Origin of the sequence: Acidovorax sp. Leaf73 (assembly GCF_916855635.1) — a bacterium.
GTDB lineage: Bacteria > Pseudomonadota > Gammaproteobacteria > Burkholderiales > Burkholderiaceae_C > Acidovorax > Acidovorax facilis.
Genome location: NZ_CAKASI010000001.1, coordinates 55,525 through 501,912, shown reverse-complemented (window position 1 = coordinate 501,912; position 446,388 = coordinate 55,525). Strand labels below are relative to the sequence as shown.

425 protein-coding genes, 11 tRNA genes, 1 pseudogene and 1 riboswitch (2 of these 438 cut by a window edge) are annotated in these 446,388 nt (G+C 64.8%); of the genes and pseudogenes, 184 read left to right on the top strand and 253 right to left on the bottom strand.

Annotation, left to right across the window (positions count from 1 at the left end; translation table 11 throughout):
- Positions 1 to 1,185, bottom strand: partial view of an acetolactate synthase 3 catalytic subunit gene (locus tag LPA35_RS02445; protein ID WP_121506718.1) — the 5' portion only. It extends 609 nt beyond the left edge of the window; 1,185 of the gene's 1,794 nt are visible here — the first part of the coding sequence; the start codon lies at positions 1,183 to 1,185; the stop codon falls past the left edge of the window.
- Positions 1,186 to 1,478: 293 nt separating this feature from the next.
- On the opposite strand from LPA35_RS02445, the gene LPA35_RS02440 reads away from it, so the two are divergent.
- Genes LPA35_RS02440 through LPA35_RS02415 form a run of 6 tightly spaced genes read left to right on the top strand, consistent with a single transcriptional unit; the run spans position 1,479 to position 5,058 of the window.
- Positions 1,479 to 2,048, top strand: coding sequence for an RNA polymerase sigma factor (locus tag LPA35_RS02440; RefSeq protein WP_121419806.1), 570 nt, complete (start codon positions 1,479 to 1,481; stop codon positions 2,046 to 2,048).
- Positions 2,045 to 2,497, top strand: coding sequence for a DUF3619 family protein (locus LPA35_RS02435; protein WP_121506719.1), 453 nt, complete (start codon positions 2,045 to 2,047; stop codon positions 2,495 to 2,497). Before LPA35_RS02440 ends, LPA35_RS02435 begins: the two co-directional genes overlap by 4 nt.
- Positions 2,498 to 2,521: 24 nt before the next feature.
- Positions 2,522 to 3,412, top strand: coding sequence for a DUF3106 domain-containing protein (locus LPA35_RS02430; RefSeq protein WP_121419804.1), 891 nt, complete (start codon positions 2,522 to 2,524; stop codon positions 3,410 to 3,412).
- A 45-nt stretch (positions 3,413 to 3,457) separates the two neighbouring features.
- Positions 3,458 to 4,006, top strand: a complete 549-nt coding sequence (locus tag LPA35_RS02425) for an RDD family protein (protein ID WP_055393768.1) — start codon at positions 3,458 to 3,460, stop codon at positions 4,004 to 4,006.
- A gap of 55 nt (positions 4,007 to 4,061) precedes the next feature.
- Positions 4,062 to 4,472, top strand: coding sequence for a diacylglycerol kinase (locus LPA35_RS02420; protein WP_055393766.1), 411 nt, complete (start codon positions 4,062 to 4,064; stop codon positions 4,470 to 4,472).
- Positions 4,465 to 5,058: a TIGR00730 family Rossman fold protein gene (locus tag LPA35_RS02415; RefSeq protein ID WP_228894852.1), complete on the top strand. Its 594-nt coding sequence runs from the start codon at positions 4,465 to 4,467 to the stop codon at positions 5,056 to 5,058. The genes LPA35_RS02420 and LPA35_RS02415 overlap by 8 nt, the downstream gene beginning before the upstream one ends.
- Before the next feature lie 114 nt (positions 5,059 to 5,172).
- Here the strand turns inward: LPA35_RS02415 and LPA35_RS02410 are convergent, their stop codons facing one another.
- Entirely contained in the window at positions 5,173 to 5,511 is a 339-nt protein-coding gene (locus LPA35_RS02410) for a P-II family nitrogen regulator (RefSeq protein ID WP_007857855.1), read from the bottom strand.
- Positions 5,512 to 5,567: 56 nt separating this feature from the next.
- Positions 5,568 to 7,226, bottom strand: a complete 1,659-nt coding sequence (locus tag LPA35_RS02405; RefSeq protein ID WP_228894851.1) for an NAD+ synthase — start codon at positions 7,224 to 7,226, stop codon at positions 5,568 to 5,570.
- 80 nt (positions 7,227 to 7,306) lie between these two features.
- On the opposite strand from LPA35_RS02405, the gene LPA35_RS02400 reads away from it, so the two are divergent.
- Both LPA35_RS02400 and LPA35_RS02395 read left to right on the top strand, forming a co-directional pair.
- A complete protein-coding gene (locus LPA35_RS02400) occupies positions 7,307 to 8,647 on the top strand; it encodes a GNAT family N-acetyltransferase (RefSeq protein ID WP_228894849.1) in 1,341 nt (446 codons plus the stop codon).
- A gap of 32 nt (positions 8,648 to 8,679) precedes the next feature.
- Entirely contained in the window at positions 8,680 to 9,192 is a 513-nt protein-coding gene (locus LPA35_RS02395) for a hypothetical protein (RefSeq protein ID WP_228894848.1), read from the top strand.
- 84 nt (positions 9,193 to 9,276) lie between these two features.
- Here the strand turns inward: LPA35_RS02395 and LPA35_RS02390 are convergent, their stop codons facing one another.
- The 9 genes from LPA35_RS02390 to LPA35_RS02350 all read right to left on the bottom strand — a co-directional run bounded on the left by LPA35_RS02390 (position 9,277) and on the right by LPA35_RS02350 (position 19,737).
- Positions 9,277 to 10,461 (bottom strand): Gfo/Idh/MocA family protein, encoded by a 1,185-nt coding sequence (locus LPA35_RS02390; protein ID WP_228894846.1) that lies wholly within the window; start codon positions 10,459 to 10,461, stop codon positions 9,277 to 9,279.
- A 57-nt stretch (positions 10,462 to 10,518) separates the two neighbouring features.
- Positions 10,519 to 11,529: a sugar phosphate isomerase/epimerase gene (locus LPA35_RS02385; protein WP_228894845.1), complete on the bottom strand. Its 1,011-nt coding sequence runs from the start codon at positions 11,527 to 11,529 to the stop codon at positions 10,519 to 10,521.
- A gap of 331 nt (positions 11,530 to 11,860) precedes the next feature.
- Complete coding sequence (locus tag LPA35_RS02380) at positions 11,861 to 12,838, bottom strand: substrate-binding domain-containing protein (protein WP_121506725.1); 978 nt, start codon at positions 12,836 to 12,838, stop codon at positions 11,861 to 11,863.
- 100 nt (positions 12,839 to 12,938) lie between these two features.
- Positions 12,939 to 13,985, bottom strand: a complete 1,047-nt coding sequence (locus LPA35_RS02375) for an ABC transporter permease (RefSeq protein WP_228894844.1) — start codon at positions 13,983 to 13,985, stop codon at positions 12,939 to 12,941.
- On the bottom strand, positions 13,966 to 15,456 hold the full coding sequence (locus tag LPA35_RS02370) for a sugar ABC transporter ATP-binding protein (protein WP_370641331.1): 1,491 nt from the start codon (positions 15,454 to 15,456) through the stop codon (positions 13,966 to 13,968). The genes LPA35_RS02375 and LPA35_RS02370 overlap by 20 nt, the downstream gene beginning before the upstream one ends.
- Positions 15,453 to 16,703, bottom strand: coding sequence for an ROK family transcriptional regulator (locus tag LPA35_RS02365; RefSeq protein WP_370641330.1), 1,251 nt, complete (start codon positions 16,701 to 16,703; stop codon positions 15,453 to 15,455). Before LPA35_RS02365 ends, LPA35_RS02370 begins: the two co-directional genes overlap by 4 nt.
- Before the next feature lie 137 nt (positions 16,704 to 16,840).
- Positions 16,841 to 18,502 carry an AIPR family protein gene (locus tag LPA35_RS02360; protein ID WP_228894842.1) on the bottom strand — a complete coding sequence of 554 codons (1,662 nt, stop codon included), beginning with the start codon at positions 18,500 to 18,502 and terminating at the stop codon, positions 16,841 to 16,843.
- Between the two features lie 302 nt (positions 18,503 to 18,804).
- A complete protein-coding gene (locus LPA35_RS02355) occupies positions 18,805 to 19,281 on the bottom strand; it encodes a cupin domain-containing protein (RefSeq protein ID WP_228894841.1) in 477 nt (158 codons plus the stop codon).
- A gap of 57 nt (positions 19,282 to 19,338) precedes the next feature.
- Positions 19,339 to 19,737 carry a 4-oxalocrotonate tautomerase family protein gene (locus LPA35_RS02350; RefSeq protein WP_228894837.1) on the bottom strand — a complete coding sequence of 133 codons (399 nt, stop codon included), beginning with the start codon at positions 19,735 to 19,737 and terminating at the stop codon, positions 19,339 to 19,341.
- A 117-nt stretch (positions 19,738 to 19,854) separates the two neighbouring features.
- Between LPA35_RS02350 and LPA35_RS02345 the strand changes: the two genes are divergently transcribed.
- Positions 19,855 to 20,793, top strand: a complete 939-nt coding sequence (locus tag LPA35_RS02345; protein ID WP_228894836.1) for a LysR family transcriptional regulator — start codon at positions 19,855 to 19,857, stop codon at positions 20,791 to 20,793.
- A 122-nt stretch (positions 20,794 to 20,915) separates the two neighbouring features.
- On the opposite strand, the gene LPA35_RS02340 is transcribed toward LPA35_RS02345, so the two are convergent.
- Positions 20,916 to 21,638, bottom strand: a complete 723-nt coding sequence (locus LPA35_RS02340) for a class I SAM-dependent methyltransferase (protein WP_228894832.1) — start codon at positions 21,636 to 21,638, stop codon at positions 20,916 to 20,918.
- Positions 21,639 to 21,888: 250 nt separating this feature from the next.
- Between LPA35_RS02340 and LPA35_RS02335 the strand changes: the two genes are divergently transcribed.
- The 5 genes from LPA35_RS02335 to LPA35_RS02315 all read left to right on the top strand — a co-directional run bounded on the left by LPA35_RS02335 (position 21,889) and on the right by LPA35_RS02315 (position 26,140).
- Positions 21,889 to 22,377 carry an Rrf2 family transcriptional regulator gene (locus LPA35_RS02335; protein WP_121419747.1) on the top strand — a complete coding sequence of 163 codons (489 nt, stop codon included), beginning with the start codon at positions 21,889 to 21,891 and terminating at the stop codon, positions 22,375 to 22,377.
- A complete protein-coding gene (locus LPA35_RS02330) occupies positions 22,340 to 23,299 on the top strand; it encodes an NAD(P)/FAD-dependent oxidoreductase (RefSeq protein ID WP_228894831.1) in 960 nt (319 codons plus the stop codon). Before LPA35_RS02335 ends, LPA35_RS02330 begins: the two co-directional genes overlap by 38 nt.
- Before the next feature lie 201 nt (positions 23,300 to 23,500).
- Positions 23,501 to 24,379, top strand: coding sequence for a GyrI-like domain-containing protein (locus tag LPA35_RS02325; protein ID WP_228894830.1), 879 nt, complete (start codon positions 23,501 to 23,503; stop codon positions 24,377 to 24,379).
- A complete protein-coding gene (locus LPA35_RS02320; RefSeq protein ID WP_228894829.1) occupies positions 24,376 to 25,362 on the top strand; it encodes a dienelactone hydrolase in 987 nt (328 codons plus the stop codon). The genes LPA35_RS02325 and LPA35_RS02320 overlap by 4 nt, the downstream gene beginning before the upstream one ends.
- A 208-nt stretch (positions 25,363 to 25,570) precedes the next feature.
- Positions 25,571 to 26,140, top strand: a complete 570-nt coding sequence (locus tag LPA35_RS02315; protein ID WP_228894828.1) for an AAA family ATPase — start codon at positions 25,571 to 25,573, stop codon at positions 26,138 to 26,140.
- A 74-nt stretch (positions 26,141 to 26,214) separates the two neighbouring features.
- On the opposite strand, the gene LPA35_RS02310 is transcribed toward LPA35_RS02315, so the two are convergent.
- The 4 genes from LPA35_RS02310 to LPA35_RS02295 all read right to left on the bottom strand — a co-directional run bounded on the left by LPA35_RS02310 (position 26,215) and on the right by LPA35_RS02295 (position 32,036).
- Positions 26,215 to 28,401 carry a TonB-dependent receptor gene (locus LPA35_RS02310; protein ID WP_228894827.1) on the bottom strand — a complete coding sequence of 729 codons (2,187 nt, stop codon included), beginning with the start codon at positions 28,399 to 28,401 and terminating at the stop codon, positions 26,215 to 26,217.
- Between the two features lie 159 nt (positions 28,402 to 28,560).
- Complete coding sequence (locus LPA35_RS02305) at positions 28,561 to 29,904, bottom strand: sorbosone dehydrogenase family protein (protein WP_370641329.1); 1,344 nt, start codon at positions 29,902 to 29,904, stop codon at positions 28,561 to 28,563.
- Positions 29,905 to 30,487: 583 nt separating this feature from the next.
- Complete coding sequence (locus LPA35_RS02300; protein WP_228894826.1) at positions 30,488 to 30,856, bottom strand: hypothetical protein; 369 nt, start codon at positions 30,854 to 30,856, stop codon at positions 30,488 to 30,490.
- 181 nt (positions 30,857 to 31,037) lie between these two features.
- On the bottom strand, positions 31,038 to 32,036 hold the full coding sequence (locus LPA35_RS02295; protein ID WP_228894825.1) for a DMT family transporter: 999 nt from the start codon (positions 32,034 to 32,036) through the stop codon (positions 31,038 to 31,040).
- A 132-nt stretch (positions 32,037 to 32,168) separates the two neighbouring features.
- Between LPA35_RS02295 and LPA35_RS02290 the strand changes: the two genes are divergently transcribed.
- Entirely contained in the window at positions 32,169 to 33,059 is an 891-nt protein-coding gene (locus LPA35_RS02290; RefSeq protein ID WP_228894824.1) for a LysR family transcriptional regulator, read from the top strand.
- A 292-nt stretch (positions 33,060 to 33,351) separates the two neighbouring features.
- Here the strand turns inward: LPA35_RS02290 and LPA35_RS02285 are convergent, their stop codons facing one another.
- The 3 genes from LPA35_RS02285 to LPA35_RS02275 are packed head-to-tail and all read right to left on the bottom strand — an operon-like array spanning position 33,352 to position 35,191.
- The gene (locus LPA35_RS02285; RefSeq protein ID WP_228894823.1) at positions 33,352 to 33,996 is read right to left on the bottom strand and encodes a DsbA family protein; all 645 of its coding nucleotides are present in this window, start codon (positions 33,994 to 33,996) and stop codon (positions 33,352 to 33,354) included.
- A gap of 3 nt (positions 33,997 to 33,999) precedes the next feature.
- Complete coding sequence (locus LPA35_RS02280; RefSeq protein WP_228894822.1) at positions 34,000 to 34,275, bottom strand: hypothetical protein; 276 nt, start codon at positions 34,273 to 34,275, stop codon at positions 34,000 to 34,002.
- Positions 34,276 to 34,324: 49 nt separating this feature from the next.
- Positions 34,325 to 35,191: an MBL fold metallo-hydrolase gene (locus LPA35_RS02275; protein WP_228894821.1), complete on the bottom strand. Its 867-nt coding sequence runs from the start codon at positions 35,189 to 35,191 to the stop codon at positions 34,325 to 34,327.
- Positions 35,192 to 35,315: 124 nt separating this feature from the next.
- Here LPA35_RS02275 and LPA35_RS02270 point away from each other — a divergent pair, with 124 nt between their 5' ends.
- Positions 35,316 to 36,209, top strand: a complete 894-nt coding sequence (locus LPA35_RS02270) for a LysR family transcriptional regulator (protein ID WP_228894819.1) — start codon at positions 35,316 to 35,318, stop codon at positions 36,207 to 36,209.
- A 248-nt stretch (positions 36,210 to 36,457) separates the two neighbouring features.
- Here LPA35_RS02270 and LPA35_RS02265 read toward each other — a convergent pair whose 3' ends face one another.
- From LPA35_RS02265 to LPA35_RS02250, 4 genes are all read right to left on the bottom strand, one after another.
- Positions 36,458 to 38,578: an alpha/beta hydrolase domain-containing protein gene (locus LPA35_RS02265; protein ID WP_228894818.1), complete on the bottom strand. Its 2,121-nt coding sequence runs from the start codon at positions 38,576 to 38,578 to the stop codon at positions 36,458 to 36,460.
- 165 nt (positions 38,579 to 38,743) lie between these two features.
- Positions 38,744 to 39,736 carry a tripartite tricarboxylate transporter substrate binding protein gene (locus tag LPA35_RS02260; protein WP_228894815.1) on the bottom strand — a complete coding sequence of 331 codons (993 nt, stop codon included), beginning with the start codon at positions 39,734 to 39,736 and terminating at the stop codon, positions 38,744 to 38,746.
- A 45-nt stretch (positions 39,737 to 39,781) separates the two neighbouring features.
- Positions 39,782 to 40,144, bottom strand: coding sequence for a hypothetical protein (locus LPA35_RS02255; protein ID WP_228894813.1), 363 nt, complete (start codon positions 40,142 to 40,144; stop codon positions 39,782 to 39,784).
- Between the two features lie 176 nt (positions 40,145 to 40,320).
- Entirely contained in the window at positions 40,321 to 41,676 is a 1,356-nt protein-coding gene (locus tag LPA35_RS02250; RefSeq protein WP_228894807.1) for an acyclic terpene utilization AtuA family protein, read from the bottom strand.
- Positions 41,677 to 41,782: 106 nt separating this feature from the next.
- On the opposite strand from LPA35_RS02250, the gene LPA35_RS02245 reads away from it, so the two are divergent.
- Positions 41,783 to 42,676 (top strand): LysR family transcriptional regulator, encoded by an 894-nt coding sequence (locus LPA35_RS02245; RefSeq protein WP_228894806.1) that lies wholly within the window; start codon positions 41,783 to 41,785, stop codon positions 42,674 to 42,676.
- Positions 42,677 to 42,764: 88 nt separating this feature from the next.
- Here LPA35_RS02245 and LPA35_RS02240 read toward each other — a convergent pair whose 3' ends face one another.
- The 5 genes from LPA35_RS02240 to LPA35_RS02220 form a co-directional block, all read right to left on the bottom strand.
- On the bottom strand, positions 42,765 to 43,157 hold the full coding sequence (locus LPA35_RS02240) for a VOC family protein (protein WP_218299508.1): 393 nt from the start codon (positions 43,155 to 43,157) through the stop codon (positions 42,765 to 42,767).
- 281 nt (positions 43,158 to 43,438) lie between these two features.
- On the bottom strand, positions 43,439 to 45,643 hold the full coding sequence (locus tag LPA35_RS02235) for an ATP-binding protein (RefSeq protein WP_228894804.1): 2,205 nt from the start codon (positions 45,641 to 45,643) through the stop codon (positions 43,439 to 43,441).
- The gene (locus LPA35_RS02230; RefSeq protein ID WP_228894802.1) at positions 45,628 to 46,848 is read right to left on the bottom strand and encodes a hypothetical protein; all 1,221 of its coding nucleotides are present in this window, start codon (positions 46,846 to 46,848) and stop codon (positions 45,628 to 45,630) included. The genes LPA35_RS02235 and LPA35_RS02230 overlap by 16 nt, the downstream gene beginning before the upstream one ends.
- Before the next feature lie 127 nt (positions 46,849 to 46,975).
- Positions 46,976 to 47,446: a hypothetical protein gene (locus tag LPA35_RS02225; protein ID WP_056064002.1), complete on the bottom strand. Its 471-nt coding sequence runs from the start codon at positions 47,444 to 47,446 to the stop codon at positions 46,976 to 46,978.
- Positions 47,447 to 47,469: 23 nt separating this feature from the next.
- Positions 47,470 to 48,342 (bottom strand): hypothetical protein, encoded by an 873-nt coding sequence (locus tag LPA35_RS02220; RefSeq protein WP_228894799.1) that lies wholly within the window; start codon positions 48,340 to 48,342, stop codon positions 47,470 to 47,472.
- 221 nt (positions 48,343 to 48,563) lie between these two features.
- Between LPA35_RS02220 and LPA35_RS02215 the strand changes: the two genes are divergently transcribed.
- Complete coding sequence (locus tag LPA35_RS02215; RefSeq protein ID WP_228894797.1) at positions 48,564 to 49,547, top strand: PhnD/SsuA/transferrin family substrate-binding protein; 984 nt, start codon at positions 48,564 to 48,566, stop codon at positions 49,545 to 49,547.
- Positions 49,548 to 50,074: 527 nt separating this feature from the next.
- The gene (locus LPA35_RS02210; RefSeq protein ID WP_055401814.1) at positions 50,075 to 50,671 is read left to right on the top strand and encodes a lipocalin family protein; all 597 of its coding nucleotides are present in this window, start codon (positions 50,075 to 50,077) and stop codon (positions 50,669 to 50,671) included.
- Between the two features lie 257 nt (positions 50,672 to 50,928).
- Here LPA35_RS02210 and LPA35_RS02205 read toward each other — a convergent pair whose 3' ends face one another.
- Genes LPA35_RS02205 through LPA35_RS02190 form a run of 4 tightly spaced genes read right to left on the bottom strand, consistent with a single transcriptional unit; the run spans position 50,929 to position 56,505 of the window.
- Positions 50,929 to 52,548 (bottom strand): ABC transporter ATP-binding protein, encoded by a 1,620-nt coding sequence (locus LPA35_RS02205; RefSeq protein WP_121419725.1) that lies wholly within the window; start codon positions 52,546 to 52,548, stop codon positions 50,929 to 50,931.
- Between the two features lie 11 nt (positions 52,549 to 52,559).
- Complete coding sequence (locus LPA35_RS02200; protein ID WP_228894795.1) at positions 52,560 to 53,615, bottom strand: ABC transporter permease; 1,056 nt, start codon at positions 53,613 to 53,615, stop codon at positions 52,560 to 52,562.
- A 13-nt stretch (positions 53,616 to 53,628) separates the two neighbouring features.
- Complete coding sequence (locus LPA35_RS02195; RefSeq protein WP_228894783.1) at positions 53,629 to 54,660, bottom strand: microcin C ABC transporter permease YejB; 1,032 nt, start codon at positions 54,658 to 54,660, stop codon at positions 53,629 to 53,631.
- 18 nt (positions 54,661 to 54,678) lie between these two features.
- Positions 54,679 to 56,505: an extracellular solute-binding protein gene (locus LPA35_RS02190; protein WP_121508730.1), complete on the bottom strand. Its 1,827-nt coding sequence runs from the start codon at positions 56,503 to 56,505 to the stop codon at positions 54,679 to 54,681.
- 104 nt (positions 56,506 to 56,609) lie between these two features.
- Between LPA35_RS02190 and fabI the strand changes: the two genes are divergently transcribed.
- Positions 56,610 to 57,410, top strand: coding sequence for an enoyl-ACP reductase FabI (fabI, locus tag LPA35_RS02185; protein ID WP_055401808.1), 801 nt, complete (start codon positions 56,610 to 56,612; stop codon positions 57,408 to 57,410).
- A gap of 76 nt (positions 57,411 to 57,486) precedes the next feature.
- On the top strand, positions 57,487 to 58,332 hold the full coding sequence (locus LPA35_RS02180) for a DNA ligase (protein ID WP_228894777.1): 846 nt from the start codon (positions 57,487 to 57,489) through the stop codon (positions 58,330 to 58,332).
- Between the two features lie 89 nt (positions 58,333 to 58,421).
- Here LPA35_RS02180 and LPA35_RS02175 read toward each other — a convergent pair whose 3' ends face one another.
- Together LPA35_RS02175 and LPA35_RS02170 are read right to left on the bottom strand one after the other, a co-directional pair.
- Complete coding sequence (locus LPA35_RS02175; RefSeq protein WP_121419720.1) at positions 58,422 to 58,982, bottom strand: fasciclin domain-containing protein; 561 nt, start codon at positions 58,980 to 58,982, stop codon at positions 58,422 to 58,424.
- A gap of 180 nt (positions 58,983 to 59,162) precedes the next feature.
- A complete protein-coding gene (locus tag LPA35_RS02170) occupies positions 59,163 to 61,532 on the bottom strand; it encodes an arginine/lysine/ornithine decarboxylase (protein ID WP_228894776.1) in 2,370 nt (789 codons plus the stop codon).
- A gap of 146 nt (positions 61,533 to 61,678) precedes the next feature.
- Here LPA35_RS02170 and LPA35_RS02165 point away from each other — a divergent pair, with 146 nt between their 5' ends.
- The 6 genes from LPA35_RS02165 to LPA35_RS02140 all read left to right on the top strand — a co-directional run bounded on the left by LPA35_RS02165 (position 61,679) and on the right by LPA35_RS02140 (position 64,671).
- The gene (locus LPA35_RS02165) at positions 61,679 to 62,104 is read left to right on the top strand and encodes an NfeD family protein (protein WP_228894775.1); all 426 of its coding nucleotides are present in this window, start codon (positions 61,679 to 61,681) and stop codon (positions 62,102 to 62,104) included.
- A gap of 52 nt (positions 62,105 to 62,156) precedes the next feature.
- Positions 62,157 to 63,074, top strand: a complete 918-nt coding sequence (locus tag LPA35_RS02160) for an SPFH domain-containing protein (protein ID WP_121506757.1) — start codon at positions 62,157 to 62,159, stop codon at positions 63,072 to 63,074.
- 80 nt (positions 63,075 to 63,154) lie between these two features.
- Positions 63,155 to 63,244: transfer RNA gene (locus tag LPA35_RS02155), tRNA-Ser, on the top strand.
- Positions 63,245 to 63,447: 203 nt separating this feature from the next.
- On the top strand, positions 63,448 to 63,774 hold the full coding sequence (locus LPA35_RS02150; protein WP_218299496.1) for a hypothetical protein: 327 nt from the start codon (positions 63,448 to 63,450) through the stop codon (positions 63,772 to 63,774).
- 210 nt (positions 63,775 to 63,984) lie between these two features.
- A complete protein-coding gene (locus tag LPA35_RS02145) occupies positions 63,985 to 64,167 on the top strand; it encodes a hypothetical protein (protein ID WP_055393434.1) in 183 nt (60 codons plus the stop codon).
- A gap of 126 nt (positions 64,168 to 64,293) precedes the next feature.
- On the top strand, positions 64,294 to 64,671 hold the full coding sequence (locus LPA35_RS02140; RefSeq protein WP_228894763.1) for a hypothetical protein: 378 nt from the start codon (positions 64,294 to 64,296) through the stop codon (positions 64,669 to 64,671).
- Positions 64,672 to 64,682: 11 nt separating this feature from the next.
- Here the strand turns inward: LPA35_RS02140 and LPA35_RS02135 are convergent, their stop codons facing one another.
- The 4 genes from LPA35_RS02135 to LPA35_RS02120 form a co-directional block, all read right to left on the bottom strand.
- Positions 64,683 to 65,363 carry a hypothetical protein gene (locus LPA35_RS02135; protein ID WP_228894762.1) on the bottom strand — a complete coding sequence of 227 codons (681 nt, stop codon included), beginning with the start codon at positions 65,361 to 65,363 and terminating at the stop codon, positions 64,683 to 64,685.
- A 35-nt stretch (positions 65,364 to 65,398) separates the two neighbouring features.
- The gene (locus LPA35_RS02130) at positions 65,399 to 66,436 is read right to left on the bottom strand and encodes an MlaD family protein (protein WP_228894760.1); all 1,038 of its coding nucleotides are present in this window, start codon (positions 66,434 to 66,436) and stop codon (positions 65,399 to 65,401) included.
- 59 nt (positions 66,437 to 66,495) lie between these two features.
- Positions 66,496 to 67,296, bottom strand: a complete 801-nt coding sequence (locus LPA35_RS02125) for an ABC transporter permease (RefSeq protein WP_228894758.1) — start codon at positions 67,294 to 67,296, stop codon at positions 66,496 to 66,498.
- A gap of 196 nt (positions 67,297 to 67,492) precedes the next feature.
- Positions 67,493 to 67,954, bottom strand: coding sequence for a Cd(II)/Pb(II)-responsive transcriptional regulator (locus LPA35_RS02120; RefSeq protein WP_055393445.1), 462 nt, complete (start codon positions 67,952 to 67,954; stop codon positions 67,493 to 67,495).
- Between the two features lie 70 nt (positions 67,955 to 68,024).
- Here LPA35_RS02120 and LPA35_RS02115 point away from each other — a divergent pair, with 70 nt between their 5' ends.
- Both LPA35_RS02115 and LPA35_RS26135 read left to right on the top strand, forming a co-directional pair.
- Positions 68,025 to 68,672, top strand: coding sequence for a cation transporter (locus tag LPA35_RS02115; RefSeq protein ID WP_121419714.1), 648 nt, complete (start codon positions 68,025 to 68,027; stop codon positions 68,670 to 68,672).
- Positions 68,673 to 68,675: 3 nt separating this feature from the next.
- Entirely contained in the window at positions 68,676 to 69,551 is an 876-nt protein-coding gene (locus tag LPA35_RS26135; protein ID WP_370641328.1) for a DUF3703 domain-containing protein, read from the top strand.
- Positions 69,552 to 69,590: 39 nt separating this feature from the next.
- Here the strand turns inward: LPA35_RS26135 and LPA35_RS02105 are convergent, their stop codons facing one another.
- Genes LPA35_RS02105 through LPA35_RS02090 form a run of 4 tightly spaced genes read right to left on the bottom strand, consistent with a single transcriptional unit; the run spans position 69,591 to position 74,338 of the window.
- A complete protein-coding gene (locus tag LPA35_RS02105) occupies positions 69,591 to 70,184 on the bottom strand; it encodes a DUF2894 domain-containing protein (RefSeq protein WP_121419713.1) in 594 nt (197 codons plus the stop codon).
- The gene (locus LPA35_RS02100) at positions 70,177 to 70,836 is read right to left on the bottom strand and encodes an OmpA family protein (protein WP_055393450.1); all 660 of its coding nucleotides are present in this window, start codon (positions 70,834 to 70,836) and stop codon (positions 70,177 to 70,179) included. Before LPA35_RS02100 ends, LPA35_RS02105 begins: the two co-directional genes overlap by 8 nt.
- The gene (locus LPA35_RS02095; protein WP_228894756.1) at positions 70,833 to 73,511 is read right to left on the bottom strand and encodes a DUF802 domain-containing protein; all 2,679 of its coding nucleotides are present in this window, start codon (positions 73,509 to 73,511) and stop codon (positions 70,833 to 70,835) included. The genes LPA35_RS02100 and LPA35_RS02095 overlap by 4 nt, the downstream gene beginning before the upstream one ends.
- A complete protein-coding gene (locus LPA35_RS02090) occupies positions 73,508 to 74,338 on the bottom strand; it encodes a DUF3348 family protein (protein ID WP_228894754.1) in 831 nt (276 codons plus the stop codon). Before LPA35_RS02090 ends, LPA35_RS02095 begins: the two co-directional genes overlap by 4 nt.
- 322 nt (positions 74,339 to 74,660) lie before the next feature.
- On the opposite strand from LPA35_RS02090, the gene LPA35_RS02085 reads away from it, so the two are divergent.
- Entirely contained in the window at positions 74,661 to 75,320 is a 660-nt protein-coding gene (locus tag LPA35_RS02085) for a YitT family protein (protein ID WP_228894753.1), read from the top strand.
- 27 nt (positions 75,321 to 75,347) lie between these two features.
- Here the strand turns inward: LPA35_RS02085 and LPA35_RS02080 are convergent, their stop codons facing one another.
- The gene (locus tag LPA35_RS02080; RefSeq protein WP_228894751.1) at positions 75,348 to 78,896 is read right to left on the bottom strand and encodes an EAL domain-containing protein; all 3,549 of its coding nucleotides are present in this window, start codon (positions 78,894 to 78,896) and stop codon (positions 75,348 to 75,350) included.
- 212 nt (positions 78,897 to 79,108) lie between these two features.
- Here LPA35_RS02080 and LPA35_RS02075 point away from each other — a divergent pair, with 212 nt between their 5' ends.
- From LPA35_RS02075 to LPA35_RS02025, 11 genes are all read left to right on the top strand, one after another.
- The gene (locus tag LPA35_RS02075; protein WP_228894749.1) at positions 79,109 to 79,591 is read left to right on the top strand and encodes a hypothetical protein; all 483 of its coding nucleotides are present in this window, start codon (positions 79,109 to 79,111) and stop codon (positions 79,589 to 79,591) included.
- Between the two features lie 103 nt (positions 79,592 to 79,694).
- On the top strand, positions 79,695 to 80,156 hold the full coding sequence (locus LPA35_RS02070; protein ID WP_228894747.1) for a hypothetical protein: 462 nt from the start codon (positions 79,695 to 79,697) through the stop codon (positions 80,154 to 80,156).
- A gap of 14 nt (positions 80,157 to 80,170) precedes the next feature.
- Positions 80,171 to 81,622: a TolC family protein gene (locus LPA35_RS02065; RefSeq protein WP_228895922.1), complete on the top strand. Its 1,452-nt coding sequence runs from the start codon at positions 80,171 to 80,173 to the stop codon at positions 81,620 to 81,622.
- A 1-nt stretch (position 81,623) separates the two neighbouring features.
- Positions 81,624 to 83,006: a multicopper oxidase family protein gene (locus tag LPA35_RS02060; protein WP_228894739.1), complete on the top strand. Its 1,383-nt coding sequence runs from the start codon at positions 81,624 to 81,626 to the stop codon at positions 83,004 to 83,006.
- 21 nt (positions 83,007 to 83,027) lie between these two features.
- Positions 83,028 to 83,525 carry a plastocyanin/azurin family copper-binding protein gene (locus LPA35_RS02055; RefSeq protein WP_176885612.1) on the top strand — a complete coding sequence of 166 codons (498 nt, stop codon included), beginning with the start codon at positions 83,028 to 83,030 and terminating at the stop codon, positions 83,523 to 83,525.
- 18 nt (positions 83,526 to 83,543) lie between these two features.
- On the top strand, positions 83,544 to 84,083 hold the full coding sequence (locus LPA35_RS02050) for a DUF411 domain-containing protein (RefSeq protein WP_228894738.1): 540 nt from the start codon (positions 83,544 to 83,546) through the stop codon (positions 84,081 to 84,083).
- Entirely contained in the window at positions 84,080 to 84,436 is a 357-nt protein-coding gene (locus LPA35_RS02045; protein WP_228894737.1) for a copper-binding protein, read from the top strand. The genes LPA35_RS02050 and LPA35_RS02045 overlap by 4 nt, the downstream gene beginning before the upstream one ends.
- 66 nt (positions 84,437 to 84,502) lie before the next feature.
- Positions 84,503 to 85,510 (top strand): P1 family peptidase, encoded by a 1,008-nt coding sequence (locus LPA35_RS02040; RefSeq protein ID WP_055400754.1) that lies wholly within the window; start codon positions 84,503 to 84,505, stop codon positions 85,508 to 85,510.
- 140 nt (positions 85,511 to 85,650) lie between these two features.
- Positions 85,651 to 86,448 (top strand): lectin, encoded by a 798-nt coding sequence (locus tag LPA35_RS02035; RefSeq protein WP_228894733.1) that lies wholly within the window; start codon positions 85,651 to 85,653, stop codon positions 86,446 to 86,448.
- A gap of 10 nt (positions 86,449 to 86,458) precedes the next feature.
- Entirely contained in the window at positions 86,459 to 86,983 is a 525-nt protein-coding gene (locus LPA35_RS02030) for an EF-hand domain-containing protein (RefSeq protein WP_228894730.1), read from the top strand.
- A 134-nt stretch (positions 86,984 to 87,117) separates the two neighbouring features.
- The gene (locus tag LPA35_RS02025; protein ID WP_228894728.1) at positions 87,118 to 88,440 is read left to right on the top strand and encodes a TAXI family TRAP transporter solute-binding subunit; all 1,323 of its coding nucleotides are present in this window, start codon (positions 87,118 to 87,120) and stop codon (positions 88,438 to 88,440) included.
- 113 nt (positions 88,441 to 88,553) lie between these two features.
- Here LPA35_RS02025 and LPA35_RS02020 read toward each other — a convergent pair whose 3' ends face one another.
- Together LPA35_RS02020 and ettA are read right to left on the bottom strand one after the other, a co-directional pair.
- Positions 88,554 to 90,992: a DUF1631 family protein gene (locus LPA35_RS02020; protein ID WP_228894725.1), complete on the bottom strand. Its 2,439-nt coding sequence runs from the start codon at positions 90,990 to 90,992 to the stop codon at positions 88,554 to 88,556.
- Positions 90,993 to 91,052: 60 nt separating this feature from the next.
- Positions 91,053 to 92,714, bottom strand: a complete 1,662-nt coding sequence (ettA, locus tag LPA35_RS02015; RefSeq protein ID WP_055400762.1) for an energy-dependent translational throttle protein EttA — start codon at positions 92,712 to 92,714, stop codon at positions 91,053 to 91,055.
- Positions 92,715 to 92,957: 243 nt separating this feature from the next.
- Between ettA and LPA35_RS02010 the strand changes: the two genes are divergently transcribed.
- The 4 genes from LPA35_RS02010 (at position 92,958) to LPA35_RS01995 (ending at position 98,592) form a co-directional block, all read left to right on the top strand.
- A complete protein-coding gene (locus tag LPA35_RS02010; protein ID WP_121419699.1) occupies positions 92,958 to 94,787 on the top strand; it encodes a DEAD/DEAH box helicase in 1,830 nt (609 codons plus the stop codon).
- A complete protein-coding gene (locus LPA35_RS02005) occupies positions 94,705 to 95,436 on the top strand; it encodes a nucleoside-diphosphate sugar epimerase (protein WP_228894724.1) in 732 nt (243 codons plus the stop codon). Before LPA35_RS02010 ends, LPA35_RS02005 begins: the two co-directional genes overlap by 83 nt.
- Before the next feature lie 33 nt (positions 95,437 to 95,469).
- Positions 95,470 to 96,585: an endonuclease/exonuclease/phosphatase family protein gene (locus tag LPA35_RS02000; protein ID WP_228894722.1), complete on the top strand. Its 1,116-nt coding sequence runs from the start codon at positions 95,470 to 95,472 to the stop codon at positions 96,583 to 96,585.
- A 132-nt stretch (positions 96,586 to 96,717) separates the two neighbouring features.
- Complete coding sequence (locus LPA35_RS01995; RefSeq protein ID WP_370641327.1) at positions 96,718 to 98,592, top strand: M14 family zinc carboxypeptidase; 1,875 nt, start codon at positions 96,718 to 96,720, stop codon at positions 98,590 to 98,592.
- 211 nt (positions 98,593 to 98,803) lie between these two features.
- On the opposite strand, the gene ybaL is transcribed toward LPA35_RS01995, so the two are convergent.
- Complete coding sequence (ybaL, locus tag LPA35_RS01990; protein WP_228894721.1) at positions 98,804 to 100,558, bottom strand: YbaL family putative K(+) efflux transporter; 1,755 nt, start codon at positions 100,556 to 100,558, stop codon at positions 98,804 to 98,806.
- 207 nt (positions 100,559 to 100,765) lie between these two features.
- Between ybaL and LPA35_RS01985 the strand changes: the two genes are divergently transcribed.
- The 10 genes from LPA35_RS01985 (at position 100,766) to LPA35_RS01940 (ending at position 109,109) form a co-directional block, all read left to right on the top strand.
- Positions 100,766 to 100,842, top strand: a tRNA-Arg gene (locus LPA35_RS01985).
- A 175-nt stretch (positions 100,843 to 101,017) separates the two neighbouring features.
- On the top strand, positions 101,018 to 102,262 hold the full coding sequence (locus tag LPA35_RS01980; RefSeq protein ID WP_228894718.1) for an integrase arm-type DNA-binding domain-containing protein: 1,245 nt from the start codon (positions 101,018 to 101,020) through the stop codon (positions 102,260 to 102,262).
- Positions 102,263 to 102,357: 95 nt separating this feature from the next.
- Positions 102,358 to 103,206: a translation initiation factor IF-2 N-terminal domain-containing protein gene (locus LPA35_RS01975; RefSeq protein WP_228894716.1), complete on the top strand. Its 849-nt coding sequence runs from the start codon at positions 102,358 to 102,360 to the stop codon at positions 103,204 to 103,206.
- 83 nt (positions 103,207 to 103,289) lie between these two features.
- Positions 103,290 to 103,532, top strand: a complete 243-nt coding sequence (locus LPA35_RS01970; protein WP_228894715.1) for an AlpA family transcriptional regulator — start codon at positions 103,290 to 103,292, stop codon at positions 103,530 to 103,532.
- 11 nt (positions 103,533 to 103,543) lie between these two features.
- Positions 103,544 to 103,837 (top strand): helix-turn-helix domain-containing protein, encoded by a 294-nt coding sequence (locus LPA35_RS01965; protein ID WP_228894708.1) that lies wholly within the window; start codon positions 103,544 to 103,546, stop codon positions 103,835 to 103,837.
- Positions 103,838 to 104,096: 259 nt separating this feature from the next.
- Positions 104,097 to 106,238, top strand: a complete 2,142-nt coding sequence (locus tag LPA35_RS01960; protein ID WP_228894706.1) for a DUF3987 domain-containing protein — start codon at positions 104,097 to 104,099, stop codon at positions 106,236 to 106,238.
- Between the two features lie 191 nt (positions 106,239 to 106,429).
- A complete protein-coding gene (locus LPA35_RS01955; RefSeq protein ID WP_228894705.1) occupies positions 106,430 to 106,720 on the top strand; it encodes a hypothetical protein in 291 nt (96 codons plus the stop codon).
- Positions 106,717 to 107,409: a hypothetical protein gene (locus tag LPA35_RS01950; protein ID WP_228894703.1), complete on the top strand. Its 693-nt coding sequence runs from the start codon at positions 106,717 to 106,719 to the stop codon at positions 107,407 to 107,409. The genes LPA35_RS01955 and LPA35_RS01950 overlap by 4 nt, the downstream gene beginning before the upstream one ends.
- A 502-nt stretch (positions 107,410 to 107,911) precedes the next feature.
- Positions 107,912 to 108,496 carry a DUF3251 domain-containing protein gene (locus tag LPA35_RS01945; protein ID WP_228894702.1) on the top strand — a complete coding sequence of 195 codons (585 nt, stop codon included), beginning with the start codon at positions 107,912 to 107,914 and terminating at the stop codon, positions 108,494 to 108,496.
- 334 nt (positions 108,497 to 108,830) lie between these two features.
- Complete coding sequence (locus tag LPA35_RS01940; protein ID WP_228894699.1) at positions 108,831 to 109,109, top strand: hypothetical protein; 279 nt, start codon at positions 108,831 to 108,833, stop codon at positions 109,107 to 109,109.
- A 312-nt stretch (positions 109,110 to 109,421) separates the two neighbouring features.
- Here the strand turns inward: LPA35_RS01940 and LPA35_RS01935 are convergent, their stop codons facing one another.
- From LPA35_RS01935 to LPA35_RS01880, 12 genes are all read right to left on the bottom strand, one after another.
- Positions 109,422 to 110,105: an IPTL-CTERM sorting domain-containing protein gene (locus tag LPA35_RS01935; protein WP_228894698.1), complete on the bottom strand. Its 684-nt coding sequence runs from the start codon at positions 110,103 to 110,105 to the stop codon at positions 109,422 to 109,424.
- A 378-nt stretch (positions 110,106 to 110,483) separates the two neighbouring features.
- Positions 110,484 to 110,687 (bottom strand): hypothetical protein, encoded by a 204-nt coding sequence (locus LPA35_RS01930; RefSeq protein ID WP_010460906.1) that lies wholly within the window; start codon positions 110,685 to 110,687, stop codon positions 110,484 to 110,486.
- Between the two features lie 192 nt (positions 110,688 to 110,879).
- Positions 110,880 to 110,955, bottom strand: a tRNA-His gene (locus LPA35_RS01925).
- A 48-nt stretch (positions 110,956 to 111,003) separates the two neighbouring features.
- Positions 111,004 to 112,935, bottom strand: a complete 1,932-nt coding sequence (locus LPA35_RS01920; protein WP_228894694.1) for a SurA N-terminal domain-containing protein — start codon at positions 112,933 to 112,935, stop codon at positions 111,004 to 111,006.
- A gap of 60 nt (positions 112,936 to 112,995) precedes the next feature.
- A tRNA-Val gene (locus LPA35_RS01915) sits at positions 112,996 to 113,071 on the bottom strand.
- A gap of 15 nt (positions 113,072 to 113,086) precedes the next feature.
- The gene (locus tag LPA35_RS01910; RefSeq protein WP_008906675.1) at positions 113,087 to 113,359 is read right to left on the bottom strand and encodes an HU family DNA-binding protein; all 273 of its coding nucleotides are present in this window, start codon (positions 113,357 to 113,359) and stop codon (positions 113,087 to 113,089) included.
- A gap of 368 nt (positions 113,360 to 113,727) precedes the next feature.
- A complete protein-coding gene (pgsA, locus tag LPA35_RS01905) occupies positions 113,728 to 114,294 on the bottom strand; it encodes a CDP-diacylglycerol--glycerol-3-phosphate 3-phosphatidyltransferase (protein ID WP_055400785.1) in 567 nt (188 codons plus the stop codon).
- A 43-nt stretch (positions 114,295 to 114,337) separates the two neighbouring features.
- Entirely contained in the window at positions 114,338 to 116,329 is a 1,992-nt protein-coding gene (uvrC, locus tag LPA35_RS01900) for an excinuclease ABC subunit UvrC (protein WP_176885589.1), read from the bottom strand.
- A 97-nt stretch (positions 116,330 to 116,426) separates the two neighbouring features.
- The gene (locus LPA35_RS01895) at positions 116,427 to 117,407 is read right to left on the bottom strand and encodes a tripartite tricarboxylate transporter substrate binding protein (RefSeq protein WP_228894693.1); all 981 of its coding nucleotides are present in this window, start codon (positions 117,405 to 117,407) and stop codon (positions 116,427 to 116,429) included.
- Between the two features lie 85 nt (positions 117,408 to 117,492).
- Complete coding sequence (locus LPA35_RS01890; RefSeq protein ID WP_228894692.1) at positions 117,493 to 118,473, bottom strand: tripartite tricarboxylate transporter substrate binding protein; 981 nt, start codon at positions 118,471 to 118,473, stop codon at positions 117,493 to 117,495.
- 46 nt (positions 118,474 to 118,519) lie between these two features.
- Positions 118,520 to 119,500 (bottom strand): hydroxymethylglutaryl-CoA lyase, encoded by a 981-nt coding sequence (locus tag LPA35_RS01885; RefSeq protein WP_228894690.1) that lies wholly within the window; start codon positions 119,498 to 119,500, stop codon positions 118,520 to 118,522.
- Entirely contained in the window at positions 119,497 to 120,702 is a 1,206-nt protein-coding gene (locus LPA35_RS01880; protein ID WP_228894689.1) for a CaiB/BaiF CoA-transferase family protein, read from the bottom strand. Before LPA35_RS01880 ends, LPA35_RS01885 begins: the two co-directional genes overlap by 4 nt.
- A gap of 138 nt (positions 120,703 to 120,840) precedes the next feature.
- Between LPA35_RS01880 and LPA35_RS01875 the strand changes: the two genes are divergently transcribed.
- The 3 genes from LPA35_RS01875 to efp all read left to right on the top strand — a co-directional run bounded on the left by LPA35_RS01875 (position 120,841) and on the right by efp (position 123,589).
- A complete protein-coding gene (locus tag LPA35_RS01875; RefSeq protein ID WP_176885585.1) occupies positions 120,841 to 121,743 on the top strand; it encodes a LysR family transcriptional regulator in 903 nt (300 codons plus the stop codon).
- The gene (gene earP / locus LPA35_RS01870; protein WP_228894687.1) at positions 121,740 to 122,894 is read left to right on the top strand and encodes an elongation factor P maturation arginine rhamnosyltransferase EarP; all 1,155 of its coding nucleotides are present in this window, start codon (positions 121,740 to 121,742) and stop codon (positions 122,892 to 122,894) included. Before LPA35_RS01875 ends, earP begins: the two co-directional genes overlap by 4 nt.
- A 140-nt stretch (positions 122,895 to 123,034) precedes the next feature.
- Entirely contained in the window at positions 123,035 to 123,589 is a 555-nt protein-coding gene (gene efp, locus LPA35_RS01865; protein WP_008906801.1) for an elongation factor P, read from the top strand.
- A 132-nt stretch (positions 123,590 to 123,721) separates the two neighbouring features.
- Here efp and rimO read toward each other — a convergent pair whose 3' ends face one another.
- Together rimO and phaR are read right to left on the bottom strand one after the other, a co-directional pair.
- Positions 123,722 to 125,113, bottom strand: a complete 1,392-nt coding sequence (gene rimO / locus LPA35_RS01860) for a 30S ribosomal protein S12 methylthiotransferase RimO (protein ID WP_121506860.1) — start codon at positions 125,111 to 125,113, stop codon at positions 123,722 to 123,724.
- 181 nt (positions 125,114 to 125,294) lie between these two features.
- On the bottom strand, positions 125,295 to 125,855 hold the full coding sequence (phaR, locus tag LPA35_RS01855) for a polyhydroxyalkanoate synthesis repressor PhaR (RefSeq protein WP_055402453.1): 561 nt from the start codon (positions 125,853 to 125,855) through the stop codon (positions 125,295 to 125,297).
- Positions 125,856 to 126,091: 236 nt separating this feature from the next.
- On the opposite strand from phaR, the gene LPA35_RS01850 reads away from it, so the two are divergent.
- Positions 126,092 to 127,180: a mechanosensitive ion channel family protein gene (locus LPA35_RS01850; protein ID WP_228894686.1), complete on the top strand. Its 1,089-nt coding sequence runs from the start codon at positions 126,092 to 126,094 to the stop codon at positions 127,178 to 127,180.
- 87 nt (positions 127,181 to 127,267) lie between these two features.
- Here the strand turns inward: LPA35_RS01850 and LPA35_RS01845 are convergent, their stop codons facing one another.
- The 4 genes from LPA35_RS01845 to LPA35_RS01830 all read right to left on the bottom strand — a co-directional run bounded on the left by LPA35_RS01845 (position 127,268) and on the right by LPA35_RS01830 (position 131,132).
- Positions 127,268 to 127,711, bottom strand: coding sequence for a hypothetical protein (locus LPA35_RS01845; RefSeq protein WP_228894685.1), 444 nt, complete (start codon positions 127,709 to 127,711; stop codon positions 127,268 to 127,270).
- 45 nt (positions 127,712 to 127,756) lie between these two features.
- Positions 127,757 to 127,833 (bottom strand) — tRNA-Val (locus tag LPA35_RS01840).
- A 114-nt stretch (positions 127,834 to 127,947) separates the two neighbouring features.
- Complete coding sequence (locus tag LPA35_RS01835) at positions 127,948 to 130,164, bottom strand: bifunctional (p)ppGpp synthetase/guanosine-3',5'-bis(diphosphate) 3'-pyrophosphohydrolase (RefSeq protein ID WP_228894684.1); 2,217 nt, start codon at positions 130,162 to 130,164, stop codon at positions 127,948 to 127,950.
- The gene (locus LPA35_RS01830) at positions 130,161 to 131,132 is read right to left on the bottom strand and encodes an alpha/beta fold hydrolase (protein WP_228894683.1); all 972 of its coding nucleotides are present in this window, start codon (positions 131,130 to 131,132) and stop codon (positions 130,161 to 130,163) included. The genes LPA35_RS01835 and LPA35_RS01830 overlap by 4 nt, the downstream gene beginning before the upstream one ends.
- Before the next feature lie 115 nt (positions 131,133 to 131,247).
- Between LPA35_RS01830 and LPA35_RS01825 the strand changes: the two genes are divergently transcribed.
- Positions 131,248 to 132,030 (top strand): 3-hydroxybutyrate dehydrogenase, encoded by a 783-nt coding sequence (locus LPA35_RS01825; protein WP_228894682.1) that lies wholly within the window; start codon positions 131,248 to 131,250, stop codon positions 132,028 to 132,030.
- Between the two features lie 121 nt (positions 132,031 to 132,151).
- On the opposite strand, the gene LPA35_RS01820 is transcribed toward LPA35_RS01825, so the two are convergent.
- The gene (locus LPA35_RS01820; protein WP_228894680.1) at positions 132,152 to 132,865 is read right to left on the bottom strand and encodes an SIMPL domain-containing protein; all 714 of its coding nucleotides are present in this window, start codon (positions 132,863 to 132,865) and stop codon (positions 132,152 to 132,154) included.
- Positions 132,866 to 133,082: 217 nt separating this feature from the next.
- Here LPA35_RS01820 and ompR point away from each other — a divergent pair, with 217 nt between their 5' ends.
- A complete protein-coding gene (gene ompR / locus LPA35_RS01815) occupies positions 133,083 to 133,814 on the top strand; it encodes a two-component system response regulator OmpR (RefSeq protein ID WP_010460834.1) in 732 nt (243 codons plus the stop codon).
- Positions 133,815 to 133,833: 19 nt separating this feature from the next.
- A complete protein-coding gene (locus LPA35_RS01810; RefSeq protein WP_228894678.1) occupies positions 133,834 to 135,375 on the top strand; it encodes an ATP-binding protein in 1,542 nt (513 codons plus the stop codon).
- 103 nt (positions 135,376 to 135,478) lie between these two features.
- On the opposite strand, the gene gudD is transcribed toward LPA35_RS01810, so the two are convergent.
- Both gudD and LPA35_RS01800 read right to left on the bottom strand, forming a co-directional pair.
- Positions 135,479 to 136,831 carry a glucarate dehydratase gene (gene gudD / locus LPA35_RS01805; protein ID WP_121419677.1) on the bottom strand — a complete coding sequence of 451 codons (1,353 nt, stop codon included), beginning with the start codon at positions 136,829 to 136,831 and terminating at the stop codon, positions 135,479 to 135,481.
- 50 nt (positions 136,832 to 136,881) lie between these two features.
- Complete coding sequence (locus LPA35_RS01800; RefSeq protein ID WP_121506869.1) at positions 136,882 to 137,856, bottom strand: tripartite tricarboxylate transporter substrate binding protein; 975 nt, start codon at positions 137,854 to 137,856, stop codon at positions 136,882 to 136,884.
- 367 nt (positions 137,857 to 138,223) lie between these two features.
- On the opposite strand from LPA35_RS01800, the gene LPA35_RS01795 reads away from it, so the two are divergent.
- From LPA35_RS01795 to LPA35_RS01780, 4 genes are all read left to right on the top strand, one after another.
- Positions 138,224 to 138,778, top strand: coding sequence for a hypothetical protein (locus tag LPA35_RS01795; RefSeq protein WP_147433763.1), 555 nt, complete (start codon positions 138,224 to 138,226; stop codon positions 138,776 to 138,778).
- Between the two features lie 539 nt (positions 138,779 to 139,317).
- Positions 139,318 to 139,569: a hypothetical protein gene (locus LPA35_RS01790; protein WP_055393637.1), complete on the top strand. Its 252-nt coding sequence runs from the start codon at positions 139,318 to 139,320 to the stop codon at positions 139,567 to 139,569.
- A gap of 107 nt (positions 139,570 to 139,676) precedes the next feature.
- Complete coding sequence (locus LPA35_RS01785; protein WP_370641326.1) at positions 139,677 to 140,720, top strand: LacI family DNA-binding transcriptional regulator; 1,044 nt, start codon at positions 139,677 to 139,679, stop codon at positions 140,718 to 140,720.
- A gap of 86 nt (positions 140,721 to 140,806) precedes the next feature.
- Complete coding sequence (locus LPA35_RS01780; RefSeq protein ID WP_228894676.1) at positions 140,807 to 141,961, top strand: GntR family transcriptional regulator; 1,155 nt, start codon at positions 140,807 to 140,809, stop codon at positions 141,959 to 141,961.
- Here LPA35_RS01780 and LPA35_RS01775 read toward each other — a convergent pair whose 3' ends face one another.
- On the bottom strand, positions 141,962 to 143,323 hold the full coding sequence (locus LPA35_RS01775; protein WP_228894675.1) for an adenylosuccinate lyase family protein: 1,362 nt from the start codon (positions 143,321 to 143,323) through the stop codon (positions 141,962 to 141,964).
- Positions 143,324 to 143,521: 198 nt separating this feature from the next.
- Here LPA35_RS01775 and LPA35_RS01770 point away from each other — a divergent pair, with 198 nt between their 5' ends.
- Positions 143,522 to 144,562: a porin gene (locus LPA35_RS01770; protein ID WP_228894671.1), complete on the top strand. Its 1,041-nt coding sequence runs from the start codon at positions 143,522 to 143,524 to the stop codon at positions 144,560 to 144,562.
- A 14-nt stretch (positions 144,563 to 144,576) separates the two neighbouring features.
- Positions 144,577 to 145,569, top strand: coding sequence for a tripartite tricarboxylate transporter substrate binding protein (locus LPA35_RS01765; RefSeq protein WP_228894668.1), 993 nt, complete (start codon positions 144,577 to 144,579; stop codon positions 145,567 to 145,569).
- Positions 145,570 to 145,783: 214 nt separating this feature from the next.
- Here the strand turns inward: LPA35_RS01765 and ispF are convergent, their stop codons facing one another.
- Together ispF and LPA35_RS01755 are read right to left on the bottom strand one after the other, a co-directional pair.
- On the bottom strand, positions 145,784 to 146,263 hold the full coding sequence (gene ispF, locus LPA35_RS01760) for a 2-C-methyl-D-erythritol 2,4-cyclodiphosphate synthase (protein WP_228894666.1): 480 nt from the start codon (positions 146,261 to 146,263) through the stop codon (positions 145,784 to 145,786).
- A gap of 110 nt (positions 146,264 to 146,373) precedes the next feature.
- Positions 146,374 to 147,288, bottom strand: a complete 915-nt coding sequence (locus LPA35_RS01755) for a 2-C-methyl-D-erythritol 4-phosphate cytidylyltransferase (protein ID WP_228894664.1) — start codon at positions 147,286 to 147,288, stop codon at positions 146,374 to 146,376.
- A gap of 96 nt (positions 147,289 to 147,384) precedes the next feature.
- Here LPA35_RS01755 and mfd point away from each other — a divergent pair, with 96 nt between their 5' ends.
- From mfd to LPA35_RS01740, 3 genes are all read left to right on the top strand, one after another.
- Positions 147,385 to 150,849 (top strand): transcription-repair coupling factor, encoded by a 3,465-nt coding sequence (gene mfd, locus LPA35_RS01750; protein ID WP_228894660.1) that lies wholly within the window; start codon positions 147,385 to 147,387, stop codon positions 150,847 to 150,849.
- Positions 150,850 to 150,922: 73 nt separating this feature from the next.
- The gene (locus tag LPA35_RS01745; RefSeq protein ID WP_228894658.1) at positions 150,923 to 151,582 is read left to right on the top strand and encodes a hypothetical protein; all 660 of its coding nucleotides are present in this window, start codon (positions 150,923 to 150,925) and stop codon (positions 151,580 to 151,582) included.
- Positions 151,583 to 151,676: 94 nt separating this feature from the next.
- Positions 151,677 to 151,865 (top strand): DUF3149 domain-containing protein, encoded by a 189-nt coding sequence (locus tag LPA35_RS01740; RefSeq protein ID WP_228894656.1) that lies wholly within the window; start codon positions 151,677 to 151,679, stop codon positions 151,863 to 151,865.
- A 476-nt stretch (positions 151,866 to 152,341) separates the two neighbouring features.
- On the opposite strand, the gene LPA35_RS01735 is transcribed toward LPA35_RS01740, so the two are convergent.
- Positions 152,342 to 152,560 carry a hypothetical protein gene (locus LPA35_RS01735; protein WP_055400951.1) on the bottom strand — a complete coding sequence of 73 codons (219 nt, stop codon included), beginning with the start codon at positions 152,558 to 152,560 and terminating at the stop codon, positions 152,342 to 152,344.
- Between the two features lie 253 nt (positions 152,561 to 152,813).
- Positions 152,814 to 154,472 carry a serine hydrolase gene (locus LPA35_RS01730; RefSeq protein WP_228894654.1) on the bottom strand — a complete coding sequence of 553 codons (1,659 nt, stop codon included), beginning with the start codon at positions 154,470 to 154,472 and terminating at the stop codon, positions 152,814 to 152,816.
- Positions 154,473 to 154,702: 230 nt separating this feature from the next.
- On the opposite strand from LPA35_RS01730, the gene serB reads away from it, so the two are divergent.
- The 5 genes from serB (at position 154,703) to LPA35_RS01705 (ending at position 159,800) form a co-directional block, all read left to right on the top strand.
- On the top strand, positions 154,703 to 155,416 hold the full coding sequence (gene serB / locus LPA35_RS01725; protein ID WP_228894648.1) for a phosphoserine phosphatase SerB: 714 nt from the start codon (positions 154,703 to 154,705) through the stop codon (positions 155,414 to 155,416).
- A gap of 22 nt (positions 155,417 to 155,438) precedes the next feature.
- Complete coding sequence (locus tag LPA35_RS01720) at positions 155,439 to 156,020, top strand: redoxin domain-containing protein (protein WP_228894647.1); 582 nt, start codon at positions 155,439 to 155,441, stop codon at positions 156,018 to 156,020.
- A 157-nt stretch (positions 156,021 to 156,177) separates the two neighbouring features.
- Positions 156,178 to 156,642 (top strand): (2Fe-2S)-binding protein, encoded by a 465-nt coding sequence (locus LPA35_RS01715; RefSeq protein WP_228894646.1) that lies wholly within the window; start codon positions 156,178 to 156,180, stop codon positions 156,640 to 156,642.
- The gene (locus tag LPA35_RS01710) at positions 156,639 to 158,747 is read left to right on the top strand and encodes a xanthine dehydrogenase family protein molybdopterin-binding subunit (protein ID WP_228894645.1); all 2,109 of its coding nucleotides are present in this window, start codon (positions 156,639 to 156,641) and stop codon (positions 158,745 to 158,747) included. Before LPA35_RS01715 ends, LPA35_RS01710 begins: the two co-directional genes overlap by 4 nt.
- 30 nt (positions 158,748 to 158,777) lie before the next feature.
- Positions 158,778 to 159,800 carry a helix-turn-helix transcriptional regulator gene (locus tag LPA35_RS01705; RefSeq protein ID WP_228894644.1) on the top strand — a complete coding sequence of 341 codons (1,023 nt, stop codon included), beginning with the start codon at positions 158,778 to 158,780 and terminating at the stop codon, positions 159,798 to 159,800.
- 52 nt (positions 159,801 to 159,852) lie between these two features.
- On the opposite strand, the gene LPA35_RS01700 is transcribed toward LPA35_RS01705, so the two are convergent.
- Positions 159,853 to 160,383: an Rrf2 family transcriptional regulator gene (locus LPA35_RS01700; RefSeq protein ID WP_228894643.1), complete on the bottom strand. Its 531-nt coding sequence runs from the start codon at positions 160,381 to 160,383 to the stop codon at positions 159,853 to 159,855.
- Between the two features lie 92 nt (positions 160,384 to 160,475).
- On the opposite strand from LPA35_RS01700, the gene ytfE reads away from it, so the two are divergent.
- Positions 160,476 to 161,246: an iron-sulfur cluster repair protein YtfE gene (gene ytfE, locus LPA35_RS01695; protein WP_228894641.1), complete on the top strand. Its 771-nt coding sequence runs from the start codon at positions 160,476 to 160,478 to the stop codon at positions 161,244 to 161,246.
- Entirely contained in the window at positions 161,243 to 161,683 is a 441-nt protein-coding gene (locus LPA35_RS01690) for a group III truncated hemoglobin (RefSeq protein ID WP_228894640.1), read from the top strand. Before ytfE ends, LPA35_RS01690 begins: the two co-directional genes overlap by 4 nt.
- Positions 161,684 to 161,716: 33 nt before the next feature.
- Here LPA35_RS01690 and LPA35_RS01685 read toward each other — a convergent pair whose 3' ends face one another.
- The 5 genes from LPA35_RS01685 to LPA35_RS01665 all read right to left on the bottom strand — a co-directional run bounded on the left by LPA35_RS01685 (position 161,717) and on the right by LPA35_RS01665 (position 163,610).
- A complete protein-coding gene (locus LPA35_RS01685) occupies positions 161,717 to 161,890 on the bottom strand; it encodes a LiaI-LiaF-like domain-containing protein (protein ID WP_171012331.1) in 174 nt (57 codons plus the stop codon).
- A gap of 89 nt (positions 161,891 to 161,979) precedes the next feature.
- Positions 161,980 to 162,516, bottom strand: a complete 537-nt coding sequence (locus LPA35_RS01680; RefSeq protein ID WP_228894639.1) for a hypothetical protein — start codon at positions 162,514 to 162,516, stop codon at positions 161,980 to 161,982.
- Positions 162,513 to 162,767 carry a DUF3820 family protein gene (locus LPA35_RS01675; RefSeq protein ID WP_228894638.1) on the bottom strand — a complete coding sequence of 85 codons (255 nt, stop codon included), beginning with the start codon at positions 162,765 to 162,767 and terminating at the stop codon, positions 162,513 to 162,515. Before LPA35_RS01675 ends, LPA35_RS01680 begins: the two co-directional genes overlap by 4 nt.
- Before the next feature lie 13 nt (positions 162,768 to 162,780).
- A complete protein-coding gene (locus LPA35_RS01670) occupies positions 162,781 to 163,143 on the bottom strand; it encodes a translation initiation factor Sui1 (RefSeq protein WP_228894635.1) in 363 nt (120 codons plus the stop codon).
- A complete protein-coding gene (locus LPA35_RS01665) occupies positions 163,140 to 163,610 on the bottom strand; it encodes a DUF2721 domain-containing protein (protein WP_121506890.1) in 471 nt (156 codons plus the stop codon). The genes LPA35_RS01670 and LPA35_RS01665 overlap by 4 nt, the downstream gene beginning before the upstream one ends.
- 212 nt (positions 163,611 to 163,822) lie before the next feature.
- Here LPA35_RS01665 and LPA35_RS01660 point away from each other — a divergent pair, with 212 nt between their 5' ends.
- The gene (locus tag LPA35_RS01660) at positions 163,823 to 165,103 is read left to right on the top strand and encodes a DEAD/DEAH box helicase (RefSeq protein WP_228894633.1); all 1,281 of its coding nucleotides are present in this window, start codon (positions 163,823 to 163,825) and stop codon (positions 165,101 to 165,103) included.
- A gap of 51 nt (positions 165,104 to 165,154) precedes the next feature.
- Here the strand turns inward: LPA35_RS01660 and LPA35_RS01655 are convergent, their stop codons facing one another.
- Positions 165,155 to 165,499 carry a DUF6172 family protein gene (locus LPA35_RS01655; RefSeq protein WP_218299443.1) on the bottom strand — a complete coding sequence of 115 codons (345 nt, stop codon included), beginning with the start codon at positions 165,497 to 165,499 and terminating at the stop codon, positions 165,155 to 165,157.
- A 91-nt stretch (positions 165,500 to 165,590) separates the two neighbouring features.
- Here LPA35_RS01655 and LPA35_RS01650 point away from each other — a divergent pair, with 91 nt between their 5' ends.
- A complete protein-coding gene (locus LPA35_RS01650; protein WP_228894632.1) occupies positions 165,591 to 166,877 on the top strand; it encodes a sensor domain-containing diguanylate cyclase in 1,287 nt (428 codons plus the stop codon).
- Positions 166,878 to 166,895: 18 nt separating this feature from the next.
- On the opposite strand, the gene LPA35_RS01645 is transcribed toward LPA35_RS01650, so the two are convergent.
- Together LPA35_RS01645 and LPA35_RS01640 are read right to left on the bottom strand one after the other, a co-directional pair.
- On the bottom strand, positions 166,896 to 167,099 hold the full coding sequence (locus tag LPA35_RS01645) for a hypothetical protein (RefSeq protein WP_055402288.1): 204 nt from the start codon (positions 167,097 to 167,099) through the stop codon (positions 166,896 to 166,898).
- Between the two features lie 63 nt (positions 167,100 to 167,162).
- The gene (locus LPA35_RS01640) at positions 167,163 to 168,815 is read right to left on the bottom strand and encodes a methyl-accepting chemotaxis protein (RefSeq protein ID WP_228894631.1); all 1,653 of its coding nucleotides are present in this window, start codon (positions 168,813 to 168,815) and stop codon (positions 167,163 to 167,165) included.
- A gap of 295 nt (positions 168,816 to 169,110) precedes the next feature.
- Here LPA35_RS01640 and pstS point away from each other — a divergent pair, with 295 nt between their 5' ends.
- The 3 genes from pstS (at position 169,111) to LPA35_RS01625 (ending at position 172,552) form a co-directional block, all read left to right on the top strand.
- A complete protein-coding gene (gene pstS / locus LPA35_RS01635; RefSeq protein WP_228894629.1) occupies positions 169,111 to 170,181 on the top strand; it encodes a phosphate ABC transporter substrate-binding protein PstS in 1,071 nt (356 codons plus the stop codon).
- A gap of 100 nt (positions 170,182 to 170,281) precedes the next feature.
- Positions 170,282 to 171,814 (top strand): CYTH and CHAD domain-containing protein, encoded by a 1,533-nt coding sequence (locus LPA35_RS01630; RefSeq protein WP_228894627.1) that lies wholly within the window; start codon positions 170,282 to 170,284, stop codon positions 171,812 to 171,814.
- 81 nt (positions 171,815 to 171,895) lie between these two features.
- Positions 171,896 to 172,552 carry a 3'-5' exonuclease gene (locus LPA35_RS01625; protein ID WP_228894626.1) on the top strand — a complete coding sequence of 219 codons (657 nt, stop codon included), beginning with the start codon at positions 171,896 to 171,898 and terminating at the stop codon, positions 172,550 to 172,552.
- A gap of 96 nt (positions 172,553 to 172,648) precedes the next feature.
- Here LPA35_RS01625 and LPA35_RS01620 read toward each other — a convergent pair whose 3' ends face one another.
- Entirely contained in the window at positions 172,649 to 174,703 is a 2,055-nt protein-coding gene (locus LPA35_RS01620) for an NADPH-dependent 2,4-dienoyl-CoA reductase (protein ID WP_228895917.1), read from the bottom strand.
- Positions 174,704 to 174,800: 97 nt separating this feature from the next.
- Here LPA35_RS01620 and LPA35_RS01615 point away from each other — a divergent pair, with 97 nt between their 5' ends.
- Positions 174,801 to 175,433 carry a TetR/AcrR family transcriptional regulator gene (locus tag LPA35_RS01615; protein ID WP_228894625.1) on the top strand — a complete coding sequence of 211 codons (633 nt, stop codon included), beginning with the start codon at positions 174,801 to 174,803 and terminating at the stop codon, positions 175,431 to 175,433.
- Positions 175,434 to 175,447: 14 nt separating this feature from the next.
- Here LPA35_RS01615 and LPA35_RS01610 read toward each other — a convergent pair whose 3' ends face one another.
- Positions 175,448 to 175,675, bottom strand: coding sequence for a SlyX family protein (locus LPA35_RS01610; protein ID WP_015014770.1), 228 nt, complete (start codon positions 175,673 to 175,675; stop codon positions 175,448 to 175,450).
- A gap of 7 nt (positions 175,676 to 175,682) precedes the next feature.
- Positions 175,683 to 176,873 carry a PLP-dependent aminotransferase family protein gene (locus LPA35_RS01605; protein WP_228894624.1) on the bottom strand — a complete coding sequence of 397 codons (1,191 nt, stop codon included), beginning with the start codon at positions 176,871 to 176,873 and terminating at the stop codon, positions 175,683 to 175,685.
- Positions 176,874 to 176,993: 120 nt separating this feature from the next.
- Between LPA35_RS01605 and LPA35_RS01600 the strand changes: the two genes are divergently transcribed.
- Both LPA35_RS01600 and nth read left to right on the top strand, forming a co-directional pair.
- Entirely contained in the window at positions 176,994 to 177,470 is a 477-nt protein-coding gene (locus tag LPA35_RS01600; RefSeq protein WP_055395273.1) for a GyrI-like domain-containing protein, read from the top strand.
- A gap of 87 nt (positions 177,471 to 177,557) precedes the next feature.
- Complete coding sequence (gene nth / locus LPA35_RS01595; protein WP_055395271.1) at positions 177,558 to 178,196, top strand: endonuclease III; 639 nt, start codon at positions 177,558 to 177,560, stop codon at positions 178,194 to 178,196.
- A gap of 89 nt (positions 178,197 to 178,285) precedes the next feature.
- Here nth and LPA35_RS01590 read toward each other — a convergent pair whose 3' ends face one another.
- From LPA35_RS01590 to LPA35_RS01555, 8 genes are all read right to left on the bottom strand, one after another.
- The gene (locus LPA35_RS01590) at positions 178,286 to 178,678 is read right to left on the bottom strand and encodes a type II toxin-antitoxin system death-on-curing family toxin (protein WP_121419644.1); all 393 of its coding nucleotides are present in this window, start codon (positions 178,676 to 178,678) and stop codon (positions 178,286 to 178,288) included.
- Entirely contained in the window at positions 178,675 to 178,899 is a 225-nt protein-coding gene (locus tag LPA35_RS01585; protein ID WP_056169497.1) for an AbrB/MazE/SpoVT family DNA-binding domain-containing protein, read from the bottom strand. Before LPA35_RS01585 ends, LPA35_RS01590 begins: the two co-directional genes overlap by 4 nt.
- Before the next feature lie 53 nt (positions 178,900 to 178,952).
- The gene (locus tag LPA35_RS01580; protein WP_228894623.1) at positions 178,953 to 179,699 is read right to left on the bottom strand and encodes an aspartate/glutamate racemase family protein; all 747 of its coding nucleotides are present in this window, start codon (positions 179,697 to 179,699) and stop codon (positions 178,953 to 178,955) included.
- 16 nt (positions 179,700 to 179,715) lie between these two features.
- The gene (locus tag LPA35_RS01575; protein ID WP_121506904.1) at positions 179,716 to 180,477 is read right to left on the bottom strand and encodes a GntR family transcriptional regulator; all 762 of its coding nucleotides are present in this window, start codon (positions 180,475 to 180,477) and stop codon (positions 179,716 to 179,718) included.
- 13 nt (positions 180,478 to 180,490) lie between these two features.
- Positions 180,491 to 181,378 carry an ABC transporter permease gene (locus LPA35_RS01570; protein ID WP_228894622.1) on the bottom strand — a complete coding sequence of 296 codons (888 nt, stop codon included), beginning with the start codon at positions 181,376 to 181,378 and terminating at the stop codon, positions 180,491 to 180,493.
- A 1-nt stretch (position 181,379) separates the two neighbouring features.
- On the bottom strand, positions 181,380 to 182,291 hold the full coding sequence (locus LPA35_RS01565) for an ABC transporter permease (protein WP_228894621.1): 912 nt from the start codon (positions 182,289 to 182,291) through the stop codon (positions 181,380 to 181,382).
- 184 nt (positions 182,292 to 182,475) lie between these two features.
- Positions 182,476 to 183,789: a PotD/PotF family extracellular solute-binding protein gene (locus LPA35_RS01560; RefSeq protein ID WP_142145117.1), complete on the bottom strand. Its 1,314-nt coding sequence runs from the start codon at positions 183,787 to 183,789 to the stop codon at positions 182,476 to 182,478.
- A gap of 61 nt (positions 183,790 to 183,850) precedes the next feature.
- Positions 183,851 to 184,921 carry an ABC transporter ATP-binding protein gene (locus LPA35_RS01555; protein WP_228894620.1) on the bottom strand — a complete coding sequence of 357 codons (1,071 nt, stop codon included), beginning with the start codon at positions 184,919 to 184,921 and terminating at the stop codon, positions 183,851 to 183,853.
- 284 nt (positions 184,922 to 185,205) lie between these two features.
- On the opposite strand from LPA35_RS01555, the gene LPA35_RS01550 reads away from it, so the two are divergent.
- Positions 185,206 to 186,315 (top strand): GGDEF domain-containing protein, encoded by a 1,110-nt coding sequence (locus LPA35_RS01550; protein WP_370641362.1) that lies wholly within the window; start codon positions 185,206 to 185,208, stop codon positions 186,313 to 186,315.
- 25 nt (positions 186,316 to 186,340) lie between these two features.
- Here the strand turns inward: LPA35_RS01550 and cobT are convergent, their stop codons facing one another.
- The 16 genes from cobT to LPA35_RS01470 all read right to left on the bottom strand — a co-directional run bounded on the left by cobT (position 186,341) and on the right by LPA35_RS01470 (position 204,596).
- Positions 186,341 to 187,411, bottom strand: coding sequence for a nicotinate-nucleotide--dimethylbenzimidazole phosphoribosyltransferase (gene cobT, locus LPA35_RS01545; RefSeq protein WP_121506907.1), 1,071 nt, complete (start codon positions 187,409 to 187,411; stop codon positions 186,341 to 186,343).
- Between the two features lie 63 nt (positions 187,412 to 187,474).
- Complete coding sequence (locus LPA35_RS01540; protein WP_228895915.1) at positions 187,475 to 188,956, bottom strand: cobyric acid synthase; 1,482 nt, start codon at positions 188,954 to 188,956, stop codon at positions 187,475 to 187,477.
- 35 nt (positions 188,957 to 188,991) lie between these two features.
- Positions 188,992 to 189,384 (bottom strand): DUF3037 domain-containing protein, encoded by a 393-nt coding sequence (locus LPA35_RS01535; RefSeq protein WP_056064330.1) that lies wholly within the window; start codon positions 189,382 to 189,384, stop codon positions 188,992 to 188,994.
- Entirely contained in the window at positions 189,371 to 190,165 is a 795-nt protein-coding gene (locus tag LPA35_RS01530) for a HipA family kinase (RefSeq protein WP_228894614.1), read from the bottom strand. The genes LPA35_RS01535 and LPA35_RS01530 overlap by 14 nt, the downstream gene beginning before the upstream one ends.
- On the bottom strand, positions 190,162 to 191,229 hold the full coding sequence (locus tag LPA35_RS01525) for an aminotransferase class I/II-fold pyridoxal phosphate-dependent enzyme (protein WP_228894613.1): 1,068 nt from the start codon (positions 191,227 to 191,229) through the stop codon (positions 190,162 to 190,164). The genes LPA35_RS01530 and LPA35_RS01525 overlap by 4 nt, the downstream gene beginning before the upstream one ends.
- Complete coding sequence (gene cbiB / locus LPA35_RS01520) at positions 191,226 to 192,182, bottom strand: adenosylcobinamide-phosphate synthase CbiB (protein WP_228895907.1); 957 nt, start codon at positions 192,180 to 192,182, stop codon at positions 191,226 to 191,228. Before cbiB ends, LPA35_RS01525 begins: the two co-directional genes overlap by 4 nt.
- Before the next feature lie 58 nt (positions 192,183 to 192,240).
- Complete coding sequence (gene cobO / locus LPA35_RS01515) at positions 192,241 to 192,810, bottom strand: cob(I)yrinic acid a,c-diamide adenosyltransferase (protein WP_121508745.1); 570 nt, start codon at positions 192,808 to 192,810, stop codon at positions 192,241 to 192,243.
- Positions 192,811 to 192,839: 29 nt separating this feature from the next.
- A complete protein-coding gene (cobN, locus tag LPA35_RS01510) occupies positions 192,840 to 197,018 on the bottom strand; it encodes a cobaltochelatase subunit CobN (RefSeq protein ID WP_228894610.1) in 4,179 nt (1,392 codons plus the stop codon).
- Positions 197,015 to 197,401 (bottom strand): DUF2149 domain-containing protein, encoded by a 387-nt coding sequence (locus LPA35_RS01505; protein WP_228894609.1) that lies wholly within the window; start codon positions 197,399 to 197,401, stop codon positions 197,015 to 197,017. The genes cobN and LPA35_RS01505 overlap by 4 nt, the downstream gene beginning before the upstream one ends.
- Complete coding sequence (locus tag LPA35_RS01500) at positions 197,398 to 197,865, bottom strand: hypothetical protein (RefSeq protein WP_008906167.1); 468 nt, start codon at positions 197,863 to 197,865, stop codon at positions 197,398 to 197,400. Before LPA35_RS01500 ends, LPA35_RS01505 begins: the two co-directional genes overlap by 4 nt.
- The gene (locus LPA35_RS01495; protein WP_228894607.1) at positions 197,862 to 198,680 is read right to left on the bottom strand and encodes an ABC transporter ATP-binding protein; all 819 of its coding nucleotides are present in this window, start codon (positions 198,678 to 198,680) and stop codon (positions 197,862 to 197,864) included. The genes LPA35_RS01500 and LPA35_RS01495 overlap by 4 nt, the downstream gene beginning before the upstream one ends.
- Positions 198,677 to 199,711 (bottom strand): iron ABC transporter permease, encoded by a 1,035-nt coding sequence (locus LPA35_RS01490; RefSeq protein ID WP_228894606.1) that lies wholly within the window; start codon positions 199,709 to 199,711, stop codon positions 198,677 to 198,679. Before LPA35_RS01490 ends, LPA35_RS01495 begins: the two co-directional genes overlap by 4 nt.
- Positions 199,708 to 200,610: an ABC transporter substrate-binding protein gene (locus LPA35_RS01485; RefSeq protein WP_228894604.1), complete on the bottom strand. Its 903-nt coding sequence runs from the start codon at positions 200,608 to 200,610 to the stop codon at positions 199,708 to 199,710. The genes LPA35_RS01490 and LPA35_RS01485 overlap by 4 nt, the downstream gene beginning before the upstream one ends.
- A complete protein-coding gene (locus tag LPA35_RS01480; RefSeq protein ID WP_228894602.1) occupies positions 200,610 to 201,212 on the bottom strand; it encodes a bifunctional adenosylcobinamide kinase/adenosylcobinamide-phosphate guanylyltransferase in 603 nt (200 codons plus the stop codon). Before LPA35_RS01480 ends, LPA35_RS01485 begins: the two co-directional genes overlap by 1 nt.
- Positions 201,209 to 202,570, bottom strand: a complete 1,362-nt coding sequence (locus tag LPA35_RS01475) for a cobyrinate a,c-diamide synthase (protein ID WP_228894600.1) — start codon at positions 202,568 to 202,570, stop codon at positions 201,209 to 201,211. Before LPA35_RS01475 ends, LPA35_RS01480 begins: the two co-directional genes overlap by 4 nt.
- Positions 202,571 to 202,712: 142 nt before the next feature.
- Positions 202,713 to 204,596, bottom strand: a complete 1,884-nt coding sequence (locus tag LPA35_RS01470) for a TonB-dependent receptor domain-containing protein (RefSeq protein WP_228894599.1) — start codon at positions 204,594 to 204,596, stop codon at positions 202,713 to 202,715.
- An 80-nt stretch (positions 204,597 to 204,676) separates the two neighbouring features.
- A riboswitch (cobalamin riboswitch) is annotated at positions 204,677 to 204,916 on the bottom strand.
- Between the two features lie 36 nt (positions 204,917 to 204,952).
- Between LPA35_RS01470 and LPA35_RS01465 the strand changes: the two genes are divergently transcribed.
- From LPA35_RS01465 to LPA35_RS01455, 3 genes are all read left to right on the top strand, one after another.
- Positions 204,953 to 205,183, top strand: coding sequence for a hypothetical protein (locus LPA35_RS01465; protein WP_055395219.1), 231 nt, complete (start codon positions 204,953 to 204,955; stop codon positions 205,181 to 205,183).
- A complete protein-coding gene (locus LPA35_RS01460; protein ID WP_228894598.1) occupies positions 205,180 to 205,551 on the top strand; it encodes a cell division protein ZapA in 372 nt (123 codons plus the stop codon). The genes LPA35_RS01465 and LPA35_RS01460 overlap by 4 nt, the downstream gene beginning before the upstream one ends.
- Before the next feature lie 399 nt (positions 205,552 to 205,950).
- Positions 205,951 to 206,766, top strand: a complete 816-nt coding sequence (locus tag LPA35_RS01455; RefSeq protein ID WP_055395215.1) for a sulfite exporter TauE/SafE family protein — start codon at positions 205,951 to 205,953, stop codon at positions 206,764 to 206,766.
- Positions 206,767 to 206,824: 58 nt separating this feature from the next.
- Here LPA35_RS01455 and LPA35_RS01450 read toward each other — a convergent pair whose 3' ends face one another.
- Together LPA35_RS01450 and LPA35_RS01445 are read right to left on the bottom strand one after the other, a co-directional pair.
- A complete protein-coding gene (locus LPA35_RS01450) occupies positions 206,825 to 209,263 on the bottom strand; it encodes a bifunctional diguanylate cyclase/phosphodiesterase (RefSeq protein ID WP_055395213.1) in 2,439 nt (812 codons plus the stop codon).
- Positions 209,260 to 210,558 carry an HD-GYP domain-containing protein gene (locus LPA35_RS01445; protein WP_055395211.1) on the bottom strand — a complete coding sequence of 433 codons (1,299 nt, stop codon included), beginning with the start codon at positions 210,556 to 210,558 and terminating at the stop codon, positions 209,260 to 209,262. The genes LPA35_RS01450 and LPA35_RS01445 overlap by 4 nt, the downstream gene beginning before the upstream one ends.
- A gap of 10 nt (positions 210,559 to 210,568) precedes the next feature.
- On the opposite strand from LPA35_RS01445, the gene LPA35_RS26055 reads away from it, so the two are divergent.
- Positions 210,569 to 210,700, top strand: coding sequence for a hypothetical protein (locus LPA35_RS26055; RefSeq protein WP_255577649.1), 132 nt, complete (start codon positions 210,569 to 210,571; stop codon positions 210,698 to 210,700).
- A 78-nt stretch (positions 210,701 to 210,778) separates the two neighbouring features.
- On the opposite strand, the gene LPA35_RS01440 is transcribed toward LPA35_RS26055, so the two are convergent.
- Together LPA35_RS01440 and hemN are read right to left on the bottom strand one after the other, a co-directional pair.
- Positions 210,779 to 211,537, bottom strand: coding sequence for a sulfite exporter TauE/SafE family protein (locus tag LPA35_RS01440; RefSeq protein WP_228894597.1), 759 nt, complete (start codon positions 211,535 to 211,537; stop codon positions 210,779 to 210,781).
- Positions 211,538 to 211,542: 5 nt separating this feature from the next.
- Positions 211,543 to 212,925 (bottom strand): oxygen-independent coproporphyrinogen III oxidase, encoded by a 1,383-nt coding sequence (hemN, locus tag LPA35_RS01435; RefSeq protein ID WP_055395207.1) that lies wholly within the window; start codon positions 212,923 to 212,925, stop codon positions 211,543 to 211,545.
- 187 nt (positions 212,926 to 213,112) lie between these two features.
- Between hemN and fnr the strand changes: the two genes are divergently transcribed.
- Entirely contained in the window at positions 213,113 to 213,835 is a 723-nt protein-coding gene (gene fnr, locus LPA35_RS01430; RefSeq protein WP_218299410.1) for a fumarate/nitrate reduction transcriptional regulator Fnr, read from the top strand.
- Between the two features lie 67 nt (positions 213,836 to 213,902).
- On the opposite strand, the gene LPA35_RS01425 is transcribed toward fnr, so the two are convergent.
- The 9 genes from LPA35_RS01425 to LPA35_RS01385 form a co-directional block, all read right to left on the bottom strand.
- Positions 213,903 to 214,196 (bottom strand): hypothetical protein, encoded by a 294-nt coding sequence (locus LPA35_RS01425; protein WP_055395203.1) that lies wholly within the window; start codon positions 214,194 to 214,196, stop codon positions 213,903 to 213,905.
- A 51-nt stretch (positions 214,197 to 214,247) separates the two neighbouring features.
- The gene (locus LPA35_RS01420) at positions 214,248 to 214,529 is read right to left on the bottom strand and encodes a FixH family protein (RefSeq protein ID WP_055395201.1); all 282 of its coding nucleotides are present in this window, start codon (positions 214,527 to 214,529) and stop codon (positions 214,248 to 214,250) included.
- 73 nt (positions 214,530 to 214,602) lie between these two features.
- Positions 214,603 to 216,048: a cytochrome c oxidase accessory protein CcoG gene (gene ccoG, locus LPA35_RS01415; RefSeq protein ID WP_228894596.1), complete on the bottom strand. Its 1,446-nt coding sequence runs from the start codon at positions 216,046 to 216,048 to the stop codon at positions 214,603 to 214,605.
- Positions 216,049 to 216,134: 86 nt separating this feature from the next.
- Complete coding sequence (gene ccoP / locus LPA35_RS01410; RefSeq protein ID WP_055395196.1) at positions 216,135 to 217,052, bottom strand: cytochrome-c oxidase, cbb3-type subunit III; 918 nt, start codon at positions 217,050 to 217,052, stop codon at positions 216,135 to 216,137.
- Positions 217,053 to 217,076: 24 nt separating this feature from the next.
- Positions 217,077 to 217,214 (bottom strand): cbb3-type cytochrome c oxidase subunit 3, encoded by a 138-nt coding sequence (locus tag LPA35_RS01405; RefSeq protein ID WP_055395194.1) that lies wholly within the window; start codon positions 217,212 to 217,214, stop codon positions 217,077 to 217,079.
- 13 nt (positions 217,215 to 217,227) lie between these two features.
- The gene (ccoO, locus tag LPA35_RS01400; protein WP_055395192.1) at positions 217,228 to 217,860 is read right to left on the bottom strand and encodes a cytochrome-c oxidase, cbb3-type subunit II; all 633 of its coding nucleotides are present in this window, start codon (positions 217,858 to 217,860) and stop codon (positions 217,228 to 217,230) included.
- Positions 217,861 to 217,877: 17 nt separating this feature from the next.
- On the bottom strand, positions 217,878 to 219,317 hold the full coding sequence (ccoN, locus tag LPA35_RS01395; RefSeq protein ID WP_055395190.1) for a cytochrome-c oxidase, cbb3-type subunit I: 1,440 nt from the start codon (positions 219,315 to 219,317) through the stop codon (positions 217,878 to 217,880).
- A 64-nt stretch (positions 219,318 to 219,381) separates the two neighbouring features.
- Positions 219,382 to 219,519 carry a cbb3-type cytochrome oxidase assembly protein CcoS gene (ccoS, locus tag LPA35_RS01390; protein WP_008906189.1) on the bottom strand — a complete coding sequence of 46 codons (138 nt, stop codon included), beginning with the start codon at positions 219,517 to 219,519 and terminating at the stop codon, positions 219,382 to 219,384.
- Positions 219,519 to 221,960 carry a cation-translocating P-type ATPase gene (locus tag LPA35_RS01385; RefSeq protein WP_228895905.1) on the bottom strand — a complete coding sequence of 814 codons (2,442 nt, stop codon included), beginning with the start codon at positions 221,958 to 221,960 and terminating at the stop codon, positions 219,519 to 219,521. The genes ccoS and LPA35_RS01385 overlap by 1 nt, the downstream gene beginning before the upstream one ends.
- A 107-nt stretch (positions 221,961 to 222,067) precedes the next feature.
- Here LPA35_RS01385 and LPA35_RS01380 point away from each other — a divergent pair, with 107 nt between their 5' ends.
- Positions 222,068 to 222,511 (top strand): universal stress protein, encoded by a 444-nt coding sequence (locus tag LPA35_RS01380; RefSeq protein ID WP_055395188.1) that lies wholly within the window; start codon positions 222,068 to 222,070, stop codon positions 222,509 to 222,511.
- Positions 222,512 to 222,633: 122 nt separating this feature from the next.
- Here LPA35_RS01380 and LPA35_RS01375 read toward each other — a convergent pair whose 3' ends face one another.
- From LPA35_RS01375 to LPA35_RS01350, 6 genes are all read right to left on the bottom strand, one after another.
- A complete protein-coding gene (locus LPA35_RS01375) occupies positions 222,634 to 223,347 on the bottom strand; it encodes an ABC transporter ATP-binding protein (RefSeq protein ID WP_228894595.1) in 714 nt (237 codons plus the stop codon).
- Complete coding sequence (locus LPA35_RS01370; RefSeq protein ID WP_228894593.1) at positions 223,344 to 224,114, bottom strand: ABC transporter ATP-binding protein; 771 nt, start codon at positions 224,112 to 224,114, stop codon at positions 223,344 to 223,346. The genes LPA35_RS01375 and LPA35_RS01370 overlap by 4 nt, the downstream gene beginning before the upstream one ends.
- Positions 224,111 to 224,992, bottom strand: coding sequence for a branched-chain amino acid ABC transporter permease (locus LPA35_RS01365; protein ID WP_228894592.1), 882 nt, complete (start codon positions 224,990 to 224,992; stop codon positions 224,111 to 224,113). Before LPA35_RS01365 ends, LPA35_RS01370 begins: the two co-directional genes overlap by 4 nt.
- A 12-nt stretch (positions 224,993 to 225,004) precedes the next feature.
- Positions 225,005 to 225,880, bottom strand: a complete 876-nt coding sequence (locus LPA35_RS01360) for a branched-chain amino acid ABC transporter permease (protein ID WP_228894590.1) — start codon at positions 225,878 to 225,880, stop codon at positions 225,005 to 225,007.
- Between the two features lie 93 nt (positions 225,881 to 225,973).
- A complete protein-coding gene (locus LPA35_RS01355) occupies positions 225,974 to 227,194 on the bottom strand; it encodes an ABC transporter substrate-binding protein (protein ID WP_099730657.1) in 1,221 nt (406 codons plus the stop codon).
- A 48-nt stretch (positions 227,195 to 227,242) separates the two neighbouring features.
- Positions 227,243 to 228,475 (bottom strand): amidohydrolase family protein, encoded by a 1,233-nt coding sequence (locus LPA35_RS01350; protein WP_228894588.1) that lies wholly within the window; start codon positions 228,473 to 228,475, stop codon positions 227,243 to 227,245.
- A 227-nt stretch (positions 228,476 to 228,702) separates the two neighbouring features.
- Between LPA35_RS01350 and LPA35_RS01345 the strand changes: the two genes are divergently transcribed.
- A complete protein-coding gene (locus LPA35_RS01345; protein ID WP_228894586.1) occupies positions 228,703 to 229,710 on the top strand; it encodes a LysR substrate-binding domain-containing protein in 1,008 nt (335 codons plus the stop codon).
- Positions 229,711 to 230,023: 313 nt separating this feature from the next.
- Here the strand turns inward: LPA35_RS01345 and LPA35_RS01340 are convergent, their stop codons facing one another.
- The 9 genes from LPA35_RS01340 to LPA35_RS01300 all read right to left on the bottom strand — a co-directional run bounded on the left by LPA35_RS01340 (position 230,024) and on the right by LPA35_RS01300 (position 239,201).
- Positions 230,024 to 230,635, bottom strand: coding sequence for a toll/interleukin-1 receptor domain-containing protein (locus LPA35_RS01340; protein WP_228894584.1), 612 nt, complete (start codon positions 230,633 to 230,635; stop codon positions 230,024 to 230,026).
- Positions 230,636 to 230,649: 14 nt separating this feature from the next.
- Positions 230,650 to 230,919, bottom strand: coding sequence for a hypothetical protein (locus LPA35_RS01335; protein ID WP_228894582.1), 270 nt, complete (start codon positions 230,917 to 230,919; stop codon positions 230,650 to 230,652).
- Positions 230,920 to 231,141: 222 nt separating this feature from the next.
- The gene (locus LPA35_RS01330) at positions 231,142 to 232,695 is read right to left on the bottom strand and encodes a malonyl-CoA synthase (protein WP_228894580.1); all 1,554 of its coding nucleotides are present in this window, start codon (positions 232,693 to 232,695) and stop codon (positions 231,142 to 231,144) included.
- A 50-nt stretch (positions 232,696 to 232,745) separates the two neighbouring features.
- On the bottom strand, positions 232,746 to 233,549 hold the full coding sequence (locus LPA35_RS01325; RefSeq protein ID WP_228894578.1) for an enoyl-CoA hydratase/isomerase family protein: 804 nt from the start codon (positions 233,547 to 233,549) through the stop codon (positions 232,746 to 232,748).
- 141 nt (positions 233,550 to 233,690) lie between these two features.
- A complete protein-coding gene (locus LPA35_RS01320) occupies positions 233,691 to 234,692 on the bottom strand; it encodes a tripartite tricarboxylate transporter substrate binding protein (RefSeq protein WP_055401430.1) in 1,002 nt (333 codons plus the stop codon).
- A gap of 173 nt (positions 234,693 to 234,865) precedes the next feature.
- The gene (locus tag LPA35_RS01315; protein WP_121419616.1) at positions 234,866 to 236,389 is read right to left on the bottom strand and encodes a malonyl-CoA decarboxylase; all 1,524 of its coding nucleotides are present in this window, start codon (positions 236,387 to 236,389) and stop codon (positions 234,866 to 234,868) included.
- Complete coding sequence (locus LPA35_RS01310; RefSeq protein ID WP_121422656.1) at positions 236,386 to 237,054, bottom strand: GntR family transcriptional regulator; 669 nt, start codon at positions 237,052 to 237,054, stop codon at positions 236,386 to 236,388. The genes LPA35_RS01315 and LPA35_RS01310 overlap by 4 nt, the downstream gene beginning before the upstream one ends.
- A 368-nt stretch (positions 237,055 to 237,422) precedes the next feature.
- The gene (gene lgt, locus LPA35_RS01305) at positions 237,423 to 238,250 is read right to left on the bottom strand and encodes a prolipoprotein diacylglyceryl transferase (RefSeq protein WP_121419615.1); all 828 of its coding nucleotides are present in this window, start codon (positions 238,248 to 238,250) and stop codon (positions 237,423 to 237,425) included.
- A 24-nt stretch (positions 238,251 to 238,274) separates the two neighbouring features.
- Positions 238,275 to 239,201 carry a LysR family transcriptional regulator gene (locus LPA35_RS01300; protein WP_228894575.1) on the bottom strand — a complete coding sequence of 309 codons (927 nt, stop codon included), beginning with the start codon at positions 239,199 to 239,201 and terminating at the stop codon, positions 238,275 to 238,277.
- 121 nt (positions 239,202 to 239,322) lie between these two features.
- Here LPA35_RS01300 and ilvD point away from each other — a divergent pair, with 121 nt between their 5' ends.
- Positions 239,323 to 241,029 carry a dihydroxy-acid dehydratase gene (gene ilvD, locus LPA35_RS01295; protein WP_121419613.1) on the top strand — a complete coding sequence of 569 codons (1,707 nt, stop codon included), beginning with the start codon at positions 239,323 to 239,325 and terminating at the stop codon, positions 241,027 to 241,029.
- Between the two features lie 103 nt (positions 241,030 to 241,132).
- On the opposite strand, the gene LPA35_RS01290 is transcribed toward ilvD, so the two are convergent.
- The 6 genes from LPA35_RS01290 to LPA35_RS01265 are packed head-to-tail and all read right to left on the bottom strand — an operon-like array spanning position 241,133 to position 246,511.
- Positions 241,133 to 242,344 carry a hypothetical protein gene (locus LPA35_RS01290; RefSeq protein WP_228894574.1) on the bottom strand — a complete coding sequence of 404 codons (1,212 nt, stop codon included), beginning with the start codon at positions 242,342 to 242,344 and terminating at the stop codon, positions 241,133 to 241,135.
- Positions 242,341 to 243,105 carry an ABC transporter ATP-binding protein gene (locus LPA35_RS01285; RefSeq protein WP_121506936.1) on the bottom strand — a complete coding sequence of 255 codons (765 nt, stop codon included), beginning with the start codon at positions 243,103 to 243,105 and terminating at the stop codon, positions 242,341 to 242,343. Before LPA35_RS01285 ends, LPA35_RS01290 begins: the two co-directional genes overlap by 4 nt.
- Before the next feature lie 26 nt (positions 243,106 to 243,131).
- Entirely contained in the window at positions 243,132 to 243,935 is an 804-nt protein-coding gene (locus tag LPA35_RS01280; RefSeq protein WP_228894573.1) for an ABC transporter permease, read from the bottom strand.
- Positions 243,936 to 243,972: 37 nt separating this feature from the next.
- Positions 243,973 to 245,094: a glycosyltransferase family 1 protein gene (locus tag LPA35_RS01275; protein WP_228894571.1), complete on the bottom strand. Its 1,122-nt coding sequence runs from the start codon at positions 245,092 to 245,094 to the stop codon at positions 243,973 to 243,975.
- A 49-nt stretch (positions 245,095 to 245,143) separates the two neighbouring features.
- The gene (gene gmd, locus LPA35_RS01270; RefSeq protein ID WP_228894570.1) at positions 245,144 to 246,220 is read right to left on the bottom strand and encodes a GDP-mannose 4,6-dehydratase; all 1,077 of its coding nucleotides are present in this window, start codon (positions 246,218 to 246,220) and stop codon (positions 245,144 to 245,146) included.
- Between the two features lie 48 nt (positions 246,221 to 246,268).
- Entirely contained in the window at positions 246,269 to 246,511 is a 243-nt protein-coding gene (locus LPA35_RS01265) for a TIGR04438 family Trp-rich protein (protein WP_055400492.1), read from the bottom strand.
- A gap of 113 nt (positions 246,512 to 246,624) precedes the next feature.
- Between LPA35_RS01265 and LPA35_RS01260 the strand changes: the two genes are divergently transcribed.
- Entirely contained in the window at positions 246,625 to 246,930 is a 306-nt protein-coding gene (locus LPA35_RS01260; protein ID WP_055400490.1) for a c-type cytochrome, read from the top strand.
- A 156-nt stretch (positions 246,931 to 247,086) separates the two neighbouring features.
- Here LPA35_RS01260 and LPA35_RS01255 read toward each other — a convergent pair whose 3' ends face one another.
- Positions 247,087 to 247,569: a LapA family protein gene (locus tag LPA35_RS01255; protein ID WP_228894569.1), complete on the bottom strand. Its 483-nt coding sequence runs from the start codon at positions 247,567 to 247,569 to the stop codon at positions 247,087 to 247,089.
- 433 nt (positions 247,570 to 248,002) lie between these two features.
- Positions 248,003 to 249,997 (bottom strand): acetate--CoA ligase, encoded by a 1,995-nt coding sequence (gene acs, locus LPA35_RS01250; protein WP_228894568.1) that lies wholly within the window; start codon positions 249,995 to 249,997, stop codon positions 248,003 to 248,005.
- A gap of 223 nt (positions 249,998 to 250,220) precedes the next feature.
- Here acs and LPA35_RS01245 point away from each other — a divergent pair, with 223 nt between their 5' ends.
- The 7 genes from LPA35_RS01245 to LPA35_RS01215 all read left to right on the top strand — a co-directional run bounded on the left by LPA35_RS01245 (position 250,221) and on the right by LPA35_RS01215 (position 256,941).
- A complete protein-coding gene (locus tag LPA35_RS01245; protein WP_218135473.1) occupies positions 250,221 to 250,793 on the top strand; it encodes a TIGR00645 family protein in 573 nt (190 codons plus the stop codon).
- 205 nt (positions 250,794 to 250,998) lie between these two features.
- Positions 250,999 to 251,865 carry an intradiol ring-cleavage dioxygenase gene (locus tag LPA35_RS01240; protein ID WP_228894567.1) on the top strand — a complete coding sequence of 289 codons (867 nt, stop codon included), beginning with the start codon at positions 250,999 to 251,001 and terminating at the stop codon, positions 251,863 to 251,865.
- Between the two features lie 166 nt (positions 251,866 to 252,031).
- Positions 252,032 to 252,334, top strand: a complete 303-nt coding sequence (locus tag LPA35_RS01235; protein ID WP_228894566.1) for a hypothetical protein — start codon at positions 252,032 to 252,034, stop codon at positions 252,332 to 252,334.
- Positions 252,335 to 252,354: 20 nt separating this feature from the next.
- Positions 252,355 to 253,938, top strand: coding sequence for an ATP-binding protein (locus LPA35_RS01230; protein WP_228894565.1), 1,584 nt, complete (start codon positions 252,355 to 252,357; stop codon positions 253,936 to 253,938).
- Positions 253,935 to 254,633: a response regulator gene (locus LPA35_RS01225; protein WP_228894563.1), complete on the top strand. Its 699-nt coding sequence runs from the start codon at positions 253,935 to 253,937 to the stop codon at positions 254,631 to 254,633. Before LPA35_RS01230 ends, LPA35_RS01225 begins: the two co-directional genes overlap by 4 nt.
- Before the next feature lie 213 nt (positions 254,634 to 254,846).
- A complete protein-coding gene (locus tag LPA35_RS01220) occupies positions 254,847 to 256,022 on the top strand; it encodes a DNA topoisomerase IB (RefSeq protein WP_228894561.1) in 1,176 nt (391 codons plus the stop codon).
- 145 nt (positions 256,023 to 256,167) lie between these two features.
- Positions 256,168 to 256,941 (top strand): Crp/Fnr family transcriptional regulator, encoded by a 774-nt coding sequence (locus LPA35_RS01215; RefSeq protein WP_121508750.1) that lies wholly within the window; start codon positions 256,168 to 256,170, stop codon positions 256,939 to 256,941.
- 112 nt (positions 256,942 to 257,053) lie between these two features.
- Here LPA35_RS01215 and fumC read toward each other — a convergent pair whose 3' ends face one another.
- Positions 257,054 to 258,439 (bottom strand): class II fumarate hydratase, encoded by a 1,386-nt coding sequence (gene fumC, locus LPA35_RS01210; RefSeq protein WP_228894559.1) that lies wholly within the window; start codon positions 258,437 to 258,439, stop codon positions 257,054 to 257,056.
- Between the two features lie 337 nt (positions 258,440 to 258,776).
- On the opposite strand from fumC, the gene LPA35_RS01205 reads away from it, so the two are divergent.
- From LPA35_RS01205 to murI, 3 genes are all read left to right on the top strand, one after another.
- Entirely contained in the window at positions 258,777 to 259,139 is a 363-nt protein-coding gene (locus LPA35_RS01205) for a hypothetical protein (protein WP_228894557.1), read from the top strand.
- A gap of 194 nt (positions 259,140 to 259,333) precedes the next feature.
- Entirely contained in the window at positions 259,334 to 260,920 is a 1,587-nt protein-coding gene (locus LPA35_RS01200) for a fumarate hydratase (protein WP_228894554.1), read from the top strand.
- A 168-nt stretch (positions 260,921 to 261,088) separates the two neighbouring features.
- Positions 261,089 to 261,958 carry a glutamate racemase gene (gene murI, locus LPA35_RS01195; protein WP_228894553.1) on the top strand — a complete coding sequence of 290 codons (870 nt, stop codon included), beginning with the start codon at positions 261,089 to 261,091 and terminating at the stop codon, positions 261,956 to 261,958.
- Between the two features lie 84 nt (positions 261,959 to 262,042).
- Here murI and LPA35_RS01190 read toward each other — a convergent pair whose 3' ends face one another.
- The 13 genes from LPA35_RS01190 to LPA35_RS01130 all read right to left on the bottom strand — a co-directional run bounded on the left by LPA35_RS01190 (position 262,043) and on the right by LPA35_RS01130 (position 275,161).
- Entirely contained in the window at positions 262,043 to 262,579 is a 537-nt protein-coding gene (locus tag LPA35_RS01190; protein ID WP_055399527.1) for a M48 family metallopeptidase, read from the bottom strand.
- A gap of 163 nt (positions 262,580 to 262,742) precedes the next feature.
- Positions 262,743 to 263,381, bottom strand: coding sequence for a DUF6806 family protein (locus LPA35_RS01185; RefSeq protein WP_055399525.1), 639 nt, complete (start codon positions 263,379 to 263,381; stop codon positions 262,743 to 262,745).
- A 284-nt stretch (positions 263,382 to 263,665) separates the two neighbouring features.
- Positions 263,666 to 263,758, bottom strand: a tRNA-Leu gene (locus tag LPA35_RS01180).
- Between the two features lie 156 nt (positions 263,759 to 263,914).
- Positions 263,915 to 263,990 (bottom strand) — tRNA-Gly (locus LPA35_RS01175).
- 182 nt (positions 263,991 to 264,172) lie between these two features.
- A tRNA-Cys gene (locus tag LPA35_RS01170) sits at positions 264,173 to 264,246 on the bottom strand.
- Between the two features lie 58 nt (positions 264,247 to 264,304).
- Positions 264,305 to 264,380: transfer RNA gene (locus LPA35_RS01165), tRNA-Gly, on the bottom strand.
- An 86-nt stretch (positions 264,381 to 264,466) separates the two neighbouring features.
- Positions 264,467 to 266,899 carry an endopeptidase La gene (gene lon / locus LPA35_RS01160; RefSeq protein WP_055399523.1) on the bottom strand — a complete coding sequence of 811 codons (2,433 nt, stop codon included), beginning with the start codon at positions 266,897 to 266,899 and terminating at the stop codon, positions 264,467 to 264,469.
- Between the two features lie 188 nt (positions 266,900 to 267,087).
- Positions 267,088 to 268,353 carry an ATP-dependent Clp protease ATP-binding subunit ClpX gene (clpX, locus tag LPA35_RS01155; RefSeq protein WP_010460566.1) on the bottom strand — a complete coding sequence of 422 codons (1,266 nt, stop codon included), beginning with the start codon at positions 268,351 to 268,353 and terminating at the stop codon, positions 267,088 to 267,090.
- A 102-nt stretch (positions 268,354 to 268,455) separates the two neighbouring features.
- Positions 268,456 to 269,064 carry an ATP-dependent Clp endopeptidase proteolytic subunit ClpP gene (gene clpP / locus LPA35_RS01150; RefSeq protein WP_055399521.1) on the bottom strand — a complete coding sequence of 203 codons (609 nt, stop codon included), beginning with the start codon at positions 269,062 to 269,064 and terminating at the stop codon, positions 268,456 to 268,458.
- 127 nt (positions 269,065 to 269,191) lie between these two features.
- Positions 269,192 to 270,505, bottom strand: coding sequence for a trigger factor (gene tig, locus LPA35_RS01145; RefSeq protein ID WP_055399519.1), 1,314 nt, complete (start codon positions 270,503 to 270,505; stop codon positions 269,192 to 269,194).
- Positions 270,506 to 270,580: 75 nt separating this feature from the next.
- Positions 270,581 to 270,667 (bottom strand) — tRNA-Leu (locus tag LPA35_RS01140).
- Positions 270,668 to 270,761: 94 nt separating this feature from the next.
- The gene (locus LPA35_RS01135) at positions 270,762 to 273,944 is read right to left on the bottom strand and encodes an efflux RND transporter permease subunit (protein ID WP_121419598.1); all 3,183 of its coding nucleotides are present in this window, start codon (positions 273,942 to 273,944) and stop codon (positions 270,762 to 270,764) included.
- Positions 273,945 to 273,952: 8 nt separating this feature from the next.
- A complete protein-coding gene (locus LPA35_RS01130; RefSeq protein WP_370641325.1) occupies positions 273,953 to 275,161 on the bottom strand; it encodes an efflux RND transporter periplasmic adaptor subunit in 1,209 nt (402 codons plus the stop codon).
- 207 nt (positions 275,162 to 275,368) lie between these two features.
- Here LPA35_RS01130 and hpnC point away from each other — a divergent pair, with 207 nt between their 5' ends.
- From hpnC to LPA35_RS01085, 9 genes are all read left to right on the top strand, one after another.
- Positions 275,369 to 276,304 carry a squalene synthase HpnC gene (hpnC, locus tag LPA35_RS01125; RefSeq protein ID WP_228894552.1) on the top strand — a complete coding sequence of 312 codons (936 nt, stop codon included), beginning with the start codon at positions 275,369 to 275,371 and terminating at the stop codon, positions 276,302 to 276,304.
- 300 nt (positions 276,305 to 276,604) lie between these two features.
- Positions 276,605 to 278,014: an L-serine ammonia-lyase gene (locus LPA35_RS01120; RefSeq protein ID WP_228894551.1), complete on the top strand. Its 1,410-nt coding sequence runs from the start codon at positions 276,605 to 276,607 to the stop codon at positions 278,012 to 278,014.
- A 117-nt stretch (positions 278,015 to 278,131) separates the two neighbouring features.
- Positions 278,132 to 279,028 (top strand): amino acid ABC transporter substrate-binding protein, encoded by an 897-nt coding sequence (locus LPA35_RS01115; RefSeq protein WP_228894547.1) that lies wholly within the window; start codon positions 278,132 to 278,134, stop codon positions 279,026 to 279,028.
- A 120-nt stretch (positions 279,029 to 279,148) separates the two neighbouring features.
- The gene (gene hpnD, locus LPA35_RS01110; RefSeq protein WP_228894545.1) at positions 279,149 to 279,991 is read left to right on the top strand and encodes a presqualene diphosphate synthase HpnD; all 843 of its coding nucleotides are present in this window, start codon (positions 279,149 to 279,151) and stop codon (positions 279,989 to 279,991) included.
- A gap of 16 nt (positions 279,992 to 280,007) precedes the next feature.
- Positions 280,008 to 281,312, top strand: coding sequence for a hydroxysqualene dehydroxylase HpnE (gene hpnE / locus LPA35_RS01105; protein WP_228894544.1), 1,305 nt, complete (start codon positions 280,008 to 280,010; stop codon positions 281,310 to 281,312).
- 120 nt (positions 281,313 to 281,432) lie between these two features.
- Entirely contained in the window at positions 281,433 to 282,446 is a 1,014-nt protein-coding gene (locus LPA35_RS01100) for a tripartite tricarboxylate transporter substrate binding protein (protein WP_121506954.1), read from the top strand.
- A 154-nt stretch (positions 282,447 to 282,600) separates the two neighbouring features.
- A complete protein-coding gene (locus LPA35_RS01095) occupies positions 282,601 to 283,284 on the top strand; it encodes a response regulator (protein WP_063463203.1) in 684 nt (227 codons plus the stop codon).
- A 132-nt stretch (positions 283,285 to 283,416) separates the two neighbouring features.
- Positions 283,417 to 284,814 (top strand): sensor histidine kinase, encoded by a 1,398-nt coding sequence (locus LPA35_RS01090; protein ID WP_228894542.1) that lies wholly within the window; start codon positions 283,417 to 283,419, stop codon positions 284,812 to 284,814.
- Between the two features lie 47 nt (positions 284,815 to 284,861).
- The gene (locus tag LPA35_RS01085) at positions 284,862 to 285,899 is read left to right on the top strand and encodes a tripartite tricarboxylate transporter substrate-binding protein (RefSeq protein ID WP_228894540.1); all 1,038 of its coding nucleotides are present in this window, start codon (positions 284,862 to 284,864) and stop codon (positions 285,897 to 285,899) included.
- A 50-nt stretch (positions 285,900 to 285,949) separates the two neighbouring features.
- Here LPA35_RS01085 and LPA35_RS01080 read toward each other — a convergent pair whose 3' ends face one another.
- The 3 genes from LPA35_RS01080 to LPA35_RS01070 form a co-directional block, all read right to left on the bottom strand.
- Complete coding sequence (locus LPA35_RS01080) at positions 285,950 to 286,162, bottom strand: DUF2788 domain-containing protein (RefSeq protein WP_015014900.1); 213 nt, start codon at positions 286,160 to 286,162, stop codon at positions 285,950 to 285,952.
- Complete coding sequence (locus LPA35_RS01075; RefSeq protein WP_121419589.1) at positions 286,159 to 287,013, bottom strand: DUF2189 domain-containing protein; 855 nt, start codon at positions 287,011 to 287,013, stop codon at positions 286,159 to 286,161. Before LPA35_RS01075 ends, LPA35_RS01080 begins: the two co-directional genes overlap by 4 nt.
- A gap of 111 nt (positions 287,014 to 287,124) precedes the next feature.
- A complete protein-coding gene (locus LPA35_RS01070; protein WP_121422651.1) occupies positions 287,125 to 287,868 on the bottom strand; it encodes an HAD-IA family hydrolase in 744 nt (247 codons plus the stop codon).
- Positions 287,869 to 287,927: 59 nt separating this feature from the next.
- On the opposite strand from LPA35_RS01070, the gene hemH reads away from it, so the two are divergent.
- The 6 genes from hemH to LPA35_RS01040 all read left to right on the top strand — a co-directional run bounded on the left by hemH (position 287,928) and on the right by LPA35_RS01040 (position 294,864).
- On the top strand, positions 287,928 to 289,043 hold the full coding sequence (gene hemH / locus LPA35_RS01065; RefSeq protein WP_228894538.1) for a ferrochelatase: 1,116 nt from the start codon (positions 287,928 to 287,930) through the stop codon (positions 289,041 to 289,043).
- A gap of 126 nt (positions 289,044 to 289,169) precedes the next feature.
- Complete coding sequence (locus tag LPA35_RS01060; RefSeq protein ID WP_228894537.1) at positions 289,170 to 291,662, top strand: Lon protease family protein; 2,493 nt, start codon at positions 289,170 to 289,172, stop codon at positions 291,660 to 291,662.
- A 280-nt stretch (positions 291,663 to 291,942) separates the two neighbouring features.
- Positions 291,943 to 292,449 carry a GNAT family N-acetyltransferase gene (locus tag LPA35_RS01055; protein WP_069104320.1) on the top strand — a complete coding sequence of 169 codons (507 nt, stop codon included), beginning with the start codon at positions 291,943 to 291,945 and terminating at the stop codon, positions 292,447 to 292,449.
- Between the two features lie 431 nt (positions 292,450 to 292,880).
- Complete coding sequence (locus tag LPA35_RS01050; protein WP_228894536.1) at positions 292,881 to 293,189, top strand: hypothetical protein; 309 nt, start codon at positions 292,881 to 292,883, stop codon at positions 293,187 to 293,189.
- A gap of 113 nt (positions 293,190 to 293,302) precedes the next feature.
- A complete protein-coding gene (locus LPA35_RS01045) occupies positions 293,303 to 294,100 on the top strand; it encodes a hypothetical protein (RefSeq protein WP_228894535.1) in 798 nt (265 codons plus the stop codon).
- An 86-nt stretch (positions 294,101 to 294,186) separates the two neighbouring features.
- A complete protein-coding gene (locus LPA35_RS01040; protein WP_228894534.1) occupies positions 294,187 to 294,864 on the top strand; it encodes a DUF2971 domain-containing protein in 678 nt (225 codons plus the stop codon).
- 328 nt (positions 294,865 to 295,192) lie between these two features.
- On the opposite strand, the gene LPA35_RS01035 is transcribed toward LPA35_RS01040, so the two are convergent.
- On the bottom strand, positions 295,193 to 295,537 hold the full coding sequence (locus tag LPA35_RS01035) for a hypothetical protein (RefSeq protein WP_228895899.1): 345 nt from the start codon (positions 295,535 to 295,537) through the stop codon (positions 295,193 to 295,195).
- Positions 295,538 to 295,737: 200 nt separating this feature from the next.
- Here LPA35_RS01035 and LPA35_RS01030 point away from each other — a divergent pair, with 200 nt between their 5' ends.
- Complete coding sequence (locus tag LPA35_RS01030) at positions 295,738 to 297,432, top strand: hypothetical protein (RefSeq protein WP_228894533.1); 1,695 nt, start codon at positions 295,738 to 295,740, stop codon at positions 297,430 to 297,432.
- A gap of 47 nt (positions 297,433 to 297,479) precedes the next feature.
- Here the strand turns inward: LPA35_RS01030 and LPA35_RS01025 are convergent, their stop codons facing one another.
- Positions 297,480 to 298,361, bottom strand: coding sequence for an alpha/beta hydrolase (locus LPA35_RS01025; RefSeq protein WP_228894531.1), 882 nt, complete (start codon positions 298,359 to 298,361; stop codon positions 297,480 to 297,482).
- 139 nt (positions 298,362 to 298,500) lie between these two features.
- Here LPA35_RS01025 and LPA35_RS01020 point away from each other — a divergent pair, with 139 nt between their 5' ends.
- Positions 298,501 to 298,923 carry a DUF1810 domain-containing protein gene (locus tag LPA35_RS01020; RefSeq protein WP_228894530.1) on the top strand — a complete coding sequence of 141 codons (423 nt, stop codon included), beginning with the start codon at positions 298,501 to 298,503 and terminating at the stop codon, positions 298,921 to 298,923.
- Positions 298,924 to 298,994: 71 nt separating this feature from the next.
- Here the strand turns inward: LPA35_RS01020 and LPA35_RS01015 are convergent, their stop codons facing one another.
- Positions 298,995 to 299,975 (bottom strand): AraC family transcriptional regulator, encoded by a 981-nt coding sequence (locus tag LPA35_RS01015; RefSeq protein WP_228894528.1) that lies wholly within the window; start codon positions 299,973 to 299,975, stop codon positions 298,995 to 298,997.
- A 143-nt stretch (positions 299,976 to 300,118) separates the two neighbouring features.
- Here LPA35_RS01015 and LPA35_RS01010 point away from each other — a divergent pair, with 143 nt between their 5' ends.
- The gene (locus tag LPA35_RS01010; RefSeq protein WP_228894522.1) at positions 300,119 to 300,508 is read left to right on the top strand and encodes a nuclear transport factor 2 family protein; all 390 of its coding nucleotides are present in this window, start codon (positions 300,119 to 300,121) and stop codon (positions 300,506 to 300,508) included.
- Between the two features lie 131 nt (positions 300,509 to 300,639).
- Here LPA35_RS01010 and LPA35_RS01005 read toward each other — a convergent pair whose 3' ends face one another.
- The 5 genes from LPA35_RS01005 to LPA35_RS00985 all read right to left on the bottom strand — a co-directional run bounded on the left by LPA35_RS01005 (position 300,640) and on the right by LPA35_RS00985 (position 304,892).
- Positions 300,640 to 301,524 carry an alpha/beta fold hydrolase gene (locus tag LPA35_RS01005; protein WP_228894518.1) on the bottom strand — a complete coding sequence of 295 codons (885 nt, stop codon included), beginning with the start codon at positions 301,522 to 301,524 and terminating at the stop codon, positions 300,640 to 300,642.
- 94 nt (positions 301,525 to 301,618) lie between these two features.
- Entirely contained in the window at positions 301,619 to 303,139 is a 1,521-nt protein-coding gene (locus LPA35_RS01000) for a carotenoid oxygenase family protein (RefSeq protein ID WP_228895898.1), read from the bottom strand.
- A gap of 25 nt (positions 303,140 to 303,164) precedes the next feature.
- Positions 303,165 to 303,581 (bottom strand): DUF2141 domain-containing protein, encoded by a 417-nt coding sequence (locus LPA35_RS00995; RefSeq protein ID WP_228894517.1) that lies wholly within the window; start codon positions 303,579 to 303,581, stop codon positions 303,165 to 303,167.
- A 44-nt stretch (positions 303,582 to 303,625) separates the two neighbouring features.
- Entirely contained in the window at positions 303,626 to 304,075 is a 450-nt protein-coding gene (locus tag LPA35_RS00990; RefSeq protein WP_228894509.1) for a hypothetical protein, read from the bottom strand.
- Positions 304,076 to 304,196: 121 nt separating this feature from the next.
- Positions 304,197 to 304,892, bottom strand: coding sequence for a class I SAM-dependent methyltransferase (locus LPA35_RS00985; protein WP_228894507.1), 696 nt, complete (start codon positions 304,890 to 304,892; stop codon positions 304,197 to 304,199).
- Between the two features lie 126 nt (positions 304,893 to 305,018).
- Between LPA35_RS00985 and LPA35_RS00980 the strand changes: the two genes are divergently transcribed.
- Positions 305,019 to 305,900, top strand: coding sequence for a LysR family transcriptional regulator (locus LPA35_RS00980; protein WP_121506966.1), 882 nt, complete (start codon positions 305,019 to 305,021; stop codon positions 305,898 to 305,900).
- 98 nt (positions 305,901 to 305,998) lie between these two features.
- Here LPA35_RS00980 and LPA35_RS00975 read toward each other — a convergent pair whose 3' ends face one another.
- The 9 genes from LPA35_RS00975 to LPA35_RS00935 form a co-directional block, all read right to left on the bottom strand.
- The gene (locus tag LPA35_RS00975) at positions 305,999 to 307,051 is read right to left on the bottom strand and encodes a branched-chain amino acid ABC transporter permease (RefSeq protein WP_228894506.1); all 1,053 of its coding nucleotides are present in this window, start codon (positions 307,049 to 307,051) and stop codon (positions 305,999 to 306,001) included.
- The gene (locus LPA35_RS00970; protein WP_010460501.1) at positions 307,048 to 307,947 is read right to left on the bottom strand and encodes a branched-chain amino acid ABC transporter permease; all 900 of its coding nucleotides are present in this window, start codon (positions 307,945 to 307,947) and stop codon (positions 307,048 to 307,050) included. The genes LPA35_RS00975 and LPA35_RS00970 overlap by 4 nt, the downstream gene beginning before the upstream one ends.
- Positions 307,944 to 308,741 (bottom strand): ABC transporter ATP-binding protein, encoded by a 798-nt coding sequence (locus LPA35_RS00965; protein ID WP_228895896.1) that lies wholly within the window; start codon positions 308,739 to 308,741, stop codon positions 307,944 to 307,946. Before LPA35_RS00965 ends, LPA35_RS00970 begins: the two co-directional genes overlap by 4 nt.
- A gap of 2 nt (positions 308,742 to 308,743) precedes the next feature.
- On the bottom strand, positions 308,744 to 309,520 hold the full coding sequence (locus LPA35_RS00960; RefSeq protein ID WP_228894505.1) for an ABC transporter ATP-binding protein: 777 nt from the start codon (positions 309,518 to 309,520) through the stop codon (positions 308,744 to 308,746).
- Between the two features lie 5 nt (positions 309,521 to 309,525).
- A complete protein-coding gene (locus LPA35_RS00955; protein ID WP_228894504.1) occupies positions 309,526 to 310,869 on the bottom strand; it encodes an ABC transporter substrate-binding protein in 1,344 nt (447 codons plus the stop codon).
- Between the two features lie 30 nt (positions 310,870 to 310,899).
- A complete protein-coding gene (locus LPA35_RS00950) occupies positions 310,900 to 311,820 on the bottom strand; it encodes a transporter (protein WP_228894503.1) in 921 nt (306 codons plus the stop codon).
- Between the two features lie 154 nt (positions 311,821 to 311,974).
- Complete coding sequence (locus LPA35_RS00945; RefSeq protein ID WP_218299310.1) at positions 311,975 to 312,898, bottom strand: alpha/beta hydrolase; 924 nt, start codon at positions 312,896 to 312,898, stop codon at positions 311,975 to 311,977.
- 15 nt (positions 312,899 to 312,913) lie between these two features.
- Positions 312,914 to 313,681, bottom strand: a complete 768-nt coding sequence (locus LPA35_RS00940) for a coniferyl-alcohol dehydrogenase (protein ID WP_121419575.1) — start codon at positions 313,679 to 313,681, stop codon at positions 312,914 to 312,916.
- 76 nt (positions 313,682 to 313,757) lie between these two features.
- A complete protein-coding gene (locus LPA35_RS00935; protein WP_228894502.1) occupies positions 313,758 to 315,233 on the bottom strand; it encodes a benzaldehyde dehydrogenase in 1,476 nt (491 codons plus the stop codon).
- Positions 315,234 to 315,513: 280 nt separating this feature from the next.
- On the opposite strand from LPA35_RS00935, the gene LPA35_RS00930 reads away from it, so the two are divergent.
- The 4 genes from LPA35_RS00930 to map all read left to right on the top strand — a co-directional run bounded on the left by LPA35_RS00930 (position 315,514) and on the right by map (position 319,623).
- Entirely contained in the window at positions 315,514 to 317,451 is a 1,938-nt protein-coding gene (locus LPA35_RS00930) for a sigma-54-dependent Fis family transcriptional regulator (RefSeq protein ID WP_228894501.1), read from the top strand.
- A 166-nt stretch (positions 317,452 to 317,617) separates the two neighbouring features.
- On the top strand, positions 317,618 to 318,169 hold the full coding sequence (locus tag LPA35_RS00925; protein WP_228894500.1) for a hypothetical protein: 552 nt from the start codon (positions 317,618 to 317,620) through the stop codon (positions 318,167 to 318,169).
- Between the two features lie 375 nt (positions 318,170 to 318,544).
- Positions 318,545 to 318,823, top strand: a complete 279-nt coding sequence (locus LPA35_RS00920; protein WP_228894499.1) for a ParD-like family protein — start codon at positions 318,545 to 318,547, stop codon at positions 318,821 to 318,823.
- Complete coding sequence (gene map, locus LPA35_RS00915) at positions 318,823 to 319,623, top strand: type I methionyl aminopeptidase (protein ID WP_228894498.1); 801 nt, start codon at positions 318,823 to 318,825, stop codon at positions 319,621 to 319,623. The genes LPA35_RS00920 and map overlap by 1 nt, the downstream gene beginning before the upstream one ends.
- A gap of 28 nt (positions 319,624 to 319,651) precedes the next feature.
- Here the strand turns inward: map and LPA35_RS00910 are convergent, their stop codons facing one another.
- The 7 genes from LPA35_RS00910 to LPA35_RS00880 form a co-directional block, all read right to left on the bottom strand.
- Positions 319,652 to 320,680, bottom strand: coding sequence for a phosphotransferase enzyme family protein (locus LPA35_RS00910; RefSeq protein ID WP_228894497.1), 1,029 nt, complete (start codon positions 320,678 to 320,680; stop codon positions 319,652 to 319,654).
- A 194-nt stretch (positions 320,681 to 320,874) separates the two neighbouring features.
- Positions 320,875 to 321,612: an SDR family NAD(P)-dependent oxidoreductase gene (locus LPA35_RS00905; protein ID WP_228894496.1), complete on the bottom strand. Its 738-nt coding sequence runs from the start codon at positions 321,610 to 321,612 to the stop codon at positions 320,875 to 320,877.
- Between the two features lie 46 nt (positions 321,613 to 321,658).
- Entirely contained in the window at positions 321,659 to 323,221 is a 1,563-nt protein-coding gene (locus LPA35_RS00900; protein WP_228894495.1) for a cryptochrome/photolyase family protein, read from the bottom strand.
- Positions 323,218 to 324,534 carry a DASH family cryptochrome gene (locus LPA35_RS00895; RefSeq protein WP_228894493.1) on the bottom strand — a complete coding sequence of 439 codons (1,317 nt, stop codon included), beginning with the start codon at positions 324,532 to 324,534 and terminating at the stop codon, positions 323,218 to 323,220. Before LPA35_RS00895 ends, LPA35_RS00900 begins: the two co-directional genes overlap by 4 nt.
- Positions 324,531 to 324,704 (bottom strand): DUF2256 domain-containing protein, encoded by a 174-nt coding sequence (locus LPA35_RS00890; protein ID WP_228894491.1) that lies wholly within the window; start codon positions 324,702 to 324,704, stop codon positions 324,531 to 324,533. Before LPA35_RS00890 ends, LPA35_RS00895 begins: the two co-directional genes overlap by 4 nt.
- Before the next feature lie 18 nt (positions 324,705 to 324,722).
- Positions 324,723 to 325,739 carry an NAD(P)/FAD-dependent oxidoreductase gene (locus tag LPA35_RS00885; protein ID WP_228894488.1) on the bottom strand — a complete coding sequence of 339 codons (1,017 nt, stop codon included), beginning with the start codon at positions 325,737 to 325,739 and terminating at the stop codon, positions 324,723 to 324,725.
- Entirely contained in the window at positions 325,736 to 326,302 is a 567-nt protein-coding gene (locus tag LPA35_RS00880; protein ID WP_121419560.1) for a lipocalin family protein, read from the bottom strand. The genes LPA35_RS00885 and LPA35_RS00880 overlap by 4 nt, the downstream gene beginning before the upstream one ends.
- Positions 326,303 to 326,413: 111 nt before the next feature.
- Here LPA35_RS00880 and LPA35_RS00875 point away from each other — a divergent pair, with 111 nt between their 5' ends.
- Positions 326,414 to 326,656, top strand: coding sequence for a glutaredoxin (locus LPA35_RS00875; RefSeq protein WP_228894486.1), 243 nt, complete (start codon positions 326,414 to 326,416; stop codon positions 326,654 to 326,656).
- Positions 326,657 to 326,680: 24 nt separating this feature from the next.
- Here LPA35_RS00875 and LPA35_RS00870 read toward each other — a convergent pair whose 3' ends face one another.
- The 15 genes from LPA35_RS00870 to LPA35_RS00800 form a co-directional block, all read right to left on the bottom strand.
- Positions 326,681 to 327,148, bottom strand: coding sequence for a DM13 domain-containing protein (locus LPA35_RS00870; RefSeq protein WP_228894484.1), 468 nt, complete (start codon positions 327,146 to 327,148; stop codon positions 326,681 to 326,683).
- 80 nt (positions 327,149 to 327,228) lie between these two features.
- Positions 327,229 to 328,095, bottom strand: a complete 867-nt coding sequence (locus tag LPA35_RS00865) for an alpha/beta fold hydrolase (RefSeq protein WP_121419559.1) — start codon at positions 328,093 to 328,095, stop codon at positions 327,229 to 327,231.
- 43 nt (positions 328,096 to 328,138) lie between these two features.
- A complete protein-coding gene (locus LPA35_RS00860; RefSeq protein WP_228894475.1) occupies positions 328,139 to 329,287 on the bottom strand; it encodes an ABC transporter substrate-binding protein in 1,149 nt (382 codons plus the stop codon).
- 121 nt (positions 329,288 to 329,408) lie between these two features.
- Positions 329,409 to 331,577 (bottom strand): D-(-)-3-hydroxybutyrate oligomer hydrolase, encoded by a 2,169-nt coding sequence (locus tag LPA35_RS00855; RefSeq protein ID WP_228894474.1) that lies wholly within the window; start codon positions 331,575 to 331,577, stop codon positions 329,409 to 329,411.
- Positions 331,578 to 331,668: 91 nt separating this feature from the next.
- Positions 331,669 to 332,742, bottom strand: coding sequence for a branched-chain amino acid ABC transporter permease (locus tag LPA35_RS00850; RefSeq protein ID WP_121419556.1), 1,074 nt, complete (start codon positions 332,740 to 332,742; stop codon positions 331,669 to 331,671).
- 12 nt (positions 332,743 to 332,754) lie between these two features.
- The gene (locus LPA35_RS00845; protein WP_055400436.1) at positions 332,755 to 333,744 is read right to left on the bottom strand and encodes a branched-chain amino acid ABC transporter permease; all 990 of its coding nucleotides are present in this window, start codon (positions 333,742 to 333,744) and stop codon (positions 332,755 to 332,757) included.
- Between the two features lie 115 nt (positions 333,745 to 333,859).
- A complete protein-coding gene (locus LPA35_RS00840; protein WP_121506991.1) occupies positions 333,860 to 334,603 on the bottom strand; it encodes an ABC transporter ATP-binding protein in 744 nt (247 codons plus the stop codon).
- Complete coding sequence (locus LPA35_RS00835) at positions 334,600 to 335,373, bottom strand: ABC transporter ATP-binding protein (RefSeq protein WP_228894470.1); 774 nt, start codon at positions 335,371 to 335,373, stop codon at positions 334,600 to 334,602. The genes LPA35_RS00840 and LPA35_RS00835 overlap by 4 nt, the downstream gene beginning before the upstream one ends.
- 82 nt (positions 335,374 to 335,455) lie before the next feature.
- Positions 335,456 to 336,931, bottom strand: coding sequence for a PHB depolymerase family esterase (locus LPA35_RS00830; RefSeq protein ID WP_228894468.1), 1,476 nt, complete (start codon positions 336,929 to 336,931; stop codon positions 335,456 to 335,458).
- 184 nt (positions 336,932 to 337,115) lie between these two features.
- Positions 337,116 to 338,309, bottom strand: coding sequence for a substrate-binding domain-containing protein (locus tag LPA35_RS00825; RefSeq protein WP_228894466.1), 1,194 nt, complete (start codon positions 338,307 to 338,309; stop codon positions 337,116 to 337,118).
- Between the two features lie 151 nt (positions 338,310 to 338,460).
- Positions 338,461 to 339,969 carry a sigma-54-dependent Fis family transcriptional regulator gene (locus LPA35_RS00820; protein ID WP_228894464.1) on the bottom strand — a complete coding sequence of 503 codons (1,509 nt, stop codon included), beginning with the start codon at positions 339,967 to 339,969 and terminating at the stop codon, positions 338,461 to 338,463.
- Between the two features lie 129 nt (positions 339,970 to 340,098).
- A complete protein-coding gene (locus LPA35_RS00815) occupies positions 340,099 to 340,779 on the bottom strand; it encodes a DUF2325 domain-containing protein (RefSeq protein ID WP_228894462.1) in 681 nt (226 codons plus the stop codon).
- A gap of 224 nt (positions 340,780 to 341,003) precedes the next feature.
- Entirely contained in the window at positions 341,004 to 342,509 is a 1,506-nt protein-coding gene (locus tag LPA35_RS00810; RefSeq protein WP_055400425.1) for a tripartite tricarboxylate transporter permease, read from the bottom strand.
- 12 nt (positions 342,510 to 342,521) lie between these two features.
- Entirely contained in the window at positions 342,522 to 343,040 is a 519-nt protein-coding gene (locus LPA35_RS00805) for a tripartite tricarboxylate transporter TctB family protein (RefSeq protein ID WP_055400468.1), read from the bottom strand.
- Between the two features lie 92 nt (positions 343,041 to 343,132).
- The gene (locus tag LPA35_RS00800) at positions 343,133 to 344,092 is read right to left on the bottom strand and encodes a tripartite tricarboxylate transporter substrate binding protein (protein WP_055400423.1); all 960 of its coding nucleotides are present in this window, start codon (positions 344,090 to 344,092) and stop codon (positions 343,133 to 343,135) included.
- A gap of 125 nt (positions 344,093 to 344,217) precedes the next feature.
- Between LPA35_RS00800 and LPA35_RS00795 the strand changes: the two genes are divergently transcribed.
- Genes LPA35_RS00795 through LPA35_RS00785 form a run of 3 tightly spaced genes read left to right on the top strand, consistent with a single transcriptional unit; the run spans position 344,218 to position 346,792 of the window.
- Positions 344,218 to 344,901 carry a response regulator transcription factor gene (locus LPA35_RS00795; RefSeq protein ID WP_055400466.1) on the top strand — a complete coding sequence of 228 codons (684 nt, stop codon included), beginning with the start codon at positions 344,218 to 344,220 and terminating at the stop codon, positions 344,899 to 344,901.
- Positions 344,898 to 346,364 (top strand): sensor histidine kinase, encoded by a 1,467-nt coding sequence (locus tag LPA35_RS00790; RefSeq protein ID WP_228894459.1) that lies wholly within the window; start codon positions 344,898 to 344,900, stop codon positions 346,362 to 346,364. Before LPA35_RS00795 ends, LPA35_RS00790 begins: the two co-directional genes overlap by 4 nt.
- Positions 346,361 to 346,792 (top strand): RNA-binding S4 domain-containing protein, encoded by a 432-nt coding sequence (locus tag LPA35_RS00785; RefSeq protein ID WP_055400419.1) that lies wholly within the window; start codon positions 346,361 to 346,363, stop codon positions 346,790 to 346,792. Before LPA35_RS00790 ends, LPA35_RS00785 begins: the two co-directional genes overlap by 4 nt.
- Positions 346,793 to 346,918: 126 nt before the next feature.
- Here LPA35_RS00785 and LPA35_RS00780 read toward each other — a convergent pair whose 3' ends face one another.
- The 13 genes from LPA35_RS00780 to LPA35_RS00720 form a co-directional block, all read right to left on the bottom strand.
- On the bottom strand, positions 346,919 to 347,512 hold the full coding sequence (locus tag LPA35_RS00780; protein WP_228894457.1) for a recombinase family protein: 594 nt from the start codon (positions 347,510 to 347,512) through the stop codon (positions 346,919 to 346,921).
- An 824-nt stretch (positions 347,513 to 348,336) separates the two neighbouring features.
- Complete coding sequence (locus LPA35_RS00775; RefSeq protein ID WP_228894455.1) at positions 348,337 to 348,645, bottom strand: hypothetical protein; 309 nt, start codon at positions 348,643 to 348,645, stop codon at positions 348,337 to 348,339.
- A 10-nt stretch (positions 348,646 to 348,655) separates the two neighbouring features.
- The gene (locus LPA35_RS00770; RefSeq protein WP_228894453.1) at positions 348,656 to 349,249 is read right to left on the bottom strand and encodes a GspH/FimT family pseudopilin; all 594 of its coding nucleotides are present in this window, start codon (positions 349,247 to 349,249) and stop codon (positions 348,656 to 348,658) included.
- Positions 349,250 to 349,496: 247 nt separating this feature from the next.
- Entirely contained in the window at positions 349,497 to 350,675 is a 1,179-nt protein-coding gene (locus tag LPA35_RS00765) for a zonular occludens toxin domain-containing protein (protein ID WP_228894451.1), read from the bottom strand.
- A gap of 3 nt (positions 350,676 to 350,678) precedes the next feature.
- On the bottom strand, positions 350,679 to 350,981 hold the full coding sequence (locus LPA35_RS00760) for a DUF2523 domain-containing protein (protein ID WP_228894449.1): 303 nt from the start codon (positions 350,979 to 350,981) through the stop codon (positions 350,679 to 350,681).
- A gap of 1 nt (position 350,982) precedes the next feature.
- Positions 350,983 to 351,363 carry a hypothetical protein gene (locus LPA35_RS00755; protein ID WP_228894446.1) on the bottom strand — a complete coding sequence of 127 codons (381 nt, stop codon included), beginning with the start codon at positions 351,361 to 351,363 and terminating at the stop codon, positions 350,983 to 350,985.
- A 1,389-nt stretch (positions 351,364 to 352,752) separates the two neighbouring features.
- Positions 352,753 to 352,968 carry a major capsid protein gene (locus LPA35_RS00750; RefSeq protein ID WP_228894444.1) on the bottom strand — a complete coding sequence of 72 codons (216 nt, stop codon included), beginning with the start codon at positions 352,966 to 352,968 and terminating at the stop codon, positions 352,753 to 352,755.
- 3 nt (positions 352,969 to 352,971) lie between these two features.
- Positions 352,972 to 353,175 carry a hypothetical protein gene (locus LPA35_RS00745; RefSeq protein WP_228894443.1) on the bottom strand — a complete coding sequence of 68 codons (204 nt, stop codon included), beginning with the start codon at positions 353,173 to 353,175 and terminating at the stop codon, positions 352,972 to 352,974.
- Positions 353,176 to 353,294: 119 nt separating this feature from the next.
- The gene (locus LPA35_RS00740; RefSeq protein WP_228894442.1) at positions 353,295 to 353,480 is read right to left on the bottom strand and encodes a hypothetical protein; all 186 of its coding nucleotides are present in this window, start codon (positions 353,478 to 353,480) and stop codon (positions 353,295 to 353,297) included.
- Positions 353,473 to 353,685 (bottom strand): hypothetical protein, encoded by a 213-nt coding sequence (locus LPA35_RS00735; RefSeq protein ID WP_055400689.1) that lies wholly within the window; start codon positions 353,683 to 353,685, stop codon positions 353,473 to 353,475. Before LPA35_RS00735 ends, LPA35_RS00740 begins: the two co-directional genes overlap by 8 nt.
- A 2-nt stretch (positions 353,686 to 353,687) precedes the next feature.
- Positions 353,688 to 354,011, bottom strand: a complete 324-nt coding sequence (locus tag LPA35_RS00730; RefSeq protein ID WP_055400687.1) for a hypothetical protein — start codon at positions 354,009 to 354,011, stop codon at positions 353,688 to 353,690.
- 23 nt (positions 354,012 to 354,034) lie between these two features.
- Complete coding sequence (locus LPA35_RS00725) at positions 354,035 to 355,258, bottom strand: replication initiation factor domain-containing protein (protein WP_228894441.1); 1,224 nt, start codon at positions 355,256 to 355,258, stop codon at positions 354,035 to 354,037.
- A gap of 253 nt (positions 355,259 to 355,511) precedes the next feature.
- Positions 355,512 to 355,751: a hypothetical protein gene (locus tag LPA35_RS00720; RefSeq protein ID WP_228894440.1), complete on the bottom strand. Its 240-nt coding sequence runs from the start codon at positions 355,749 to 355,751 to the stop codon at positions 355,512 to 355,514.
- A 78-nt stretch (positions 355,752 to 355,829) separates the two neighbouring features.
- On the opposite strand from LPA35_RS00720, the gene LPA35_RS00715 reads away from it, so the two are divergent.
- The gene (locus tag LPA35_RS00715; RefSeq protein ID WP_228894439.1) at positions 355,830 to 356,165 is read left to right on the top strand and encodes a helix-turn-helix domain-containing protein; all 336 of its coding nucleotides are present in this window, start codon (positions 355,830 to 355,832) and stop codon (positions 356,163 to 356,165) included.
- Here LPA35_RS00715 and LPA35_RS00710 read toward each other — a convergent pair.
- The 7 genes and pseudogenes from LPA35_RS00710 to cysS all read right to left on the bottom strand — a co-directional run bounded on the left by LPA35_RS00710 (position 356,133) and on the right by cysS (position 363,112).
- Positions 356,133 to 356,225: transfer RNA gene (locus LPA35_RS00710), tRNA-Ser, on the bottom strand. The two genes, LPA35_RS00715 and LPA35_RS00710, sit on opposite strands and share 33 nt — an antisense overlap.
- Before the next feature lie 10 nt (positions 356,226 to 356,235).
- Positions 356,236 to 356,760 (bottom strand): annotated as a pseudogene (locus LPA35_RS00705) (ACT domain-containing protein); the annotation flags it as partial.
- A gap of 38 nt (positions 356,761 to 356,798) precedes the next feature.
- The gene (tilS, locus tag LPA35_RS00700) at positions 356,799 to 357,764 is read right to left on the bottom strand and encodes a tRNA lysidine(34) synthetase TilS (RefSeq protein WP_228894438.1); all 966 of its coding nucleotides are present in this window, start codon (positions 357,762 to 357,764) and stop codon (positions 356,799 to 356,801) included.
- 127 nt (positions 357,765 to 357,891) lie between these two features.
- A complete protein-coding gene (locus tag LPA35_RS00695) occupies positions 357,892 to 359,745 on the bottom strand; it encodes a methyl-accepting chemotaxis protein (protein WP_228894437.1) in 1,854 nt (617 codons plus the stop codon).
- Between the two features lie 171 nt (positions 359,746 to 359,916).
- Entirely contained in the window at positions 359,917 to 360,894 is a 978-nt protein-coding gene (locus LPA35_RS00690) for an acetyl-CoA carboxylase carboxyltransferase subunit alpha (protein ID WP_055400675.1), read from the bottom strand.
- A 113-nt stretch (positions 360,895 to 361,007) separates the two neighbouring features.
- Positions 361,008 to 361,682 (bottom strand): DNA-3-methyladenine glycosylase, encoded by a 675-nt coding sequence (locus tag LPA35_RS00685; RefSeq protein WP_176885413.1) that lies wholly within the window; start codon positions 361,680 to 361,682, stop codon positions 361,008 to 361,010.
- Between the two features lie 47 nt (positions 361,683 to 361,729).
- Positions 361,730 to 363,112 (bottom strand): cysteine--tRNA ligase, encoded by a 1,383-nt coding sequence (gene cysS, locus LPA35_RS00680; RefSeq protein ID WP_228894435.1) that lies wholly within the window; start codon positions 363,110 to 363,112, stop codon positions 361,730 to 361,732.
- A 215-nt stretch (positions 363,113 to 363,327) separates the two neighbouring features.
- Here cysS and LPA35_RS00675 point away from each other — a divergent pair, with 215 nt between their 5' ends.
- The 7 genes from LPA35_RS00675 (at position 363,328) to LPA35_RS00645 (ending at position 371,416) form a co-directional block, all read left to right on the top strand.
- Positions 363,328 to 364,419, top strand: a complete 1,092-nt coding sequence (locus LPA35_RS00675; protein ID WP_228894434.1) for a nuclear transport factor 2 family protein — start codon at positions 363,328 to 363,330, stop codon at positions 364,417 to 364,419.
- Positions 364,420 to 364,504: 85 nt separating this feature from the next.
- The gene (locus LPA35_RS00670; protein ID WP_055393541.1) at positions 364,505 to 365,791 is read left to right on the top strand and encodes a L,D-transpeptidase family protein; all 1,287 of its coding nucleotides are present in this window, start codon (positions 364,505 to 364,507) and stop codon (positions 365,789 to 365,791) included.
- Complete coding sequence (locus tag LPA35_RS00665; protein ID WP_228894433.1) at positions 365,788 to 366,369, top strand: peptidylprolyl isomerase; 582 nt, start codon at positions 365,788 to 365,790, stop codon at positions 366,367 to 366,369. The genes LPA35_RS00670 and LPA35_RS00665 overlap by 4 nt, the downstream gene beginning before the upstream one ends.
- A gap of 30 nt (positions 366,370 to 366,399) precedes the next feature.
- Positions 366,400 to 366,906, top strand: a complete 507-nt coding sequence (locus LPA35_RS00660; RefSeq protein ID WP_121507002.1) for a peptidylprolyl isomerase — start codon at positions 366,400 to 366,402, stop codon at positions 366,904 to 366,906.
- Between the two features lie 27 nt (positions 366,907 to 366,933).
- Positions 366,934 to 367,725, top strand: coding sequence for a UDP-2,3-diacylglucosamine diphosphatase (locus LPA35_RS00655; RefSeq protein ID WP_228894432.1), 792 nt, complete (start codon positions 366,934 to 366,936; stop codon positions 367,723 to 367,725).
- A gap of 36 nt (positions 367,726 to 367,761) precedes the next feature.
- Positions 367,762 to 368,586, top strand: a complete 825-nt coding sequence (locus LPA35_RS00650; RefSeq protein ID WP_218299281.1) for a zinc-dependent peptidase — start codon at positions 367,762 to 367,764, stop codon at positions 368,584 to 368,586.
- Positions 368,587 to 369,424: 838 nt separating this feature from the next.
- Positions 369,425 to 371,416: a hypothetical protein gene (locus LPA35_RS00645; RefSeq protein WP_228894430.1), complete on the top strand. Its 1,992-nt coding sequence runs from the start codon at positions 369,425 to 369,427 to the stop codon at positions 371,414 to 371,416.
- 210 nt (positions 371,417 to 371,626) lie between these two features.
- On the opposite strand, the gene LPA35_RS00640 is transcribed toward LPA35_RS00645, so the two are convergent.
- Both LPA35_RS00640 and mdeB read right to left on the bottom strand, forming a co-directional pair.
- Positions 371,627 to 371,860, bottom strand: a complete 234-nt coding sequence (locus tag LPA35_RS00640) for a hypothetical protein (protein WP_055393558.1) — start codon at positions 371,858 to 371,860, stop codon at positions 371,627 to 371,629.
- 136 nt (positions 371,861 to 371,996) lie between these two features.
- Positions 371,997 to 374,660, bottom strand: a complete 2,664-nt coding sequence (mdeB, locus tag LPA35_RS00635) for an alpha-ketoglutarate dehydrogenase (protein WP_228894423.1) — start codon at positions 374,658 to 374,660, stop codon at positions 371,997 to 371,999.
- A 103-nt stretch (positions 374,661 to 374,763) separates the two neighbouring features.
- Between mdeB and LPA35_RS00630 the strand changes: the two genes are divergently transcribed.
- Positions 374,764 to 375,237: an Lrp/AsnC family transcriptional regulator gene (locus LPA35_RS00630; protein ID WP_055393562.1), complete on the top strand. Its 474-nt coding sequence runs from the start codon at positions 374,764 to 374,766 to the stop codon at positions 375,235 to 375,237.
- Here the strand turns inward: LPA35_RS00630 and LPA35_RS00625 are convergent.
- Complete coding sequence (locus tag LPA35_RS00625) at positions 375,185 to 376,456, bottom strand: methionine gamma-lyase (RefSeq protein WP_176885405.1); 1,272 nt, start codon at positions 376,454 to 376,456, stop codon at positions 375,185 to 375,187. The genes LPA35_RS00630 and LPA35_RS00625 overlap by 53 nt on opposite strands.
- A gap of 127 nt (positions 376,457 to 376,583) precedes the next feature.
- Here LPA35_RS00625 and LPA35_RS00620 point away from each other — a divergent pair, with 127 nt between their 5' ends.
- The gene (locus LPA35_RS00620; protein ID WP_008903283.1) at positions 376,584 to 377,051 is read left to right on the top strand and encodes an Lrp/AsnC family transcriptional regulator; all 468 of its coding nucleotides are present in this window, start codon (positions 376,584 to 376,586) and stop codon (positions 377,049 to 377,051) included.
- 27 nt (positions 377,052 to 377,078) lie between these two features.
- On the opposite strand, the gene LPA35_RS00615 is transcribed toward LPA35_RS00620, so the two are convergent.
- The 6 genes from LPA35_RS00615 to LPA35_RS00590 all read right to left on the bottom strand — a co-directional run bounded on the left by LPA35_RS00615 (position 377,079) and on the right by LPA35_RS00590 (position 381,336).
- Complete coding sequence (locus LPA35_RS00615) at positions 377,079 to 377,975, bottom strand: DUF3014 domain-containing protein (protein WP_228894422.1); 897 nt, start codon at positions 377,973 to 377,975, stop codon at positions 377,079 to 377,081.
- 150 nt (positions 377,976 to 378,125) lie between these two features.
- Positions 378,126 to 378,797: an alpha/beta hydrolase gene (locus LPA35_RS00610; protein WP_055393569.1), complete on the bottom strand. Its 672-nt coding sequence runs from the start codon at positions 378,795 to 378,797 to the stop codon at positions 378,126 to 378,128.
- Between the two features lie 38 nt (positions 378,798 to 378,835).
- Positions 378,836 to 379,678, bottom strand: a complete 843-nt coding sequence (locus tag LPA35_RS00605) for a class III extradiol ring-cleavage dioxygenase (RefSeq protein WP_228894421.1) — start codon at positions 379,676 to 379,678, stop codon at positions 378,836 to 378,838.
- A gap of 145 nt (positions 379,679 to 379,823) precedes the next feature.
- Positions 379,824 to 380,240 carry an alternative ribosome rescue aminoacyl-tRNA hydrolase ArfB gene (gene arfB / locus LPA35_RS00600; protein ID WP_228894420.1) on the bottom strand — a complete coding sequence of 139 codons (417 nt, stop codon included), beginning with the start codon at positions 380,238 to 380,240 and terminating at the stop codon, positions 379,824 to 379,826.
- A 30-nt stretch (positions 380,241 to 380,270) separates the two neighbouring features.
- Positions 380,271 to 380,747 carry a type II 3-dehydroquinate dehydratase gene (gene aroQ / locus LPA35_RS00595; protein WP_010460374.1) on the bottom strand — a complete coding sequence of 159 codons (477 nt, stop codon included), beginning with the start codon at positions 380,745 to 380,747 and terminating at the stop codon, positions 380,271 to 380,273.
- A gap of 235 nt (positions 380,748 to 380,982) precedes the next feature.
- Positions 380,983 to 381,336: a hypothetical protein gene (locus LPA35_RS00590; protein ID WP_055393575.1), complete on the bottom strand. Its 354-nt coding sequence runs from the start codon at positions 381,334 to 381,336 to the stop codon at positions 380,983 to 380,985.
- 172 nt (positions 381,337 to 381,508) lie between these two features.
- On the opposite strand from LPA35_RS00590, the gene LPA35_RS00585 reads away from it, so the two are divergent.
- The 3 genes from LPA35_RS00585 to LPA35_RS00575 all read left to right on the top strand — a co-directional run bounded on the left by LPA35_RS00585 (position 381,509) and on the right by LPA35_RS00575 (position 384,843).
- The gene (locus LPA35_RS00585) at positions 381,509 to 383,332 is read left to right on the top strand and encodes a glutamine--tRNA ligase/YqeY domain fusion protein (protein ID WP_228894419.1); all 1,824 of its coding nucleotides are present in this window, start codon (positions 381,509 to 381,511) and stop codon (positions 383,330 to 383,332) included.
- A 302-nt stretch (positions 383,333 to 383,634) separates the two neighbouring features.
- Positions 383,635 to 384,054 (top strand): hypothetical protein, encoded by a 420-nt coding sequence (locus tag LPA35_RS00580; RefSeq protein ID WP_055393579.1) that lies wholly within the window; start codon positions 383,635 to 383,637, stop codon positions 384,052 to 384,054.
- 471 nt (positions 384,055 to 384,525) lie between these two features.
- Positions 384,526 to 384,843 (top strand): hypothetical protein, encoded by a 318-nt coding sequence (locus LPA35_RS00575; RefSeq protein ID WP_228894418.1) that lies wholly within the window; start codon positions 384,526 to 384,528, stop codon positions 384,841 to 384,843.
- A 93-nt stretch (positions 384,844 to 384,936) separates the two neighbouring features.
- Here the strand turns inward: LPA35_RS00575 and LPA35_RS00570 are convergent, their stop codons facing one another.
- Both LPA35_RS00570 and LPA35_RS00565 read right to left on the bottom strand, forming a co-directional pair.
- Positions 384,937 to 386,058, bottom strand: coding sequence for a hypothetical protein (locus LPA35_RS00570; RefSeq protein ID WP_228894417.1), 1,122 nt, complete (start codon positions 386,056 to 386,058; stop codon positions 384,937 to 384,939).
- Between the two features lie 258 nt (positions 386,059 to 386,316).
- A complete protein-coding gene (locus LPA35_RS00565; RefSeq protein WP_228894410.1) occupies positions 386,317 to 387,261 on the bottom strand; it encodes a M14 family metallocarboxypeptidase in 945 nt (314 codons plus the stop codon).
- 79 nt (positions 387,262 to 387,340) lie between these two features.
- Here LPA35_RS00565 and LPA35_RS00560 point away from each other — a divergent pair, with 79 nt between their 5' ends.
- The 3 genes from LPA35_RS00560 (at position 387,341) to LPA35_RS00550 (ending at position 390,146) form a co-directional block, all read left to right on the top strand.
- On the top strand, positions 387,341 to 388,765 hold the full coding sequence (locus tag LPA35_RS00560) for a serine protease (protein ID WP_228894408.1): 1,425 nt from the start codon (positions 387,341 to 387,343) through the stop codon (positions 388,763 to 388,765).
- Positions 388,762 to 389,754 carry an FHA domain-containing protein gene (locus tag LPA35_RS00555; protein ID WP_228894406.1) on the top strand — a complete coding sequence of 331 codons (993 nt, stop codon included), beginning with the start codon at positions 388,762 to 388,764 and terminating at the stop codon, positions 389,752 to 389,754. The genes LPA35_RS00560 and LPA35_RS00555 overlap by 4 nt, the downstream gene beginning before the upstream one ends.
- Positions 389,755 to 389,816: 62 nt before the next feature.
- On the top strand, positions 389,817 to 390,146 hold the full coding sequence (locus LPA35_RS00550; protein ID WP_010460358.1) for a hypothetical protein: 330 nt from the start codon (positions 389,817 to 389,819) through the stop codon (positions 390,144 to 390,146).
- Between the two features lie 190 nt (positions 390,147 to 390,336).
- Here LPA35_RS00550 and LPA35_RS00545 read toward each other — a convergent pair whose 3' ends face one another.
- The 3 genes from LPA35_RS00545 to LPA35_RS00535 all read right to left on the bottom strand — a co-directional run bounded on the left by LPA35_RS00545 (position 390,337) and on the right by LPA35_RS00535 (position 391,905).
- Positions 390,337 to 390,963 (bottom strand): flavodoxin family protein, encoded by a 627-nt coding sequence (locus LPA35_RS00545; RefSeq protein WP_228894404.1) that lies wholly within the window; start codon positions 390,961 to 390,963, stop codon positions 390,337 to 390,339.
- A 57-nt stretch (positions 390,964 to 391,020) separates the two neighbouring features.
- On the bottom strand, positions 391,021 to 391,485 hold the full coding sequence (locus LPA35_RS00540) for an SRPBCC domain-containing protein (protein WP_228894403.1): 465 nt from the start codon (positions 391,483 to 391,485) through the stop codon (positions 391,021 to 391,023).
- Positions 391,486 to 391,581: 96 nt separating this feature from the next.
- Positions 391,582 to 391,905 carry a helix-turn-helix transcriptional regulator gene (locus LPA35_RS00535; RefSeq protein ID WP_228894395.1) on the bottom strand — a complete coding sequence of 108 codons (324 nt, stop codon included), beginning with the start codon at positions 391,903 to 391,905 and terminating at the stop codon, positions 391,582 to 391,584.
- Between the two features lie 210 nt (positions 391,906 to 392,115).
- Between LPA35_RS00535 and LPA35_RS00530 the strand changes: the two genes are divergently transcribed.
- Together LPA35_RS00530 and LPA35_RS00525 are read left to right on the top strand one after the other, a co-directional pair.
- Complete coding sequence (locus LPA35_RS00530; protein ID WP_228894393.1) at positions 392,116 to 392,433, top strand: DUF2322 family protein; 318 nt, start codon at positions 392,116 to 392,118, stop codon at positions 392,431 to 392,433.
- A gap of 160 nt (positions 392,434 to 392,593) precedes the next feature.
- Positions 392,594 to 393,055 (top strand): SRPBCC family protein, encoded by a 462-nt coding sequence (locus LPA35_RS00525; RefSeq protein ID WP_055398924.1) that lies wholly within the window; start codon positions 392,594 to 392,596, stop codon positions 393,053 to 393,055.
- Between the two features lie 28 nt (positions 393,056 to 393,083).
- Here LPA35_RS00525 and LPA35_RS00520 read toward each other — a convergent pair whose 3' ends face one another.
- Positions 393,084 to 393,866, bottom strand: a complete 783-nt coding sequence (locus LPA35_RS00520; RefSeq protein WP_228894391.1) for a transporter substrate-binding domain-containing protein — start codon at positions 393,864 to 393,866, stop codon at positions 393,084 to 393,086.
- Positions 393,867 to 394,228: 362 nt separating this feature from the next.
- On the opposite strand from LPA35_RS00520, the gene LPA35_RS00515 reads away from it, so the two are divergent.
- Positions 394,229 to 394,477 (top strand): hypothetical protein, encoded by a 249-nt coding sequence (locus LPA35_RS00515; protein WP_121419513.1) that lies wholly within the window; start codon positions 394,229 to 394,231, stop codon positions 394,475 to 394,477.
- A 169-nt stretch (positions 394,478 to 394,646) separates the two neighbouring features.
- On the opposite strand, the gene LPA35_RS00510 is transcribed toward LPA35_RS00515, so the two are convergent.
- The gene (locus LPA35_RS00510; RefSeq protein ID WP_228895894.1) at positions 394,647 to 395,918 is read right to left on the bottom strand and encodes a phosphatidylserine/phosphatidylglycerophosphate/cardiolipin synthase family protein; all 1,272 of its coding nucleotides are present in this window, start codon (positions 395,916 to 395,918) and stop codon (positions 394,647 to 394,649) included.
- A 189-nt stretch (positions 395,919 to 396,107) separates the two neighbouring features.
- Between LPA35_RS00510 and LPA35_RS00505 the strand changes: the two genes are divergently transcribed.
- Entirely contained in the window at positions 396,108 to 397,034 is a 927-nt protein-coding gene (locus LPA35_RS00505; protein ID WP_228894389.1) for a M23 family metallopeptidase, read from the top strand.
- Between the two features lie 135 nt (positions 397,035 to 397,169).
- Here the strand turns inward: LPA35_RS00505 and gltS are convergent, their stop codons facing one another.
- On the bottom strand, positions 397,170 to 398,411 hold the full coding sequence (gltS, locus tag LPA35_RS00500) for a sodium/glutamate symporter (protein ID WP_228894387.1): 1,242 nt from the start codon (positions 398,409 to 398,411) through the stop codon (positions 397,170 to 397,172).
- A 275-nt stretch (positions 398,412 to 398,686) separates the two neighbouring features.
- Here gltS and LPA35_RS00495 point away from each other — a divergent pair, with 275 nt between their 5' ends.
- Positions 398,687 to 399,223, top strand: coding sequence for a pseudouridine synthase (locus LPA35_RS00495; protein ID WP_228894383.1), 537 nt, complete (start codon positions 398,687 to 398,689; stop codon positions 399,221 to 399,223).
- Between the two features lie 174 nt (positions 399,224 to 399,397).
- On the opposite strand, the gene LPA35_RS00490 is transcribed toward LPA35_RS00495, so the two are convergent.
- Complete coding sequence (locus LPA35_RS00490) at positions 399,398 to 400,108, bottom strand: glutathione S-transferase family protein (protein ID WP_228894381.1); 711 nt, start codon at positions 400,106 to 400,108, stop codon at positions 399,398 to 399,400.
- A 184-nt stretch (positions 400,109 to 400,292) separates the two neighbouring features.
- Between LPA35_RS00490 and LPA35_RS00485 the strand changes: the two genes are divergently transcribed.
- Positions 400,293 to 401,183, top strand: coding sequence for a LysR family transcriptional regulator (locus LPA35_RS00485; RefSeq protein ID WP_228894379.1), 891 nt, complete (start codon positions 400,293 to 400,295; stop codon positions 401,181 to 401,183).
- Between the two features lie 77 nt (positions 401,184 to 401,260).
- Positions 401,261 to 401,821 carry a dihydrofolate reductase family protein gene (locus tag LPA35_RS00480; protein WP_228894378.1) on the top strand — a complete coding sequence of 187 codons (561 nt, stop codon included), beginning with the start codon at positions 401,261 to 401,263 and terminating at the stop codon, positions 401,819 to 401,821.
- An 80-nt stretch (positions 401,822 to 401,901) separates the two neighbouring features.
- Here the strand turns inward: LPA35_RS00480 and LPA35_RS00475 are convergent, their stop codons facing one another.
- Positions 401,902 to 402,339, bottom strand: a complete 438-nt coding sequence (locus LPA35_RS00475) for an Lrp/AsnC family transcriptional regulator (protein ID WP_228894375.1) — start codon at positions 402,337 to 402,339, stop codon at positions 401,902 to 401,904.
- Positions 402,340 to 402,482: 143 nt separating this feature from the next.
- Between LPA35_RS00475 and LPA35_RS00470 the strand changes: the two genes are divergently transcribed.
- A complete protein-coding gene (locus LPA35_RS00470; RefSeq protein WP_228894373.1) occupies positions 402,483 to 403,031 on the top strand; it encodes an alpha/beta hydrolase in 549 nt (182 codons plus the stop codon).
- 78 nt (positions 403,032 to 403,109) lie between these two features.
- Here the strand turns inward: LPA35_RS00470 and LPA35_RS00465 are convergent, their stop codons facing one another.
- Positions 403,110 to 403,736 (bottom strand): DUF2242 domain-containing protein, encoded by a 627-nt coding sequence (locus LPA35_RS00465; RefSeq protein ID WP_228894371.1) that lies wholly within the window; start codon positions 403,734 to 403,736, stop codon positions 403,110 to 403,112.
- Positions 403,737 to 404,108: 372 nt separating this feature from the next.
- On the opposite strand from LPA35_RS00465, the gene LPA35_RS00460 reads away from it, so the two are divergent.
- Positions 404,109 to 404,546, top strand: coding sequence for a thermonuclease family protein (locus LPA35_RS00460; RefSeq protein ID WP_121419505.1), 438 nt, complete (start codon positions 404,109 to 404,111; stop codon positions 404,544 to 404,546).
- An 18-nt stretch (positions 404,547 to 404,564) separates the two neighbouring features.
- On the opposite strand, the gene LPA35_RS00455 is transcribed toward LPA35_RS00460, so the two are convergent.
- Entirely contained in the window at positions 404,565 to 406,268 is a 1,704-nt protein-coding gene (locus LPA35_RS00455) for a flagellinolysin (RefSeq protein ID WP_228894370.1), read from the bottom strand.
- A 277-nt stretch (positions 406,269 to 406,545) separates the two neighbouring features.
- On the opposite strand from LPA35_RS00455, the gene LPA35_RS00450 reads away from it, so the two are divergent.
- The 3 genes from LPA35_RS00450 to LPA35_RS00440 all read left to right on the top strand — a co-directional run bounded on the left by LPA35_RS00450 (position 406,546) and on the right by LPA35_RS00440 (position 410,799).
- Positions 406,546 to 407,817 carry an MFS transporter gene (locus tag LPA35_RS00450; RefSeq protein ID WP_228894369.1) on the top strand — a complete coding sequence of 424 codons (1,272 nt, stop codon included), beginning with the start codon at positions 406,546 to 406,548 and terminating at the stop codon, positions 407,815 to 407,817.
- Positions 407,818 to 407,957: 140 nt separating this feature from the next.
- A complete protein-coding gene (locus LPA35_RS00445; RefSeq protein WP_228894366.1) occupies positions 407,958 to 409,571 on the top strand; it encodes a DUF1800 domain-containing protein in 1,614 nt (537 codons plus the stop codon).
- Positions 409,572 to 409,581: 10 nt separating this feature from the next.
- Positions 409,582 to 410,799 (top strand): DUF1501 domain-containing protein, encoded by a 1,218-nt coding sequence (locus LPA35_RS00440; protein WP_228894358.1) that lies wholly within the window; start codon positions 409,582 to 409,584, stop codon positions 410,797 to 410,799.
- 87 nt (positions 410,800 to 410,886) lie between these two features.
- Here the strand turns inward: LPA35_RS00440 and LPA35_RS00435 are convergent, their stop codons facing one another.
- The gene (locus LPA35_RS00435) at positions 410,887 to 411,804 is read right to left on the bottom strand and encodes a DHH family phosphoesterase (RefSeq protein WP_228894345.1); all 918 of its coding nucleotides are present in this window, start codon (positions 411,802 to 411,804) and stop codon (positions 410,887 to 410,889) included.
- 129 nt (positions 411,805 to 411,933) lie between these two features.
- Here LPA35_RS00435 and LPA35_RS00430 point away from each other — a divergent pair, with 129 nt between their 5' ends.
- Complete coding sequence (locus tag LPA35_RS00430; protein WP_121419499.1) at positions 411,934 to 412,398, top strand: TerB family tellurite resistance protein; 465 nt, start codon at positions 411,934 to 411,936, stop codon at positions 412,396 to 412,398.
- 101 nt (positions 412,399 to 412,499) lie between these two features.
- On the opposite strand, the gene LPA35_RS00425 is transcribed toward LPA35_RS00430, so the two are convergent.
- Positions 412,500 to 412,835: an ankyrin repeat domain-containing protein gene (locus tag LPA35_RS00425; RefSeq protein ID WP_228894343.1), complete on the bottom strand. Its 336-nt coding sequence runs from the start codon at positions 412,833 to 412,835 to the stop codon at positions 412,500 to 412,502.
- Positions 412,836 to 412,991: 156 nt separating this feature from the next.
- Positions 412,992 to 413,585, bottom strand: a complete 594-nt coding sequence (locus LPA35_RS00420) for a DUF6151 family protein (protein WP_228894342.1) — start codon at positions 413,583 to 413,585, stop codon at positions 412,992 to 412,994.
- A 215-nt stretch (positions 413,586 to 413,800) separates the two neighbouring features.
- On the opposite strand from LPA35_RS00420, the gene LPA35_RS00415 reads away from it, so the two are divergent.
- Both LPA35_RS00415 and LPA35_RS00410 read left to right on the top strand, forming a co-directional pair.
- Positions 413,801 to 414,595, top strand: coding sequence for a pseudouridine synthase (locus LPA35_RS00415; protein ID WP_228894340.1), 795 nt, complete (start codon positions 413,801 to 413,803; stop codon positions 414,593 to 414,595).
- A 68-nt stretch (positions 414,596 to 414,663) separates the two neighbouring features.
- Complete coding sequence (locus LPA35_RS00410) at positions 414,664 to 415,614, top strand: nitronate monooxygenase family protein (RefSeq protein ID WP_228894339.1); 951 nt, start codon at positions 414,664 to 414,666, stop codon at positions 415,612 to 415,614.
- Between the two features lie 33 nt (positions 415,615 to 415,647).
- On the opposite strand, the gene LPA35_RS00405 is transcribed toward LPA35_RS00410, so the two are convergent.
- Entirely contained in the window at positions 415,648 to 416,238 is a 591-nt protein-coding gene (locus LPA35_RS00405; protein ID WP_121419494.1) for an NAD(P)H-dependent oxidoreductase, read from the bottom strand.
- A gap of 472 nt (positions 416,239 to 416,710) precedes the next feature.
- On the opposite strand from LPA35_RS00405, the gene LPA35_RS00400 reads away from it, so the two are divergent.
- The 4 genes from LPA35_RS00400 (at position 416,711) to LPA35_RS00385 (ending at position 419,505) form a co-directional block, all read left to right on the top strand.
- A complete protein-coding gene (locus tag LPA35_RS00400) occupies positions 416,711 to 417,217 on the top strand; it encodes an MgtC/SapB family protein (protein WP_121508766.1) in 507 nt (168 codons plus the stop codon).
- A gap of 217 nt (positions 417,218 to 417,434) precedes the next feature.
- Positions 417,435 to 418,397 carry a DMT family transporter gene (locus LPA35_RS00395; RefSeq protein WP_228894337.1) on the top strand — a complete coding sequence of 321 codons (963 nt, stop codon included), beginning with the start codon at positions 417,435 to 417,437 and terminating at the stop codon, positions 418,395 to 418,397.
- 268 nt (positions 418,398 to 418,665) lie between these two features.
- The gene (locus tag LPA35_RS00390) at positions 418,666 to 418,881 is read left to right on the top strand and encodes a hypothetical protein (protein WP_055398867.1); all 216 of its coding nucleotides are present in this window, start codon (positions 418,666 to 418,668) and stop codon (positions 418,879 to 418,881) included.
- A gap of 84 nt (positions 418,882 to 418,965) precedes the next feature.
- On the top strand, positions 418,966 to 419,505 hold the full coding sequence (locus LPA35_RS00385; RefSeq protein ID WP_228894336.1) for a DUF924 family protein: 540 nt from the start codon (positions 418,966 to 418,968) through the stop codon (positions 419,503 to 419,505).
- 19 nt (positions 419,506 to 419,524) lie between these two features.
- Here the strand turns inward: LPA35_RS00385 and LPA35_RS00380 are convergent, their stop codons facing one another.
- The gene (locus LPA35_RS00380; RefSeq protein WP_218299248.1) at positions 419,525 to 420,460 is read right to left on the bottom strand and encodes a succinylglutamate desuccinylase/aspartoacylase family protein; all 936 of its coding nucleotides are present in this window, start codon (positions 420,458 to 420,460) and stop codon (positions 419,525 to 419,527) included.
- Positions 420,461 to 420,564: 104 nt separating this feature from the next.
- On the opposite strand from LPA35_RS00380, the gene LPA35_RS00375 reads away from it, so the two are divergent.
- Positions 420,565 to 423,693: a WD40 repeat domain-containing protein gene (locus tag LPA35_RS00375; RefSeq protein WP_228894335.1), complete on the top strand. Its 3,129-nt coding sequence runs from the start codon at positions 420,565 to 420,567 to the stop codon at positions 423,691 to 423,693.
- Positions 423,694 to 423,753: 60 nt separating this feature from the next.
- Here LPA35_RS00375 and LPA35_RS00370 read toward each other — a convergent pair whose 3' ends face one another.
- Positions 423,754 to 425,202, bottom strand: a complete 1,449-nt coding sequence (locus LPA35_RS00370) for an efflux transporter outer membrane subunit (RefSeq protein ID WP_228895892.1) — start codon at positions 425,200 to 425,202, stop codon at positions 423,754 to 423,756.
- Positions 425,203 to 425,293: 91 nt separating this feature from the next.
- Between LPA35_RS00370 and LPA35_RS00365 the strand changes: the two genes are divergently transcribed.
- The 4 genes from LPA35_RS00365 (at position 425,294) to LPA35_RS00350 (ending at position 431,025) form a co-directional block, all read left to right on the top strand.
- Positions 425,294 to 425,911: a TetR/AcrR family transcriptional regulator gene (locus LPA35_RS00365; RefSeq protein ID WP_121419489.1), complete on the top strand. Its 618-nt coding sequence runs from the start codon at positions 425,294 to 425,296 to the stop codon at positions 425,909 to 425,911.
- Between the two features lie 82 nt (positions 425,912 to 425,993).
- Entirely contained in the window at positions 425,994 to 427,109 is a 1,116-nt protein-coding gene (locus LPA35_RS00360; protein ID WP_228894333.1) for an efflux RND transporter periplasmic adaptor subunit, read from the top strand.
- Positions 427,106 to 430,183, top strand: coding sequence for an efflux RND transporter permease subunit (locus LPA35_RS00355; RefSeq protein WP_228894331.1), 3,078 nt, complete (start codon positions 427,106 to 427,108; stop codon positions 430,181 to 430,183). Before LPA35_RS00360 ends, LPA35_RS00355 begins: the two co-directional genes overlap by 4 nt.
- A gap of 35 nt (positions 430,184 to 430,218) precedes the next feature.
- On the top strand, positions 430,219 to 431,025 hold the full coding sequence (locus LPA35_RS00350; protein WP_228894329.1) for an oxidoreductase: 807 nt from the start codon (positions 430,219 to 430,221) through the stop codon (positions 431,023 to 431,025).
- 280 nt (positions 431,026 to 431,305) lie between these two features.
- Here the strand turns inward: LPA35_RS00350 and soxR are convergent, their stop codons facing one another.
- A complete protein-coding gene (soxR, locus tag LPA35_RS00345; RefSeq protein WP_304505251.1) occupies positions 431,306 to 431,770 on the bottom strand; it encodes a redox-sensitive transcriptional activator SoxR in 465 nt (154 codons plus the stop codon).
- Between the two features lie 214 nt (positions 431,771 to 431,984).
- Here soxR and LPA35_RS00340 point away from each other — a divergent pair, with 214 nt between their 5' ends.
- From LPA35_RS00340 to LPA35_RS00330, 3 genes are all read left to right on the top strand, one after another.
- The gene (locus tag LPA35_RS00340) at positions 431,985 to 432,434 is read left to right on the top strand and encodes a RidA family protein (protein ID WP_121507048.1); all 450 of its coding nucleotides are present in this window, start codon (positions 431,985 to 431,987) and stop codon (positions 432,432 to 432,434) included.
- A 41-nt stretch (positions 432,435 to 432,475) separates the two neighbouring features.
- The gene (locus tag LPA35_RS00335; protein ID WP_370641324.1) at positions 432,476 to 433,756 is read left to right on the top strand and encodes an MFS transporter; all 1,281 of its coding nucleotides are present in this window, start codon (positions 432,476 to 432,478) and stop codon (positions 433,754 to 433,756) included.
- A 65-nt stretch (positions 433,757 to 433,821) separates the two neighbouring features.
- Positions 433,822 to 433,965, top strand: coding sequence for a hypothetical protein (locus LPA35_RS00330; protein WP_199727021.1), 144 nt, complete (start codon positions 433,822 to 433,824; stop codon positions 433,963 to 433,965).
- 121 nt (positions 433,966 to 434,086) lie between these two features.
- Here LPA35_RS00330 and LPA35_RS00325 read toward each other — a convergent pair whose 3' ends face one another.
- The gene (locus LPA35_RS00325) at positions 434,087 to 436,420 is read right to left on the bottom strand and encodes a bifunctional diguanylate cyclase/phosphodiesterase (protein WP_228894326.1); all 2,334 of its coding nucleotides are present in this window, start codon (positions 436,418 to 436,420) and stop codon (positions 434,087 to 434,089) included.
- Positions 436,421 to 436,548: 128 nt separating this feature from the next.
- Complete coding sequence (gene ylqF, locus LPA35_RS00320; protein ID WP_055398883.1) at positions 436,549 to 437,526, bottom strand: ribosome biogenesis GTPase YlqF; 978 nt, start codon at positions 437,524 to 437,526, stop codon at positions 436,549 to 436,551.
- A gap of 93 nt (positions 437,527 to 437,619) precedes the next feature.
- On the opposite strand from ylqF, the gene LPA35_RS00315 reads away from it, so the two are divergent.
- Both LPA35_RS00315 and LPA35_RS00310 read left to right on the top strand, forming a co-directional pair.
- A complete protein-coding gene (locus LPA35_RS00315; protein ID WP_055398885.1) occupies positions 437,620 to 437,871 on the top strand; it encodes a hypothetical protein in 252 nt (83 codons plus the stop codon).
- An 11-nt stretch (positions 437,872 to 437,882) separates the two neighbouring features.
- The gene (locus LPA35_RS00310) at positions 437,883 to 438,098 is read left to right on the top strand and encodes an oxidoreductase-like domain-containing protein (protein ID WP_055398886.1); all 216 of its coding nucleotides are present in this window, start codon (positions 437,883 to 437,885) and stop codon (positions 438,096 to 438,098) included.
- Between the two features lie 86 nt (positions 438,099 to 438,184).
- Here the strand turns inward: LPA35_RS00310 and gshA are convergent, their stop codons facing one another.
- Both gshA and LPA35_RS00300 read right to left on the bottom strand, forming a co-directional pair.
- Positions 438,185 to 439,711: a glutamate--cysteine ligase gene (gene gshA / locus LPA35_RS00305; RefSeq protein ID WP_228894323.1), complete on the bottom strand. Its 1,527-nt coding sequence runs from the start codon at positions 439,709 to 439,711 to the stop codon at positions 438,185 to 438,187.
- Positions 439,712 to 439,782: 71 nt separating this feature from the next.
- Positions 439,783 to 440,691 (bottom strand): SDR family oxidoreductase, encoded by a 909-nt coding sequence (locus tag LPA35_RS00300; RefSeq protein ID WP_055398892.1) that lies wholly within the window; start codon positions 440,689 to 440,691, stop codon positions 439,783 to 439,785.
- 359 nt (positions 440,692 to 441,050) lie between these two features.
- Between LPA35_RS00300 and LPA35_RS00295 the strand changes: the two genes are divergently transcribed.
- The 6 genes from LPA35_RS00295 to ribH form a co-directional block, all read left to right on the top strand.
- Entirely contained in the window at positions 441,051 to 441,332 is a 282-nt protein-coding gene (locus tag LPA35_RS00295; RefSeq protein ID WP_055398894.1) for a DUF427 domain-containing protein, read from the top strand.
- Between the two features lie 565 nt (positions 441,333 to 441,897).
- Positions 441,898 to 442,536: a DUF938 domain-containing protein gene (locus tag LPA35_RS00290; RefSeq protein ID WP_228894321.1), complete on the top strand. Its 639-nt coding sequence runs from the start codon at positions 441,898 to 441,900 to the stop codon at positions 442,534 to 442,536.
- A 13-nt stretch (positions 442,537 to 442,549) separates the two neighbouring features.
- Positions 442,550 to 442,846, top strand: a complete 297-nt coding sequence (locus LPA35_RS00285; protein WP_055398898.1) for a 2Fe-2S iron-sulfur cluster binding domain-containing protein — start codon at positions 442,550 to 442,552, stop codon at positions 442,844 to 442,846.
- Positions 442,847 to 443,062: 216 nt separating this feature from the next.
- Complete coding sequence (locus LPA35_RS00280; protein ID WP_228894319.1) at positions 443,063 to 444,748, top strand: DUF2235 domain-containing protein; 1,686 nt, start codon at positions 443,063 to 443,065, stop codon at positions 444,746 to 444,748.
- A 175-nt stretch (positions 444,749 to 444,923) separates the two neighbouring features.
- Positions 444,924 to 446,045, top strand: a complete 1,122-nt coding sequence (gene ribBA, locus LPA35_RS00275) for a bifunctional 3,4-dihydroxy-2-butanone-4-phosphate synthase/GTP cyclohydrolase II (RefSeq protein WP_218299233.1) — start codon at positions 444,924 to 444,926, stop codon at positions 446,043 to 446,045.
- A gap of 5 nt (positions 446,046 to 446,050) precedes the next feature.
- Positions 446,051 to 446,388: the 5' portion of a 6,7-dimethyl-8-ribityllumazine synthase gene (gene ribH, locus LPA35_RS00270; protein ID WP_121419471.1), read on the top strand. Its footprint extends 127 nt past the window's final position; only the first 338 of its 465 coding nucleotides appear in the window; the start codon lies at positions 446,051 to 446,053; its stop codon lies off the right edge, out of view.

Below are 446,388 nucleotides of genomic sequence, written 5' to 3'. Positions count from 1 at the left end.
GTCTGGGCTGCCCATGCTGTACTTGAGGCAGTCGCGCTTGCGCCAGCCTTCAATGGTGTCCCACCAGGCGGCCAGAGCACCCGAGTCAGGGCGCGTGCTGCTCTCGCGGATCATGGAGATCAGCTCGGTGAGCACGTCCTTGACGTCGCCGACGATCGGGATATCGACCTTCACGCGCTTGGAAATGCTCGACGGGTCAATATCAACGTGGATGATCTTGCGGTCGTTCTGCGCAAAGTGCTTGGGGTTGCCGATCACGCGGTCATCAAAACGCGCGCCCACAGCCAGCAGCACGTCGCAGTTCTGCATGGCGTTGTTGGCCTCGATGGTGCCGTGCATGCCCAGCATGCCCAGGAACTTGCGGTCCGATGCGGGGTATGCACCCAGGCCCATCAGCGTGTTGGTGACCGGGTAGCCCAGCATGTCCACCAGCGTGCGCAACTCATTGGTGGCATTGCCCAGCAGCACGCCACCGCCGGTGTAGATGTAGGGACGCTTGGCCGCCAGCAGGAGTTGCAGCGCCTTGCGAATCTGACCACCATGGCCCTTGCGCACAGGGTTGTACGAGCGCATTTCCACGCTTTGTGGATAGCCACTGTACGGCACCTTCTTGAAGGAAACGTCCTTGGGCACATCCACCACCACGGGGCCGGGGCGGCCGGTGCGGGCAATGTGGAAGGCCTTCTTCATCGTCATGGCCAGATCGCGCGGGTCCTTGACGAGGAAATTGTGTTTGACGATGGGGCGGGTAATACCGACCGTGTCGCACTCCTGGAAGGCATCCAGCCCGATGGCGGGCGTGGGCACCTGTCCGGAAATGATCACCATCGGGATGCTGTCCATGTACGCCGTAGCGATACCGGTCACTGCGTTGGTGAGACCTGGGCCGGATGTGACCAGCGCAACGCCCACTTCACCCGTGGCGCGGGCATAGCCGTCGGCAGCGTGCACGGCGGCCTGCTCATGGCGCACCAGCACGTGCTGGATGGTGTCTTGTTTGTAGAGCGCGTCGTAGATGTAGAGAACTGCACCGCCGGGATAGCCCCAGATGTACTGGACGTTCTCAGCCTGAAGCGACTTGATGAGGATCTCGGAACCCATGAGGTCCTGAGCAGCGGAAGCGGGGGAGGTGTTGCCCTGCGAAGCAGCGGCCGCTGAAGAGATTTCAGCCTTGGAGATTTCCATGATCGATCAACCTTTGTGAATTTCTCTGACGAAAAACCTTGGGTGCTCCTAACACGCGCTCTTGTGAAGCCAGCTTGGAACTTGAGGCCAAGGACATGGGCGGGATGATTGCCGCGCCGGACCGTGACCCGTTTGCCTTTGAATTGCAGTGGTGATTATCGCACTGCAACACATGTAAAACTGCCATCCCCCGAAAAAAACCCCGGCGGATGCGATAATCAAAGGCTCCACGTGCCGGATAGCCACATTTTTGTGAACTCACCGGCACCGATCCCCTCCCGGGCTGACCCGTCTTGGCAACCGAACGAGAACTCTCCGACTTCCTCAAAAGTGTAGAAAAGCGCGCATTCAAGCGCTCGGTCTACCACGTTCGCAATGAGGAAGCGGCGCTCGACATCGTGCAGGACAGCATGCTCAAGCTGGCAGAGCACTATGGTGACAAGCCAGCGGCTGAGCTGCCCATGCTCTACCAGCGCATACTTTCCAACTGCACGCTGGACTGGTTTCGCCGCCAGAAAACCCGCAATGCACTGTTTTCGAGCATGAGCGACTTTGAAGGTCCCGGCGAAGATGGCATGGATTTTGATCTGCTTGAAGCGTATTCAGGACCGGAAAATGGGGAACGGGCAGAGAGCGCCGAGGATCTGACCCGGCGGGCGCAGATCTTTCACGGGATCGAAGCCGAGATTGCCGAGCTGCCCCCACGTCAACGGGAAGCGTTCCTGATGCGTTACTGGGAAGAAATGGATGTAGCAGAAACGGCAGCCGCCATGGGCTGCTCCGAAGGCAGCGTCAAAACGCACTGTTTTCGTGCCATACAAACCCTCAGCAAGGCACTGAAGGCCAAAGGAATCGAGCCATGAACACCGTACAGACCCCATCGACACAGGCAGAAGCTGCGGCAGAGCGCTTTGCACTGCGCGTCACGGCGCGCTTGTCCAGCGGCACCGACGAATTGCCTTACGACATTTCCGAACGGCTGCGCGCCTCGCGCATGCAAGCCCTTGCCAAGCGCAAGAAAGACACCGTGCCGGTGCGTCTGGCGGCACCCGTTGTGGTGCATGCGGGTGGCAGTGCCACGCTGGGCCGTGGCGGCAACGAGGGTGGCGGCTGGTGGAATGCACTGGTGTCTGCCGTTCCGCTGATGGCACTGGTGGTGGGGCTGGTGGTCATCAACATTGCCCAGGACGAAAGCAGCGCCAATGACCTGGCCGAAGTCGATGCAGCCCTTTTGACCGACGATTTGCCACCAGCAGCCTACGCTGACCCTGGCTTCGTACAATTCCTCAAAACCTCTGCCCCGTCGAACTGAGCCCCGCCCCCGACCGCGTACTGCATGCACCCAAGTTCACCCGACGCTTCCCCTGCCCTGCCAGCCTTCGTGCTGGCTTTGGCGCTCTTGGGCGTGCTCGCAGCGGTGGGTGGCCAGGTGCTGGTACAGATGCGCATGGCACCCGGCACCCTGCTGCCTGCGGGGGCTGAAGCTGCGGTGGCCAGCCCCAACAATGCCCGCACGTCCACCCGGCCTGGCACCATGGCAGTGCCACAGGTCGAGACCGGCCCGGGCTGGGAAACCCTGACCACGCCCCAGAAACTGGCGCTGTACCCACTGGCAGAGCGCTGGGCGCTCATCAGCGAAGCGCAAAAGCGCCGCTGGCTTGCGCTGGCCGCCAACTTCTCGGCGCTTCCTGAAGAAGAACAGGCCAAATTTCATGACCGCATGACGGACTGGGCCAGCCTGAGCGCACAGCAGCGCAACCAGGCCCGGCTGAACTATGCAGTCACCAACCGGCTTGCCCGCGACGACAAACGCGCCCAGTGGGAGGCCTACCAGGCGCTATCCGACGAGGAAAAACGTGCGCTGGCTGCGCGTGCCGCCCCCAAGCCCAAGGGCGCCGCCACGGCCTTGCGCCCCGTGTCGCCCAAGAAGCTGGCCCAGGTTCCGGCGGCCACGCAGGCCAACCCCAGCCGCCCCAACGCACCGAAGATTCCGCCCGTGCTCGACCACAGCGCCCCCCGTGTGGCGGCACCGGTCACCCCCACGGCGCCCCCGGCGACCGGCGTGCCCACACAAAATCCGGCCTCCAACGTGGTCGAGACGGCGCCCGTCTCGATTCCGGTGGCAGTACCGGCAGCACTCCCCCCTCTGGGCGCAGGTTCCGCAGAAACACCTGCGACAACAGCGCCCATGGTCACTCCCGACAACTCCGGCCTGTATCCTCAGTAGTCCCGTCGCTGGCCGACACTCTCCGCCTTGCTTTCGCCCTCTGGAATGACCGCCACCCCTCCCGCCCCTGCACCGCAGGCATCCCTCTCTGCAAAGACCTCTTCCGCCGCCCTCGGCCCCACGCCCAATTTGTGGCGCCGCATGGCCTGCTGGCTGTATGAGGGCATGCTCATGTTCGGGGTGGTCTTCATTGCAGGCTACCTGTTCGGCACCCTGAGCCAAACCCGCCACGCCCTGGACAACCGGCACGCCCTGCAGGCCTTTCTGTTTGTGGTGTTTGGCATTTACTTCACCTGGTTCTGGGCCAAAGGCCAGACCCTGGCTCAAAAGACCTGGCTCATCCGTGTGGTGGACACCGCCGGGCAACCCATCACCCAGGCGCGTGCGCTGCTGCGCTACCTGCTGAGCTGGGTGTGGTTCCTGCCGCCCTTGGCAGCCTATCTGTTGGGGGTCTCGGCCATTGAAGTGCTGGTGCTGCTGTTCGGCTGGGTTGCCATCTGGGCCATCCTGAGCCGCTTTCATCCAGAGCGGCAGTTTTGGCACGACGCCCTGGCAGGCACGCGCCTGGTGCACTTCGAGCTTCCGAAAAAGTAGCACCCGCGCGCAGGCTGCAACGCCCGCTGTCATGCGGCTGCGACACAATATCCCTATGCCCCTGTCCCCACCCGAGTCCTCCGCGCCCGCCAACCCCCAGAAGGCCCGCACGGGCTTGAACCGCATCTGGCACGCTGCGGGGTACTCCATCGAAGGCCTTCGCGCAGGCTGGAACGAAAAGGCATTCCGCCAGGAAGCCATTGCCGCCATGGTGCTGCTGCCCGCGTCTCTCTGGCTGGGGCAAAGCTGGGTAGAAACCGCGCTGCTGGCAGGCTCTGTGGTGATCGTGATGATCGTGGAGTTGCTCAACACCGGCATCGAAACCGCCATCGACCGCATCGGCCCCGAGTGGCACGACCTTTCCAAACGCGCCAAGGACATGGGCAGCGCTGCCGTGCTGCTGGCCTTGCTGCTGTGCGCGGGCATCTGGGGTGCAGCGGTTTTTCAGAGGATTTTCCATGGCTGAACCGACTTTTTCCGTGTGTGTGTATTGCGGCTCGCGACCTGGCGAGAACGCGGCCTTTGCCGACGCTGCCAAAGCGGTGGGCCAATGGATTGGCCAGCACGGCGGCCAGCTGGTGTATGGCGGCGGCCGCAGCGGCCTCATGGGTACGGTGGCCGAAGCCACTCGGCTTGCGGGCGGGCGCGTGGTGGGCGTGATTCCCCAGGCGCTGGTCGATAAAGAGCTGGCCAACCGCCAATGCGACGAGCTGCACATCGTGCAGACCATGCACGAACGCAAGGCCATGATGGCCGAGCGCAGCGATGCCTTTTTGGCCCTGCCCGGCGGCATCGGCACTTTTGAAGAACTGTTTGAAGTGTGGACTTGGCGCCAGTTGGGCTACCACGACAAGCCCCTGGGCCTGCTCAATGTGGCCGGCTACTACGACGGCCTGCTGGGCTTTCTGCAGACCAGCGTGGCCAGCGGCTTCATGGGCGAATGGCAGATGGGCCTGCTGCACGCCTCTACCGATGCCGAGGCACTGCTGCGCACGCTGGTGCAAGACGCCGGCCCCGACCAAGCGCCCGTCCCGCTGCGCTCGGTAATCTAACGGCCTTCAAAAACTGGCGCAGCGCAAGGCCAGCGCCACCGTGGAACTGGCTTTGCCAGGCCACTGGTGGCGTCCCCCTCAGGGGGAAGGCGCGCAGCGACTCAGGGGGGAGCCTTACACAGCCGCGTCGTCCAGATCCCCAGTACGGATACGCACCACACGCTCCACAGCCGTCACAAAAATCTTGCCGTCGCCAATCTTGCCGGTGCGGGCCACATTCACGATGGCGTCCACACAGCGGTCCACGTCCTCGGTTTTCACGACAACCTCGACCTTGACCTTGGGCAGGAAGTCCACCACGTACTCGGCGCCACGGTACAGCTCGGTGTGGCCCTTTTGACGGCCAAAACCCTTCACCTCGGTCACGGTGAGACCGGTCACGCCACACTCGGCCAGGGCTTCGCGGACTTCTTCGAGCTTGAAGGGCTTGATGACGGCGGTGATCATTTTCATGGCGGGTCTCCTGGAGGATGTAAAAAAATGGGGGCTGAAAGCGCAGCGCCGAAGCGTCACGCCCTGAATTTGCTGGTGATAGGGTAACGCCAGTCCTTGCCAAAGCTGCGGCGCGTGACGCGAATCCCTACCGGCGCCTGGCGGCGCTTGTACTCGTTGAGCTTGATGAGGCGCGTGACACGCTCCACATCGGCACGTTCAAAGCCGCTGGCGATGATGGACTCGATGGGCTCGTCGTTCTCCATGTAGCGCGCCACGATGGCGTCCAGCACCTCGTAGGGCGGCAGGCTGTCCTGGTCTTTCTGGTCGGGCCGCAGCTCGGCGCTGGGCGGGCGCGTGATGATGCGCTCTGGAATCGGACTGGCGCCCGTGCCATACGGGTCGTTGGCGTTGCGCCAGCGGGCCAGGTCGAACACGCGGGTCTTGGCCACGTCCTTGATCACGGCGAAGCCCCCTGCCATGTCACCGTACAGCGTGCAGTAGCCCGTGGACATCTCGCTCTTGTTGCCCGTGGTGAGCACGATGGAGCCGAACTTGTTGGACAGCGCCATGAGCAGCGTGCCCCGGATGCGCGCCTGCAGGTTTTCTTCGGTCGTGTCTTCGGGCAGCCCTGCAAAATCGCTGGCCAGTGCGGCCTTGAAGGCCTCGAACTGCGGCTTGATGGAGATCTCGTCGTAGCGCACGCCCAGGCGCTCGGCCATGTCGCGCGCATCGATCCAGCTGATGTCGGCCGTGTAGGGCGAAGGCATCATCACCGTGCGCACCTTGTCGGCCCCCAGCGCATCCACGGCAATCGCCAGCACCAGGGCCGAATCGATGCCCCCCGACAGCCCGAGCAGCGCACCGGGGAAGCCGTTCTTGCCCACATAGTCGCGCACGCCCAGCACCAGGGCATCCCACAGGTCGGCCTCCAGGCTTTTCTCCGGGGCCACCTCTGCTTCAATTTTGATAGCTGATTGCACTTGATGGACCTGCGCAAACACCAGTTTTTCTTCAAAACCTGGCCCCCGGCAGGCCACCAAGCCATCGGCGTTGAGCGCGAACGAGCGGCCTTCAAACACCACCTCATCCTGCCCGCCGACCAGGTGCGCGTACACCAGCGGCAAACCCGTCTCGGCCACACGCTCGCGCATGGTGGCTTCGCGCTCGGCGCTCTTGCCCAGGTGGAAAGGCGATGCATTGATCACCGCCAGCATTTGTGCCCCCGCTGCGGCAGCATCGCGTGCAGGGGTGGCAAACCACGCGTCTTCGCACACCAGCACCCCCACGCGCACGCCTTCCACCTCGAAGATGCAAGGCTTGTCGCCCGCCACAAAGTAGCGGCGCTCGTCAAACACCTGGTAGTTGGGCAGTTCGCGCTTGGCATAGGTCTGCTCGATCTGCCCATCGCGCAGCAGGCTGGCGGCATTGAAGCAAGCGCTGAACGCCGGAGCATCGGGCGCCACGGCCTGCGGGTGGCCCAGCACGATGGCCAGGCCTTTCAACCCCGCAGTCTCGCGGGCCACGGTTTTCACGGCATCATCACAGGCCGCAATGAAGGCGGGGCGCAGGAACAGGTCTTCGGCCGCATAGCCGCAAATCGCCAGCTCAGGCGTCAGCAGCAAACGGGCGCCCTGGGCATAAGCCTCGCGGGCCGCCGCAATGATCTTTTGGGCGTTGCCGGGCATATCGCCCACAACAAAGTTGAGCTGCGCAGTGCAAATGGAGAGCGTCATGGAACTGGAATCGGCCCCTGCGGCCAGGTTGAACACCGCCCACACGGGCCCGCAGCTTGCAAAACAAAACCGGGGCGTGCATGGCTGAATCTGCCATTATCGCCCGCGTACTTGCCACTGCGCTGGACGTGGATGCTGCGGCCTGGAACACCCTGCTGGCCCAGCAAAGCCACCCCACGCCCTTCATGCGCCACGAGTACCTGGCCGCCCTGGAGACCAGCGACAGCGCCACCCCACGCACCGGCTGGGCGCCGCGCTTCATGACCCTGTGGGAGGGCGACACCCTGATTGCCGCCTGCCCGCTGTACCTCAAGAACCACTCCTACGGCGAGTACGTGTTCGACTGGGCCTGGGCCAGCGCCTACGAACAGCACGGCGTGCCCTACTACCCCAAGGCCGTGATCGCCGTGCCCTTCACCCCCGTGCCGGGCAGCCGCCTTTTGGCCCGTGACGATGCTGCACGCGCCCTGCTGGTGCAGGCCGTGTGCCAGTGGTGCGAGGACGAAAACGTGTCGTCCGTGCACATCCTGTTTGCCAGCGACGACGACGTGCTGACCAGTGCGCAGCAAGACCTGATGCTGCGGCACACCGTTCAATTTCATTGGAAGAATGTGGCCCCCACGCTCCCCGCTGCGCGTGGTTCGCTGCCCCCCGAGGGGGCCCTCACCGCCTTGGGGCGGCCCGGCGGCGGCGAGAACGTTGCCCCCACGCTCCCCGCTGCGTCTGATGCACCCTCCCCCGACAGCACCTTGCCCGGCGGCGGCTCGGGCCAACCCTTCAAAGACTTCGACCACTTCCTTGCCAGCCTCTCCCAGGACAAGCGCAAGAAGATCCGCCAGGAGCGCCGCCGCGTGGCGGATGCCGGGGTCAGCTTCCGTTCGTCGCGTGGTGCGGACATCAGCGCAGCCGACTGGGATTTTTTCTACCGCTGCTACGAACGCACCTACCTCGAACACGGCAACCCGCCCTATCTCACGCGGGACTTCTTCGCCCGCATGGCGGCCCACATGCCCGAGGCCTGGCTGCTGTTTGTGGCCGAGCGCGACGGCCAGCCAATTGCTAGCAGTTTGATAGCTATCAGCGCTTTACCATCCAGCGCTGGCAGCCAAAAAGACCAAAACATTGTGGCCTACGGCCGGTATTGGGGCGCGCTGGAGCGCGTGGACTGCCTGCACTTCGAAGCCTGCTACTACCAGCCACTGCAGTGGTGCATCGAGCACGGCGTGATCCGCTTTGAGGGCGGCGCCCAGGGCGAGCACAAGATGGCCCGCGCCCTGCTGCCTGTGCAAGCCACCAGCGCCCACTGGCTGGCGCACCCGGCTTTTGCCGACGCGGTGGAGCGGTTCCTGCAGCGCGAAGGCGCCGGGGTGGCTGAGTACCTGAGCGAACTGCACGAACGCAGCCCGTTCAAGACAGCCTGAGCGAGCGCAACGCCAGCCCGCCCCACACCAGCTTGCACCAGCCTGACAACGCCACCAGCGCGTTGGATGCGCCCAACCTCGGGTTCTCCCGACCTCGGCACAGCTTTTGCAACGGCATACTGGCGGCCGCCCGCACCCGGGCTGCGCACCACGGCGGCCCATCCGCCCGCCCGTCAACCCACAGCACCCTCACCATGGCCGCTCCGCAGCATGTCCCATTTCTGACGGTGGAAGACGAAGACGACTGGGTCGTCTCATTCGCGCTGGGCCCACAGGGCGCCCACCGCCTCACCCTGGTACGTACCCCCCGGCTGGAATTCATGCTGCGGCCCGAGCAGCGCGGTGTGTCGGTGGGTGCCGAAGCGGGCCAGCGCCCCGCCCTGCTGGTCGCGGTGCAGTGGGGCCCCAAAAGCGTGGACGTGGTGTCCACCGCCAAGCGCTACAGCCTGGACATCAGCAAGGTGGACAACGCCACCCGCACGGCGGCACTGCGTGTGCTGGGCAAGATGAACTTTGACCAGCGGTTTCAGCTGGCAGGCAACTGACCAACGGCTGCAGACGGCCCGTCAAACGCTCACAAATAGATAGCTGTCTGCGCTTTCCTGACAAGCGCTAAGGGCCAATCTGATTCAAACATTCGGGCCAGCAGAGTGGGCCAATGCGGTCCATTTGCGCTCGCTCGCAGCGGACTCCACCACCTTTTCGATAAAGCGCACCCCCTCGGCACCATCTTCCACGCGCGGATAGTCGGCCGCCAAAGGGTCGGCCGCGCAGCCAGCGGCACGCGCGCGGATGTCGGCCGCCACACCCAGGTAGATGTTGGCAAAGGCTTCGATGAACGCCTCGGGGTGCCCCGCAGGGATGCGCCCGGCGCGCCGCGCCGATTCGCACAGCCACGGCGAGCCGCGCGTGAGGATGCGGCGCGGGCCGTCCACGGGGGAGTGGATGAGCTGGTTGGGCTCTTCCTGCCGCCAGGTGATGGTGCCCAGCGTGCCCGAGACCTGCAGGCGCAGGTCGTTCTCCAGCCCCGCTGCCACCTGCGATGCCACGATGAAGCCGCGTGCGCCGCTGTCGTAGCGCAGCAGCAGCTGGGCGTCGTCGTCCAGCTGCCGCCCGGCACCAAAGGTGGTGAGGTCCGCACACACCCAGGCGGGGTGCTGGCCGGTGACGGTGGCGGCCAGATTTTCGGCGTGTGATCCGATGTCGCCCAGGGTGCCTGCGCTGCCGCTGCGCGCCGGGTCCAGCCGCCAGTCGGCCTGCTTGTTGGCGCCGCCCTCTTCCACTGCGGTGGCCAGCCAGCCCTGGTTGTATTCGACGGTGATCTTGCGGAGCTGGCCCAGCACGCCGCTGTGCACCAGGTGGCGCGCCTCGCGCACCATGGGGTAGCCGGTGTAGTTGTAGGTCACGCCGAACACGGTGCCCGCCCTCTTCACGGCGGCCACCAGCTCGTCGGCCTGCGCGCTGGTGTGCACCAGCGGCTTGTCGCACACCACATGGAAGCCCGCCTGCACAAACGCCAGGGCCACCGGGTGGTGCACATGGTTGGGGGTGACGATGCTCACCAGGTCGATGCGCTCATGTGCGGGGCGGCGCAGTTGGTCGGCCAGCAGGTCCTGCCAGCTGCCGTGGTTGCGGTCGTCCGCCAGACCCAGTTCGGCGCCGGATGCGCGGGCCCGCTCGGGCGAGGATGACAGCGCACCGGCCACCAGCTCGAACTGGCCGTCGAGCGCCATGGCCTTGCGGTGCACCGCGCCGATGAAGGCGCCGTGGCCGCCGCCGACCATGGCGTAGCGGAGCTTTTGGGGACTGGACATACGAAACGCCTTTGCTCGCTGTGTGTTGTTGTTTTCGGTTTTGTGGACGGCGTGCGGCTAGGCCTGCTTGTCGCGCGCAAACACGGCGTCGAACGCGCCGGCAGCGGGCTTGAAGTCGAGCCGCTTGCAGAACGCCGCACTCTCCGTGGCGCCGTGCACGCGGTCCATGCGACTGTCCTCCCACTCCACGGAAAGCGGGCCCTGGTAGCCGATGTCGTTGAGCGCGACGATGATGGATTCGAAATCGATCATCCCGCGCCCCACGCTGCGAAAGTCCCAGTTGCGCCGCGCATCGCCAAAGCTGGTGTGCCCGCCAAAGGTGCCCACCGTGCCATCGCCCTTGCCCCACCACACGTCCTTCATGTGGGCGTTGTAGATGCGGCCGGCAAACTGGCGGATGAACTTCACGTAGTCCACGCCCTGGTAGGCCAGGTGACTGGGGTCGTAGTTGAAGCCAAAGCGCTTGTTGCTGCCCACGGCTGCAATCGCGCGCTCGGCCGAGGCGATGTCGAACGCGATCTCGGTGGGGTGCACTTCGAGTGCAAAGTTGATGTCGTGCGCTTCGAACACATCGAGGATGGGGCCAAAGCGCTTCGCAAAATCAGCAAAGCCCTTGTCCCAATATTCCTGAGTGGTGGGCGGGAAGGCATAGATCGAATGCCACACCGATGAGCCGGTGAAGCCCGTCACTGTCTTCACGCCAAACTTCGCGGCAGCGCGCGCCGTGTCGGCCAGCTCGGCAGCAGCGCGCTGGCGCACACCCTCGGGCTTGCCATCGCCCCACACATGGGGCGGAAGGATGGACTGGTGGCGCTCGTCGATCAGATCGCACACGGCCTGGCCCACCAGGTGGTTGCCAATGGCAAAACACTGCAGGCCGTGCTGGGCCAGCAATGCGTGTTTGTCTTTGACGTACTGGGGCGACGACAGCGCCTCCCGCACGTTGAAATGGTCGCCCCAGCAGGCCAGCTCCAGGCCGTCGTAGCCCATGCTTTTGGCCAGGGGCGCGAGTTCTGCCAGCGGCAGGTCGGCCCACTGGCCGGTGAAGAGGGTGACGGGTCTTGGCATGGCGGCTCCAAGGGACGTTGGGTTGCAGGTTCGAAGCGGCTATAAGCTATATTTTCAATAGCTGCTAGCGCTTACTGGATAAGCGCTAGATGCCAATTTGGCTTGATTTTTCACACATCTCAGATCGCCCCTCACACCCTCTCCCCTGGTGGGAGAGGGCCGGGGAGAGGGGGGAGTGAAACGGGCGCGGCGCGGAATGCAGCCCCCCTCTCCCCCACCCTCTCCCGCGAGGGGAGAGGGGGTCAACCCCCAGCGCCGCTGCGGGTGCACGGGCTGATGTCCTCATCTGAGGGATGTTCCTGATCAGGCAACTTGACTCACATTGACGCCATCAAAACGGCGAATCAGGAAAGTAGAAGTCCTTCGCCGTTTCCTTCGTGATCAGCACCGACGGAATGATGGTGTTGGCGGGCAGCTTCTCGCCCTTGATCCGCGCCTCGGCCGTGAGCTTGATCGAGTCGTAGATGAACTTGGGGCTGTACGACACGTTGGCCTGGATCAGCGGGTTGCTGCCGTCCATCAGCGTCTTGATCATGCCCTTGGCACCCGCGCCGCCGAACACCAGCTTGATGTCCTTGCGCTTGGCCTGCTCGATGGCCTTGAGCACGCCCACGGCCATGTCGTCGTCGGCAGCCCACACGGCGTCGATCTGCGGGAAGCGGGTCAGGTAGTCCTGCATCACCTTGAAGGCGTCGTCGCGGTTCCAGTTGGCGTACTTGGCGTCCAGCAGCTTGATGCCGGGGTGGTTCTTCAGCACGCTGTTGAACGCGTCCATGCGCTCGTTGTCCAGCGTGGTCGCAATGCCGCGCATGGCCACCACGTTGCCCTTGCCGCCCAGCGCTTTGGCGATGTACTCGGCCGGAATCTTGCCGAACGCCGTGTTGTCACCCGCCACATACGCGTCCTGCGCGCTGGTGTCGGTCAGGCCCCGGTCCACCACCGTCACGTACACGCCCTTGGCCTTGACCTGGGCCACGGGCTTGGTCAGCGCGGCGGATTCGAACGGGAAGATCACCAGTGCATTGATCTTGTTCACCGTCACCAGGTCTTGCAGCTGGTTGGCCTGCTCGGGCGCGCCACCTGCGGTCTTCACGATGACCTGCAGGCCGGGGTGGGCCTTCTCCAGGTCCTTCTTGGCCTGGTTGGCCCAGTAGACGATGCCGCCGGTAAAGCCGTGCGTGGCCGACGGAATGGCCACACCCACCACCGTCTTGTTGGCCTGCGCCATGGCGGGGGCGGCCAATGCGAAGGCGGCGGCGCCCACGGCCGAGAGGGCCAGGCGGCGGGTGAAAGAAAGTTGGCTGTTCATGCGTTGTCTCCTGTTGCTTTGGAATATGGCCATGGAAGCTGGCCGGCTGGGGAACACGAAAGTCAAACGACCTACCGAGAAAACCAATCCAGAAAATCCATCACCGTTTTCCGCGCTGCATGAACGCTACGGCAATGATCACGAAGCCCTGCACCGCCGCATTCAGGTACACGCTGATGATGCTGGTGAGGTTGAGGATGTTGCTGATGACCGAGAGCAGGATCGCGCCCACCACCGTGCCGGTGATACTGCCCGCCCCGCCTTTCAATACCGTGCCGCCCACGATGACCGCGGCAATCGCCTCCAGCTCCCACAGCAGCCCCGTGGTGGGCGATGCGGACCCGAGGCGCGGCACATACAGCAGTGTGGCGATGCCCACGCACACCCCGAGCAGCATGTACGCGAGGATCTTGATCTTGTGCACATCTACCGCCGCGTACTGCGCCACCTGCTCGTTGGAGCCGATGGCCTGCACATAGCGGCCATAGGCCGTGCGGTTCAGGATGACGCCGCCGATGACAGCCACCAGCAGAAAGATCCACACGGGGATGGGCACGCCCAGCAGGTTGGCGTAATACACCGGGCTGTAGATGTCCGACAGATCGTTCTCCAGCGTGATCGCCCCGCCGTTCGAGAAATACGTGAGGTAGGCGCGGAAGATGCCCAGCGTGCCCAGCGTGACGATGAAGGGCTCGATACGCCCCTTGGTGATGAGCAGCCCATGCACCAGCCCGAACACCGCGCCCAGCACCACCGCCAGCAGCATGCCCACCACCACGGCCGCCATCGGCGAGCCCAGCACGGGCGCCATCGCGTTCATGAACAAGATGACCGAGCCCGCGATCAGCGCCGCCATGGACCCCACTGACAAATCGATGCCGCCCGAGATGATCACAAAGCACATGCCCACCGCGATGATGCCGATGAAGGCCGTGCGCGTGAGCACGTTCATCACGTTGTCGTAAGTAGCAAAGTTGCTGTTGAGCAGCGTGCCGGCAACGCACAGCAGCACCAGGCCGATGACCGGGCCCAGACCGTGCAGCTTGCCCCACCAGGCCGTGGCGCCGCCGTGGCGGCCTGCACCGGGCACAGCGGGTGCTGCGGCAGCCGCTGCGGTGGGTGCGTTTTCAGCGGGTACCTGTGGCATGTGCAATCAACTCCTCTTCGGTCAAATTTGGCTCTTGCAGCGTGGTCTGCAGCCGCCCGGCGCGCATCACCGCCACGCGGTGGCACAGGCCGATCAGCTCCATCAGTTCAGACGAAATCACCACAACAGCCAGCCCCTGCTCTGCCAGGCGCTGCACCAGGTGATAAATCTCGCGCTTGGCGCCCACGTCCACGCCGCGCGTGGGCTCGTCCAGCACCACCACGCTGGGGCCGGGGTGCAGCACCTTGGCCAGCGCCAGCTTTTGCTGGTTGCCGCCCGACAGCGACGACGCGCGCACCTCCAGCGAGCCGGTGCGGATGCCGAACTCCTGCACCGCATCGCGCAGCGCGGCCTGCTCGGCCGCCGGGTCGAGCCAGGGCTTGGCGTACCGCTCCAGCGCCATCAGCGTCAGGTTGGGCCGCAGGCTGAAGTGCACGTGCAAGCCCTTGCCCTTGCGGTCTTCGCTCAGGTACGTCAGGCCGTGGCGCGCCGCATCGCGCGGGCTTTTCAAATTCACCGGTTTGCCCGCCAGCTCCACCGTGCCGGCCGAACGCGGGCGCAGGCCCAGCAGGCCCTCGAACAGCTCGGTGCGGCCAGCGCCCACCAGCCCGGCAAAGCCCAGAATCTCGCCACGCCGCACGTCAAAGCTCACCTCCTCTGCCCAGCCCGGCACCGAGAGACCGCGCACCTTGATGGCGGGCTCTCCACCCGCAGGCGCAGGCCGCTTGGGCGGGAACAAATCGGCCAGCTCACGCCCCACCATCAGGTTGGCCATCTGCCGCCGCGTCACGCTGGCCGTGGGCTCGCGCGCCACCAGCAGGCCGTCGCGCATCACCACCACCTCGTCGGTGGTGCGCTCCACCTCGTCGAGCTTGTGCGATATGTAGATGATGGTCACGCCCGCAGCCTTGAGCCCGGCCATCAGCGCAAACAGGCGCTCCGTCTCGCCGGGGGTCAGCGTGGCGGTGGGCTCGTCCATGATGAGCAGGCGCGCATTGCGGGCCAGCGCACGGGCAATCTCCACCAACTGCTTTTCGGCCACGATGAGCTTGCGCACCCGCGTGTCCGGGTCCAGCGGCAAGCCCACTTTGGCAAGCGCCTCGCGCGTCTTCTCGCGCATCGCCTTGTCATCCAGAAAAAGCCCGCGCTTGATCTCGTGGCCCAGAAAGATGTTCTGCGCAATCGTCAGGTCGTCCGCCAGGTTGAACTCCTGGTGGATGAGCACAATGCCCTGCGCCTCGGCCGCGCGCGATCCGCCGCCCGGGGCGCGCACCGCGCCGTCCACCACCACCTCGCCGGTGGTCGGGCTCTCGTACCCCGCCAGAATCTTCATCAGCGTGGACTTGCCCGCGCCGTTCTCGCCCAGCAGGCCGTACACCCGGCCCGGCTGCAGCGCAAAGCCGACGCCGTGCAACACGCGCACGGGACCAAACTCCTTGGTCACATTGCGGAACTCGACGGCTACGCTCATCGCGCTGCCCCTGTTCCTACAACTGCTCCAGCGCCCGCACCCGTCACCGAACCCGCACGCGACAGGCTCTCCTGCATCGCCAGCACGCCCGCACCCACCACACCGGCATCGTCGGCCAGCGGCGCGTATTGAATCTCCAGGTGCCGCGTAGAGAGCGCTAGCGACCGGTGGTACACGCTCTGCCGCACCGACGCGAGGAACAGCGGCCCCATGTCCGTCACCCGCCCCGCAATGAACACATGCGACGGGTTGAAGAAGTTGACGATGGACGCCAGCATCTGCCCCACCAGGCTGCCCGCGCGCTGGATGATGGCGTTGGCCGCCACATCGCCCGTGCGGCTGGCCTGGGCCACGTCTTCAATCGTCAGCATGCCCGTGCTCTGCAGCCGCTCCGCCAGCAGTGCGCTCTCGCCGCGCTGCGCGGCCTCAGTGGCCATGCGCGCCATGGCGGGCGCTGCAGCCATCGCCTCCACACAACCCTGGTTGCCGCAGTGGCAGCGCGGGCCGTGCTGGTCCACACAGATATGGCCCACGTCGCCCGCCGAGCCATTGGCGCCCCGGTACACCTGCCCGTGGCACACAATGCCGCAGCCAATGCCCGTGCCCACCTTGATGACCAGAAAGTTGGGCAGATTGCGCTGCAGCCGGTACATCTCGCCCAGCGCCATCAGGTTCACGTCGTTGTCCACAAACACCGGCGCGGCAAACGCCTCGCGCAGGTAGTCGCGAATGGAAAAGCCGTCCCAGTCGGGCATCAGCGGCGGGTTGACGAGCTGCCCGCTTTCAAAATCCACCGGCCCCGGCACGCCCATGCCAATGGCAATCACCTGGTTAGGCGCCAGCCCGCAGCGCGCCAGCAGCTCCCGCATCAGCCCCCGCACCCGCGCCAGGATCACGCCCGGCCCCTGGCGCACATCAATGGGCTCGCGGTGCCGCGCCAGCACCGTCATGTCGGGCCGCATGATGGCTATTTGCATGCTGGTGGCGCCCAGGTCGGCGCCAATCACCACGCCCAGGGTTTCGCTTAAACGCAGGGTTTCGGCCCGTCGGCCGCCAGAGGATTCCTGCAGGCCCACCTCGTCGAGCAGGCCTTCATCGAGCAGCGCCGCGACCATGGCGTTGGCCTTGCTCTTGGAAAGGGCCAAGCGCTGCGCCAGCGCATTGCGCGACGCGCCTGCGGACCAGAAGATGGTCTGCAAGACGCTCAGGTCTTCAGTGCCGCAGTGACTCCAGCGGGTGGATGGCAAGGCTTGTCTCCTGTCATGTTTATGTGCAGCACCTCATGGGGGTGGGCGCTTGACAGGGATGCTATGCGGTCTACTTTGGCCGGGCAAGACTGAACTTTGACCCAATTTAAACCGAAAAATTGGGTTGAGAGCTAAATTCAGGCTTTGACGAATTTAGCTTCACTCAAAAATTTTGACAGCTCTGCACATTTCTGAGAATTCTTAAAGAAGACTGCCAGATATGAATCTGGATAATTTGTTTTAATAAAATCCTCAATATAAATTACTGATTGATCGATAAAATCGCTTAGCTTTGTTGAATTAGCGATAAGCTTTTGCCCGCCAATATTAAATGCAGCCCAAGAAATTATCCTATTACCATGAATGAGTATTTGCTTTTTTCTCTGCGTTGCTGCAAGCTGGCGAAGTTGTATTGAATGATCAACCCTCCGTCCTTGCTGAACTACAGACCAAGCTTCCTCACCCGTGATGCTTGACTTGAATAGAGAACTGTAACTAGAAGACTTCCGGTCAAGTAGAGAACCCACATTTCTCTTAGCGATGACTGACTGCGAGACAGAAGGATCTGCGCAAGCGAGCGCGATCATCATTTCTTGCACATCAAAGCCTTTCGCTGTATCGATAACATTTTCGCCAGACCTAAAAACGTATTGCACGCCTTTTGAATGAAGTTCATTTTTGAGCCTAGTTTGATTAGGATCAAGCGCTAGGAAGTCTTTTTCTTCAACTTTGTTTTGGCGGTTAGTTGCGACCGTAACCACATCCGTAAAACCAAGGGGCGCTCCTTCTAGTGATATTACTTTTATCATTGCAAACGCTTTAGCCAAGTTCCCCGAATACTTTTCCGAGGCTTTCGCAATGGACCCGACTGTTTGAGCGCCATTTACAATCTGAATTCCCTGAAACACGAACGTACCCGCCTGCCGAGTGTCGCCCCCGAACGCAGTTTTAGAGAACTGGGTGCAAATTGCAGTTACTCCGTTATTTAAATACCAAAACTCTTCCGGTTTAGTTGCCAGCGTGGCGACGATTTGGTTATTAACTTCCCCATCCCCCAGAAAAGATCTAATGTTTGGCTCAAACAATGACTCACCCACGTCAGCATACAATTTCGCGAGATCCGTGCAAGATATTCTTCCGTATAGCGCTTGATACGGCTCCATCGACTGCCCCCAATCAAGCAGCATTGCTGTAAATGGGGGTTGAGCTGAAAGAGTTGCCGTACGGAAGTACCGGTGCAAAGTTTTTAAATCCAGCACTTTGACTGTTAAGTACTCTGTGACTGCATTCTGGTCCTGCTCAAATTGAGACAACACTTCTCGACACTCTTCGCCCAAAGGATTATCACCGGTAAAGGCAACAGCGACTACCACGGAAACATCAGGCTTTAACAAAGCTTGGTCTATAGCAGATTTGTGGTTTTTAAACTTCGGCGAAAATGAATCCCAGTTTGCAGCAAGGACCAGCCTGACGCCATGCAAGAATTTTAATATATCCCCCTTGGATATCGTCTTTGTTCCATTGGAATGCCACTTGGATTGAACGAAAACCAGTGTGTTTCTCGACTCATCAAAGTAACACCCATCTATTCCTTGGTCCCTTACTCCGTCAAACACAGCCGAAGCGGCTTGAGCAATTGAGGCGCCAGTCAGTCCACAAATAGAAAAAGCAGTGAGAGACCTGCTAAGCGTCGCCGCTTTCTTATCATCAGAGGATTTTTCCGAGAGGTCTGCGACATCAATAGATGCGGCAAGCGCATTAGAAAAGTATTGCTCAAGCTGACGGACATGAACTGACATTTTGGCTTTCAGTTAATCTTTGAATTGATGACCAATAGGGCCGCTTCATCCTAGCCCAAGTTACATATGAATGCACTGAAATTTTGCTCACAAATTTCGTCGCAGCTTGTCACGCGAGCCTAGTCCTCCAATTCCAGCGAGCCGCCTGCGCCCACCACCAAAGCCTCCATGCTGCGAAGATTTGCTCTCATTTTTATAGCTTACAGCGCTTGATTAATAATCGCTACAGCCTTTTTTAAATCGTATTCCCGTGGTGAATTTGCTTGCCTGGACTGCATAAGCGTGATCCGCCAAGCTGGCCCCTAGCAAAGATCACGCGGCACCACCTCCACCGCTTCGCACCAGCGGTGATAGTCCGCCCGCCGATCCGCAATAGTGATCCGCTGCCGCACCGTGTGATGCGGCCCCAGGTATTCCACACTGCCCTTGACCACCACATGCACCAGCAGCGTTTCGGTACCCGTCGCCTCCCACCAGTCCACATTGCCGGCGGGCTCGTGGATGTAGTCGCCCGGCCGCACCACGCGGCCGTCGTTCAAGCGGCGCTCGCCCGCCAGCGTCAGGGCGTGCACTTCGCCCGTGTGCCGGTGCAGGCCCAGCCGCGTGCCGGGCGACAGGCGCATCAGTTCCACCCAGCCGGCATCGTCGGGCAAGAACTGGATGGGCAGGGACCACTTGCCTTCGCCTTCAGGAATCCAGTCCGCCAGGCCTGCGCGCTCCAGCGTCTGGGCCACGATCACATCGGCAAGATGGTTGTTCGTTGTCGTCATCGTCGTCATGTCGGTGCTCCTGGGTAAGTAGCTACTGGTTGATGGCTCGCTTGATTGCTTGATTGCTTATTGCTCGGGGTGCTGGTGGCGGTATTCCTGCGTGCGGCCGCCAAAGCCGTATGCGGCGGCGCGCACGTCCTGCACGTAGACGTAGCTTTCGGGGTGCAGCGCGCCCAGCAGGCCCTCGAAGGCTGCGAACGCCTCGGCGATGTAGCGCGCCTTCTCGGCCTTGGTGTTGGTCTCGTCCACCACCTTGACGTCGAAGTAGAAGCTTGATTGCTTGAGGTCGGCCAGCGACCGGCCGGCGACGTACCAGTCGGCCGGGTCCACAAAGGTGATGACCACAGCGGTGAGGTCGCGCCGCTTGCCGAGCACGCGGGTGGTCAGGTCCAGCAGGGTGTCTGCAATGCGGGCAGACAGCTCGGGTGTGCGTTGGGCAGACACTTTGACGTTGAGGATGGGCATGGAGGGCTCCTGTTGAATGCATCGGGTTGAACGAGCCTTCACTGTAGAAATTGCGCCCCGCCACGGAAACCGCCCGTGGCGATAATGGCTTTTGCTCCGCACGCAAAGGCGCGCACGATGAAAAATCAACCCCGCTCCTTCCTCCCCGATCCGGCCGACCTGCGGTGGCTGGTGCGGTCGCTCGACCTGCGCTCGTTTTCTGCAGCGGCGCGTGAGATGGATGTGGCGGTGTCGGTGGTCGCGCGCGGTGTGGACCGGCTGGAGGCCGGCTACGGCGTGCGCTTGCTGCGCCGGTCCACGCACGGCCTGTCGGCCACGCCCGAGGGCGCAGAACTGGCGCAGGAAGCGCGTGCCTTGCTGGCGCAGCTGGAGGACATCGGTGCATCGCTGTCGGACCAGCGCAGCCGCGTGGCGGGCACCTTGCGCCTGGCCTCCAGCCAGGAGATTTGCGAGGCGCTGGTGCTGCCCCACCTGGCGGACCTGCAGGCGCGCTACCCCGCGCTGCGGGTGGAGCTGCTGGCCGATGACCGCGTGGCCGACCTGGTGACGGAGGGCATCGACGTGGCGCTGCGCACCACCGTGGGCCACAGCGACCTCGTGGTGGCGCGCGCGCTGGGCCGGTTCGAGCGGCGCCTGTACGCGGCCCCTGGATATTTGGAACAGCACGGCACGCCCGCCGAGCCTAGCGAGCTGCAGCAGCACCACACCGTCACGCACACCGCGCAGGGGCCTGCCGTGACCTGGGCTTTTCGCGATGCACAAGGCAAGCCGCTGGAGGTGACCGTGCGCTCGCGCCTGGCCGCCAGCAGTTCGGCCCTGGTGCACCACGCACTGGTGAGCGGCGCGGGCATCGGCATGCTGTCCAGCCCGCTCGCGGCGGCCGATGTGGCGCAAAGCCGGTTGGTGGAGGTGCTTGCGCCTTTTGCGTCCCGCACGGTGCACACGCTGTACGCGGTGTCGTCACCGGGCCGGCGCAATGCGGCCAGGGTGAAGGCGGTGATTGATTTTTTGGTGAAAGCGTCGAAGGACCGGTGGGCGCTGGCGCCTGTGCGTTGAAGGTGTTTTGTGCACCACGGGCTGGCTGGCACGGGGGCCGGTGACCCCAGCCGCAAGAAAGCCTGGGGGTGCGCAAGGTGCGGGCACGCGGGGTCAGTGAGTTGCCCCGCTTTCGTTGGTTGCTAGCAGGCCGATGCCACCCAGCCCCGGAACGCAAAGCCCATGTAAAACATCTGCACATCGCTGAATCCGGCCTCGCGAAGGATCGCTTCGTCTTCCTGCGGCGTCAGCACCGCCAGCTCCGCCGCAATCTTGTCTCGCGCCCTGGCCGCGTGCTCCAGCGGCACACCGGACGCCACCTGAAACGCGGCGTAGCGTGACAGCCACAGATCGCGCTCCCCTGCCCCGCCCTCGCCGCCAGGGCCAGCGCCATCCGCCACGCTCAGATGCGCCGCCACTAGCGGCGCCCCGGGCTTCAGCCGCCGCCGGATCTCCGCCGCCATGGCCGCACGCTCCTCGCGCGGCACAAAGTGAAAAGTCAGCAGGCACGTAGCGCCGTCGAACGGCCCGGCCGGTGCGCTCTGCACATAGCCGTGGTGCAGCGCCACGCGGTCACCAGGTACGCCCGCGCTCTGCAGCCGCTGCGCCGCCAGGTCCAGCATGGGCTGGCTGGGGTCCACGCCGTCGAAGCGCCAGCCGGGGTGCGCCCGCGCCATGTCTTCCAGCTCCAGCCCGCCGCCTGCGCCCACCACCAGCACGCGACCATCGGCGGGCACGCGCTCGGCCAGCAGGATACGGGACATGCGCAGCAGGCTGTCGTAGCCAGGCACGTTGCGGCGGGGGCCATCGGCGTAGCGGGCGACGGCAGTGGGGTCGGAGAAGGGGGATGCGGTGGGATGGGTCATGGTGTGTGGTGCGCGCGGTGGGTACTGCGCTGTTGCGATGAGTTTGTCCAACGGGTTTGCCAGGTCAGCGCAGGGTTTCGGCAAGCTCAACCCGAATGGTTAGGGCGGGCAACGTCTGTCAGAAATTAAGCCAAATTGGCCTCTAGCGCTTATTCATCAAGCGCTAGCAGCTATCAATTCAGTAGCTTCCTGTTCGTGCGCCAGCACTGTTTCTGGTTGCATGCTAGCATCACGCAACTTTAAATGTTGCATGAAACGAGATAGCCGACTTTCCAATGTTCTCCACGCGCTGCTGCACATGGCAGAGATGGAGGGGCCTGCTACATCTGAGGCCATGGCGCGGGCCATGCAGACCAACCCCGTGGTGGTGCGCCGCCTGATGGCGGGGCTGCGGTATGCGGGCTTTGTCACCTCGGCGAAGGGGCATGGCGGCGGGTGGGTGCTGTCGTGCCCGCTCACCGACATCACGCTGCGCGACATCTACGAGGCGCTGGGCGCGCCCACGCTTCTGGCGGTGGGCAACAGGGTGGAGAGCCCCGGCTGCATCGTCGAGCAGGCGGTGAACCGCGCGCTGACCGACGCCTACCAGGCGGCCGAAGAGGCGCTGCTGGCGCGGCTGGGCGAGGTAACGCTGGCGCAGCTGTCGGCCGAGTTTCATGAACGCATGGTGGCTGGGTGCCACGGTCACAAGGAGATGGAGCATGGCGACGGCAGCAATGGCAAAAACCCAGGCGTATGAGGTGATCGTGATAGGCGGCAGCTTTGCCGGCCTGTCGGCCGCGATGCAACTGGCGCGTGCCCGGCGGCGGGTGTGTGTGGTGGACGCAGGCCAGCCGCGCAACCGGTTTGCGGCAGCGTCGCACGGCTTCTTCGGGCAAGACGGCGAGCCGCCGCTGGCAATGATCGAGCAGGCGCGGCGCAAGCTGGCGGCCTACCCCACGGTGGTTTTTGTGCAGGGCACGGTGGTGGCGGCCACGGCGCAGCAACGCGCCGGGTCACCAGAGAACGGGTTTGAAGTGGTGCTGGACGATGGCGCAACCATGGAGGCGCACAAGCTGGTGCTGGCGTTTGGCGTGCAGGATGGTTTGCCTGAGATTGCAGGCCTGCGCGAGCGCTGGGGCGCATCGGTTTTGCACTGCCCGTATTGCCATGGGTATGAATTTGCGGGCCAGCGGCTGGGCGTGCTGTACCACTCGGCAGGCTCGGCCATGCACGCGCAGCTGATTGCCGACTGGGGCCCGACCACCCTCTTACTGAATGGCGACACCACGCTGGAAAGCACCGAGCGCGAGCGGCTGCTGGCGCTGGGCATCACCATCGAGCCCGCGCCCATCGCCGCGCTGGAAGGCCCGGGCCAGGCGCTGCAGGGCGTGCGCCTGCAGGCCACCGGCAGCGGTGACGCGCGCGTGGTGCCGCTGGCTGCGCTGTATGTGGCAGCCACCACCCGCCCTGCCAGCCCGCTGGCCGAGCAGCTGGGCTGCGCGTTTGACGATGGGCCCATGGGCCCGTACCTCCGCACCGATGCCAACAAGATGACCACCGTGCCCGGCGTGTATGCCGCTGGCGACCTGACGCTGATGCGGCACAACGCCACGCTGGCCTCGGCCGAAGGCGTGCTGGCGGGTGTGGGGGCGCACCAGGCGCTGGTGTTTGGGCAATAAGAGCAGCTAACAAAACTCTTCTGGCGTTGTTGCCGCGTCTTGTCGTACTGCTCGTATTGCCTGCGACGCAGCGCCTAGCCAGAACCGCTTCGCTCATTTTTGTCAGCCGCTCTAAGTAGCGCAGCGCTGCTGCGGCACCAGGCTACAAAGTAGCAAGATCGGCTAAGTACCGGCGCGCAAGCTGCGGCACACTCTGCGGCCATGAGCCTGGACCAGAGCGCCGATCAGCACTACCGCGACCGCGTGGCCCGCGTGATCGCCCACATCGTGGCGCACCCGCTGGCAGCGCATCGGCTAGAGGACCTGGCCGCCATTGCCCATTTTTCCCCTTTCCACTTCCACCGCGTCTACAGCAGCATTGCGGGCGAAACCGTGGCCGCCACGGTGCGCCGCGTGCGCCTGGCCTTGGCCACGCGGCTGCTGGAGCAAGGCGGGCAGAGCATCACCCAGGTGGCACTGGAGGTGGGCTACGACAGCCCGCAGGCCTTCACCCGTGCGTTCAGCCAGTTCACCGGACAGTCGCCACGGGCGTTCCAGCGGGACATGCACCGCCTCATCCTTGATTCAGGCGCCACAAACGCGCACGCAAACACGCATACAAAGGCCGAGCAAACGCTGGCCGTGCAGATCGTTGAGCGCCCGGCGCAACGCCTGCATGCGTTGCGCCACCAGGGGCCGCCATCCACCATCCCCCACACGCAGCGGCGGCTGTACCTGCAGTGCGGCCAGCGCGCGGTCCACCGGCTGGGCGCATCGTGCGGAGACCCGCAGGACGTGGAGGGCGGCGGCTTTCGCTACTACGCGGCCGTGGTGCTCCCCGACGCGCCCTCAGCGGCAGACAACGGGCTGGAACGGCTGGACATCCCCGCGGGGCTGTACGCACGCCACACGCTCACCGGCCCCTATACGCGCATCAACGCGGCACTGGCGGCCATCCACACACGCTGGCTCCCGGCCAGCGGCTACGAGCCGGACGACCGCCCCACGCTGGAGCACTACCTCAACTCGCCCCGCAACGCCGCGCAGGCGGACCTGCGCACCGACCTGCTGATTCCCATCCGACCCACCCCATCCCTATGACCCGTTTTCGCCGGCTCTTTCGTTCCCTTTTGCCCGCAGCGCTGTGCTGCGCCGCCACCCTGGCCCACGCTGCAGGCTTTGCCTTTATCGAGGTGCCTGCTGACAAGGACGGGCCCGCGCTGCGCGGCGCCGTGTGGTCGCCCTGCAGCACGCCGCCGGGCCGCATCGACCTGGCGCCGCTGGTGGTGCAAGGCACGCGTGACTGCCCCGTAGCTGGCCAGGGCCTGCCGCTGGTTGTGGTGTCGCACGGCGCGGGCGGATCGGCCCTGGGGCACCACGACACGGCGGCCACGCTGGCCGACGCAGGTTATGTGGTGGCCGCCATCAGCCACCCGGGTGACAACTTTCAGGATCTGAGCCGCCAGGGCTACCTGTCGGCCTTTGCCACGCGGCCGGTGGACATGAAGCGGCTCACGGATTACATGCTGGGCGCCTGGCCCCAGCGCGCGCAGCTGGACGCGGGCAAGGTCGGTTTCTTCGGCTTTTCACGCGGCGGCTACACGGGCCTGGTGGCCATCGGCGCCGTGCCGGACTGGACGTCACGGCAAGACCTGTGCTCGCCGCTATCCACCCGGCCCTTGTGCGGCGAGATCCGGCGCAAAGAAATCCCCGCCACTCCTGCGCCGGACCCGCGCATTCGGGCGGCAGTCATCGTCGACCCCTTGAGCGTCTTCGATGCCAAGGGCCTGGGGCACGTCAAAACCCCCATCCAGTTGTGGGCCTCGGCGCTGGGTGGTGATGGCGTCACGCTGCAAAGCGTGGAGACGGTGCGCCAGGGCCTGCCCAGCGCACCCGACTGGCAGCTGGCGGCCAACGCCGGGCACTTCGCCTTTCTGGCGCCTTGTTCGCCTGCGTTGGCCGACGTGGCACCGGAGATTTGCCGTGATGCACCGGGGTTTGACCGGGCGGCTTTTCACCAGGGTTTCAATGCCCAGGTGCTGGCTTTCTTTCAGCGGCACATCGCGGCAGCCAAAGCGCCCTGAGGGCAGGCTGGGATTCGTCGCACCCACATGGCCCGTGGGTTGACGCAGCCAGCGCCTGCCACCTACACTGCCAACCTCGCATCTGGTCCTTGGGACCGGAGCGACCGCAAAGCCCTCCACCACCGTTGAGGGTTTTTTTTCGTCCGCCCTATGGAAAGCTCTCCCTGCTTGCAGAGAGGGCTTTTTGCATTTCTGGAGCCTTTTTCTCATGCACACCGCTTCGACCCACACCGCCCCCGCAGCCGTTGCCGGCACCGCCCCCCGCATTCACCTGGTCATCGGCCCGGTGGGAGCGGGCAAGTCCACTTTTGTGCGCCACCTGGTGCAGCAGCACCGCGCCGTGCCGCTGAACCTGGACGACTGGATGGCCACGCTGTTCTCGCCTGACCGGCCCGACACGGCTGACATGGCCGATGTGATGGCCTGGTATGTGCCGCGCACGCTGCGCTGCCTGGCGCAAATCTGGAAGACCGCCGAAGCCGTGCTGGATGCGGGCCACGATGTGGTGCTGGAGGTAGGCCTGATCCAGCAGCACCAGCGCGACGCCTTCTATGCCCGCATGGGGCTGTGGGCCGACGCCATGGTGGTGTATGTGCTCGATGCTCCGCGCGAGGTGCGCCGCGAGCGTGTGTTGCGGCGCAATGCCGAACAGGGAGCGACGTTTTCGATGGTGGTGCCGCCGCACATCTTTGAGCTGGCCAGCGACCTGTGGCAACCGCCCGGCGATGTGGAGGGCGCGGAACGCACCGTGGTGTTTGTGCCGTTGGCGGAGCGGTAGGCCGTGGTTGCAGCTGTGCTTGCACGCAGGCCCTTCCGTGGCGATGGAAGTGCCCCGGGGCCCGACCACCTCGACTACATGAACTGCGCGCGCAGCCCCACCATGAGGCGCCTGCCCGCTGCGGGCTCGAAGTAGCGGCCGTTGGCGTCGTTCACGATGAGGGTGGCTGCGTGGTGGCGGTTGAACACGTTGTCGAGCCGGGCCCAGAGCTGCCAACGCGTCGTGCCTGCACCTGCACCTGGACCTGCTTGTTGGCCGCCCCAACCGTAGGCCGCGTGCAGGCCCAGCACGGCAAAGCCGGCGGCCCGCTCGCTGTTGATATCGTTGGCAAACACGGGGGCCGACACGTTCGCCGTGGCGCCCAGCTGCCAGCGCGTTGTGGGCGCGTAGTCGATGGCAAGCTGCACAGCGTGCCGCGCTGTGCCCGGCAACTGGTTGCCTGTGGCGACGATGGCTCCCCCCGCCCCTGCGTAGGCGCTGCCAAAGTGGGCATCCAGGTAGGTGTAGCTGGCGCGCGGGGCCCAGGCGCCCCACTTGGCACGCCAACCCAATTCAAGCCCCCGGCGCCGCACGTTGTCCACGTTCTGGAACACCGAGCGGCCGTTGACCGTGGCCGCGGGCACGATCTCGCCCTGGCTGCGGGTGTCGAACCATGCCAGCTCCAGCTGCTGGTGGGTGCCTTGCCACTTGGCGCCCAACTCCCACTGGCGGCTGCGGGCGGCAGCCAGGCCGAAATTGGGGCCGGTGTTGCCGGTGCTGTAGGCCATCTCGGCCAGCGTGGGGGTTTCAAAGCCCTGGCCTACGTTGGCGTACAGGTTGACCTGGTCGGTGGCAGCCCACACCAGACCCAGCGCGGGGCTGGTGTGGCGCCAGTTGCGCGCGCCACTGTCGTCGGGATTGGCGGGGGTGATGTAGCGGTCATCCACCTGCACGCGCACCTGGCTGGCGCGCAGCCCGGCGATGGCGCGCCAGCGGGGCGAGAGCCAGGTGTCTACCTGGGCATACACATCGGTGTTGGTGGCACCGTCTTGCTCGTCGCGCCGCAGCGCGCCGCTGGTGCCCGCGTTGTTCACAAACCCCTGGCGGTGTTCAGACAGGCGGTTGGCCTCTGCCCCCATCGTCCACGTCAGCGGCAGGCCCGAGGGCAGGCGCACGGCCCGCGTCCAGGTGGCGGCCGCGCCCTGGTAGCTGCGGTCCAGGTCCACCACCCCGCCTGCGCTGTTGGCCGCCGCGCCGCTGAAAGACAGGTACTGCGTGAGCTGCCGCCCACCGCCATAGGCGCGCAGCCGCACGCTGTCGGTGTCACTGAGCTGGCGCTCCAGCACCAGGCCCAGCTGGTTCTGGTCCACCGACTTGCGGGTGTTGAAGGTGGTGGCCAGGGCGCTGGCCTGGCGCGGGTCGCCATCGAATTGCGCGCGCGTGAGGCCCAGTGGGTCTTGCGCCTGGGGCTGGTCGTACAGGTTGACCAGGGCCGTGATGCGCGTGCGGCTGTCGGGCTGGGCCTGCAGCTTGGCGTTGAGGTGCGTGCGCCGCGCGGCGCTGTGGCCGCGCCAGCCCTCGGTTTCGAAGTGCGACACGCCCACCAGCCCGCCCAGGCGCTGGTCGCCAAAGTCCAAGGATGCGTCCACCAGCCGCTGGCCGAGCGCGCCCAGCACCACCCCCGCCTGGGCGCCACCGCCGGGCCGGGGATCGCGGGTGGTGACCTGCACCACGCCCCCTGCGGCGTTGCCATACAGCTGCGCGAGCGGGCCGCGCAACACTTCGACCTGGCTGGCCGACGGCAGGTGCGCGGTGGCCGCCTGGCCCTGGCCGTCGGGCATGGTGGCGGGGATGCCATCCACCAGAATGCGCACACCCCGCACACCAAAGGTGGCGCGGGAGCCAAAGCCACGCACGGCGATCTGCAGATCCTGCGCGTAGTTGCCCCGGTCTGTGGCCACCACGCCAGCCTGCCCGGCCAGCAGCTCTGACAGGTTCACCAATGGCGTGGGGGCCGTGAAGGCATCCACGGCCACGCTGCTGTGGCTGGCGGCACTGTCAAACTGGCGCTGCGCCTGCGCGCTGCCGGTGACCTGCTGGGTTTCAAGTGTGGGGGGCGTGGTGGGTAGTGACTGGGCGGGATCGGCCGGGCTATCATGCACATGGGCATGGGCATGGGCATGGGCATGGGCGTGCGCCACCACGCACGCGCAACTGGCCAGGATGCGGGCAACCCGGTTAACTTGGGCGGCGTGGGGCCAATGGGTGGCTGCAAAAGACATGGGTGCCGATTCCTGGTTGCGGAATTTCTGAACGGGGCTTTACGGAGCGTCGCGTGGCGGGCACAGGGGCCAAGCCCAGCAAACCGCAGGATAGTCTGCTCTGGCCCCGTGGCGGTCATGCAAACCACCGCAACGAAGGGCCGAGCACCTACGCAGACGTCATTCGGACCGCACCACGCGCCAGACCACGTTGCCCACGTCGTCGGCCACCAGCAACGCTCCCTTGCCGTCCAGCGCCACGCCCACGGGGCGGCCATAGGCATCGCCGTCCTTGCTCAAGAAGCCCATCAGAAACGGCTGGGGAGGCCCCGAGGGGCGCCCGTCGGCAAAGGGAACGAACACCACGTTATAGCCCGTCAGCTCCTTGCGGTTCCACGAGCCGTGCTGGCCGATGAACGCGCCGCTGGCGTAGGCGCCGGGCATGCGGGCGTCGGAGAACGCCAGGCCCAGCGGCGCAACGTGTGAACCCAGGCCAAAGTCTGGCGCGATGGCCTTGGCCACCATGTCGGGGTTGGGCGGGTTGACACGGGTGTCCACATGCTGGCCCCAGTAGCTCCACGGCCAGCCGTAAAAGGCGCCATCCTTCACCGAGGTGAGGTAGTCGGGCACCAGCTTGTTGCCCAGCTCGTCGCGTTCGTTCACCACCGTCCAGAGCAGCTTGCTCTGCGGCTCCCAGCCCAGGCCGTTGGGGTTGCGCAGGCCGGTGGCAAACAGCCGCTTGCTGCCAGTCTCTACATCCACCTCCCAGATGGCGGCGCGGCCCTCTTCCGCCGCCATGCCGTTGTCACCCACATTGCTGTTGGAGCCCACGGTGGCATACAGCTTTCGGCCATCGGGGCTCGCGATGATGTTCTTGGTCCAGTGGTGGTTGGCCCCAGCGGGCAGATCGGTGACCCTGACGGGTGCCGTGTTGACCGAGGTCTGCCCGGTTTCGTAAGGCACCTTCACCACACCGTCGGCAGTGGCAATGAAGAGCTGGGTGCCCACCAACGCCATGCCAAAGGGCGAGAGCAGGTTTTCCAGAAACGCACTGCGCAGATCAGCCACGCCGTCACCGTCCGTGTCGCGCAGCAGCGTGATGCGGTTGGCGCTGGGCGTACCGGCACCAGCGCGTTTCATCACCAGGCCCATGGCCAGGCCACGCAGGCCGTCGGAGTGCACGTTTTTGGCGCCCTCTGCAGGCGGCGGCTTGTTGCTTTCCGCCACCAGCACATCGCCATTGGGGAGGGTGTAGACCCAGCGCGGATGGTCCAGCCCACGCGCCAGCGCCGTGACCTTGAACCCCGCAGGGGCCTGCGGCTGGGCGCCCTGCGGCCAACCCTGTGCAGGTGCGATGTTGAAGGTGGGCACCAGGCCACTCTTTTCCGGTGCGGGCAATTGCGGGTTCGGACCCAGGCCGGGGCCAGGGGTGGCCGGCTGGGCCACGGCCAGAGCCATGGACCCAGCCAGGGCCAACGCCAGCGGCCCCTGGGTGAAGCGGTGGGAGCAGAGGTGCGTTTTCATCAACGCAGTATGGGCGGCCCGATTTGCGGGCAGCTGTAGGCCAGTGCCGTCAGTTCCGCATGTGATGGCGGCGTGTGATGGCGGCGTGCGCACTCTGCACCCACATAGAGGCAGCGGGCACACACAATGCCGCGCCGATTTTCGTCTTTTTAGCCTTGGATGCCCCCTGCGCCGCGCCAAGGGCATGGTGGCCAACTGGCCCAGCGCGTGGGAAAGGTTGTCGGTGCTGCCGCCGGACCCTGTGCTGGCTTGAACGGGCTGGCGGGAGGTGCGTTTTGACCTCGGGCCGGACTTGGGTTCGGATCATCGGCCGGTGGTGGTGCAACTGACGGAATCGCCGTAGTGCACACCACCCGAATACTACTGATTTGATAGCTTGAAGCGCTTATCCATCAAGCGCTGGATACCTTTTTCGGCATAATTTCTGCGGAGGCGTTCCTCTACGGCCTGCGAGCACAACGGGCCGTTCACGCTGAGCCTGCCCAATCACCTGGTGGGCCATTGACAGGCGCAGCCCGAACGGATTTGCGCCATCTACCCCCATCCAGCACGATGTTCCCGGCGGGGGTAAGTTGTGGTGCCGTCAACAGCCGTTCGCGTGCACGGCAGTGCCTGGGTTGAGCTTCTGGCACGCTTTGACCTGGTTGGATTTGACCCGGTTATCCACCCAAATAGTGATGTGCGGATCCGTGGCCTGATGGCAGCCTTTTTCGACCTCGACCACACCACACGAGTCCAGAATCTGGCTGGCCAGGGGTGCGCTGGAACGGCGGTCCTTCGCATTGTTGAGGAACGCCTCAATCTGAGTCTGGGTGTAGGGCTGCCCGGTGGCGCCGTTGTTCACATCGTTGTTGTTGGGTTGATTCCACTGAGGCTGGAATACATAGGCCGGCCTCGCAAAGGCTGTGCCGCACAGCAGCAACATGCAGACCGCAGTCATGATTTTTTTCATTGCCAAGTTCCCCTTCATGCCTACTCTGTGACGATTTTCGGCGCCCTCGGCTTCATCACGTGTTGATGAAGTGAGCGCATGGTGGCGCCACCAAAGCGGTTTGGCGATTACAGGAAATTACAGCGAAGCTACTCCCAAACGTTTGGCGCATTTCACACATTGAGCGTGGGGGCGGGCCTGATCAGCGGCTTGCGGTGGTGGGGCCCGGAGTACCCACCCCCATCGAACGGGGCCGCCGAATCGTCCACAACGCCACAGCCATCAGCCCCACGCCGCCCAGTTGGATGGGGCTGAGCGTGCGGCCATACACCACCCAGTCCACCAGCACCGCCGTGAGCGGGTACACAAACTGCAGCACCGCAATGCGCCCCAACCCCAGGCGCGACATGCCGGCAAACAGCACCACATACGCCAGGCCGGTGTGCAGCACGCCCAGGCCCAGCAGCCAGCCCCACGCGGCGCCCTGCTGCGGCCAGCCCAGCACAAAGGGCGCCCACACCAGCGCCACCGCGCCCACCAGGCACTGCCACAGCGCCATGGCAAAGGGGCTGATGGTTTTCTGCGTGTTGGCGAGCAGCGTCACGCCCGCATAGCAGAGTGAGCCGCCCAGGCACATCAGTACGCCAGCCACATAGCTGCCGCCGCCGGTGCTGCTGGCCGCTGCTACACCTGCGGTGCCGTCGAGCAAGCCCGTGGTCAGCACCAGCCCGCCCAGCGCGGCCAGTGTGGCCAGCCACTGCGTGGGCGACACGGCCTCGCGCAAGAACAACGCGCCAAAAACGATGACCCAGATGGGCTGGATGTGAAAGATCACGGTGGCCACGGCAATCGATGTGCGTGGGATGGCTGCAAAGAACAGCGCCCAGTTGAGCACCATGAGTACGCCCGTAGCGCAGGCCACCCAGCGGGCGCGGCCGTGCAGAAAAAGTTGCTGTCCCCGCCCCGTGGCCAGGCACCAGGCCAGCAGCGCCAGTGCACCGAATGCGCAGCGGAACCACACCGTGACCAGAGGGTGCTGGCCCGCCTCTTCCACAAACACGCCGATGGTGCCCAGCAGCACGCCACCGGCGATGAGCAGCCACTGGCCGTCGCGCTCGCGGGTGAGGGCATTGGCATTGACGGGCAGCGGTGTGGTGGCCAGGGAAGGCGATGCGACGGTGCTGGCTTTGGAGTGGTTCATGCCGCCGATGCTCACGCTTTACAGGCATCCTGTAAAACGGATAAATCGAACAGCGACCATTCGATAATCGAATTTACCAACCCACCGATAGCCCCACCACTGTCGTCACTGGTCCGACCGATAAAGGCCCCCATGAACTACCCAGACTTTCAAATCGACTGGCTGCGTGCCTTTGTGGCCGTGGTGGATGCAGGCTCGCTCTCGGGCGCGGCGCCGCTGGTGCACCGCTCACAGTCGGCCGTGAGCATGCAGATCAAGAAGCTGGAGGCCGCGCTGGGCCGCCCGGTGCTGCTGCGCGGGCCGCGCCACCTGGAGGTGACGCCAGCGGGCGCCGAACTGCTGTCGTATGCGCGCCGCGTGCTCGATTTGCAGGCTGAGGCACATGCCGCATTGTTTGGCCCCAAGCTGGCGGGCCGGGTGCGGCTAGGGGTGCCCGACGACTATGCGTCGGCCTACCTCACGCCAGTGCTGCGCAGCTTTTCGCACCGCTACCAGGGGGTGGAGATTGAGCTGACGTGCGAGCAGTCCACGTCGCTGATCCCGCGTGTGGTGAAGGGCGAACTGGACCTGGCGCTGGTCTCGCAAGACAAGCCGCAACGCGGGCGCTTCTTGTTCGACGAGCCGCTGGTGTGGGTGGGGGCCGCCCAGTTCGAGGCCTGGCGGCGCGACCCGCTGCCGATTGCGGTGTATGAATCGGCCAGCATGGCCCGGCAGGCCACCCTGGCCGCGCTGGGCACGCGGCGGCGGACCTACCGCATCGTGTACCACAGCTCCAGCCTGGCGGGCCAGCTGGCTGCTGTGGAGAGCGGTTTGGCGGTGGCGGTGCTCACGCGGTGCAGCGCCCCGGCCCATTTGCAAATCCTGCAGAACCTGCCGGCGGAGTTTGACCTGCCGCCGCTGGCTTCGATGAACGTGGCGGTGCTGCGCAGCAAGGTGTCGCTGCGCTCACCGGCCGTGGATGCGATGTATGAGCAGATGGTGCGGACCTTGGGCCGACGGGGCGAACTCCTGCCCAAGGCCTGAGAACCTGTTCAAAATCTTTTCGGGGATTGCATTGGAGTGCAATCGGGAGGAGTGGATGCTTCGGATGCGCCGCATGGGCTCGTGCCCATGCAAGCAGCCGGGGCTTCCAATCGCCCGATTTCACTCCAACCCTTCGGGCAAGGTCCTTGCCGGGCGGTCTGCGGCGTTGCGGCGCTTGTGGATAGCCGAGCTATCCACTGCGCACCGCGCCTTGCATCCCATCCCGGCAAGGACCTTGTGCGACCGCGAAAAGATCTTGAACAGGTTCTGAGCCCTCCATGGGTTCAGGGCCTCAGGCCGCCAGGATGTGCTCTACCAGTTTCTCGCGCGGCCCCAGCAGCGCATCGCCTCCGATCAACCGCAGCGCACCGCCCTGCCCCGCCACCACCAGTTGCGGCACGCCGCGGGCACCCACGGCACGCAGCATGGCCTGGGCGCGGGCTACGCGCTCGGCCACCACGCTGTGCAGTGCGGCGTCGGGTGCCAGCGTCAATGCGGCGGCATCGGCCAGGCCCAAAGCCCGCAACAGGTCCGCCAGCACCTCGGGTTCTGCGGTGTCGCGGCCTTCCACATAGCGTGCGTGCTGCAGCGCGTGCAAGGCTTCCAGTTCATGCGCAGGCGCGGTCTGCGCCACGGCAGTCAGCGCGAGGGTGGCAGGGCCTGAATCAAAGCGACCGGACACAGCACCCAGAATTTGATCGCGGTAGGCCTGCGTGAAGGGCTGGCCTGTGAGCTGCTGGATGCGCTGGTCGTTGGACCAGGCATAGGCGGCAAACTGCGCGTCCATGGGCCGCGCGCCTGCGCCCGCAAACAGGCCGGAGGGGGCCAGCACCACCTCGACACCCTTCTGCGCTTGCAGGAACTTGAGCGCGGGCGCAGCGGCATAGCACCAGCCGCACAAGGGGTCGAACAAGTAGGTCACGGTGACGTTGGGCATGGGTCAGGTTCTTTCTTGAGGGTCTGAGGTTTCGGACGCAATCAGTGCGGCTTCAAAAGCCGCAATCTCTTCGGCCAGCGTGCCCCGGCTGCGGAAGTGGCGGGCGGCGCGGTCGTACCAGTTTTCGGCGTCTTCCAGGTCGCCCTCTTGCAGGTGGAGGATGCCGTGCAGCCACGCGCCGAGCATGGAGCCGTCGTGTTGCACCAGATCGTGCGCCGCGTTCCAGTGCCCGGCGTGCAGGTGCTGCAGGACTTGTTGGAGCGGGTGTGTAGCGGTCACGATCTGGTTCCTTTCAACAACTTGCTTTGACAGCTTTCAGCACGTCATCTCACCACTTCATCTCGCCCTTGTTGACCTTGGCGCCGATGTCCAGCGACAGGCCCATGGGCGCTGCGGGGTAGGCCTTTTTCATCGCGTCGATGAGTTCGGCGCTGGTCTTGGTGGCCGCGGCGTTCTTTTCAAACGCTTGCAGGTAGCCCTTGGTGTAGCTGATGTTGGCGGCATCCAGCGCGCCACCGGCGGGCATGTGGCCGGGCACCACCACGGTGGGCTGCAGGGCGGCCATTTCGTCGAGCTGGGCCACCCAGGCGCTGCGCTCTGCCACCGTTTGCGTGTCGGCCGTCCACACATGGGTGTTGGTGCCAAACACGCCGATGGTGCCCACCACGGCCTTGATGGATGGAATCCACGCATACGGGCGGTGCGCCAGCAGGCCGGTGGTGCCACGGATCTCCACGGTCTGGCCGTCCACGCTCAGCGTGTTGCCAGCAATCGCCTTGGGCAACACGGGCGTGCGCGGTGCGTTGGCGCCCATCTTGGGGCCCCAGAAGGCGAGCTTGCCAGCCAGCTTGGCGTTGATCTTCTCCAGCACGGCAGGCGTGGTCACCACGTCGGCCTTGGGGAAGATTTCTTTCAGCGTCTCGACGCCAAAGTAGTAGTCGGGGTCGGCCTGGCTCACGTAGATGGTCTTCAGCTCTTTGCCCGTGTCGAGCACGTTGGCGGCAATGCGCAGCGCGTCGGCACGGGTAAAGCCTGCGTCGATGACCATGGCTTCCTTCTCGCCATAGACCAGCGTGGAGTTGACGTTGAAGCTGTTGCCGTCGGCGTTGTAGACCTTGACTTGCAGGGGCTGGGCGGCCTGGGCGCCGGTGAAGGCAACGGCGAGGGTGGCGGCGATGAGGGTGGTGCGGAACATGGTGGTTTCTCCGGTGTATTGAGCGGTGGTGCAGATGACGGAATGAAGTTTATTTGCGCAAATCGATCCAATAAACCCGATAATTCGCGCATATTTGTTTCACCGATCGATCAAATAGCCCCTTATGGACCGCCTGACAGCCATGCATGTGTTTGCCGAAGTCGCTACCAGCGGCAGCTTCAGCGCCACGGCCGACAAACTGGAGATGTCGCGTGCCATGGTCACGCGCTACGTGGGCGAGATGGAGCATTGGCTGCAGGCGCGGCTGCTGCAGCGCACCACCCGCAGCGTGACGCTGACCGACGCGGGCGAGCACGCGCTGCGCCGCTGCCAGCAGATGCTGGCGCTGTCGCAAGACCTGGAAGAAGAAACCGCCACCACCACCGAGGGCGCACTGCGCGGCCAGCTGCGGCTGACCTGCAGCGTGTCGTTTGCGTTTGCGCAGATGGGTGCGGCGATTGCGGACTTTCTGGCGCAACACCCGCAGGTCAAGATCGACCTGGACGCGAGCGAAGGATCACTGAACTTGGTGGAAAAGCGCATCGACCTGGCCATCCGCATCAGCGCCGAGCCCGACCCGTTGCTGATCGGCCGGCCGCTGGCGCGGTGCGATTCGGCCCTGGTGGCATCCCCCGCCTACCTGGCCGCTCACGGCGTGCCGCAGCAACCTGCCGACCTAGCGCAGCACCGGTGCCTGAGCTACGCCAACTTTGGCAAAAGCGTGTGGCAGCTGACGCGCGGCGAGGTGGTGGAGCGTGTGGGCGTGAGCGGCCATTTCAGCGCCAACGAGGCCACCACGCTGATGCGCGCCGCGCTGGCGGGCGGTGGCATTGCGATGCAGCCGACGTATCTGGTCAACCCCTACCTGCACCGTGGCGAGCTGCAGGCTGTGCTGCCAGGGTGGGACTTGCCGGTGATGACGATTTATGCGCTGTACCCGTCGCGCCGGCACTTGTCGCCTGCGGTGCGGGCGCTGCTGGATTTTTTGGTGGAACGGTTTGCCGGGGTGCCGTGGTGAGGGATGGTCGCCTCGGCTAAATTACTACCAAATTGATAGCTAATAGCGCTTATCCATCAGGCGGTAGAGGTCAATTTGGCTTGATTTTTCACAGGCCCTATAAGCGCTGGCACGCCCTCTCTCCCGGTGGGAGAGGGTTGGGGAGAGGGGGGAGGGGGGAGGATGGAGCGCGACGCCCCGAAGAAGTGCCCCCTCTCCCCCGCCCTCTCCCGCGAGGGGAGAGGGAGTGGAAACGAGACCCCCGCCGCTCAGGGCAACACCGCAGCGGCCTTGGCGCGCGCAATCTGCAGGTCCGCATCGCGCGGCAGCAGCAGGCGCTGTGCCACCAGGTCATTGGCGGCCTGCGTCACCGCAGCGACGTAGCCCTCCTGCGTGCCATACAGTTCCTCCAGCGACGGCCGTGCATCGCCCGCCGCCAGCCGCGCGGCGCGCGTCTTGTGGAAGGGGATGAAGCTGCCCGTGAGGTTGGCCAGGTCGGTGATGCCGGGTGTGGCCACGTAGTTGAACTCGATGCTGGTGCCCAGCGGCGCACGCACCTCCACGCTGCGAATGCCGGCGCGGGTGAGGCCCGTGGATGCATCGACCTGCGGGACGAGGATGGCGTAGTCGCGGCCCAGGTTGCGCGGAGGCAGCACGGTGGCAATGCCGGCCTCGTCCTGCGGGATGTACTGCGGGCCAAAGTCGAACAGCGGGAAGTTGTTGTACAGGCCCCGGTAGCTGAAGTCCGGGATCGCCGTCTGCACGCCGCCCACCGCCCAGGTCAGCCCCTTCATGGCCGGGAAGGCCAATGCCTCGGGCCGCACCAGCGTGCCGTCGGCCAGCTTGGGCACCTGGCTGGCGGGCGGTTGCGTGCCGCGCACCACCCAGTCTTCGAGGTTGAGGAACAGCGCGCGGAAGGTGTCGTTGAACTGCACCACCGTGCCCGTGGGGTACGTGGCGCGCGTGGGTGCATAGGCAATGCTGGCCGTGCCCCCTGCCCCGCCGTGCTGGGTGCTGGAGTAGTAGTAGATGCGGGCGTTGTCGGGCTGCGCCAGGTCTTTGGTGCCGTGGGCGTCGGTCAGCACGGGCGAGCCCTGCAGCTGCCAGAACTCGGTGCCCGACAGGCCCAGGAAGAACTTGGGACAGGTGCTGGTGGCAGCGCAGCGCTTCATCACGCCACCCTGGCGGCCGCTGATGTCGTCCTGGTAGTCCTTGTCCAGCCCGCGGGGTGCCGTCTGGCCGAAGGCGGTGTGGTCGGTACGCAGGCCACCGCCGCCACCGGGCACCGCAAAGCGGGTGTTGATGTTGGTCTGGCGAGCAGCAACGTGGGCGTACATGCCGTCGAACACCTTGCCACCGTCCAGCGCCTGGTTGAAGCCCAGGTGCAGAAAGGTCTTCATGGCGTTGCCCGACTGCGAGGTGCCTTGCCCCAGCGTGTGTGTGATGCGGCCTGCGAGCGGGTTGGGGGTGCCGGTGGAATCGGCCGCCTTGCTGCGGAAGAAGCTCACGGTGTCGCGCAGCGCAGCCAGGCCCACGCCCATGACCTTGGGGTCTTTGGCGACATAGACCAGCTCGTACAGATAGGCCGGGTCAAACCCGCCCTTCAGGCACACGCTGGTGGGGCTGGGCGTGCCCGGGAAGGCGTTGGTGCCCGTGTCGCAGGTGGCGAACTTCCAGTCACTTGCGGGCACAGGCACGCGCGCATCCGTCTCGTTGGCACGGCGGGTGAGCGAGTAGCCGGGCTGGGTGTTGTCCAGGCTGGCGGGTTCGTACGGAATCATGGTGCCGTTGAACACGCCGCCGGGCAGCGTCATCGCGGGGCTGGCGGCCGTAGGCACCAGCTCGGCGCGGTAGGGGCCGGTGATGCTGCTGCCGTCCTTGTTCTTGGCCACGGGCACCGTCACCGTCAGGCGCGCGGCGGTGCTCTTGGGCACATCGCCCTGCCAGGCCGAATACAGCATCACATAGCCGCGCTCCAGGTACACCGCATCGCTGGGCGTGGCCGTGGGGTTGAGCATCGTGAGGATGTTGCCTCGGTTGGGTGCGTCGTAGCGCAGCACGCCGCTGGCCTTGGCCATGTTCTTGGGCTTGAGCATGACGAAGTCGGCACGGTACTCGACCATGCCGTTGGCGTTGGTGGGCGCCAGGGCCAGATCCTGGATGACGGCGTTCTTGGGGTCCTTGGGGTCGACCTCGCCGCTGATGGTGCCGGTCACGCGCTCGTATTCACCCACGTCGCCATAGGTGCCCGGAAAGGCCTCGGTGGCGGTGATGGCCAGCTTGAGGGATGGACCCTTGGGCGCGTCGCTGCTGCTGCCCCCGCAGGCAGCGATGACTGCAGCGGCGGCAGCTGTCAGCGCGAGTTTTCCGAATGCATGAATGGGTCTCATGTTGTCTCCTTGGGGGGTTGAAATGACCGCTTGAGCGGCTCTGAGAAAAAAAGCGGCAGCGTCTGTTGCGCTGCGCGCGGGCAAGGCTTCGCCCAGACCTGCGAGCAAAGGCAGGCTGAGAGAAGGAAAAAAGGAATGAAACGGCCCGGTGGGTGGGCCGGTGGCTTATTCGGCCTCGATACCCGCCGCCTTGATCACCTTGCCCCACTTCTGCGTCTCCGCAGCCTGGAACTTGGCGAGTTCATCGGGCGTGGTGGTCCAGGCTTCGGAGCCCGCGTTCTCGAAGAAGCTCTTGGCCGCTGCGCTCTTGGTGGCGGCGGTCAGCAGCTCGTTGAGGCGCGCTACCACCGGCGCGGGCGTGCCTGCGGGCACGTAGGCCGCAAACCAGTAACCCATGTCGTAGCCCTTCACGCCCGCTTCGTCCAGCGTGGGCACATCGGGCAATTGCGCGCTGCGCTTTTGCGTGGAATAGCCCAGCGCACGCAGCTTGCCCGCCTTGACCTGTGGCACGCCGGTGGAGGTGTCGGTGATCATCAAATCGATCTGCCCGCCCAGCAGGTCGGTGATGGCCAGTGGGTTGCTCTTGTAGGGCACGTGCAGGATGTCCACGCTGGCCAGCTGCTTGAGCATCTCGCCCGCCATGCGGCTCGACGAGCTGCCGCTGCCAAAGCTGAGCTTGCCGGGGTTCTTCTTGGCAAAGGCCAGCAGCTCGCCCACGTTCTTGTACGGCGCGCTGGCGTTGACCACGAGCACCTGGCCACCCTTGCCCAGGCCGGTGACCGGGACAAAGTCCTTCACTGGGTCGTACGAGAGCTTTTTGTACAGGTGCTCGTTGGCGGCATGTGTGGTGTTGGTGGTGATGAGCACGCTGTACCCATCGGCCGCCGACTTGGCCACGGCCGACGCGGCGATCATGCCGCTGGCGCCCGCCTTGTTGTCGATGACCACGGGCTGCTTGGTGTCGTTGGTGATGGACTGGCCCAGCGCACGCGCCAGCTGGTCGGTGGCGCTGCCTGCGGCGAAAGGCACGACAAAGGTGATGGCCTTGGCGGGGTAGGCACCAGCCGCCTGGGCGAGCGCAGTGGGGGCGTGCAGTGCACCCAGCGCCAGTGCTGCAGCAGTGGCCAGCAGAGCGCGGCGGGGGGATGAATGGGTCATGTTGTCTCCTGGTGTTGGTATGGATGAAAAAGCGAAACTGAAGGTCTAGGCCGTGGGACCGCCAAAGTGCTGCGCCAGGTGCGCGGGCACGGTGACGGGCATATCGAGCAGCAGATAGCTCAGTGCCTTGCCGTGGCTGTCGAGGTTGAGCGAGTCGTTCACGCCGCCGTCGAGCACGTCGTCCAGCACGATGTTCATGGCCTGCAGTTGCGGCAGCAGGTAGCGCGTGACCTGGCGCGGGCGGCGCTGCGCGAACTGGCGTGCCACGGCGGCCTCGGTGACCTGATCGACCAGCACATCCCACAGCGCGGGGTGCCAGGCGATGACGCTGATGTTGGAGCGGTTGCCTTTGTCGCCTGTGCGGCTGTGGGCCAGGCGGTAGAGGGGAACGGTGAGGGTCGTCGTCATGGTGTGTGTACTCCTCAGAAGCTGTGAATGAATCCGGCGTGGCCGAGCGGGCAGCACAAACGTGCGCCATCAAGGCGCAAAGCACAGCCATAGCTCGGGCTATGGCGAGTATTTGCAACGCCGAGGGCGTGCGTTTTTGCGGCACGAGCGGGCATGAGGGATTCGTTCACAGCTTCTTAGCCCACCATCTCAAATCGCACGGCCACGGCATCGCGCGGCACCAGGCACGACACTGTGCCCAGGCGCGGCCGCATGGCGGTGCGCACGCCGCCACCGCCTGCGGGGCCGCAGGTGTAGAGCGCGGTCACCTCGCGCACCAGGCGCTGGGCGATGGCGTGGTCGCGGTGTTGCAGGGCCACGCGCAGGCGCACATCGCGGGTGTCGCTAGCGGGCGCATCCAGCCAGCGGCTGGTGTCGTCGCCAAAGATGCTGGTCACGCCAATCAGGTCAATGCGCAGTGGGCCCAGGCCTTGCAAGCGCTCGCGCAGCACCTCGCCCGCCAGTCGGGCACGGGCCTCAGCGCGCGGGCCGGCGTAGGAGATTTCGCCCTCGGCAAACCAGCCCGATTCAAAACACACGTTGACCTTGAGCGAGGCGGGCCGCGCATGGCCCTGCACGCCTTCCAGCCGCACCGCGTCGGCACCCACCGTGGTCACGCGGGCCGTGGTGATGTCGGCCACCACATCGGGCGTGAGGTACGCCGCCGGGTCGTGCAGCTCGTACAGCAGCTGCTCCTTCACCGTGCGCTCGGTGATGCAGCCCCCTGTGTTCGGGGGCTTGGTGATGGTGCAGTGGCCGTCTGCGTCGATCTCGGCGATGGGGTAGCCCAGTTGCGCCAGGCCCGCCACGTCTTTGTAGCCAGGGTCGGCAAAGTAGCCGCCCGTAACCTGGGCGCCGCATTCCAGCAGATGCCCGGCCATGGTGGCGCGGGCCAGCCGGTCCCAGTCGTCCAGCGCCCACCCGTAGTGCGCCACCGCGGGGCCCAGCACCAGCGAAGGGTCGGCCACACGGCCACATACCACGATGTCGGCGCCAGCGCGCAGCGCATCGGCAATGGCCTGCGCGCCGATGTAGGCGTTGGCGCTGACGATGGGCTCGGTGGGCATCGCGCTGCCCAGCGCGCCCTGAAGCAGCGCACGGTGGTCGGGGCCGCTCAGGTCGTCGCCCTGCAGCACGGCAATGCGCGGGCGGGCCAAGCCCAGCTCGGCCGCCAGGGCGTGGATGTGGTGCGCGGCGCCGTGCGGGTTGGCCGCGCCAAAGTTGCTGACGATGCGCACACCGTGCGCCAGGCACTGCGCCAGCACGGGGCGCAGCAGGTCCACCAGCAGGGGTTCATAACCCGCATCGGGGTCTGTGCGGCGTGCCAGCTGGGCCAGCGCCAGCGTGCGCTCGGCCAGGGTCTCGAAGATGAGCACCGCAGGCTGGCCGCTGGCGATGAGCGCCTGCACCACGGGCAGGGCCGCGTCGGTGCGGTCGCCCGAGAAGCCGGCGGCGCAGCCCACCAGCAGGTTGGTTTTTTGGTCGTTCGGCATCAATCCGTTGTCTCCTGACCGTGAATGTAGGAACATGGCGGCCTTCTGTGAAATCGATTGTTACGATGAATCCATCTGAAAAGCAGATGAATCACACCCACCCCGCATGAGCGCCGCCCACCTCTCCAGCCGCCAGCTCGACGCCTTCCTCGCGCTGGCCGAGCAGCGCAGCTTCACGCGCGCCGCCACGTTGTGCCATTTGTCGCAGCCCGCGTTCAGCGCGCTGATCCGCGCGCTGGAGGACGACCTGGGCCTGCGCCTGTTCGACCGCAGCACGCGCCATGTGGACCTCACGCCCGAGGGGCAGAACTTTCTGGAGTCGGCCCGCCGCATCCGCGCCGAAATCACCAGCGCCCTGGCCGCCGTGCGCAGTGCCGCCACGCTGCAGCGCGGGCGTGTGGCCGTGGCGCTGCTGCCGTCACTGGCGGCGGGCTGGCTGCCCGGTGTGCTGGCGCAGTACCGCACGGCGCACCCAGGCATCGAGATCGACATTGCCGATGTGCTGTCCGAGCCCTGCATCGACCGCGTGGCCAGCGGCCATGCCGACTTTGCGCTGGCCGCCATCCGCGCTGACACGCCCGCGCTGCAGGCCGAGCCGTTTTGCAGCGACACCTTCTACCTGGTGTGCCCGCCCGACCACCCGCTGGCGCGCCGCCGCAAGGCCATCACCGCGCAGGACCTGGCCGCCTGGCCCTTCATCCACCTGGCGCGCACCAGCAGCGTGCGCCAGTACCTGGAGGCCGCCCTGCACCCGCAGGCCATGCACACGCTGATGGAGGTGGAGCAGCTCGCCACGGTGATGGGCATGGTGCGCGCGGGGCTGGGCATCAGCGTGGTGCCCGCGCTTACGCTGTTCCACTTCGCGCAGCCGGGGCTGGTCACGCGGCCGCTGTCGCTGCCGGGGCTGACGCGGCAGATCTACCTGGTGCGGCGGCGGGACGAGAGCTTGTCGGTGGCGGCGCAGGCGCTGTATGCGCTGGTGATGGCGCAGCGGCCATGATTCACAGGCGGCAAAACGTACAAATTTGATAGCTATCAGCGCTTATGCAACAAGCGCTGGCGGCCAAATTTGCTTGAAATCCGGCCGCCTAGGTGGCGGCTGCGCGCGCATAGCTCACGGTCAGCATCTCCCACTGGTGCCCATCGGGCTCGTTCCAGTACACGATGCGGCCACCGTGGGCTGTGTCCACCTGGCTGTCCACGGGGCCGTGCACCGCGCTGCGGTACGGGATGCCCGCCGCCTGGATGCGCGCGAGGATGGCGTTGAACTCCGCATCGCTCACGCGAAAGCAGTAGTGGATGCGCGGAATGGGCTCGGGCCATTCGTCGAAGTCGATGGTGAAACCATCGTTCACGAACACAGGGGAAAACGGCCCCACGCCGGTTTTGGACCAGGGCACGCCGAGCAGTTCGGCCAGCAGCCGGGCGGCGGCCAGTTTGTCGCGGGCGGGCACCATCAGGTGATCGAGCTGGATGGGCATTGTCCAAACCTCCTGTAGAAGTCCAAGCCCTCGCGGCCTGGGGGGATCAGATGGCCGCAGTGTAGGGGCTGCCGCTGGGGTTCAACCCGCCAGCGGAAACTACCCCAGGAGCCTCTGCAGGAATCGAGCGGCACTGGTGCGCTGCGCATAGGGATGGGCTGCCAGGCGCAAAGCGCAGCAATAGCCGTAGCTATTGCGAATATTTGCTTGCGACGCAGACCGCCCGATCCGCAGATGCACACGGCGCGGTGATTCGTGCAGAGGCTTCCTAGGCTTCATGCTCACCCGCGACCCAGCACCGCCAGCTCCTGGTGCAGCAGCAACTCCACCTCAGTCGGCTCGAACTGGTCCTGCAGCAGTGGGATGGCAAAGCGGTATTCGCCGCCTTCGTGTTTGCGCAGCACATAGGCCAGCTGCAGGCGTGCCAGTGACTGGCGCAGGGCCTGCGCGTCGCCCGCGATGCCGTGGCTTTGCAGCAGTTGGGCCAGGGTGACCAGGCTGGTCTGCCCGGCCTGGGCTGTGTGGTAGACCACGATGCGGTCGAGGCGGCAGGCGGCTTCGTCGTGGCTCAGGCGGCCCCAGCCGGCCAGTGCGTCCTGCACGGCCTGCGAGGCCAGGGCCTGGGTGAGGTGGCGGGCTTCGATGACACGTTCGCCGGGCAACAGCGCCTCCAGGCATTCCTGGCACAGGATGGCCACCAGGTTGGCACGCTGGCCGCTGGCGTCGATGAGGCGATCCACCAGTTTTTCGTTGTCAAAGCCCAGGCGCAGCTTGCGCAGTGGTTCGGTGGCCAGTTCACGGCAAGCGGCGCGCTCCAGGCCTCCAATGGCCAACACCTCGCCAAAGTTGCGCAGCGGGCTTTGGTAGTCCAGCACGGCCGTGGCATACAGGTCCCAGAAGCCCGCCAGCATGAACCAGCAGCGCCCCTCTTCGCTGAGCGCGCGCAGGGTGGACAGCTGCACGTAGCCGTTGGCCGATTCATCGCGGAAGAACAGGTCGGCCTCGTCGATCAGCAGCACCAGGCGCTTGCCCTGGTACTGCGCCTGCAGATGGTCCACGATGGCTTCAAGCGGCGTGTCGGCCGGCAGGCCAAACTGCAGCGCCATGCGCGGCGCCAGGCGGTGATCGCGCAGCGAGACGTAATGGCACACAGTGTGCGGATGGCCCGCCATGCGGCGCTGCACGGCCTTGAGCAGGCTGCTTTTGCCGAGCTGGCGCCCACCCACCACCAGGTAGTTGGCGGGCTCGCGGTTGATGACACGCGCCAGCAGCTGGGCGCGGCCGAAGAAGGCGCCTTCGCGCGTGACGCCGCCGCGCGTCTGGTACGGCGAGATGCGGGTGATGCGCAGTTGCGCGGCCAGTTGGCGCAGCAGCACTTGCAGCGCATCGCCGCCGATCAGCCATTCGGTCTGGCTGGCGCTGTCCACCATCACATGCAGGTTGGCGCGGTCGCCGGCGTGGGCCTGCAGCAGCGGCCAGGGCGTGTCCACGCTGTGCTCACACAGGATCAGCAGCACGTCGCTGCCGGTCTGCACGGCGCGCAGCTGGCGCAGCACGGTGGCTTCATCGATGCCGGGCGTGGGCACAAAGACCAGGCAGCGGTCCAGCGACACGGGCAGGTCGGGCGGGAACAGCCACTCAAACACCGCACCGGGCAGTGCCCAGTCGGTGCTGGGCTGGCAGCGGGCCGACACGCGCTCGGCCAGCGCGCGGGCCAATGCCGGGGCGCGCTCGCCGCCCGTGGCCTGGGCGCAGGCCACGGCGCGGCGCCAGTCCACCATGCGAATGTCGGCAGCCAGCAGCGTGGGTTCCAGCCGCCGCAGCCAGCGCAGCAGCCGGTCGATCTGAGGCAGCCGCGCCAGCGGGGTGCGGCGCAGGCGCGCGGGCCGCAGCTGCCCGGCGCCGATCATGGGGTGGCGCACCACCCATACCACGGCGCCTGCGGCAAAGATCACGCCGCACCACAGGATGAGCGAGCGCAGCCAGCCGAACGGGTCCGCGTCGGGTGCGGGTTTGGCGGGCTCGAAGTCGTCGGAGCTGCCTTCCAGGCAGTTGATGGGCAGGTAGCCCGGTGGAATGGGTGGGTTGCCGGGGCGGCACGTCCAGGTGTGGGTGCCGGGTTTGAGCTCCACAACCACCTGGGTGCCCGCCAGCTTGCCCAGCTCGGGGTTGTGGGCAATGTCGGCCTGCAGCACGTTGGGGCGCGGGGAGGTGACGCGCAGCTGCGGGTTGGCAATGCGCGGTGCGTATTGGTGGATGTCCTTGGGCCAGCCATCCAGCTCGTTGCGCGCCTCGATCATGGCGACGCGCCACTGCACCAGTTCGCCCCACACCGGGCCTACATTGACCGACGCCAGGAACGAGCCCCGCGTGACCGGGTTGAGCTGCGGCGTGAACAGCGCGCTGGCCACGAACAGCGTGACCACCGCAATGACCACGGCACGCACCACGGCCCTGGAGAAAAAGGGGCTCAAGCGTTCGAGCATGCGTCCAGCACCATCAAGCCTGCATCGCGGATGGTGGCGCAGCGCCAGTGCAGCCGCGCCGCATCGCCCGTGCCGCGCACGTGGATGAGGTTGCCCCAGAACAGGCTGCGCAGTTCGTCGTCCTGCAGATAGGGCCGCGCGCGGCCTAGATCGTCGGCCTGCAGCAGCTGCTGCAAGCGCGTGCGCGTGGCGGGCGCCTGGGCCAGCGGCAAAAAGGTTTGCCACAGGCGCGGGCTGCTGGTCAGGTGGGTGCGCAACGCAGCAGACGATGCATGACCATCACCCACCCCTTGGTCTACCAGCCACTGCAACCCTTCTTCAAACAACGCGGGATGGCCGCCGCTGAGCGCCTGCAAGTCGGCCACCACGGGCTCGGTCCAGGTGTGCTCGGGCCAGCGGTGGCGGGCCAGTTGCGTGAGGTCGTCCAGCGACGGGTCGGGCCAGTGGTGGACCTGCGCAATGTTGAGCAGGGAGAGATCGCCACTGCGGTATTTGAGGTCGGCCAGCGCCTGCCCGCCGCACAGCAGCAGGTGCAGGCGGCCGCTGTGCATTTCGCTCAGGCTGCGCAAAATGCCCGCCAGGGTTTCGCGCAGCGCGGGCGTGCCCTGCTCGAATCGGCTGACCAGGCAGAAGATGCGCTCGCCCGCCAGCAGGCGGCGCTCCAGCGCGGATTCAAACTCGTAGTCCGACGCCACATCGCCCAGCCCGCATTGGCGGCCGATGGCCGCGAAGTATTCGGCAGGCACCGTGCTCACGCTGTAGGGCGGCTGGATGTGCAGCACCGAGCCTTCGCCGTATTGCGCGCGGGCGCGCTGCAGCAGCTCGTGCCGGAACGGCGGCTGCCCCCAGTGCGCGGGCGACAGCAGCAGCGAGATGGGGTATGGCACCGCCTGGGCCAGTTGCGCAAACACCTTGTCCTGGAACGCGGCAAACGGCTGCGCACCGGTGGATTCGGCCTGCAGGGGAAATTCTGGCGCAAACCCTGCGGCGCTGAGCAGGCGGTTGGCCTCGCTCTCGGTCAGGCGCAGGTACCGGGTGCAGGCCACCAGCTTGTCGCGCGAGCGCGGGTTGGGCACCGAGATGCCGTTGCGCCAGTTGTTGACGGCCTCACGGCTCAGGCCAATTTCGGTGGCCACGCCGGAGGCGCTGGCGCGGATGCGCCGCATGTAGACCGACAGAAGATCGGCAAAGGAATCGGGGGACATCGAGTTGTGGACTAACGAAGGCTGGTACACCGAGCCAAAACCAAGGGCTGCGAAAAACATGGGGATGGTGGACAGGCATTGTCAGCCTTGCCAGACCGCTGCCATCCCACTGCGCACTGCGGATGCACTACGCCAGGCGCTGCACCATGGGCCAGGCCTTGTAGCTGGCGAGGCCACAGGCCGTGAGTACCGGGCTGTACAGCACCATGGCGCCGACCACCGACATCAGCCAGCCGGGCTCTTCGTACTCGTCGGTATCGTCGGCCTTGGCTGTCGCGCCCTCCTTCAAGGGCTCCTTGCTGCGCCCCTCTTCTTGGCCCTCGCCCGAGTCGCCGGTCATCTCCTGCACCAGCATCACGGCCACCACCAGCAGCGAGACGGCCAGCAGCGCTAGGTAGCCGTACTGCAGCGCGGGCTGCGTGAGCGGGTAGAAGTAGCCCGCCAGCAGAGCGGCCGGGGCCAGAAAGAACACGTGCATCATGAGCCGGTACCAGGGAATGCCGTCCGCCGGCCTTTCCAGCGCCCCCATGACCATGCGGTAGGTCAGCGCCCCCAGCACAAAGATCACCCCACCCCACCATTCGATTTGCGTCAGCATGTTGTTGTTCTCCTGAGATGCTTTTACTGGGGTGCCATCACCGTGGCGGGGCCGTCGTCGCCAGGCGGGGCGGCGTCATCGTCTCCGTCGTCCCCGCGCAGCTCCTTGTGTTCGGTGGCCATGTAGTACAGCGGCAGCGCCACGGCCAGCACCAGCCCCAGGCCCATCCACAGCCAGAAGCCCTTGAACAGCAGCACGGTGACTACCGTGAATGCCACCGCATGCACCAGCCCCTTGAGCCCGGCGCGCAGCAGCAGCACGGCAATGAGGCCCTGCATGGGCGATTTGCCGCTTTTGCCCATGGCCTGCGCCATTTCCACGAAGGCCTCGGCCGCCTCCCGGGCCTCGCGCATGCGCTTTTCCTCCTGCTGGCGCAGCTTGGCCACGGCAAGGGGCTTGGCCGGGTCTTTGGAGCAGGCATAGGGGTCATCGGCCTCACCACCCTCCTCGCCGCCGTTGCCCTGGCCTTCGCCACCATGCTGCGCAGGCTCTACCACTGCGCGCCACTGCGGGTTGGCGTCCATGAATGCCTTGCGCGACACCCACTGGCCCCGGTCGAAGTGCATGCGCTCGGTTTCCCCCACCTGGTCGTAGAAGATCTCCAGCACTGCAGCCCGCAGGCCCTGGTCAAACAGGGCTTCGAGCTGGCGCAGCGGTGGTGGGTCGCTCGTACCCGTGTCGAACTGGAGCAGAAGGTGCGTGGAAGCGGCAGATGCCGACGCATTGAACCATTGCGCATCCCACAGGGACTCCAGGTTGGCGGCCCCCAGCTTGTCCGCCCAGCGTCGGGCCTGTTCCGTGTTGTCTGAGCACAGGTATTGGTACGTGAGCTGTGCGAGCTTCAGCTTGATCGGGTCTTCGAAAAACAGTTGCAAGGTCAGGGTGTTTTGCGACATGGGAAACGCTGTTCACAGCGGTAGGCATTGCGATGGATTGGGATTGTGTGGACCAGGCCCGCGCATGTCCCCTGCGGGCTTGTCCATGCCGGGGCGGCGCGAGGTTGACAAAACGTCCACCCGCACGGGTCGCCAAGGCGCTGATTGTCACAAAACGTTCATGCATACTGGCCGACCCGCGCGCGGAGCGCGCTTTCACCACAATTGGAGGGAAAACAACGATGCGATTCGATACCCGCTTTTTTGCACTGCTGTCTGGCACCGCGCTGATGCTGGGCCCGGTAGCTGCGCAGACCGACCGGGCCGCGCCTGCCCGCGCCACCGCAGCCACCCCGGCCGCCACGAGCTTTGCAGGCAGCCCACGCGAGAAACTGGTGGTGGCCATGCCCAAGACCTATGCCAAAAGCGAAACCATGCTGCTGTGGGGGGACTACTTCAACCACCTGGCGCGCTGCGGCAACATTGATCTGCAGAATCTGCAAGGCGAATCGCTGGAGAAGAGCACCAACATCGATGTGCTGGGCGAAAAGGAACTGATCGACAGCCTTCTCAGCGGCAAGGCACAGCTGGCGCAGGTCAACCCCGGCCTGGTGCCCCAGTTGGTGGGCGCTGGCCAGCCTGCCCCGTTTGGTGTGCCCGGCAACAAGGCCAGCGGCAAACGCAATTCCTACACGCTGATCCTGATCTCGCGCGTGGACAGCCCTTTCACCAAGCCGCAGGACCTGGTGGGCAAGAAGATTGCCCACTCCACACCCACCTCCAACTCAGGCAACCTGGCGCCGCGCGCGCTGTTCCCGGCGATCGGGCTGGTGCCGGACCAGAACTACGAGGTGGTGTTCTCCAACGGCCACGAGCGCTCGGTCACAGGCGTGATGCACGGTTTCTACCCCGCCGCAGCCGTGGCCAGCGATTTGTACCAACGCATGGTGGTCAAGGGCGATGTGAAGGGCTCCAGCATCCGCACGCTGTGGGAGAGCCCGCCCTTCATGACCGAGACCTGGACGCTGGGCAAGGACGTATCGCCCGAGCTGCAGGCCCGCGTGAAGAAGTGCTCGTACAGCTACAGCTTTTCGCCCAAGCTGCGCCAGTTGCTGCCAGGCAATGACACCTTTTTACCCATCAATTTCGAGCGCGACTTCGCGACGGTGATGGAGGTCTACACCAAGACGCAGAAGGCGCAGGCTGCCAAGGCTGCCGCCAAATAAGTCCCGGTGTCAAAAGCGTCTATCGCCGCCCCCGCAAGCCGGACTCTGGCTTGCGGGCTCAGATGGTGCAGCAACAGATTGCCGCCATAACAAGACAGAGCCAGGAAGAACAGGCCGCCCGGCACCAGCAGACCCTGGCAAGCAGGGATGCAAACACGAAAGCAGCGCCGGTACCGGAAGGCCGTCGTACCCCAGGCCTGGTGGAAATCATCAACACTCTTGTCTGAATGCGGCCACTCAAGGGGGACGCATTGCGAGAAGTGCGCCGCGGCAAATGCCATCAACTCCATCTCCGACAGCGCTCCAGAGTGGTGGCCTGGATAGGTACGGAACGACGGCAGCGCCACCACACCGATGCACATCCTGCCGACAGCCGCTGCCAGCGCGCGCCTACACACCGACCCCCTCGCAGTGCCTACAGTGGATCGCACGAACAGCCGCTGCGCAGTGCACATTCCGTCAGGTGCCATAAGGTGACGTCAGGTGCAACGGCAGCCCCGGCAGCAACCCCAGCAGGAGCAAGCCCCATGCGCATTCACACCCCACCCCGTGCCCATTCGCCCTGGCCGCTGGTCATCGGCGCTGCCGCAATGATGGCGTTGCTGGCGCTCACGGCCTGCTCCACGCCCCGCGCGCCCGAGGGCATTCAGCCCGTTACGGGGTTTGACGCAGACCGCTATGCAGGCCACTGGCACGAGGTGGCACGCATCGACCACGCCTTTGAGCGCGGCCTGACCCAGACCAGCGCCACCTACAGCCGCAACGCCGACGACACGATCAAGGTGGTCAACCGAGGCTACGACCCGGTGCGCAAGGAGTGGAAGCAGGCCGAGGGCACGGCGCGCTTTGTGGATGAGCCCACGCGCGCTGCGCTCAAGGTGTCGTTTTTTGGACCGTTTTACGGCGGCTACAACGTGGTGGCGCTCGATGAAAACTACCAGTGGGCCATGGTGGTGGGCTCCAGCACCGATTACCTGTGGATCTTGTCACGCACGCCCACCCTGCCCTGGCATGTGCGCGAGCACCTCATGGAGCGGGCACAGACGATGGGTGTGGATGTGCGCAAGATTCTGTGGATGCCTGCCGCCAGCGAGCAACACGCCAAGCGGGCCGTGATGACCTGAAAAGCTTCAACACCAGCAAGCGCAAATCGCTATATTTTTGATAGCTACTCACGCTTACCTAATAAGCGCCAGGGATCCTCTGCACGAATCGAGCGGCAAGTGTGCGCTGCGGATCGGGAGGGGCTGCAAGGCGCAAAACGCAGCGATAGCCGCAGCTATTGCGAGTATTTGCAACGCGGCAGACCGCCCGAGCCCGCAGATGCACGCGGCGCGGTGATTCGTGCAGAGGGTCCCTTGATGCCATTTCTATTCAAATATCAGCCGATACCCGGCACGGTGGCCGCCGCCACCAGGCGCTGGGTGTAAGGGTGTTGTGGTGCATCCAGCACGTCGTTCACGCTGCCACCTTCCAACACCGCGCCATCCTTCATCACCACCACGTCGTGCGCCATGGCGCGGATCACATCCACGTCATGGGTGATGAGCAAGTAGCTCAGGCCCTTTTCTTTTTGCAGCCGCTGGAGCAAGCCCAACACCTGCTGCTGGATGGTCACGTCCAGGGCGCTGGTGGGCTCGTCCAGCACCAGCACCTGCGGCTGCACGATGAGGGCCCGGGCGATGGCCAGGCGCTGGCGCTGGCCGCCTGAAAATTCATGCGGATAACGCTCCAGCAGACGGGGGTACTGTGCTTCGGCCAGTCCCACCTCTTCCAGCGCGGCCTCGACGCGCATGCGGCGCTGGGCCACGGTCAGTGTGGGCTCGTGCACCTTCAGGCCCTCGCCCACGATCTCTTCGACCGTGAGGCGCGGGGACAGCGACGAAAACGGGTCTTGAAATACCACCTGCACGCGGCGGCGCAGCTGCTGGTTGGCGGGGGTATTGCGCATTGCTGGTTGCTGCCACGCCTGACCCCCGACCTGCAACTGGCCGGCGTAAGGCAAAAGCCCCAGGATGGCCTGCGCCAGCGTGGACTTGCCCGAGCCGGACTCGCCCACCACCCCCAGCGTCTGGCCGGGCAGCAATTGCAGCGTGGCGCCCTGCACAGCCACAAACTCGCCCTTTTTGAACCAGCCCTTGATGCCGGGCAGCGGCGTGGGGTAGACCACGCGCAGATCCTGCGTCTTCACCACCGGGGCAGTGCCTGCGGGCGGATCGGACTCGACCACATCGCGGCGGGGCTGGCTGGCAATCAGGCGGCGCGTGTAGGCGTGCTGGGGTGCACCAAAAACCTCGGCAACGGGGCCCTGCTCTACCAGCACGCCCTGCTCCATCACGGCCACGCGGTCGGCAAAGCGGCGCACCAGGTTGAGGTCGTGCGTGATGAGCAGCACGGCCATGCCCGTCTGGCGCTGCAGATCACTCAGCAAGTCCAGGATCTGGCCACGCAAGGTCACATCCAGCGCGGTAGTGGGCTCGTCGGCCAGCAGCAGCTTCGGGCTGCTGGCCAGGGCCATGGCAATCATCGCGCGCTGGCGCTGGCCGCCTGAGAGTTGGTGTGGGAAGCTGTTGGCCCGGCGTGCAGGCTCGGGGATGCCGGTCTGGGCCAGCAGCTCGATGGCAGCCTGCGCGCACTGGGCGCCGGTCAGGCCTTTTTTGAGCTGTAGGATTTCGGCAATCTGCAGGCCGATGGTCATCAGCGGGTTGAGCGCGGTCATGGGCTCCTGGAACACCATGGCGATGTCGCCACCACGCACGCCGCGCATCTCGCGCTCTGTCAGCGCCAGTAGGTCGCCCCGCCCTTGCAGCGTTGCCTGCCCGGTGATGGCGGCATTGCCCGCCAGGCGCAGCAGGCTCAAAGCGGTGATGGTTTTGCCCGAACCAGACTCGCCCACCAACGCAAGCTTTTCGCCTGCGGCAATGCTGAAGTTGACGCCCCTCACCACTTCTTTGGGGCCAAAGCGAACGTGGAGGTCCTGAACCTGCAACAAAGGGGTCATGGCCGTAGGGGTCACTGGTCGGCCTTTCGGGGGTCCAGGGCATCGCGCAGCGCATCGCCCATGAAGGTCAGCAGCAACAGGGTGGTGACCAGCACCGCAAAGGTAGACAGCGAAATCCACCACGCGTCAATGCTGTTCTTGCCCTGGTTCAGCAGTTCACCGAGCGACGGCGTGCCGGGCGGCACCCCCAGGCCCAGGAAGTCGAGCGAGGTCAGCGCCAGGATGGCGCCACTCATGCGGAAGGGCAAAAAGGTGACCACGGGCGTCAGGCTGTTGGGCAGGATGTGGCGCCAGATGATCTGGCTGTTGCTCACCCCCAAGGCCCGGGCAGCCTTCACATAGTCGAGCTGGCGGTTGCGCAGGAACTCGGCGCGCACATAGTCGGACAAACCCATCCAGCCAAACAGCGACAGCAGGATGAGCAGCAGCGCAATGCTGGGCGCGAACACGGCGCTGAAGATGATGAGCAGATACAGCTCGGGCATGGAGCCCCAGATCTCGATGAAGCGCTGAAACGCCAAGTCGGTCTTGCCGCCAAAGAACCCCTGGATGGCCCCGGTGAGCATGCCCAGCAGTACGCCGGTGATGGTGAGTGCCAGACCAAACAGCACACTCACACGAAATCCGTACAGCAGCTGCGCCAGCAGGTCGCGCCCCCGGTCATCCGTGCCCAGCCAGTTGTCGGCCGTGGGGGCCGACGGGTTGGGCGATTTGGCAAAGTAGTTCAGCGTGTTGGGGCCGTAGGGGTTCAAGGTGTACAGCGCCCAGTTGCTGCCTGCGGTAATGCGCTCCTTGATGAAGGGATCGAGGTAATCGGTGGGGGTTTCGAAGTCTCCCCCGAAGGTCTTTTCGGAGTAGTCCTTGAGCATGGGAAAGTAGGTCTGCCCCTCATAGCGCACGATGAGCGGCTTGTCGTTGCTGACCAGTTCGGCACACAGGCTCACCAGCACCAGGGCGCAGAAGATAAGCAGGCTCCAATACCCCAGGCGGTTGCGCTTGAAGCGCAGCCAGGCACGGCGGGAGGGGGAAAGTGAAAGCGGGGTAGCAGCAGGACTCATCGGGGCCATTGGTGCGTTCGGGCTAATCAAACTTCACGCGCGGGTCCACCCACACATAACAAAGGTCGCTGATGAGCTTGGTCACCAGCCCGATCAGTGTGAACAGATACAAAGTGCCCAGCACCACCGGGTAGTCGCGACGGATCACACTCTCATAGCTGAGCAAGCCCAGCCCATCCAGCGAGAACAGGGTTTCGATGAGCAGCGAGCCCGCAAAAAAAGCACCGATGAACGCAGCCGGGAAGCCAGTCACGATGGGAATAAGCGCATTGCGGAACACATGCTTCCACAGCACCTGCCGCTCGCTCAAGCCCTTGGCGCGGGCGGTGAGCACATACTGCTTTCGGATTTCTTCGAGGAACGCGTTCTTGGTCAGCATGGCCGTCACGGCAAAACTGCCCAGCACCATGGCCGTCACAGGCAGCGTGATGTGCCACAGATAGTCCACGATGCGCGCGCCCCAAGACAACTCGTCCCAGTTGGCCGACGTGAGCCCCCGCAGTGGGAACCACTGCAACTGCCCACCAAAAATGACCAGCAGCGCCACGCCCAGCACAAAGCCGGGAATGGCATAGCCCACCAGAATGAGCAGCGTGGTCACCAGATCAAAGCGTGACCCGGCGCGCACCGCCTTGGCCACGCCCAATGGCACGGCGACGAGGTAGCTGATGAAAAAAGTCCAGAGGCCCAGGCTGATGGAGACCGGCAGTTTCTCCTTCACCAGTTGCCACACATCCTTGTTCTGGAAAAAGCTCTTGCCCAGGTCAAACCTCGCGAACTGTCCCAGCATCTGCAGGAAGCGCTCATGGGCAGGTTTGTCAAAGCCGTACAGCGCCTTGATCTGCTCCAGCCGTTTAGGGTCAACGCCCTGCGCGCCCCGGTAGCTCAGGCCGCCCCCCTCGGCGCCGCCACCGCCCACACCGGCCTTGGCCTCGGCCATGTACTGCTCCACCGGGCCGCCCGGCACGAACTGGATCACCACAAAGGTCAGCAAGAGCACGCCCAGCAGCGTGGGCAGCATGAGCAAGACACGTTTGAGAATGTAGGCAAACATGGGTGGGCGGTGTTAGGGCTATTTCTTGTCTGGCGCGGTCTGGGGAGGAATACGCGCCCACCACGTGTCGATGACCCACCCTTCGCCGCTGGCGTAAGGCGGCACCGTGGCCGGCCGTGCCAGCCGCCAGGCGTTGTAGGCCATGCGGTGTGTGCCCGCCGTCCACTGCGGAATGAGGTAGTGGCTGTGCGCAATGATGCGCTCCAGGGCGTGGCAGGCGGGAAGCAGTTGCGCCTCGGTCTTGGCGGAGGTCATGGCCTTGATCATCGCGTCCACCGCCGGGTTCTTGACGCCCGCAAAGTTGCCGGAATCCTCCACGTCGGCCGCCTGGCTGCCAAACATGTCGGCAAACTCCTGGCCCGGGTTGTTGGTGCCCTGGTAGGCAATCGAGGTAATGTCGAAGTCGAACTTCTGCAGACGCTGCTGGTACAGCGCAAAGTCCACTGACCGAAACCGCAAGGTGACACCAATCTTTTCGAGATTGCGCATCCAGGGGGTGATGGTGCGCACGCCGCCTTCATTGCTGTCCATGTATTCGAGCACCATGGCCTCGCCCTTGGCGTTGCGCAGGGCACCGTCGCGCACCTCCCAGCCCGCTTCCTTGAGCAAAGCCTGCGCCCGCCGCAGGTTGGCCCGCAGTGAGGAGTCGCCATCCGTGCGCGGGGGCACCGTCATCGGGCCAAACGCGGCAGCCGGAATGTCCTTGCGGTAGGGCTCCATCAGCGCAAGCTCCTCGGGCGAGGGACTGCCCTTGGTTTCGCACGCCGTGTTGCCAAACAGGCCGTTCACCCGCTGGTAAGCGCCATAGAACATCTGGCGGTTCATCCACTCGTAGTCCATGGCCAGGCCCAGGGCCTGGCGCACGCGCGCATCCTGCAGCAAAGGCCGGCGGGTGTTGAGCACATAGCTCTGAAAACCCGAGGGGAGCTTGTGCACAAACTCGCCCTTGACGAGTTCACCCGTATCGAACTTCTTGCCCGTAACACGTCGGGCCCAGTCGCCCGCGCTGAAAAACCGCATGAGGTCAAACTCGCCCGCCTTGAGGGCCTCCAGCCGCGCAGTGTTGTCCTTGTAGATCTTGACAAGGATGTTGTCGAAATTGGCCGTGCCCTTGCGCACGTTCAGGTCGCGCGCCCAGTACTGCGGATCGCGCACATAGGTGATGTCCTTGCCAAAACGCACCGGGCCGATTTTGTAGGGGCCACTGCCGATGGGAATATCCATCACCACCTGGTCAAACGGCTTGGCCTTGCCGTTCTCGACGCCCCAGTCGCGGCTGAACACCGGCAGGCCACCCACAGTGAGGGGCAGCTCGCGATTGGGCAGCTTGAAGCGGTAACGCACGGTGCGGTCGTTGATCACATCCACGCCCGCCACCTCGATCAGCAGCGTCTTGTAGGCAGGGGATGTGAAGGGGCCCACCAGCGTGTCGTAGCTGTGCTTCACATCCTGCGCCAGCACGGGCTTGCCGTTGTGAAAACGCGCCTCCGGCCGCAGGCGGAAGGTGGCGGACAAACCATCGGGGGCAACTTCCACATCTTCGGCCAGCAGACCATAACCGGTGGCGGTTTCGTCCATCGAACCGGCGAGCAGCGAATCGAACATCAGCGACGACAAATATGCTGGCGCGTTGCCCTTGATGGTGAACGGGTTGTATTTGTCGAAGGTGGAAACCCGCAGGTTGCTGACCAGCCGCAGCTCGCCGCCTTTCGGTGCATCTGGGTTCACATACGCAAAATGCGCAAACCCGGCGGGATAACGCGGCTCGCCCCATAGGGCATACCCATGTGCAGCCCATGCAGGAACCGCACACCCCATCAGCAAAAAAGTCAGCCAAAACCGCATGCGACAATTCTGCACTACGTTCGCCGGGCCCCGCTGCAGATCGCGCATACCCACATGCGCCAGGCCGCCCGCCGACATTTCGCCATTCCAAAAGGAGATTGAACATGGGTTTTCTGACCGGCAAGAAGCTGCTCATCACGGGTGTTTTGTCCAACCGCTCCATCGCCTACGGCATTGCCAAGGCCTGCCACGCACAGGGCGCCGAACTGGCGTTCAGCTACGTGGGCGAGCGCTTCAAGGACCGCATCACCGACTTTGCGGCCGAGTTCGACTCCAAGCTGATCTTTGACTGTGACGTGGGCAGCGACGAGCAGATCGAGCGCATGTTTGCCGAGCTGTCGCAGACTTGGCCCCAATTCGACGGGTTTGTGCACAGCATCGGCTTCGCCCCCCGCGAGGCGATTGCCGGTAATTTCCTCGAAGGCCTTTCGCGCGAGGGTTTCCGCATCGCCCACGACATCAGCGCCTACAGCTTTCCCGCCATGGCCAAGGCCGCCCTTCCCTACCTGAACGACAAGTCGTCGCTGCTGACACTGAGCTACCTGGGCGCGCTGCGCTCCATCCCCAACTACAACACCATGGGCCTGGCCAAGGCCAGTCTGGAAGCCAGCGTGCGCTACCTGGCCGAGGCCGTTGGCCGCACCGAAGACGGCCGCAGCATCCGCGCCAACGGCATCAGCGCCGGCCCCATCAAGACCCTGGCCGCCAGTGGCATCAAGGACTTTGGCAAGCTGCTCAGCCGCGTGGCCGATGCATCGCCCCTGCGCCGCAACGTGACGATCGAAGACGTGGGCAATGTGGCAGCCTTCCTGCTGTCGGACCTGGCCTCGGGCATGACGGCCGAGATCACCTACGTGGACGGCGGCTTCAGCCAGACGGCGGGCCTGAGCGCAGACCAAGTCTGATTGCCATCGAAAATTTAGATCAAAACAGGGCCTAGCGCTTATTGAAAAGCGCTGGTAGCTATACATTTAATAGCAAATGCTCCGCAGGCACTGGCTGGCGTGGCTGGGTTTCACTGCGCTGCCCACGCACGCAGCGGACGCCCCTGCCCTGTTGCTGGCCAATGTGTACCGGCCCGGCATGCCGCTGGCCGACTATTGGGTCAGCGAAAAATACGACGGTGTGCGGGGCTACTGGGACGGCCACACGCTGCGCACGCGGGGCGGCGAAACGGTGATGGCCCCCGCCTGGTTCACCGCCGGGTGGCCCACCACTCCCATGGACGGAGAGCTGTGGGCCGGACGCGGGCGCTTTGCGCACGCCCAATCCACCACGCGCCAACAGCAGCCTCATGAGGCGGCCTGGCGCCAGATGCGCTTCATGGTGTTTGACCTGCCCCGGCACGGCGGCATGTTTGACGAACGGCTGCGGTCGCTCAATGCCTTGGTGATGCAGATCAACCAGCCTTGGGTCCAGGCGGTGCCCCAAAAGCGCATCGAAAACGATGCTGCCCTGCAGGCCCTGTTGCAACGCACGGTGCGGGCGGGCGGCGAAGGCCTGATGCTGCACCGGAACAGCTCGCTCTACCAGTCTGGCCGCAGCGACGACCTGGTCAAGGTCAAGACCCACGAAGACACGGAAGCGCGCGTGGTCGCCCACCTGCCTGGCAAGGGCCGCCACGCCGGTCGCATGGGAGCCCTGCTGGTGGAAATGCCTTCGGGCCAGCGTTTCCGGCTGGGGGCGGGTTTCAGCGATGCGCAGCGGGCTGACCCGCCACCTGTGGGCAGCTGGGTGACGTACCGGTTTCGCGGTACCCATGACGGGGGTCTGCCGCGCTTCGCGAGTTTTGTGCGTGTGCGGGACGATATGCCGCCGGTCCGCTGACGGGGCCACAGCAACCCCTGGCCGATCCCGGCCCTGCGATGCGGCGGCCATGCACAGCGGACGGGCAGCCCCTCCCATCCGTTGCTCAATCAGTTAGGCAACAGGACCTTGTCCACCACGTGGATCACGCCGTTGGACTGGTACACGTCGGCAATCGTCACCGTCGCCGTACCGCCCTTTTCGTCCGTCACCATGACAGCATTGCCGCTGGCCTTGGCGGTGAGCGTACCGCCCGCCACCGTCTTGAGGCTGGCCATGCCTTTGCCGTCTGCAATCATCTTGGACAACGCAGCAGCGTCGTACTTGCCCGCGACCACGTGGTAGGTGAGCACCTTGGTCAGGGTGGGCTTGCTCTCGGGCTTGAGCAGCGTGTCCACCGTGCCGGCGGGCAATGCGGCAAATGCCGCATTGGTGGGCGCAAACACGGTGAAGGGACCGGGGCCCTTGAGCGTTTCGACCAGGCCCGCAGCCTTCACAGCGGCCACCAGCGTGGTGTGGTCCTTGGAGTTCACGGCGTTGTCGATGATGTCCTTGCTGGCCAGCATGGGCGCACCGCCCACCATGACCTGCGCCATGGCAGGCATTGCGGCAGCGGCCATGGCTGCGGTGAAGGCGATGGTGGCGAGGCGGGCGTTGAATCGAAGGGTCATGAGAATCTCCTGAGAGGTGTGTGAAGACAGTCGTCACCGCATGAAAACCACGCGGCTGACAGTCAATACGGCAGCACCACAACAGCGGATTCAAATGCACAAAAAAATCGCTCCGCCAGCCATGCCGGGGGAGCGATTTTTGAGACGCGGGTGCACCCACACACCAGCGCGAAGACGTGCTTACACGTTGCGTCCGTACGGGCCGTCGTCGCCCACCTGCACCAGGTTCTTGGCGGTCGCCAGCGGCTTGGGGTTCTTGCCGGTCTTGCCTTGCTCTGCCACGCAGTCGGCGTAGTAGCGCACCTGGCCGTTCTCGTCTTCCACTTCCACCAGGCCGTGGATGTCGGTCTCGAAGCCCGGGCACAGCTTGGCGAATTCGCGCGCGAACTTGAGGTAGTCCACGATCTTCTTGTTGAATACCTCGCCAGGGATCAAGAGCGGAATGCCCGGTGGGTAGGGCGTGACCAGGCCCACGGTGATGCGGCCTTCCAGGTGGTCGATCTCCACGCGCTCGGTCTGGCGGTGGGCGATGTGCGCGTAGGCGTCCGAGGGCTTCATGGCGGGCGTCAGGTCCGACAGGTACATCTCGGTCGTCAGGCGCGCGATGTCGTACTTGGCGTACATCTCATGCACGTGCTGGCACAGGTCCTTCAGGCCCATGCGCTCGTAACGTTTGTGCTGCTGGCAGAACTCGGGAAGGATGCGCCACATGGGCTGGTTCTTCTCGTAGTCGTCCTTGAACTGCTGCAGCGCCGTCAGCAGCGTGTTCCATCGGCCCTTGGTGATGCCGATGGTGAACATGATGAAGAAACTGTACAGGCCGGTCTTCTCGACCACCACGCCGTGCTCGGCCAGGTACTTGGTGACGATGGACGCGGGAATGCCGGTCTTGTCGAACTTGCCGTCCAGGTTCAGGCCCGGTGTGACGATGGTGGACTTGATCGGGTCCAGCATGTTGAAGCCGTCGGCCAGCTGGCCGAAGCCGTGCCACTTGCTGGCGTTCTTCTTGCCCTTGCCATCGCTGCGGATGATCCAGTCCTCGGCGCGGCCCAGGCCTTCGTCCACGAGCTTTTCAGGGCCCCAAACCTTGAACCACCAGTCGTTCTTGCCAAAGTCGTGCTCCACCTGGCGCATGGCACGGCGAAAGTCCAGCGCTTCGAGCAGGCTTTCTTCCACCAGGGCCGTACCGCCGGGAGGCTCCATCATGGCGGCGGCCACGTCGCAGCTGGCAATGATGCTGTACTGCGGGCTGGTGCTGGTGTGCATCAGGTAGGCCTCGTTGAAGAGGTGGCGATCCAGCTTGGTGGTTTGCGAATCCTGCACCAGCACGTGGCTGGCCTGGCTGATGCCGGCCAGCAGCTTGTGGATGGACTGCGTCGCGTACGTCACGGAATGCTTGGGGCGCGTGCGCTTCTTGCCCATGGCGTGGTAGCTGCCATAAAACGGGTGGAAGGCCGCGTGCGGCAGCCAGGCCTCGTCAAAGTGCAGGTTGTCCACGTAGCCGTCGAGCATGCCCTTGATGGTCTCGGTGTTGTAGAGCACGCCGTCGTAGGTGGACTGGGTGAGCGTAAGCACGCGCGGCTTGACCTTTTTCGCATCCACGCCCTTGAGCAGCGGGTTGGCCTTGATCTTGGCCTGAATGGCCGCTGGCTCGAACTCGCTTTGCGGGATAGGGCCGATGATGCCGAAATGGTTGCGCGTGGGCTTCATGAACACGGGGATCGCCCCGGTCATGATGATGCTGTGCAGGATGGACTTGTGGCAGTTGCGGTCCACCACCACCACGTCGCCCGGCGCCACCGTGTGGTGCCACACCATCTTGTTCGATGTGGACGTGCCGTTGGTCACGAAGAAGCAGTGGTCGGCGTTGAAAATACGCGCGGCGTTGCGCTCCGATTCACCAATGGCACCGTTGTGGTCCAGCAGCTGGCCCAGCTCTTCCACCGCATTGCACACATCGGCGCGCAGCATGTTCTCGCCGTAGAACTGGTGGTACATCTGGCCCACAGGGCTCTTCAGAAACGCCACGCCGCCCGAGTGGCCGGGGCAGTGCCAGCTGTACGAGCCGTCTTCAGCGTAGTCGAGCAGTGCCTTGAAGAATGGAGGCTGCACGCTCTCCAGGTAGCTCTTGGCCTCGCGGATGATGTGGCGCGCCACAAATTCGGGGGTGTCCTCGAACATGTGGATGAAGCCATGCAGCTCGCGCAGGATGTCGTTGGGCAGGTGGCGGCTGGTCTTGGTCTCGCCGTGCACATAGATGGGCACTTCGGTGTTCTTGCGCCGCACTTCACCGATGAAGTTGCGCAGGCTCAGCACGATGGGGTCCAGCCCCTCACCCACCGTAAATTCCTCATCGTCGATGGACAAAATGAATGCGCTGGCGCGGCTTTGCTGCTGGGCAAACTGCGACAGGTCACCATAGCTGGTGACGCCAACCACCTCGAAACCCTCAGACTCGATAGCCTGCGCCAGCGCGCGGATACCGAGGCCCGAGGTGTTCTCGGAACGATAGTCTTCATCGATGATGATGATGGGAAAGCGAAACTTCATGCGCAGCCTCCGTGCAACCGTGCCCTGCCCGGCCAAAAAACGAAATAGGCGCGAAGTGTAAGGAATAACCTTGACGCGCCTTTGAACTGCAACCCTTTTGTCCCAGAATGTGGTGCACTAAACACAACCACAACAAGGAGTTGGCTATGGAGGAATCCACCATCTGGTGGCTCGCAGCGGGGGCTGTGGTCGTTGCAGAGCTGCTCACCGGTACGTTCTATCTGCTCATGGTGGCCATTGGACTGGTGGCAGCGGCCCTGGCGGCCCATCTGGGGTTGCCAACTACCGCGCAGATCGTGGCAGCGGCTGTTGTGGGCGGCGGCGCAGTGGTGGGCTGGTACTACCTCAAGAAAAAGCGGCCCGGAGATCCCTCTGCCCGTGCGGATCGCAGTGTGAACATGGACGTGGGCGAAACCATTCTCATTGAGGGCTGGAACGCTGATGGCACCACCACCGTGAAGTACCGGGGTGCCACCTGGACAGCCATCCACCGTCCCGGAGTCACCCCCTCCACGGGCATGCACCGGGTTGCTGAACTGGTGGGCAGTCGCCTGCTGGTAGACCCTCTCTAAAAATCCCGCTGTCGCTCACCTTCACAGATCAACAACGAAAAAGAGGCTCCTCATGGAAATTGCCATCGTCATTCTCATCATTGCCGTCATTTTCATCGCGCGGTCCGTCAAGGTCGTGCCCCAGCAAAATGCCTGGGTCAAGGAGCGCCTGGGCAAGTACGCAGGCACGCTCACACCGGGACTGAACTTCCTGGTACCTTTTGTCGACAAGGTCGCCTACAAACACAGCCTCAAGGAAATCCCGCTCGACGTGCCCAGCCAGGTTTGCATCACGCGCGACAACACCCAGCTTCAAGTGGACGGCATCCTGTACTTTCAGGTGACCGACCCCATGCGCGCCAGCTACGGCTCCAGCAACTACATCATGGCCGTGACGCAACTGGCGCAGACCTCGCTGCGCTCGGTCATCGGCAAGCTGGAGCTGGACAAAACCTTTGAAGAGCGCGACATCATCAACGCCCAGGTCGTACAGGCCATCGACGAAGCTGCCCTCAACTGGGGCGTGAAAGTGCTGCGCTATGAAATCAAGGACCTGACACCACCCAAGGAAATCCTGCACGCGATGCAGGCCCAGATCACTGCAGAACGCGAAAAACGCGCGTTGATCGCCGCCTCTGAAGGCCGCCGCCAGGAACAGATCAACATCGCCACCGGCGAACGCGAGGCCTTCATCGCCCGATCCGAGGGCGAAAAGCAGGCCGTCATCAACAAGGCCCAAGGCGAGGCAGAATCGATCAAGGCCGTGGCCGAAGCCAACGCCCAGGCCATCGAGCGTGTGGCCTCGGCCATCCGTCAACCCGGTGGCGAACAGGCTGTACAGCTCAAGGTGGCCGAGAAGGCCGTGGAGGCCTACAGCCAGGTGGCAGCAGACTCCAGCACCACACTTATCGTGCCGAGCAACATGACGGAGGTGTCTGCGCTCATCGGGTCCGCGATGAAGATGGTGCAAGCTTCACAGAAAGCGGCCTGAGCGCAAGCAAAGCTTTTTTCGAGGCAACGGCTACTGTCAGCCCAGATATCCCTTTTCCTATGGCTATAATCGAAGGCTTCGGAGAGGTGGATGAGCGGTTTAAGTCGCACGCCTGGAAAGCGTGTGTGGGCTAATCCCCACCGCGGGTTCGAATCCCGCCCTCTCCGCCAAAAATCAAAAAGCGTCCTTCGGGGCGCTTTTTTCGTTTCGGCCTCTCAAGTGACACGGAGCGCTTTCAGCGCCTCCTTCCCGCCTCGCGAAATGCCGGGAGCGGTGGGACCAAACCCGCCGATTTGTTGCAAAACGTGTGATTGGTTGTCACGCCGCGGCGCACTATTCACAATAAATGACTCCACCCAAAAGGAGTGCACCCATGCCCATGGAGCTACTGTTCGTCCTTGCACAGAGCAAGCTGCCCATGATGATCGAGAAGCCCTGCGACGTTGACAAGCTTCGGGTGCTGGCGGCTGCTCAGCTCGTAGAGGTGCAGCTTCCCGATGTGCGTGCCAAGGAGCAAAAAGCAGAGGTTCTTGCCATTTCGCCGCAGGGGCGGGCAGCGCTGGCAACAACCTACCCCCGTCACCCATTCAAGTTCGCGCCCATGCGCTCTGCGCCAGCGCCGGCTTCGGCCGATTGGCTTCCGTCTTTGGACTCCTGCCAGGTGCAGCGCGGTGGGACAAGGACCACGCTGGACTCCTAGTGTCATGCGCATGCTCGCTCTACGGAACATCTGAGCACAACCAAGCTTCTGAATGACTTGCAACCAAAGGCAACAAACCGGGGGCATCTGCGGATATCGCACTTGTCTGACAGACGCTGACCGCGCGTTTTGCTGAAATCCTCTCCACCAGCCATTGAGGCTGACCCGGGAGCTCATTGGGACTCCCACCTTTTTGACAAAGGATCCGCCATGAAGCGCCACCCCTTGACACCCGGAACCCGCGCCCTCGCTGCGTTTGCCGGCACGGTTGTGCTTGCGGTACTGGCGGCGGCATCGTTGTTGATGCCCGATGTGACCGTGCAGTCGGTGGATTCGATGCCGCTTTTGCCCAGTGGGCTGGACCAGATCTTTCCCTCCAGTCTGTTTGAGTGACCTTGTGCATGAGGTGGAGTGGTTTAGCACGCCTACTCGCCATGGGTAGCAAAAAGCATAGCATCGGAGTACCATCTGGCGCTGCGCACCGGGATTTTCGGTGGCAATCCAGAATGGAGGACGATCGTGACCACACGTTTTCGAATCTCTGCAAGTCTTTTTTCTGCTCGCTTCTTCGCGCGGCCTGTGGCGGCGACAGCGCTGCTGGTGGCGATGGGGGGATGCACCAGCCCGAGGGATGGCTCCCTTGAAGAATTCGCGCGCTGGCATGACGGTGCGCGCGCCCAGGCCCAGGCCGGGGCGCTGAGCTGGAGCGAACTCTACAAGCAGAGTTTTGACCGCCTGACCGCCCTGCCGCCCTCGTTGCAACAAGACACGCGCCTGGAAAACACGGTGCTGTTGTTATCCACCGCCCGCAAATACGAAGCCAATGAGATCACCGCCCAGCAGTTTGCGCTGGAGCGGGAACACATCGAAACGCAATTGCAGGCACGCCTGCGCTAGCCGTTCGCGCCTCAGCGCTGCGGCGCACCCTGCTCCACGATGGAAATGCGCCGACGCAGCGCTGCAGTGGCTTGCTGGTCGCCCGCAGCTTCAGTGCGTTGCGCCTGCACACTGAGCCAGGCCATCAACGGTCTGCGCCAGCCCTGGGCAGAGGCTGTGTCAGCAGCGATAACGATCACCGCCGGGCTGGCGCGCCCCGACTGAAACAGCACCCCAGCTGCCACGAGGCGCGACAGCGGGTCTTCCAAAGCGGGCAACGCAGATGCATCGCCCGATGCAGCCACCTTGCGCTGCGCTTCGGGCAGCAAGCCCACGTCCTGGGGCTGTACTCGCCCCCCCAGATAGTCGGCATAAGCGCGCTCGGGCGCGGCGGCGTCGGCGCGCAGCGGTTCAAAGCGCTCGCAGGGGCCAGGTACCAAGCTGGCGACCTGCGCAGCGCAGCGCATCAGTTCCAGACGGGCCAGCAGGTCTGGGCGCCCCGTGCGGGCCACTTCAGCCCGGGCGCGGTCCCATTCGAGCTGCTCGACGCGGGGGTTGCCCGACAGATAGGCTTCGAGGGCCTTCTGGGCTGAGCCTTGAGCGTTCATCTGCCAGTCGGGCACGGGAGGTTTGCTGGAGCATGCGGACAACAAGGCCGCAGCAACCACCACAGCTCCCAGCAATGACACCCGCAGTGGCCTGGCCAGATGCATGGGCTTCGAAGGGAATGCAGAAACTGAAAAGGGCTTCATGGCAGCTTGAGTTCCGTATCCCGCGCAAAAGGCCATTTGCGGTTGATTTCGTTGACCAGGCTTTCTACCTTGCGCAGATTGCTTTCCACCTCGGCGCGCAAGGCCCCCAGGTCGGTGGTGGCTTCGCGGGCATTGGCGCCAATGGCCTGGGCTTCCACCAGCACCGCATCCACCTTTTTCAGGCTGGTGCGGGTGTCGGCCAACAAGCCATTGAGCTGGGCCACGGTGGCGCGCACCTCAGGTACCAGCGCTTCCTTGCTGCCTTCGGCGCCAAATACCTGTTTGTCAACCCGCGCCGCCATGCCATCCAGGCGCGCCAGCAGGGCATTGGTGCGGTCGAGCGTGGCAACAATTTTCTTCCCATCGGCCTCATTGCCCATCAGCACTCCCAGCATGCCGCCGGGGCCATTGAGGCGTTCGGTGAGCGCCTGCACATTGGTCAGGCTGCTGCCCAGGGCAGCGTCCTGCGCCGTGAGCGCATTGAGGTTAGACAGCAGTTCGCGCGCCGAGGCCATGAGCTGCGGGATTTCGGCGGTGGCGTCGCCACGCAGCACGGGGCGCACGGCACCATCGGGCAGGAGCTTGTCATTCAGCATGCCGGTGTAGGCGCGGATGTTGGTGCCACCCACAATGCCCCGCACCAGTGTGAACACGCTGGATTCACGCAGCCAGTGCGCGTCCTTGCGGGGCACGTCCACGATGATGCGGGCGTTGCCGGTTTCGGCCAGTTCGATGCGGCGCACGCGGCCAATGGGGAAACCCGAGAACGTCATGTCCATGCCCACCACCACGCCTTCAGAGTCGTCGGCCGTCAGCACCAGGGTCTGCGTGGGTTCGAACGCACCACGCGCATACAGCAGGTACAGGCCCGACCCGACGATGAGGGCCACCGTGAACAGCAGCAACGCCGCCGCCTTGATCTCCAGGTAGGCCACCGGGCGCAGGGTTTCCACGGGCGGCACGTCGGTGGCGGGAGAAGCCGGAGCGGGCCCCGGGGGCGGCGTTTGGCGGGCGTTGGGGTTCTCGTCGTTCATGGTGCCGGAAGGTGGGTCGCCGTAAAGGAATGGGGTAGTCGGGTGTCAGCAGACATCGGTCAGTAGTAGTTGCCCATGAGCGAGGCCACCTCGATCATCAGCAGCACGGCAAACATGCGGGCCAGGCCGCCCAGCTCTGAATCGGGCTGGGTGCGATCGCCCGTGTCGTACAGGCCTGCCGCCATGGGGATCAGCGCTACGGCCAGGCTGAAGAACACGGTCTTGAGCACGAACACCATCGTCACGCTGGGCGTGAACACCTGGCCAAACATGCGGGTGTAGCTGGGCAGCCCCGCCAAGTTGAAACCATACACCCCCAGGTACGCCAGCACCAGGGCCACCACACAGCTGAGCGCAGCCAGCGTGATGCAGGCGAACACTCCAGCGATCACGCGCGGCAGAAGCTCGATGCGCACCGGGTCCGAGCCGTGGGCGCGCAGCGCGTCGAACCGTCCGGTTTGCCGCAGCCGCGTGATCTGCGAGCCATTGGGGATGGTGCAGCGCATGGCCACAAACAGCGCCGCCGTGAGCGGGATCAGCTCCAGCACCAGCACGCGGATCACCATCTCCAGTGCATAGCGCGACAGGCCATAGCTGAGCGCCGTGACCACCACGATGCGCGTGAGCACCAGGCTGATCAGGGCAGCCAGCACCGTAAAGCCGAGCAGCACCGGGGCGGTGTCGAGATACAGGTGGCGTGCCAGCGCCCTGCGCGTGCCCTTGCCATAGCTGGACGGCGACAGCACCAGCACCAGCACCACCGCCCCCAGATACAAGATGCGCCACCAGGCGACCGCCCAGCGCCGCGCGGTGTTCCACACACGTTCGGGCAGGGAGAGGCCGGGCAAGCGCGAAATCATGGTCGGATCATAGCGGGGCACTCACAGAGAGCGTTGACGGTGGACTGCCATAGAAATTTTTCGATGTTTTTGGCATCTAGCGCTTGATAGACAAGCGCAAAAAGCTATCATTATTATAGCATTTTCAAACACAGAAGAAACAGCTACTCACATCCTTGCGGAAGCTGGTGCTTGCAAGCGCCCACGGCAGACCGGGCTACACATGCCGCTTTGCCGCAGCGGTGGCGAACGGCACAGCGGGCTGCGCATCCGCACGCGCGTGCAGGGCTTCGATGATGTGACAGTGGGCATCTGTCCCATCGCAGCGGTTGCGCAGCGCGAGCAGGTCGGCCTCCAGGGTCTGCAGCTCTGCCAGGCGGGCACGCACATGCTGCAGATGGTCATCCAGTGTGTCGCGTGCGGCGTCGCAGTCTTCTTTGCGGCTCCAGTCCAGTGCCAACAGGGTTCGCACTTCATGCAGCGACATGTCCATGGCACGGCAAAGTCGGATGAAGCGCAGCTGGTGCACGTCCGCGCCGCTGTACAGGCGGTAGCTGTTGTCGCCCCGCACGCCGGGGGGCAACAGCCCCTCCTTCTCGTAGTAGCGGATGTTGGCGGCAGACACCCCGGACTGCAGGGCGGCCTCGCCAATGCGAAACTGCACAGCGTTCTGATCCATGGCTTGACCTTCAAGTGACTTCAAGGTTTCCAATCATGCCATCGCTTTCAAAACTGCACGGAGAACCCCCATGTCTGCCCACTGCCACGACGACCATTGCGCCACTGGCCCTGCCGCCGCCGACCCGCGCTACCGCCGCATCTTGTGGATAGCGCTTGTCGTCAACGCTGCCATGTTTGTGGTGGAGCTGGGGGCGGGTACCCAGTCGGGTTCGGCATCGCTGCTGGCCGATGCCATCGATTTTCTGGGGGATGCCGCCAACTACGGCCTGTCGCTGTGGGTGCTGGCCATGGCCCTCACTTGGCGCGCCCGCGCCGCCCTGGTCAAGGGGGCCAGCATGCTGGCGTTTGGCGTGTTCGTGATTGGGCGCGTGGCCTGGGGTGCGTGGCAAGGCACACCGCCCGAGCCCTTCACCATGGGCAGCGTGGGCCTGCTGGCGCTGGCGGCCAACCTGGGCGTGGCCGCCCTGCTCTATGCCTACCGGGAGGGCGACGCCAACATGCGCGGCGTGTGGCTGTGCACCCGCAACGATGCGCTGGGCAACCTGGCGGTGATGGGCGCTGCCCTGGGCGTGTTGGGCACCGGCACCGCCTGGCCCGATCTGGCGGTGGCGGCCATCATGGCAGGCCTGGCCATCAGCGGCGGCTGGAGCGTGATACGCCACGCGCGGCAAGAGCTGGCCAGCACCACCGCACAGCCACAACCGCAAGGGCACTGATCCATGCGCGTGCACCTATCGACTCCGTTGAGCGCCCCGCCTGAATGGGTGGCTGCGCAGCTGCAAAGCACCGCTGTGTTCCGCCACATCACCGCGCCGCTCATCCAGTTTCACCCCGCACGGGGCACGGAATGGCCCACGCACTGGGCTCCCGGCGAGCTGGCGCTGCACATGCGGTTGCTGGGCGTTTTGCCCATGGGCCCGCAAACCGTGCGCATCTCCATCGAGCCGGCTGCACAAAGGGGCGGCTGGCCCACGCTGCGCGACAACGGAGAAGGCGTGCTCATGCGCCGCTGGGACCACCGCATCACCCTGCAGCCCCTGTCCGATGGCCGCACGCTGTACACCGATGACATCGAGGTGATTGCGCGCCACCTGCCCTGGCTGATGACACCGCTGAGCGCCCTGTTTGCCCAGGTGTTCTACCGGCACCGCCAAAGGCGCTGGCGCCAACTGGCCGCGCAGCATGCCGCCGGGGGCGCCGCCCCCACCGCGCTACACAGGTGCGCCGCGTTCAACCACCTGCTGGCCAGCTTTGCCCGCCAGCCTGACGCGCCCCCCGCCCAGCGCTGGCGTTGGCTGGAGGCCGCCCACGTGCTGGGACAGACCTCATTGCCCCTGCACTGGCGGTCACACACCGCCATGCTGCGCTACGCCCTCGCACTGGGAGATGCGCGCGAGGCCACCGGCCAGCTGCTGCGGCTGGCCCTGGTGCCCCTGGGGCACCTGCTGGCACGGCTGCCGTTGGGCAACATCGGGCGCTCCCACGTGAGTGCTTTCCGGCCCATGGTGCCAGCGGCAGAAATCACTGTGCTGATGGACCAGGCGCTGGAAGAAACGGCGATCCGCCCCGTGCAGCCGGGCGACCACGGCGTCTGAAAACTGCGCACCCGGCTTCCCCAGTCGCAGCCTGCGCACTCAGTGCTTGGAGGAGCGAGCCACGCGACCTGGCTTGAGGGGTGCCCTGGCTGGCTTTGCAGCGGCCTGCTCCAGCCACAGCAGGCTGTCCATCTGCGATAAAAAATGCCGCAGGTAGTCCGGCGACAGCGACCGCATCAAGGCCAGGGAGCGCAGCATGAGGCGGTGTGCATTCAAGGGTCCGGCGTTTTCCGGCCCACGCGTGAAGGCCTGGGCCACCTGCTGTTCCGCAGCAATCTTGGACCAGACTTCGCTGAAGCGGCGCACGCTCTTCATGTCCGACACACTGGCGCCACCGCCCACCAGCACGCTGTCTGCGTCGGCCTGGGCGCGGGTACTGAGATCGCGGTTCAGTTGCGCCAGTGCAGATGGTGCACCGGCTGGCGCTGTGGCGGCCAGTGGCTGGCGGGGAGGTGTCCGGGTGCGCCTGGCGTAGTCCACCAAGGCGGCCTGCAGCCTGCGGGCCAGCACCTGCTGTACGGCGGGGGGCTGCGCAGGCAGGCGCGCGGCCAGCACCTCCAGGTACCGAAAGCGCACCGGGTCGTGGTGCTGCGCGCCTTCGGCCCGCAGGGACTCCAGGGTGGGCTCACTCATTGCGGGCGGGCTTGGCCTGGGCAGCGCGCGGTACGGGGGCCATCTCCACGCGGCGGTTCTGTGCCCGCCCCTTTTCGTCGGCGTTGTCTGCCACCGGCTGCTCGGCGCCAAAGGCCGCAGCAAACACCTGGGACGAGGGCATGTCCTCTTCGATCAGGGCGCGGGTCACGGTCAACGCGCGCTGGGCCGACAGCTCCAGGTTGTCGGCAAAACGCTGGTGGCGCCCTTGCAGCAGCGTGGTGTTGTCGGTAAAGCCACTCACCATCAGCATCTCGTCACGTTCGCGCAGGTACACCTGCAGCGGCTGCACCAGGCTCTGGAGCAGTTGTCGGCCTTCAGGGCGCAACTCGGCAGAGCCCGCCGCAAACAGCACGCTGCCGCTGATGCCGATACGGCCTTCATTGACCGTGACGCGGCCGCTGGCCAGCGGAATCGCCAGTGCTTTTTCCAGCGCCATGCGGCGCTTTTCTTCCATCTGCCGCTTTTCCACTTCCTGTTTGAGGCTGGCCACCAGGTCGATCTGCACCACCAGCACGCCGACCAGAATGAGCACAAACGCACCCAGCAAGCCCGCCATGAGGTCGCCGAACACGGCCCACACCGGGGCCGTCTGTTCGGTGGCATCGTCCAGCGTGTCGTCCAGGCCGGTCACGCGGCGACTCCCTGCACCGCTGCGGCCATCTGCCCGTTGAGGCGGCGCAGGTCTTCCACAATGCCCTGCTGCGAAGAAATGCTCAGATCGATCACCTCGCGGGCCTGTGCCACGTAGTAGGCCAGCTGCTCATCGCTGCGGCTCATGGACTGGCCAATGGCGCCTTCGATGCGCTGCAGGCTGCCCATCAGCTTTTCGTTACTGGCCGTGAACAACTCCACGCCGTGGCCAAAGGACTCACCCAGGCTCGACAGCTCCACCGCGCTGGCGGCCACGTGTGCCGACACTTCATCGACCTTGCCCGCCTGCGCGCCGAGCGCCTGGGCAAACTCCTGCCCCGCCTGCTCCAGCACCGAGGCCGCAGACCCCACCAGCGATTCAATGGCCGCACGCTGCTGCCCGGCGGCTTCGTTCACCGATTGGAGCAACACACCCAGTTGCTCCATCATGGCCGTGCGTTCTGCCAGGGCCGCGTTGTCGCGTTCGCTCAGGTGGGTCATCTCCTGGCGCAACTGGGTGATCACCTCAGCCGCGGCCTGCGGCACATCCGACGCCGTCTGCAGCAATCGCGTGAGCGGGGCTTCCAGCGCAGAACCCAGCGTGGCCAGGTGCCCGGCCACAGCGGCTTGCAGCGCATCGAGCCGCTCCACTGCGGCCTGGCCGCGTGCCGCCTCGGCATCCCGCAGCGCCACCAATTCCGTGCGCCACACGCCCGCGAGCGCATCCATGCGCTGGGCCTGGGTGTCGGCCCATCGGGCTTCGGCCTCTATGCGGGTGTGCAACAGTGCGTCCGACTGGTCCATCAACCGGGCGGCACCGCCCAGGGCCTGGCTGACCTGCTCGGTCATGCGCTCGGTGAGCTGCGCCGCAGCGCCCTCCAGCGCCTGGCATACGCCGCGCTGCTGCTGCGCCGTTTGCTCGCCCACCTGTTGCCATTGCTCCGCCAATCGGCTGGCCATGCCCTCCATGGACTGGCTCCAGCCCGCAAGGCGCTGCTGATCCGCCACTGCCTGGTCGGCCTGCGTTTTCTCCACCGTCTGTTCCAGCGAGGCCAGCAGCGCCGTGGTGCGCTGCTCGAAGGCCTGCGATGCCGTCTGCAATGACTGGTCGAGCTGGGTGGCAGCGCCTTCCAGCGCCAGGCACACGCCCTGCTGGTGCTGTGCGGTTTGCTCGCCCACCTGTTGCCATCGCTCCGCCAGTGTGCTGGCCATGCCCTCCATGGACCGGCTCCAGCCTGCAAGGCGCTGCTGGTCGGCCGCCAACTGGGCCGCCTGTGATTGGGCCACAGTCTCTTGCAATGAGGCCAGCAGCGCCGTGGTGCGCTGCTCAAAGGCCTGCGATGCCGTCTGCAGTGACTGGTCGAGCTGGGTGGCAGCGCCTTCGAGCGCCTGGCAGACGCCGCGCTGCTGCTGCGCCGTTTGTTCACCCGCAAGCTGCCATTGCTCCGCCAGTCGGCTGGCCATGCCCTCCATGGACTGGCTCCAGCCAGCAAGGCGCTGCTGGTCGGCCGCCAGTTGGGCCGCCTGTGATTGGGCCACCGTCTCTTGCAACGTGGCTAGCAGCGCCGTGGTGCGCTGCTCTAGCGTCTGCGTGATGGACTGCAGCGCGCTGCCCAACTGCACCGCCTGCTGGTCCTGCGTCTGCGTGTGGCGGTCCAAGGCCTCCGTCCAGGTGTCCGCCACCTGGCGGGCGGTGCCCTCCCATTGGGCCGTGAGGGCGTGCATCTGCACGCCAGTGGCCTCGCGCAACCGCTGGTGCGAGCGCTCGGCCTCTTGCGCCAGCGTTGCCATGGCCTGCTCCACCACCGGGCGGATCGTCTCACCCGCCATGCGGGCGCTGGCGCCCAGGCTGTCGTGCAGGGATGCGCCCACGGTGGTGGCCAGCTGGGTATAGGCCGCTGCCGCCTCGCGGTGAAACACCTGCTGTCGGTCTTGCAATTGGCCGTTCAACTGCTCGTGGCGGCGCTCCAGCCCTTCCATCAGGCCTTGCAGGCGCTCTGCAATCAGCGGCATGGCCTGCGCCTGGGCCTGCAGGGCCTCGAACATTTCCTGGCGCCGGTGGGCCGCCGAGAAGGGGCGCAGCTCGCTGGCGATGCGGGCATCCAGCATGCGCAACGCTGCCAGCCGTTCGCGGCGGCACAGGGCGGACATCAGCCCCAGCATGGCCGACGCTGCCACCCCGGCCACCGAGGTGCCAAACGACAGACCCAGCCCCTTGATGGGCGCGGCCAGCGCCGCCCGGATCGACTCCAAGCTGGACGAGGCCTCCAGTGCGGACACCGCGCCATTGAAGGTGACCACCATGCCCAGAAAGGTGCCCAGCATGCCCAGCATGACCAGGAGCCCCACCAGGTACGGCGCCAGCGCAGGCCCTGGCAGGGGCACACGCTCCCCGTCGATCCGCTGGCGAACCGGGTTGCGCAAGGACGAATGCAGGCGCTCCAACCAGCCACCCAGGTCCTCCAAGGGCTGATGCCCCAGCCCAGCCAGCCCTGTGGACAGCGACGAGGTTGCGGCCCTGAACTGCATCAGCTCATAGGCGCCCAGCACGTAGACGGCAGCAATCACCGCCGTCATGGCCAGCGCCAGGGGGCTAGACCCGACAAACCCCCATCCCACCCAGCCCACCACCGCCAGACCCACCGCAAAGATGGCGGCTATCACACTCTTGTTCATTCGATCATTCCTGTTACCGGTTCCGGGGTCTTCGTGGTTGTGGGGGGACGGTGGGTGGTGCGGCGATGGGAGTCATGGCTCTGCGCCGCTTCCAGCAAACCAGCAAGGGGCTCCAGCCGCACCTGCAACTCGGCCAGCAGCAGCGCCCGCAAGTCCTGCTCAAAGGCAAACAGCCAGCCGCCCGGCAGCGCCCAGCGCTGCGGCTCATCGTCTCGCCCTGCAGCCTCCAGCTGGTGCTGGTGGGCTGCGCGCAAATGCGCCATCCGCCGCTCCAGATGGCCGGGTAGCGACGCCCACAGCCTTTGCTCACGCGCACCCAGCATCTGGTCCATCACCGCATCCAGCAGGGCCAGCCGACGCAGGCCCTCGGGACCCATCGACAAGCTCTGCCGAATCAGCGCGCGCAAGGCAGCCAGTCTGGCATCCATCTGCTTTTGTAGCGCCAGATAACGCGCCGCGTGGACTGCAAAATCTGCCCCGGCCTCGGGGTCCGGGCCGTCGACAGGGGTGTTGTCGGCACGCTCGCGCACGGGTTTGGCAGGCGCGGCCTTGGCCGTGACCAAGTCCGTCAACTCGGCCCGGGTGGACTGAAGGCTGGCCTGCAATGCGCGCACATCCACCGTCCCCCGCCCCAGCGTAGTGACAGCCGGGGTTTGGCTGGACTCCAGAGCATGCAGCGCCCGGCTGAGCTTGACCGCATCCACGGTACTGAGCCACTGGCTGAGTTGCTCCGCCACATCCTGGCGCGCCGATCCACCGTGTGGCTGCGTCCATTGCTGGAGCAAAAGCACAAGTCTGGAGCTGTTGAGTCGGTGGGGCTGGTACATCAATCTGAGGCGTCCATGGCACCGGCCCCCCCGAAGGGTGGCGGGCGTCAGGGAGCAGGTCCCCGCAATGGGCAAAGCCCGCTATTTTCGCAGGAACGCTGCCGCCCCAGCCCCACATCGCTGTGCGTTGCAGGTGTTACATCTAAAGCAGATTGCAAGAATCGGCCAAAAACCAGTCAAGGAACGACCAGTTTTCCAGGACCGAAGCCCCCACAGACACGCCGCTTCTTGACGGCGGACAAGTCCGGCACAGGGCTTGCATGGTCCAATCTGCGACTCTTTCCCCTGACCGGCACCCGCCGCCCTGCCCGCCTGGCTCACCATGTCCAACCCGCCTGCACCCCACGCCCCTTCCCTGCCAAACCCTGCGCAAGTGGCCGCTCCTGTGGTGGTGCCGCACACCCTCACGGAAGATGCTGTGGCCATCTTCACCGGCGTGCTGCTCATTTCCGTAGGGGTTGCTTTTTTCACCAGCGCAGGCCTGCTGACCGGGGGAACCGCAGGCCTTGCGTTCCTGTTGCACTACGCCACGGGTATCGGCTTTGGCAAGATTTTCTTTGTGCTGAACCTGCCCTTTTACTGGCTGGCCCTGCGCAAGCTGGGACGCGCATTTACGGTCAAGACGTTTATTGCCGTGCTGCTGTTGTCGCTGCTGACCGAACTGCAGACTCAATTTCTGGAGTTTGCGCAGTTGCAGCCGCTGTATGCGGCAGTGGCAGGTGGGTTGATCACGGGCACAGGGTTTCTGGTGCTGTTTCGCCACCGTTGCAGCCTGGGGGGCGTGGGCATTGCCGCGCTGTACCTGCAGGACCGGTACGGATGGCGCGCCGGCAAGGTCCAGATGGCGGTGGACTGCTGCATCGTGCTGCTGGCGCTGTGGACGGTGGAACCCCTGCGCGTTGCCTGGTCCATTGCAGGGGCCGTGGCGCTCAACCTGGTCCTGGCGATGAACCATCGGCCAGGGCGTTACATGGCGGTGTAAGCCGGGCCAGAACACACGGACCAGAACTCAAACAGAGGCTGCACGTGCCTGCAGGTACTGCTCCAGCACCCCGATAGGCACCGGGCGGCTGAACAGGTAACCCTGAAAGAGCGTGCAGCCGTGCTTTTCCAGAAACGCCCGCTGCGCGTCCGTCTCCACGCCTTCGGCGATCACGTCGATTCCCAGGCTCTGCGCCATGCCGATGATGGTCTGCACGATCAGCGCATCGGTGTGCTGAATGCCGATGTTGCGCACAAAGCTCTGGTCGATCTTGAGCTGGTCCAGCGGCAGACGCGTGAGGTAGGACAGCGATGACTGCCCCGTGCCAAAGTCGTCCAGAGAAAACCGCAGACCCAGGGCGCGCAATGCGTTCATCTTCGCGATGGTGTCGTCCACGTTGTCCAGCGCCAGGCTTTCCGTCAGTTCCAGCTTCAGACGGTCGGGCCGCGCACCGGTTTGCAGCAACACGGTGCGAATCTGCTCCATGAAATCGGGCTGTCGGAACTGCCGCGCGCTCACGTTCACGGACAACTGCAGCTGTTCCGTGGCGGGGTTGCCCTGCCAGCGGCGCAACTGAGCACACGCGGTCTGCAACACCCACAGGCCTATGGGCAGTATGAGCCCCGTTTCTTCGGCCAAAGGGATGAACTCATAAGGGGGGACCATGCCGCGCTCCGGGTGTTGCCAGCGGATCAGCGCCTCGGCCCCGACAGGGCGTACACCACAGCCCACCTGGATCTGGTAGTGCAGCAAAAACTGCCCGGCAGCCAACGCAGTGCGCAGGTCGTTTTCCAGTGCAGCGCGGGCAGAGACCGCCGCCTGCATCATCGGATCAAAGAACCGGATCGCGTTGCGCCCCGCTGTTTTTGCGGCGTACATGGCCAGGTCGGCGTGTTTGACGACGTCTTCCACCGTTTGGCTTTGGCCGCTGAACAGCACGGTTCCCACACTGGTCGTGCTGTGCACATGGTGCAAGGCAAGCTGGTAAGGCTGGTTCAGGGCGGCAAGTATTTTCTCGGACACATTCTGTGCCTGCTCAGCCGCGTCGGTGGCAAGCGCATCCAGGTCTTCCAGCAGCACCAAAAACTCATCGCCGCCCAGGCGGGCCACGGTGTCGCCTTCGCGCACACATCCCGCCAGACGCTGCGCAACCTGCTGCAGCAAGACATCGCCCATGTCATGGCCCAGTGTGTCGTTCAGGGTCTTGAAGTGGTCCAGATCGAGGCACAACAGCGCGCCATGCAGGCCGGTGCGCGCACTGGTGGCAAACGCCTGCTGCAGACGGTCCAGCATGAGGCGGCGGTTGGGCAGGTGTGTCAGCGGGTCATAAAAGGCCAGATGCTCGATCTCGCGCGCGGCCTGGGCACGCTGGGTGATATCGCTGAGCGTGCCGACATAGTGGGTGACTTCGCCCCCATCGTCCGTGACGGCTGTGATGCCCATGAAGTGGAGGTTGACCGCCCCGCTTTTGCAGCGGTTCCAGATTTCGCCTTTCCATTCACCGGTGTCCGAGAGGCTGCCCCACATGGCGTCGAAAAAGGCCTTGTCATGGTGGCCCGAAGCGAGAAGGCTGGAACGCTTGCCCACTGCATCTTCCGCGCTGTAGCCCGTAATTTTGGTGAAGGCCCTGTTCGTGCGCAGGATGACGGTCTCTCGGTCGGTGACGATCATGCCCTCCTGCGACTCAAACGCAATGGCCGCAATGCGCAGTTCGTTTTCATCGCGCTTGCGCGCCGTGATGTCCTTGCCCACGCCCCGGTAGCCGCAAAATGTTCCGTTCACGTCAAAAATGGGTGTGCCGCTCACCGAAAGCCAGTGCAGCTGGCCCGAAAGGTCTTTCCGCTGGAACTCGAAATCGCGGAACTCCTGATGGCGTTCCAGCAGCTCGCGGTGCTCCTGCCAGCGGGCTTCGCTCACCCCAGGGCCTGCCAACTCCCAGCGCGTCTTGCCCATGTACGCGGCCGCCTCCTGCAGCAGACGGTCTTTGTCGCTTCCGTCCACATGGGTCAGGCGGAACTGGGCGTCCTGTTCCCAGTACCAGTCAGACGACAAGATGGTCAGGGTGCGAAAGCGCGCTTCGTTGTCTTCCAGTTGCTTGCGCACGCGGTAGGCCTCGGTCACGTCGCTGAACACCAGCACGACACCGACAATCTGCCCCTGCGCATTGCGAATGGGCGCAGCGCTGTCCGCAATCTGATATTCGGCACCGTCCCGCGCGAGCAAGGTCGTGTGGTTGCTCAGCCCCACCACCTCGCCCTTGGCCACCACCATCCGCACCGGATCGACCACCGGCTCCCGCGTGCTGGCATTGACGATGCGAAACACGTCCGTCAGCGGCTTGCCCAGTGCCTCGGGCAACGGCCAGCCTGTCAGGCGTTCGGCCACTGCATTCATGCGTGTGATATGGCCCTGCGCATCCGTGGCCACCACCCCATCACCAATGGAATGCAGCGTGATGGACAGGTTTTCCTCACTCTGGCGCAACTGGGCCTCGGCGCTCTGGCGCGTAAGCGCCATGCGGTCAAAACGCTGACCCAACTCGGTCAACTCTGCCAGGCCGGTGGCGAGGGGCTGGGGGGCATAACGGCCCTGGGCCAGTTCGTCGGTGGCGTCCAACAGGCGCCGCAATGGTTTCATCACGCCCCGCCGCACGCCCTGCTGGGCCAGCAGGAAAGACAGCGCAAGGCCAGCCAGCAAGAAGGCCACCTCGGTCCACATGTTGCGGTTGGCAGTGGCGTAGAGCTGGTCCAGTGGCACAGCCAGACTCATGGTGGCAACCGTTTTTCCACCCGACTCTATGAGCGGCTGAAACACCATCAACTGGTGTGACCCGGCCGCATTGCTGCGCTGAAGCACCCCTTCGGCAGAGCGCTGCAGCGCCGCGCTGAAATCTGCATCGGCCAACTGGGTTCCGAGTTCGGCCCCATCGGGCGGAAAACGCGCCACCACGCGCCCATCGGCGTCGGTCACACGCGCCACGGCGCCGGGTGGCAGGCCCAGATCGGCAAGCCGCAGGCTCCACCACTCCAGCGACACCACGGCCACTGCAGCGCCCACCACCTCCTGGCTGCCCGGCGGGACCACAGGCACCGCAAAATTGACGCTCGCAACCTGGGCAGCCCGGTCGATCTGAAAAGCCCCCACCGAGAACTCCCGGGCGGTGATGGCGTGCTGGAAATAGGGCCGGTTCGCCACGTTCACGGGCGCCTTCAACGGGCGGGCATTGCACAGCAGATCGCCACTGGCCTGTGGCACACCAATGTTGACGTAAGTGGCGTTGAGCGACAGCACCTCGGCCAGGTACCTTCCACACTCGGGTTCCGCCGGCCGGTGCACCGAGGGCATGGCAGCAAGCTTCTGCAGAAAATCGCGGGTGTTCTGAATCAGGCGCTGCTGGCTGGCTGCCACGGCCCGCAGCGTGCCCAAAGCCTGGTTCTCTGCGGCGGCGATGGCGTCCATGCGGTGCGACCGTGCCTGGTAAACCGCCAGCAGCACGGCGGGCAGGGTCGCCACCAGAACCAGCCAGCGGATTCGCGCAGACAACGTACTCCAGGTTCCCACCAGCCAGGAAGGCATACCGACCTTTCGTCTTGCACAGTCATTCCAGGCACCGCAGGGCCAGGAGATGCACCGAACGCATTGTTACATCGTAAGCCGAACCGCCCTACATCTGCACCCCCATTTGCCCGCAGTGCCTGGTGGCCGCCCCAAGGGCCGGGGGCCGGGGGCCGGGGGCCGGAGATGTAACCTTTTGGGAACCTTGGGGCGTGCCGCCGTATCATTGGGACATGCGTCGCGGCCTCTATTTCGTGTTGATGGTGGTGCTGGTCCTGCGGGGACTTACCGGCACCGCCATGGCCGCCGGGGTCTTGCCGCCCCTGCTTCCTGCTAGCGCGCCGCATGCGCAGGAGCACAGCCACGTGGTGGCAGCCGAAGCGGCATACCCTACCTCACAAGAGCACAGGACTGACCAGGCCACAGAGGCCGTGGCTGCAGAAATGCAGGAAGGCAGTCACACCATCGCCCATCACGATGACCATGCCGTGCATGCTGCTGCGGCATCCGCGTGTGATGGTGAACTGGTGGGATGTGCTGCACACGATCACCACTCTGCCGCATGTTCCGCCTGCGAAATCTGCCATTCGGCAATGCTCGACGCCGCCCCGGCAGCGTCCTGCGCTCTCCGCCGCCCGGGCACCGCGCTGCCCACGGCGTCTGCACGGTTTGACAGTGCGCCTCCCGCACTGACCATCAAACCACCCATCGCCTGATCTCCAACGCCCGAAGTGCGTCTGCCACAGCCTGAGCCCCCCTGAAACAGGGTGGCCCGGGCGGTAGCGCAACACCTTTTTCGTCCGTTGTCTGGAGATCGCCATGCGCGCGCCTGCTTCATTTCCGTATCCCGCTTCATCGCCCCCGCGAACCGTCTGCCTTGTGCTGCTGGCACCGCTGCTTTCGCTGGCCCAGGGCCTTGCTCCCACACCCAGCCATCCTCTGGCACCGGCTGCCGACGCTGCCCATGTTGGTGCCTCGACGGCTCCACTGGCCCACCCCGCCCTCGTCCCACAACCCCCATTGCCCAGCGCGCCCCCATCGCCCCGGTCATGGCGCGAGGCGCACGAGGCGGTGGCTGCCTTTCCCAGGGGGCATGCCGACATCGTCGCCTGGGAGGCTCGGCAGAGCGCCCAGCCCGCCACACCCACGTCCACCGTCGAAGGGCACAAAAGCCCCCACCGTCACCACCAAGGGCACCACGGCAGCAGCAGCAGCAACGGCCAGTCCGCTTCACCCACGCCGATGCACCAACGCCACCACGCACCGGGAGGCAAGCCATGAACCTCCCCGCCCAAATGCCGCACATTTCTCCACACCTTTCCCCACGCCTGTCTCCGCGCCTTTGCCTGCTGGCCGCTGCAGCCGTACTGGCCGGTTGCGCCAGTGTCTCGCCCGATGGCCTGCGCGGTGACGTCGCCAATCTCGCTGCGGGCCGCACCGGGGGCGTGCAAGCGAGCCTGCCTGCAGCGGACCCTGCCGCCCGCGCCTCTGCAGAAAAATCCGTCGAAGGCTGGCTGGCACAGCCCTTGACACAAGACGCTGCCGTGCGCATTGCTCTGCTCAACAACCCCGGCCTGCAAGCCCGCCTGGCCGCACTGGGCGTGGCCGACGCTGAGCGCGTGCAGGCCATCACCCTGCCCAACCCGCACCTTGCACTGGGGAGATTCACCAACAGCCACGAGCGCGAAATCGAGCGCACCCTGGCCTTCAGCCTGATTGACCTCATCACCCTGCCCTGGCGCACCGCGCGCCAGGCCGAGCGCCTGCAGATCGCGACGCTGCAAGCCGCGCAGGACGTGGTGACGCTTGCTGCCGACACCCGCCGCGCCTGGCTGCGTGCCGTGGCCGCGGAGCAAATAGCCGCCACCCACGACCGCATGGTCGAGGCGGCCGAGGCCGGTGCCGAACTGGCCCGCCGCATGGTGCAGGTGGGCAACTGGAGCCGCCTGCAGCAGGCCCGCGAGCAGGCCGTGCTGCAAGAGGCCACCCGCCAGCGCGCCCGCGCCCGCCTTGCCGCAGCCACCGAACGCGAGCAGCTCAACCGCCGCATGGGCGTGTGGGGGCTGCAGACGCAGTACCAGCTGGCCAACCAGCTGCCGCCCCTGCCCGCCAGCGCCTTGCCCGCGGAGGGCATCGAAGCCACCGCGCTGCGCGAACGGCTCGATGTGCAAGCGGCCCGCCGCCAGCTCGACACCCAGGCCACCCGGCAGGGCTGGAGCCGCGCGGGCGCGGTGTTTGGCGACATCGGCCTGGCGTACAGCCGCAACACCGCCACCGAGCGCGAAAGTGGCCACCGCGACACCACACGCGGCTGGGAGATCGAGCTGCCCCTGCCCCTGTTCGACTGGGGCGGCGCAGCACGCACCCGCGCCCAAGCCGAGGTAGAGCAAAGTGCCGCCCAGCTGCAAGACACCGCCGTGCGCGCCCGCAGCGAGGTGCGCGCCGCCTGGCTCACCTACCGCACCGCGCTCGACCTGGCGCGCCAGCAGCAGGCTGAGGTGGTACCCCTGCGCCAGCTCATCAGCGACGAGACCACCCTGCGCTACAACGGCATGCTGGCCAGTGTGTGGGACATGCTGACCGAAGCGCGCAACAGCACCCAGGCCGTGGCCAACGCCATCGAAGCACAGCGCGACTTCTGGCTGGCCGAGACCGATTTGCAGCTCGCACTCACTGGCACATCGCCCGGCGCCCTGCAGGGCCTCGCATCGGGCGCCGCAGCCTCCACCACCCCACAAGGCCACTGACATGAACCGCCGCAATTTCTTCTCCGGCGCCGCCACGGCAGTGGCCGCAGCCTCCGTCAGCAGCGTGGCCCTGGCCGCGCTGCCCGAGCCCGCCATGCAGTCCAGCGCCGACACCGCGCCGCCGCTGCACCCGCCCACGGGCCGCCCCTACAACCCGGTGGTCACTTTGAATGGCTGGACCGCCCCCTGGCGCATGAACGCAGGCGTCAAGGAGTTCCACCTGGTGGCCGAGCCCGTGGTGCGTGAGGTGGCGCCCGGCTTCATGGTCAACATGTGGGGCTACAACGGCCAGAGCCCCGGCCCCACCATCGAGGTGGTTGAAGGCGACCGCGTGCGCATCTTCGTCACTAACCGCCTGCCCGAGCACACCACCATCCACTGGCACGGCCAGCGCCTGCCCAACGGCATGGACGGCGTCGGCGGCCTCACCCAGCCCGCCATCCAGCCGGGCAAAACCTTTGTGTACGAGTTTGTGGCGCGCCGCCCCGGCACCTTCATGTACCACCCGCATGCCGACGAGATGGTGCAGATGGCCATGGGCATGATGGGCCTGTGGATCACCCACCCGAAGGCTGCGCACCCGCACATCGCCAAGGTGCAGCGCGACTACGCGTTTTTGCTCAACGCTTTTGACGTGGAGCCCGGCAGCATGACCCCCAAGGTCAACACCATGCTGGACCACAACATCTGGTGCTGGAACAGCCGCGTGTTCCCCGCCATCAGCCCGCTGGTGGCGCGGCAGGGTGAGCGCGTGCGCATGCGCATCGGCAACCTCACCATGACGAACCACCCGATTCACATCCACGGCCACGAATTCGAAGTGACCGGCACCGACGGCGGCCCCGTACCCAAAAGTGCGCGCTGGCCCGAGGTGACCACCGACGTAGCCGTGGGCCAGATGCGGCAGGTCGAGTTCATCGCCGACGAGCCAGGCGACTGGGCCCTGCACTGCCACAAGAGCCACCACACCATGGGCGCCATGGGGCACGACGTGCCCACCATGATCGGGGTGGACCACCGGGGGCTGGTCGGCAAGATCCAGAAGATCGTGCCCGACTACATGGTGATGGGCGAGCGCGGCATGGCCGACATGGGTGCCATGGAGATGCCACTGCCCGACAACACCTTTCCGATGATGACCGGCACCGGCCCCTTTGGCCCGTTGGAGATGGGCGGTATGTTCACCACCCTCAAGGTGCGCGCCGACCAGCCTGCGGGCGATTACCGCGACCCTGGAGACTTCAAGCAACCTGCGGGCACGGTGGCCTACGAATGGCAGGGTGCCCCCGCCAGCACACCACGCCCCGCCCGCGCAGACACCCCAGGCACCGCGCCCGGCGCAGCGAGCGCACGCAAGCCCGCTGCCAGCGGCCACCAGCACTGAACCTCCCCATCAGCACACACCATGAATACTATTAAATTGATAGCTGCTTGCGCTTTATGGATAAGCGCTAGCACCTCTTTTGGCCATGAAAACGCCCATCACACCGCATCGAACAGCCCGGTGGTCAAGGAGCAAAAGGACTGGGGCATCGCAGGCGACGCCAAGGCCGTGCGCCGCACCATCACCGTCCGCATGACCGACGACATGCGCTTTGCGCCGAATCACATCGAAGTGCGTGAGGGCGACACCGTGCGGCTGCGTGCCGAGAACAAAGGCAAGGTGTTGCACGAGATCGTGATCGGCACCAAGGCCGAGCTGAACCAGCACGCCGAGATGATGAAAAAGCACCCCGGCATGGAACATGACGAGCCCTACATGGCCCACGTGGCGGCGGCCAAGACCGGTGACATCGTGTGGCACTTCAACCGCGCCGGGAGTTTTGACTTTGCCTGCCTGATCCCCGGCCACTACCAGGCCGGCATGACCGGCACCATCACTGTGCTGCCGCGCAACCCATAACGCCAGGAGAGACACGCCATGACCAACTCACGCAATCCACGCTCCGCATCCACCGCAGCCCACCCTGCACGACGCCAATGGCTCACCACCGCACTGCCTTTGCTGGGTGCGGGTGTAGCCGTCGCCCTGCTGCCCGGCCTGTCCCGAGCAGCCACCAACACCCCTACACCGCTGGAGGTGTGGAAAGACCCGAACTGCGGCTGCTGCCAGGACTGGGTGGACCACATGCAAGCCAACGGCTTTGCCGTGAAGGTGCACGCCACCGGCAACAACGCCGTGCGCGCACGGCTGGGCCTGCCGCAAAAGCTGGGCTCGTGCCACACCGCGCTCGTCGGCGGCTATGTGGTGGAAGGCCATGTGCCTGCCAGCGACGTGCGCGCGCTGCTGCAGCACAAGCCCAAGGCCCTGGGCCTGGCGGTGCCTGGCATGCCCGTGGGCTCGCCGGGCATGGACGGCCCTGCGTATGGCGACCGGCGTGACCCGTACGACGTGCTGCTGGTGGCGCGCGACGGCAGCACCCGTGTTTTCAAAAGCTACAACAAGAAGGCATCAACATGAAAATCCTTTCCATCCCACTGGTCGCAAGCCTGCTTCTCCTGGACGCAGGGCCCGCTCTGGCGCAAGCCCCCACCGCTGCAGCCTCCGATAGCCACAACAGCCACCATCCGGCCCCGTCGGCGGCGCAAGCGGAACTGAGCGAAGGCGAAATCACCCGCTGGGACCCGCGCACACTGCGCCTCACCTTGAAGCATGGCGAGATCAAGAACCTGGAAATGCCGCCCATGACCATGGTGTTCCGCGTGGCGGACGCCAGCGTGGTGGGTGACTTGAAACCGGGTGACAAGGTGCGCTTTCGGGCCGAGCAGGTCAATGGCGCTTACCACGTCAAGCAGATCGAAAAGGCCCCGTGAGCCCCCTGCCGGCCGACTGATGTCGCACAAGCCAGCTGGTGCGCCCGGGCACCATAATCGACGGCCATGAGTTCTCAACACGTTCTGGCCGGCAGCGCTGGCAGCATCACCCGCGTGGCGGGCATCGAGGTCGGTCACTTCACCGAAACCCGCCGCCCCACGGGCTGCACCGTCATCATCACCCGCGAAGGCGCCGTGGCCGGTGTGGATGTACGGGGCGCAGCACCCGGCACCCGTGAGACCGATCTGCTCCACCCCTCCAACCTGGTGGACAAGGTGCACGCCATCATGCTGGCCGGGGGCAGCGCCTGGGGGCTGGATGCCGCCACTGGCGCTGTGCGCTGGCTGGAAGAGCGCAATATCGGCTTCGATGTGGCCGTGGGCCGCCTGCCCATCGTGCCTGCTGCCGTGTTGTTTGACCTGCTGGTGGGCGACATGCACATTCGCCCCGACGCTGCGGCGGGCTACGCGGCGTGCGATGCGGCATCCACCGCCGACCCGGCCGAGGGCAATGTAGGTGCGGGCACGGGTGCGGCACTGGGCAAGATCTTCGGCATCCAGCGCGCGATGAAGGGCGGCATTGGCACCGCCTCTGTCACGGTGGATGGCGTGACGGTGGGCGCACTCATCGCCTGCAACGCCCTGGGTGACGTGATCGACCCCGACACCGCACAAGTGATTGCAGGCGCCCGCACCGACGACGGCCTGCGCCTGCGCGACACGCGCCGTGCCCTGCTGCGCGGCGACCCGCCCCAGCCCCTGCTGGCGGGCACCAACACCACCATCGGCGTGGTGGCCACCGACGCCGTCATCACCAAGGTACAGGCCCACCGCCTGGCCGTGGCCGCCCACGACGGCCTGGCGCGCAGCATCAACCCGGTGCACACCATGTCCGACGGCGACACGCTCTTCAGCCTGGGCACTGGCCGCGCAGGCAAAAGCCTGGGCATGATGGTGCTGGCCACCATGGCGGCCGAGGCCACGGCCATCGCCACGGCGCGCGCGGCACGCGCGGCGCGGTCCATCACCACGGCGGAAGGTTTGTACTTGCCCTGGGCTGGTGAGTTGGGGTAAACAATGGTCATGGGGCCATGGCCCATGAGCCCATATGATGCCCACACCGCGCAGGGCTCAAGCGCCAGAACACGCCCGGAGCGCACTGCGACCCCCACGCGCCAGTCTTGCCACCCTATCTATCGCGACAAGGAGAATTCATGAAAGACCTAACCCGTCTGCGGCACAGCTGGTTGTTGTGCCTGCCTTTGCTCCTGAACACCCAAGCCGCCATCGCCCAGGACCAGTTCGTGGAACTGCAATCCAACGGTGGCTACACGTCCTATCGCCTGCCGGACGACACCACCCAGGTGGACCTGAGCGCACAGACACAAGGGGCTTGCCGTTTCAATCGCACCTGGGGCTATGACCTGACGAACCGGGAACTGTGGACCAACGGGGGGTGTGGCGGCCGCTTCCAGATTACCCGCAGCTACGCCTCTGGCAACAACAGTGGCTCCAACGCTGGCGCAGCTGTGGCCGCGGTGGCCGCCATCGCGGGCCTTGCGCTGCTGGCCAACCACAACCGGCACGACAACGACCGGCGACCCGAGTACCCGGACTATCCCGGCCAAGGTGGCGACTGGGGGCGAGAAGTCCGCGTGGACGGCCGCCTGTGCCTGGACGTGCGGGGTGGCAAGTTCCAGCCAGGCACCTCATTGCAGGTGTATGAATGCAACGGCACCGCGTCCCAGCGGTTTGCTGTGGGGCGCGGGGGTGAGATCCGGGTACGCGACCTGTGCGTGGACGTGGACCGTGGCGACCCGCGCGATGGCGCACGGGTGGTGCTGTGGTCGTGCTCGGGCTCGCGCAGCCAAAGCTGGGCCACCCGGGGCGGCCAGATCGTGAGCCAGCTCACCGGCAAATGCCTGGACGTGGAGGATGGCCGGGTCCGCCAGGGCGCACACACCATGGTCTGGCCCTGCAACCGCAGCCCCAGCCAACGCTGGTGGTGGTAAGGAGGGTCCAATGACGATCACAACCCCACGCGCTCTGCGCACCATGCGCTTGCTGTGCAGTGCAGCAGCGGCAGGCACCTTCGCTCTGGCATGTGCATCCGCCGCGCAGGCGGCGGATGCCCCGGTGTCTTCCCCCACATCCCCACCCAAGGTGACCACCACGGCCCAGAAGCCAGCAGCACCATCGCGCGCCAACCGGCTCCAGGCGATCTGCTCGTCTGCTGACCTGAACCACGACGGCAAGGTGTCTCTGGAGGAGTTTCACCAGGACATCGTGCAAGGCTGGCACAACCTCTCGCCCGATGCGACAGGCCATGTTCAGCTCTCCGACCTGGCCCAGGTGCCGCGCATGGGCAAAGGCCGCCTGAAACGACTTGCAGCCGTTGACACGGACACCGACGGCAAGCTGTCGTTCAAGGAAGTCGTTGAAAGCCGCATGGCCTATTTCGACGCGGCGGATACCGATCAGGACGACCAGCTCTCCCTTCCGGAATGTGTGGCTTACGAGCGCCAGCGGCGCGGCAGCAAGCCATAGATCTCAGGAACTCCTTGTCGCTCCTGGCCCCATGTGCCTGGAGGGCGTACGCCACAGCCACATGAACAACCACGGGGCCTCGGATGGTCGCAGAGGCCTCGTGGTTGCTCCACCCCATGTTCAGCACTTATTCCATGTCCCAGGCTTTCCGCAATACCCTGCTTTCTCTGCGCGATCTGATCGTGTCGGCCGGTCCTCTCGCGTTTCTGGCGGTGGGACTGCTGGTCCTGGCGTACTGGTGGCTCAACCCCAACCCACCCAAAACCGTAACGCTGGCCACAGGCCCGGCGCAAAGCGCTTACGAGGAGTTTGGCAAGCGCTACCAGAAGGCGTTGGCGGTGGACGGCATCGAAGTCCGGTTGCTGCCCAGCGATGGCTCTTCGCACAACCTGCAGCTGTTGCGTGAGGGCAAGGCCGATGTGGCGTTTGTGCAGGGTGGCACGGCCGAACTGCAACCCGATGATGCCGACGAGCTGGTGTCTCTGGGCAGTCTCTTTGTGGAGCCCGTGTGGCTGTTCTACCGTGCGGAGACTGCAGAACGTGTGTACAACACGCCGCGCATCGACAGCCTGCGGCAGTTGCGTGGCTGGCGGGTCAATGTAGGCTCAGACGGTAGTGGCGTGCCCAAGCTGATGGAGCGCCTGCTCGACGCCAACAAGGTGGCGCCTGGTGCGGTGCAGATGTCCCGACTGGAGCAGACGCCAGCCACCGTGGAATTTCTGGCGGGCAGACTTGATGCGCTGGTGTTCGCCTCGGCCCCCGAATCCCTGATGGTGCAGATGCTGCTGCAGACACCCGGCGTGCATTTGCTGGACTTTGCCCAGCACGAGGCCTATGCGCGGCGGTTTCCGTTCCTGACTCCGGTCACATTGCCGCGCGGCGTGGTGGACCTGGCGGCCAACGTGCCCACGCGGGATGTGCGCCTGGTGGCATCCACTACCTCGCTGCTGGCACGCGATGCCACGCACCCTGCCCTGCTCACCCTGTTTGCGCAGAATGCGCAGAAACTGCACGGCGGATCGGGCTGGTTCAACCGGGCCCGCGAGTTCCCCAACTCACGCAATAGCGAACTTCCGATTGCCAAAGAAGGCGACCGGGCCATGAACGAGCCGGTGCCGATGCTGCAACGCTACCTGCCGTTCTGGATGGCAAACCTGATTGAGCGCATGTGGCTGGTACTGGGCATTTTGCTGGCGATCATGCTCCCGCTGTCGCGCGTCGTGCCGCCGCTGTACCAGTTCCGCGTGCGTTCACGCGTATTCCGCTGGTATGGCCGGCTTCGTGAGATTGAAAACGACATGGAGGCTGGCAACATTGACGCCGCCGAGCTGCTCAAGGCCCTCAATACACTGGAGGCACAGGCTGAAAAAGTGAGCGTACCGTTGTCCTACGCAGACGAGTTGTACGCGCTGCGCAATCACATTCACCTGGTGCGCAAAAAGTTGCTCCGCGCCTGAGCTGTCCCTGGCGCTTCAGGGTACATCTGTGAATTGAGCGCCCTTTGTTGCATGGAGCACGCGAGGCCAAGGCTCAAAGCGATGGCGAATCGCGTGGGAAGCGCGGTGCTGAGTTAGCGTGTCTTGGAAGACTTGGAGCCCAACGGGGCAACTTTGGAGGAAGGCGCGCTGCTGGGCACCTTCCGGGACGACCCCGCTGAGACAGCGTCCAGAACACGGACCGTGGAGGACACTGCCGGAACCACCCGCAAGGAGCCGTCCGCAGCCAGCTTGTCGCGCATCCGCCGGGTCATGGATTGCGTGCTCGCATCGGGTGCGGTGAAAAGGAACAGGGTGCCGTGTGGGCTGGCCCAGGTAAGTTGCGTGCGGACGACCCGGCCGTTGGTGACCAACTCGACCCACGCGCCAATTACAAAGTCAGCGTAGGGATCGGGCGCATCCACGGGCGCCTGAACACTGTCCTCGGGGGCCACAGCGGAGGCTTGCGCTTCAGCAGGGGCTGCTTCTTGGGCCACCGGCTCGGGTTCTGGCTGAGGCGCCGCCACAGGTGCGGGCGCTGGCTTTTCAAAGGCCGACTGATGCAGCCCCACCAAACGCTGCAAGAAGGCGCTGGTCTGCACAGCGGGATAATTGATGGTCTTGAGCCCCTTGCGCAGCTTGGCCAGCAGGCCGGGAATGGCCTCGTTCAGGCGCTCAGGTTCCTGGCGGGTCAGGTCGGGTTGGGCGCTCCATAGCAGCACAGGTACCAGCGCCAAGTAGCCACCGGGGTCCTCATCCTGCCCATCTCCGCCCTTGAGCACCTGCGCCAAGGCGATCACATCCGCCCATGGGCCGGCGGCAAAATCGAGCACGTCGGCAGGCACGTTCTCCAGATCAGGCAGCCTGCGGATGTCGGCCGCAGTCTTTTCGGCCAACATTTCCCGCTGCTCCGCTTGGAGCAAGGCTTTTTGCTGCGCTTCCTGATGGGCCTTGATCTTCTGCTCCTGAGTCTCCCAGGCAGACTGCAGGGCCTTGAGCACGGTATCAAAAGGCCCTGCATCTTTGATTTCGTTGGCAGTCAGGTGCTCCACCGCCCCTTGCACCAAGCGCATGAAACTGCTAAACCCCGGCGTTGCTTCTGCGGTGAACGCCAGGCTGCGTTGCGTCAGCTCATCCAGCAAACGGCGCGCGGGATGGGTGCCATCGGTGAAAAAACGCCCATCGTGTGTCACCAGTTGTTTGAGTGCGGGCTCCAAACTCTTCACAGCCTTCTGCACGGGCGGCAGAAGGCGAGCATCCTGGGCAATGTTCTCCATCATGCGGCCAACCACCTCAATGGCCATGGCCGGGGATTGGGTGGCCGCCTCCATCGGCATAGCCGCGTACACCACAGGAGCCACACCCGGGCCCCGCCACCCCGTCAAAGGCGCCGACAGCGAAGCTGCCTGGCTGCCGCTGGCAAGCCTTCCCACCAAGCGTTCGAGCTGGGCCATGTCCTCGATGGCCTCGGCCGCTGCACCCACAGGGTAGTAACCACCGCCTTGCGGCATGGGTTGGGCACCCGCCACAACCCCGCCGACAGGAGGCACACCCCACGCAGGCTGCAAAGCCACCGGCTGCGAAGGCATGGCGCCATATGCGCGTGGATCAAAAGGATCTCCGCCAGCCAACATCTGGCGCAGGATGCCCACCGTCAACAACGCTTCTTCTGCGGCAGGCGCCATCGGCGATTGCAGGGAATCGCCACTCCAGCCAGTGGAGGGCCCCATGCCACGGCCATAGCCGGTGTTGCCATAGTCTCCCATGGGCGCGCCCATCGAGTTGCCATAGCCGGAGTAACCCCCACCATAGCCGGTACCCATGCCGGTGTTGGTGCCAGGGCCACCGTAGCCACCGCCACGACCCGCGTTGCCGCCGGGCGTGCCGAGCACCGCGTAGCCCACGGGCTGAACACCATGTTCGCGCAGGCTGGCAGCCGTTTTTTTGTATTCATCCACCAGCAGCTTACCCAACAGGTCGCGCATGTGCTGCATCCACAGCTGGCGCACTTCGGGCGATACACCAGTGTCTCCCACCACTTGCTGGAGCGCGCGGATATAACTTTCGGGGCGCAGTGGGTTGCGTTCGGGTTGCACACTACGCAAGCCCTGTGCGGAGCTGACGAGGGTGTTGAGTTCGGCCAGTACCGCATCAGTGGCATGCAACGCCGATTGCTGCGCCTTGGACAGCTCCACCTGCGCCTGCATCTCGTTCTCATCCATGAGCGAGAGTTCACCGAAGTCCATGCCGGTGTCCTCGGCAGAACTGCGGCCTTTGGCAGCGGGACCTTCGGCAAAAATCTCCAGCAGGGCCATGGGATAACCCTTGACCAGCGCAGCTTCATGCTGGTTCAGCAAGCGCAGGCTGTCACTGACCAGATTGCGCTGCTGGATATTGCGGACGACAGACTCCTCACCCGTCAGGGCCCCTTGCGTGACCTTGACCAATTCCTGCATCAACGCCTCGCCGCCGCGCACGGCGTTGACGACACAGGCGCGGAAAACAGTTCTCGAACGAGAAGCAGTCTGGGACATGGTGGGGAGGAATCGATCGGACAACAGGTTTCCAGATGCAATGCTACTTGACCTGACGCCTTATTTGAGGGCTTTGAACCTCATTCGTTTGGGTTTTGCCCCTTCTTCACCCAGGCGCTTCTTCTTGTCGGCCTCGTACTCCTGGTAATTGCCGTCAAAGAACGTCCACTGGCTGTCACCTTCAGCCGCCAGGATGTGGGTGGCGATCCGGTCCAGGAACCAGCGATCGTGGCTGATTACCAACATCGTGCCGGCAAATTCCAGAAGCGCGTCTTCGAGAGCCCGCAAGGTTTCCACGTCCAGATCGTTGGACGGCTCGTCCAGCATCAGCACGTTGCCGCCCGCAATCAGGGTCTTGGCCAGGTGCAAACGACCGCGCTCCCCCCCTGAGAGCATGCCAACCTTCTTTTGCTGGTCGCCGCCATTGAAGTTGAACCGGCCACAGTAGGCGCGGCTTGCCATCTGGAATTTGCCCACGTTCAGGATGTCGAGCCCGCCCGATACGTCTTCCCAGACGGTCTTGTCATTCGACAAGTCATCGCGGTGCTGGTCCACAAAGGCCATCTTGACGGTGGAGCCGATAACGACCTCCCCCGCGTCCGGCTTTTCCTTGCCCGCAATCAGCTTGAACAGCGTGGACTTACCGGCGCCGTTGGGCCCGATAATGCCGACGATGGCGCCTGCAGGAATGTTGAAGCTCAAGTTGTCGATCAGCACGCGGTCGCCAAACGACTTGGTGACGTTCTTGAACTCGATCACCTGGCTGCCCAGACGGTCCGCCACGGGGATGAAGATTTCGTTCGTTTCGTTGCGCTTCTGGTATTCGTAATCGCTCAGTTCCTCAAAGCGGGCCAGACGGGCCTTGCTCTTGGCCTGGCGGGCCTTGGGGTTCTGGCGCGACCATTCCAGCTCCTTCTTCAGGGCCTTGGCGCGGGCTTCCTCACCCTTTTGTTCGGCTTCCAGACGGGCGCCCTTCTGGGTCAGCCAGTCGGAGTAATTGCCCTTGTACGGAATGCCGGACCCACGGTCCAGTTCCAGAATCCATTCGGCGGCGTTGTCCAGGAAGTAGCGATCGTGGGTGATCGCCACCACGGTGCCGGAGTAGCGCTGCAGGAACTGCTCCAGCCAGTCCACCGATTCGGCGTCCAAGTGGTTGGTAGGTTCGTCGAGCAGCAGCATATCGGGCTTGGACAGCAGCAGGCGGCACAGGGCCACGCGGCGCTTTTCACCGCCGGAAAGCACACCAATGTTGGCATCCCAAGGTGGCAGGCGCAGCGCATCGGCGGCGATTTCCAATTGGTGCTCGGAGTCGGTACCCGCCGTTGCAATAATGGCTTCCAGCTCGGCCTGTTCGGCGGCCAGCGCGTCAAAGTCGGCATCTTCAGCGCCATACGCGGTGTATACCTCTTCCAGACGGGCCTTGGCGGCAAAAACCTTGCCCATGCCGGCTTCCACGCTCTCCCGCACGGTTTGTGTCGGGTCCAGCTGGGGTTCCTGGGGCAGATAGCCGATGTTCAGACCGGCCATGGGGATGGCCTCGCCTTCGATCTCCTTGTCAAGGCCCGCCATGATCTTCAGGAGGGTGGACTTACCCGAACCGTTAGTCCCCAATACGCCAATCTTGGCGCCCGGGAAGAAGCTCAGGGAGATGTCTTTCAAGATCTGCCGCTTGGGCGGCACGATCTTGCCGACGCGATTCATGGAAAAAACGTATTGGGCCATTGAGTGTCAAACCTGCAAAAATGAGCAGAAATTCTGCGTGCAAACCGAGATTATCGGGCCATGCGACAATACCCACCGTAGCGGGCTCCAGTTGCCCGCCACATCAGCACACTGCTGGGGACGAAGGAAGCATCAACTTCCAGGCTCCCACTCTTGAACCTCATCGGCTTGAGACTGGCTCGACAACCTCCCGGTTGCACGACAGGCCGATACCCAGCGCCCCGGACGGGCGCATCCAAAGACATGACATTTGACGAACTGAACCTGGCTCCTGCCATCCTGAAGGCCGTGCACGAAACGGGCTACGAAACCCCCACGCCCATTCAGGCCCAGGCCATTCCCGCCGTGCTCGCAGGCCACGACCTGCTGGCTGGCGCGCAGACTGGCACCGGCAAGACCGCCGCGTTTACCCTGCCCATGCTGCACCGCCTTTCGCAAAGCGCTGCCCCCAAGAACAAGTTCGGTGGCAAGGGCATCCGTGCCCTGGTGCTGACGCCCACCCGCGAACTCGCCGCCCAGGTGGAAGAATCCGTGCGCGAATACGGCAAGTACCTGGACATCAACTCCACCGTCGTCTTCGGCGGTGTGGGCATGAACCCGCAGATCGACCGCGTCAAGCGCGGGGTGGACATTCTGGTGGCCACGCCCGGCCGCCTGCTGGACCTGCAGCAGCAGGGCTTCCTGGACCTGTCGACCGTGCAGGTGCTGGTGCTCGACGAGGCCGACCGCATGCTGGACATGGGTTTCATCCACGACGTGAAGAAGGTGCTGGCCCTTGTGCCCAAGGACAAGCAAAGCCTGCTGTTCTCGGCCACCTTCAGCGATGAAATCCGCGACCTGGCCAACACCCTGCTCAAGAACCCTCAGAGCATCCAGGTCACCCCCAGCAACACCACCGTGCAGCGCATCTCGCAGGTGATTCACCCCGTGGGCCGTGGCAAGAAGAAGCAGGTGCTGCTGCATATCATCCAGCAGCACAACTGGAGCCAGGTGCTGGTGTTCACCCGCACCAAGTTTGGCGCCAACAATGTGGCCGAGTTCCTGACCAAGAACGGCGTGCAGGCCATGGCCCTGCACGGCAACAAGAGTCAGAGTGCGCGCACCCAGGCACTGGCAGGCTTCAAAAGCGGCGAAATCCGCGCTCTGGTGGCCACCGACATTGCAGCGCGCGGCATTGACATCGACGACCTGCCGCACGTCGTCAACTACGAAATCCCGAACGTCTCTGAAGACTACGTGCACCGGATTGGCCGCACGGGCCGCGCTGGCGCTACCGGCGAAGCCGTGAGCCTGGTCTGCATGGACGAAGAAGGCTTCATGATGGACATCGAGCGCTTCACCAAGCAGCAGATCCCGGTCCAGATCATCGAAGGCTTCGGCCCCGACGCGGGCGAGAAGGCAGAGCCCATCGCCATGGGCCGCCAGACCATCTGGGGCGGTGCAGGCAAGCCCCCGAGCCGTGACGTGATGCAGGCAGCCGCCAAGGCAGCCCGCAGCGAAATGATGGACCGCATCCGCACCAACAAGGCCGGCCAGGGTGCTGGCGGCGGCGGTGGCGGTGACCGCGGCCCCCGCAGTGGCGGCGGCGGTGGTGCCCGTGGTGGCCGCGCCGGTGGTGCCCCTGCTGCAGCGGGCGGTGGCGGCAATGGTCCGCGCGGTGGCCGTGCCGGTGGTGGCGGTGGCGCCCAGGGCGGCGGCGCACGCGCTGGCGGCCAGGCACCTGCACGCGGCCGCTCCGGTGGCAGCGCCGGTGGCGGAGGCGGCGGCTACGAAGGCGGCAATCGCTACGACGACTCGCAACCCCCACGCGCGAATGCCCACCTGGGCACGCACATGGGCCATGCCAACCCAGGCCATCGCAACTCCAGCCATGCAGGCGGCGGCGCTGGCGGCCAGCCAGATCCCATGCGCACCAGCGTGGACAGCTTGGGCGGCGGCGGTCGCCGTGGCGGTGGTGGCTATCGTGGCAACAACGGTGGAGGTGGCGGCTATGGCGGAGGCACGGGTGGTTCTGGTGGCCGGGGCAACGGGTCTCGTGGGCCGGGCGGTTCTCGCGGCTCTTTTGGCCGCTGATCCGTCGGTAGGCAAAAACACAGCCCATACCGGCACAGCGCCGGGCGAAGCGCTGCCACCCGAGGTGCATGCGCTGTATGCCCTTGGTCGGCACATGCCGGACATCACGCATCCACGGCTGCACCTGCACGCTGTGGATTTTGCGGCCTTGGGCGCCCAGCCCGCGGTCCCGGGCCTGCCACATGTAGATGATGTCTACATCACGTTGGGGACGACCATCGCAGCGGCCGGCAGCCAGCAGGCTTTTCGCGCGGTGGACCACGACGCGGTCATTGCCACCGCGCGCACAGCGATGGCGGCCGGTACCACCCGCTGCGGGGTAGTGACCGCCATGGGCGCAGACGCAAATTCCCGCATCTTCTACAACCGTATCAAAGGCGAGGTCGAGCAGGCGCTCAAAAGCCTGGGCTTTGACACGCTCGTGATCGCGCGCCCATCCTTGCTGCTGGGTGAACGCCGGGCTCTGGGCCAGGCCGCGCGCCCCGCCGAGTCCCTGTCCATCAAGGCCTTCAAGTTGCTGGACCCGCTCATCCCCGCCAGCTACCGCGCCCGCCCCGGTGCCGATGTGGCGCGAGCGCTTGTCCATGCCGTGCAAACGCGGCCTTCGGGGCTGCACGTCCTGTCAGGCAACGCGCTGCAGGTCTTCTGACCTCCTCCCCAGTCCACTGCAGTTGCCTGTGCGATGCTGTGGCCTATGCGCCCCAACGACTTCCCCCAGCCCCTGGCCACTTTGATGGTGGCCACCTGCAATGTGCTCAACCTGGCCAATCCTGGCCGCCTGTTCTACGAGAACCAAGACCCCTACAGCCAGACGGAGTTTGATCGCAAGCTCACCTGGCTGGGCGACCGGTTTCGCATGCTCAATGCCGACGTGCTGGCAGTACAAGAGGTGTGGGACGACGCAGCATTCAAGGGCGCCCTCGGCCGCAGCGGCCTGCGCTACGACTTCGTGGCGGTACCCGGGGCGGAGAACGATGCGACGCGCACCGGAGCACAAGGCACGCCCCGGGTAGGCATAGCGACACGGCTCAAGGTGGATGCCTTGCAGTCGTTTGCGGAATTTCCCCCGGGCTTCCAGGTAGAAATACCGGGCCTGGGCCTGCACACGCGCTTTGAACGGCCGCCTCTGGTTGCAACACTGCGCATGAAACACGGACAGAGCCTGAACGTACTGACGGCCCACCTCAAATCCAAGCGGCCCAAGTTCCTGCAGGATGCACAGGGCAACCCCACGGAAGACCGGGACGACCGCAAGGTGATGGCGCTGGCATCGTTGCGCTCGCTGATCATGCGGGGCGCCGAAGCCATGGCGCTGCGCTGCCTGGTCATCGACCTGCTGCACCGCACCAGCGTGCCGCTGGTGGTCTTGGGCGACTTCAACGACACGCCCGACAGCGTCACCACACAGCTCATCTGCGCCACCAATGAGATCGCCTACGACCGCTCGGCACGCGATGTCGCGCTGTTCAATGCCTACGACCTGCAGGGCGATGCGGCGCTGAAGAAGGATGTCGCGTACTCACACATCCACCAAGGCTCGCCCAGCGTGCTGGACCAGATTCTGGTGAGCGAGGAGTTCGTGCACAACGGCAGGAACAGCATGGGCGACGTGCGGCGCGTGGACTACTTCAACGACCACCTGCACGAAGGACGTGACAGGACCCGATCGGACCACGGTTTTGTGCGCGCACTGCTGCGGCTGAAGATGGCACAGCAGACGGAGCCCTCACCAGCGCCACCCACATCCGCCGGCACCTCGCTGGCCCCGAATCCAGTCCCATCGGCCCCAAAACTGTGACATCACACAGGGCTTTGGCGCGTCAACCCCGGGTTTGCAACGGGATGTACGCTGACACGGCATGGCAGTGACGGGCAGGTAACATCGCCGTAACAAAGCCGCCCGGTCAGGCCTCAGAAGGCAGATACCACCATGAACATGTACTCCAACCCTCACCGCACCCCACCAGAAGCGTCATCGGCCCTGCCGCCACCGGCTCGCCCACAGCGCATGCCCTGGAAGGTCTCGGCGTTGCTGGCAGCCTTGCTGCTGACGGCGTGCTCCAGCACCCCGCTGCCACCCTGGCCATCAGCGCCAGCCACGCGAACCAGCGCGCCGGCCCCCTTGCCCCGCGTTCAGCCAGGTACGGTGGTGCCAGCGCCCTTGGGCCAGGCCCCACAGGCGCAGGCCCCGCGCCAAGGGGCGATCGCCAGCCCGCTGCCACCACCCGCGCCGCTGGTCGTGCAAAACGAAGGCCCGATGGCGCCCCCCTACGGTGCGGCCGTGGCGGCCCGGTTCCCTGATCCACCCATGGCCTACAGCACGCCCGGCCTGGGACCGGACCGCAGGGCATTCACCACCAACGCGGAGCTGGGCCAGTGGCTGCATTCCCTGGCCGACCCAGCTCCCCGTGGGCCCACGCGCACCAAGCTGCTCAACCTGGGCATGTCGCAGCGCGGTGAACCCATCCTGGGTCTGCTGGTGACCCGCGCTGCGGGCACAGAACCCGCCAACCTGGACACCAGCGGGCGGCCCACCGTAGTGCTCGTCGGCCAGCAGCACGGCGACGAGCCCGCAGGCAGCGAGGCGCTGCTCGTGATCAGCCGTGAACTGGCCCACGGCCTGCTGGAACCCCTGCTGGACCGCATCAACGTGGTGATAGTGCCGCGCGCCAACCCCGATGGCGCCGCCGTTGGCACCCGCGTCACGGCCAATGGCGTGGACATGAACCGCGACCACCTGCTGCTGAACACCCCCGAGGCCCGCGCTCTGGCCAAGGTGGTGAACGACTACCGCCCCATCCTGGTGGTGGATGCCCATGAATACACGGTGGTGGGCCGCTACCTGCAGAAATTCAACGCCATCCAGCGTTATGACGCCCTGCTGCAGTACACCACCACCGCGAACTACCCCGAGTTTCTGACCAAGGCCTCGCAAGAGTGGTACCACCAGCCCATGGTGGCGGCCCTCAAGGCCCAAGGCCTGACCAGCGACTGGTACTACACCACCTCGACGAACCCGGACGACAAACGCATCTCCATGGGGGGCACCCAACCCGACACCGGCCGCAATGTGAACGGCCTGAAGAACACCGTCAGCCTGCTGATCGAAACACGGGGTGTGGGCATCGGGCGCATGCACATCCAGCGCCGCGTGCATTCTCAGGTCACGGCCATCACCAGTGCGCTGCGCAGCACCGCCGAGCGGGCGGCCAATCTGGAGCAGGTCCGATCCTTCGTTGCTCGCGACGTGAGCGCCCAGGCCTGCCGCGACCAAGTGGTGGTAGAAGCAGCGGCCACCCCCACCCAGCGCGAGCTGGACTTCCTGGACCCCGAAACGGGTGCAGACCGCGCCATCCGGGTGGACTGGAACTCATCCCTCACCTTGCGCCCCACCAAAACCCGCGCCCGCCCCTGCGGCTACTGGCTGTCGGCCGGCTCCACCGCCGCCGTTGAGCGCTTGAAAATGCTCGGCCTGCAGGTGATGCGCGTGGCCGAATCTGGATCGGCACTGGCCGATATCTACCGCGAAACAGCGCGTGAGTCCGGCGACCGGCAGGACGTGATCGGCACCATCGCTGGCGGCAAGGGCATTGTTCGCGTGCAGGTATCGCCAGTGCGCAGTGCCATTGACGTGCCTGCGGGCAGCTTCTATGTGCCACTGAACCAGCCCCGCGCCAACCTGGCAGTGGCCGCCCTGGAGCCCGACACGCAGAACAGCTATTTCGCCAACCACCTGATTGAAGAGCTGGGAAATACCGCGCGCATCATGTCACCCCCTGCCCTGGTGTTTGAAGACATCAACTAGCCTTGAACGCGCCTGCCTGAAACCCACCACCGACGAACAATGCAAGGTCTTGTGGGTCGAGGCGGCAGAAATGCGGGCCAAGGCGCAGGGGGTAGTACGCTGAAGCAGCCCAAAGGAGTCTGCAACCAGTGCCCCGACAGAGAAAATACTATAAAAATAATAGCTACCAACGCTTATCCATAAAGCGCTAGCAGCTAAAAATGCATTGAATTCAGGCCCCACCGTGCAGCGATGCAGGGCGGGTATGCCGCGCAAGGCGTGCTTCGGTACGCTCCAGCACATGGCGGGCCATGGCCTGAGCCAGCGCCTCGTCGGCCAGGAACACCGTGCTGTCGCATTCCTGCGCAAGCCGCCGCGCTTCATCGCCGCTGTGACTGCGCACCACCGCTTCGATGTGGGGATTCAATGTGCGCGCGGTGGCGATGATCTGCCGCACATTCAGGGTATCCGGCGTTGCAATCACCAGCATGGCAGCCCGGGCGATGTGCGCCTGTATGAGCACCGCAGGGTCTACCGCATCGCCAAAAACTGCCGCAATGCCGGACTCCCGCAATGACTCCACCAGTTCGCGGTTCTGCTCGGCAACCACAAACGGGATGTCGTTGGCCACCAGCACATTGGCAACGCGGCGCCCCACCCTGCCGTATCCCACCAGCACCACCTGCCGCGCGAGATAGCGGGCGTCGGTGCTCATGGGCAGTTCGGCCAGGGGGTCGTCGCGCTGCTCCAGCCGCCGTGCCAATGCCGAACGGGCACGCAGCCAGGCCTGCAGCGGGGCAATGGCATGAAAGAGCATCGGATTGAGCGCCATCGAGATCAGCGCCCCCGCCAGCACCAGGCTGGCTCCCTCGGGCGGCAGCAGCCCCAGTGACGAACCCAGCGCCACCAGAATGAAAGAGAACTCCCCGATCTGGGCCAGGCTCGCCGAAACGGTGAGCGCCGTATTGAGCGGGTAGCGAAATGCCAGCACCAGCGCGGCAGCCGCCAGCGTCTTGCCCAACATGATGATTGCCACCACCGCCAGCACCTGCAATGGCCGGCTCCACAACACGGCGGGGTCGAACAACATACCCACCGAGACAAAAAACAGCACGGCAAAAGCGTCGCGCAGCGGCAAAGACTCTTGCGCAGCCCGGTGGCTGAATTCCGACTCGCGCATCACCATGCCCGCAAAAAACGCACCCAGCGCAAACGACACCCCAAACAGCGCAGCCGACCCAAACGCAATCCCCACCGCAGCGGCCACCACACACAGCGTGAAAAGCTCCCGCGACCCCGTGCGCGCCACCTGCCAAAGCACCCAAGGGAACAGACGGCGCCCCACCAGCAGCATCAGCGCAACAAACCCTCCAACCTGCAGCAACGTCCATCCCAAGGTCTGCCACAGCGCCGCGCCATCCACGCCCTGGGCAGCCGCACCTTCGCCCCCTGTGCTGCCACCCAGCCAGCCTGCAAGCGGCGGCAGCAACACCAGCACCAGCACCATGGCCAGGTCTTCCACCACCAGCCAGCCCACGGCAATCCGCCCGGTGTGACTGTCCAGAATGCCCAGGGTCTCCAGCGCACGCAACAGCACCACCGTGCTAGCCACCGAGAGCGCCAAGCCAAACACCAAAGCCCCGCCCAAGCCCCAGCCCCACCAGGTGGCCAAAGCCATGCCCAGCGCCGTGGCCACCATCATCTGCACCACCGCCCCGGGCACCGCAATCTTGCGCACGGCCAGCAGATCACCCCACGAGAAATGCAGGCCGACGCCAAACATCAACAGCATCACGCCGATTTCAGCCAACTGGCTGGCCATTGCCGCATCTGCCACAAAACCAGGTGTGTACGGCCCGATGACCACGCCCGCCAGCAGATACCCGATCAACGCTGGCAACCGCAACCGCGTAGCCACAAAACCCAACGCCAGGGCCAGCCCAAGCGCGGCAGCGATGGTGTGTATGAGCGTGACGCTGTGCGGCATGGTGCGGGCGGGGTGGGGGAATGCGTTAGCGGGTAGGTGACCTCGTTATACCCGCATCCACAGGGCTTTTGCTACTACCAACATCGGAGCCGCCGTCTTCGGGCCAGCTCCGTACGCAGGGTATGATTCGCGGTCTGCGCTACAGCGCAGTTGCGAAATGTTTTGCAATACAAGCAAGTAGGCGCTTCTCTGCCAAAAGCTTGTCTACTGCCCGTAGCTCAACTGGATAGAGCAATAGCCTTCTAAGCTATAGGTCGGGGGTTCGAGTCCCTCCGGGCAGGCCAAAATACCCCCTCACACAGTCTCACACCCTCTCAGAACCCGCACGTTTCCTAGCGTTGCGGGTTTTTTGTTGTCTCAGGCCATTTCACTGCGTACCATGACATACCAACAAAACGTTGGTACTTCTGCCGGTATCTCCACATACCAACTGTGCAGATACCAACAACAGGGGCACGCATGGCACTTACCGACACCTTTGTGAAGAACGTCAAGCCGTCTGGCTCTGCCACAGGCGAGAAGCACGCCGATGGCCAGGGCCTGTACCTTCACGTCAAACCGGCTGGCAAGTATTGGCGCATGAGCTACCGCCATCTGGGCAAGCAGAAAACGCTGGCGATAGGTGTGTACCCCGCAGTCTCGCTAGCCAAGGCCCGTAAGCGCCGTGACGACGCCCGCGAACTCCTGGCCGAAGGACTCGACCCCAGCGCAGCCAAGAAGGCCGAGAAGCTGGCAACCCGCGTAGCCGCAGCCAACACTTTTGAAGCGGTGGCCCGCGAATTCCATGCCACCCAGGCCAGCGGCTGGAGCCCCCGCTACGCTGCGCGGTGGATCGAGCGCATGGAGAAAGACCTGTTCCCGCACATCGGCAAGCTGACCCTGCCCGCCATCACCGCCCCGGTGCTGCTGGACGCACTGCGGAAGGTAGAGAAGCGCGGCGCCAACGAAACCGCCCACACCCTGCGCCAGACCGCTGGGCAGGTGTTCCGTTACGGTGTGCAGACCGGGCGCTGCGAGCGCAGCCCCGTGACTGACCTGCACGGCGCATTGAAACCTATCGTGGTCAAGCACATGGCTGCCGTGCTGGAACCTGCCAAGGCGGGCGAGCTGCTGCGGGCCATTGATGGCTACACCGGCCAGCCTATGACCAAGGCGGCGCTGGCACTGTCTGCCCTGCTCTTTCAGCGCCCCGGCAACATCCGGCAGATGGAATGGGCGTGGATCGACTTCGACAAGGCCCTGCTGACCATTCCATCCCAGGACATGAAGCGGCGGCTGGCGCAGAAGCTCAACGGCAGGCCGCACTTTGTGCCCCTGGCCCCGCAGGCCATCGCCATCCTGAAAGAGCTGCAGCCCCTCACCGGCCATGGCCGCTACGTGTTCCCCAGCCTGCGCACGGGCGAGCGGGCAATGAGCGACAACACCATCAATGCAGCCCTTCGTCGTATGGGCTTTGCCTCCGACGAGATGAGTGCCCACGGGTTCCGGGCGATGGCGCGCACGCTGATGATTGAGCGCATCCACGGCATATCTGCGGACGTGATCGAAGCCCAACTGGCGCACGGCAAATCGGGGCCGCTGGGGGCAGCCTACGACCGGGCGGAATTCATGGAGCAGCGGCGCAGGATGATGAAAGAGTGGGCGGACTACTTGGACAAGTTACGCAAGGGGGCTGACGTGATCCCATTGCATGGCGCTGCGTGATGCATCACTGACCGATTAGTTAGCTTTGCATCAACCTCGGCGACAGCCAGTGTCACAAGTGGATGCTCGTCATTCAAGAGAATGGGATCGAACGCATGTCGAAAATATCTAAATATATCCAGGCCGTCCGCGACCATTTAAAAAATGCAGAGGAAGAACGTCAGCGCCAACGAGAACGCGAGACAGTGGCAGACTTTGCAATAGAGCTACGCAAGCCAATACGAACCCTCCTGGATCAACTCAAAGCCGCAGGCATCGAAAAGGTACAAGGCGATCGAATATCAGAAAGTGACAAGCAGGCACTATTGAGATATCTGCAGAATTTGCATAGACCACCTCAAGAAAAGAGGAAACGCATCACCGTTAGGCCAGCCCTATCAGAAGCCGAAAAACTATGGGCAGCAGTGGCAAAAAATGAGAATGGTGCTGCATGGGAAGCACTTGATTATTTCGCTGAACAAGTTATTTGGGATCAGCCAATAAAATCCGAACTACAGCGCCTAGTGAATTTAATAGTCGCAAAATCAGTTTTGGAAGGCACATTACCAAACATGAAGCGCGGACGCCCAAAGAGCGATGATACTGAAAAAGTATCTCGGGAAGTTGCGCAAACTTATTGGGATATGCGCGATGCAGGCAAATCGTATGCAGAGACGGTTGCATGGATAAGCGAGCAAATTCACAAAGATGAGCGTCACGTAATGAGATTGGTTGAGTCCCAAAAAAAATGGGTTGGGGAAACGTTAGAAGCAAGGGAGAGAGAAAGAAAGTGGCAATCTCTCATGCGCCGGATACCTATAAACCGAGAAGGTGCTTCGAGCTATTTTGATGAATTATTACCAAAATTTCCGGAAGAACTGCAGCATCCTAATTTTGAATTCGAGGACTACATAGATCATCTTGAAGAGATGATCCGCAGAGGAGCGAAGCCAGAGAGCAACTGACAAGAAATTGCGGAATTTATCGCCAGTGACCAAGGCCTAGCAAATTGAGACAGTCAAGCCGTCATTTCAAAGGACGGCAAATAGTGTCACACCATCTCCCCACATTCGACGCCCTGCCAGACAGCGCATTCATCCGCGAAGCGCAACTGGTGCAGAGCCCCAAGCGCCCCGACAGCCCGGCCCCCCTGCCCTTCAGCGCCCCCACGCTATGGCGCAAGGTGAAGGCGGGCACGTTCCCCAAGCCGCACCGGCTGTCTGATCGCGTGACGGCCTGGAAGGTGGGTGACGTGCGCGCGTGGATCAACCAACACACCGCCAATGCGTAAGGGGGCACACCATGCACACCGACGCAACCAAGCGGCAGGCACTGGCCGAGATTCTGGCCGCGCATCCGGGCACCGACACCACGGCGCAATGCACACGCATCCGGGCAGCGCTGGCCCGCTTTGCACTCAGCACGTTTGAGGCTTCACGCTATCTGGACTGCTACGACCCGCGCGCACGGGTGATGCAACTGCGCCATGCAGGTGATGTGATCCGCACACACTGGCAGACGGTAGAAACCGAAGGCGGCGGCAAACACCGCGTGGGGCTCTACGTGCTGGAACCCAAGGGGGGCGGCAATGCATAGCTCCATCGAACAATTCAGCGCGGCCATCCGGAGCGCAGGACTCAGCCCTCCAGAAACCATTGAACCAGGGCGTTGGCATCGGTTTCCAGGTTCCCAAAAAGGCGCGCGAAATCGTGCTGGCTGGTGCTATCTGTTTGACGATCTGAAGGGGGGCTTTTTCGGGGACCACTCAACAGCCTCAAATCATCACTGGAAATCAACCGAAGGGAAGCATCTTTCCGATGCGGATTGGGAGCGCTATCGCCAACGCATCGACGCCATGAAGGCGCAGCGCGATGCAGAGCAGGCCCAACGCCAGCAACAGGCCCGCCAGACGGCGGCGGCGCTGTGGCAGGCCGCAGCACCGGCCATGCAGCATGAGTACCTGGCACACAAGGGCATACAGCCCCACGGCGCCCGGTGTGATGGGCAGCGGCTGGTGATCCCCTTGCGTGATGTGGATGGCACCCTGCACAGCCTGCAGACTATTGCGCCCGATGGCGATAAGCGATTCCTGCCCGGCGGGCGGGTGGCGGGCTGCTATCACTCCATGGGCAAGCCCCAGGGCGTGCTGGTGGTGTGCGAGGGCTTCGCCACCGGGGCCAGCATCCATGAGGCCACAGGGCACGCTGTGGCAGTGGCTTTCAACGCAGGCAACCTGCTGCCCGTGGCCCAGGCACTGCACGGCAAGTACCCGGCGCTGCGCATCGTCGTGGCGGCCGACGATGACTGGCACACCGATGGAAACCCCGGCCTGACCAAAGCCGCCGAGGCGGCGCAGGCGGTGGGCGGCAACCTGTCAAAACCTGACTTTGGCGACAGCCGCCCAGAGAAGGCGACGGACTTTAACGACCTGCACCAACTGCGCGGGCTGGACGCGGTGAAGGCGTGCATTGATAGTGCCGTGACCGCACCCACCGACTGCGGCTGGCCTGACCCCGTGCCCCTGCCCAGTGGCCTGCCACCCGTGGCGCCGTTTGATGCCGAGCTACTTCCCGAGGCCCTGCGCGGCTGGGTGGCAGACATTGCAGACCGTATGCAGTGCCCGCCCGACTTTACGGCGGTGGGGGCTGTGGTGGCTCTATCCAGCCTGGTCGGCGCGCGTGCAGTGGTCAAGCCCAAGGCCCGCGACGATTGGGCAGTGACCCCCAACCTGTGGGGCGCCATCGTGGGGCGACCCGGCGTGATGAAGTCGCCCGCACTCAGCGAGGTATTGAAGCCCCTGCAGCGCCTTGAAAAAACAGAACGGGAACTGTGGCAGGCCGCGCACGAAGCCTGGCAACTCGATTGCAAGGTGGCCGAGCTGGCCGCCAAGGCCAACGAAAAGCAGGCTGCAGCCCAAGCCGCCAAAGACCCAGCCAAAGCGCGGGCGCTGCTGCAGCCAGCGGACAACATGACACCAGAGCCCACCATGCGGCGCTATGTGGTGAACGATGCCACGGTGGAGAAACTGGCCGAGCTGCTGACCGTGAACCCGTGGGGCACGCTGGTTTACCGCGATGAAATCCACGGCCTGCTTTGCAGCATGGACAAGCAAGGGCAGGAAGGCGCACGCGGCTTCTACCTGACGGGCTATGACGGCAACCAAGGCCATGCTGTAGACCGCATCGGGCGCGGTGAATCGTTTGTGCCCCGCGTGTGTCTGGCAATGCTGGGCGGCATCCAGCCCGGCAAGGTGCAAAGCTACGTGCGCGACGCCGTGGCGGGTGGCGCAGGTGATGACGGCTTGCTGCAGCGCTTTGGGCTGACGGTGTGGCCTGATGTGAACCGCGAATTCGTCTATGTGGATCGGTGGCCCGACACCCCCGCAAAACAAGCTGCATGGGCGGTGTTTGAGCGCCTGAATCAACTGCAGCCAGTCACCGACAGCGATGCACAGGAATGGCGCTTTACCTCCGATGCACAGGCATTGTTTGAAGAATGGCTGATCCCTTTTGAAACCGAGCTGCGCGGTGAAGAACTACACCCGGCGCTGGTGTCTCACCTAGCCAAATACCGAAAGCTGGTTCCCGCCCTGGCGCTGATCTTTGCCCTGGTAGACACACCCGACAGTGGACACCTGATCCATGGGCGCGAGCTGATGCGCGCATTGGCATGGGCCGACTACCTGCGCACCCATGCCGAACGCCTGTATGCCGCAGCGGTGATGCCGGAAACCAGCGCAGCCAAGCAGCTGCTGGACAAGATCAAGGCGGGCAAACTGGCCGACAGCGACGGCGCTTTGCCGGATGCCTTCACGCCCCGACAGATTGCGGTGAAACACTGGGCAGGACTGGGCACGCCAGACGCAGTGCGCAAGGCCGCAGACCTGCTGGCCGACTATGGCTGGCTGGAACGCGAGGCAACACCCAGCGGCACAACGGGCGGCAGGCCCAGCGAGCGATATGCATTGCACCCTGCTCTGGTGAAAGGGGGCGCGTGATGAAGTGGCTACAGCGCCTGAAATCGGCACCCACCCCGAACGCCGACGCTACGAAACCTACAGAACCGGGTTTCGTAGGTTTTGTAGCGTGCCCCGATGGGGCTTCTGAAAACTTCAAAACCCCGCAACAGCCACCGGCCAACGAAGCAAACGCAGACCCTGACCGCTGGTGCTGGCCCCATGGCGCTGCGATGAACGCGGCAGAGATTGACACCTTCACGGAGCGGCTAGCGCGCTTCACCGACAAGGGGCTGACCCTGGACGATGCCGAAGCGCTGGCCGACAAGCTGGTGATGCGGGACAGGGACGACGACCACCGCCGACTGTGCCTGGAGTGCGCCCATCTGCAAGGCGTGGACCGCTGGAGCTGCGGCAACTGGAAGCAGGCGACCATCGGCACCCGCGCTGCAGACGCAGGGCTGGCACATGGGCTGGTGGTGATGCTGCAGCACTGCACAGGCTTCAAGGAGCAAGCACGATGAAGAAGAAGGCCCAGGCCCCGGCGGCGCCAAGTTGCAACCCCGACCCCAACACCCTGCAGCTACACAAAGACCCAGCGCAGACTGACGCCGCCCAGATCGCGGCAATGGCGCTGGGCAGCGTTGCAGCCAACGCAATGACTGCACGCACGTTCGCAAAGGGCACGTTTGGTGCGCTGGACGTGACCGAGTGCGTGATGACGCTCAAGAAGCGCGTGGACACCACCCACGGCGGCGACCTCAAGCACGCAGAAACCACGCTCACGGCGCAGGCCGCAACGCTGGACGCCATCTTTAACGAGATGGCCCGGCGGGCAGCGCTGAACATGGGCGAGTATCTGGACGCCACAGAGCGCTATATGCGGCTGGCACTCAAGGCCCAGGGCCAATGCCGCGCCACGCTGGAGACACTGGCCGCCATCAAGAACCCGCCGGTGATCTTTGCCAAGCAAGCCAACATTGCCCACGGGCCGCAACAGATCAACAACAAAACGACAACAAGAAACACCAGCACGCACGCGAGAAAAACAGAAACACTGCAGAACGAACTATTAGAGGATTCAGGGCATGGCAGCACGCACATGGACGCAGGAGCAACGACAACGCCAGCGCGAGGCTATACAGCGGTGGAAGCCCTGGAGCCAATCCACCGGCCCACAAAGCGCCGAAGGAAAGGCGGCGGCGGCGCGTAATGCTTATCGCGGCGGCCAGCGCGATGCCATGCGCAGAGCCATCAAAGAGCTGCGCCAGGCCCTGCGGGCGCAGCGCGATTCGTTGGAAGAAGAGTTGTCCAAAGGTGCGTGACCGCAGACCCAGTAATCAACAGCCGATCGGTTGCGCGGTGAACGCAACAGTGGCCGACTGCAATAGGCCCAAAGACTACATTGAACAACACCATCCAAAGCTGTGGTTGATTCAATACCTGCTTGCTAGCGGTCCGAAACGTTTGTCGGAGTGCCCGGTCCCGGCCTGCTGGCAAGCTACAGCTATCAAGTTGGTACTTGCCGGGATCCGAGGAGTTTTTATACTTGCATGTCTAAAGAGCCATCCGCTTGCAAACGTAGGCTGCCAGCCACTTTCAAAAGCAATCAGTGTTCAGGATATCAAGCACGGACCAGCTTATTTCTCAAGACTTGCGGGACAAATTTCGTTAGACCCAGACTCATGACTCTTTCGTTTCGCAGGGATTCAAACATGCAAAGATTGCAGACACATCGTCTCTCGGCGCCTATTTCGCTTGTCGCCGCCTTGCTGCTACTTGGCTGCAACGCTGGCGGCCAGGACAACACCCGCGTTGTCGCGCTTGAAACCAAAGTCGTCACTCTAGAATCAAGAATCGTCGCGCTGGAGTCGCAACTCTCCGACGTGAAGCGGCGAGTTGAAATCAACGAGCTGTTTAGAGATTTGGGTGGGGTCGCTTATCTCACGCCAGGCTCCGCCGGGTATTCTGTGGTTCGTATGGATCTCGGCAATCTCACCGTAGGCCTATCGAACGTGGCTGCTTACGCCAACGGAAGCAAAGTAACCTTGCAATTTGGCAACCTTACAAGTGCGACAGTTGACGGCCTGAAAGCCACAATTGATTGGGGTCCAGTAGATGCAACGGGAAAACCGAACAACAGCGAAGCTAAGTCGAAGGAGTTTTCCGCTACTGAGTCTCTGCTGCCCGGCAACTGGAACAGCACCGAAATCGTCTTGGAAGGCGTTCCACCCGCTGCCCTGGGCTTTGTCCGCGTTCGTGAAGTCAGCCACCGCGCCATTCGAATGCGAGGCAGATAGCGGGGTCTTACACGTAGAAAAAAAGCTCCCGATTGAAAACAATCAAACGATTGGCCGGGCCAGCGTGCGGGGAGCGTGCCACAGGGGGTCACTTTCACAAATGACGGTACTTTTGACGGTACTTTTCTAAATCGAAAACATGAAACCCAGTATTTATGCGGGTTTCGAGGCACTATGTGAACTCCTCCGGGCCCATCCCCTCTGAAAAACACCTTTTCTGCATTGCGCCAGGGAAGAATCGGGGAGGAATTTTCGATTGATGCTCCGCCATCCTGACAAAATCGCAGGCATGGCCGCCCAGAACATCGTAGACCTCCCACCCTGCCGCCCAGGCATGGCAGACACCCACCGCCGCGCGACAAATGCATTCCGCGCGCACTGGCGCGCACACGGTACAGCGCAACCGCAGAAGCTGGTCCTGACCAGGGCCCAGGCCGACGATCTGCTTCTGTGCCGCCTCTATGGCTGCGTGCCAATGAATGGCGTGAAGCCAGAGCAAGGCAAATTCAATGGCAGCCCGATAGAGGTATCGGATGCCACTGCTGGCGTTCTTGTGGCCCACGATGGCACCGAGATGCCGCTGGCCGACTTTGACCAACTAGCTAACGCCTGAAGCCAGCTCTGGACGGTCGTTCTATATGGATGACCTCCTACGACGGCCGACACAGGCGAGTGTCCCAATGGACTCTTTCCACAAGGAGCTCGCCATGGCCACCGACCCGAACGAACACCCAGCCCACAAGGTCCCCGAGACCTATCCCCTTCCCCCGGGCGACCTGCCGCCCAGTACCGAGACGCCGACTATCCCCCCGCAGCCCCAGCTCCCCCAATCAGGGCCGGACTACGTTGGCGAAATTGAGGATGAAGGTGCAGATCCTGTGGGCCTGTCGCCCAGGACCAGATTTCTTCCGATTGCGGACGTCCCTTAGCCCCGCTGACGCCGCATAGCTACCATGCCCAGAATAGCTAGCAATGACGACAGTCCAAGTAAGGCGTACTCACCGAGCGTGGGAATGCTAGCTGGAGCGGCGGGTGGCGCTAGCCCCACATTGATGATGATCTCGTCGCCAGATGGCACGAACAACGTTTGAGTCCCCACGTTGAGGCCAATCGCTGCCAACGTCGTACCTGCAAAAGTCGTTTGATTGACGATCGGAGACGCAGAAACATAGTTTTCCGGTAGGTACAGTTCAGTTCCCAGGAGGAACACGTTGGGCCCCGAAGAGCTTGACCCAGCGGTCGGCACTATAGAAGGCAGCGAAATGCCAGGCGACAGCGCCCCAGGATACCAATCTCCGTTTGTGTCTGAGCCAATGCAGAGGGCATTTGTACCGATGAATCCATCGCCAAGAAGACACGGTCCAATGAGGCCCACGGAGGAGAAAGAACTGGTGTTTATCGAGCCTGAGCCACTCATCACGACATCAGGCCCCACCTGATTGATGTTGATCGTGTAGACGGCCTGAGCTAGGTTCGCTCCCAGGAAGAAAATCAAGCCCACGCCAACGTCTCGCAAATTCATCTCCATCCCTTCATAAGAATACGTATCATTTGAAGTGTAGAGGATGTCTTTGATCCAGCCTAAGCCAAAGTTGCGGGCACGGCCCATGTAAGGTCGGTTTTGGGGTGGTGAAAAGGTCGGCCCCTCCAGCTCCCGAAGGGCGATGCAAGGCGCCAAGCTGGTGAATTTGCCTATGTCCTCCCGGGGCTCCAAACTCACCCAGCTCCTCACGGCCGTCAAATACTTGGGCCCGGTAGTTCCCGGGTTCTATCTTGTCGATTCCAGCGTCAGGATCATCAGCGTTCAATGGATCAGGAGACCGCACAGCCACAGCGTGGAATGCGGTTCACAGCCGACCATCACAGCGTCGGCTTCCACCCCTGGCTCACGATTCAAGCGGCGCGGTGGCTCAGTTCTACTTCGGCACGGACATTTCATGCACTGATGCCTGAAGGGACACTCCCTTCCATCAAAACATTCGGAGCACTATCGGTTTGGCTGCGGGACCGCAGCGTAGTTCATGGCAATGGCCTGGACCACTGCGCCAATGAGCGCGCCATCGCTCGCACTCTGAGGCAAAACCTCCCGAACGATCTGGACCGCGTACTCCAGCTGCTCCTTGGCAAGGGCTGCTGACATGGCGTTGCCACGTTTTTCGCTGGGCGACGCGTCGCGGATCACAAGGCTCATGGAAGACTCCAGAAAAAGCTAAAGACGCAGTATGCGCTGCATACGACGCGCTCCATCCCAGCACTACCCAAATCCCGCCAAGAAAGACTGTTCGAAGAGTGGGCAGAAGTAATGGCTGCGGACTGCCCCTCACATGCTGGAGGCCCAAAACAAAAAAACGCCGCAACATTTGTTGCGGCGCTTTTTCTGATTTGGGGTGGCTGATGGGGCTCGAACCCACGACAACAGGAATCACAATCCTGGACTCTACCAACTGAGCTACAGCCACCGTAGCTTTGTATTATAGCCTGGGATTTGAGCCCCAAGACCAATTTGCTTAATTTTCTGCAGCGGCCTGCAAAGTGGCCGAGGGTCGCGGCGCTTTGATCTCTGCCTTGAAACGCTTCTTGAGCATCTCGTAGTACGCCTGGCCTTCCGCCGAAGCCCACCACTGCATATATTGCTGCCGCTCCTGTTGCGCGCGCTGGCCCTCTGGAGGCGGCCGAGGCACCACACGGTTCACCTTGACCACAGCATAACCCTCGCTCCCCAGGTCCACACCAACCCAGGCTGGGAGAGCGTCGGCTGTCGGCGCGTGCAACGCTGCATCAATCAGAGGACGGGGCAGGTTCTGGACCTGCTCACGCGAAATCTGGATGGGGGCACCGAGGCCGCTGGCGGTTGCCGGGGCCGCTTTCCACGCAGCCAGCTTGGCTTCGCCATCCTTGCGCGCAAATTCAGAGGCTTTCTGCCCCACATACAGTTCGCGCACGCGGGCTCGCACTTCTTCCAGCGGCAGGGTTTTGGCGGGGGTGTACTGCACCACACGGCCAGCAGCCAGTTGGTTGGGGCCTACTTCCACGGCCTCGGTATTGCGTTTGTTCTGCACCGAATCCGAAGAGAAGAGTGCTTCCAGGAACTTGGGGTTGGCCAGTGGTCCCAGCGCGCCAGGAGCTGGCGTGCGGGTGAGGCCAGACGCGGTCTGCACCTTGAGCTTGAGCTTGTCTGCCACCGGCTTGAGGCTGTCTGCCTGTTCATACACGCTGTTCGTGAATGACTCCGCCACCTCGGCAAACTTGCGCTGCGCCTGCTGCTGCTTGAGTTCGGCTTCCATGGTGGGGCGCAGTTCTTCAAAGGAAGGCTGGCGGGGTGCCTTGATGTCGGTCAGCTGGATGATGTGGTAACCGAAGTCGGTTTCCACCAAATCGCTGATTTCACCCTTCTTGAGGGCAAAGGCCGCGTCTTCAAACGGCTTGACCATGGCGCCCCGTCCGAAGAAATTCAGATCGCCACCTGCGGTGGCCGATCCTTTGTCGTCCGAGGCCTTCTTGGCCACATCCGCAAACGTGGCTGGCGCCTTGCGCACCTGGGCCAGCAGTTCCGTCGCACGTGCCTTGGCCTTCTCACGGTCGGCAGACGATGCGTCCTTGGAGGCATTGATCAGAATGTGGCTGGCGCGACGCTCTTCCTTGCCAGCCATGCGCGCAACGTTTTCCTTGTAGTAGGTGCGCAAGTCGTCCTCATTGAGGGTGATACCGGAACGCACGCTGTCGAGGTCCAGAACCACATACTCCACCGAAGCCTGCTCCATCTGAAGGAACTTTGCAGGATTTGCCTTGTAGTAGGACTCCAGATCTGCATCCGTGGGAGCAACCTTGGCAGAGAAATCTGCAGACTTGAAGCGCACCACCTGGATTTCTCGCTGCTCATAGAGCGGGTCCAGCGCGAGCTTGACCTGGGCATTGGTACTGAAGGCGGTACCCATCACACCACCAATGACCTGGTTGATCGACAGATCGCGGCGGACATTGGCCTCGAAGCCTTCCGGCGTCAAACCTTGCGTACCCACCAGGGCCCGATAGGCTTCTGCGTCCAGCGTACCGTCAGCGCGCTTGAGCCCTGCAATGGCGGGAATCTCTTGCAGGCTGCGTGCCAGCCGCGAATCACTCGTCACCAGGTGCATTTCCTTGGCGGCAGCTGCCAGCACGCGGTCGCGCACCAGGCGCTCGAGCGTGGCGTAGCGGGCCTGGGGAGAGTCAAGAAGCTTGGGATCGACCGAGGGAGACTGCGCACGCATGCGGTCGGTCTCCATGCGATGGGCATTGTCCCAGTCAGTCTGGTTGATCTTGTCGCCATCGACGCGCGCCACCACTGGGCTCTTTTCAGAGAAGTAGTTGCTGTCAATGCCTACCAGCACAAACGATGGAATGATCAGCAAGAACAATAAGATCATCACGATCTTGGAGTGCTTGCGGATGGATTCAAACATGGTCGATCTTTCAGAAGGCAAAAAACAAAAGGCGAACTTGCGTTCGCCTTTGTTCGGTGGTGGTGGGTCCTGACGGTCTCGAACCGCCGACCTACTCCGTGTAAAGGAGCCGCTCTACCAACTGAGCTAAGGACCCCACCTAAACTGATCCTCAGTTCAAGGCATCTTTCAATGCCTTGCCAGGACGGAACTTTGGAACTTTAGCAGCTTTGATTTTAATCGTAGCGCCGGTACGGGGATTGCGGCCCGTGCGAGCAGCGCGTTTGCCGACCGCAAAGGTACCGAAACCGACGAGCGAAACGGTGCCGCCCTTCTTCAGGGTCTTCTTGACGGCCTCGATCGTGGATTCCAGGGCACGAGCAGCGGCGGCCTTGGAGATGTCGGCGTTGGTAGCGATGTGCTCAATCAGTTCGGTTTTGTTCACAAGAAGCCTCTCGGAAAAGAGTTGATGGAATGTCTCGCGGATATCTGGTCTTCACACGTCCGAAAGCGCAGCCGGAGGCTGGTTGAAAACAGACGGGGGAATGACTGGCATACACAGCAGTGGCTGCTGCATCAGATTAAAGCCATCGAGTTTCCGGGTGTCAATACAACACGCTGGTTTGGCGCAGCGTTGGGGTGAATTCTAGTCGTATTTCACGCTGCGACAGGGCTTGTGGGGCGTTTTTGTCTCAAACACGCCGTATGGGCAGCACTCCGTATTGACACCCCAGTTCCGACAATGCAGCGCAGGCCACAGTCCCTCGCATTCATCCGCAAAACCACCGAAAGGATGCGCGCGCCCCACTCCTGCTACTTCACACGCGCCCGGATTTCTGGCAATGCCTTTTGCAGGTAGTACACCATCGACCAGACCGTGAGCACAGCCGAGGCCCAGATGAGCCAGGTGCCCCACACGCCGGTATCGATGACGCCGAACAGGCGCCCGTCATAAAGAAGGAAGGGGATGGCCACCATCTGCACCGTGGTCTTGACCTTGCCGATCATGTGCACAGCAACGCTCTTGCTCGCGCCGATCTGTGCCATCCACTCGCGCAGGGCTGATATGGCGATCTCGCGGCCGATGATGATGAGCGCAACGAACACATCGGCGCGCTGCAGATGCACCAGCACCAGCAGCGATGCACACACCAGAAACTTGTCGGCCACCGGGTCCAGAAAGGCGCCAAACGACGAGGTCTGGTTCAGTTTGCGGGCCAGGTAGCCGTCCAGCCAGTCGGTGGCTGCGAACACCACAAACATCACGGTGGCAATGAGGTTGCGCGTGGCCGGGTCCAGCGGCGCGTAGAACACCCCCACGATCAAAGGTATCGCGACGATGCGCGTCCAGGTCATCAAGGTGGGGATAGTCCAGAACATGGGTCGATTGTGTCACGGCAGGGCGAGCAGTCCGGCCGGGGACTCAACGCAAGGCGCGATAGATCTCTTCGGCCAGCTCACGCGAGATGCCGTCCACGGTGACCAGGTCCTCCACACTGGCCGCAGCCACACCGCGCACCCCGCCAAAACGCTGCAGCAGCCGTGCACGCTTCTTGGGGCCCACCCCCGCAATTTCTTCGAGCTGACCACCACCCACCCGCACCTTGGCCCGTGCAGCGCGCATGCCGGTGATGGCAAACCTGTGGGCCTCGTCGCGGATCTGCGCCACCAGCATCAGCGCCGCCGAGTCCTTGCCCAGGTAGACCTTCTCGCGGCCATCTGCAAACACCAGCTCTTCCAGACCCACCTTGCGGCCCTCGCCCTTTTCCACGCCCACGATGCGGGTCAGATCCAGCCCCAGCGCGGTGAACACCTCGCGCGCCACGCCCACCTGGCCCTTGCCACCGTCGATGAGCACCAGATCGGGCAGGCGTGCCACACCTTTGGGCTTGGTAGGCTCTTCACCCCCGGGCGCGGGGTTGGCCGCAAAGTCGATGCCCCCAGCTTCGCGCGCGGCCTCGGCCACCTTGCTGTAGCGGCGCGTCAGCACCTGGCGCATGGCGGCATAGTCGTCGCCGCCCGTAATGCCTTCGATTTTGTAGCGGCGGTATTCGCTGCTCTGCATCTTGTGGTGATGGAACACCACGCACGATGCCTGGGTGGATTCACCCGCCGTGTGCGAGATGTCAAAACACTCGATGGTGAGCTGGTCCAGATCTTCGGGCGGCAGATCCAGCGCCTCGGCCAGGGCACGCGTGCGCGCCTGTTGCGAGCCCTCTTCGGCCAGCAGGCGGGCCAGTTGCAGGTCGGCATTCTTTTGCGCCATGTCCAGCCAGGCGCGGCGCTGTTCGCGCGGCTGGTGGATGGCGGTCACGCGCACACCACTTTGGTCGCCCAGTGCCTCCAGCAACGCCTTGTCCACTGGTTCGCTGGTGACCAGCACCGGCGGCACCGGCACGCCGATGTAATGCTGGGCGATGAACGCTTCGAGCACCAGCACCTCGACCCGGCGAAAGGGCGCGGCCGGAGTATTCTCATCGGTGCCGTCACCGCCCTCTTCCTCGAACACGGCGGCAGCGTCTTCCACATGCACCGGGAAATACGGCCGGTCTCCCAGATGCCGCCCGCCGCGCACCATGGCCAGGTTCACACAGGCGCGGCCGCCTTGCACGCGTACGGCCAAGATGTCCACATCCTTGTCGTCCGCAATCTCGATGGACTGCTGGTGCAGCACCCGCGACAGCGCCTGGATCTGGTTGCGCACATCGGCGGCCTGCTCAAATTCAAGCCTGTCGGAATGCGCCATCATCCGCACCTCCATGGCCTTTAGCACCTCCTGCGTTTCGCCGCGCAGCAGTGCCTCGGCATGCTGCACGTCGGCTGCATAGGCCTCGGGCGAGATCAAGTCCACACAAGGCCCGGTGCAGCGCTTGATCTGGAATAGCAGGCAGGGCCGCGTGCGGTTGGCAAACACCGTGTCTTCGCAGGTACGCAGGCGAAACACCTTTTGCAGCAGTTGGATGGTTTCCTTGACCGCCCAGGCGCTGGGGTACGGACCGAAATAGCGGTGCTTCTTATCGACCGCACCCCGGTAATAAGCCATGCGCGGAAACACTTGGGCGGGCGCATTGCCGCTGGCCGTGGGCGTGCCTGTGATCTTGAGATAGGGATAGCTCTTGTCGTCCCTGAACAGGATGTTGAACTTGGGGTTCAGCGTCTTGATGAGGTTGTTTTCCAGCAGCAGCGCCTCGGCCTCGGAGCGCACCACCGTGGTCTCCATGCGCACGATCTTGCTGACCATGTGGCCGATGCGCGTGCCGCCATGGTTCTTGGTGAAGTAGCTCGACACGCGCCGCTTGAGGTGGCGCGCCTTGCCTACATACAGCAGCGCGCCCTGGGCGTCGAAATAGCGGTACACGCCCGGCAGCGCGGGCAGCGCAGCCACCTGCGCCAGCAGTTCTTCGGAATGGGACATGGCGCGTATTGTGGCCCCGCGCGCAGCCTGGCCTGTGTACTATGAAAAAAATAGCTGCTAGCGCTTACACATCAAGCGCTAGCAGCCAATTTGACCACTACTCTGCTTCGATCTTCGCGCTTTTCACCACCTGCGCCCAGTTGGCAAGGTCCGCCTTGACCTTGTCACCCAGCTGCGCCGGGGTCTGGTAGTCGGCCGTGGCGCCCTGCTCCAGCGCCTTTTGCTGGAAGGCTGCGCTTTGCACCACGGTGCGGATGTCGGCAGTGAGCTTGTCCACCACCGGCTTGGGCACCGCAGCGGGCACAAACAACGCGAACCACGACGTGGCATCGACCTTGGGGTAACCCGCCTCGGCCGTGGTGGGCACATCGGGCAGGCTGGGCAGCCGCTGCTTGCCCGTCACGGCCAGCACGCGCAGCTTGCCGCTGGCGATGTGGGGCATGAACGGAGGCGCGGTGCCAAAGGTCAGGTCCACCTGCCCACCCAGCAGGTCCTGCAGTGCGGGGCCCGTGCCTTTGTAGGGCACGTGGACCATCTTGATGCCGCCCTGCTGCTCCAGCATGGCGCCCGTGACATGCTGCAGCGAGCCATTGCCCGATGAGGCGTAATTGAGCTTGCCGGGGTTGGCCTTGGCATAGGCCATCAGCTCAGGCAGCGTCTTCACGGGCAGGTCGTTGCGCACCACGATGATCTGCGGGGCCGAGATCACGTTGGCCACGGGCTGAAAGTCGGCCTGGTCCCACTGCTTTTGTTTGGTGATGTGGGGCGAGATGACGTGGTAGCCCGAGTACTGCATGAACACGGTGTAGCCATCGGGCTCGGCGCGTTTGACGATGCTGGCGGCAATATTGCCGTTGCCACCGCCCTTGTTGTCCACGATGACCGACTGGCCCAGCACCGGCGCCAGGGCCTGGGCCAGCATCCGGGCCGACAGGTCGGTGGTGCCACCTGCGGCGGTGGGCACCACCATGGTCACGGTCTTGGTAGGGTAGGCGCCTTGCGCCAGGGCAGAACCCCAAAAGCCGGTGGCGATGGCCGCCAGGGCCAGGGACGTGAATTGCTTGCGATGCAGGTTCATGCGATGTCTCCGCTTTCTCTGTTGTTGAATATCGTTCCGGGGCGGCGGCTGGGCAGCCAGCACCCGCCATAGCCATCTCGGGCGCTCAATCCACGGTGGCGCCGGTGTCCTTCACCACGCGGCTCCACTTGGGCAGGTCGGACTGCACCAGCGCCGCCAGTTGGGCTGCCGTGCCCTTGAAGGGTTCACAGCCCACGGTAGCCAGCTTGTCCACCACGTCCTTGTGCTCCAGCGCCCGGGCCGCCTCGGCCTGCAGTTGCGCCACGATGGGCGCGGGCGTGCCGGCCGGGGCAAACAGCGCGTACCAGGGCGCCTGGCCAAAGCCCTTGATCGTCTCGCCAATGGTGGGCGCATCGGGCAGCGCAGCCACGCGCTTTTCATTGACCACGCCCAGCACCTTGAGCTTGCCCGCCTTGATGAAGGCAATGGCCGACGGCAGGCTTTGCACCGACAGCGGCACTTGCCCGCCCACCACGTCGGTGGCGGCTGCGGCAGAGCCCTTGTACGGAATGTGCTGCAGCTGGATGCCAGCGGCCTTTTGCAGCATCTCGCCGATCAGGTGGTTCAGCGTGCCGTTGCCCGCCGAGGCAATCGAATACTTGCCAGGGCTGGCCTTGGCCAAGTTCACCAGCTCGGCCACGTTGTTGGCGGGAAAAGACGGGTGCGCCACCAGCACATAACCGGCCGTGGCGACAGGGGCCACGGGGGCAAAATCCTTCACCGGGTCAAAGCCGGGGTTCTTGTACAGCGCGGGGCCAATCACATGGGCGCTGTCGGCCGTCAGAAGCAGGGTGTAGCCATCGTTGCGCGCGCGGGCCGTGGTGCCCGTGGCCAGGGTGCCTCCCGCACCAGGACGGTTTTCCACGATCACGCTCTGGCCCAGTTGCTCGCCGAGCTTTTGCGCCACCACGCGCGCAATGGCGTCATTGGCGCCTCCCGCAGCCTGGGGCACGACCACGGTGATGGGCTTGGACGGGTACTTGTCCTGCGCGCCTGCTGCCAAGGCAGCAGAGCACAACATAGCAGCCGTGAAGAGTCGGCGGGACAGCATCGTTTGAAATGTCATGGCTTTTGTCTCCTGTGGTTGTGAATGAATGCAGGCTCGCCCGCATTCAACGCGAAAGCGCTCTTTCGCGGATGGCGTCGAAATCCGCAGGTACCGAATGCAGCGCCAGGCGCGGACCCGCCTTGGCGATCTGACTCGGAATGTCGTGGCCGATGAGCACAGGCAACTGCTGCGCCGCTGCCACCAGCCGGGCCAGGTCCACGCCCGTGTCGTAGCCCATCAGCGCCAGCGCATGCACGATCTCTTCGCTGCACACATTGCCGCTGGCGCCCGGCGCATAGGGGCAGCCGCCAAGGCCGCCCAGCGAGGCATCGAACCGGTCCGCACCCGCGTCGATGGCTGCCAGCACGTTGGCAAGGCCCATGCCGCGCGTGTTGTGAAAGTGCAGCGTGAACTCCACACCCGGCCAGCGCGCGCGGGCCGCCGCCGTGAGCTGGTGCACCTGCGTGGGGTAGGCCATGCCCGTGGTGTCGCACAGCGTGATGCCACGCACGCCCATATCCACAAAACGCTGCACCCAGCCGAACACGTCGGCCTGGGCCACATCACCTTCCATGGGGCAGCCGAACACGCAGGACAGCGACACATTCACCGCCACATTGGCGCCCTGCGCCAGCGCGATCACCTGCGCCAGCGCCGCGAACGACTGTTCCTGCGTCATGCGCAGGTTGGCCAGATTGTGCGTGGCGCTGACCGACATGACGAGGTTCAGCTCATCCGTGCGCGACTCGATGGCGCGCTCGGCGCCGCGCAGATTGGGCACCAGCGCGGTGTAGACGGTGCCCGGGCTTCGCGTGATCTCGCGCATGACGACCTCGGCGTCTTTCAGCGCGGGAATGGCGGTGGGCGATGTGAACGAAGTCACCTCGATCTTGGACAGGCCCGCTGCCGAAAGCGCATTGCACAGCGCGATCTTGTCGGCCGTGGGCACAAAGGCCTTCTCCATCTGCAGGCCGTCGCGCAGGCCGACCTCCTGCATGTGGATGCGGCGGTTCGCGCCTTGCCACACGGTGTTGGATGCACTCATTGAATGACCCCCTTGTTGCGCAGCAGGGCGATCTGTTCGGCCGTCAACCCCGCGTCGGCAAGCACCGCATCGGTGTCATCGCCCAGGTGCGGAGCACTGCTGCGGATGGTTCCGGGCGTGCCCGAGAGTTTGGGCACGATGCCCGGTACTTCCACGCTGTAGCCGTCGCGCGTCTGCTGGGTCAGCAGCATGCCGCGTGCGCGGTAGTGGGGGTCTTCGGCGATGTCCTTGGCGGTGTAGACCTTGCCCGCCGGCACGCGGGCGGCGCCCAATGCATCCAGCACCTGCTGCACAGTGCGCTGCGCGCTCCAGACGCCGATCGCGGCGTCGATCTCTTCCACGCGGGCCACGCGGCCGGTGTTGTTGGCCAGGTCCGGCGCGGCGCCCAGGTCGGGCCGGCCGATGGCATCCATCAGCCGCTTGAAAATGCTGTCGCCATTGCCCGCCACCAGCACCCAGCCGTCCGTGCAGGGGTAGGCGTTGCTCGGCGCAATGCCCGGCAGCGCGCTGCCCGCCGCCTCGCGCACGGCACCAAAGGCGCTGTATTCGGGGATCAGGCTTTCCATCACGTTGAACACCGCCTCGTGCAGCGCCACGTCAATCACCTGGCCTTTGCCGCCGTTGACCTTGCGGTGGTACAGCGCCGTGAGCACGCCGATGGTGCCGTGCAGCGCGGCGAGCGTGTCGCCAATCGACACCCCGACGCGCACCGGCACGCGACCGGGCTCGCCCGTCAGGTGGCGCAGGCCGCCCATGGCCTCGCCAATGGCACCAAAGCCCGGCAGGTCGCGGTACGGCCCGGTCTGGCCGTAGCCCGAGATGCGCAGCATGACCAGGCCGGGGTTGAGCGCGTGCAGTTCCTCGGGCGACATGCCCCAGCCTTCGAGCGTGCCGGGGCGGAAGTTTTCGACCAGCACATCGGCCTCGGCGATCAGCTGGCGAGCGATGTCCTGCCCCTCCTTTTGCCGCAGGTCCAGCGCCACCGAGCGCTTGTTGCGCGACTGCACCTGCCACCAGACGGAGGTGCCTTCCTTGATCAGGCGCCAGTTGCGCAGCGGGTCGCCCGACTCGGGCGCCTCGATCTTGATCACGTCGGCGCCAAACTCGCCCAGCGTCTTGCCGCAGAACGGCCCGGCAATCAGCTGGCCCATTTCGATGACGCGCACGCCTTGCAGTGCGGCGGGGGATGCAATGGAATCCATGGAAATGTGTGTCTCCTGCGGGCGGTGATGCTGGGCGGGAATGATGCGCACCTGCGGCCCTCCTGCAAAACGCTCAAGCAACAAGCCACCATCGCAATCCGGCATGGCAAACAAGCGGCTTGCTACCATCGGTGCCCCATGAAACTCGACCCCGTCTCCCTGCGCCTGTTCGTTGCCGTGATGGAAGAAAACACCATCGCCGCTGCCGCCGCGCGCGAGCACCTGGCCGCATCGGCCGTCAGCCGCCGCCTGGCCGACTTGGAAGACGCGCTGCAGGTGGCCTTGTTCACCCGCAGCAACAAAGGCACCGAGCCCACCGCCGCCGCGTTTGCGCTGCTGAACCTGGCGCGCGGTGTGCTGAACGACCTGGACGGCATCGCCACGCAGATGCGCGACTACGGCACGGGCGTGCGCGGCCATGTGCGTGTGGTGGCCAATATTTCGGCCATCACGCAGTTTTTACCCGCCGAGTTGCAGAGCTTTTTGGAGCAACACCCTCAGGTGGATGTGCGGCTGCAGGAGCAGATCAGCACCGCGATTGCCCAGTCCGTGGCCGAGAACGCCGCCGACGTGGGCATCCTCAACGAAGGCAGCTACGGCGAACGCGTGACGCTGCTGCCCTACCGCACCGACGAACTGGTGCTGGTGGTACCCACCGGCCACGCGCTGGTGCGGCGCAAGTCCGTGCGCCTGGCAGACGCCCTGCCTTTTGACTTTGTGGGCGCGCACCCGGGCAGCGCCATCAACAACCAACTGACCCGCGCGGCCGCCGAGGCGGGCCTGCCACTGCGCCTGCGCATGCAGGTGACGAGCTACGACGCGCTGTGCCTCATGGTCAACGCGGGCCTGGGTGTGGGCGTGATGCCCCGTGGCAGCGCCGCGCTGTACCGGGGCACGCTGGCCATCCGCACCGTCACGCTGAACGAGCCCTGGGCGCAGCGGCGGCTGGCACTGTGTGTGCGGTCTGAAGAATCGCTCTCCAGCGTTGCCCGGCTGCTGGTGGAGCACCTGCGCGCGCAGCCAACGGGGCCATCACCATGAGCCGCCCCCTGCCCCCGCTCCAGTGGGATGTGTTTTGCCGCGTGATCGACAACTTTGGCGACATCGGCGTGTGCTGGCGCCTCGTGGCGCAACTGGCCGCGCTGGGCCACCGCGTGCGCCTGTGGGTGGACGACGCTTCGGCCCTGCAGTGGATGGCGCCCCAAGGCTGCCCCGGCGTGGAGTTGCGCGCCTGGGGTTCGCCACCACCGAGCCCTGATGAACCCGCCCCCGATGTGATGGTGGAGGCCTTCGGCTGCGACATTGCTCCTGAATTCATAGCTTATAGCGCTTATCCATCAAGCGCTAGAGGCCAAAAATCCTCCAAACCAGTCTGGATCAACCTGGAATACCTGTCGGCAGAAGCTTACGTGGAGCGCAACCACAGGCTGCCGTCGCCCATCCTGTCCGGCCCCGCCGCAGGGTGGACGCGCTGGTTCTTCTACCCTGGCTTCACGCCCGGCACGGGCGGCTTGCTGCGCGAACCCGACCTGATGGCACGGCGCGAGGCGTTTGACCGCAGCGCCTGGCGTGCAGAACACGCCGCCGCCTTCGGGCTGGGCGATGGTTGCGCCGAGCAGCGCTGGGTTTCGCTGTTCTGCTACGAACCCGCCGCCTTGCCGGAGCTGCTGCGGCACGGCCAGACACGGCCCACGCAGTTGCTGGTGACTCCGGGCCGCCCCACGGCCGCCGTGCGGGCTGCATTGGCTGAGGGCTGTGATCAAAAAATCGGTCAAAAGGGTCTCCAGCGCTTATCTGACAAGCGCGAGCAGCTATCAATTTCATATCTACCCCACCGCCCCCAGCCTGCGTTTGACGAGATGCTCTGGGCCTGTGACTTCAACGCCGTACGCGGCGAGGACTCGCTGGTGCGGGCGCTGTGGGCGGGCCAGGCGTTTGTGTGGCAGATCTACCCGCAGCATGACAACGCGCACCACGACAAGCTCTGGGCGTTTCTGGACTGGCTGCAGGCCCCCGCATCGCTGCGGCAGTTCCACGCGACCTGGAACGGACTGGACGCCGAGCCGCTGCAATGGCCCGGCGACGACACCCTGGCCGAGTGGACGGCCTGCACCCAGGCCGCCCGTGCGCGCCTGCTGATGCAGGACAACCTCGTCGCACAACTTTTGGGCTTTGTCGCCGAAAAACGGTAAAATCCGAGGCTTTGCGCAAATCAGGTACGGCACAGCAGTGCCACCACCCCGCGCACTTTCGCCGCAGAACATGCACCGGCGCGCAAACCAGGCGGTTTGCCAGCCCGCGCGTTGAGCGGCCCCAACCCAAGCAACTTGCTATGAAAATCGCTCAAGAAATCCGCGCCGGCAACGTCATCATGCACGGCAAGGACCCCATGGTGGTCCTGAAGACCGAATACGCCCGCGGCGGCCGCGGTGCAGCCACCGTGCGCATGAAGCTCAAGAGCCTGATCGGCAACTTCGGCACCGAAGTCGTGTTCAAGGCCGACGACAAGATCGACAACGTGATCCTGGACAAGAAGGAGTGCACCTACTCCTACTTCGCCGACCCCATGTACGTGTGCATGGACACCGAGTACAACCAGTACGAAGTGGAAGCCGAAAACATGGGCGACTCGCTGAACTACCTGGAAGACGGCATGACCGTGGAAGTGGTGTTCTACGACGGCAAGGCCATCTCAGTCGAACTGCCCACCAGCGTCGAGCGTGAAATCACCTGGACGGAACCCGCCGTCAAGGGCGACACCTCCGGCAAGGTCATGAAGCCTGCCAAGATCGCCACCGGCTTTGAAGTGCCCGTGCCCCTGTTTGTCAGCCAAGGCGACAAGATCGAAATCGACACCCGCACCGGCGAATACCGCAAGCGCGTGTAAGCTGCCCTGCGCAGTTCTCCCTTGCGGTAGAACGACCACAAAAAAGGCTTCCCCTGGGAAGCCTTTTTTCATGGTATTTTTAGCCGCCAGCGCTTATCTACAAAGCGCAGATAGCTATCAATTACATAGCTATCAAATGGGTTGCGCCACCAGATCGTGCCCACGCACGCCGACAATGCGCGCCTTGGTGAACTCGCCCACCTTCATGGTTTTGCTGATCTTCTCGGGCGGCAGCAGCTGCACGGTGCCGTCGATCTCGGGCGCATCCGCATAGGTGCGGCCCACACCGCCCTTGCGGCCCAGGCCGGGAGCCGAATCCACCAGCACCTGCATGGTGGCCCCCACGCGGCGCTGCAGCTTGGCAATCGACACCTCTTCGGCTACAGCCATGAAGCGGGCACGGCGCTCTTCGCGCACTTCCAGAGGCAACATGCCCGGCAGCTCATTGGCAGCAGCACCCGTCACATCACTGTAGGCAAAGCAGCCCGCACGGTCGATCTGCGCCTCGCGCACAAAATCGAGCAGGTGCTGGAACTCTTCTTCCGTCTCGCCAGGGAAGCCGGCGATAAAGGTGCTGCGGATCACGATCTCGGGGCAGGCCTCGCGCCAGCGCTGGATGCGCTCGAGGTTGCGCTCGCCGCTGGCCGGGCGCTTCATGCGCTTGAGCACGTCGGGGTGGCTGTGCTGGAAAGGCACATCCAGGTAGGGCAGCACGCGGCCCGTGGCCATGAGCGGGATCACCTCGTCCACGCTGGGGTACGGGTACACGTAGTGCAGCCGCACCCAGGCGCCGTAGGGCTCGGCGATCTCGCCCAGCGTCTGCACCAGCTCCAGCATGCGCGTCTTGACCGGCTTGCCGTCCCAGAAGCCGGTGCGGTACTTCACATCCACACCGTAGGCCGACGTGTCCTGGCTGATGACCAGCAACTCCTTGACGCCACCTTCAAACAGGGCTTTGGCCTCGCTGAGCACATCGCCAATGGGTCGCGACACCAAGTCGCCGCGCATGGACGGGATGATGCAGAAGGTACAACGGTGGTTGCAGCCTTCGCTGATCTTGAGGTACGCATAGTGCTTGGGCGTGAGCTTGATGCCCGCAATACCAAAGCTGCCCGGCACCAGGTCCACAAACGGGTCGTGCGGCTTGGGCAGGTTCAGGTGGACGGCATCCATCACCTCTTGCGTGGCATGCGGACCGGTCACGGCCAGCACGCTGGGGTGCATCTGGCGCACCATGTTGCCGCCGTCGTCGCCCGTGCGGGCGCCCAGGCAGCCGGTGACGATGACCTTGCCGTTCTCGGCCAAGGCTTCGCCAATGGTGTCCAGGCTTTCCTTGACGGCGTCGTCAATGAAGCCGCAGGTGTTGACGATGACCAGGTCCGCGCCCTGGAAGGTCTTGGAGGTTTCGTAACCCTCCGCGCTCAGCTGCGTGAGAATCAACTCGGAATCGGTCAGCGCCTTGGGGCAGCCCAGGCTGACGAATCCGACTTTGGGTGTTTTGGTGGGGGCAATTGCTTCGCTCATATCCCCGTATTGTCCCAGTTCCGGCGTCAGACCGGTGGGACGGGCAATTGCCTGCAATGCCTGCGACTCGCCGCGACCTATGAAACTGGCGCGATCCTAGGCCAGCGGCCACCGCGCAAGGGCCGCCCCGCCGCGCTGGTGGCGTCTCCCTAGGGGGAAGCCGCGAAGCGGCTCAGGGAGGCTACCGCTTGAGTCCAAACGCGCCCAGCATCTGCTCCGTCTGCTTTTGCATCTGCTCCTGCATCTGCGTGAGCATGGACTGCGACTGCTCCACATAGTTGCCCATCATGCCCTTGAGCATGGGCGATTGCAGGCTCATGAACTGGGCCCACATCTCTGGCGTCACGCTCTGCGACTGCTCGGCCAGCTTGGCCTGAACGTCGGTAAACGCCTGTACGTTCTTCTCCAGGTACGCGCCCATGAAACCCTGCATGGCATGGCCATAAAAACGGATGATGTTGGCCAGCACCGCCTCGGTGAACATGGGTGCGCCACCGGCCTCTTCTTCCAGAATGATCTGCAGCAGAATGCTGCGCGTGAGGTCTTCGCCCGTTTTGGCGTCGCGCACTACCACCTGCTGGTTGGCCATGACCAGCTGGCGCACCTCGGCCAGGGTGATGTAGGTGGAGGTGTCTGTGTCGTACAGACGGCGATTGGGGTATTTTTTGATGACACGCTGCGCCGACTTGGGCGCGGCACTTTTCTGTTCGGACACGACGAACTCCTCGGGCTGGAAGCCCATGTATTGCAGTGCAGCACATTCTAGGGAACGGGCAGCCCGGCACCAGCAAAGGAATACCCTGATGACTAGCTGCGCGCCACTGTCGCCGGGGTGACACTTGCCAAGCCCGGTAGCTTCACCACGCTAGGCGCAGCCGTCACAGGCCTGCACCCGCCCATCCACCGATGCGGCGCACCGTCTGACAGCTGAATACGTTTGCCGGTGCGATAGTGGGCGTTTGCCCTCTTTTCCACACGATGCTCGAAAGTTTGCAGCTCTCCCCCTGGCTCGCTACGGCGGTAGCGGCCTTGTTTGCCACGACCTTGGCAGCCATCGCCCATCGGATGGTCGCCATCATTCTGCGCCGCGCAACAACCCCCCTCCCCGTGGTGCAGACCGTGGTGCTGGCATGCATACCGGTCATGCGGATTCTGCTGCCGTTGATCGCGCTGCAACTGGTATGGCAAGCCGCCAGCGATGATCTGCCGTACATCGGCGGTATCCGCCATCTCAATGGCCTGGCGGTGATTGGCGGGGCCTGCTGGCTGCTGATTGCCGCAATTGGCGGCCTGGCCAATGGCGTCATTGCCCAACACCCCGCAGATGTGGAAAACAACCTCACCGCCCGACGCATCGCCACCCAGGCACGCGTGCTGTCGCGCACGGCGATGACCGGTGTGGTGATGGCGGGCCTCGCGCTCATGCTCATGACTTTTCCAGGGGCCCGGCAAGTAGGTGCCAGTTTGCTCGCGTCGGCCGGGGTGGTGGGGATTGTGGCGGGCATTGCAGCGCGCCCGGTCTTCAGCAACATGATCGCCGGCCTGCAGATCGCACTGGCCCAGCCCATCCGTATCGACGATGTGCTCATCGTCGAAGGGGAATGGGGGCGGGTAGAAGAAATCACCAGCACCTATGTGGTGCTGCGCATCTGGGACGAGCGGCGCTTGATCATTCCGCTGCAGTGGTTTATAGAAAACCCGTTTCAAAACTGGACACGCACCAGCTCTGAAATCCTGGGAACCGTTTTCCTGTTTGCCGACTATCGCCTGCCGCTGGACCCGCTGCGGGCCGAATTGCAGCGGGTGCTGGAAACCGCACCAGAGTGGGACAGGCGAGTGAACGTGCTGCAGCTCACCGATGTGACCGAGCGCACCATCCAGATCCGCGTGCTGGTCTCCGCACGATCATCCAGCCTGGCGTTCGACCTGCGGTGCCGGGTGCGCGAAGCGCTTGTGACCTTCATCCAACGCGAATACCCGGACTGCCTTCCACAAGTGCGTGTGCCTGCACAGGGGGCTGAAGCACCGACGAGACCGCTCGAGCAAGAGCCCCCGTTGAAGGCCTGAGCCAAGGCAGCGCTATGGGTGCACCCACAAGAAGCCCCGCCGGATTTCTCCACGGTAGCAACCATGCCGGAACATGGGCATTCTTCCTCAATAGCCCATCTTGAAGTACGCCACGGCAAGCACCGCAACGATGGCGGCGAGAGCAGCAAGCCAGAAGATCCGGATGTCGTACAGACCCAGTTCAGGATCAGTGTCCACAAAACCCTGATGGACACTTGAAGAATTGGATGGAGCGTTCATGGTGGCATCCCTTCTCTTTGAAGGCACCAAAGTTATCGCGCCCCCGTGCGTCTTCGTGTCAGACAAAAACCAATTCATTGATTTGCCGCCAGACACGCAGGCGCCGTCACCCTCGGTGAACTCAATGGGTGCAAGGAGCCAACAAAGAAGTTCGTCGGTATCCCCAGGGCGATGAACGACCGCGACGCCCGACATCGCATAAAAAAGAGGACTGATTCGAGCGCGACCAAAGAAAAAGCCACCTGTAAAAAGGTGGCTTTGTGCTTTTTGAAACCTGGTCAAGGTTTCCACAAGTTTTTCAGTGGTCTGAAAGCTGGTTTCCTTCAGGGAAAAACTTGGTAGGCGCGATTGGACTCGAACCAACGACCCCCACCATGTCAAGGTGGTGCTCTAACCAGCTGAGCTACGCGCCTGTCGTTGTTTAGACCACGATTATAGCCATAAAAATCGGGTGCCTCGATCAAAACAGCACAGCAAACGGCAAAGAGATGTTCGTGGCTCTTGTTCCATGCCTACCGTCCCGCCACTCAGCGTCTGCGCGCGGAGCGCACACCGGGCACGCCGGCCACGATGCCCAACACCTTGTTCAGCCGGCCCGAATCGGCAACCTCCACCGTGAAGGTCATCCACGCCGTGCCTTTCACCGACTGCGTCTGCACGCCGATCACATTGGTCTTTTCGCGCGCAAAGACTTCGGAGATATCGCGCAGCAGGCCCTGGCGGTCGGCGGCTTCCACGGCGACGTCCACGGGGTACACGGCAGCCAGTGCAGCCGATTTGGAGGTTGAGCCCCACTCAACATCGATCACCCGCTCAATGCTGCGTGCGGCCATTTCGCGGAAGTTGCTGCAGTCGGCCCGGTGCACGCTCACGCCCTTGCCCCGCGTGACAAAACCACGGATCAGGTCCGGCGGGGCTGGCTTGCAGCACTTGGCCAGCTGGGTCATCAGCGAGTCAATGCCAACCACCAGCACGCCGCCCTTGGGTGCGGCATCGTTGGTGCGTGTTTTCTTGAGCAACAAATAGTCGTCGGGCTGCAAAACCGGCTCGGGCGGTCGCAGCACCGTTTCGATGTTGCGCAGCGAGAATTCATCCTTGCCCACCACTTCGAACAAGGCATCGGCGGACTTGAAGCCCAGTTGCACCGCCAGATCGTCGAGCTTGATGGCAGTCTTGCCCTCGCGCTGCAGCAGCTTTTCGACCGCCTCGCGCCCACGGGCCACGGTTTCGTGCGTGGCCTGGGCGTTGAACCAGGCTCGCACCTTGGCTTTGGCGCGGTTGCTGGTGAGGTAGCCCAGCTCAGCATTGAGCCAGTCGCGTGAGGGGCGGCCTTCCTTGACGGTGGATATCTCCACCGTCTGTCCGTTTTGCAGCGGTGTATTGAGCGGCACCATCGCGCCGTCCACCCGGGCGCCCCGGCAACGGTGCCCGACACTCGTGTGCACGGCATACGCAAAGTCCACCGGTGTGGCGCCCTGGGGCAGCTCTACCACAGCAGCATCTGGGGTCAGCACGTAGATGCGGTCTTCAAACAGGCCCCGGTTGGGCAAGGCACCCGACAGATCGCGCTCCCAGGCCAGCAACTGGCGCAGCACCGCAATCTTGGCGTCGTATTCACCCGTGGCCGAAACCCCTGCATAGCCCTTGCTGCCTGCCTCTTTGTAGGCCCAGTGCGCCGCCACTCCGTGCTCCGCATGGTCGTGCATGGCCTGGGTACGGATCTGGATCTCGATGGGCTTGCCGTTGTCGTCGCGCACGATGGTGTGCAGCGACTGGTAGCCATTGGGCTTGGGCTTGGCGATGTAGTCGTCAAACTCCTCCACGATGGGCTTGAACTGCTCGTGCACCCAGCTCAGGGCCGCGTAGCAGTCCTTCACCGTGGGCACCACCACGCGCAGCGCGCGGATGTCAAACACCTGATCGAAGTTGAGCGACTTGCCGCGCATCTTCTTGACGATGCTGTAGATGTGCTTCGGGCGCCCCTGCACGCTGGCGCTGATGCTGCGCGCGCGCAAATCGGCCTCCAGCCGCCCACGCAGCTGCTCCATGTACACCTCGCGCTCGCCCCGCTTTTCGTCGAGCAGGCGGGCCACTTCCTTGTAGGTATCGGGCTCCAGGAAGCGAAAGGACAGGTCCTCCAGCTCCCACTTGACCTGCCAGATACCAAGGCGGTTGGCCAGCGGTGCAAACACCTGCAGCGACTCGCGCGCCAGGCTGGGCGATACGGGGCGCTTGCTGGCCGCATGAAAGCGCAGCGTCTGCAGGCGCGAGGCCAGGCGCAGCATCACCACACGCAGGTCGCGCGAGAAGGCGAGCAGCATCTTGCGCACGTTCTCGGTCTGCACGGCGGGGTCTTCCAGGTGCTCTGCGGTGCGGGCCTGCTGCTGCACGCGCATGAGCTTGGTGGTCTCTACCGCCAGCGCGGCAAAGTTGGCACCAAAGGCCTTGGCGATCACCTCTTCAGGCTTGTTCAGATGAATGCACGCATGCACCAGGTAACTGGCGGCCTGCATGGCCTCCGAACCACCAATGCCCTTGAGGATGGCAGCCACGGCATCGGCGTGGGCCAGCGTGTTTTCGCCGGAATCCAGCGTTTCGCCAGCCATCAAGGGCTCGGCAAACGCGCGCGCACGCGCCAGCGCGTTCACCTGCTCAGGCAGGGTGTGTGCGGTAGCGGCAATGAGCTGGGGGACAGCGTCGGCCTGGGGGGTGTGGGACGCCTGTGCGGGAGGGTAGGTTTTCATCCGGCCACAACACCTTCCGCCGAAAGCAAAAAGCCGGTGACCGCAGCCACCTGATCTCCCGCCACCAGCGTGGGAGCATGCCCCACGCCTTCAAATTCGACCACGTGTGCCCGGGGCCCGCGCTGCGCCATGGCCTGCGCGGTTTCGCGAAAGAGCAGGTCAGACTGTGCACCTCGCAACAGCAAGGTGCGGGCCGTGATGTGGTCATACAGTTGCCACAGCATGGCCTCACCAGCCACTGCGGACTCTTGCGTGAGTGTTTTGAACGGCACCGCGATGGCCGGGTCATAGTGCAGCGTGATGCCACCACCGGCAGATTCCGGCAACGCGCGCACCATGGCACGCGACAAGTCCAGCCACTGCTCGGGTGTATGGGGGCCAAAGCTGGTGGAAATCGCCCACATGGCGTCGGCCGCCTGCTGGAGCGACTCGAACCGCGCCTGTTGCCCCAGGTACAAGCCGATGCGCTGCAGGGCCTCCCACTGGATGACGGGGCCCACGTCGTTGAGTACCAGCCTGCGCACAGGCACCGGCAAAGGCAGCCCCGGCTGGCCCGCAATGCCCATGCCAATGAGCCCCCCCATGCTGGTGCCCACCCAGTCGAGGGTGGTGATGGGTGCCTGCTGGTGCACCTGGGCCAGCATGGCCAGCATGTCCGCGGCGTACTGGGGAATCTGATAGCCCATGGGGTCAGCCAGCCAGTCGCTCTGGCCGCGCCCGACCACGTCGGGGCAGATCACGCGGGCATGCTGGCTCAACGCACGGGCCAGGGTGTCGAAGTCGCGCCCCTGGCGCGAGAGGCCATGCACACAGACCACCACATGGGGATGCGCCGGGTTGCCCGTGGCATTCCACTCCCAATACGCCATGCGATGGTGTGTAGCCGCAGATGCGGAGGAGTTACCGGAAGACACCACAGGCGCCCCCGGGCCAGGGCACAGTACGTAGTTCAGCGTAGGTTCAATCATGGGTGCGAAATCCGGGGGCAGCGCTCGATAATGCAGGAGCCGTCGGCACCCATTGTTCGTTCATGCGTGCCGACTTTTTCTTGCGTTGCATCGTAATTCATTCGGAGAGACTCACATGCTGAAAGGCAAAACCGCCCTCGTCACCGGCTCCACCAGTGGCATTGGTCTTGGCATCGCCAAGGCGCTGGCCCGCCAGGGTGCCAACATCGTGCTCAATGGCTTTGGCGATGTGGATGGCCCCCGCGCCGAAGTGCTGGCAGCTGGCGAAACTGCTGGCGCCAAAGTGGGTTACCACGGTGCAGACATGAGCCGGGTGGCCGACATCGAGGACATGATGAAGTACAGCGCCGCGCAGTTCGGCCGCGTGGACATCCTGGTGAACAACGCAGGTATCCAGCACGTGGCCAATGTGGAAGACTTCCCCGTGGAGCGCTGGGATGCAGTGATCGCCATCAACCTCACAAGCGCCTTTCACACATCGCGCCTGGCGCTGCCGGCCATGAAGAGTGCCAACTGGGGCCGCATCATCAACGTGGCATCGGTGCACGGCCTGGTGGGCTCGGCACAGAAGGCTGCGTACGTGGCGGCCAAACACGGCATCGTGGGTCTGACCAAGGTGACGGCGCTGGAGAACGCCACCAGCGGCGTGACCTGCAACGCCATCTGCCCTGGCTGGGTGCTGACGCCCCTGGTGCAAAAACAGGTGGATGCCAAGGCGGCCGAACACGGCCTGTCGAACGAAGACGCCAAGAAGCTGCTGCTGGGCGAAAAAGAGCCGTCCATGCAGTTCACCACGCCCGAAGAACTGGGCGAGCTGGCTGTGTTCTTCTGCTCCCCCGCCGCCAACAATGTGCGTGGCGTGGCATGGAACATGGATGGCGGCTGGGCAGCGCAGTGAGAAAGCACGCGCGAGCGTCTGATCGCTGTTGGCATGCCAGCACAGGCGCCCGGTAAACTGCAAAATTGATAGCTGCCAGCGCTTACCAGATAAGCGCTGGCGGCCAATATTTCCTAAAAAATCAGCGCATCTGCACCGAACCCGACACGTTCACGATGACCTGGGCCTTGCCCGCTTCGACCGGCACGGCGGAATCAGAGAACGAGCCCGCCTTGGCCTCCATGGCCATCATGCGCGGACGTGGCCCGGGCACCATCTCATTGCTGTTCACCGCCACCTCGCGCAGGCTGTAGTTGCTGAAGCCAAAACCCTTGGCCAGTTCAGCCGCGCGTGCCTTGAACTGTTCGATGGCCTGGGTCTGGGCTTCGCCCTCCACCTTGGCCCGGGCCTCGCGCGACAGGCCGAAAGCCACATTGCTGATGGCCAGCGTCTGGATCTTGCCGGCCGTGGCCGTGATGCGCGCGAAGTCGCGGCCTTCCAGCACCAGCTCGGCACGGCCCTGCCAGCCGTTGATCTTCCCGTCCTTGCCATAACGCGGGTACAGCCCGAAGGGGCCGGTACGCACATCGAGCTGTCCGGGCTGGGCGTTGCGCTTGGCTTCAGCCAGGGCTGCGTCCAGCGCCTGCTTGAGCTGTGTCTGTACCGTGGCGGCGTCGGCAGCCTCCTTGCTGGTGGCAAGGTTGAGCACCAGCAGGTCCTGCTGCACCTCCACCGTGCCCGTGGCCGACAGCTGCACGACATTGCGCGGCTCGGGGGGTGGAGAATTTTGAGCAAAAGAGGCACCAGCGCAAGCAATCAAAACGCCAGCAGCTATCAATTTAGTAGTAATTTTCATCACAAAGGTGTCCTTGATATCGGTGCACGGCCCGGGGCCGGGCCATGCGGGGCACCACCTTAACCGCACTGCCCACGCGTTGCGATGAAGCCCCTCCACCGCGCGTGCGAAGCTGGGCAAAACTTGTAACAGTTGGTCAAACCCAGCCCCAAAACCCGAACTTCGGCGTTCCAAGTGGTCAGAATCGGCTCTGTTACAAATTGGACTTGGGATCAAGATGGCCACAACAACCAATCGCACCGACAAAGTTCTGGTGGTGGACGACGATGCACGAATCCGTGATCTGCTGCGCCGCTACCTCACGCAGGAAGGCTTTGAAGTCATGGTCGCCGAAGACGGCAAGGCGCTTAACCGCCTTCTGCTGCGCGAAACCGTGGACATCATCGTGCTTGACCTGATGATGCCGGGCGAAGACGGGCTTTCCATCTGCCGCCGCCTGCGTGCCGCCAATGACCGCACCCCCATCATCATGCTCACCGCCAAAGGCGAGGACGTGGACCGCATCGTGGGCCTGGAAGTGGGCGCCGACGACTACCTGGGCAAGCCCTTCAACCCCCGCGAACTGTTGGCCCGCATCCACGCTGTGCTGCGCCGCCGCCCCGCACAGGAAGCGCCTGGCGCCCCCTCGGGCGACAACGAGGTCGTGACCTTTGGTCCCTTTACCTTCGACCTGGGCACCCGAGCACTGCAGCGCAATGGCGAAGAACTGCCCCTAACCACCGGCGAATTTGCCATGCTCAAGGCGCTGGTGCGCCACCCACGCCAGCCCCTTTCGCGCGAAAAGCTGGCCCTGCTGGCCCGTGGCCGCGAGTTTGAGCCGTTTGACCGCAGCCTCGATGTGCAGGTGTCGCGCCTGCGCAAGCTGGTGGAGGTGGATGCCGCCGCCCCGCGCTACATCCAGACCGTGTGGGGGGTAGGCTACGTGTTCGTGCCGGACGGAACCAGCTGACCCCTCTTTCCTTGCCTGTATGCACAATTCCGACGGCAATTCGAGGTCGAGATCTTCATCATCGGTCCGGCAGTCCGTGACCGCTTCCCCCGACGCCACCAGCCCCGCCCCCCTGGAGTCCTTGCGACAGGCCCGGGAGCAGCGGGCGCGTGTGGGCCTCAATCTCTTCTGGCGCACTTTCTTCCTGCTGGCGCTGCTGTTGGTGGGGAGCATTCTGGCGTGGCTGCAGACCTTGCGGGCGCTGGAGTTCGAGCCGCGCACCCTGCACACCGCGCAGCAGATCGCATCGCTGGTGAACCTGAGCCGCGCGGCGCTGGTGCATTCCGACGCCATTGCTCGTGTGTCGCTCATCAAGACCATGGCCGACCAGGAAGGCGTGCGCATCCTGCCGCGCGAGCCGCGCGACAAGTTCGAGCTTCTGGAGGGCACCGCCCTGGGCAACCGCCTGACCGACGAACTCACCCAGCGCCTGGGGCCCGACACCATCGTGGCGCAAAACGTGAATGGGGAAACCGGCCTGTGGGTCGGCTTCAACATCAATGGCGATCCCAACTGGCTGCTGATGGACCGCTCGCGCTTCAGCCCGGCGGGCGGCCGCACCTGGCTGATCTGGCTGATCACGGCAGGGGCGTTGTCCTTGGCCGGTGCGGCGGCCATTGCGCGGCTGATCAACCGGCCTCTCAAGCAACTCTCCTACGCGGCCAACCGCGTCAAGGACGGCGACTTCGCAGCCAGCCACCTCGACGAAGAAGTGGTGACCAGCGAAATCCGCGAAGTGAACATCGGCTTCAACCGCATGGCGCAAAAATTGGCCAAGCTGGAGCAGGACCGCGCCGTGATGCTGGCGGGCATTTCGCACGACCTGCGCACGCCTCTGGCGCGCCTGCGGCTGGAAACCGAGATGAGCGTGACCGATGAAGTGGCCCGCGAGCACATGGTGGCAGACATCGTGCAGCTCGACGCCACGATCGACAAGTTCCTCGACTACGCTCGGCCGGACCATGTCACGCTGACACCGGTCAACCTGCATGCCGTGGTGTCGTCCTGCGTCTATGCCGTGCAAGACCATCGCGAACTGCAGATCACGATGTCCGTGCCCGAAGACCTCAACGTGCTGGCCGACGAAGTGGAACTGGCCCGCGTGATCTCCAACCTGCTCGAAAACGCGCGGCGCTACGGCAAGGCCGAGGACACCGGTATCACCAACGTGGACATTGCCGCCAAAGGCCGTGAGAACTGGGTGCTGGTCAAACTGCGCGACCATGGCCCCGGCGTGCCACCCGAGCAGTTGTCGAATCTGACCAAGCCCTTCTTTCGCGGTGACTCTGCGCGCACCGCAGCGGCAGGCGCGGGGCTGGGGCTCTCCATCGTGGACAAAACCGTGCAGCGCATGGGCGGCATCTTTGCACTGGCCAACTCCAGCACCGGCGGCCTGGTAGCCCACCTGCAGTTGCAGCGGGCCACTGATCTGCCCGAGGGTGCAGACCCCAAGCAGCGGCTGCAGCGCCCGTCCGTCAAACGCCAGCTGCCGCGGCGTCGCGCCGAAGACCGGATGGCGTGATCGCCCCGCACTGCCCCATGTACAAAGCCCTCACCTGGAGGGCTTTGTTTTTGGCGCATCCTCTCGGCATCCGAAGGTGGCGGCGACCAGACCGCAAGAGCCCTCAGCGCACCATGCAGGGCGCCTTGTTGTTGAACTTCCAGCCTGGGATCAGGAACTGCATGGCAACTGCGTCGTCGCGTGCGCCCAGGCCATGCTGCAAGTACAGGCGGTGGGCACGCTCGACCTCGTCCATGTCCAACTCCACGCCCAGGCCGGGCTTCTTTGGCAGCTGGATGAAGCCGTCCTTGATCTGGAACGGTTCCTTCGTCAGCCGCTCACCGTCCTGCCAGATCCAGTGCGTGTCAATCGCCGTCACGCGGCCAGGGGCGGCGGCGCCCACGTGGGTGAACATGGCCAGCGAGACGTCGAAATGGTTGTTCGAGTGCGAACCCCAGGTCAGGCCGAAGGCCTGGCACATCTGCGCCACGCGGACCGACCCGGCCATGGTCCAGAAGTGCGGGTCGGCCAGCGGGATGTCCACCGACTGCAGGGCCAGGCTGTGCGCCATTTCGCGCCAGTCGGTGGCGACCATGTTGGTGGCGGTGGGCAAGCCCGTGGCGCGGCGAAATTCCGCCATCACCTCGCGGCCCGAAAACACGCCTTCGGCGCCGCAGGGGTCTTCGGCATAGGCCATCACGCCGTGCAGATCACGCGTGAGGCGAATCGCATCTTTCAGCAACCAGCCGCCATTGGGGTCCAGCGTGACGCGCGCTTCGGGAAAGCGCTCATGCAGCGCGCGGATGGCCTCGACCTCTTCCTCGCCGCGCAGCACGCCGCCCTTGAGCTTGAAGTCGGCAAAGCCATAGCGCTCGTACGCCGCCTCGGCCAGGCGCACGATGCCGTCGGCCGACATGGCCTTCTCGTTGCGCAGGCGGAACCAGTCGTTGTCGGCACCGGGCTCGGTGCGGTAGGCCAGGTCGGTCTTTTCGCGGTCGCCCACGTAGAACAGGTATCCCAGCATCTGCACCGCCTCGCGCTGCACGCCGTCGCCCAGCAGCGCGGCCACGGGCACATCCAGGTGCTGGCCCAGCAGGTCCAGGAAGGCGGACTCCACGGCCGTGACGGCGTGGATGGTGATGCGCAGATCAAAGGTTTGCAGGCCGCGTCCGCCTGCATCGCGGTCGGCAAACTGCGCGCGCATGGCGTTGAGCACGGCGTTGTGGTGCCCGATGGGGCGGCCCATGATCAGTGATCGCGCATCCTCGATGGTCTGGCGAATCTTCTCGCCGCCGGGCACCTCACCCACCCCGGTGTTGCCCGCGCTGTCGCGCAGGATGATCAGGTTGCGCGTGAAGAAGGGGCCGTGTGCGCCGCTCAGGTTCATGAGCATGCTGTCGTGGCCCGCCACGGGCACCACGCGCAGCTCGGTGACAACGGGGGTGCTGGCGACGGAAGGGATGGAGGAGGTGGTCATGGTGGTCTGGAAACGAAGATGGGGCGGGAAAAAGCGCCCCGTGACAAGGCTTAATCGGCAGTGATTTTTCGGGTTTCGATGACGGTCTTCCAGCGCGCGAATTCGCGCGCCTGGTAGGCGGTGAAGGCTTCGGGCGTGCTGGCCACGATCTCCAGGCCCTGGTCGAGCATGCGCTTCTTCACGGCGGGGTCGTTCATGGCGGCGATGGCTGCGTCCGAAAGCTTCTTCTTCACGGCGGCGGGCAGGCCCTTGGGCGCGGCCATGCCTTGCCACGAGTAGACCTCGGCACCGGCCACGCCAGCCTCGGCCAAGGTGGGCACGTCGGGCAGCACGGGGCTGCGCTTGTCGCCGGTGACGGCAATCGCGTGCAGCTTGCCCGCCCGGATGTGCTGCAGCACGGCGTTCACGTTCTGGAACGAGAACTCCACCTGCCCGCCCAGCAGGTCGTTGATGGCCGGTGCTCCGCCCTTGTAAGGGATGTGCAGGCCTTCGGTGCCGCTCTGCTGCCAAAAAACCTCGGCCGAGAGGTGGTCCGACGAGCCGTTGCCCGAGCTTGCAAAGCTCACCTTGCCAGGATTGGCCTTGAGCTGGGCAATCACCTCTTGCACGGTGCGCGCCTTCTGATTGGGGGCAGCCACCAGCACGTTGGGTGCCTGCACGGGCACGGTGATGTAGTCAAAGTCCTTGAGGGCGTCGTAAGGCACGCTTTTGAGCAAGTGCGGCGCCACCACAAACGCACCGAGCGACGACACCAGCAGCGTGTAGCCGTCGGGTGCGGCGCGCTTCACCGCACCAGCCCCCAGCGTGCCCGTGGCACCGGGGCGGTTGTCCACCACGAAGTTCTGGCCCAGCTTGTCGCCCATGTGCTGCGCCATGGCGCGGGCCACCATGTCGGTGGAGCCCCCTGCCGGAAAAGGCACGACGACGGTGACTGGTTTTTCGGGCCAGGGGGTGGCGGCGGTCTGGGCCGATGCAGCCAGAGCGATGGTGCAGGTACTGGCAATCAGCAGCAGTTTCTTGAACATGGGGAGGTCTCCTGAACAGTTGTGGAAGGGCCTTCTGCGGGGCCTTGGTTGGGGAAAGTGAACCGGGGTGTGCCCAGGTTGACGAGGAGCTGGCACCAACGTGAACATCCGCTCACCAAAAGCAAGAGGTCATACAAGCAGCTATTCATTCAATCAATCAACCCGGATTCAAGCCTCAAACACCTATTAACAGGCGCATTCTGAATGTCTGGATGGGCAAATGTTAACGTTAACAGTCGCATCAAAAACCATGGAAAACCCTTAGTTATAGGACCACCAACCCATTGATGGGAAAAGCGCTTGTAAGCCCCGGAGCGTTTGGCCTGCAGTCTGCGTTACGCTAGGCATCCACCCGCCTAACCAGCCCATGAGCATCCAAACACAGTTCTCTCTTCTCCGATTGCAGGGCGAGCCTCTGCCACAGGACCTTGCAGTCCTTCTCCATCACCAGGAAGAGCTGCAACGCCGCACCGGCGTCTGTATGGGCACAGCGGCCGACTGGGCCCCCTGGTTGGACACCAGCGACCTGAGCGAAGCCGAGCGGGCCGACCCCGAGATTGCTGCGAACCTTCGGGCCATCGCCGAGGTCTGCCGCCACATTGCTTTTGTGGTAGCCGATGATGAAGGCAATTACTTTGGCTACTGGCGCGGGCCGTCGTCAACACCCATTGCCGACAGTGTGGTGGTGCAACTGAGCAACGAAGCGCAGTTCTCGGTGTGCGGAACCGCGAACATCGCGGGTGCCATCCTGACCCAGTGTTGCTACGGCGGAACGTTCGACGAGACCCGCCAATGGTTTCTGCGCCTGGGTCTGACCGCCCTGCCCGCCTACCCCTATGACCTCGGCAATCCGCAGGTCACGCCCTCCCCGGCAGCCTTGCACGAGCAGCTTTTCAAGGCATATCTACCTGAGGCTGGGTAACTACACGCCCTACTTCGCTTTTCAGCGAAAAGGCGGAAACGGTAGCAGCGGTATCAGCGGACCGCGCTTCTTTGATCCTGTGGCCCTCAGCCAAAGCCATATGCACCCACTGTGCAAAAAAGAGGCTCGCAGGCCATCGCACCCGGGTGGGTGTGCACAGCATCGCAGCTTGCCGCTGTCCTGATGGTTGCGCTCGCGCGCGTGGATTTGCAGCTGGCGTAATGAACTGTAATCGCCTGCGCCCAACCCGCTCGATATTCTGAAGTGGTGCTGTTGAGGATGACCTGCATAACCCTCGAGAGACGGTGGTAGCGCGGATGGGGATGGGGCACAAGGCGTCTTTTTGCAGCCAATAGCCGCGCTATTGGCAAGAAAAGCAATGCAGTGGACCGCCCGAGACCGCGCTATCACAGACCGCAGGGAGTTGTGCAGGTCATCCTCAAGGGCCTCTTTTTCAAAGGCCCTGCAGTACACAAGAGTCAATGCAATTGCATTTGACTGCTGTCTCCGCATTACTTATTCACTTTCAAGGAAGCACCATGCCCAGCACTCTCTCTACCGGCTTTGGCCAGACAGGCATTTTGGCAAACAGCCCCAACAACTACGACACCCTGCAACCTGGCCAGTACCGCCTCACCAACGTGACGCTCGTTCCTGGCATCCCGGTATTCAGCACAGAGGAAATCTACAAGTTGAGCAACGGCGCTGGCACGCCCGATATTTCGGTCAAATTTCAGTCAATGATTGGACATGCTGCCGGGGCTATCGTTATCAACGTGTACGCCATCTAGCAGGACTGGTTCGGCGGGCGCCCCACACGGCGGACTGCTGGGCGGTTTCTGACCAACAGCGAGGCGCCCGTCCTGAGGAATCATCGCTTCGTGGATAGACTCGGCGGATGCCGCGCCCTCCCCCAAGTACCCTGCCAGAGACACCGGAACCTATTCGCAACCGACCGGTGGTGACCTTGCGCGAAGTGGCAGAGCAGGCGGGGGTGTCCATGATCACCGTCTCTCGCGCCATCAACACGCCTAGCCAGGTGTCCGAGCCCACACGTATTCGGGTACAGGCAGCCATCTCCAGCCTGGGCTATGTGCCCAACCTCATCGCGGGGGGCTTGCGCTCGGCGCGCAGCCACCTGGTCACGGCCCTCGTGCCCACCACCACGGGGCAGCTGTTCGGCGAGATGATCCAATCGCTCACCGACGCACTGGAATTGCGCGGCTACCAGGTGATGTTGGGCCAGGTGGGCTATGCACATTCGCGCGAAGACGAACTGCTGCGCGCCATCGTGGGCCGCAGGCCCGACGGCATTGTGCTCACTGGCATCATGCATTCGCCCGAAGGGCGGCGGCTGCTGCAGGCCTCTGGCATCCCTGTGGTGGAGACCTGGGACTTCACCCCCAACCCCATCGACATGCTGGTCGGGCTGTCGCACGAACAACTGGGCGCCGCCGTGTGCAAGCACCTGCATGCCAAAGGTCGGCGCCGGCTGGCGCTGCTCAGCGGCGACGATGAGCGCGCCGCGCGGCGGCGCAAAGGTTTCTATGCCGAAGCGGGCCGACTGGGCTTGCGCGAGCCCGCCCTGCAGCTGGAGAAATCACCCACCTCCCACACCGAAGGGCGTGCGGGTCTGGCGGCCTTGCTGGCCGCCCAGCCAGACATCGATGCCGTGTTCTGCAGCTCCGACATGCTGGCCTTGGGGGTCCTCACCGAGGCGCGGGCGCGCGCCATGGCGGTCCCCGACCAGTTGGCCGTCGTCGGTTTCGGAGACATCGAGTTCGCCCAGACCGTGATCCCCAGCCTCACGACCGTGCGCATCGACGGCACGCGCATGGGCCAGACGGCGGCAGGCTTTATTGCCGACCGCGCGGAGGGAAAGACCGTGGCAGAGCCGGTGGTGGATATCGGCTTTTCGATCATGGAGCGCGAGAGCGCATAGCGGGTAGCCCGGCACCTCCAGAGATCCAGGCCGTACGCATCGGCATGTCTCTACAGGCCAATACCGTTCAATTTGTGGTGTATTGTATGAACACCATGCGCAGCAGCCCCTCGCCAGATCTCGAGCAATTCCTGGAACAACTCGCACACGAAGCCCGCCCGGGCGACCGACTCCCCACCATCCGCGAATTGATGAAGCGCTTTGGCGCATCGCAAATGCTGGTCCAGCGGGCTTTCCAACGCCTCAAGGAAAAGGGGCTGATTGATGCCCAGGTGGGTCGGGGTACCTACTTCCTGGGCGCAGGTTCGCAACCGGTGACGACGACTGAAACGAGTCCCTTACCGAGCAAAATCCCGCATCCCAAAGCCCCTGCGGCAGTCACCTCCACTGTGAAATCGGTGCTGCTGCTGCGCCGCTCCATCAGCATTGCGCGTGGGCGCGTGCTGATCGAAAGTCTGCAGCACCGCCTGGCGGCCGACGGGCACCGGGTGCTGGAGCTGTCGTACAACGACCCGGACCATGCGCTCACGGTGCTCAAGGGCCTGCCGCGCTTCGATGCCTGCGTGGTGCAATCCACCTTCAAGGCCATTCCCATCGCCCTTCTGGCGGCTCTGCGCGACAAGTGCGACGTGCTGGCCGTGGACGGGGCGGCGCTGGTGGGTGCCGACGTCGAGGCCGTGGGCACCGAGTGGGGCGAGCCGCTGGCAGCCGCCATCGCCTTGCTGATGGAGCAAGGCCACCGGCGCATTGCCTACGCATGCACCTCCCACCCCTTTCTGGCCACCCAGCTCGGGCGTCGGCGCTTTAAGTATTTGCAAGCCACGCTGTCCGATGTGGTGCTGCAGGAAATCACGCTGGACATGCTGCCGCACGAGGACTACACCGCCCGACTGGTGGAACAGATCCAGGTCCGCGTGAAGGGCGCTGACAGCGCGAGCGCTTTGCCCTTTACAGCCCTGGTGGCCTGGGGCATCGAGGATGGCGCACTCTTCCAGCGCCTGCTGGCCCACAGCGGGATTTCGGTGCCCGCGCAGCTGAGCGTGGTATTGCTCGGCCGCACGGACCTGGCCAGCGAACATGCGGACTTTTTCGAGGTGATCGGTTGCAGCGTGGCTGACCAGGTCGATGCCCTGCACCGCGCCATCACGGCGCGTTGGGCTGACGCAGGGACACCCTACGGCGTGCACCTGACGCCAGTGACGCACCGTGCGGGCACATCGGTAGCAGCCCCTGCGCGGTAGCTATGGCTCCACGCAGCCGGGTGCCACGCGCGCCACGGTGTCCACCACGAGCCGCGCCGATTCGCCGACATAGGCTTGTGCATCCAGCGCCTGCAGCAAGTCATCCGGCAAGGCACCGCCATTGAACGGCGGCTGTGCGCGGATCGCGTCGATGAAAGGCACGCCCTCAGACTGCGAGCGCTGCGCCGCCGCGTAGAGCAGGCGATGCGCCTCATGCCGGCCCATAAGGCGGGTGAGCCGCATCATCACAGCCTCAGAGGCGATCAACCCCCGCGTCATTGCGAGGTTGCGGGACATTGCCTGCGGGTTGACCGCCAGGCCTTGCGCCAGCCGCGCCAGCGTCTCGGCCACCGAGGTGGCGATGATGGCGATCTCGGGCAGCAGCGTATCGGCCACGTTGGTGGCCGATGAGTCACCCTCGTCCATGCGCACCATGGTCTCCAGCGCGGCCTGGGTGCGCGTACGCAGTATGCGCGCCAGACTGACCAGCAGCAGTGCCATGGAAGGGTTGCGCTTTTGCGCCATGGTGGAACTGCCCACCTTCCCGATGTGAAAGGCTTCCGCCACTTCACCGACCTCGGTGCGCTGCAGGAAGACCACGTCCTGCGCGATCTTCTGTGCCGTGCCCGCCAGGAGGCCCAGTGCGGCCAGATAGTCGCTGGCCCGGTCATAGGACGACCGCAGCGGCATGTCGGCCGACAGCAGGCCCAGTTGCTGCGCCATCAGCGCCTGCACTGCGGGCCCGAGCGGCCCGGTGGCAGCAAAGGTGCCGATGGCGCCCCCCATGCTGGCTGGAAACGAGGAGGCAAGCCGCTCGGCAAGGCGACGGCGGCCACGGTCCAGTTCATCGACCCAGCCCGCGAGCTTGAAGCCCAGGGTCATCGGTAACGCGTGCTGGCCATGCGTGCGACCTGCCATGGGCGTGGCCTGGTGCTCCAACGCCAGCGCGGCCAATGCTGCTATGGCGGCATCCAGGTGCCCTGCCAGCAGCCTGTGGGTTCGCACCATCTGCAGTGCGCTGGCCGTGTCGAAGATGTTCTGCGTGGTCGCGCCCCAGTGGATGAAGCCAGCCGCAGGCTCACCGCACAGCTCCTCGAACCGGTGGAGCACTGGCACCAGCGGGTGTTGTGCGAAAGCGATGGCCTTTGCCAAATGCGGCAGGTCGAACAGTTCTGCCCGAGCATGGGCAGCGATCACCGGTGCCACTTCGGCAGGTATCACCCCCAGCCCGGCCTGGGCGTGGGCCAAGGCCGCCTCCACGTCCAGCCAGGCCTGCAGAGTGGCCGAATCGCTCCAGATGGCCTTGGCAGGTGCACTGAACCAGTGACCCGTGATGAAAGATTCGAACATACCGATCGCCATGTGTGCTCCATCCATACAACTACGGGTATATCCGTAGATTGTGTTGTATTGCGTTGTCCATCGAGGGCAAGCCGCATTCCAAACGCCAAGTGCCAGCGAATTTGCGACCACCCATTGATTGCATTGTATTGCATTAATAAAATTCAATACATACAATTCACATGCAACCGCCAAACCACAATCCACGGAGACAAATCCATGACACGGCATTTCCTGGCAAGCACGGCTTGCCCAACCTCTTCAGCGCCCTACACCGCACTTGTGTGCGTCGCCTTGGCCAGCCTCGGGGCCTGCGGCACAGCACAGGCCCAGTCCTCGCTGACCATCTATGGCATCGTCGACCAGGGCCTGGCCCGTGCCAATGGGGGCACAACCCCCAGCGCCCTGCTACCCGGGCGCGGCGTGGCGCCACGGGTCTGGACCATGAAGGCCGGCAACACGTCGCGCCTGGGGTTCATGGGCCGCGAGGACATGGGCGGCGGTCTCTACTCGCGCTTTCAGATCGAGCACCGCTTTGCCGCTGACACGGGCGCGCCAAGCAATCCCAGCATCTACTGGCTGGGCCGCTCGGTGGTGGCAGTAGGCAGCAAGCAGTGGGGCGAGGTGTATGCGGGGCGCGAATACTCGGCTGCCTACACAGTGGCTCTCAATGCAGACCCCACATATTGGAGCTACGTGAGCCAGTTGGGCTCTGCCTACACCTATGCCAACTACACGCCAGTGGCGGCTCCCGCAGAAGCATCCAACATCCGTTGGGCAAACGCCGTAGGCTACAAATCACCCGTGATCTCTGGCGTGAGCATGGAGATTGCAGGCGCTTTTGGCGAAGGAGTGCGCAGCAACGCCACCTCGGGCAACCTGCAGTACAAGAACGGGCCCGTATGGGTGGGCGCTGCGTTCGATCGGCTTGACTCCAGCACCCACCTGGCTCTGGTGGCAGGCGGGTACGACTTCGGCGTGGTTCACACCAAGGCCAGCTACAGCCGCGCCAAAGGCGGGGTCAATGGCGATGCCACGGCCTACAGCGTGTCGGCCATGGTGCCGCTAAGTTTTGGTCGTACCTACCTCATGGTTGGGCACCTGAAACCCGCCACCCAACTCGATTCGCAGATGATCGGCGCTGGTCTTCAGTACGACCTGAGCAAACGCACATTGCTCTACACCAACCTCGGCACAGCCAAGCGCGACAGCCTCACACGCACCACAGCCATCGACTTTGGCGTGAAGCACACATTCTGAACAGGAGTCACCATATGCAACGCAGACAACTCCTCCGTCAGGCCGCGATGACAGTTGTGAGCACGGGCACTCTTATCACCCACACCGCGCAGGCGCAGAGCGACAGCGGCAATACCAAACCCATCTCACTGATCGTGGGCTATTCCGCTGGCGGAAGCGCAGATCTTGTCGCGCGCATTGTTGCGACCGAGCTGGGCAAGCGGCTAGGCCGTACCGTCATCATCGAGAACGTGGCGGGCGCCAGCGGCATGCTGGCCGCACAGCGGGTGCTCAACGGCCCGGCCGATGGCAGTCTGATCTACATGGGAGGCACCGACACAGTGGTCGTGCCCATGGTCAACCCCAAGGTCAAGCTCGACTGGGAGAATGACTTCATTCCGGTGGGGCGCATGACCACCGTCCCGATGATCTTTGCCGTGCGCAAGGCGTCTCCCTACGCCAACCTGCAAGATCTTGTCGCCGCGCTGCGCATGGGTGGCAAGGACAGCATCAACTTCGCCACGCCGGGCATCGGGACGATGCAGCACCTGTACGGCGCGCTGATCAACAAGCAGGCGAAGGTGTCCATGCTGCACGTACCCTACCGAGGTGGCACACACATCACCAACGACCTGGTCGGCGGACAGGTGGACAGCGCCATGTTGGTGCTCTCCACGGCCATGCCATTTCTCAAGGACGGCAAGATCAGGGCGCTGTCGGTCTCCGACACCGCACGGGTGCAGCAGCTGCCTGACGTCAAGCGCATTGGAGAGGAGGAGGGTTTCTCCGGCATGGCTCTGCCATTGTGGCAAGGCCTCTTCATGAAGGCGGGCACGCCCGCCGCGACTGTGAACGCCGCCGACAAGGCACTGCAGGAAGCGCTTGCGCAGTCCGAGCTGCGGCAGAAGCTGCAGGAAGCAGGCATTACGGTCGCCCCCTTGAACGGGCCTGAATTCAAGACATTCATCAAACCGCAGGCGAAGCTGTACCGCGATATCGTGACGACATCCCAGATCACGATGGAGTGAAGTCGCGCGGCAAGCATGGCAAAACCATGGGGCGCAGCGCAGCCCCCAACGCTCTTTTTTGCTCTGGATACCGGATTGCGAAGTGTGTGGCCCTCTCCTGGTGGTTCAGGCCCCGCACTCCTCGCAGCGCGGGCAAGACAGGCATCCCCCCGGACGGGGGATGCCGCGCAGGTTGCGAACAGACAATGCCGCCCGGGCCGGTCAGCGCAAAAATTCAGGACACATAGATCAGCGCCGCCGCCCGAGCCTCCATCGCCAGTCCCTGCCCCACGGGCCCCAGGCGCTCGGCCGTCTTGGCTTTCACATTGACTTGCCCCTCAGCGATGCCCACGGCCCGTGCAATGGCGGCGCGCATGCCGGGAATGTGCGCCGCCAGTCGCGGAGCTTGCGCGATCACGGTGCTGTCGATGTTGCCGATCGCGTAGCCCGCCGCACGCACGCGCCGCGCTGCTTCGGCCAGCAGCACGCCGGAGTCGGCACCGCGAAAGGCAGCGTCGGTATCGGGGAAATGGCTGCCAATGTCGCCCAGGGCAGCTGCGCCCAGCAGCGCATCGGTGATGGCGTGCAGCAGCACATCGGCGTCCGAGTGGCCCAGCAGCCCCGTGGGGTGGGCAATGTCCACGCCACCAATCACCAGCCGACGACCGGGCACCAGGGCGTGCACGTCCCAACCTTCACCAATCCTGAAATTCATCCGCTTGCCTTTGTTGTTGCGTGCCTTGCGGCGTTGTATTGCCTTGCGCCCCCCGCCGCACTCATCCACGGCGCCGTGAGGCCGGGGTAAAAGCACTGAAGGAAACGGTTCTAGAACAGATTCTTTTTGCCCGGTGCGGTGGTCACCTGTCCACGGTCGCCCCCAAAACGCTCCAGCGTCGTGCCGTGCGCACGCGCAGCCAGTACGGCCGCCGCCAGCGCAAAATCGTCCGGGTAGGTGACCTTGAAGTTCTGCGCCCCACCCGGCACCAGGCGCGGGTGCAGGCCCATGGCCTCCATGGCGCTGGCCTCGTCGGTCACGTTGGAACCCACCTTGTCGATGGCATCCATGAGGGGGCCGATGCGGAACATCTGCGGCGTCTGGGCCAGCCACTTGTCGCTGCGATCCACCGTGGAGGCCACACGCACGCCGCCGGGGCCGTCGATGGAGGTCTTGAGCGTGTCGGCCAGCTTGTGCGCCAGCAGGCCCCCGACACTGTCGCCAGCGCACTGGTCGATGAGGGAGTCGATCTGCTCGGACGTGACCAGGCAACGCGCGGCATCGTGCACCAGCACCCAGTCATCCGGCTGCGCGCCCCGTTCCAGCAGCGCCTTGAGGCCGCCCAGCACCGTATCGGCCCGCGTAGGGCCGCCACACTCCACCACAAAAAAGGTGGGGTGCGCATGCGTGTCCAAAAACCGGTCCCCGGGGGCCACCGCGACCAGGGTGCCCAGCAGCCGCCCTACACCGGCAAAGGCCGCGAGCGTGTGCAGCACCATCGGTTGGCCCGCCACCAGGTGGTACTGCTTGGGCAAAGGGGCTGTGGGCGGGGGCGCCGCAACTTCCACAGCCGAAAACGCAGCCACGGTCGAGGTCGATGGCGCAGCATTGCCGGAGGCGGACGCGGGGGCAGCAGCGCCCGCCGCAACAGCCCGCAAGCCCATTCCGGCACAGGGCACCAGCGCCCAGAATCGCCCATGGGCAGACAAAGGGGCGAGCGGGGGTTGGAGCAAGGGAGCAATCATGAAGCGCTCATTCTAAAATCCTCCGTTGCCCTCCGATCCAGCCCGTGCGTGTTTCGCGCCCCTGGGGATGCGGTGGGCCCAGACGACACCGTCCGCATGGAACTGCCCAAACTCTCCCCCGGAAAACGTTTCACCCTGCCCCGCCCCGTGGGCAGCGCCGATTCCCTTCTACTGGCCCGTCTGGCCGGACGTGACAAGGCAGGGGGCCGCACCACCGCCATCGTCACGGCCGACGCCACCGATGCGCAGCGGCTCATCGACGAGATGGCCTTTTTTGCGCCTGGCCTGCGCTGCGCGCTGTTCCCGGACTGGGAGACGCTACCCTACGACACCTTCTCGCCACACCAGGACCTGATCAGCGAGCGGCTGGCCACGCTATGGCGCATCTCCCAGGGTGAAGCCGACGTGGTGCTGGTGCCTGCCACCACAGCGCTGTACCGCCTCGCCCCGCCCTCCTTCCTGGCGGGCTATACCTTCCACTTCAAGGTCAAGCAAAAGCTCGACGAAGCCAAGTTCAAGGCCCAGCTCACGCTGGCAGGCTACAGCCACGTGTCCCAGGTGGTCAGCCCTGGCGAATACGCGGTGCGCGGCGGGCTGATCGACCTGTTCCCCATGGGCTCGCTGGTGCCCTACCGCGTGGATCTGTTCGACAACGAGATCGACAGCATCCGCACCTTCGATCCCGACAGCCAGCGCAGCCTGTACCCCGTGCCCGAAGTGCGCCTGCTGCCCGGCCGCGAGTTCCCCATGGACGACGACGCGCGCGCGAAATTCCGCAGCCGCTGGCGCGAGATGCTCGAAGGCGACCCGACCAAGAGCCGCATCTACAAGGACATGGGCGCGGGCGTGGCCACGGCCGGCATCGAGTACTACCTGCCGCTGTTCTTCGACGAAACGGCCACCGTGTTCGACTACCTGGGCGGCGAGGCCACGGTGGTGCTGCATGGCGACCTGGAGCCCGCGTTCCAGCGCTTCTGGCAGGACACCAAGGACCGCTTTCGCCTGGTGCAGGGCGATCCCGAACGGCCTGCTCTGCCGCCCGAGGCGCTGTTCCTCTCAGCCGATCAGTTCTACACGCGCGCCAAGGAGCATGCCCAGCTGTCCATCCGCCCCGGGGTAGAGGACATTGCCGACAACCCCCACTTCCAGAAGCTCGGCGACCTCTCGGTGGTGCGCGGGGCAGAGGACCCGCTGGCGCGCCTGCACGCCCACCTCCGTAACACCCAGCACCGGGTGCTGCTGCTGGCCGAGAGCGATGGGCGGCGCGAGAGCCTGCTCGACTTTCTGCGCGCCAGCGGCGTGAACCCACCGGCCTTCGACTCGCTGGCCGAGTTCCAGGGCACAGCCGACGAAAAGGTGGGCATCGCCACCGCGGGCCTCACCGTGGGCTTCAGCTGGATCGAGGACGGCATCGACTTCGTCACCGAGACCGAGCTGTTTGCCGCAGGCCCCACCACGCGCCGGCGCAAGAAACAGGAGCAAGTGAGCGATGTCGAGGCACTGATCAAGGACCTGGCCGAGCTGAACGTGGGCGACCCGGTGGTGCACAGCCAGCACGGCATCGGGCGCTACCGCGGCCTGGTCAACATGGACGTGGGCAACAAGAACCCCGACGGCACGCCCGCCATGCAGGAGTTCTTGCACCTCGAATACGCCGACAAAGCGGTGCTGTATGTGCCCGTGAGTCAGCTGCAGCTCATCAGCCGCTACACCGGCGTGAGCGCCGACGAGGCGCCGCTGCACAAGCTGGGCAGCGGCCAGTGGGAAAAGGCCAAGCGCAAGGCCGCCGAACAGGTGCGCGACAGCGCGGCCGAGCTGCTCAACATCTACGCCCGCCGCGCGCTACGCCAAGGCCATGCCTTCCGCTACAGCCCGCAAGACTACGAGACCTTTGCCAACGACTTCGGCTTTGAAGAAACAGCCGACCAGAACGCCGCCATCCACGCGGTGATCCAGGACATGATCAGCCCCCGCCCCATGGACCGCCTGGTCTGCGGCGATGTGGGCTTCGGCAAGACCGAGGTGGCGCTGCGCGCGGCCTTCGTGGCCGTCACGGGCGGCAAGCAGGTGGCCTTCCTCGCGCCCACCACGCTCTTGGCCGAGCAGCACTACCAGACGCTGGTGGACCGCTTCAGCAAATGGCCGGTGAAGGTGGCCGAGGTCTCGCGCTTTCGCTCGGGCAAGGAGATCACCGCCGCCATCAAGGGCATCGGCGACGGCACGGTGGACATCGTGGTGGGCACGCACAAGCTGCTCAGTGAATCCACCAAGTTCCACAACCTGGGCCTCTTGATCATCGACGAGGAGCACCGCTTCGGCGTGCGCCACAAGGAGCAGATGAAGGCCCTGCGCGCCGAGGTGGACGTGCTCACGCTCACGGCCACGCCCATCCCCCGCACGCTGGGCATGGCGCTCGAAGGGCTGCGCGACCTCTCGGTCATCGCCACCGCGCCGCAGCGACGCCTGGCGATCAAGACCTTTGTGCGCAACGAGGGCACGGGCGTGATCCGCGAGGCCGTGCTGCGCGAACTCAAGCGCGGCGGCCAGGTCTACTTCCTGCACAACGAGGTGGAGACCATCGAGAACCGCCGCCAGAAGCTCGAAGAGATACTGCCCGAGGCCCGCATCGCCGTGGCCCACGGCCAGATGCCCGAGCGCGAACTGGAGCGCGTGATGCGCGACTTCGTGGCCCAGCGCTACAACATCCTCCTGTGCTCGACCATTATCGAGACCGGGATCGACGTGCCCACCGCCAACACCATCATCATGAGCCGCGCCGACAAGTTCGGCCTGGCGCAGCTGCACCAGCTGCGCGGGCGCGTGGGCCGAAGCCACCACCAGGCGTACGCCTACCTCATGGTGCCCGACGTGGAAGGACTGACCAAGCAAGCGCAGCAGCGGCTTGAAGCCATCCAGCAGATGGAAGAACTGGGCAGCGGCTTCTACCTGGCCATGCACGACCTGGAGATCCGCGGCGCGGGCGAGGTGCTGGGCGAGAACCAGAGCGGCAACATGCTGGAGGTGGGCTTTCAGCTGTACAACGAGATGCTCAACGAAGCCGTCAAGGCGCTCAAGGCCGGCAAGGAGCCGGACCTGCTGTCGCCCCTGTCCGTGACCACCGACATCAACCTGCACGCCCCCGCCCTGCTGCCCGACGACTACTGCGGCGACGTGCACCTGCGCCTGTCGTTCTACAAGAAGCTGGCCACGGCCAAGAACCCCGACCAGATCGACGGCCTGCTCGAAGAGATCGTGGACCGATTCGGCAAGCTGCCGCCGCAGGCCCAGACCCTGATTGACGTGCACCGCCTGCGCGTGCTGAGCCAGCCCTACGGCGTGGTCAAGGTGGATGCGGCCCCTGGCGTCATCAACATCACCTTCAAGCCCCAGCCGCCCATCGACCCGATGCGCATCATCGAGCTGATCCAGAAAAACAAGCACATCAAGCTGGCGGGCAACGAGAAGCTGCGCATCGAGCGCGAGCTGAAAGAACCCAAGGACCGGGCGCAGATGGTGCGGGACATCTTGCGCAGCCTGGGGCAGCCACTGGTGGTTGCTTGATTTTTAATGAAATTGGCCTCTAGCGCTTATCTGAAAAGCGCTAGTAGCTATTAATAGCATAGCGAACAGAACCATGTGGCTGGAAGCCGCCCTCGCCCTCGTCGCTCTGGTTACCGCTCTGGCGGCCCGTCCCTGGCGCATGCTGGCCAACCGCAAGCCTCTGGCACACGAGACGCAGGGCGCGCCGTCTGCGCTGTGGACGCCACTGCTCGCCACGCTGGTCTTCCTGCCCTGGCTGTGGGCCCTGCCCACACTGCACGCCATGCCGCTGCAGCTGCAATGGTCGGGCGCCTGCCTCGTGGTGCTGATGCTGGGCTGGCCGCTGGCGATCCCGGTGCTGATGGGCGTGGGCATCGTGGCCTGCCTGATCTCCCCAGCGATGGCCTGGGCCGATGCGCTGGGTGCCACGGTGTGGCTGGGCGTGGTGCCCGCCACGCTGGGGCTGGGCCTGGGTGCGCTGCTGCGGCGCTACACGGGCACCAAACCGTTTGTCTATGTGCTGGGCCGTGCGTTTCTGGGCACGGTGGTCTGTGTGTTTGCAGCGGGCGTCCTGTCGCAGTGGAGCGGCCACCTGCTGCCCGGCGTGGGCGATGAGCTGTCGCTGGTGGCGCGCTGGCTCATGGCCTGGGGCGATGGGTTTGTCACCGGCATGCTCGCGGCGATTTTTGTGGCCTTCAAGCCCGAGTGGCTGGCCACATGGTCGGACCGGCTGTACTTGCCCCGGCCGGACTGAGCCTCGGCTGCTGCAGCGATGGTTGACACAGCGCAAGGGGTATCCGCCTTTGCAGCGCGATAGTGGATGCCACACCAACAAGGAGTGCCCCACCATGAAGCTGCTGAACGATCTTTTCTCTACCGACTACGGGCTGATGAGCATCATTGGCATCGGGTTCATGCTGTGCATGGCCGCGTTTTTCCTGCGCATGTTCCTGGTCAAGATGAACGAACCACCTACGCCCAACCCCGCCACCGCCGGGCGCACGGGCAACGGCAAGAGCCTGCCGCCTTCGCGCTGATCCGGCCCGCACGGTCTGAGCGCCTTAGCCCGGCACGGGGAAGCCGAGGAGGCGATGCTCTTACGGGCTGTAGCCCTTAAAAAACCGCTCCCACGTTCTGCCATGGTCCACGGCCCGTTGCCGACAAACTCCAGCGCGCAGTGCATGCCGCCCTTTTCGACCCGGACACCCAAGCCAAGCTTGCCGCCAGCGGCACAAACGTCTTAGAACCTGTTCAAAATCTTTTCGGGGATCGCATTGGAGTGCCATCGTAATGGACGTGGAAGCTTCGGATGCGCCGCATGGGCTCATGCCCATGCAAGCAGCCGGGGCGTCCAATCACCCGATTTCGCTCCAACCCTTCGGGCAAGTGCCTTGCCGGGCGGTCCGCGGCGTTGCGGCGCTTGCCAATAGCCGGGCTATTGGCTGCACCCCGCGCCTTGCATCCCCTCCCGGCAAGGTACTCGTGCGACCCTGAAAAGATCTTGAACAGGTTCTTAGCCCAGCGCCAGACTGTCCGCATCGAACGACGGTGGTCGCAAAAGGTCCTCGTCGATGCCCATCACTTTGCTGGCGCGCTCCAGGGCCTGCCACAGGGGCGCAGGCATCTGCAGTATTTCTTCGGGAGAGGCTGACTGCGCAATCCATGCACTAATGTCAACGTGCTGCTCGGCGGTGAGCAAGTCCAGGTGCAGCATTTCGTCAATGGTCTTCATCGGTGGTCTATCGGTAGCGGGTCTTGCTGGCGAGGGCACCTGCTGGTGCTGGGAAGTGGAAGCCCAAGGCTACCTGACAACCATCAACATGCGGCCGAGAGCGCCAATATCAACCGGGGCACGCCGAGCCCCCGGCGCTCGGGAAACGCGACCATCCAGCCCTGATCATGGAAGAAACTGGCCAGAGCCGGGCTGGTCACCGTGGCGCTGAACCTGGTAGCTTCATTGCCGATGGTCGCGCAAAGCCGAAACGCTACTCCCCGCGCCCCCGCACCTGCGCCCTGAACCCCCAGTTGTTCTCCAGCCCCACATTCACCGCCTTCCCGCCGTCCTCGAATTTCAGCGTGACCACGGTGACCTCGCCATCCGCCACCGAGCGCGAGATGAGCTGAAAGGTCTGCGCATCAAGCCAGTGGCCCTTGATGGCGATGACCGCATGGGGTCCCTGCTGCGCGGTGCGGTACTTCCCATCCAGGCCCAGCGGGCCGGCAACCGGCTCGCGCGGCAAATCGGGGCGGCCGCTGTCGAAGGTGACCTCATAGCGCGGGTTGGCGGGCGTGAGATCCAGCACGAGGCGCTGGATGCCCATGCCGTTGCGCTCGAGCAGCCAGGCCTTGCGTGAGACGGTGGCGGCCAGTTCGGGCGTGGTGGTGGGGATGGCGCTGGGCTTTTCCACCCCGGCGTCGCGGATACGGGCGGCCAGATGGTCCTGCCCGGCAGCGTCAGCAGGCAGGGGCTCGCGCGAGCGCACGGCGGCGGTGATGTGGTCGATGAACAGGGGCAGCGGGTAGTGGCGCCGGCCGGTCACGGCGACGACCACGTCGAGGTCGGGCAGCACCACGATGAGCTGGCGGTTGAAGCCGGCCGTGAAATACGCGCGCCTGGAAGGGATGCTCCACCAGCCGTTGGCGTACTTGAAGGCGGGCGCACCGTTGCTGGTGCCAAAGCCCATGTCCACCACGGGATTGAAGACCTGCTCCACCCAGGCGGCGGGCAGCAGCTGGCGGCCGTTCCACTGGCCCTTGCGCAGGTAGAGGTAGCCGATGCGCGCCATGTCGCGCGGGTGCAGGTACAGGCCCCAGCCGCCGACCTCCAGGCCCTGCGGGTCCTTGCGCCAGCGGACGTCGGTGATGCCCAGGGGGCCGAACAGGCGTTTTTGCGCATAGGCCAGGGTGCTGCCGCCAGTCTTGTGCGCCAGGATGGCCGAGAGCAGATGGGTGTTGCCACTGTTGTAGTTGAAGCCCGTGCCGGGCGCCTGGGCCATGGGCCGGTCGAGCACAAAGCCCTGCCAGTCGCGCGTGCGGGTCAGCTGCAGCATGGTCTCGGGCACGGCGTCGCTGAGCGGCTCGATCCAGTTCAGGCCCGAGGTCATGTCCAGCAGGTGGCCCACAGTCATGGCCTTCTTGGAGGCATCGGCGTTGGCGACCTTGCGGTCAGCAAAGAAGTCGAGCACGGGCGCATCGCGCGAGGCGATCAGCCCGTCCTGGATGGCCATGCCGGTGAGCGTGGCGACGACACCCTTGGTGGTGGAGTTGACGGCATGCTTGAGCCCCTCGCGGTACGGGGCATAGAAGGCCTCGGCCACCAGGCTGCCGTGTCGGGTGACGAGCAGGCTGTCCATGCCCTGCGCTGCGCCAAAGTCGACGAGCTTGGCCAGCGCTGCGGAGTCCATGCCCTGCGCCTCGGGCGTGCTTTCTGCCCAGTCGTCAGCAGGCCAGATAGCGGCGAGAGGGGCTTCGGCAGCCGATGCAGCGGGGGATGCGGCAGGTGATGCGGGGGCCGCTGCATCCTGCGCTACCGCTGGGGTAAAAGGCACCGTCGCGCTGGCCAGCAGTGCGGCCGTGGCCTGCCTTCGGTTGATCCATGTCGCGGAGACTTTCTCTCCCGCGTTGCCGTCTCTGTGCATGGCCATCGTCAGTACCCTCAGTGCATGTTGTGCAGAAATCATATGCGCCCATGGGCACTTACTGCACATCGTCCGCATCCCAGGCAAACCCAAGAGCTGGAAGCAACCTCTCTCGGCCGCGAGCCGCAGAATTTATGCCCTGCGGGGCGATACGGTTTGGGGCTGTCGAGTACGCAGGCGCGGGCGATACCATTGCAGGTTGTGCTCCCCCAAAAAAACGACTCCCACGTTCTGCCATGACCCACGCTACCGAATTCGCGCCCGGCCTTGTTGTCCAGGGCATTGAAGCCCCCCTGTCCCTGTCGAGCTACAAGCTCATCGCGTTTGACATGGACTCCACCCTCATCAACATCGAGTGCGTGGACGAAATTGCCGACGCCGCAGGCCGCAAGTCCGAGGTGGCCGCCATCACCGAAGCGGCCATGCAGGGCATCATCACCGACTACAAGGAGAGCCTGCGCCAGCGCGTGGCGCTGCTCAAGGGCGTGACCGTGCAGCACATGGAGCAGGTGTTCACCGAGCGCCTGCGCTTTAACCCAGGCGCCAAGGAGCTGATCACCGCCGCCAAGGCGGCGGGCCTGACCACGCTACTGGTCTCAGGCGGCTTCACCTTCTTTGCCGACCGCGTCAAAGCCGGGCTTGGCATCGACTTTGCCCGCTCCAATGTGCTGGAAGTCGAAAACGGCCTGCTCACCGGCCGCATGGTGGACCAGGCCTGGGGCGACATCTGTGATGGCGCCGAAAAGCGCCGCACGCTGCTGGAAGTGGCTTCGCTCATGGGCATCTCGCCCCAGCAGGCGATTGCAGTGGGCGACGGCGCCAATGACCTGCCCATGATGGGCGCGGCTGGCCTGTCGGTGGCCTACCACGCCAAGCCCGCCGTGCGCGCGCAGGCCAAGGTGGCCATCAACCAGGGCGGGCTGGACCGGCTGCTGGAAGTGCTGCGCTGATTCGCGACACCACGGCCCCGCCATGCTGAAGGCCCTTGCCACCCGTGCCGCGCAGTCCCTGCGCAAAAGCTGGAAGCAGCACCTGGCCACCCTCGCGCTCGCCTGGGTCGCCATCGTGGCGGTAGACACCTGGCGCACGCGCGACCTGCCCCAGGGCCCTGCGCCCGATGTGGCGCTGGTGATGGCCCCCAGCGCTGGCGCTACCGCCCCCACCACCCTGGCCCAGTGGCGTGCCCAGCACCCCGGCCAGGCCGTGGCCGTGCACTTCTGGGCCGAATGGTGTGCAGTCTGCAAGCTCGAAGAGCCCAGCATCGCCAGCCTCTCCTCCGACTGGCCCCTCCTGGGTGTGGCCATGCAGTCGGGCAACGCCGACAAGGTGGCGCAGGTGCAGCGCCAGCGCGGCATGCCCTGGCAGACGGCGGTGGACCCGCAGGGCACCCTTTCACGCAGCTGGGGCGTGCGCGCCGTGCCTGCACTGGTGGTCATCGACGCGCACGGCCAGGTGCGGTTTGCCACCTCGGGCTACACACCCGAATGGGCCATGCGCCTACGGCTGTGGTGGGCGCAGACTATGCCGCAGTGGAGTGCAATGCTTCAAAAATGATAGCTGCTAGCACTTTATGAACAAGCGCTGGAGGCCATTTTCATTCAAATCCCCGGCCCGACGCCAAAGTTGCCGCTCTGATCTGTTTGGCGCAGATCTTCAAGACCAGCCGCCTCCGCCTTTGCACACTGGCCCCGTACCACCCACGGAGGCCCGCATGCACATCACCCTGAACCAACAGCCCCAGCCCGTACCACCCGGCTGGGAAGACGAACCCCTGCTCTGGCTGCTGCGCGAGCCCCTGGGCCTCACGGGCACCCGCTTTGGCTGCGGCATGGGCCAATGTGGAGCCTGCACCGTGCACATCGACGGCGTGGCGCAGCGCGCCTGCCTGCACACCGCACGCGGGCTGCAGGGGCGCGCCGTCACCACCATCGAGGGGCTGGCGGCGCCCGACGGAACGCTGCACCCCGTGCAACAGGCCTGGCTGGACCTGCGCGTGCCCCAGTGCGGCTATTGCCAGAGCGGCCAGATCATGGGCGCCGTGGCCTTGCTGCGCGCCACGCCCCGCCCGAGCGATGCGCAGATCGACGCCGCCATGTCGGCCCACCTGTGCCGCTGCGGCACCCAGCACCGGGTGCGCGCGGCCATCCACCAGGCTGCCGGGGGTGCGAAGCCATGAAGCGCCGCCAGTTCTTGGCAGCGGCGGGCGCCGGGGCGCTCACCGTCACGCTCGCAGGCTGCAGCCTGGTGCCGGTGACCCCCAAGCGCCCCACCTCCACCGCCGATGACGCGCTGGGCTGGATACGGCACGAAAACGGCCGCTACACCCTGTGGCTGCCCAGCGCCGAAATGGGCCAGCAGATCAGCGCCGCCATGCAGGGCCTGGCCGCTGCCGAGCTGGGTGTGCCGCCCGCACAGGTGCACCTGCAACTGCCCAGCACCCGCCACATCGCCCGCGTGCGCGCCACTGTGGGCAGCGCCAGCGTGCAGGACTTTGCCCTGCCCCTGGCCCGCGCCTGCGCCACGCTGCGCGAGGCCCTGGCGCAAGGCCAGACCACAGGCACGCTGGCCGCGCGTGACATCCCGGCCAATGCGCTGCGCAGCCTGCAGCCGCGCACCGGGGCCACCAAAGAAGCTGCGGTGGCACCGGGCCAGCTGCACGCCCTCGTCACCGGCCAGCCGCTGTTTGCGGGCGACACGCGCCTGCCCGGCCTGCTCTATGGCCGCGTGCTGCGCGCACCGGTGTCGGCCGAAATCACCTCACGCCCGCAAGCGTGGGATGAGACGGCCGCCCGCGCCGACCCAGCCTGCGTGGCCGTGGTGCAGCACCCGCGCCTCGCGCGGATGGGCAGCCTGGGCCTGGGCATCGTGGCGCGCACGCCCTCGGCGCTCGACCGCATCGAGGCCGCCCTGGCCGTGCAATGGCAGGTGGAAGATGGCAGCGCCTTCGAGCAGGCCGCCATCGACGAGCGCATCGACATCGACACCCACCTGCGCCGGGGCGCGCTGCAGCACCGGCTGCGCAAGGACAACCTGCCCACAGACACAGCATGGACGCTGGACCTGCGCATGGACGTGCCCCTGGCCGCCCACGCGCCCATAGAGCCGCGCAGCGCAACGGCGCACTGGCTGGCCGCCGCAGACCAAGGCATCGCCCTGAAGGTATGGGCGGGCACCCAAGACCTGTTCTACATGCGCGACGTGCTCGCTCGCCAGCTGGGCCTGGATGCCGAACGCATCGAGGTGCAGGCCTGCCGCATCGGCGGCGGCTTTGGCGGCCGCACGCTGTGCACGGTGGAGCTGGAGGCCGCCGTGCTCGCCCAGGCGGTGGGGGCGCCCGTCAAGGTGCAATGGAGCCGCGCGCAGGAGTTTGCCCAGGGCTTCCAGCGCCCGGCCTCCAGCCACCGCGTGCGGGCGCGCGTGCAGGGCGGGCGCATCACCCACTGGTGGCATGCGCTGGCCAGCAGCCACATCCTGTTCACACCCGCCGCCATGCCGGTGTGGATGCAGACCCTGGCCGACCTGGCGGGCGACAGCGGCGTGGCGCGCGGCGCACAAATGCCGTACGACGTGCCCCAGCAGCGCATCGAGTTCACCGCCCAGCGCCTGCCCGTGCACACCGGCCCCTGGCGCGGCCTGGGCGCGGGGCCCAACACCCTGGTGGTGGAAAGCGCCATGGACGAATGCGCGCGCCTAGCCGGGGCCGACCCGCTGGCCTGGCGCCTGCAGCACACCACCGATGCACGCCTGGCGCAGGTGCTGCGCAGTGCCGCTGCAGAATCCAGATGGCCCGAGCGCCCCGCCAGCGACGCCACCACCTTGCGCGGGCGCGGCATCGCAGGCGGTATCTATAAGGGCGTGAGCTACGCCGCCGCCGTGGCCGACGTGGAGGTGCAACGCGCCACCGGCCAGGTGCGCGTAACGGCGCTGTGGTGCGCGCACGACTGCGGCTTGGTGCTGCAGCCTGACGGCGTGCGCGCGCAGACCGAGGGCAACCTCGTGTGGTGCGTGGGCATGGTGCTGCACGAGCAACTGCCCGTGGCCCGCTCGGGCGTGGCCGCTGCCAGCTTTGCCGACTACCCGCTGCCACGCATGGGCGACGTGCCGCCGCTGCATGTGCACCTGATCGAGAGCAGCGCGCCGCCCACCGGTGCCGGAGAAACCGCCATGGTGGCCGGGGCCGGAGCGATCGCCAACGCGCTGCGCGACGCCACCGGCGTGCGTTTTGCCCACCTGCCGGTGCGCAGCGCGGATGTGCTGCGGGCCTTGAGCACGCGGAGCTGAATCACGCAGCACCAACGGCACAATCCGCCCATGCAAGACTTTGCCAGCGCCGCCATGGTCCGCCTGCTGGTGCGCGCCATGGCCGCGCACGTCCTGGTGCCGCCACCGCCCCCACCGGGTGCCGACGGGCTGGCCGCCAGCCATGTGCCCCTGGCCTACAAACGCAGCGTGGTCGAAGCCGTGCTGCATCAGGGCGGCCTGGGCACGCTGCTGCAGCTGGCGCAGCGGGTGGAACTGCTGGCGGGGGACCCGGTACACCGCGCCCTGCTGGGTGCGGCCAGCGTGCCTGAGCTGCTGACGCGCTGGCAGCGGCTGGAGCGGTATGTGCATTCGCGCCACCAGGTCAGCGTCACCGCCAGCGCCCCGGGCACGCTGGCACTGCGCCACCACGCGCGCCCCGGTGTGCCGGAAGAACCCCACCCCACCGAAAGCCTGGCCGTGCTTGGTGTGCTGGTGGGTGCCAGCCAGGCCCTGGGCATGCGCGGGTTGCGGGTGGAGATCGGCGCGCCCGAGGCCGCAGGCCACCGCGTGAACCTGCGGATGGAAGCCCCAGCCACCACCCCAGCCGAACTGCACGCCCAACTGGCACCACTGGCCGCACGCAGGTTGCTGGGTCATTGGACCTTGCACTGGGAACCTCACGACAGCAACGCGTCCACCCCCCCCACCCAGCAGCCCCAGCCCGCCACCCACCTGTGCGACGCACTGCCCTGGCCGACGCTAGCGCACCAGCTGGCGCGCCATGTGCTGCACGACCCGGCCGCGCAGCACACGGTGGATGCACTGGCCCGGCACACCGGCCTGGCCCGCCGCAGCCTGCAGCGGGCGCTGACCGACAGCGGCCTGAGCTGCCGCCACATCGTGACCGAGGCTCGCGCGCGCGTGGCCGCGCAATGGCTGCTGGAGAGCCCTCACGGCCTCGCAGAAATCGGGTTTGCGTGCGGTTTTTCCGACCAGCCCCACTTCACACGCGAATTTGCACGCCATGTGGGCCTGACCCCGGCGCGCTACCGGCAGGCATTTGCCGTCGGAGGCAAGCGAGGGTCGGATTAACTATCAATTTGATAGCTAAAAGTCGATATCTATCGAGCGCTATGGGCCATTTTTATTCAATATTTTCGGGTTTGGAGGGCAACCCGGCAACGGGGGCGCGCTTGCGCATGGCGCCGCCGCCCTGGGGCAGCGCCACCGTGGGCAGCAGGGCGCGTGCAGCCGCCCCACCCGCAGCGGCCGGCGCCATCAGGTCGGCCAGCGTCACGCTGTCCAGCACCGCCAGGTAGGCCTGCATGGCCTGCCACAACACGCCTTTGAGGCGGCAGTGGTTGCTCAGGCGGCACTGGTTGGTGCCGGGGTCAAAACATTCCACCAGGTTGAAGTCGGTCTCGGTGGCACGCACCACGGCACCGATGTTGATGGCCGACGCCGGCACCATCAGCCGCATGCCACCGCCCCGCCCGCGCGTGGTCTCCAGCAGCCCCTGGGCGGCCAGCTGCTGCACGATCTTCATCAAGTGGCTGCGCGAGATGCCGTAGCCCTCGGCCACCTCGATGATCGTTACAGGTTGCTCGCGGCCTTCGGTGGCTGCGCAGTACATGAGCACGCGCAGCGTGTAGTCGGTCCATTGGGTCAGGCGCATGGTTTTTGCCGCAGGTCAATTGAAAGAGGTATGCAGGACGAATTTTATTGAATAAAATATTCATATCAAATGAATCTTTAAAAGGACCCGCCATGAATGCCCGCGTTGACCACCTGGAATCTGCCTCCGCCCACCCCGCCCCGCTCAGCGCCGACCAGCAGATCGGCCAGATCGCGGTGCAACTGCCCGGTGCCACGGCGGTTTTTCGGCGGCTCAAGCTCGACTTTTGCTGCGGCGGCCAGGTGAGCCTGGCGAAGGCGGCGGCCGACAAGGGGCTGGACGCCAACGCCGTGCTGGCCGAGCTGGCGGCCCTGCAACGCAGCGACGCCGTGCCCGAAGCCGCATCGCCCAGCGCACTGATCGACCACATCCTGGCGCGCTACCACGAGGTGCACCGCCAGCAGCTGCCCGAGCTGATCCGCATGGCCCGCCGCGTGGAGGCCGTGCACCGCGACAACCCCCATGTGCCCGCCGGACTGGCCGACCACCTGGAAACCATGCACGAAGAGCTGCTCTCGCACATGCTCAAGGAAGAGCAGGTGCTGTTCCCCATGCTCCAGAGCGGCGGCAACCCCTTTGTGGGCCAGCCCATCGGCATGATGCGCGCCGAACACGTGGACCACGGCGAAGCGTTGGACAAGCTCAACGCCCTGACCAACGACGCCACGCCCCCCCAAGGCGCGTGCAACACCTGGCGCGCGCTGTATGCAGGCATTGCCCAGCTGGGCGATGACCTCATCAACCACATCCACCTGGAGAACAACGTGCTGTTCCCGGCGTTCGAAGCCGGCGCAGCGCCCTCGTCGCAAGGTTGCGGTCCGTCAGGCTGCGCGTGCAGCGGCGGGGGCACACTGCAGGCATGAACCTGCAAACCACTTCACCCGAGGGTCTTGGGGCACACGCACCACCCAGCGTGGAAAGCATCACGCAGCTGGTGCATGGCTTTTACGACGATGTGCGCCAGGACCCGCTGCTGGGGCCCGTGTTTGAAAAGGCCTTGCACGGCCAGTGGGACGCCCACCTGCAGCGGCTGGTGGACTTCTGGAGCACCGTGGCACTTGGCACGCGCAGCTTCAAGGGCGACGTATTTGGCAAGCACATGGTGCTGGAGGGTGTGACGCCCGCCCACTTTGCGGCCTGGGTGGGGCTGTGGCAGCGCCACACCAGCGGCCTGTTTGCCCCCGAGGTGGCGCACGACCTGCAGGTGGCGGCGCATGGCATTGCGCGCAACCTGTTTCGGGGCTACTTTAGCAGCGACCCGGCGTTTGTGCCGCCGCGCAGCGAGCACGGCGAGCGCTGAGCCCAGGCCTTTGCCTGGGTCTTTGCGCCAGGGCTACTTCTTCTTGTCGCCCGGTGTGAAGAACAGCGCCAGGCCCACCGCGATCAGCGCCACCGGCCACCACACCCGCAGCAGCTCGCGCAGACTGATGCTGATCAGCCCCAGATTGGTCAGCAGAAAAAACACGCCCAAAACGACCAGGACGATCGCTGCGATATGGCCTTTCATGTGCATTCCCTCGGAGTTGTTGTGACTGGAGTCAGTATCACATGCCTGCCCACGCCTGCCCATGGCAGGAGACCGCTGGGCCGCCGCCATCAGTTGCGCTCGAAGTAAAGCGGGGGAGGCTCATAGCAGGTGTCGCTGGCAGCAACATATTTGCCCAGGCTGCTAATGGACACGCTGGTCCAGGCCGTGCCGGCCTTTGGATAGCCGTAGACACACATGCCGAACCCCATGCCGAGGGGTGCGCCGGGTGCGGCAGTCAGCGCCAGGGCCGCATCGGTCTCGCGCGCAGGGGCGCGAAGGCGCACTCTCAGCACGTCCTGATAATAGGGTGACAGATCTTGCCGCCAGTCGTCAGCAATCCGAACGGGATAGGGCTTGTCGGTATACCGGACCTCCAGCTTCGCGTCACCCTCCAGCGTCTCGGCCATCACAGCCGTGGCCCCGTACTGGGCGGAATCGCTCTGCACCATGGTGCAAGCGATCACGGGCCGATCCGCCGATGCGTATCCCGCCGCAGAAACGTTGCGATAGGGGCCATCGAAGATAGGAAAGGTGCAAAAGGCTGCTTGCGCGGCCCCCACATGCGCCATCACACACAACGTGACAACAGCCGGCGTGGCCTTCATGGGATTTCCTTTTTCAGTGGCTGGGTCGGCGCGACACCGCCTACCGCGCGCAATGGCGCGAGCAGGTCCGACAGCCCATTGTGGTCAATCTCGTGCATCAGTGCCAGCAATTGCCCCAGCTCGCCTTTGGGAAAGCCCTCGCGCGCAAACCAGTTCAGGTAGTTGCCGGGCAGGTCGGCCAACAGCGTGCCTTTGTATTTGCCGTAGGGCATCTCGGTGGTGACCAGGCGCTGCAATTTTTCCGAGTCCATCGGACAGCCCTCCTCAGCCGCCTGCCCGCTTGACCTTGTGGCCCAGCTTTTGCAGTGCGGCCATCACGCGCGCCACATGGTCGCCCTGCACTTCGATCACGCCGTCCTTCACCGTGCCACCGCTGCCGCAAGCGGCTTTGAGCTGCTTGCCCAGCTGCTCCAGTGCGGCCGCGTCCACCAGCACGCCCTTGACCAGGGTCACAGCCTTGCCGCCCCGGCCTTTGGTTTCACGGGATACGCGCACGATGCCGTCGCCGGTGGGCAAAGGCTTGTTCTGCTTGCAGGTGCACTGCGCCACGGGCTGGCGGCAGTCGGGGCACATGCGGCCGGACTCGGTGGAATACACCAGGCCGCCCAGGTCAGCCAACGACTTCATGGCTTTTTTCCTTCCACCTCTTGTTGCAGCATGTGAAAGTTGAGCAGCCGGGTGGCCAGCATGGTCTCGGTCAGAAAACACACCAGCGCCAGCAAAAACGACGCCACCCCCGCCAGAAAACCCGCCACGGCCAGGCGGTTGGACTGGAAGTTGGTGGTCTCGCCGAGGAACAGCAGGATGATGGTGATGCCGATCAGGAACGCACAGAACGTGAGCAGCCCGATGCAGCCATTGGCCAGCCGCCCACGCAGCCGCAAGTCGGCCAGTTCGTTGTAGGCGCGGGCCAGAAACTCGGGCTCGGTGTTGGCGCGGGCGCGGTCTTCCACCACGCGGGCCCGGTCGATGATGCGGGCCAACCGGCCCGCCACAGCGCCAATCATGCCGGACACGGCCGTGAGCAAAAACACGGGGGCCACCGCCAGCTGGATGCCGTGGGTGATGGCAGAGGAGTCAAGGGTGAGGGCCATGGTGCTTAGAAACAAAGGAAAAACCGGCGAACCGCCGGTGGCCCAATTATCAGGGTGATGGCGCGCGCAGCCAGGCCCTGCGCACCACGGCCTTGACTGCCTGGCGCGCGTGCAGGGGCTTCGGCAGCAACTGCGGCGACAATCGCCCCATCCCTTCCCACCGTTCGCGCTGTTGTGCGTCCCCCTTTCAACGCCGCCCCAGCGCTGCCTCCATGCCCTTTGCCTCCCTCGGTTTGTCCCCTGCCCTTGTCCACGCTGCAGAAAAAGCGGGTTTTGTAGCGCCCACGCCCATCCAGGCGGGGGCCATCCCGGCCATCCTGCAGGGGGCTGATCTGCTGGGAGCCGCCCAGACGGGTTCGGGCAAGACAGCCGCTTTTGCCCTGCCCTTGCTGCAGCAGCTGCAGCTGAGCGCCACCGGCGGCCCACGCCGGGTGCGCGCCCTGGTGCTGGTGCCCACGCGCGAGCTGGCCGCCCAGGTGGGCGAGGTGCTGCGCAGCCTGGCACAGCACCTGCAGCAGCCGCTGAAAGTGGCCATTGTGTTCGGCGGCGTCTCGATCAACCCGCAAATGCTGGGCCTGCGTGGCGGCGCAGACATTGTGGTGGCCACGCCGGGCCGCCTGCTGGATCTGGTAGACCACAACGCGCTGCGCCTGTCGGCCGTGGCGCACCTGGTGCTGGACGAGGCCGACCGCCTGCTGGACCTGGGCTTTGCCGAAGAACTGCAGCGCGTGCTGGCGCTGCTGCCTGCGCAGCGGCAGAACCTGTTCTTCTCGGCCACCTTCCCTGCGGCGGTGCAGGCGCTGGCCGATGGCCTGCTGAAGAACCCCGTGCGCGTGGAGGTGCCCCACACCCCGGGCAACGAGCCCGCCATCGAGCAACGGGCCATTGCAGTGGACGCCAGCCGCCGCACCCAGCTGCTGCGCCATCTGGTCAAGGAACACAACTGGTCGCGCGTGCTGGTGTTCGTGGCCACGCAATACGCGGCCGAGCATGTGGCCGAAAAGCTCTACAAAGCGGGTATCTTTGCCACGCCCTTCCACGGCGGCCTGAGCCAGGGCGCGCGCAAACAGGTGCTGCAGGAGTTCAAGGATGAACGCTGGCAGGTAGTGGTGACCACCGACCTGGCCGCACGCGGCATCGACATTGCGCAGTTGCCTGCGGTGGTCAATTACGACCTGCCACGCTCGGCCGTGGACTATGTGCACCGCATCGGCCGCACGGGCCGCGCGGGCGAGAGCGGTGTGGCCGTGAGCTTTGTGACGGCCGATGCCGAAGCACATTTCCGCCTCATCGAAAAACGTCAGCACCTCACCATCCCGCGCGAACACATTGCGGGTTTTGAACCCACCGAGGCCCCTGCGCCCGCTTCATCCACAGATCCCCAGGGCACTGGCGGCATCAAGGGCAAGCGGCCCAGCAAAAAGGACAAACTGCGCGCAGCAGCAGCGGCAGCTCCGGAATCGCCCCCCGCCGCCCACAAAAAAGGCTCCTGAAAGGAGCCTTTGGAAGCGCCGTGAAGGGCGGCCGCCCAAGCAGCCTGAGTTTCAGACCTCTTCGTCGCCCTCGTCCATACCATCCTCATCAGCGCCTTGCGGCTCGCCCGGCGCCCGTGGCGTGCGCTTGGCGGGCTTGGCCAGAATCTCGACATAGAACTGCGCGCCGCCCTCAGCGGCCACACCGTTGATCAGCCCGGTCAAGGCCGACAGGTGCGCCACGGTGGCGTCTTCCTTGGTGGGACCAAACTGGCAGTCAAAGTCCCAAAAATCAGCGCCTTCGGGCAGGTCGCGGCGCCGTTCGCGCTTGATGTACTTGCGGATTTCGTGCTTGACGGCATCCAGAACGCGGTCCCGGTTCTTGCCTTCAACATGGAGTTGGAAAGTTTTTCTCATGGGTGATGGTACCGCCTGTGACAGATATAGATTCCCAGCCGGGCACCCCAGTGCCACAATGGTGCATTACTTTTGGTTACCGCCAAGCCCGATGTTCCACGACCTCAGTCTGCTGCACACACTGCCAGCGGCCGTGCTCGTCACGCAGGAGGGCGCCATCCGCTTTGCCAACGCTGCCAGCATGGCGCTGCTGGAAGCGCCCAGCACCGATAGCCTGATAGGCCGCCTCTCGGGCGATTTTGTGCATCCCATGGACCAGGTGCGCTCTACCAACCGCATCCAGCAGGTCGCTGTGCCCGAACAGGGCGGCCGGCCCAACAAATCGTCTGAATTTCGCATCCGCACACTGCAGGGCAACCTGCGCATGGTGCTCATCAGCAGCGTGGCTGTGGAGTGGAACGGAGCCCCCGCCGTGCTGATGTGTGGTCTGGACATGACCCACCAGAGCGAGATCGAGGCCCAGCTGCGCGAGAGCGAGCAGAACTTCCGTCGCCTTTTTGAGAACATGCAGGACGTCTACTACCGCACCGATGCCCAGGGCATCGTGCAACATGTGGGCCCTGGCGTGCGCCGGGTGCTGGGCTACGAGCCCCACGAAATCGAGGGCCGCACGGCCGAGTCGTACTACCCGCAAAGCACTGACCGAGACGCGTTCAAGGCCGCCATCATGGAGCATGGCGAGGTGTCGGATTTTCCGGGCCAGATGGTGCGGCGCGACGGCACCGTGATCGACATCTCCATCAGCAGCCACGCCTTGTACGACCATGCTGGCAATTTCGCAGGGGTGGAGGGCATTTACCGCGACGTGACGCAGCGCAAGAACCTGGAGCGCGAGCTGCAGCGCCTGGCCACCACCGACATGCTCACCGGCATGGCCAACCGCCGCGCATTTCTGGAATGTGCGGAGTCGGTGTATGCCCATTCACGCAGCAATGGCGAGCCGCTCACGCTGCTGATGCTGGACCTGGACCATTTCAAATCCATCAACGACCGTTTTGGCCACCTTGAAGGCGACCGCGCCCTGGTGGCGTTTGCGCAGGCCGTCAAAAACCAGCTGCGCGCCAGCGACACCGTGGGCCGACTGGGCGGCGAAGAGTTTGGCGTGCTGCTGCCGCTGACCAGCATGGCCGAGGGCCTGGAAGTGGCGAAACGCATCCTGCATGGCGTTCGCGCCCTGCAACTGAGCGACGAGGCAGGCCACGCCTACGGCATCACGGCCAGCCTGGGCCTGAGCACCTTCCGCCAGGCAGACCGCAGCCTGCGCGACATGCTCGACCGCGCCGACCAGGCTCTGTACCTGGCCAAAAACCAGGGGCGCGACCAGATCGCTTCGCTGGAACCCTTGGGCGAACAGCCGAATCGCCAAGTAGCCGAATAACCTATCTGCGGCTGCGCCTTACCAACGCATGCGTTCCTGCTGCAGGTTCCACAGGCAGGCGGCAATCCGCAGCAGCATCTCCATCACCTGTTCAGAGCCGCTGCTCGACAGCTCCAGGCCATCAATGATCACGGCAAGCTGCGAGATGGCGTCTTCGGGCGCAGAGGCACCGCCCGTCCGCGCAATCTCGGCAATGGCGATGAGTACGTCTGTGCGGTTCATGGAGCATCTTCCCCATAGCAAAAGAATCTGATGACCTGCACCGCACCGGTCCTGTGCGTCCAGTCAGCGGGGTGCCAGGGACAATTGCTTGGGGGATGAAGCCCCTGCTGGCAGGGCAGGCAGTGGCTGCGTACCTCGGTAGCCTCCTTCGAAGGCATCCCCAGCGCCGTCAGGCGCCAGCCTGAACTGGTGAACGACCTCCAGCAGGCGCCTAACCTGATTCTTCATGCCGGTGGATGCCGACGAACTGTCGTCCACCAGCGCGGCATTTTTCTGCGTGGCGGCGTCCAGCTGCCGCACGGCTTCGCCGATCTGCGCAATGCCGCGGGCCTGCTCCTGCCCCGCGTCCTTGATCTCGCTGATGAGTTCCATCACCTCGTCCACACGCTGCACGGTGCTGGCCACCCGCTCGCCCGCCTGGCCCACCAGGGTGGACCCGCGCTCCACACCACGCACACTGGCGGCAATCAGGCCCCGAATCTCGCGGGCGGCCGTGCTGCTGCGCTGGGACAGTCCACGCACCTCGCCCGCCACCACGGCAAAGCCGCGTCCCTGCTCGCCCGCGCGGGCCGCCTCCACCGCCGCATTGAGGGCCAGCAGGTTGGTCTGGAACGCGATGTCATCAATCACCTTGATGATGTCGGTGACCTTTTGCGACTGCACGCTGATCTCCTGCATGGTGGTGATCACGTCGCGCATCACACTGCCGCCCTCGTTGGCCACCTTGGCGGCCTCTTGGGCCAGCTCGGTGGCGCGGTGGGCGTTGTCCGTGTTGTGTTGCACGGTGATGGTGAGCTGCTCCATCGAGGCGGCCGTCTCCTGGAGATTGGACGCCTGCACCTCGGTACGGCGCGCCAGGTCTTCGGTGCCGCCCGCAATCAGCACGGCCTCCTGCGCCACAGTTTCGGTGCTGGAGCGCACCTCGGTGATCACGCGCACCAGCTGGTGGTTCATCTCCCGCAGGGCGCCCAGCAATTCTGCGGTTTCATCCGTGCCGCGCACATCGATCTGTGCGCTCAGATCGCCACCCGCCACCGTGCGGGCCAGCACCACCGCCTGGCGCAAAGGGCGCGAGATGGAGCGGGTGATAACCCACGCCATCGCAGCGCCCGCCACCAGGGCCAGCCCGGTGGCCGCCAGCATCCACCAGTGAATGGTGTTGCTCATCTCCCGTGCGCCGGCAAACTCTGCCGCCGCCACGTTGATCTGCAGGGCTACCAGCTTCTCGATGGCGTCCTGCACCTTGGCCGCATTGGGGCGGATCTGGTTGATATAAAGCTCGGAACCATCGTCGTACTTGCCTGCCACCAATGCCGAGGCAGCCGGGATGAGACCCTTGTCCAGGAAGGTGGCATTGGCATCGGCAAAGGCCTGCGCCAGACCTTGCTCCTCAGCACCCAGCGCCTTGCCGGAATACGCCGTCCACAGCGCGTGGATGCGCTCCACGTTGGCAGTCAACGCGGCGTGGCTGGCCTGCAGGTTGCTGGTACCCGGGTCCATCAGCATGTCCATCACCAGCACCCGGTTGCGCTGCGTCAGGTGGCTGATCTCTGCCAGCACGCCCAGGGGCACCGTGCGGTCACCATACAGCGCCGCGCTGCGCTCGGTCAGGCGCTTGGCACCGCTGATGCCCCCCGCAGCCAGTGCAGAAATCAGCAGCAAAAGCACTGCAAACGCCAGCGCCAGCCGGGTGCCAATCTTGATTTTTTGAAGCATCTGAATCTCTCATGAAGGTTCACTGGGCGGGCAGCCGGGGTCATTGCCACCGCATCAGCTGGCGCGCACGCCTTGCCAGCAAGGTCTACGTCTGCCTCAGCTGATACTAATTGTTTCAAGTGACAAAATAATGACGATAGGATAAACATTCCCCATTCATTTCAGTGGTTAAAATCGGCGCCGCTTTGACAAGCTGAGACTTCATAAATCACTCCAATGTCCCTCCCGGGCATAGGCCCATGGTCAGAATTTCACAGCCACATCCTTATTAATTAAAACCAACATACAAAAATCCATGAAATATATCTATGCCGTATTCATGCTGGCACTTGCACTGCTACAGGCGGACCAGGCCAGGGCACAAGCCGTAACGGGCGCAGGCTCGTCGGCCGCAGCCCCCATCTACCGCAGCTGGGCCAAGGCCTACGCCAAAGCCACCGGCTCCAGGGTGGACTACGATCCGGTGGGCTCCAGCGCAGGCATGAAAAAGATCCAGCAACAGGCCGTGGGCTTCGGCGCCACCGATGTCTACCCACCTGACAAGGACCTCATCGAACACGGATTGCTCGCGCTGCCTGTGGCCATCACCGGCATCAGCCCCATCGTCAACCTGCCCAAAGTCCAAAACGCACAGCTGCGCCTGACGGGCGAGGTGCTCAGCCGCATCTTCCTGGGTGAAATCAGCCGCTGGAATGCCCCCGAGATCACCGCGCTGAACCCCGAGACTCCGCTGCCCGACATGCCCATCAAGGTGGTGGTGCGTGCCGACGGCTCGGGCACCACCTACAACTTCGCCGATTACCTGGGCAAGGTCAGCCCGAAATGGAAGGCTTCCCACGGAGCCAAGACAAGCATCCAATGGCCCGAAGGATTTCTGGCCTTCAAGGGGAGCGATGGGGTGGCCAAGGGTGTGCGCGACACGGCGGGTGCCATCGGTTATGTGGATTTTGGGTATGTGGCCGAATATGGCCTGGCATCGGTGCAGATGAAAAATGCCGAGGGTGTTTTTGTGAAACCCTCCATCGACGCTTTCAAATCCGCACTGGCCAACAGCGAGTGGCCAGCCACCGGGGCCTTCCACAATACGCTGACACAAAAACCCGGCAAAGCCGTGTGGCCCATCACCATGGGCACGTTTGTGGTGTTCCCCAAAGTCACTCAAAATCCAGAGCAAACCACCCTGGCCCTCAAATTCATTATCTGGTCGTTTCTCAATGGCGATACCCTCGTCCATGAAAACAATTTTGTTCGATTACCAGACCGGGTTCAGGCATCGGCTTTCAAAGCAATTACCTCCATCCGCGATAAAAATGGCACTCCGCTGGGCATGAGCCTGATTTCATCCTCCGCACCCTTGCAGCAATAATCTGGCACTCATGGTTTTCGCCTTTAAAATCATTCACTGGGATTTCTATTAATCTTTTTACCGGCAGGCTCTGCCGCCCCCACCACCAGGCGCCGTCTTCATGGAAATCGAGTTCAAGTTCTGCATCCCCCCAGAGCGCCTGGCTGCGGTGCAGGCCGCCGCGCGCAGGGGCACACACGCGCACATCCGCATGGAGGCCCGCTACTTCGATACGCCCGATGCAGCGCTGTCGTCGCGTGGCATTGCTTTTCGGCTGCGCCGCGAGGGCGACCAGTGGGTGCAAACCGTCAAGGCCCTGGGCAACGGACCGCTGGACCGCGAGGAGCACAACGTGGACCGGGGCCACGCCACAGGCCCCGCCCCAGAGCCCCAGCCTGAGTTGCACGCAGGCACCGTGGCGGGCACACGGCTGCTGGGTGCTCTGCAGGCCGCCAGCGGCCCTCTGACCGAAACCTACGGCACCGAGATGGACCGCGTGACACGGGACATCGCCTTCAAGGGCGGTGTGGTGGAGTTGGCTCTGGACATCGGCCGGGTCATCGCCCATCGCGGCACGCCGCAGCAGAAAGAGGCCCGCATCTGCGAGCTGGAGCTGGAACTCAAGGCCGGCCCGCTGGCGGGCCTGGTGGCCATCGCCACCCGGTGGGCCACACGGCATGGGCTGTTTCTGAGCACGGTGTCCAAGGCTGAGCGAGGCGAGCGTCTGCTGGCCCCGCAATGGGCACGGCCCGCCACCAAGGCCACCCCGATGAAGGCCAGTGGCCTCCCAAAGCACTTCCTGAACGGGCGCGCGTTGCAGCGCGCGGCAGTGGCCCATTGCCTCCACCAGATCCTGGCCAACGCCAGCGAGATCGTCGAAGGCGGGGGCGATGGAGAGCATGTGCACCAGTTGCGCATCGGCATCCGCCGCTTACGCACCGCCTTGCGCGAGTTGGCGCCGTTGGCACCCGGCGCATTCGACCCCGCCTGGGAGCCGCCGCTGGTGGAGGTGTTCCAGCGCCTGGGCCAACTGCGCGACCAGGGGCAAGCCCTGCAGTCCATCGTTGCCGATCTGCGCGATGCGGGTGCGCCTGCCCTGGATGTGATTGTGGCGGCGGGGCACGCCCCCGCCCCATCCGCCGCCGCCGCCATCGTGCGCATGCCAGCGTTTCAGGCAGCGTTGATCGCCCTCATGGCGTTCACGGCCCAGGGCGAGGACGCCCCGCCGGCGGCCGCAGAAGAAGCCCTGGACGCGAAGGACACCCGCCGCCTGCTGCAGAAGCGATTGCGCCGCCTGCACGCCAAGGTGCGCCAAGGCTCCCAAGACTTTGCCGCCCTGCCGGTGGAGGAACAACACCGCCTGCGCAAGCGCTTGAAGCGTTTGCGCTACCTGACGGAATTTGTCGCGCCTGCACTGGACGCCGAGGGGGAATCGTTCCTCGCCAGCCTGCAGCCTGCGCTGACGGCTCTGGGCCGGCTGGGCGATGAACGGGTGGCCCGCGCGCTGTACAGCGACATCGCTGCCATGGACCCGCGGGCCTGGTTTGGCATGGGCTGGCTGACTGCACGGGAGGCGTTGACGGTGGCTGACTGCGAAAAGGCCTTGGCCCACCTTGCCGACATGCCCCGCCTGCGCAAGGCGGGCAAGCGCTGAGAGCGGTGGCTGCAGTAGACGCGCCGTACCCCCATCGCGGGGCACAGCGGGGTTCCCAAGCTGGCACGGCACAATGGGTCCATGACGGTATCTCCCCCTTCCCAGCGCCCCCACCCGCCTTCGCGCACCGCCCACCGCAGCACCCCCGACAAAGACCAGATCGCCCTGCTGGAACCTTTCGAGCGCCTGGGCACGGACCGCATCAGCCTCGTTGCCACCCCAGAACAGGCCGACAAGGCCTGTGATGCTCTGGCAGCGGCCAGCGCCTGGGGGTTCGACACCGAATCCAAACCCACCTTTGTGCAGGGTGAACAGTCCGACGGACCCCACATCGTGCAGCTGGCCACGCTGGAAACCGCCTGGGTGTTCCAGCTGCACGACCCCGGTTGCCGTGCCCGCGTGGCCGAGCTCCTGGCCCTGCGCGGCGTGACCAAGGCGGGCTTTGGGCTGGGGGATGACACCAAACGCATCCAGCACAAACTGGGCGTACAACCAGCCGATGTGCTGGAGCTCAACACCGTGTTCCGACAGCGTGGTTACCGCAAAGACATGGGCGTGAAAGGCGCCGTGGCCGTGCTGTTCAACAAGCGCTTCATCAAGTCCAAGAAAGCCGCGACATCGAACTGGGCCAACGCCCGGCTGACTGAGGCCCAACTGGTCTACGCAGCCAACGATGCGTGGGCAGCGCTGCGGGTGTTCAACGCGCTGGAGGGCTCTGCCACGCATCAAGGCGCATAGCCAGGCAGCAGCCATTTGCTATCAAAACAATAGCTTCCAGCACTTATCCATCAAGCGCTAGCGGCCAATTTTTCTTAGATTCTGGCCGCACTCCCCTCACAAACGCGCAGCCAGCCTCGCCGCCTGGTCGATAGCGCGCTTGGCATCCAGCTCGCCCGCTTCCAGCGCGCCACCAATTCGGTGCGGCTTGCGGCCGGCAGCCTCCAGTTCCTGCGCCAGGCTGAAGAGGGGCACCTGCCCCGCGCACAGCACCACGGTGTCGCACGCAATCCAGGTGGGGTCTTCGCGCTTGTCGCCGTATGACACCAGCAGCCCTTCGTCGGCAATGCGCTCGTAGTTCACGCCGCTCACCATCTGCACCTCTTTCATCTTGAGCGTGGTGCGGTGGATCCAGCCGGTGGTCTTGCCCAGGCCCGCGCCGAGCTTGCCCTTCTTACGCTGCAGCAGCGTGACCTGCCGTGCAGGGGGCGTCACGCGCGGGCCGCTGGGCGCAAGACCACCGCGCGCCTCGGCCGGGTCGGTGATGCCCCACTCGGCCTTCCAGGCGGGCAGATCGAGCGTGGTGGAAGGGTGGTCGCCATGTGTCAAGAATTCGGCCACGTCAAAGCCGATGCCGCCCGCGCCGATGATGGCCACGCGCTCACCCACCGGCTTGCCATGGCGCAGCACGTCGATGTAGCTCAGCACCTTGGGGTGGTCCTGGCCGGGGATCTTCGGGTCGCGTGGCTCCACACCAGTGGCAATCACCACTTCGTCATAGCCCGCCAGGTCGGGGGCCAACACGCGCTGGTTCAGGTGCAATTGCACGCCTGTGTCCTCCACCCGCGCGGCCAGGTAGCGCAGCATTTCGTGGAACTCTTCCTTGCCAGGAATCACCTTGGCCATGTTGAGCTGACCACCGATGGCGGGCGCGGCGTCGAACAGATGCACCTCGTGCCCGCGTTCGGCGGCCACTGTGGCGGCGGTCAGGCCTGCTGGCCCTGCGCCCACCACCGCCACACGCTTGCGCGACGACACCGGGCGGTACACCAGTTCGGTCTCGTGGCAAGCGCGCGGGTTCACCAGACAGCTGCTGGTCTTGTTCTGGAACACGTGGTCCAGGCAGGCTTGGTTGCAGGCGATGCAGGTGTTGATGCGGTCTGCCCGGCCTTGCGCAGCCTTTTTCACAAACGCCGCATCAGCCAGCAGTGGCCGCGCCATCGACACCATGTCGGCGCAGCCATCGGCCAGCACCTGCTCGGCCACCTCGGGCGTGTTGATGCGGTTGGAGGTGACCAGCGGCGTGGCAATGCCCGCCGCCGCAAACTCGGCTTTCATCTTCTGCGTGACCCAGGCAAACGCTGCGCGCGGCACGCTGGTGGCAATAGTGGGCACCCGCGCCTCGTGCCAGCCGATGCCGGTGTTGACGATGTTGGCCCCGCCCGTAGCGACGGCCTTGCCCAGGGTGACGATCTCGTCCCACGCACTGCCGCCGGGCACCAGGTCGATCATCGACAGGCGGTAGATGATGATGAAGTCCTTGCCAACGGCCTCGCGCATGCGGGCCAGGATCTCCACCGGCAGGCGCATGCGGTGGCTGTAGTCGCCGCCCCAGGCATCGGTGCGCAGGTTGGTGGTTTGCGACAGGAACTGGTTGATGAAATAGCCCTCAGATCCCATCACCTCCACGCCGTCGTAGCCCGCCTCGCGCGCTTTCACGGCACAGTTCACAAACGCACGAATTTGCCGCTCCACCCCGCGCGCCGACAGCGCGAACGGTGTGAACGGCGAGATGGGCGACTGCAGCCGCGAGGGCGCCACCGCCAGCGGATGGTAGGCGTAGCGCCCCGTGTGCAGGATCTGCAGCGCGATCTTGCCGCCCGCACCGTGCACGGCGTCGGTCACCACGCGGTGGCGTTTGGCGGCGCCCGAGGTCGCCAACGTGCCCGCAAACGGCTTGGCCCAGCCCGCGATGTTGGGCGCAAAGCCACCCGTCACGATCAGGCCCACATCCCCCTCGGCCCGCTCGCGGAAGTACGCCGCCATGCGAGACAGGTCGCGCCCGTCCTCCAGCCCGGTGTGCATGGAGCCCATGAGCACACGGTTCTTGAGGGTGGTGAAGCCCAGATCGAGCGGGGCAAGCAGGTGCGGGTACAAGGCAGTGCCGGGCATGGAGGCAGCGGCTGCAGGGGCGGCAATAGGAGAGGAATGCATGGAAGGATCGTGGACTAGAAGTATTTTCTAGAACTTTATTCTAGAATCCCGTTCCATGGCAAGCCGCAATTCCCCGCACCCCACCTCATCCCCTGCCGAAGCAACCACCGACCGCCGCCAAGACATCCTGAACGCCGCCCTGGCCTGCGCGGCCGAAGGCGGCGTGGATGCAGTCACCATCGACGGCGTGCGGGCGCGCTGCGGGGCCAGCGTGGGCAGCATCTATCACCACTTTGGCAACCGCGACGGCATCGTGGCGGCGCTGTTCTTTGACATCTTTCACGACCAGTCGCGCAGCGTGCAGGCGCAACTGGATGCCGCCCAGGGCGTGGAGGCGGGCGTGTTGGCCCTGGTCACCGGCTATCTGGACTGGGTGGTGGCGCAGCCCGAGCGGGCGCGTTTTCTTTTCCAGTCCCGGGGCGCCGTGGCAGCGGGCCCGCGAACGCCCGACCTGGCCGAGGCAGCGCGGCGCCGCAACCAGGCCCTGGTGGCCTGGTTCGAGCCCCACCGCCAATCGGGCGCGCTGCGCAACCTGCCGTGCGAGCTGATGCCGTCGCTGGTGATGGGGCCGGTGCAGAGCTATTGCAGGGCGTGGCTGTCAGGCAATGCAGGCCAGGGCGGCCTGCCCTCGCCCACCACGTACCGCGCAGAGCTGGCGGACGCAGCGTGGCGGTCCGTCAGGGCGTAGACCGAGCGATCCGATCAGTAATGCGGCGGCAGCTCGTCGCGCAGGTTGCGCGGGCCGTTCGAGCCACCCTCGGGCGCCTGCTGGCGCAGCTGGATGACCTCGTGCGTCAACCGGTCGATCAGTTGCTGCTGCTGGTAGATGGTCATGTTCAACTGGTCCAGCAGGTCTTCGGTAAAGCTGGCCTTGATCTCCAGGCTTTCTAGGCGCTGGAGAACGTTGGCGAGATCGTTGGCGTCAGACATCGACGCTTCAGATGGCCTGGCCCAGGCGCGCCACGCCTTCGCGGATCTTGTCCACATCGGCCGTGGCGAACGACAGGCGGAAGGTGGCGTGGTCGGGGTTGGCGCAGAAGAACGGCGTGCCGGGCACAAAGGCCACACCCTTTTCAATCGCGCGCTTGGCCAGCACATTGCCGTCAGCCACCTTGCCGCCAGCACCCGTCAGGCGCGCCCACACAAACAGGCCGCCCTGGGGCTGCACAAACTCGATGGCGTCCCCCAGCTCCTTGCGCAGCGCATCGCCCATGGCCTGGGCGCGTTCGGCATACACCTTGCGCACGTTGGCCAACGTGGCGGGCATGCGGCCGGCCTTGAGGTACTGCGCGGCCGTGGCCTGGGCAAAGGTGCTGGTGTGTGCATCGCTGAACTGCTTGCACATGGTGGCCTTGCCCAACAACTCGGCCGGGGCAATCATCCAGCCCACGCGCAGGCCGGGCGACAGCACCTTGCTCAAGCTGCCGCAGTGCACCAGCAGATCGCGGCTGCCGGGTACGGTGGCCGACAGGTTCAGCAGACTGGGGGGCGGCGCGTCGCCAAAGTACAGGTCGCCATAGGGGTCGTCTTCGACGATCAAGGTGTTGTGCTTGACGGCCATCTCCAGCACGGCCTTGCGGCGTTCCAGGCTCAGCATGGCACCGCTGGGGTTGCCAAAGGTGGGGATCAGGTAGACGAACTTGGGTTTGTGCTCGGCGATGAGCTTTTCCAGCTCGTCGGTCTTCACACCATTGCCATCGATGGGCGCGCTGATGAGTTCGGCGCCATACAGTCGAAAACACTGGATGGTGGCCAGGAAGGTCGGGCCTTCCACGATCACCTTGTCGCCGGGGCTGATGAGCGTCTTGCCCAGCAGGTCCAGCGCCTGCTGGCTGCCGGTGGTGACGATGAGGTTGTCGGCGGCCACGTCCTTTGCGCCCTTGCTGGCCATGAAGGCGGCCAGTTGTTCGCGCAACGGGTTGTAGCCCTCGGTCGCACCGTATTGCAGCGCGGCGCCGGGTTCTTCGGCCAGGGCGGCGTTGCTGGCAGCGCGGATGCCCTCCACGTCGAACATGGCGCTGTCAGGGAAGCCGCCCGCAAAGCTGATGATGCCGGGCTTGCCCAGCAGCTTGAAGAGTTCGCGGATGGCGGAGGTTTCTACGTTGTTCAGGCGGTCGGCGAATTGCATGGCGTGGGCAGAAGTTGGTGGCAAAGGATTCCGCATTGTCGCCAATTGCCGTGCAGGTTTCCTGCGGCTTAGACTGCGAGGGCAAAAACCTGGCCCACCGCACAACTACCGAGACTAACTATGCCCCTCGAAATCCGTCAGTTGCCCCGCATGCGCCTTGCCTATATGCGCCAGACAGGCCCTTATGGCCCCTCGCTCACGCAACTTTGGGAACGGTTCGGCCGCTGGTGCGAAGCAAATCGTTTGAGCGAGCCACGCCCCAAGTACTACGGCATCAGCCTGGACAACCCCGCATGCACCCCGCCCGCGCAATGCCGCTACGACGCCTGCGTGCAGGTGGGCGTGGGGCTGCGCACCGGCACGGAGGCCATGATCCAGGACTTTGCCGGTGGCGATTACGCCTGCCTGCGTTTCGTCGGTACCGGGCCGGAGATTGGCGCGGCCTGGGCCAGCATGATGGCCCCGGGCCAGATCCCCGCAGGTTGGGAAGCTGCCCCTCGGCCCGCCATCGAGGTCTACGACGAAGACTTTGCCGTCAACCCCGCCACCGGCGCGTTCCCCTGCTGGCTGTGCCTGGCGGTGCAGCGCACCCACTGAGGCAGTTCGTTCTAACCCTCGCGAAAACGATGCAGGCGCGGGCGCAGCCCCGCATGCCGCAGTACATAAACGACACAACCCGCCCCCATGAAGACGTCTGACATCGAGCCTTTCTTTGCCACCTTGAAGGCCGCCAACCCCATGCCCAACACGGAGCTCGAATACACGACGCCGTTCGAGCTGCTGGCTGCCGTGCTGCTGTCGGCCCAGGCCACGGACGTGGGCGTGAACAAGGCCACGCGCAAGCTGTTCCCGGTAGCGGGCACTCCGCAGGCCATCCTGGACCTGGGGCTTGAGCGACTGGAGGGCTATGTCAAGACCATCGGCCTGTACCGCACCAAGGCCAAGAACCTGATGGAGACCTGCCGCATCCTGGTGGAGCAGCATGGGGGCCAGGTACCGCGCACGCGCGAAGCCCTGGAAGCCCTGCCCGGTGTGGGCCGCAAAACGGCCAATGTGGTGCTGAACGTGGCCTTCGGCGAGCCGACCATGGCGGTCGATACGCACATCTTTCGCGTAAGCAACCGCACGGGCCTCGCGCCCGGCAAGAACCCGCTGGCGGTGGAACTGCAGCTGATGAAGCGCGTGCCCGCCGAGTATGCGGTGGATTCGCACCACTGGCTCATCCTGCACGGCCGCTACGTGTGCCAGGCACGCAAGCCGCGCTGCTGGGAGTGTGCGGTGAGCAGGTATTGCGACTACCAGCCGAAGACGTTGGCGCCTTGAGTTGAACGAACCAGGCAAATTGCTTCTTTTTTTATAGCAACTAGCGCTTATTGGTCAAGCGCTAGAACAGAAAATGCTTGGAACCTCCGTTAGCAAGCGACGGCATGTGCCCGCAGCCAGGCGGCAAAGGCCTCTTCGGTGATATCGCCAGCGGCAACAGCGAGCATGGTGACCACACACGATGCATCGTCAGCGTTAAGCCTCCAGCCATTGAGCCGCAGAAACAATTCGGCCGCCACATAGCCCGTTCGCTTGTTTCCATCAATAAACGGATGGTTGCGCGAAATTCCATAGCCATACGAGGCTGCCAGCGCGGCTGCATCAGGCGGCGGCTCGCCATAGTTGTTCAACTGCTGCGGCTTGCCCAGGGCCGAATCCAGCAAACCCGCATCGCGGACGCCTGTCCCGCCCCCATGTTCGGCCAGCTGCACTTCGTGGATGGCAATGATGACGGCGCGGTTCAGCCAGACCCATTCGCTCATTTGGCCAGCTCGTGCAGTACGGCCCGGCGCTCTTTCATGATCTCGCGCGCCACGCGCATCTGCGCTTCAAATTCGGGGTTGTGGGTGGTGATCCGCAAACCGTCAGGCGATTCCGTCACATACAGCTCGTCTCCCTTTTCCAGCTGCAACCGCGCCAGCAGTTCCTTTGGGAAAATCGCGCCGACAGAGTTGCCCACCTGGGTGAGTTTGAGAGTGTGCATGGGAAACCTCCGAGTAATTACAAACGTAATACTAGACTTTCTACCACCCCGCGTCAAACCACCCCGGCCACTCCCAGCGCTGTCATCTCCCCCGACACCCCCGCCCACGCCACATCGAATCCAGGCACTTTGCGCTCTGGAGGCACGGGGTGCGCACGCAGCGCCCAGGTGGCACCAGCCACCACACTATCGATCACCGGTACCGTCACCTGCGGCTGCACCAGAGCAGCCATGCCGGCCAGCCCCGCCCCGCCCAGGATGACGGCCTGCACACCCATTTGCCGCACCACGTCGCGGCAGGCCTGGGCAAGAAGCGTGCGGGCGGCTTCGGGGTCGGCGGCCAGTTGAGCGCCGGTGGGTGCCACGGTGTGGATTCCAGCCAGCGCGTGCGCGTGGCCCAGCGCCTGCGCCAAGCGCTGCAGCATGGGTCCCCAGCGCTCGCCGCCCGTAACGATGGCATAGCGCCCGTGGCGAGCGGCTTCGATGAAAGACGCTTCGGCCAGCCCAGTCACAGGCACGGGGCTGCTTTCGCGCAGCGCCATCAGGCCCGGGTCGCCAAAACAGCCTATCAGCACGGCATCAGGCTGCGGCTGGTGTTGTGACAGTTCATTCGCCCAGGCATCTAGCGCGGCGTGGGCCGCCACTGCATAGCTGGCCTCGCAGGCGATGTAGGGGGCGCCGAAACGCGCCGTGGCCGTGCGCACCGCTACATGCAAGCCCGATGCAGCCTGCACATGCCGCTGAAGCAAGTTGCTGACGCTGGCCGATGTATTGGGGTTGATGACGAGCAGTTGGCGCATAACAAGGTGGCAGGATTCAGGCGCCCAGCAGTTGCGCCAGGTCGGGCGTGTCGGCAGCCGGTGGCGTGAACTCCAGCTGCGTTTCAATGCGCGCCAAATGCTTGAGCATGAGGCGCGCGGCCTCGCGCGCATCGCGCAGGCGGATCGCATCAATCAACGCCCGGTGCTCGCGGCAGCCGCAGGCGGTGGCCTCTTCGCGTTCGCGCGCATGGCTGGGGCTGTAGGTCATGAGGATGAGCGAGGTGCGCGAGACCAGCTCTCGCAGGATGCGGCCTAACGTCTGGTGCCCCGCAGCCTGCGCAATATGCAGGTGAAAGTCGCCCGAGAGACGGATGGCGCGGCGCATGTCACCGCTCGCGCGGGCGGCCTCTTCGTCGTCGATGCAGGTGCGCAGCGCGGCGATGTCGGCATCGGTGGCATTGGCAATGAACAGCTCCACCAGGCGCGGTTCCAGCAGGCGGCGGGCCTCGAACACCTCCAGCGCCTCTTGCGGCGTGGGCTGGGCGATGGATGCGCCCCGGTTGGGTGTGAGCGTGACGACCTGTTCGTTGGCCAGCCGCACCAGCACGGGCCGCACGCGTGTGCGCGACACGCCAAAGGCCGCCGCCAGCTTGTCCTCCACCAGCTTGGTGCCGGGTGGCAGGCGGTGGTCGAGGATGGCCGAGATCATGCGGTCGTACATGTCGTTGTCGCTGAGCTGGCCTGTCGTGTCGGGCTGCACGGGCGGTTCGGTGACCGCAGCGCGCGCGCGCCGGGGCTTGGGGAGGGTGGTTGTCATAAGGGCGCCGTTTTTACCCCGAACGGCCCTTGCGCCTGCGGCCCAAGGCCCACACCAGCGCCAGCGTGATACCCATGACAACGAAGGAGACCACGGTGGTCAGCGTTCCCAGTGCGTAGATGGAGGGAGTGGTCACTGTGCTGGTGAGGCCCTGCAGCTCCAGCGGCAGCGTGTTCACGTCGCCAATGGCCTGCGAGGTGCGGGCGATCTCGTCCCAGCTGAGCGTGAAGCCGAACATGCCAATGCCCACGACCGAGGGAGCGATCAGCGGCAGCACCACATGCGCAAAGCCCTGCCAGGGCGTGGCGCCCAGGTCGCGTGCGGCTTCTTCGTACGCAGGGTTGAAGCGGTTGAACACCGCAAACATGATGAGCAGGCCAAACGGCAGCGTCCAGGTCAGGTGCGCGCCCAGGGCCGAGGTGAACAGGCCCAGCGACGTGCCGTAGCCCTCCAGCGCACTCTCCATGCCCAGCCATTCAAGGGCCGCCTTGATGCCGTTGTCGATGAGCCGGAACTCCAGCCCGATGCCCAGCGACACGATGATGGACGGCATGATGAGGCTGGCCACCACGATGAAGAACAGCGTGTTGCCGCCCGCCAGCCGCTTGCGAAACGCCAGACCGGCCAGCACCGACAGCACCACCGTGCACAGCATCACCGCCACACCCAGACCCAGTGAGCGCCACAGCGCCGCGCCGATGTCCACCACGCCCAGCCCTTCGGCCAGCTTGGAGAACCAGTGCAGCGACACGCCGCGCATGGGGAAGGTCAGCCCGCCCTCGGGGCCCTGGAAGCTCAGGATGAAGATGACGAACATGGGCCCGTACATGAACAGCACGAACAGCGCAAAGAAGATGGCCAGGGGCCAGAAGCTGGCGGGACGAGATTCACGGACTTTCATCTCACAGCTCCTTGCGAATGTCGACGAGGCGCGTGAGGCCCCAGATGATCATCAGCACCACGGCCAGCAGGATCACGGCATTGGCCGCCGCCAGCGGGAACTGCAGGTAGGACGTCTGCACCTGGATGATCTTGCCGATGGAGGCGATCTGCTGGCCGCCCATCACACCGATGGTGACGAAGTCGCCCATGACGATGGTGATGACAAAGATCGAGCCGATGATGATGCCGGTGCGCGACAGCGGGACGATCACGTTCCACAGCGTCTGCCAGCCACTCGCACCGCTGTCGCTGGCGGCCTCGATGAGGCTGCGGTCGATGCGCATCATGCTGTTGAAGATAGGCACGATCATGAACATGGTGTAGAGGTGCACAAAGGCCAGCACCACCGAGAAGTCCGAGAACAGCAGCCACTCCACAGGTGTTTCGATGAGGTTCATGCCCATCAGCGTTTGGTTGACCAGCCCATTGCGTCCCAGCAGCGGCACCCACGAGATCATGCGGATCACATTCGATGTCCAGAACGGAATGGTGCACAGCACGAACAGCAGCGTCTGCATGCCCGAAGAGCGCACATGGAAAGCCAAAAAATAGGCCACGGTGAAGCCGATCACCAGTGTGATCAGCCACACCAAAAAACTGAACTTGAGCGTGGAGTAATACGTCTTGAGCGTGACACACAGGCCCTCCGACGCATCACCACAGCCCGCGAAGATCGACACGTAGTTCTTGAACGTGAAGCCCGGCAACAGCTCGTACTCATTGAAGTCCCAGAAGCTGACCATCACGATCAGCGCCAGCGGAATCAGAAAAAACAGCGCGAACACCAGCGTGAACGGCGCGGCCTGCCACCAGGCGGCAATGCTACGACCGGGGACGGCTGCAGCAGGTAAGGACGGGGTGGTGGTGCTCATGGTGTTTGCAATCAATGAATCCAAAGGTCTACCGTTCGGCGCTTGCTCTTGAGACTGGCGCTGCCCAAGGCCAGTGCCCCCGTGCAAGGGCCGCCCCGCCGCACCGGGGGCGTCCCCCTCCCGACCCGCGCAGCGGGTCGAGAGAGGGGGAAGGCGCGCAGCGCCTCAGGGGGTGAAACCTCTACTACGCCGCGACGAACTCATTCCACTTCTGCACCATGTAGTTGTTCTCGTCCATCAGCGCATTCCAGCAGGCAATACCGCCCATGCGCGACTCATAACTGCCGCCGTCGCGCACTGCACCGGCCTTGGCGAGCACATCGCCATTGGGGCTCTTGATGTCCTGCGTGGCGGGCTTGCCTTCCATCCAGTAGGCCCACTCGTAGGCTTCCATCTTGGACTTGGCGGTCTCCAGCACGGCGCTGTAGTAGCCCTGGCGGTTCAGGTAGGCACCAGCCCAGCCGTCCAGGAACCAGTTGATGAACTCGTACGCGCCATCGAGCTTGCGGCCGCTCAGCGTGGCCGGCAGGCCAAAGCCGGCGGCCCAGGCGCGATAGCCTTCTTTCAGGGGCTGGAAGTTGCAGGCAATGCCCTTGGTGCGCACGGCCGTCACAGCCGGGCTCCACATCGACTGAATCACCACCTCGCCCGATGCCATGAGGTTCACCGACTCGTTGAAGTCCTTCCACAGCGCGCGGAACTGGCCCTGCTTCTTGGCTTCGATCAGGGTCTTGATCGTGAGATCAATCTCCTTCTTGGTCATGTTGCCCTTGTCGGGGTACTTGTAGATGCCCATGGCCTCAACCACCATGGCGGCGTCCATGATGCCGATGGAGGGGATGTTCAAAATCGCGGTCTTGCCCTTGAACTCGGGGTTGAGCAGCTCGGCCCAGGAGTTGATGGGGCGCTTGATCAGGTCGGGGCGGATGCCCAGCGTGTCAGCGTTGTACACGGTGGGGATCAGGCTCATGAACTGCGTGGGCGCAGTCGCAAATTTCTTGGACTTTTCGCCCTCCAGGTAGATCACCTTCTTGGGCGCCGTGCCCTGGTCGCCCACGGCTTTGCCGGCCACCTGGCCGGTGGTGAACAGCGTGGTGATCTTGTCGGCGTTCTTGATGCGCTTGGTGTCTATGCCCTTGAGGTTGCCGGTGGGCACGATCTTTTTCAGCGAGAAGTACTCGGTGTCGATCAGGTCAAAGCTGTTGGGCGCGGTGACGGCGCGCTTGGTCACGTCGTCCGTGGTCACGGCCACGTACTGGATCTCGATGCCGGTGTCGGCCTTGAACTTCTCGGCAATCGCCTTGTCCTGGTTCACCGCCGTGCCCAGGTAGCGCAGCACGATCTTTTCCTGCGAATGCACGGCCGGGAACATGCCAGCGGCCAGGATGCCCGCCGTGCCCTTGAGCAGCGAGCGGCGAGCCACACCAGTGGCTTCACGGACAACGCCAGTGGCATCGGAGACAACAACAGGGGAATCAGCACGGGAAGCATCGGACATGGGAAAACTCCTTGGGTTGCGGAAGGGGACGGGTGAAAAAAGAGGAGGCGTTGCGAGGCGGTCAAGCGGCTACGGCCATTGCGGGAGTGGGCACAGACAGCGGGTGCGCCTGGTCGGGCGTCCAATGCAGTTGCACGCCCTGCCCCACCTGGTAAGGCTGCGCGGCAAACGCGGCCTCGGACACCATCACCGAGTACGCCGCCGTGGCGTTGGCCGACAAGGCCACGCCCTGCTTTTGCAGGCCCAGCAGCACGTAGGTGCCCTGGTACTCCACATCGGTCACCACGGCCTGCATGCACTGGGCACCCCAGGGCAGCTCGGCACTGGCGGGGGCAATCTGCAGGTGGTCGGTGCGCACGCCCACCCTGCCTTCGGGCGTGTCGATCACGTTGTGCCCACCCATGAAGCGCGCCACGAATTCGCTGGCGGGCCTGTTGTAGACCTCGTGGGGTGAACCCACCTGCTCAATCACGCCGTGGTTCATTACCACCATGGTGTCGGCCAGGGCCATGGCCTCTTCCTGGCTGTGGGTCACGTGGATAAACGTCAGGCCCAGCTCTTTTTGCCAGCGGCGCAGCTCGGCACGCATCTGGATGCGCAGGAAGGGGTCGAGCGCGGACAGCGGCTCGTCGAGCAGCAGCACGCGCGGCTGGGTGATGAGGGCCCGCGCCAGCGCTACGCGCTGCTGCTGCCCGCCAGAGAGTTCGGCGGGCTTTCGCTCGGCCAGGTGGCCCATCGCGACGCGCTCCAGCAGGTCACGCGCCTTGGCCTGGCGCTCGGCCTTGGCTACGCCCTTCATCTTGAGGCTGAAAGCCACGTTGTCCAGCGCAGACAGGTGCGGGAACAGCGCAAAGCTCTGGAACATCATGGCCGTGCCGCGCGCGGCGGCGGGCAGGTCAGTGATGTTGCGGTTCTCCAGCAGGATGTCGCCGCTGGTCACCGACTCGTGCCCTGCGATCATGCGCAGCGTGGTGCTCTTGCCGCAGCCCGAGGGGCCCAGCAGGCAGCAGTAGCTCCCGCTGGCAATGCGAAGGTTTATCGCATCCACCGCCGGCTTGCCCTGGGCGTAGCGTTTGGTGAGGGCGACGATCTCGATGGCGGCCGGAGTCGGCTCGGGGGTGAGGCTTTGCATGAACCTGCCGTACGCAAAGCCTGTGCCAACTTTGTACACAATGTTTTATTTGTTTTGCATACAAAATGCACCACCACTGTGCGCGGCCACACCTGCACCAAAGCGCTTGTGCACCACAGTCGGCCCAGACGCAGCTCGTTATGGTGCACACGGTGCACTGCGGGATTTAGTAAATCACCCTACGTCCGCACGCAGGTGCGTGGCTATACTGGCCTCGGCATCAAGAAACAATTTCTTACGTACAGCCCTTCCGCGCTCGCCGCATGAACCTCGACCCACGCTCGATGATTGCCATGGCGGGCTTCATGTCCGCCATCATGGCCATCGTGCTGCTGTTCATGCGGCGCTACTACCCGCCTTCCATCCGCGGCGTGGGCGCCTGGGCCGCAGCGCCGCTGCTGTGGCTGGTGTCCACCGTGCTGTTCGGTGCGCGCGGACTCATTCCGGACTGGCTCAGCCTGGTGCTCGCCAACCAACTGCTGGTGCTGGGCACCGTCACCTACTACATGGGCACGCGCAGCTTCATGGGGCAGCCAACCGTCTGGCGGCCCTGGAACTGGCTGATGGTGGGCACCACACTGGTGTTCATCGTGCTCACTTACTGGGAGCCCAACTACGCCATGCGGGTCGGCTTCTTCACGGTGGTCATGGAGGTGATCTACATCGCACAGATGCGCTTCATGCTGCGCCACGGTGGGCGCAACTTCCCCGTGCGGCTGGTGGAGGTGGTGCTGGCCCTGCACATGGCGGTGCTGGCCGTGCGGCTGATCTCGATCGTGACCGGGAATGCCGGTGCCGACCTGATGGAGCCTTCGCTGTTCCAGACGCTGTACATCGGGGCCTATGTGATCACAGTGCTCATGCTGTCCATCGGCGCGGTGCTCATGGCCACCGACCGCCTGCGTACCGAGCTGGAACACCTGGCCACCCACGACTCCCTTACCAACACACTGAACCGCCGAGCGCTGCTGCAGCGCTGCGATGAAGAGCTGGAGCGCGCACAGCGCTACGGCAACGGGCCGTCCATCATGATGGTGGACCTGGACAACTTCAAGGCCGTGAACGACACCCGGGGCCACCAGCATGGCGATGCGGTGCTGGTGCATTTTGCAGAATGCACCCGCCAGGTGCTGCGCCGCGCGGATCGGCTGGGGCGGTACGGCGGCGAGGAGTTTCTGGTGCTGCTACCAGACGCAGACACTGCCGCCGCCCAGGGCGTGGCCCAGCGCATCCACGCCACGCTGTCCGCCGGCCATCCCCTGGACTGCGAGGTCAGCATCGGGCTGACCAGCTGGACCGGCCCCCACGAAACGCTGGATGCCATGCTGTCGCGTGCCGATGCGGCGCTGTACCGAGCCAAGAACGAGGGGCGCAACCGGACCTGCATCGCTTGATACGACGCAGGGAAGTCCAGCAGGTTCAAGCCGTCTGCGTGGCCACACCGGCCGATTCAAAGCTCGCCATTTCTGCCAGCACCGCGCAGGACGACTGCAACAGCGGCCACGCCAACGCAGCGCCCGAACCCTCGCCCAGGCGCAGGCCCAGGTCCAGCAGCGGTTCGGCCTGCATTTGCGCCAGCATGAGGCTGTGGCCGCGCTCGCCCGAGCGGTGCGCAAACACGCAGCGCTGCAGCACCGCAGGCTGCAGACGGCTGGCTACCAGCACGGCAGCGCTGGTGATAAAGCCATCCACCACAATCACGCGCCGCTCAAGCGCTGCCTGCAACACAGCGCCCACCAGCGTGGCCACCTCATAGCCGCCCAGCGCGGCCAATGCGGCCAGCGGCGTGGTGGCCTCGGCATTCGCGTCCAGCGCCTGCTGCAACACGGCGCGTTTGCGCTCGATGCCTGCAGCATCCAGGCCCGTGCCAGCGCCCGTGACGTCCGCCAGGGGCAGGCCCGCCAGGCGCGCCAGCAGCAGCGATGCGACCGAGGTGTTGGCAATGCCCATCTCGCCGAGCAGCAGCACATTGCCGGGCACGACGCGCACCACCTCTATACCGTTGGTGATCGCTTGAGCGCATTGCTCCGCAGTCATGGCTGGGCCGACCGACGCGTCGGCCGTGCCGGGCGCCACCTTGCGCAGCAGCAACTGGGGCGCGCCCGGGGCGGCATCGCGCGGCGCGATGGGCTTGGCCACGCCGCAGTCCACCACGGTGAGGGCCAGGCCGTGTTGGCGAGCCAGCACGCTCACGGCAGCGCCACCGGCCAGAAAGTTCTCCACCATCTGCCAGGTCACGTCACTGGGGAAGGCCGACACCCCCTTGGCCGCCAGGCCATGGTCGCCCGCGCACACCAGCATTTGCGGCTGCAGCAGCGCGGGGGCCTCGGTGCCCAGCACCTGGCCGATGCGCAGGGCCAGCGACTCCAGCCGACCCAGTGAACCGAGCGGTTTGGTCTTGTTGTCGAGCAGGTGCTGCAGACGGGCGGTCAACGGAGCGTCGGAAATATCGGCGATGGCGGGGACGGTGAACTGGGCCAGGGAGTGCATGGTGTGTGAGACAACAGAATGAAAAAGGAAACAGGAAGGGCTGAAGGCCGTGGGCAACAGCACTCAGGCGGTGGCCGGATCTGGGGCGATCAACGCCCGCAGCGCACCGGGCACAAAGCTGGCGTCCGCCATGCGGGCCAGCCCTTCAAACACCGCATCGAGCGTGGGCACGGGCGCCGCACCCACACGGCCAAACAGGGCCTGCAGCGCAGCAGGGTCTTCCAGCAAGCCATGCAGGTACACACCCAGCACGTTGCCTGCCGGGTTCTGCCAGGCGATGCCGGGGATGACCTCGCGCGCCACATCGCCCTTGGCAGCCATGGCCGGGTGCTGGGCGGTCTGGCCGTGGTGGATTTCGTAGCCCGTGACAGACACACCCGCCAGCGCAGCCCAGGCCCCCAACACCGCACCAAAATGCGCCTGGGTGCGTTGCACGGTCTTGGCAACCTCGAAGGTGGTGACCAGCGGCAGCAGGCCCAGGCCCGGCGCATTGCCGTCGATGCCTGCGGTGTCAATCAGCGCCTCGCCCAGCATCTGCAGGCCGCCACACACGCCCAGCACCGTGCCGCCCTGCTCCGCGTGATGGGCAACAGCCTGGTCCAGCCCTTGCGCGCGCAGCCAGGCTAGGTCGGAGGCGGTGGCCTTGGAGCCGGGCAACACCACCCAATCGGTGGGCTTCAACCCGCCCAGGTCGGCCGGGCTGCGCGCCCACAGCAGGCGCACGCCGGGCACGTTCTTGAGCGGCTGGAACTCGTCGAGGTTGCTGATGCGCGGGTAGGCCACCACGGCCACCGTGGTGTGCACCGCGCCCGCTGACAACGTGCGGTCATCGAACACGCCGTCTTCCTCGGGCAGGCCGTGGCGCCATTGCATGGGGATGGTGGCCACAGTGGGCACGCCGGTCAGGTCTTGCAGCATCTGCGGCGCAGGGGCCAGCAGGCTGGCATCACCGCGAAACTTGTTGAGCACAAAGCCATGGATCAGCGCGCGCTCGTCCTCGGGCAGCAGTGCCCAGGTGCCGTACAGGTGGGCGAACGCGCCGCCCCGGTCGATGTCCGTCACCAGCAGGCAGCGCGCATCGGCATGGCGGGCCACGCGCATGTTGACGATGTCGCTGGCATGCAGGTTGATCTCTGCGGGCGAACCTGCGCCCTCGATCACCACCACGTCGTTCTCGGCACGCAGTGCATCCAGCGCAGCCGCGATCTGCGGCCACACCTTTTCGCTGCGGCCGCGCCAGGGCATGGCGGTCAGCTCGGCGCTCACCTGCCCCATCAGCACGACCTGGCTGTGCGTGTCGGCCTCGGGCTTGAGCAGCAGCGGGTTCATGCGCACCTCAGGCTCGGCACGCGCAGCCAGGGCCTGGAAATACTGGGCGCTGCCGATTTCACCCATCACACCCGCAGGGCCAGGCACCACACGTGCGTTGTTGCTCATGTTCTGCGCCTTGAACGGCGCGACCTTGAGGCCCAGGTTGCTGTAGTAACGGCACAGCGCCGTGGTGAGCCAGCTTTTGCCCGCGCCGCTGGTAGTGCCCAGCACCATCACACAACGGGCCAATTGGGGAGCAGAGTTTTCAGTCAAGGCAGTGGGCGGACCATGCGGTCCATGATGTGTTCAAGTGCTGCAGCCGCATCGGTGCAGCGGCCCGTGTGCACGGGCGAGGTCTGGATGATGGCGCTGCGTTTGGCGGTGAGCCAGTGAAAGCGCTGGCGGTACGGCAGGCGCGCAATGGGGCCACAGCCTTCGTCGCCCGCACAGATGGCCACGATGGCGGCCAGGTGGCGGCGCACGGCGTCAATGTCGGCGTGCGGGTCCATGGCCAGCAGGCGCGCCTCGTCGAGCGCGATGGCAGCCTGGAGAAAGCCGGTGCGCTGGCACGAGAGGATCACGCCCGCGTTGATGAATTCCTCGCGCTCCACGCGCGGCACCACGCGCACGATGGCGTAGTCGTACACCTCAGGCGCGTGCATCGACGGCCTCCTTCAACGCATTCACCCAGATGGCGCGCCCAGCCAGACGGGCGCAGAAGTAGTCCACATAGGCCTGGCGGTGGGTGGCGGCGGCGGTCAGCAGACCTTCTTCGTGGTCGGCACCGGCCAGCAACAAGAACTCATCGGGCACCTCGGCCAGGATGCCCGCCACCACCTCGGGCGTGAGGCGCGCGGCCAGCTCGGCATCCACCTGCGCGAGCAGCGTGGCCCGGGCCAGCAGCACATGGTCGGCAATGGGCGCAAAAGGTTTGGCGGGCAGGGCCACCGTGCCGTTCCAGGCGTGGTGAAAGGTCAGCGCCGCACCGTGGTCGATGAGCCAGGGCTGGCGGTGCCACATCAGCAGATTGGTGTTGCGCGCGGTGCGGTCCACATTGCCCACCAAGGCATCGAACCACACGAGGCGCGAGGCAAAATCATCCGACACGACATCCACCGCCGGGTCGAAATTGAGCGCGCCCGACAGGTAATCCAGCCCCACGTTCAGGCCACCGCTGGCGCGCACCAGGTCCTGGATCTCCGGGTCGGGCTCGGTCTGCGCCAGGGCGGGGTCGAGCAGGGCCAGCACGATGTCGGGCACGGGCAGGCCCAGCGCACGGGCGATGCCACCCGCGATCATTTCAGCCAGCAGGGCGCGCACGCCCTGCCCTGCGCCACGGAACTTGAGCACGTAGGTGCCCAGGTCGTCGCCTTCGACGATGGCGGGCATGGAGCCACCTTCACGCAGCGGCGTGACGTAGCGATTGACGGTGATGGTTCTCACAAGGTCTCCCTCGATCCGATGGAATGCGGGATGGTACGGCCCGGCAGCGCCTGCCATGCGGCCTGCAGCGCATCTTGTGCCGCGGGCGCCAGCACCCCCAGGCGCACGGTGCCGTGGAGGCCGAACGACGTCGCATCCCGCAGCTTGATGCCGCTGGCTCGCAGCGCGGCCAGATCGCTTTGCAACGTGTTGGTGGCGGGCTGCGCGCAGAAATAGTTGGCCAGGCTGCCGGCGTGCAAGGCCCAGCCCAGGTCGATACACAGAGCCTGCTGGCGAGCCTTCCAGTCGCGCAGGGTGCGCAGGCTGTGCACCAGCCATTGCTGCACGGTGGCCTGCGTCCACGCCTGCAGCAGTGCCACGCCGTGGGCACCCACGGGCCAGGAAGACGCCAGGGCCGTCAGTCCCAGCGCCTGCTCTTCACAGTCTGGCGGCGCAATCGCATAGGCGGCACGTACACCCGTCAGCCCCAGGGCCTTGTTGGGGGTCCAGAGCTGCCAGCAGGCCGATGGCAGGTACGGCTGCGGTGCGCCGGTCCATGCGCCCTCGGGGTCCAACCTCAGGGGGACATACGCGCAGTCGAGCACACGCCAGGCAGCAGCATCGCCCGGCCGCCAAGCGCCCAGCGCGGGATCTTCCAGCCCCAAAGGGCTCGACGGCTCGCACGCCCATTGCAAACCCGCCGCGGCACCACCGCTGCGCAGCACATCCAGCCCCCGCACCTGCGCAGCCTGAGCATAGTCGCCATAGCTGTGCGGCGGCACCGCCACCTGCACTGCGCCCTGCTGTGCGGCCAGCGCAGTGGTGCGGTGGATGAACTCGCTGGCACTGGCCGCCAGCACGATGCGCCCTGGCGATACACCGTGGAAGGCGCCCAGTGCCTCGCGCAGCGCCGTGTAGGCCGGGTCAGGGTAGCGCGTGGCATCGGCCGACTGGAGGGCGCGCAGCGCCTCCGGGCAGGGCCCGCAGGCGTTGCTGTTGGTCGAAAAATCAAACACCGGGATGCCCGCAGCGTCCGGCCCACCATGCAATTGCACAGGCAAGCAAAAAGGACCTGGGAATGTCATGCATGCACCCAGGCAAAGGCAACCAGGACCAGCAGCTGAAGGGCAGCCGCCACCGGCACCATCGCCAGCACCACCTGCGTGCCCAGGCGCGCGGCACGCCGCGTATCGAGTGGCCCAACCCGGTGGCCCTTGCTGTGCAGCGTGTACACACCCGGCTTGGCCAGGCGCACGTTCAACGCCAGTGCCATGGCCGCCATGGGCCAGCCGCTGTTGGGGGATGGCGTCTTGCGCGCCTGGCGGGCGAGAGTGGAAAAAGGCAGGCCCTTGGCGACCACCGACAACAACAAGGCGGTGATGCGTGCAGGCACCCACGACAGCACGTCGTCCGCCCGCGCCGCCCACTTGCCCGCCCATTGCCAGTACCGCCCGCCGCGCATGCCCGGGTAACCCCACATGGCATCGGCCGTATTGGCAAAGCGGTACAGCGCAGCGCCCGGCAGGCCCAGCAGCGCAAACCAGAACAACGGCGCCACCACGGAGTCGTTGAGGTTCTCGGCCAGCGACTCGATGGCCGATTCGCGCACTTGAACGGCGGTGAGCGCGCTTACATCCCGGCTCACCAGCCGGGCCAGCTGCGCACGCCCGGCAGGCAGCGATTGGCCTAGCGCCACCTCCACCGCCAGCACTTCATCGTGCAGCATGCGCCAGGCCAGCAGGGGCTTGAGCAGCAGTGCCAGCAACGCCGCCGCCACAAAACCGTGCAGCATCAGCACCAGCTTCTGCGCCGCCCAACCGAGTATAAAAACAATAGCAGCCAGCGCACACCAGACAAGCGCTGCGCGCCAAAATAGCTTGAAATCTCGGGCCACTGGCATCCGGGGCGCCAAGCGCTCACCCCACCACTGCAGCGCCCGCCCCATCCAGACCACCGGGTGCCAGGCAGCGGGCGGCTCGCCCAGCCACCAGTCCACCGCCAGCGCCAGCAGCGGCACGCCGATCCACACCGCCACCATGGGCCAGCCCCCGGCGGGTGTGAGCAACAAAAGCCAGTGGTCGGACACGGCGGCCTCACTAATCTTCGATGCCGCGCTGCGCGGGAATGCCCGCCTTGAACGCGTGCTTGATCAGCTGCATCTCGGTCACGGTGTCGGCCAGCTCAATGATCTCGGGCGGGCAGCGACGGCCGGTGAGGCACACGTGCACGTCCTTGGGGCGATCGCGCAGGGTCTGCAACACGCCGTCGAGCGGCAGCCAGCCGTAGATCAGCGGGTAGGTGATCTCGTCCAGCACCACCAGGAAATGCTCGCCCGACAGGATGGCGGCGCGCGCCTTTTCCCAGCCGTCGCGCGCGAGCTGGGCCGAGTGCTCCAGGTCTTTGCTCTTCCAGCTGAAGCCGTCGCCCAGCCCCTCGATGGGCAGGCCAATCTGCTCGAACATGCGGTGCTCGCCAAAACGCGCGGTGGGCACCTTCATGAACTGGAAGATCTTCACAGCCTTGCCCCGGCCATGGGCGCGCAGCGCCAGGCCAAAGGCGGCCGTGCTTTTGCCCTTGCCGTCGCCGGTGTTGACGATGATGAGGCCCCGGCGTTCGCCCTCGGGCTTTTCGTAGCGTTTTTCGGTCGGCGGGGTTTCGATCTGCATGGTGTCGATTCTTTCAGAGAGGCCAGGCATCACACGCCGGCCGGTTGCAACGGGGAAGACAACGAGGACGGACGGCGCGCCTGCCACGCGGCGCCCGCCATCGCCACCAGGGCCATGACCAGCAGGGCCACGATGCCGGCCATGCGCTCCACGGGGCTGGGCTCGGTGGCGCTGTCAGAAGGGGCTGGCTCGGGCTGCCGCTCCAGCAACACGCCCATGGTAGGCACGGCGGGCGCGGAGGGTGGTGCTTCTGCCTGGGCGGGCGGCGCGGGCAGGTCAGCGGCGGCGGGCGCAGGCTGTGGCGCTGCCAGGGCTGGCGACTGCGGCGCGGCAATGGCCATACCAGCAGGCGGGGTCAGCTCTACGGACTCACCACGAGCAGCTCGCTCCACCCAGCGGCGCACGCTGGGCAGCTCGGCCGCCAGCGGCGCGGCACGCGTCAGCTCCTGGTACATCTGCGCCAGTTGTTTTTGCGTGTCGGCATCGGCCTGCCAGTAGCCCTGGCGCTGCGCCTGCACCAGGCGCTCCAGCGACTGGGCATAGGCCTGCGGGTGTTCCTTGAGCCACTCGGGCAGGCCCAGCTGGTGCTTGTCGCGCACCAGCACGTCATAAAAGCTTTGCCAATGGTCGCTGCGCACCGTGTCGGGCGCGACGGCCTGCCAGCCCCAGGCGAACTGCACGGCCTTGAGCACCTGCAGCGTGCCCGAATAGCCCTCGGCCTTCTGCGCCTGGAGCCAGCCCGGGTGCAGGTAGCGCGACTGCATCTCCAGCGCAATGGCGCGCTGTGCAGTTTCGGTGGTGGGCTCGCTTACATCCTGCAGCTGGGCCACATGCAACTCCAGCCCCTGCGGGCGCCCGGCCACGCGGGCGGCCGCCGACAGACCGCCCAGGTACTGGAACGGGTCGTCCGAGCTGACCATGGCATACAGATGCGAGCTGCGCGACAGGATGGCGGCATCGGTGCGGCGCAGGTGGGCACCCAATGCCTGGGCCGCCACACCGCCCGCCACGCCGGTCACGGGCTCGCCCTCCAGATATGGCTGGCTCATGCGTTCGAGGAACATCTGGCCCAGGCGCGCATCGTTGGTTTGCAAGCCGTCGCTTTGCACCGCGTCCGACAGGCCGGTGCCATAGTCGCCCACCGCATTGCCGAACGAGCGCACGCGCGCCAGTTGCTCGGCCTGCGCGCGGGGCACGCCCTGCTTGCGCAGCTCCTGGCCGATCTGCGCGGTGTTGCGCGCGATCACATTGCCGGGCTCGGCCGTGGCGGCCTGGGCCACCGCACGGTCCAGCAAGCCCATCAGCGCGGGGAACTGGTCGCGGTAGGAGCCGGTGATGCTCATGAGCACATCGACGCGCGGGCGCTTGAGCTCATCGGCGGCAATGGTCTCCACGCGCACCGGGCGGCCCGAGTCGTCCCACACCGGGCGCATGCCCAGCGCCACAAGCGCCTGCGCTTCCATGATGCCCTGGTGGCGCAGCGTTTCGCCCGCCCACAGCGACAGCGCCATACGCTCTGGCGCCCGGCCGCCGTGGCGCGCCTGGTAGTCCTTGAACCAGTCGTTGAACAGCGTCTGCGCCACCGCATAGGCCTGGCGCGTGGGCAGGCGGCTCGGGTCCAGCCCCGTGAGGTTGCGGCCCGTGGGCAGGCTGTCGGGGTTGCGGATGGGATCGCCGCCGTAAGCAGCGGGCCGGTAGCGCCCTTCCAGCGCAGCCAGCAAGCCGGGTAGCTCGCCCTCCGTGGCCAGCAGGCGCTCCAGCTCTTGCGCGCGCTGTGCCAGTTGCAGCAGCGCTGACGTATCGATGGGCTTGCGTGCTGCACGGTTAGGAACGTAGTCGTCCGCGCGGACCAGGCTGTCCTGGGCACCGGCGTCAGGCAGCGTGGGGCGCAGGTCCAGCACGCTGGCAGCCTCGACGTCCTTCAAGGCCACCTCCAGCCAGCGCGCGGGGCGCGCTGCCAGCACCGCATCGTGCTTGATGAGAAAAGCCTCATCGATGTCCTCGCCCAGCGCCTCGATCAGCGGCTTGCGCAGCGCCTGCAGAATGGTCTCGCGCCGCTGCTCGGGCGCGGGCACGCGGCCGAACACGGCCAGGCCCTTGGGCTGCGAACTTTGTGCGAGCTGGTCCAGGTAGGGGTGCAGGATTTCAAGAAAGCCGCTGAAATCGGCCGCGATGCGCCCGGCGCTCCAGCCCAGGTCGCGGTGCAACTGGTGCTCCACAAACTGCGCCACCAGCTGCTTTTCGAGCGCGCGGCGCGTGGGGCCTTCGTCCACCGTTTCCCACTCGTGCATCACCTCGTGCATGTGGGCCATGCGCGCCTCGAAGCCTGCCGGGGCGAACACGGGCGTGCGGTGGCTCACCAGCACGGCGCGGCCCCGGCGCTTGGCCGTGAGGGCCTCGCCCAGGTTGTCCACGATGTAGGGATAGACCACGGGCAGATCGCCCAGGGGCAGCAGCGCGTCGTCGTGCACATCGAGCGCGCGCGCCTTGCCACCGGCCCATTCCTGCGTGCCGTGCGTGCCGAAGTGGATGAGCGCATCGGCCTCCAGCTGCGCCCACAGATACACCGCGAGGTAGTGGTGCGACAACGGCGCCTTGGACTTGTGCATGAACGGGTTCTGGCCCAGGCGCAGCGTTTCTTCGCGCGGGGGCTGGGGCAATACCGAGAGCTTGCCCACCTGCAGACGCGGGATGGCGAACACTTTTTCGCCCTGCCACTCGACCACGTAGCGGCTCTTTTCGGGCGCGCCCCAGTGCGCGTTCATGCGCTCGCGCACGGCCTTTGGCAGCGTGGCCAGGTGCTGCTCATAACGCACCAGTGGCAGCGCGGCGGCCTGTCCGTTTTGCAGCAGCGCGCGCACATCAGCACCGGGGTAGTAGGCGGCCAGCAGCGGCTTGAGCCCGTCGATCCAGCCCTGCTCGGGCACCTGCTGCGTGCGGTAGCCTGCCTGGGCCAGGCCGCCCGACACCTGCTCCAGGCTGCGCGGCACGTTGAGGAACGAGGCACCGAAGTTGGTGCCGCCCGGCGGGTAGTTGTAGACCATGGCCACCAGGCGCTTGTCTGCTGCCGGTTTGGTCTGCAGCGCGATCAGGCGCCGTGCCTTGGCGGCCACGGCCTGGGCCTGGCGTTCGATGAGGCGGAAGTCCCGGCCCTCGGCGCCGTGGGCGGCGACCAGGATGGGATCGATGGCGCCTGCCGCCTCGGGCTGCGCCAGATAGAACGGCACATCGGAGAGCGACAGGCCCGTATCGCTGGCATCCCACGCAGCGGCATCGCCCGCGCGGTAAGGCTGCGTGCCCAGCAGGGGCACGCCCCAGCGGGCCAACAGCGGCTGCAGCGCAGCGGCCTGGGACACGAGCTGGTGCAGCACCAGGGCCGAGGCATGCAGGCGGCCGGGGCCGCTGCCTCCTTCAGTGGGCAGCTCCAGCACCTCGGCCAGCGTCTGCGCCGTGACCTGCTGGCCAAAGGCCGCATAAGCGAACAGACCCTGCTGGCGGAAGGTGCGCAGCCAGGCATCGAGCCACTCGGTACTGCCATCCACAAAATGGTGGCGGTGCACCAGCACGGCCACGGCGGGCAGGCTGCGCAGCGCGGGCTGGCCCTGGCGCCAGGCCTCCAGCGCTGCGGCGTTGGGCAGCAGGCGGGGCGCGTCGGGGTGGTAGATACCCCGGGGGGGCAGGATGTCGGGCGCGGGCAAAGCAGGCATGGCAGCACCCGCCACGGTGGCACGCGCCAGGGCAATGGCGTTCTTCAGGTTGCGCGGGCCACCGGCCTGCAGGTAGGCCACCATACGGGCAGGCGCATCCAGCGCAGACAGGTCGACGGCGGGCGTGCCCGCAGGCACCCAGACCACGCGGCCAAGGGTGCGCACAGCACGCGCATCGAGTTGCGGCCCCGCCATGCGGCGCAAGCGCGCCTCCACGCTGGCATGCGGTGCATCCACCCACACCATGGCGGCGCCTGCCAGTGCGCGCTCCAGCTTCTGGGCCTGGGCCGCGTCGAGCACCGCCGGGCCGGCCAGCGGGTAATCGATGTGCACAAAGCCCAGGCCCGCGTCGGAGGCCAGGCGCTGCACCATGGCCGTGCGCGGGGCGGTGGTGATGTCGGAGGTGAGCCACAGCAGCACGGGCGCAGACTGCGCGGCCTGCACCAGCGGCGCAGCCAGCAGCAGGCACCACAGTGCCGCGCGCAAGATCAGTGCCTTCATGGCTTGGCGGGTGCCGGCGTGGCGGAGCCACCCGCGCCACCGGCCGAAGCGCTGGCAGGAGCAGCGCCCGTTTCAGGGATGTAGACGATATTGCCGTCTTCGAGCTTGTAGGCCACGCCCGCACGCACGCCCTGCCCTTGCGCCGCGCTGCCTGCACCCTTGAAGCGCACTTCCTTGCCCTGCTCGCGCACCACCACTTCCATGTCGGGCTGGCCCGCATTGCGGATGATGGTCACGCTTTCATTGGCACTCGTCTGCCTTTGCACGGCCACGGCCGTGAGCAGTGCCACCACCAGCACCAGGAACACGTCCACCAGGTTCACGGCGGACAGCATCGGGTCGTCGTCGTCCTCAGCCAGGACGCTCAGGTGCTTCAGCGTCATTGCGCCACCCCGCGCTCCTTGCGCACCACCAGCAGTTCGGCCAGCAGCCAGCGGCGGCGCACCGAGTACACCACCAGGCCCACCGACGCAGCCGCCAGCGCCAGCACCACGCCCGCAAAGGCGCCGCTGAAAACGGCCAGCGCCTGCTGGCCGTTGCCCGCGGCCACGCTTTGCAGCGCGGGGCCCAGCGGGATCATCGTGGCGATCAGCCCCAGCATGGGCGACAGGCGGCTGAGCAGGCGCACGGGCTCCACCTGGCGCACCAATTGCAGCTCCAGCTCTTCCATCGACAAGCCCGGCGCCACACGCAGCGAGCGGTACTGCGGCTGGCGCCAGCGTTGCCATGCCTCCATGAGCGTGGCGCCGCCCGACCACAGCGCGTAGACAAACGCCAGCCCCACCAGCACCAGCACGGGCCAGAGCAACGACTGCGCAACCTGCGAAAAACCCGATTCGATGTTCATGCTTGCACGTCCTTCATTCCTTGGTTGTTGTTCTTGCGTTGCAGCGATGGCAGCGCCATCCACATGCCATCCAGATGCCGCACGTGGATGCGGTGGTCAAACACGCTCTCCAGCGCGGCGTGGATATCGGGCGCATCGCATGCGCCCTGGTGCAGCACGCGGCCCTCCGCCATCACCACCATGTCATCGGCCTGCAGCGCCAGCGACACCTCGTGCAGCACGCTGACCACCGTGCTTCCCCCATCGACCAGCGCGCGCATGGTGTGCAGCCAGTCCGTCTGATGGGGTGGATCGAGGTTGGCCAGGGGCTCGTCCATCAGCAGCACCTGCGCCTGCACGGCCAGGGCGCGGGCCAGCAGCACGCGCTGGCGCTCGCCGCCCGACAGCTGCGACAGCGGGCGGTGGCGCCAGTCCCAGGCCTGCGTGGTGCGCAGCGCCTGCTCGACGGCCGCGTGGTCGGCCGCGCCCGGCGGCGCCAGCCAGGCCTGGTGCGGCAGGCGGCCCAGCATGGCCACGTCGTAGCTCGTGAGGTCATCGGCCGAGCTTTCGTTCTGGCCCAGCCAGGCAAGTTGCCGGGCACGTTCGCGCGCCGGAATCTGCGTGAGGGGACGACCCAGCAGCAACACTTCACCCTGCACCGCAGCGCGCGGCAGCAAGCCCGCCAGCACCTTGAGCAAGGTGGACTTGCCCGCGCCGTTGGGGCCGACGATGCTGGTCCAGCGCCCGGCGGGCAGTTGCAGGTCAATGCCCTGCAATATCAAGCGATTTCCGATGCTGGCGCTTATCTGGCAAGCGCTGATAGCTACTGAATTCATAGCACACCACCTTGCGACGTACGCCGGTGCATGAGCCACAGCAGGTAGGTTCCGCCCAGCGCCGCCGTGAGCACGCCCACCGGCAGCTCCTGCGGCGCCAGAAGCCAGCGCGCCAGGATGTCGGCCGCCAGCAGCAGCACGGCGCCCATCAGGCTTGCGAGCACGATGTGCCGCTCGTGCGTTACGCGCACGATGGAGCGCACCAGGTGCGGCGCGGCCAGACCCACAAACGCGATGAGCCCAGTTTGTGCCACCGCTGTGCCCGTGGCCAGCGCCATGGCGGCCACCAGACCGACGCGCATGGGCATGAGCGGCAGGCCCAGGCTGGCCGCCGTGGCCTCGCCCAGCGTGAGGCCATCCAGCGCGCGTGCCAGCATCCATGCGACCACCGAGCACAGCCCCCAGGCCACGGCCATGAGCACACAAGCCATCCAGCCCACAAAGGCCGTGCTGCCCAGCGTGAACGCCTGCATGGCCTGCAGGATGTCGGGCGAGGCCAGCTCCACCAGGTCGCGCAGCGCGCCCAACACCACGCCCACAATCACGCCCGCCAGCAGCAGGCGCAGCGTGTGCTGCACGCCTTTGGCCAACAGCAGAGTGAGCACCACCGCCCCCGCCGCGCCCAAAAATGCCATGCCCGTGATGCCGATGCGCGCCAGCCACTGCGCCGCCACCGGCGACACGCCGAACAGCGCCATCGCCACGGCACCACCCAGCGCGGCGCCCGAGGCGCTGCCCAGCAGGTACGGGTCGGCCAGCGGGTTGCGGAACAGGCCCTGCGCCACCGCGCCCGATAGGCCCAGCAGCGCACCCGCCAGCCACGCGCCCAGCGTGCGCGGCAGGCGGATGTCCCACACGATCTGCCAGGCCACGGGGTCGCCGTACATGCGCAGCACGCTGTCAAAACCCGTGCTGCCGACGCTGGCGCCACACACGGCCAGCATCACGCTGGCCAGCAGCAGCCACGCGGTGCACCAGGCCGCACGGCGGATGGCAGAGCCTGTTGGCAGATCGGCGTGGACGCTGCTCATGAAGCCTTGTCCGCAATGCAGCGAGCCATGATGCGCGCTGCCTCGGCCATGCGCGGCCCGGGGCGCACCACCACATCAGAGTCGCCGGGGCCGAACACACAGAGCCGGTTCTCGCGGATGGCTCGCATGGTGGCCCAGCCGGGGTAAGGCACCATGGCCTGCATGCTGCGGTTGCCGATCATGATGATGTCGGGGTTGGCGCGCACCACGAACTCGGGGTTCAGGCGCGGAAACGGGCCCAGCGATGCGGGCACCACATTGCGCACCCCCAGCCGGGTGAGGGATTCGCCAATGAACGAGGCCTCGCCTGCCGCATAAGGCCCACGGCTCACTTCAAAATACACGCGTGCGTTCTTTGCCTTGGGCGGCAGCGATTGCGCCGCTGCCAACACGCCCGCGTCGATCACGCGCCAGAGGCGGTCGGAGCCCTGCGCGCGGGGCACGCCCAGCAGGTCGCTCACGGTGCCCAGCACGCGGCGCACATCGGCGTGGGTCTTGGGCTCCAGTTGCACCACCGTGAGGCCCAGCGCCTCCAGCCGGTCGCTGGCGCGGGAGCTAGCGGACATGAGCACCACGTCGGGCTTGAGCGCTACGATGGCCTCGATGCTCGGGTCCAGCCCGCCGCCCACCTTGGGCAGCTTGGCAATCACGGCCTCCGGCCAGTTGGAATAGCGGTCTACCCCCACGAGCCGGTGGCATTGCTCCAGCTCGCACACGCTTTCGGTCAACGAGGGCAGCAGGCTCACGATGCGCTGCGGCGGACGGGGCAGCGAGACCTCGCGGCCCTTGTCGTCCTTGATGTGCACGGGCTGTGCACGCGCCAGGCCAGCCATGAGCAGGCCCAGCGCAATCACGATGGCGATCACCCAAAGGATGCGGCGCACGGGGGTGGGTTTCATCAGCGAGGTTCTTTCAAGGTAAGCGGCAGGCCAGCCGCCATGAGCGTCACGCGGGGGCACACCTGCGCCACCTGCTGGTTGAGCGTGCCGAGTGCATCCACAAAAGCGCGCACCTCGCGCCCCATTGGGATAACCCCCAGGCCAATTTCGTTGCCCACCAGAACAACGGGGCCGGGGGATTTCCGAACCGCTACCAAAAACATAGCTGCTTGCGCTTGCCAATCAAGCGCCAGAGCCTGTTTTTGTTCACAACTCATGGATTCCACACCCACGGGCATGGTCCAGTGGGTGAGCCACAGCGTGAGGCAGTCCACCATCACCAGGGTTTGTGGGGTGCTGTACAACGCCACGGCAGCGGCCACGTCGTGCGGCTCTTCCACGGTTTGCAGGCCAGGCACGCGCTCGGCACGGTCGCGCTGGTGGCGGGCGATGCGCTCGCGCATCTCGTCGTCCCAGGCCTGCCCCGTGGCGATCAGCACGGCGCGGTGGTCGCTCGATTGCGCCATCCAGTCGCGTGCCAGCAGCTCAGCGCGGCGGGATTTGCCGCTTTTCTGACCGCCCAGGATGAGTTCGGTGGTGATGGAGTGCGAGACGGAAGTCATGCTTTGCTCTCACCGCCCAGCAGATGCGCCACCGCCTCTGGACTCGAAGGGAACCACGCATGGAAGTAGCTGGCATGGATGCTGCCCTGCTGGTACAACGCTTCACCCGCATCCGGCGCAACCGCCTCGTTGGGCCGCGCCGTGCGGGCCACCACGGGGGCGCTGCTGTCGCTGGTCGAATAGTGGAAGGTGTGGCCGCGCAGCGTGTGCCCTGCCACGGTCAGCTGCTGCGGCCCGAGCGCCGCCAGGCGCTTTTGCATGGTCACACGGCCGGGCAGCAAACCCCACAGTGGAGCCGTGCTGCCATCGGCCAGGGTGATGGATTCAAACAGCGCCATCATGCCGCCGCACTCGGCCCACAGCGGTTTACCTGCGGCCACATGGGCGCGCAGGCTGGCTTGCATCCCGGTGTTGGCCGCGATCTTCGCGGTGTGCAGCTCGGGGTAACCGCCGGGCAGCCACACCGCGTCGCAATCGGGCAGCACCGCATCGTGCAAGGGCGAGAAGAACACCACGCGCGCGCCCATCTGCTCCAAGCATTGCACGTTAGCAGCGTAGATGAAGCAGAACGCCGCATCACGCCCCACGGCCACCGTACGGCCTGCGAGCAAAGCAGGCACGGCAACCGTGGATGCAGGCGCCGGAAAGTCCACGGCCCAGCGCTGCAGGTCCTCCAGCGTCATTTGGCCCAGCGGCGTAGCAGCCAGCGCATCGGCCGCTGCGTCCAGCCGCTGCAGGCTGTCGTCCAGCTCGTGCGCGGCCACCAGGCCCAGGTGGCGCTCGGGCAGCAGCGCCGCACCGGCCTTGGCGGCTAAAGGCGCATTGCCTGGCTGCACCCGCATCAGCGCGCCCATCCAGTCGTCGGCATCTTGCAAGCCGTCACGCAACATGTCGGCATGGCGCGCGCTGCCTACGCGGTTGGCCAGCACCCCCGCCCAGGGCAGGCCCGGCCGGTAGTGGCGCAGGCCATAGGCCAGCGCGCCAAACGTGCCCGCCATGGCCGAGGCATCGACCACCGCCAGCACCGGCACACCAAAGTGCCGGGCCAGGTCGGCCGCGCTGGGGCTGCCGTCAAACAGGCCCATCACGCCTTCGATGAGGATCAGGTCCGACTCGACGGCGGCGTCGTGCAGTCGCTGCGCGCAGTCGGCCTCACCGTTCATCCACAAATCGAGCTGGTGCACCGGCGCCCCGCTGGCCAGCAGGTGCCAGTGCGGGTCCAGAAAATCCGGCCCGCACTTGAAAACCCGCACCCGCCGGCCCTGGCGCGCATGCAGGCGCGCCAGGGCGGCAGTGACGGTGGTCTTGCCCTGCCCGGAAGCCGGGGCGGCAATCAGCAACGCGGGGCACCTGGTCATTTCAGTCACCCTGGGGAACACATGCCCAGCATGCCTATGAAACTGGCACGCACGATGCCAGTGCCACCGTGGAACTGGCTCCGCCAGGCCACGGGTGGCGTCCCCCCGCGGGGGGAAGGCGCGCAGCGCCTCAGGGGGGGCTTCACTGCGGCGCCCACTTCACACCGACGTAGACCGTGCGGCCTGCGGTGGCATAGGTGCGGGCCAGCTGGTAGTCCTTGTCGGCCAGGTTGTCGATGCGCGCCAGCAGCGTGTAGTCGCGGGCAATGCGGGTGCTGGCGTACAGGTTGACCAGCGCATAGCCGCCCAGCACATTGGTGTTGGCCACGGTGTCGAAACGGCGGCCTGATGCCTGCACCTCCGCGCCCACGGTCCAGCCCGCCAGGCGGGTGTCCGCGCCGAAGGTAGCGTGCTGCTTGGCACGGCGCGCCAGCTGCTTGCCGGTGTCCAGGTCACGCGGGCGCTGCAGGTCGATGGAGCCGTGCAATTGCACATCACCCACACGGTGTGATCCCGCAAACGTCACGCCCTTGTATTCGGCCCGGGCCGTGTTGGCGTAGCAGCCAAAGTCCGACAGGCAGGTGCCGGGGCCAGAGAACGAAATCAGGTTGCTCACACGGTTGCGAAACAGCGTGGCCGAGAACGTGCTGTTGCCCTGGGCGTAGCGCAGCGCCACTTCGGCATTGCGGCTGCTTTCCGGGCGCAGCGTGGCCACGCCGTATTCGCTGAAGCGGTGGTACAGCGTGGGCGCGCGGAAGGCCGTGCCCACCGATGCCGTAGCGCGCCACTGCGGTGTGATGGCGTAGCCGTAGGCCACGCTGCCGGTGCTCTTGCCGCCAAACTCGCTGTCGGAATCGTGGCGCAGGTTGAGCTGCACGGTGTGGCCTGCAGCGTTGTAGCCGTAGCCCAGGGCCAGCGCGTCCTGCGAGCGTTTGGCATCGATGGGGGCGTTTTCGAGGCGGTCTTCACGGCGCTCCAACGCGGCCGTGACCAGGTGCGCGCCCTGGCGCCATTCGTTCTGGAAGTAATAGCCACGCAGGCGCGTGTCGCTCAGGTAGGGCGAGGGGCGGGTTTCGTATTCATCGCGCGAGTCGGTGATGGACAGGCGCGTCTTGTAGGCGCTGCTCCACTGGGCAATCCAGTTGAGGCCCAGGGCGTGCATGGTGTGCAGGTTGCGGTCGTCCTTGCCCAGCCCGCTGTCGTAGCCGCTGTTGGAGTCATTGACCATGAGCGTTCCCTCCAGCCGGTGCGCCGCATCGACCTGCAGGCCCACGCGGGCATGGCCCGCCGTGGTGCGGTAGCCATCGCGGTCAGGGTTCTGGGTGGCCACCGTGCGGGCGTTGAAGCCCTTGCTGTCATCGCGCGCAAAGCCCAGCGCGTAGTCCACGGTGCCGCTGGCCCCGCTGATGCCGGCCTCCACCTTGGTGGTGTTGTGGTTGCCAATGCCCACGCCCACATACGGCGCCGTGCCGTTCTCGCCGCGCTTGGTGAAAATCTGCACCACGCCGCCCATGGCATCCGATCCGTATACGGCGCCTGCGGGGCCGCGCAGCACTTCGATGCGATCGATGAGGCCGAGCGGAATGCTCTCCCACGGCGCCCCCCCGGTGGACTGCGAATCGATGCGCACCCCGTCGATGTATACCGCTGTGAAGCGCGATTCAGCACCGCGCAGGAATACACCCGTGGTGGCACCCGGCCCGCCATTGCGCGAGAACTCCACGCCCGGCAGACGGGCCAGCAGGTCGGCCAGGCCGGTGGCGCCGCTGCTTTCGATGGTTTCGCGGTCCACGATGGAGATGTCGGCCACCAGGTCGGACAGCGGCTGCGGCGTGCGCGTGGCGGCCACCACGGTTTCGGCGAGCGAGGGCGCGCGCAGGTTCTGGGCCAGCAGTTCACCGGTTGCCGGGGCACTCTGGGCCAGCGCACTGCAGGCGCTGCCAACCGCCAGGGTCAACAGGGCCACACGGTGGGCAGGCAGGCGCAGCAGCGCCACGGGGCGCGCACGAAGGGTACGGATTTTCATGGGGATCATCGTCAACAAACAACCCGGGCCGGCCTCCCGCCAGCATGTGGGTGATACAGCCGCGCAGCTCCAAAAAGGGCGCACGCAGCCACCGTGTTGGCCGGTATCCGGGCTGGCGGAACACCCCCCCAATGCCTTCCCATGCGCTTGTTCAAGGCGCCCAGTGGCGTATGGATGGAGAGAGAGTCGAAAGACTCGTCCGCTGACCGTTGCGGGGGCAGCGCAGGCTGGGCGTGTACCGGTGGTACTGCGCCTCCCTGCTTCCCGTTGAACTGCGGCATGTGAACCACACCGCGAGCACCAACCGCGCGATTTTACGGCTGTTTACAGCCTGCAACCCTACAATCGGGGGCTGTATGGCAACACCGTCCCCCACCGACCAGATCGCCGAGCGCGTCGACCGCCTGCTGCTGCGCCACGCAGAACTGCAACGCACCAACGCGCTGCTGACCGATCAGGTGGCCGCGCTGACGCAAGAACGGGACTCCCTCAAATCCCGCCTCAGTGCCGCCCGCGCCCGCGTGGATGCACTGCTGGAGCGCCTGCCCGCCGCAGCCCCTGCCGCTGTCACCAAGGAAGCCGAATGAAGCAAATCGAGGTGCAGATCCTGCAGCAAAGCTACCTGCTGACCTGCCCCGAGGGCCACGAAAGCCGCCTGCTGGATGCTGTGGAGCGTGTCGATACCGCGATGATCCGCATCCGCGATGCGGGCAAGGTCCGCGCCCGCGAACGCATTGCGGTGCTGGCTGCCTTGAACCTGGCTTTCGAAATCGCCGACCGCGAGGCTGCCGACCTGGCAGCAGGTGCAGCCGCCAAAACGGCCAGCCCCGCCATCGCAACCGCTGCCAGCACGGGTACGCAGGAAACCCTCCTACCCGACGAAGACCAGCAGCGCCTTCATGCCCTGGTGCAGCGCCTGGATCAGGCATTGGGCGACGACGGCCGCCTTCTTTGACAGCCCCCCAGCACAGCGCCAAGCCTGCCGGATTGCCCCCGATCTGCACCCCTCATAGCTTACGGGCTTTACATGGCCCCAGACACTCAACCCGTGCAGGCAGCGCCTACAATGGCGGTGTCTGCGAAGCCGCCGGGCTTTATATTTCCTTGAACCAATGCTCAACGAGCTCGGGCTTGGTACATTGCCCGGTGAGCGTGATCATCTCGCGTCAGATGAACCCAACGCTTGGCTGCCCTCGCCCACCTGAACCCCCGGTTCAGGATGAGAGTCCGGTGGCATTCGCAGACACCTTCTTCTCCATGCCCCTGTCCACGCAACCCCACGCTGCAGCATCTTCGACAGGGCATCTCCCCGCCTTTCCTCCCCTCTTTCCACCCCTTTGTCTGACGTCGCGCCATGCTCGATCCCCTGCTGATTGTTGAACTCGGTGTCCTGGGCCTGGCCACAGGTTTTCTGGCGGGCCTACTGGGCATTGGCGGCGGGATGCTGCTGGTCCCGTTCTTGACCTACATCCTGGGCGCGCAAAAAGTCGCACCCGATCTGGCGGTGAAGATGGCGATTGCCACCTCGATGGCCACCATCATGTTCACGTCGATCTCCAGTGTGCGGGCCCACCACCAGCGCGGCGCCGTGCGCTGGGACATCGTCAAGCGGCTGGCGCCTGGCATCGTGCTCGGTGGTTTCATTGCGAGCCTGGGCGTGTTTGCGCTGCTCAAGGGTTCGTTCCTTGCCATCTTCTTCGCGTTGTTCGTGAGTTTTTCGGCCACACAGATGTTTCTGGACAAAAAACCAGCCCCCACGCGCCAGATGCCCGGTGGTGCAGGCCAGGTGGCGGCAGGTGGCGTGATCGGATTCCTGTCGGGCCTGGTGGGTGCTGGTGGCGGGTTCGTGAGCGTGCCGTTCATGACCTGGTGCAACGTGCCCATCCACAATGCGGTAGCCACCAGTGCGGCGCTGGGTTTTCCCATCGCACTGGCCAACGTGGTGGGCTATGTGATCGGAGGACAGAACGTGGAGGGATTGCCAACCGCCTCGCTGGGCTACATCTGGCTCCCCGCCCTGGCCGTGATAGCGACCTGCAGCGTGCTCACCGCGCCACTGGGCGCCAAAGCAGCACACAGCCTGCCAGTCAAGCAGCTCAAGCGTGTATTCGCATCGCTATTGTTCGGACTGGCGGCGTACATGCTCTGGAAGGGCATCGCGGCGTTTTAAGCGTCTCTGGACCGACCTCCATGCTACCGGGGGGCCCTAGCACCAGGTTGCCTTAGTTCTAGACCGAACTGCGCCGCCCCCGCGCATTCAAAGGCAAGGGCCTGGCAAGCATGGCGCGAAACTCCTGGGCAGGAAGCCCTGGCGCGCAGAGAAATCCCTGGTAGTGGTCGCACTGCATCTGCAGCAACACCGCCTGCTGGGTTTCTGTTTCCACCCCCTCTGCCACCACCTCAATGTGCATGGCACGCCCCATGCTGATGATGGCACTCACGATGGCCCGGTCTCCATCATCGTCGGGCAGGCCACGCACAAAGGACTGGTCGATCTTGAGCTTGTGGATCGGCAGCTTCTTCAGGTACGCCAGGCTGGAATACCCGGTGCCGAAATCGTCGATGGCGAGCCCGATGCCAAGCCCGGCGAGCACACGCAGGCGCTGCTCCATTTCCTGTGCATCCTGCAGCAGGATGGTTTCCGTCAGCTCCAGCTCCAGCAGCGTGGGCGGCAACTGGTGCACCGCCAGTAGCCGGGTGATGCGGTCCACGAAATCAGGCTGCCGGAACTCCAGCGCCGACACGTTCACCGAAATCATGATCGGCATGCCACTGTGCATCCACACCGCCGCCTCACGCACGGCCTGCTCCATGACCCACGCGCCCAGCGTCACGATGTAGCCAGACTCCTCCGCCAGGGGGATGAACTGCCCAGGTGATACTGCACCGAACTCCGGGTCGGTCCAGCGGATCAGCGCTTCGGCCCCCGTGATGCGCCCGGTGGCCATGTTGACCTGTGGTTGGTAGTGCACTGCCATGCGGTCAAGCCCCAGCGCCTGGCGCATCGCATGCTCCATCTGCATGCGCGACAGCAGATTGGCATTCATCTGCGGCTGGTAAAAGCCATAGCTACCCCGGCCGCGCTCTTTGACACGGTACATGGCCGTGTCAGCCTGCTTGATGAGATCGTCCAGCGTCGCACCGTCCTGTGGGTACAGCGCCATGCCAATGCTGCACTGGATGGAGAAGCCCATACTGTCCAGCATGAAGGGCTTGAGCATGTCGTCCAGGATGCGGCGCGCCACGCTCTCAGCCACCACGGCATCACCACCATGCAGGTAGATGACAAATTCATCGCCACCCAGTCGACACAACATGTCCGTCTGGCGCAGGCAGGCCTGCAGGCGCTCGGCCACCAGTTGCAGCACGCGGTCACCGAAAGGGTGGCCGAGGGAGTCATTGATGATCTTGAAGCGGTCGAGATCCAGAAACAGGATGGCAAAGCCCGTGTCGCTTTGGCGCGCCCCCTGGATGGCAGTGTCCACACGCTGCGACAACAGCAGACGGTTGGGCAGGCCCGTGAGTACGTCGCTGTAGGCCAGTTCCTCAATGCGCTTCTGGGCGGCGTGCTGCAGCGTCAGATCCCGCATGAAGCCGATGCTCTGCACCAGACGCTCTTCGTCGTCGCGCAGCGCCACCCATGACAACTGCACTGCGCAATAGGTGCCGTTGTCACGGGGCAGCCACAGCTCGCCTTCCCAGAAACCCTCCTTGGCCCACCCCTGCAGCACCTGCTCCATGAAAGCCGCATCCGACCCGCCACCGAACAACGACGCCGCCAGGCACCCTTCAAACGATTTGGCAGACGGCCCCACCAGCCGCTCGCAGCCTGGGTTCATGCGCAAGACCCTGTGCTGGCTGTCGGCGATGAAGATGGCGTCCAGGCTGGACTCGAACACCCGTGCGGCCAGTCTCAGGCTGGCCTGTATCTCGGTCTGGCGGGTGATGTCCCGGTACGAATACACCCGCCCCACGGGCCGCCCCTGGCTGAACTGCGGCACGGTGCGCAACTCCAGCACCAAGCCATTTCGCAACACCAGAATGTCGGTGCTCTCCTGCATCGGCTCTCGGGTGATGGCAGCCAAACGCTCCGCATAGGCACGTGCGTTCTCAACCTGGGCCTCCATGTGCGCATAGACAGCCGCATCGTCGCGCCGCACCAGCAAATCGCGCGGAATATTCCACAGTTGCGCAAGCCGCTGATTGAAAGCCCGCACCCGGCCATCGAGGCTGCACACGAGCATGCCGTCAGCGGCAGAATCCAGCGTGGCGCGCAGCTCAGACAGCAAAGTTTCCAGCTCGCGCTCGGTCGATTCCTGGACACTGCGATCCAGCATGGTCAGCATGAAGACCGTGCCAGAAGCGACCTCTGCAGGAACGCGCGTCACCTGACGATTGACCGGAACCAGGGTGCCGTCAGCGCGCAAAAGGCTGGTGTGGGAATGAATGCCATCTGCAACCACCTGGGCCGACTCCCCCCAGAACGCCATGTCCTGCGGTGTGGAGGCCAGGCGCAACACGGGCGTACCCACCATCTCGGCCACAGGCAAGCCCACCAGCCGCTGCGCGGTGGCATTCGCGTGAAGGATGAGCAGGCTGGTCTCATCGACCAGCCAGACGGCCTCCTGTAAACCGTCGAGCCAGCCGTGGGACTGCGAAACGGTCACGACCCTGCCTCTTCGGGACCGGGGCTGACCGCACGCTCGAAAAAGTAACAGATACGCTGCCGCGGAGAGAGGTAGTCCAGCGCATCGCGCGGCAGTTGCGCAGGCTTGAGGCTGCGCCGGATACCCAGCTCGGGCACAGTTTCCAGGTCCAGGATGGGAGCCTCATCCTTGGGCACCCGGGAGTCATGGACGATGACCTTGGGCCGCAGCGGACGCGAAGAGTTGACCGAGGCAACAATCGCATAGCGGTCGTTCACCAACTGGACGATGGAGCCCGGCGGGTACACCCCCATCATGCGGATGAATGCCCCGAGCACCACGGAATCGAAGCGCGCCTTGAGCTGTGCAAAGATGACCGACAAAGCCTCATGGGGTGTGAGCGCATCCACTCCATTGGCGGGATTGCACATGCGATCGTAGCGATTGACGAGGGCGAGCACCTGGCTCGCGCGCCCCAGATCGGGCCCCGACAACCGCAGTGGAAACCCACTGCCATCGGCCATCTCATGGTGCCGAGCAACGGCGGTAATCACAGATTCGGGCAGCCCCATGCGCGTGGCCAGTGTCACGGACTCACCCACATGGGTCTCGTAACGCGTACGCTCCATCGGAATCATGGAGGGCGTAGGTTGCCTGAGATTCGGTGGCAACTTGAGCTTGCCCAGATCATGAATCAGCGCGGCAATGCCAAGGTCGTGCAGCTCGGCACTTTTCATGCCCAACGCACGGCCCAGCAGCAGAGAGATCACCATCACGTTGATCGGGTGCAGGGCATTGCGCTCGCCCACCCCTTCCGACAACAGCCGGATGACAGAATCACCGTTTTCCAGGAGTTCCGCCACGCAACCTGACACCAGCGTTTCGCCTTTGGTACGGGCCTGGTCGGGGTGCTCCGAGACCACACGCTCCAGCGCCTGGTATTGCCGCGTGGCCTCCCCAAACCGCTGATTGCAGGCCGCCAGCGTCCGGTTCTGGGCCTCCAGCAATTCACGCCTGCGCTGCGCCTCTGGGTCCACCGTGGCAGTAGCTGTCGCAGCCTCAGGTGCACTCGAAGACGATGCCTTCATTTCCGGCACGCTCCAGGCTGCAGGCACGAGTTCCCTCAGTTCTGGATCGCTCTTTTTGGGAAAGTACCGCACCTCGGTGAGCCCCAGCTCACGCAAGGTGGCAATCTGCTCCGCTGCCGCCACACGAAAGCTGCTCACCGGGAACGGATGGTGCAACCAACCCACGTCGAGCTGGATGTACATGCCGACACGCAGTTGGCTGATGTCGATGAGGATGGAGGAGTTCACTTCAAGGCGTGTGAAACATGGCGACGTCAATGCCACCAATAGTTACACAGATTATCGCCAGATCGAGGGTCTTGTCGAAGGAGTGCGCCTGCGCCGCAGCGGCATGGCAACACTTGCCTTTCTCACCAAGGGCAAGCGTTGATCACCCTTGTATAGACATGGATTTACGAGGCCTCCCGAACCCCGTCGCACCGCAGCTTGCAAATCGGGGAACTGCTGGCTAGCGGCACCACAACGACGGTTTGTAGATCAGGTCCATCCAGAGTGCCCAGCTGGCCACGGCGCACAGCAAACCTCCTGCGATGCGCGTTCCCCAGTCCGCACGTTTCGCATTGACCCCTGCTTTCAGCCGAATCCACACCAAGGGCCCGCCGACCAGCCACACACCACTGCCCAGGCCAAAAAGCGCCATGCTGAGCGCCCCTTCCAGAGGCCCTCCGCTCAGCGCAGCCACGAGCAGCGCTGAGTAGAGCAGGCCACAGGGCATCAAGGCCCAAAGCCCACCAGCAACCAGAACTCCGCCTGGTGCACTGACCAGAGGCCGCACACGCGCCCATACGGTACGGCCCGCCTGCTCTACCCACTGGGGCTGGCGCGCCTGGATCACCATCATCAAACCCCACGCCATCACCGCAACATGCATCAGGGTCCACGCAGGGCGAAGTGCCACGGTCTGCTGGGTCAACCATGCCAGGCTGTCCATGGCCCATGCAGCCAAGCCACCCGCCACAGCGTACCCGGCCAAGCGGCCAGCATGAAAAGCGACGGCGCGCCGAATGACACCGCCACGGGGCACCCACTGCACCGTCTGCACCGTCTGGGGAGTTGCCTGGGGCTGCGCATCTCCACCAGCTGTGGACGCCATGCCCCCACCGCCCTGCCCGATCAATGCCCCACAAGGCGCAGAACACATGGCCAAACAATGGGACCCGCCAACGAGTCCCATCAGCAAGGCGGTTGAGGCGACCGTAGCAATCATGAGGATCAGATGATGCGCGAAAAACGGGCGCGGTTGCGGTCAGCCTGCAGGTAACGGTCAAAGACCATGGCAATGCCGCGCACAAAGAACCAGCCCATGGCAGTGACCTCGACCCCATCGGGCCGCACCACCACGAGCCCCTGCTCGGCCATGGTTTCCAGTTGCGCCAGCTCCGCAGAGAAGTAGTGGCGAAAGTCGATCAACCACGCTTGCTCCATGGGCTCAAACAACAGCTCGCCTTGGCACATCAGGGCCATGATGACCGCGCGGCGCACGAGATCGTCGCGCGTCAGGGCCAACCCACGAACGACGGGCAGGCGCCCCTGATTCAGAAAATCGTAATACTCATCCAGGGTCTTGGCATTTTGGCTGTAGGTGGCTCCGACCCGGCCAATCGCAGACACCCCCAGGCCGATCAGGTCGCAATCAGGTTGCGTACTGTAGCCCTGGAAGTTGCGGTGCAGACGCCCCTGGCGCTTGGCGACTGCCAATGCATCCTCAGGCAATGCAAAGTGGTCCATGCCCACATACACGTACCCAGCATCCATGAAGGCGTCCAGCGAGCGGGAGAGCATCGACACCTTGCCTGCAGCCGCTGGCAACTCGGCCGAAACAATACGGCGCTGAGGCTTGAAACGTTCTGGCAGATGGGCATACGCGTACAACGCGATACGGTCAGGCCGCAGCTGCGTAACCTGGGCCAGCGTGCGGTCAAACGACTCTGGCGTCTGCCGAGGCAGGCCGTAGATCAAATCCACATTGATGGATTCAAAACCCAGCGAACGTGCGGACTCCACCAGCGAAAACACCTGCTCGGCAGGCTGTATGCGGTGAACGGCCTTTTGTACCTCAGGATCGAAATCCTGCACCCCAAAGCTCAGTCGGTTGAATCCCAGTTCCGCCAGCACTGCAAGGCGGTCCGCATTGACGGTGCGAGGGTCCACCTCAATCGAATACTCCCCGCCCGGCGCCAACGAAAAGCTGCGTTTGAGCATGCCCATCAGCTCCCGCAAGCCCTCGTCCGATAGAAAAGTGGGCGTGCCGCCACCCAGGTGAAGCTGACTTACCACCTGCCCCGTGCCGCAGTGTGCTGTGTGCAAGTCAATCTCGCGGCTCAAATACCGCAAATACACCTCTGCCCGATCATGGTGTTTGGTGATGATCTTGTTGCAGGCGCAGTAGTAACAAAGAGACTCGCAAAAGGGGATGTGCACGTACAAAGACAGCGGCAAGGCCTTCGTCATGGAGCCCAGCCTGCGCTGCTCCAAGGCAAGCGCGTAGTCGTCCTGCCCGAAGGCCTCGACGAAACGGTCAGCTGTTGGGTAAGAGGTATAACGGGGCCCTGGCACGTCGAAACGGCGCAGCAGCTCGGGCGAAACAGCGGTCATGGGCAAATTCCTTGCGTACACTTCGACTGTGCCGTAAGCTGCACTCCATGTCCTTGACCTGCATCAAGTGATGGACCGGGACGAAGAGCGACAATTTGATGCACATCAGTCGCCCACCCGCACCCAAAGGCCCAGCCTGTTAGGCATATGGGGCGATATGCTCAAACCTTACCCAGCCTCTGTTCCTATGAACCCGCTCACCATCAAAGTCGCCTGCTCCAACTGCAACCTGCGCGAGCTGTGCATGCCGGTGGGGCTGAGCGAGGAACAGCTGCAACGCATTGACGAGGTCGTTGCCGTTCGCCGCAAGATCAAACGCGGTGGAACCCTTTTCCGCAACGGCGAATCCTTCACCTCGCTCTATGCCATTCGAACCGGCTTCTTCAAAACATGTGTGGCCACCGAAGACGGGCGTGACCAGGTCACGGGTTTTCAGATGGCAGGCGAGATCATCGGCCTTGATGGCATCGTGAATGACCACCACACCTGCGATGCGGTGGCCCTGGAAGACGCGGAAGTCTGCGTCATGCCGTTTGACCGCATCGAAGAACTGTCCCGCGAAGTCACCGCATTGCAGCACCATGTGCACAAGATCATGAGCCGCGAGATTGTCCGCGAGCATGGCGTGATGCTGCTCCTGGGCAGCATGCGCGCTGAGGAGCGCCTGGCCGCGTTCCTGCTCAACCTGGTTCAGCGCCTGCACGCCCGGGGGTTCTCGCAGTCCGAGCTCGTGCTGCGCATGACCCGCGAAGAGATCGGTAGCTACCTGGGCCTCAAGCTCGAAACCGTGAGCCGCACCTTCTCCAAGTTCGTGGAAGAAGGCATTGTCGAGGTCAAGCAGCGCCATGTGCGCATCCTGGAGACCGAGGCCCTCAAGCGCATCGTGAACAACCAGCAAGCCTGCCACTGAACCTGCTGTCGTCTGCCATCCTGGCAGTCCTTACCACATTACCTTTGCCAATAGGTGGCACTACCGCTCAAGGGCACGATGATGTCTTGCGGCAGTCATCGGGACGCTCGCCTTCGGGAACCGGGCAACGGTTAAGTTCAAACGGTGACATGGCCAGCAGCGTGGTCAACGCGCTGGATGCCATCGTGATCATCCAGAACGCAAAAAAGGCCAGCGTGTACACGCCCTGCCGTGACAATGCCAACGGCTGCCCAAACCAGTGAAGGTCTTGCGGGTCCACCATCGCAAAAACCAGCATTTCCATCACACCGGCCATCAAAAAGGCCGGCCATGCAATCCACATCACGCGTTGCATCCACATTGGTTTGTCTCCTGGTAAGGCCGTGTAGGCAAGCCGCCCGGCCAAGTGGGTTCAGCGCGGCTGGTCCTGGACCGGGGTGGCCGCGTGGTTGCGGCCCTTCATGGCTGGCAACAGGCTTTTTTCTGGGGTGGCCAGTGTCTTGTTGATCTCGATGCCCTGGCGGTAATAATCTTCCGCGACCACAGGGTCGGGGCGCGATATCGCGAGCCACAGGGTCACAAACCCTGCAATGATCACGATCACGGGACCGGCGATGATCAGCCACACATGGCCAAACCTCCACCAGGGTGCAGCGGCAGAAGGGGCAGTGCCGAGGGCGGAACTGGATGGCATGGTGCTTACTCCTCAAAAATTATCTTGCTCAAAGCAAGACCCGCGAAGGTCTTGCACCCGGGCGCGCGCTGCGTTATCGCGGCACCAGAAACACGGATTTCTCGCTCACATGGGCGTCCGCGCCCAAGGCCTGCACATCGAACTGCACGGCATGTGATCCTGAAGGGGCTGATCCATAGGGTATCTGCAGACGGACGGCCACCCACCGGGACTCCGCCGCACCGATGTCCACCTCGGAATCAGAAGCGACTTCCAGCCCTTCAAGGCCACGCACACTGATGCGATAGCGCTGGGGGCCTTCAGTGGCGTTCATGATCTGCAGGCGGTAGATGTTCTCCAGCTTTCCACCCGCCACGATGCGCGACAGCGCCGCCCGATCACGCACCACATCCACCTTCAAAGGCGTGCGTGTGACAAGGCTGGCCATCATGCCTACGCACAGGGCCACCAGGACCGCGCTGTATATCAGCACTCGTGGCCGCAGCACACGGCGCAGGATCTGCGACTGACTCCACCGTTTGGCCACGCCGTTCTGCGTAGAAAACCGGATGAGCCCGCGCGGATACTGCATCTTGTCCATCACGGTATTGCAGGCGTCCACGCACAGGCCGCAGCCGATGCATTCGTACTGCAAGCCCTTGCGAATGTCGATGCCCACAGGGCACACCTGCACACACAGCGAGCAGTCAATGCAATCGCCCAACCCCTGGGCCTTGTAGTCGATGTTCTTCTTGCGCGGCCCACGCTGCTCACCGCGTTCTGGGTCGTAGGTAACGATCAGCGTGTCCTTGTCAAACATGGCGCTCTGAAAGCGCGCATAGGGACACATGTATTTGCACACCTGTTCGCGCATATAGCCGGCATTGCCATAGGTGGCAAAGCCATAGAACAGTACCCAGAAAATCTGCCAGCCACCCTGCACCGCCAGCAGCTCTGCCCCGAGTTCGCGGATGGGCACGAAATAGCCCACGAACGTGAACCCCGTCCACAACGCCACGGCAATCCAGATGACCTGCTTGAAAAACTTCTTGCGAACCTTCTCGAAGGTCCAGGGCCCATTGTCCAGTCGAAGCCGCGCACTGCGATCGCCTTCGATCTTGTGCTCGATCCACATGAACATTTCGGTGTAGACCGTTTGCGGGCACGCAAATCCACACCAAAGCCGCCCCGCCACTGCCGTAAACAGGAACAGCGACAACGCCGAGATGATGAGCAGGCCCGTAAGGTAAATGAAATCCTGGGGGTACAGAACCAGGCCGAAGATGTAGAACCGCCGAGCCCCCAGATCAAACAGCACCATCTGGCGCTGCCCCCATTCAAACCAGGGCAGCCCGTAGAAAACGATCTGCGTGAGAAACACCATCCCCCAGCGCCAACGCGCGAACAGGCCACTGATGGAACGCGGGTAGATCTTCTTTTGCGCTTCGTACAGGGAAACAATCTCGCCCTGTGATGAGGCATCGGACGCAACCGGCGCTATCGGGATGACCTTGCGAGCAGGCTCGCTGGGTGGGTTCATGATGGTATCGGTCCGTTTGCTTCGTGGTTCTCAGTTTGCGCTGCCCCCTGGAGCAGTGCCTAGGCACTGCTCCAAGTGGCCAAGGCTCAGCGTGCAGCGGCCTGGGTGCCGTTCGACAAGCCCCAGACATAGGCCGACAGCACACCGATCTGCGCTTCTGTCAGCTTGTCCGCCTGTGCGGGCATCTGGTTGACCTTGCCGTTGTTGACCATGGCAGTGATGGCCGCCTCGCCCCAGCCATGCAGCCAGATGTCGTCGGTCAGGTTGGGTGCACCCAGTGCCTGATTACCCTTGCCGTCCATTCCGTGGCAGGCTGCACACGCCGTGAACTTGGACTTGCCCAACGAAGCACGCAGCGAGTCATGCGGGCTGCCCGAAAGACTCAGCACATAGTGCGAAAGATTGCGCACATCTTCGGGGGAGCCCACTGCGGCAGCCATGGGAGGCATGTTGCCGATACGGCCCTTCTCGATGGTTTCACGGATCTTCTCGGGTGCACCGCCATGCAACCAATCGCCATCAGCCAGATTGGGGAAACCCTTGCTACCCCGGGCGTCCGAGCCATGGCACTGCGCGCAGTTGTTCATGAACAGGCGCTCGCCAATGGCCTGGGCCTGAGGATCCTTGGCAATGTCTTCCGGCTTCATCGAGGCAAACCGGGCATACAGCGGCTCCAGCTCGGCCTTGGCCTTGGCCATCTCAGCCTCGTATTCACCCTTCTGTGTCCAGTTGAGCTTGCCGGAAAAGCTGCCCAGGCCTGGATAGGCGGCCAGGTAGCCCAGGCCGAAGATGATGGTGATGACAAACAGCCACACCCACCAGCGTGGCAGGGGGTTGTTCATCTCGACCAGGTCTTCGTCCCAGACGTGGCCGGTAGTGTTGTCGGACGTGGCCATCACCTTCTTGCGGCCTGCCATCCAAAGCAGAATGCCGCAGGCGATGATGCCGACCAGGGTCAGCGTGGTCACAAAGACCGACCAGAAATTGCTGGTGAAGTCACTCATGGGGTGTTCTCGTTCTGGTGAAGGTCAATCTTGCTCGAAAGGCAGCTGGGCGGCCTCGTCGAACCGGGCCTTGTTGCGGCCTCGGTAGGCCCAGACCCAGATGCCAATGAAACAGGCCATTGAAGCCAGCGTGGCCACAATGCGCATGGTGGTGATGTCCATGGGGATATCTCCTTTACTTGAGCGCGCGGCCCATGACTTGCAGGTACGCAATCAGCGCTTCCATCTCCGTCTTGCCCTTGACATCAGCGGCAGACGCAGCGATCTGTTCGTCGGTGTACGGCACACCCACAGTGCGCAGGGCCTTCATGCGCGGCGCCACGCTAGCGGGGTCCACGGCGTTCTTCTCCAGCCAGGGGTAGGCAGGCATGTTCGATTCGGGCACCACATCACGCGGGTTGTTCAGGTGGATGCGGTGCCATTCGTCGCTGTACTTGCCTCCCACGCGGTGCAGGTCGGGGCCTGTGCGCTTGCTGCCCCACTGGAAGGGGTGGTCGTACACAAACTCACCCGCCACCGAATAGTGCCCATAGCGCAGGGTTTCAGCGCGGAACGGGCGGATCATCTGCGAGTGGCAGTTGTAGCAACCTTCACGGATGTAGACGTCGCGGCCCACGAGTTGCATGGCGTTGTAAGGCTCCACGCCCTTGACCGCCTCGGTTGTGGACTTCTGGAAGAACAGTGGCACGATCTCTACCAGGCCGCCGATGGCGATGACCAGGAGGATCAGCACGATCATCAGGAAGTTGTTGGTTTCCACCTTTTCATGGGAGAAGCCGGTCGAATTCGATGGGTTGTTGTTAGACATGAGTTATCTCCTTCGGCTCAGGCGTGGGCCGCATTCACGGCAGGGATCGCCACCTTGACCGAACGGCCCGAGATCGCTGTCATCCACACGTTCCAGGCCATGACCAACATGCCACCCAGATACAGCAGGCCACCGGCCACGCGGATCACATAGAACGGATAGGTCGCCTTCACGCTTTCCACAAAGGTGTAGGTGAGCGTGCCGTCGGGGTTGATGGCGCGCCACATCAGGCCTTGCATCACACCGGCAATCCACATCGCGGCGATGTACAGCACGATGCCGATGGTGGCCATCCAGAAGTGCAGCTCAATGGCCTTGATGGAGTGCATCTTTTCGCGGCCAAACAGTCGGGGCACCAGGTAGTACAGCGAGCCCATCGAGATCAGCCCCACCCAGCCCAACGCGCCAGAGTGCACGTGGCCCACGGTCCAGTCGGTGTAGTGACTCAGGGCGTTGACGGTCTTGATGGACATCATCGGACCTTCGAACGTGGACATGCCGTAGAACGACAGCGACACGATCAGGAAACGCAGGATGGGGTCGTCACGCAGCTTGTGCCATGCGCCCGACAGGGTCATGATGCCGTTGATCATCCCGCCCCAGCTGGGTGCCAGCAGGATCAGCGAGAACACCATGCCCACCGATTGCGTCCAGTCAGGCAGCGCGGTGTAGTGCAGGTGGTGAGGGCCGGCCCACATGTAGGTGAAGATCAAGGCCCAGAAGTGCACGATCGACAGGCGATACGAATACACGGGTCGTCCCGCCTGCTTGGGGATGAAGTAGTACATCATGCCCAGGAAGCCTGCGGTCAGGAAGAAGCCCACGGCGTTGTGGCCATACCACCACTGCACCATGGCATCCTGCACACCGGCGTAGGCCGAGTAGCTCTTCATGAGGTCAGCCGGGATCGCAGCGCTGTTGACCACGTGCAGCAATGCCACAGCCAGGATGAACGCGCCAAAGAACCAGTTGGCCACATAGATGTGCTTGACCTTGCGCACACCGATGGTGCCAAAGAACACGATGGCATAGGACACCCATACCAGCGTGATCAGGATGTCAATCGGCCATTCGAGTTCAGCGTATTCCTTGCCCTGGGTGTAGCCCATTGGCAGGCTGATGACGGCCCCGGCAATGACCAGCACCCATCCCCAGAAGGTGAAGGCCGCCAGGGGCCCGGCAAACAGGCGAACCTGGCAGGTGCGCTGCACCACGTAGTAACTGGTGGCGAACAGCGCACTGCCACCAAACCCAAAGATCACCGCATTGGTGTGCAAGGGTCGCAAGCGGCCATAACTGAGCCACGGAATGCCAAAGTTGAGTTCAGGCCAGGCAAGCTGGGCGGCGATGATGACGCCCACCAGCATGCCAACCACCCCCACAACCACGGCCAGGATAGAAAACTGCCGCACCACTGTATCGTTGTAGTGCGCAGCATTTGTTTTTGGAGAATCCATCGGGCACCTCTTTGTAATGCAGTAAGAGTTTGTTGCAGTCAGCTTTTTTGGGCATTGACACAAGTCAACCGTCTCGGAGAATCCGCTCTCCCTCTTGCTCGACACTCTCGAACTGGCCGTGGTAGACCGCCCACCACAGGCCCGCCAGAATCATCAGCACCAGCACCACGGACAGTGGAATCAGCAGATAAAGAATGTCCATCAGGCAGCCTCCAGCCAGCTTGTTTTTGAGATATCAATCGGCACAGCGCCCTGTTGTGGCCGCAGGTCTTCGCCTTGCGCAGGCAAAGCCGGCAGGTCGCGCGCAAGGCGCGCGGCATTGAGCACCACCAGCAGCGAGCTGAGCGCCATGCCCAGCCCGGCCAACCAGGCTGGCATCCAGCCCACCACCGCCAGCGGAACACACAACGCGTTGTAGCCGGCAGCCCACCACAGGTTCTGGCGCACCACACGCAAGGTACGGCGCGCCAGCAGCACGGTCTGGGGCACCAGTGCCAAGCTGTCGCCCAGCACCACAAAATCGGCCTGCGACTGCGCCAGCGGCACCGCACGGCCAAATGCAAACGAAACATGGGCCCCTGCCAGCACCGGGCCATCGTTCAGCCCATCGCCCACCATGGCCACTTGGTGGCCACCGGCCTGCAAGGACTGCAACGCAGCCAGCTTGCCCTGGGGCGTGCACTCGCCCGCCGCCTGGGCAATGCCCGCTTGCGCCGCCACACGTTGCACCGCGCCCACGCGGTCGCCCGACAGCAGTTGCACCGCCACGCCGCCCCGCTCCAGAGCAGCCACTACCGCAGGAGCCTCCGCGCGCAGGTCCTCCACCAGATCGAAGCGGGCCAGCTCGGACACTGCGCCGCTGACATGCTGCTCCGACAGCACCACCTGCAGCGCCGACCCCACTTCTTCAGGCGCCACGCGTGCATGGTGCGCAGACCCCAGCCGGACCTGGCGCGCGGGCTGTCCGGCCCCCAATCTGTCGTGCACCCTGGCCACCAGGCCCTGCCCGGCTTCTTCCTGCAGATCGGTCACCGCCCAGCGACCATCATCCAGCGCAGCAGCCGCAGCCACCACGGCTCGCGATGCAGGATGCATCGAGTGGCGCGCCAGAGACGCCGCCAGAGCCAACACCTCTTCCGTGCTCCATCCATGGGCGGTGTGTACAGCCTGCAAGGCCATGCCGTCCCGCGTGAGCGTGCCGGTCTTGTCGAACACCACGGTGTCCACATGGGCCAGCGCCTCCAGCCCCTGCAGGTTGCGCACCAGCACACCATGGCGCGCCAGCGTGCCAGCGGCGGTGAGCATGGCCACCGGCGTGGCCAGCGACAGCGCGCAGGGGCAGGTGACGATGAGCACAGCCACCGCCACCATCAATGCATGCCCCGGGTCGGACGGCCACCAGTACACCGCAGCCAGGCCCGCTGCCACGAGCACCGCCACCAGAAACGGCCGCGCAATGCGATCCGCCAATTGGGCAAGGCGTGGCTTTTGCAGCGACGCGCTTTCCATCAGCGCCACGATCTGTGCAAAGCGGGTCTGCCCGCCCGTGCCTTCCACATGCACCTCCACCGGCGCCTGCAGGTTGTAGCTGCCCGCCGTGACCGTGCTGCCCACGGGGCGCGCCACGGGGGTGGACTCGCCCGTCAGCAGGGATTCATCGGCGTGCGTGCTGCCCAGCGTAATGCGCCCATCGGCCGGAAACGCCTCACCCGGCAGCACACGGATGGTGTCTCCCGCCACCACACGGCGCGTGGCCACGCGTACAAAGCTGCCATCGGCCGTGCGCCGCTCCACGCTATCAGGCAGACGGTTCATCACAGCTTCCAGCGCACCGGCGGTGCGGTCGCGCAGGCGCAGCTCCAGCCAGCGGCCCGTGAGCAGGAAGAAAACAAACATCGTCAGCGAGTCGTAGTACACCTCCTTGCCAAAGATGCCTACAGGGTCGAAGGTGCCCGCCGTGCTCACCACAAAGGTGATGGCCATGCCCAGCGCCACGGGCAGGTCCATGCTGACGCGGCGCAGGCGAATATCGCGCAGCGCACTGCTGAAGAACGGCCCACACGAGAACACCACCATGGGCAGCGTGATGACCCACGAGGCCCAGCGCAGCAGTTGCTCCATCTCCCCCGTCAGGTCGCCAGGTTGCGCCACGTACGCGGGCCACGCGTACATCATCACCTGCATCATGCAAAAGCCTGCCACCAGCCAGCGCCACAGGGCACGGCGGTTCTCACGCTGGCGCTGCTCGCGCGCAAAGGCATCCATGGCGGGCATGGCGCGGTAGCCTGCCTTGTGCACAGCGCCCATCCACTGCGAGGGCTGCACCTGGGAGGGCTGCCACACCACGCGCGCACGGCGCGTGGCAGCGCTCACATCCGCCTGCAGCACGCCGGGCACCCTGCGCAGGGCATCTTCGATGGTGAGGGCACAGGCCGCGCAGTGCATGCCTTCCAGCACCACCTGGGAGTCCCAGGCACAGCTGGCGGGATCTTTGGCAGCCTGGCCCGTTGGCCCCACAGGCCGACCGAACGCCGACCACTCCTGCGGGTCGTCCAGCAGCACGGCTTGCGCGGCAGGCTCCGCATTGGAAACAGCATCGGGCGGATGTGCCGGGGAGGAGGCCGGCGCACCGGGTCGAAACATTGACATGGTTCAAGCCTATCGTTCGGACATGACAGGTACATTGACCTGCATCAAGTCCCAGAACATGATTCATCCTAAGCTTGTTCCATCACTTTGAGGAGACCTTTATGTACAAACGCATCCTGATCGCAACGGACGGCTCACCCCTTTCCGACAAGGCCGTGGAACACGGACTGTCGCTGGCCGCGCTCACCGGCGCCTCTGCCGTGGCCCTCAAGGTGGTGCCCCGCTACCCCCGCAGTTACTTCGAGGGCGGCATGCCCGTCGATACCAACGACGTCAAGCGCATCGAAACCCAATGGGGCGATGCGGCACAGGCCATGGTCGATGGCGTGAAGGCCCAGGGCGACGCCCAAGGCGTGGCAGTCAAGGCCGTCATCGCCAAGTCCGACCTCGTGGCCGAAGCCATCATCTCGGCCGCCAAGAAGCACAAGTGCGACCTGATCGTGATGGCATCGCACGGCCGCAAGGGCCTCAAGCGCCTGTTGTTGGGCAGTGAGACGCAGCATGTGCTGACGCACTCGCACATCCCCGTTTTGGTGCTGCGTTGAGCATCAAAACAGGGCCTAGCGCTTATTCATAAAGCGCTTTAAGCTATTAAATACATAGCAATCCTCGCAAAGGCAAGACGCCTTCTCGGGGTTTTTTCATTCCCGGCTGGATTGCCGACAGCTCAGTGGTTGCCCAGGTAAAGCTGCGCCATTCGCTCATCGGCCAGCAGCCCCTGTGCGGGGCCTTGCAACACACAGCGCCCTTGGTCCAGGATATAGCCCTGCTGACTGATCTGCAGTGCCTGGCGTGCGCGCTGCTCTACCATCAGCACCGCCACGCCTGCGGCGGGCAGCTTTTGCACCATGTCAAACACCTTGCCGACCAGCGAGGGCGCCAGCGCTGCCGTGGGTTCGTCCAACACCATGATGCGGGGCGAAGGCATTAGAGCCCGCGCAAAGGCGAGCTGCTGGCGCTCGCCGCCAGAGAGGTTGCTGGCGGGCTGAGGCAATCGTTCCACCAGCGCCGGAAAGTCCGCCAGCACCTCGTCCATGCGCAGCTTGAGGTGCTTCACGCCCCGCACCACCTGCAGGTTCTCACGCACGGTGAGCGACGGGAACACATTCGCCACCTGCGGCACATAGGCCAGCCCGGCGTCAAAGCGGTCTTCGGCCGACAAGGCCGTGATGTCGCGCCCACCCAGGTGGATGGTGCCCGCCACGCGCGGCAGCAGGCCCAGCAACGCCTTCACCAGCGTGGATTTGCCCGCGCCGTTGGTGCCCGCAATGGTCACGATCTCGCCCGGTGCCACGGCCAGGTCAATGCCGTGGATGATGTCCACCTCGGAATACCCGCCGCGCAACTGCGCGATCTGCAGCAAGTTGTCTGCGCCGCTCATACCACCCCTCCCATGTAGGCTTCCTGCACGCGCGGGTCGTCCAGCACGGTGTGCGGGTCGCCCTCGGCCAAAATCGCGCCCCGGTCCATCACGATCATGCGGTGCGACAGCGACTTGAGCGCCTGCAGGTGGTGCTCGATCACGATGAACGCAATACCCTGCCCGTTCAGCTCGCGCACGCGGTCGCAAATCTCTTCGATCAGCACCGGGTTCACCCCGGCAAACGGCTCGTCCAGCAAGATGCAGCGCGGGTCCAGCATCAGCACCCGGCCCAGCTCCACCAGCTTCTTCTGCCCGCCCGACAAGCCCCCCGCCTTCACATCGCGCACCCGCGCCAGGTTCAAAAACTGGAGGATGCGGTCCGCCTTGGCAGACAACTGCGCCTCGTGCTCGCGCAGGCTGCGCGTCTGGAAGAAGGCATTCACCAGCCGCTCCCCTTGCGGGTTGGCGGCAGCCGCCATCAGGTTCTCGTGCACCGTGAGGCTCTTGAACTCGCGCGGAATCTGGAACGTGCGCACCAGCCCCAGCCGCGCGCGGCGGTAGGGGGGCATGCGGGTGATGTCCTGCCCATCAAACTGGATCTGCCCCGCATCCGCTGGCTGCTGCCCGGCAATGGCCGCAAACAATGTGCTTTTGCCCGCACCGTTGGTGCCTGCAATGCCCAGAATCTCGCCCGCCCCCAGTTGCAGCGACACACCGTCCACCGCCTTGAAGCCGCCAAACTGCCGCGTGACGGCCTCCACCTTCAGCATCGTTGTTGCGGTCATTGGGTTTTGCCTCCAAACAGGCCGTTGGGCTTGTACAGGGTGACCAGAATCAGCGCCAGGCCCACCGCAGCCAAACGCAGGCTGGCCATGCCAACTTCTGACACGCCCGGCACCCAGTCCTTGGCAAAACGCGAGCCCTCCAGAAACACCATGAGCAGCAGCGAGCCAAACACCGCACCACGCACCGTGCCCGAGCCGCCCATCACCAGCCCCATCCACACATAAAACGTGATGAGCGGGATGAACTGCTCTGGCGTGATGAAGGTGATGAAGTGCGCATAGAACGCCCCCGCCACACCCGCCAGCGCCGCCCCCAGCATGAACACCTGCACCTTGAACCAGGCAGGGTCCTTGCCCAGGGCCGACAACGCGGGCTCATCGTCGCCAATGGCCTTGAGCAGCCGCCCAAACGGGCTGGCCGCCAGGCGCACCGTGCCCCAGGCCACCACAGCAACCACGGCCAGCAGCGTGGCAAAAATCGCCATGTCCGACACACCACTGCCCCAGGACGCAAACAGCTTGGGCAAGCCGGGCAAGCCCTGCACGCCCTTGGTCAGCCAGCTCTCTTGCTGGATGGAGATGCGCACCGCTTCTGAAAAACCCAGCGTGACGATGGCCAGGTAGTCATCCCGCAAGCGCAGCGACAGCAGACCAATGGGCAGCGCCAGCACACCGGCCAGCACGCCTGCCGCCACAAAGCACAGCATCAGCGGCACGCCTTGCAGCGCCAGCAGGCCCGAGGTGTAGGCGCCCACGGCAAAGAACGCCACGACGCCAAAGTTGACCAACCGGGTCAGGCCGAACTGCAGGTTCAGACCCAGGGCCAGCAGGCAGTAGATCAGCGCAACGATGCCAATGGCACACAGGTAAGCAATCATCGGTCGAACTCCTTACCGCACCAATTGCACGCGGCCCATGATGCCGGCCGGGCGCACCAGTAGCACCAGCGCCAACACCACAAACGACAGCACCAGCTTGTACGACGGGCCCATCAGTGGCACCGCCAGCTCTTGCGCCACGCACAGCAGCAGCGCACCCAGCACCGCGCCCACCGGGCTACCGATGCCACCCAGCACCATGGCCGCAAAGGCGGGGATCAGGCTCTCCCACCCCATCTCGGGGCTGACCACGGCCTTCATGCCCAGCAGCACGCCGCCCAGCGAGGACAACGCGCCCACCAACAGCCACAGGCTCAGCATCAACCCATTGGCACGGATGCCGCTGGCCCGCGCCAGGTCGGCACTGTCGGCCACGGCGCGCAGCTGGCGGCCAAAGCTGGTGCGGTAGATCAGCACAAACACCACCAGCAGGCAAACGGCGGCCACCGCCGCAATGGCCAGGTCGGTGGGCAACACGCGAATGCCGCCAAAGTTCCAGGCGCGCACCAGGGGCAGGTCATACGTGCGCTGGTCATGCCCGGCAAAAAAGCCGATCAGGCTGCGCAGCAAAAACCCGAGGCCAATGGCCGCGAGCATGGACGACACCATGGGCCGCCCGGCCAGCTTGCGAAAGATCAGCGTGTACGAGCCCGCCGACACCACAGCCGTGACCACCATGCTGATGAGCGCCGCCGCCCACAACGGCCAGCCCCCCAGCAGCTGCACCGCCACGGCAGCGTAGGCACCGGTGGTGAGCATGTCGCCCGTGGCTGCGTTGGGAAAGCGGTTGACACCCATCACCAGGGTCATGGCCAGGGCAGGCAGTGCCACCACCAGGCCTTCGATCAATCCGTTGATCAGCAGGTTTACAAAGTCGATCCAGGTCATTGCGTCATTCCGTCATCCCATGCACAACTGCGCTGTGCGCCGCAGAAAAAATGCCCGGGGCCTGCACCTGGCAGGCGCACCGGGCGCGGTCCATCACATCGTGATGGACACCACGTCGCGCCGCACCAGCTGCCCCTTTTCGATGATGAACACGCCAAAGTCCGGCGTCACATCGCCTGCCTTGTCAAAGTCCAGCTTGCTCGACGCGCCTTCGTAGTTCACCTTGGCCTTCTTGGCCAGTTGTGCCTTGCCTTCGGCAAAGGTGAACACGGCCGTGCCGGGGGCGTTGGAGACATCGCGCATCTTGGCGTTGATCTGCTCTACCGTGGCCTTGGGGCCTGCGGCTTCCATGGCCAGCGCCAGCGAGATCACCATGTCGTACGCCATGGCGGCGTAGATGTTGGTGGAGGCCGCCTTGCCCGTGGCCTTGGTGAAGGCCGCGTCAAACTGGGCATAGGAAGCGCTCTTTTCGTTGGACACCGTGTCCACCGAGATGATGCCCTCGCACACCTCGGCACCCAGCGCCTTCACCAGGTCGGGGTTGGCCGCCCAGCCGGGGATGATCCACTTGGTGTCGGCGCCGGACTGGAACCACTCGCGCAGGATGATGGTGGTGTCGGGCAGGTACGAGCCCATCACGATCACATCAGGCTTGGCCGCCAGAATCTTTTGCAGTTCGCTGCGGTAGCTGGGGCGGCTGGGCTCGTAGGTGACGTGCGCTGCCACCTTGCCGCCGCGTTTCTCCCAGGCCTTGGTGAAGCCTTCCACATTGCCCAGGCCGGATGCGTTGTTGAACGCCATCGTGGCCGGGCGCTTGAAGCCGCGCTTGGTGCAGATCTCGGCAAAGGCCGCGCCAAAGCGGTCGTTGGTGGCCTGAAAGCGCCACACCAGGTCCTTGGTGTCCAGCGTGGAAATGGCGGGCGCGCCCGACACGTTCATCTGGATGATGCCTGCCGCGTCGGTCAGCGGCATCACCGCCAGCGTCACGCCCGAGGCCCAGGTGCCCAGCACCGCCTGCACCTTGTTCACCTCGATCAGCTTCTTGGCGGCCAGCACGGCCGCGTCGGGCTTGGTCTGGTCATCTTCGGTGAAGAGTTCGAGCTTGCGTCCACCCGCGCCGCCCGCGGCATTGACCTCATCCACGGCCAGGCGAATGGCCTGCTGCATGCCCGGGCCGTAGGGGCTGCCTGCGCCGGTGATGGGCGTGAGCGAGCCAATGCGAAACACCTCACCCTGCTGGCTGAAACCGATGGAGGGAAGGAACTGCAGAGCCGCTGCGGCGCCGCCGAGCTTGACGAAATTTCTACGTTGCATGGTGATCTCCGGTAGGGGGTGGGATGGGGGTGAGGGGATGAAAGGGACTCAAAGGGTGTTCTTGACCCACACGCCGTCCTTGGCGATGGCGCGAATGCGCTCGCCCTGGTTCAGCAGGCAGGTGATGTCGGTGAGCGGGTTGCCATCGACCAGCAAGATGTCGGCAATGGCACCGGCCGAGACTTCGCCCAGCTGGCCTTGCTGGCCCAGAATCTCCGCGCCAATCAGCGTGGCCTGCTGCAGCACCGGGCCATTGCCCAGAATCTCCGCGCGCAGGCGCAACTCGTCGGACTGCAGGTAATGCGTCTCGGCCAGCAAGTCGCTGCCCAGGCCCATCTTCACGCCCGCCTTGGCCAGGATCTCGATGGCCTGCTTGCCTTGGCCGCGCACCGAATCGATCTTGGCAATCGACACCGCAGGCAGGCCATAACGCTCGCCCTCATTGGCCAGGCCCTCGTAGGTGATGAGCGTGGGCACCATGAAAGCGCCCATCTCGGCCATGAATTCTGCCGTGGGCGCATCCACCAGATTGCCGTGCTCGATGGTGCGCACGCCGCAGCGCACGGCGCGGGCGATGGCGCGGGGCGTGTAGGCATGGGCCATGACATAGGTGTTGGCATTGGATGCCTCTTCCACAATGGCGTGCAGCTCGGCCTCGGAGTAGCCCAGATTGCCAATCGGGTCGTTGGGCGAAGCCACGCCGCCCGAAGCCATCACCTTGATCTGCGTGGCGCCCTTCAAAATTTCTTCGCGCACCGCCAAGCGGCAAGCATCCACGCCATCGACCACGCGGCCGATGTTGCCGAGCTTGTAGGCGCACGAACACACATCCAGGTCATCGTTGCGCTGGCGAAAGTCCGCATGCCCGCCGGTTTGCGACAGCGCCTTGCCCGCAGGAAAGATGCGCGGCCCTTGCACCAGCCCCGTGCGCACCGCCTCGGCCAGCGACCAGTCGGCACCGCCCGCATCACGCACGGTGGTAAAGCCCCGCTCCAGCATGCCCTTCATGATGGGCAGCGAGCGCATCATGGTGAACACGTTGGGCATCTTGGCCACGGCACCCAGGTTGAACGAAGACGCCACCACGTGCACGTGGCAGTCGATCAGGCCGGGCATCAGGGTCATGCCCTTGGCGTCGAGCGTGGTGGTCCCTTCTAGCACCTGCAGGTCGGTGCCTACCGCCGCAATGCGGCCGTCCTGCACCAGAACGGACAGGCCGGTGCGCAGTGTGAGTGCGTGGACATCCAGCACACGGCTGTTTTCAATCAACAAAGAGGTCATGAGATTCGTCAAAGTGGGCGCGATGGCTTCAAAATTACTCATAGCCTGCTTTTTCAGGGGGCCATGAAGACCATCAAGCATCCATCTGGTGCATTGCAGCATCTACAGAGTGTGGTGCTTGACACATTGCTGTCACAGGACGCATTTATCGGGCCAATTGCCCTTATCCGCAACGCCTAAAATCTCACCATCCCATGAGCCCTACTCATACCTCCTAGGCCACATCTATGCGCCGCCTGTGCCCCACCATCTCTGAGTTGAACGCCTTTCATTCCGCCGCCAAGCACCAGGCCTTCACCATGGCCGCGCGCGAGCTGTGCGTGACGCAAAGCGCCATCAGCCGCCACATTGCGGCGCTGGAGGACTACCTGGGCCAAAAGCTCTTCATCCGCAAGGCCACAGGGCTGGAGCTGACCGAGGCGGGTGCCACCTACCTCAACGCCACCCGCCCCGCCATGGCCGCGTTGGAATCGGCCACGGCACAGCTCATGTCGTACGGGGGCGATGGCGGCTCGCTCAACCTGTCGGTGCCGCCCACGTTTGCGGCGCAGTGGCTCTTCCCGCGCCTGGGGCACTTCAAGCGCACGCTGCCGCAGGTGTCGCTGAACTTTGTGCGCTACCAGCACGCGCACGACTTTGCGACGCCGCACGAGTTCGACGCTGCCATCCAGTACGGCTACGGCAACTGGCCCAGCGCCAATGCGCGCTACCTCATCGGCAAAGAAACCAGCATCGTCTGCAGCCCCCAACTGCGCGACGCCCTGCCCCTGCGCACCCCGCAAGACCTGGTGCGCGCCACCCTGCTGCAGCACATCGAGGTGCCCCTGGCCTGGCAAGACTGGATGGAAGCCCACGGCCTGGACACCAGCGCCAGCCGCTTCGGGCCGGGCTTCAACCTCTACTCGCTCATCATCCGCGCCGCCGTCTCCGGCTTTGGCGTGGGCATTGTGCCCACCTGTCTGGTGGAAGACGAACTGCAGGCCGGTACGCTGGTCGAGCCCCTGAAGGACCGCTTTGACAGCCCGCTGGGCTACTACCTGTGCGCGCCCACGGCACGCACCAACTTGTCGGTGTACCGGCTAGTGGCCGGGTGGCTGGAGCATTGCTGCAACCATGGGGAAGGGGCGGCTGCGCCTGCGGCTGCAGAGGCTGGGGCGGGCTGCATTTTTTGTACGCCGCAACAAGGAGCGAACGGTGCCAACGCCGTCACCACTGCTGCAGCCATGGCGGGTTGATGCGGCCAGTGCGACGGTGGATCGGCTTGCACAGATAGCCAGCCCCTGCCTTAGCGCGGACAGCCTGCTGCATGAAAAAACAAGGCTGCAGCGCTTATGGATCAGGCTCAAGCAGCTATCAATTAACTAGCAATCCTGTCTTATGGCTTCACAAAATTATTAGCACCCTTGCGAGCCAAGTCGAAGGAGGCAGCGGTGCTGAACGCTCCATCTTCGTCACGTAGTTCCCCTATCGGGCAAAAGGCAAGGCCTGACCGCAATTATTTTTCAGGCGCGTGCAATTTGTGACGTCAGGTGCAACGATAAGTTATGCCTAACCAAGAACAACATCAGCAAGTTGTTCTGCTATTTCATCGATGTTTAGCAATGAAGTGTTGAGTGCAACTTTGTCAGCGATTGATGGACTAAATCGCATCACTTCATCTTTTGAAACTTTATGCCATATGGGCAATATCATTTTTCGACCGCTCATTTCTTGAGCTGTCATTCCATCTAATTCGTAATTTGTCCAGTTTTTTGAAAAGAATGATGATGATAATACAATCGTCCCAAAACGAGAGTTTGACAACCCACTATCAATACTTCTCCGCAAGCTGTCACCAACTTTTAGTGTGAACTCGTCATACCATACTTTTACACCACGTTTTTCAAGTGCTAGTGCTAAAGGGCGAACCAGATCTTCTTTGTCTTCCGACGCATGAGAAATAAATAAATCATATTTAATTTCTGGTGCTTCAACATGGTTTTCAACTGTTGCTTCTACTCGACGAGCCAGTGTAGATGTAGCCTGAAGTTCAGCATTTAGATTTCGCTGGAAAGCTAACTGATTTCGTTGGCGTTCTTTTTCAAGTTCAAGTTCTTTTTTCAGTTCTCTTTCTCTGACTTGAGCTAATCTTTTTTGTTCTTTTTCCTCTTCTTTTGCCAAATCCAAACGAGCTTTTAACAGTGCTGCATTTTTTCGGCCTCTTTTTTTGCTATTTGAGATCGTTTTTCAGAAATAGAAGCAATCTCTCGCTGATGTCGTTCTATTTCTGATCTCTTACTATTAAGCGTTGAAATTGTTGTTGATTTTGTTATTGATCTCTGAATTTGATTGATTTTTGAATAAAGGGCCACTTCTTTCTTTGTTTCTTGACTCGATTTTGTTGACAGGTCAGCAAGCTCTCGTTGAAGTCTTCCAATAGTGCTTGTAATAGTCGAAATAGACATTTTTTTACTGATTCGTGGTTAATGAACTGTGCATAACTAGATTTAGACGACAACAATAAAATCAAAAGAAGTCTGATAACGCACTTCGACACGAAATTTTTGCCAAACGTATGCATCCCCTCGCCTTTTAGTCAAACCTAAAATTTCCCGGATGGATGCATTCCGATGCTTGCTCTGGCCGGCACCCGCCAAGGCAGGCCTGGATGCCGGTCGACCTTTCATTCAGGCAAACAACCCCTTGTACTGATCCCGCAGCAAATTCTTCTGCACCTTCCCCATCGTATTGCGCGGCAGCTCCGCCACCACAAAGCACTTCTTCGGAATCTTGAAGTTGGCCAACTGCGACTTGAGCTGGGCCACGATGGCATCCGCATCCAGCTTGGCGCCGGGCTTGGCAATCACCACGGCCACGCCTACTTCGCCAAAGTCGGGGTGCGGCACGCCGACCAGGGCGCTCTCGGCCACGCCGGGCATGTCGTTGATGTAGCCCTCTATCTCTGCGGGGTAGACGTTGTAGCCGCCGCTGATGATGAGGTCTTTGCTGCGGCCCACGATGTGGACGTAGCCGCGTTCATCGACCTTGCCCACGTCGCCGGTTTTGAAGTAGCCGTCCTTCGTGAACTCTTCGGCCGTCTTCTCGGGCATGCGCCAGTAGCCCTTGAACACGTTGGGGCCCTTGACCTGGATGCCGCCGATCTCGCCCACGGGCAGGTCTTTGCCGTCGTCGCCCTGCACGCGCAGGCTCACGCCCGGCAGGGGGAAGCCGACGGTGCCACCACGGCGCTCATCCTCGCCTTTGTATCGCTTGTCGGCGCTGTAGGGGTTGCTGGTGAGCATGATGGTTTCGCTCATGCCGTAACGCTCCAGAATGGTGTGGCCGGTGCGTTGCTGCCATTCCTTGAAGGTTTCGATGAGCAGCGGTGCAGAGCCTGCAATGAACAGGCGCATGTTCTTCACGGCCTCTTTGGTCAAGCCGGGCTCGGCCAGCATGCGCACGTACAGCGTGGGCACGCCCATGAACACTGTGGCGCGGGGCATGGCGCCGATGACGGCCTTGGGGTCGAACTTGGCCATCCAGATCATCTTGCTGCCGTTGATGAGCGCACCGTGGATGGCGACGAACAGGCCGTGCACGTGGAAGATGGGCAAGGCGTGAATCAATACATCGCCCTTCTTCCAGCCCCAGTAGTCTTTGAGCATGACCGCGTTGCTGAGCATGTTGCCGTGCGTGAGCATGGCGCCCTTGCTGCGGCCGGTGGTGCCGCTGGTGTAGAGGATGGCGGCGAGGTCATCTGCACTGCGGGCCACGGCCTGGTGCTCATCGCTGTGGTGGGTGGCGCGCTCGAGCAGGCTGCCGGCGCGGTCGTCGCCCAGGGTGAACACATGCTGCGTGCCCAGCGTGAAGGCAATCTTGCTGACCCAGCCGAAGTTGCCGGGCGAGCACACCACCACCGCGGGCTCGGCGTTGCCGATGAAGTATTCGATCTCGGCGCTTTGGTAGGCGGTGTTGAGTGGCAGGAACACGTAGCCCGCGCGCAGCGTTGCCAGGTACAGGGCCATGGCTTCGACGGACTTTTCCACCTGCACGGCCACGCGGCTGCCTTGGGGCAGCTTGAGCGATGCGAGCAGGTTGGCGATGCGGGCGCTGGCGCGGTCCAGGTCGCGCCAGGTGTAGAACAGCGGGGTGCCGTCTGCCGCCATGGTCTCGACGGCGGTGCTGTCCAGGTCAGACGGGAAGGCTGCGCGCAGGGCGCTGAAGAGGTTGTTTTGGCTCATGGCAGTTGGACGGTTTTAAAGGTTTGGATCAACAAGGCGGGCGGGGCCCGTCAAAACAACGGCGCGCGTTTTTCTAGGAACGCGGTGATGCCTTCGCGGTGCTCGGCGCTGTCCGCGTAGACATAGGGGTCAGGCGCCCCGTTTACTATATTTTTCATAGCTATTTGCGCTTTACCATCAAGCGCCAGAGGCATTTTTAATGCCCGAAATGTCTGCTTGTTCATGCGGGCGGCCTGCGGCGCCAGTGCGGCGATGCGCTGTGCGCTGCCCAGGGCCTCGGTGGCCACCATGTCGTCGGCCACCACACGGCTCAGAAAGCCGCGTGCCAGCATGTCAGGGGCGCTGAAGGTGGCGGCCTCCAGCAGCATCTGGCGTGCGGTCACGTCACCCACAGCACCCGCCACCAGCTGCGCCTCGCGCGGGGCCATCGGGAAACCGAGCTTGGCAATCGGCGCGCCAAAACGCGCACCACTGCCCGCCACGCGGATGTCGCAGCAGCTGGCAATCTCCACCCCGGCACCCATGCAGGCGCCACGGATCTGCGCCACGATGGGCACGTCGCACTGGAGCATGGCGTTGAGCCCACCCCAGACGTCGTTCTCATGAAAGTCCCGCAAGGCAGCGGCGTCAAACCGAAAGCCGGGGTACTCCGAAATGTCACCGCCCGCACAGAAGGCATCGCCCTCCCCCGCAATGAGCACGCAGCGCACATCGCTGCGCTGCTGGATGTCTTCAAACACCACACGCAGCTGCCGCCACATGCCACGCGACATGGCGTTCAGCCGCCCGGTGTGGCGCAGCGTGACATGCACCACACCACGCTCACCCGATTCCATCAACACTTCACCCGACATCTCGGCAACCTATCAAGTTATGCACATTACTCAGCCCTGAAAGCCCGCGCTACACCATCGCGAGTGCCACCGTGGAACCGGCTTTGCCGGGCCACGGGTGGCGTCCCCCTTCAGGGGGAAGGCGCAAAGCGCCACAGGGGGTTAATCAAGCTTTGCGCCAGAGGCCTTCACCACCGCCGCCCAGCGCTTGACCTCGCTGCTGACCATGCCCGCAAACTGCTGCTGGGTCATGCCGCCGTATTCGGCGCCGTTGTTGGCCCAGATCGTTTTGAGTTCGTCGGCGCTGCCCAGCTTGCGCACCTCGTCCACGATGCGCGCCTGCACATCGGCGGGGGTGCCCTTGGGTGCCCACAGGCCGTACCAGGTGGTGACGGTGTAGTCGGGCAGGCCAACTTCGGCGGCGCAGGGTACGTCTGGGAACGCGGCATTGCGCTTGGGGCCCGACACCATGAGCGCCTTGATACGCCCACCTTTGATGTGGGACGCCGAGGAACCCAGCCCGTCAAACATCATGTCCACTTGCCCACCAATCAGGTCCTGCAGCGCGGGGCCGGCACCCCGGTAGGGGATGTGGGTGATGAAGGTGCCCGTCTGCTGCTTGAACAGCTCGCCCGCCAGGTGGTGCGACGTGCCAGCGCCCGCAGACCCGTAATTGAGCTTGGCGGGGTTGCGCTTCACATAGTCCATGAACTGCTGGAAGTTGTTGACCGGCACGTTCTTGGGGTTGACCACCACCACCTGGGGCACGTTGGCCAGCAAGAACAGCGGAATGAAGTCCTTCTCCAGGTCGTAGTCGAGCTTGGGGTACATCGACGGGGCGATCGCGTGGTGCACGGCCCCCATGAAGAGCGTGTAGCCGTCTGGTGCGGCCTTGGAGGCAAAGCTGGCCCCCACGGTGCCGCCCGCGCCCCCTCGGTTGTCGATCACGAGCGTCTTGCCGGTGGCCTTGGAGAACTGCGCTGCCAAGGGGCGCGCAAAGGCATCGGTGCCGCCGCCCGCAGGGAACGGCACCACCAGGTTCACCGGTTTGGTGGGCCAGGCCGATGCCTGGGCCCATGCAGGCACCGTGCCCGTGGCCAGCCCCAAACCTGTGGCAGCAGCCCCCAGCAGCACCTCGCGGCGCTGAATTCGCATGTCTTTCATTCCTTGTCTCCTGTCGTCGTTGTAAAAAAGGAAAGCAGGCCTACGGTGCCCCACCGTTCAAAACCGTGCCAGGCACTTGCCACCATCGGCTGGCTCCCCTCTGAGGGGGTCCATCGGCCATTGTCTGCGCCGATGATGACGATGATGGCATTGCGCGGCACCGGGGCCTGCGGTCAGTCACGGCACAGGCTGTCGATGTCCCCCGACACCGGCACCTTGCCTTGCGCGAGCAAGCTGCGGTGCTTGTCGATGCGCTTGAGGTCGTACAGGTAATTCACCATCAGCCCGTACGATTGTTTCAGTCCTTTGCTGGACGGGTCTCCCGCCCAGTTCAGGCGTTCCACCCGCGCTCCGTTGCCCAGGTGGAAGCGGGCCACCGGGTCCACTGGCTTTCCGTCCTGCAGCTCACGGGCCAGGTAGCGTGCGGCGCACTCCATCAGCATCTGGCGCACGGGCGATCGGGCATCGAGGTCGGTGGCCTTGTCGAGCGCAGCCAGCAGATGGGTGGCCTGCGGGGGTTCAAAGCCCACGGCCCGACCCAGCTCGGTGCGGCGCTTGTCATCCAGGCGCTCCAGCATCGCACCGGCATGCTTGCCCAGCCAAGCGCGGAAACCCGGAATCGGCGACAACGTGGCAAAGGTGCGCAACCGGGGAAATTCGGCCGTGAGGGTCTCCACCACATGCTTGATGAGTGAATCGCCAAAGCTCACACCACGCAGCCCGGTCTGGGTGTTGCTGATCGAATAGAAAATCGCCGTGGTGGCCCGCCCGATGTCAGCGGGTGCCGCCGCTTCGTCGAGCAAAGGCGTGATGCTGGACGAGATTTTGTCCACCAGCGCCACCTCCACAAAGATCAGCGGCTCGTTGGGCAAACGCGGATGAAAGAAGCCGTAGCAGCGGCGGTCGCTGTCGAGCCGGTTTTTCAGATCGGCCCAGCTGCGGATGTCATGCACGGCCTCGTACTTGATGAGCTTTTCAATCAGCGAAGCGGGCGAGTCCCACGACAGGCGGCGTAGCTCCAGAAAGGCCACGTCAAACCAGGTCGAGAACAGGTGCTCCAGCTCGGCATCCAGCGCCAACAGGCGCTTGTCGGACTTGAGCAGGGGCAGCAGCTCAGCACGCATGTCCAGCAAGAACCGCATGCCTTCAGGGAACGCAGAAAAACGCTGCAGCAGCCGCGTGCGCGGCGATACCAGTGCGCGGCGCAGGCTGATCTCGGCCTGGCCTTCTTCGGCCGTGCCAGCCGCCGCTTCGTAGCGTTGGCGGGCCGATTTGAAGCGCGTGGCGTCGGGGGCGAACTGCTCGCACATCAGCAGCCACATGTCGCGGCGCTCTTCGGGCTCGGCCTTGGCATACCACTCGGCCACGGCCTGGGCGCGGCGGCCACCTTCGATCTCGCTCACCTGCGGGGCCACCACCTCCTGCAGGTCGGCCAGCAGGCGGCGCAGCGCGCGGGGCGACAGAGCCTCCTGCCCGCGCCGCAGCGTGGCCTGCAGCCGCTCGTTGGTGGAACGCGGTACGGCGACCTTGGCCACCACATCGGTCACCGATTTGTCGAGCCCGGCGCGGGCCGGTTTGTCGGTCGCCTTCTCGCTTGCCTTCTCGCCGGTTTTGTCAGCGGGCTTGTCTGCCGCGGGCGCTGCCGTGCGCAGGCGCGACACACTGCGGGTGATCCATTCGGGGGTGCTGTTGATCATGGGGTGAGCCTCGATTGCTGGTTGCGGGCTACGTCGCGCAGCGCATCGCGCTGGCGCAACAGATGGTTGCGCATGGCCTCTTCGGCGGCGTCGCAGTCGCGCGCCTTGAGCGCGGCGAACACTGCCAGGTGCTCGGCCAGGCTTTGCTGCAGGCGGCCCGGCACATGCAGCGTTTGTGCTCGCGCCAGGCGCAGGATCTTTCGCAGATCGCCAATCACCTGGGCCAGCCAGCGGTTGTCCGCCAGTGTGATGAAGGCCTCGTGAATGGCGTAGTTGGCTTCGTAGTAGTCGGCAATCAGGCCTTCAGCGGCAAACTGCTGCAGCCGCTGGTGCAACACCTCAAGCGCCGCAACATCCGCCGCGACCGCCTTGCGCGTGGCCTCATGGGCCGCCCGCCCCTCCAGCAGCGCGATCACGGGAAAAAGATCGTCCAGGTCGCGCTCGGTGATCTCAGCCACAAAGCAGCCGCGGCGCGGTTCGTGGCGCAGCAAGCCCTCCGCCACCAGCACCTTGAGCGCCTCGCGCAGCGGCGTACGCGAAATAGCGAGCCGCTCGCACAAGGCCGCTTCGTCCAGAAAACTCCCGGGGGGCAAGGCGCCCGCAAAGATTTGCTCACGCAAGCGCGAGGCGGCTTCGTCGTGCAGTGAGTTGGGAACCGGGCGCATGGTGCGGGGAAAACTCCAGGGTGTCAGGGTGCGCAGGCAAAACGCCTGCATCTTTTGCTGCCAACGCGGCTTCAAATGCCGCCAAACGTCAACATCACTCTGAATAGTTCGTAATTTCTCATAATTACGCAAAATCACAAGAGGAAAACCCTGAAATGTGCTGATGGGGCGACAAACGGTGCACCCATGGTGCAGAGATGCAACACGAGGGCCGTTTTATTTCGGTAAAAAGCCGCACGGGAAGCGCGGCGGAGGCGGGTCAACACATCGTCCCGCCTCACCCACCGGCAGAGCACTTACCTTGCAATGGCAAGCGCTGCTATTTTTATAGCTGCTAGCGCTTACCAGTTAAGCGCTAGAGGCCAATTTCAACTGATTTTTTGCGCCACCGCGGGCTGGCGCTGTGCCCACACCCACAGGCCCACGCCCGCGGCGATCATCGGCACGCACAGCCACTGGCCCATGCTCATACCCAAGGACAGGATGCCGAGGAACGCATCGGGCTCGCGAAAGTATTCGGCAATAAAGCGGAAGGTGCCATAACCCACCAGGAATGCGGCGGCCACCTGGCCCTGGCGACGTTCTTTGCGCGCATACAGCCACAGCAGGATGAACAGCAGCAAGCCCTCCAAGAGGAACTGGTAAACCTGCGACGGATGGCGTGGCTGCAGGGAACCGCTGTGTGCAAACACCATGCCCCACGGCAGGTCCGGGCTGGCAAAACGGCCCCACAGTTCGCCGTTGATGAAATTTCCCACCCGCCCTGCGGCCAAACCCGTGGGCACGCAGGGCGCCACAAAGTCGGCAACCTGCAGCCAGGGGCGCTTGCGCGAATGTGCGAACCACAACATGGCCGCTATCACGCCCAACAAGCCACCGTGAAAGGCCATACCCCCTTGCCACACGGCAAAGATTTCCAGGGGGTGACTCAGGTAATACGCAGGTTTGTAGAACAGGCAATACCCCAGGCGCCCCCCCACCACCACACCCGCCACCCCCAGGAACAGGATGTCTTCCACGTCCTTGCGCGACCATGCGCCAGGGCCGGTGATGGAGGCAAACGGCTCGTGCCGCAGGCGCCGGATGCCCAGCAGCATGAACAGGCCAAAAGCCGCAAGATAGGTCAGGCCGTACCAGTGGATGGCCAGCGGGCCGATCTGCAGGGCGACAGGGTCGATGTGGGGATAAGTCAGCATGGGGGCGATTGTGCACGCGCAGCACTACCCTTTCAGAGCGCTGGCCCGCACCTCATGGGCCACAAAGTCGATCCACCGGGCCAGTGCGGGCGGCACAGTGGCGCCCCAGACCAGGCTGGTTTCGCACACGGGCGCCAGGGGAGACTTGCCGCCGAACTGCCGGTAGACAACGCCCGGCCGCTGAAACTGCTGCACGCTGGCAGGCACCCAGGCCAACCCCAGGTCGGCCGACACCAGGTTGACGATGGTCTGCATCTGGATGGCCTCCTGGGCCACCTGCGGCACCTGCCCCGCTGCGTGGTACAGCGCCACGATCGCGTCGTACAGCGAGGGCAGGATCGGGCGGGGGAAAATCACCAGAGGCTCCCGCAGCAGGTCAGAGAACCGGACGGTGGGCGTGCGCGCCAGCGGGTGATGCTCAGGCAGCGCAAGCACCAGCGGCTCTTGCGCCACACACAGGCTTCGCAGGGCAGGTGGCGCCTGGCCGGGCGTGTGCAAAAGCAGCCCGGCATCAATCTCCCCCCGCTCCAGCGCCTGAAGTTGCACGTCGCCCGTCGCCTCGATCAATTCAAGCCGCACCCCGGGCCACTGGGCCCGGAAGGCTCGCACCCACTGCGGCAGCATCCCAAAACCCACGGTCGAGACAAACGCCAGACGCAGCCGCCCCACCTCGCCCGCTGCCGCCGCGCGCGCCTGTGCAGGGAGCGCCTGGGCGCGGTCGAGCAAATCCAGCACCTGCGGCAACAGGGCAGCCCCGGCCGGAGTGAGCTGCACGCTGCGTTTGGTGCGGTCGAACAGCTGAAGGCCCAGCGTGCGCTCCAGCCCGGCGATGGCCTGCGTGAGCGGCGGTTGTGTCATGTGCAGGCGCTGCGCCGCGCGGCCAAAGTGCAGTTCCTCAGCCACAGCGGCAAACTGCCGCCACAAACGCATATCAATGAATGGCTCTTTCATATGCTGTACATATTAATCGCCCTGTACAAATGGATTGGATGGCGCCCACCAATCGCCGCATACTCGCGGCTGCGAAAAGTTTCCCCACCCACAAGAATCGCTCCACGAAGGAAAACACACCATGGCAGACAACAAAGTCATCCCGATCCAGCCCATCAACCGCCGCAGCGCCAACATCACCCAGGGCAAGTCGCGCGCACCCAACCGCTCCATGTACTACGCCATGGGCTACGAGGAAGGCGACTTCGTGAAACCCATGGTGGGCGTGGCCAACGGCCACAGCACCATCACGCCCTGCAACAGCGGCCTGCAAAAGCTGGCAGACGCGGCCATCGCAGGTATCGAGGAAGCCGGTGGCAACGCCCAGGTATTCGGCACCCCCACCATCAGCGACGGCATGGCCATGGGCACCGAAGGCATGAAATACAGCCTGGTGAGCCGTGAAGTCATCAGCGACTGCATCGAGACCTGCGTGGGCGGCCAATGGATGGACGGCGTGCTGGTGGTAGGCGGCTGCGACAAGAACATGCCAGGCGGCCTGATGGGCATGCTGCGCGCCAATGTGCCCGCCATCTACGTGTATGGCGGCACCATCCTGCCTGGCCACTACCAGGGCAAGGACCTGAACATCGTCAGCGTGTTCGAGGCCGTGGGCGAGAACGCCGCCGGCAAGATGAGCGACTTTGACCTGAAGGAGATCGAAAAGCGCGCCATCCCCGGCACCGGCTCGTGCGGCGGCATGTACACCGCGAACACCATGTCCAGCGCGTTCGAGGCCCTGGGCATCAGCCTGCCCTACTCGTCCACCATGGCCAACCCGCACGACGAAAAGATGAACTCGGCCAAGGAATCGGCCAAGGTGCTGATCGAGGCCATCAAGATGGACCTGAAGCCGCGCGACATCGTGACCAAGAAGTCCATCGAGAACGCCGTGGCCGTCATCATGGCCACGGGTGGCTCCACCAACGCGGTGCTGCACTTCCTGGCCATTGCCCACGCAGCGGGCGTGGAATGGACCATTGACGACTTCGAACGCGTGCGCGTGAAGACCCCCGTGCTGTGCGACCTCAAGCCCAGCGGCAAATACCTGGCTGTGGACCTGCACCGCGCAGGCGGCATCCCGCAGGTCATGAAGATCTTGCTGAACGCAGGCCTGCTGCATGGCGACTGCATCACCATCGAAGGCAAGACGATTGCCGAAGTGCTCAAGGATGTGCCGGACGAGCCGCGCGCCGACCAGGACGTGATCCGCCCCATCAGCAACCCGATGTACGCCCAAGGCCACCTGGCCATCCTCAAAGGCAACCTCAGCCCCGAGGGCGCTGTGGCCAAGATCACGGGCCTGAAGAACCCCGTGATCACCGGACCGGCCCGCGTTTTTGACGACGAACAATCGGCACTGGAAGCCATCCTGGCCGGCAAGATCAAGGCGGGGGACGTGATGGTGCTGCGCTATTTGGGCCCCAAGGGCGGCCCCGGCATGCCCGAAATGCTGGCCCCCACTGGCGCGCTGATTGGTGCTGGCCTGGGTGAAAGCGTGGGCCTGATCACCGACGGCCGCTTCTCGGGCGGCACCTGGGGCATGGTGGTCGGCCACGTGGCGCCCGAAGCGGCAGCCGGTGGCACCATCGCCTTCGTGAACGAAGGCGACAGCATCACCATCGACGCACGCCAACTGCTGCTGGAGCTGAACGTGAGCGAAGAAGAGATCGCCAAGCGCCGCGCAGCCTGGACGGCCCCCGCACCGCGCTATACGCGCGGGGTGCAGGCCAAGTTCGCGTTCAATGCATCGAGCGCCAGCAAGGGTGCGGTGCTCGACGCGTATTGAAGTCCAGCGCTTTCAAAAAGCAAAAGCCCGCCGCTCCCGGCGGGCTTTTTTTTGCTGCCAAGACCATGGCATCCGCGTTGTGTGCCCCCGCGTGACTTGCGTCTTAAAACCCGCGCCGCCTCGACCGCCACCGGATCCAGCCGCCCGCCAAAGCTCTCAATGGTGCGGTCACACGCCAGGACCAGCTTGCGCGCATCAATCCCACTTCCTTTCGCACGGCCGCCGTCACGGCGGCCTCACGGGCCGCTACATCCCGCACCAGCCGAAGTACGGTCACCCGTGTACGGTCTGCAGGTGAGGCACTGGGCGAGCCTGGGTTCACCGCATCTTCTGGCGCCGAGGCTTCCACACCAGCCGCGATGTCGAGGATGTCGAAAAAGGCCAGAGGCTGCTCTGCACAGGTGGTCACCATCAGGCCCCAGGGCTCATGCACATCGATGCCCTTGGGGCCACCCTCGCGCGGGTTGTGGTGCCCCCGCTCAAACACAGCGTCATCCAGCACGCGGAACACGGCATTCGGTTCGGCCAGGCTGCACCACCCGGAAGGAGCCCGGTGAAACACGGCCACATGGGGGGCGCCAGCATCCGCCACCAGAAGAATGCGCCCGCCCGCCAGGAAACACAGCCCATGGGGGTAGCTGACGCCACGCAGTTGTGCAGCAGGCGCGTTGCCAGGCGCAAGAAACTCATCGTTGCGGTAGAGCGCGACAATGTGGCGGTCGTGGTTGCTGACCGCCACCCATTCAGCATTGAGGTCCAGCGCCACACCATCCGGAACCTCCAGCCCGTGCTGCATGAGAAGCTGCGCATCCAGATGGGAAAAACCGGCAGCAGCGTTCAGCAGGTGATGGGTCACGTAATGGGAAAAGCCGTTGCACACCCACAGCTCGTGCAAGCCTGCGCCCAGATCCCGTGCGCACAGGCTTCCTGGGGTGCTCAGGAGCTCCGTCTCCTGCTTGCCGATCACGGACAGGGGCTCCAACGTGTGCAACGCGGTCAGACCATCCGCCGGGGGAATGTCGAACAGCGATACATTGCCCTCCCGGCTCGCGACCGCGATGATGCTGTTGCTGATCCAGCACAGGCCATGAGGGCGCTGGAGGCTGGTGGACGCGACCTCCACGGCATCCGTCAGGTAGAGCACCTTCTGCCCGTTTTCAAACTGGCAGTCCATCCCCACGACCAGCACCCTGTCGAGGGTGATGGCAGCAAGCGCCACACGGCGTCCGTCGGGCGACCAGCTCACATCTTCGGTTCGCCCCATGGATGCAATGGCGTCCAACACCTCTGCGGGGCCGATGCATGCCAGTCTCATGGCGAAACTCCTTGCTGGATGTTGTGAAACGCCAAGGCATCGTCCACACTGCCATCCATCACCACGCATCCATCTTTAAGGACCAACGCTCTGTTGCAAAAGCTCTTGAGAATGACCTCGTTATGGGATGCCAGCACCAGAATGGAGACCTGCTCGATCAGCCCGTTGATGCGCTCCTTGGCCTGGCTGAAAAACTTCGCATCACCAGCACCAATCATCTCGTCCATGAGCAGAATATCGGGAACCACGCTCGTGGAAACGGCAAACGCCAGACGCAGCAGCATGCCCTGTGAGTACGTCCTGACCGGCAACTGAAGATGCTCGCCCAGCTGTGTGAATGCCTCTACCGAGGGTATGAGGCCCATCGCCTGCTTGCGCGTCAGACCCATCACGATGCCTCGCATGATGATGTTGTCGTACCCAGTGGCATCGACATCCATGCCCAGCATGATGTCTGTGAGCGCTGCAATCCGGCCACTGAAGGACAGCTCGCCTTGCATGGGCTCATAGACGCCCGAGAGCACTCGCAGCAGCGTGGTTTTGCCAGCGCCGTTCGAACCAATCAGGCCGACCCGATCCCCCGGACGCAGCAACAGGCTCACATCACGCAACGCATGCACGCTGACCTGCCGCAAACCGCTGGCCTCCACACGGGCCTTGTCACGCATAGGAAGCCCCAGCACCGTATTGAGCAGGCCCCGTGACCGCGTAGTGAACACGGGAAAGTCGATGGATACGTTGGACAACTGGATATGGGCCATCTTGGGATACCGAAGGGTGGCGGCGCCTACAGCCAGTAAACAATCCGCCGCCGAATCGCGACGTACTGCCAAAAGAAAATCAAACCCAACAGCAAGACCACCCCCACTGCGGCACCCCAGGTCTGCAGGCTGGGGATCTCTCCCATCAAGGGGCTGCGCGTCAGGTCCAGGAAAAGCGCCAATGGATTCAGGCGTACCACCCACTGTGCACGTTCGGTCAGCTGGTCAGGCACCCAGAGCACGGGGGTCACAAAAAAACTGACCTGCATCAGGCTGCCCAGGGCCACCGTCACGTCGCGGAAGCGGGCCGCAAGCCCCCCCAGAATGGCAACCACAAAACTGGCAGCCAGCAAAGTCAGGGCGGTGGCGCCAAGCAGCGCCCCCCACTGCACAGCCCCCAGCCGCCCCGCCCACCACAAGACGGCCGACACAATAACAGCGCTGTGCAGCATCAGGATGGAGCATCGAAACACGGTGCGGAACACAAACGCCATCTTGGGGTAAGGCGTCTGCTTCAAAAACGCGTCCGAGCCGATATAGGTCAAGCAGCCCTCGTTGATCAGCGCACTGAAATACCCGAACAGCACATGCCCAGCACAAAAATACGGCAGGTACCACTCGGCCGGGTACTTGAACAGTTGGGCGCCGATCAAGCCAAAAGCAACGATGAAAATGGCCGTGTGCAGCGTGATCCAGACAGGCCCCAGAAAGGTCCGCCGATACTGCTTGGCGACATCGTTCCAGCCCATAAAACACCAGAAGCGCCACGCCACCATGGCGCTCCAGATGTCAAACCCCAACAATTGAACTTGCCTCTGACGCGCAGACACGGGGGGATTGGCGGTTGAATGAGCCATCACAGCAATATCAAGCCATCGACTCGTAGACGCGCAGGGTTTTTTCTGCGCACGCTTGCCAGGTGAAAGCGCGCACGCGATCACGCCCGCGCGCAACCAGTTGGCCCGCCAGTTCTGAGTTCTCGGCAACTCGGCGCATCGCATCCGCAAGTTCGTCGATGCGCAGAGGATCAATCAGCAAGGCCGCATCCCCCGCAACCTCCGGGATGGAGGTCGTGTTGGACGCCACCACCGGCACCCCCGCCGCAAAGGCTTCCAGAACCGGCAGTCCGAATCCCTCGTGGAGCGACGGGAACACCAAGGCCGTCGCACGCTTGATAACCACCTGAAGATCAGCATCCGGCAAGTGCTGCAGCCAGCGGACATGTTTGAGCGCGCCCCCGGTGAATTGGGCGACAACGTCTTCGCACCCCCAGCCCGGTTTGCCGACCACCACCAACGGAAACTCCCGCTGCAGAGGCTCGGGCAGGCTGGCGTGGGCCAAAAGCAGGCGGCTGATGTTCTTGCGCGGCTGCAGGGTACCGACGCTCACAAAATAGCGGTCTGGCAATGCATGCCGATCCCGCACGGCTTTTTCCACGGACTCATCGACCGGAGCAAACCACTGCGGACCTACACCCAGAGGAATGGCAGTGATCCGCTCTTCGGGCAGGCGGAAGTGCGTAGCGATCTCCTGGCGGGAGTAATTGGAAATCGTGATGACCTGCTGCGCCCAGAACGCAGTACGCCGCCACAATTCGTTTTTCAGGCCCTTGAACCGGTATCGGACCCACTCGGGGTGAGAGAGCGGGATCGCATCAAAAATCGTCGCCACCACCGGCGTTCCACGCAAGCGCGGGACCAGATGGTCGGTGGCATGGATGACATCAATCCCCGAGCAGAGCGCGCGGCGCACCCTGCCAAAGTCCACCCCCGGCAGCGTGGCGGCCAGGGCCTGCCGCGCAAAAGGTCCAAAGGACATCGCAGGTGTCGCGCCCTGCCAGAGGCTCGCCGGAGCATCGAACAGATACGGCTGCAGTTGCGCTGACGGCGGCATGGCAGCCATCAGCTCCCGGGTGTAGGTACCAATGCCATCCACACCACCCTGCTGGACAGAACGTGCCAGCACGCTGACGCCAAAAGCTACCCTCATCGGGCCACCTCACACAGCAGCCAGCAGGGCGCACAGTAGTGGTTCACCATCATCGGGCCCCGGGATAAGTGCGCCGCAAGTCTGCTTCCACCATCATTCGACAGATCTGCTCTACGGAGGTGCGCGCCTCCCAACCCAGTTCGGCCCGGGCCCGGGAGGCGTCGCCCACCAGGATATCCACCTCTGCAGGGCGAAAGAAACTGGGATCCACGCTCGCCACAACGCGCCCCGTCCCCACATCCACGGCCACTTCCGAAGCAGCGGCACCCGCAAACTCCAGGGATATGCCAGTAACCGAGAACGCCATACGCACAAAGTCGCGCACGGTCTGCTGGCGGCCGGTTGCCAGCACGTAGGTACCAGGCCTGTCTGCCTGCATCATCTGCCACATGCCTTCGACGTACTCGGCCGCAAAACCCCAGTCGCGACGCGCATCCAGGTTGCCCAATTCGAGCACCCCCCTTTCGCCATGGGCCATGCGGGCCACCGCATTCGATATCTTGCGTGTCACAAATTCACTTCCCCGAAGGGGGCTTTCATGGTTGAACAGAATGCCGCTGACGGCATACATGCCATAAGCTTCCCGGTAGTTGATGGTCATCCAGTGGGCAAACAGCTTGGACACCGCATAAGGGCTGCGCGGACAAAAGGGGGTGGACTCGCACTGCGGCGTTTGACCCACCCCACCGAACATCTCTGAGGAACTGGCCTGGTAGTAGCGTATGTGGGGGTCCACCAGCCGGACAGCTTCCAGCAGATTCAATGCACCTTGGCCATTGACCAGCGCCGTAGTAGTCGGAGCGTCAAAACTCGCTCCCACAAAGCTCTGTGCCGCTAGGTTGTACAACTCGTCCGGACGGAATTTTTGCAGAAGTGCAATGGCAGAGCCGGGGTCCGTCAAATCAAAATCAACCAGCAGCAAATGGGGATGGCCCATCACGCCCAGCTCCTGAAGGCGCCAGGTATTCACACTGCTGGTGCGTCGATGGGTGCCTATGACCTGGTAACCCTTGTTCAGCAGAAACGCTGCCAGATAGGCGCCATCCTGCCCGGTGACACCCGTAATGATGGCCGTCTTGCCACGTGCAAAGATGATGGGCTCTTTTCTGTGACACAACCTTGCCATACCCGCCCCAGGATCGGAGCGAAGACCGGCGGCTGCAGAGTCTTGAAGTCAACGAGGCTTGCGCGGGCGCATGCCCAGGGCTTCCTTGTTCTTGTTGATCCGGTCCTGCTTGCGTTGCTCCATCTTTTCCATGGCTTTACGTTTCGTATATCCCGTGGAATCAGCCCAGGCCCACCATAAGGCCGTGGCACCAAAGGGCGCCAGCACCCACCACCAGGACCAGGCGGCCACGGGTCCAACCTCGAAATACTTCAATGCCAGAAGCAACAGTGAAAGACCCAGCAGGTACATCGCGATCTCCAGAAAAGGTCGAAACCGCCCGGTTGACCCCGGACAAATCCCTGTCAACCCAAGCCACTACAATTCCATTAAAGAACTGTAACTCAACCACAGGAATTCCCACCATGAAGCGTACCCTGATCACCCTTGCCATGACGCTGTCGGTTGCGGCACCCGCCATGGCCGATCTGGCCTTGGCAACCTCGAAGAACTGCATGGCTTGCCACGCTGTGGACAAAAAGCTGGTGGGCCCTTCGTACAAGGATGTGGCTGCTAAATACTCCGGTCAGAAAGATGCTGTGGACAAGCTGGCCGCCAAGATCGTCAAGGGCGGCGCGGGAGTGTGGGGTCCAGTTCCGATGCCTGCCAACGCACAGGTCAACGATGCAGAAGCCAAGAAGCTGGCTGCGTGGGTGCTGACGCAGAAGTAAATCGCCTCAAACTCACCCCGGGGGCGGCATAGCCCCTTGGTGAAAGGCCGCGCCACGCACTGTGACGCGGTCTTTATAGTTTCTAGAACCTGTTTTGCTTTTCAGGGCGCGGGCAAATTGCAGGACACAGCAACGAAAAGCTGCGAGCCCCTCTGATCACACCCGAGAAACGACCGGCACCGCCTCCAGCCCGCGCGTTCGCAGCTGGTGCTCAAGCTGCCCCACATACGCTGCGGTGGAGTTGTCGGACTCAGTGGCACGCGCTGCCAGGTGCGCTTCCAGTTCATCCAGCCGCGCCAACACAGCGGCGTGCGCCTGCTGGTGCTGAGCATCCAGAAAAGCCCGCAACTCCGTAAAACGCGAGGCTTCCGCCTTGTCCGCCAGTTCGCGCTGGACCTGCATTTCCTTGGTATGACGTCGCGTCTCCATCAATACCGAACCCTGGAGCGACAAGACATAGACGATAAAAATGATGCCCAGCAAGCCCGTAAGGCCCAGCATGATGAGCCCCAGCGGAGCCTCAAAGACCACAATGCCGAGCGATACCAGGGACGGTGCGGCCAGAGCGGGCCAATTGAGGGCGGCGAGTGCAGCAATGGCTAAAACCGTCACCCAAAGAACGATGGAACGCAGATGCATGAAAACCTCCTGTAGGCAGCGCCCAGGCGAAGATCCGCAAGCGCCATGCGCCGTTGTAACGCATGCACGGGCCGTCACCGACCGCAGGCGGGAGATTTCAGGCGGTGTCCTACAAAGAGAACTAGGGAGGCGCGGAGCCCTAGGGATTCTCTGCACGAATCGAGCGGAAAGCGTGCGCTGCGGATCGGGATGGACTGCAAGGCGCAAAACGCAGCAATAGCCGCAGCTATTGCGAGGTTTTGCAACGCCGCAGACCGCCCGAGACCGCAGATGCACACGGCGCGCCGATTCGTGCAGAGGAGCCCGAGAGCGCCTCACAAGTGCGGTGGACCAGCGACGGGATTGTGTGGCCACGTCACATCGCCACGCGATATGAGTGCCCCCAAACCCCGCAAGCGCTGCGCGCTGGCGCCGTTACACGGCACCTTCTGGATCAGTTGGTCTGAGCCAACTGATCCAGGATTGCGGGGTTTTCCAACGTGCTGGTGTCCTGCGTGATGGCCTCGCCCTTCGCGATGCTGCGCAGCAACCGACGCATGATCTTGCCGCTTCGGGTCTTGGGCAGGTTATCGCCAAAGCGGATGTCCTTGGGCTTGGCGATGGGGCCGATTTCCTTGGCGACCCAGTTGCGCAGTTCGTTGGCGATCTGCTTGGCTTCTTCGCCCGTGGGGCGGGAACGCTTGAGCACCACGAAGGCGCAGATGGCTTCGCCGGTCACATCGTCGGGGCGACCCACCACAGCGGCCTCGGCGACGAGGTCGGTCTTGGAGACCAGGGCCGATTCGATCTCCATCGTGCCCATGCGGTGGCCCGAGACGTTCAGCACGTCATCGATACGGCCAGTGATTCGGAAGTAGCCCCGATCGGCGCTGCGCACCGCCCCATCCCCCGCCAGGTAGTAGCCCTTGAGTTCTTCGGGGAAGTAGCTCTTCTTGAAACGCTCAGGGTCGTTCCAGATGGTGCGGATCATGCTGGGCCAGGGGCGCTTGATGACGAGGATGCCGCCCGAGCCGTTGGGCACATCGTTGCCCATTTCGTCCACGATGGCAGCGGTAATGCCGGGCAGGGGCAGCGTGCAGCTGCCGGGCACCAGCGGCGTGGCGCCAGGCAGCGGCGTGATGACATGGCCGCCCGTTTCGGTCTGCCAGAAAGTGTCCACGATGGGGCAACGCTCGCCGCCCACGTTCTTGTGGTACCACATCCAGGCTTCGGGGTTGATGGGCTCGCCCACGCTGCCCAGGATGCGCAGGCTCGACAGGTCCGAGCGTGCAGGGTGTACCTCCTCGTCAGCTTCCGCAGCCTTGATGAGCGAACGGATGGCCGTAGGTGCTGTGTAGAAGATGGTGCACTTGTGGCGCTCGATCATCTGCCAGAAGCGGCCGGCATTCGGGAAGGTGGGAATGCCTTCAAAGATGATCTGCGTGGCGCCTGCTGCCAGCGGGCCATAGGCGACGTAGGTGTGGCCCGTGATCCAGCCGATGTCGGCCGTGCACCAGAACACATCGTCGGCGCGCAGGTCGAACGTCCAGTCCATGGTCATCTTGGCCCACAGCAGGTAGCCGCCGGTGCTGTGCTGCACGCCTTTGGGCTTGCCGGTAGAGCCGCTGGTGTAGAGGATGAACAGCGGATGCTCGGCACCCACAGCCACCGGCGCGCATTCGGTGCTTTGCCCTGCCAGTGCTTCGGCAAAGGTCTTGTCGCGCCCGGCCACCATGTTGCAGGCCGTGGCCGTGCGCTGGTAGACAAACACATTGCGGAGGGTGTCGCAGCCGCCCATGGCCAGGGCTTCGTCGATGATGGCCTTGAGCGGCAGCTCTTTGCCACCCCGCATCTGGTAATTGGCGGTGATCACGGCCACGGCACCCGCGTCAATGATGCGCTCGTGCACCGCCTTGGCGCTGAAGCCGCCAAACACCACGCTGTGCGTGGCGCCAATGCGGGCACAGGCCTGCATCGCCACCACGCCTTCGATGGTCATCGGCATATAGATCAGCACCCGGTCGCCCTTGCTCACGCCATGGGCCTTGAGGGCGTTGGCAAACTGGCTCACACGGGCCAGCAACTCTTTGTAGGTGATCTTGGTGACCGTGCCATCGTCGGCCTCAAAGAGGATGGCGGTCTTGTTCTCGGTGGGCGTGCCGATGTGGCGGTCCAGGCAGTTGGCCGAGGCATTGAGTTCGCCGTCGGCAAACCACTGGTAAAACGGTGCGTTGGATTCATCCAGCGTGCGCGTGAACGGCTTGGACCACTGCACGTTCTCGCGCGCCAGGCGCGCCCAGAAGCCTTCGAAGTCCTTGTCGGCTTCGGCACACAGCGCATCGTAGCCCGCCATGCCTGACACGCGGGCGGCTTTGACGATCGCATCGGAGGGAGGGAACACGCGGTTCTCAACCAATACGGACTCGATGGCGGATGTGGGCGCACTCATGGTGTTGTCTCCTGGGTCTGATGGAATTGGAATTGGGCGGTACTGTCGGCCGTGGCACTTACAAGCCACTGACTGGCACGAAGCTTACAGAATAGGCCACCTGCAACCAGGCGGAAGAGCGCTTGCGGATGAGGGGTGTCACGCGGCACCCCTAAAATCGCGCGACCCAAGATCCACCCTTCATTTCATGTCCCTCCCGAAAAAACCCGTCCCCCCGGCGCCCATGCGTCCCCTGCCCTCGCTGATTTTTGCCAGCCGGTGGCTGCAGCTGCCCCTGTACCTGGGCCTGATCCTGGCCCAGGCGGTGTACGTTTTCCACTTCTGGGTGGAGCTGGTGCATCTGATCGAGGCCGCTTTTGGCAACACCACCGCGCTCAAGAGCCTGGTCTCCAGCATTGGCTACAAGAGCGATTTCGAGGTGACCTCGCTCAACGAAACCATCATCATGCTGGTGGTGCTGGCGCTGATCGACGTGGTGATGATCTCGAACCTGCTGATCATGGTGATCGTGGGGGGCTATGAAACCTTCGTCTCGCGCCTGCACCTGGAAGACCACCCCGACCAGCCCGAGTGGCTGAGCCATGTGAACGCCTCGGTACTCAAGGTCAAGCTGGCCACCGCCATCATCGGCATCAGCTCGATCCACCTGCTCAAGACCTTCATCAACGCCGCCAACTACGACATCAAGGTGCTGATGTGGCAGACCATCATCCATGTGGTGTTCCTGCTCAGCGCACTGGCCATTGCCCTGACAGACCGCCTGATGGCGCATTCCACACCGCCCGCGCGCCACTGACGGCCGCCCTCCCCCCCCTCCGCACCCGAAAGAGGCCGCCCATTGCGGCCTCTTTGTTTATTCTTGAGTGGAAAACATTGTTATCGCTTAACTGGGGTTGGTTTATAGCTACAAAAAAAGTAGCAACTTAGGTCGATATTTGCTCCCAAATTTCTCCCCAATCGGGCGGCACAGTGCAGGCCATACCCACTTGCAGGAGAAATCCATGGACCGCAGCACCGCCGCCCAAGCCATTGGCGCCCCCCTCGCCACCGCCACGCAGGCACCGACCAACCGCCGTTTTGCCCTGAACGCCCTGGGTTCCCTGGGCGTGGCCACCCTGTTCGGCTGCGGGGGCGGGGGCGGAGACACCGAAACCACGGACACGACCGACACCACAGGTACAGGCACCGGAACGGGGACAGGCACGGGTACAGGCACCACAACCACCTGCTCGGTTGTCCCCGAAGAAACCGCAGGCCCCTACCCCGCCGATGGCTCCACGGCCAGCAACAACACCTACAACGTGCTGGCGCTCAGCGGCATCGTGCGCTCGGACATCCGCAGCTCCATCGGCTCGTCCACGCAGGTCAGTGGGGTGCCGCTGACCATCACCATCACGCTGACGAATACCAGCGCCAGCTGCGCAGCGCTATCAGGCTACGCGATCTACCTGTGGCACTGCACGCAGGACGGCAACTACTCGGTCTACAGCTCGAACAACATTGCCGACAACTACCTGCGCGGCGTGCAGGCCACGGATGCCAGCGGCACCGTGACCTTCACCACCGTCGTGCCCGGCTGTTATGCGGGCCGCATGCCGCACATGCACCTGGAGATCTACCCCACGCTCGCGTCGGCCAACAATGCGCGCAACAAGGTCAAGACCACGCAGCTGGCCTTCCCCACCGAGCTGCTCAGCAGCATCTACAGCGCCAATTCCGGCTACAGCGCCAGCGTGCGCAACCTGGCTTCCATCACCTTTGCCACCGACAACGTCTTCAGCGATGGCACCACGCTGGAGATGACCTCGATGCAGGCCAACAGCGGCGGCGGGTACTCGGCCAGCATCACGATCTCGATCGCGGCTTGACTGAAAGCCCCCTTGAGTCGCCTTCGGCGCCATCCCCCGGAGGGGGACGCACCCGGTGGCCCGCCAAAGCCGGTTCTACGGGTGCACAGGCCTTGGCCGCGCCGGTTTCTGGCGGCGAATTCACTCGTTGAACGCTTTTCTCCACAACACTGACGGAAAAATCACCATGACTTTGCACTCTCTTCGCCTCCACTTGCTGGCCCGCATGACCCTCGCGACCGTACTGGCAGCCACATCCGCCGCCCCCGTGCTGGCGCAATCGCAGGGCCGGCAAGAGCCGCCCGCTCCGCCGCCCGAAGCCTATACCGCCTGCAAGGGCAAGACCGAAGGCGCCAGCGTGACGCTGACCATGCCCGACGGCAAATCGCTCGCAGGCACATGCCGCACAATGGGTGGCACCCTGGTGGCCATGCCCGCTGGCGGGCCTGGCGGCCCCGGCGGTGCAGGCGGCCCGCCCCCTGCCCGCTGACGACTCCTGCTGCCCCATCGATGCCCCACCTGACCCTGCACCGCAAAGCCTTCATCGCCCTGGCCGCCCTGCTGGTGGCCTTGTTGCTGATCTTTGCAGGCTTTTCGCGGCTGGGCTTGCAGCGAGGCCTGGGGCCGTACGTGGCAGAGATCGAACTGGCCCGCATGGACTGGCTGGCCGAGCGCCTGCAGGCCCACCACACGCAGACGGGCGGTTGGGAGACCCTGCGCAACCAGCCCCGCCTCTGGGGCCAGCTCAGCCACCCTGGCAGCGGCCTGCGCCGATCAAACACCCAAGGCGCAGAAGGCACCCCGCCCACCGACCGAAGCGGTTCGCCCGGCATGCCCCCCGAACTGGCGAACGGCAACCCGGCAGCGGACCGCAGCTTGCAGCAGCCCCCACCACCGCCCCCCGATGGCGGCCCGCCCCCGGGCGAGCGCGGCGCGGGTGGCCCACAACGTCACCCCGACGACCTGTTCCCCCGCCTGGGTCTGGTGGACGCACAGCAACACCTGGTGGCTGGCACGGCGCCCCAGCCGGGTAGCGCGCGCCTGGCCCTTGCGGGAGCCGACGGCAAGACCATCGGCCAGCTGGTGCTGGCACCTCCACAGGGTGTGCGCAGCGAAGCCGACCAGGCCTTTCTGGCGCAACACCTGGGCTTTGTGGCATGGACAGGCCTGGCCGGGCTGGCACTGGCACTGCTGCTGTCGGGCTGGCTGGCACGGCGCTGGCTGGCCCCCGTCGAGGCCCTGGCCAACGGCGCACGCGGCATTGCGCAGGGCCACCTGCACACCCGCGTGCCCGTGCACGGCAACGACGAACTGGCCCAGCTGGCCCGCACCTTCAACACCATGGCCGAACAACTGAGCAGCATTGAGGCCAGCCGCCGCCAGTGGCTGCGCGACGTAGCCCACGAGCTGCGCACCCCCCTGGCCGCCATGCGCGCCGAAATCGAGGCCGTGCAGGACGGCATCCGCCCGTTTGACGACAAGACCGCGCTGCGCCTGCACCGGCAGGTGATGCGCCTGATCCAACTGGTGGGCGACCTGCGCGCCAGCCTGGACGCGGCGGGCACCAGCGCGCCCTCGGCCCAGGTGCCCGTGCACCCGCTGTCGCTGCTGAACGAGGCGCTCGCATCCATGCGCCCGCGCTTGGCGCAGGCGGGCATCGACGTGGACACCACCGGCCTGGACGCCCTGACCACGCAGGTTCCGGCGCAGCCTGCACCCCTGGTGCGGGGCGATGCGCAGCAACTGCACCAGGTGTTCTTGAACCTGCTGGAAAACAGCCTGCGCTACACCGACGCGGGCGGCCTGCTGCGCCTCTCGGCACGCCTGTTGCCACCGGCCGATGGAGCCGCCCAACTGCAGGTGCAGCTGGACGACAGCGCGCCCGGCGTGCCCGCGCACGAGCTGCCACGCATCTTTGACCGCCTGTACCGCGCAGAAACCTCGCGCAACCGCGACCATGGCGGCTCTGGCCTCGGCCTGGCGATCTGCCGCGCCATCGTGCTCGCGCACGGCGGCACGCTGACGGCCGACACCTCACCCCTGGGCGGCCTGCGCATCACGCTGCAACTGCCATTGCTGGACAACCCCTCATGAGCCACCGCATCCTCGTCATCGAAGACGAACCCGACATCGCCGCCATCGTGGTGGACTACCTGCGCCACGCAGACTACACCGTGGAACACCAGGCCGAGGGCCGCGCGGCGCTCGCCAGCATGCTGGCCGCGCCGCCGGACCTCACGCTGCTGGACATCATGCTGCCCGGCCTGGATGGGCTTGAAATCCTGCGCCAGGCGCGCCGCCACACCCAACACCCCATCATCATGCTGACCGCCCGCGTCGAAGAGGTAGACCGCCTCATCGGCCTGGAGCTGGGCGCGGACGACTACATCTGCAAGCCGTTTTCGCCGCGCGAGGTGGTGGCCCGCGTCAAGGCCGTGCTGCGCCGCACCGCCGCCGCGCAGGAGCCACCGGCAGCCACCACTACGGTGGCAGCGCTGATGCTGGACGAATCGCACTGGCAGGCCACGTTGCACGGTACGCCGCTGGGCCTGACGCGGCGCGAGTTCCGCCTGCTGCAAGTGCTGGCACGCCAGCAGGGGCGCATCTTCTCGCGCGCGCAGCTTCTGGACCAGGCCTATGAAGACACCCTCGATGTGAACGAGCGCGCGATCGACAGCCATATCAAGAATCTGCGCAAAAAACTCAAGGCCGCCAGCGCGGATGGCAGCGACTGGATTCGTTCGGTGTACGGCGTGGGTTTTGCGCTGGACCCGACGGCGGCCGAGTGAGCCTGGCTCGATGGGCAGATTGCTACATTTTTAATAGCTATTGAAGCTTATCCAATATGCGCAGGGACCATTTTTAACCACGAGACAGTGGTGTGGCGGGCCGCTTATTCGGCCCCTGTCTCACCCCAACGCACGCAGCGCACCTACACCACCTCCGCCCGGGCACGGGTGTGATCGGGGCCACACCCTGGCCACTTTTACCTGTTCGCCCCGATGCCCGCCCTGCCCCCATCGCCCCGCGCACCAGCACCAGCCCGGCCCACCAGCCGCCCCCAGAAGCTCCCCGGAGGCCTGGTGTACGTCACACCCGCCATGCCCGGCCTTACCCGCGTGCGCAGCGGTGCCAAGGCTTTCCGCTACCGTTTGCCCGATGGCCAGTGGCTGCAAGACCCGGACGAGGTCGCCCGCATCAAACGCCTGGCTATCCCACCGGCTTATACCGACGTGTGGATTTGCCCCCTGCCCCAAGGGCACCTGCAGGCCACGGGGCTGGACGCGCGCGGACGGCGCCAATACCGTTACCACCCGCAGTGGCGCGCGCAGCGCGACGAGGGCAAGTTCGAACACATGCAGGCGTTTGGCCGCGTGCTCCCGCGCCTGCGCAGCCGCGTGGTGCGCGACCTTGCAGCGCACCGCAACGGCCAGCCTCTGACTCGCACGCTGGTGCTGGCCACGCTGGTGCGCCTGCTGGACACCACCTACCTGCGCGTGGGCAATGAGGAATACGCCGCCACCAACCGCTCGTATGGCCTGACCACGCTACGCACGCGGCATGTGCAACTCAAAGGCAGTCAGCTCAAGCTGCGATTTCGCGGCAAGAGCGGCGTGTTGCAAGAGGTCGAGCTGGACGACCCGCGCGTGGCCCGCGTGGTGCGACGCTGCCAACAACTGCCGGGGCAGGAACTCTTTCAATACGAGGACGAAGACGGTAGTTTGCGCACCGTAGGCTCGGGCGACGTGAACGACTATCTGCGCGAGATCACGCACGGCGCGGCAGACTCAGAAGGTGATCATTTCACTGCCAAGGACTTTCGCACCTGGCATGGCACCACGCAGGCGCTGGAGCTGACGCGCCTAGCCTGTACGCAATCAGCAACCCCTACCGCTGCCGATAAAAACGTGCGCTACAACGCCAAGGCCATCCTGGCCGAGGTGGCACGCCAGCTGGGCAACACGCCCGCCGTGTGCAAGAAGTCGTACGTGCACCCGGCTGTGTTGGAGCTGGGCACACGATTGGCATCTGACGCGGGGCCCGGCCTGCAGACGGTGTGGAATCACATTGGCGGTACCACATCGCCACGGGGCATGAGCGCGGCGGAGCGCCGATTGCTGGCGTTTCTGCGCAAGCCGCAAAAGCTGCACAAGGCGCTCCCCACCACCAAAGCGTAAGCATGGTGCCGCTGGGGTGTCGCACAAGTGCCGTGCAGGGCCATCGCAGTGAGCGCTGTCTCGCTAAACTGGCATGCTGCGCCTTGTCACCGTCTTTCAGCCCGGCCCCGCGCACAGGCCGGCCCCCCAACTCCAGCCTGCCGCCATGCCCACCGCCACCATTGCCTTGCCAGAGTCCGCCCATTCCCTGGCCGACCACCACCTGCAACGCCCGTTCCTCAGCCAGACGGAGCGTGAAGCCATCAACCGGGGCCGCTGGTTCGCCGCGCTTACGCCGTCGCTGCGGCATGACATCTTCCGGCTGGGCCGCATCACGCGCTACACACACGGCCAGATGATCGTGGAGCAGGGTGATCTGGCGCAGGACTGGTTTGCCTGTGCCAGTGGTGCCATCCGGTTTCGGCGCACCACGCCGTCGGGCAAGCAGGTGACGCTGGCCTATGTGGAGCCCGGCATCTGGGTGGGCGAGGCCGAGGTGCTGCACCGGGGGCCCAACACCTACGACGCGCACGCCCACGGCCCCACCACGGTGCTGAGCGTGGCCGAGGGCGTGTTCCGCCAGTTGCTGCGCGAACACCCCGAGTTCGGCGAGGCCCTGCTCACGCTGCAGGCACGCCGCATGCGCTACCTGTACTGGATGATGGAAGACATGGCCACCCTGCCCCTGCGCGCGCGGCTGGCCAAGCAGCTGCTGCACGTGCTGCGCCGTTTTGGCGAGCGTGCGGCCGTGCCCGGCCAGCGCGGGGCCATCGGGCTGGCACTGGTGCAGGACGAGCTGGCACAACTGCTGGGCGGCTCACGCCAGCGCATCAATGTGGAGCTCAAGTGGATGGAGCGCGAAGGCATCATCGGCATCCACCAGCGCAGCATCGTCGTCTACCAGCAAGACCAACTCGAAGCGCTGGCGCAGCAGGAATAGCGCGCCGCCTTGCGACCGGCCAATCAAAAACAATAGCACCTTACGCTTATTGGACAAGCGCTGGCGGTCATTTTTTCTTGAACTTTTGACCCACGCCACACCGCGCTGACCCTCAGCGCCCCACCATATTGCCCGGCACCACCCACTGGTCGAACTGCTCGCCCGTCACATGGCCCGAGGCCACGGCCGCTTCGCGCAGGCTGGTGCCTTCCTTGTGCGCCTTCTTGGCGATGAAAGCGGCCTTGTCGTAGCCGATGTGGGTGTTGAGCGCGGTCACCAGCATCAGCGAGCGGTCCACCAGTTCGGTAATGCGCTCGCGGTTGGGCTCGATACCCACGGCGCACTGGTCGTTGAAGCTCACCATCCCGTCGGCCAGCAGGCGCACGCTCTGCAGAAAGTTGTGGGCCACCATGGGGCGGAAGACATTGAGCTCGAAGTTGCCCGAGGCACCGCCGAAGTTGATGGCCACGTCGTTGCCGAACACCTGGGCGGCCAGCATGGTCACCGCCTCGCTCTGGGTGGGGTTGACCTTGCCGGGCATGATCGACGAGCCGGGTTCGTTCTCGGGGATGCTGAGTTCACCAATGCCGCTGCGCGGGCCGCTGGCGAGCCAGCGCACGTCGTTGGCGATCTTCGTCATGCTGGCGGCGAGGGTTTTGAGCGCGCCGTGGGCAAACACCAGGCCATCCACCGAGGCCAGGGCCTCGAACTTGTTAGGCGCGGTGACGAAGGGCAGACCCGTCAGGCGCGCCAGCTCGGCGGCGGCCTGCTCGGCATAGCCCTTGGGCGCGTTCAGCCCCGTACCTACGGCGGTGCCGCCCAGCGCCAGCTCGTACAGGTGGGGCAGCGCCGCGCGCACATGGCGCTCGCCATGGTCGAGCTGGGCCACGTAGCCCGAGAACTCCTGGCCCAGCGTGAGCGGGGTGGCGTCCTGCAGATGGGTGCGGCCGATCTTGACGATGCCGTCGAAGTCCTGCGCCTTCTTCGCCAGCGTGGCGCGCAGCTTGGCAATGGCGGGCAGCAGGCGGTGCGTGAGGGCTTCCACGGCGGCCACGTGCATGGCGGTGGGGAACACGTCGTTGCTCGACTGGCTGCGGTTCACGTCGTCGTTGGGGTGCACCAGGCGGCCTTGGCCGCGCTCGCCACCCAGGAGTTCGCTGGCGCGGTTGGCCAGCACTTCATTGACGTTCATGTTGGTCTGCGTGCCCGAGCCCGTCTGCCAGACCACCAGCGGAAACTCACCGGGATGTTTGCCAGCAATCACCTCGTCAGCGGCGGCCACGATGGCCTCGGTCTTCTTCGCGTCCTGCAGGCCCAGCGCCTGGTTGACCACGGCCGAGGCGCGCTTGACCTGGGCCAGCGCCCTGATGATCTCGCGCGGCTGCTGCTCGCCAGAGATGTCGAAGTTCTGCAGCGAGCGCTGCGTCTGCGCGCCCCAGAGTTTGTCGGCCGGGACTTCGATGGGGCCAAAGGTGTCGCGTTCGGTGCGGGTGGTCATGGACAGCGGTTCTCCAAGTGAAACAACAGGTGCGGCCTGGCAACGGGGTCGCGCCCGGCAGAATAATGCAAAAAATAACCATTCTCATTTAATACCCTGCACTGCTGGTGCGCAAGCATGCGCTCGCCAGTGTGTGGCAAGCCCCGCTGCAGAGCGCAGAAAAGCGGTGCCGCCATCACTGCCGGTGGGGGCTTCGCTCCAGCCCGCTGTGAGGTCTTGACAAGGCCCCACACCTTCTCGCGCTCAATCGTCGGCTTGTTCTTACACCGCACGGGCGCCAGCGGGCACACCATGGGGGTGCAGCAACTTTCCTCGCCGCAAATCCACGGAGACCACCATGGCCAAAAGCAGCCTGCTTGGCATCGATGCCGACAACCTTTCTCCCCTTCACAGCGCCAAGGGCAACGACAGCCTGGGCCCCAGCGATGCGTCCGACTCGGGCAGCGACAGCACCGGGCTGTATGGCACCGACCCCGACAATGACACCGACCGTTACGGAACCGGCGAACGCGCGAGCGTGGAGCCCGAACTGCAGCTGGAGTCGCGCGACATCCTGCCCGACCACCTGGAGTCGATGGACACCGACGACGACACGGCTGAAAACGGCGATGTGCGGGCGGGAGCCGACCAGTATCCGGCCGATGACCCGGCGGACGACCCGGAGCTGGATCCGGACTCCGGCGACGGTACCGAAGCGTAAAAGCAAGCTGTGGCCTCCAGCCAGTCTGCCGTTGGGGCTAGCGAGCTTTGAGAGGCGGGCCAGACTGCGATAGCCGCGTTGTCCACAGGTAGTCTGCGCCAAGGCCGCGCCAGCGCCGTGTCAGCAGGGGGGTGGGATAATTGCGGGTTGCGTGCCCCGGCATGCGTTCGTTCCCGCCTCACGACAGAACCACGATGACCACCACAATCCAATACGACGACCTCGTCGAGTCCATTGCTGCCGCGCTGCAGTACATCAGCTACTACCACCCCACCGACTACATCGCCCACCTGGCCCGTGCCTACGAGCGCGAGCAGAGCCCGGCAGCCAAGGACGCGATCGCCCAGATCCTCACCAACAGCAAGATGAGCGCCACAGGCCAGCGCCCCATCTGCCAGGACACCGGCATCGTCAACGTGTTCCTGAAAGTGGGCATGGACGTGCGTTGGGATGGCTTCGATGCTGGCGTCGATGGCAAGGCCCACAGCCTGGACGACGCCATCAACGAAGGCGTGCGCCGGGGCTACAACCACCCCGACAACACGCTGCGCGCCTCGGTCGTGGCCGACCCGCAGTTCGCCCGCAAGAACACCAAGGACAACACGCCCGCGGTGATCTTCACCGAGATCGTGCCCGGCAACACCGTGGACATCACCGTGGCAGCCAAGGGCGGCGGCTCGGAGAACAAGTCCAAGATGTACATGCTCAACCCCGGCGACAACGTGGTGGACTGGGTGCTCAAGACCGTGCCCACCATGGGCGCTGGCTGGTGCCCGCCCGGCATGCTGGGCATCGGCATTGGCGGTACGGCCGAAAAGGCCGTGCTCATGGCCAAGGAAAGCCTGATGGACGACCTGGACATGTATGAACTGCAGGCCAAGGCCGAAGCCGCCAAGACCGGCGGCCCCGCGCTCGACAAGGTCGAAGAGCTGCGCCTGGAGCTGTTTGAAAAGGTCAACGCCCTGGGCATCGGCGCCCAAGGGCTGGGCGGCCTGACCACGGTGCTGGACGTCAAGATCAAGATGTACCCCACGCACGCGGCCAGCAAGCCAATTGCGATGATCCCCAACTGCGCAGCCACGCGCCACGCGCACTTCGTGATGGACGGCTCGGGCCCCGTGTACCTCACGCCCCCGAGCCTGGACCTGTGGCCCAACGTGAACTGGGCGCCCGACTACAACAAGAGCAAGAAGGTCAACCTCGACACGCTGACCAAGGAAGAAGTCGCCAGCTGGAAGCCCGGCGACACGCTGCTGCTCAACGGCAAGATGCTGACCGGCCGCGATGCCGCGCACAAGCGTATCCAGGACATGCTGGCCAAGGGCGAGAAGCTGCCCGTGGACTTCACCAACCGCGTCATCTACTACGTGGGCCCTGTGGACCCCGTGAAGGGCGAGGCCGTGGGCCCTGCCGGCCCCACCACCGCCACGCGCATGGACGGCTTCACTGAGATGATGCTGGCCCAGACCGGCCTGATCGCCATGGTGGGCAAGGCCGAACGCGGCCCGGTCGCCATCGAGGCCATCCAGAAGCACCAAAGCGCCTACCTGATGGCCGTGGGCGGCGCCGCCTACCTGGTCTCCAAGGCCATCAAGGCCGCCAAGGTCGTGGGTTTTGAAGACCTGGGCATGGAAGCCATCTACGAATTTGACGTGGTGGACATGCCCGTGACCGTGGCCGTGGATGCCGGCGGCACCAGCGCCCACATCACCGGCCCGGCCGAATGGCAAAAGCGCATTGCCTCGGGCGAATTCAAGGGCATCGGGGTCGCTGCGGCCTGAGGCCCCGCTCGGCGTCGCCCTGGCGGCAGACTCGACGCTGGTACCAGGGCAATCGCTCTCCCAACCGCCTTCGGGCGGTTTTTTCTTGGGGCTCGCCCAATCCGGCACGAAGGCTGCGTCTTTCCTACAATCCACGCTTTCCTCCAAATGCCAGAGCTTGGTTCCTCGATGCCGCAGGCCTCTTCTCCCATCGGTGTTTTTGACAGTGGCGTCGGTGGGCTGAGCGTGCTGCGCGCCCTGCTGGCCGCCATGCCCCACGAACGTTTCGTGTACCTGGCAGACAGCGCCAACGCCCCCTATGGCGAGCGCGGCGATGCCTTTGTGGCCGCCCGCACCCACGCCATCACCGAGTACCTGCGCGAGCAGCACCACATCAAGGCGCTGGTGGTAGCCTGCAATACCGCCACAGCAGCGGCCATCCACGAAGTGCGCAGCAGCCACCCGGAATTACCCCTCGTGGGCCTGGAGCCCGCCATCAAGCCCGCTCTCGCGGTGACAAAAACAGGCCATGTGGGCGTGATCGGCACCCGGGGCACGCTGACCAGTGCGAAGTTCGGCAAGCTCATGGCCTCGCTGGCTGATCAGGCGCATTTTGTGGTGCAACCCTGTGACGGCCTGGCCCATGCCATCGAGCGCAGTGTGGCGCTGCCAGTGACCGACCAAGGCAGCCCCGTCCATGCCACGGAGACCGGGGCGCTGTGCGCGCGTTATGTCCAAGCCATGGGCAGTTTTGGCACCGCCCCGGGGCAGATGGACACGCTGGTACTGGGCTGCACGCACTACATCTTTGTGGCGCACGAGCTGCGCGCACTGGTCGGGCCGGGCGTGCAGTTCATCGAGACCGGTGAGCCCGTCGCCCGCCAGACGCGGCGCTTGCTGGAGACGGCGGGGCTGCAGGCCGCGCCCGATGGTGCCGTGGTCACGGATGCACCACGCACCCGCCTGTTGACCACTGGGCCGGTGGCCATGCTTCAGGCGGCTGCAGAGCGCTGGCTGGGTTTGCCCGCAGACTGCTGTGAAACGGTGTCTGTGCCTTGACCAACCGCTGTTTTAGGGCCTAGCGCTTTGCCAGCAAGCGCAAATTGTAAATTGCCATCAACAAAGTGGCGTTCAACTTTTCTTCTACCCAGAACTAGTTTCTGCAGCAGCGCTCCACAGCCGTTCACCCGCATGCTCCACATGGGTGAGGTACAGGCGCAGGTCGAACTCGTATTGGTGGTACTGCGGCTCCATGTGGGTACACAGTTGGTAAAAAGCCTTGCCGTGGTCCTTCTCACGCAGGTGGGCCAGCTCGTGGACCACAATCATGCGCAGAAACTCGTCGGGTGCCTGTTTGAACATCGACGCAATGCGGATCTCATGCTTGGCCGCCAGCCGGTTGCCCTGCACGCGCGAGACCGCCGTGTGCAACCCCAAGGCATGGCGCACCACGTGGATCTTGTTGTCAAAAAGGACCTTGTTGACCGTGCCCGCATTGCGCAGGTACCGCGCCTTGAGTTCCTGCGCGTAGTCATACAGCGCCTTGTCGCTGCGCACCGCATGGGCCTGGGGATACTTGCGCTGCAACATGCCCCCCAGCCGCCCCTGCGCAAGCAGATCACGCGCCTGGTCCTGCAAAGACACCGGATAGGAACGTAGATACGGTAGATCAGAGGTCATGGAAAGCACGACAGTTCGAAGAGATCACAGAACTGCGCAGGACCGCATGGAATACAACGCACACGGGCACAAGTCATTGCCACAGCCTGTCGATCAACTTTTGCCACCAGCACATGCAAGGCAACCCCACACGGGGACACCAGTGTGAGGTTGAATGAAGGAATCAGTGCAGGTGGCGCGGACGACGACCACCACCGCCACCATGACCACTGCCGGAGCCGCCCCCACCAGGGCCACGCGGCGGTTTTCCGATCTCCAGCGAGTTCACCAGCGCATCAAAGCGCTGGCTGAACAGCTTGTCGATCTCGGCCACCACGCCGCCCAGTTCGGCACCATCAAAGTGGCGCTCCATCATGTTGACAACGTCCTGCACCAGCAAATCACGCTGCACCTGCATGATGGCGGCGGGCGTGGGGCCGACAAACAGCATGACGAAATCGTCGCGCGACTCCGCACCTTGCTCTTCCTCGTCTTCGTCGAAATCTGCGTCGTAGAACGTGACTTCGATGGCAGCACCTTGCTCGGCAAGCTCATTGAGGCTCATGCACATTTCGTCCAGAACTTGGCGAAAGTCTTCATCCCCCCGCACCGTCCAGCACATCTGCAGCAAGTGTTCCTGCGCGTCGTATTTGATGCCGGGCTCTTCTTCGTAGGCGCTGGCTGCGCCATCAGCCAGCGAGCGGGCTCCGGCGTACTTCCACAAGGGTTTGAGCGCCTCCTGGAGTTGGTCAAAGCTCACATCAGCGCGCAGCTGGACTTGTCCGTGGACGTGGATTTCGAAGGGAGCGTTGTAACTTGACATGATTGAATCCTAGAGCCTGTTCAATGTCCTTTTGGAGTCGCACAAGTACCTTACCGGGATGGGCTGCTAGGCGCGGTGCGCAGTTGATAGCCCGGCTATCAACAAGCGCCGCAACGCCGCAGACCGCCCGGCAAGGCACTTGCCCAAAGGGTTGGAGTGAAATCGGGCGACTGGACGCCCCGGCTGCTTGCATGGGCATGAGCCCATACTGCGCAGCCGGCGCATCCACTCATCCCGATTGCACTCCAATGCGATCTCCAAAAGGACATTGAACAGGCTCTTCGTGGTGCCCCGAGCCGGGGTCGAACCGGCACGCCCCTTTTCAGGAAAGCGGCGGATTTTAAGTCCGCAGTGTCTACCAATTTCACCATCGGGGCGCCGGCTGCCCAACGCACTCCTGCGTCGCAGCGTAACCCGGGCAGCGCATGCGCGCAATGCCCTGTCGTATCTCTGGTCACAGGGCCGACGCCCCGCCGAGCCGCCCGCCTTGCACCACCAAGAAAAAAGGGAAGCCGAAGCTTCCCTTACAAATATGGAGCGGGAAAAGAGTCTCGAACTCTCGACCTCAACCTTGGCAAGGTTGCGCTCTACCAACTGAGCTATTCCCGCATTCACCTACTGCACCCGACGTTTCCATCAGAGCTAATCAGCAAGCCTCAAATTATATCGCTATTTTTTGGCTCTATTCGATTGCAAACCAAAAAATCAACCAATCACCATCCATCCTTCAACAGTCATCTTGATTACGACGATCACAGAAGATCTTCAGACATCAAGACACAGACCGTATCTGGAGGCGCGGTCCGGAGTCGAACCGGACTAACCGGATTTGCAATCCGGGGCATAACCGCTTTGCTACCGCGCCAGAAATTCACATTTCTCTGACAAAAAAGGGAAGCATTTGCTTCCCTTTTTGTGGAAATTGGAGCGGGAAAAGAGTCTCGAACTCTCGACCTCAACCTTGGCAAGGTTGCGCTCTACCAACTGAGCTATTCCCGCATTTTACCGAAGCCTCACATTGTACAACGTTTGCTGCGATGGAATGAATTGTAGCGCATTTTTTGGGGTTCTCAAAAAAATTTGCGTCAATGTTTCAGGCCATCTGTCGCGGACGACGCTGCAACGGCCTTGTCCGTCGAGGGCGCTGCCACGACCGCCACTTCCTCATCCGTCAGGGGCACAGGCTTGGTTTCCAAGGCCACTTCCAGCACCTTGTCGATCCAGCGCACCGGCACGATCTCCAGCCCGCTCTTCACGTTGTCAGGAATCTCGGCCAGATCTTTGACGTTCTCTTCGGGGATCAGCACCGTCTTGATGCCGCCGCGCAGAGCCGCCAGCAGCTTTTCCTTGAGTCCACCAATGGCGGTAACTTCACCGCGCAACGTGATCTCACCGGTCATGGCAACATCACCGCGCACGGGAATACCCGTGAGGGCCGAAACAAACGCCGTCGTCATCGCAGCGCCAGCACTCGGACCATCCTTAGGGGTTGCCCCGTCTGGCACATGGATGTGGATGTCGCGCTTCTCAAACGCTTCGTCCTTGATGCCCAGAATGCGCGAGCGGCTGCGCACTACCGTGCGGGCAGCCTCCACCGACTCCTTCATCACATCACCCAAAGAACCGGTGCGCGTGATCACCCCCTTGCCGGGCATGGCGGCGGCTTCGATGGTCAGCAGATCGCCACCCACCTCGGTCCAGGCCAGACCGACCACCTGGCCCACTTGGTTCTGCGCCTCGGCACGGCCGTAGGTGTACTTGCGCACGCCCAGGAAGTCAGGCAGGTTGTCGGCGGTGACAACGACCTGGGGTTCGAGCTTCTTGAGCTGCAGACCCTTGACCACCTTGCGGCAGATCTTGGACAACTCGCGCTCCAGCGAACGCACGCCGGCTTCCCGCGTGTAGTAACGCACCATGTCGCGCACGGCGGGCTCGGTGATCAGCAGTTCTTCGTCCTTCACGCCATTGTTCTTGAGCTGCTTGGGCAGCAAGTACTTCATGGCGATGCTGGTCTTCTCGTCCTCGGTGTAACCCGACAGGCGGATCACTTCCATGCGGTCGAGCAGGGCCGGCGGAATGTTCATCGAGTTCGACGTGGCGACGAACATCACGTCGCTCAGGTCGAAGTCCACTTCGACGTAGTGATCGCCAAAAGTGTGGTTCTGCTCGGGGTCCAGCACCTCCAGCAGCGCACTCGACGGGTCGCCTCGGAAGTCCGTGCCCAGCTTGTCGATCTCGTCCAGCAGGAACAGCGGATTGCGCGTGCCCACCTTCGACAAGCTCTGCAGCACCTTGCCCGGCAGTGCGCCGATGTAGGTGCGGCGGTGCCCACGGATTTCAGCCTCGTCGCGCATGCCGCCCAGGGCCATGCGCACGTACTTGCGGCCCGTGGCCTTGGCAATGGACTGCCCCAACGAGGTCTTGCCCACGCCCGGTGGCCCCACCAGGCACAGGATGGGAGCCTTCACCTTGTCCACGCGCTGCTGCACTGCAAGGTATTCAAGGATGCGGTCCTTGACCTTGTCGAGGCCGAAATGGTCTTCGTTCAGCACGCCCTCGGCGTTCACCAGATCGTGCTTGATCTTGGTCTTCTTACTCCAGGGGAGTGCGGTGAGCACGTCAATGTAGTTACGCACCACGGTGGCCTCGGCCGACATGGGCGACATCAGCTTGAGCTTCTTGAGTTCTGCATCAGCCTTCTTGCGCGCCTCGGCAGGCATCTTGGCGAGCTTGATCTTTTTCTCGATCTCCTCGATGTCCGCGCCTTCATCCCCTTCGCCCAACTCCTTCTGGATGGCCTTGACCTGCTCGTTCAAGTAGAAGTCGCGCTGGTTCTTCTCCATCTGGCGCTTCACACGCCCACGGATCTTCTTGTCCACGTTGAGGATGTCCACCTCGCGGTCAAGCTGCTCGAACAGGTTTTCAAGGCGCGCCTTCACATCCGACAGGTCCAGCACCACCTGCTTGTTCTCGAGCTTGAGCGGCAGGTGCGCGGCGATGGTGTCGGCCAGACGGCCTGGATCGTCGATGCTGGAGATCGATGTGAGGATCTCCGGGGGAATCTTTTTATTGAGTTTGACGTACTGGTCAAACTGCTGCATCACAGCACGGCGCAGCGCTTCAATCTCGCTGGGTTTGTTGGCCTCGGGTGTGGCTTCTACCGGCGTGACGGTGGCCGTGAAATGGGTCTCAGCGTCCTCGATGGACGTCACCAGAGCGCGCTGCTGGCCTTCGACCAGCACCTTCACGGTGCCGTCAGGCAACTTGAGCATCTGCAGGATGGTGGAGACGCAGCCGACATCGAACATGTCCGACACCGAAGGCTCGTCCTTGGCTGCAGCTTTCTGTGCCACCAGCATGATGCGACGGTCGGCCTCCATGGCCAACTCAAGCGCCTTGATGCTCTTGGGACGCCCCACAAAAAGCGGGATGACCATGTGGGGAAACACCACCACGTCACGCAAAGGCAACAGCGGTAGATCGATAGGGGTGGCTGGCAGGGGGGTATGTCCGGACATGGAAATCCTCAAAGTGCTCTGTGGAAATGGGTCCACATGTGGGGATTTTCAACCCTTACGCGCAAGCCGCGCTGGCACAAGGGTTGATGGTTCAATGGGCGACACCAATGCGCCCGCTCCGGTCATCTCAGACGGTGTGAAGGATTCCGGCGTGTCCATGCGGGCATCGCAGACTCCTTCACGCCTTCTCAGGCCTTCTTGGCCGCTTCGCGATAAACGAGCAGCGGCGGCTTGTTTTCTTCGATGGTGGACTCGTCCACCACCACTTTTTCAACGTTGCTTGTATTGGGCAAGTCGAACATCGTGCCAATCAGCGATTGCTCCAGGATTGAGCGCAGGCCGCGGGCTCCGGTCTTGCGGGCCAAGGCCTTGCGAGCGATGGCCTTAAGCGCGGCAGGACGGATTTCGAGGTCCACACCTTCCATGGCCAGGAGCTTGCTGTATTGCTTGACCAGCGCGTTCTTGGGCTCCGTCAGGATCTGCACCAGCGCATCCTCGCTGAGTTCAGCCAGAGCCGTCACCACGGGCATGCGCCCCACGAGTTCAGGAATCAGGCCGAACTTGATCAGATCTTCGGGTTCGATCTCGGTGAACACCTCTGTCAGCGAACGCTGCTTCTTGCTCTTGACCGATGCGCCAAACCCGATGCCCGAGGCTTCGGTGCGGTTCTCGATGACCTTTTCCAGTCCCGCAAACGCACCGCCACAGATAAACAGAATGTTGGTCGTGTCGATCTGCAGGAAGTCCTGATTCGGGTGCTTGCGTCCGCCCTGCGGCGGCACGCTGGCCATCGTGCCTTCGATGAGCTTGAGCAGCGCCTGCTGGACGCCCTCGCCCGAAACGTCACGCGTGATGCTGGGGTTGTCCGACTTGCGCGAGATCTTGTCGATCTCGTCGATGTAGACGATGCCGCGCTGCGCGCGCTCCACCTCATAGTTGCAGCTTTGCAGCAGCTTCTGGACGATGTTCTCCACATCTTCGCCCACATAACCGGCTTCCGTCAGCGTGGTGGCGTCGGCCATCACAAAGGGAACGTCCAGCATGCGCGCCAGGGTCTGCGCCAGCAGCGTCTTGCCCGAACCCGTGGGCCCAATCAGCAAAATGTTGCTCTTGGACAGCTCCACATCGTCTTTGTGGGCCTTGTCCTTGTGGCGCAGGCGCTTGTAGTGGTTGTACACCGCCACCGCCAGCGTGCGCTTGGCCACGTCCTGACCAATCACATAGTTGTCGAGGTTGGTCTTGATCTCTACGGGGGTGGGCAGGTCACTGCGGCCTTCGCGCGCCAGGTCGCCAGCCGGGAGCTCATCGCGAATGATCTCGTTGCACAGGTCAATGCACTCGTCGCAGATAAAGACCGACGGACCGGCGATCAGCTTCTTCACTTCATGCTGGCTTTTGCCGCAGAAAGAGCAGTAAAGGGTTTTTTCGCTGGAAGAGCCTTTTTTCTCGGCCATGGGGGCAATGCCTTGCTTGTTACGGAAAGTTGTCGGGATGATAACCAAATAAAAAACGGCGTCTTCCCCAAAGGAAAACGCCGCTGTTTGACCCTCTGGCTATCAGGAGCGCTTGCTGATCACCTGATCGACCAAACCGTATTCCTTGGACTCATCAGCCGACAGGAAATAGTCACGCTCGGTGTCGCGCTGGATCTTTTCCAGCGGCTGGCCCGTGCGCTCGGCAAGGATCTTGTTGAGCTGCTCGCGGGTCTTGAGGATTTCGCGGGCATGGATCTCAATCTCGGTGGCCTGGCCCTGCATGCCGCCCAGAGGCTGGTGGATCATGACCTTGGAGTTGGGCAGCGCAAAACGCTTGCCCTTGGCTCCTGCGGCCAGCAGGAAGGCGCCCATGCTGGCGGCCATGCCGGTGCACAGTGTCGAGACATCAGGCTTGATGAAGTTCATGGTGTCAAAGATCGCCATGCCGGCGCTTACCGAGCCACCTGGGGAGTTGATGTAGAACGAAATGTCCTTGTCGGGGTTTTCACTCTCCAGGAACAGCAGCTGAGCCACCACCAGGTTGGCGGTCTGGTCGTTGACCGGACCCACCAGAAAAATCACGCGCTCCTTGAGCAGGCGCGAGTAGATGTCGTAGGACCGTTCGCCACGGCCCGACTGCTCGATGACCATGGGAACCATGCCCAGGCCTTGTGTTTCCAATGCGCTCATGTTTTTCTCCAGACAAGCAGGTACTGTACCCAGAAATGAATTGGGGCTTGTGCACGAAAGCACAAGCCCCTGTATGTAACGGCAACAACCGGGCAGTTCGATAACAAGCCGCCTAGCCTGCAGCCTATCAGCCTTGCTGGGCCATCAGTTCGTCAAACGACACGGCCTTCTCGACCACCTTGGCCTTGGACAGCACAAACTCGGTCACGTTGTTTTCGATCACAACGGCTTCGACTTCCGCCAGACGCTGGCGGTCGCCGAAGTACCAGCGCACCACGTCTTCGGGCTTCTCGTAGCTGGCAGCCAGCTCATCGATGTGGGCCTTGAGCTGTTCGGGCTTGGCCTGCAGCTCATTGGCACGCACCAGCTCGGCCAGCACCAGGCCCAGGCGCACGCGGCGCTCAGCCTGGGGGCGGAACACGTCTTCAGGGATCTCGGCCTTGTCGGCGTCCTTGATGCCGCGTTGCTTGAGTTCAGCGCGGGCACCTTCCAGCAGGCGGGCGATTTCAGCTTGCACGCTGGAGTTGGGCAGGTCCAGCTCAGCCTTGGCCACCAGGGCGTCCATCACGGCTTGCTTGTTGCGGGCCAGCAGACGGAACTTGACTTCACGCTCCAGGTTCTTCTTGATGTCGGCGCGCAGGCCTTCCACGGAGCCATCGGCAATACCGAGCGACTTGGCCAGGGCATCATTCACTTCGGGCAGGTGGGCAGCTTCGATCTTCTTGATGGTCACCAGGAAGTCAGCGGTCTTGCCAGCCACATCCTTGCCGTGGTACTCCGCAGGGAATGCCAGGGGGAAGGTCTTGCTTTCGCCAGACTTCATGCCACGCACGGCGTCTTCGAACTCCTTGAGCATCTGGCCTTCGCCCACCAGGAACTGGAAGTCTTCGGCCTTGCCGCCTTCAAACGGCTCGCCATCGATCTTGCCTTCGAAATCGACCGTCACGCGGTCGCCGTCTTGAGCAGCAGCATCCATGGCGCGCTGGGCGAAGCTGCGGCGCTGCTTGCGCAGGATGTCGATGGTCTTGTCGATGGCGGCGTCCGTCACTTCAGCCGACAGCTTTTCGACTTCGGCATCAGACAGATCGGCAATCTTGACTTCTGGGAACACTTCGAAAATGGCATCGAAAGTGACCTGGCCTTCAGGAGCGCCTTCCTTTTCGGTGATGCGGGGCTGGCCAGCAACACGCAGGTTGGCTTCGTTGGCTGCCACGGCAAAGGCTTCACCCACCTTGTCGTTCAGCACTTCGTACTGCACCGAGTAGCCGTAACGCTGGGCCACCACGTTCATGGGCACCTTGCCGGGACGGAAACCGTCCATCTTGACCGTGCGGGCCAGGCGCTTGAGGCGCGTGTCGACTTCGGACTGGATCAGGGTGACGGGCACGCTCAGCGTAATCTTGCGCTCGAGCTTCTCAAGGGTTTCAACAGTAACGGCCATGGCTATTCCTCTTATGAATGTGGATCGTGCTGGCTGCAGCGCAGCAGCGCCGTGTTCCGCAAAGTCTCACATGGGTGGTGCGCGGGGGGGGACTCGAACCCCCACACCATTGCTGGCGTCAGGACCTAAACCTGGTGCGTCTACCAATTTCGCCACCCGCGCGGTTCTACAACAAACAAACAGGCGGCAACCTCAGCTGCCGCCTGTGTGAAATCGGTCAACCTTCTATTTTACCCTGATGCGGGCAGGGTGGGAATCAAACCCCTCCAAGGACCTCCGGCGCAGGCCTTTTCACACGGAACCACGCGGCATACATCGCGGGCAGCGCCAGCAGCGTCAGCACGGTGGCCACCACCAGTCCGCCCATGATGGCCACGGCCATCGGGCCCCAGAACACGCTGCGTGACAGCGGGATCATGGCCAGCACCGCAGCCGCAGCCGTCAGCACGATAGGACGCAGGCGGCGCACTGCCGATTCAACAATCGCATCCCACGCAGGCACACCCCTCGCGCGGTCCTGTTCGATCTGGTCGATCAGGATCACCGAGTTGCGCTGGATCATGCCCATGAGTGCAATCACCCCCAGCAACGCCACGAAGCCGAACGGACGGTTGAGCAGAATCAGCGCCGCAGCCACCCCTGCCAGGCCCAACGGCCCGGTCAGGAACACCAGCATCGCGCGGCTGAAGCTGTGCAGTTGCAGCATCAGCAGCGTGAAGGTGATGAACAACATGACCGGAATGCCGGCTGCAATCGACGCCGAGCCCTTAGAGCTTTCCTCCACAGCACCCGCCACTTCGATGCGGTAGCCGGTCTGCCCGGCAGCGCGCCACTTCGCCTCAATGTCCTTGAGAGCAGGCAGCAGCGCCGCCGTCACCGTGGCCCCCTGCAGCCCCTCGGTCACATCCCCCTGCACGGTGATGGCGTAGTCGCGGTTCTCGCGCCACATCACACCGGGCTCCCAGGTGAAGACCGGCTTTGCGATCTGCGTGAGCGGGATCGACTTGCCCGAGGCCGTGGGCAGGTAGGCGTTGGCGATGTCGGTGATGGCGTTGCGCTCGTCCAGCGGCTGGCGCAGCAGAATGTCGATGAGCTTGTCACCCTCGCGGTACTGGCCCACCTGCGTACCCGACAGAATGGTCTTGGACGCCTGGGCAATCGACTGGCTGGTGACACCCAGAGCGCGCGCCTTGGCCTGGTCCACTTCCAGACGCAGCACCTTCACAGACTCGTTCCAGTTGTCGTTCACACCGCGCATGTCCGGGTTCTTGCGCAGCTGGGCTTTCACTTCATCGGCGCGCTCACGCAGCACCAGCGGATCAGGCCCCACCACGCGGAACTGCACGGGGTAAGGCACCGGTGGTCCATTGGGCAGCAGCTTGACGCGACCACGCACCTCCGGGAACTCTTCGGCCAGCAGCGCAGGCAACTTCACGCGCAGGGACTCACGCACCTTCAGATCCTGGGGCAGAACGATGAACTGCGACACGTTGCTCTGTGGAAACACCTGGTCCAGCGGCAAATAGAAACGCGGCACGCCGGAACCGACCCAGGTGCTGACAGAACTGACGCCAGGCTCAGAGAGCAAGCGCTGCTCCACACGTTTGGTCACTTCTTCATTGCCAGCAAATGAGGTGCCCTCGGGGAACCAGATGTCCACCAGAATTTCAGGCCGGCTCGAATCGGGGAAGAACTGCTGCTGCACCTTGCCCATGCCCACAATGCCCAGCGCAAAGGTCAGTACCGTGGCGCCGATGGTGATCCAGCGGTGCAACACACACCAGTCCACCAGGCGGCGGAAAGTGCGGTAAAACGGGCTGTCAAACACTTCGTGTGGATCGTCGGTGATGCCCTTGTTGGCCTGGGCAGCCAGCACATGCGGGGGCACCTTGAGCAGCAGCGTGCCCAGGTACGGCACAAAGTACACCGACACGAACCAGCTGAGCACCAGCGCGATCACGGTGACCGCAAAAATGGCAAAGGTGTATTCGCCCGTAGTGGACTTGGCCAGGCCGATGGGCAAAAAGCCCGCCGCCGTGATCAGCGTGCCCGTCAGCATCGGCATGGCCGTGATCTCATAGGCAAAGGTAGCGGCACGCACCTTGTCGTAGCCCTCTTCAAGCTTGAGCACCATCATTTCGACCGCAATGATCGCGTCATCCACCAGCAGGCCCAGTGCGATGATGAGCGAGCCCAGCGATATCTTGTGCAGGCCGATGCCCCAGTACCACATGGCCAGGAAGGTCACGGCAAGCACCAGCGGAATGGTGATGCCCACCACCAGCCCCGGGCGCGGATCGATGTACCAGCGCTTCCATAGCGGGTTCTTGCCGGGGCGCTTGTGCAGGCCCAGCGCGATGAAGCTCACCGCCAGCACGATGACCACGGCCTCGATCAGCACCTTGACGAATTCATTCACCGAGGTGGCCACCGCCTTGGGCTGGTCTTGCACGTTGACGAGCTTCACCCCCGCTGGCAGCGTGCCGCCGATGCGGTCGGTGGCGGCATGCAGCGCCTTGCCCAGCGCAATGATGTCGCCGCCCTTGGCCATGGAGACGCCCAGCGCAATCACTTCCTGCCCTTGGTGGCGCACCTTCACGGTGGCCGGGTCCACATAGCCGCGCTTGACCTCGGCGATATCGCCCAGGCGCAGTTGTGCACCCGACGGGCCACGGATCGGCATGGCGCGCAGGTCTTCAATGGCGTTGAACTGCCCCTGCACCCGCACCTGCACCTGGTCTTGCGGGGTCTGAATGGCTCCGGCGCTCTCCACGGCGTTTTGCTGGCCCAGCTGGGCCAGCACCTGGTTCATGTCCAGGCCCAGTTGCGACAGGCGCTTTTGCGAGATCTCGATGAACAGTTTTTCGTCTTGCACGCCAAACAGCTCAACCTTGGCGACATCGGGCACACGCAGCAGTTGCTGGCGTGCGTCGTCGGCAAATTGCTTGAGTTCGGCGTAGCTGAAGCCCTCGGACTCCAGCGCGTAGATCACGCCATACACATCGCCAAAGTCGTCGTTGAAGAACGGGCCCTGGATGCCCTGTGGCAAGGTGTAGCGCATGTCGCCCACCTTCTTGCGCACGCTGTACCAGACGTTGGCAACCTCGCTGGCCTTGGACGAATCCTTGATCTGAAAGATGATCTGCGACTCGCCGGGCTTCGAATAACTGCGGATCTTGTCCGCGTAGGGCACCTCTTGCAGCGTGCGCTCGATCTTGTCAGTGACCTGCTCGGCCACCTGCTGCGCCGTGGCGCCGGGCCAGTACGTGCGCACTACCATGGCACGGAAGGTGAACGGCGGGTCCTCGTCCTGCCCCAGCTGGAAATAGGCGGCAAAGCCCAGCAGCATCAGCACCACCATCAGGTAGCGCGTGAGGGCGGGATGGTCGAGCGCCCACTTGGAGAGGTTGAACCCCTCTTTGGGTTGTACTTGCGTCATGGCCGGCCTCAGTTGGCTGTGGAAGCTGCGGGTGCCGCTGCTGTGGCAGCAGGCGCGGCAGGCATTGCTACTGGATTGGTAGCTGTCTGCGCTTTACTGGCGGGCGCTGAGGCCGTTTTTGGCTGATAAATCAGCACTTTCTGCCCAGGCGAGAGCACATGCACCCCCGTGGCCACCACCTGCATGCCGGGGGCTAGACCCGCAGCCACCACGGCCTCGTTGCCATCGGCCGTGGCAATCTGCACCCCCTGCGACTTCACCGTGCTGCTGGCCGCGTCATACACCCACACCGCCGTGGACTGCCCCTCCTGGCGCAGCGCACTGGTGGGCAGTTTGATGGCCGGAATGCCCGCATGGCTGAGCGCCTTGGGCGTGACGTACACGGTGGAGCCCAGCGCAGGCGCATCGGCACCATCGATGGCCACCTTGACTTGGTAAGTGCGCGTGGCGGCGTCGGCACTGGCGGCCACTTCGCGCACGCGGCCCGTCAGGTTGGCGCCACCGGACCAGCCGCGCACCGCCACTTCTGAGCCTGGGGTGATCTGCCCCACCTTGTCCTCCGGCACCGCAAACACCACATCGCGGGGGCCATCCTGCGCAATGCGCACCACAGGCGCCCCGGCCGACACCACTTGGCCAGGCTCGGCGTCAATGCCAGTGACAACGCCCGCCACGTCGGCCACCAGCGTGGTGTAGGCCGCCTGGTTGCCTTGCGATGACAGCTGCGCTCGGGCCTGGTCCAGCGTGGCCTGGGCGGCTTTCAGCGTGGCGTCGCGGCGCTCCAGCTCGGCGCCGCTGATGAAATTCTGGTCCTTCAGGGCTTGGTAGCGCTTGTAGTCGGCAGCGGCCAGATCACGCTGCGTGGTGGCAGATGCCAACTGTGCGCGCGCGGCGTCGGTGGCCAGTTGGTAATCCTTGGGGTCCAGCTGGGCCAGCACCTGTCCGGCCCGCACACGCTGGCCCAGTTCGGCCTGGCGCTGCACGATCTTGCCCGCCACGCGGAACCCCAAACGCGACTCCACGCGCGCCCGCACCTCGCCCGAATACTCCAGGCTGGACTGCAGCGCACCCACCCCCACCGTCAGCAACTTGACCGAGCGCACCGGCTCTTCAGGCGGCGCGGGGCGGGAACAGGCGGCCAGCAAAGCAGCGGCGGCCACCATCAGCAAGGTCCGGCAGTGCCGTTGAAAAGGCCGCGAGGCGGAGGATGTGCGCATGGGAAATCCGGTGAATAGAGAAGGGCTACAAGGAGTTGCAGGGGCTGCACGCAAAACGCAGGCACGAATGCCTGCGCTGAAAACGGAACTGAAGTAACAGTTACCGGCCAGCCTCCTTGTCCCTGATTGAATTGGTTTTTTGATTACTGACTGACCGGTTAGTAATCTATGAGAAGCCCTCGGCATTGTCAAGCGACAATCCAGGGTGTGAACGACCGATCCCCCCCTCCCCAGCCTGAAGTGGCGTCTGCTGCAACTTCCGCGCCACAGCCGCTCCAGACTGCTCCACACCATGCGTCTGCCACCCTGGCCGCCCCTGTCACGCACTACGAGAACTTCCCGGTCGCGTCCCTGCTGTGCCCACCGCACCTGCGCCAGCCCATTGCCGCCATCTACGGCTTTGCCCGCACCGCTGACGACATTGCCGACGAGGGGGACGCCCCCGCCGCAGACCGCCTGGCCGACCTGGCCGCCTACCATGCCGACCTGATGGCCGTCGCCCAAGGCCAGCCGCCCTCGCCCCGCTGGGCCAGCGTGTTCTTGCCGCTGCAAGCGGTGTTGCATAGCCACCAGCTGCCTGTACCACTGCTGGAAGACCTGCTCAGCGCCTTTGCCCAGGATGTTGAAAAAACCCGTGATGCCGAGGGCTATGCCGACCGCGCCGAGCTGCTGGACTACTGCCGCCGCTCCGCCAACCCCGTGGGCCGGCTGCTGCTGCACCTGTACGGCGTAACAGACGCCCAGGCGCTGCAAGAAAGCGATGCCATCTGCACCGCGCTGCAGCTCATCAACTTCTGGCAGGACCTCTCCGTGGACATCCCCCGAGGGCGCCACTACCTGCCCCGCGCCGACTGCGCCGTTCATGGCGCCTGTCAGGCCGAACTGCTGGCACTCAGAAGTACCCCCGAGAACGTGCGCCTCATCACCGATTGCGCCCGCTGGGCCCGCGCCAGCATGCAAATAGGCGCCCCCTTGGTGCACCGCCTGCCCGGCCGCGCCGGGTGGGAGCTTCGCCTGGTGGTGCAAGGCGGCCTGCGCATTCTGGACAAGGTGGACGCCCTCAAAGGCGGCAGCCTGCACACCCGTCCACGCCTGCATGCGTGGGATTGGTGCGTGATGCTGGGCCGCGCGCTGGTGATGTAAGAAAGATTCATGGGCCACAAGGCGCGCTGACATCGGCATGTTTCTTGGCCAAAATTACAAGCCAAATTGGCTCCTAGCGCTTATCTATCAATCGCTGGCAGCTATCAATTCAGGAACGCTTTCCCTGCTGGGCGCTGCACGCTGATGAGGGGCAATCCCGCAAGGCAGGGATAGCGAGCATCCGGCTGCTGCAGCGCGCGGTTAGCCTCGCGGCCACCAACCGCCCCGTGCGGCCCCATCACGCAACCCAAGCCCGCGCCACAAGCGCTGCGGCCCCGGCCCTTCCGGTACGCACCCACCATGTCCGTCAGCGTTTTCGACCTCTTCAAGATTGGCGTCGGCCCGTCCAGCTCCCACACCGTGGGCCCCATGATCGCGGCGCGGCAGTTTGCCTGCCATGTGCGTGACACGGTGGGCCTGGCCGCCGTGCACCACGTCACCATAGAACTGTTCGGTTCGCTGTCGGCCACCGGCGTGGGCCACGGCACCGACAAGGCCGTGCTGCTGGGCCTGGCCGGGCACGAGCCCGACCACATCGACCCGGACCAGATCCAGCCTGCCATTGCCGACATCCGCATCCGGCAAACGCTGGAGCTGCTGGGCGAGCATATGGTGCCGTTTGTCGAAAAAGAGCACCTGCTGTTTCGCCGCAAAAGCCTGCCGCTGCACCCCAACGGCATGGCGTTTCACGCGTTCGACGCGCAGGGCAACGAGATTGCGGCGCGTGAGTACTACTCGGTGGGTGGCGGTTTTGTGATCGACGCGGCGGGCGAGCGTGTACTCAACAGCGCCGCCACCGCTGGGCCCGATGCGGCCGGCCATGCCCAAGGCCTGCCCCACCCTTTCCGCACGGGGGCCGAGCTGCTGGCCCAGTGCCAGGCCACCGGCCTCACCCCCGCCCAGCTCATGGCGGCCAATGAGCAACACTGGCGCAGCGCCTCCGAGGTGCGCCGCCAGCTCATGGCCATCTGGAAGACCATGGCCGGTGCCGTGCAGCGCGGCTGCGCCAGCACCGGTACGTTGCCTGGCCCCATGCACGTGCGCCGCCGCGCGGCCGAGCTGCACCACAAGCTCAGCACGCAGCCGGAGGCCGCGCTGCGCGATCCCCTCTCGATGCTCGACTGGGTGAACCTCTATGCCATGGCCGTCAACGAAGAAAACGCCGCCGGAGGCCGCGTGGTGACGGCGCCCACCAACGGCGCTGCAGGCGTGATCCCCGCCGTACTGCATTACTACGTCAACTTCCTGCAAGGCCCCATCCCGGCCAACGACGATGGCATTGCCACCTTTTTGCTCACGGCAGGCGCCATCGGCATCATCTACAAGGAAAACGCATCGCTCTCGGGAGCCGAAGTGGGCTGCCAGGGCGAAGTGGGCGTGGCCTGCTCCATGGCCGCAGGCGCGCTGGCTGCGGTGATGGGCGGCACCCCCGAGCAGATCGAGAACGCCGCCGAAATCGGCATGGAGCACAACCTGGGCATGACCTGCGACCCCGTGGGCGGCCTGGTGCAGATCCCCTGCATCGAACGCAACGCCATGGGCGCCATCAAGGCCATCAATGCCGCCCGCATGGCGCTGCGTGGCGACGGCCAGCATGTGGTCTCGCTCGACAAGGTCATCAAGACCATGATGCAGACCGGCGCGGACATGAAGGTCAAATACAAGGAGACATCGCGTGGCGGGCTGGCGGTGAATGTTGTGGAATGCTGACAAACCTGTCGCCAATGTGACACAACAGCAGATGCCGCAGCACAATGCGCGGCGTGCAGCCTCGCGCGCTTCCTTCGACGCCTGGCATGCATGGCCCCGTCACCTTTTCCGTTTCCTATGCACCTCTTCTCTGCGCTGCGAGCCCTGCTACTGATCCTTCCCCTGTCCTGGATGTCCCCTGGCGCCTGGGCGCAAGACACCCTGACCCACATTGCCAAAACCGGCGAATTGCGAATGGGGCACCGCGAGGCATCCCACCCCTTCTCCTACAAAGACCCAGCCACTGGGCAGGTGCGTGGCTACAGCGTTGATATCTGCACCAAGATTTACGAGGAGCTCAAGAAGGAACTCAAGCGCCCTGACCTGCGCCTGACCTATGTACTCGTAGACGGCAAGAACCGCCTTGCGGACCTGAAAAACAACGTAGTGGACCTGGAATGCGGCACGACCACCAACACCCTGGAGCGCCAGAAGGAAGTCGCCTTCAGCCACCACATCTTCATCGCCACCACTGCGTTCCTCGTGCGCAAGGACTCGGGCATCAAGACGGTGGACGATCTGAACGGCAAACGCATTGCCGTGGAACGGAAAACCACCAATGACGGCCTGCTGGCCACCAACGAACGCACCTACCACCGCAAATTCATCTACGTGCCGGTAGACAGCACTGCACAGGGACTGGATGCACTCACGCGCAGGGAGGCAGATGCGGTTTTTGCAGACGATGCAGGCTTGTGGAGCCCCATGACCCGCCTGGGCAAGGCCATGGGGGACTACCAGTTTCTGGAAAAGCGCCTTTCGGTAGAGCCCTACAGCATTGGCCTGCGCAGGCAAGACCCTCGTTTCAAGGAGCTGGTAGACCAAGTCACCCGCCGCCTGATCCAGACCGGGGAGATGGCGGCTCTCTACAAAAAGTGGTTCCACTCAGACCAAGGCACGCTCCCCATGAGCGTCTTCATGCGCGAAGCGCTCAAGCGGCCCAGCGACGTGGGCGTGGAACAGATCGCCTTTTGATGCCCTTCGGCCTGCCGCAGAACTGCCGCAGAACAGGCAGGCCAAACTGGGGAACTGCGGCCTCCACCAGCTGCCAGGTTGCATTCGCGGGCCATGTCCGCCATGGGACAATCGCGCCCCATGACCCCACAGCAATACGTACAGCAAAAAGCCGTGGCCTCGGGCAGCAGCTTCTACTACGCCTTCCTGTTCCTGCCGGCCCCGCGCCGCGCCGCGATCACGGCGTTTTATGCCTTCTGCCGCGAAGTGGACGATGTGGTGGACGAAGTCTCCGACCCTGGCGTGGCGCGCACCAAGCTGGCCTGGTGGCAGGCCGAGGTGGCCAAGGCCTATGCGGGCCAGCCCACCCACCCCGTGATGCTGGCACTGATGCCGCTGGCCGCCGACTATGGCATTGAACAACGCCACCTGCAGGCCGTGATCGACGGCTGCCAGATGGATCTGGAACAGACCCGCTACCTCGACTTTGCGGGCCTCAAGGGCTACTGCCACCTGGTGGCGGGCATCGTGGGCGAAGTCGCCGCACGCATCTTCGGCCAGACCGACCCACGGACCACCGACTACGCCCACAAGTTGGGCCTGGCCTTTCAGCTCACCAACATCATCCGTGACGTGGGCGAAGATGCCATGCTGGGCCGCATCTACCTGCCGGTGAGCGAGCTGCAGCAATTTGACGTGAAGGCGCACGAGATCCTGAAGCGTCAGTATTCCGACCGCTTCACCGCGCTGATGCGTTTTCAGGCCGAGCGCGCGCACCGCCTGTACGGCGAGGCCTTCGCCCTGCTCCCCGATGCCGACCGCAGGGCGCAAAAGCCAGGCCTCATGATGGCCAACATCTACCGCACCCTGCTGCGCGAGATCGAGCACGAAAACTTCCAGGTGCTGCACCAGCGCATCCGCCTCACGCCGCTTCGTAAGTTCTGGCTGGCGTGGAAGGTGCAAGCCCTGGGCCGGATGTCGTAGCCGTGGGCCCGCGTCCATGAAGGTCGCCGTCATCGGCGCAGGCTGGGCCGGCATGGCCGCCGCCATCGCCCATGTGCAGGCAGGGCGCCAGGTCGCCGTGTTCGAGGCCGCGCGCACCGTGGGCGGCCGGGCGCGCGCCGTGCCGAGCGCGCTGCCCGATGGCACACCCGCCACGCTCGACAACGGCCAGCACATCCTGATCGGCGCCTACGCCGAAAGCCTGCGCCTGATGCGGCTGGTGGGCGTGGACATCGATACCGCCCTGCTGCGCCTGCCACTCACGCTTCAATTCCCTGATGGCCAGGGCCTGCAACTGCCCGACCTGCCCCCACCCCTCGATGCGCTGCTGGGCATTGCCCGCGCCAAGGGCTGGGGCTGGCGCGACAAGCTGGCACTGCTGCGCACAGCCACGGTCTGGCAGCTGCGTGGTTTTCGCTGCGCGCCCGCCACATCGGTGGCCGCGCTGTGCGCGCCGCTCACGCCCCGGCTCATGACCGAGTTCATCGACCCGCTATGCGTGTCGGCCCTCAACACCCCTGCCAACCAGGCCAGCGGACAGGTGTTTCTGCGCGTGCTGCAGGACAGCCTGTTCAGCGGGCGCGGCGGCTCCAACCTATTGCTGCCACGTGCGGACTTAGGCGCCCTCTTTCCCGAAGCCGCTGCCCGCTGGCTGCAGCAGCAAGGCGGCCAGGTCCTCACCGGCCAGCGCATTCAGCGCCTGCAGCCGTTGCCCGGCGGGCGTTGGCAGCCGGTCGTGGCCGCCAACGGCACCGAAGAACCCGGAGCGTTCGACCACGTCACCCTGGCCTGCCCGTCCTGGGAGGCCAGCCGCCTGGTCGAAGGCCTGGCAGGCACGGCGGGCCTGGCCGGTGCAGCCCGCTGGAGCACCACCACCAGCGCCCTGCGGTTCGAGGCCATCACCACCGTCTATGCCCATGCCCCAGGCGCCCACCTGCCCCAGCCCATGCTGGCACTGCGCAACACCGCTGCCCAACCGGCGCAGTTTGTGTTCGACCGGGGCCAGCTCGACGGCCAGCACGGGCTGCTGGCCTTTGTGGTGAGCGCCAGTGATGGGGACCGGGCCTTGATCGAGCAGCAGGTGCTGCAGCAGGCCGCCGCCCAGCTGGGCCTTCCCGGCCTGCAGCCCGTGCAGACCGTGGTGGAGAAACGCGCCACCTTTGCCTGCACCCCTGGCCTGCAGCGGCCCGGCATGCAGGTGCTGCCGGGGCTTACGGCCTGCGGGGACTATGTGGACGGCCCCTACCCCGCCACGCTGGAAGGGGCCGTGCTCAGCGGCACGGCAGTAGCGGCACTGGCGTAATCCTCGCTCTGTCGATGCGGGGTGCCTCGGGTAAACCCCAGGCCGACTGACAGCATTCCGAAAGCACGCTCCGCACACCATACGCCGGGCAACGCCATAACGGCTTTCACGGAGACACCCATGCTGTTCGATAACGACACCACCCCCGCCTTCCACCCCACCCGCCGCCACCTGCTGGGCGCAGGCAGCGCCCTGGCCCTGGGCGGCCTGCTGCCCGCCGCTGCGTCGGCCCAGACCGCATGGCCCGCCAAGTCCATCCGCTTCGTCGTACCCTTTGCACCGGGCGGCAGCTCCGAAATCGTGGCGCGTTCCACAGCGGCCGAGCTGAGCAAGACCCTGGGCCAGAGCGTGTTTGTGGACAACAAACCCGGCGCCGCAGGCAACATCGCCATGCAGGAAGTGGCCCGTGCCGAAGACCAGCACACCCTCATCCTGGGCCACATTGGCACCCTGGCCGTGAACCCCTACATCTTCGACAAGCTCCCCTACGACGCCAACAAGGACTTCAAGCCCGTGAGCCTGCTGGCCAAGGTGCCCAGCCTTTACGTGGTGCACCCCGACGTGCCTGCCAAGAACCTCAAGGAGTTCATCGCCTACGCCAAGAAGAACCCGGGCAAGCTCAGCTACGGCTCGGCAGGCAACGGCAGCGCGGGCCACCTGGCGTTTGAATACCTCAAGATGACCGCCGAGATCTTCATGCTGCACGTGCCCTACCGGGGCACCGGCCCCATGATGACCGACCTGCTCTCGGGCCGCCTTGATGCCGCCTCCGTGGGCGCAGCGGCCCTGCTCCCGTTCATCAAGTCCGGCAAGGTGCGCTGCATCGCCACCGGCTCCACGCAGCGCCTGCCGCAGCTGCCCGACGTGGCCACCGTGGCCGAACAGGGCTTCCCCGGCTTCGAGATGACGCAGTGGTACGGCATGCTGGCCCCCGCGAGCCTGCCCAAGGAACACCTGGACAAGCTGGCCGCCGAAACCATGAAGGCCGTCAAGGCACCCGAAGCCCTCAAGCGCCTGAACGGCGACGCCGCCGAAGCCATCGGCGGCACGCCCGCGCAGTTTGCACAGTTCATTGCGGCGGAGCAGGCGCGCTGGCAGAAAGTCATCAAGCGCGCGCAGATCAAGCCGGACTAGAGAAGCCCCCCTGAGCCGCTTCGCGTCTTCCCCCGAGGGGGACGCCACCCGTGGCCTGGCAAAGCCAGTTCCACGGTGGCGCTGGCTGGGGCCTCGCCAGTTGCAACCGCCTGGGGCGCCTGGAACTATCGCCGAACGACAGTAGCATTCCCCCATGCGCATCCTCCTGGCCGAAGACGACCACAACCTGGGCACCTGGCTCAGCCGCGCGCTGGAGCATGCGGGCATCCAGGTGGAATGGGTGAACGACGGGCGTCTGGCCGACCGTGCGCTGCAGCAGCACGACAACTACGATGCGCTGGTGCTGGACCTGGGCCTGCCCGGACTGGATGGCCAGGCCGTGCTGCAGCGCCTGCGCGACCGCGACCAGCGCCTGCCCGCCCTGATCCTCACGGCCCGCGATTCGCTGGACGAGCGCGTGCGCTCGCTCAACGCGGGGGCTGACGACTTTCTGGCCAAGCCTTTCGAGCTGGCCGAGCTGGAGGCCCGCCTGCATGCCCTGGTGCGCCGCGCACGCGGCAACGAGCACCCGCGTCTGGCCTGTGGCGCGCTGGTGTACGACAACCCGCGCAAGCAGTTCACGCTGCACGGCGAGCCCCTGGCCCTGTCGCCGCGCGAGCACGCCGTGCTGCGCGTGCTGGTGCAGCGCAGCGGCGAGCCGTTTTCCAAGCAGCAGATCCTGGACCGCGTGTTCTCTGACGACGAAGACGTGCACCCCGAAGCCGTGGAAGTGTTTGTGCACCGCCTGCGCAAGCGGCTCGATGGCAGCGGTGTGCGCATCACCACCCTGCGCGGCCTGGGCTATGCGCTCGAAGCAAATGATGTGGCTCCCCCCTGAGACGCTGCGCGTCTTCCCCCCTGAGGGGGGACGCCACCCGTGGCCTGGCAAAGCCGGTTCCACGGTGGCACTGGCGTGGGCCACGCGCATGTTCAGGACCGCTCCCTGTTCTTTGCGGCGGAGTCCGCTGCCATGTCTTTGATACAACGCCTGCGCCGCGCCAGCCTGTGGCGGCTGCTGGCCCTGCTGCTGCTGCCGCTGCTGGCCGTGGTGACGGGGGTGGAGCTGTGGATGACGCGACATGACGCGCTGGAGGCGGCCAACGCGGCCTATGACCGCTCGCTGCTCGGGGCGCTCAAATCCATCGACGCCAACATCTCCACCGCCTCGGGCGGCCTGTCGGCAGAGCTGCCTTACAGCATGCTCGAATTTTTTGAGCTCACGGCCAGCGGCAATGTGTACTTCCGCGTGGCGTCGTCCGACGGGCTGGTGGAGCTGGGCAACGCCGACCTGCCCCTTCCGCCCGGCCCGCTCACGCCCGGCGTGCCCCGCTTCTACGACGCAACCTACTTCGGCGAATCCGTGCGGCTGGCCGCCTACCGCCGCGCGGTAGACGGCGCCGCGCCCGGGGCCGATGCCGGCAGCGTGCTGGTGCAGGTGGCTGAAAGCACCCGCTCGCGGCAGGAGTTCACCCGCCGCTTTGTGCGCCGGGCAGCGCTGCGCGACACGCTGGTGCTGGCGCTCATGGTGCTGGGCACGGCCGCCACGCTGGCCGTGGCGCTGCGGCCGCTGGCGCGCCTGGCGCGCGAGGTGCAGGCGCGCAGCCCCGACGACATGACCCCCATGGCCGACACCGACCTGCCTGCCGACATCCGACCCCTGGTGGCCGCCGCCAACCAGCAGATGGCGCGCACGCAAGACCTGGTGGCCCAGCAGCGGCAGTTTCTGGACGATGCCTCGCACCAGCTGCGCACCCACCTCACCACGCTGCAGATGCAGATCGACTACGCCCGGCGCGAGGCCGACGCCACCCAGGTGCAGCACACCCTGGAAGCCATCGGCGGCGAAGTCGCACGCGCCACGCGCAGCACCCAGCAGCTGCTGGCCCTGGGCCGCAGCGATACGGCTGCGGTGGAGCTGGCCCCATTCGACCTGGCCGCGCTGCTGCGCGCCGTGGCGCTGGAGCTGCTGCCCCGCGCCCGCGCTCGGCAGATCGACTTTGGCATCCACACCCCCACGCCCGAGTTCATGGCCGTGGGCGACAGCGGCTTGCTGCGCGAGGCGCTTGCCAACCTGGCGGCCAACGCGATTGCCTACACACCTGAACACGGCACGGTCACCGTGTCAGCCGCAGGCGATGACCTCGGCTGGAGCCTTAGCGTGGAAGACAACGGCCCCGGCCTGCCCGCCAGCGAACGCGATGCACTGGGCCAGCGCTACCGGCGTGGCTCGCAGGCGGCGGCAGGCGGCTCAGGCCTGGGGCTGGCAATCGCGCGCTCCATCGCCGAGCGGCACCGGGGCGGCCTGCGGCTCGAAGAACGCGCGGGTGGGCCCGGCCTGCTGGCCATCCTGTGGTGGCCCCGGGGCTGAAAACCCCCATCCCGCAGCACCCCAGATTCCGCCAGAATTCGCCCCGCATGCCGTCCGCACCACACCCTCTCCCCACCCTGCCCCGCCGCCGCGCCCTGCAGTGGCTGGCAGCACTGGCGGGCACCGCAGGCGCTGCGCACACGCCAGCTGCGTGGGCGGCCGACGCATCGCTGGAGCCCGCCGAATGCATCGCCCCCTCCCGCCCCGGCGGCGGGTTCGACCTGACCTGCGGCCTGGCCACGCAGGCCGTGCAAGCCGTGCGCCCCGCACGCCCACCGCTGCACACACGCTATCTACCCGGGGGCATCGGTGCCATGGCGTTTGACCAGATCGCTACCGGGCGGCTGGGCGGGCCGGGCACGCTGGTGGCGTTCTCCAGCGGCTCGCTGCTCAACATCGCACAGGGCCGCTTTGGCCCGCACCCGGTGAGCGCCGTGCGCTGGATCGCCACCCTGGGCACCGACTACGGCGTGGTGGCCGTGCACCGCGATTCGCCCCACCAGCGCCTGCAAGACGTGGTGACCGCGCTGCGCAAGGACCCGGCCCGCGTGGTGTTTGGCGCCGGTGGCACCCTGGGCAGCCAAGACTGGATGAAGGCCGCGCTGCTGACCCGTGCCGCCGGGCAGGACCCCAAGCGCATGCGGTTTGTCTCGTTTGAAGGCGGCGGCGAGGCACTCAAGGCCCTGCGCGGCGGCCATATCGGCGTCTTCACCGGCGATGCCGCTGAAGCTCGGCAGGCCCTGGAAAAAGGCGCGCCCCTGCGCTTTCTGGCCGTGCTGGCCCAGGCCCGCCTGCCCGGCGCCCTGGCCGACCTGCCCACGGCGCGCGAGCAGGGCGTGGACCTGGTCTGGCCCACGGTGCGCGGCCTGTACATGGCCGCCAGCGCCCCCGATGCCGCCGTGCGCGCCTGGGTGGCCGCGTTTGCCGATGCACTGGCCGCCCCCGGTTATGCCGCGCTGTGCAGCCAGTACGGCCTGTACCCGTTTGCGCGCACTGGCGCGGCGCTGGAGGAGTTTGTGCAACGCAGTCTGGCCGACTACCGGCAACTGGCGCAGGAGCTGGGCCTGCGGTCCTGGCCGCGCTGAGGCGGCTGCTGCTAAGCCCGTGCGGTGGTCTCAGAGGATCTCTGGCCCGCTCACTTCTCCAGCCACCACTGGATCACCACCTTGGCCAGGAACCCCAGAAACCCCACGCCCAGGCCCAGGAAGAGCACAAAGGTGCCAAACCGCCCTGCCTTCGATTCCCACGCCAGCTGCCCGATGATGAACAGCATGTAGGCGATGAACGCCCCCACGCCGTAGGTGAGGAAGAAGCCCGAGATCTGCGCCTCGGTGAAGCCAAAAATCACGATGCCCCTCCAGGCGTTCGGGCGGGTGCAGCGGGTGCAGCCAGGTCGCGCTCGGGCAGGCTGGAGGCATCCACCAGGTCGCGGTAAGCGTGCCAGCTGGCGTGGCCCAGCATGGGCATCACGGCGATCAGGCCCAGCAGCAGCGAGCCCAGGCCCAGCAAGGTAAAGCCCAGGATGATCGCCGCCCAGAACGCCATGGGCAGCGGGTTGACCACCACGGCCTGCCAGCTGGTGAGCACGGCCTGCAATAGCGTGGCGCGGCGGTCCAGCAGCAGCGGCATGGCCACCACGCTGGACGCAAAAATCGGCGCGGCCATCAAGCTGCCCAGGGCCAGCCAGATTTCAAACAACCAGCCGTCGCGGGCCATGACCACGTGGCGCAGAAAGTCGAGCGGGGTCTCGATCGGCACCGGTGCCAGCAGCGTGATGAGCGCCGCCGAGGTCATCACCCAACCCGAGGCGGCCAGCGCCAGCAAGGCGCCAAACTGCACCATGCACCAGTAGTCGTTGCCCCATTTGTTCACGTGGCTGTTCTGCCAGTTGAACCAGGTCTTGAGCACCACGCCCAGGTTGGCGCTTTCGCGGCGCTCCAGCGCGCGGCTCAGCGCATACAGGCTGGTGGCCAGCACCGGCGCCACCACCAGAAAGCCCGACAGCGCCCCCGCCAGCAGCCAGAAGCGGTGGTGCCCCACCGCAAAGATCGCGGCCCCGAACAGCGTGAGCGCCAGCCCATGCGCAAAGCTGATCCAGCCCGCCCGCGCCATGTCGCGCCAGGCCAGCACCAGCCAGGCCATGGGTTGCATGAGGCCGATGGTGCGGATGGTGGGCAATGGCGGGGGAGTACGGGGCATGGTGGGAAGGGTCGCCGAGCGACGATGGAGTGTGACCTTATCGGGCAACGGCTTCAACCACCGCACGCCCAAACCTTGACCTGAGGCAAGAAACTGGGCCAGCGCAGCCGGTCAGGCGAGCAGCCTGCACAGCGCAGTGAGGCTGTCCACCGTGGCATGGGGCGGTGTGTCGTCGTGCGGCCAGGGGTGGTTGGCGCTGTTGATCCACACGGCCTGCATGCCCGCGTTCAGCGCGCCCTGCGCATCCAGCGTGGCATCGTCGCCCACGTGCAGAACCTCGTGGGGCAGCACATCGACGGCCGTGGCGGCAGCGTGAAAAATGCGCGCATCGGGCTTGGCCACGCCAAACTCCGATGCGCTGATGCTGTGGCGAAAGTAGTGGCCGATGCCGATGCGGTGCACGTCGGCATTGCCGTTGGATACCGCCACCACCGGGTAGCGCGCCGACAAGAAGGCCAGCGTGTCGTGTGCGTCGTCAAACAGCTCCACGCGCATGCGCTCGGCAAAAAACAGGTCAAACGCCGGTTCGGCCAGCGCGGGCTCGTCGCCCGCCTGGGTCAGCGCCAGGCGGATGGACTCGCGCCGCAGCGCGCTCAGGTCGTGCAGCAGGTCGGGCCGCAGCGCCACCATCTGGTTGCGGATGGCGCGCAGCGATTCGGTGCTGGAGAACAAGGTTGCCGTGGCGGGCGCGTGGTGCGTGAGCCAGTCCAGCAGCACGCGTTCAGCCCGCGTGATGGTGGGCCAGATGGGCCAGAGCGTGTCATCCAGGTCGATGGAGATGGCGCGGATTCGGGAGGTGTCCAGCTGCAGCGCGGTGGGCTGGGCAGCGGGCAGTTCAGCGGGGGAATCGGGCATGGTCTGCAGAGAATACTCCACGGTCACCGAAGGGCCGGTCCGTTTGCCACAATCGGGGCATGCGCTCACCCTTCCACACCGAACCCCCTTACACCCACGGCCAGGCCGAACGCACTGGAGTGCTGCTGTGCAACCTGGGCACGCCAGACGAACCCACCGCCCCGGCCGTGCGCCGCTATCTGGCGCAGTTCCTGGGTGACCACCGCGTGGTGGAGATCCCCAAACTCGTGTGGCTACCCATCCTGCACGGCATCATCCTGCGCACGCGCCCGGCCAAATCGGCCGCCAAATATGCCAGCATCTGGACGCCCGAGGGCTCGCCCCTGGCGCACTGGACGGCCAAGCAGGCCACGCTGCTGCGCGGCTGGCTGGGCGAGGCGGGCCACGCGGTGCTGGTGCGCCATGCCATGCGCTATGGCAACCCGTCCATCGCCAGCCAGCTTGATGCGCTCAAGGCCGAAGGCGCCACACGCATCCTCATCCTGCCGCTGTATCCGCAGTACTCGGCCACCACCACGGCCAGCGTGTTTGACGCCGTCTACACCTGGGCCGCCGCCACCCGCAACGTGCCCGAGCTGCGGTTTGTGAACCGGTACCACGACGCCCCCGGCTACATCGACGCGCTGGCCCGCACCATCGAATCGCACTGGAAGACCCACGGCCAACCCGACCAGCTGGTGATGAGCTTTCACGGCGTGCCCGAACGCACGCTGCACCTGGGCGACCCCTACCACTGCGAATCACGAAAGACCGGCCGCCTGCTGGCCGAGCGCCTGGGCCTGCGCGCAGAGCGCTACCGCATCACCTTCCAGTCGCGCTTTGGCAAGGCCAAATGGCTCGAGCCCTACACCCAGCCCACCATCGAGGCGCTGGGCATGGCGGGCACCCGCCGGGTGGATGTGGTGTGCCCCGGCTTCACCAGCGACTGCCTGGAGACGCTGGAAGAAATCAACATGGAAGTGCGCGAGGCCTTTTTGCACGCAGGCGGGCAGGAGTTTCACTACATCCCCTGCCTGAACGACAACAGCCACTGGATCACGGCGCTGAGCCGCGTGGCGCAACAGCACCTCGCGGGCTGGCCCACCGAGGTGCCCACCGCTGCGGCGCTGGCCGATGCGCGCAGCCATGCGCTGGCCGGTGGGGCACCCAAAGGCGTGTGCCTCGTGGCGCACTGACTGCTGGTTACTACTATTTTTATAGCTGCTTACGCTTATCCATCAAGCGCTAGCGGCCAATTTGACCCATATTCTGAGATGGCAGGCAAACTTTGGTGACCTGCCCCTCCCCCAACACCTGTACTGATGCCCGCTTCTGCCCTCGCCCCCCACCAGCTGCGGCTGACGATTGACCCCGCCACGCTGGGCTTTGCCAGCACGGCCGAGCTGCAAGACCTGCCCCTGCCCTGGATCGGCCAGGAGCGCGCCCAGGCCGCCGCGCAGTTTGGCCTGGGGCTGCACCAACCCGACTACCACCTGTTTGTGCTGGGCGAAGTGGGCAGCGGGCGCGCATCGCTGCTGCGCCAGGCCATGCAGACTGCTGCGGCAGAACGCGCCGTGCCGCCCGACCTGTGCTACCTGCACAACTTCGACACGCCCGACCGCCCCCGCGCCCTGCGCCTGCCGGCGGGCCAGGGCCGCCAGCTGCGCCAAGGCATGGCCGACATGGCCAAGAACCTGCAGGCAGACATCCCCAAGCGCCTGGCCGCCGCCGACTTCAAGGCCGAGGCGGAGCGCATCGAGAAAACCTGGCAGGCGCAAGAAGGCGAAGCCTTTGCCGTGCTCGACGCGTTTGCCGAGGCGCGCCAGTTCCGCCTGACCCGCGAGGGCGGGCAAATGGTGTTCACCCTCACAGGCCCCAAAGGCCAGGCGCTGACCGAAGCCGAAGCCCGCGCCCTGCCGCGCGAGCGCCGCGCAGAGATCGACGCCGCCGAACAAGAACTGCGGACCGAGATCGCCCGCTTTCTGGAAGCCGTCCGCCCGCTGGAGCGCACCCGCGACGACGCCCTGGCCGCCCTGCGCCGCCAGACCATCAAGCCCCTGGTGGAACACGCCCTGCACGACATTCGCCAGGGCCTGCGCAAGCAGATCAAGGACACCGTCAAGCTCACCCACTGGCTCGACCAGGTGGAGCATGCGGTGCTGGGCGACATCGACCTGTTCGAGCCCCTGGACGCCGAACGCGGTAGCGACCAGGGCGCCGATGCCGAAGACGACCGCAAGGACGCGCTCGACGACCTGCTGGCCCGCTGCCAGGTGAACCTGGTGGTAGACAACCACGGCCGCACTGCCGCGCCCGTGGTGGTGGAAGACAACCCCACCCAGCGCACGCTGTTTGGCAGCATCGAACATGGCTCGGACGCCGACACCGTGCAGGCCGACCACACCAGCATCCACGCGGGCAGCCTGCTCAAGGCGCACGGCGGCTTCATCCTGCTGCACCTGCACGACCTGGCCGCCGAAGAAGGCCTGTGGCAGCGCCTGCGCCGCTTTTTGCGCTGCGGCCGCCTGCAGATCGAGGATGCCAGCGGCGGCCCCGGCCATGCCCCCGGCGGCGCCGTGGCGCTGCAGCCCGAGCCGGTGGACGTGGATGTGAAGATCGTGCTGATCGGATCGGTGGACGAGTACTACGCCCTGCAGGACGCCGACCCCGACGCCGCGCGCCGCTTTCGCGTGAAGGTGGACTTTTCAGACCACTTTGCCGCCACCCCCGCCACCCACCACGCCACCGCCATCCTGGTGGCCCAAGTCTGCAAAAAGCGCGGCCTGCCCCACTTCGGCCCCGACGCCGTGGCCCTGGTGCTGGAGCAGACCCACCGCGAGGCCGACGACCAGCGCCGCCAGAGCGCACGCTTTGCCCACACCGAAGCGCTGGCCATTGAAAGCGCCGCCCTGTGCAAGGCACACGGAGGCACCCTGGTGCAGGCCGCCGATGTGCAGGCCGCCCTGGCCGCCCGCACCCAGCGCCACAACCAGCCCGAAGAAGAGCTGCACGACTCCATCACCGAGGGCGAGCGCCTGATCTCGCTGGCAGGCTCCATCACCGGCCAGATCAACGCCATGACGCAGATCGACCTGGGCGACTACCGCTTCGGCTTCCCCGTGCGCATCACCGCGCGCACCTTTGCCGGGCAAGAGGGCCTGCTCAACATCGAGCGCGAAGTCGATATGTCCGGCCCCATCCACGACAAGGGCGTGCTCATCCTGCACAGCTACCTCACCGCGTTGTTCAGCCACGTGGCGCCGCTGGCGCTGAACGCCTCCATCGTGTTCGAGCAGGAATACAGCGGCGTGGAAGGCGACTCGGCCTCTTGCGCCGAGTTGTATGCGCTGCTGTCGAGCCTGTCAGGCCTGCCGCTGCGCCAGGGCATCGCCGTGACGGGCGCGCTCAACCAGCACGGCGAGGTGCTGCCCGTGGGCGGCATCAACGAAAAGATCGAAGGCTGGTTCCGCGCCTGCAGCACCGCCGGGCTGGACGGCACGCACGGCGTGCTGATCCCCGCGCGCAACCAGCGCCATCTGATGCTGGACCGCAGCGTGCTGGACGCGGTGGAACGCGGGCTGTTCCATGTCTACACCATGGGGCATGTGAGCGAAGGGATTGCGCTGCTGACGGGCGAGGCCTCGGGCATGAGCCCGGCGGAGTTGCTGCAGGCGCAGGCTGATGAGCTGGCCCACCGTGCTGCGGCCGTGGAAGACACGGTGATGCAGCGGGCGGAGTTGACCTTGCGGGCGTACCGGCGGGCTTGTCAGATTGCGGGGGCTGCGCGGAGGGGGCGAGCGGTGCGGGGTCGGTAGATATAGCTCAGTGGCCGACGAAATTGAATGCTCGGGTTCTAGCTGCTTAGCAGTGGTTGCCATCATCCGACGATTGCCATCGAACACGTACTATCGGCCAATAGCGGGCAGACTTCGGTGACCGCTTGCGGGCCGTGCGATGCGGTTGCTTGCAAAGTGGTCGTAGTCGTCCAAATCTGCTGGCCAACACTGCGGTGCAGGGGACGCTGCGAGACAAGGCCGCGCACTAACCCTGACCTTGAACGACAGGCCGCAGAGCAACGATTTTCAGGATGTCCGAGTGATTCCAATACTTGAAACCCAAAGACTCCGTCTCGTCGCCCCCAGCGCGGCCTGCACGGCAGCTTACGAGCTGTTCTACACAGACGGTGCAGCTTCAGGTGGGTACGGAGGCCCCATCTCAGCCGGCGCAGCCTGGGCACGTCTGTCTGCAGATCTCGGCTCTTGGTACCTCCAGGGCTTTGGCGTCTGGGCAGTCCAGCGCTCCTCGGACGGCGAGTACGTCGGCACCTGCGGCTTCTGGCAGGGCAGAGGCTGGCCACGCGAACTGACTTGGTGGCTGTTGCCACGGTACCGCGGTCAGGGTCTGGCCAAGGAGGCGTCCCACGCAGCAGTGCAGCATGCCTATGACGTCTTCGGGTGGGCAACCGTAGAAACCTACATGAACGACCACAACGCCGAGGCACTTGGCTTAGTTCTCAGGCTTGGAGGTCAACAAGTCAGGCGACAGAGCTTCCCCGACGGAGAGGAGCGCAATGTGTACGCACTGCCCCGGGCTGAGGACTGACCCTCGCTCAAGCTGACCCGCTACGACAGCCGCTGCCAGAGCGCGGGTTGAGCGGCGGCTTTGCTACGCCCGGTTCATTGTCACCGAGGACCGCTCCGGGCCCTGAGCAGTCGGTCAGTTCACCGCTACAAAGCCGTCATCTGACGATGACTAGCGCCGTGGCGTGGCCCAGCCCCGTGCGCAGGCTATAGTGTTTGTAACGAATTCGCTCACTGACTTGGTCCAGCAACCGTGTGGCGCGCAACACAGGAGGGGCGTCGGGTTTCATGGCTGAATTTAGCACTGTATTTTTGTACAAAATATGCGCCGTCACGCTAGGCTACAAGCCCCTTTCCGCGCTTTTATCGCACCAATTTAGACCGCAAACGCCAGATATAGCCTGCGGCTTGGTGCGGTCTACATTACGTTAGGGCGTAACACAGATCACTTTTATGAACTTACTTGATTGGAAAGAAAGGCCGTTTGTCTCGATAGAGAAGATGGCGAGCTATTCAGCACTAGACAAGGAAACGGCAAGAAAATATGGCTTAACTGTAAAAGCAGTTGAAATTTCAAATCGCGACTACGGTTATCGCTACCGAAAGTTGAGTTCAAGTCAAAAAATGCAGCCCCCACCTAGTAGCCATATGCACATATGTCTTGGCTATCTCGTCGTGCGCAAGTGTGGAACACCAGAGCAATACGAAACTTGGATACCAGGCCATGTGTTTGAAGAGCTTTACGAGATCAGTAAATCCTAACCTGCCGCTCAAGCCGACCCGCCTTCGGCGGTCAGCTTAGCTTGTCCGTTAGGCAACTCAGGGAGATTTCGGTGGACGTCAAGAGATACAAGCAAATCGTCGAGGAACTTGAAATGTTCATCGAACTTGGCATGCAAGTATCCCAGCGTCTTGTTGGTACTGAGCCTGAGCGCCGCCACCACTCCTACGCTGACCCTATATTCACTAAGTTGTTGTGCCACGCAATCAGCCTTCAAAGGCTATCGCCGCAGATTGATCCGCAGATAGAACACGAACTGTGGGACATGCCTTCTGCATGTGCAGTCGCACGCTGCATCATCGAAGCGCACGACGTACTTGAATACATTGCGCTTGCCAACATTTCAGAGGAGGAAAGATCATTCCGCCTTCTTGCTTGGACGCTTCATGACCAACAGAGACGGTCAAGCATGCTCAAGTCCATCCAATCGACCGACCCTAGAGCCGACGAAATTCACAAGTTGGCTGTCGAACTCCAAAAGGAAGTTGAACAACACTCGTGGTTTCAAAAAATTAATCCAGCACAACAGAGAAGAATCCGCAACGGCGACGCGCCCTCATATCTGCTATCCCAAAGGGAGCTAAACGCTGCCAACGGCGTAAACCACGAGTACCACGTTGCTGCAACCATGATGTTGTCGCAGTACGTGCACACACTGCCAATGGCAGTGCACCAACTGCAAGAGTTCAAGGCTGGCACCCCCGAAGCGCTACATTTGAGTTCAATGCCAGTTCAATACAGCCTTGCCTTCTTGGCTCGCGCTATAACGCGAATGGCAGAAGTTTTCCCCCATGGAAACGTGGAAATCAACGAGCAACAATCGCAAGTCTTCAGCCAATGGTTCGCAGTTGCAGAGAACGGCGTAACGGCAGCATCATGGACAGAAGCATAGCTATGCGTCGTTGCCTAACTCGGCGTTCAACCGGACAACAACGTGCTGCGCACGTTGCCGCCGGTTAGCTGGGACGTTAGGCAAACATGAGTTCATCGGCAGGCCGCTTGTATCGGATCCTCAGCTTTGACCGTGTGGTCCAGATCTTCGAGAAGGAACAGTTGCACTTGGCGCATCCGTCGTCATGGGACGATCCATACGAGGTTCGCTTAAAGCACAACCAAAGTCACCAGATCTTTGGCCAATGCTGGTGCACAAAGGGGGTGTCGGATGCAATGTGGCGAATCTACTCACCCAACCACCTGGGTGTCCGTATATCAACAAGTACAAAATTACTTCGCCAGCAAGTCACAACCGTAGCCAAGGAGCGCGGCTACACCCTCCGTATGGAGTCAGTAAGGTACGAAAGTCAGTACAAGATAAACAAAGAGTTCGCTGCACTTCGAGATGACCTTCAGCAACATTTCGAAGTACAGCGCGCCATGGATGCGCTATTTCTCAAGAGAGAAGCATTCGATCATGAAGCTGAGTTCCGGGTACTCCTACATGCGCCAGAGGCGAACCGCAAGAGCGCGCGAGAGGGCATCAAGATTCCAATAAATCCTCACCGCTTAATCGATAGCGTGTTGCTTGATCCCAGAGCTCCACCAGAGCTCGTGGCTGCTTTTACCTACTATCTTCGACAAAAAATCGGCTTCAAGAAGCGCGTAGCTAGGTCTGTTCTGTACAAATCTACCGAACCATACGTCGTGGAAGGCGAGTAATGTCAAAACGTTTACCTAACTGGTCGGTCAACCGGACGCCAACAAAGCCCATGGCTTTGTTGGTGCCCTCCACTCGCTACACTCCTTTCGGCACCGCTTACCTTGGGAGTTGAGCACCCGCTTTCACCTGCCGCCACCGGCTGCTAGTGGCCGAAAGCAGGCATGACCAGATCGCCGCCACGGCGTCGAGCATCGACTACGCGAAGTCAACGCGCTCGCAGCCACGCCACAACATCCCCCGTCACCTCAACCCGATTGGACTCATTCAAGATCTCATGCGCGCCGCAGGGTACAGCTTGACCATCACATCGGTCACACCGGCATCCCGCTACCGCTGCCCCAGTTGCTGAATCAATACCCCGGCTGCGGCCAGCGGGTCCGCGTCGCCGGATGCAATCAGGATGGGCAAGTCGCTGCGGATGCGCGCGAGCAGCGCCGAGTCGGCCAGCCGGGGCGCAGGCGCGAAAAGCGATGGGATCACGTCGTCTGGCACGTCCCAACCGCACCATGGGTCAGCCACGTAAGCGTCTACCTCCGCAGCATCGCGCGACAGCCATTCGTAGCCGGTGCGATGCTCGAAGCCTGCGTTGAAAGCAGCGAGCCCGGCGGGCGCATCGGAGGGGGCGTTGGCCATGCCGGCGGCGAACAGGTCAAGGGCGGTGGAGCCTGACAGGATGACGCCAGACCAGGTGGACGCATGGTCCAGGATGGCCGCCTGCGCTGCGAACTAGCTCATGGAGTGGCCGAACAGGAAGAGCGGGAGGCCAGCATGCTGCTACGCGACGCGAGCGTGAAGTCCCTCTCGTGCGGCGAAGCTGCCCGGCCTTGATCCCGGCTAAGCTGCGCGAGCCAACCCTTTGTATTCGCTCAGCCATGCCCTCTAGCCTTCACCTCTTCGACCCCAATCGCCATGCCCTGCCGCTGCCTGAGAGCTTTGCGGCGCTGGAGGCCATGCGCGAGTTACTGCACGCGCGTGCCGATGGCAAGAACCTGCGCTTTGTCGAGTTCGCGCTGCGGTTCGAGGATCGCTTCAAGGACGCGGGCCGCACCACGCCCTTGCAGCAGGCCAACGCCTGCCGTCGCGCGGCATGGCAGTTTGACCTCCCGAACGTGGATGAGATGCCTGCATACCGGGCGGCTGTGGAGATTGCCGGTGCACTGGGATTGGTAGCGTATGACGCAACGCTGGGCGTAGGTTTTCTGCCCGATGGCCGGGTAGTGCCGACCGAGTTCGCGCAAGCCGCCACGCCTGTGGCGCCCGCAGAAAAGCTGCCCTGGGGCGCGCGCCCGCCAGATGCGCTGCGCGGCGAGAGCGAGGTGCGAGAAGTTTTGGCCCCTGCCCTGGCGCGCGCTATGGCGAGCAGCGGTTTTGAGCTGGAAGCTGCACCACCCGACAAGCCCGACGCGCCCATCGTCCTCGCCCGACGGTTTGGTGCGGTGCGGCAAGTGCTGATCGTCAATCTGATGCGCTATGAAGTGCTGAACCTGACCCTGCGTGTGTGGCATGACGCTTGTACCGCTGTGCTGGCACAAGCCCTGGGCCCCGAGCCTCACCAGGACACCGCCTTCGAGCTGGGCATGGCGTTCTTCGAGCCCGGGCCGGGCTCCCTGCACCGGTGGACACTCGAACGTCTATCGCAATTGCCAGCGGTCCTTGCGCTGGTATGTGGTCGGGTTCTGCCCCTGGCGGGTCTGTGCACTGACCTGCATGGGCTGGACCAACTGCTCAACGACGCCAGTGCCGACACGGTGCGTACTCCCTACCGCAACGCGTACACCTGGTCGGACCGCCCCGACGGCTCCGACGGCTCGCGCAGCCTGCGTGAAGAGGCCTTTCCGCATGCGCAGCGCCTCGTCATTGCCCACCTCAATGGCAACCCACTTACAACCAACATCGCCCGCGAGCTGGAGGACCACTGGCAGCAGAGCAGCTACTGGCGCGCCCCTCAAGAACGCGAGGCCCTGGCGGCCGTGCGCGCCACGCTAGCCCACACGCCGCCACTGGTCCGCTGGAACGACATAGCTGCCTGGCGGGCCGCGCTGCGCGCTATTCCGGCATCGCTGCAATCCCACACCCCCGACCCGCGCGGGCGGCGCTGCCACCACTATGAAGTGACCGAAGCCTTGCACCAGGACCTGCGCAAAGACCCAGGCGGCTTTTGGGCCAGGTTCGCCGGTCCGGATGGTGCTTCCGAGCTCACGCGCGTGTGGCAAGAGAAGGCCGCCACATTGCCTAGCTCCGGGCGCATCCCCCCGGACGGCCTCGGATGCCATGTGACCACTCTGCCCGGCAGGGCTGGTGAGGGCGCGATCAAAGTGGTGTGCCTTTGCTTTCCACCCATCACGAGCCTCGACGAGCATCGATTCCTGGCACTCGCTCGCCGCGGCAACATATCACGCATGTTCCGCATGGGCTACGAAAACGGACTGGACGACGACGGCCAAATGCAGCTTCGCATTGAGTACGGCGTGCGCCACGGGAACGCCGACGTCATCACCCGCGAAACGCTGGATGCCGAGCTGAACATGCAGGCATTCCTGGAAAGGGTGGCAGAGCTGTTCGCATGAACTGGCGTGGGAGCCGCTTCAACAGACTGCTGTTACGGGAGCCGTGACTACGCAATGCGGGAACGCGCCCGCAGCCACGCCACCACATCCCCCGTCACCTCATCCCGATTGGTCTCATTCAAGATTTCATGCCGCGCCGCCGGGTACAGCTTGACCGTCACATCGGTCACACCGGCATCCCGGTACCGCTGCCCCAGTTGCTCCAATAAGACCCCGCCTGCAGCCAGCGGGTCTGCGTCGCCGGATGCGATGAGGATGGGCAAGTCGCTGCGGATACGCGCGAGCAGCACGGGGTCGGCCAGCCGGGGCGCGGGGGCGAAGAGTGAGGGGATCACATCGGGTGGCACGTCCCAACCGCACCACGGGTCGGCCACGTAGGCATCGACCTCTGCAACGTCGCGCGACAGCCATTCGTAGCCGGTGCGGTGCTCAAAGCCAGCGTTGAATGCGGCGAGCCCTGTGGGCGCATCGGCGGGGGCGTTGGCCATGGCAGCGGCGAACAGGTCCAGGGCGGTGGAGCCTGACAGGATGACGCCGGACCAGGTGGAAGAGTGGTCGAGGATGGCCGCCTGCGCTGCGAAGGAGCCCATGGAGTGCCCGAACAGGAAGAGCGGCAGGCCAGCGTGCTGCGCGCGCAGCAGTGCGCCGAACTGGGCCACGTCGGCAATGAGGCCGCTGAAACCAGCGCTGCCAAAGTCGCCCAGCTTGCCACCGGCAGTGCGCCCGTGGCCGCGATGGTCCACGGCGTGGACGATGAAGCCTGCGACGTTCAGGGCCCGCGCAAAGCGGTCGTAGCGCTCGCCATGCTCGGCAAGGCCGTGAGAGATTTGAACAACGCCCACTGGTTGGCCCGGGGTTTGGGCCCAGGTGTAGGTGGTGACCTGGGTGCCGTCTGCGTTGGATTGGAAGGAGGAGGTGGTGGTGCTCATCGGTTCATTCTGGCATGGGGTCTGACTGCGTGTCACGCGCACGCGCCCCCTCCCCTGCACTGCCATCACCATTCAATTCTTGCCCTGCCACGGGTTCGCAGTCACCATCCACTGCAACCAGCCCACCACCCAATCCAGCATGCCCCTCCCCCCAGTTCTCGACCGTTTCCTCCAAGCCCAGGAGCCCGTCTGGCCCCGTGTGATCGCTGAGCTGCGGGCGGGCAAAAAGCGCACGCATTGGATGTGGTTTGTGTTTCCGCAGATACAGGGGCTGGGGCACAGCGACATGGCCCAGCGCTATGCCATTCAATCGATGGCCGAGGCGCAGGCTTACCTGGCGCACCCGGTGCTTGCCGGGCGCCTGCGCGAGTGCTGCCAGATCCTGCTGGATTTGGAGACGTCTTGTGCGCTGGATGTGTTGGGCTCGCCAGACGACCTCAAGCTGCGTTCCAGCATGACGCTGTTTGGCGAAGCTTCTGCGCCGGGCAGCGTGTTCGAGGCGGTGCTGCAAAAGTATTTCGGCGGGGAAAAAGACCCGCGCACAGTCCAACTGCTTGGGTAGCTTGCTGGCTGCGCAGCTGCGGGCGCCGTGCGTCTCGGGCAGGGCATGCCCCGGCGCGTCGGCCGGGCCGTTCAGGCTGTGGGCCGTGGGTGAATCGGGAGCGAAGCCGTTGCCTGCATGCGCCCCGCCATCTCCTGTTGATTGGCCGTCTGCCTGCTGCGAAATTCGGTCGGGGTGCACCCCGCCTCCCGCTTGAAGAACTTGGCGAAGTTCGCCAGATCGCTATAGCCCAGCCCCTCGGCGACGCGCGCCACCGGCCAGGTGGTATGGGCCAGCAGGCGCTTGGCCTCCAGAACGACGCGGGCGGAAATGAAGGCCTTGGGCGTGACTCCGGCTGCTTCCAGCGACGCGCGCACCAGGCTTTTCTCGGAGCAGCCCAGCTGCTGTGCGTACCGGGGCAGTTGGTGCCAGGTGGCAAAGTGCTTCTCCACCAGCAACTCAAACGCCTTGAATCTCTGCAGCGCGCGCCCCGGAGGAACGCGCTGCGCAGATTGCTGCTCGTGCGCCATGCGCAGCCGCGTCAGCAACGCATAGAGCTGATAGCGCAACAGGGCATGGGCATGCAGCGATGCGGCGTGGGTCTGCGTGTCCTGGTGCATCTGCGCAATGGCGTGGGCAATCACCGGCGCGCTGACGCTGCCCAGCGCCCACGCGGTCGGCAGGCCGTCCAGCCCGTCGAGAGGGGTCTGCGCCTGCGCGGCGGGGGCCGCTGCCCACAGAAATTCGGGGCGGAACAGCACCATCCACCCGTCCCAGTCCTGGGTGTCTCCAAAACTGTGGGCTTTGCCGGGCCGCAGGACCAACACCGAGCCCGGGCCGCAGCGCACGTGCTCGAAGTCCACCAGGTGGAGGCAGGTTCCCTGCGTCACAAAGATCAGGGTCGGAAAGGCGTAGCGGTAGGTGGACGCCAGCGCCTCACCGCCCACCCGTTGCCGCAAGTCCGATACCCGGAATATCTCCAGGTCGAGCGGGTACAGCCCCTCGGGCTGGTAGCTCAGGTGCTGGATGTCGGGGTGGCGGGCTGCGGTGGGTTTGTGGTGGCGTGGGGTCATGGGTCAGCAACGGCGGGTGCAGAGGTTTGTCCTGAAGTGACAGTAAATCGCCCCATTTTCACCGCCTGCTGGGGTTTTTATTGTCCAACAATGACTTCACAGCGCCACAAGGGGCGTTGCCCCAAAACCACCAAGGAATCCCCATGCACGCCATTGAAATCGCCAAAACCTACATCCAAGCCGCACAAACCGGCGACCAGGCTACCCTCGGCCGCGTCATCTCGCCCGACGTGGTTTGGCACCAGCCGGGCCACAACCAGTTCTCGGGCACCCACCGTGGCATGGCAGCCGTGGGCCAGATGCTGGGCCAGATGATGGCCGTGTCGAAAGGAACGTTTGCGATCACCCGGGCCGACCACTACATGGCCAACGGAGACTGGGTGGCCGTGAGCATCGAGTTTGCAGGCGACCGCGACGGCCTCACGCTCCAGCAGGCGGGTGTGGATCTGCTGCACATCGTGGATGGAAAGATCGTCGAGGTTCGCCTGTTCTCCAGCGATCCGGCACAGGAAGACGCGTTCTGGGGCGAGTGACGGCACACGGCCTGCCCTTGCCTGTGCACCCTAGCCACCGGCTTGGGGCAGGCAACGCGGGTTTTTTGAGTAAAAAAGATGCTTACCGCCCGTCTGTATTCATTGTTAGCTATTTAATTTATAGCAATCAATTACCCACCAGATTGCACGCCCTGTGTGCACGCACCCGGCAACCCGCCTGCCGCAGTTGCGCACCCCGGCGCAGCAGCGCGGGCCGCCTGAGAGGCACGGGCGGCCTGCACCGCATCGCGAATCGCCTGCACCACCGCCTCGGGCTTCTCCAGGGGGATGCCGTGCCCGCTGTCCACCCACACCTGGGTGGAGCCTGGATAGAGGTGCGCGATGTCGGCGCGTTTTCGGTGCACATCGTCGGCCAGTGCAGGGGAAGCCCCCGGGGTGCGCAGCGCGCTGAGCACAAACACGGGCACAGCGGGGTCCACCGGCAGGCTGGCAACGAGTTGCCCGGTGGCATCCAGCGCTGCCAGCTCCTGCTTGACTACGTCAGAGGTGCTCAGGCGGAACGCCACTTTCAGCCATGTCGGCCACAGGTCTGGGTTGCCAGCCCCTCGCATCTGGTCGGGGTGGGTGGAGTCCACCAGCACCAGCGCGGCCACCTCGCCGGGGTATTGGCGCGCAAAGAGCTGCATGTACAAGCCGCCCAGCGAATGGCCCACCAGCACGTAGGGTGGCGGCAGCTTGCGGGACTTGAGCAGCGCCCGCAGTTCCTCCACCACATGGGCGCCGTCGCGGGGGCCTGGCGATGCCTCGCTGTGGCCGTAGCCTGCGCGGTTGTAGGCCAGCGCGGTGGTCTCCTGCACGGTGTCTGGCCAGACCTTGGCCCACCAATCGAGGCTTGCCCCCAGCCCGTTCTCGAACACCACCACCGGTGCACCCTGCCCTGCCAGGGCGTGTTCTACCGTGCGCCCGCCCGCCGAGTCAGTCACCACGCCGGGCACCGTGGCACAGCCCGCCAGACACACGGACAACCACAAGCCCGCCAACCGCCATCTTTTCATTTCGCCTTGACTATTTTGTTGAGTGAAGCCGCCGCGCTTGCGGGTGCAAGCCAGGGCCTTTGAAAACCTGCCGGGGGCACGCCAAGGCAGCGCATCAGGCCGCCACAAACACGCCGTGCAGCCCCAGCGGCAGCGCATACGGCAGCGTGGCCTGGGCCACGGGGCCGTCGGCCAGCGCGTCGGCGGCAAAACACGACAGCAGGGTTTGCTTGCGGGCGTAGTCCAGCGCGGTGCCCAGCACCCAGCCGGGGCCGCGCGCGTCGGGCACCCAGACATGCTCTTCCACGATGGTGTGGGGGCCGTAGCGGAAGCGCTGCGACACGCCGGTCTCTACGTTGGTGGAGGCAATGGCGCCCCACAGCGGCAGGCCGCCCTGGGTGCCGGTGGCATGGACGACCTGGCGGTGCCGCTGCCCGACCCGCCGGGGGTCGATGCGCGGAAACTCCGCCTCCACACCCAGGCTGGCCTGCGTGGCCTGGCCGGTGCGTAAGTCCAGGCGGGCCACCGTCAGCACCGGGCCTGCCGAACCCGCCAGCCGGGCGCGCATCACCTCGCGCGTGTCGGTGAGGACGCCGGATGCGTCGGCTGCGCGCGCGTAGTCGAGGTGAATCACCGTGCCACTGGCGGTGTGCTCCTCCCAGGCGTTGCCCAGGTGGAACAGGAAACCCGCAGGCAAGTGGAACATCTGCTGCCGCTTCCAGTCCTGCTTGTGGACCACCAGCACACGCATGCCCAGCTCGGGGCGCCATTGGTGCGCGTCCAGCACGCTCGCCCCGGCCAGGCGGCGCTGCGCGTCGTACACCAGCGGGGGCAGCAGAAAGACGAGGTGCCCGGCCGTGACCGCAAAGTCGTGCACCATGGGCATGTGGCTGAGCGGGAACGCCTCGGCGCGCCGCAGCGCTCCTGCTGGAGCGATCTCGTACAGCAACAACAGGCCGTGGTGGGCGTCCACGCCGAAGTTCCAGATCGTGCCGTCGGGCTCCACCCGGGGGTGGGCCGAGAAGGGCACGCCTGCCAGGTCTGCGCGCCAGGTCTTGAGGCCCCGGGTCTCCAGCGTGCGGGGGTCCAGGCGCGTGGCCGAGCCGCCCTCCCACAGAGCCAGCACATCGTCACCCACGGGCAGCATGCTGATGTTGGCGGCGTTCATGCTGTCGGGCGAGCTGGGTGGCTCGCGGCCCGGGAACACGGTGCCAAAGCCTTCGGTCAGCCTGCGGCCCGCCTGGACTTCAGCCAGCCGCTTGGAGGTGGCCACATAGCGGCCCTGGTGGTGCACCATGGTGCCGCCGATCACAAAACGGTGGGCCATCCCGTCGCCGTCAAACCAGTGCTGGTAGCGCTCTCCGCCCAGGTCGTGGCCCGCCGGGCCCACGCGGTACAACGTGCCCGCCACGGCATCCGGAAAGCGCCCGCGCACCCTGGCTGCTGTCAGAGGAATGTCTGCCGCCGCAGTGGCAAACGCCGGCTTCCACGGCGCCTCGGACGCCTCGAACTGGGTGTGCCAGTTGGCGGAAGACGCATGCGCGTGCGCCGCGCGGGGCACCTGGGATGCCAGGGACGCAAGCAAGGGGCCGCCGCCAGCGGCCATGAGCCGCAGCACCAGATCACGGCGATGGATGGACATGAGTACGCCTCCAGGGGGTTCAGCGCAGGCGGATGGTGATGCTGTGGTCGGCATCCAGCGGCACGGCCGCCGCGTCGAAACCGGGCGGGCCCATCCGGCCCCGGGCGTCGTTGGAGAAGCCATACCGCTCTGTGGGCAGGCCAAGCAGGTTGGTGTCCAGCTTGGCGTTGCCGTTTTCGTCGGCAAACGACTTGACCACGTAGCGCCCGGCGGGCAAGCCACTGAACACCAGCTGCGCGGCACCGTCGCGCAGTTCGATCTTTTGCGAGACCACCGCCTGGTTGCTGGCAAATGCATCGGCCGAGTCAAACACGGCGAGGTAGAGCGTTGCTGGCGCAGCGGGGCCGTCGGTCACGACAACCCGCAGGTCGGCAGCGCTGGCCGCCAGGGGCAGCCAGGCCGCAGCCATCAACAAGGTGGTGTGGATCACCTTCATGGCGTTCTGCGTACGGGGCTGCGTGGAAGGTGGGAGCGCAAACATCAGCACCGCCCGGCCGCTTTCAGCAAGGCGTTGCACTCGGGGCTGGCATTGCGGCCACGGGCGGCAGGCGCCGTGGCTGCTGCTGGCGCTGCGGCTGCAGGGCTGCTGCTACCGCTCTTGCTGCCCACCATGGCTGTGCAGATGGCGTCGGAATGGGGTGTTTGCCCAAAGCTCATGGCCTTCTGAAAGCCTGTGGCGCCGTACACGTAGCACCGGTAGGTGGCGCCGTCGCGGGTGTTGACGGTGTAGTTGACCCGGCCACCGGTTTCCTCCTGGCGATCGGTGATGGTGAACTGGTCGGCAGTCCGCCCGATGGCTTGCGCTGTGCGCTGCTCCAGGCCCGACTGGTCGAGGGTGGAAGCGCAACCGGCGAAGAGCGCCAGGGTCAGCGCCCCGGCAGACCAGCGAACAAAGCGGGTGCGGTGCGATGAGTGGGAAGAAACAGACATGACAGGCTCCTTGGGCTCAATGGGGAATGAACAAAACGGCTCGGCAAAAACCAGCAGGCAAAACAACTCCCTGCGTCCCCAAAAAGGGCCGCATGCGTTGCGGTGAAAGGAGGAGGAAAGATCAGCCCGGTTTGCGGGCCACGACAAAGGCACGGATGTCCTTGCCGCGCGTGCCATGCCGCTCGGCGCAGACGATCTGCAAGCCCTGCTGCACCATGGCCGACTGCAGCCGCTGTTCGCCAAAACACAGCACGGGCGGGGCCTTGCCAATGGCGCGCATCAGCGGCACGGCCAGGTAGGGAATCAGCGGGTTCATCTCGGCAAGGCAAGCCGTCTTGGAGATCAGCACCCCACCCGGCCGCAGCACCTGCACCACCTGCTTCAGCGCACCGTCGAGGTCGCTCGCCAGGTGCAGCACGTTGAAGGCCAGCACCGCGTCGTACGCAGCCTTCCCAAAGGTCGCGGCCTCGGCGTCGGCCACGGCAAAACTCAGCTGTGGCGAGGGCTGCGCGGCCAGCCGCTGGTGGGCAATGGCAATCATCTGGGGCGAGACATCGGTGGCCAGCAAGCTGCGGGTGAAAGGCGCCAGGCGCAGCGCCGTGCTGCCCGTGCCGCAGCCGATCTCCAGCACGTCATGCTGGGTGGACAGCAGGCCCTGCACACGCTGCAGTGTGGCCTCATACCCCGCCAGGTCGGCAATGGGGTCGGCTGCGTACTTGGGCGCGATGCGGTCCCAGAACCGCGCTTGGGACGCCGCAGCCGAACGTACCGCAGAGGGAGAAGCGCTGGAGGCGGGAGCAATGGCGGGCAAAGACATGGATACGGTTCGGGGGAAGTGCTGAGGCGGTGGAATGCAGGAATGCAACGAACAACACCTGGATGCTATCCATGCATTGAAGCGCAGGAAACTGCGGTAAATTGCAGTGAACATATACATTTACGCATGGATAACCTCGACTGGAATCAGCTGAAAGCCTTTCTGCAAACGGCCCAGACCGGCTCACTGTCTGCCGCCGCGCGCAAGCTGGGCCTGACCCAACCCACCCTGAGCCGGCAGGTGGCCGCCATTGAGCAGCAGATGGGGGTGACGCTGTTCGAGCGCGTGGGCAAGGCCATGGTGCTCACGCCCACGGGGCTGGACCTGTTGGAACACGCCCGCGCCATGGGCGCTGCCGCCGAGGCGCTGGGCTTGGCGGCTAGCGGGCGGTCGCAAGCGGTAGGGGGCGTGGTGTCGGTGTCGGCCACCGACGCCGTGGCCGCCTACCTGCTGCCGCCCATCGTGCAGCGCCTGCGCGCGCAGGAGCCAGGCATTGCCGTCGAAGTGATCTCGTCCAACGCGCTGAGCGACCTGCTGCGCCGCGAGGCCGACATTGCCATCCGCCACGTCAAGCCCGAGCAGCCCGACCTGATCGCTCGCCTGATCCGTGAGGCACAGGCCTACTTCTACGCCTCAGAGGACTGGGTCCAGGCCCACGGCCATCCACGCAACGCACAGGAGGCCGCACGCTTGCCCTTTGTGGGCTCAGACCGCAATGGCCAATACCTGGCGTACCTGCGCCAGCACGGGCTAAACCTGAGCGAGGACAACTTCAGCTGCTACTCCGACCACACCGTGGCCCACTGGGCGCTGGTGTGCCAAGGCATGGGCATCGGCGCCATGATGACCGAGATCGCGCGCAAGACGCCGGGCATGGTCCGGGTGCTGGACGACCTGCCGCCAGTGCGCTTTCCCATCTGGCTGGTGTCCCACCGCGAGCTGCGCACCTCGCGGCGGATTCGGGTGGTGTTTGAGGCGCTCGCCGAGGGGTTGCAGGGCGAGGACTGAGGGCGCGCCGTTGCGCCTCTGCGCGGCCCTTCGCGCGCCCGGCCCTGCCGTGGACTAGGGCCTCTGTTCACACTATTTTTCGCCAGTGCGAAGAGGCCCTAACCTCCATCCACCGTGTGCGACGTGCCTAGACGCACCCGGTACCCCGCCGACAGCAGGTGCACATCCCAGCGCTGCTGCACCGCCCCCCATATGCCCCTGGGCAAAAACAGCGCAAACAGCATGGCAATGGCGCCCAGGCCGATGAGGTAGAGCACGCCCTGCCCGCCCCATAGCGTTTCCACCGCAAAGAAAAGCAGCGCGCCGAGGATGGGGCCTTCCATGGTGCCTATCCCCCCCACCAACACCATGAAGATCATGTAGGCCGTCCACTGCACGCTGAAATAGGTCTTGGGCTGAAAGCTGATGGACGTGGCGAGCCACAGGCCGCCGGCCAGGGCGCAGCCGAACGCCGACAGCACGAACACCAGCCGCTTGATGGCGACCACGCGCACGCCGAGCGAGATGGCTGCCACCTCGTTGTCACGAATCGCCTGCGCGGCCGTGCCCACCTTGCTGCGCAAAAGCAGGAAGACCACCCAGCACAGCCCCGCCATCGCAGCGAGAGCCGCCCAGTAGGTATAGGCACGCCGGTCGTCGGCCGCGTACTGCTGCAGCGCGATCATCGAGGTGCCCGTCTCGCCCTGCACCAGGCTGTCGAGGTTCACACACAGGTGCGCAAGCGCCGCTACCACCCACATGCCGATCGCAAATTCGCCACCCTGCAGCCGCAGCATGAAGGCCGCCAACGGCACCGCCACCAGCGCCACCAGCACAGCGCCCACCAGCAGCGCCGGGTACGGCCCCAGGCCCGCATCGGCCAGCCGCACCATGGCGTAGGCGCCGAGGCCAAAGAACGCCTGGTGACCAATCGACACCAGCCCGGCGTAGCCCGCCAGCGCGTTCCACATCACGGCCAGGATCACGTAGATGAACAGCGTGGTGAGCCGGTCTACCGTGCCTGCTTGCAGCCACAGTGGGCCCAGGCAAAGCACGGCCAACAGCAGCACGGTGGCACTGGCGAAGGCGATGGACGCGCGCGTCCAGCGCTGGATGACCCATGGGGATGGGCCCGTGATTGCGAAAGGAACAGAGATCGTTGGAACAGTCATGGCACAGCCCTGCGGCGGGAGGAGAAGAACCTGCGCAGCGCACCGCTCGCGTAGAGCCTGGCCAGCAGGATGACCAAAAAAGTGGCGTGCCCGGCGATCAGAAACCCCTGGGGATGCACCTGCGCCCCCAGGTTCTGCGCCACGCCCAGCACCACGCCGCCCAGCAAGGTGCCCCACAGCGATCCCGCGCCGCCGATGATGACGGCCTCAAACGCAAAGATCAGTTGCTGCGGGCCCGAGAACGGATCGAACGTGGCGCGAAGGGCCAGCGACGCCCCGGCCAGCGTGACGGTGACCATGGTGATGGCCGAGGCCGCCGCAAACACCGTACCGGTGCGCACGCCCACCAGGCGCGCGGTGTCGGCGTCTTCCGACGCTGCGCGGATCTGCCGCCCCAGCGCCGTGTGCGCCAGCATCGCGTGCAACCCGCCCAGCAGCAGCACCGCCAGCACCAGCACCAAGGTGGGCAGCTGCCCGACATATAGGCCGCCGGGCAGCTCCCAGCTGTCGTACGCCAGCGTGCCGATCGAGGTGGCCAGCGAACGCGTGTCGGCGCCAAAGTGCTGGAACAACACGTTGTCGATCACGCTGGCCAGGCCAAACGTGGCCAGCAGCGGCACCAGGGCGCCCAGGCGCGCGCTGCGCTCCAGCACCAGCTTGTGCAGCAGCCAGCCCAGCAGCGCCATGGCAGGCACCACCGCCAACAGGGCCAGCAGCGGATGCCAGCCCATCGGTTCGGCCAGCACCCACAGCAGGTAGGCCGCCACCACGGTCAGGCTGCCGTGGGCCAGGTTGATGATGCGCATCACCCCGAACATGAACGACAGGCCGCAGGCGAGCAAGGCGTAGTAGCCGCCGAGCAATAGGCCCTGGACGATCTGATTGAGAAGGTTCATGCGGCCTCCTTGTGGGCGGGGTGGACGTGGCTCGCGTGGTTGGCAGCTTCGCCGTCGGCACTGCCCGTGGTGTGGCTGACGGGCGCAGGTTCGGGCCGCTGCGCGCCAAAGTAAAACGCGGTGATCTGCGCACGGGTGAGCTGGTTGGCGGGCGCATCGGCCACCACGCTGCCTTCGAGCATGCAGACAATGCGGCTGGCCACGGCCTGCACGCGCTGCAAATCCTGCTCCACCAATACCAGCGTAGTGCCCTGCCCCACCACGCCACGCAGCGCGTCGTACACGCCCTGCACGGCCAGGGGCGACAGGCCCAGCGAGACCTCGTCGAGCAGCAGCACGCGCGGGTTGGTCATGAGCGCGCGGCCAATGGCCACGGCCTGTTGTTGCCCGCCCGACAGCTCGCCCGCTTTGGCATTCAGCTTGGGGGCCAGCTGCGGGAAAGCGTCCAGCACGGTGTCAAAACTCCACTGTCCGCGCCGGCCCGCCGCGCGGGCCACCAGCAGGTTTTCGCGCACGGTCATGCCCGCAAACAGGCGCCGCCCCTCGGGCACCAGGGCCAGGCCCTCAGCCACACGCTGGTGGGCGGGCAGGCGGGTGATGTCCACACCGTCCCACCGCACCGTGCCGCTGCTGGCGCGGTGGGCACCGGCCAGCGTGCGCAGCAGCGTGGTCTTGCCCGCGCCGTTGGCCCCCACCAGGGCCAGGACGTCGCTCTGGTGCACCTGCAGCGACACATTGCGCACGGCAGGCAGCTGCCCGTGGTGGGCGTTCAGGTTGTCAATACTCAACAACACGCTCATGCCGCCACCCCGCCCAGATAGGCCTCGACCACGGTGGCATCGTTCAGCACGGCCTGCGGGTCGCCGCTGGCAATGATCCGCCCGCCATCCATGCACACCAGGCGTGTGGCCACCTGCAGCAGCACATGCACCATGTGTTCGATCCAGACGATGGCGATGCGCTGGCTGCGAAGGGTGCGCACCAGGTCCACCAGTTCACTGGCCTCAGCATCGGTCAGCCCGCCGCCGATCTCGTCGAGCAGCAGCACCTGGGGGCCGGTGGCCAGCGCCCGCACCAGCTCCAGCCGCTTGCGGCCCAGCAGGCCCAGAGTTTCGGCACGGCGGTTGGCCAGCGCCTCCATGCCACACAGGCGCAGGCACTCCATGGCCCGGTCACCCGCGTCGCGGGCGTGCAGGGCCGCGCCATGCGTGGCGCCGGTGAGCACGTTTTCAAACACCGTCATGCCCAGGAACGGACGGGGCACCTGGTGGGTGCGCGCAATACCTGCACGGCAGCGGTCTGCCGCACTGCGGGCGCTCACATCCACCCCCTGGAACCAGACGGTGCCCTGACTTGGCGCAAACGCTCCGGCCAACACGTTCAGCAGCGTGGTCTTGCCCGCACCGTTGGGCCCGACGATGCCCACGGCCTCGTCACTGCCCACTGAAAAATCGAGCTGATTCAGCACTTTGAGCGCACCAAATCGCATGTCGATGTCCTGCGCCTGCAGTAGTAACGGCTGCTGCTCTGGCCCGCCCGTTGGCGGGCTCCAAAGGGGTTGTGGATGTCGCATGGAGATCAGCTGTAAGACTTGAGCGCCGCCGCCACGGGGATGTTGCGGTCGGTGGCGTTCTCGGTGATGAGGAGGTCGAGCTTGAACTTGCTGCCCGCTGCGGGCTTGACCCACTGCGCGCCCACCACCGGTGTCACCGACACGTTGGGCACAGGCCCCTTGGCAAAGTCCACCGGGCCTTGCATGGTGGTGGCCTTGAGCGTGCTGATGGCCTTGGCCAGCGCCGCCTTGTCGCGCGGGTTGGTGCTGGCTTTGAGCGCCTCGGTGCCTGCATCGAACAGCGACATGGTGGAGCCCAGCATCTGTGTCCACTGCTTGCCGGTGCTGGCCTCATACGCATCGGCCAGCTGCACGCCCGTGAGGCCTGTGAGCGCTGACGCGTAGGGAAAGCTCTTGTGCCAGAAGCATCCAGCGCCTAGGTTCAGCGCCAGCGGGCCCAGGGCCTCCACCTGCGAGGGCACAAGGCCCGTCTTCGCGATCTGCGCAATCTTCACCATGCGCGTGTAGCCCTGCTGCGCCGCCTGCCGCCAGAAGGTGGCGAAGTCTGGCGGAATGGGGAAGGTGTTGAAGATCTCGCAGCGCTCGGCCTTGAACTTGGCGATCTGTGCTGAGTAGTCGGTGGTGCCGTTCTCATACGGCCCGGCGTCCACCACGGTGAAGCCCGCCTTGGCGAGCTCAGGCGCCAGCGTGGCGCGAATCGCGTTGCCGTCGGCATCGTTGGGGTACAGCACGCCAATCTTCTTGTTGGTGGGCAGCGCAGAAAACTGCGAGGTGTACGACGTGGTGAAGCTGCCGCCGCCAAACGAGAAGTGGTACGTCCACTTGAAGGGCGATGGCGCGCCGGGCTTGGCGCCCCGGCCAAAGTACCAGGCCTCCCACGGCATCACCGTAGACAGGCAGGGCACGCCCGCCGCCTCACACGCATCCGACACCGGGTTCACCGTTTCGGGTGTGGTGGTGGTGAGCATGAGGTCGATCTTGTCGCTGTTGATCAGCGCCTTGGCCAACTGGCTGGCGCGGGCCGGGTCCGACTGCGTGTCGCGGTCCAGGATCTCCACCGCGTACTTCACGCCGCCAATGGTCAGGCCTGCAGCCAGCGTCTTGCGCACCTGGGCCAGGATGAAGGTGTCGGTTTCGCCCAGGGCGCCCAGCGGGCCGGTGCGGGGGCTGATGAAGCCGACCTTGAGCACGGGCGCTGCGCCTGCGGCCTGGGCCCACAGCGGGCCGGCACCCAGCGCCAGGCCACCAGCGCCTGCAGCAGCGATTAGCCCACGGCGCGAGATGGTGCAGGATACGACCTGCGCAATGTCTGAGGCGGCCACAGTGGATTCAGGAGTGTTGGTTGTCATGGAATATGTCTCCAGCGATTCGTTGAAATTTCAGAAAGGGATGGTGGTCTTGAGCCAGAACTGCGAGCCCTGCGCACGGTTGCGCACGCCGAACTCCTTTTCCACCTTGGCGGTGATGAGCCAGCCCTTGCCATTGGCGTAGCGCACCGAGGGGCCGATGGACTGGCTGCGGCCACGCGATCCCGCCAGCGCCACACCGCCCACCTTGTCGTCGCTCCACTGCCGGTAGACATAGCCGCCCACACCCACTACCCAGCCATTGCCCAGGCCCCAGCCTGCGGCGTAGTCCACGATGAGTTCACGGCCCGAGCGGTAGTTGGTGTCGCTGTTGGTGCGGTTGAAGTTGAGGGTGGCCTTCACGTCGCCGTTGAAGCCACTGGGGTCCATCCAGGTCAGCACGCCCAGGGGCTGCAGCGACAGGTAGTTGCGCCCAATGTTGGCCTGGCGCGTGCGGTCATACGCCCCGGTGGGCAGCACGGCATCGAGCCCCAGCACGCTGTGAAGCTGCGGGGAGTGGTGCCAGGCCACCGAGCCCCCCACCGTCACATCGCCCAGTCCGGTGCGCGAATCGCTAGCGCCCCCGGCGCGCACCGACAGGTCCACCAGCGGGAAGATGGCGTGGGCCGCCACATGGCCGCCCAGCGCCTCCTGGGGCGTGATCCAGATCACGCGTGTGGCAGCGGCGACGGCACGCACCTTGAAACCGGGGATGGGCACGGCGTTGCCCTGGCCATCGTTCACGCGACTGGTGGTGTAGTAGTTGACGTACTCCAGCACATACAGCCCAGGCGGCGGCGCAGCGCCTGCCACGAAGTTCTCAGTGCCCAGCGGGTAGGTGGAGCCCCCGCCCTCGGTGGCGAAGGCCGCTGCACCCAGCGTGCTGGCCAGGGCCAGCGCGGCGAGGCGGCTTGTTTTGGGGAGCGATGCTTTCAGTCTCTGCAGCGTTTTCATGTCGTTTGTCTCCTCGTTGTTATGTCGATCGGTTTTCTGTGGCTCCGCGCAGGCCATGGCTGGGTGGCGCGCAGGCTCGCGCCCCGGCCTGTGCCGGTGGGGCGCGGCCGGTGCGTCGGCCCTGGGGTGGTTGGGGCTGGAGGACGCCGCTGCGCTATGCAGCAGCCGCCACCGCCGTGCGCTGGTGCGCGGCAATGAACCGGCCCGCCTGCTCCAGCGAGGCCAGCGCTTCATCCAGCGCGGGCGCAAAAAGCTGCCAGCAATGCACCATGCCGTCCCACACGGTGCAGTCCGCTTGCACGCCCGCCGCCTTCAAGCGGGCGGCCATGGTCACGGCGTCGTCGCGCAGGCGTTCCCAGCCGCCCACTTGCAGTTGCACAGGGGGCAACCCTTGCAGATCGGCGCTGTAGAACGGCGTGACTGTGGGTGAACGCACATCGCCACCGGGCACGTACATGGCGTTGAAAAAGCCCATGAGCTCGCGCGTGATGAACGGGTCGTCCACCGTGTGGTGGGACACACCTTCGGACGCCAGGTCCAACGCGGGTGACAAGGCGACGATGGCCGCGGGCAGGGGCAGGCCCTGGTTGCGTGCACGCACGGCCGTGGACAAGGCCAGGTTACCGCCCGCCGAGTCACCCATCAGCGCGATGGCCGACGCGGCATAGCCGTTGGCCAGCGCCCACTGGTAGGCCGCCAGAGCATCGTCGTGCGCGGCGGGCGCGGGGTGCTCTGGTGCCAGCCGGTAGTCCACGTTCAGCACCTGTGCACCGCTGAACTGCGCGAGATACGAGCACAGCGCCCGGTGTGATGTAAGCGAGCCGAACACAAAGCCACCCGCGTGGTAGTAGATGACCAGCCTGCGCGGGTCCGCCTGCGGCGTGCTCAGCAGCTCCGCCGCCATGGTGCCGCCCGCCCCGTTGGGGATGCGCAGCGTCTGGATGGGAAGCCCCTGGGCCAGGGGCATTCGCGAGTTGCTGGCATCAAACCACGCACGCAGCTGCGCGGGGGTGGCTTGTGGTGGCGGCGGGTTTTGCGCGGCCATCTGCAAGATGGCCTCAAGCTGTTGTGCGGACATGTGTGGCCCCTTCGCTCAGAGGTAGGTAGAGGCGAGCCCGCCATCCACCGGCAGGTTGATGCCGCTCACCCAGCGTGCCGCGTCGCTGCACAGGAAGGCAATCACCGGCGCCACTTCGTCACTGAACGCCGGGCGCTTCATGCGGTGCGCGTCTTTCTCCACCCGCTCCTGGCCCAGCATCTGTACAAAGTCGCCCAGGATGGGCGTGAACACGGGGCCTGGGGCCACGCAGTTCATGCGCACGCCGCGCTCCAGGAAGATCTTTTGCGACTGGGTGTAGGTCCACACGATCAGCGCTTCCTTGAAGTACTGGTAGCAGGTGTCTTGCGCCACGGGGTGAGCGGCCAGCCACTTCGCGCCCTCATCAAAGCTGGTGGTGGCGCCCAGTGCGCGGTGCAGCTCCAGGCGCTGGGGCCACTCGGCCCCCAGGATGGAAGAGATATTGACGATGGAGCCGCCCTCGCCCATGCGTTCCAGCACGCGGTGTGTGAAGTGCCGCAGGCCCAGGTAGTTGACGCGGCCGACCAGCTCGGCGGGCGATGTGCCGGGCACGCCCGCAATGTTGGCCAGCGCATCCACCTTGGCAGGCAGTTGCGCCACAGCATCGTTGATGGCGGCCGGGTCGCCCAGGTCCACCTGCACAAAGCCGTCGAGCGTGAGCGTGGGCGCATTGCGGTCCACACCGATCACGCGGGCGCCCTGCTGGCGGGCAAGCTTGGCAAAGTCTGCGCCGATGCCGGAGCAGCAGCCGGTGACGACGATGGTTTTGTTGTGTAGGGTCATGAAAGTTGTCTCCTGATTTTTTTGATGGGTGGACACAAGCCATGGGTGCGGCCAAGCCGCCCGAGGGCTTGCAATGTCAGAACGGGAATGCGGGCGGCGCGTCTTTGACCGTGATCCACTGCCACTGCGTGTATTCATCGATGTCCGCCGGACCACCCACGCTGCCCCCGTTGCCACCCACACCGGGGCCGCCAAAGGGGTTGGTGCACTCGTCGTTCACCGTCTGGTCGTTGATGTGGACCATGCCTGCGCGCAGGCGCTGGCCGATGGCCATGGCGCGACCCACGCTAGGGCTGATGACGGCAGCCGCCAGGCCGCCCTGGCTGGTGTTGGCCAGTTGCACGGCCTCGTCGTCGGTGCGGAAGGTGACGAGGTTGGCCACCGGGCCAAAAGGCTCTTCGTCAAACGAACGGATGCCGGGCTTGACGCCCGAGAGCACCGTGGGCTTGTAGCCAAGGCCTTCGTAGGTGCCACCCGCTTCGAGCTTGGCGCCCTGGGCCACGCTGTCTTTGATGAGCTTGTCGAAGCGTTGCAGCTGTTTGGCGTCGATCATCGGCCCCAGGGCCACTTGGCCGCTGGCGCCATCGCCCACGGGCAGGTGCGTGGCCTTACCCACCATGCGTTGCAGGATGCCTTCGGCAATCGACTCGTGCACCAGGATGCGGTTGGATGCCATGCAGATCTGCCCCTGGTGGAACCACGCGCCAAACGCGGCGGCGCTGGCGGCGGCGTCCAGGTCGGCGTCTTCCAGAATGATGAGGTTGTTGGCGCCGCCCAGCTCCAGCGACACCTTCTTCAGGTGCTGCCCGGCCAACGCGCCAATGCGGCGGCCCACCGTGGGCGAGCCGGTGAAGGCGATCATGGGCACGCGCTCGTCCACCACCAGCGCCTCGCCCGCCTCGGCATCGCCGGGCACCACCTGCAGCAGGCCCTTGGGCAGGCCCGCTTCTTCAAACACGCGGGCCATGATGAAGCCACCGCTCACTGGCGTGCGCGTGTCGGGCTTGAGCACCACCGCATTGCCCAGCGCCAGCGCCGGGGCCACCGAGCGCAAGCCCAGGATGAGCGGGAAGTTGAACGGCGAGATCACCCCCACCACCCCGTGCGGCACGCGCCGCGCAATCGACAGGCGTCCCGGCGTGCTGGGCAGCACCTGGCCCTGGGCCTGCATGGGCAAGGCTGCGGCCAGGTGGCACAGCGTGATGGCCTCGCGCACCTCGTGCTGGCCCTTGGGCACGATGCCGCCGGTTTCGCGGGCCACCGTCATGGCCAGCTCGTCAAAGTGCTGCTCAAAAATGCTGGCTGCGCGGTGGAACACGGCCGCACGCTCGCGCGGCCCCGTGGCCGCCCACGCGGCCTGCGCTTGCTGCGCGCGGCCAATGGCGGCCTGCATGTCGGCCGCACTGGCAATGCCCACGCGGCTGAACACCTGGCCCGTGGCGGGCTCGAGCGCATCACGCGCCGTGCTCAGCACGGTAGACCACGCACCATCAAAGGCCTTGCCCGCCCACAGGCGGTTGTCCAGCAGGCCTGGTTTTTCTGAAACACCCATTGCATTGCTCCTTGGTTGAAATCAAAACCCACCGCATGGCTGCGGCGGTGTGACCTCAAATTGCAACGGGCGTACCAGCCCCGCCTGCCACCAAGCCCCAAAACGCCTGAAAAACGGGCTTTTTGAGAGGGAGCGCTACGGACTTTCCCTAGGCCCAAACACGTCTGACATGGGCGACTTTTCGCCACCAAATAGTTACCATTCATAAACAAATGGCACTGCAAAGATTGATCAAATCATCACTTTTTGATCACTTTCTGATCCACAACCGGAGGCCCCCATGCCGAAGCGCCGCGTCTCTCTGGCCGACCTGCACCGCACTGCCGTGGGCCAAGGCCAGGCCTTGCTGGGCACCGTGCCTGCCGAAGCCCCCCGCGCCCTGGGTGGGTTCGACACCCATGGCATCAGCCAGCACACCCACCCCACGGTGGCCGACATCAGCGAATGCCTGTTCTTCTCGCCCGGCGACGGGCGCATCTGGCTGCAGGATCAGCGCATGATCCTGCTGCACTCCGAGGCCCTGGGCTCGCTGCGGCGCGAGCTGATCGACAGCATTGGCCTGGACAAGGCCCGTGGCCTGCTCACCCGCGCGGGCTACGTGAGCGGCGCGCGCGACGCCCGCCTGGTGCGCCAGCAATGGCCCGATGCCGAGCCCACCGCCGCCGCCATGGCCGGCACGCGCCTGCACGCGCTGGAGGGCGTGGTGCAGGTGGAGGTGGTGCACGCCCGCTACAACGCCGAGCTGGGCGAATACGACGGCGAATTCCTCTGGCACAACTCCAGCGAAGACGACGAGCACATCGCCGCCTACGGCGTGGGCGGATCGCCCGCGTGCTGGATGCAGGTGGGCTACGCCACCGGCTACGTCAGCACCTTGTTTGGCCGCATGATCGTCTTCCGCGAGGTGGACTGCCGCTCCTCCGGCGCCGCGCACTGCCGCGTGGTGGGCAAATCGGCCGAACTGTGGGATGACCCCGAGCAAGACCTGTTCTACCTGAACGCCCAGGACTTTGTGGGCACCCCGCCCGCCACACTGCCCACCTCGATGCCTGCAGGTGCGCAGGGCAAGGCCCGCACAACCTACCTGGGCGTGCCACCGGGCAAGGCGACGGCATCCAGCGATGCAGGCACCGCCGCCGAGGCCACGGCGCACGCCACCATGGTCGGCGCCTCATCCGCCTTCAACGCCGCCTGCCACATGCTGCAGCGCGTGGCCCCCACCGCCGCCACCGTGCTGTTCACCGGCGAATCGGGCGTGGGCAAGGAGATGTTTGCCAGCATGCTCCACCGCATCAGCCCGCGCAGCAGCCAGCCCTTTGTAGCCATCAACTGCGCGGCCATCCCTGAGACGCTGGTCGAATCCGAACTGTTTGGCGTGGAGCGCGGCGCCTACACCGGCGCAGGCACATCGCGCCCCGGCCGGTTTGAGCGCGCGGACGGCGGCACCCTCTTCCTCGACGAAATCGGCACGCTCAGCCTGGTGGCCCAGGGCAAGCTGCTGCGCGCCCTGCAAGAAGGCGAGGTAGAACGTGTGGGCGGCACCCGCACCGTGCGCGTGGACGTGCGCCTGGTGGCCGCCACCAACGTGGACCTGCGCCAGGCCGTCCGCGAAGGCACGTTCCGCGAGGATCTGTTCTACCGCCTCAACGTCTTCCCCATCCACCTGCCCCCGCTGCGCGACCGGCGCGACGACATCCCCCTGCTGATGAGCCACTTCTTGGCCCACTACCAGCGCAAGCACCAGCGCCAGGTGCCGGGCTTTAGCCAGGCGGCGGTGAAGGCGATGTTTCACTACCCCTTCCCCGGCAACATCCGCGAGTTGCAGAACCTGATTGAGCGGGCGGTGATCTTGGCGACGGATGGCGAGCCGATTGAGCCGCACCACCTGTTTGCGGGGGGTGAACAAAGCGGCGGCGGAGTGATGTCGCTGCACTTGCAGGGCAACAGCGGGGGGACGTTGCATGCGCAGGGGGTGGCGGGTGTGGGGGCTGCGGTGCAAACCCCACAGGCGGCTGTGGCGGCGAGTGCGCGGGCTGGTGCGGCGCTAGCGCCAGCCGCTGCGCCCGTGGTGGCTCCGCTGCACCAGGCGGAGGAGCAGATGCTGCGGCAGGCGCTGCAGAGTGCGGGGGGGAATGTGGCGCTGGCGGGGCGGTTGTTGGGGATTAGCCGGGCGACGATGGCTTATCGGGTTAAGAAGTTTGGGATTGGGTGGCGATGACGCGAAGTCGGGCTGCACAAGTGCGACTGCGAAAACCCATCTTCAACGGTCCAAAGAGGTCGCATCTGCCTTCAGAGCAACTAGCGGTACAACTGCTCGACTTGAAAGATGGGTCGACCCGTCGAATGGCGTATTGAGAGAACCAACTAACCATTGCAGCCTCGTCATGAACGAATACACCAAATATCTCTCCGTGAAATCTGCGCTCGAAGATCTTTTTGGGAGTGGTGCGTGGTACGCACTAAAAGAATCCAATCACGTCGGAACTTGGCGTAAATATGCAGACAGGACATTAAAAGCGGTTGAACTATCCGTAAAAGACTCCGTGGAGATCTATGACGACGAATGGATGCTGGAGGTATCTCGATGTTTGCAAAACGGCAAAGAGCATCTGGAGCTAGCAGATTCGATAGACGAGGTCGTTGGGGTACTGGCTGGAACCATGATCGAGATGTCCTTCATTCAACTCGGCCACATGCCCAGACGAAAAGGCACTCCGGGCCCCTATCCCTTGAGAAAAGGGGAGTGGAAGATGAACGGCTTTCGTTCAGTCGCCTATCTTCAAACCAGAGAGCAGAAAGAGGACCGCTTCTTGTCGTTACAACGTAAAGAAGTCGGCTTTGATCGACAGCTCGACCTCATGGCCGAGTACCGCAGCAGCAAGTCCAAACTCCCATACTCTGAATGGTGTGCCAAGAGATCTGAAGGAACGGAGTAAGACGCCTTCTCGTACTTGCAGCAGTCTCTCCAAGCTGCGGTAGTCATGTCTGACGAGGCCAGCATTGGAGTTCTGGCCAAAACGCCTGCTAGCGCTTGATAGATCGGCTTATGCGGTATCAAAATCATAGCAAACCACGCCGCATTCACGATAGCAGCCGGTCATCGGTGTAAACGTAGAAGCTGCCCACTCTTCTCACTGGCAACCCTTCCCGCATCTGCAGCTTGTTCCAGCGGCACCGGCAGTCGGGCGACCAATCTCGGCACCGTTGACCAGGGTTGCAAAAGTTGAACTGACGGTACCTGGGTGCCGCACACTCTCAAATTATGCGAAACATATACAATTCAAATACGTTTCGCTTAAAGGCAGCACCCCATGGGCATAGTAAAAATTTCCGACCAGATGCACGAAAACCTGCGTCTGGCCAGCACGGCGCTGAGCCGTTCCATTAACTCCCAGGCCGAGCACTGGATGCGCGTGGGCATGCTGGCCGAGATGTACCCCGACCTGGACCACCGCGAGATTTGCCAGATGCTGGTGCGGGCCGAGCTGGCGGGTGGGCTGGATGTGGCGCTGGCGGCGCGGGGTGCGCTGGACAGCAAGCCTGCTGCAGACGCTGCTCCCACCGCACGCGCCAGAAAGCAGCCGCACTGATGGCCCGCGCTGACCGTGGGGTGCCGATCCGCTCGGCCGAAGAACTGGTGATGGCGCGGCGGGCGGCGCAGCTGGCGGCCGAGGTGCTGGCGATGATTGAGCCGCATGTAGTGCCGGGCGTGACCACCGACGCGTTGGACCGCCTGTGCCACGACCACATCGTGAACGTGCAGGGCGCGCGGCCTGCCAATGTGGGCTACCTGGGGTACCCCAAGACAGTGCTGACCTCGGTGAACCATGTGGTGTGCCACGGCATTCCCTCGCCCCAGCAGATGCTGAAGAAGGGCGACATCGTGAACATTGATGTGGCGGTGGAAAAAGACGGCTGGTACGGCGACACCAGCCGCATGTTCTGCGTGGGCACGCCCAGCGTGCTGGCCCAGCGGCTGGTGCGCACCACGTACGAGGCGCTGTGCGCGGGCATCCGCACGGTGAAGCCCGGTGCCACGCTGGGCGATGTGGGCCACGCCATTGCCACGGTGGCGCAGCGCGAGAACTTCAGCGTGGTGCGCGAGTACTGCGGCCACGGCATTGGCACCGTGTACCACGACGAGCCCCAGGTGCTGCACTACGGGCGGCGCGGCCAGGGACTGCGGCTGGAGGCGGGTATGGTCTTCACCATCGAGCCCATGCTGAACGCAGGCCAGCGCGAGACCAAGGAGCTGGCCGATGGCTGGACGGTGGTGACCAAGGACCGGTCGCTCTCGGCTCAGTGGGAGCACATGGTGGCTGTGACAGACAGCGGCTTTGAGGTGCTTACAGCGTGGCCGGGGGGCACGGGCAGCTACCCTGCGATTTAGGGATGGCCTGCACGAGGAGATTGCCGCATCAGCCGGGTGGCAACTCCAGGCGGGCCCAGGCGGCCATCACATCGGGCTGCTTCTTGATCCAGTCGGCAGACATCATGTTGGCGCCCCAGTGGTGGATGCGCGCCACGCCCTCCCCCATGTTCCACAGGTGCCGCAATTGCACGAAGAGCGGCAAGGCAGCGAGGTCGGCATCTGTGACAAGGCCGCCCCCTGCGCGGTAGCCGGCCAGGTACTGCTGCCAGCGCTTGAGCAAGGCTTCGTCGGGCTCCATGGGGGCCTTGCGCGGCAGGTTCGACCACAGCCACACACACAGGTCATAGGTCAGGAACCCTGGTCCGGCGTCGTCAAAGTCAAAGAAGGCGGCGCGCTGCACACCATCGGCATCGGTGGTCACATGGTTGTTGAAGCCATGCGTGTCGCCGTGGCACATCACGCGGGTCAAGGTGCCCTCAACTTCCGCCAGCTCGCTCAGAAGGCGCTCAATCAGTTGCCGGTAGGCATCGAGCACGGCAGGGTCGATCTCGGGATGGGCGGCAAGGTAGTCCAGCGTGCGGCCTGCAAGGTGGTGGCCGTCCAGCACATAGCGGCTTGCGGGGCCTGCGTAGCTTTGCGCGGCGCGGTGAATTTGCGCCAGCGTGGCGCCAGTCAAGTGCAGTTCTTCTGGCGTATCGGGCACGGCGCCGTCGCAGTGGCGAAACAGGACCAGCGCACGCGGCCCCTCAGGGAACGGCAGGGTAACGCTGGCAGCACCATTCGCCGCCAGGACCGGCGTGGCCACGCCCACACCCTGTGCGTGCAGGTGGTCCAGCAGCGCGACCTCGAAATCCACATTGAACGGACCGCGCGGCCGGATGGCGCAAAGCCGCGCCACGTAGCGGCTGCCATCCGCGGCCCGCACGGCGTAGTTGTCATTGAGGTTGCGGCGGATCAGGTAGCACTGCTGCACTGGCAGGCCGTAGTGCTGCGCCACCCAAACACTCACGGCAGAGGCAGCGGCTGTGGTGTGCGAGGCAATCGGGCTGAGGTCCTGCGAGGTTGGTGAGAGCATGCGGCATTCTCCATGCATGCAGCATGAAGCACCCGTGCGACGTGGTTCGATGGGCTTGCGCCCAGACGTTGTCGCTGCCCCCAGGCTGGTACTAGCGGGAAAACAGCTACATCATGAGAAATTGCTTGAAAGGGCTGCTACCGCCCGCTGGTATTGCACCATCGGTATCAAAACCATAGCAATCCACGTCGCCATCACCACGGCAGCTTGTCGCCGCTGTAGGCGTAAAAGCACCCCGTTTCCTCCACCGGCAACCCATCCAGCACCCGCAGCATGTCGCCCGCCGCATCGGCTGCCGGGCGGCCAATCTCCGCGCCATTGAACGGGGCCGACAAGGCCGAGTTGACGGTGCCCGGGTGCAGCGCCACCAGCACCGCCTGCGGGTGGGTGCGCGCCACTTCGATGGACGCCGTTTTGACCAGCATGTTGAGCGCGGCCTTGCTGGCGCGGTAGCTGTACCAGCCGCCCAGGCGGTTGTCGCCAATGCTGCCCACCTTGGCCGAGAGCACGGCCAGCAGGCCGCGCCCCTGCTTGGGCAGCAGCGGTGCAAAGTGGGCCAGCACGAGAGCGGGGCCAAAGGTGTTGGTGCGGAAGGTGGCTTCCATCTGCGCGTAGTTCAATTGGCCCAGGCGCTTTTCAGGCATGCCGTGGGGGCCGTGCAGCAGGCCAGCGGCGTGGATGATGCAGTGCCAGGGGCCCTGGGCCTTGAGTTGCTGGGCGGCGTGGGCAATGGTGGCTTCGTCGTCCAAGTCCACCGCCGGGCCGGTGTGGCGGCCCAGGCCCACGACCAGTGCGCAGCGCGGATCGGCCTGCAAGTGGGCGAGGAAGGCGCTGCCGATGGCGCCGGTAGAGCCGATGACCAGGGCGCAGTAACCGTCGGGCAGGGACTGCAGGGACGCGAACGGCGAGGCGGGTGGCTGTGGGTTAGACATAGCGCGGTCCTGCGGTGGGGGTTTCGTGGGGTGATGGGCAGGCGGGCTACAGCGCATCCAGCCGCGTGCGCAAGCTGGCCGCATGCTCACGCAGCGTATCGAGCTGCGGGCCCTGCATCTTTTGCAGCTGGCGGTACACCATGCCGAGGCGGAAGTTGTTGCCCAGCGTGCCTTCGTTGCGCGCAAAAAAATCCCAGTACAGGGCGTTGTACGGGCAGGCGCGGTCACCCACCTTGAGCTTCTTGTCGTAGTGGCAGCCGCTGCAGTAGTCGCTCATGCGGTCGATGTAGGCGGCGCTGCTCACATAGGGTTTGGTGGCCAGCAAGCCGCCGTCGGCAAACTGGCTCATGCCCACGGTGTTGGGCACTTCCACCCATTCAAAGGCGTCGATGTAAACGCCCAGGTACCAGCGGTGCACGGCGGCAGGTTCGAGCCCCGCCAGCAGCGCAAAGTTGCCGATGACCATGAGGCGCTGGATGTGGTGGGCGTATGCATCCTGAAGCGACTGGCCCAAGGCGTGCTGCATGCAGCGCATGCGGGTGTTGCCCGTCCAGAACCAATCCGGCAGCGGCGTGTGGTGGCCCAGGGCGTTGCGCTCGTCGTAGCCAGGCATGTGGGCCCAGTAGATGCCGCGCACGTATTCGCGCCAACCCAATATCTGGCGGATGAAGCCCTCCACGGCAGGCAGGGGCGCAGTGCCTGCGTGGTAAGCGGCTTGGGCGCGCTGCACCACCTCGTGCGGGCGCAGCATTTTGGTGTTGAGTGCGAAGGACAGCAGGGAGTGAAAGAGCCGCGCGCTCTGCGTGCTCATCGCGTCTTCGTACGCGCCAAAGTGCGGCAGCGTGGTGGTGATGAAGTGGTCGAGCCACGCCAGTGCCTCGGCCCGGTTCAGCGGCCAGCGCAGTGCATGGGCCTGCGGGTTGCCAAAGCTTTGCACGCCTGCGGCCTGGAGGGTGGCCCACAGGGCGCTGTGGTCGTGCGTGGGGCGGGCGTCGGGCGGCAGTGCAGGGGTGCCGGGCCAAGGCTTGCGGTTGTCGTGGTCGTAGTTCCACTGCCCGCCTTCGGGCTCGCCCGCCGCGTCGATCAGCACGCTGTAGCGCTGGCGCATGCGGCGGTAGAAATGCTCCATCAGCCACTGCTTGCGGCCTTGGAACACCTCGGCCATTTCGGTGCGGGTGGTGTAGAAGTGCTCGCTGCTGACGGACTGCACGGCAAAGGGTTGCTCTGCACCCCAGGTGCGCAATTGCTCGTCCAGCCGCCATTCGTCAGGGTGCTGGTATTGCAGCGTTTGCGCGCCGTAGTGGGCCATGAGAGCTGCCAGGTTGTCGGGGATGGACTGGCGGGTGCTGGCATCGTCAATCGCCACATAGCGCACGCGGTGCCCAGCCTCGCGCAGGTGGCGGGCCAAGTCGCGCATGGCGGCAAAAATGGCGAGGATTTTTTGCGCGTGGTGCAGCACATAGTCGGTCTCTTGCCGCACTTCCATCAGCACGTAGACCACGCCTTCGTCCGGCGTGGCAAACCATGAATGCTCGGGGTTAAGCTGGTCGCCCAGAAGCAGGCGAAGCGTGTGGGCACGCTGTGGGGTAGAGGGTTGTGGCGTGCTCATGCCGTGCCCCATAGGCGGCGGTAGCTGCCGTCGGCATCGTGGTCTTGCGCCTGCTTGGTGGGGTTGAAGCGGCGGCCCCCGCGCGGGTCGGTGCCGCGCCCGGCGATGTAGAGCCAGTTGGCCTGGTTGCTGTACACGTCGTAGTCCACCAGTTGCGATTCAAACCACGCGGCGCCAGCGCGCCAGTCGCTGTGCAGGTCGTAGATGAGGTAACTGGCAACCACCTGGCGCAGGCGGTTGCTCAGATACCCGGTGGCAGCCAGCTCACGCATGGCGGCATCGACCAGCGGCTCGCCCGTCTCGCCCCGGCACCAGCGTTCAAAGCCGCGCGGGCTGAGTGGGGCGTGTGGCAGTTCTGACAGCCCCCGCGCCCGGTACAGCGCTGCGCCGTATTGCAGGTGCAGCAGCCGAAAGTAGTCGCGCCACAGCAGTTCAAACCACAGCCAGTAGGTGCCATCGTTGGCGCCGTGGTCGCGCTCAAAGGTTTTTAGATCGGCATAGATCTGGCGCGGCGAGAGCGCCCCCGTGGCCAGCCAGGGCGAGAACTTGCTGGAGTAATGGAGCCCCGTGAGCCCGTTGCGCGTGTCCTTGTAGCTGTGGGGCAGCTTGCGGGCAAGGTGCTGCGCCAAGTGGGCCAGCGCGGCAGCCTCGCTGCCATCGCATGCAGGTGTGCCGTAGGGGAAGGATGAGCGGGCATCACTGCCCTGGGGCGATGCGGCTTGCTGGATGCTGGCAGCGCCCTGCTCTGCGCCCACGGCTTGCAACACGGGCGCAGGCACTTGGGGCGGTGGCAGCAGCCGGGCGGGTGCTGGCAGTGGTGCAGCGGGGGTAATGCCTGCACGCTCGACCTTTTGGCGAAACGCAGTGAACACACCGGGCAGGTCAGAGGCAGGCCAGGGCATGTCGGCCGGGTGCAGCAGGCTGCTGTGCCATAGGGTACGCACCTGCAGGCCTGCCGCGCGCAGGGCAGCGACCTCTGCCTGTTCGTAGGGGGCGGCAATGTCTTCGCACACCACGGTGGTGGCCCCCACAGCCTGGGCCAGTTGTGGCAAGGCGGTGGCGGGTGGGGTCTGACAGATCAGCAGCGGGTTGCCCAATGCACTCGTCTGTTGATGCAGACCGCGCAGCGCCGCGGCAGTGAAGGCGCGACGGTGGGAGCCGACGCGGGCAAAACCCCAGGGCGTGCGTTCATCGGGCGCGGGCAGGCACACCAAGGGCAGCAGATGCGTAGCCCCGCTGGTGAGCGCTGCGTGCAGCGCGGGCTGGTCGTGCAGCCGCAGGTCGTTGCGAAACCAGAACAGCACGGCGCTCATGCAGCGCCCTCCTCCGCAGCTTTACCGGTGCGCTTTCGTTCGCTGCGGCAGCGGTCGGAGCAGTACTTCACCTCGTCCCACACTTTCTCCCACTTCTTGCGCCAGGTGAAGGGCAGGCCGCAGTGTTGGCAAGTCTTCTGTGGAAGGTCTGATTTTTTGCGCATGCGCATGGCGGGCCTGTGGGTGGGTTACGCAGGCTTCAACACCTGCTGGGCCAGCGCACGCCCGCTGAGCCACGCACCTTCGACCTTGCCGCCATGGAGCCAGTCGCCACACAGGCCCAGGCGCATTTGCGCATCCCACCAGCTGCCCTGCGTGAGCGCGGGTTCGGTGTCGGCATAGCGCCAGCGGTGGGCGGTGGCGGCCAAAGGTGCGGGGCCACCCAGGGCGGCAAAGGCGGCGAGCAGGGCGGCGGTGACGGCCTCAGCGCTGTCTTCGATGTGGGCTTCGCTCCATTCGGGGCTGGCGTGCAGCAGCCAGGTTTCTTGCCCCGTGCGGCCGGGTTTGCTGCTGTCGCGCGCCACCCAGCGCAGGGGGCCGGTGTTGATGAACGCCCCCTCCCACGGCAGGGCCACGGGGCTGGCGTAGCGCAGCATCACGGCCCAGCTGCCACGCATGCGTGCACTGGCGGCCAAGGCGGCGCCTGCGGGGGACACTGGGGCCAGCAAGGGCACGGCCTGCGGGGCGGGCACGGCCAGCAGCACTGCGCTGTAACGCGGGCTGTGCGGGCCATGTTCTGCCGAGGTGATGGTCCACCCGCCCTCGCTGTGGTCCAGCCGCTGCACGGTGGTTTGCCACTGCGCCAGCGCAGGCTCGCCCAGATGCTGCACCAGCCAGGCGGCGGGCGACGTCATGCGCGGTGTGCCCACAAATCGCTCCAGCGGGGTGACCGGGGTGGTCCAGGCGTTGCCGTCAAAGCTGGCCAGCTGGGCATCCCACAAAGCCGCCACACCGGCTTGCTGCCAGCGGGCCACCTCGGCGCGAAAGGCCGGGTCGCGGGCAGTGAAATACTGGGCGCCGTGGTCGCACTGCCAGGGGCCGCTTTCATCTTCGGCGCGGCGGGTGCTCATACGGCCAGACGGGCCACGGGATTTGTCGAACACATGCACCGTGTGCCCCGCCTGCAGCAGCGCCTGTGCGCACGACAAGCCTGCCAGGCCTGCACCCACAACGGCGATGGGCAAAGGGGTCGCGGTGCTGATCATGGCTGAGGGTCTGTGCGTTCGTGGGTCACCCAGATCAGGTCCTGGGTGTCGATGCCCAGCGCGCTGGCGCGGGCGATGAGCTGCTCGCGCACACCGGGGGGCAGTTGCTTGGTGCGCGACAGGATCCAGCAGTAACTGCGGTCCGGCCCCACTACCAGAGCCCACTGGTAGTTGGCATCCAGCGCGGCCACGTGGTAGCCGCCGTAAAAGGGACCAAAGAACGACACCTTGAGCGATGCAGTGTTGGCATCGCCCGTGAACAGCGCTTTGCCTTCCGCCTGGCGCCAGTCGTTCTTGCCGGTGTCAAAGCCCCGGTTGAGCACGCGCACGCTGCCGTCCGCCTGGCGCTGGTAAGTGGCGCTCACATCCGTCATGCCGCGCTCGAACGAGTGGTCAAGCCGGGCCACCTCGTACCAGCGGCCCTCATAACGGGCTAGGTCAAACGGGGTGACGGGGGTGATGCCCTCGGGCGGGCGGGTGGACGAGCAGCCACTCAAGGCAAGCAACGCCACAGCAAGCCCCAACCAGGCGCAGCGGCGGAAGCAGGATAGGAAGAAGGGCATAAATTACCAATTGGTCACAAAACAAACCAGTTGGTATTCTGCCATCACAAACGCTGTTGTGGCGAAAGCCCGGCGCGGGCGCTTGCCATGGCCCACCCGTAAACTCCGGCCATGACTTTTCAAATCACCGTTTACTCCAAATCCGCCTGCCCCCAATGCGATTCGGCCAAGAAGCTGCTGCAGTCGCACTCCCTGCCTTTTGAGGAAATCAAGATCGACGACGAGGCCGAGCGCCTGGCGTTTTATGCCAAGTGCGGGCCTTCGGTGCGGCAGATGCCGCAGATCTTCATCAACAACCAGCGCGTGGGCGGGCTGGCGGGGCTGCAGGCTGCGCTGGCGCAGATCGGCCAGTGACACCCGCTTTCGTCCGTCCCCTGGTTATTGGTACTTCGCAGCGGTGATGAACTCGCTGAAGGTTTCGCACCACACAATCACCGTGTTGAACTTGGCCGGGTCCACGCCCTGCGGCAGCGGGACGATGAAGTTGTTGAACGTCTTCACATCGCCCACGCGCAGCATCTGGGGCTTGAGGCGTTTGAAGTCGGCCTCGGTCTCGACAAACTCGGGCGACAGGTAGAGCTTGTAGTCCGGCCCCGGGGCCAGCTTGCCCACTAGGCTGATGGCCTGCGGGCTGATGGACACGGCGCCTTCGCCCCAGTGCAGGGCGTCGCTGTCTTTCAGGTCACGGCGGAACGTGGCAGTCCATTGCGCAGCGGGCTGGCTTGACTGGATCTCCTGCTGCGTGGGGGCGTCGGGCGCGATCAGGATCGGCAGCACATACACACCCAGCGCAAACCCGATGACCAGGGTGAGCAGGTGCGAGGCGATGAGCAGCAGAGGTTTCATGGCAACGGGTTCAGTGGACTGAGCCCAATGTACTGCGCCGCGCCCTCCCGTTCAACGCTGCGCAGCTCCCCGCTGTCCGCTCAGGATGCGCGGGCCAGAAAGCCATCCACCAGTGCGTAGTGCTCCGGCACATTGAGCGCGGGCGCGTGGCCGCAGCCGGGCACCTCCACCACCTGCGCCAGGCCACGTGCGCCGGGGCCCCGGGTCAGCATCTCGGCGGTGGTGTCGCGCAGCACCAGGTCCGACTCTTCGCCACGCAGGCACAACACGGGGATGTCGAGTGCGTCGTAGTGGTCCCAGATCAGGTAGTCGTTGGTGTGGTGGGTGAACTGCTGCACCATGGCCGGGTCGTAATGCGGCGTCACGCGGCCGTCGGGCAGGCGGCGGGTGCTGCTCTCGGTCAGCAGGCGCCACTGCGCATCGCTGAGCCAGCCGTAGGGCGTGTAGACCTGCCGGAAGAACGCCTCCAGCTCCCGCACGGTGTCGAACGCGGGCGGGTGGCCTGCGTAGGCCTTGATGCGCTCCAGCGCGGCGTCGGCCAGGCGCGGGGCGTTGTCATTGAGCAGCAGGCTCTGGATGCGGCCCTTGAGCTGCGGCTCGAACAAACCCGAGGCGCACACGGTGCCGATGGCCCCGCCCATCGACGTGCCCACCCAGTGCGCTTTCTCGACACCCAATTGGTCGAACAAATCGGCCGCAATGCGCGCGTAGAACGAGAGGCGGTATTCGTCCTGCGGTGCACGCGCCCACTGGCTCAGGCCCCGACCCAGGGTGTCGGGGCAGATCACGCGATAGCGGGACGCGAGGTGGGCGGCCAGGGGGTCCATGTCGCGCCCGGTGCGCGCCAGGCCGTGCCAGGCAATCACCACCGGCGCGTCGGGCGCACCCCACTCCGTGGTGTGGATTTCATAGCCAGCGCAGGTGAGGTAGCGCGAGGTGGGGGACATGATGGCGACCTTGTGGAACAAAGAATAAAAAAGGATCGGCGGCTCACTTCATGAGGCGACCATTGCTGCCAATGACAGTGACCTCGACATACCGTGAGCCGATGCGGTTGGTGGGGGAGTAGCCCAGCGTGATGCCGCCGAGGTCAAAGCTTTGCAGCGACTCCAGCGCCTTGACGACCTTGGCGCGCGTGGGCGCGGGCCCGGCACGGCGCAGGGCCTCGACCAGCACCTTGGCGCCCAGGAACTGCTCGAAGCTGGTGTAGTTGACCTCGGCCTCGGGGGCGTACTTCTTGAGCAGCGACTGGTATTCACGCACCACTGGCAACTGGGGCCGGTAGGGGTACGGCACCACCTGGCTGATACCCAGGCCGTGCGCGTTTTTCAGGCCCGCCAGCTTGACCAGCTCGGTCGGGTCCACCACCGAGATGTTGTACAGCTGAGCGCCGCCGCCCTGCTCGCGGTAGCGCTGGATGAAGGCCGCCGCAGGCTTGTTCACCGCGATCATGATGACCGCATGCACATCGGCGGCCTTGATGGCTTTGACGGCTTCATCCACCTTGTCAGTGTTGCGTTCGTAGCCTGCTGCCAACACCAGCTTGAGGTTGCGCTTGGCCAAGGCAGCCTCCACCCCCGCCAGGCCCGCCTTGCCAAAACCGTCGTCCTGGTACATCACGGCCACACGGTTCATGCCCAGGGTGGTGAGCTGCTGCACCATGTGCTCGGTCTCATCGACATAGCCTGCGCGCACATGGAAGATCCAGGGGTTGAACGGGTTGCGCAGCGATTCGCCCCCCGTGTAAGGCGCCACCAGCGCCGCACCGCCCTCTTGCAACACGCCGTCTGCCAGCAGCTGGGTGATGTTGGCCGTGCCCGCAAAGCCATACAGCGCCACCACCTCGGCCTTGGCCAGCATCTCGCGGGTGAGCTTCACGGTGTCGGCCACCTTGTAAGCGTCGTCGGCCACCTCCTGGCGGATGGTCGCGCCGTGCACGCCGCCCTGGGCGTTCACCCAGTCAAAGTAGATCTTGCCGCCCAGCACCATCTGTGCGCCAGTGCTGGCCAGCACGCCGGTGAGCGGTGCCACCTGCCCCACCACAATCTCGGCGGCGTGCAGCAAGGGCGCCGTGGCCCCGCCCCACAGCACCGCCAGTGCTGCCGCCGCACGGCGGCTCCATGTCTTGACCTTGTCCATTCGGTTCATCCCCTGTTTGTGTTGCTTGCAGCCGCGCCCACGGGCGGCGCAAGGGCCGATGGCCCCCACGCGTGCCCGGTGGGCGGCGGTGACGGTGTGTCGTCTGGCAAAGCTCCTTGGGTCAGTCGGGGATGGCAATGGCGCCCGCCGTGATGGCGATGGCGTTGGCGGCAGCAGGCGTGGTAGCCAGCGGCGGCACGTTGGCGGCGGTGATGGCCGGGGCGCTGCCCGGTGTGCCGCCGCGCGGCACGGTGCGCACCACCTGGCTGGCGGGCAGCGCCTTGCCGCTGGCGAGGTGGTCGTACACGGCGTCGAGCGCGTGGTTCAGGTACACATGCAGCGGCACGTAGCGGCTGTCATAGCCCGGCAGCACCGTGGGCAGGCCTATGAAGCTGTCGAAGTGCTGGGCGTTGGCCACTTCCACATAGCTGAGCTTGCTGGCGGCGCCTTCGACCTTCTTGTTCAGCGCGGCATAGGGGCGCGAGGTGTGGCTCACCGGCAGCAGTGCGTCGGCGCGGCCGTGCACGATGACGGTGGGCTTGCCACGCAGGTTGCCGTTGCGGCGGGTTTCCTGAACACCGGCCTGCAGCTTCTTGGCGGCGGCGTCATTGCCCGTGACGAGGTTGCGCAGGCACAGCGCGCCGCTCAGGTTCCAGTCGGCTACACCGGCGTCCGAGAACGACAGAAAGTCTCGCGCGGGCCCGAACTTGCCAAGGTTGTTGACCAGGTTGATGCCGCCCGAGGGAGGCACGCCGTTGCCGGTGGCAAACATGCCTGGCAATGCAGCGGCGGCCAGCGGGGTGACCCCGCCAGTGGCCGCGGTGGCGGCGTAGCTGAAGCCGCAGAGGTTGTCTTGCACGCTGGCGCGCGAGAGGCCGTTGGCAAAGGTCACGGCCACGGCGGGGGACACTTCAAACGCGGCCATGGAGGCATGCAGGTCGTTGGACTCGGGTTCCCAGCCATAGGCCCGCAGCTTTTGCAAAGCCTCTTCGGCCTGCGCGGCCGTGGTGCTGGCTGTGAGCAAACCTGCCGCCTTGAGCGACGCGCAGCGGTTGGGCGCGATGGGCAACGCAGCGCTGGCAAACCCGGCCGCAAACGCCGCCGCAAAAGGGCTGGTGCTGACCGAGGGCGCGAGCGACGCGCAGGCCTGGTAGAGGTTGGCGTAGGTGGTGAAGTCCACCAGCGTCTTGCCGGTGACAGCCACATCGGCGCTGCCACGGCGCACCGTGACGCCGGGATTGGCCGGCATCTCGATGGCAGGCTCGGACACGGCCACGCCGCTGATCAGGCCCTGCGTGTCCAACTCGGCCGCCGCAATGGCCGCGCCACCGCCGTTGGAGATGCTCGATGCGATGACGATGGTGTTGGCCGGGGTCAGCGTCTTGAGGCGCTGGCCCGCTGCGTCGGTGGCGCCGTAGCGCTGGTTGAGCACGTAATAGCCAAACTCCACGGCCTGCAGCGTGCTCGTGCCCCAGTCCTTCTCAGAGTTCTGGCCCGAGTGGGCGTGCTTGAAGGCAAAGCGGTTGGGGGTGGCGGTGTTGAAGGCGGCCAGCTCGGTGGCCGTGAGACCTGCGTTGAAGGCTGCGGCCTTGCCCGCTGCGGCGGCCGTGGTGCGTGTGCCGTCGATCAGCGGCACGGTGTCGTTCATGAGGTCATGCGGCGCGCCGCCCGTGCCCTTGTCCGAGTAGGCCACGGCGCAGCCCTTCTTGAGGCCCCACTCGCCCGTGGAGATGCCGCCATACACGCCGCGCGAGCCCGAGGTGGTGGCGGTGATCATGCAGGGCTTCTTGGGGTCGAAGCTGGCGGGCACCTGCACCATGAGGGTGACGTTCTTGCGGCCTGTGCCGTCGTCGGCAAACGCGATGTATTCGGTGCCCGCCACCTTGCCTTCGCCCGTGGTGACCTTGCCCTGCGCATCCACATTGGGGCCGTAGAGCGTGCCGTAACCACCGGCTGCCGTCATGTCGAGCATGGCGCGGTAGTTGGTGTGGATGGCCGTGCGGCGCAGCTCGGCCGCCGTGGGCTTGAGGGGATCAGCAAACGCAGGGGGCGCGGCAGCGGCCAGGCCCGTGGCTCCCAGGCCCGCCGTGAGCAGGTCATTGCTGGCGCCGTCGTACGTGGTCTCGCTGATGGTGCCGAGGTAGCCGGGCTTGGTGTTGGGGGCGGCACTGTCGCCACTGCTGCCACCGCAGGCAGCCAGCACCGCAGCGGCCAGCGCTGCGGGCAGGAACGGACGGGAAAGGGGACGAGAAACGGGACGGAAACGGGGGGTCTTGATGTTCATCTTCATGTGCTTGTCTCCTGGATTTTTTCTTTGCGTCTTGTTGCACAGCTCACCCACACACCCAGGCCACGCCGGTCACCCGGCGCGGCCGGGGCATTCACCCCGCCTTGCGCGCAGCTGCCGCGCGCAGGCGCCCCACCACGCCGGTGGGGAAGTAATAGACCGAAAGGACGAAGAGCACGCCCAGCCACAGCAGCCAGCGATCAGGCGAGAGCAATGCCGACAGCCAGGGCAGACCCGTGGCAGCCTCGCTGCCTAGCCGCAGCAAGTCTTGCAGGTAGCTTTGCGCCACCAGGAAGAGCACCGCCCCGATGGCAGAGCCATAGATGGTGCCCATGCCACCGATCACCACGATGAGCAGGCAGTCCATCATGATTTCGAAGCTCAGCGAAGTGTCCGGCCCGTTGTAGCGCAGCCAGAGCGCCAGCATGCAACCCGCCAGCGTGGCGAACAGGGCAGACAGCACGCTCGATGTGGTGCGGTACACCACCACGCGGTAGCCAATAGCCTCTGCACGGAATTCGTTCTCGCGGATGGCCTGCAGCACGCGGCCAAACGGCGAGTTGACGATGCGCAGCAGGGCCAGCACCAGCGCCACCGCGGTGACGAACAGAAGGTAGTAGCAGATCAGGCGCCCATCGATGGTCACGCCCAGAAAGGGCTCTTCGAAGGGCTCGAAACTGGGCGACAGGAATTCGGGCACCTTGAAGGTCAGACCGTCTTCACCGCCGGTGATGTCGGACAGCTGCGAGGCCAGCGTCTGGAACGCAGCGGCCACCGCCAGCGTGATCATGGCAAAGAAGATGGCGCGCACGCGCAGCGAGAACAGCCCCACCGCCAGCGACAGCAGCAGGGACAGCAGCAGCGCGCCACCAATGCCCACGCCCAGCGCCGTCCAGGTGGGGCCCAGGCGCGTGGTGGCCACTGCGATGCCATAGGCCCCGATGCCAAAGAACATGGTGTGCGCAAAGCTCACGATGCCGGTGTAGCCCAGCAGCAGGTCAAAACTGGCGACCAGCACCACAAAGATCAGCACCTTGGCCGCCACCGACAGCGCCTTGACGCCCGGAAACAGGAACGGGGCAAACGCCAGCCCGATGAGGATGGCCACCAGGATCACCGCCAGCACCTTGCTGCGCGGGTAGTCGTTGGAAAGAAGACGGTTCAACATGGTCTTGTTTCCTCAGCGGTTAGCGACCGGATAGACGCCCTGGGGTCGCCACAGCAAGATGGCCACCATCAACGCGATGTTGGAGAACAGCGCCACCTTGGGCACCAGGAAGCCGGTGTAATTCGCCATCAGCCCCACCAGCAGCGCGCCAATGAGCGCACCACCCGTGCTGCCGAGGCCTCCGATGATGATCACGATGAAGATCAGCACATTGACCTGGGCGCCCATCTGCGGGATCACGTTCTGCTGGTAAAGCCCCCACATCACGCCGCCCAGGCCCGCCAGGGCCGAGCCCACCACGAACACGCCCACGAACAGGCGGCGGATGCGGTAGCCCAGGCTCTCCACCATCTCGCGGTCTTGCACGCCAGCGCGGATGAGCAGGCCGACCTTGGTGCGCGACAGCGTCCAGGCCAGTACGCCGAAGACCACCAGGCCCACCGCCACGGCGATCAGGCGGTATTTTTCGATGGCGGCATCTCCCACCAGCAGCGAACCGCGCATGGCTTCGGGCAGCGGCAGCGGGATCTGCGCGGGGCCCCAGATGACCTTGATCAGCTCTTCGCCGATGATCATGCCGCCCATGGTGATGAGGATCTGCTTCAGGTGCTGGCCGTACACGGGCCGCACGATGAAGCGCTCGAACGCCAGGCCCACGGCCCCAGCCACGGCCATGGCCACGAGCATGGCGGGCAGCACGGCCATCAGGTTGCGCCACAGGTCAGCGCTTTGGGTGTAGTCGCCCATGGCGCCCAGCACGCTGGTGGCCACGAAGGCGCCCAAGGCGATGAACACGCCGTGGCCGAAGTTGAGCACGTCCATCAGGCCGAACACCAGCGTGAGGCCCGAGGCGATGATGAAGATGATCATGCCCATCGCCAGGCCCGCCACGGTGAGCGTGAGCCAGGTGCTGGGTGAGCCGATAAAGGGCAGCACCAGCAGCGCGAGCGCGGGCACCAGGGCCAGGGGCTTCCAGTCGAAGTCACGGGTGATGGCGCTCATACGCGGCCTCCTTGCATGGCAGGCGGCATCTGCGCATTTGCTACATTTTTAATAGCTTCTAGCGCTTTACCATCAAGCGCTAGCAGCCCAAAAGGCTTGAAATCTGGTGCAAAACTCATAGTGCCAACCCCAGCAGCGAGCGCTGCAGTGCTTCGTCTTCGGCCAGCGCAGCCATGCTGCCTGCATGCACCACTTGGCCGTTGTCCATCACGGCCACGGTGTCGCCGAGCCGCTTGGCAAAGTTGATGTTCTGCTCGACCAGCAGGATGGTCACGCCGCTCTTTTTGAGCTGGTCGAACGCCTCGATCATGTTGTTGATGATGGCGGGCGCCAGGCCCTTGCTGGGCTCGTCCACGATGAGCAGGTCGCGCGGCTCGACGATGGCGCGGCTCACGGCCACCATCTGCTTTTGCCCGCCGCTGAGCTTGCCGGCCGGGTGGTTCCAGAACTTCTCCACGGCTGGGAAGAGCTTGAAGATCCACTGCAGCCGTGCCTCGTCCATCTGCGCGGCATTGCGCGCGCTGCGGGCGGCCAGCAGCATGTTTTCCTTCACCGTGAGGTCGGCAAAGATGCCCATGTTCTCGGGCACGTAGGCGATGTTCATGCCCGCGATCTGCGGGGTGTTCAGCGCCGTGATGTCTTTGCCTGCAAAGTGGACCGAGCCCTTCGACGCATGCCACAGGCCCATGATGGTGCGCAGCGTGGTCGTCTTGCCCGCGCCGTTGCGGCCCAGCAGCATGGTGAGCTGGCCCTTGGGCACGGCCAGATCCACGCCGTGCAGGATGTGGTACGCGCCGATGTGCGTGTGCACGCCCTGGAGTTCGAGCAGGTTGCCCGTGTTGTTGCTGGTGGTGGTCATACGGCGGCCTCCTTCGTCACGCCCAGGTAGGCTTCCTGCACCACGGGCGATGCGATCACCTCGGCCGGTGGGCCGTCGGCCACCAGCGTGCCGTTGGTCAGCACGATGATGCGGTCGGCCAGCTCGCGCACCACGTCCATCTTGTGCTCCACCAGCAGGATGATCTTGGTCTTGTCCTTCTTCAGCGCGCGGATCAGGTTCAGGATCACGGGCGCCTCGTCGTGGCTCATGCCGGCCGTGGGCTCGTCGAACATGTAGACCTGCGGCTCCAGCGCCATGAGCAGCGCCACTTCGAGCTTGCGCTGGTCGCCATGCGGCAGGCTGGCCACGGGCGTGTCGCGACGCTCGTACATGGCCACCGTCTGCAGGATGGATTCAGCACGCTCGGTCAGCGCACGGTGGTCGCTCCAGATGCTCCACAGGTTCAGGCCCCGGCGGTGCTTGCCCTCTTGCGTGGCCTGCACGGCCAGGCGCACGTTTTCGAGCACGCTGAGGTTGGGGAACAGGTTGGTGAGCTGGAACGCCCGGCCCAGGCCCGCATGGGTGCGCGCAGAGACGGACTGGCCCGTGAGGTCTTGCCCGCCCAGCGTGACGCTGCCACTGGTGGCACGCAGCTGCCCGGAGATCAGGTTGAAATATGTGGTCTTGCCTGCGCCGTTGGGGCCCACGATGGCGGTCAGCGTGCCGGGCTCGAAAGAGCAGGTTACGCCATTGACCGCCACGTGGCCGCCGAAGCGGATGGTCAAGTCCTTGGTGGCCAAGGTGCTCATGGGTGGTGGTTCACTTTCACGGTCTGGGTCAGTCGGTGGAAACGGTGGGGCGCCCCGCCCTGCGGCAGCGCGCCCCGGCACTTTAGGGGCATGTGCCGATCACGTAGTAATTGGTGCTGGTCTGCTTCAAGGTGTTGGTCACAAACACGTTCCACAGGCCCATGTTCTGGTTGGAGCCCAGCGCATAGGTGTAGCCCCCGGCGGCATAGGCGCGCCCAGCCAGCGTGTGGGCATAGTTGCTGGCGGTGGTGCAGGTGGCGGTGCCGCCCGAGCCCGCCAGCGTGGTGCCCGAGGCGGCGGCCGATGTGGCGCCCTCGGCCCCGTTGGCATCGGCGGCGCGCACCGTCCAGCTGTAGGTGGTGGATGCGGCCAGGCCGGTGTCGGTGTAGCTGGTGGCCGTGACGGGCAGCGCGTTGACCTTGTTGGCGTTGCGGTACACGTTGTAGCTGGCGGCGCCGCTGACGGCAGCCCAGCCCACGGCCATGCTGCTGGCCGTGGCGCCCGAGGTGCTCACGCCCGTGGGGGCAGGCAGGGCCGCCGGGGGCGTGGTGCCACCCGTTCCGCTGGAAACGCGGTCCACCATGGCCTTGATGGCAGCCATCTGCGGGCCGGACTTCTTGGAATAGTTGGCACTGTCATAGCCCCACCAGTCCCAGCAGCTGTTGGTGGCGGCCAGGCTGGTCTGCGGGTACAGCATCACGATGTTGTTGCTGTCGGCCCAGCGGTTGTAGCCGGTGTTGCGCACGTACTGCTGCTGCACGTCGTTCACGTTCTGCTTGCAGCCATGCAGCACCACGTGCAGCTTGCAAGTGGCGCTGCCGCCCGCCTGGCAGGCCTGGGGCACATAGGCCCAGCCGGTGGTGGCCATGCCGTGGTTGGTGATGAATTCGCTCTGGTTGAACTCGATGAAATTGCCGGTGGGCAGCGTGGCGTTGTTGCGTGCGTTCAACGTGCCGTACAGGTGCTGCAGCATGGCCCCAGCCAGGTCGAAGTTGCAATCGCTGATGTAGGGCGCACCCTTGGTGGAGCAGCCATTGCCGTAGTCGTCCGTCACCATCGCGTGTTCGGCCGCGATGTCTTTTTTGTAGACCACGTTGGCCGTGGGCACGAAGCTGTTGTAGTAGGTGCGCAGCGCGTCCATGGCGCCGGTCTTGACCACGCTGTCGAGCGTGCCCGAGAACAGGTAGACCTTGGAGTTTTGCAGGTTGGCCACCGGGTCGATGGTGCCCTGGCTGGCCCAGGTGTTGGTGGTGCTGACCAGCGTGCTGGTGGGGATGCCCGCAGGGCTGGCCATGCAACGCCCGGTGGCGTTGACGACCGAGCCTTCAGCGCAATAGAACGGGCCGCCCGCGACCACGCCTGCGCCCTTGGCGAACGTGGCCGAGTACGCCACGTGCAGCTGCACCGCCATGAAGCCGCCCGAGGACAGGCCCGATACCGTGGTCTGCGTCTTGTCGATCTTGAGTGCTGGCAAGTTGACGGCGGCCAGGGCGCCGCCCGTGCCACACAGTGCCATCGCAGCCCCTGCTGCAGCCGCCCGGATGAAATTGAAAGCCATGTTGTCTTGTCTCCAAATAATTTTTGAGAAAAACCGACCCAGCCCCCGTGTAATCCGGGGGTTCATGCATCAATTCACTGGAAAAAGAGGGGCGGCCGCCCCTGCGGGATGAACCCCGAAGGAGCAGGACGGTGGTCCTGTCCGACGGGCCTCGCTAACTCGCTATCGGAGTCGAAAGACCGGCTTATCGCTTGTTGCGAATGGGCACGTTCATTTCTTCAGGCTTGATCTCGCGCACCAACTCGGGCACGCCCCAGGCAAAGGCCGGGTCCACCTTGATCTTGAAGTGGTACATGCTCTGCATGGCCTGGTGGTCTTCCTTGCGGAAGGTCATCTTGCCCTTGGGCGTATCAAAACTCATGCCTTCCATGGTCTTGATGAGCTTGTTGGTGTTGGTGTCGCCATTGGTGGCCTTCAGCGCAGTGACCAGGGCCATGGCCGAGCTGAAACCACCGGCCGTGAAGAAGTCTGGCGGGGTCTTGAACTCCTTGTAGTGCGCGGCCACCAGGGCTTCGTTCACAGGGTTCTTGGGGATGCCGAAGTAGTAGTACGTGGCGCCTTCCATGCCGGGGAAGTTCTTGTACGCAGCCATAGCGGGCAAGATGTTGCCGCCCGTGGCGATCTCGATGCCGTAGCGCTTGAGGTCCAGGTCAGCGATCTTGAAGGGGTTGCCGGCGCCGGCCCAGATGATGAAGATCACCTTGCGGCCGGGCACGTCCTTGAGCTTGTCGATCAGGCGCTGGGCACCGGCGGTGAAGTCGGTGGTGGTGGTGGGCAGGTATTCCTCGTGCACCAGCTTGGCGTTCTTCAGCGCGTCCTTGAAGGCCTTCACGCCGTCGCGGCCGAAGGCGTAGTCCTGCGCCAGCGTGGCCACCGTCACACCGGCCTTGTCGATGGCTACGGCGTTGGAGATGGCGTCCTGGCTGCTGTTGCGGCCGGTGCGGAAGATGTACTTGTTCCACTTGTCGCCGGTGATGGCGTCGGCCACGGCGGGCTCGACCAGCAGGATCTTCTTGTATTCCTCGGCCACGGGCAGCAGGGCCAGTGCCACGCCCGAGGACGTGGGGCCGACGGCGATGTCGGCCTTGTCGTCCGAGTAGGCCGAGGCCAGCAGGCTCTTGCCCAGGTCGGGCTTGCCCTGGTCGTCTTTCTCGATCACCACCAGCTTCTTGCCATTGACCGTCATGCTGCCGCCGGTGGCGTAGTTCAAACCCATCATCAGGCCAGTCTGGGTCTGCTTGCCATAGGCCTCCAGAGGGCCGGTCTTGCTGTACACGTGGGCAATGCGGATTTCGCCGGTCTGTGCGAACGCGGGGGCGGAAAGTGTGGCGGCGGTAACGGCTGCGGAAGCGAGGGCGACCAGAGTGCGACGGTGCATGGCGATGTCTCCTGTTGTGATGCTTCTTTATTGCACAGTCTGTGCCAGCAGCCAAGTGCTTGATTTCAAAGAAACTTTTCCTCACACACTGGAGGCGATGCCTGAATTTAATACACAATAAATGTCTAAATTTCAGACAATTGCCTGAAATTTATTCAGGGTTTTCCAGACGTCCATAGAGCGTGGCGCGTGAGATACCGAGCTGCCGCGCCGTGGCCAGCTTGTTGCCGCCATGGGCCTTCATGGCGGCATGGATGGCCCGCTGCTCCAGTTCGGCCACCTGTTCGGCCAGGGGCCGCAGGTAGCGCGACTCGTCCTCGGCCTCGACCACCACGGCGGTGGTGTCCGGCACCGGCGCGGCGGGCTCCACTCCCGCTTCGCGCAGGATGCGTTCGAGCTGCGCCGCGTCGATGGACTGGCCCTCGCTGCGCATCACGGCCTGCTCCAGCACGTTGCGCAGCTCGCGGATGTTGCCGCGCCAGGGCTGGCCAGCGAGCAAGGCCATGGCCTCGGGCAGCAGCTCGGGCGGTGGCGTGCCGTTGCGCAGCGCCAGGTCATCGCCCAGAGCCTCGACCAGTGCCGGAATGTCACTGCGCCGCGCACGCAGTGGTGGCACGCGCACCGGCAGCACGTGCAGGCGGTAAAACAGGTCTTCGCGGAACTTGCCTTCACGCACCAGGCCAGCCAGATCGCGCGAGGTGGCGGCCAAGATGCGTACGTTGAAGGGCACGAGCTTGTTGCTGCCCAGCGGCTCGATCTCCCCTTCCTGCAGCGCGCGCAGCAGCTTGGCCTGCAGGCTTTGGGGCATATCGCCGATTTCGTCGAGGAACAGCGTGCCGCCATCGGCCAGCTTGAACTTGCCATCGCGCCCCTTGGCCGACGCGCCGGTGTAGGCGCCGGGCGCCACGCCAAAGAACTCGGCCTCCAGCAGCGTGTCGGGCACGGCAGCGATGTTGACGCTGACAAACGGGCCGCTTGCACGGCTGGATGCAGCGTGGATGGCGTGGGCCAGCAGCTCTTTGCCGGTGCCTGTCTCGCCCAGCAGCAGCACCGGGCTGGTGGACTGCGCTGCACGGCGTGCCTGGCGCTTGACCTCGGCCGCAGCGGGGCTCGACCCGATGAAGCTGGCAAAGGTGTATTTGGACCGCCGCTCGCCGTCACCCGCCACCGTCAGGCTGCGCCGCCGCTGGCTGGCCAGCTCGCGCCGGGCATCGTCCAGGTCGCGCTGCAGCAGGGCAAACTTGCTGATCAGCGGCTGCAGCGTGGTCTCGGGGTGGTCGAACAGCACGATGCCGATGGCGCCGATCACGCGGTCCGCATCGTCGCGCAGCGGGATGCGGCTGACCACGAAGGTGCCAGCCTTGTTGGTGAGCAGGTCGATCAGCACGGGCTGGCCGGTCTCCAGCACGCGGCGCATCTGGGTGTTGGGGATGACCTCCTCCACCGTGCGGCCGACAAACTGGTCCACCGAAGAGAACCCAAGGTCGGGCAGAAAACGCTGGTAGCCCTCGTTCACCCACACGATGCGCCCGCTGCGGTCCACCAGGAACATGCCCTGGCTGACGCTGGAGAACAGCTGAAACATGGAGCGTGCCGCCAGTTCCAGGATGCCCTGGGCATCCAGCGGCAGTGCGGGGGCGTCATCGGTGAGCAAAGGCATCTGCGGATGGTAGCGCGGCGGGGTGGGCCGAAGAACAGTCACGCCGCTGTCACCGCGCAGCTGCCGCGCATTTACCTGCAAATCCAGATGCTACTATTTTTATAGCCATGAGCACAATATCATCAAGCGCTAGAGGCTATTTTTATCCAGAACCACATACCCGTCGGTCGCCTGTGCATTGCCCACCGGGCGCTGTGCGCGCGTCATGCGCAGAACCACCATGGGCTGAACGGCGGCCAGCGCCTCAGCCTCGCGCACGGCCAGGGGTTGGTCCACCAGGATGCAGGGCTTGCCCGTGCGGCGGCAGTGGTCCTGCACGCGCCAGTACTCGTCATGGCTGATGCAGCCCGTCTGGCAGATCACCAGGTCGGCAGCGGCCAGATTGGCGTCCAGGGTGCCGTCCGGCGCGGCATCGGGCTCGGCGCAGCCTTTGCCCTTGGCCGCAGAAGGATGGCCTGCCACGCCCAGACTACCTTCGGGCTGCACGGGCTGGGCGGGCGCCTCGGCCGCCAGCTGCCAGCGCAGGCATTCGCGCGACAGACTGGCAATGCGCTCGGCCAGCATGCTGATGTGGCGGGCCATCGCCTTGCGGCGCGGCAGGCTGGGGTGGGCCGCTTTCCACTGCGCCAGCGCATCCTGCGCCATGGCCAGGCGCGTGTCCCGCACGATCACCTCGGCACGCAGCCGCAGCACCTGGGCCTGGAGGGCATCTATCTGTGCCGCCTGGGCTGCCACCGTGGCACTGCAGCGCTTTTGCACATCGCCCAATTGGCGGCAAAGTGCCAGAAACTCCTGCGGAAGTGAATGCATGCGCCACCTTTGCAAATAAGAACTATTCGCATTTTATGGTACGATTCACGGCTTGTGAGCACGCAAGTCACCTTGGTGGGGAGGGCACCGGGGGCGTCCAGCCCCCGGTGTCTGGCTTGCGCAGATGCTGAAAAACATTCGTGCCAACGGGTGCCCCAAGAAACAAAAAAACCGCGCCATTGCAGCGCGGTTTTTTTGGGTGAAGGGCGCGCGCTGCGTGCCGGTCAGGTCTGCACCAATGCCAGCTTGCGCGCCGCCCAGCGCCGCAGCAGGCGCGGCACGATCAGCACGGCCAGCACGATGACGATCAGGGTCAGCGAGCCTGGACGCTCCACGAAGATGCTCCACTTGCCTTCGCCAATGGCCACGGCATTGCGCATCTGGGCTTCCGCCAAGGGGCCCAGGATCATGCCCACCACCACCGGCGCAGCCGGGAAGTCAAAGCGGCGCATCACCACTCCCAACAGGCCAATGGCGTACAGCAGCACCAGGTCGAACGCGCTTTGGCGCATGCCATACACACCGAGCGTGGAGAACACCAGAATGCCCGCGTACAGGTACGACTTGGGAATGTTCAGCAGCTTGACCCACAGGCCCACCAAAGGCAGGTTCAGGATGAGCAACATTACGTTGCCGATGTACATCGACGCGATCAGCGCCCACACCAGCGCACCGTTGGTGTCAAACAGCTGGGGGCCTGGCTGGATGCCGTAGTTCTGGAACGCGCCGAGCAGGATGGCCGTGGTATTCGATGTGGGAATGCCCAGCGTGAGCAACGGGATCAGCGTGGCCGTGATGGCCGCGTTGTTGGCGGCTTCGGGGCCGGCCACACCTTCGATGGCGCCGGTGGTGCCGAACTCTTCGGGGTTCTTGCTCAGCTTCTTTTCAGCGGCATAGCTCAGGAAGGTCGGGATCTCGCTACCGCCAGCGGGCACGGTGCCAAACGGAAAACCGATGAACGTGGCGCGAATCCACGCGGGCCAGGAGCGCTTCCACTCTTCCTTGGTCATGTGCGTGCTGGTCAGGCGGTTCTGCGTTTCGTCGGTGCGGCCTTCGTACATCACGTTGTACAGGGCTTCGCCCACGGCAAACAGGCCCACGGCGATCAGCACGACCTCGATGCCGTCCATCAACTCTGGCACACCGCCGGTGTAGCGGGCTTGCCCGGTGAGCTGGTCGATACCAATGAGGCCCATGGCCAGGCCAACGAACAGCGCGACCATGCCACGCAGCGTGCTCTTGCCCAGCACCGCACTCACGGTGGTGAAGGCCAGCACCATCAGCATGAAGTATTCGGGCGGGCCGAGGCGCACAGCGTATTCGGCGACCAGGGGCGCAAAGAACGTGACCAGGATGGTGGCAATGGTGCCCGCCACAAACGAGCCAATGGCAGCGGTGGCCAGCGCCGCACCAGCGCGGCCGCTTTTGGCCATCTTGTTGCCCTCCATGGCCGTGACCATGGACCCGGCCTCACCGGGCGTATTGAGCAAAATGGACGTGGTGGAGCCGCCGTACATGGCGCCGTAGTAGATGCCCGCAAAGAAGATCATGGAGGCCGTGGCCTCGACCTTGACGGTGATGGGCAGCAGCATGGCCACGGCCACGGCCGGGCCAATGCCTGGCAACACGCCCACGGCGGTGCCGATGATGCAGCCCACAAAGGCCCACATCAGGTTGATGGGTGTTGCAGCGGTCGCAAAACCCTGCATCAAAAGGTTTAAGGTATCCATAACATGCAGGCTTTACAGCCACCCCGTATTGGTCAGGCCGGGCAGGTTGATGGCCAGCAATTGCGTAAACATCCAGAACACAGGCGCAGACACGGCCACGCCGATGGCGGAGTCTTTGATCCAGGCCTGCAGGCGCAGGTCCAACTCGCCTTCCGAACTCCTGAAGCCCCGCACCGACAGCACAAAGCACAGTGCGCAACTCAGGATGAAGCCCAGCGTGGTGATGAGCAAGGCATTGAGCAGCAGCCCGGCCGACACCCAGATGAAGCCCTTCCAGTGGGCGTGGGTGTCGCCGGAACCTTCTTCCAGGTCGCGAAACCCGCCCGTCAGCGCGTGCACCACGCAAAGCACACCACAAATCAGGATGGCAATGCTGACCACCCAGGGAAAGAAATTGGGGCCTACACCGCCATAGCCAGCCTCAGAGCTGACCGAACTGGCCCCCCAGGCCAGGCACAGCGCCAGCACCACCAGCCCCGCACCGATCAAGGTCTGCAAAGGCTTGGAGCGCGATGAATGTTGTTGTGTCATGTTTTTCTTTCGCACCGAGCGGTCGGCGGCATGGCCGCACACCCCTGTCAGGGGCGCGCAGCCAGCGCCTTGACCTGCTTGCTTGTCTCAGATCAGATCATTCCAGACTTGGCCATCGTGGCGCGCATGCTGGCGAACTCGGCGTCCACAAAGTTGGCAAACTCGTCACCCGCCATCCATGCAGGGGTCCAGCCGTTCTTCTCCATGGCATCCTGCCAGGCCTTGTGCTTGAAGGTCTTGGACAGGGCGTCGATCAGTGCCTTGCGCTGCTCGGCCGTGATGCCGGGCGCGCCATACACGCCACGCCAGTTGCCGATTTCCACGTTGATGCCCTGCTCCTTGAGCGTGGCCACGTTCACGCCCTTCAGGCGCGAGCCCGAGGTGACACCCACCGCACGCATCTTGCCCGCAGAGATGTACTCGGCAAACTCGCTGTAGCCGCTGCCGCCCACGGTGACGTTGCCGCCCAGGATGGCGGCGGTGGCCTCACCACCCCCACGGAACGCCACGTAGTTGATCTTGGCGGGGTCCACGCCCACTTCGCGCGCAATCATGGCTGCCGCAATGTGCTCGGTAGAGCCGCGCGAACCACCGCCCCACTTCACGCTGCCGGGGTCCTTCTTGAGTTGGTCCACCACATCCTTCATGGTCTTGAAAGGCGAGTTGGCGGGCAGCACGAACACGTTGTATTCGCTGGTCAGGCGCGCCAGGGGCGTGACCTTGTCCAGGCCGACCGGCGGCTTGCCGGTGATGATGCCGCCCAGCATCACGGCGCCCATCACCATCATCGCGTTGGGATCGCCCTTGCTGGCATTGACGAACTGGGCCAGACCGATCGCACCGGCGGCGCCACCCTTGTTGTCATAGGACACCGACGCCGCTGCGCCCGCATCCTGCATGGCCTTGCCCAGGGCACGGCCGGTGGAATCCCAGCCACCGCCGGGGTTGGCGGGAATCATCATCTTGAGGGCCGGAGCGCTCTGGGCCGACACAGGCAACACGCCTGCGGCGGCCATGGCAGCCAGTGATTTGAGGAAGGTATCGCGACGCATGGTGTCTCCTTGTAAGGTTTGCGAACCGCTCGATGATGCGCGCCCTGCCTGTCAAACGGCTGTCCATGGACTCAGGGAAAACACTCATGCGACCGGGCCGATGAGACGGTGCTATGGTGCCGCGCATGCAATTGCTTCTTGTTGAAGACGACCCCACCATGCAAGCCACGCTGCACCGCGCCCTGACACGCCGTGGCATGGAAGTCACCGCCGTGGGCGACGGCCGCGCGGCGCTCAGCCAGTGGGCCGCACGGCAGCCCGACGCGGTGATCCTGGACCTGACCCTGCCCGGGCTCGACGGCCTGCAGGTGCTGCAGCAGGCGCGCTCGCGCGGGCTGCGCACCCCCGTGCTCATCCTCACCGCACGCGGCACTGTGGGCGACCGCGTGATGGGCCTGAACGCGGGTGCCGATGACTACCTGCCCAAACCCTTTGACCTGGACGAGCTGGAGGCGCGCCTGCGCGCCCTGGTGCGGCGCAGCGCAGATCCCACCGTGGCGCCGCTGGCGCCCAGCACCGTGCAGATCGGCGCCATCCGTTACGACAAGGACAGCGGCGCGCTCTACCTGAATGGCGAAGTGATGGAGCTGACACCGCGCGAACTGGCGCTGATGCACGCCCTGCTCGCCCAGCCCGGCCATGCCGTGACGAAGGAGCGGCTGTACGAACTGGTGTTCCCCGGCCAGCTGGATGTGCAGTACGAGGCCATTGAGGTCGTGGTGTACCGCCTGCGCAAGAAGCTGGCAGGCACGGGCCTCACGCTGATGACCCTGCGCGGGCTGGGCTACCTGCTACGGGCCGACACATGAGCGCTGCAACGGACTCTGGCCGCCACCCTTCGTTGCGCAGGCGCCTGCTGCTGGGCATTCTGCTGCCGGTGGTGCTGTTCATCGGGTTCAACACCTACAGCCTCTACCAGCAGACCCTGGCCTCGCTCAATACGGCCTATGACCGCACCCTGCTGGCATCGGCCAAAAGCATCAGCGAGCAACTCGATGTGCGGGGCTACGACGAAGCGGCAGAGTTGCGCGCCACGGTGCCCTACTCCGCCCTGGAAGCCTTTGAGGCGGACAACCAGAGCCAGATGTTCTACCGTGTGTCCACCTTGCAAGGCGACCTGGTTTCTGGATTTGCCGAACTGCCGGTATGGCGCGGCCAGATACCGGCCCGCCCGCCGTATGCGGCATTGGTGGATTTCTATGACGACCGCTTTCGGGAGCGCGATGTGCGCGTGGCCGTGCTGCTGCAGCCCGTGGCCAGCTCGGAAGGCCGCACCATGGCCGTGATCCAGGTGGCCGAAACCCTGGAGGTGCGCGAAACCCTGGCCTTGCAGATTCTGCGCAACACCCTGCTGCGCCAGGCCCTGCTCGTCGCCGTGATCGCGTTGACCGTGGTGCTGGTGGTGCAGCGGGCCATCCACCCTGTGCGGCAGCTGAGCCTGCAGCTACAAGGGCGCAGGGAGGGCGACCTGAGCCCCATCGCGGCTCCCTCCACCCCGCGCGAACTGCAGCCGCTGATCGATGCCACCAACGAGGTCATGCAGCGCCTGCGCCACCTGCTGCGACACCAGAAGCGCTTTGTGCGCGATGCCTCGCACCAGTTGCGCACGCCGCTGGCGGTGCTCAAGACCCAGGTGCAGTCCGCCCTGCGCGGCGACGTGGAGCCCCAGCAGGCCCTGCATGAAATCAGCGACACCGTGGACCGCGCGACCCAGCTGGCGAACCAGATGCTGGCACTCGCCAAGGTAGAGCAACTGCGCCAGCAAAGTACCCCACCGACCACACGGCTGGACGAAATGCTGCGTACCGTGGCGCTAGAAATCTCGCCCCTGATCGCCCAGCGCGACCTGGATTTCGGCATACACACCGAGCCCGCACGGGTGCAGGCTCATGAGTGGATGCTGCGCGAGCTGAGCCGCAACCTGTTGCACAACGCCGTGCGCCACGCCCCACAGGGCAGTGAACTCACGGTGGATCTGCGCACCGACAGCCACCATGTGGCGCTGACCATCAGCGACCACGGCCCCGGCATCGACGACGAACTGGCGACACGCCTCTTTCAGCCCTTTTCGGCCGGCGACGTGCGCGCGGGCAGCGGCCTGGGCCTGGCGATCTGCCACGAGATCGTGCAAGCCCTCGGTGGCAGCATCGCCTTAACCAACCGCATGGTGGGCAGCAGACTGACAGGGCTGGACGCCGTGGTGCGCCTGCCACTGGCCGCGCCGTCGGCTGACATGGGCAACCCCGCACACTCGGCACAATCCCCGGCATGAACACCCTGGAGACAATGCGGCTGGACAAGTGGCTCTGGTGCGCGCGCTTTTACAAAACCCGCAGCCTGGCCACCGAAGAAATCGGCAAAGGCCGCGTCACCGTCAATGGCCAACTGGCCAAACCCGCGCGGGACCTGCGCTGCGGCGATACCGTCGCGCTGCGCCAGGGGCCGGTTGCCCGTACGGTGCTGGTGATGGGCCTGAGCGGAGCGCGCGGCCCAGCACCTGTCGCCCAACAGCTGTACCAGGAAACGCCCGATAGCATCGCCACCCGCGAAAAGGCTGCGGAGTTGCGCCGCCTGGCACCCGAACCCGCCGCCACGCTGCACGAAGGCCGCCCTACCAAACGGGATCGGCGCGAGATCGACAAGGTGAGCAACAAGGGGGGCGATTGGGGCAGCCGCTGGAGTGCGTCCATCGACGAATGAGCGCAGCGTGGGCCTTGCGGATTCGCCGGGCGCGGCAGACAAGGCGCCAAGACGGATGCATCACAAGAAAAAAGCCCAAGTGAATGAATCACTTGGGCTTTATCTTGGCGGAAACGGATGATTTCGCTAACACCTGGAGCGTTTGAGATAGTCGCCCGGCTTCGTAGCGCGGTACACGGCGCGCTTTGCGGCCGACTCGGACACCCCATATTTCAGGCTTAGAGCCTTGTAGGTTGTTTCGCCCTTCTGATACTCCTGAACTAACGCGCGTTCATCCTCTAGTGTCAAACTCCTGATACGACCAGGGACCCTCCCCCTAGCCCTTGCGGCTATCTGCCCCGCAATAGACCTCTCCCGAATCATCGACCGTTCCAACTGGGCCACTGCGCCGAGTATTTGGACAACAAAAACGCCCATGCTATTGGTCGTGTCCAAAGGCTCTGTAACGCTCTTGATGGTGGCACCGACGCCTTCCAATTGACGCAAAATCTCCAGCAGGTCAAACAAACTACGAGCAATACGATCGATTTTGTAGACAACGAGGACATCACCACGACCAAGAGATGCTAGGCAGCGGGCCAACTCTTGACGACCGCGCCGCGTCGATCCGCTAGCCTTCTCCTGAAAAATCGTTTTGCAGCCCGCTTTGCCCAGCGCATCAAGCTGCAACGCGGTATCTTGATCCTGTGTTGAAACTCTCGCGTATCCGATAAATGCCATTCTCTTCCCTCCCTTTTTTCGGAAGAACTTAGACGCTCTTACCAGTTGGTAAAAGCCGGAAATGGCAACCCCACGTGCCACAGGAAATAAGCGCCTTGTCAGTGCGCTATGAAAGCGGACATCCAACATCCAATTTTTGAGCTTGCTTCGCAGCTTTGGACGCTCGCCGCGTGGCGTCCGTTCCCCGTCAAAGACTGCGCCCAGCACCGTTCCCCTGAGTTCTTCGCCTCTTCGGCCAACGCTACGCCAGGACCGCGCCGCTGGCGCTTTGGGTGTCTCCAGGGGGAATCCATAAATCTGCGATTTACAAACCCTCCCCCCTCCGAAACCCAATCCAGGCTTCACTTAAGGCACGGCGAAGAACTCAGGGGAACGGTGCAAGCAAAGGCCGCTTGCACGGGCAACAGACAACTGTTGACCGGCTCGGAATCTAGGGGCCCGGTACACCTGAAGGGGAACACCATGATCGCAATGAACTACCGCAAGTATCCTGAAGCTCTGGCGCTGCAAATGCCTCTGCAGTTCGGTCGCTTGTTGGTGTGGGCAACGTCGCGGCCAACGACTCGGGTTCTGCGAGCGACAAGGGCGGCGCGTAGCGCTGCGTTCAAGGCTGCTGGGCGTGTGGCCTACCCGGTGAAGCGATCGACGCCAGCATGGGCAAAGGAAGCCGCGCAAAAGGCTCGCGCATTGGGCCGTCTGGTGAAAACGGCTTGCCGCTCGTTATGCTAGCTTTCAGAGCATGAACGCAAGAGCTTTTGAACGTGCACAAAGATGCCAACAAAAAAGCCCGCGCATGGCGGGCTTTCTGTGAGTTGATGTGTAGCCTAGGTTTTTCGCGAAATCGACCAAATGGCAAAAATCACGGCCGACAGGACCAGGGCACCTTGCAAAATTACCACGCCCAAAATCATCTGAATTCCGTTGCCGACTTCGGACAAATCAGCAGGGATGAAGTTCGCAAAAACGTTGAATCTTGGAAGGGAAAGATTCAGCAGCGATTCCATGGCCAGCTGGCTGCCGAATGCCGCGCCTATGAACAGCAACAGCGCAAAAATAGCACTGACGGTTACGCCAACAAGTATGGACATTTTCAGTCGCTTGATGGGATCAGAGAAATCAGTTTCTTGAATCAAGATGAACTCCTTAGCAAGATTCAGAGCCTTTGACTTGCTTGTATTTTCCTGGGCCAGTAATGCAAAGCCGCCTGGTGCTGAGATCGGTCAACATTCTGTCTTTGGCGATCACATCCATTGATAGATTGTTGAAGATTGCCCCGTCTTTGTTGGTGACTCGACCGCTGCGGTCCATGAAAAGACGGCCGTTGTCGTTTGGGGCAACTGCCAGAAGTGTGCTCGGTGAGGGGGTGCTTTCCTGAATGGTGCATTCAGTTGTGTCGGCTGGGGTGCATGTAGCTTGATTGCCGTCTCTGTTTTGGTCGATGTAGATCCGCCAGCCGCAACTCCAATCGTCATTTCCGGTAGACACACAACTACCGAAAACGTCGTTCTTGACGAGGACGATGTTTCCACCGTTGGTGATAGCCCTGGATCTTGCGAAATACAGGCTGCTCTGCAGTTCCTCAATCGTTGTTTTAACTCGCCAGCGTTCGATCAGTGGTTGGAAACTCGGCAGCGCCAGGGCAACCAGCAGTCCCAAGATGCTCACCACCATTAAGACCTCGACGAGGGTGAACCCGGTCTGTTTGTGTGGATGGGATGGCGATGAAGTGTGAAGCATGAATCACCCTTGAAAAGAGTCAGCGTGTGCTGGTTTGGTATGCGGGCGCAGGAAGTCCGGCGCAAGCCAGCACCAAAGACTTGATTTTGCCCAAAAATAAGCTCGGTGAGTGTGTGGAATAGCGCACACCGGGAGGAACGTGCTATCCACACGGATCAGCGGTAGGTGATGGCTTGACGAATGGCAAGTTCTGGCTGCGTGCTTGGTTCCAGTTTTGTTCAGCCTCCTTCATTGGGTTCGCACAGCACTAGCCGCCCTGGTTGCCGCTGTTGTGCGGGTGGACGTTGAAGGCGGGGTTTCTGATGCCCAGCGCCTGGGGTATGTCGGCTTGGGTGATCTGACCAGGTTGCTGTAACTGCGGGGGCGGCATGGGTACGCTGTGCACCTGCTGGGGCGGTGGCTGCATTGCTTGCATGGGCTGCATACGGACCTGTTGCGGGAGCATTTGCGGGGCCTGTTGGGCGGACTGCTGGGCTTGCTGTTGCCAGTCCACAAAGAAGCCTTGCGCCACGATCTGGAGGCACACAGGGCCACTGACCTGCAATAGCGTGGCTTGCTGGGTGTAGCACTTGCAGGTTTTGCCCATGGTGATGCATGCGGCAGGGTACGGGGCAACGGTGGGCTTGGTCACTTCGTCGTAGGCCGGGGCCGTGTGCGGGAAGTCTCTCAGGCGCGGCGAGCGCTGTTCAATGTATTGCTCTGGGGTGAGCTTTGCGGCCACTGCCTGCGGTGCTGCGGCGATGGTTTCGACCTGGCTGGCGGGTTTGGTGGCGGCCTTCCCTTCGGTCTTGGTCAAGAGCTTGGAACCGGCGAGCCAGATCAACAGCGGGATGAGCAGGACGCAGGCCAGGAACACCCAGAGCTTTGCGGGCAGCTTCTTTTTGCCGGTGTGCAGGCTTGCGCTTTTGTACCAGCTGTAAACATCCTTGGGGAAGGCTTGCATGGTGACGGTGCCGGTCTTGCCACTGCCGTCTTTTTCGCAATTGGGATTGACTGCGGACCACTCCAAGACGCTGACCATATCGACACCGAAAGAGCGCTTGAGGTGGCGGTGCCATCCAGGCGGGCCGATGAGGCGGCGCACGAAGCTGTCTATGTTCTGGGGGTGCTGGGTGACCAGATAGAAGTCAAAGCCGCGTCTGCGGTGCTCTGCAAGCATCTTGACGGCTTCGGGCACGGTGGAGCCTGCGGGCCGGTTGGGCAGATCGTTGTGTGCTTCATCGATCAGAAAGATGGTCCCATCGGGCTCTGCCTGCCAGTCCTTGAAGTCGATCTTTTTCCAGCCGTCCAATTCGCCACCGGGCACGGGTTCGAAGCGCCCGTTATGGCACACGGGGCGGTTTTCTTTGAGCTGGCGTTCACGAACCCACTTGAGGGTGTTCAGGGTCTTGCCTGCGCCATTGGCGCCGCTGATGAGGTACAGCATGGGCTACTTCTTTCGGAAGCGCTTGACCGCACCGTCCATGCCGTTCAAGCCCAACCGAACGGCGACGGCGGATGTAACGATGCTGATTGCCACGCCCACTTGCATGAACGACAGGAGCCCTACGAGGTCAGCAGGTAGGCCGCTCAGCGCTGCGATGGCGTCCCCCTTGAGCCGGTTCAACACGGTATCTACGCCGGTGTAGGTGATCACCGCGACACCGAGGGAAACAAGAACCTGACCGGCGACGCTCCCGGCCACGTTCAACAACATGCCGCCCGCAGCGGCTACGAATGCAGGCAATGCCATATCAACCTTCCTTCCCTGGAGCAGAGACGATGCGGAACGCGGCCAAGCTGGCAATAGCCACAAGGATCATCCCCATGTACTGCAATGACGGGCAGATTTTTGACATCGGCAGGGTGACGCCAAAACCAATAACGTTGATGCTCAAGTCCCGAATGCAGGCCCCCCCACCGAGGACGTTTTCTCGGCTCAGGCGCGTTGAAAGATCAATGGTTTCGTTACCCGGAAGATCAGTAGTCACATCGCGAGTGCGGCCCTTGGCCTTTTCTTCGTTGTAGAGCTTGGACTCTGGCGATTCGTCGTCAAACAACTGGCATGCGCGGCGGTGCTGTTCTTTGGCTATGGCGCACTGGATAGCATCGCCTTCGCAGGCAAAGCCAGCCATGCAGGAGCCACCGAATCCTGAATCGCCGTCGCCATCTCCATCACCGCCCCCATTGCCAGGGCCACCGGGAGCGCCAGGGCCAGGGCCTGGGGGTTCCGTGTAGTGACAGGACCCATTGACGCGAACAGTGCCGGGTGGGCATCCACCATCACCGTCAGGAGGGGTCGGGTTCTTGATGCACCAGCCGTTGCTCATGTGATAGCCGTCAGGGCATTTGCCTTCTGCATCCGGGTCTTCGGGTTCGGGCTCTGGGAAGTCGGGGCCTTCGCCGGGGTTGGTGCCACCACCGGGGCCAGTACCGCCGCCGCCAGGGCCTGTTCCGGGACCTGTGCCTGGATCACCAGGGCCGGTGCCTGGACCGGTACCGGGGCCAGTTCCAGGGCCGGTACCAGGGCCAGTGCCGGGGCCTGTTCCAGGGCCAGTGCCGGGACCGGTTCCGGGGCCGGTGCCTGGACCCGTACCAGGGTTGGTTCCGGGGCCTGTACCGGGGTCCGTGCCGGGGTTGGTTCCCGGGTCTGGATTGGGGCCGCTATCAGCGCCGGGGGTGCATGTAGAGCCGGTTTGCCGCCCCGTGCCGGTGCACTCGGTCTTACCTTCCCAAGTGACGCAAATAGACGGATTGGTCTTTACCGTGCATCCGTCTTCGCAGCTATAGGTGGTGGTGTTGCCGTTGGTGAATCTTTCACCAACATCCTTTCCGGGCTTGCAACCGTTCTTTTTGCAGACACCGTTTATGCGGGTGTAGCCGGGCTCACACGGTGGCTCTTTGACGCACACGCCATTGACTCGGATTTCATCTTTCCCGCAGTCGTCGGGCACACAGGCGCCGCCTTCTTCGTGCTGGCCTGCGGGGCATGGGTTCTTGGGTTTGCACTGGCCGTCTTTTTCTACGAAGTCGGGGGCGTTGCATTGGCACTTGCCTTCGGCGTCAGCGGTGGAGTTTCCAGGGCAAGAGCTACCGGCTTTAGTTGCACCCACAGAACCTTGATATGTAGTGCCGCCTGGGTTTGCTGGATTCACTGCGGTAAACGGGCACGTAGCCACAGTGCCAGATGCGTCTAGAGAAACACCACCGCTCAACGTGCGCACAAGGTTGGGTGAGTTGGTGTTGAGATACTGGAGGGCCATCGCACAGGCGGCTGATGCGCTGGAGGCAGTGCCAGGGCCATATGAGGGAGTCCACTGCTCGACGGGCGAGACAGCGGCATGCAGCGGCCACAAGACAAAGGCACAGAGCGTGGCAATGATCAGGCGGAGAAGATTAACCATGCGGCCCCCAGAGTTGCGACGATGACGAGAAGGCCCATTTGCTTTCACCTTGAAGAAGCCCACCGCGTGGACTTTTGCAAGGCCCCTGCCGGCCGGTCAGGGAGCACATGCAGCTAGCGCTTAGCTGATAGCGCGGCGCACCCACTTGAAGGCCGCGACGGCCACCACGACCAGCAGCACAGCGGCGCCGATCAGGCCGATGGGGGTCACGGTGTCATTGATTTCAGATACCACGCCGGTCACGTCGATGGCGGCGTGTGCGTTGTTGGCGAGGGCCAGGGCACCGACTGCGGCAGCAGTGGCAAAGCGGCGGGTTTGTGCATTGATGCGGTTCATTTTTCAGTCCTCATTGGGTTGGTTTCCATCGGAAGATTTGATGGTCTGGATGAGGACCCGGAAGGCCCACGCCACAGCCCACACCAGCAGGATGGCGCTGCTGATTACGGCCCCTTCCTGCGGACTCAGATCGAGCACAGGTAGGGTGATTTCGTGTTGCACCGTGACCGTGCAGGTCGAGGTGCATTGGATGGTTTGCTCAGGCATTGCGGTCTTTTTCGCCAAGTAGCCAGTCATCGAAACGGCGCATCAAACGGTGAACAACGAAGAAGACGCCAACCGATCCGATGACGAGGACACAAACGCCGAGACACACACGGAGCGACTCAGGCATGACCACGGCTCCGGGCATGGGCGATGCGTTCACGGCGGGCTGCGCGGGTGTGCAGGCGGTGGGCCAGCACGTGCATGGAGCCGACCAGTAATTGCCACAGGGCGGCGCCGATGAAGCCGCTGCAGATGCCCACGATTGCGAGGCGGTGGGCTACGTGCGTGAGGTCGATTTCAGGCATTTAGGGCCTTTCCATAAAGGTCATCAAGATCAACGACGGCGGGCCGGTGGAAAGGCTCCGCGTGATCCTCGATTAGCTGGACGCAGGTTTCCACGTCATCCAGCGTTGCAGCCTCAGACAGCAACATGACCCATTCGGGCTGTCCGTCCTCAACGTTGGGCGCGAGAAAGCAGCCCGTGGTGCGCGACTGGATGACGAGGCGCATGGTTAGGCTGCGGCTTTGGCCGTGGCTGCGGGACGGATGCCCAGGAGGGTCAGCTTGGTGGAGTTGTCAGCACCTGCCACCACGTCGAATTCGCAATCGCACATCACGCCAGTGATGGGCCATTTGTTCTTGAGGTGTGCCCACTTCTGGAACTCGGACGAGTCGCCAAACTTGAATGGGCGTGTGACGACCCCGATGCTTTCGCCGCTGGAGCTTTGACCCATGTCCACCGACAAATGAAACGTGGTGGAGTCGAAGGCGCGGCCTTCATAGTCGCCCTTGCTGGACTTGATGCCGTGCAACACGGCTTGGCTTTGCATACGCATTTGATGTTTTCCTTTTGGCCGGGTTATGCGGCGAACGCAGCGGGGCCAGCGCTGGTGCCAGAGACTTTTTTGAACATGGCCTGATAGACGCGCTCGACTTCTTGCCGCTTGAACTTCGACAGACGGCCAGGAAGCTCTGCGCAGTTCTCGATGAAGCCCGCGAGGGTTTCGCGGTCCATGTAGAGGAAGGCCAGCGCAGCAGATTTGCCAGCGGTGGAGAAGAACCAACGGGCGTTGCGCGTGCACTCCGCCATCAAGGTTTCAAGGGGCAGGCGTGGCTCTGTTTTGATGGGTTCGGCCTGGGCAACTTCGCCGTGCTCGGAGAGCATCAATGCGTGCCATTCACTGGTGCCTGCAAAGAAGTTCGCGGGCCTGCGCAGCAGATCCACGGGCAGCAGGCGCTTTTGATTTCCATAGCGCACTTCGATGCGTTGCCAGCCGGTGGCGTCCTGCTCGCCATAGAGCTGAACGCCCTTGTCGTACACGTTGGTTTGCTTGCCTGCGGCCTTGCTGCCGAAGTAGAAGGACCGGCCCACGCCACCGGAGCGCCACGCGCCCACACAGTTGTGCTTTGGGCGGTGGCCGAGGTGATCCATCAGGCCCGCGTCGTAGTCGGAGCCGATGCGGTCCATGCCGCCAGAGATTCCCTCGAAGAAGTCCAAGGCCAGATCGCACCGCGTGACTACTGCGCGGTGTTCTTCCAGATAGTCGGCCATCTGGTAGTGCCAACCAGGGCGGGCAAACGTGCACGCTGCACCGTAGAGATTGCAATGCAGCGTCTTGGCCTGGGCCGATTGGCGCGGGCTGTCGCCGCTTGACAGGCACCCGACCCAGCCGCATTCAGAGCCTGCGCGCATGATCGACCAGCGGTAGCGGTAGAAGTCGTGACCCTTTTTCAATTCGGGGTCTACCGTGAAGCCAGCGCCGAGCAATTCACAGACGTTTTGCGCTAGCTCCAGCGCTTGCGTGGTGGCCGAGAAGTCGGGGTCATCCAGGCCGCGAAGGATGCGGGCCAGATCGTGGCGGCGCCGGTCTTCTTCGCTGATCTGGTGGAGGGACTTTTCCCAATCCTGGGTTTCGTCGCGTGGGGGGAAGAGGGTGTCCACCGTGGGGACGGGGGCATGGCGCAGGTTGAGGGTGAAGCGCAGCCAGTCGATATGAACGGGCGAGCCGGTAACGGTGCGCTCTTCGTGCAGACGCAACAGAACCTCGTTGCCATCGAGGACGAGCGGGGTTGCGATGGTCAAGCTCTGCCCCCTTCGAAGTTGTCCCCGTGATTACCATCGGGGACGGCTGTTGCCGACGCTACGCACCCCCCAAAATTGATAGCAGAGGATTCAACAGCCGCCGTCGCAGGCGCGCCCGCGCTTCGCTTGCCGGTCGCGCCCGCGTCGTCTTGCTTGGGCAGCGAGTCGAGGAAGGCGAGGACGTGTTGCCATTGGTGGGGGGCGCGGCCTATGAACATGGGCACCATGCCTGCGCCGGATTGCACAAGGGCTTTCATGCCGGAGCCTTGATGAAAGCGATCCAATCCGACGAGGCCACGGAAATGACGCGGAAGTCGTCGCTCATGTGGGAGTAGTAGTCGCGCTCATCGCGGAAGCACCACGTTCCACAAGGCCAAATCACTATGTCGTCAGGACTGGTGCACACCCCCTGCCCGCCAGCGGCTGGAGCCGCCAAGCTTTCGCCGGGCCGTTTGGTGGCAGGGGGCGTGCAAACCTGAGGTGTTGGGGACATGGCGGCTCCTGTGTGAGAATTACCAAATTGCAACCATTGCCAATTTGGTAACGCAATACTAAAGGAATAATTCTCAAAATGGAACCACTTGTCACACACCTAACGCTGGAAACACTTATCCAGCGGGCAGCAGACGTTGCCGGTAGCCAACGAAAGCTAGCCGAGCTACTCGGTCTGAACCCGTCGAACTTGGTAGAGATGAAACAAGGGAAGCGCGCCTGCGGTTGGCGCGTGAGGGGAAAAATGCGCGCCATCCTGGGCGAAGACCCGGCGCATGCCTTCATGGCCGCGATGGCCGAAGACCTAGAGCAGTCAGAAAATCAGGACGAAAAAAAAGCTGCTGATGGCTTTAAGGCCATGCTTGCAGCTTTTCCTGATGGTTGGCGGAAACGGAGGGATTCGAACCCTCGATGAGGCTCTACACCCCATACTCCCTTAGCAGGGGAGCACCTTCGGCCACTCGGTCACGTTTCCAATCCCGCTATTATGCCCCATTTCTGAGCCGATCCAGGCAGTCTGGTACGGCTTGCTGGTCACACTCGAATGCTCTGCACAGGCTTTGCGCTGCCAAATCGGCGTACTTTTCATCGATCACCACTGAGGTCTTGATTGCGGACGTGGAGATCATCTGGATGTTGATGCCCTCTTCCCTCAGGGTACTAAACATCTTGCTGGCCACCCCCACAGGGCTGTGCATGCGGATACCGGCGATGCTCACCGCGCAGATGGTGGTGTCCCCCACCAGTTCCTGCACCCCCAGTGTGGGTACCACCTTCTCCTGGAGCAGGTCCATGGTGCGGGCATAGTCAGTGCAGTGCACGGTGAAGCTGACGTCGGTTTTTCCGTCCTTGTTCACGTTCTGGATGATCACGCCGACTTCGATGTTGGCATCGCCCACCGCGCTCAGGATCTCGCGGGCAAGGCCGCGCTTGCCGGGCACGCCCAGCACGGAGATCTTGGCCTCGTCGCAGTTGACCACGATGCCTGGTACGACGGCTTGTTCCATTTTTTGTCTTCCTCGCAGGGTGCCTTGCGATGTTCGGGCAACTAGAGCTCCCCAACTTGGGGGTCGCACCAGTCAAGGGCGGGCCCGGTCCGCACCACAAAGCCACGCCCCACCTTGATGTGGATGCGGTGGCCGCGCGTGGTGCAGGCCGCAATCTGGTCCAACAGCTCGCCCAGTTGCGCCGCCGCGGGTGTGGTGTGGTGGAACTGGCGCAACCAGTGGCGCAGCACGTTGGCCTGGCGCGAGCGGCTCAAGCCCTGCAGTGCAGCGATCTGCGGCGGTGCACCGACGCGCGCCAGGTCCTGCTGCGCCAGTTCTTCGAGCAGCTCAGCGGCCTGCGCGGCGTTGGAGGCCGAGCGGGCGAACGTGTCGCGAAACGCCGGAAAGGCGGCCTCCAGCACAGGCAGTAGCTGCGCGCGGATGCGGTTGCGGGTGTAGCGCTCGTCGGTGTTGGTGGGGTCTTCCACCCAGCCCTGTTCCTGCGCTCGCAGCCAGCTGCGAATGTCTCCGGCGGCCACCGGCAGCAACGGGCGGTGCCAGACCACGCCAGCGCGTTCCCACCGGGCAGGCATGGCGGCCAGCCCGGCAACGCCTGCACCACGTGACAACGCCAGCAGCAGCGTCTCAACCTGGTCATCCGCATGTTGCGCAATTGCTATTGATTTGATAGCTATTTGCGATTGACTGGCAAGCGCTACAGCCTCAAAAGCCTTGTATCTTGCCTGTCGGGCGGCATCTTCGGGACTCTGGCCCGGGGCATGGCGGGCATCCAACCGTTCCACCCACAGCGGCACGCCAAGGCCCTGGCACAAGGCGGTGCAATGCCGCTCAAACCCATCGGCCGCCTCCTGCAGGCCGTGGTGCACATGGATGGCCTGCACCTGCCCAGGCCACCGGCGCGCACAAGCCAGCAGCAGCGCCGTGGAATCAGCCCCGCCACTCAGACCCACAGCCAGTGGCAGTGCGGGGGCAAAGGCCTGCATGGCAGCGTCGAAAGACTGGGTCACTGCGGCACCCGGCCCGCGCCACGGAGCGGTGGTGGCGCATCAAGCACACAAAAGCGATGGACAGAGCGGGAATGCATGGGCGCCGATTATCGCGGGCACCTTGCCCTCGCCTGCCCCCTTCATCCCATCAACCGGCTGGCGCGGACAAACGCGGCCCGGCGCGTGAGGCATCGGCGGACAGGCGGAACGTGCCCACCACCTCCGACAGCCGCACCGACTGGTCCTTGAGGCTCTGGGCTGCGGCGGCGCTTTGCTCCACCAGCGCCGCGTTCTGCTGGGTCATCTGGTCCAGGTGCGATACCGCCTGCCCGACCTCGTTGATGCTGGTGCTTTGCTCGTTGGTCGAGGCCGTGATCTCGGCCATGATGTCCGTGACGCGCTGCACCGAGGTCACGATGTCTTTCATCGTGGTGCCCGCGTCATGCACCAGGCGCGAGCCGTTTTCCACCTGTTCCACCGACGCGCTGATGAGCTGCTTGATTTCCTTGGCCGCCTCCGCACTGCGCCCAGCCAGGCTACGCACTTCGCTGGCCACCACCGCAAAGCCCCGGCCCTGCTCGCCAGCGCGCGCTGCCTCTACCGCCGCATTCAATGCGAGGATGTTGGTCTGGAAGGCGATGCCGTCAATGACTCCAATGATGTCGTTGATCTTGCGCGACGCGGCATTGATCTGCTCCATGGTGGTCACCACATTGCCCACCACCTGGCCACCGTGCTGCGCCACGCTGGATGCCTGTGCCACCAGCTGGTTGGCCTGGCGAGCTGAATCCGCGTTGTGCCGCACGGTTTCGGTCAGCTGCTGCATCGATGCGGAGGTTTCCTCCAGGCTGGAGGCCGTGAGTTCGGTGCGCCCGCTCAGGTCCTGGTTGCCCGTGGCGATCTCTTCGGCCGCCACGCGCACCGAGCTGCTGGCGTCTCGAATCTGCGCCAGCACACCCGAGAGCTTGCCCGCAAAGCTGTTGAAGCTGGCAGCAATCTGCGCCAGTTCGTCTTCGCCCTGTGCGTCGATGCGGCGCGACAGATCACCGTCGCCTGTGCCGATCTCGTGCATGGCGTCGCGCACCAGGCTCAACTGGCGCAGGCGCCGGGTCAGGATCACACCCAGCAACCCGACGGCCACCAGCAACACCAACACGCTGGAGACCAGGGATGTGGCCAGCATGGCGCGGATGGGCGCCATCGCTTCGCTCTCATCCAGGGCCACCACCAGCATCCACGAGGTGCCAGCGATGGGAACCACACTCAGCAGGCGGTTGCGCCCCCCAATGTCGGCCTGCAACAGGCTGGTGCTGTCCTTGGCGGCTGCGACCAATTTGTCCACCGCAAGGTCTTTGGACAGCTCCGCAATGGGCTTGAGGGTAAGCGCCTGATCGCGGTGGGCAATGATCTTTCCGTCGGCTGACACCAGGAACCCAAAGCTCTGGGGCGTGGGCCGGATGGAGGCCACATTGGCCACCACCGACTCCATATACACATCGCCCGCCGCCACCCCCTTGAGGGCGGCGCCTGCGCCCACCGGGGTGGCAAACGTCACCACGAGCTTCTGGTCCGACGCTGAAATATAGGGCGGCGTGACGACCGACGTGCCCGCCTGCGCCGCCTGCTTGTACCAAGGCCGTGCGGTGGGGTCGTAATCTGCCGGCAAATTGCGCGTTTCAGAGAACACGTATTTTTTGTCGGCATAGCCAAAATAGGCGGTACTGAACTTGCCAGCGTCCCGCAGCATGGCCAGCGGCTTGGCGGGCTCGGGCTCTTCAAAGGCGGTGACGGACGCCGCAATGATCGCCGACTTGCCCCGCGCCCATTCCTCAATGGTCTCGGCGTGGCTTTTGGCCGTGGCCAGTCCCTCTTCCGCCAGCGACACCTGCGCCTGCCCGCGTGCCGAAAAGTAGTTGACCAGGGTCAGTACCAGCAGGGCGGCCACCATACACAGGGCGGACAACACCAGAATCTGGCCTTTGAGCGTCTTCAGAAGCGACATGGGGCACCCCTTCTTGATCCACCCGCACGGACGGGAGGATTGAGCCATGTTACATCCGGTATCAGCCTGTGCGCCAGTGGTGGTTAGCGCGCAGAGCGCTAGGTTCTGACCACAAAAACAACAACGGCCCCGAAGGGCCGTGGGCGCAATGCGCGGTGGGCAGTCAACCGCTCAGCGGCTATCGGCCTTGGTGTCGCTGAAGCGGCCATAGCTCTGCAGACGCTCGTAGCGGCGGTCCAGCAGGTCTTTGGTCTTGAGGTCGGCCACCTGGCGGAAGGCATCGCCCAGGGCACGCTTCAAGAAGGCCGCCATCTGCTTGTGGTCGCGGTGGGCGCCGCCCACGGGCTCGCTCACGATCTTGTCCACCAGGCCCAGGGCCTTCAAGCGGTGGGCGGTGATGCCCAGGGCATCGGCAGCCTCCTGTGCCTTGTCGCTGGTCTTCCAGAGGATGGAAGCGCAGCCCTCAGGGCTGATCACGGAGTAGATGGCGTATTGCAGCATGACGACCTGGTCACCCACGCTGATGGCCAGTGCGCCGCCAGAGCCGCCTTCACCAATGATGGTGGTAATGATGGGCACTTCGAGCTGCGCCATCTCGAAAATGTTGCGGCCGATGGCTTCAGACTGGCCGCGTTCTTCGGCGTCGATGCCGGGGTAGGCGCCGGGCGTGTCCACAAAGGTGAACACGGGCAGCTTGAACTTCTCGGCCGTTTTCATGAGGCGCAGGGCCTTGCGATAGCCCTCGGGCTTGCTCATGCCAAAGTTGCGCATGGCGCGCTCCTTGGTGTCGCGCCCCTTCTGGTGGCCCAGCACCATGCAGGCGTGGCCGTTGAAACGCGCTAGGCCGCCCACGATGGACAGGTCGTCCGCGTAATGGCGATCGCCGTGCAGTTCCACGAAGTCGGTGAAGATGTCGCGCACGTAGTCGAGCGTGTAGGGGCGCTCGGGGTGCCGGGCAATCTTGGTGATCTGCCAGGGCGACAGTTCGCTGTAGATATCTTTGGTGAGCTGCTGGCTCTTCTTGCTCAGCTGGTCGATTTCTTCCGAGATATCGACGGCACTCTCGGTCTGCACGTAGCGCAGTTCTTCAATTTTGGATTCGAGTTCGGCGATGGGCTGCTCGAAATCCAGAAAGGTCTTTTTCGCCAACGTTTTTCTCCTAGGGGATCGCGCCGGTTGCGGCTGCCACGAATACGAATGGCACGCACTGTAACCGACGGTTAACGAGTTTTGTAAAGCGCGTCAGGCTGGGTCAGCCGTTTTCAATAAGCCACCGGCAGGGGGTCGAGCGATCGCCAAATATACCAAGTTGCCACGCTGCACCATGGCTTCCAGGCCTCGGCCACCTCGCGCGCATCGCTGCGGCTGACGGGATCGCCCGAGAAATAGTTGTGACTGATTCCTGCGATCAACCCTGGGTCATCCAAGGGCAATACGTTGGGACGCATCAGGTAGAAGATCAGGAACATCTCGGCCGTCCAGCGGCCAATGCCTCGGATCGCTACCAGTTCGGCAATGATGGCTTCGTCGTCCATCGCCGCCCAGTCCTTCACGTGCAGCTTGCCTTGTTCAAAGTGGATGGCCAGGTCCACCAGGTAATCCACCTTGCGCGCCGACAGGCCTGCGGCCCGCATGTCGTCGATCTTGAGCTTGAGCACGCTGGCGGGCTTCATGCCGCGCGGCAGCAGCGCGACGAAGCGCTCCCACACGGCCTGCGCCGCCGTGACGGACACCTGCTGGCCCACGATGCTGCGCGCCAGCGTGACGAACGCATCACCCCGCGTACGCAGCGCGGCATCGCCCAACTGCGGGATCAGGCGCTTCATCACCCGGTCCTTCTTCACTAGGTGCTTGCAGGCCTCCGCCCAATAGTCGGGCGTGGCCAGCACCAACGGCGGCGTTGCAGCATCGCTCGCTATCTTTTTAAGAGCTGCCACCGATTACCCCACCTGCGCCAGAGGCCTATTTGACATAAAAACCAGCTTCACTGCGCAGCTTCCCAGGTCGTGCCTGCGGCGGAATCCTTGAGCACGATGCCCTGGGCAAGCAGCGCCTGGCGGATGCGGTCGGCCTCAGCGAAGTTCTTGGCAGCCTTCGCGGCAGCGCGGGCGGCGATCTGCGCCTGGATGTCGGCCTCGTCCACGCCACTGGCCCCCGCTTGCAGAAAGGCTTTGGGGTCACCTTGCAGAATGCCCAGGCATCCCCCCAGCGCCTTGAGCAGCCCCGCCAGAGCGGCCGATCGCGTCTTGTTGACTTCACCGGCCAGATCAAACAGCACGGCCACGGCCTCGGGCGTGCCAAAGTCCTCGTCCATGGCCGCCTTGAAACGCGCGGCGTAGGGATCGGCCCAGTTGATGGTCGCCACATCGGCGGGCGCCACCAGGCTTAGCGCCGTGTACAGGCGCTTGAGCGCTTGGCGCGCGTCGTCCAGATGGGCATCGCTGTAGTTCAGCGCGCTGCGGTAGTGGGCCCGCACGATGAAGAACCGCACCGTCTCGGCGTCGTACTGCTGGAGCACGTCGCGGATGGTGAAGAAATTGCCCAGACTCTTGGACATCTTCTCGTTGTCCACGCGCACAAAACCGTTGTGCACCCAGAACTTCGCGAGCGGCTTGCCCGTGGCGCCTTCGCTCTGGGCGATTTCGTTTTCGTGGTGGGGGAACTGCAAATCAGCCCCGCCGCCGTGGATGTCAAACGTCTCGCCCAGCGTGGCGCAGCTCATGGCCGAGCATTCGATGTGCCAGCCGGGGCGGCCGGCGCCAAAAGCGCTTTCCCACTTGGCCTCAGGTGGTTCCTCGGCCTTGGCGGACTTCCACAGCACAAAGTCGAGCGGGTCTTCCTTGCCATCGAGCACGGCCACGCGTTCACCCGCACGCAGTTCATCGAGCGACTTGCCCGAGAGCTTGCCGTAGCCGTCGAACTTGCGCACGGAGTAGTTCACATCGCCATTGCTGGCACGGTAGGCCAGGCCCTTGCCTTCCAGCTGGCCGATCAGCGACAGCATCTGGGGCACATATTCGGTGGCGCGCGGCTCGGCCGAAGGCGGCTCGATGCCCAGCAGGCCGATGTCCTGGTGCATGGCGGCAATCATCTCGTCGGTGAGCTGACGGATGGTGATGCCGCGCTCCAGCGCGCGCTTGATGATCTTGTCGTCAATGTCCGTGATGTTGCGCACGTAGGTGACGCGGTAGCCGCTGCTTTTGAGCCAGCGCTGCACCACGTCAAAGGCCATCATCATGCGGGCGTGGCCGATGTGGCACAGGTCATAGATGGTCATGCCGCACACATACATGCGCACATGGCCAGGTTCGAGCGGGGAAAAGTCTTCCAATGCACGCGACAGCGTGTTGTAGATGCGCAAACTCATGGGATTTCAGTAACGGGGGATGGGGTGGTGGGTGAATGAAAATCCACCCGGCAGCTGGGGGCAAAGGCCCCTGGCGAAGGGTTGGCCCAGCGAGGGGCCTACAGCGAAATCACCCGCGGCAACAGCGTTCCGTCATGACAACCCCCTCAGCTACAATCCGCCGCAGTATAAGCCCCCGCCCGGGACAGACGCTGCCCCACACCTTTGAAGCCCCCATGAAGCAAGTCCGCCGCACACTTCCACGCCTCCTGCGCCTGCTGGCACTGACCGCGCTGCTGGGCACTGGCGCGGCCCAGGCCGACGACTACACAGAAATCACCCAGCTGATCAAAGCAGGCAAGCCCGCCGACGCGCTCGCCAAGGCTGATCAGCGCTTGGCCGCCAACCCACGCGACCCGCAGCTGCGCTTCCTGCGTGGCGTGGCACAGGCAGATTCGGGCAAGCCTGCTGATGCCATCACCACCTTCACCAAGCTGACGGAAGAATACCCAGAGCTGCCCGAGCCCTACAACAATCTGGCGGTGCTCTACGCCAACCAGAATCAGCTGGACAAGGCACGCACGGCGCTGGAGATGGCAATCCGCACCAACCCCAGCTACGCCACTGCCCACGAAAATCTGGGCGACATCTACGCCAAGCTGGCCAGCCAGGCCTACAACAAGGCGCTGCAGCTCGATGCCACCAACGCCAACTCCGTCAAGCCCAAGCTGGCACTGATCCGCGAACTGTTCGCGCCAGAAGCCGCCGGCAAGCCAGGCCGCCCCGCCGCCGCAGCCCCGGCAACGGCCCCTGCCGTGGTGGCCACGCAGCGGCCAGCGCCACCCGCAGCAGTGGCCCCTGCCCCTGCACCGACCCCGGCAACCACCCCAACACCCATCCCCGCATCTGCGCCCACTGCAGCGCCTGCTATAGCCCAAGCCCCCACCGCAGCACCCGCAGCCACCACGGCAGCAGCAAGCGACGCCGCAGCCGTTCAGGCCGTGACCTCGGCCGTGCAGGCATGGGCGGCCGCCTGGTCGGCCAAAGACATGCAGGCCTATCTGGGCGCCTACGACAAATCGTTTGATCCACCTGGCCGCCAGACGCGCTCAGCGTGGGAAAAGGAGCGCGAGGCGCGCATCGTGGGCAAGTCCAAGATCAACGTGCAGCTGTCCGACGTTACCGTTGCGGTCAATGGCGACAAGGCCACCGCCCGTTTTCGGCAGGCCTACACTGCTGATGCGCTCAACGTCACGAGCCGCAAGACGCTGGACCTGGTGAACCACAACGGCCGCTGGACCATCGTCCGCGAATCCACAGGCGGTTGACTGTGAACCCCGACCCTGGGCCTGCGCAGCGTGCGCGGGCTGTGCCTGCTGCCGAGCCCCTGAAGGCCTGAACCTGAAACCGCGCATGTTTGTGGAGTTGTCCGCACCAAGCCGCCGGGCTGCGGCAGGCACCCTGTTCCTCGCCGCACTGCTGCAGGCAGCACCGGCGCACGCCCAGAGCGGAAAAGTACGCCGCGCCGCCACCCAGCCTTCGACAGAGCCAGCCGACACCAAGGCGCCCAACCTGCGCGACGGACAGGCGGAAACGCGCCTGCTGGCCGTGTACAAGCTCATCGCAGAAGGCCGCAGCCGCGAGGCACTGGCCCAGGCCGAAACCCTGGCGCGTGACTATCCCAACTTCCAGCTGGCGCAACTGGCCGTGGGCGACCTGCTGATGTCGCGCACGCGGCCCATCCGCCGCATGGGCGATGTGCCAGAGCCCGACACAGCACGCAGCCTGCAGGTAGCCACCACCCTGGAAGAGCTGCGCAACGAATCGCGCCAACGCGTGGACGCCCAGCGCAGCCGCCCACCCGCACACAGCATTCCCGCCCAGTTCCTGGAACTCTCGCCCCGCTCGCGCCATGCGATTGCAGTGGACGCGTCGCGCTCGCGCCTGTACCTTTTCGAGAACACGCCCAAGGGCCTGCAGTTGGTGGCCGACTACTACGCCTCGGTCGGCAAGCTGGGTATCGAGAAAAGCCTGGAGGGCGACCAGCGCACACCGCTTGGTGTGTACTTCATCACCAGCCGCCTGGACCCCGCCACGCTCAAGGACTTCTACGGCGCAGGCGCGCTGCCCATCAACTACCCGAACCCCCTGGACCAGAGCCGGGGCAAGACCGGCAGCGGCATCTGGCTGCATGGCACGCCACCCGACCAGTTTGCCCGCGCGCCCCTGGCCACCGATGGCTGCCTGGTGCTGGCCAATCCCGACCTGGAACGCATTCTGCGCACGGTGGAGCCCCGTTCCACCCCCGTGGTCATTGCGCGCCAGCTGCAGTGGGTAGCGCCCCACGCTGTGCAGGCGGACCGCAAGTCTTTCGACGCGGTGCTCAATGCCTGGCGCAACGCCAAGACCCAGGGCGACATGAATCGGTTGCTGGGCTTTTACGCACCGGACTTCCAGAGCTACCGCAAAAAGCCTCTCAACGAGTGGACCCAGGTGCTCCAGGCGGAGACCCGCGCCCTGAAAGGCCGGGAACTCCACCTCAAGGACAAGTCTTACCTGCGCTGGACAGACTCCGCCGACACCATGGTGGTAACGTTCGGCGAAGTCGCCGAAGGCGCCCGCACGGGTCCCGTCAAACGCCAGTACTGGGCGCGGCGGGGCCAACAATGGCAGATATTTTTCGAAGGAGTGATTGGATGATTTCCAGAAGAAATTCGACCCTGGCGCTTGCAGGTATTGCGCTGACAGCTATTTTTTCAGTAGCGTCCGTACAGGCGCAAGACGCCCCCAAGGTCAAGCTGTCTACCTCGATGGGCGACATCGTGGTGCAACTCGACCCGGCCAAGGCGCCCAAGACGGTGGAAAACTTCCTGGGCTACGTCAAGGACAAGACCTATGACGGCACCGTGTTCCACCGCGTGATCGATGGTTTCATGATCCAGGGCGGTGGCTACACCGCCGACCTCATTCCCAAGCCCACCAGGGCCCCGATTCCGCTGGAAGCCAGCAACGGCCTCAAGAACGACACCTACACCATCGCGATGGCACGCTCGGGCAATCCCAACTCGGCCACGTCGCAGTTCTTCATCAACGTGAAGGACAACGCCATGCTCAACGCCCCGAGCCCCGACGGCCATGGCTATGCCGTGTTCGGCAAGGTGGTCGAAGGCACGGCCGTGGTGGACAAGATCAAGGCCGTGGCCACCGGCAACAAGGGCCCGCACCAGAACGTGCCCACCACTCCCGTCACCATCAACTCCGCCACCCTGGTGAAGTGAACCCGCCATTTTTTTGAAGGAAGCATTGCCATGAGCAACCCCCAGGTCGAACTGCACATCACCGGCTACGGTGTCATCACCCTCGAACTCGATGCCGCCAAGGCCCCCAAGTCGGTCGAGAACTTTCTGGCCTATGTGAACAAGGGCCATTACAACAACACCATCTTCCACCGCGTGATTCCTGGCTTCATGGTGCAAGGCGGCGGCTTTGAGCCCGGCATGACCCAGAAGGGCACTGACGCGCCCATCGAAAACGAAGCCAACAATGGCCTCAAGAACGCCAACTACACCGTGGCCATGGCCCGCACCAGCGACCCGCACTCGGCCACCGCCCAGTTCTTCATCAACGTGGCCGACAACGGCTTCCTGAACCATACGGCCCCCTCGGCCCAGGGCTGGGGCTATGCCGTGTTCGGCAAGGTCGTGTCGGGCACCGACGTGGTGGACAAGATCAAGGCCGTGAAGACGGGCCGCAAGGGTTTCCATGACGACGTGCCGAAGGAAGACGTTGTGATCGAAAAGGCTGTGGCGCTTTGATCGCACTCTGATCTGACCGCGATCTCCGTGACCACGACCGTGCCCCGGTTCGAGGAGCTTGTCGCTCCATCGCACTGGCGCACGGTCGATTTCATTTCGGACCTGCACCTGCAGGCCAGCGAGCCCGCCACAGTGGCCGCTTTCGAGCACTACCTGGCCACCACCACGGCCGATGCCCTCTTCATCCTGGGCGACCTGTTCGAGGTATGGGTGGGCGATGACGCCATGGGGGAACCTGGTAGTTTCGAGGCCGAAGGCTGCGCCGCCCTGCGGGCCGCCGCGCAGCGCCTGCCCGTGTACTTCATGCACGGCAACCGCGACTTTCTGGCGGGCCCGGGGTTCCTGGCGCAGTGTGGCATCACTGGCCTGGCAGACCCCACGGTGCTGGTGTTTGGCGGCCAGCGCTTCGTGCTCAGCCACGGCGACCTGCTGTGCCTGGACGATGTTGAGTACCAGCGCTTTCGCGTGCAGGCCCGCAGTGCCGAGTGGCAGCAGCAGTTTCTGGCGCAGCCCCTGGCCACACGTCGCGCGCAGGCCCGTGGCATCCGCCAGGAGAGCGAGGCACGCAAACAGTCGGGCGTCACCTATGCCGACATAGACGGCCCGGCCGCCATCACCTGGCTCCAGGCGGCCCAGGCGCATACGCTCATTCACGGCCACACCCACCGCCCCGCCGACCATGTGCTGGAGCCCGGCCTGCAGCGGGTGGTGCTCAGCGACTGGGATGCCGCTGCACGACCGCCCCGCGCGGAAACACTGCGTTTGTCGCAAACGGGCTTGGAACGGCGGTCCCTGACCCCCAAGTACTCGCGATCCTGAACTGCGCGGGGTTTCACCACCCGCTGCCTGATCGCCATGCCCCCTCTTTTCCATCGGCTCTGGAGCCGCGTCCGCGCCACGGTGGCCCCCGTGCCCGACATCTCGGCCACGCTGTGGCTCCAGACCCTGCAGCGTTACCCGTTTCTGGCGGCGCTCTCGCTGCACGACCAGTCCAAGCTGCGCGCCTTGAGCGCCCTCTTTCTGCACCACAAGGAGTTCCACGGCGCCCACGGCCTGGTGGTGACCGACGCCATGGCCATCGACATTGCAGCGCAGGCCTGCCTGCCCCTGCTGCATTGGGGCGACCCGGCAAAGGCGCTCGACTGGTACGACGATTTTGTCGGCATCGTGCTGCACCCTGGCGAAGCCGTGGCACGCCGCCAGACGGTGGACGAGGCCGGCGTGGTGCATGAACACACCCAGGTGCTGCTGGGCGAGGCCATGGAGCGCGGCCCCATCATGCTCAGCTGGGAGCACGTGGCCAATGCCACCGAGAACACGGCACGCGGCCACAACGTGGTGGTGCACGAGTTCGTGCACAAGCTCGACATGAAGAGCGGCGAACCAAACGGCTGCCCGCCCTTGCCCGCAGGCTTCATGGGGACACGCACCGGACGCGCCGCCTACGAGGCCTGGTGGGCCGCCTGGGAGCCAGCGTACGAGCAGTTCCGCGAGCGTGTGATCCTGGCCGAGCGCTTTGGAGCAGAACGCCCCTGGCTGGACGCCTACGGGGCCACATCACAGTCCGAGTTTTTTGCGGTGGCCTGCGAGGCGTACTTTGTCAACCGCGAGCGTTTTGCACAGGAGTTTCCGGCGCTGATGCCGGTGCTGGATGCATTTTTCTGCCCGCCTGTGCGCTAACCCCACAGCCATCTCAAAATCCTCATGCCAATTGGGAGGGCCGGGTGTTTTAACGTATGCCCGCCTGCCGTAACCGACAGTTACTTGGCCGCTGTCATACACAGCCCATAAACTCGTCCCGTCATGTATCGTTGCCCCGACATCACCGATAGGACTTAGAGCGGCTAACAAACTCAGCGAAGCGGTTCTGGCTAGCGTTGCGTCGCAGGCTGTACGAGCAGTACGACAAGACGCGGCAACCACGCCAGAAGAGTTTTGTTAGCCGCTCTTATGCAAACAGGGATGCAACAACCGCCTTGTCTTGAGGCGCGCTGTTTGCCTGGGCACTGCTTTGCGAAAGTCAAAACCGAAATTCGCGATAGGGAGCTTCATGCCCAACACCGCATCCAAGGATCGACTGCGACGCATTGGCCTGCTTGCTGCATTGGGAGTCCCCGTGGTCGCCGCGTCTGGGGACAGCTCTTCTGACACCCCTACCTCAGCGCTAGCGCCGCACTCGCGACGGCCCGCTTTGGAGTCAGCCTGGATGAGATGGCGGTGACCAACTTCCCCTCCTATGCGTTTTCATCGGGCTGATGGCCAGTCTGCGACTCTGACCCAACATTTTCATAGGATTTTTATGCAAAGCAAACCACGCACCCCACACCGAGCCCGCTGGAGGCTGCTGGCCTCGCTGGCAATCCCTGTGCTTGCATCCTGCGGCGGGGGTTCCAGCGATACACCAGCCCCGCCACCGCCGCCCGCCACAGCCCTGTCCTTGTTGGCAGGTAGCACCGACGGCCCGGGCAACCAGGATGGCACCGGGGCTTTCGCAAAAATCAGCGTCGAAACGGGCGGTATGGCGCTCACCCCCGCGGGCGATGTGCTGATGGCAGACACCGGCAACAACACCATTCGCAAACTCTCCCCCACCGGGCAGCTCACCACAGTCGCAGGCGGCGGCCCCACACGGAGTGGCGCGAGCAGCACCGAGACGCGCTACCTGGACGCCGCAGGCACAGCATCCCGTTTCAACGCGCCGCTGGCCGTGGCGGTGGATGCGGCGGGCAACGCCTACGTGGCCGACGCCGGGAACCACCTGGTGCGCAAGATCGATGCATCCGGCAACGTCACCACGCTGGCCGGCCAGGTGGGCGTGTGTGGCAATGCCGACGGCACCGGCACGGCGGCTACGCTGTGTAGCCCCACCAGCATTGCCGTGGACAAGGATGGCAATGTCTATGTCTCTGAATGGGCACCTTTGACGCAGACCCTGCCTGCCGAGCCCACGGGCAACCCCATCCGCAAAATCACACCAGCCGGTGTGGTCAGCACCGTGGTGTTCAAGGTCAGCCAGATTCCGACGCCAGGACAAGGGCGCAACAACCCCGCGCGCTTCTACCCGGTGCAATTGGCGACCGACTCCGCCGGGGCCTTGTACGCCGCCGATCCCAACGACCATGTGGTGCGCAAATTTGCGCCCGGTGGACAGGCCACGGTGCTCTCAGGCACCGTGGCCCAGGGCAACGCTGGCCATGTGGACGGTTCGGCATCAGCGGCCAAGTTTGGCGAACTGCAAGCCATTGCCATAGACCGCTCCAACCGGATATTTGTGCTGGACAGGCACCTGGGCACGCCGCTGCGCGAGATCGCTGCCGATGGTTCCGTCACCACCGTGCGGCGCGCAGCGGACTGCGCCTTCGGCGCCGATGGCCTGCCGCCTGCCTTTTGCGCTGCCAAACGCCTCGCGGTGGATGCCCAAGGGCGCTTCCTCGTCACCGAAAACAGCGCGTCCAGCAGCTTCCAAAGCTACGCACTGATCCACCGCTACCCCCGCGATGGCGCTGCCGACTTGAAAGTGGGAACGGCACCCGGTCCTGGCTGGGCCGATGGCAGCGGGAGCACAGCCCGGTTTGACGGCCCGGGGGCGCTGGCCGTGGGCAAATCAGGCACCCTGTATGTGCGCGACCGCAACAATGCAGCCATTCGAACCATTCAGCCGGATGGCATGGTGGGCACCCTGGGCAGGGTTAAAAACCCGTGCTCGCAAATCACGGGGCCAATCAACGAAGTCGCCTTCTGCGGCCCTGAAGCACTCACCGTGGATGGTGCCGGAAACATCTACTCGTACTCTCTCAAGCGCATCCTGAAGGCCACGCCCGCAGGCAACGTCGCAGTTTTTGCCGACCTGTCCGCTCAGTTGAATGCCATCCCAGCATTTCTGGATCTTGGCATCACGGGCCTGGTCGCCGACGATGCGGGCACCTTGTACGCATCGTCGCTGCAAGGCGTGATCTTCAAGATCAGCCCGACCGGTGCCGTCAGCCTGTTTGCAGGCAACCCCAACGCACGGGGGCATGCAGACGGCCCTGCCGGTTCGGCGCTGTTCTCGGCGCTGGGCCATATGGTGCTGGACCCTGCGGGCAACCTGTATGTGGTCGATGGGCGCTACCACAACATCACGGGCGTGGGCCCCACCATCCGCAAGATCACCCCCGCAGGCAGCGTGAGCACCGTTGCAGGCCGCGCGGACATGCCCCCCGGGCTGGTGGATGGCCCCGTATCGTCGGCGCAACTGGCCGTGGACACAGGCGCGGCACTCTCCGACTCTCAGGCCCACCTGGCAGCCGACGCAAAGGGCAACGTCTATGTGACCGATCCGCGCCACCATGTGGTGCGCAAGATTGGCGTCGATGGCCAGGTCAGCACGCTGGTGGGCAAACCCTGGGGCCAGGGATTTGCGGCAGGAGACCTGCCCGGCCTCATCGACGAGCCCTGGGGCCTTGCCGTGCGCGACACCACACTCTTCATCTCCACGTCCAACGCCGTGGCGGCCGTCAAACTGCCCTGACCATGTGGCTGCGGCCCCTGAGGCACCGAAGGGGCCAAGGTGCAAGGCCCTTTGGTGCCTTGCAGTCGGCATGGCGGGTGGGCGCTGCAAAAAAGCAGTTCCACGAATCAGTGTCGGCCCTGGCGCCCGTTGGTATTGCGTTGGCCGCTATAAAAAACAAAGCACTTCAACACCTGCTGGATGCCTGACGGATTCAGGCCCGACAACGCTTCAGGCCGACAGCGCCTGCTCGACCGCCAGTTTGGCTTCTTCCAGACTGCTGAAAAACCGTGTGGGCTGGGGCATGGCCTTGGGCAGATGGGGTGGCGCCGGCCACAGGCGCTCATCCATCCAGACCGCCGTCCAGCCGCCAATGTCCTTGCGCTTGATGGAGCAAAGTGCTTGTCCATCCATCATGGCTGTCCAGGTGGTCGGCGGGTTGTGGTCCCAGGTGACGTGTGTCATGGCGCCCTCTCGCGGTTGCTGGGCCATTGTAGGAAGCCTGCGCCGAATTGGGCAACGGCATTCACCCACCCCACCCTGGCGGCGGAATTGCGAAGTCGCGGAACGACAGCAGGCGCCCACATGGCGCCCGTGTTCGTCAGCCAGCGGCCATCGCGCGTCGTGCAGCTTGGGCCACGCTGGAAGCGTCTACGCCAAAAAATTGGCGCAGTGCAGCGCGCGTGTCGCTGCGTCCAAATCCGTCCGTGCCCAGGGTCACATACTTGCGGCCCTCGGGGACAAGCGCCCGCACCGTCTCGGGCACGGCGCGCACGTAGTCGGTGGCTGCAATCACAGGCCCGCGTGTTGGGGCCAGCTGCTGTGTCAGCCATGCGGATGCAGGCGCGGATTCGCCCGCCAGCCAACGCTGCTCGCACGCCACACCATCGCGCGCCAGCTCGCTCCAACTGGTCACGCTGAGCACGGTTACTTCCACGCCTTCTGCGGCCAGCAGTTCGGCGGCCTTGACCACCTCGGTCAGGATGGCGCCAGAGCCCATCAGGGTGACGGATTTGGATGAAATCGTGCTCTCGCGCTTATCTATCAAGCGCGAGTAGCTCTTAAAAACATAGCAACCACGCAACACACCTTCTGCTGCACCGGCGGGCAGGTCGGGCTGGGCGTAGTTCTCGTTCATCAGTGTCACGTAGTAGAAGACGTCGCGCTGCTCGGTCACCATTTCGCGCATGCCAGCATCGATGATCACGGCCATCTCGCCTGCGTAGGCCGGGTCGTAGGCCTTGCAGTTGGGGATGGTGGCGGCCACCAGGTGGCTCGATCCATCCTGGTGCTGCAGCCCCTCGCCGCCCAGCGTGGTGCGGCCCGAGGTGGCGCCCAGCAGGAAGCCGCGCGCGCGCTGGTCGGCAGCCGCCCAGATGGCGTCGCCCACCCGCTGGAAGCCAAACATGGAGTAGTAGATGTAGAACGGCAGCATGGCCAGGCCGTGCACGCTGTAGCTGGTGGCCGCGGCCGTCCAACTGGCGATGGCACCTGCCTCGCTGATGCCTTCTTCCAGAATCTGGCCGTCCAGCGCCTCGCGGTAGCTCAGCACCGATCCGATGTCTTCGGGCGCGTAACGCTGGCCCACGCTGCTGTAGATGCCCACCTGCTTGAACAGGTTGGCCATGCCAAAGGTGCGCGCCTCGTCGGCCACGATGGGTACGATGCGCGGGCCCAGCGTGGCGTCCTTGAGCAAGGTGCCCAGCATGCGCACGAAGGCCATGGTGGTGCTCATCTCCTTGCCATCGGCCTGCAGCGCGAACTGGGCGTAGCTGTCGATGGCAGGCACGGGCAGCGCCGCGCAGGTGGTCTCTCGGCGCGGCAGGTAGCCGCCCAGCGCGTCGCGGTGGCTGCGCAGGTAGCGCATCTCGGGGCTGTCTTCGGCAGGTTTGAAGAAGGCGAGGCTCGTAGCCTGCTCGTCAGACAGCGGCAGGTTGAAGCGGTTGCGGAACTCGATGAGGTCCGTCTCGTCCAGCTTCTTCTGGCTGTGCGTGGTCATCTTGCCCTGGCCGGCCGTGCCCATGCCGTAGCCCTTCTTGGTGTGCGCCAAGATCACCGTGGGCTGGCCCTTGTGGGCGCTGGCTGCAGCGTAGGCGGCGTGGATCTTTACCAGGTCGTGCCCACCGCGCTTCAAGCGATCAATCTGCTCGTCCGTCATGCCCTGGGCCAGTGCCGCTAGCTCGGGGTTCTGGCCGAAGAAGTTGTCGCGGTTGAAGCGGCCGTCCTTGGCAGCAAAGGTCTGCATCTGGCCGTCCACCGTGCCTTCGAGCGTGCGCACCAGCGCGCCGGTCAGGTCGCGGGCGAACAGGCCGTCCCAGTCGCTGCCCCACACGAGCTTGACCACGTTCCAGCCCGCACCCGCGAACAGGCGCTCCAGCTCGTCGATGATGCGGCCGTTGCCGCGCACCGGGCCGTCCAGGCGCTGCAGGTTGCAGTTGACTACCCACACCAGGTTGTCGAGACCCTCGCGCGCAGCCAGGGTCAGGGCGCTCATGCTTTCGGGCTCGTCCATCTCGCCATCGCCGAACACGCCCCACACCTTGCGCTGGCTGCAGTCGAGCAAATTGCGGTGCGTGAGGTAGCGCATGAAACGCGCGTGGTAGATGCTGCTGATGGGGCCGATGCCCATGGAGCCGGTGGGGAACTGCCAGAAGTCCGGCATCAGCCACGGGTGTGGGTAGCTCGAAAGGCCTTGTGCGCCCGCAGCCGGAGCGGTCAGCTCCTGGCGGTAATGCATGAGATCTTTTTCGGACAAACGCCCTTCGAGGAATGCGCGGGCATACACGCCCGGCGCGCTGTGGGGCTGGAAGAACACCAGGTCGCCCCGGTGCTGGCCTTCACCCACACCCTCACGTGCACGGAAGAAATGGTTAAAGCCGCTCTCGAACAAGTCGGCCGCGCTCGCATAACTGGCGATGTGGCCACCCAGTTCGCCATACGCCTGGTTCGCGCGCACCACCATGGCCAGCGCGTTCCAGCGCACGATGGAGGCCACGCGCTCTTCGACGGCCAAGTCGCCGGGGAACACGGGCTGGTCCTGTACCGCCACAGTGTTCACGTACGGCGTGTTCAGGTCGGGCTGCCAGCCAATCCGCTGTGCGCGCGCCACCCGCACCAGCTCTTGCAGCATGTGCCGCGCCCGCTCGGGGCCTTCGGTGGCGACCAGGGCCAGAAAGGCGTCGCGCCATTCGGCGGTCTCCTGGGGGTCAGTGTCGGCCAGGGCATCCTGGGTATGGAGCAGATGGGAAGGCAAGGGGGCATTCATAGGAGCACACTCTAGAGGGATTTGCAAAAAATGTGATGCCGAATCGCGAAAATTGGCCATCTATAGCAGCACAATATTCCACCAAAACCCAATATTGCAGCACATGAAGCTTGACACCACCGATCTGCGCATACTGGCCGAACTGCAGGCCGATGGCTCGCTCTCCAACGTGGAGCTGGCCCGGCGCGTGCATCTCTCGCCGTCTCCCTGCCTGGCACGCGTGAAGGCACTGGAGACCGAGGGTGTCATCGCCCGTTATGTAGCGCTGGCCAACGCCGCCGCACTGGGGCTGGGACTGAACGTGTTCATCAGCATCAGCCTGAAAAGCCAGAGCAAGGAAGCGCTGGCCGACTTTGAACAACGGATTGCCGAGCACGATGAGGTGATGGAGTGCTACCTGATGAGCGGCGACTCCGACTACCTCATCCGCGTGGCACTACCCGACATTGCGGCGCTGGAGCGCTTCATCGTCGAACAGCTTTCCCCCATTCCAGGGCTGGAGAAGATCCGCTCCAGCTTCGCGCTCAAGCAGGTGCGTTACAAGACGGCGCTGCCGCTGCCGCAGTCTTCCCCGTAGTGGGCTCGGCCTTGAAATCCAGCGCCTGCACCAGGTCCAGTGCCTGGCCAATATCGGCCAGCAGGTCATCCAGGTCCTCCAGGCCAACCGACAGGCGCACCAGCCCTTCGGCAATGCCATGGGCGGCACGCTGCTCGGGCGTGTAGGTGGAATGAGTCATGCTGGCCGGGTGCTGGGCCAGCGTCTCGGCATCGCCCAGGCTCACGGCGCGGGTGACGAGCTGCAACGCGTCCATGAAGCGCACGCCCGCCTGCAGGCCACCACGCAGCTCAAAAGCGATCATCCCGCCCATCTGGCGCATCTGCTGCTTTGCCAGCGCGTGCTGGGCAAAGCTGGGCAGGCCGGGGTAGTGCACGGCCGCCGCAGCCGGGTGGGCGGCGATGAACTCGGCCACTTTCTGAGCGCTCTGGCAGTGGCGGTCCATGCGCAGCGCCAGCGTCTTGAGGCCACGCATCACAAGGTGCGCGTCCTGCGCCGACATCACCGCGCCGGTCATGTCTTTAAGACCATACAGGCGCACACGCTGGGCCAGTTCTGCATCGGCAAACACGGCCGCGCCTGCGGTCAGGTCACCATGGCCACCGAGGTACTTCGTCATGGAATGCACGCTCACATCGGCACCCAACAGCAGGGGCTGCTGCAGGTAAGGCGTGCAGTAGGTGTTGTCCACCACCACCTTGGCGCCCTGGGCGTGGGCCAGGGCCGAAACGGCGGCAATGTCCACCAGCCGCATGTTGGGGTTGGCCGGGGTTTCCAGGTAGACCACGCGGGTCTTCTGGCTCAGCGCGGCGGCCACGTGGGCCGGGTCGGTCATGTCCACATGGCGCACGCTCACGCCAAAGCGGCCCAGCCCGTGGTGCAAAAACGAGAAGGTGCAGCCATACAGCGTAAGGTCGGCCAGGATTTCATCGCCCGGCTCCAGCATGGACCACAGCGTGGCCGTGATGGCCCCCATGCCCGAGCCGAACACCACGGCGCCTGCGCCCTGCTCCAGGCTGGCCAGGCGCCCCTCCAGCAGCGCCAGCGTGGGGTTGGCGATGCGGGTGTAGAAGTAGCCGGGCTCCTCGCCTGCAAAGCAGCGCGCGCCATAGGCCACATCGGGGAAGGCAAAGGTGGCCGAGGTGTGGATGGGCGGCACCAGTGCGCCCTGGTGGTCGGCCGGGTTGTAGCCGTGGTGGATGGCGCGGGTGCTGAAGCCGGTGGCGGATGTGCGGGTCATGGTGGTCTCCTTGGAATAGAGAGATTCTTCAACCCATCAACGGGTAAGTTTTCGCCTTATTTGCCCTTCATACGATCAAAGAAGGCAAAATTTGCCTTAAATCGCCCAATCTGCAGGACACACTGCCATGCACCCTCATCCGCTCGACCCCGTGGACCGCACGATCCTCAACGCCCTGCAACGCGATGGTCGCGCCACCGTGGGCGATCTGGCCGAAGCGGTTTCGCTGTCCACCTCCCCGTGCTGGAGGCGCGTGCGCGCGCTGGAGGATGCGGGCGTGATTGCGGGCTACCACGCCCATCTGCACCGCCAGCGTGTGGGCTGGGGCGTGCTGGGCTTTGTGCAGCTGGCGCTGCACGACCACACGGCTGACACCACATCGGCCCTGGAGCGCGAGGTCATGGCGATGCCCCAGGTGTTGTCGTGCCACAACCTTTCGGGCCGCTACGACTACCAGCTGGAGGTGGTGGCGGCCGACCTCGCATCGTTTGCCGACTATGTGCGCACCCATGTGCGCAGCCTGCCCGGCGTGCGTGAGATTTCCACGAGCTTCTCGCTCAAGGAGGTCAAGCGCACCATGGCACTGCCGCTGTAGCCGCCGCGCAGCAACCACTCACATCCTTCACCGTTGCGGGAGCTGCAACTCGCTGGTTGCCACGCGCTTGCGCAGATCACGGAGCAGCGCTTTCGCGCGCGCCTGGTTCGCAGGCCCCATCCGCACCAGAATTTTTTGCCCGCTGGTGAGCGATTCGAGTGCCGGGTCCACAAACTCATAGCGCACCCACGGGCGCAGGTTGGGCACATCGGTGTTGACGGGCGTGAGCTTCACGCGCAGCGGGCTTTTGGGTTCGGGCGCCAGCAGCAAGTGGTCCAGTACGGCCACCAGGCGGTCGTTGAAGTAGCGCTTGGGGTAGCCCAGCTCTTCATACGCCTGCTGGAACAGCGGGTACAGCCGCGCATACAAGGCCACGGCAGGCTCCAGGGGCACGGCTTCTGCAAAAGTCAAAAAGGCGCTGTAGCGGGCCGCATTGGTGGTGGCAATCGTGGTGGGGGCATCGCCCTCGCCGTCTACCACAAAGCGCTGCGGCATGGGCTGTACCGGCCACATGCGCGACGGGGCCTGGGCGCGGCCCAGGTTGTCTACCGTGGCCACCACGCTGCGGACAAAACCTTCGGTCAACAAGAACGACGCGACCTTGTCGCTGCCCAGCAATTCGGCCAGCAACTCCGCCACTCGCTTGTCGGATTCAGCCAATGCGGGCAAGGCGGTGTCTGCCGGGGCCAGCGCATCCACAGGGTTCTGGGGACCCGATGCCTCGGGCATGGGCGGTGGGGCCACGGGCGCTTCGGGTGCGCTGGCCACGGGGGGCGGCGCACCCGGGGCCTCCACCGGGCGCAGCCAGAACCACCAGGCGGCTCCAGCGCCGACCGCACAGGCCAGCACGGCGGCAATGATCCACGGTGTGGAGGATGCGCGCGGTGGCACGGGGCGGAACTCGGCGGTTTCGTTTTCAGGCATCGGATCTCCTTCAAGACGGGAACAACCCTTGTCCGAGTGGCTGCGGCGCAGGGCGTTCCCTACCAATCCCCCTTGGGGATCTGCTTGATTGGAAACCTGCTGGATGAGGCGCCGGTAACGCGATGTAGACCGCGCCCCGGAACCCCGCGACTAAAACGCCGTTGGCGTTGTCGACAGCGACTCCAGCCACGCCACCGTGGCCGCCAGCTCAGAAGGTCGGATCTCGTGCGCGCTGGGGAACTCGTGGTACGTCACCGTCACCGGCAGCGGCGCCATGTGGTGCGCAATGGCCTGCGCGTGGGCCAGGGGGATCACGTTGTCGTGCGTGCCGTGGCTCAGCCACAGCCGTTTGCCCCGCAGCGCGTCGGCGGGCGCACTCAAAGGCACCACCTGCTGCAGCAGCCGGCTGTGCCACACCAGCGCGGCCTGCATCAGCGCGGGCCGGGTCAGCAGCAGCGACAGCGCCATGATGCCGCCCTGGCTGAAGCCGCCCACCACCACGCGCTCGGGCGGAATGCCCAGTTGCTCGGCGGCAGACTCGACCGCCTGGGCTACCAGGGCTCGGCTTTGCGCTTCCTGCTCTTCGTTGATGGTGCGCTCGCCACCGGGCTCGATGGAAAAATCAAACCACGCGTGCGCGCCCGGCCCCATGCGAAACGGTGCGCGCAGGCTGAGCACGTGGAACCGATCCGGGATCTGCGGCGCCAGGCTGAACAGGTCCTGCTCGTTGCTGCCCACGCCGTGCATCAGCACCAGCAGCCAGGGGCGGGGGGTGGTGGAAGCAGCGGGTCGCTGCAAAAATGTGAGCGGTAGATTGAGCATAGACAAGCGCCAGCGGCATTTTTAGCTAAAAAACTTACTTAAACCGCCCGTCCTGCGACAGGCTCCAGGGCAAAAGCATCCATCGACAGCATGCTGTACATCACCTCGCGGCTCAAGTAGTTTGCGTGCAGATCGTCGCCCGCCGCGCCCAGCGCGAAGAAGATGGGCAAGAAATGGTCTTCGGTCGGGTGGGCGCGGCTGGCATGGGGGGCCTGGGTACGGTAGTTGAGCAGCGCGGCCATGTCGCCACGGGCCAGCGCATCCTCGATCCAGCGGCTGAATTCCAGCACGTAGGGCGCGGGCGCACGCTCGCCGCCAAAGAATTCGGCCAGGTTGTGCGTCATGCTGCCGGACCCCACCACCAGCACGCCCTGGCTGCGCAGGCTGCGTAGCGCGGCACCCAGTGCATACACATCGGCCGGGCCAGCGCCCACGGGCAGAGCCACCTGCACCACGGGCACATCGGCCTGCGGGAACAAATGCATCAGCGGCACCCAGGCGCCATGGTCAAAGGGGCGCGCGGCATCGCCCTTTGCGGCCACACCGGCGGCCTGCAGCAAGCCCAGCACCTCTTGCGCCAGCGCAGGCGAGCCTGAGGCGGGATATTGCAGCTGGTACAGCGCGGGCGGGAAACCGCCAAAGTCGTGCCACGTGGCGGGCTGCGGGCCGGTCATGACCTGGGCAGAACGCGCCATCCAGTGCGGCGACATGATGACCACACCCCGCAGGCCAGGATACTGCGCCTTGAGGCTTTCACCCCACTGCGTGAGCGCGGGGCCGGTGGTGCCAGCATCGATGGCAAACAGCGGCGCGCCGTGCGATACGAACAAGGCGGGAACCACAGCGGGCGCAGTGAGAGGGGCTTGGGCAAAGGCAGTCATGGCAATTCCATCCGTGAATGCAATGAATGTAGGACTGATAGCACCTGATACCAAGCCCTGCTGGCCGGACAGATTGTTCTACAAGTGATACCAATGCGCCATGGACGATGGCCGTGGAGATACCCACCACACAGGGAGCCCCGGTTCAAGACCCGTCGCGCACCCTGCCCCGCAGTGCCTTGGTCTCGCTGCGCTGGGTCTTGCCCTCCAGCCGCCGCTGTTTCGACCCGTAGGTGGGTTTGGTGGCGCGCCGCACCCGGGGCGGCACAGCCACAGTGTTGACCAGCGCGTTCAGCCGCGCGAGCGCATCGGTGCGGTTTTGCTCCTGGCTGCGGTACTGCTGGGCCTTGATGACCACCACACCCTCTTGCGTGATGCGCGTGTCGCGCAGGGCCAGCAGGCGCTCTTTCACGTCCTCGGGCAGCGACGATGCTGCCACGTCAAAGCGCAGGTGGACGGCGCTTGATACCTTGTTGACGTTCTGCCCACCCGCGCCCTGGGCGCGCATGGCGGTGATCTCCACCTCGTCCTCAGACACCTGCAGGGGCAATGGGGGATTCATTTATCTATCTACCCCCTTGCCCGCCCCGCGTCAGGCCGCAGGTTGTTGGGCCAGCAACTGCGCCAGGCCGTCAATCGCCAGGCCATAGCCCAGCACGCCAAAGCCACACATCACCGCCTTGGCGGCTGCCGCCATGTACGAATGGTGGCGAAACGCCTCGCGCGCATGCACATTGCTGATATGCAGCTCAATCAGCGTGATGCCCGTGCCCTTGGTGGCATCGTGCAACGCGATGCTGGTGTGGGTGTAGGCCCCGGCGTTGATCACCACGCCTGCCAGCTCGCCCGCTGCGTGCAGGCGGCCTGCCTCGTGAATCCAGTCCACCAGTGCGCCTTCGTGGTTGCTTTGGTGAAAGCGCAGCGCAAAACCATGGCGCTCGCACGCATCGGCGCACAGCTTTTCGACATCGGCCAGCGTGGCCGCTCCATACACAGCGGGCTCGCGCGTGCCCAGCAGGTTCAGGTTGGGGCCATTCAGGACAAAAACGGTTTTTTTCTTCACAGACATGCGGCACTCCGGGGGCGTTGCGCCTGCCACGCTGGCAGGCCAGAGTGCGCGATTATGCGGCGCCCCGCGCGCACCGTGCGCGCGCCAAAATTCCCGCGTCAAAAGAAAAGCGGCCCCGAAGGGCCGCTGTAAAAGGCAGCCTGTGCAAAGACGCTGCCTGTGAGCGACTGGCGCCCAAGAGGTTGGTTACACAACGCGGCAACCCGGTCAGGCTGCCAGCGGATCAGACCAGGGATCAACGATCCCAGCGGCCGTGGCCATACCCATGGCCATATCCGTGGTGGCGGTGGTGCCGATGGTGGCGGTAGCCGCGATCACCGTAGTACACGACCGGGGGCGGTGCGTAATACGCGGGGGGAGGCGCGTAGTACACGGGCCGAGGGGGCGCGTAATAAACGGGCGGGGGCGGTGCCACATACACCGGGGCGGGGGCGTAGTAGCCATTGCTGGCCCCCACCACCACGCCAGGCACGCCAATGCCAACCGACCAATTTACGTCGCGGGCCTGGGCTGCGCCCGTGCCGGCCAGCAATGCCAGCGCCACGCCAGCCGAAGCGGCCATGGCATAGATAGAACGGGTTTTCGTCATGGAAATCTCCTGTTTGAGCGAGGGCAGCCAGCCAAATGGACTCACCTCACCGGTACATAACGCACCAAGTAGGCAAAAGGATGGCACAAAATCGTCTTTACGTTGTGTCTGGACGTATACGCGCCTGTTTCTATGCGTAAACCATCACGAAACCGGCGCCTAAAATGGCTGTATGAGCACCCCCTCCCCCGCCAATACCGCCGCCACTGCAACTTCTGCGGCCCCTGAAACCGTCAAGCCCAGCAACTTTTTGCGCCAGATCATCGAGCATGACCTGGAAAAAGGCACCTATACCAACCGCCGCTGGGCAGGCACCCCCGGCGACGCCGCCCACCACGCCCAGGGCGAGCCCGACCCCGCCAAGATCCGCACCCGCTTCCCGCCCGAGCCCAACGGCTACCTGCACGTGGGCCATGCCAAGAGCATCTGCATCAACTTTGGCCTGGCGCGCGACTACGGCGGCATCTGCCACCTGCGCTTTGACGACACCAACCCCGAAAAAGAAGACACCGAATACGTCAACAGCATCATCGACGCGGTGAAATGGCTGGGCTTTGACTGGAACGGCGCACCCGACGCCGCTCCCTACCAGGCCAGCGACTACTTCGACTTCATGTACCGCGCCGCCGAGTACCTGATCGAAGCCGGCCATGCCTACGTGGACGAACAGACGGTGGAGCAGATCCGCATCAACCGGGGCGACTTCAGCAAGCCCGGCGTGGACAGCCCCTTCCGCAGCCGCACCCCGGCCGAAAACCTGGCCAAGTTCCGCGAAATGCGCGACGGCCAGCACGAAGATGGCTCCATGGTGCTGCGCGCCAAGATCGACATGGCCAGCCCCAACATCAACATGCGCGACCCGGCCATCTACCGCATCCGCCGCGCCACCCACCACAACACGGGCGACACCTGGTGCATCTACCCCATGTACACCTACGCGCACCCCATCGAGGACGCGCTGGAGCAGATCACCCACAGCCTGTGCACGCTGGAGTTTGAAGACCAGCGCCCCTTCTACGACTGGCTGCTGGAGCGCTTGACCGAAGGCGGCCTCCTGGCCAGCCCGCCCCCCCGCCAGTACGAATTTGCGCGCCTGAACCTCACCTACGTCATCACCAGCAAACGCAAGCTCGCCCAGCTGGTGTACGACCACAAGGTCAGCGGCTGGGACGACCCCCGCATGCCCACCATCGTGGGCCTGCGCCGCCGTGGCTACACGCCCGCCTCCATCCAGACCTTTGCCGAACGCATCGGCGTGACCAAATCCGACAGCTGGATCGACTACAGCACCCTGGAAGGCTGCCTGCGCGAAGACCTGGAGCTGAAAGCCCACCGCGGCATGGCCGTGCTCAACCCCGTCAAGCTGGTGCTGACCAACTGGGACGACGTGATGGGCGCAGGCCACCTGGAGCCCTGCAGCCTGCCCGCCCTGCCCCACCCACCCGAAGGCGTGGAAAGCCCCGTGCGCCACTTCACCATCGGCAAAGAAGTCTGGATCGAGCGCGAAGACTTTGAAGAAGTGCCCCCCAAAGGCTACAAGCGACTCTTCCCCGGCAACAAGGTGCGCCTGAAGGGCGGCTACGTCATCGAATGCACCGGCTGCACCAAGGATGCTGACGGAGTCATCACCGAAGTGCTGGCCACCGTGGTGCCCGACACCAAGAGCGGCACCCCCGGCGCCGACAGCGTGAAGGTGAAAGCCGCCATCACCTGGGTGGGCGTGGCCGACGGCGTGAATGCCGAAGTGCGCATGTACGACCGCCTGTTCCTGGACGCCCACCCCGACGCGGGCGGCAAGGACTTCATCGAAAGCCTGAACCCGAACAGCCTGAAGGTGGTGACCGCCATCGTGGAGCCGTCACTGGCCAATGCCAAGCCAGATGACAAGTTCCAGTTTGAGCGGCATGGGTACTTTGTGGCGGATCGTATTGACCACAAGGTAGGGAAGCCGGTGTTCAACTTGGCGGTGGGGTTGAAGGATTCGTGGGGGAAGTGATTACCTCCTGATTGGAAAGAAGGCCAGCAAATTTCTATATTTGCTGGCCGTTTTCTTTTGGACTGATGACAGCTTTCGATGCGAAACGACCTGTCACAGTGCAATATGGATCTGTCATTTGCTGCCGTTTAGTCAAAATCCCCGCCTTCAGATGAGAATTTTCTGCGTCGAACACTTCGCATCTCAAGGGGTAGGACATCAGCTACCCAGTAGCTTGGTGTGAAAACACAGTCTGCGACTTTGGGCGGAATGGCGAATGATGCTGCTGTGCAAGCTGCAGCTTGAAAAGCGAGGAAAACAACATGCTGCTAACCGATATCACCGTCGAGCACACCCTGGTGTCCAAAAAGAATGGCGTTCGTCAGACCTTCTTACTGCATCCGTTTACCGATACACAGCGAGATTCACTCGGTAAATTTGAGATCGTTCGCGACATCAGCCAGCCAGGATTCAAAGACGTTAAACGTTCAACCTTCGTGACGTTTCAACAACTGGCAGAGTTGTATGCAAAAGGTGCGCTCGAAGAATTCGGGTTTTCCGTTCGCATGTGTCCGGGTCAGGGCACGTACCCCGCCAAGAATCCAGCAAAAAAGATACTGCCAACCAGCATCAGGCCGGGCTCACCGTTCGACGTGGCTGTTCAAAAGGTGGATATTTCAAAACCGGCTACTCGCGAATTGAGAACCGCCTTGCTTCGCACCAACGTCACCCTTCAAGGGTGATGACGCTGATGGAAAGGAAAGTCCTTGTGAACTCATCCGTTGCCCATGCTGAACTCATCGCCACTTTCCAGCGGGCGCAGGCAGATGCCGCTCACAAGCTCGGATTGATCAAAGCTGCGGCGAACAAGGGGCCCAAGGCAGTCCAAGCCGCCACGGAAACGGCTGCAAAGGCCGCAAAACGCAGGGACTCGTATGCAAAAGCTGGACAACCTGGGGGTGAGCCTCAAGGATTGATGGTGGCCCAGCCTAGGGACCGGCACCGGCCAGTAGCCACCGACTACACCTGGCCGCCAGAGACAGATAAGTGCTAGAGACCAATTGCATGATCCATGCAAACCGCCCATAGTCTCCCACGGGGTGCAGAGCGAAACCTGCGATCGGTCGGCAAAGCACCCACAACACGCGACACACCGGGCAGAGATCGAGCTACCGCGCCGCAAGCGCCACGCCATTTGCGATAGAGACACCGCCATGCTCCCTTCCTCACCCCTGCCGCTCACTTTCACCCCCACCTTCGCCCACATACCGCCCGGCCCGCTGGCAGGCCCCTTGCAGTTGCTGCCCATCAACGCCGCCGCAGTGGCAGTCCACACCGCCGATGGCGCGCATGTGGGCTCGCTCAAGCTGGTTGGCGGGGTGTGGAAGTTCAAGGCCATGGGCTACGACGCTGCGGGCCGCATGGAGCCGGGCCATGGGCCGCTGACGGAACAGCACAACATGGCATTCGCCACGCTGGATGCGGCCGAGGTGAGTGCGCGGTTGCTGGGCGCGTTGGGAAGCAATCCGTAAGAAGCACTCGCACTCATGCATCAAACCCTTTTTTGCTTTCAATTTGATAGCAGAAAAGGCAATACCATCAGGCGGAAACGGCCCATTTCGCCTCTATTTCCGCTCCACCAACGCCCGCAACGGCTGCCCGCCCGTGGAGAGCTGAAACACCAGCCCCATGGCCTGCACCTGCCAGCCTTGTTTGGCAACCGTGGGGGTGATCTGGAAACCCGCCATCACGCAATCGGTCGTGCGCACCTCGCCTGCTTCGGGGGGGCTGCCCAGCATCTGGGTGTAGGTCTGCGGCGGTTGCTGCGTCGGAGCTTGTTGCGGCTGCGCCGCCTGCCCCTCTTTCACCAGCACCAGGTACGCCCTTTCGCGCGCCATGGGGGCGGCGGGGTCGGCGCCGTCGGGGCGCAGGGTGAGGGGGAAGTCGGGCACGGGGGTGGCCGGGTCAAACACCTGCTGGGGCGTGAATTCGGCCTTGGTGGGTGCGCCGTTGCTTTGGGCCCAGTGCAGGCGCAGGTAGGGTGGGGGTTCCTGGGCGGACCACATCAGGTGCACGTCGTTGCCGTGGGTGCAGTAGCTGGGGTGAGCCACGGGGTGGGGGTGCGTGGGCCATCGGCCGCCGCCGTGGCGCTGCTCCACGCGCAGCAGGCGGTTGTCGGGGGTGCCCAGCAGTGACTGGGTGTAGATGAGCCCCACGCCGGGCAGGTGGTAGCGCTGCACGGGCTGCACGGTGTGGGCCAGCGGGGGGTTGCTGGCGGGCAGCTCCCGGCGCTGGGCCACGTCGCGTGCTGCGGTTTGCAGGGCGCTTTGCGCGAGCAGGCTGGCGTAGATGGGCACGGCGGCAATGGCCAGGCCGGTAAGGCCCAGCACCAGGCTTTCAGCGCGCGAGAGTGCGGGCCGCACCCAGCGCCCGGCCAGCACATGGCCGCCAAACCACACCACCGGCCCCAGGGTGTAGAGCGACAGCACAAACACGCCCAGCGCAGCGGGCCCGCCCACGGCGCGTGCGGGCAGCAGCACCGTCGCCACTGCCAGCAGCGCGGCCAGCACCGACACCAGGCGCACCGCCAGCCAGCTGCCCACGCGGCGGCTGGACTTGAAGTAGCGGCTCTCCAGCCACAGCAGCGCCACCACCAGGGCCAGCAGCCCGGCGGCCATGCGCCACCAGGCCTGCTGCTCGGCGGCGGGCATGCGGGCGAAGGTATCCAGCATCTGGGGCCAGTCCATGGGCGTTGTTTCCTTTTAGAGCGACTAACAAAACTCTTCTGGCGTCGTTGCCGCGTCTTGTTGTATTGCGCGTACTGCCTGCGACGCAGCGTCTAGCCAGAACCGCTTCGCTGAGCTTTGTTAGCCGCTCTAAATGCGGGGGGTAGGTGGGCTTGAGCTTTGGCGCCTCAGCGCCATTTGCTTCTATTTTTATAGCTATCAGTGCTTATCCTTCAAGCGGTAGAGGCCAATTTGACTCAAAAAAAAAACGACACAGGTTTACTGCACCCCACACACAAACTCCACCGCCGCGCACACCGCCGCCACCTGCGCCGCGATGCACTGCTCGGGCGTGGCGCGGGGGCTGTCGGGGTAGACCTCGGTGGTGGTGGTGTAGCGCGCACCCGTGACGCTCGCGCACAGGCCCCAGGCCTTGAATTCGTAGCGGATCACGCCGGGGGCCACCACCGGCGAGCCGATGATTTCGTTCTTGTCGTCCGCAGGCGCAATGTGCGTAACGCGGCCCACGGCCTCGATGATGGCCTGCTGGAAGGCGGGCTGCGGGTTCTCGGTGTCGTCCACCAGGTAGAAGCCGTCGGGGATGCTGCCGGGCTCGAACACCTTGCCGTCGCGCGCGGCCACGGCGGGGCGGTATTCGGATTCGTCGGTGTCGGTGGTTTCATGCAGATCGATGTGGGCAGTGAACTGACCATATTGGCCTTGGTGCTGCGCCACCAGCCGCATGAGGGCGAGGGATTCCTGCGCGGAGGAGCCTTCTTTGAACGAGCGGTTGGGGTCGATGGCGTCAAAGTTCCAGCGCTGAAACCGTTCGTAGGCCCAGGGGCTGACGCAGGGCACCACCAGCAGGTTGGCACGGCCTGCAAAGCGTTCGGCCTGGGTATCTACAAAACGCAGTGCGCCGTGCACGCCGCTGGTTTCGTAGCCGTGCACGCCGCCGGTGACGAGCACGCTGGGCAGGCCGGGTTGCCAGTTGCGGCTGCGGATGGCGCGCAGCGGAAAGCGCTCGGCCGGGTGCTGGTCGTTGGCATACACCACGTCGCCATACAGCTCCACATCAAACCGGCCCCGCAGTGCCTCGATGGCGGTGAGCACGTCGTCGGCGTAGCTGCGCTGGCGCACCTGGCGCGTGCGCCACTGGTCGCGCTCTGCGGCGCCCCAGGGCTGGCCGGGCGTGCCGATGGGATAGGTGTGGGTTTCTGGCATGGGTGCGTGGGTGCGTAGATATTGGATGGGTTGCCCAGGCAGAACCTGGGGAGGTGCAGGGCATTCATAGAATACCGCGATGCCCTTCCCCCTGATCCGGCCCCTGCGGCTGGCCACCTCGTCCCTGGTTCTGCTGCTCTGCGCCCTGGTCGCCCACGCACAGAATGCCCCTCCACCCGCCGCTACCCCGGCAACTCGCCCAGCGGGCAGTGACCCGGCAGACGGCACCACACCGCCACCGGGGGCCGCTGCAGCCTCTGCCCCCACCGGGGCGGATGCCGCCCTGCTGTCGCGCGATGCCCGGCGCATTTATGAGCTGTCGCGCGACAAGCTGGTGCAGATCCGCACGCTGCTGCGCAATGCCAACACGCAGGCGTCGATTGGCTCGGGTTTTTTTGTGTCGGCCGATGGCCTTATCGTCACCAACTTCCACGTGGCCAGCCAGCTGGCGCTGGAGCCCGAGCGCTACCGGGGCGTGTACGTGACGATGGAGGGGCAGGAGGGCGAGGTGGAGCTGCTGGCGTTTGACGTGCAGCGCGACCTGGCCGTGCTGCGCGCCAAGGGCCGCACGGCCGCTGCGCCGGTGCTGGGCTTTCGGCCCGCCGACGAGGCGCTGGCACAGGGCGAGCGCATCTACTCGCTGGGCAACCCGCTCGATATCGGCTTTGCCGTGACCGAGGGCACCTACAACGGGCTGGTCAAGCGCAGCTTTTACCCACGCATCTTTTTTGGCGGCACGCTCAACCCAGGCATGAGCGGCGGCCCGGCGGTGGACGACGCAGGCCGCGTGCTGGGCGTGAACGTGGCCAAGCGGCTCGACGGCGAGCAGGTCAGCTTTCTGATCCCGGCCGAGTTTGCGCAGGCGCTGGTGCAGCGTGCGGCCAACGCCCAGCCCATCACCCAGGCCGCGCATGCCGAGATGACGCGACAACTGATGGAGCACCAGCAGCTTCTGACAGACCGGTTCCTGAAAGCGCCGTTTCGCGAACAGCGCCACGGCAACTACCGCGTGCCCGTACCCGACGACGCGCTGGCGCGGTGCTGGGGATCGGGGCGCGACCCGGCGTTTCCGGGCCTGAACCTGGAGCGCACGCAATGCCGGGCCGACAGCGATGTGGTGGCGGGTGAATTCAACACCGGCGCAGTGCGCCTGAGCTATGAGGCCTACAACGCCCCCACCCTGGGCGCTGCACGGTTCGCCCGGATGTTTTCCCAGAGCTTTGCCAACGAACAGCTGCAACGGCGCGGCAACCGCCACCAGACAGCCGCAGAGTGCACCGAGCGCTTTGTGGACCCCGGCAGCCTGCCGCTGCGCGCGGTGGTCTGCCTGTCGGCCTACCGCAAGCTGCCCGGTCTGTACAACATGACTGTTCTGGCCGCGTCCATCAACCAGCCTACGCAAGGCGTGCTGGGCCGCCTGGACGTGCAGGGCATCGCCTTTGACAACGGCATGAAGCTGGCCAGCCACTACCTCAAGGCCTTCCGCTGGGAGGCCGCACCATGAGCACGATGCCGACCACCCTGGGGCTTATCGAAGCCTTTGACCGCCACGGCGCGTTGCTGGCGCGCGCGCCTATCACGCGCTGGCCCGTGACGGTGGGCCGGGCGCTGGACTGCGACCTGGTGCTGGACGACCCGTTTGTGGCGCCCCGGCACCTGCGCATCGACCGCGCGGTGAACGAGCCACGCACCGTGCAGATCGAGGTGCTGGAGACGCGCAATGGCGCACGCCTGCAGCGCAAGCAGCACGGCCCGGGCGAGCACTTTGACTGGCCCGACGCCACGCCCATCGACCTGGGCCACACCCACATCACGCTGCGCCTGGCCGATGCGCCGATTGCCGACGAGCAGCCGCTGCCGCAGTTTCCGTGGCGCACGGTGGGGACCACGGCGGCGCTGGTGGCGCTGGTGCTGCTGGTGGGGCTGGGGGAGTCGTGGCTGGATGCACGCGACACTTCGCAATACCTGAAGGCTGTGCCGGGCGTGTTGCTGACGCTGCTGGTGGTGCTGGGCGCCTGGTCGGGCGTGTGGGCGGCGGCCAACAAGGTGTTTGCGGGCCACCTGCAGTTCTGGCGCCACGTGCGCATTGCCTGCGTTGCGGCCCTGGGGGTGGATGTGGTGCATCTGGTGGCCCACCTGACCGCATTCGTTTTCTCGCTGGAGGTTTTTTCGCAGTTCGCCAGTGTGTTGATCGTGCTGGTGCTGGCTGGTGCGCTGTATGCCCACCTGGCGACCGTGCTGCCGCGCCGCCGCGTGGGCCTGGCGTGGATGGTGGCTGCAGTGGTGGCCCTGGGCGTGCCGTCGTGGCTGGGTGCTCAGTGGCTCAACAACATGCGCTTGTCGCAAACGCTATACATGAGCAGCCTGTTCCCGCCCAGCCTGCGCGTGGCCCCGGCCGTGCCGGTAGAGCAGTTTCTGCAAGAAACCGAGTCGCTGCGCAGCAAGCTGGACCGCCGCCTGAGCGATGACGGCCAGGCGGACGATGACGAGTAAAAAGTAGCACCGCGCAGAGCGCTTCACCGCAGCCCTACTACCCGCGTCTATCCCATCCACCCATGCGCCGCCGCAAGCTCCACCACCACGTCTACGTGGTCGAACTCTCCAAAGACGTGCTGCTGGAGCCGCGCTTTCGCCGGTGCAACCCGGGCTACATCGAGGGCAAGCCCTGCGTGTATGTGGGCATGACCGGGCTGGACCCGGATGTGCGCTTTGACAAGCACAAGGCGGGCATCCAGGCCAACCGGTTCGTGACGCAATACGGCCTGCGCCTGCTGCCCGATCTGTACGAAGGCTTCAACCCCATGAGCTACGAGGATGCAGTGGACCGGGAGATCGAGATTGGCATCGACCTGCGGTCGGCGGGGTTTGGGGTGTGGCAGGCGTGAACCCGATGGTCGCTCCCTGCGGTGGACGAACTTCCTTCGAACCGGGCGCACTTTACTTTTGAGAGCTGCCAGCGCTTACCGATCAAGCGCTGGCGGCCAATTTCATTCAAATTCATGGGCCCTGGGCTTCGCGGGCGGCGTCCGGCAGTGCCCTTCCGCGGCCAGCACAGAAGGCCACACACCGCCAGCTTCAGTGCACACGCCCCCGCACAAATTGCAGCGTGGTGTGGGCTACGCGTTCCCCCAGGTGCCGCGCCGTGGCCAGGTCTGCCTCCGGCGGCACCAGGTCGGCGCCCTGATCGGTGTTCGACTGCGCGGCGGCACCCAGCCAGAAGCCCAGGCGGTTCAGGTCTTCTTCCGACCCGGTGGACGAGCAGTTGCCAGGGGGCAACGCCAGGTTCACCCAGTGCATGCCGTGCTGCGCGGCAAACAGGGCCATCTGCATCAGGGTGGAAAGCTTGTCCCCCGAGCGCGAGCCAGAGTTGGTGAAGCCTGCTGCGATCTTGTCCTTCCAGCCCAGGCCCTTGGCCATCACCACGTTGGACGTGGCCTCCTGGAAGGCCTTGAACTGCGCGGAGGCGCTGGCGACATAGGTGGGCGCGCCGAAGATGATGGCGTCGGCGGACGCCAGGTCATTCCATCGTGAAGGCGCTTCCTCCACCGTCATGAGGAGGGGCTCCGTGCCCTCCACCTGCGCCACGCCTTCTTTCACGGCCTGCGCTTGCCGCGCCGTGTGGCCGTAGCCGCTGTGAAAGACGATCGCAATGCGCACACCGGGGGTGCTGGTGGTTTGGGGAGTGGGCGTAGTCATGTTCATGCTTGAGTTCATGGGTTAGGGAACTGTGGGTGAGGGGATGGGGGTGTTGGGTGGGCTTTAGTGGCCGTGCACCACCTGCTCCAGGCGCTCCAGAATGCGCGGCCACAGGCCGCCCATGCGCTCGAAGCTGATGCCGTCGTTGGGCCGGAAGCCCGCCTGCTCCATGCGCAGCAGCGTGCCGCCGCCGTGCTCCTGCAAGGTCCAGGTGATGTGGGTGATGAGCCCGTTGGCCGACTCGGTGCCGTTGCCCCAGCGGTAGGCAAGCTGGCTGGGCGCCTCCACCAGCGTCACCTCGCAATGCGTCACGCCCGACCAGCCGGGCAGCGGCTGCGCGCGCACCGTGAAGCGATGCCCCACTTCGGCCACGAAGTCGTTCTCCATGAGCCATTCCTCCATCAGCCAGGACTGCGTGAGCGCCCGCCAGACCTTCTCGCGCGGGTGGGGTATCTGCCGCTCGAACACCAGGGACTGCGTGCCTGGCGCCGTGGGGGCGGTGGCGTGGGATCGGGTTGCGTCAGCCATGGCGCACCGCCTGCAAGGTAAACGCAACGGCAGGTGCAGGGCAGGAAAGGTGATGGCGGTTCTGCATGGTGTTTTCGGTGGTGTGGAGTTGCGCAGTCATTGGTCCATGCGTCCCAGCAGGTTCTCCAGGTCATCCAGGCGCTGGTTCCAGAAGCCGGCATAGACGCTCATCCAGTCCACCAGGGGCGCCAATCCTTCGCGCCGCACCAGGTAGTAGGTTTCGCGCCCGGCACGGCGGTCTTCCACCAGCCCCGCACGCTTGAGCACGGCCAGGTGCTTGGACACCGCCGGTTGGGAAATGTGGGAATGCCCCGTCAGCACATTCACGGTCTGCTGCCCTTCCCGGGACAGCTGCTGAAAGATGGAACGGCGCGTGGGGTCTGCCAACGCCGCGAAGGTCAGGTCTTCAGGGGATTTCACAAAATATAACTAATTGGTTATGGATGAAGAATAATAACCAAATGGCTATGAGTTGGTCAACCCTCCACAAAAAGATGCAGGCGCGCTGCTCAGAACACGGGATGGTTTGTGCGGCCCACCGGGGCGGCACGACAATGCAGGCCCACACGACCCATCCACCCGCTGCGGGCCGGGGAATCCGCCCGTGGTATCCACCCTTTGTCCTTGCCCATGAACTTCGCAGACCGCCTCAAGCAACTCCCCTCCGCCAGCCACCTCGCCGCCTTGCACCTACTGGGCGCGGACGACCAAGTGCTGGCCACCATCGAGAACAAGCCCGGACAGACCGGGTCGCTGGTGGTGTATGCCGCGTTGGCTGCCTTGTACGGCAGCAGCATCACGCCTGCGGCCGCCACCCTGGGGCTGGAGTGGTATGCCGAGCATGTAGCCGATGCGCGCACCTTCCCCGGCAAGCACGCCAATATTGACCGGCTGCTGGCCTGGGCGCAGGGCAGCGAGAGCTTTGGGGTGCGGACGGTTTTGGCCTGAAAGGCTGAGGCTTTGCCAAAAAGTTGGCCGTTACAACAGCGGCGTGTCGAAAACGCGCAGATCCGTCCGTCGTAGGGGTGTGAACACGTTGAATAACCGATATGGTTTGGCGGTTCACGCTTTCATCCACCACAGATCTACACCCCAAGGAGACCCGAGCATGACGACCAACACCAACACCGGTACCGTCACCCTGCACCGCGTGCTGCGCGCCCCGGCAGAGCGCATCTACCGCGCCTTTCTGGACCCAGACGCCATGTGCAAATGGCTGCCGCCCCACGGGTTTACCGGCCGGGTGCTGAGCATGGACGCACGCGTGGGCGGCAGTTACCGCATGCAGTTCACCAACTTCAGCAGTGGCGGCACGCATGCGTTTGGCGGCGAGTATGTGGAGCTGGTGCCGGGCGAGCGCATCGTGCACACCGACCGGTTTGACGACCCCAACCTGCCGGGCGAGATGCGCACCACGATCCAGCTGAAAAAGGTGATCGCGGGGACCGAAGTGTCCATCGTGCAGGCGGGCATCCCGGCGGTGATCCCCACCGAGATGTGCTACGTGGGCTGGCAGGAGTCGCTGCAGCTGCTGGCGCTGCTGGTGGAGCCAGAGATTCCGGGCGAATAACTCAGACGCCCAAAGCCTCAGGCCCTGATCACTTCAGCCACTTGTCTGCCGCCTGCTTGATGGTCCCCCGGCTGTCCACCAGGCCCCACACAAAGCCCATCACACGCACATAGTCAGCGTCGTCGGTGGGCAACATGAAGCCCAGGTAGTTCTTGGGCGTGAGCGGCGCATCCACAAACGCGGCGTGCAGGCGCGGGTCGGCCTTGGCGTAGTGCAGGGCTTCGTAGGTTTCGGTGATCATCACGTCGCCCTTGCCATCGGCGATCAGCGCGGGGATCTCAGCGTTCTTGTCGTGCGTGCTGACCTGAGCGGCCTTGAGGTTGGCCAGCACATAGGTTTCGTTGGTGCCGCCGGGGTTCTTGATGACGCGCACGGCGGGCTGGTTCATGGCGTCCACGCTGGTGTATTTGGCCTTGTCGGCCGTGCGCACCAGGGCCACTTTGCCGAACGGGGCGTAGCCGGGCAGCATGTCAAAGATGCGCATGCGGTTGACGTTGCGGGTGATGCCGCCCACGGCCACATCGAACTTGTCGCCCTGCAGGTCCTTCACCAGGTTGGGCCAGGTGGTGGGCACGTATTCGATCTTCACGCCCAGCTCCTTGGCCATGGTTTCGATCACGTCGATGTCGTGGCCGCTGTAGCCCGCGTCGGTCTTGATGGCAAACGGGCGGTAGTCGCCAGGCGTGCCCACGCGGATGACCTTGGCCTCCATGATCTTGTCGAGCCGGGGGCCGGCTTGTGCGGCCTGGCTGAAGGCGAGGGTGGCGGCCACGGCGGCTGCGGCCACGGCGAAGATTTTTTGGGTGATCATTTCGAGGTTCTCCGGTGGGTGAGGGACAGTTTGGTGAAGGGGGTGCCTGGCACGGGAATCGCCACCAACAATACAGCAGGCCTGCGTGCATCCCGCAGCGTTATGCACGGGATGGTCGTTGGTGGTTTCTGCGCGAGCATTTGCGGGCGGTCATGAGCATCTGCGGGCTTCGACACCAGCAGGCTCCAAGCAACGCAAGTGGCATGCCATGCAGCCCGCCCCGTACCGGTGCCAGGCTGCGCAGGTACAAGGCCTCTTCCAATGCTCTATTTTTTATAGCACATTGCGCTGGTGCAGTAAGCGCTACACACCCATTCTTCTCAAAGTGGGTTACCCTGCCCGGTTAGCAACAAGGAATCGCCATGAAAAAACTCAACGTCACCATCCAACTCGAAATGACCGTGCCCGACGACTGGGAGCTGGTCGATACCTCCGAAGGCACGCCTGTCATCAAGCTGCCCGACGGCAAGTTCATGGACATTGCCATCGAACCCCTGTTTGCGGCAGACCCCGAAGACCTGTGGGCCAGCACCGAAGATGAAGATGTGCTGGACGACATCCTCGACATGGTGGACAGCGAGGCAGTAACGTATGAGTTTGTGACGCACTGATGGACGAGGGTCCCGAGTTAGAAACTTGGGACATTGGGGGCAAATGCCTGCTTGGGTTGAAGAGTCCGGGCTGCGTCTTCGCCCCCGCATCAGACGCAGAAAACGACACTATTGATAGCGTCTGGCGCTTTACCCAAAAGCGCTAGCACCTGATTTCATTCAAACCCCATCACAACTGCGACCGTAGCAAGGCCGTCAGTTTTTCGTGCGCTTTCTCGCGCAGCGGCCGGTCCAACCAGGCCTCATACGTCACACGGCGTGACCGCTGGATATCGTCTTCAAACACCTGCGTCTGGCGCTTTGCAAATGCCGCGTCGTACACGTTCAGGTTGGCCTCATCGTTGAGGCGGAACGAGCGGTTGTCAAAATTGGTGGAGCCCACCGACACCAGCAGCTGGTCCACGATCATGACCTTGCAGTGGTACATGGTGGGCGTGTATTCATAAATCTCGGCGCCCGCCTGCAGCAGCGGGCCCCAGGTGGCGCGGGATGCAGCCTTCACCGTTTCGGTGTCGGTGTGTTCACCGGGGGTCACCAGACGCAGGCGCACGCCGCGCGCCAGGGCATCCATCAGCAACTTGTGGGTCAGTTCATCGGGCACGAAGTACGCCACCGACAGGTCGATGCTGCGCTCGGCCGCGGTGATGGCCAAGTGGTACATGAGCTGCATGCTCTCGCTGCCACTCGATGGCGAGCTGGAGAACATCTGCGCCTTTTGCGTGCCCACGGGAGGGTCTTGTGCGATGGCCGGAAAGTACGCCTCGCCATGCAGCACCTTGCCGGTGACCTTGAGCCAGTTGTCCAAAAAAGTAGCCTGCATCTGCGCCACCACCGGGCCACGCACCAGGTAGTGTGAGTCGCGCCAATGGTTGGGATCTTGCGCGTGGCCCGTCCACTCAGGCGCAATGCCCACGCCACCGGTAAAGCCCACCTGTCCGTCCACCACCAAAAGCTTGCGGTGGGTGCGGTTGTTCAGGCGGGCCAGGTTGTACCAGTGGGGTTTGTGGAATTTTTCGATCTGCACCCCGGCCGCTTTCATCTCGGCCAGGTAGCTCTCTTCCATCTTGGCGCTGCCTACCCAGTCGAGCAGCACATGCACGGGCACACCCGCGCGGGCGCGCTCGCTCAGGGCGTCGGCAAACTGCTTGCCGATGTCGCCCGACCAGTAGATGTAGGTTTCGAAGGTGACGCTTTTTTGCGCGGATTTGATCGCGGCCAGCATGGGCGGAAAGATCTGGTCGCCGTTGAGCAGCTCCGTCACCGCATTGCCGCCCACAATGCCCGGGCCCAGCAGGCTGCCCAGGGCGCGCTCGAACTGCGGGTGGGCGGTGCTGTACAGGCGCGGCAGCTGCTGCTGCACTTTTTTCTCGCCCGCCGTGAAGTTGAGCGCCAACAAGACAAGGGCCCCCGTGGCCAGGGCCGTGAGCAAGACAGTGAGCATGGTGGAGCGGCGGCGGGGGGCGGCGGGTGGCATGGCGCGATGGTAGGTGGCGACCTGGGGGTGGCGATGTAGGCCGACGCCGCCAACGCTGGGCGGCACAATTGCGGGGTGCTCGCCGTGCACGCGCGGCTGCAGCGCGCTTGCCATCCACTCCCCCCCATTGCGCTTTTTTCTTACCGTTGCCCTGCTGTGTCTGAACCTGCCCGCCCTGCCCTCATCCGCCCAGCCACTCCCATCAACCGCCGCAGCGCCTTGATCGGCACGGCGGGCCTTCTCGCCCAGCCCGCCCTGGTGGGGCTGCTGCACGCCAAGCCCTTGCCACCCGCGCCCACGGTGTGGCCCCAGGCGCTGCAGGTGCCCGGTGGTGTGGCGCGGCTGTCGCTGGGCCCGGCGGCCACACGGCCGGTGGCGCAGGTGCGCCAGGGCGATGTGGATGTGCCGCTGCGGGTGGTGGGCGATGCCATTGAGTGGACGGCCATCGTGGGCATACCGCTGGCGGCAGCGCCGGGCGATGCCTTCATCAGCGTGCTGGCCGAAGGCGGCGGCAGCCCGCGCCTGGTGCACTACGCCGTAGCCCCCAAGCAATACAAGGAGCAGCACCTCAAGGTATCGCCGCGCACGGTAGACCTTTCACCCGAGGACCAGGCCCGCTACGAGCGCGAGCGCGACCACCAGGCGCAGGTGATGGCGACCTTCACCGAGCAGCCCGCCGGCGTGGCCCTGCCGTCACTGCGCATGCGGGTGCCGGTGCCTGGGCGGCAGTCCAGCTCGTTCGGGCTGCGGCGCGTGTTCAACGGCCAGCCGCGCAATCCGCACAGCGGCATGGACATTGCCGCCGCCACGGGCACGCCCATCGTGGCACCGTTGCCAGGCCGGGTGATTGACGTGGGCGACTACTTCTTCAATGGCGGCACGGTGTGGCTGGACCACGGCCAGGGCCTGCTGACGATGTACTGCCACCTGAGCAGCATGGAGGTGCGCGTGGGGGATGTGCTGCAGGCGGGCGACGCGTTCTGCAAGGTGGGCGCCACCGGCCGCGTGACCGGGCCGCACCTGCACTGGGGAGTGATGCTGAACAGAACCATGGTGGACCCTGCGCTGTTTGTGGCTGTGTAGCTTCGGTATCCACCGTTGCTGCGGGCCAACAGCGCTTGAAGGGGGCGCGCCCCTACCAGCGCCACCGCGGAACCGGCTTCGCCGGGCCGCTGGAGGCGTCCCCCTACGGGGGAAGACGCGAAGCGGATCAGGGGGTCACTTCAAATAATTCATGAAACCTGTGATGATCACGGCGTTGAAAAAGTCGATGAAGAGCGAACCCACGAGCGGGATCACAAAAAACGCCTTCACCGATGGCCCATTGACGGCGGTGAACGCCTGCATGTTGGCCATGGCGTTGGGCGTGGCGCCCATGCCAAAGCCGCAGTGGCCGGCGGCGATGACGGCGGCGTCATAGTCACGGCCCATCACACGGAAGGTGACAAAGTAGCCATACGCAAACATCAGCACGGTTTGGGCAAGCAGGATGACCAGCAGCGGCCCGGCCACCTCGGCCAGCTCCCACAGCTTCATCGACATCAACGCCATGGCCAGGAAGAACGCCAGCGACACGTTGCCCACCACCTCGAACTGGCGCAGGGGCAGCGCACTGTCGCGCCAGTCGATGATGTTGCGCACCAGCGCCGCCACCAGCATCGGGCCCAGGTACGAAGGCAGCGTAATGCCCAGGCCCTTGAGCCAGTTGACCAGCAACGTGCCTGCCCCGATGGACACGGCAATCAGGATGCTGGCGTACATCACAGTGTCGCTGTTGCCCATGGGGGCCGGGGCTGCAGGGCGGGCGGTGGAGGCATTGGCGGCGTCGACAGCGCCAGCCGCCGTGGCGGTGGCACCGGCTGGCATGCCCGCAGCCAACCCCGAGGTGTGCAGGCCATTGCGCCGCATCAGCAGGGTGCCCAGCGGGCCGCCAATCACACAACCCGCCACCAGGCCATAGGTGGCCGCTGCAATGGCGGCGGGCAACGCACCTGCGGCGCCCGCCTGCTCCAGCAGCGGGCCAAACGCGGCCGAGGTGCCGTGCCCACCCGTGAGCGATATGGACCCCGCCGCCACGCCGATGAGCGGATGCACGCCCAGCGCAGCAGCCAGCCCGGCGCCCAGCAGGTTCTGCAGCACCACCAGGCCCACGGCGGCGGCCAGAAACAGCGCTACGCCGACACCGCCTTTCTTGAGCAGCTCGAAGCTGGCCGAAAAGCCGATGGTGGTGAAAAACACCAGCAGCAAAAAGGCGCGCATGTTGTCGTAGAACTGAAAGGTGAACAGGCCCGTCTGGTGGCCCACCAGCGCAATCAGCGAAAACACCAGTCCGCCGATGATGGGCCCGGGAATGAAGTAACGCGAGAGCAAGCCGACGCGGTTTTTGATGAACTCGCCCACCACCAGCAGCACGGCAGCGATGCCGATGGTCTGGGCAATGTCGAGTTCAATGGTGGTCATGGCGGTGTCTCCTTGAGGCCTGGATGAGAGGGTCAGGCAACACTTGCCCAGATGTATCAGCTATGGATTAAATAGCTGCCAGCGCAAGCTAGCGTTGCGCTGGAGGCCTATTTTACCTGTCAAGCTCCGCCCCCCGGCCAGGCCGGAGGATGAAGCAGGTGTCAGACGCCACCCTGTTCACTCAGCGCCGCACTGGTTCTTTCCTCCCTCGCTGCAGCTATGCTCGGCAGCCCTGCGCGCCCCGATCCACCCTCACCGCTCCCACGCCGTCGTCGATGACAACCCGCCTGATCCGCTTCAACAAACCCTACGGCGTGCTCAGCCAGTTCACGGCCGAGGGCAAATGGCAGGGCCTGAAGGATTACATCGACCTGCCCGGCGTATACGTGGCGGGGCGGCTGGATGCCGACAGCGAGGGCCTGCTGCTGCTGACCAACGACGGCAAGCAACAGGCCCGCATTGCGGACCCGCGCTTCAAGATGGAGAAGACCTACTGGGTGCAGGTGGAGGGCGTCCCCGAGGAGGCCGCGCTGGCCGCGCTGCGCAGCGGCGTGGTGTTGAACGACGGCCCCACCCTGCCCGCCCGCGCACGGCTGCTGGAGCCCGCGCCCGAGGTGTGGGACCGCAACCCGCCTATCCGCGAGCGCAAAGCCATCCCCACTGCCTGGATCGAGCTGATCATCCGCGAAGGCCGCAACCGCCAGGTGCGCCGCATGACGGCCGCCGTGGGCCACCCCACGCTGCGGCTCATCCGTGCGGCCATCGGGCCGTACACGCTGGACGGGCTGGCGCCGGGCACCTGGGCGGATTGAACCGCCAGGGATCCTCTGCACGAATTGAGCGGTAAGTGTGAGCTGCGGATCGGGATGGGCGGCAAGGCGCAAGGCGCAGCAATAGCCGTAGCTATTGCGAGTACTTGCAACGCGGCAGACCGCCCGAGGCCGCAGAGGCACGCGGCGCGGTGATTCGTGCAGAGGATCCCTAGCCTACGCGGCCACCGCCTGCATGCGCCGCGACAGTGCCGAGCCGCGCGCCAGCAAAAAGGCCCGCAAGCCCTCGGCATAGTCCGCACCCACGGCCTGCTGCACAGAAGGGCGCGCAGCCAGCGCAGCGCGCCACTGCTGCACCAGCGGCAAGCCGTGCCAGAGCCCCAGGTCATCCACAACCGGCAAGGTGTCGATGACGTCAAAGTACCGGAACACCGGGCCGAACACCGCATCCACCATGCCAAAGTCCGGCCCGGCAAAGTACGGCCCCGGCGCGCTGCGCTGGCCCAGGGCCTCTTCGATCTGCACAAAGCGGCTGCGCAGGTCCAGCGCGCGGGCCTGCAGCGTGGCCTCATCCGGCGCGGCGTAGAAGCCGCCGATGGTGTTCAGCACGGCAGAGCCAAACTCCATCCATGCCCGGTGGCGTGCGCGTTGCAGCGGATCTGACGGGTGCAACACGGGCATGGCCACTTCGTCCAGGTATTCGCAGATCACAGCGGACTCGAACAGGCTTTGGCCCTGCACCTGCAAGACCGGGGTCTTGCCCAGCGGCGAGAGGGCCAGAAACCAGTCGGGCTTGCGGGCCAGGTCAATGGTGCGGCGCTCAAACGCCAGCCCCTTTTCGTGCAGAACGATGGCCACGCGCTGCACGTAGGGGCACAGCGCATGCGAGACCAGGGTGAGTGCGGGTGCGGCTGTTCGCGAGCTCATGCGGCCCATCCTTGAGCGTGTGGGGCACAGAGGGTGTTCAACAGGCGGGCAATGCAGGTGCAGGTGCGCTTCATGGGGCGGGCTTTCTATGGCAAGAGGGTGGGCATCGCCCGTTGGTGTATCTACCGACGTATGGCGACCAGCAGAATTTATGATTGCATTGGCGCAAACAAAATAAGCAAACATGAAAACATCGATTGCAACCGCGCAATACCAATTGGGCGCCGCAGAGCTGGAAGTGCTGCTGGCCATGGTGCGCACCGGCACCTTGGCAGCAGCCGGTGAACGGCTTGGCGTGGATGCGTCCACGGTGTTCCGTGCCATCCAGCGCATCGAGCGCGGGCTGGGCCAGTCGCTGTTCGAGCGCTCGCGCGCGGGCTACCGCGCCTCGGAGCTGGCCCAGGCCCTGGCCGAGCAGGCCGAGCGCGTGGAAGCCGCCCTGGAGGCCGCCCGCACGGCCACGCAGGCACAGCCCGAGCAGGTGTCGGGCACGGTGCGCATCTCCACCACCGACACCCTCCTGCACGGCCTCATCGCCCCCGCCCTGCAGGTGCTGCAGCCCCGGCACCCGGCCTTGGTATACGAACTGCATGCGGGCAATGAACTGGTGAGCCTGACGCGCCGAGACACCGACATCGCCGTGCGCGCCACCAAGCGTCCACCACAACACCTGGTGGGTCGGCAACTGGGCATGATCCGATCCGCGCTGTACGCAGGCACCGCCAGCCCGCTGGTCCTGTCCGACGTGGAGGCGGGCCGCGCAGCCTGGATTGCGCCCGACGACGCGCTGCCCGACCACCCCTCGGTGCGCTGGCGCAAAAAGCAATACCCCAAGGCGCAGCCCACCTACCGCGTCAACAGCCTGCTCACCGTGATGGAGCTGGTGGCCCTGGGCATGGGCGTGGGGGTGCTGCCCCTCTTTCTGGCCCAGGGCCGCAGCGACCTGCGCCCCCTCACCGGGTCGCTGGCCGACTGTGAAACCGAGCTGTGGCTGCTGACGCACCCCGAGTCGCGGCACCTGCGGCGCATTGCCACGGTGTACGGGCATCTGGCGGAGACGGTGCAGTTACCCTGACGCACTCGGGCCTTCCCGCCGCCCTCCCGGCTTGCTGCCAGCACGTTGTCAGCAGCCGGTCTTCACAGTGAGCGCCCATGACCATCACACAGTTCTACGGCGCTTCCAGCCTCGACGGCTTCATTGCCACGGCAGACCATGACCTTGGCTGGCTCTTGCAGTTCGGCGAGATCGAGGGCTCCAGCTACCCCGCTTTCATCCGCGACGTGGGTGCGCTGGCCATGGGCTCGCACACCTACGAATGGATGCTGAAACACGCCATCGACGCAGGCCAGCCATGGCCCTACGTGCAGCCCACATGGGTGTTCAGCACGCGCACGCTGCGCGCCATCCCGGGCGCCGATGTGCGCTTTGTGCATGGCGATGTGCGGCCCATGCACCAGTCCATGGTGCGGGCCGCAGCGGGGCGCAATGTGTGGATCGTGGGCGGGGGCGAGCTGGTGGGGCAGTTTTGTGACGCGGGCCTGCTGGACGAGTTGATCGTGCAGATCGCACCGGTCACACTGGGTGCGGGCAAGCCGCTGTTGCCACGCCGGATCACACAACCGGCGCTGCGCCTGCAGTCGGTGACAACGCTGGGCGGCATCTTTGCAGAGCTGAGGTACAAGGTGCCGCCAGCCTCGCAACGCAACCCATAGCCACGCCTCTTGACGCTATTGTTTTCATAGCTATTTTCGCTTATCCATCAAGCGCCAGCGGCTCTTTGGACGAAAAACTCTTAACCCAGCGGCACCGCCTTGTTCACCGGGTGCGACAGCACCAGCGAGGTGGAGACGCTGCCAAACGCGGCCAGCGCATCCACCACACGCTCCAGGTCGGCGGGCTGGTCGAAGGCGCAGCGCACCACGAAGCAGTCTTCGCCGGTCACGCGCACAACATCCAGCACTTCGGGCAGGGACTGGAACAGCAACACATAGCGCTGGATGTGCTCGTGCGTGGTGCGCACCCGCACCACCGCCTGCAGGCCCAGGCCCACGGCGTCCAGGTTGATGCGGGCCGCGTAGCCTGCAATCACGCCCGCGTCTTCGAGCTTTTTCACACGCTCGCTCATCGCAGGCTGCGACAGGCCGATCTGCTTGCCCAGCGCCGACAGGCTTTGCCGCGCGTCGTGCTGCAGGGCCATGAGGATCTGCCGGTCTTTTTTGTCCAGTTCCACGGGGTGCTTTCTTTGAACAGGCTCTTAACGATGACTTCAAGGTTTGGGCGGGCGATTTCCGATGAGCCCCCCTGGCCGAATCAGCGGCGATTTCCTATCGTTGGCGGGCAGTGATGGATCTGCTTTGAGAACAAGGACATTGAATGACGACGCGACCTGTTTTGCTGATTCCGGGCATCTACAACTCGGGCCCCACACATTGGCAGTCATTGTGGCAAACCCGGCATGCGGGCGTGGCGCGGGTGGAGCAGGCCGACTGGGACCACCCCGATTGCGACACCTGGGTGCGCACGCTCGATGACGCCGTTGCTGCATCGCCCCAGCCCCCCATCCTGGTGGCACACAGCCTGGGCTGCCTGGTCGCAGTGCACTGGGCCGCGCGCCACCCCCGGCCCGTGCAAGCGCTGCTGCTGGTGGCGGTGCCAGACCCCGCGGGGCCGAATTTTCCGGCCGACGCCAAAGGCTTTGCCCCACTGCCTGCCGTGCTGCCCGCCCAGCCCGACCTGCCGAGACGGGTGCTGATGAGCAGCACCAGCGACCCGTATTCCACCCCCGGCTTTTCGGCGCAGTGCGCCAGCGCCTGGAACGCCGAGCACGTGGTGCTGGGTGCGCGGGGCCACCTCAATGCCGACAGTGGCCTGGGTGACTGGCCGCAGGGATGGGAGTTGGTGGCGCGCTGGCGCGGAGAGTGAGAACCGCTGCGGGATTGCCACGCCCCTCCGAGAGCGCAGGCCCAGAGCGCTCAGGCCCCAGTGCCTGGAACCTCCGCGTCAGCCACCGATGGCTTGCGCCTGGTCCATCACGAGGTAGCGCTTGACCAGATCGAAGAAGCTCTCGTAGAAAGCGTCCTTCGAGATGGTCTCGCTGCCCACCTTGACCAGCGATTCGCTGCTGGCAGAAAACGGCAGCGACACGGACCCGATGGCGCCCACGCCCACGCTGGCCGAGTTGTTGGTCTTGCGCAGGGCATAGGTGTCCTGCAGCGCCGTCACAAAGCCCAGGCTCACCTTGCCGTCATTGGCCTCGGGCACACACACCACGCGCACCACCATCTGAAGGTGCGACTCGGCTTCGGGCTGGAAGCTCTTTTTGCCCTCCACCAGCTCCGGCTGGTGGGTGGAGATGATGTAGCCCTGGCTCAGCAGCGCGCGGCGCGATGCCTCGCAGGTCTGGGCGGGCGTGGCGTCAAACAGGCGCGAGTAGGTGGCCACCGAACCAAAACTCTCCTGCACCCCAAACGTCTTGGGCGTGGTGCCCACACAGCCTGCCAGCAATGCGGCCAGAGCCAAGCTACCTGCAGCGGCGCCAGAACGAACAGTAAAGCGGGTCGGGAAAAGGCACAAACGCAAGGGCGGGCACTCCTTCGGGGTCATCAACATCATCAAGAAAGTCGTCATTGCGGGGGGCATTTCCGGTTGCCATAGCGGCGAAGAACGGCTGCCATGGCGTTCTGACAGTCTGCACCACACCCGGTTCCCGTCGATTCTAGAAAGCCCTATGCCCAGCCTGGCACAACGCCCTTGCCCGTGGAGGGGCTGAAAGCGTGGTAACCACAGCCCAAAGCCCTGCACGCACGCCCTGCGCACCATTTCGGGCATTGCACGCGTCAAGGTATCAATTTGCAGCAGCCCGTAGAGACAACACGCCAGATGCTACACTATTGATAGCTGTTAGCGCTTATCCATAAAGCGCAAAGTGGCAATTTGACACAACATTCTGTCACGTGCCTTCTTGCTCGCCTTCCACCATTTCTCTCTCCCTCTGCTGCCGTGCCCCTTGCCTCCCTGCTCTGCCTGGTCGTCGCCATCAGCGACGGCGACACCCTGACCGTGCGCTGCGGCGCGCCCGGTGCCTACCAGCAGGTGAAGGTGCGTATCGCCGCCATCGACGCGCCCGAGTCACGCCAGGCCTTTGGCCAGAAGTCACGGCAGCACCTGGCGCAGCTGTGCTTCAGGCAACGCGCCGCGCTGCAGCCGGTGGACGAAGACAGCTACGGCCGCACGGTGGCCCATGTGCGCTGCGGCAGCGCCGATGTGGCTACGGCACAGGTGCGCGCCGGCCTGGCCTGGGTGTACACGCCCTATGCCGAATCCCGCCCGCAGCTGGTGGCGCTGCAGCGCCAAGCGCGCAGCAGCGGCACAGGGTTATGGTCACAGAAGCGGCCACTGGCGCCGTGGACCTACCGGCACCGGCACAGCCAGCGCTGATCCTCTTTTCAAGCTGCCTCAGGTGCGCAGCAGTGCCAGCACGCCCTGGGGCATCTGGTTGGCCTGCACCACCATGGCGTTGCCCGCCTGCTGCAGGATCTGCTGGCGGGCCAGGCTGGCGGTCTCTACCGCGAAATCCGTGTCGACAATGCGCGAGCGGCTGGCCGACAGGTTTTCGCTGCCGATCTGCAGGTTGGCAATGGCCGACTCCAGCCGCGAGGACTGGGCGCCGATGACGGCGCGCTGGCTGTTCACGTAGTCCAGCGCGCGGTCTACCGACACGATGGCCTGCGCGGCCGAGGTGGTCACGTCCAGCGTGTTGCGCAGGCCCATGGCCCCCAGGCCAATCGCGCCCACGCGGGTTTCCAGGGTCTGGTTGGCATTGGCGCCCACCTGGAACACCTTGGTGCTGATGGCGCCGCTGGTTGAGGCGATGTTTTCGTAGGTCTCGGTGAAGCCATGCAGTGCGTCCTTGCCCGAACGGCTGCCCTGGTTGGGCAGCGCCGCCTTGGCGTCGCGCACCATGCCGCCGTCCACGTCGGCGCCGCCAATGGCGCCGGTGTCGGCATTGTTCAGGTCAAAACCGCCGATGAAGGCCGCGCCGTTGAGCCCGAACTGCGCGAGCACATCCCCCGCGTTGGTGAAGGCCCCGGCCGAGGCTGCGCCAATGGCCGCGTCCAGCGTGGAGCCGGGGTTGTTGCTCATGTAGGTGAGCACATCCTTGATGCCGGTGCCGCCCGCCGTCTTGATGCGCTCGTGCATGTAGCGCACGGCCGAGTAGCTGGACGAGTAGAACTCGCTGGTGTTGCTGGGCCCGCCAATGGCCGCCACCACAGCGGCCACGCCCAGGTTGGCCACGTCGGCGCGCACCCGTTCTTCGGCGCCGTGGATGAATTCGGCCGCGCCTTCGGCAAACCACAAGTGGCTGCCGGTGATGTTCTGCCAGTTGGTGGAGCGGGCCATCACCGCGTGCACCATTTCGTGGGCAATCACACGGTCGTTGTAGAACGGTGCGGAGCCCCCATTGGGCGGGTTGGGCGGCACGAAGTCGGCCATGTCCACCTGCAGCACCAGGTTGTTGCCCCGCCCCTGCCCGTCAAACCCGGTGACCTGCACATAGGCGGCCACACCGCCCGCGTTGTCGGTAAAGCCGGTGTAGCGGATGTCGATGGCCGCGCCATCGCCCTGCAGGCCAAAGTAGTTGCGGATGAGGTTTTCGCTGCTCTCCAGCCAGCTGCCCGCGCTGGTCAGGCCGTCAAACACGGACAGCAGGTTCTCGTCGCCCACCACGCTGGCGTCGGAGCGGTCGAACACGTCCATGCCATTGAACTGCGTGGTGCGCCCGGTGCGGTCGATCTCTTGCGCCAGCCGCGTCACCTCGGCCTGGATGGCCTGGCGGTCAGACGCGCTGTTGGTGTCGTTGGCGGCCTGCACGGCCAGCTCGCGGATGCGCTGCAGGCTGGCGGTGACGCTCTGCAGCGCGCCCTCGGCCGTCTGCATGAGCGAAACGCCGTCGTTGGCATTACGCACCGCCTGGTTGAGCCCCCGGATCTGCGAAGTGAACCGCTCGGAGATCGCCAGGCCCGCTGCGTCGTCCTTGGCACTGTTGATGCGCAAGCCCGAGGACAGGCGCCGCACGGTCGTGCCCATGTCACTTTGTGCACCGCCAAGCCGGCGCTGCGCATTCAGCGACATCACGTTGGTGTTGATCGTCAACGCCATGGCACGCCCCGGGGACTCCTGGTCAAAGCAGATGAATAGACAAACGGTACAAACCGGTCGAAGCGGCACGCCCAGCCCCACGCAGCAGCAGCGCCGAGGCCGCAAACCCGCTTCTTCTTCTCTGCCTTATCGGCGGGCCAGGGCAAAACCTGAAGACCCATTTCTGCGGGTCTTCCCCCAAGCCCCCAGCGTGCAGGCTGCACAGCCGCTAGCATCCTGGGGTCTTTCCCATCTGGCCCCCAGCGTGCGCTGCCCCGGCCGCCCCCACTCCGTTTTCATGACAGTCCCCCATTCCCCCCCTGCAGCACCCGATGCGGAGACCTCCAGCGTCTACGGCCACTCCGGCTTCATTTCCTTTCTGATCGCCCGCGTGGTGGCCGTGGTCGCCACCCAGGTGCAGGCCGTGGTGGTGGCCTGGCAGGTGTATGACCTCACCCGCGAGCCGCTGGCACTGGCCTATGTGGGTCTGGCGCAGTTTCTGCCCATGCTGGCCCTGCTGCTGCCAGCAGGCGATTTGATCGACCGCTTTGACCGCAGGCGCATCCTGGCGCTGGCTTGGTCGGTGGGCGGCGTGTGCAGTGCCCTGCTGTGGTGGCTGGCGGGCCATGGGGCCAGCGGTGTGGCGGGCATTTATGCGGTGCTGGTGCTGTATGGCTGCGCACGCGCTTTTTCGGGGCCAGCCATGCAAAGCCTGCTGCCGCAGATCGTCCCGCGCGGGCAGCTCGCGCAGGCCATTGCCGCCAACAGCATGCTGATGCGCGTGGCCAGCATCGGAGGGCCGCTGCTGGGCGGGCTGCTGTATGCGCTGGGCGGTGGCGAGCTGACCTACGCCGTGTGCTGCGCGTGTTTTGTGCTGGGCGTGGCGCTGCTGCTGCGTGTGGTGGTGGCCCATGCCACGGCGCCCGGCCCCGCGCAGGGAACGATGTTCGAGCGCTTTGGCGCAGGCATCACCTTCATCCGCACCCGGCCCATCATCCTGGGCACCATTTCGCTGGACCTGTTCGCCGTGCTGCTGGGGGGCGTGGTGGCCCTGCTGCCCATCTACGCGCAAGAGGTGCTGCATGTGGGCCCGGCGGGCCTGGGCGCGCTGCGCAGCGCCATGGCCGTGGGCGAGGTGGGCGCGGGGCTGTACCTGAGCATGCGGCCCTTCAACCGCCATGTGGGGCGCACCATGTTCATCGCCGTGGCGGTGTTTGGCGTGGCCAACCTGGTGTTTGCGCTCTCGCACTGGTTCTGGCTGTCGTTTGCGGCGCTGATGGTGGCTGGCGCGGCCGACATGGTGAGCGTGTACATCCGCGGCGCGCTGGTGCAGTTCTCCACCCCCGACACCATGCGCGGGCGGGTGAACGCGGTGAACATGCTGTTCATCGGCTCGTCCAACGAGCTGGGCGAGTTCCGCGCGGGCACCAGCGCCGCGTGGCTGGGCGTGGTGCCCGCCGCCGTGGTGGGCGGGCTGTGCACGCTGGGCGTGGTGGGCGGCTGGATGCTGGCCTTCAAGACACTGCGCACGGTGGACCGTTTCGAGGAAGCTGCGCAGGCCAGCAGCTGAGCGGTTCAGCGACGGTGCGACAGCCCGTGTAAACAAGCTCCGGGGCGTTTGTGTCGCGCAGGTAAAACCCGCGCGGCAGGCTTGCACGGCGCATTGAGGCGGAGCACCATGCGCCCACTGCCTGCCCCCAAGCGCACCACATGAACGCTCCTTCCGCCCCGCCCCAAGGTCTTCTTCAACGCCGCACCGTGCTCGCAGGCCTGCTGGGCATGGCTGCCACCGCCCCGCTGGGCCTGGCCCGCGCCACCACCCCGGCGGGCGCCGCTGCCTGGAACACCGCCGACGAGCCCACCCTGGCCCGCCTACTGGACCGCGTGACCTGGGGCAACACCGCCCAAGGCGCACAAGCGCTGCCACCGCAAGGGGTTGCCGCCTACCTGGCGGCGCAGCTGCGCCCCCCGCCTGCCACGCTGCCCCGCGCGGCCCAGGCGCAGATCGACGCCATGGCCATCACCCGCACGCCCCTGCCCGAGCTGGCCGCGCGCATGGAGGCCCAGCACCAGGCCGCCAAGGCCCAGCCCACCGAAGACGGCCGCAAGGCTGCGCTCAAGGCCTGGCAGCAGGACATGCGCGCGCTGCAGCAAGAGGCGGCCGAGCGTTTTGTGCTGCGCGCGCTGTATTCGCCCACCCAGCTGCGCGAGAAGATGACCTGGTTCTGGATGAACCACTTCAGCGTGTTTGCGGGCAAGGGCAACCTGCGTGTGCTGGTGGGCGACTACGAGGAACGCGCCATCCGTCCCCATGCGCTGGGGCGCTTTCGCGACCTGCTGGGCGCCACCGTGCGCCACCCGGCCATGCTGCATTACCTGGACAACGCCCGCAACGCAGCAGGCCGCATCAACGAAAACTATGCGCGCGAGCTGATGGAGCTGCACACCCTGGGCGTGGACGGCGGCTACAGCCAGCAGGACGTGCAGGAGCTGGCACGCGTGCTGACCGGCGTGGGCATTGCGCGCCAGCCAGACAGCGACGAGCCCCCGCGCATGAAGCCCGCGCTGCGCCGCCACTACGTGCGCGATGGCCTGTTCGAGTTCAACCCCCAGCGGCATGACTGGGAGCCCAAGACCCTGCTGGGCCAGCCCCTGCGCGCCGAAGGCCTGGTCGAGGTGGACGAAGCATTGGACCGCCTGGCACGCGCCCCGGCCACGGCGCGTTTCATCACCCGCAAGATCGCGCTCTTCCTGGTGGGCGACAAGCCACCGCCCGCGCTGCTGCAAACCCTGGCCCACACGTTCGAGCGCACCGATGGCGACATCGCCGCCGTGCTGGAGGCACTGTTCAGCGCGCCGGAATTTCGGGCATCGCTGGGCCAGCGCTTTCGCGACCCGGTGCACTATGTGCTGGCCAGCCTGCGCCTGGCCCATGGCGACGCCGTGCTGCCCGGCGCCGAGCCCGCGCTGGGCTGGCTGCAGCGCCTGGCCGAGCCCCTGTATGGCCGCGCCACGCCCGACGGCTACCCGCTGGACGCGGCGGCATGGGCAGGCTCAGGGCAGATGTCCACGCGCTTCGAGATCGCCCGCGCCATCGGGGCTGGGGTGGCCACCGCCCCCATGCCCACCCCGCGCGAGAAGGAGATGAGGATGGCCGAACAGTCGGCATCGCAGCGCACGCCCCCACCGCTGGCACAGAGTGCCTATGTGCGCGCCCTGCAGCCCACCTGGTCGGCCGCCACGAACAATGCGCTGGCGCAGGCAACATCACCGCGTGAGTGGAACCTGTTGTTCCTTGCATCACCGGAATTCATGCACGGCTGAGGAAATCACCATGCGACGCAGACACCTTCTTCAAGCTCTGGGCGCCAGCGCCCTCGGCGTGCGCAGCGCCAGCGCGATGGCCGCCCCCGGCGCGCCGGACGTGCGTTTTCTGCTTGTGTTCTTGCGCGGTGGTTATGACTGCGCCAGCCTGCTGGTGCCCACGGCCAGCAGCTACTACTACGAGACACGGCCCAACATCGCCATTGCCCGTCCGGGGCAGGACGGTGGCGCGCTGCCGCTCACGCCCGACTGGGGCCTGCACCCCGCACTGGCCGAATCGATGCTGCCGCTGTACCAGCAGCGCCAGCTGGCCTTTGTGCCCTTTGCGGGCACCGACGACCTCTCGCGCAGCCACTTCGACACGCAAGACAGCATGGAGCTGGGCCAGCCCGTGGGCGGGCGGCGCGACTACCGCTCAGGTTTTTTGAACCGGCTGGTGGCCGAGTTGAACCCGCGCACCGGCAACACCCCGGCCACGGCCACGCTGCAGCCCATGGCCTTCACCAGCACCTTGCCCCTGGTGCTGCGCGGCGCAGTGGATGTGCCCAACACGCTGCTGAGCGCGGCGGCGGGCCGCAGCGGCGTGGATGCGCGGCAGGCGCAGCTCATCGAATCCATGTACCGGGGCACGCCACTGGCCACACCCGTGGTCGAAGGTTTTGCCACGCGCGAAGAAGTGGCGCGCACCATGCAGGGCGAGATGGAAGCCGCCAGCCGCAATGCGCTGAGCACCAAGGGTTTTGAAGGCACGGCGCGGCGCATGGCAAAGCTGATGCAGACGCGCTACCAACTGGGCTTTGTGGACGTAGGCGGCTGGGACACCCATGTGGCACAGGGTGCGGCCACGGGCGCGCTGGCCAACCGGTTTGAAGAGCTGGGCCGGGGCCTGGCTGGCTTTGCCGACGAGATGGGCCCGGCGTGGAAATCCACAGTGGTCGTGGTGGTCAGCGAGTTTGGCCGCACCTTCCGCGAGAACGGCAACCGGGGCACCGACCACGGCCACGGCACCGTGTTCTGGGTGCTGGGCGGTGGTGTGGGCGGCGGGCGCATTGTGGGCGAGCAGCAGGCGCTGACGGCCACCACCTTGTTCCAGAACCGCGACTACCCCGTGCTCAACGACTACCGCGCCGTGCTGGGCGGGCTGTTTGCGCGCATGTACGGACTGAACGCGGCCGCCGTGGCGCGGGTGTTTCCGGGGACCAAGGGGGCGGACTTGCGGCTGGTGTAGCTTGCGCCAATTGCTATATATTTAATAGCTATCAGCGCTTATCCATCGCGCGCAAAGGCCGATTTTTATTCAGAACCGCCCCCTGCTTCAGGCGTTGAAGGTGCCAGAGAGCAGCTCGGGCAGGCGCTCCACCTTCATCTTGAAGCCGCAGGCCTGCGCATGCCCGCCGCCGCCCATGCTTTCGGCCAGCGCGATGCAGTCAAAGTTGCGCTGCGCACGCAGCCCCACCTTCACACCTTTTTCGCCAGCGCTCCACATCAGCGCAAAGGTGCCGGTCTTGGCCGAGAGTATGTCGCCCACCAGGCTGTGGAACATGCCGGGCGCATTCACCATCAGCCCGGTGATGCCGTTGAACACCAGCGGCTGCGCGCCTTCGGCAATGTCGGCGCAGAGCTTCTTGTACTTCTGGTCCATGGCCTCGCCGCGCACCATGAACTCCTTGAGCTGCTCGGGCGTGAAGGCCGCGATCTCGCGCCAGCGCGCAAAGCCCTGTTCTTCCATGTCGAGGGCCGACAAGAACGCGGCGCTCTCGGCAAACTCCCACTTCCAGATGTCGCGGTCTTCCACGTACTTGAGCAGCTCAGGGATAGTCTCGTGCGGGTGAAAGAACTCCCACGCCAGGCGCGCGCCCGACTTGCTCATGTCGAAGTGCACCACACCGCAGCGGCAGGCAAAGCCAGTGAGTTTTTCGGCGGCGCTCTTGTGGTGGTCCAGCATCACCAGCTTGGCGGCACGCTCGTCGATGGCAGCCATCACCTCGGCGGCAAAAGAAAAGTCGAGGATGTAAACCGCACGGCCTTGCAGGGGCGGCAGGTCGTCCACAGACTTGACATCGCCGTGGTCGAGCCCCACGTATTCAGCACTGTCGCCGTAGTACAGCCATGCGGCCAGCGCCGCACCAAAGCCGTCGGGGCAATTGCGCCCGTGGTACAGGATCAGCGGCTTGGGATCGTTCTTGTCGGGGGCAACCAGCAGTTGCAGGGGGAGTATGGTTTTCTTCGTCATGGCCCCCGATTGTCGCCGGGGCGGTGCACCACGCGAGCGCAAAGTGTGCTGCCCGCCCGCGCGCGCTGCGGGAACCAACCCATCCACCGCGCCTCCACCCCATTTGCCCCGCACACCGAAAAGCACCCGATGTTCCGAACCCTCAAAGACCTGTTTGATAGCTTCACGCAGCCCTCCACCACCCAGTCGCCCGCCGCGCGCGCCCACGCCGTGCAACTGGCAGCCGCCGTGCTGCTGGTGGAGGTGGTGCGGTTTGATGCCGCCATGGACGACGCCGAGCGTTCCACCATGGTGACCGCCCTGCGCAGCAAATTTGCGCTGAGCGATGATGAGCTGGAGCGCCTGCTGGAGCTGGCCGTAACCACATCGAAGACCGCCTACGACTACCAGCGATTTACCAGCAGCCTCAACGATCACTTCACGCAGGACCAGAAGATCCAGCTCGTGGAGGCCATGTGGCAGGTGGCGTATGCCGACGCCCACATCGATGCCAACGAGAACCACACCATCAGCAAGGTGGCCGGGCTGTTGCATGTGACGCATGGCGAGTACATAGCGGCCAAGATGCGGGCAAAGGAAGGAAGCCCACTCTGAGTCGCATTCGGCTCTTCCCCCCGAGTGGGACGCCGCCCGGGCGGCGAGGCGGCCGCTGGCCTGGACTGCGCGGGCTCTACGGATGCGCGTGTGCTCGGCGTCTACACCGGCAGCCAGCGCCACCAGAACGGTTTGCGCTCTTCCTTCGCGCCCCGGGCCTGCAGCAGCACAATGAACTCGCTGCGCTGATGGCGCCGGGCCGCCTGCAGCGGTGTCATGTCGTCAAAGTCAGACTTGAGCTGCGGATCAGCACCGTGGGCCAGCAGGTAGTGCGCGATCTCGCTGTGGCCATGGATCAGGCTGGCCACCAGCGGTGTGCACAAAATTTCGGGGTGCTGGTAGTTGGGGTTGACGCCCGCGCTGATGTGGTGGCGCACCAGTGCCAGGTCGCCCGCCACTGCGGCGGCGTACATGTCTTTCCAGTCTCCAGCGGACATGGGGTCTCCTTGTATTGTTTTTCGGTTTTGCGAGGAGCGCAGCGCGGGCCGATGCACATGCCTCCAGACCAGGGGCTCCATGGCAAACCGTCGGCATTCTGGCACGCCCTGGCGCGTGGGTGGTAGCGCAAAGAACTATGGCACCCGGCCCAGCTGCTACACCGCTGCCACGGCCTTTTCGCGTTCGGCGGCGGACAGCACACGCACCGCCACCACAGGCGCGCCAGTGGCCGTGAAGAATGGTGTGCGGCGGTAGCTACCGGTGAATCGCGCCGCCGCAATGCGGGGCATGAAGCCCAGCAGCGCCTTCAGCTGGCTCCAGCGCATGCGGGGCGGCGTGCCCTTGGCGCTGGAGGTTTCCAGGTGCATCTGCACCGGCCCAAACGCGGGCGCAAGCGGCTCGCCGCCCGCGCGCAGGCACAGGTGGACCAGCCCCACATAGGGCATGCGCCAGTCGCGCCCCGTATTGGCCAAGGGGGTATTGCAGCAGCGCGCATACCAGCGCAGCAATCCCGCCTCGGACAGCGACAGGCAGGCCAGCTGGTCGGTGCCACTGGTGAAAGACACGTTGCGGGCATGCGTGCCCACCACCTCGGTGCCGGCCAGAGCGTCCAGCACCGCGTCGGGCAGCCCCAGATGGTGGGCATAGGCTTGGCAGTCCCGGCAATAACAGATGGCGTGGATGGCGGAGCGCGTGTCGGCCACCTCGCCGACGACCTTGGCACACTGGCATTGAAAGCGATGGATCATGAAGCCCTCTCTCTGGTGGATGGAAAGCTTACCGCCCCAGCTGCCAGAATTTGTCAGCAGTGTGCAGGCCAGGCCACCCGGGCGCCCTACCCACCGCCGTATAGTAGAAACGATGCCACCGCATGAGCCCTGCGCCAGCCCCGGCATCGGCCGTGCTGTCGTGCGGTTGGGCCCCTGTCCACGGCCTCCCGCCCCTTTTTTCTCTACCTTCTTCCATGCCCCCTCTGCACATCCTCTGGCGCGACGAGCACCTGGTGGCCGTCTACAAGCCTGCGGGCTGGCTGGTGCACCGCACGGGGCTGGACGCGGGCGAGACGCGGTTTGTGATGCAGACCCTGCGCGACCAGCTGGGCCAGCATGTGTTCCCCGTGCACCGGCTCGACAAGGGCACCTGCGGCGTGCTGGTGATGGCGCTGCACAGCCATGCGGCACGGGCACTGTCACAGGCGTTCGAGCACGGCGCCACGCACAAGCGCTACCTGGCCCTGGTGCGCGGCTGGGCGCCCGAGGCCATCGAGGTGGACCACGCCTTGAAGCCCGACGATGCCCCGGCCGATGCGGCCGTGCAGGACGCCCACACCCGCTTTCGGCGCGTGGCGCAGCTCACGCTGCCCGAGGCCAGTGATGCGCGTTTTGCCACCACCCGCGCCTCGCTGGTCGAGGCGATCCCCACCACAGGGCGGCGCCACCAGATACGCCGCCACCTCAAACACCTGGCGCACCCCATCCTTGGCGACGCGACACACGGCAAAGGCCCCCTCAACCGCTGGTGGGCCGAGCGGCTGGGGCAGCAGAGGCTGTGGCTGCATGCGTGGCAGCTGACGGTGCCACACCCCGTGTCGGGCGCTGTGATGACGTTTGACAGCGGGCTGCCATGGCCGGGGCCTGCGGGCTGGGGCCCCGGGCACGACACGGCAGAGATTGCCAACGCCAGCCCCGTCTCCGATTGGCAGCGGCTGTTTGCACGCTTGCCGTGGGAAGAGACGCAAGGCACGCCCACTGCACCGTAACCCGGGCGACACGACGACAGCGCACCCGTCGAAATAATGGGCACTCCAAAAATCAGGAGACTCCGCCCATGACCGTACCCGCCACCAACCGCGTCCTCGCCCACACGGGCGCGCGCTACCCCATCATCCAGGCGCCAATGGGCTGGATCGCGCGCACGCAGCTGGCATCGGCCGTGTCCCGCGCGGGCGGGCTGGGCATCATCGAGACATCGTCGGGCGAGACGGCCAACTGCCAGGCCGAGATCACCAAGATGAGCGCACTGGGCCTGCCGTTTGGCGTGAATCTGCCCATCCGCTTTTTGAAGGACGACGCCATGCTGCGCTTTGTGTGCGCGTCGGGTGTGAAGTTTGTGACCACCTCGGCGGGCAGCCCGGCCAAGTTCATTGCGCCGCTCAAGGATGCGGGTATCACCGTGTACCACGCCGTGCCCACGGTGGACGCGGCGCTCAAGTGCGTGGACACAGGCATCGACGGTCTGGTGGTCGAGGGCGGCGAAGGCGGCGGGTTCAAGAACCCCGAAGAGGTCTCCACCCTGGTGCTGCTGCAAGCCATTCGTGCGCGGGTGGATGTGCCGCTGGTGGCCGCCGGGGGCATCTGCGACGGGCGCGGCATGGCGGCGGCTTTTGCGCTGGGGGCTGAGGCGGTACAGATGGGCACACGGTTTGTGAGCTGCGCCGAAAGCCCCGTGCACGCCAACTACAAGAACGCCATCGTCGATGCGGGCGTGACCGGCACCTGGATGCTCAACACCAAGGCCAGCCCCTGCATCCGCGCGCTCAAGTCGCAGCGCACCCAGGCCATCCATGAGGCAGGCCTCATGCCCGCCGACAGCTTTGCGGGCATCCAGCGCGTGTACTTTGACGGTGACATGGAGGCGGCGCCTGCGCTGGCGGGGCAGACCGCGGGATTGATTGACTCTGTCAAGACCGCGCAGCAGATCATTGATGACACCGTGGCAGAGTTTTTTGCGATCAGCCAACGCATGGGCGCCTTGGCTGCAGCGCGGTCATTTGGATGATCGCCATCGCAGCGCAGGGCTAGGGCCAGGGCTCTACGCCGCCTTCGCGCCCAGCGCACGCATGCGCGCCTTCCACTTGGCAATCCCATCGTCGCCCAGTTGCTCCACGCTGCCCACCAGCGTCTCATGCACCGGCGCAATGCCCACAAAGCCCAGGATATTGCGCTCCAGCGACTTCACGCTGTGCGCGCGGAAGTACCAGCGGTAGACCAGCGCTGGCATGCCCATGGTGACTACCACCCGCGCACTGCGCCCTGTGAGCCCCTTGCGGCCAAAGGGGTTGCTGCCTTCGGTGTTGAAGGCAAACCCGGGTCGTGCCACCTGCTCCAGAAAACCCTTGAGCAGGGCTGGCATGTCGCCCAGCCACAGCGGAAAAAACAGCACGATGTGCTGCGCCCAGCCGATGTCCGCCTGGGCAGGCTTGAGCGATGCGGGCAGCAGGCCCAGCTCCCACTCGTGCTGGCTGCGCAGCAGCGCAAAGTCGATGGCAGCCACCTCGATCTCGCGCACCTCGTGGCCCGCCGCGATGGCCCCCTGCGCATAGGCCTGCGCCAGCGCGTGGCACAGGTGGGGCGCACTCGCGTCCGGGTGGCCCTGTATCAGAAGAATGCGTTGGGGCGTCATGGCAAAAACTCCTCGCGGCGCCAGGCCCGCCGGTGATGGCGGCCGCTGCAGGCACCAAGGCAAATCGTGACACGCGCAACCCCGGGGTGCAAGCGCCGAGCAGGTGGCGCCACCCGCAGGGACGGGTTGGGAAGGCACGGGAGGAACGTGGCCATGGGCGGCAACCGCCAGACGCTTCACTTTTGATAGCTACCAGCGCTTTACCATCAAGCGCCAGGTGCCAATTTCTATCAAAACCTGGCGCCCACACCCCGCCAAGCGGTCGTTGGCGTGCGTCGGCAGTGTCCTACCCCCGCGCTCGCCCACCACCGGTAGACGCTGCCGCGCAGGAGCAGCACAGTCGCAGGGCAGCACTGTTGCTGCGCCCCCTCCTCCGCTGGACTCCCCGCCATGCCACCACACGCGTACCGCTCTCTGAGCACACCGCCCTCCCTCGCCACAACGCCGGTCGCCGGGTGCAAGGACCATGGCCATGGCTGACCTCTGGCAGGAGATCGCCAGCACGGTGGCCTCGGAATTCTCGGACGTGCCCGATGCGGCACAGGCCACGCGCATCGTGGTGCGCCTGGCCATGGCAGCGCTGCTGGGCGGGCTGCTGGGTTGGGAACGCGAACACGCGGGCAAGGCCGCTGGCGTGCGCACGCACATGCTGGTGGCGATGGGCGCGGCCCTGTTCGTGCTGGTGGCTCAGCAGGCCGGCATTGAAGCGGCAGACAACAGCCGCGTGCTGCAGGGCATCATCGCGGGCGTGGGGTTTCTGGGCGCGGGCACCATCCTCAAGGGCGATGCCGAAAGCCAGGTCAAGGGCCTGACCACAGCCGCTGGCATCTGGCTCACGGCCGCCATCGGCGTGGCCGCCGGGCTGGGCCGCGAAGCCACGGCGGTGCTGAGCACGGTGCTCGCGCTGGTGGTGCTGTGGGCCATTCCGATGCTGCACGACAAGGTGAGCCGCAACGCAGCCAGCCACAAGTCGGACTGAGCCGAGCCGAGGCAGCCCGCTGGCGCGGGCTGCGCTACACTTTTTGGCCCACCGCCCCCCTGGCTGCGGCGCAGCCCCACGCGCCGCAGGCAGCCACCTCTCGTTACCCCATGCACAGTCTTCCAGCGCAGCACCGCTGCCTTGGCGGCACAGCTCCTGCGCCGTTTGCCACCCTGCCACCCGCCACAGCCTGCAGCCTTCCTGTGGCGGTACAACCATGACGCGGAAGAGCGACACCGAGGCTCAGCCTGCGGCATCTGCAGCCGCGACCCCAACTGCGACTGCGACGGCCACCACAGCGCAGGCGGCAGCCTCGGGCAACCTGCGCGGCATCGTCGCCATGGTCGCGGCGGTGGGGTGTTTTTCGCTGATGGACGCCCTGCTCAAGACCCTGTCGGCCAGCTACCCCGCCATGCAGGTGGCGGCGCTGCGCGGCTGGGCTGCGTTGCCGCTGGTGGCGCTGTATGTGCTGTGGCGCGGCGAGGTGCGGGGCCTGCTCAAGGTGCGCTGGCCGCTGCACCTGCTGCGTGGCGTGCTCAACGTGACCATGCTGGGCCTGTTCACCTACGCACTCAAGGAGCTGGGCCTGGCCGAGGCCTACACGCTGTTTTTCATCGCCCCGTTGCTGATCACGGCGCTGTCCACCGTGGTGCTGGGCGAGAAGGTGCGCGCCGCCCACTGGGTGGCGATCGTGCTGGGCATGGTGGGCGTGGTGGTGGCCCTGCGGCCCAGCCAGGACGCATTTTTCACGCTGGGCGCGCTGGCGGTGCTGGGCGCAGCGTGTGGATACGCCGTGTCGGCCATCACGGGGCGCGTGCTCAGCCGCACGGACTCCAGCGCCAGCCTGGTCTTCTGGACCACCGCCTTGCTGGCGCTGGGCGCGGGCACGCTGGCCTGGCCGGGCTGGGTGGGCGTGGACGCTGCGCACTGGCCGCTGGTGGCAGGCCTGGCAGTCACGGGGTTTCTGGGGCAACTGGCGATCACCGAGGCGTTCCGGCACGGGCAGGCGTCGGTGGTGGCACCGTTTGAATACACGGCCCTGGCCTGGGGTATGGGGCTCGACTGGGTGCTGTGGCAGGCCGTGCCGGGGGTTTCCACATTGCTGGGCGGCGCGATCATCATCGGCAGCGGGTTGTATCTGGTGCGGCAGGAGCGGACGCAGGCGGTGGTGCCTCCATAAGGTGAAGCTCCCCCTGAGTCGCCTTCGGCGCCTTCCCCCTCTCTCGCTGCGCGGGAGGGGGACGCCACCGGTGGCCTGGCAAAGCCAGTTCCACGGTGGCACTGGCCTGGGCCGTGCCAGTTTCATGCGCTGAGCCAGGGACAACGACAACCTTGCAGGTGGCGGCACCTGCCCGCGCCGTCGCACGGCATGGTCTTACACCCCGGCAGGCGCGTGGGCGGTGCAATAAGAGGTCCATCACATCGGCACCACCGAAAAGGAATTCACCATGACCCAGCACGCCACCATTGCAGGCCACGTTACCTACACCCCGGGTGACGGAGCCCCCTTGACCATTCCGAAAGGCCCCGTGGAGCTGGAGCCTTCCAAAGACAGCACCACCTTGAGCTGGACCGCAGACAACGATGCCGTGGGCTCCGCCGCGATCCCGAAGGACCAGTTCAACCAATACGTGCGCGAGGGAAAAATCCGCATCCAGAACTGAGCGGCCAGCATCTATACTATGAAATTGATAGCACTCAGCTCTTTATGATCAAGCGCCAGAGCCTTATTTCATGCGATATTCACGATGCAAGCCGAAGACATCCTTCATTTCTGGTTCGAAGAACTCACCCCCGCCCAGCACTTTGCACAAGAGGACGCCATCGACGCGATGATCCGTGTCCGCTTCGGTGCCACCTGGCAGGCAGCGCGGCAGTGCGAGTTGTGGAGCTGGCGCGGCACGCCCCAAGGCCGCCTGGCGGAAATCCTGGTGCTGGACCAGTTCTCGCGCAACATCCACCGGGGCTCGCCGCTTGCGTTTGCGCAAGACGCCCAGGCGCTGGCCCTGGCGCAGGAGCTGGTGGCCGGGCAGCACGACAAGGCACTGGCCCCCACCGAACGCGCCTTTGCCTACATGCCCTACATGCACAGCGAGTCAGCCGCCATCCATGCGCAGGCGATGGTGCTGTTTGACCAGCCGGGGCTGGAAAACAACCTGAAGTTCGAGGTGGCGCACCGCGACATCATTGCGCGCTTCGGGCGCTACCCGCACCGCAACGCCGTGCTGGGGCGCACGTCCACGGCGCAGGAGCTGGCCTTCCTCGCGCAGCCCGGATCGTCCTTCTGAGCCTGCCGGTCCTTGCCGGTCAGATCGGCCGGGTCAGGTACACCGCCTCGCGGCCCACGATGGGCTCGCGCGTGGGCATCATCACCGTGCAGTCGTCGCACAGCGCGCGGATCTCGTGCGGGCCGTCGGTGGCGATGAGTTCGCCCTGGGCAAACACCTCAAAGCCCTGCACAGGCCGTGTGAAGCGGAAGTCCGGCGTGCGCACCATGCAAGTCTCCAGCAGTTCATAGCGGCGCTGCGGGCCTGGCGCTGGGCGGTTGGCAGCGGCTTCGACCAGACCGAAGTGCGCCAGAAAATCCAGCGCCACGGCCGTGGCCACGTCGGCCGCCGACTGGCGGAAATGCTGGCCACACTCCACCACCAAAGCCACCCCATCGCTCTCTGCCAGCCCATGGCGGCCGTGCTGGATGAGCGGCGTGCCCGAGCCCAGCCCGCTGGGCATCACCAGGTGCACCGGCGGACTGCCAATGGCCAGCGCCACCTGCGCATTGCGCGGATAGGCGGGGTACACCCAGAAAGGCTGCACATCCTGGCTGGTGGAGTGGATGTCCAGGATGTGATCGGCCGCAGCCACTACCGGGCGCAACGCACGGGCGCGGTCCAGCTCGGGGCTTGCGGCCGTGCCGTCCAGTTCACCGGCGGACCAGATGCGGTTGAGGTTGTGCACCAGCTGGCGGCTTTCAAACGGACGGGTCGGGTCAAACGATGCATACGCCGCCACGTTGGCAAAGCTGATGGTCAGCGTGCCAATCCGCGGGCGCACGCCCGTGTCCAGCAGGTGCGTGGCCGCCACCATGCCGCAGATCTCGTTGCCATGCGTGAGCGCATTGATGAGCACGTGGGGACCTGGCTGGCCCGATTCAAAACGGTGCACGTAGTCGATGCCCACATTGCCCTGGCGGTAGGCAGACAGGTCGCGGGGAAGAACTTCGAAAACGGGAGAGTTTTGCGTCATGGCGGGCAATTAGTAAGACAACACATCATTCTCTGCGCAAAGCAAAAACCACATGGCGCGCGGTGTACGATGCCCCGCCCGTTGTTCCACCGCCCTGCCGCACCATGCCCACTGCCCGACTTTGCCCGCTGGCCGATGTGGCCGCCCGACTGCCCGCCGACAGCTGGATCGCCCAGCGACTTGCAGAGGACCCGGATGCGTTGACCACGGAAACCGTGCTCTGCATCACCGGCGATGCGCAGGTGCCCGAGCTGCACCTGGATGCGCCCCTGGCCAGTGGCAGCCCGCTGCGGGCGCTGCTGCAGGACGGCAACAACACCAACCAAGCTCCCACGGGCCAGCCCTTTCTGATCCTGATCGAAGGCCATCTGCAGATCGACGGCGCGCTCACCTGCGACGACACCGATGGCGCCACGCACCTGGTCGTACTGGGCGACGCGCGCATGCACAACGCCGTGGTGGGCGGCCAGCTGCTTTATGTGCAGGGCGCGCTGCAAGTGGCCGACCTGCTGTGGGGCGACTACAACCACGGCGGGCTCACCGTGCGTGGCGGGCTTACGGCGCGGGCGGCACTGTTCACGGATGAATACCACGTAGACATCACCGGGCCGGAGCAGGTGGAGTTCCTCATGGACGAGGTGCGCGGCGTGCCGCACCTAGCGGAGTTCTCCAGCGAAATCGTAGGCATCGTGTTCCCGCCTGAGTTCCATGACGGCATCGACGATGGCGAAAGCGGCGTCAGCTACGTGCTGGACCGCGCCCGCGTGGTGGCCGCCGTGCGCGCGGGCGAGAACGCCACGCGCAGCAGCGCCGAGATCCACGCGCTGATGCCCCTGGAGGCAGACCTGTTCGCCGATGAGGCCATCAGCGTGCGCAACATCCTGGCCGCCGTGCACACGCCCGTGATCGGCCCCAAGGAGCACACGGCCACCGGGTGGTTTCAGCAGACTGATTTTTCGCTGTGCCAGCGGCATGTGGACGCTGATGGCGACCAGCGCGACGACAACGTGTTCATCACCGTCTGGAAGACCTGGGACTTCTATCTCTCGGTGGCGCAGGTGCCCGAACGCCAGGGGCTGCTGGCGCGCCTGGCCGCCGCCGTGCGGGGCCGCAAGGTGCCCACCACCGCGCAGCTCACGCTGGTGTACCGCGGCTATAGCGACGGCGAGCCCGGCGAATGGCTGCCCCTGGCACCCGACACCGCCCCCGAAGCCTGGCAGGCCTGCACGCTGGCCTGGCGCGGCGTCTTGGATTACCTGCGCAAGGCCGTGGGCCAGCACCGCGCCCGCTACCCGCTGTACCAGCGCCTGGTGGCCGAGCTGACCGCAGAACGCATCGAAGAATTCACCACCCTGCCCGTGTTCACCGAGCGCTACAACGACTGGTGGGACAGCGACAAGAACGGCTGGTGGGAAGGCGACGTGTGGGTGGGCGCACGCCAGCCCTGCATGCACGAAGGCGAGCCTTGGGGCCGCGCCCTCAAGCTCAGCTGGGAAAACGGCGACGAAGCCCCCGGCGACGAAGACGACAACGCCCACAGCGCCTACCAGATCAACGTGGAAGCCGCGCTGGACGGGCCAGCCGTGGTGGAGTTCACCTATGCGCAGCGCCAGAGCGATGCCCGCACCACCCTGCCCCGCAGCGCTGCCGACCACATAACGCGGTTGCTGCGTTTTTACGACGCGGTCCAGTCGCGTGTGCGCGCCGACCACGAACAAGAACAAGCTCACAAGGCCGAGGCGCGGCGCATCGAAGCCGCCGTGCACCTGCTGGCCACGCCCCCGCTGGCGCCCGACCTGCCCGATGCAGCGGTCTTCCCTGTAGAGCTGATGACGCTGTCCGACCAATGGCAGGCCGATGGGCAAAGCTATGTGGCCGCCATCCGCGCGCACCAGCTCGCACTGGATTCGGCCGAGGTGCAGAAAGGCAACGGCGATACCGAAGAAGAACAAGAAGAAGAAAACGAAGACACCGACCTGCCCTCCGACCCGCGCAAGGCGGCCGCAGCCACCGTGCTGCAACTGGCCCGCGTGGTCAACACCCACGCCGACGAAGACCTGGCCGATCGCTTTCGCCAGCGCTTTGCATTTGCCCCCGACGCCTTCGTGCGGCACGCCGCCGATGCGGGCCGCTTCATCGGCCCGGTGTTCGCGCTGGACGACGGCCGCGTGCTGGCGCGCATCAGCGCCCCCTACGACAACATGGCGCACTGGGTGGCCCTGCAGGGCCTGCGGCACATCCCCTTGCCCGCACTGCGCGGCCTCGGCCGCTCGCCCAACCGGCGCTGCTTTGCGCAAAGCGACGGCCAGCATGTCACCACGCACGATGGTTTTGACGGCCCCATCATCGCCCGCTTTGCACTGCCCCAGGGCAACGAAGCACTGCCAGCTCAGGTGGTGGTATCGCCCGGCCCCCTGGGCCAGCTCTGCGACGAGCTGATCCCCTTCAACGATGGCCAGCGTGTGCTGCTGCGCAACCCCACGGGCGTCTATCTGTTGCACGCCAAGGGTGCCGAGGAAGCCAGCAGCCCCGTGCAGCGCATCCACCCCCAAACCTTTGACGAAGACGGCCCCTACACCTGGCCCAAGAACCAGCAGGACGAATCGGTGAACGGCGCCGAGGTCACGATGCTGGCGCTCGACATGCTGCACATGGCCCTGTCACCGGACGAGCGCTACATCGCCGTGGGCGACCAGGACAGCGTGCACATCCTGCTGAACGCCCGAGGCCAGGTGGTGCGCCGCTACGAGCCCCTGTCGTCCTACCCGCACCACACCACCTTTTCACACGACGGCACGCAGCTGCTTGCCAACTCCTGCCACTTCTACGGTGGCTGCACGCTGGCCGCGCCAGTGAGTGCAGCGTTGCCAGACCTCGCGGCAGACAGTGGAGAAGAAGAAACGCACGAAGCCCCGGCCATCAACACCCAGTGGCGCGTGTATGCATCTGCCACCCTGCCGGGCATGGTGGTGCTGGGCGATGCCAATGGCTACCTGCACGCCATCAGCGACGACGGGCGCCCGCTGTGGCGCCACCACATCGGCAGCACCATCAGTGCCATGGACATGTCGCCCGACGGCAGCACGCTGTGGGCCGCCAGCTACGGCGGCTACCTGGTGCACCTGGAGCGCGTGGAGACGGGGATGGACCCGTATTCCATCGGCACATCGCCGTATGCGGAGGTGCGGCGGTGGATCTTCTGGAGCGATGAAACCGGGCCGTTGCGGTGGTAGGCGATGTGACCGTACTCGTCGGAAGTTAACGCTGCTTTGGGCGTGACCATTGAACGTGGACTAGGTCGGAGATGCACCGGACTCCCACCCTCCCCCCAGTGCTTTGAAGATGGCCACTGCCGCGCGGGCAGATTCCGTCTGCGCCTGTACACGCGCATCGGCAGCCCGGAGCAAGGTCTCATCGGCGTGCAGGACTTCGATCAAGCTGACAACGCCTTTTTGGTAGGCAGAGAACGTCGCTGCGCGAGCGCGACCCAGCGAATCGACACCGGCCTTCAACACCAAAACTTGCTCCTGGCGCCTGGAAAACGCGGAGAGCGAGTTTTCCACATCTTCCGTGGCCCGCAGCGCCGCCAATCGGTAGGCGGCCAGCATCTCTGCCTCCTGGCCCTTGGCCTGCTCTATCTGCGCATTGATGCGCGCGAAGTCGAAAAGACGCCAGCGCAGCCCGAGCACGCCTGTGGCCTGGCTGGCGCCGCCCGAGAACAGGCTGCCGCTGGACACGGACGTTGCACTCCCCACCAGGCCGCTGAGTGAGAGTTTGGGGTAGTACTCGGAGATGGCGGCGCCAATGCGCGCATTGGATGCAGCCAAGCGGCGCTCCGCAGCGATGAGGTCCGGCCTGCGCCTGAGCAGCTCGCTCGGCGAGCCCGTCGCAATTCCTTGAGGAGTTGCCGGAATGCCGCCCGGCGCGGTCAGTTCTGCGCGGTGGGTGCCCGGGGGAGTTCCCAGGATGACATCCATGGCGTTCATTACCGTGTCCAAGGAAGCGTCCAGCACCGGGATCGCTGCTTGCGCCTGCGAGAGCGCCCCCTCCGCCTGGCTCACCTGGAGCTCTGCCGCAAGACCCTTACTGTGCAGCAGCCTGACGTTGGACAGCAGGTCGTGTTGCGTCTGCACCTGCTGGCGGGCCACGTCTCGGCGGGCCTGCAGGCCGCGAATCGTGATGTAGATATCTGCGGTCTGTGCCGCCACGGCCAATCGGGTGGCAACAGCACCAGCCTCCGAAGACTGGTACTCGGCGGTGGCCGCCTCCCGCCCCCGGCGCAGGCCGCCAAACACATCCAGCTCCCAGCTTGCGCCCAGGTTTGCCTCGTAAGCGCTGCCATACCGGTCAAAACCCGGCGTCGAACTCAAGACCTGTCCCAAGGGTGTTTGCGTGGACTGATAGGCCCGCGCAGCCTGGCCCGACACGGCTGCGGACGGCAACAGTGCGGCGTCGGCCGCGCCCAGCCCCGCACGCGCCTGGGCGACCCGTGCAGCGGCTTGCGCCAGATCGAGGTTTTGCGCCAGCGCGAGCGACACGAATCGCGTGAGTTGAGGATCGCCAAACGCAGACCACCAGGAGGCCAGTTCGGCGGCGGCCTTCTCTGGCTGTTGATTGCTGCCGGGCTGATCCTGGTAATGCCCAGGCAGGGAAATCTCGGGCCGGACATAGTCCGGCCCCACGGCGCAGCCAGCGGAGAGGCTGGCCACAAGAAGGGCGGCGAGTGTGCGTTTGGGCAGCATGGTTTTTTCGGTCATGGTTCAATTGGATTGTGACCATAATACCAAATAGTCACTCGTTGTCTAGTCACCAAGACTGGCGTAAGCTTTGCCCATGACCAAAACAAGCCATCCCACCGCCGCAGGCCGGGGCCCTGCGGACCACGAGGTGCGAAACCAGATCGTGACCGCCGCCACCGAGCACTTCAGCCGCTACGGCTACGAAAAAACCACAGTGTCCGACCTGGCCAAGGAGATCGGTTTTTCCAAAGCCTATATCTACAAGTTCTTCGAATCCAAGCAGGCCATCGGCGAGATGATTTGCGCCAACTGCCTGAGCGATATCGAGAGCGAGGTCCGGGCGGCCGTGGCCCAGGCCGATCGGCCACCCGAGAAGCTGCGGCGCATGTTCAAAGCCATTGTGGAGTCGAGCCTGCGTCTCTTTTTCCAGGACAGAAAGCTCTACGAGATCGCCACCTCTGCGGCAACCGAACGCTGGCAGTCCACCATCGTGTACGAGGAGCGCCTGCAGGCGCTGTTGCGGGATGTTTTGCAGGAAGGCCGGCAGACCGGCGACTTCGAGCGCAAGACGCCGCTGGATGAAACCACTGCAGCCATCCACCTGGTGATGCGCCCCTACCTCAATCCCCTGATCCTGCAGCACAGCCTGGACTACGCCAACGAGGCGCCCACCCAGTTGTCCAGCCTGGTCCTGCGCAGCCTGTCCCCATGAGCGAAGTTTATTTGTGACTATTGACTAATTTGGTCACAAGAATAACAATGAAAGTCCCGATCCATCTGCACAAGGGACTTTCATGCTTCGGCCTCGCCTCGCCACTCTGTTTCTCATTTCTGCCTTGCCGTTTGCGCTGGTCGCCTGCGGCGAAAAGGCTTCTTCCGATCCACGCACCGAAGCGCCCCTGGTACGCGCAGCCATTGTTCAGGAGGCCGCAGCTGCCTCCAGGGCGTTCACGGGTACCGTAGCGGCCCGGGTGCAGAGCGACCTGGGCTTTCGCGTCTCGGGCAAGGTGCTGGAACGGCTAGTGGATGCGGGGCAGACCGTCAAACGCGGGCAGCTGCTCATGCGCATCGATGCGGTCGATCTGAAACTGGCCGCCCATGCGCAGCAAGAGGCTGTGGCCGCTGCGCGTGCCCGTGCTCGCCAGACGGCGGACGATGAAGCACGGTACCGCGACCTGCGCGGCACAGGCGCTATCTCCGCTGCGGCCTATGACCAGGTGAAGGCGGCTGCAGACGCAGCCCAGGCGCAGCTCAGTGCGGCCGAAGCCCAGGCGGATGTATCCCGCAATGCAAGCCGTTATGCCGAACTGGTGGCAGACGGCGACGGCGTCGTCGTGGAAACGCTGGCCGAACCCGGACAGGTGGTGAGCGCCGGGCAACCGGTGGTCCGCCTGGCCCATGCAGGCCGACGCGAAGCGCTCGTGCAGCTGCCGGAGACTTTGCGCCCCGCCATAGGGTCGCAGGCACAAGCCACCTTGTTTGGCAAGGAGGAGGCCGCCGTCTCGGCCAAGCTGCGACAGCTTTCCAGCTCGGCAGACCGGGTGACGCGCACCTTCGAGGCCCGCTATGTGCTCGAAGGGGATTTGGCCAACGCGCCCCTGGGCACCACGGTGGCGGTTCGCATTCCGGACGAAAAGTCCTCTGCGGCGGCGGGTCTGCAAGTGCCCATCGGCGCCTTGTTCGATGCAGGCAAGGGCCCAGGAGTTTGGGTGCTTCGCGGTGAACCGGCCAAGGTTGCCTGGCAGCCGGTGGCCGTCCAGCGCCTGGACGATGCAGGTGCCTACGTGACGGGCCACATCAAGCCCGGGGAGCGAATCGTCGCACTGGGTGCGCACCTGTTGCGCGAAGGCGAGCAGGTCCGGCTGGCAGATCTTGCGACAGCTGCTCCGAAGGAAGGAGCACGTCCGTGAGCGAAGGCCGTTTGAACCTGTCGGCGCTCGCAGTGCGCGAGCGCGCCATCACCCTGTTCCTGATCCTCCTGATCTCTGCAGCAGGCATTCTCGCGTTCGCCAAACTCGGGCGCGCTGAAGACCCGCCTTTCACCATCAAGCAGATGACGATCGTTACGGCGTGGCCTGGCGCCACGGCCCAGGAGATGCAGGATCAGGTTGCAGAACCCCTGGAAAAGCGCATGCAGGAATTGCGCTGGTACGACCGCACAGAAACCTTCACCCGCCCCGGCCTGGCTTTCACCATGGTGTCGCTGCTGGACAGCGCACCGCCGTCGCAAGTGCAGGAGGAGTTCTACCAGGCACGCAAGAAGATCAGCGACGAGGCGAGGAAACTGCCTGCTGGCGTCATCGGCCCTATGGTCAACGACGAATATGCAGATGTGACCTTTGCGCTCTTCGCCCTCAAGGCCAAGGGTGAACCCCAAAGACAGTTGGTCCGCGACGCGGAAGGGTTGCGCCAGCAACTGCTGCATGTGGCGGGCGTCAAGAAAGTCAACATCATTGGGGAACGACCCGAGCGGATCTACGTCTCGTTCTCCCATGATCGCCTGGCCACGCTGGGCGTGGCGCCGCAGGACATTTTTGCCGCGCTCAACAGCCAGAACGTGCTGACGCCCGCAGGCTCCATCGAAACCAAGGGACCACAGGTTTTCCTGCGTGTGGATGGCGCGTTCGACACGCTGGAGAAGATCCGGCAGACCCCGATCATCGCGCAGGGGCGGACGCTGAAGCTGTCGGATGTGGCGACTATCGAGCGCGGCTATGAAGACCCCGCAACCTTCCTGGTGCGCAACGGCGGCGAGCCAGCCCTGCTGCTGGGCGTCGTGATGCGCGACGACTGGAACGGGCTCGATCTGGGCAAAGCGCTGGAGGCCGAGGTCACCAAGATCAATGCAGAACTCCCCGTGGGCATGACGCTGACCAAGGTGACCGACCAGGCCGTCAACATCAGCTCGGCAGTGGACGAGTTCATGGTCAAGTTTTTTGTCGCCCTGCTCGTCGTGATGGTGGTCTGCTTTGTCAGCATGGGCTGGCGTGTGGGCATCGTCGTGGCAGCCGCCGTGCCGTTGACGCTGGCGGCGGTGTTCGTGATCATGGCCGCCTCTGGCAAGAACTTTGACCGGATCACGCTGGGCTCACTCATCCTGGCCCTGGGCCTGCTGGTGGACGACGCCATCATTGCCATTGAAATGATGGTGGTGAAGATGGAAGAAGGCTACAGCCGTGTGGCGGCCTCGGCCTACGCCTGGAGCCATACGGCAGCCCCCATGCTTTCGGGCACCCTGGTCACAGCCATTGGCTTCATGCCGAATGGTTTCGCACGCTCCACGGCGGGTGAATACACCAGCAACATGTTCTGGATCGTAGGCATTGCATTGATTGCGTCGTGGGTGGTGGCGGTGGTTTTTACGCCTTACCTGGGCGTCAAGCTGTTGCCTGACCTCAAAAAGGTCGAAGGCGGACACGACGCCATTTACGACACACCGCGCTACAACCAGTTCCGCCAGCTGCTTGGCCGCGTCATTGCGCGCAAATGGATTGTTGCAGCCTCCGTCGTCATCCTGTTTGTGGTGTCGGTGCTGGGGATGGCGCTGGTCAAGAAGCAGTTCTTCCCCACGTCCGACCGGCCGGAAGTGCTGGTCGAGGTGCAGATGCCCTATGGCACGTCCATCGAACAAACCAGCGCTGCGACGGCCAAGGTGGAGGCTTGGCTGGCCAAGCAGGAGGAGGCCAAGGTCGTGACCGCCTACATCGGCCAGGGTGCCCCGCGCTTTTTCCTGGCCATGTCGCCCGAGCTGCCGGACCCGTCGTTCGCCAAGATCGTGGTGCTCACCGGCAATGACAAGGAACGGGAAGAGCTCAAATTCAGACTGCGCCATGCGGTGGCAGATGGCCTGGCGCCCGAGGCACGGGTGCGTGTCACGCAAATCGTGTTTGGCCCGCCTTCGCCCTTCCCCGTGGCTTACCGCGTCATGGGGCCCGATCTGGACAAGCTGCGCGAGATTTCCGCCGAGGTCGAGGCGGTCCTGCAGGCCAGCCCGATGATGCGCACCGTCAACACGGACTGGGGCCCGCGTGTTCCGACCTTGCATTTCACACTCGACCAGGACCGCCTGAGCGCCGTGGGACTCAGCTCCAGCTCGGTGGCGCTGCAGCTGCAGTTCCTGCTGAGCGGAGCCCCGTTGACGGAGGTGCGCGAGGATATCCGCTCGGTGCAAGTGACGGGCCGGGCCGCCGGTGATGTCCGTCTCGACCCCGCGAAGATTTCGGGCCTGTCGCTGGTGGGATCGAGCGGGCAGCGCATCCCGCTGTCGCAGGTGGGCAAGGTTGATGTGCGCATGGAAGATCCCATCCTGCGTCGGCGTGACCGCACGCCGACGATCACGGTGCGCGGCGACATTGCCGAAGGTTTGCAGCCTCCGGACGTATCCACGGCCATCACCCAGCAACTGAAGCCCCTCATGGACAAGCTGCCTGGCGGCTACCGCATCGTGGAAGCAGGCTCTATCGAGGAAGCCGGCAAGGCGACGGTCGCCATGCTGCCAATCTTCCCGATCATGCTGGCAGCCACCCTGCTCATCATCATCCTGCAGGTTCGCTCCATCTCAGGGATGGTCATGGTCTTCCTGACCAGCCCGCTGGGCCTGATCGGCGTGGTGCCGACACTGCTGTTGTTTCAACAGCCCTTTGGCATCAATGCGCTGGTTGGCCTGATCGCCTTGTCCGGCATTCTGATGCGCAACACGCTCATCCTGATCGGGCAGATCCGCGAAAACGAAGACGCCGGACTCGACCCATTCCGCGCCGTGGTGGAAGCCACCGTGCAACGTGCCCGCCCGGTGATCCTCACCGCCTTGGCCGCGATCCTGGCGTTCATCCCGCTGACGCACTCCGTGTTCTGGGGAACGTTGGCCTACACCTTGATCGGCGGCACGCTGGCCGGCACGGTACTGACGCTCGTGTTCCTGCCCGCGATGTATTCGATCTGGTTCGGCATCCGGCCCGTTCGCTCAGCCCCCGCATCCATCTGATTCCCCTTGCGAATCTCACTATCAAAGGAACTGCCATGTCGAAATCCAAAGTTGTCGTTGTTACCGGCGTGTCCTCGGGCATCGGTCGTGCTGCCGCCATGAAGTTTGCCGAACAGGGCTGCCGGGTTTTCGGCACCGTGCGCAACACCGCCAAAGCGCACGCCATTCCCAACGTGACGCTCGTTGAGATGGACATCCGCGACGAAATGTCCGTTGAAAGCGGCATCCAGACCATCATCGCGCAAGCCCAACGCATCGATGTGCTGGTCAACAGCGCGGGGGTGACTCTGCTGGGCGCTGCGGAAGAAACATCTGTGGAGGAGGCTCAGAAGCTGTTTGACACGAACCTCTTCGGCGTCTTGCGCGTGATCAAGGCAGTGTTGCCGCACATGCGCGGGCAGCGCTCTGGCCGCATCGTCAATGTGAGTTCGGTGCTCGGATTTTTGCCCGCGCCCTACATGGCTCTCTATTCGGCGTCCAAACATGCCGTTGAAGGGCTGGCTGAAACGCTGGACCACGAAGTGCGCCAATTCGGTATCCGCGTCTCGCTGGTCGAGCCCTCCTTCACCAAGACCAACCTGGATCTGAACGCGCCCAAAACGGTGGCCCGGATTGCTGACTACAGCAAGGAGCTGGACGTCGTGTCGCAAGCGATCCAGAGCAACGTGCAGAAGGCGCCCCCGCCCCAGGGCGTGGCCGACACCATCGTCCGTGCCGCGCTGGGGACTTGGAAAATGCGCCACACACCCAAGGGTGAAGCGTCGATGCTGGCCAAACTTCGCCGCTTCATGCCTGCAGGCCCTGTCGGGAAGGGCTTGCGCAAGTCATTCGGGCTTGCGTGACGGCTCATGCCGATACCCCATACAACCACCGCAGGTCCCGCCCCCGCAAGGGCGGCCGCAGATGGAGTACCGAATTACGCAACGGGAGACAAGCATGAATGACGATCAAAAGGCATTGGTCTGGGCCCTTCAACAGTCGGAAGCGGCTCAACGCATGCGTGATGGCGGTGGCGGGCCTGGGCACGCGCGGGCGGAGCAGATTGAGGGGATGAATGGACAGGACCTTCAGGAATCCATGCTTCCCTTTCGTCGGCGGGCGCAGCAAATCACACATCGCCTCTCAAAAATGCGGCCCAGGCCCCTCCTCTGCGAGCGCATCCTGCGCATTGCGCAGCGGGCAGACCTTGAGCGACAAACAACCGCAGCCAATGCATCCATCCAGTTGGTCGCGCAGCGCCGTCAGCGTGCGGATGCGCTCGTCCAGATCGTCGCGCCAGCGGGCGGACAGGCGGCGCCAGTCGGCCACCGTGGGCGTGCGCCCGGCGGGCAGCGCCTGCAAGGCCTCGGCGATGGCGGCCAGCGGCACGCCCATGCGCTGCGCCACCTTGATCACCGCCACGCGGCGCAGCACGGAGCGCGGGTAGCGCCGCTGGTTCCCCGCATTGCGCACACTGGCGATCAGCCCGCGCGATTCATAAAAATGCAGGGCCGACACGGCCAGCCCGCTGCGGCTGGCGACCTCGCCCACCGACAGCTCGGATTTTTCGCACAGCTCGGACGGGTCAGCCTGCGCGTCCGCTACCACGCGGGCGACGGGAATGCGGAGCTTGCCTGGTTTCACAACAGCTTCTGCAAGGGCTTTCTTCACGGCGATTGACCTCAATTTAGCTTGAGGTTTGATACTAACCCACGAAGCCCTTGCAACCGCCGCCGATGCCGCTGCGACTGCGGTCGCCCAGGCTTTCCGGCAATTCCGCCGTGGTCTTCACCTTCACATCCCCTCTCAGGATTTCTGCACCATGCGCCTTGATACCGCAACAACCCAGCACCCCGCCACGGCAACTTCCACGCTGCGCTTCATCAACCCGCCGGGCCTGTACGACCCGCGTGCCAATGGCTACACCCATGTGGTGGTGGCGCCCGCCCCGGCACGCACTGTCTTTGTGGCGGGCCAAGGTGGCGAGAACGCGGCGGGCCAGCTGTCTGCCGACTTTGGCGAGCAGCTGCGCCAGGCTTTCACCAACCTGCGTATCGCATTGGCAGGCGCGGGGGCCAGCGTGCACGATGTGGCCAAGCTCACCGTGCTGGTGGTGGACCACACCGAGCAGCGGCTGGCGCTGTTCAGCCAGGCGGTGCGCAGCCTGTGGCCCGATGGGGCGGCACCAGCCTGCACGCTGATCCCGGTGCCCCGGCTGGCGCTCGACGGCATGCTGATTGAAATCGAGGCCACAGCAGTGATGCAGGCATGAGCTGTGCATGCACACCACCCCAGGCAACCACTGTCCCCAAGATGAGCACTCCACCGCACTCCCGCTCCGCATCCACGACACCGCCCAGCACGCCCCGCGCAGAGGCGCCAGGCCTCAGCACGCCGGTGCTGCTGCTCATGGCCGTGGCCTGCGGGTTGTGCGCGGGCAGCAATTACTTCAACCAGCCCCTTCTGCACTCCATTGCCACGCAGTTGCAGGTGCGTGACGCCTCGGCGGCGCTCATCGTCACGCTGGCGCAGGTGGCCTACGCGGCGGGTTTGTTGTTGTTGGTGCCGCTGGGTGACATGCTGGAGCGGCGGCGGCTCATCACCACGCTGATGTTGCTGGCGGCTCTGGGGCTGTTCACCAGCGGGTTTGCGGGCAGCTACGCCCTGCTGGCGCTGGGCACGGTGCTGACGGGGCTGTTCTCGGTGGCTGCGCAGGTGCTGGTGCCGTTGGCGGCCACGCTGGCTGCGCCGGGCCGCAGTGGGCGCGCGGTGGGGCTGGTGATGAGCGGGCTGCTTGTAGGCATTCTGGCGGCGCGCAGTGTGGCAGGACTGCTGTCTGAACTGGGCGGCTGGACGCTGGTGTACCGCGTGGCGGGCGTGGCCATGGTGGCCGTGGCGCTGGCGCTGTGGTGGGTAATGCCCCGCTCGCGAAACGCTGGGCGGGCCCAGGGGTATGGCCAGGTGCTGCGCTCTCTGGGCACGCTGGCCCTGCGCCACCCCCGGCTGCGCAGCCGGGCCTTGCTGGGCGGGCTGTCGTTTGCGTCGGTCAGCGTGTTGTTCTCCACCATGGCGCTGTTGCTGGCGGGGCCTGCCCACCGCCTGGGCGATGCGGGCATCGGCCTGATCGGGCTGGCGGGCGTGGCCGGTGCACTCATGGCCAATGTGGCGGGCCGCATGGCCGACCGTGGTCAGGCCCAGGTGGCCACGGCCGTTTCGGTGGGGTTGCTGCTGCTGGGCTGGGGCGCGCTGTGGCTGGGCGCCACCAGCCTGGTGTGGTTTGTAGTGGGCATGCTGGTGGTGGACCTGGCGCTGCAGGGCGTGCACATCAGCAATCAGAACGTGATCTACCGGCTGGACCCCACGGCCCGTGCGCGCATCAACGCGGTGTACATGACCAGCTACTTCACCGGCGCGGCCAGCGGGTCGGCGCTCGGGTCTGTGGCCTGGCTATGGGGCGGCTGGGCCGCCACCTGTGCGCTGGGTGGGGGCATCGCGGTGCTCAACGCGCTGGCACTGGTGCATGACCAGCGCCTGGCTCTGCGAGCGCAGCCTGCGGCAGCGAACCCCGCTGCGGCGCAGCCCGCCGTGCGCTGAAAGGGGCCGGTTTGTGACGTACCATCCCGGCACGGTCCCATTCCGAGACCTTTACAGGAGGCACCATGGCCAAAGGCGAACAACGCAGCAACAAGATGGCAAAGAAACCCAAGAAGGACACTTCGCTGCCCAAGGAAAGCGGCGGCTCTGACCGCCCCATGCCACCGGTGACCGCCGTCATCCCGCGTGGCAAAGAGAAGAACAAGTAAGTCACCCAGCACCTGCAGGCCGTGGCGCTGAGGCGCGCATGCGCCGACAAGCCGTTTGCTATCATAAAAATAGCTGCCAGCGCTTTACCAATAAGCGCTGGCAGCTATTTTTGCTTGAAATTCAGCCTTCATCCTCCACGGTGGCGGTGCCCACCAGCGCTGCACGGGCCAGCCAGTCGGTGTCGGGCTCGGGGCGCCCGAAGAGGTAGCCCTGGTACACGATATCGGGTGCGCGTTGGCTCAGGAAATCCGCCTGATCGCGGGTCTCGACCCCTTCCGCCACCACGCGCAGGCCGAAGTGACGGGCCACCGACAGGATGCCTTCCACCAGCACGCCATCGTCGGCATTGGTGGGGGCGTCGCGCACAAAGGAGCGGTCGATCTTGATCTCCTGGATCGGCAGGCGCTTGAGATAGGCCAGCGACGAATAGCCCGTGCCAAAGTCGTCCAGCGACATGTCCACCCCCAGCGCCGCCAACTCGCCCATCTTGGCCACGGCGTCGTCAAAGTCGTCGATCACCAGGCCTTCGGTCACCTCCAGGGTGAGCAGGCGCGGGTCGGCACCGCTGGCAGCCAGCATGGCGCGCAGCTGCGGCACAAAACCCGCCTGCCGGAACTGCCGGGCACTCAGGTTGACCGACAGCCGCAGTCGCCGCTCCTGAAACAATGGCTGCGCCAGCAGCGCGCAGGCATGGGAGAGTACCCAGCCGCCCAGGCTCACGATCAGGTCCGACTCTTCCGCCACGGGGATGAAAACGCCCGGCGCCACCAGACCGTCGCGCGGATGCTGCCAGCGCACCAGCACCTCAGCCCCGGTGATCTGGCCCAACACGTCCACCTGCGACTGCAGGTACAGCCGCAGCTCGCCCGCGCCGATGGCCTGGCGCAGCTCGCGCTCCACGCGAAAGCGCTGCTCGGCCGCCTCGCCCATGCCTTGCTCGAAGAAAGCCGCCCGCCCACCACCGGCCTGCTTGGCGCGGTGCAGCGCCGTGCCTGCACGGCGCAGGGCGTCGTGCGCAACATCATTGGCGCTTTGCGGGTAGAGCGTGATGCCCACGCTAGCACCCAGCTGGGCTTCTTCGGTGTCGTTGTCTTGCAGGTGCAGCGGCCGCAGCAGCGCTGTCTGCAGCTTTTCGGCAAAGGCCAGGGCACGCCGGCCCGCCAGCGAGGCATCGGCGCCCAGGCCGTGCAGCACCACGGCAAATTCGTCGCCCGCCACACGCACCAGCAGGCCCTGGGGGGGCAGTATCTCGGACAGGCGCAGCGCCACGGCGCACAGCAGGCGGTCGCCCATCTCGCTGCCGCGTGCATCGTTGAAGGTGGTGAAGCGGTCCAGGTCCAGCAGCAGCAGCGCGTGTTGCGTGGTGGGCGGGCGGCCCGCGCGGCCCTGCAGCGCAGACAGTCGCTCCATCAGCGTGAAGCGGTTGGGCAGGCTGGTGAGGCTGTCGAAATGCGCCAGGCGATGAATTTCCTGCGCTGCGCGCTTGCGCTCGGTGACGTCCTGCTTGAGCTCTACATAGTGGCTGATGTGGCCGTCGGGCTGGCGGATGGGGGCCACCACCACGGCCTCGGCAATCTCGGCGCCGTCCTTGCGGCGGTTGACCTGCTCGCCCGCCCAGCTCTCGCCGCGGGCCAGGGTGGCGCGCAGGCCGTCCCGCTGCGCGGGCGCCAGGCCATTGCTGGAATAGTCGGCCGATGCCTTGCCCACCACTTCATCGCGCTCATAACCCGTGCGGCGCACGAAGGCGTCATTCACGTACTCGATGTCTTCTTTCAGATCGGTAATAACGATGCTCTCGGGGCTCTGCTCCACCGCCCGCAGCAGCTTGCGCAGTGCAGCCTCGCTGGCAGCCAGGTTGGTGGCGGTCTGCTGCGCCTCCTGCACCCGGCTCATGTAGTTGCGGCGCGACAGCAGCGTGGCCGCTGCTGTCAGCACCAGAATGCCTGCCAGGTACACCGCACCGGCCACCCGGTTGGCCACCTGCACCGGCTTGAACATGCCCTGGATGTCGGCCCAGATGAACCCCAGGAACAGCAGCGCCGTGAGCCCCACCAGCGTCAGGGTGGCCCTGGCCCCCAGCAGCCAGCCGGCCAGTACGATGATCACCGGGTAGTTGAGCAGGTTGGGGCCGTTCACACCGCCATTGCGGGCCGCCACCAGCGACACCGATACCCACACGCCCCACACCAGCAGGTGGGCCGCCTGCGTCCAGCGCTGCTGGCGCGCCAGCCACAGCGCTGAGCCCCCCACCAAGCCCGCCACCAGATTGAGCGCCACACGCGCAGGCTGCACGGGGTCGTCAAACATCAGCAGCACGCCGATGACGCCACCGAGCAGCATAACGGCCCACCCTGCCACACGCACCAGATGGCGTGTGGTGGCGTCTTCGTGGTCGGGCAGCGGAACAGCGGGGGCTTCGGCCATGGCGACGGGGGTTGCAGGGGGGAAGGCCATCGTAACCGCAGCCTTAGAACCTGTTCAAGTTCTCACGGATCCGCTACCAACAAAACGCCAGCAGCGGCGGCCACGCAACGCCGACGGCGGGCATCCTGCGCGCCAGCTGGGATGCGCCGGGAACCCGGTCAGTCCGTGCCGTCGTCGCTGCCCGGCGCAGGCTCCCGCACACCAGAGCCCTTGCCTTTGGACTTGGCGCGCGCATCCTTCTTGGCCTGGCGCTTGGCGTCTTCGGCTAGGCCCGCAGCGCGCCAGGCTTCAAACTCGGTGGGCGTCTCCAGCGTGATGCGGCCCAGAATGGCGGTGCGGAAATCCGTCATCACGATCTCGGCCGTCTTTTGCAGGTTGACCTTGCCGCCGCCCAGCATGGCACCGCGTTTGCGGCCAATGGCTTCGAGCAGCTCTTCGTCGTGCATCGTTGCCACGGCCCCCTCGGGCAGGCCCAGTTTGTAGCGAGCCTCCAACAGTGGGGCGTAGTTTTTCTGCAGGCGGCGCAGCAGCTCCAACGCCACCAGCTCCTCGTCGTAGGCATTGCGGCCCACCGCGCCGCTGGCGGCCAGGTTGTAGCCGCTTTCGGGCACCACAATGCGCGGCCACAGCATGCCGGGCGTGTCCCACAGGTAGAAGTCGTCGGCCAGGGTGATGCGCTGCTCCAGCTTGGTGATGCCGGCCTCGTCGCCCGTCTTGGCCTGGCGCTTGTTGCTGAGCGTGTTGATGAGCGTGGACTTGCCCACGTTGGGCACGCCGCAGATCAGCACCCGCATGGGCTTGGCCATGCCGCCCCGGTTGGGCGACAGCAGGTGGCACGCGTCAATCAGCTTGCGCGTGGGGGCCGGGTCGGACGCATCGAGTGGCAAGGCGCGCGTGTCGCTCTGGGCGTTGTACCAGTCCACCCACTGCGCCGTGCGCTCGGGGTCGGCCACGTCCTGCTTGTTGAGCACCTTGAGCGTGGGCTTGTGGCCGGTGATCTCGGCCAGCAGCGGGTTGGCGCTGGAGCCGGGCAAGCGGGCGTCCAGCACCTCGATCACCACGTCAATGTCCTTGATGCGTTCGGTGATGGCTTTGCGGGTCAGGTGCATGTGACCGGGGAACCACTGGATGGCCATGCGAGGTACTTTCTTGTGTTTTCAAATCAATCTGAGGGTGGCAAGGATAATCGCGGTCCCACTTGCCCTACGCCACGGCGTTGTTTGACCTTCATGCCAGCCCCTCTCGACACCCCGCGCAAAGCCACCGCCGCCAAGGCCCACAAGGATCTGCTGTTCAAGAGCGTGACCTTGGCCCTGATTGGTCTGGTCATCCTGCTGGCGCCGTACGTCGCCCGCTCTGCCAGCGTGCGCGATCTGATGAGCCAGGCGGCCCTGGTGGGCTGGTTTGCGCTGGTGCTGGGCATTGCGTTTGGGGTGCAGTACGCCGTGCGCCGCGCCAAGTCCGGGCGCCACAAGCCGTGACTTCACTCACCATGGCAACCCCGGCCCGCGCTGTAGACGGCGCGACCGCGCAGCAGATGTTCCAGTCGCTGCAGCAACGCGCTGCAGACATGGGCATTGCGCTGCGCACCCCGCCGCCCGAGCCAACGACCTGCTGTGGGCGCGGGTGCAATGGCTGCGTATGGGAGGGCTTTCTGGACGCGGCCGAATACTGGCGGCAAGAGGCGCTGCTGCAGCTGCAAGGCTGACATTAGCGTCTAAACAGCCTCTAGCGCTTGACGAATAAGCGCAAGCAGCTATCAAATCAGGAGTTTCCTGACGCCTGCGCGCCCCATCACCCGAGCTCCTTCACCGCCATGTACTGCTCGCGCCATTCTTCAAACGGCAGCGTGTCTGCCGCCTCGATGGCTTTCTGCGCGGCAATCGATTCATCTGCCATCGCCAGGTAGCGCGCCTGCTGTTCAGGCGTCCACGGCAGGCCCAGCAACGCGTCGCGCGCAGCGATGGACTGCTGGCGGGCAAAGGATTCAAAGCTGTTGTGGTGACTCTGCACGATGCTGTCGAGAACGCGGGCCGATGGTGTGCGCTCGGGCGCAGCCATCAGCGCGCGGGCATCGCGCAGCGCGGTGCTGTAGTCGTCGGTGCCATGGGTGGCATCCAGCGCGGCAGCCAGCGGCTCGCAGGCGGCCAGCACCTCGGCACCCCATTCGGTCAGCGGCACGCTCTGGCCGTTGCGCGACAGGTGCAAACCGGGCTCGCGGCCACGCTCTGCGGTGAGGTGCTGGTTCTGCTTGAGTTCGGCAATTTCGGCCGGCGTGTCGGGCGGGCTGTCGGACAGCAGGCAGTGCAGCAGGAACACATCCAGCAGGCGCATGGTGGGCGCGGTGATGCCCACGGGCACAAACGGGTCCAGGTCCATCAGGCGCACTTCCACGTATTCCACACCCCGCTCGCGCAGCGCGTGCAGCGGGCGCTCGCCGGTGCGCACGGTGCGCTTGGGGCGGATGGTGCCGTAGAACTCATTTTCGATCTGCAGCAGGCTGGTGCCCAGCTGGTTGTAGTCGCCACCGGGGTTGCGCACGCCGACGGTTTCGTAGGCGGGGTACGGCTTGGTCAACGCCTCGTGCAGCGAGTTGGCGTAGCCCGTCAGGCCGTTGTAGCTCACGGCCAGCGTGGCCTGCGCGTCGCTCTGGTAGCCCAGGCGGCCCATGCGCAGCGACGTGGCGTGGGGCAGGTACAGCGCGCTGCCGCCCTCCATGCGCTCCAGGCGGTGCTCGCGCCCTTCCACAAAACAGGGGCACAAGGCGGGCGACGCGCCGAACAGGTACAGCAGCACAAACGCGTGGCGGCGGAAGTTGCGGATGAGTGCGAAATACTGCTCGCTGTCTACGCCCGGCAGCGACCAGTTGTAGTGAATGCCCGAGATGGTCTGCATGCGGCGGCCATAGCGGTGGCCCAGGCCCATGCGGTACACGCTCTTGGCGCGGCCCACATTGGAGCTGCCGTAGCGGCCAATCGGAATCGTCTCGTCGGTGGGCAGGCCGCAGGGCATGCTGGAGGCCCACAGCAGCTCGCCGCCGCTGTCCTGGAGGGTGTGGTGCACGAACTGGTGCACCTCGGTCAGCTCATCCAGGCACTGCTGCACGCCCTTGTGGGCGCCAGTGATCAGCTCCAGCTGCGACTCGCTGTAATCGGTCGTGATCAGCGGGTGCGTGAGGGCAGAGCCCAGGGCCAGCGGGTGGGGTGTAAGGGCCAGGCCGCCGGTGGGCAGCACGCGCAGCCCTTCCTTTTCGATGCCGCGGCGAATCCCCCCCAGGGCGTCCGCCGGGTAGGCGGCCAGTCTCTCGTGCAGTGTGCTCATATGTTTATACCGATCCAACTTCTGTCGGCCCGGAACTTAGCACGTTGAGCGCTGGCCCGCCTCTGGGGAAATCAAGCCCTTGCGGCCAAGGCCTTTCCAACTTCGTTGGTTCCTTGGGCTGCGCCACTTTGTGGTACTTGCTCGCCGGCACGGTCCGTCACCTGGGCCAGGTGGGCCGCCAGTTGCTCGGGCACATCAGCGCCAATGCCCAGATGAACGCCCTGCGTCAGGGTGATGTGGGCGGCCTCGAACGTGCCCGCACCCGCACACAGGATGGTGCGCGTGGGCGCGCTTTCGTGCGCCAGCACCAGCATGGCGGGCACCACGGCCTCGGGCTTCAGGGCGTCCAGCACTTCCTGGGGCATCAGGCCCTCGGTCATGCGCGTGGCGGCCGTGGGGGCCAGGGCGTTCACGTGGATGTTGTACTTGGCGCCCTCGATGGCCAGGGTCTGCATCAGCCCCACCTGGGCCAGCTTGGCCGCGCCATAGTTGGCCTGGCCGAAGTTGCCGTACAGGCCGGTGGACGACGTGGTCATCACGATGCGGCCATATTGCTGGGCCACCATGTGCGGCCACACGGCCTTGCAGCAGTTGGCGGCGCCCATCAGGTGCACATCCACCACCAGGCGGAAGTCGTCCATGCTCATCTTGGCGAACGACTTGTCGCGCAGGATGCCTGCGTTGTTGACCAGCACATCCACCCGGCCCCAGGCGTCGATGGCCTGCTGCACCATGGCCTCGACTGCGGCAAAGTCGGTGACGGATGCGCCGTTGGCCAGCGCCTCGCCGCCCGCAGCACGGATCTCATCGACCACGGCCTGCGCCGCACTCACTGTACCGCCGCTGCCGTCCACCGCGCCGCCCAGATCGTTGACCAGCACCTTGGCGCCGCGCGCTGCCAAAGCCAATGCATGCTGGCGGCCCAGGCCACCGCCTGCGCCCGTCACGATGGCCACACGGCCTTTGAAATCAATACCCATGGTGAAGGTTCTCCTGTCCTGTTGTCTTGGTTGGTCCATCAATCAGTGGAATAGAAACGAAACGCATCTCTCTAAACTGCCTCTGGCGCCCAGCCCCAATGTGCGGGCACCGCGCGCTGCACTGTAAGCCACGCGGCGCTGGCCGCCGGTTGCGCAGGCGACTGAATAAATGAAGGCATATCCGTCTAAAACCCTGCGTTCCCAGAGGCCCGTGCACAGCTGCGGCGCATTGGGAATAATCAGCCTCGCAATCCCGTTCCGGGGGCTTGCTGCCGCAGCGGCACCCCTTTACTCACAATTTCATAGCTAACAGCGCTTATAAATCAAGCGCCAGCGGCCATTTTTACCAAGGATTTCCCATGAAAGCAGTCTGGAACGGCGTAGTAGTTGCCGAAAGCGACGACACCGTGGTGGTGGAGGGCAACCACTACTTCCCCGAAAGCGCACTCCACCGCGACTACTTCACCTTCAGCAACCACAAGACCACCTGCGCCTGGAAGGGCCAGGCCAGCTACCTGTCGCTGCTGGTCAACGGCGAAATGAACACCGACGCCGCCTGGTTCTACGCCGACCCCAAGCCCGAAGCCGAAGAAATCAAAGGCCGCGTGGCGTTCTGGAAGGGCGTGAAGGTCACCCCCTGAACACCCCGGAGCCCACTACCTGCGGGTTATCCCTGCCAGCACTGGACAATCATGTGGATAAGTTTTGACAAGCCCTGTATGACAACGCCAAGTGCTTGATTTATAAAGAATCACCCTGCACTGCCTCATTTTTAGGCAACGCAGAACACCATGGCGATGGTTATCCCGTTCTGCACTGGACAATGGTGTGGATAACCTTGGATAAGCCTTGTATGGACGCTTTAAGTGATTGATTTACAAGGAATATCCTTGTGACGCTCAAAAAACAGGCAATTACAAAACCCGATCCGCCCCCGCCGCCAACGCCCTCAAACGGCCCCCAAACCCCCGGTTATCCCTTCCCGGACTGGACAATCTTGTGGATAACTCTGAACAAGCCTTGTATGACAGTTTTAAGTCATTGATTTACAAGGAAACTTCTTATACCGCTTAAAAAACAGGCAGCGCAGCCTGGACAAAGCATCTGAGGTACAGTCCCCGTCGGCATTCTTCGAAGTGCTCCTTATTTCATAGCTACTAGCGCTTACCAGATAAGCGCTAGAGGCTAAAAATACCAAAATATTTAGTGACCACCGCCCCCCTCCAGCACAGCCCCGCCGCCGAACGCAACCAGGGCCCCATCCTGGCGAAGCTGCTGGCCCTGTTGCCACCTACCGGCGCTGCGCTGGAGATTGCCAGCGGCACCGGCCAGCACGCCGCGCACTTTGCAACCGCCTTGCCCGGCTGGACGTGGCAGCCCACAGACCTGCACAACAACCACTTCGCATCGATCACCGCCTGGGCCGAGCAGGCCGGTGCCCGCAACGTGCGGGCGCCACAGCGGCTGGACGTGCTGCATGACCGCTGGCCCAGCGAAGGCCCGGCGTTCGGCGCCGCGTCGTTCGACCTGGTCTACTGCGCCAACATGCTGCACATCGCGCCCTGGGCCTGCTGCACGGGGATGATGCAAGGCGCCGCCCGCCACCTGACGCCGGGCGGCCACCTCGTCACCTACGGCCCGTATCTGGAAGATGGCGTGCCCACCGCGCCTGGCAACCTGTCTTTCGACGCCAGCCTGCGCGCACAAGACGGCGACTGGGGCATCCGCCGCATCGAAGACGTGGCCGCCGTCGCCGCCCAGGCCGACCTGCAACTGGCCGCACGGCATGCGATGCCCGCCAACAACCTGCTGCTGGTTTGGACACACGCCTCCCGCAACGCTTGAAGAAACGCACCCCATGAACACACCCACCGCAGCCCCCTTTTTCATCGCCAAGGTCGAGCCCGACGGCCAGCAATGCGACGCCTGGCCCGAGCAGCCCCTGCTGTTGTCGCTGGAGCAAGGCGGCATCGACTGGCCCAGCTCCTGCCGCAACGGCACCTGCCGCACCTGCCTCGGCATGCTGATCGAAGGCGAAGTGCGTTATGCCATCGAGTGGCCCGGCCTGTCTGCCGAAGAAAAGGCCGAGGGCTGCGTGCTGCCCTGCGTGGCCTACCCGGCAAGCGACGTGCGGTTGCAAGCGCAAAGCATCTGACGTTGGCTGAAGGGGCCTGCCCCCTGCCCCGGCTCGCCCCTCCCCGAATGGCGCTTTCCTGCTTGCCATGCCCGGCAGTAGTCACCCAGAATCTGCGGCACATACATTGAGGACTTACGCCAATCGGGATGCAGCAACCGGCTTTGCCGTGGGCGTGTCGCTTGCCTGAGCACTGTTTGCGTCAGTCATGATTGATTGCAGAGCGAGGGGGACTTCATGAACGCACTTGCCACACCGGCCGCAGTAGCCACAAATCCACCGCGCGCCGCCTACCGTCCCCCCACCCGCAAGGACATCCTGACCCAGTGCATCGCGGCGGACGCGCAATGGGCCGAAAAGCCTGGCCGCAACCTGGTGCTGCTGTTCGACGGCACCGGCAACATTCTGGGCAACCAGCAGGACACCAACGTGGTCAAGCTGCTGCGCATGCTCGGCAAGGGCCACGACCCATCGGGCAAGGAGCCCACCCAGCTCGTTTACTACGACCCCGGCGTGGGCACCACCAACGAGTTCCCGGCGGACGGCATCGTGTCCGAGGCCAAGAACCAGCTGCGGCAACTGGCAGGGCTGGCACTGGGCAACGGCGTGTTCCCCAACATCGCAGAGGCCTACCGGTTCCTCGTCAATACCTACCAGCGGGGCGACCGGATCTACCTGTTCGGCTTCTCGCGCGGCGCATTCACGGCGCGGTCGGTGGCCGGGATGATCAACATGTACGGCCTGATCCACACCGAGGGGCTGCCGCTCATCGAAACGCTGGTGCGCACCTACTTTGCGCCGCGCGGCCACAAAAACCAGGCTGGCACCAAAGACCGGGAGAAATTTGCGGAGGACGTGATCCACAACTTCTCGCTGGGCCGCACGCCGCTGGTGCACTTCGTGGGCGTGTGGGACACGGTGGAGGCCATCGGCCTGGGCGGACTGGGCAGCATCAAGATCAGCAACTCCACCGACTTCGACTGCAAGCGCTTTGCCCACGTACGCCATGCCATGTCGCTGTATGAATCGCGCAGCAAGTACACGCCCCGCCGCTACGAAGACCCGCACTTCACCGCCGAGGAGCAGCCCTGGCGCAGCTACGACCAGCGCTGGTTCCGCGGCGTGCACAGCGACGTGGGCGGCTCGTACGCGCGCGACGGGCTGTCCAACATCACGCTGGCCTGGATGGTGGACGAAGCCGCTGCGCAGGGCTTGCGGGTGGACAAGAGCCGGCTGCAGCCCGGCGACCCGCTCACCGCCATGCACGACCAGGCGTATGACTGCCCCTACTGGGTCTGGACCGGCCTGAACGCCCGTGGCCGTGAGACCAGCGACTTCATCGACCCCACGGCCCGCCCGGTGGGCGGCGCCGTGCCCGCCAGCACCGTGCCGCGCACGCAACCCTGGCGCTGGATGGGCATAGCGCTGGCAGCCGCCACGGCCGTGCTGTACGCCATCACCACCCTCGCTGGCTACCGCGCCTGCGACCTGGATACCGCGCCGTTGTGGCTGCAGATTCTGCCCACGGGCTTTCAGCTGTCGGCCCACTGGCATGCCAGCTGGGAGGTGATGTGCAACGCCGAGGGCGTGCGCCGCGTCATCGCCTTGGATTGGGCCCTGCTCGCCTGCTACACCCTGTGGCTGGCCTACCCGGTGGCGTGGGCCGTGCGGCGGTTGGTCGCGCGGGCCGTGCCGCAGGGCCGGGCCCTGGGTGGCCTTTGGCGCCATGCACACTGGGCGATGGGCACGCTCGTGGTGTCGGACCTCGTGGAAAACTTTGCCACGCTGCACATGCACCTCGCCCACTGGCCCACAGTGCTGACGGTGGCCAGCGGCGTCAAGATGCTGTCCCTGATGCTGCTGACCGGCTTGATCGTGGCCGGCGCGCTGGCCGGGCATGACGGCGGCCGCTCGACTGCGTGATCCGCTCGGGCCGCGCCCCAAGTGAACTAAAATCTCGGCTTTCGGGGCGCAGAGCGCTCCCGCACCGTGCGGCCAGCCCCGCACTGCCCGCTCTTTGGAATCGACCCTCCCGGGTCGTGGCCGGACAGCGTGCGGTGCGCGCCACCCGCGCGGCCCACCGAAAGCCCGCCCTTCCATGACCTCCCCCCTCACCCCCGTGCCGATCTCCCCCGTCGAGGACATCGTGGCCGAGATGCGCGCCGGGCGCATCGTCATCCTGGTGGATGAAGAAGACCGCGAAAACGAAGGCGACCTCGTCCTGGCCGCCGACCACGTGACGCCCGAGGCCATCAACTTCATGGCCCGCTTCGGCCGGGGCCTGATCTGCCTGACATTGAGCCGTGAGCGCTGCGAGTTCCTCAAGCTGCCCCCCATGGCCGCGCGCAATGGCACGGTGTACAGCACGGCGTTCACCGTCTCCATCGAGGCGGCCGAGGGTGTGACCACCGGCATCTCGGCGGCCGACCGTGCCCGCACCGTGCAGGTGGCGGTGGACCGCAACTCCAAGCCCACCGACCTGGTCCAACCCGGCCACATCTTCCCGCTACAGGCCGTGGACGGTGGCGTGCTCATGCGCGCAGGCCATACCGAAGCCGGTTGCGACCTGGCCGCCATGGCAGGCTGCAGCCCCGCATCGGTGATCTGCGAGATCATGAAGGACGACGGCACCATGGCCCGCCTGCCCGACCTGCAGCTGTTTGCGGCTGAGCACGGCCTGAAGATCGGCACCATTGCCGACCTGATCGAATACCGCAGTCGCAACGAGTCGCTGGTCGAAAAGGTCGGCACGCGCACGCTGCAGACCGCCTACGGCGAATTTACCGCCCACGCCTTCCGCGACAAACCCAGCCAGGCCGTGCACCTGGCGCTGGTCAAGGGCCAGTGGAGCACCGACGACGTGGTACCTGTGCGCGTGCACGAGCCCCTGTCGGTGTTCGACGCGCTGGAGGTCAACCGCTCCATGCACTCGTGGGGCCTCGATACCAGCCTGCAATACCTCGTCAAGCAAGGCAAGGGCGTGGCCGTGCTGCTCAACTGCGGTGAAAGCGCCGCCCAGCTGCTGGCCCAGTTTGAAGGCACCGCCCGCGCGGCGCAGGCCCCCGAACGCGGCCGCATGGACCTGCGCACCTATGGCGTGGGCGCGCAGATCCTGCGCGAATGTGGCGTGCACAAGATGGCTCTGATGGGCCAGCCCCGCCGCATGCCCAGCATGGCGGGCTATGGCCTCGAAATCACCGGCTTCATCCCCAAGGAATAAAGAACATGTTTGGCGCAGACAAAGGAACAGCGGACAAGCTGGACGGCAAGAAATTGCACATCGGCATCGTGCAGGCCCGCTTCAACGAGAGCATCACCAACACGCTGGCGGCCGCCTGCCGCGCCGAGTTGCTCGCGCTGGGTGTGCAAGAGAAAAACATCAAGCACGTGCTGGTGCCCGGCGCGCTGGAGGTGCCCGTGGCCTTGCAGGCCATGGCCGAAAGCGATGAATTCGACGCGCTGATCGCGCTGGGCTGCATCATCCGTGGCGAGACCTATCACTTCGAACTGGTGGCCAACGAATCCGGCGCGGGCGTCACGCGCCTGTCGCTGGACTACCAGAT

What these genes read in the sequence shown, in the direction of transcription:
- LPA35_RS00495 (WP_228894383.1), top strand. Translation starts at nt 398,687, where the DNA reads ATGACAACCCGCCTGATCCGCTTCAACAAACCCTACGGCGTGCTCAGC.
- LPA35_RS01810 (WP_228894678.1), top strand. Translation starts at nt 133,834, where the DNA reads ATGCACAATTCCGACGGCAATTCGAGGTCGAGATCTTCATCATCGGTC.
- LPA35_RS00300 (WP_055398892.1), bottom strand. Translation starts at nt 440,691, where the DNA reads ATGGGTATTGATTTCAAAGGCCGTGTGGCCATCGTGACGGGCGCAGGC.
- LPA35_RS01720 (WP_228894647.1), top strand. Translation starts at nt 155,439, where the DNA reads ATGCTGAAGGCCCTTGCCACCCGTGCCGCGCAGTCCCTGCGCAAAAGC.
- LPA35_RS02375 (WP_228894844.1), bottom strand. Translation starts at nt 13,985, where the DNA reads ATGCCACAGGTACCCGCTGAAAACGCACCCACCGCAGCGGCTGCCGCA.
- cobO (WP_121508745.1), bottom strand. Translation starts at nt 192,810, where the DNA reads ATGCAGATCGAAACCCCGCCGACCGAAAAACGCTACGAAAAGCCCGAG.
- LPA35_RS00550 (WP_010460358.1), top strand. Translation starts at nt 389,817, where the DNA reads ATGCGCCGCCGCAAGCTCCACCACCACGTCTACGTGGTCGAACTCTCC.
- LPA35_RS01830 (WP_228894683.1), bottom strand. Translation starts at nt 131,132, where the DNA reads ATGATTGAACCTACGCTGAACTACGTACTGTGCCCTGGCCCGGGGGCG.
- LPA35_RS00405 (WP_121419494.1), bottom strand. Translation starts at nt 416,238, where the DNA reads ATGACGCCCCAACGCATTCTTCTGATACAGGGCCACCCGGACGCGAGT.
- hemH (WP_228894538.1), top strand. Translation starts at nt 287,928, where the DNA reads ATGCGCTCACCCTTCCACACCGAACCCCCTTACACCCACGGCCAGGCC.
- LPA35_RS00875 (WP_228894486.1), top strand. Translation starts at nt 326,414, where the DNA reads ATGACTTTTCAAATCACCGTTTACTCCAAATCCGCCTGCCCCCAATGC.
- LPA35_RS00515 (WP_121419513.1), top strand. Translation starts at nt 394,229, where the DNA reads ATGAAAAAACTCAACGTCACCATCCAACTCGAAATGACCGTGCCCGAC.
- LPA35_RS01010 (WP_228894522.1), top strand. Translation starts at nt 300,119, where the DNA reads ATGCACGCCATTGAAATCGCCAAAACCTACATCCAAGCCGCACAAACC.
- lon (WP_055399523.1), bottom strand. Translation starts at nt 266,899, where the DNA reads ATGTCCGGACATACCCCCCTGCCAGCCACCCCTATCGATCTACCGCTG.
- LPA35_RS02250 (WP_228894807.1), bottom strand. Translation starts at nt 41,676, where the DNA reads ATGCCGAACGACCAAAAAACCAACCTGCTGGTGGGCTGCGCCGCCGGC.
- gshA (WP_228894323.1), bottom strand. Translation starts at nt 439,711, where the DNA reads ATGAGCACACTGCACGAGAGACTGGCCGCCTACCCGGCGGACGCCCTG.
- LPA35_RS01770 (WP_228894671.1), top strand. Translation starts at nt 143,522, where the DNA reads ATGACACGGCATTTCCTGGCAAGCACGGCTTGCCCAACCTCTTCAGCG.
- gudD (WP_121419677.1), bottom strand. Translation starts at nt 136,831, where the DNA reads ATGACCACCTCCTCCATCCCTTCCGTCGCCAGCACCCCCGTTGTCACC.
- LPA35_RS00995 (WP_228894517.1), bottom strand. Translation starts at nt 303,581, where the DNA reads ATGAAGGTGATCCACACCACCTTGTTGATGGCTGCGGCCTGGCTGCCC.
- LPA35_RS01015 (WP_228894528.1), bottom strand. Translation starts at nt 299,975, where the DNA reads ATGACCCCACGCCACCACAAACCCACCGCAGCCCGCCACCCCGACATC.
- LPA35_RS01100 (WP_121506954.1), top strand. Translation starts at nt 281,433, where the DNA reads ATGCTGTTCGATAACGACACCACCCCCGCCTTCCACCCCACCCGCCGC.
- LPA35_RS02150 (WP_218299496.1), top strand. Translation starts at nt 63,448, where the DNA reads ATGCCCATGGAGCTACTGTTCGTCCTTGCACAGAGCAAGCTGCCCATG.
- LPA35_RS01960 (WP_228894706.1), top strand. Translation starts at nt 104,097, where the DNA reads ATGAAGGCGCAGCGCGATGCAGAGCAGGCCCAACGCCAGCAACAGGCC.
- LPA35_RS01245 (WP_218135473.1), top strand. Translation starts at nt 250,221, where the DNA reads ATGCGTCCCCTGCCCTCGCTGATTTTTGCCAGCCGGTGGCTGCAGCTG.
- LPA35_RS02220 (WP_228894799.1), bottom strand. Translation starts at nt 48,342, where the DNA reads ATGTCGCAAAACACCCTGACCTTGCAACTGTTTTTCGAAGACCCGATC.
- LPA35_RS00975 (WP_228894506.1), bottom strand. Translation starts at nt 307,051, where the DNA reads ATGACTGTTCCAACGATCTCTGTTCCTTTCGCAATCACGGGCCCATCC.
- LPA35_RS01650 (WP_228894632.1), top strand. Translation starts at nt 165,591, where the DNA reads ATGTTCCACGACCTCAGTCTGCTGCACACACTGCCAGCGGCCGTGCTC.
- LPA35_RS00820 (WP_228894464.1), bottom strand. Translation starts at nt 339,969, where the DNA reads ATGCCTTTGCTCACCGATGACGCCCCCGCACTGCCGCTGGATGCCCAG.
- LPA35_RS00895 (WP_228894493.1), bottom strand. Translation starts at nt 324,534, where the DNA reads ATGAGCGCCGTGCTGTTCTGGTTTCGCAACGACCTGCGGCTGCACGAC.
- LPA35_RS02430 (WP_121419804.1), top strand. Translation starts at nt 2,522, where the DNA reads ATGCACCCAAGTTCACCCGACGCTTCCCCTGCCCTGCCAGCCTTCGTG.
- LPA35_RS00315 (WP_055398885.1), top strand. Translation starts at nt 437,620, where the DNA reads ATGCCAGCCCCTCTCGACACCCCGCGCAAAGCCACCGCCGCCAAGGCC.
- fabI (WP_055401808.1), top strand. Translation starts at nt 56,610, where the DNA reads ATGGGTTTTCTGACCGGCAAGAAGCTGCTCATCACGGGTGTTTTGTCC.
- LPA35_RS02410 (WP_007857855.1), bottom strand. Translation starts at nt 5,511, where the DNA reads ATGAAAATGATCACCGCCGTCATCAAGCCCTTCAAGCTCGAAGAAGTC.
- LPA35_RS02240 (WP_218299508.1), bottom strand. Translation starts at nt 43,157, where the DNA reads ATGCCCATCCAGCTCGATCACCTGATGGTGCCCGCCCGCGACAAACTG.
- LPA35_RS02405 (WP_228894851.1), bottom strand. Translation starts at nt 7,226, where the DNA reads ATGACGCTCTCCATTTGCACTGCGCAGCTCAACTTTGTTGTGGGCGAT.
- LPA35_RS01505 (WP_228894609.1), bottom strand. Translation starts at nt 197,401, where the DNA reads ATGACGCTGAAGCACCTGAGCGTCCTGGCTGAGGACGACGACGACCCG.
- LPA35_RS02245 (WP_228894806.1), top strand. Translation starts at nt 41,783, where the DNA reads ATGAGCGCCGCCCACCTCTCCAGCCGCCAGCTCGACGCCTTCCTCGCG.
- LPA35_RS00650 (WP_218299281.1), top strand. Translation starts at nt 367,762, where the DNA reads ATGCCCCCTCTTTTCCATCGGCTCTGGAGCCGCGTCCGCGCCACGGTG.
- LPA35_RS01330 (WP_228894580.1), bottom strand. Translation starts at nt 232,695, where the DNA reads ATGAGCCAAAACAACCTCTTCAGCGCCCTGCGCGCAGCCTTCCCGTCT.
- ccoO (WP_055395192.1), bottom strand. Translation starts at nt 217,860, where the DNA reads ATGTCTAACAACAACCCATCGAATTCGACCGGCTTCTCCCATGAAAAG.
- LPA35_RS00645 (WP_228894430.1), top strand. Translation starts at nt 369,425, where the DNA reads ATGGCGCTCACCCCCGCGGGCGATGTGCTGATGGCAGACACCGGCAAC.
- nth (WP_055395271.1), top strand. Translation starts at nt 177,558, where the DNA reads ATGAAGACGTCTGACATCGAGCCTTTCTTTGCCACCTTGAAGGCCGCC.
- LPA35_RS01355 (WP_099730657.1), bottom strand. Translation starts at nt 227,194, where the DNA reads ATGCAACGTAGAAATTTCGTCAAGCTCGGCGGCGCCGCAGCGGCTCTG.
- LPA35_RS02035 (WP_228894733.1), top strand. Translation starts at nt 85,651, where the DNA reads ATGAAAGACCTAACCCGTCTGCGGCACAGCTGGTTGTTGTGCCTGCCT.
- fumC (WP_228894559.1), bottom strand. Translation starts at nt 258,439, where the DNA reads ATGACCACCCGCACCGAACGCGACACCTTTGGCCCCATCGAAGTCCCG.
- LPA35_RS00695 (WP_228894437.1), bottom strand. Translation starts at nt 359,745, where the DNA reads ATGTCGCTTCTGAAGACGCTCAAAGGCCAGATTCTGGTGTTGTCCGCC.
- LPA35_RS02300 (WP_228894826.1), bottom strand. Translation starts at nt 30,856, where the DNA reads ATGAAAAAAATCATGACTGCGGTCTGCATGTTGCTGCTGTGCGGCACA.
- LPA35_RS01040 (WP_228894534.1), top strand. Translation starts at nt 294,187, where the DNA reads ATGAGTTCATCGGCAGGCCGCTTGTATCGGATCCTCAGCTTTGACCGT.
- LPA35_RS01060 (WP_228894537.1), top strand. Translation starts at nt 289,170, where the DNA reads ATGCCCGCTTCTGCCCTCGCCCCCCACCAGCTGCGGCTGACGATTGAC.
- LPA35_RS02125 (WP_228894758.1), bottom strand. Translation starts at nt 67,296, where the DNA reads ATGATTTCGCGCTTGCCCGGCCTCTCCCTGCCCGAACGTGTGTGGAAC.
- LPA35_RS02260 (WP_228894815.1), bottom strand. Translation starts at nt 39,736, where the DNA reads ATGACCCATTCATCCCCCCGCCGCGCTCTGCTGGCCACTGCTGCAGCA.
- LPA35_RS01920 (WP_228894694.1), bottom strand. Translation starts at nt 112,935, where the DNA reads ATGTTTGAATCCATCCGCAAGCACTCCAAGATCGTGATGATCTTATTG.
- LPA35_RS01790 (WP_055393637.1), top strand. Translation starts at nt 139,318, where the DNA reads ATGCCCAGCACTCTCTCTACCGGCTTTGGCCAGACAGGCATTTTGGCA.
- LPA35_RS02415 (WP_228894852.1), top strand. Translation starts at nt 4,465, where the DNA reads ATGGCTGAACCGACTTTTTCCGTGTGTGTGTATTGCGGCTCGCGACCT.
- LPA35_RS00860 (WP_228894475.1), bottom strand. Translation starts at nt 329,287, where the DNA reads ATGGACAAGGTCAAGACATGGAGCCGCCGTGCGGCGGCAGCACTGGCG.
- LPA35_RS02275 (WP_228894821.1), bottom strand. Translation starts at nt 35,191, where the DNA reads ATGTTCCGCACCACCCTCATCGCCGCCACCCTCGCCGTTGCCTTCACC.
- LPA35_RS00750 (WP_228894444.1), bottom strand. Translation starts at nt 352,968, where the DNA reads ATGAACCGCATCAATGCACAAACCCGCCGCTTTGCCACTGCTGCCGCA.
- LPA35_RS02315 (WP_228894828.1), top strand. Translation starts at nt 25,571, where the DNA reads ATGCACACCGCTTCGACCCACACCGCCCCCGCAGCCGTTGCCGGCACC.
- LPA35_RS01075 (WP_121419589.1), bottom strand. Translation starts at nt 287,013, where the DNA reads ATGCCCCGTACTCCCCCGCCATTGCCCACCATCCGCACCATCGGCCTC.
- LPA35_RS00850 (WP_121419556.1), bottom strand. Translation starts at nt 332,742, where the DNA reads ATGTTGAACCGTCTTCTTTCCAACGACTACCCGCGCAGCAAGGTGCTG.
- LPA35_RS02355 (WP_228894841.1), bottom strand. Translation starts at nt 19,281, where the DNA reads ATGACGACGATGACGACAACGAACAACCATCTTGCCGATGTGATCGTG.
- LPA35_RS00390 (WP_055398867.1), top strand. Translation starts at nt 418,666, where the DNA reads ATGACCCAGCACGCCACCATTGCAGGCCACGTTACCTACACCCCGGGT.
- LPA35_RS01765 (WP_228894668.1), top strand. Translation starts at nt 144,577, where the DNA reads ATGCAACGCAGACAACTCCTCCGTCAGGCCGCGATGACAGTTGTGAGC.
- LPA35_RS01680 (WP_228894639.1), bottom strand. Translation starts at nt 162,516, where the DNA reads ATGAAGGCCACGCCGGCTGTTGTCACGTTGTGTGTGATGGCGCATGTG.
- LPA35_RS01425 (WP_055395203.1), bottom strand. Translation starts at nt 214,196, where the DNA reads ATGTGGATGCAACGCGTGATGTGGATTGCATGGCCGGCCTTTTTGATG.
- LPA35_RS01315 (WP_121419616.1), bottom strand. Translation starts at nt 236,389, where the DNA reads ATGATCAACAGCACCCCCGAATGGATCACCCGCAGTGTGTCGCGCCTG.
- LPA35_RS02070 (WP_228894747.1), top strand. Translation starts at nt 79,695, where the DNA reads ATGCGCGCGCCTGCTTCATTTCCGTATCCCGCTTCATCGCCCCCGCGA.
- LPA35_RS00415 (WP_228894340.1), top strand. Translation starts at nt 413,801, where the DNA reads ATGCCCCCTCTGCACATCCTCTGGCGCGACGAGCACCTGGTGGCCGTC.
- LPA35_RS00845 (WP_055400436.1), bottom strand. Translation starts at nt 333,744, where the DNA reads ATGAGCGCCATCACCCGTGACTTCGACTGGAAGCCCCTGGCCCTGGTG.
- LPA35_RS01800 (WP_121506869.1), bottom strand. Translation starts at nt 137,856, where the DNA reads ATGTTCAAGAAACTGCTGCTGATTGCCAGTACCTGCACCATCGCTCTG.
- ccoG (WP_228894596.1), bottom strand. Translation starts at nt 216,048, where the DNA reads ATGAACCCACCCAGCGAGCCTGCTCGCAAGGTCATCCCGATAGCGCCG.
- phaR (WP_055402453.1), bottom strand. Translation starts at nt 125,855, where the DNA reads ATGGGCTTCCAGCCCGAGGAGTTCGTCGTGTCCGAACAGAAAAGTGCC.
- LPA35_RS02345 (WP_228894836.1), top strand. Translation starts at nt 19,855, where the DNA reads ATGAAAAATCAACCCCGCTCCTTCCTCCCCGATCCGGCCGACCTGCGG.
- LPA35_RS00480 (WP_228894378.1), top strand. Translation starts at nt 401,261, where the DNA reads ATGACCATCACACAGTTCTACGGCGCTTCCAGCCTCGACGGCTTCATT.
- LPA35_RS01590 (WP_121419644.1), bottom strand. Translation starts at nt 178,678, where the DNA reads ATGAGCGAATGGGTCTGGCTGAACCGCGCCGTCATCATTGCCATCCAC.
- LPA35_RS01485 (WP_228894604.1), bottom strand. Translation starts at nt 200,610, where the DNA reads ATGAAACCCACCCCCGTGCGCCGCATCCTTTGGGTGATCGCCATCGTG.
- LPA35_RS01605 (WP_228894624.1), bottom strand. Translation starts at nt 176,873, where the DNA reads ATGCAATTCGCCGACCGCCTGAACAACGTAGAAACCTCCGCCATCCGC.
- LPA35_RS00985 (WP_228894507.1), bottom strand. Translation starts at nt 304,892, where the DNA reads ATGTCTTTGCCCGCCATTGCTCCCGCCTCCAGCGCTTCTCCCTCTGCG.
- clpP (WP_055399521.1), bottom strand. Translation starts at nt 269,064, where the DNA reads ATGAGCGCATTGGAAACACAAGGCCTGGGCATGGTTCCCATGGTCATC.
- gmd (WP_228894570.1), bottom strand. Translation starts at nt 246,220, where the DNA reads ATGGCAAGGTTGTGTCACAGAAAAGAGCCCATCATCTTTGCACGTGGC.
- LPA35_RS02085 (WP_228894753.1), top strand. Translation starts at nt 74,661, where the DNA reads ATGTCCAACCCGCCTGCACCCCACGCCCCTTCCCTGCCAAACCCTGCG.
- LPA35_RS00360 (WP_228894333.1), top strand. Translation starts at nt 425,994, where the DNA reads ATGCTTCGGCCTCGCCTCGCCACTCTGTTTCTCATTTCTGCCTTGCCG.
- LPA35_RS01880 (WP_228894689.1), bottom strand. Translation starts at nt 120,702, where the DNA reads ATGGATTCCATTGCATCCCCCGCCGCACTGCAAGGCGTGCGCGTCATC.
- LPA35_RS02360 (WP_228894842.1), bottom strand. Translation starts at nt 18,502, where the DNA reads ATGTCAGTTCATGTCCGTCAGCTTGAGCAATACTTTTCTAATGCGCTT.
- aroQ (WP_010460374.1), bottom strand. Translation starts at nt 380,747, where the DNA reads ATGTCTGTGAAGAAAAAAACCGTTTTTGTCCTGAATGGCCCCAACCTG.
- LPA35_RS00880 (WP_121419560.1), bottom strand. Translation starts at nt 326,302, where the DNA reads ATGCCCTTCTTCCTATCCTGCTTCCGCCGCTGCGCCTGGTTGGGGCTT.
- LPA35_RS01285 (WP_121506936.1), bottom strand. Translation starts at nt 243,105, where the DNA reads ATGGCCCATATCCAGTTGTCCAACGTATCCATCGACTTTCCCGTGTTC.
- LPA35_RS02235 (WP_228894804.1), bottom strand. Translation starts at nt 45,643, where the DNA reads ATGCTCGAACGCTTGAGCCCCTTTTTCTCCAGGGCCGTGGTGCGTGCC.
- LPA35_RS01690 (WP_228894640.1), top strand. Translation starts at nt 161,243, where the DNA reads ATGAACCTGCAAACCACTTCACCCGAGGGTCTTGGGGCACACGCACCA.
- LPA35_RS00790 (WP_228894459.1), top strand. Translation starts at nt 344,898, where the DNA reads ATGAGCGCTGCAACGGACTCTGGCCGCCACCCTTCGTTGCGCAGGCGC.
- LPA35_RS01730 (WP_228894654.1), bottom strand. Translation starts at nt 154,472, where the DNA reads ATGGCCATGCACAGAGACGGCAACGCGGGAGAGAAAGTCTCCGCGACA.
- LPA35_RS00530 (WP_228894393.1), top strand. Translation starts at nt 392,116, where the DNA reads ATGAACTTCGCAGACCGCCTCAAGCAACTCCCCTCCGCCAGCCACCTC.
- LPA35_RS01745 (WP_228894658.1), top strand. Translation starts at nt 150,923, where the DNA reads ATGTGGCTGGAAGCCGCCCTCGCCCTCGTCGCTCTGGTTACCGCTCTG.
- LPA35_RS01420 (WP_055395201.1), bottom strand. Translation starts at nt 214,529, where the DNA reads ATGCCATCCAGTTCCGCCCTCGGCACTGCCCCTTCTGCCGCTGCACCC.
- LPA35_RS01850 (WP_228894686.1), top strand. Translation starts at nt 126,092, where the DNA reads ATGCTCGAAAGTTTGCAGCTCTCCCCCTGGCTCGCTACGGCGGTAGCG.
- LPA35_RS00960 (WP_228894505.1), bottom strand. Translation starts at nt 309,520, where the DNA reads ATGCGACATCCACAACCCCTTTGGAGCCCGCCAACGGGCGGGCCAGAG.
- LPA35_RS02145 (WP_055393434.1), top strand. Translation starts at nt 63,985, where the DNA reads ATGAAGCGCCACCCCTTGACACCCGGAACCCGCGCCCTCGCTGCGTTT.
- LPA35_RS01550 (WP_370641362.1), top strand. Translation starts at nt 185,206, where the DNA reads ATGATTGCCATGGCGGGCTTCATGTCCGCCATCATGGCCATCGTGCTG.
- LPA35_RS02265 (WP_228894818.1), bottom strand. Translation starts at nt 38,578, where the DNA reads ATGAGACCCATTCATGCATTCGGAAAACTCGCGCTGACAGCTGCCGCC.
- LPA35_RS00570 (WP_228894417.1), bottom strand. Translation starts at nt 386,058, where the DNA reads ATGGACTGGCCCCAGATGCTGGATACCTTCGCCCGCATGCCCGCCGCC.
- LPA35_RS01630 (WP_228894627.1), top strand. Translation starts at nt 170,282, where the DNA reads ATGGAAATCGAGTTCAAGTTCTGCATCCCCCCAGAGCGCCTGGCTGCG.
- LPA35_RS00350 (WP_228894329.1), top strand. Translation starts at nt 430,219, where the DNA reads ATGTCGAAATCCAAAGTTGTCGTTGTTACCGGCGTGTCCTCGGGCATC.
- LPA35_RS00910 (WP_228894497.1), bottom strand. Translation starts at nt 320,680, where the DNA reads ATGCTCTCACCAACCTCGCAGGACCTCAGCCCGATTGCCTCGCACACC.
- LPA35_RS01930 (WP_010460906.1), bottom strand. Translation starts at nt 110,687, where the DNA reads ATGAGCCTTGTGATCCGCGACGCGTCGCCCAGCGAAAAACGTGGCAAC.
- LPA35_RS00520 (WP_228894391.1), bottom strand. Translation starts at nt 393,866, where the DNA reads ATGATCACCCAAAAAATCTTCGCCGTGGCCGCAGCCGCCGTGGCCGCC.
- ccoS (WP_008906189.1), bottom strand. Translation starts at nt 219,519, where the DNA reads ATGGACATTCTTTATCTGCTGATTCCACTGTCCGTGGTGCTGGTGCTG.
- LPA35_RS00470 (WP_228894373.1), top strand. Translation starts at nt 402,483, where the DNA reads ATGACGACGCGACCTGTTTTGCTGATTCCGGGCATCTACAACTCGGGC.
- cbiB (WP_228895907.1), bottom strand. Translation starts at nt 192,182, where the DNA reads ATGGTGGCGGTGTGGATCGGCGTGCCGCTGCTGGCGCTGGCGGTGGAC.
- LPA35_RS01535 (WP_056064330.1), bottom strand. Translation starts at nt 189,384, where the DNA reads ATGCACGCGCCTGAGGTGTACGACTACGCCATCGTGCGCGTGGTGCCG.
- ompR (WP_010460834.1), top strand. Translation starts at nt 133,083, where the DNA reads ATGGCCACAACAACCAATCGCACCGACAAAGTTCTGGTGGTGGACGAC.
- LPA35_RS01005 (WP_228894518.1), bottom strand. Translation starts at nt 301,524, where the DNA reads ATGAAAAGATGGCGGTTGGCGGGCTTGTGGTTGTCCGTGTGTCTGGCG.
- LPA35_RS02230 (WP_228894802.1), bottom strand. Translation starts at nt 46,848, where the DNA reads ATGTCCCCCGATTCCTTTGCCGATCTTCTGTCGGTCTACATGCGGCGC.
- LPA35_RS01490 (WP_228894606.1), bottom strand. Translation starts at nt 199,711, where the DNA reads ATGAGCAGCGTCCACGCCGATCTGCCAACAGGCTCTGCCATCCGCCGT.
- ispF (WP_228894666.1), bottom strand. Translation starts at nt 146,263, where the DNA reads ATGAATTTCAGGATTGGTGAAGGTTGGGACGTGCACGCCCTGGTGCCC.
- LPA35_RS02095 (WP_228894756.1), bottom strand. Translation starts at nt 73,511, where the DNA reads ATGAACAAGAGTGTGATAGCCGCCATCTTTGCGGTGGGTCTGGCGGTG.
- LPA35_RS01135 (WP_121419598.1), bottom strand. Translation starts at nt 273,944, where the DNA reads ATGACGCAAGTACAACCCAAAGAGGGGTTCAACCTCTCCAAGTGGGCG.
- LPA35_RS01825 (WP_228894682.1), top strand. Translation starts at nt 131,248, where the DNA reads ATGCTGAAAGGCAAAACCGCCCTCGTCACCGGCTCCACCAGTGGCATT.
- LPA35_RS01380 (WP_055395188.1), top strand. Translation starts at nt 222,068, where the DNA reads ATGTACAAACGCATCCTGATCGCAACGGACGGCTCACCCCTTTCCGAC.
- LPA35_RS02380 (WP_121506725.1), bottom strand. Translation starts at nt 12,838, where the DNA reads ATGAACAGCCAACTTTCTTTCACCCGCCGCCTGGCCCTCTCGGCCGTG.
- clpX (WP_010460566.1), bottom strand. Translation starts at nt 268,353, where the DNA reads ATGGCCGAGAAAAAAGGCTCTTCCAGCGAAAAAACCCTTTACTGCTCT.
- LPA35_RS02340 (WP_228894832.1), bottom strand. Translation starts at nt 21,638, where the DNA reads ATGACCCATCCCACCGCATCCCCCTTCTCCGACCCCACTGCCGTCGCC.
- LPA35_RS01085 (WP_228894540.1), top strand. Translation starts at nt 284,862, where the DNA reads ATGCCGTCCGCACCACACCCTCTCCCCACCCTGCCCCGCCGCCGCGCC.
- acs (WP_228894568.1), bottom strand. Translation starts at nt 249,997, where the DNA reads ATGAGTGCGCCCACATCCGCCATCGAGTCCGTATTGGTTGAGAACCGC.
- LPA35_RS01560 (WP_142145117.1), bottom strand. Translation starts at nt 183,789, where the DNA reads ATGTCCGATGCTTCCCGTGCTGATTCCCCTGTTGTTGTCTCCGATGCC.
- LPA35_RS00445 (WP_228894366.1), top strand. Translation starts at nt 407,958, where the DNA reads ATGAACGCTCCTTCCGCCCCGCCCCAAGGTCTTCTTCAACGCCGCACC.
- LPA35_RS01955 (WP_228894705.1), top strand. Translation starts at nt 106,430, where the DNA reads ATGAACGCGGCAGAGATTGACACCTTCACGGAGCGGCTAGCGCGCTTC.
- LPA35_RS02330 (WP_228894831.1), top strand. Translation starts at nt 22,340, where the DNA reads ATGGCGACGGCAGCAATGGCAAAAACCCAGGCGTATGAGGTGATCGTG.
- LPA35_RS01265 (WP_055400492.1), bottom strand. Translation starts at nt 246,511, where the DNA reads ATGTACCTGCTGGGTCTTTCACTGTTGCTTCTGGCATTGAAGTATTTC.
- LPA35_RS00810 (WP_055400425.1), bottom strand. Translation starts at nt 342,509, where the DNA reads ATGGATACCTTAAACCTTTTGATGCAGGGTTTTGCGACCGCTGCAACA.
- LPA35_RS01375 (WP_228894595.1), bottom strand. Translation starts at nt 223,347, where the DNA reads ATGAGCGGCGCAGACAACTTGCTGCAGATCGCGCAGTTGCGCGGCGGG.
- LPA35_RS01775 (WP_228894675.1), bottom strand. Translation starts at nt 143,323, where the DNA reads ATGGCGATCGGTATGTTCGAATCTTTCATCACGGGTCACTGGTTCAGT.
- LPA35_RS00940 (WP_121419575.1), bottom strand. Translation starts at nt 313,681, where the DNA reads ATGACCCTACACAACAAAACCATCGTCGTCACCGGCTGCTGCTCCGGC.
- rimO (WP_121506860.1), bottom strand. Translation starts at nt 125,113, where the DNA reads ATGAGCGAAGCAATTGCCCCCACCAAAACACCCAAAGTCGGATTCGTC.
- LPA35_RS00805 (WP_055400468.1), bottom strand. Translation starts at nt 343,040, where the DNA reads ATGACACAACAACATTCATCGCGCTCCAAGCCTTTGCAGACCTTGATC.
- LPA35_RS02010 (WP_121419699.1), top strand. Translation starts at nt 92,958, where the DNA reads ATGACATTTGACGAACTGAACCTGGCTCCTGCCATCCTGAAGGCCGTG.
- arfB (WP_228894420.1), bottom strand. Translation starts at nt 380,240, where the DNA reads ATGAATCCCCCATTGCCCCTGCAGGTGTCTGAGGACGAGGTGGAGATC.
- LPA35_RS01050 (WP_228894536.1), top strand. Translation starts at nt 292,881, where the DNA reads ATGAACTTACTTGATTGGAAAGAAAGGCCGTTTGTCTCGATAGAGAAG.
- ybaL (WP_228894721.1), bottom strand. Translation starts at nt 100,558, where the DNA reads ATGCCGCACAGCGTCACGCTCATACACACCATCGCTGCCGCGCTTGGG.
- LPA35_RS00565 (WP_228894410.1), bottom strand. Translation starts at nt 387,261, where the DNA reads ATGCCAGAAACCCACACCTATCCCATCGGCACGCCCGGCCAGCCCTGG.
- LPA35_RS01965 (WP_228894708.1), top strand. Translation starts at nt 103,544, where the DNA reads ATGCACACCGACGCAACCAAGCGGCAGGCACTGGCCGAGATTCTGGCC.
- LPA35_RS01665 (WP_121506890.1), bottom strand. Translation starts at nt 163,610, where the DNA reads ATGGCCCTCACCCTTGACTCCTCTGCCATCACCCACGGCATCCAGCTG.
- LPA35_RS01475 (WP_228894600.1), bottom strand. Translation starts at nt 202,570, where the DNA reads ATGACCAGGTGCCCCGCGTTGCTGATTGCCGCCCCGGCTTCCGGGCAG.
- LPA35_RS01130 (WP_370641325.1), bottom strand. Translation starts at nt 275,161, where the DNA reads ATGCGCACATCCTCCGCCTCGCGGCCTTTTCAACGGCACTGCCGGACC.
- LPA35_RS02090 (WP_228894754.1), bottom strand. Translation starts at nt 74,338, where the DNA reads ATGTACCAGCCCCACCGACTCAACAGCTCCAGACTTGTGCTTTTGCTC.
- lgt (WP_121419615.1), bottom strand. Translation starts at nt 238,250, where the DNA reads ATGCTGACTTATCCCCACATCGACCCTGTCGCCCTGCAGATCGGCCCG.
- LPA35_RS00465 (WP_228894371.1), bottom strand. Translation starts at nt 403,736, where the DNA reads ATGACGACTTTCTTGATGATGTTGATGACCCCGAAGGAGTGCCCGCCC.
- LPA35_RS00425 (WP_228894343.1), bottom strand. Translation starts at nt 412,835, where the DNA reads ATGTCCGCTGGAGACTGGAAAGACATGTACGCCGCCGCAGTGGCGGGC.
- LPA35_RS01405 (WP_055395194.1), bottom strand. Translation starts at nt 217,214, where the DNA reads ATGGACATCACCACCATGCGCATTGTGGCCACGCTGGCTTCAATGGCC.
- LPA35_RS01190 (WP_055399527.1), bottom strand. Translation starts at nt 262,579, where the DNA reads ATGACCTCTGATCTACCGTATCTACGTTCCTATCCGGTGTCTTTGCAG.
- LPA35_RS02335 (WP_121419747.1), top strand. Translation starts at nt 21,889, where the DNA reads ATGAAACGAGATAGCCGACTTTCCAATGTTCTCCACGCGCTGCTGCAC.
- LPA35_RS01465 (WP_055395219.1), top strand. Translation starts at nt 204,953, where the DNA reads ATGGCAACACCGTCCCCCACCGACCAGATCGCCGAGCGCGTCGACCGC.
- LPA35_RS01615 (WP_228894625.1), top strand. Translation starts at nt 174,801, where the DNA reads ATGGCAAGCCGCAATTCCCCGCACCCCACCTCATCCCCTGCCGAAGCA.
- LPA35_RS01290 (WP_228894574.1), bottom strand. Translation starts at nt 242,344, where the DNA reads ATGAGACTGGCATGCATCGGCCCCGCAGAGGTGTTGGACGCCATTGCA.
- LPA35_RS02040 (WP_055400754.1), top strand. Translation starts at nt 84,503, where the DNA reads ATGAGTTCTCAACACGTTCTGGCCGGCAGCGCTGGCAGCATCACCCGC.
- LPA35_RS00945 (WP_218299310.1), bottom strand. Translation starts at nt 312,898, where the DNA reads ATGTCCGCACAACAGCTTGAGGCCATCTTGCAGATGGCCGCGCAAAAC.
- LPA35_RS00980 (WP_121506966.1), top strand. Translation starts at nt 305,019, where the DNA reads ATGGATAACCTCGACTGGAATCAGCTGAAAGCCTTTCTGCAAACGGCC.
- LPA35_RS02320 (WP_228894829.1), top strand. Translation starts at nt 24,376, where the DNA reads ATGACCCGTTTTCGCCGGCTCTTTCGTTCCCTTTTGCCCGCAGCGCTG.
- murI (WP_228894553.1), top strand. Translation starts at nt 261,089, where the DNA reads ATGCCGCAGGCCTCTTCTCCCATCGGTGTTTTTGACAGTGGCGTCGGT.
- efp (WP_008906801.1), top strand. Translation starts at nt 123,035, where the DNA reads ATGAAAATCGCTCAAGAAATCCGCGCCGGCAACGTCATCATGCACGGC.
- LPA35_RS00865 (WP_121419559.1), bottom strand. Translation starts at nt 328,095, where the DNA reads ATGTCCCCCACCTCGCGCTACCTCACCTGCGCTGGCTATGAAATCCAC.
- LPA35_RS02295 (WP_228894825.1), bottom strand. Translation starts at nt 32,036, where the DNA reads ATGAACCACTCCAAAGCCAGCACCGTCGCATCGCCTTCCCTGGCCACC.
- LPA35_RS02065 (WP_228895922.1), top strand. Translation starts at nt 80,171, where the DNA reads ATGCCGCACATTTCTCCACACCTTTCCCCACGCCTGTCTCCGCGCCTT.
- LPA35_RS02005 (WP_228894724.1), top strand. Translation starts at nt 94,705, where the DNA reads ATGGCGGAGGCACGGGTGGTTCTGGTGGCCGGGGCAACGGGTCTCGTG.
- LPA35_RS00410 (WP_228894339.1), top strand. Translation starts at nt 414,664, where the DNA reads ATGACCGTACCCGCCACCAACCGCGTCCTCGCCCACACGGGCGCGCGC.
- LPA35_RS01500 (WP_008906167.1), bottom strand. Translation starts at nt 197,865, where the DNA reads ATGAACATCGAATCGGGTTTTTCGCAGGTTGCGCAGTCGTTGCTCTGG.
- LPA35_RS02105 (WP_121419713.1), bottom strand. Translation starts at nt 70,184, where the DNA reads ATGAGTGAGCCCACCCTGGAGTCCCTGCGGGCCGAAGGCGCGCAGCAC.
- LPA35_RS00675 (WP_228894434.1), top strand. Translation starts at nt 363,328, where the DNA reads ATGAAGCAAGTCCGCCGCACACTTCCACGCCTCCTGCGCCTGCTGGCA.
- mdeB (WP_228894423.1), bottom strand. Translation starts at nt 374,660, where the DNA reads ATGAATGCCCCCTTGCCTTCCCATCTGCTCCATACCCAGGATGCCCTG.
- LPA35_RS02175 (WP_121419720.1), bottom strand. Translation starts at nt 58,982, where the DNA reads ATGACCCTTCGATTCAACGCCCGCCTCGCCACCATCGCCTTCACCGCA.
- LPA35_RS00930 (WP_228894501.1), top strand. Translation starts at nt 315,514, where the DNA reads ATGCCGAAGCGCCGCGTCTCTCTGGCCGACCTGCACCGCACTGCCGTG.
- LPA35_RS00785 (WP_055400419.1), top strand. Translation starts at nt 346,361, where the DNA reads ATGAACACCCTGGAGACAATGCGGCTGGACAAGTGGCTCTGGTGCGCG.
- hpnD (WP_228894545.1), top strand. Translation starts at nt 279,149, where the DNA reads ATGACCCCACAGCAATACGTACAGCAAAAAGCCGTGGCCTCGGGCAGC.
- LPA35_RS01115 (WP_228894547.1), top strand. Translation starts at nt 278,132, where the DNA reads ATGCACCTCTTCTCTGCGCTGCGAGCCCTGCTACTGATCCTTCCCCTG.
- LPA35_RS01875 (WP_176885585.1), top strand. Translation starts at nt 120,841, where the DNA reads ATGAAACTCGACCCCGTCTCCCTGCGCCTGTTCGTTGCCGTGATGGAA.
- LPA35_RS00280 (WP_228894319.1), top strand. Translation starts at nt 443,063, where the DNA reads ATGAACGCACTTGCCACACCGGCCGCAGTAGCCACAAATCCACCGCGC.
- LPA35_RS02305 (WP_370641329.1), bottom strand. Translation starts at nt 29,904, where the DNA reads ATGAAAACGCACCTCTGCTCCCACCGCTTCACCCAGGGGCCGCTGGCG.
- hpnE (WP_228894544.1), top strand. Translation starts at nt 280,008, where the DNA reads ATGAAGGTCGCCGTCATCGGCGCAGGCTGGGCCGGCATGGCCGCCGCC.
- LPA35_RS01120 (WP_228894551.1), top strand. Translation starts at nt 276,605, where the DNA reads ATGTCCGTCAGCGTTTTCGACCTCTTCAAGATTGGCGTCGGCCCGTCC.
- LPA35_RS01735 (WP_055400951.1), bottom strand. Translation starts at nt 152,560, where the DNA reads ATGAAGACCATTGACGAAATGCTGCACCTGGACTTGCTCACCGCCGAG.
- LPA35_RS01785 (WP_370641326.1), top strand. Translation starts at nt 139,677, where the DNA reads ATGCCGCGCCCTCCCCCAAGTACCCTGCCAGAGACACCGGAACCTATT.
- LPA35_RS01240 (WP_228894567.1), top strand. Translation starts at nt 250,999, where the DNA reads ATGGACCGCAGCACCGCCGCCCAAGCCATTGGCGCCCCCCTCGCCACC.
- LPA35_RS01320 (WP_055401430.1), bottom strand. Translation starts at nt 234,692, where the DNA reads ATGAAAGACATGCGAATTCAGCGCCGCGAGGTGCTGCTGGGGGCTGCT.
- LPA35_RS01095 (WP_063463203.1), top strand. Translation starts at nt 282,601, where the DNA reads ATGCGCATCCTCCTGGCCGAAGACGACCACAACCTGGGCACCTGGCTC.
- LPA35_RS01580 (WP_228894623.1), bottom strand. Translation starts at nt 179,699, where the DNA reads ATGCGCCAACTGCTCGTCATCAACCCCAATACATCGGCCAGCGTCAGC.
- LPA35_RS01945 (WP_228894702.1), top strand. Translation starts at nt 107,912, where the DNA reads ATGCAAAGATTGCAGACACATCGTCTCTCGGCGCCTATTTCGCTTGTC.
- LPA35_RS01185 (WP_055399525.1), bottom strand. Translation starts at nt 263,381, where the DNA reads ATGTCAAGTTACAACGCTCCCTTCGAAATCCACGTCCACGGACAAGTC.
- LPA35_RS01645 (WP_055402288.1), bottom strand. Translation starts at nt 167,099, where the DNA reads ATGAACCGCACAGACGTACTCATCGCCATTGCCGAGATTGCGCGGACG.
- cobT (WP_121506907.1), bottom strand. Translation starts at nt 187,411, where the DNA reads ATGCACTCCCTGGCCCAGTTCACCGTCCCCGCCATCGCCGATATTTCC.
- LPA35_RS00835 (WP_228894470.1), bottom strand. Translation starts at nt 335,373, where the DNA reads ATGAGCACCTTGGCCACCAAGGACTTGACCATCCGCTTCGGCGGCCAC.
- LPA35_RS02165 (WP_228894775.1), top strand. Translation starts at nt 61,679, where the DNA reads ATGGAGGAATCCACCATCTGGTGGCTCGCAGCGGGGGCTGTGGTCGTT.
- LPA35_RS00830 (WP_228894468.1), bottom strand. Translation starts at nt 336,931, where the DNA reads ATGGCTTTCAATTTCATCCGGGCGGCTGCAGCAGGGGCTGCGATGGCA.
- LPA35_RS01350 (WP_228894588.1), bottom strand. Translation starts at nt 228,475, where the DNA reads ATGACCTCTTTGTTGATTGAAAACAGCCGTGTGCTGGATGTCCACGCA.
- LPA35_RS00365 (WP_121419489.1), top strand. Translation starts at nt 425,294, where the DNA reads ATGACCAAAACAAGCCATCCCACCGCCGCAGGCCGGGGCCCTGCGGAC.
- LPA35_RS02390 (WP_228894846.1), bottom strand. Translation starts at nt 10,461, where the DNA reads ATGTCCAGTCCCCAAAAGCTCCGCTACGCCATGGTCGGCGGCGGCCAC.
- LPA35_RS01230 (WP_228894565.1), top strand. Translation starts at nt 252,355, where the DNA reads ATGCCCCACCTGACCCTGCACCGCAAAGCCTTCATCGCCCTGGCCGCC.
- LPA35_RS02255 (WP_228894813.1), bottom strand. Translation starts at nt 40,144, where the DNA reads ATGACGACGACCCTCACCGTTCCCCTCTACCGCCTGGCCCACAGCCGC.
- ccoP (WP_055395196.1), bottom strand. Translation starts at nt 217,052, where the DNA reads ATGAGTGACTTCACCAGCAATTTCTGGTCGGTCTTTGTGACCACGCTG.
- LPA35_RS01950 (WP_228894703.1), top strand. Translation starts at nt 106,717, where the DNA reads ATGAAGAAGAAGGCCCAGGCCCCGGCGGCGCCAAGTTGCAACCCCGAC.
- LPA35_RS02135 (WP_228894762.1), bottom strand. Translation starts at nt 65,363, where the DNA reads ATGCATCTGGCCAGGCCACTGCGGGTGTCATTGCTGGGAGCTGTGGTG.
- LPA35_RS01030 (WP_228894533.1), top strand. Translation starts at nt 295,738, where the DNA reads ATGCCCTCTAGCCTTCACCTCTTCGACCCCAATCGCCATGCCCTGCCG.
- LPA35_RS02290 (WP_228894824.1), top strand. Translation starts at nt 32,169, where the DNA reads ATGAACTACCCAGACTTTCAAATCGACTGGCTGCGTGCCTTTGTGGCC.
- gltS (WP_228894387.1), bottom strand. Translation starts at nt 398,411, where the DNA reads ATGACCACCATTGAACTCGACATTGCCCAGACCATCGGCATCGCTGCC.
- LPA35_RS01045 (WP_228894535.1), top strand. Translation starts at nt 293,303, where the DNA reads ATGTTCATCGAACTTGGCATGCAAGTATCCCAGCGTCTTGTTGGTACT.
- LPA35_RS00770 (WP_228894453.1), bottom strand. Translation starts at nt 349,249, where the DNA reads ATGCTTCACACTTCATCGCCATCCCATCCACACAAACAGACCGGGTTC.
- LPA35_RS00630 (WP_055393562.1), top strand. Translation starts at nt 374,764, where the DNA reads ATGAAGCTTGACACCACCGATCTGCGCATACTGGCCGAACTGCAGGCC.
- LPA35_RS01325 (WP_228894578.1), bottom strand. Translation starts at nt 233,549, where the DNA reads ATGTCGGGTGAAGTGTTGATGGAATCGGGTGAGCGTGGTGTGGTGCAT.
- LPA35_RS01525 (WP_228894613.1), bottom strand. Translation starts at nt 191,229, where the DNA reads ATGACATTCCCAGGTCCTTTTTGCTTGCCTGTGCAATTGCATGGTGGG.
- LPA35_RS02000 (WP_228894722.1), top strand. Translation starts at nt 95,470, where the DNA reads ATGCTGTGGCCTATGCGCCCCAACGACTTCCCCCAGCCCCTGGCCACT.
- LPA35_RS02215 (WP_228894797.1), top strand. Translation starts at nt 48,564, where the DNA reads ATGCGATTCGATACCCGCTTTTTTGCACTGCTGTCTGGCACCGCGCTG.
- LPA35_RS01675 (WP_228894638.1), bottom strand. Translation starts at nt 162,767, where the DNA reads ATGGACTCGGAAAAATTGCAGCGCCTGGTCACCACCGAGATGCCCTAC.
- LPA35_RS00485 (WP_228894379.1), top strand. Translation starts at nt 400,293, where the DNA reads ATGAAAACATCGATTGCAACCGCGCAATACCAATTGGGCGCCGCAGAG.
- LPA35_RS00450 (WP_228894369.1), top strand. Translation starts at nt 406,546, where the DNA reads ATGACAGTCCCCCATTCCCCCCCTGCAGCACCCGATGCGGAGACCTCC.
- uvrC (WP_176885589.1), bottom strand. Translation starts at nt 116,329, where the DNA reads ATGTCCCATTCCGAAGAACTGCTGGCGCAGGTGGCTGCGCTGCCCGCG.
- LPA35_RS00855 (WP_228894474.1), bottom strand. Translation starts at nt 331,577, where the DNA reads ATGAAGATGAACATCAAGACCCCCCGTTTCCGTCCCGTTTCTCGTCCC.
- LPA35_RS00490 (WP_228894381.1), bottom strand. Translation starts at nt 400,108, where the DNA reads ATGAGCTCGCGAACAGCCGCACCCGCACTCACCCTGGTCTCGCATGCG.
- LPA35_RS01655 (WP_218299443.1), bottom strand. Translation starts at nt 165,499, where the DNA reads ATGAGAAAAACTTTCCAACTCCATGTTGAAGGCAAGAACCGGGACCGC.
- LPA35_RS00295 (WP_055398894.1), top strand. Translation starts at nt 441,051, where the DNA reads ATGAAAGCAGTCTGGAACGGCGTAGTAGTTGCCGAAAGCGACGACACC.
- LPA35_RS02270 (WP_228894819.1), top strand. Translation starts at nt 35,316, where the DNA reads ATGGACCGCCTGACAGCCATGCATGTGTTTGCCGAAGTCGCTACCAGC.
- ccoN (WP_055395190.1), bottom strand. Translation starts at nt 219,317, where the DNA reads ATGGATTCTCCAAAAACAAATGCTGCGCACTACAACGATACAGTGGTG.
- LPA35_RS01820 (WP_228894680.1), bottom strand. Translation starts at nt 132,865, where the DNA reads ATGAAAATTACTACTAAATTGATAGCTGCTGGCGTTTTGATTGCTTGC.
- LPA35_RS00955 (WP_228894504.1), bottom strand. Translation starts at nt 310,869, where the DNA reads ATGACAACCAACACTCCTGAATCCACTGTGGCCGCCTCAGACATTGCG.
- LPA35_RS00720 (WP_228894440.1), bottom strand. Translation starts at nt 355,751, where the DNA reads ATGTCCCCAACACCTCAGGTTTGCACGCCCCCTGCCACCAAACGGCCC.
- LPA35_RS01600 (WP_055395273.1), top strand. Translation starts at nt 176,994, where the DNA reads ATGCCCCTCGAAATCCGTCAGTTGCCCCGCATGCGCCTTGCCTATATG.
- LPA35_RS01070 (WP_121422651.1), bottom strand. Translation starts at nt 287,868, where the DNA reads ATGCCCGATTCCCCCGCTGAACTGCCCGCTGCCCAGCCCACCGCGCTG.
- LPA35_RS02050 (WP_228894738.1), top strand. Translation starts at nt 83,544, where the DNA reads ATGACCAACTCACGCAATCCACGCTCCGCATCCACCGCAGCCCACCCT.
- LPA35_RS00555 (WP_228894406.1), top strand. Translation starts at nt 388,762, where the DNA reads ATGAGCACGATGCCGACCACCCTGGGGCTTATCGAAGCCTTTGACCGC.
- LPA35_RS01885 (WP_228894690.1), bottom strand. Translation starts at nt 119,500, where the DNA reads ATGAGTGCATCCAACACCGTGTGGCAAGGCGCGAACCGCCGCATCCAC.
- LPA35_RS00970 (WP_010460501.1), bottom strand. Translation starts at nt 307,947, where the DNA reads ATGAACCTTCTCAATCAGATCGTCCAGGGCCTATTGCTCGGCGGCTAC.
- LPA35_RS01835 (WP_228894684.1), bottom strand. Translation starts at nt 130,164, where the DNA reads ATGAAAACCTACCCTCCCGCACAGGCGTCCCACACCCCCCAGGCCGAC.
- LPA35_RS01275 (WP_228894571.1), bottom strand. Translation starts at nt 245,094, where the DNA reads ATGAGGGTAGCTTTTGGCGTCAGCGTGCTGGCACGTTCTGTCCAGCAG.
- LPA35_RS01235 (WP_228894566.1), top strand. Translation starts at nt 252,032, where the DNA reads ATGACTTTGCACTCTCTTCGCCTCCACTTGCTGGCCCGCATGACCCTC.
- LPA35_RS02370 (WP_370641331.1), bottom strand. Translation starts at nt 15,456, where the DNA reads ATGAGCGTAGCCGTCGAGTTCCGCAATGTGACCAAGGAGTTTGGTCCC.
- LPA35_RS00780 (WP_228894457.1), bottom strand. Translation starts at nt 347,512, where the DNA reads ATGGCATTTATCGGATACGCGAGAGTTTCAACACAGGATCAAGATACC.
- LPA35_RS01715 (WP_228894646.1), top strand. Translation starts at nt 156,178, where the DNA reads ATGCACATCACCCTGAACCAACAGCCCCAGCCCGTACCACCCGGCTGG.
- LPA35_RS01345 (WP_228894586.1), top strand. Translation starts at nt 228,703, where the DNA reads ATGCGCCGCCTGTGCCCCACCATCTCTGAGTTGAACGCCTTTCATTCC.
- LPA35_RS00525 (WP_055398924.1), top strand. Translation starts at nt 392,594, where the DNA reads ATGACGACCAACACCAACACCGGTACCGTCACCCTGCACCGCGTGCTG.
- LPA35_RS00755 (WP_228894446.1), bottom strand. Translation starts at nt 351,363, where the DNA reads ATGGCTGGCTTTGCCTGCGAAGGCGATGCTATCCAGTGCGCCATAGCC.
- mfd (WP_228894660.1), top strand. Translation starts at nt 147,385, where the DNA reads ATGGAACTGCCCAAACTCTCCCCCGGAAAACGTTTCACCCTGCCCCGC.
- LPA35_RS01460 (WP_228894598.1), top strand. Translation starts at nt 205,180, where the DNA reads ATGAAGCAAATCGAGGTGCAGATCCTGCAGCAAAGCTACCTGCTGACC.
- LPA35_RS00580 (WP_055393579.1), top strand. Translation starts at nt 383,635, where the DNA reads ATGCTGCTAACCGATATCACCGTCGAGCACACCCTGGTGTCCAAAAAG.
- LPA35_RS01025 (WP_228894531.1), bottom strand. Translation starts at nt 298,361, where the DNA reads ATGAGCACCACCACCTCCTCCTTCCAATCCAACGCAGACGGCACCCAG.
- LPA35_RS01705 (WP_228894644.1), top strand. Translation starts at nt 158,778, where the DNA reads ATGCAAGACTTTGCCAGCGCCGCCATGGTCCGCCTGCTGGTGCGCGCC.
- LPA35_RS00430 (WP_121419499.1), top strand. Translation starts at nt 411,934, where the DNA reads ATGTTCCGAACCCTCAAAGACCTGTTTGATAGCTTCACGCAGCCCTCC.
- LPA35_RS00440 (WP_228894358.1), top strand. Translation starts at nt 409,582, where the DNA reads ATGCGACGCAGACACCTTCTTCAAGCTCTGGGCGCCAGCGCCCTCGGC.
- LPA35_RS00420 (WP_228894342.1), bottom strand. Translation starts at nt 413,585, where the DNA reads ATGATCCATCGCTTTCAATGCCAGTGTGCCAAGGTCGTCGGCGAGGTG.
- LPA35_RS00340 (WP_121507048.1), top strand. Translation starts at nt 431,985, where the DNA reads ATGCGCCTTGATACCGCAACAACCCAGCACCCCGCCACGGCAACTTCC.
- pstS (WP_228894629.1), top strand. Translation starts at nt 169,111, where the DNA reads ATGAAATATATCTATGCCGTATTCATGCTGGCACTTGCACTGCTACAG.
- LPA35_RS01995 (WP_370641327.1), top strand. Translation starts at nt 96,718, where the DNA reads ATGAACATGTACTCCAACCCTCACCGCACCCCACCAGAAGCGTCATCG.
- LPA35_RS00575 (WP_228894418.1), top strand. Translation starts at nt 384,526, where the DNA reads ATGCTCCCTTCCTCACCCCTGCCGCTCACTTTCACCCCCACCTTCGCC.
- LPA35_RS02180 (WP_228894777.1), top strand. Translation starts at nt 57,487, where the DNA reads ATGCTCCGCAGGCACTGGCTGGCGTGGCTGGGTTTCACTGCGCTGCCC.
- LPA35_RS00605 (WP_228894421.1), bottom strand. Translation starts at nt 379,678, where the DNA reads ATGACTGCCTTTGCCCAAGCCCCTCTCACTGCGCCCGCTGTGGTTCCC.
- LPA35_RS00760 (WP_228894449.1), bottom strand. Translation starts at nt 350,981, where the DNA reads ATGGCATTGCCTGCATTCGTAGCCGCTGCGGGCGGCATGTTGTTGAAC.
- LPA35_RS02075 (WP_228894749.1), top strand. Translation starts at nt 79,109, where the DNA reads ATGCGTCGCGGCCTCTATTTCGTGTTGATGGTGGTGCTGGTCCTGCGG.
- LPA35_RS01300 (WP_228894575.1), bottom strand. Translation starts at nt 239,201, where the DNA reads ATGAAAGAGCCATTCATTGATATGCGTTTGTGGCGGCAGTTTGCCGCT.
- LPA35_RS01470 (WP_228894599.1), bottom strand. Translation starts at nt 204,596, where the DNA reads ATGAAAATCCGTACCCTTCGTGCGCGCCCCGTGGCGCTGCTGCGCCTG.
- LPA35_RS02400 (WP_228894849.1), top strand. Translation starts at nt 7,307, where the DNA reads ATGGCTGAATCTGCCATTATCGCCCGCGTACTTGCCACTGCGCTGGAC.
- LPA35_RS00380 (WP_218299248.1), bottom strand. Translation starts at nt 420,460, where the DNA reads ATGACGCAAAACTCTCCCGTTTTCGAAGTTCTTCCCCGCGACCTGTCT.
- LPA35_RS01215 (WP_121508750.1), top strand. Translation starts at nt 256,168, where the DNA reads ATGCCCACCGCCACCATTGCCTTGCCAGAGTCCGCCCATTCCCTGGCC.
- LPA35_RS01335 (WP_228894582.1), bottom strand. Translation starts at nt 230,919, where the DNA reads ATGTCTATTTCGACTATTACAAGCACTATTGGAAGACTTCAACGAGAG.
- LPA35_RS00990 (WP_228894509.1), bottom strand. Translation starts at nt 304,075, where the DNA reads ATGTCTGTTTCTTCCCACTCATCGCACCGCACCCGCTTTGTTCGCTGG.
- LPA35_RS00665 (WP_228894433.1), top strand. Translation starts at nt 365,788, where the DNA reads ATGATTTCCAGAAGAAATTCGACCCTGGCGCTTGCAGGTATTGCGCTG.
- LPA35_RS00560 (WP_228894408.1), top strand. Translation starts at nt 387,341, where the DNA reads ATGCCCTTCCCCCTGATCCGGCCCCTGCGGCTGGCCACCTCGTCCCTG.
- LPA35_RS02310 (WP_228894827.1), bottom strand. Translation starts at nt 28,401, where the DNA reads ATGTCTTTTGCAGCCACCCATTGGCCCCACGCCGCCCAAGTTAACCGG.
- ilvD (WP_121419613.1), top strand. Translation starts at nt 239,323, where the DNA reads ATGGCAGACAACAAAGTCATCCCGATCCAGCCCATCAACCGCCGCAGC.
- LPA35_RS00660 (WP_121507002.1), top strand. Translation starts at nt 366,400, where the DNA reads ATGAGCAACCCCCAGGTCGAACTGCACATCACCGGCTACGGTGTCATC.
- LPA35_RS02115 (WP_121419714.1), top strand. Translation starts at nt 68,025, where the DNA reads ATGTCTGCCCACTGCCACGACGACCATTGCGCCACTGGCCCTGCCGCC.
- LPA35_RS02435 (WP_121506719.1), top strand. Translation starts at nt 2,045, where the DNA reads ATGAACACCGTACAGACCCCATCGACACAGGCAGAAGCTGCGGCAGAG.
- LPA35_RS01255 (WP_228894569.1), bottom strand. Translation starts at nt 247,569, where the DNA reads ATGCATCTGCGTTCCATCGTTCTTTGGGTGACGGTTTTAGCCATTGCT.
- LPA35_RS02200 (WP_228894795.1), bottom strand. Translation starts at nt 53,615, where the DNA reads ATGGCCCCGATGAGTCCTGCTGCTACCCCGCTTTCACTTTCCCCCTCC.
- LPA35_RS00455 (WP_228894370.1), bottom strand. Translation starts at nt 406,268, where the DNA reads ATGGCGTTGACGATCAACACCAACGTGATGTCGCTGAATGCGCAGCGC.
- LPA35_RS01220 (WP_228894561.1), top strand. Translation starts at nt 254,847, where the DNA reads ATGCCCGCCCTGCCCCCATCGCCCCGCGCACCAGCACCAGCCCGGCCC.
- LPA35_RS00765 (WP_228894451.1), bottom strand. Translation starts at nt 350,675, where the DNA reads ATGCTGTACCTCATCAGCGGCGCCAATGGCGCAGGCAAGACCCTGAAC.
- LPA35_RS00375 (WP_228894335.1), top strand. Translation starts at nt 420,565, where the DNA reads ATGCCCACTGCCCGACTTTGCCCGCTGGCCGATGTGGCCGCCCGACTG.
- LPA35_RS01795 (WP_147433763.1), top strand. Translation starts at nt 138,224, where the DNA reads ATGAGCATCCAAACACAGTTCTCTCTTCTCCGATTGCAGGGCGAGCCT.
- LPA35_RS01360 (WP_228894590.1), bottom strand. Translation starts at nt 225,880, where the DNA reads ATGACCTGGATCGACTTTGTAAACCTGCTGATCAACGGATTGATCGAA.
- LPA35_RS00370 (WP_228895892.1), bottom strand. Translation starts at nt 425,202, where the DNA reads ATGCTGCCCAAACGCACACTCGCCGCCCTTCTTGTGGCCAGCCTCTCC.
- LPA35_RS00795 (WP_055400466.1), top strand. Translation starts at nt 344,218, where the DNA reads ATGCAATTGCTTCTTGTTGAAGACGACCCCACCATGCAAGCCACGCTG.
- LPA35_RS00740 (WP_228894442.1), bottom strand. Translation starts at nt 353,480, where the DNA reads ATGCCTGAAATCGACCTCACGCACGTAGCCCACCGCCTCGCAATCGTG.
- LPA35_RS01895 (WP_228894693.1), bottom strand. Translation starts at nt 117,407, where the DNA reads ATGAACCTGCATCGCAAGCAATTCACGTCCCTGGCCCTGGCGGCCATC.
- serB (WP_228894648.1), top strand. Translation starts at nt 154,703, where the DNA reads ATGACCCACGCTACCGAATTCGCGCCCGGCCTTGTTGTCCAGGGCATT.
- LPA35_RS02030 (WP_228894730.1), top strand. Translation starts at nt 86,459, where the DNA reads ATGACGATCACAACCCCACGCGCTCTGCGCACCATGCGCTTGCTGTGC.
- LPA35_RS01620 (WP_228895917.1), bottom strand. Translation starts at nt 174,703, where the DNA reads ATGCCCGGCACTGCCTTGTACCCGCACCTGCTTGCCCCGCTCGATCTG.
- LPA35_RS01685 (WP_171012331.1), bottom strand. Translation starts at nt 161,890, where the DNA reads ATGAAAGGCCATATCGCAGCGATCGTCCTGGTCGTTTTGGGCGTGTTT.
- LPA35_RS01740 (WP_228894656.1), top strand. Translation starts at nt 151,677, where the DNA reads ATGAAGCTGCTGAACGATCTTTTCTCTACCGACTACGGGCTGATGAGC.
- LPA35_RS00540 (WP_228894403.1), bottom strand. Translation starts at nt 391,485, where the DNA reads ATGGCTGACGCAACCCGATCCCACGCCACCGCCCCCACGGCGCCAGGC.
- pgsA (WP_055400785.1), bottom strand. Translation starts at nt 114,294, where the DNA reads ATGTTCTGGACTATCCCCACCTTGATGACCTGGACGCGCATCGTCGCG.
- LPA35_RS00590 (WP_055393575.1), bottom strand. Translation starts at nt 381,336, where the DNA reads ATGACGAAAACCCGTTCTATCTATGCCATGGCCGCTTCGGCTGGCGTG.
- LPA35_RS01975 (WP_228894716.1), top strand. Translation starts at nt 102,358, where the DNA reads ATGTCGAAAATATCTAAATATATCCAGGCCGTCCGCGACCATTTAAAA.
- LPA35_RS02055 (WP_176885612.1), top strand. Translation starts at nt 83,028, where the DNA reads ATGAATACTATTAAATTGATAGCTGCTTGCGCTTTATGGATAAGCGCT.
- LPA35_RS00435 (WP_228894345.1), bottom strand. Translation starts at nt 411,804, where the DNA reads ATGACGAAGAAAACCATACTCCCCCTGCAACTGCTGGTTGCCCCCGAC.
- LPA35_RS00400 (WP_121508766.1), top strand. Translation starts at nt 416,711, where the DNA reads ATGGCTGACCTCTGGCAGGAGATCGCCAGCACGGTGGCCTCGGAATTC.
- LPA35_RS00890 (WP_228894491.1), bottom strand. Translation starts at nt 324,704, where the DNA reads ATGCGCATGCGCAAAAAATCAGACCTTCCACAGAAGACTTGCCAACAC.
- LPA35_RS01385 (WP_228895905.1), bottom strand. Translation starts at nt 221,960, where the DNA reads ATGTTTCGACCCGGTGCGCCGGCCTCCTCCCCGGCACATCCGCCCGAT.
- LPA35_RS00905 (WP_228894496.1), bottom strand. Translation starts at nt 321,612, where the DNA reads ATGTCTAACCCACAGCCACCCGCCTCGCCGTTCGCGTCCCTGCAGTCC.
- LPA35_RS00395 (WP_228894337.1), top strand. Translation starts at nt 417,435, where the DNA reads ATGACGCGGAAGAGCGACACCGAGGCTCAGCCTGCGGCATCTGCAGCC.
- LPA35_RS02350 (WP_228894837.1), bottom strand. Translation starts at nt 19,737, where the DNA reads ATGCCCATCCTCAACGTCAAAGTGTCTGCCCAACGCACACCCGAGCTG.
- LPA35_RS01660 (WP_228894633.1), top strand. Translation starts at nt 163,823, where the DNA reads ATGCCCTTTGCCTCCCTCGGTTTGTCCCCTGCCCTTGTCCACGCTGCA.
- LPA35_RS02130 (WP_228894760.1), bottom strand. Translation starts at nt 66,436, where the DNA reads ATGAACGACGAGAACCCCAACGCCCGCCAAACGCCGCCCCCGGGGCCC.
- LPA35_RS01260 (WP_055400490.1), top strand. Translation starts at nt 246,625, where the DNA reads ATGAAGCGTACCCTGATCACCCTTGCCATGACGCTGTCGGTTGCGGCA.
- LPA35_RS00800 (WP_055400423.1), bottom strand. Translation starts at nt 344,092, where the DNA reads ATGCGTCGCGATACCTTCCTCAAATCACTGGCTGCCATGGCCGCCGCA.
- LPA35_RS01935 (WP_228894698.1), bottom strand. Translation starts at nt 110,105, where the DNA reads ATGGGCCGTGCCCGCAACTTTGGCTTAGGCTGGATCAAAGACATCCTC.
- LPA35_RS00325 (WP_228894326.1), bottom strand. Translation starts at nt 436,420, where the DNA reads ATGGCCTTCCCCCCTGCAACCCCCGTCGCCATGGCCGAAGCCCCCGCT.
- LPA35_RS02210 (WP_055401814.1), top strand. Translation starts at nt 50,075, where the DNA reads ATGCGCATTCACACCCCACCCCGTGCCCATTCGCCCTGGCCGCTGGTC.
- LPA35_RS26135 (WP_370641328.1), top strand. Translation starts at nt 68,676, where the DNA reads ATGCGCGTGCACCTATCGACTCCGTTGAGCGCCCCGCCTGAATGGGTG.
- LPA35_RS02425 (WP_055393768.1), top strand. Translation starts at nt 3,458, where the DNA reads ATGACCGCCACCCCTCCCGCCCCTGCACCGCAGGCATCCCTCTCTGCA.
- cobN (WP_228894610.1), bottom strand. Translation starts at nt 197,018, where the DNA reads ATGAAGGCACTGATCTTGCGCGCGGCACTGTGGTGCCTGCTGCTGGCT.
- LPA35_RS00545 (WP_228894404.1), bottom strand. Translation starts at nt 390,963, where the DNA reads ATGAACATGACTACGCCCACTCCCCAAACCACCAGCACCCCCGGTGTG.
- LPA35_RS01610 (WP_015014770.1), bottom strand. Translation starts at nt 175,675, where the DNA reads ATGTCTGACGCCAACGATCTCGCCAACGTTCTCCAGCGCCTAGAAAGC.
- LPA35_RS00670 (WP_055393541.1), top strand. Translation starts at nt 364,505, where the DNA reads ATGTTTGTGGAGTTGTCCGCACCAAGCCGCCGGGCTGCGGCAGGCACC.
- LPA35_RS00840 (WP_121506991.1), bottom strand. Translation starts at nt 334,603, where the DNA reads ATGACCACCACCAGCAACAACACGGGCAACCTGCTCGAACTCCAGGGC.
- ribBA (WP_218299233.1), top strand. Translation starts at nt 444,924, where the DNA reads ATGACCTCCCCCCTCACCCCCGTGCCGATCTCCCCCGTCGAGGACATC.
- LPA35_RS01480 (WP_228894602.1), bottom strand. Translation starts at nt 201,212, where the DNA reads ATGACTTCCGTCTCGCACTCCATCACCACCGAACTCATCCTGGGCGGT.
- LPA35_RS02205 (WP_121419725.1), bottom strand. Translation starts at nt 52,548, where the DNA reads ATGACCCCTTTGTTGCAGGTTCAGGACCTCCACGTTCGCTTTGGCCCC.
- LPA35_RS01020 (WP_228894530.1), top strand. Translation starts at nt 298,501, where the DNA reads ATGCCCCTCCCCCCAGTTCTCGACCGTTTCCTCCAAGCCCAGGAGCCC.
- LPA35_RS01455 (WP_055395215.1), top strand. Translation starts at nt 205,951, where the DNA reads ATGCTCGATCCCCTGCTGATTGTTGAACTCGGTGTCCTGGGCCTGGCC.
- LPA35_RS00510 (WP_228895894.1), bottom strand. Translation starts at nt 395,918, where the DNA reads ATGCTCACTGTCTTGCTCACGGCCCTGGCCACGGGGGCCCTTGTCTTG.
- LPA35_RS02225 (WP_056064002.1), bottom strand. Translation starts at nt 47,446, where the DNA reads ATGCTGACGCAAATCGAATGGTGGGGTGGGGTGATCTTTGTGCTGGGG.
- LPA35_RS00585 (WP_228894419.1), top strand. Translation starts at nt 381,509, where the DNA reads ATGAGCACCCCCTCCCCCGCCAATACCGCCGCCACTGCAACTTCTGCG.
- LPA35_RS01755 (WP_228894664.1), bottom strand. Translation starts at nt 147,288, where the DNA reads ATGATTGCTCCCTTGCTCCAACCCCCGCTCGCCCCTTTGTCTGCCCAT.
- LPA35_RS02285 (WP_228894823.1), bottom strand. Translation starts at nt 33,996, where the DNA reads ATGCCCAACGTCACCGTGACCTACTTGTTCGACCCCTTGTGCGGCTGG.
- LPA35_RS01540 (WP_228895915.1), bottom strand. Translation starts at nt 188,956, where the DNA reads ATGGTGCTGGGCACTACCAGCGGCGCGGGCAAAAGCTGGCTCACCACG.
- LPA35_RS01585 (WP_056169497.1), bottom strand. Translation starts at nt 178,899, where the DNA reads ATGCACACTCTCAAACTCACCCAGGTGGGCAACTCTGTCGGCGCGATT.
- LPA35_RS01575 (WP_121506904.1), bottom strand. Translation starts at nt 180,477, where the DNA reads ATGACAACCACCCTCCCCAAGCCCCGGCGCGCGCGCGCTGCGGTCACC.
- LPA35_RS02420 (WP_055393766.1), top strand. Translation starts at nt 4,062, where the DNA reads ATGCCCCTGTCCCCACCCGAGTCCTCCGCGCCCGCCAACCCCCAGAAG.
- LPA35_RS01780 (WP_228894676.1), top strand. Translation starts at nt 140,807, where the DNA reads ATGAACACCATGCGCAGCAGCCCCTCGCCAGATCTCGAGCAATTCCTG.
- LPA35_RS00815 (WP_228894462.1), bottom strand. Translation starts at nt 340,779, where the DNA reads ATGCATTCACTTCCGCAGGAGTTTCTGGCACTTTGCCGCCAATTGGGC.
- LPA35_RS01890 (WP_228894692.1), bottom strand. Translation starts at nt 118,473, where the DNA reads ATGACATTTCAAACGATGCTGTCCCGCCGACTCTTCACGGCTGCTATG.
- LPA35_RS01670 (WP_228894635.1), bottom strand. Translation starts at nt 163,143, where the DNA reads ATGAAGTCGTTGGCTGACCTGGGCGGCCTGGTGTATTCCACCGAGTCC.
- fnr (WP_218299410.1), top strand. Translation starts at nt 213,113, where the DNA reads ATGAACCCGCTCACCATCAAAGTCGCCTGCTCCAACTGCAACCTGCGC.
- LPA35_RS01700 (WP_228894643.1), bottom strand. Translation starts at nt 160,383, where the DNA reads ATGCGCCTGACCCAATGGACCGACTACACGCTGCGCGTGCTCATGTAC.
- LPA35_RS00825 (WP_228894466.1), bottom strand. Translation starts at nt 338,309, where the DNA reads ATGCACCGTCGCACTCTGGTCGCCCTCGCTTCCGCAGCCGTTACCGCC.
- LPA35_RS01710 (WP_228894645.1), top strand. Translation starts at nt 156,639, where the DNA reads ATGAAGCGCCGCCAGTTCTTGGCAGCGGCGGGCGCCGGGGCGCTCACC.
- LPA35_RS00385 (WP_228894336.1), top strand. Translation starts at nt 418,966, where the DNA reads ATGCAAGCCGAAGACATCCTTCATTTCTGGTTCGAAGAACTCACCCCC.
- LPA35_RS00620 (WP_008903283.1), top strand. Translation starts at nt 376,584, where the DNA reads ATGCACCCTCATCCGCTCGACCCCGTGGACCGCACGATCCTCAACGCC.
- LPA35_RS00735 (WP_055400689.1), bottom strand. Translation starts at nt 353,685, where the DNA reads ATGCGCCTCGTCATCCAGTCGCGCACCACGGGCTGCTTTCTCGCGCCC.
- LPA35_RS01570 (WP_228894622.1), bottom strand. Translation starts at nt 181,378, where the DNA reads ATGAAAGTCCGTGAATCTCGTCCCGCCAGCTTCTGGCCCCTGGCCATC.
- LPA35_RS02045 (WP_228894737.1), top strand. Translation starts at nt 84,080, where the DNA reads ATGAAAATCCTTTCCATCCCACTGGTCGCAAGCCTGCTTCTCCTGGAC.
- LPA35_RS02325 (WP_228894830.1), top strand. Translation starts at nt 23,501, where the DNA reads ATGAGCCTGGACCAGAGCGCCGATCAGCACTACCGCGACCGCGTGGCC.
- LPA35_RS00900 (WP_228894495.1), bottom strand. Translation starts at nt 323,221, where the DNA reads ATGAGCACGCCACAACCCTCTACCCCACAGCGTGCCCACACGCTTCGC.
- LPA35_RS01495 (WP_228894607.1), bottom strand. Translation starts at nt 198,680, where the DNA reads ATGAATTCAGTAGCTATCAGCGCTTGCCAGATAAGCGCCAGCATCGGA.
- cysS (WP_228894435.1), bottom strand. Translation starts at nt 363,112, where the DNA reads ATGAGTTTGCGCATCTACAACACGCTGTCGCGTGCATTGGAAGACTTT.
- LPA35_RS01440 (WP_228894597.1), bottom strand. Translation starts at nt 211,537, where the DNA reads ATGATTGCTACGGTCGCCTCAACCGCCTTGCTGATGGGACTCGTTGGC.
- ettA (WP_055400762.1), bottom strand. Translation starts at nt 92,714, where the DNA reads ATGGCCCAATACGTTTTTTCCATGAATCGCGTCGGCAAGATCGTGCCG.
- LPA35_RS00925 (WP_228894500.1), top strand. Translation starts at nt 317,618, where the DNA reads ATGAACGAATACACCAAATATCTCTCCGTGAAATCTGCGCTCGAAGAT.
- LPA35_RS01200 (WP_228894554.1), top strand. Translation starts at nt 259,334, where the DNA reads ATGACCACCACAATCCAATACGACGACCTCGTCGAGTCCATTGCTGCC.
- earP (WP_228894687.1), top strand. Translation starts at nt 121,740, where the DNA reads ATGAGCCGCCCCCTGCCCCCGCTCCAGTGGGATGTGTTTTGCCGCGTG.
- LPA35_RS01310 (WP_121422656.1), bottom strand. Translation starts at nt 237,054, where the DNA reads ATGCGCCCGGTTCCCAACTCACTGCACGACGAAGCCGCCTCGCGCTTG.
- LPA35_RS02385 (WP_228894845.1), bottom strand. Translation starts at nt 11,529, where the DNA reads ATGCCAAGACCCGTCACCCTCTTCACCGGCCAGTGGGCCGACCTGCCG.
- LPA35_RS00285 (WP_055398898.1), top strand. Translation starts at nt 442,550, where the DNA reads ATGAACACACCCACCGCAGCCCCCTTTTTCATCGCCAAGGTCGAGCCC.
- LPA35_RS01370 (WP_228894593.1), bottom strand. Translation starts at nt 224,114, where the DNA reads ATGACCGCAACAACGATGCTGAAGGTGGAGGCCGTCACGCGGCAGTTT.
- LPA35_RS02080 (WP_228894751.1), bottom strand. Translation starts at nt 78,896, where the DNA reads ATGCCTTCCTGGCTGGTGGGAACCTGGAGTACGTTGTCTGCGCGAATC.
- LPA35_RS02160 (WP_121506757.1), top strand. Translation starts at nt 62,157, where the DNA reads ATGGAAATTGCCATCGTCATTCTCATCATTGCCGTCATTTTCATCGCG.
- LPA35_RS00730 (WP_055400687.1), bottom strand. Translation starts at nt 354,011, where the DNA reads ATGCGTATGCAAAGCCAAGCCGTGTTGCACGGCATCAAGTCCAGCAAG.
- ytfE (WP_228894641.1), top strand. Translation starts at nt 160,476, where the DNA reads ATGAATGCCCGCGTTGACCACCTGGAATCTGCCTCCGCCCACCCCGCC.
- LPA35_RS00745 (WP_228894443.1), bottom strand. Translation starts at nt 353,175, where the DNA reads ATGCCTGAGCAAACCATCCAATGCACCTCGACCTGCACGGTCACGGTG.
- LPA35_RS02190 (WP_121508730.1), bottom strand. Translation starts at nt 56,505, where the DNA reads ATGCGGTTTTGGCTGACTTTTTTGCTGATGGGGTGTGCGGTTCCTGCA.
- LPA35_RS01365 (WP_228894592.1), bottom strand. Translation starts at nt 224,992, where the DNA reads ATGATTGCTTACCTGTGTGCCATTGGCATCGTTGCGCTGATCTACTGC.
- LPA35_RS01205 (WP_228894557.1), top strand. Translation starts at nt 258,777, where the DNA reads ATGGCCAAAAGCAGCCTGCTTGGCATCGATGCCGACAACCTTTCTCCC.
- LPA35_RS00625 (WP_176885405.1), bottom strand. Translation starts at nt 376,456, where the DNA reads ATGACCCGCACATCCGCCACCGGCTTCAGCACCCGCGCCATCCACCAC.
- LPA35_RS01625 (WP_228894626.1), top strand. Translation starts at nt 171,896, where the DNA reads ATGACGGTATCTCCCCCTTCCCAGCGCCCCCACCCGCCTTCGCGCACC.
- LPA35_RS01555 (WP_228894620.1), bottom strand. Translation starts at nt 184,921, where the DNA reads ATGCAAAGCCTCACCCCCGAGCCGACTCCGGCCGCCATCGAGATCGTC.
- LPA35_RS00310 (WP_055398886.1), top strand. Translation starts at nt 437,883, where the DNA reads ATGGCAACCCCGGCCCGCGCTGTAGACGGCGCGACCGCGCAGCAGATG.
- LPA35_RS00935 (WP_228894502.1), bottom strand. Translation starts at nt 315,233, where the DNA reads ATGGGTGTTTCAGAAAAACCAGGCCTGCTGGACAACCGCCTGTGGGCG.
- LPA35_RS01225 (WP_228894563.1), top strand. Translation starts at nt 253,935, where the DNA reads ATGAGCCACCGCATCCTCGTCATCGAAGACGAACCCGACATCGCCGCC.
- LPA35_RS00615 (WP_228894422.1), bottom strand. Translation starts at nt 377,975, where the DNA reads ATGCCTGAAAACGAAACCGCCGAGTTCCGCCCCGTGCCACCGCGCGCA.
- LPA35_RS00610 (WP_055393569.1), bottom strand. Translation starts at nt 378,797, where the DNA reads ATGCTCAATCTACCGCTCACATTTTTGCAGCGACCCGCTGCTTCCACC.
- hemN (WP_055395207.1), bottom strand. Translation starts at nt 212,925, where the DNA reads ATGACCGCTGTTTCGCCCGAGCTGCTGCGCCGTTTCGACGTGCCAGGG.
- LPA35_RS02025 (WP_228894728.1), top strand. Translation starts at nt 87,118, where the DNA reads ATGTCCCAGGCTTTCCGCAATACCCTGCTTTCTCTGCGCGATCTGATC.
- LPA35_RS01980 (WP_228894718.1), top strand. Translation starts at nt 101,018, where the DNA reads ATGGCACTTACCGACACCTTTGTGAAGAACGTCAAGCCGTCTGGCTCT.
- LPA35_RS00885 (WP_228894488.1), bottom strand. Translation starts at nt 325,739, where the DNA reads ATGATCAGCACCGCGACCCCTTTGCCCATCGCCGTTGTGGGTGCAGGC.
- LPA35_RS00920 (WP_228894499.1), top strand. Translation starts at nt 318,545, where the DNA reads ATGGGCATAGTAAAAATTTCCGACCAGATGCACGAAAACCTGCGTCTG.
- LPA35_RS00335 (WP_370641324.1), top strand. Translation starts at nt 432,476, where the DNA reads ATGAGCACTCCACCGCACTCCCGCTCCGCATCCACGACACCGCCCAGC.
- ylqF (WP_055398883.1), bottom strand. Translation starts at nt 437,526, where the DNA reads ATGGCCATCCAGTGGTTCCCCGGTCACATGCACCTGACCCGCAAAGCC.
- LPA35_RS00715 (WP_228894439.1), top strand. Translation starts at nt 355,830, where the DNA reads ATGGAACCACTTGTCACACACCTAACGCTGGAAACACTTATCCAGCGG.
- LPA35_RS02195 (WP_228894783.1), bottom strand. Translation starts at nt 54,660, where the DNA reads ATGTTTGCCTACATTCTCAAACGTGTCTTGCTCATGCTGCCCACGCTG.
- LPA35_RS01090 (WP_228894542.1), top strand. Translation starts at nt 283,417, where the DNA reads ATGTCTTTGATACAACGCCTGCGCCGCGCCAGCCTGTGGCGGCTGCTG.
- LPA35_RS00640 (WP_055393558.1), bottom strand. Translation starts at nt 371,860, where the DNA reads ATGACACACGTCACCTGGGACCACAACCCGCCGACCACCTGGACAGCC.
- LPA35_RS01565 (WP_228894621.1), bottom strand. Translation starts at nt 182,291, where the DNA reads ATGAGCACCACCACCCCGTCCTTACCTGCTGCAGCCGTCCCCGGTCGT.
- LPA35_RS01940 (WP_228894699.1), top strand. Translation starts at nt 108,831, where the DNA reads ATGGCAGACACCCACCGCCGCGCGACAAATGCATTCCGCGCGCACTGG.
- LPA35_RS02170 (WP_228894776.1), bottom strand. Translation starts at nt 61,532, where the DNA reads ATGAAGTTTCGCTTTCCCATCATCATCATCGATGAAGACTATCGTTCC.
- LPA35_RS00870 (WP_228894484.1), bottom strand. Translation starts at nt 327,148, where the DNA reads ATGAAACCTCTGCTGCTCATCGCCTCGCACCTGCTCACCCTGGTCATC.
- tig (WP_055399519.1), bottom strand. Translation starts at nt 270,505, where the DNA reads ATGGCCGTTACTGTTGAAACCCTTGAGAAGCTCGAGCGCAAGATTACG.
- map (WP_228894498.1), top strand. Translation starts at nt 318,823, where the DNA reads ATGGCCCGCGCTGACCGTGGGGTGCCGATCCGCTCGGCCGAAGAACTG.
- LPA35_RS00330 (WP_199727021.1), top strand. Translation starts at nt 433,822, where the DNA reads ATGGCCAAAGGCGAACAACGCAGCAACAAGATGGCAAAGAAACCCAAG.
- LPA35_RS02120 (WP_055393445.1), bottom strand. Translation starts at nt 67,954, where the DNA reads ATGGATCAGAACGCTGTGCAGTTTCGCATTGGCGAGGCCGCCCTGCAG.
- LPA35_RS01640 (WP_228894631.1), bottom strand. Translation starts at nt 168,815, where the DNA reads ATGCTTCAAAAAATCAAGATTGGCACCCGGCTGGCGCTGGCGTTTGCA.
- LPA35_RS00950 (WP_228894503.1), bottom strand. Translation starts at nt 311,820, where the DNA reads ATGAAAACGCTGCAGAGACTGAAAGCATCGCTCCCCAAAACAAGCCGC.
- LPA35_RS02020 (WP_228894725.1), bottom strand. Translation starts at nt 90,992, where the DNA reads ATGTCCCAGACTGCTTCTCGTTCGAGAACTGTTTTCCGCGCCTGTGTC.
- LPA35_RS02060 (WP_228894739.1), top strand. Translation starts at nt 81,624, where the DNA reads ATGAACCGCCGCAATTTCTTCTCCGGCGCCGCCACGGCAGTGGCCGCA.